Source organism: Pseudoduganella dura, from assembly GCF_009727155.1.
In the GTDB taxonomy this organism is placed as follows: Bacteria; Pseudomonadota; Gammaproteobacteria; order Burkholderiales; family Burkholderiaceae_D; genus Rugamonas; species Rugamonas dura.
Window position 1 is genome coordinate 4,711,446 of record NZ_WNWM01000002.1, and the last position, 455,499, is coordinate 5,166,944.

The following is a 455,499-nucleotide window of genomic DNA, read 5'->3' on the forward strand; positions in this document are numbered from 1 at the left end:
GGCATAGCGCAGCAGCGCGCCGGCGGCGCCGAACGCGGGCCCCATGCCGTCGGCGCCGAAGCCAGTCAGCGTGGCCACGCCCAGCTGGTCGAGCAGCGCCTTGTGGCCATGCACCACGTCGAAGTGCCACTCGGGCACGCCGTTCACGTGGCACATCGTGATTTCCTCGAACAGGTCGCCGCCGTCGGCGCGCAGGATCTCGGCCGGCACGATGCGTTCCAGTTCCTGCACCAGGCGCGCGTTGACGCTGCGCTGATCCCCGGAAAACTCCATCAGTTTCAGGTTGCCGGAGGCGAGCGACAGCCAGGCCAGGCCGACCGTCACCTGCTTGCGGCCGTTCAGCATCGACAGGGCCAGCAGCGGGCGCTCCGATTTTTCCGGCAGCAGATCGGAATCGGTCAGCGTGCCCGGCGTGACGATGCGCACCACCTTGCGTTCGACCGGCCCCTTGCTGGCGGCCGGATCGCCGATCTGCTCGCAGATCGCGCACGATTCGCCCAGCTTCACCAGCTTGGCCAGGTAGCCGTCCAGCGAATGGAACGGCACGCCGGCCATCTTGATCGGTACGCCGTTGGCGTTGCCGCGCGCCGTCAGCGTGATGCCGAGGATGCGCGAAGCCTTTTCGGCGTCGTCGAAAAACAGCTCGTAGAAGTCGCCCATGCGGTAGAAGACCAGCATCGTCGGGTGTTCGCCCTTGATGCGCAGGTATTGCTGCATCATCGGCGTGACTTTTTCGGCGGGGCCGTTCTTGACGGCGGCGGCGTTGATTTCTGCGGGGACGTTCATGGATTCGGTACGGCTGAGAAGCGAGGCGGTTGGGTGGGCATTTTACCCGGTTTAGGCGGGGCATCGTGGTTGGCCACGGCGCAAAGGGCGGTTGGCGAGAATCAGTGACAAGCCGAGTATGTTGTAACGCGATGCAGTACTCCGTTTGTAGCCAGGAGGAAGGACCGGGGTATGATGGCTGCGCTACAGACCCCGATGGGAATTGACAGCGTCAAGAAGCCTCAACAGCTAGCAGTCGCCGTACTTTTACCCGTCCGAAGGTCAATGCCTATCCAGCATTGATAGCCTTTGGTGCCCCTGCGAGCAGCATAGGTGCATTGCACACCCTGTTTTTCACGGTCGCGGCCCCCTTTTTCTTGGCTACAGCTCGAGGGCATATCTGGCCCAATCGAGTCAAAAATCTCCTTGGCAGCCTGACCATCGACGAGTATAGCGAGCTTTCGATCTGTTGGCGTCGGTGCGTCTCGATCGCCCAACGTATGGCCGGAGAAAATAGTATAGCGAACCTGAAGTGGTCGCCAAGCGTCTAATGGAATAGCGTTAGCGAGAGAGAAAGTGGCCGTTGCAGCGAACATAATTCCCAGCAATTTTCTCATCTTAACCCCACACAGTCACATGGAAGTGATCGTCATGATGCGGCCACCGGACAACAAAGGGAATTCTTGCATCATTAAAGTACAGAACTTTCACATTCGCGTAAGCGTGGAATAGTTCGATCAGTTTCGCTGTCGCCTCGAAGTCATATTCATTGTCGTGCCAGCTGACAGGCTTATGTTGACCATCTTTCCGTATGGGGCGTAGATCAACGTCGAGGCCGCTCTCATGTGATCCATGATCGGGGTGATCAATGCCACCAGCCAGACTGATGTCTCCAATCCCGAATTTACGGTCGTCGATATGGCTCCACTCTCTTTCGACGCGCAATATGGCAGTCATCAAAGATGGATAGGCGTATTGGGAGGCGCCTTTGCTTGGAATGCCCTTGAGTCTGCCGTAGACGTAATAGCCGGCGTCTTCCGGGGCCTGCGGCAGCATGAAGTAACTGCGAGAATCCATGGGTTGGAATTGCATAAGTATCCTCCATCAAGCACACTTATTGCCTGCGAGATCCCATCCTCCGGCGGTATTGCCTCCACTTCCGCCGCTGATTTTTTGCTGGGAGTATTTCCATTTAATCTTTGAAAACTTGAGACCAACCGAGTCATCCAGGATCGAACCTTCACGCACGGCTTGATCCATATTGGCAATGATCACATTTTCCATTTCGACTTCATAGTATCGGACTGGCACGCCTTGCCCATCCGCCCGCATGAATTCGAGCTTCACTTTCGGTATTGTTTTGCCAGCAGAGCAGGTCTGTAGCAAAAGAGGAGAGGCCATGTCCGCAAGTTTTGTAAAGGAGAGTGTCCGGTGATCGCAGCGCTCGGCTGTGTGGCCCCCGCCAGTCGATGCAGTCGCGCTTCTAGGTTGTGTTACGCCCGAGTGAGCAGCCGTAACCTCAATCCAGCCTTGGTGCAGAATTGGCTGATTCACCTTTGATTCCATCAATATGAAGATAAACATCAATCGCCATGTCATTCTCCTAAGAAATATGCGTACTTGGAATGCTATCCAGCTCTAGGCAGGCCTTGTTGGGGATACTCAACAGAATGAGAGCTTGGAAGTCTTGCGATGGAGGCATGCACTAGGGAATGTTGTTGGTAAGCTATCCGGGACATGGTCTTCAATATCCTGGTGGGCAATGGCGACTATCATCTGCGCAACCATCCGCTGCTGATGAATTCGCCCAGGCGATAGGTGCTGTCCCCGGGCGGTTCCTTCTGACACGGGGAGAAGCCAGCGAGATAGTGGAAGCAGTCAGGGAAGCAGTGGCGGGATGGAAGCAGGTTTTTGCCGAAGCGGACGTTAGCCGCACCGATCTCGGCATCCCGGCCAAGGGCATCGCCGCCGGCTGGTAGGCCCTGCTGCTGCCAGCAAGATCCGCCAATCCCCCTTAAACTCTTCCCTTCAACCATTGCAAAAGGACCACTCGTGACCCAACTCCTCACCGTCATCGCCACCATCACCGCCAAGCCGGGCGCCGAAGCCGTCGTGCGCCAGGCCCTCGAACAGGTCGTGCCGCCCAGCCGCGCCGAAGCGGGCTGCCGCCGCTACGAACTGCATGTCGACAACAGCGCTCCCGAGAAATTCGTGATGCTGGAAGAGTGGACCGGCGCCGCCGCGCTGGCCGAGCACGAAGCCACGCAGCACTTCCTGGCGCTGGCGGCGGCGATCGGCGGGCAGGCCGACGTGCGGATCAAGAAGCTGACGAAGCTGGCGTGAGCGCCCGGCATGCGTGGCCACCCGAAAAGCTCCGCGCGCGCCTAGCGGGGTACGGGCCGGAACAGGTATAGTTCAGCCCATGGAAAAGCTCAAAGACTTCGCTCAAATCGTTTCCGAAGCCCAGCGGGGCGAACTGGTGTTTCCCACCAGCGTGAATGCCGCGCTGTCGCTGCAGATGACGCTGGCCGATCCGGATTGCCGCGACGAGGACGTGATGCGCAAGCTGCTGGCCGAGCCGATCCTGGCGGCGCGCGCGGTGGCGCTCGCCAATTCGGCGGTGTTCCGCTCCAACGGGGCGGCGCTGGCCACGGGCGTGCGCACCGCCGTGATGCGGCTGGGCTACCGCAACCTGTATTCGCTGGCCGCGGCGATGGTGGTGCGCCAGTTCGGTGCCCGCATCCGCGATCCGCGCTTGCGCGAGCAGGCCGAGCAATTGTGGAAGTACTCCGCCCACGTGGCCGCGCTGGCTTATGTGATCGCGGCCCGGATCACGCGCATCGAAGCCGATACCGCGCTGTTCGCCGGCATCATGCACGAGGTGAGCGGCTTTTACCTGCTGGGCCGGGCCGATGCGATTCCCGGCCTGCTGGACGATCCGGAAGACTGGATGGGCGCCGCGCAGGAAATCATCGCGCGCGAGATCATGAAGAAACTGCAGGTGCCGGAACCGGTGGCGCTGGCGATCGTGTCGCTGCGTGGCGCGGCCGTCGGCATTCCGCCCGAAGGCCTGCGCGATACGCTGCTGGTGGCGCGCCACCTGTGCCCGGTGCCCTCGCCGCTGCCGCAGGCGCAGGACCCCATGCTGGGCCGCACCGCGGCGCTGGCCGGCTACCTGGAGCAGCACCCGCACGTGGCCGCGCTGCTGGACGAGGCGGCCGTGCAGGCCAAGTCGATGAGCGCCGCCTTGCTCGTCTGAGGCTGCCTGCCTGATTTACCTGGCCGATCCGGGCAGCCGGATCGCGCCGGGCTGGCTCGGCCGGCCCGATTCCAGCGCCCCGGCGCAACGGCCGCTCAGGCGCGCGTCTGTTCCAGGATCTTCACCAGCGATTCGATGCCGCGCGCGTCGACGTCGTCGAACCGGTTCGGCAGCGGGCTGTCCAGGTCGAACACGCCGGCGATCTGGCCGCCGACGAACACCGGCACCACCAGCTCCGAGCGGGAATTGACATCGCAGGCGATGTGGCCGGGGAATGCATGCACGTCGGGCACCACGATCGACTCGCCTTTTTCCACGGTGCCGCCGCACACGCCGCGGCCGCGCTTGATGCGGATGCAGGCCGGCTTGCCCTGGAACGGGCCCAGCACCAGTTCTTCCGGCGTCTGCAGGAAGTAGAAGCCGGCCCAGTTCAGGTCCGGCATGGTGTTGAACACCAGGGAGCTGAAATTGGCCGTGTTCGCGATCCAGTCCGTTTCACCGTGCAGCAGTCCCGTCAGCTGCGAGCGCAGGTCGGCGTACATGGTTTCCTTGGCTTCGGGGCTGTCGGTACGGTAGGCGGTATCGGAAAGGGAAAAGGTCATCGTGCGATCCTGTCGGCAAAGCGCGCATTTTACCGCTTTGCCGCATTTGCCGCGGCGCCGCCGGCCAGTCCCCCGGGCGGCCTGGGCCGCCGGCGTTGTCGTTTCAACCATGCGCTGTCATTTTGGCAAATATTGTAGCATCATGGCTAATATCACGACATGTGACTATTGCCGCAAGCGCCGGGGCCACCCGCCCGGGCGACTGCCCAGAAGACCAGAAACAGGAACCACGCAGAAACCCGTGAGCGCACCGATCAACATCCTCGTCGTCGACGACATCCCGCAAAACCTGATCGCCATTGAAGCCCTGCTCTCCCGGCCGGGGCTGGCCCTGCTGAAGGCCGCTTCCGGCGCCGAAGCGCTGGAACTGCTGCTGGCGCACGAGGTGGCGCTGGCGCTGGTCGACGTGCAGATGCCGGACATGGACGGTTTCGAGTTGGCCGAGCTGATGCGCGGCAGCGAGCGTACCCGCGCCATTCCGCTGATCTTCCTCACCGCCGCGTCGCGCGAGACCAACTACGGCTTCCGCGGCTACGAGGCCGGCGCGGTGGATTTCATGTACAAGCCGATCGATGCGCAGGCACTGATCAGCAAGGTCAATGTCTTCGTCGAGATGTACCAGCAGCGCCAGCAGCTGTCGCACCGGCTCGAGGAGCTGCAGCGCGCGCTGCACATGAACGAAATGTTCATGGCCGTGCTGGGGCACGACCTGCGCACGCCGCTGTCGGTGGTCATGAACGGCGCGATGCTGTTGCCGCTGATGACCGATCACCCGAAGGTGGCGGTGACGGCGCAGCGCATCGGCGGCAGCGCCAAGCGCATGGCGCAGATGGTCGACCAGCTGCTCGACCTGGCGCGCATCCGTTCCGGCGACATGCAGCTGAAAACGGCCCGCCGCGACCTGGCCGAGCTGTGCCGGGCGATCGCCGACGAGTTCGGTGCGCCGGACAGGCCGTCGCGCGTGCTGGTCGAGGCGAGCGGCGATCCGGCGGCGCAGGTGGACGCCGGCATCTTCTCCCAGGTGATGGCAAACCTGGTCGGCAATGCACTCCAGCATGGCGAACCGGATCACGCCGTGCGGGTTCACGTCGACGGCACCGCGGCGCATCAGCTGCGCCTCACCGTGAGCAACCGCGGCGTGATCCCGGCCGCGCGGCTGGCCGGCATCTTCGAGCCTTACCAGCACCGCGACGATGCGCGCAAGGCCGGCCAGGGCCTGGGGCTGGGCCTGTACACCGCCAGCACGTTCGTGCATGCGCACGGCGGGCAGCTCGACATCGCTTCCGACGCGGCGCTGGGCACCACGATCGCCACGGTGACGCTGCCGCGCCATGGCGGCGCCGGGGGTGTCCATTCCGCGCGGGCCGCCGCATGACGGCCGGCAGCGCGGCGATGGCCCACGGCGACGGCTACCGGCCGCATGGCGGCGGCGCGGTGGGTGCCCTGGTGCGGGCCTTCGACTGGGCCGCCACGGCACTGGGCGACCCGGGCGGGTGGACGCCGGCGCTGCGGACCAGCGTCGATATCGTGCTCAATTCGCCGATCGCGATGGTGCTGATGTGGGGCCCGCGCCACGTGATGATCTATAACGACGGTTATGTGGAAATCGCCGGTGCGCGGCACCCGGCGGCGCTGGGCGGCACGGTGCCCGATACGTGGCCGGAGGTCTGGGACTGGAACCGCGCGATCCTGGATGCGGGCTTTCGCGGCGAGACGCAGCGGCATCCGGCCACGCCCCTGACATTGCTGCGCAACGGCGTGCCCGAGGACGTGTTCTTCGACCTGTTCTATACCCCCGTATACGACACCGGCGGCGCCGTGGGCGGCGTGCTGTGCACTGTGGTGGACGTGACCGAGCGCGTGCTGATGGAACGCGAGCGCGAACGCGATCGCCTGGAACTGAACCGGCAGAACCGCCGCCTGCGCGAGGAAACCGGCCTTCTGCGCGAGCTGTTCGAGCAGGCGCCCAGCTTCATGGCCGTGCTGCGCGGCCCGGCACACGTGTTCGAGCTGGCGAACCGGCCTTACCTGCGGCTCGTCGGCGGGCGCGACGTGATCGGCAAGACGGTGGGCGAGGCGGTGCCGGAAGTGCGCGACCAGGGCTTCGTCGACCTGCTCGATCACGTGTATGCCAGCGGCGAACCGTACGTGGGGAGGCAACTGAAGGTCGACCTGCTGGGCGACGACGGTCATCTGGAGCCGCGCTATCTCGATTTCGTCTTCCAGCCGCTGCGCGCGCGGGACGGGAGCGTGAGCGGCGTGTTCGTCGAGGGCGTCGACGTCACCGATCATATCCTCACCGAGGAGCGGCTGCGGATGGCGCAGCAGGCCGGCGGCATCGGCAGCTTCGAATGGTTTCCCGCCACCGGCAAGCTGGTGGTATCGCCCGAATACCGGCGCGTGTGGGGCCTGGGGCCGGACGTGGACGTGACGGAAGCGCTGCTGGTCTCGCTGGTCGATCCGCGCGACCGCGGCCGCGTGGGGCCCGAACGCCTCGGCGCGGACGACAATCCGCTGGCCTATACCGAATACCGCATCCGGCGCGTGGATACCGGCGAAGTGCGCTGGCTGGCGCGCCAGGGCGAGGCGGTCGAAGGCGCCACGCCGGCCCATCGCCGTTACGTGGGCGTGGCGTTCGACATCACCCGGCGCAAGGAGATCGAGCAGCAGCTGCGCACCAGCCAGGACCGGCTGGCCGCCATTTTCGGCCAGGCCTCGGTGGGATTGTCCGAACTGTCGCTCGAAGGGCGCTACACGCGCGTCAACGGCGCGTTGTGCCAGATGCTGGGCCGCGCCGAGGAAGCCTTGCTGGGCATGCACATGGAAGACCTGATCCATCCGGACGACCTGGCGGAAAACCGCGACCGGGTCGCCCGGCTGAAGGCAACCGGCACGCCGTTTACGCTCGAGAAGCGCTATGCGCGGCCGGATGGCGAATGGGTGTGGATCGCCAGCAGCATGAGCCGGCTGGACGACGAGGCCGGCCAGCCGGTGGCGCTGATCGCGGTGAAGACCGATATCACCGAGCGCCGCCGCATCGAGGTGGCGCTGCGCGACCTGAACGACACGCTGGAGCAGCGCGTGAGCCGCGAGGTGGCCGAACGCGGCAAGGCCGAGGAGGCGCTGCGCCAGGCACAGAAGATGGAGGCGGTAGGCCAGCTGACAGGCGGCGTGGCGCACGACTTCAACAACGTGCTGCAGATCATTTCCGGCAACCTGCACCTGCTGGCCCAGCACCTGGCCGGGGACGCGGCGGCACAGCGCCGGCTGGCCATGGCGATCGGCGCCGTCGAACGGGGTGCCAAGCTGTCGTCGCAGCTGCTGGCCTTCGCGCGGCGCCAGCCGTTGCAGCCGGTCGTCACCGATCTCGGCCGCCTGGTGTCGAACATGGACGAGCTGCTGCGCCGCGCGCTGGGCGAGGCGGTGGAACTGGTGACCGTGGTCGGCAGCGGCCTGTGGAACACGCTGGTGGACCCGGGACAGATCGAGAACGTGATCCTGAACCTGGCGATCAACGCCCGCGATGCGATGCAGGGCGCGGGCCGGCTGACCATCGAACTGGGCAACGCGGTGCTGGACGATCACTATGTCAGCAACCTGGCCGACGTGCCGGCCGGGCCGTATGTGATGCTGTCGGTGACCGATACCGGCAGCGGCATGACGCCCGAGGTGCTGCAGCGCGCGTTCGAACCGTTCTTCACCACCAAGCCGGAAGGCGAGGGCACCGGGCTGGGGCTGTCGATGACCTATGGCTTCGTCAAGCAGAGCCGCGGCCACATCCGCATCTACAGCGAACCGGGGCAGGGCACCAGCATCAAGATCTACCTGCCGCGCACGATGATGGCCGAGAGCGTAGAGCCGGTGCCGGACACCGGGCCCATCACCGGCGGCAGCGAAACCATCCTCGCGGTCGAGGATGACGAAGGCGTGCGCATCGTGGTGCTGGACATGCTCAGGGCACTGGGCTATCGCGTGCTGGCCGCAGAGAACGGCGAACAGGCGCTGCGCATCATCGAATCGGGCGAGCACGTGGACCTGCTGTTCACCGACGTGGTCATGCCCGGCCCGCTGCGCAGCCCCGAGCTGGCGCGCATCGCGCAGCAGGTGCTGCCGAACCTGGCGGTGCTGTTCACCTCCGGCTATCCGCAGGATGCGATCGTGCACGGCGGCCGGCTGGATGCGGGGCTGGAGCTGCTCAGCAAGCCGTACCGGCGCGAAGACCTGGCGCGCAAGCTGCGCCACGTGCTGAACAACCGGCGGCACCAGCTGCAGGCGCGTGAGCGCCAGCACGTGCCACGGCACAACCTGCTGGAACCGCAGCCGCAGCATCCGCGCCACGCATCCCTGCGCGTGCTGGTGGTGGAGGACAACGAGGATTCGCTGCAGATGGTGTGCGAACTGGTGGGCATGCTGGGCCACACGGTATCCGGCGTGCCGGACGGCGAGCAGGCCTGGCAACTGACGCACAGCCAGGAATTCGACGTGCTGTTCACCGATGTCAGCCTGCCCGGCATGTCCGGCATCGAGCTGGCGCGCCAGGTCGCGGCAACCAGGCCGGCAATGCGCATCATCTTCTCCACCGGATACGGCAAGGAAGCACTGGACCACCTGGAATTCGCGGCCGCGTGCCTGCGCAAGCCGTACGACCTGATGGAACTGCAGGCTGCACTCGATAATGTTGACTGACGACGGAGGAAGCGCACATGAGCACCGAACTGGTTTTGCTGGGCTGGACCCTGGTACTGGCGATCGTGCAGATCCTGTTGCACTCGACGGCGCGCACGCGTGAGACGGGCACCGCCTACAATGCGAGCGCGCGCGACGGCGAGGCGCCGCCGCCCGGCAAGGTCACGGCGCGGCTCGAACGGGCCAAGCTGAACCTGTTCGAAACGCTGCCGCTGTTCATCGGCGCCGTGCTGGCCGCGCACGTGGCCGGCGCCGAAGGCACGCTCACATGGTGGGGCTGCTGGCTGTATTTCGGCGCCCGCGTCGCCTATGTGCCGCTGTATGCGCTGGGCGTGCCGGTGGTGCGTTCGCTGGTGTGGCTGGTGTCCATGGCCGGACTCGGAATGGTGCTCTACGCGCTGCTCGGCAATTCCTGAAATTGGCCGGAAAGCACTCCTACAGGGAGAGTAGGCCGCGTCCTATGGCAACTGTCGGGCAAGACACCTATCGTGATTACACGATGGCGCACATGTCGTGTGCCACTTTCCCCTCACATACATGGTCACCAGAAACCTCAGCGCCACCGAATTGCGCGGCACCCAGCGGGCAGGCAAGGCACGCACCGCGTTGATCCGCAACCTGCTGCACAATGTGTTCGGCGTCGATGCCTTGCGCGCCGGGCAGCAGCGCGTCATCGACAGCGTGCTCGAAGGACACGACACCCTGGCCATCATGCCCACCGGCGGCGGCAAGTCGCTGTGCTACCAGATTCCCGCGTCGATCTTCAAGGGCACCACGGTCGTCGTGTCGCCGCTGATCTCGCTGATGAAGGACCAGCTGGAAAAGCTGGAGGAAATCGGCATCGGCGCCGCACAGCTCAACAGCAGCCTGTCGCGCCAGGAGGAAGTCGATGCGCTGGACAGCATCCGCAACAACCTCAGTCGCATCATCTTCTGCACACCCGAGCGGCTGGTCAACCCCGAGTTCCTCGCGGTGCTGCAGGACATCCATATTTCGCTGCTGGTGGTCGACGAGGCGCATTGCATCTCCCAGTGGGGACACGACTTCCGTCCCGCCTACCTGGAAATCGGCGCGGCGTTGCGTGCGCTGGGCCAGCCGCCCGTGCTGGCGCTGACCGCCACCGCCACCGAGGATGTGATCAAGGACATCTCGCAGCAGCTCGGCGCGCGCAGGATGAACGTGATCAATACGGGCGTCTACCGTCCCAACCTGCACTACAGCGTATTCCAGGTTACCAATCCCGCCGAAAAAACGGCGCAGGCGCTGCGGCTCGTGCGTGAAACCGAAGGCGTGGGCATCATCTATGCCGCCACGGTAAAGGCGGCCGAGGAACTGCATGCGGCGCTGGAGCAGGCCGGCGAAAGCGTGGCGCTGTACCACGGCCGCCTGCCGGCCCGGGAGCGCAAGGAAAACCAGGACCTGTTCATGAACGGCGAGCGCCGCGTGATGGTGGCCACCAACGCGTTCGGCATGGGCATCGACAAGAGCGATACGCGGTTCGTGATCCACCTGCAGGTGCCGGCCAACCTGGAAGCGTATTACCAGGAATCGGGCCGCGCCGGCCGCGATGGCGAGCCGGCCCGGTGCACGCTGCTGTACTTCCAGGACGACAAGCGGCTGCAGCAGTTTTTCCTCGTCAAGCATTATCCTACCGCGCAGGAACTGCGCGATGTGTACGAGGCCGCGGCGGCGCGGGTGCCCTGCCCGGCGGACGTGATCTGCGATGCGGTGCCCGATCTGCCGGACAGCCAGCTGAAGGTCTGCCTCAAGCTGCTGAAAGACGGCAAGCTGTTGCGGCAGAACCGCAAGCTCGACTGGCTGTTGACGAACCGCGACGCCAAGGCCGCCGATTTCACCCGGCTGGCCGCGATCTACGAACAGAAGCAGGAGCGCGACCAGCAGGCGCTGGAACAGATGGTGGCCTATGCGCAGAGTGGCTATTGCCGCTGGAAGCAGCTCCTGGATTACTTCGGCGACGATTCGGCCGGCATCAAGTCGTGCGGCTGCTGCGACAACTGCGTGTCGCCGCCGGCCGTGCAGCCGATCGAGGACGAAGAGCCGCTGTTCGAGCCGTTGCCGGAACCGGCCGTGCCACAGATCCCGTCCTTTGTCATCGGCAGCCAGGTAAAGGTGCCGAAATTCGACATCGGCACCGTGCTGTCGGTGGCTGGCGACCAGATCACGATCGAGTTCCCGGAAAACACCACCAAGACTTTCATGGCGGAGTTCGTGCAGCCGGTCTAAGACTGGTACTTCAGAATCTTGCTTTGTGCGCTGCCGGACAGAGCGTACCCCTCGTGCGGGCTAAACTGGCCTGAACGAGGAGGATTTATGGCCGGAGACATGGTCGTGGTGCGCAGGGAAGGCTTGTACTGCGTGCCCGGAGGGTTCTATATCGATCCGTGGCGGCCCGTCGAGCGGGCCGTCATCACGCACGGCCATGGCGACCATGCGCGCGTGGGCCACGGGCACTACCTGGCGGCCGCGCCGGGCATCGGCATCCTGAAGTCGCGCCTTGGCGACATCACCGTGCAAAGCCTGGAATACGGCGAAACGATCGAGCACAACGGCGTGCGTATCTCGCTGCACCCGGCCGGCCATGTGCTGGGCTCGGCACAAGTGCGCATGGAATACGGCGGCGAAGTCTGGGTCGCTTCCGGCGACTACAAGGTGGAAGCGGATGCCACCTGCGCACCGTTCGAACCGGTGCGCTGCCATACCTTCATCACCGAATCCACGTTCGGCCTGCCGATCTACCGCTGGGAACCGCAGCAGCAGACCTTCGACGACATCAACGCCTGGTGGCGCCGCAATGCGGAACAGGGCCGCGCCAGCCTGATGCTCAGCTACGCGTTCGGCAAGGCACAGCGCATCCTGTCCGGCCTCGATCCCGCGATCGGGCCGATCGTCTGCCACGGCGCCGTGGAGCCGCTGAACCGCGTGTACCGCGAGGCCGGCGTGGCGCTGCCGCCCACGCGGATGGTGAGCGAGGTGGACAAGGCCGACCTGAAAAGCGCGCTGATCATCGCACCGCCCTCGGCCGGCGGCTCGCCATGGGTACGGCGCTTCGGCGACTATTCCGATGCGTTCGCCAGCGGCTGGATGCTGCTGCGCGGCGCGCGGCGCCGCCGCGGGGTCGACCGCGGCTTCGTGCTGTCCGACCACGCCGACTGGCCGGGGCTGATGTCCGCCATCAAGGCCACCGGCGCCGAGCGGGTGGTCGTCACCCATGGCTCGATCCCGATCATGGTGCGCTGGCTGTGCCAGAACGGCTACGATGCCAAGGGCTTCGATACCGAATACGGCGACGACGAGGCCGAGGACGCCGCCGCGGCCGGGGCCGCGGCGGAGGGCGCGACGGGCGACCGCGCGGCGGAGAACCCGGCGGCGCCGGAGCTGGACGCGGTGGCAAAACGCTGGGCCGTGCCGGACAAGGCCGATGCCGCGCGGGCGGCCGGCACCGCGGCGGCCCGGCCCGGCGACGACGAAGGAAATAGCGAAGGAAAAGGCGATGCGTGAGTTCGCCCGCCTGTACGCGGAACTCGACGAGACCACCGCCACCAACCGCAAGCTCGATGCGCTGAAGGCCTACTTCGGCAGCGCATCGCCGGAAAACGCCGCGTGGGCCGTCTACTTCCTGGCCGGCGGCAAGCCGCGCCAGGCCGTGCCCGTGAAATTGCTGCGGCAATACGCGACCGAATACGCGATGCTCGACGAATGGCTGTTCGACGAGTGCTACCACGCGGTCGGCGACCTGGCCGAGACCATTGCCCACATCCTGCCGGAACCGAAGCACCGCAGCGACGTGGGCCTGGCCGAATGGATCGAGGGGCGCATCGCGCCGTTGCGGGGCGCGGCGCCGGAGACCATCCGCGCCGCGCTGTTTTCGTACTGGGACGAACTGGAAACGCGCGAGCGCTTCCTGCTGGTCAAGCTGATCGGCGGGGGCTTCCGGGTCGGCGTATCGAAGCTGCTGGTGACGCGGGCGCTATCGGGCATCGCCGCCGTGGATGCCAAGCTGATCGCGCAGCGCCTGATGGGGTGGACCGACGGCAGCGTGCGCCCCACGGCGAAGGGTTTCCTGCAATTGATCGCGCTGGAATCGCCGGATGAACACGCGCAGCGCGGCGGCCAGCCATTCCCGTTCTTTCTCGCCCACCAGCTCAATGCCGATCCGGCCGCGCTGGGCGAGCTCGACAGCTGGCAGGTCGAGTGGAAATACGACGGCATGCGTGCGCAGATCGTCTCGCGCGGCAGCAACTGGATCTGGTCGCGCGGCGAAGACCTGATCACGGAGCGCTTTCCCGAACTGGCCGCGCTCCGGCTGCCCGACAACACCGTGGTCGACGGCGAGATCCTGGTCTGGCGCGAGGGTGGGGAAACGCGGGACGCGCCGGCCCCGTTCGCCGACCTGCAGAAACGCATCGGCCGCAAATCCCTGTCGCCGAAATTCCTGGCCGAGTACCCGGCCGTGCTGGTGGCCTACGACCTGCTCGAACGCGATGGCGTCGACCTGCGCAAGCTGCCGCAATGCGAGCGCCGCACGCTGCTCGAGCAGCTGGTGGCTGAAATGAACGTGCCGCAGCTGCGCATCTCGCCGCTGGTGCACGCCGACAGCTGGCAGGCGCTGGCGGCCATCCGGCAGGAATCGCGCATGCGCGGCGTCGAGGGCATGATGCTCAAGGCGAAGGATGCGCAGTATGGCGTGGGCCGCACGAAGGATGTGGGCACATGGTGGAAGTGGAAGGTCGATCCGTACAGCGTGGACGCGGTGCTGATCTACGCGCAGGCCGGCCACGGCCGCCGCGCCTCGCTGTACACGGATTACACGTTCGCCGTGTGGGACGGCGACGGCAACGGCGGCCGCCAGCTGGTGCCGTTCGCCAAGGCCTATTCCGGCCTGACGGATGCCGAGATCGCGCAGGTGGACAACGCGGTGCGCCGTACCACGATCGAGCGCTTCGGCCCGGTGCGCAGCGTGCGGCCGACGATGGTGTTCGAGATCGGTTTCGAAGGCATCCAGGCGTCGCCCCGCCACAAGTCCGGCATCGCGGTGCGCTTCCCCCGCATCCTGCGCCGGCGCGACGACAAGGCCGTGGACGACGCCGATACGCTCGACATGCTGAAGGGCTTGCTGGCGGGGGCATCCGGCGCATGACGAAAGCCGTCGACGACTGGTTCGCCGCCCGTGGCTGGAAGGTGTTTCCGTTCCAGCGCGCCGTGTGGAAGGCGGCGCGTGCCGGCCAGTCGGGCATGCTGCATGCCACCACCGGTTCGGGCAAGACCTACGCCGTATGGTTCGCGGCGCTGCAGCGGGCCATGGCGGCGCCGCCGAGGCGCAAGGCCGGGCTGCGCGTGTTGTGGCTGACGCCGATGCGCGCGCTGGCCGCCGATACGCTGCGCGCGCTGTCCGACTCGGCGGCCGACCTGATGCCGGGCTGGACCATCGACGCGCGCACCGGCGACACGTCGTCGAGCGCCCGCGCGCGGCAGGCCAGGCGGTTGCCCGATGCGCTGGTGACGACACCGGAAAGCCTGTCGCTGATGCTGTCGAAGGCCGATGCGCATGAGCAGTTCGCGCTGCTGGACATGGTGATCGTCGACGAATGGCACGAACTGATGGGCAACAAGCGCGGCGTGCAGGCGCAGCTGGCGCTGGCCCGGCTGCGGCAGTGGAACCCCGGCGTGGTGGTGTGGGGGCTGTCGGCCACGCTGGGCAACCTGCAGCGGGCCCAGGAAGCGCTGCTCGGGCCGGATCGCGACGGCCAGGCGGCGGGCACGGTCGTCGAAGGCAGCGTGCGCAAGGATATCGTGATCGATACGCTGATCCCGGCCAACCCGTCGCGCTTTCCGTGGGCCGGCCACCTGGGCATCCAGATGCTGCAGCCGGTGATTGCCGAGATCGAACGGCACGCCACCTCGCTGGTATTCTGCAATACCCGCTCGCAGGCCGAGCTGTGGTACCAGAACATGCTGGAAGCGCGGCCCGACTGGGCCGGGCTGATCGCGCTGCACCACGGCTCGCTGGACCGGGAGGTGCGCGACTGGGTCGAGCTGGGGCTCAAGAAGGGCACGTTGAAAGCGGTGGTGTGCACGTCCAGCCTGGACCTGGGCGTCGATTTCCTGCCCGTCGAAAGGGTGCTGCAGATCGGCAGCGCCAAGGGCATCGCCCGGCTGCTGCAGCGTGCCGGCCGCTCCGGCCACGCGCCGGGCCGGGTATCGCGGGTGACGCTGGTGCCCACGCAAAGCCTGGAACTGCTGGAAGCGGCCGCGGCGGTGCAAGCCGTGAAGGACCGCGACATCGAATCGCGCCCGGTGCCGGACAAGCCGCTCGACGTGCTGGTGCAGCATCTGGTCACGGTGGCGCTGGGCGGCGGCTTCCGCCCGGAGGCGCTGTACGAGGAGGTGCGCACGGCCTGGTCGTACCGCGACCTGACGAAGCAGGAGTGGCAGTGGGCGCTCGATTTCGTGGCGCGCGGCGGCCAGAGCCTCACGGTGTATCCGGAATACCGGCGCGTGCTGCCGGACGAGGAGGGCGTCTACCGCGTGCCGGACGCGGCGATCGGCCGGCGACACCGGATGGGCATCGGCACCATCGTGTCGGAAGCGATGATCCGGGTGCAGTTCCAGAGCGGCGGCCGGATCGGCACCGTCGAGGAAGGGTTCATCGCACGACTGAACAAGGGCGACCATTTCCTGTTCGGCGGGCGCATCCTTGAATTCGTGCGCGTGCACGAGATGACGGCCTACGTGAAGAGGGCCACCGGCGCGAAAGGCGCCGTGCCCCGCTGGCAGGGCGGCAAGATGCCGATGTCGTCGGAGCTGGCCCATGCCGCGCTGGAACAGATGCGGCTGGCGACCGAAGGGATCTACCGGGGTCCCGAAATGGCGGCGGTGCGGCCGCTGCTGGACATCCAGGCGCGCTGGTCGGCACTGCCGACGCCGCAGCGCACCGTGATCGAAAGCGTGCACAGCCGCGAAGGGCACCACCTGTTCATGTATCCGTTCGCCGGACGGTCGGTGCACATCGGGCTCGCTTCGCTGCTGTCGTACCGGATAGGGCGGATGCGGCCGGCCACGTTTTCGATCGCCGTCAACGATTACGGCTTTGAACTGCTGGCGGCCGAGGAAGTGCCGTGGCCGGAGGTGTTCGCGGCCAGCCACGGCCGCGACGTGGACCTGTTCACCACGGACGGACTGCTCGAAGACGTGCTGGCCAGCCTGAACGCCACCGAACTGTCGCAGCGGCGCTTCCGCGAAATCGCCCGGATCGCCGGGCTGATCTTCCAGGGCTATCCGGGGCAGCCGAAAAGCAACCGCCAGCTGCAGGCATCGTCGTCGCTGTTCTTCGAGGTGTTTCGCAAGCATGACACGGGCAACCTGCTGCTGACCCAGGCGCAGCGCGAAGTGCTGGAACAGGAGCTGGAACTGAAGCGGCTGCGCGCCACGCTGGAAGCGCTGCAGGCGCGCACCGTGAGCTACCACGAAACGAAGCGCGCCACGCCGTTCGGCTTCGCGCTGATGGTGGAACGGTTCCGCGAAAAACTCAGCACCGAAAAACTGTCCGACCGCGTGGCACGGGTGCTGCGCGAACTGGAGAAGGCGGCGGGGCCATGACCGGGGCCGGCGTCATTGCAGGCGGCAGCGCGAACGGTGCGGGCGGAGAGCGCCCCGCGCATGGCGGCACGGCGATCGAGCTGGCCGGCGAGCCGGTACTGCTGCTGCCGCAAAAGGCGCTAGTGTGGCCGCGCGCGCGGATGCTGGTCGTGGCCGATATCCACTTCGGCAAGGCGGCCTCGTTCCGTGCGCTCGGCGTGCCGGTACCGCGCGGGACCACCACCGAAAACCTGGCCGGCCTGGATGCGCTGCTGGCCGCCCACGATATCGGCCACATCCTGTTCCTGGGCGATTTCCTGCATGCGAAGGCCGCGCACGCCAGCGCCACGCTGCAGGCAATGCTGGCGTGGCGCGAGCGGCACCCCTTGCTGGCGCTGACGCTGGTGCGCGGCAACCACGACAGGCATGCCGGCGATCCGTCGCGGCTGCTGCGAATCGACCTGGTCGACGAGCCGCACCGGATCGGCCCGTTTGCGTTCTGCCACCACCCGGACCTGGCGCCCGGGCAGGTGCACGGTGGCTACGTGCTGGCCGGCCACGTGCATCCCGTGTATTGCCTCGCGGGCCGGCGGGAGAGACTGCGCCTGCCTTGTTTCGTGATCGGCGAGCGCCATGCGATCCTGCCTTCGTTCGGGGCGTTCACGGGCGGCCATCCGGTGGAACCGGCGTTGGACGAACGGCTTTACCTGGTGGCCGACGATTGCTTATATCCCCTCAATAGTCGATAAGTCTTTAGTAGGCATTCTCCTACATTAATACATGTAGCAGTCCTATATTTGCTGTTCAGTGCTTCCACTACCATGAAGTCTCCTGTTGCCCGAACGTTATTACAAAGATCGTCGCTGGTCGGTATCCCGTTCGGGCGCGGGATCCCTCCTCACTGCACCCACGTCAACGTTCCCCCAATGCGTCACTTCAGGAGAATCCATCATGGCTTCAAATCAGGGTAACAATCGAGGCACTCGACAAGGCGAAGCACAAGGCAACAAGCAAAGCAGCACACGCAACCGCGGTTTCGCATCGATGGATCCACAGCGCCAGCGTGAGATCGCCTCCGAAGGCGGCCGTGCCGCGCATGCCAAGGGCACAGCGCACGAGTTCACTTCGGAAGAAGCACGCCGTGCCGGGGCCATGAGCCACAAGAACGGCAACCGCCAGAGCGCCGCGCGCGCCAGCAGCAGCGCCGAAAGCGACCAGGGCAACCTGGCCGGACCATCCGACGGCCGCAACGACAACCGCCAGGGCTGATCACACTCCCCCCCCGCGGCAGCATCAGGATAAGACTGGGCCCAGGAGATTCGCATGACTCCCCCCGACAAATCCCGCAAGAACAAAAACAGTGAAGATACGTTCGTTCTGGTAGATACGGAACATCCGGGCATCGGCAATGTCGATGTACCCGAGACGGAAGTACGCCGCCTGGACAAGCCTATTCCCGGTAACCGCCAGGGCGCGGATCCGGGTTCCCGCCAGAGCGGCGGCCAACCTTCCCGTCAGGGTGGGGAACCCCCGGGCACCGAAGGCGGTGCTCCAGGGCCGGAATCGAGTTCCGGCGTATGACGACACCCCGGCCGCGTGCCGGGGTTTTCGTTTCTGCCCGGCCAGGACCGGATGGTGCCGGGCCGCCGTGGCGGCCTGGCACCATGCCGTCATCAACTGCCCAGGTGACGGTGCTCGCCCACGTTGGTCGGCGGCTTGCCGGTGATGGCGGCCTTGGCCAGCGCGAACAGCGTGACCATCTTGCTGTTGGCGGTATCCCAGTACTCGGCCGATTGCAGCTCCACGCGCAGCAGGGCCAGGTGCGGGTCGTCGAGGCCTTGCGGGAACCATGCCTTGACGGCCGGGTTCCATAATTCTTCCGCCTTGGCACGATCGCGCAGCAATGCGGCGCGCCCCGATACCGATACATACAGATGGTCGTCGACATCCGCGAACGACACGTTCACCGATGGGTGGCCGAGCAGTTCGCCCGTGAACGCTTCCTGGTCGGAGACGAAGAACCAGATATTGCCTTCGTTATCGAGTTGCTGGAGCGTCAGCGGGCGACTCGTCAGTGCGCCGGTGGCGTCCTGCGTGGTAAACATGCCGAATTTCACATCCTTGACGCGATCCCGCAGGTCATGCAGTTCAGTCGTGGTAAACACAGCCATGGTGCCTCCTTTTCAGTTTGTCCTGTACAAGCTTGCAGGATAACCCGGCCTGTTCCATGTCTCTGTACGCTGGCGTACATGCACCTTTGTTGTGGGGACACGAGGGAGAATTGTTTCGTATGTAACAGGGACTCGGCCGTTGGTTGACGGCGCAAATGATAATCATTATCATTTGTTGATTATTACAAGCATCTCATCGAAAAAAAGTGGGCGGGAAAAAGTGAGCAACAGGGAATCACAAGGCGCGGCAAAGCATGCCGGCCGGGCCGTCTGGCTGAAGCAACTGCACCAGTGGCACTGGATCAGTTCCGCACTGTGCCTGCTCGGCATGTTCCTGTTCAGCATCACCGGCATCACGTTGAACCATGCTTCCCAGATCGAAGCCAAGCCCACTGTCGTGCGCAAGCAGGCCGAGGCGCCCGCCGCACTGGTGGCGCAACTGAAGGCGCTCGGCGAGGAGCGCGACGGCGAAAAGGCGCCGCTGCCCGAGGCGGCGGAGCGCTGGCTGCGCGAGACCTGGTCGGTGAAGGCCGGCGGACGCGAAGCCGAATGGTCGGCCGACGAAGTGTACCTGCCGATGCCGAAAGCGGGCGGCGATGCCTGGGTGCGCATCGGCTTCGACGACGGCGCCGCCGAATTCGAGAATACCGACCGCGGCTGGATCTCGTGGCTGAACGATGTCCACAAGGGCCGCAATACCGGCACGGCATGGAACTGGTTCATCGACATCTTCGCCGTGATGTGCCTGGTGTTCTGCATTACCGGTTTATTGATCCTGAAATTCCACGCGGCCAACCGGCCGTTCACCTGGCCGATGGTCGGGCTGGGGATGCTGATTCCGATCGTCATTGCTCTGTTGTTCATCCATTAATAAAAAAGGCTTACCATGAAATTACGCTACTCCATCGCGCTCAGCATTCCGCTGGTCAGTGCGCAGGCGATGGCGGCCGACCTGGCCCTGAAACTCGATATTCCGCAGCTGAACGTGGCCGAATACCACAAGCCGTACATCGCCGCGTGGGTGGAAAACGCGGACCAGAAGGTGGTGACGAACCTGGCGGTGCTGTACGACATGAAGAAGAAGGATAACGCCGGCACGAAGTGGCTGAAGGACATGCGCCAGTGGTGGCGCAAGACTGGCCGCGACCTGGAAATGCCGGTCGACGGCGTTTCCGGCGCAACGCGCGCACCGGGCGAGCACACGCTGACATTCCCGGGCGCCAAGGATGCGCTGGGCAAGCTGCCGGCCGGCCAGTACACGGTGGTGGTCGAGGCCTCGCGCGAAGCGGGCGGCCGCGAACTGGTGAAGGTGCCGGTGGCATGGCCGCCGAAGGGCGCCAAGGAATTCGCGGCAAAAGGCAAGGAAGAGCTGGGCAACGTGGTCGTTCAGGTCAAGCCATAAGGAGACATCATGAAAATTCAAAAAACCCTGATCGCGCTGGCACTGGCCGGTGCCGCGTTCGGCGCCCAGGCGCACAAGCCCTGGATGCTGCCGTCGTCCACCTTCGTCGAGAACGACCGGGAAGCATGGGTGACGGTCGACGCCGCCATCTCGGAAGGCCTGTTCGACATCGACCACGTGCCGCTGAAACTGGACGGCCTGACGATCATCGGCCCGGACGGCGCCACGCTGCAGCCTGAAAACGTGGCCAACGGCAAGCTGCGCAATTCGTTCGACGTGAAGATGGCCAAGAACGGTACCTACAAGATCGCGCTGGTGAACCAGAACGTGATGGCGAGCTGGAAGGTCAACGGTGAAACGAAGCGCTGGCGCGGCATCGAAGCGAACATGGCCAAGGAAGTGCCGGCCGATGCCCAGGAACTGAAGGTGACGCGTACCAGCAGCCGCATCGAAACGTTCGTCACGGCCAACGAGGCCAGCGACGCGGTACTGAAACCGACCGGCAGCGGGCTGGAACTGGTGCCGGTGACCAACCCGACCGAGCTGCGCGCCGGCGAGAAAGCCACGTGGCGCTTCCTGGTCGACGGCAAGCCGGCCGCGAACCTGCCGTTCAGCCTGATTCCGGGCGGCGTGCGCTACCGCGGCACGCTGAACGAAGTGCGCTTCAATACCGATGCCAAGGGCGAGATCACGTTCACGATCCCGGCCGCCGGCATGTACGTGGCGACGGCCAGCTGGCCGGCGGCCCAGGCGCCGGGCGGCCAGCAGGGCGGCCAGCCGCAGCAGCCGCCGGCGCGCCGCGTGACCTACTCGGGCACGGTGGAAGTGCTGCCCGAGTAATGCGCCGGGTTCTGCTGCCGCACGCGATTTCGCCCGGGCCGGCGCCGTCCGGTTCGGGCGTGCACGACTATCGCGGCCTCAGCATGGGCACGAGCTGGTCGGCGCGGGTGGCGCACGCCGGCGCCGCGCCGCACTTGCCGGATGACCTGCACGCCGGCCTGCAGGCCCGGCTGGACGACGTGGTGGCGCAGATGAGCCACTGGGAGCCCGGCTCGGACCTGGGCCGTTTCAACCGCGCGCCGGCCGGCACCTGGCAGGTGCTGCCGCCGGCGTTCTTCCATGTACTGGCCTATGCGCTCGATGTCTGGCGCGATACGGCCGGCGCATGCGATCCGTGCGCCGGCGCGCTGGTGAACCTGTGGGGCTTCGGCCCCGTCAACCGTTACGATGAGCCGGGCTTCACGGTGCCGACGGCGGAGCAGGCGCAAGCCGCGCTGCCGGTCGCGCGCGTGCGGCTCGACCCCGTCAGCCGCAGCGCGCTGCAGCCGGGCGGCGTGCAGCTGGACCTGTCCGCGGTGGCCAAGGGCTACGGTGTCGACTGCCTGGCACGCTGGCTGGAAGAGCAGGGCGTGCGCGACTACCTGGTGGAAGTGGGCGGCGAACTGCGCGGCGCCGGCCTCAAGCCGGATGGCCAGCCGTGGTGGGTGGCGCTGGAGGGCGTGGACGATGCCCCGGCCGGCGGTGACGGCATCGTCGCCGCGCTGCATGGCCTGGCGGTCGCCACGTCCGGCGACTATCGCCGCTACTTCCTGCACGACGGGCAGCGCCGGCCGCACACGATCGATCCGCGCAGCGGCATGCCGATCGACAACGGCCTGGCGTCCGTGACCGTGGTCGACGGCAGTTGCATGGCTTGCGACGCCTGGTCGACCGCGCTGACCGTGCTGGGCCTGGAGGATGGCCTGGCGCTGGCGGAGCGGCGCGGCATCGCGGCCCGCTTCGTGGTGCGCACCGACCGCGGACCCGTTGAACACCTGAGCTCGCACATGCGGGCGATGCTGGAGCAGGCATGAAGGGGCAGGCACGAAGGCGCCGGCATCCATGCTCGAGCATGAATAATCCAGCATGAACATTTCCGCATGATTTTGACGAACGATACGGCCCGGCTGGCGCTGACCGCCGCCTGCTTCGCCGCGTATGGCGTCACCTGTTTCCTGCCATGGCTGCGCACGCGCCGCAAGCGTGCCGCCATGGCCGCCGCAGGCGATGCTGCCGGATGGATCGTCGCCTATGCAAGCCAGACCGGCAACGGCGAGGAACTCGCGCAGCAGACCGCGGCCACGCTGCGGCTGGCCGGTATCGGCGTGCGGGTGATCGAGCTGGGCGATGTGACCGCCGCCGCGCTGCAGGGTGCGGAACGGGCGCTGTTCATCGCCAGCACGTACGGCGAAGGCGATGCGCCCGATGGCGGCGCCGCATTCGCCGGCAAGCTGATGACACGCCCGTTGCCGCTGCCGCGGCTGCATTACGGCGTGCTGGCGCTCGGCGACAGCAGCTATGCGCATTTCTGCGGGTTCGGCCGCGCGCTGGACGCTTGGCTGAGCGCCCAAGGCGCGCAGCCGCTGTTTCCCCGCGTGGAAGTGGACCGCGGCGCGACGGCCGACCTGGCGCCGTGGCGCCAGCACCTGTCGCACCTGGCCGGCACCAGCGATGCGCCGGACTGGGAAGCGCCGGCGTTCACGCCGTGGCGCCTGGCGGAGCGGCGGCTGATGAATCCGGGCAGCGCCGGCGGCGCCGTCTTCCATATCGAACTGGAACCCGTTGCCGGTGCGTTGCCGGCCTGGCAGTCGGGCGACCTGGTGCAGGTGGCGCCGCCGGCGCAGCCGGACCGGCCGCGCGAGTACTCGATCGCGTCGGTGCCGGGCGATGGCCGGGTCCACCTGCTGGTGCGCTTGCACCAGCACGCCGACGGCAGCGCCGGCATCGCTTCCGGCTGGCTGTGCGGCGAGGCCGCCGTCGGCGAACCCGTGCCGCTGCGGCTGCGCCAGCACCGCCGCTTCCGGCTCGAAGGCAATGCGGCGCGGCCACTGATCCTGATCGGCAACGGCAGCGGCCTCGCCGGGTTGCGCGGCCACTTGCGCGCGCGCGCTGCCGCCGGGCAGGGCCGCAACTGGCTGCTGTTCGGCGAACGCCAGCGCGCCCACGACCTGCACTATGGCGACGAGCTGGCAACGTGGCAGGAACAGGGGCGGCTCGAACGGCTCGACCTGGCCTTCTCGCGCGATGGCGGCGAGCGCATGTACGTGCAGGACCTGCTGCCGCCCGCCGCGGGCACGCTGCGCGCGTGGATCGCCGACGGCGCCGCGATCTATGTCTGCGGCAGCCTGGAAGGCATGGCCGGCGGCGTCGACCGCGCGCTGCGCGAGATCCTCGGCGACGGCACCGTCGATGCGCTGGCGACCGAAGGCCGCTACCGGCGCGACGTGTACTGAGCCAGCTACAAGCCCAGGCGCCAGACGCAGCAAGGTGTAGCAAATCCACAACGGGACAGTCCGGATCGCCGGACCGCCCAACTTTTTACAACGCAGCAAATCCACAACAGGGACAGCCGGATCGCCGGACCGCCCCATTTTATACAACGCTTCCGCTGGGCAAAAAAAGCCCCGCGCGAGGCGGGGCCGGGAAATTCCGCGAGGAGGCGGATGAGAGGTTCAGGGCGTCAGTTCCTCGAGCCCGCGCTGCAGGCTGGAGATGCTGGGGTTTTCGATGAACACGCATTGCTTGCCGGTGCGCTTGCAGAAATCCTTGACGCGCCAGTAGGCGCTGTGGCTGATGCAGCCCGTCTGGCAGATCACCAGGTCGGCCGCGGCGAGGCTGGCCTCGAGCTTGCCCGCGTTGTCTTCCAGGCCGCCGTCGTGGTGGGCGAACTGGGCACCGGCCCGTTCGATCAGCGTGCGGTAGGAAGCCACGTTGCCGCTGCGTCCGCCCACGCACAGGATGCTGCGTTCGGCCAGCCGGATCGGCATCCGGACCACGTGCTCGACCACCTTGGCGGCCTGCATGGGTTCGTCGTCGCGCACCGGACTTTGTGCCTGCGCCTGCGCCTGGGCTTGCGCAAGTTCACGCCGCAGTTCGGCCACCTGTTCGCGCAGCAGCCGCTCGCGCTCGTCGCTTTGGGCGAGCCGCTGCGTCAGCCGCTCGCGCGACGGCAGATCCGGGATGGCTTCGCGCAACCCCTCCAGTTCCAGGCGCAGCGCATCGATCGTGCTGTCGCGGTTGACCAGCTGGGCGCGCAATTGCATCAGCATGCCGGCATGGCGTTCCTGTTCGGCCGTGCGCTCGAGCTGCACGGCGGCACTGCGGTGCTGCACCTTCGCCAGTTCGCGCGCCAGTTGTCCGTTTTCCTCGACCACCGCGTTGAAGCGGGTGATGTCGGCCCGCACGCAGGCACCGGCCTGGTGCTGGATCATGTGCAGGTCGCGGCACATGCGTTCTTCCAGCTCGGGCGCGCAGCGGGGATGCGTCAGGCCGGCCCAGAATGCGCCGGCCACGTCGCCACCGGCGACCGCGGCCTGCCACAGCTCGGCCACGCCGTCCGTCGTGCGCGCGGCGCGGAAGCGCCCGATCACCACCGCATAGCGGCGTTCGAGTTCCTTCTGCAGGCTTTCGGATAACCGGTTGCGCGTGCCGCATTCGCTGACCGCGCCGACGTGGATCTCGTAATCGTCCGCGATCACCTTGCCGCCGGTAACCTTGCCGACCAGCTTGCGCAACGTGCCGATGGGCAGCGATACGCCCACCAGCGGGCAGTGGCAGGTATGGCCCAGTTCCCAGATGCGGCGCCGGCGCGATGCCTGCGCTTCCTGCGGCGGCGTGGCCGCGTGCTTGTCGCACATGGTCACACCGCCTGCGGTGCGGGACGGCCGCGCGCCATCAGCCGCGCCAGGAAACCGTCATCCTTCTTTGGCGGCGGCAGCGTGCGCTCGACAACGCCGGCCCATTGCTCGGACAACTGCTGGCAGGTGGCCGCCAGCACGGGCGACAGGCCCGGCAGGGCAGCCAGCGCCTTCAGGTGGCGCTCGATGACGGAGGCCAGCTTCACGCAGCCCTTGCCTTCGGCCGTGTAGTGGGACATCAGGTGCAGCACGGCGGACAGCATCAGCTCGGGCTGCTGGCTGCCGGCGGCGGGCGCCAGGCAGATCGGATCGGTATGGTCGATGGCCATCGGACTCTCCTCGAAAACGATGCAGCTGGCGGCGGCTGGCTGAAATGATTAGGCGGTGAGGATCAGCTTGTTCAGCTGCGTGATGCGGAGGCGGTAGATGCGCCCCGCATGCTCGATTTCCACCTCACGCTGATCCTGCATCAGGCCGGTGGTGGTGAGGCGTTTCACGGGAACGGGCTGCCGGGCAGGAGACACGGGCTTGTTTTGATTGGCTTGGGTCTGCATGGTCATTTCGCCTTAAATAAGAATGATTCGCATTTGCATTATTGGCTACCACTGCCATAAATGCAAGCGTTTTCTAGCGGCTGTTTGCAGCAACGAAGAAACCCTGCAGATGCCGGGAGCAGGCGCAAAAAAAGGCCCGCCGAAGCGGGCCCAAGCTGGGTGAGGTAAGAATTGGGCGGCGGTCAGACAGTGGCCACCAGTTGCACCGGCGGCACAGGCGCGGCTTCGGCGGCGGCCTTGGCGCGGGCAGCGGTCGCCTTGCTGCGGGAACGCGAGGGCGGCAGGCGGCGCAGGGTTTTCAGCGCGTCCGGGTCCTTGATGCCGATCGTGCGCTGGTCGACGGTAATCAAGCCGATTTCGTTGAAGGCCGACAGCGTGCGGCTCACCGTTTCCAGTGTGAGGCCCAGGTAGCTGCCGATTTCATGACGCGTCATGCGCAGGTTGAACAGCTTGCTCGAATAACCCATCTGGGCGAAACGGTCGGCCAGCGACACGAGGAAGCGCGCCACGCGGGCTTCGGCACTGAGCGCGCCCAGCATGCCGATCATTGCCTGTTCGCGCACCAGTTCGCGGCTCATCACGCCATACATCATGTGTTCCAGTTCCACGTGCACGCGGCCCAGGGCGGTCAGCTTCTTGAACGGCAGCAGGATCAGGTCGCAGTCGGACAGCGCGACCGCTTCGGACGAGTAATGCCGGCTGTGGATGCCATCGACGCCCAGCATGTCGCCTTTCATCGGGAAGCTCAGCACCTGCTCGTTGCCGAATTCATCGATCAGTACGGTTTTCAGGAAGCCGGAATTCACGATATACAGCGTATCGAACGGCTGGCCGATGGTGTGGATGCGCTGGCCGGTCTTGAATTGCACATGCTGGAACAGGAGTTCCTCGGCATTGACGGAGCAGGCCGCCGGAATGTGCAGGAGGTCGCAGACTTCCTTCAGGTTCGACCAGAGACGGCCCTGGCGCTGGCGCCCTGCCTCCATGGCAGGCGATTGGCCAGCGGGTGCGGCGACTCGGGTTTCGGACATTTGCGTAGGGAGCATGCTGATCTCCTGGTTTCAGGTCATGTATGTTCGGATTTAAAAGTGGCGATTTATCGCTGTTTTAAGGCTCGGCATTCGAAAACGTTTTAACTTTGGACTGTCAGTTCTTTTTTGGTTGTCGCCGTGCTCTGTCGGACATTCTCTCGAAATTCACTTGAGAATTCAGGTGAGGATTCAAGTAAGCATCCGAGTGGATTTGCGGCAACTCGCTTTTGAATGGTTTCAGTATGCCAACCGAGGGGGGGTATGGATATCGGTATGCGCTGAATATGCCCGTAGGAGCCAGCTACAACCTGTAGGAATACTCCTACTGACCAAGATGGTGTTTCAGAGTGAGAGCGGGGGAGCGCGCGCGAACGCGGCGGGTCAGGATTTGAACGGCGACAGCAGCTTATGCGCAACAGCGTATTGAACCATTTCCGACAATGAACTCATTCCCATTTTCTGCATGATGCGGGTTTTGTGAGTACTGACGGTTTTTACCGACAGGTGCAGGCTGTTGGCGATTTCGGTAATCGACTTGCCTGAAACAAGTAATGAGAAAACTTCGAACTCGCGGTCGGACAGCTGTTTATGCAGCAGGCTTTCATTGGGCATCATGATATTCAGTGCCAGCTGCTCCGCGACTTCCGTACTGATATAAGGCCGGCCCGATGCCACCTTGCGAATGGCGCCCACCAGCTGGGTGCCGGCGCTTTCCTTCGTCAGGTAACCCTGGGCGCCGGCGCGGATCGCGCGCACCGCGTATTGCTCCTCTTCGTGCATCGTGAGGATCAGCACGTTGAGCTTGGGGGCTTCGCTGCGGATCTGGCGGATCAGGTCGACGCCGCTGCGGCCCGGCATCGACAGGTCGAGCAGCAGCAGGTCGAAGCCACCCTGGCGCACATGGCGCAGCACCTCGAATCCATCGACGGCTTCACCGACGATATCGATGTCCGGCGCGCCGTCGAGGATGCGCTTGAGGCCTTCGCGCATGATGGTGTGGTCGTCTGCTATGACTATTCTGATCATGGGTGGTTCGGTGAAACTGCGGTGATGCCTTCGTTGCCAATGGCCCGACGATGCACAGGACTTTGCACCGGACACTGCGGCAGCATGGCGTGGGGCAGGCGATGCGTGATCATTCCGGCACGGGTTCCTTCAGCAGCCGGTGCACGAGCACGGGTATTTTCGAATGCGACAGTACCTTGTTGGTGACGCTGCCCAGCAACAACTGGCCCCAGCCGCTGCGGCCGTGGGAGCCGATGAAGATCAGGTCGCAGCCCGCCTTTTCGGCGATCTCGACGATCTTCAATGCCGCGCTTTCGGAAAACGCCGTCATGCTTTCGCACCGCAGGCCCTTCCTGGCGCACGAATCGACGATCGACTGCACATGATCGCGGCCGGCGCGGGCCATTGCGGCACGGTACTCTTCCTCGCTCGGGTAGCTGGGCGGAATGATCTCGACATAGATCGGATATTGGTATTCCGGCGCGACGAACAGCGCAAGCACCTCGGCGCCGAGCTGGTGGGCAAACGAGACGCCGGCGCAGGCGGTCATGCGGGATACGGCGGAACCGTCGGTGGTAATCAGAATTTTCCGGTACATACCAGCTCCCTGGAAGACATGCGCTCTTGCATTGTAGTCTCGAATGGCGCTCTTGTCTGGATGTAAAGACTTGATCTTTCTCAATAGAGAGATGAGCTTGGTACAAGCTTGCCGGGCTCGCCATATTTGTATATGACAAACACCCGCGCCGTCCGGCGACCCAAATACAACAGAAAAACCGGCTTTTTCAGTTGCCGCACAGGATTGATCCGGCCAGGATTGAACAAGCGGACGGCCCCCTGCTACACTCGCGGAAGTGCGTTAATATTGCCGAGCGTCATCAAGACGGACCCACAGGCAGTTGATACGAAAGCATTTTTTGATTATGGAGAAGCAGGGATTATGACCGACGCCGCTGATGATTTCGACGCATTGTTCGAGGAAGTGTCCGCGCAGCGCGCCAGTGCCGCCCCGGCACCGGCACCGGCCCCCGCGCCGGCCGCCGCCACCGCTGACGACGACCTGGAAAGTCTGTTCGACGAGATCGCGTCGACTCGTCCCCCGGCGCCTGCCGCCGCGGCCGCTGCCGCCGCCGCCGCCGCGGTTGCCGTGCCGGCCGGCGATGCGCCAGCCGCCGACGATGGCCAGCAGGATGGCACCATGTTTGAACGGCTGGGCGGCATTGTCCGCCTGTTGCACGACTCGTTGCGCGAACTGGGCTACGACAAGGCGCTGACCGAGGCCTCGACCCAGATCGTCGATGCGCAGGACCGCCTGGAATACGTGGCCTCGCTGACCGAGCAGGCCGCCAACAAGGTATTGAACACGCTCGACGACGGCATGCCGGCACAGGATGTGCTGTCGAAGAAGTCGAAGCAAATGGAAGAACGCTGGGCCGCGCTGTTCGACGGCAAGCTCAGCATTGAAGAATTCAAGACGCTGGCGGGCGATTCGCGTTCGTTCGCGCAGGCCGTGTCGGAAGCCACCGAGGCGGAGAAGGCCCGCCTGCTGGAAATCATGATGGCGCAGGACTTCCAGGACATCACCGGCCAGCTGATCAAGAAGGTGGTCATCATCACCAAGACCGTCGAGTCGGAACTGGCCCAGCTGCTGAAAGATAATGCGCCGCCGGACAAGCGCGAGCTGATTGCGCAGAAAGAGGCCCTGGAAGTGTCGTTGATGAGTGGCCCGTCGGCCCCGTCCGTGGCACTGAACCAGGACAATGTGGACGATCTGCTTGCCGACCTGGGGTTCTGATGGACGATATGCTCAAGGAGTTCGTCGTCGAGGCGATGGACCTGGCGGTCAATGTCGAGGAGCACCTGCTGCGCCTCGAACGCGATCCGCAGAACAAGGAAACGCTGAACGCCGTGTTTCGCTCGTTCCACACGATCAAGGGTGGCGCGGGTTTCATGAACCTCGGCGCGCTCGTATCGGCCTGCCACCTGACCGAAAACCTGTTCGACGCGTTGCGTACCGGTGCCGCGCCGGTCACGCCGCTGTCGATCGAGGCGGCCCTGCAGGCGTCCGGCTTCGTGGCCGACCAGCTGGCCGAACTGAATAACGGTGCCTCGCCGGAAAGCATGGGGCCGATGCCGGCCGACCTGGAAGCGATCCTGAACCAGGCGATCGAAGGCAAGGAAAGCTCGGCCAAGCCGGTTGCCAAGGCCGCTCCCGCACCGGCTGCCGCGCCAGCGCCTGTGTCCGCGGCGCCTGCCCCGGCACGCGCGCCATCGGCCGACGGTCTCGACTGGGAGTCGATGTACGAAGCGGTCGTGCCGCCGGGTACCTACAGCCGCCCGGCCGGCGCGCCCGCTCCCGTGGCCGTGCCCGCCGCCCCTGTCGCAGCCGCTGCCGCCACCGCAGCTGCACCGGCGGTGCAAGCGCCCGCCGCGGCCGCACCGGCCGCCGATACGGCGCCCGGCGGCAAGAAATGGGACGGCGTCGAGCGCCGTGACGAAAAGGCCGCCCATGCCGCGCCCGCCAAGGAAGAAAGCATCCGCATCGATGCGGTCAAGCTCGATGCGCTGCTGGAAGTGGCCGGCGAATCGGTGCAGGCCGCCAACCAGGCCGCCGTGCTGCTGGAACGCCTGCAGCAGTTCAAGTTCGAAGGCCAGGCCGCCACGCTGATGTCGGCGCTGACCGAAACGCTGGAACGCGCGTCGCGCTATTCGACGGAGCTGCAGCGCGCCACGCTGGCGACCCGCATGCAGCCGGTCGGCCGCCTGTTCCAGAAATTCCCGCGCCTGGTGCGCGAGCTGGCGAAGGACCTGGGCAAGGAAGTCGAGCTGGTCATCGAAGGCGCGGAAACGGAAGTGGACCGCGTGGTCGTCGACAGCCTGTACGATCCGCTGGTGCACATGCTGCGCAATGCGCTCGACCACGGGGTCGAAGGGCCGGATTCCCGTATTGCCGCCGGCAAGAATCCAAAGTCCACCATCCTGCTGAAGGCGTGGCAGGAAGCCAACAGCGTGATGATCGTGCTGCAGGACGACGGCAAGGGCATGGACCCGATCGCGCTGCGCCGCAAGGCGGGCGAGAAGGGCCTGATCTCGCCGACCGCGAACATGACGGACGAAGAGTCGTACCAGCTGGTGTTCCTGCCGGGCTTCTCGACCAAGGAAGTGGCATCGTCGGTGTCCGGCCGCGGGGTGGGCATGGACGTGGTCAAGACCGCCGTCGAGAAGAACCGTGGCGCGATCCACATCGAATCCGCGCTCGGCAAGGGCACGAAATTCGCGATCCGCCTGCCGATCGAACTGTCGATCGTGCCGACGATGCTGGTGTCGACCTCCGGCGCGCTGCTGGCGCTGCCGATGGCCGTCGTCGAGCGCGTGGTGGAATTGCCGGAAAACTTCTCCGAAGTGGGCGGTGCGCCGGTACTGAAGGACCAGGGCCGGCCGCTGCCGGTGCGTTCGCTGGCCAGCGCGCTCGGTTACGAGCTGTCGGCCGAACGCGTGGGCATCGTCATCAACGCGCCGCAGCCGTACATCCTCGCCGTGGGCGCCGTCGACGGTACCGCCGACCTGGTGATCAAGCCGATGACGGCGCTCACCGTGGAAGGGGTCACCGGCACCGCGCGTTCGGCCGAAGGCGATCTGGTGCTGGTCGTGGGCCTATCGTTCCTGATGGATGGTTGCAGGAGCAGCGTGCGCATGGCAGCATAACAAGTTCGCCAAGCAAGTCACCTGAAAAAGCCTGCGACGCCATCGCAGGCTTTTTTTACGACTAAAATATTGCCTTTACGGCGGCGATCCGGCGATCCGGCGGATCCCCGGCTTACATTTTTGAAATCTTGCCGAAAACGGTGGGCGGCCCGCCGGAGCGTTCCAAGCACTGTTTTCAGCAGCATTTTTGCAACACCGGCGCCCTAGGCGCGCAGCACGAGAATGCAAGGGACAGCGGCCCAAAAGGCGGAAAGTCGGCTTGTTTTGCAGCGCACAAACTGTGGCATAATCAAAATGGAACTTTCACCACACAGGCAGCAAGCAGCAATCATGAAGACGCTTTACGACAAACTCTGGGAATCGCATGTGGTGCGCACGGAGGAAGACGGCACCGCCATCCTGTACATCGACCGCCACCTCGTGCACGAAGTCACCAGCCCGCAGGCCTTTGACGGCCTGCGCGCCGCCCATCGCCCGCTGTGGCGCCTGTCCGCCAACCTGGCCGTGGCCGACCACAACGTGCCCACCACCGACCGCTCGCACGGCATCGAGGATCCCATCTCGCGCCTGCAGGTCGAAACGCTGGACAGCAACACCAAGGAGTACGGTGTCACGTACTTCAACATGAACGACAAGCGCCAGGGCATCGTGCACGTGATCGGCCCCGAGCAGGGCGCCACGCTGCCCGGCATGACGGTGGTCTGCGGCGACTCGCACACCTCCACCCATGGCGCATTCGGCGCGCTGGCGCACGGCATCGGCACCTCGGAAGTCGAGCACGTGCTGGCCACGCAGACCCTGCTGGCGAAGAAATCGAAAGCGATGCTGGTGCAGGTCGACGGCCCGTTGCTGCCCGGCGTGACCGCGAAGGATATCGTGCTGGCCGTGATCGGCAAGATCGGCACGGCCGGCGGTACCGGCTATGCGATCGAGTTCGGCGGCTCCACGATCCGCGCGCTGTCGATGGAAGGCCGGATGACGGTCTGCAACATGGCGATCGAAGCGGGCGCCCGCGCCGGCATGATCGGCGTCGACGACACAACGATCGATTATGTGAAGGGCCGCCCGTTCGCACCGGTGGGCCCCCACTGGGACCGCGCGGTCGAATACTGGCGCACGCTGCACACCGAGCCGGGCGCGAAGTTCGACCTGGTCGTCACGCTGAACGCGGCGGACATCAGGCCGCAGGTCACCTGGGGCACGTCGCCCGAGATGGTGGTGGCGATCGATGGCCGCGTGCCCGATCCCGACCAGGAGCACGATGCCGTCAAGCGCGATGCGATGGAAAAGGCGCTGGTCTACATGAACCTGAAGCCGAACACGCCGATCGAGGATATCCGCATCGACAAGGTGTTCATCGGCTCGTGCACCAACTCGCGCATCGAGGATCTGCGCGCCGCCGCCGCCGTGGTGCGCGGCAAGCAGCGCGCCTCGAACGTGAAGCTGGCGCTGGTGGTGCCCGGTTCCGGCCTGGTCAAGGAACAGGCCGAGCGCGAGGGGCTGGACACGATCTTCAGGGCCGCCGGCTTCGAATGGCGCGAGCCGGGCTGCTCGATGTGCCTGGCGATGAATGCCGACCGCCTCGAACCGGGCGAACGCTGCGCCTCGACGTCGAACCGCAATTTCGAAGGCCGCCAGGGCCAGGGCGGGCGTACCCACCTGGTATCGCCCGCGATGGCGGCCGCGGCCGGTATTGCCGGCCACTTCGTCGACGTTCGCGCGATCCGCTAAGTCGATGTTCCGGGGCTGCGCGCACCGCGCGCCCCGAGGCAGCAATACATTCATCCAAGACGCATCAGCCAGAGCCTACGAATCATGAAAACCCTGTTCGCCATCGCCATCGCCACCATCGTCCTCACCGGCTGCAACACCGTTGCCGGCTTCGGCAAGGACGTGCAGAAGGTGGGCCAGGCCGTCGAAGGCGCCGGCAGAAAATAACACGCCGCACGGCACATGCCGCCGTGCGCAACCGAAAGAGCAGCATGGAAAAATTTACGATCTACGAGGGCCTGGTGGCCCCGCTCGACCGCGCCAACGTCGATACCGACGCGATCATTCCGAAGCAGTTCCTGAAGTCGATCCGCCGCACGGGCTTCGGCCCCAACCTGTTCGACGAGTGGCGCTACCTGGACCACGGCGAGCCCGGCATGGACAACGAGCGCCGTCCGCTGAACCCGGATTTCGTGCTGAACCAGCCGCGCTACCAGGGCGCGTCGATCCTCCTGACCCGCAAGAATTTCGGCTGCGGCTCGTCGCGCGAACACGCGCCATGGGCCCTGGAGCAGTATGGCTTCCGCGCGGTGCTCGCGCCGAGCTTTGCCGATATCTTCTTTAACAACTGTTTCAAGAACGGCGTGCTGCCGGTCGTATTAACCGAAGCGCAGATCGATCATCTGTTCGACGAAGTCAAGGCATTTCCGGGCTACCGCCTGGTGGTTGACCTTGAGCAACAAGTCATCCGCTCCCAGGACGGCAAGATCTCCTATCCATTCCAGGTCGACGCCTTCCGCAAATACTGCCTGATGAACGGCCTCGACGATATCGGCCTCACGCTGCGCCATGCGGACACCATCCGCGCGTTCGAAGAGCGTCATCTGGCAAGCCAGCCCTGGCTGGCCAACTCGATCTGAAGAACAAGACCATGAAAATCGCAATCCTGCCGGGCGACGGCATCGGCCCGGAGATCGTCGCCCAGGCTGTCAAGGTGCTGAACGCACTCGACGAAAAATTCGAACTGGAAACCGCCCCGGTCGGCGGCGCCGGCTACGAAGCCGCCGGCCACCCGCTGCCGGAAGCCACGCTGGCGCTGGCGAAGGCGGCCGATGCCGTGCTGTTCGGCGCCGTCGGCGACTGGAAGTACGACACGCTGGACCGCCCGCTGCGCCCGGAACAGGCGATCCTCGGCCTGCGCAAGAACCTGGGCCTGTTCGCCAACCTGCGCCCGGCGATCCTGTACCCGGAACTGGCCGGCGCCTCCACGCTCAAGCCCGAAGTGGTGTCGGGCCTCGACATCCTGATCATCCGCGAATTGACTGGCGACATCTATTTCGGCCAGCCGCGCGGCGTGCGCGAATGCCCGGACGGCCCGTTCAAGGGCCAGCGCGAAGGCTTCGACACGATGCGCTATGCCGAAGGCGAAATCCGCCGCATCGCCCACGTGGCGTTCCAGGCCGCGCAAAAGCGCGGCAAGCGCCTGACCAGCGTGGACAAGGCCAATGTGCTGGAAACCTTCCAGTTCTGGAAGGACATCGTCACCGACGTGCACAAGGAATACCCGGACGTGGCGCTGGACCACATGTACGTGGACAACGCCGCGATGCAGCTGGTGCGCGCGCCGAAGAAGTTCGACGTGATCGTCACAGGCAACATGTTCGGCGATATCCTGTCCGACGCGGCGGCGATGCTGACCGGCTCCATCGGCATGCTGCCTTCGGCCTCGCTGGACGCGAACAACAAGGGCCTGTACGAACCGTCGCACGGCTCGGCGCCCGATATCGCCGGCAAGGGCGTGGCCAATCCGCTGGCCACGATCCTGTCCGCCGCGATGATGCTGCGCTATTCGCTGGGCCGTGCCGAACAGGCCGAGCGCATCGAGAACGCCGTCAAGGCCGTGCTGGCGCAGGGCCTGCGCACGCCGGACATCCACGAGGCCGGCACGACGAAGGTGGGCACCGAGCAGATGGGCGACGCGGTCGTGAAAGCGCTGGCTTCCTGAACATCATGTACACCGGACGCGCCGCTGGCGCGTCCGGACAAGACATCCAAAACATCCGAGGGTAATAAAATGAAATTAGTAGGTCTGGTAGGCTGGCGCGGCATGGTGGGCTCGGTCCTGATGCAGCGCATGCAGGAAGAGGGCGATTTCAATCACATCGAACCGGTGTTCTTCTCGACGTCCAACACGGGCGGCGCGGCGCCGAGCTTCGCGAAGAATGAAACCACGCTGAAGGACGCCACCGATATCGACGAACTGAAGCGCTGCGAGATCATCATCTCGTGCCAGGGCGGCGACTACACGAGCGACGTGTTCCCGAAACTGCGCGCGGCCGGCTGGAACGGCTACTGGATCGACGCGGCCTCCACGCTGCGCATGGACAAGGATGCGGTCATCGTGCTGGACCCGGTCAACCTGAACGTCATCAAGGATGCGATGACGAAGGGCGTGAAGAACTTCATCGGCGGCAACTGCACCGTGTCGTGCATGCTGATGGGCCTGGGCGGCCTGTTCAAGGCCAACCTGGTGGACTGGATGACGTCGATGACGTACCAGGCCGCATCGGGCGGCGGCGCGCAGCACATGCGCGAACTGCTGACCCAGTTCGGCACCATCAACGCGTCGGTGAAACCGCTGCTGGACAATCCGGCCGCCGCGATCCTGGAAATCGACCGCCAGGTGCTGGCAACCCAGCATGGCCTGTCGGCCGAGGATACGAAGCAGTTCGGCGTGCCGCTGGCCGGCAACCTGATCCCGTGGATCGACAAGGACCTGAACAACGGCCAGTCGAAGGAAGAGTGGAAGGCCGGCGCCGAGACCAACAAGATCCTCGGCCTGGGCGAAGCGTTCGGCTCGAAGGAAATTCCGGTGGACGGCCTGTGCGTGCGCATCGGCGCCATGCGCTGCCACTCGCAGGCACTGACGATCAAGCTGAACAAGGACGTGCCGCTGGACGAGATCAACGACATCATCGCCAACGACAACCAGTGGGTGAAGTTCGTGCCGAACACGCGCGAAGCATCGGTGCGCGACCTGACTCCGGCGGCCGTCACCGGCAGCCTGACGATCCCGGTCGGCCGCGTGCGCAAGCTGTCGATGGGCCCGGAATACATTTCCGCGTTCACCGTCGGCGACCAGCTGCTGTGGGGCGCCGCCGAGCCGCTGCGCCGCATGCTGCGCATCGTGCTGGACAAGTGATCACGCGGCATTGCGCGACGCGGGTTGCCTTCCCCGGATCGTGAAACAGGAAAACCGGCCTCCAGCGAGGCCGGTTTTTTTACGCCCGCGCGATGGGCATGGGATAATTCGTTGCATTGTGGATACAACTGGCAATCCGCCAGCGGTGCCGGCGGTGGCCGGAAATCCCATGTGGCGCGAAATTTTACACATTGACGAAGCAGCGTCCCATAGAGGGGCGTCGCTTGCATGCTCCGGGGCATGATGTTATGTTGAGACGTCCGGGAGTGCCTTCGTGCCGCCCGCTGCCACGTCGCCATCGCTACGATATTGCTACGATTTTGCTACGATTTTGTTAATCAAACACTAGAAAATATGCCCGTACAAAAACGCTCCAGGGTCGCTTCATTCGCGTTGTCCGCATTGGCCAGCGCCATCATCGGCGCGGCCGCTCTCCCGACGGCCCATGCGGCAGGGCTCGGCAAGCTCACCGTGCTTTCCGCCCTGGGGCAGCCGCTGCGCGCCGAGATCGAACTGACGGCCGTGACGCCGGCCGAGGCGGCCGGCCTGGCGGTGAAGCTGGCGCCGCCCGAAGCCTTCCGGACCGCCAATATCGAGTTCAACCCGGCGCTGCTGAACCTGCGCTTCGACATCGAGCAGCGCGAAGGGCGCCGCTTCATCCGCGTGACGTCGGCGCAGCCGGTCAACGAGCCGTTCGTCGACATGCTGCTCGAGCTGTCGTGGGCCAACGGGCGCCTGGTGCGCGAATACACGTTCCTGCTGGACCCTGCCGAGATGCGCAATGCGCAGTCGCCGCAAGTGGCCGCGCCGGTGGAAGTGAACCGCGCCGTCGCGCAGGCCGGCGCGCCGCAAGCTGCCGCGCCATCCGCACCGCCGGCCGCTGCGCCGCCTGCATCGCCGCCCGCGCCGGCAAACGGGCGGCCTGCCGGGCGCGTGGAAAGCGACGATGTCCGCGTGAAACGGGGCGATACGCTGTCCGGCATCGCGAAGGAGGTCAAGCCGGTCGACGTGTCGCTCGACATGATGCTGGTGGCGCTGTACCGCGCCAACCCCGAGGCGTTCAGTGGCAACAACATGAACCGCCTGAAGTCGGGCAAGATCCTGTCGGTACCGGATGCCGACGCCGTGCGGGCCACCGGGCAAACCGAGGCGCGCCGCATCGTCGTGGCGCACGCGGCGGACTTCAACGCCTACCGTAACCGGCTGGCCGGCCAGGTCGAGGCGGCAACGCCGGCCCAGGCGTCCGAGCCGCAGCAAAGCGCGGGCGGCAAGATCACCACCAAGGTCGAGGAACGGCCGAATGCCGTCAACGAAGCCCGGGACCAGCTGAAGCTGTCGAAGGCCGGCGAAGCTGCCGGCAAGGCCGGGCAGGGCAGTGCGACCGAGGACAAGATCGCCAAGGACCAGCAGGTGGCCGACGCCGCCGCGCGCGTCAAGGAACTCGAAAAGAACGTCAGCGATCTCGAGAACCTGGTGGCGGTGAAGAGCCAGGCCGGCGCCGAGGCGCAGAAAGCCAGCGGCGTGCAGGAACTGGACAACCAGGGCAAACCCGTCGCGGCCGCGCCGCAGCCGGTGGCGCCGGCGGCGGCCCCGGCCAGGCCGGCGGCAACGCCGCCCGCTCCGGCGCCCGTTCCTGCCCCCGCGGACATGGAACCGGGCATCATGGATGCCGTGAAGGACAATATCCAGGCGTTCGGCATCGCGCTGGCCGCTATCCTGGCCGGCACGGCACTGATCCTGGCGCGGCGCCGCAAGTCGGGCGGCACCGCCGTGGCGCAGCGCGCACCGGTCGTCGCGCCGGTCGAACCCGGTACCCAGGCGCAGCCGCTGTATGCCGAGGCGGGCGGCCAGAGCGTCGATACCAGCAACAGCGTGTTCAATTCGAACTTCGCACCGTCCGCCAGCCAGCTCGACATGAACGAAGTCGATCCGGTGGCCGAGGCGGACGTCTATATCGCCTACGGCCGCGATGCGCAGGCCGAGGAAATCCTCAAGGAAGCGCTGCGCACCCATCCGGAACGCCACGCGGCGCGCCTGAAGCTGATGGAAATCTACGCGAACCGCAAGGATCTTCGCGCGTTCGAGGCGCAGGCCAGGGAACTGCATGCGCTGACGAAGGGGCAGGGCGACGAGTGGGCGCAAGCCGCCGCGCTGGGCCGTTCGATCGATGCGGGCAATGGCCTGTACGCGGCGCAGGATGGCGCCGGGCCGCTGGCCGGCACGGCGGTGGCTGCCGGTGCCGCTGCGCTGGCGGCCGACGCCGCGTTCGCCGCCGACGCCGCGCAGCCCGCCACGTCTTCCCCGGGCTTTGCCGCCGTGCTGGACGACGCCGCGCGCAGCCGCGCCATCGCGCCCGAGGCACATGAAGGCCTCGACCTGGACCTGAGCCAGGAACCGGCACCCGAAGCCGCCGTCCATGCGCTCGACTTCGATTTCGCCGAGACGCCCGCACCCGCGCCGGCACCGGCCGACCCGCTGGCGGACTTCGATTTCAGCGACGCCACCGCGCTCCCGGCCGACGCCCCCGCAACTGCGCCGGCAACCGCGTCCGCACAGCCGAAAGTGGCGGACGCCGGCGACGCCGAACACTTCCTCGACTTCGACCTGGGCGGCCTGAATTTCGAGCCGTCGCCGCCGGCGGCGGAGAAGGCGGCTCCGGCTGCCGCGGACGCCACGGCCGATCCATTCGACCTGGCATTCGATGTGCCGCCCGAGGACGAGGCGCAGTTGGCCCCGTCCCCGTCCGAGCCAGCCATGGATTTCGACCTGGACCTGCCCGATGACGGCAGGGCGGCGCCTGCCGCCGCGGCGCCCGGCGCCGATCCGCTGGCCGAACTGGACCTGATGGACTTCGACGTGGCGCCGCCATCCGGCGCCCGGGCGGACGCCGCGCAGCCAGCCGGCAGCGCCGCGCCTGCCACCGATGAATCGGACTTTGCCGTGCCGGACCTGCCGGAGACCCCCGGCGCGGCACCGCCGCCGCCGGAATTCGACCTGTCGGGCATCGACCTCGACCTGGACGAGACGGCCACGCCCCAGCCCGAGGCAGCCACGCCGCCGGCCGCCGCAGCCGCGCCGCTGACACCGCTGCAAATGGAGATGGACACCAAGCTGGACCTGGCGGTCGCCTACCAGGAAATCGGCGACAAGGAAGGCGCGCGCGAATTGCTGGACGAAGTGCTGCGCGGCGGCAGCGACGACCAGGTGGCACGCGCCAACCAGATGCTGGCGCAGCTGGGCTGATGCATTCCGGCCCCATGCCGGCACAGCCCATGCTTGTATAATTCCGGCTCTTTCTTCAGGATTGGGCAGGCATTGAAACGCATCGCATTGGGCGTCCAGTATGACGGCGCCGGCTGGCAGGGGTACCAGGTCCAGCCGCACGGCCAGACCGTGCAGGACAAGCTGGAGGCGGCGATCGAGCGCTTTGCCCGTGTCCATATCGGCACCACCTGTGCCGGCCGCACCGATGCCGGTGTGCATGCGCTGGGGCAGGTCGTGCATTTCGATACCGACCTGCAGCGCGAGACGCATGCCTGGGTGCGCGGCATCAACGCCTTCCTGCCCGAGTCGATCGGCGTGCGCTGGGCCAAGGAGCTGCATGAGGTCATTCCCTATGGCGATGCCGAATTCCAGTCCGACCAGGACTTCCATGCCCGTTTCTCGGCGCGCTCCCGTACCTATCACTACCTGCTGTACAACAACGCGGTGCGCGCGCCGTTGCTGGCCGGCCGCGCCGGCTTCTCGCACCGCCCGCTGGATGTGGAACGGATGCGGACCGCCGTGCGCCCGCTGCTGGGCCGGCACGATTTCTCGGCATTCCGTGCCGCCGGCTGCCAGGCGAAAACGCCGGTCAAGGAAATGTACGAACTCGACATCGAGCGGCACGGCGACATGATCCTCTTCACGCTGCGCGCCAGCGCCTTCCTGCACCACATGGTGCGCAACCTGGTCGGCGCGCTGGTCTACGTGGGCCAGGGCCGCGAAAACACGGACTGGCTGGGCGAACTGCTGGCGAGCGGCAACCGCACGCTGGCCGCGCCCACGTTCATGCCCGACGGGCTGTACCTGGCGCAGATCGAATACGACGGCAGGTGGGGCCTGCCGCAGGAAACCCCGCGCATCCTGCCGGCTTTTTGACGATTGATCGAGAAAATGAGCATGCACCGTACCCGCATCAAGATCTGCGGCCTGACCCGCGAAGAAGACGTGGCCGCCGCCGTGGCCGCCGGGGCCGACGCGATCGGCTTCGTGTTCTACCCGAAGAGCCCGCGCTACGTGACGCCGCAGCGCGCGGCCGAACTGATCGCGATCCTGCCGCCGTTCGTCACCGCGGTCGGCCTGTTCGTCAATGCTTCAGCGCAAGAGGTGGCGGAAATCGTCCGCGTGGCGCCGGTCGGCCTGCTGCAGTTCCATGGCGACGAAACGGCGGACGATTGCGCGCGGGCCGCCGCCGCGGCGAACCGGCCGTTCCTCCGCGTCTTCCGGGTAAAACCATCCACGACCGGCACCGAGCTGCTAGAATACGAAGCACAAAGCCGCGCCTCCTCGTCCCTGTTCACCGGAGTGCTGCTCGATACGTTTGTCGATGCCTATGGCGGCGCAGGAAAGGTTTTCGATTGGTCTCTCATTCCAGAAGAACTCGCGCATCGGGCCGTTTTGAGTGGTGGCTTGAGCGTGCAAAATGCGACTGGCGCGGTGGCGCAGGTTCGCCCGTTCGCGGTTGACGTCAGCAGTGGCGTCGAAGCCGCGAAGGGCATCAAGGATGCCGGCCTGATCGCGCAATTCATTGCCGCGGTCCAGGCCGGCGATGCCACCCCCCGGAACGCCGGCTGAGCTTCGTACAATAATTTTTGTGCAGCAACGGCGTTCCAGCTTCCAGAGAACGCCATCATGACTTTCGCCTCCGATTACACGTCGTCCCTTGCATCGCCGCTGTTCCATGCCACCGATTACCAGCTGCCCGACGCCACCGGCCACTTCGGCCCGTATGGCGGCTCGTTCGTCGCCGAAACGCTGACCTACGCGCTGGCCGAGCTGAACGAAGCCTACGCACGCTACAGCCAGGATCCCGAGTTTCTCGAAGAGTTCCGCTACGAACTGAAGCACTTCGTCGGCCGCCCGTCGCCGATCTATCACGCCAAGCGCTGGTCCGAGATCGCCGGCGGCGCGCAGATCTACTTCAAGCGCGAAGACCTGAACCATACCGGCGCGCACAAGATCAACAACGTCATCGGCCAGGCGCTGCTGGCGAAACGCATGGGCAAGCCGCGCATCATCGCCGAAACCGGCGCCGGCCAGCACGGCGTGGCCACCGCCACGATCTGCGCCCGCTTCGGCCTCGAATGCGTGGTCTACATGGGTTCCGAGGACGTCAAGCGCCAGGCGCAGAACGTCTACCGGATGAAGCTGCTGGGCGCCACCGTCGTGCCTGTCGAATCCGGTTCGAAGACCCTGAAGGATGCGCTGAACGAAGCGATGCGCGACTGGGTCACCAACATCGAAAACACGTTCTACATCATCGGCACCGTGGCCGGCCCGCACCCGTACCCGATGCTGGTGCGCGACTTCCAGTCCGTGATCGGCGAGGAATGCCTGGTGCAGATGCCCGAAATGACCGGCCGCCAGCCCGACTACGTGCTGGCCTGCATCGGCGGCGGTTCGAACGCGATGGGTATTTTCTACCCGTACATCGACCAGAAGGAAACGCAGCTGATCGGTGTGGAAGCGGCGGGCGAGGGCCTCGACACCAGCAAGCACGCGGCCTCGCTGACGAAGGGGTATCCGGGTGTGCTGCACGGCAACCGTACCTACCTGCTGCAGAGCGAAGACGGCCAGATCATCGAAACGCATTCGGTTTCCGCCGGCCTCGACTACCCGGGCGTGGGTCCGGAACACGCCTGGCTGAAGGATTCGGGTCGCGCGCAATATGTGTCGATCACCGACGAGGAAGCTTTGAGCGCGTTCCACGACTGCTGCCACATCGAGGGCATCATCCCCGCGCTGGAATCGTCGCATGCGCTGGCCTATGCGGCCAAGCTGGCCGCCACGCTGCCCAAGGACAAGATCGTGCTGGCCAACCTGTCCGGCCGCGGCGACAAGGACATGCACACCGTGGCCGAGCGGATGGGACTGAAATTCGGCTAGGCAGTTGCCGCCAAGGCGCCCGTTGGCGCCTGCTTCCTCCCCAGTGCATACCCTGGGGCAGGTCCGTCGGGTTCGACCTCGGCTCCTGTCTCCGGGGGTTATCCAGATGAAAGAGAATCCATGTCCCGTATCGCCCAGACCTTCACCGCGCTGAAAGCGCAAGACAAAACCGGTCTCGTGACCTTCATCACCGCCGGCGATCCGTCGCCGGCCAGCACGGTGCCGCTGCTGCACGCCCTGGTGGCGGGCGGCGCCGATGTGCTGGAAATCGGCGTGCCGTTTTCCGACCCGATGGCCGAAGGCCCCGTCATCCAGCGTGCCTGCGAGCGCGCGCTGGTGCATGGCGTGGGCATCCGCCACGTGTTCGAGTACGTGCGCGAATTCCGCAAGACCAACCAGCACACGCCGGTGGTGCTGATGGGCTACGCCAACCCGATCGAGCGCATCGGCGTCGATGCCTTTGTCGAGCAATCGCGCGAGGCGGGCGCGGACGGCGCGATCGTCGTCGATTATCCGCCCGAGGAATGCGAGGAGTTCGCCGCGAAGATGCGTGCGGCCGGGCTTGACCTGATCTTCCTGCTGGCGCCCACGTCGACCGCGGCGCGCATCGCCCAGGTCGCCAAGGTGGGCAGCGGTTTCTCGTACTACGTGTCGCTGAAAGGCGTGACGGGCGCCGGCAACATCGACACCGCCCAGGTGGCCGAGCGGATCGCCGAGATCCGCAAGCACGTCAGCCTGCCGATCGGCGTGGGCTTCGGCATCCGCGATGCCGCCACCGCGAAGGCGCTGGCCGGCGTGGCCGATGCCGTCGTCATCGGCAGCCGGATCATCCAGGAAATCGAGGCCAGCGAGCCGGAGCAGGCCCCGGCCGCCGTGCAGGCGTTCGTGGCCGGCATCCGCCAGGCGCTCGACGAATAAGCTCACTGCCGAGTCCGTGTCACATTGGTGCCTGGCACCAATGTGACACGGACTCGGCCATTCTCCCCGTTGTATGCCGCATGAAATCTCACGGGCGTGCGGAAAATTGCCAAAGTTGAATGTTCGACACGACTGGCGGAAACGGCTACACTTCGCCCCTAAGTTAGAGCAACAGGAGAAAATATGAGCTGGTTGGAAAAACTGCTTCCCCCCCGTATCCAGCGCTCGGACGCGGCCGCCCGCAAGACGATGCCGGAAGGACTGTGGGTCAAGTGCCCCTCCTGCGAGGCCGTCCTGTATCGTACCGACCTCGAGTCGAACCTGCATGTCTGCCCGAAGTGCGACCACCATATGCGCATCCGCGCGCGCGAGCGTCTCGACTCGCTGCTCGACGCCGGCGGCCGCTATGAAATCGGCCAGGAAACGCTGCCGGTCGACTCGCTGAAGTTCAAGGACAGCAAGAAATATCCCGACCGCCTGAAGCAGGCGATGGAAGCCACTGGCGAGACCGATGCGATGGTATGTCTGGGCGGTTCGATCATGAGCCTGCCGGTAGTGGTCGCGTGCTTCGAGTTCGAATTCATGGGTGGCTCGATGGGGTCCGTGGTCGGCGAGCGTTTCGCCCGCGCTGCCCAGGTGGCGCTGGAGCAGAAGGTGCCGTTCATCTGCATTACCGCCACCGGCGGCGCGCGCATGCAGGAAGGCTTGCTGTCGCTGATGCAGATGGCCAAGACCACGTCGATGCTGACCAAGCTGGCCGAGAAAAAGCTGCCGTTCATCAGCGTGCTGACCGATCCCACGATGGGTGGCGTGTCCGCCTCGTTCGCCTTCATGGGCGACGTGGTGATGGCCGAGCCGAAGGCGCTGATCGGCTTTGCCGGCCCGCGCGTGATCGAGAACACGGTGCGCGAGAAGCTGCCGGAAGGCTTCCAGCGTTCCGAATTCCTGCTCACCAAAGGCGCGATCGACATGATCGTCGACCGGCGCAAGATGCGCGAAGAAATCGCCCGCCTGCTGGCGCTGCTGCAAAACCAGGCTGCCGAAGTGCTGGCATAAGCGGCATTGCCAGCAGCCCGAACGGGGCCGGGTCCGGAAAGGACCCGGCCCCGTTGTGCATGGTGCGATAGAATCACGTCTTTCCGCTTTGTCTTCCGAGATTTATGTCCAACCCGACCACCTTGCCCGAATGGCTCGCGCTGCTGGAATCGCGCCACGCCGAAACCGTCATCAACATGGGCCTCGACCGCGTGCGCGCCGTCAAGGAGCGGCTGCAGCTGCAGTTCGCCTGCCCGGTGATCATGGTGGCCGGCACCAACGGCAAGGGGTCCACCTGCGCGATGCTGGAATCGATCCTGCTGCGCGCGGGCTACCGCGTCGGCCTGTACATCAAGCCGCACTTCCTCGATTTCAACGAGCGCGCACGCGTCAACGGTGACCTGGCTTCCGATGCGATGCTGGTCGAGGCCTTCGATGCCGTCGAGGCCGTGCGCGGCGACACGCCGCTGACCTATTTCGAGTTCACCACGCTGGCGATCATGCACCTGATGAGCAAGTCGTCGCTCGACGTGGCGATCCTCGAAGTGGGCCTGGGCGGCCGGCTCGACGCCGTCAACATCGTCGATGCCGACGTGTCGATCGTGACCAGCGTGGACATCGACCATGTCGATTACCTGGGCGGCACGCGCGAACAGATCGGCTTTGAAAAGGCCGGCATCTTCCGGCCGGGCAAGGCGGCGATCTGCAGCGACCCGGTGCCGCCGCAGGCGCTGGTCGACCACGCCGCCGCGATCGGCGCCGACCTGTGGCTGATGGGCCGCGACTTCAATTATTCGGGCGACAAGCAGCAGTGGAACTATGGCGGCCGTGCGCAGCGCCGCAACGCGCTGGCCTATCCGAGCCTGCGCGGCGCGAACCAGCTGCTCAATGCCTCGGCCGCGCTGGCCGCGCTCGAGGTGCTGAAGAGCGAACTGCCGGTCGGCGCGCAGGAAGTGCGGCATGGCCTGGTGACGGTCGAGCTGCCGGGGCGCTTCCAGGTGCTGCCGGGCCGCCCCAGCGTGATCCTCGACGTGGCGCACAATCCGCACGCGGCATCCGCGCTGAACCAGAACCTGGGCAACATGGGCTATCACCCGTACACGTTCGCCGTGTTCGGCTCGATGCACGACAAGGATATCGACGGCGTCATCAAGGCCATCGGCGGGTCGATCGATCACTGGTGCGTGGCCACGCTGCCGTCGCCGCGCGCCGCCACCGCTTCCGAACTGGCCGCGAAAGTGCAGGCCAGCGTGCCCGACCTGCACGAAAAAACCGTCAATGTGTTCGATTCGCCGGCACAAGCTTTTGCAAATGCAATCAGCCGGGCGGGCGAGAATGATAGAATTGTGGTCTTTGGCTCGTTCCTGACGGTGGCTGGCGTCATGGCCGCCCGAAAATCCTCTCTTCACTGATATCACGCATGGGCTTGTTCTCGAAATTCGGCAAAAACAAGCAGCAGTCCCCAGAAGACAGCGGCTATTACCGCGCCGCGGACGACCGCGCGATCACGGAGCGGGCACGCTCCAAGCGCGCCTCGTCCGCCGATGCCGGCGCCACTCCCACCCGCGGGCGCGGCCGCAAGGAAGCTCCCGACCCCGTGCTGCCCGAGAAGAAGCGCGCGCGCCGCCGCCTGGTCGGCGCCATCGCGCTGGCGCTCGCCGTGGCGATCGGTCTGCCGATGGTGCTCGACTCGGAGCCGAAACCGCTGGCGAACGACATCGCGATCCAGATTCCGCCCCGCGACAAGCCCGACAGCGGCAAGCCCGCCGGCGATGGCCCGGATGCCGGCACCGCGGCCAACGACAAGGCGGTGGCCGCCGCGGTCGACAGCAAGACGGCGCAGGCCGAAGCGCTGGACCAGAGCGAGGAAATCGTCGAGCCGGAAGACAATACGCCGGTGGTCGCCGCGCCGCCGCGGCCGTTGCGCAAGCCCGAATCGAAGCCCGAACCGGTGAAGGCCGAGCCGCCGAAGCTGGCCGCGCACAAGCCGGAACCGAAAGTAGCCGAGCACAAGCCGGAACCGAAAGTGGCCGAGCACAAGAGCGAGCCGAAGCCGGAGCCGAAGAAAGTTGCCGAGGCGAAGCCGGAACCGAAGAAGCCGGAAGTCAAGCCCGAGCCGAAGCATGAAGCCAAGCCGACGCCGAAGACCGACGATGCCGCGCGCGCGCTGGCTCTGCTTGAAGGCAAGGCCACGCCGGCCGATTCCGGCCGCTTCGTGATCCAGGTGGCCGCGCTGGCCGCGAAGGACAAGGTCGAGGAACTGCAGGGCAGGCTGCGCGAGGCGGGTATCAAGTCGTTCACGCAAAAGTCGCCTTCCGGCGAACTGACGCGCGTGAAGGTGGGGCCGTTCGGCAGCCGCGAGGAGGCGGAAAAGGCCAAGGCCAGGCTGCAGAAGATCGGCCTGTCCGGTAGCCTGAGCCCGGCTTGAGCGTGCCGGCAGCTGCGAAGACCCCGTTTGCGCGACTCATATGCGTAACTCGTCCGGCTAACTCATTTGCATAACCCTCTTGCGTACCTTATTGCGTGGCCATGCCGGCGTTGACCATCTTCGATTACCTGGTGCTGTTCGTGCTGGCCACTTCCGTGATCGTCAGCATGCTGCGCGGCCTGGTGAGGGAAATGCTGTCGCTGCTGGGCTGGATCGTGGGGTTCGTGGTCGCCAATGCGTACGGCGCCGAACTGGCGGCCATGCTGCCGGCCGCGATCCCCGGCGAGGTGGTGCGCCTGATCGTGGCGTTCGTGGCGCTGTTCATCGGCGTGCGCATCCTGATGGGTTTGCTGTCGATGGCCGTGTCGGCATTGGTCGAGGCTGGCGGCATGACACTGGCGGACCGCGGCCTGGGCGGCCTGTTCGGCCTGGGGCGTGGCCTTGTAATCGTGCTGGCGGGCGTCATATTGTGCGGCATGACGTCGATTCCCCAGCAGGACTTCTGGCGCGAAGCGCTGTTCTCCCCATCGCGGAAACCGGTGTGCGGACCGTGAAACCCTTCCTGCCAGCTGCCGTTGCGCAGCACGTGCAATTTTAGATTTTCTTACATCAAGTAGCACCCTGTTTAGGAGCACAGCTTATGTGTGGCATCGTCGGCGTCGTTTCCCATCAACCTGTCAACCAGCTGCTGTATGACGCGCTGCTGTTGTTGCAACACCGCGGCCAGGACGCGGCCGGTATTGCAACCAATCACAGCAGCATGTTTTCGATGCACAAGGCCAACGGCCTCGTGCGTGACGTATTCCGCACCCGGAACATGCGTTCGCTGATGGGCAATTCGGGTATCGGCCACTGCCGTTATCCAACGGCGGGTTCGTCGTCGGAAGAGGAAGCGCAACCGTTTTACGTCAACGCGCCGTTCGGCATCACGCTGGCGCACAACGGCAATCTCACGAACTGGGACCAGCTCAAGAGCGATATGTTCAAGAACGATCGCCGCCACATCAACACCGATTCCGACTCGGAAATCCTGCTGAACGTGCTGGCGCATGAAATCCAGAAGGCGACCACCGGCTATTCGCTCGATCCCGGCACGCTGTTCGATGCCGTGACGGTGCTGATCCGCCGGGTGAAGGGGGGCTATGCGGCCGTGGCGCAGATCGCCAACGTGGGCCTGCTGGGCTTCCGCGATCCACACGGCATCCGCCCGCTGTGCCTCGGCATCGTCGAGACTGAAAGCGGTACCGAGTACATGCTGGCGTCCGAATCGGTGGCGCTGGAAGGCGCCGGATTCCGCTTCGTGCGCGATGTGTTGCCGGGCGAGGCCGTGTTCATCGATGCCGACCACAAGCTGCACAGCCGCATCTGCGCCGACAACCCGTCGCTGAACCCGTGCGTGTTCGAATACGTGTACCTGGCGCGGCCCGATTCCGTGATCGACGGCGCGTCCGTCTACAGCACCCGCCTGAAGATGGGCGAATACCTGGCCGACAAGATCAAGCGCGAAGGCCTGGCGGACGACATCGATGTCGTGATGCCGATCCCCGATTCGTCGCGTCCGGCGGCAATCCAGCTGGCGTTGCGCCTTGGCAAGGAGTACCGCGAAGGCTTCATCAAGAACCGCTACATCGGCCGCACCTTCATCATGCCGGGCCAGGCGCTGCGCAAGAAATCGGTGCGCCAGAAGCTGAACGCGATCGGCGACGAGTTCAAGGGCAAGAACGTGCTGCTGGTCGACGATTCGATCGTGCGCGGCACCACCAGCCGCGAGATCGTGCAGATGGCGCGCGATTCGGGCGCGAAGAAGGTGATCTTCGCTTCCGCCGCGCCGCCGGTGCTGTACCCGAACGTGTACGGCATCGACATGCCGACCCGCGACGAACTGATCGCCCACGGCCGCACCGTCGACGAAGTGTGCAAGGAAATCACGGCCGATGCGCTGGTGTACCAGGACCTGGACGACCTGAAGCGGGCAATTTCCGACGTCAATCCGGCACTGACGAGCTTCGAGGCATCCTGCTTCGACGGCAAGTACATCACCGGCGATGTGTCGGCGGATTACCTGGACCGCATCGAGCATGCGCGCCACAATCCCAAGGCGAAAGTCGAGGATGCCGCGCGCACCCAGCTGAACCTGAACGCGGCCACGACCGAAGCGTGAATCTCGGGCTCCTCGCGGAGCCCTTTTTTTTCTGTGACCAAATGAACGACAAGAAAAACTACGGTTTCACCACCACGATCCTGCATGGCGACCGCCAGAAGACCATCGAGCAGGGATCGCTGCACAAGCCCGTCCATACGTCCGTTGCGTTCGGCTATACCGATGCGCGCCAGCTGGCCTCGGTATTCCAGGGCCGCGAGCCGGGCTTCCGTTACGGCCGCCAGGGCAACCCCACGGTGTCGGCGCTGGAAGAAAAAGTGAACAAGATGGAAGGCGGAGTGGCCACCCTGTGCTTCGCCACCGGCATGGCGGCGATCGGCGCCGTGTTCCAGTCGCTGTTGCGCGCCGGGGACCACGTGGTGTCGTCGTCGTTCCTGTTCGGGAACACGAATTCGCTGTGGCAGACGGTGGCCGGGCAGGGCGTGGGCGTCGATTTCGTCGATGCGACCGATGTCGCCAACGTGGCCGCCGCCATCCGCGACAACACGCGCATCGTGTTCGTCGAGACCATCGCCAATCCGCGCACGCAGATCGCCGACCTGCGGCGCATCGGCGAGCTCTGCGCCGAAAAGGGCATCCTGTACATCGTCGACAACACGATGACCACGCCTTACCTGTTCCTCCCGAAAGCGGTGGGCGCGGGCATCGTCATCAATTCGCTGACGAAATCGATCGCCGGCCACGGCAACGCGCTGGGTGGCAGCCTGACCGATACCGGCGCCTACGACTGGGGCCGCTTCCCGAACATCTTCGAGAATTACAAGAAGGCCGCGCCCGCGATGTGGGGCATCACGCAGATCCGCGCCAAGGGGCTGCGCGACTTCGGCGCCTCGCTCGGCCCGGAGGCGGCGCACCACATTGCCGTGGGCGCCGAGACGCTGGCGCTGCGCATGGAGCGCACCTGCGCCAACGCCCGCGCGCTGGCCGAGATGCTGGCGGCCGATCCGCGCGTGGCCGCCGTGCACTATCCGGGCCTGCCGTCGCACCCGCAGCATGCCATCGCAACGGACCTGTTCAAAGCCTACGGCTCGCTGTTCAGCTTCGAGCTGCGCGACGGCATCGACTGCTTCGACTACCTCAACCGCCTGAAGGTCGCCGTGCCGGCATCGAACCTGGGCGATACGCGCACGCTGGTGATTCCCGTCGCGCACACGATCTTCTACGAGATGGGTGCCGAGCGCCGCGCATCGATGGGTATCGCCGAATCGCTGATCCGCGTGTCGGTGGGCATCGAGGATACCCTCGATCTGGTCGACGATTTCCGGCAGGCGCTGGACGCATGATGCACCGCTGCCGCGGTGCGGCGGTCTTGCTGGCCGCCGCATCGCTGTGCACCGCTGCGCATGCCGGGGTATCGGTGCCGCTGGCCCTGGAAAAGGGCATCCCGGTCGCGCAGCTGACGATCGACGGCGCCACGTTCCCGTTCACGTTCGACATCGGATCGAGCCGCACCGTGCACCTGACGCGCGACGTGATGGCGAAGATCCCCGGCCTGCGGCTTACCGGGCGCAAGCAGCGCAGCGCCGACCTGGCCGGCAAGGTGCGCGAGGAAGAAGAGTTCGTGATTCCCGACCTCGTCATCAACGGCGTGGCGTTCGGCGAGGTGACCGGCGTATCGTATGAGGCGTGGGGCCTGAACATCGGCAAGGAGGCGGGCCCGCCGCCGCATTCGGTAATCGGCCTGGGCCTGTTCGCGCAGCAGCCGTTCGTCTACGACCAGTCGGCGCGCACGCTGCGCTTCGGCGCGCCGCTCGACGCGGGACCGGGCTGGCAGGCGCTGCCCCATGAGAAGGTCCACGAGGGTATCGTCACGACATTGTCGAACGGCCGGGCGAGCTACCGGCTGGTGTTCGATTCGGCCGCCAGCATCTCGCTGGTCAAGCCGCAATCGGTGCAGGCACAGAAGGACGACACGGCGCCATGCGACCTGTTCGGGCCAGGAAAGCCTTGCCGGACAGTGTCGCTGGCGCTGCCGGGAGGAGGTGCGGTCAAGCCCTACCTGATGCCGCTGCCGGAATTCTTCCAGCCGGATGGCATCGTGGGCGCGGACTTTTTCGGACAGCGTGCCGTGTACGTGGACCTGGCCAACGGCAAGGTGGCGGTGCGGCCCACGGGGCAGGCAGGCGCGCAAGAGGAGAGCAGGGGCCGCTGAGCACCCGGCAGGCAGTGCCTGGTGCTCAGTACCGGATTCTCAGACCTGATTCCCGGTGCCAGCTTCCCGGCGCCGGGTACCTGGCAGGTACTCAGTGCCAGGTGCGCAGCAGGCCGACCGCCAGGCCTTCGAGCGCGAACTCATCGTCCGGGTTCACCGTGATGATCTTGAAATCCGGGTTTTCGGGCAGCAGCTCGATCGTTGAACCGGTGCGGCGATAGCGCTTCACCGTCACCTCGTTGCCGATGCGGGCGACCACGATCTGGCCGTTCTTCGCGCTGTCCACCTTCTTCACGGCCAGCAGGTCGCCGTCCATGATGCCGACATCGCGCATCGACTCGCCGCGCACCTTCAGCAGGAAATCGGGCTTCGCGGAGAACAGCGCGGGATCGACGCTGTAGCTCTTTTCCAGGTTTTCCTGTGCCAGCATCGGCGAACCGGCGGCCACGCGGCCGATCAGCGGCAGTTGCATCAGCAATGCCGCCGGCACGTGCGGCAGGGAATCGGACATAGGCGCGGACATGGGCGCGGACATGGCGGGCGCGGCCGGCGCCGCGCGCTCCCCCAGCAGGCGGATGCCGCGCGACGTGCCGGCGGTGATCTCGATCGCGCCTTTGCGCGCCAGCGCCTTCAGGTGTTCCTCGGCCGCATTGGCCGATTTGAAGCCCAACTCGGCGGCGATTTCCGCACGGGTCGGCGGGAAGCCGGTGGTGGTGATGGCATCCCTGATCAGATTGAGAATTTGTTCCTGCCTTGCAGTGAGCTTGATCATGATGCGATAGCTGTGGATATAGACAGTCTGTATTTTTGTACAGTACTCGCGCGAATGCAAGGGTAAACCGTGCTTTCGCCGAAATATTTCTTTAAAGGCGGCGTTTAGCCTGGTTTTGAAGCAACATTGCCGGCGGGGGGCAGCTGCGACGGCCAGCCGGGATGGCCAGGCGGTAACTAGCAATTGTCCAAAATCCCTGCTATGCTAGCGGGCTTACCTCTTCCCACACCCGTCTTGACGCCGGGGTGGGCTATCAACACAGTCCTTAAGGGAGTTTGCATGCGTCACTACGAAATCGTATTTATCGTCCATCCGGACCAAAGCGAGCAAGTGCCCGCGATGATCGAACGTTACAAAGCCAGCGTGACCTCGCGCGGCGGTAATGTCCACCGCGTCGAAGATTGGGGCCGCCGTCAAATGGCTTACTCGATCCAGAAACTGGCCAAGGCACACTACATCTGCCTGAACATCGAGTGCGACAACGACACTCTGGTGGAACTGGAAACCGCGTTCAAATTCAATGATGCCGTGCTGCGCCACCTGACCGTCAAGATGAAGAAAGCGGAAACCGCTCCTTCGCCAATGATGAAGTCGGTCCAGCGCGAAGACGCTGCCAAGAGCCACCGCGCCGAAGCTGCTGCGCCTGCCGCCGCCGCTGCCGCCTAAATTCGTTTCGGAATTCCGCTGAACCAGCTCCAGTTTGTCGGCCTCATCACCGAACGGGAAGTGATTCGTTTCACCCCGGCCGGCATGCCGATTGTGAATGCAGTATTGCAGCACAGTTCGCAGCAGATGGAGGCGGGCATTGCCCGACTGACCGAGTTCGAAATCTCCGCGGTTGCCGCGGGCGAGATTTCCGGCCGGTTCAGCCAGGCGCCACTGGGAGCCGTGTACGAGTTCACGGGGTTCCTCGCGAAGAGAAGCCGCAACAGCAAGAGCCTGGTATTTCACATCATTGATTTTCGTGCCGCTCCAGCGACACAACATTTAGATACAGGAGCCTAAAATGGCATTCGGTAAAAAGTTCGACAAAAACAAAGCCAAGCTGAAAGAAAAGCGCAAACAGCAGAACCCGCTGTTCAAGCGCAAGAAGTTCTGCCGCTTCACCGCCGCCGGCGTTGAACAAGTCGATTACAAAGACGTCGACACCCTGAAAGATTTCGTCCAGGAAAACGGCAAGATCATGCCGGCACGCCTGACCGGCACCAAGGCGCACTACCAGCGTCAAGTGGATACCGCGATCAAGCGCGCTCGCTACCTGGCCCTGCTGCCTTACACCGACCTGCACCACGCTTAATCGGCGGCAGTACAGATAGAACTGGAGAATATTATGCAAATCATTCTGCTTGAAAAAGTTATCAACGTCGGCAACCTGGGCGACGTGGTGAAGGTCAAGGACGGCTACGCACGTAACTTCCTGATCCCGCAAAAGCTGGCACGCCGCGCTACCACGGCTGCCGTGGCCGAGTTCGAAGCCAAGCGCGCCGAACTGGAAAAAGCCGCCGCTGAAAAGCTGGCAGCCGCACAGGGCCAGGGCGAAAAGCTGAACGGCATGACCGTCAACGTGTCGCAAAAAGCTGGTGTCGATGGCCGCCTGTTCGGCTCCGTCACCAACTACGACATCGCCGAAGCCCTGACCAAAGCCGGCTTCGCCGTGGAAAAAGCTGCCGTGCGCCTGCCGAACGGTCCGCTGAAGACCACCGGCGAGCACGCGGTATCGGTGGCACTGCACACCGACGTCGTGGTCGATGTGACCGTCGCCGTCGTTGGCGAAGCTGCCTAAGCCTGCCGGGAACCTGTTCCTCGACAGACTGTCGCACCAATGAAGAAGCCGGGTTCGCCCGGCTTTTTTTATGGCGCGGCCGAACCGCATATCGCGGGATCGCAGTCCACCGTTACCAGGCCGACATGCGTTGCAGGGCGCCGCGCCGGTGGTGGCAATCCGGCGCGCCGGGGTTGCAACAGTGCCGCGACAGCGCGGCGACAAGCCCGCGGTTTGGCTGTTATAACTGACAGTCGCGGGGCGGTTGCAAGCCTGCGAATCCCCCGCAAGCGGCGTGGCGCTCCTGCCACCAAACTTGCCAACCATTATGAACTCTGACCTGCGTATGCAGGTATAATGCGCGCCATGAATGCCCCATCCGACCCGCAAGTCGATTCCCTCCGCATCCCGCCGCACTCGATCGAAGCCGAGCAATCGGTCATCGGCGGCCTGCTGCGCGATAACGCCGCGTGGGACCGTATCGCCGACTTCATGCACGCGGAGGATTTCTACCGCTACGACCACCGCATCATCTTCGAACAGATGGTCCGGCTGATCAACGCCGGCAAGCCGGCGGACGTCATCACCGTGTTCGAAGCGCTGACGATGCTCGGCAAGGCCGATGAAGTCGGCGGCCTGCAATACCTGAACGCGATGGCGCAGAACACGCCGTCGGCCGCCAACATCCGCCGTTACGCCGAGATCGTGCGCGACCGCGGCGTGCTGCGCAAGCTGATCACCGTGGCCGATGAAATCTCCGGTACCGCGTTCAGCCCGCAGGGCAAGGAAGTCAAGCAGATGCTCGACGAAGCCGAGTCCAAGATCTTTGCGATCGCCGAGCAGGGTGCGCGCGGCTCGCAGGGCTGGACCGCGGTGCAGCCGCTGCTGACGCAGGTCGTCGAGCGCATCGATGAACTGTACAGCCGCGACAGCGGCAGCGAGATCACCGGCGTGCCGACCGGTTTCGCCGACCTCGACAAGATGACGTCCGGCCTGCAGGCGGGCGACCTGGTCATCGTGGCCGGCCGCCCGTCGATGGGCAAGACGGCATTTTCCGTCAATATCGGCGAAAACGTCGCGATCGAAGCCGGTCTTCCCGTCGCCGTGTTCTCGATGGAGATGGGCGGCGCGCAGCTGGCGATGCGTATGCTGGGCTCCGTTGGCCAGCTCGACCAGCACCGCCTGCGTACCGGCAAGCTGAACGACGAAGACTGGCCACGGCTGACGCACGCCATCCAGAAAATGAACGAAGCGCAGCTGTACATCGACGAAACGCCGGCGCTGAACCCGATCGAGATGCGCGCCCGCGCGCGCCGCCTGGCGCGCCAGTGCGGCAAGCTCGGCCTGATCATCGTCGACTACCTGCAGCTGATGACGGGTTCGCAGCCCGGCGACAACCGCGCCGCCGAGATTTCCGAGATTTCCCGTTCGCTGAAGGGCCTGGCGAAGGAACTGCACTGCCCCGTGATCGCGCTGTCGCAGCTGAACCGCTCGCTGGAACAGCGGCCCAACAAGCGCCCCGTGATGTCCGACCTGCGCGAATCCGGCGCTATCGAGCAGGATGCGGACGTGATCATCTTCCTGTACCGCGACGAGGTCTACAACCCCGATTCGCCGGACAAGGGCACCGCCGAGATCATCATCGGCAAGCAGCGTAACGGTCCCATCGGCGCCATCCGCCTCACCTGGATGGGCATGTACACCAAATTCGGTAACTACACCGGTAATCTGTCGATCTACCAGGGCGACTGATGCAATGAGGGGCCGTCTTGAGCAACGGCCCCGGCAGCACCCACGAATCAACCAACGGAGAATAAAATGTTTGGACGCCTGATGCCCACCGAGGGCAAATTCTTTGACCTGTTCAACCAGCATGCTGAACTGTGCGTCAAGGGCGCGAAAGAAATGCTGGGTCTGATGACCAATTTCGACGACCTGGAAAACCGCGTGCATGCGATCGAAAGCATCGAAAAACAGGCCGACAAGATCACCTACACCACGGTGGATCTGCTGCACAAGACGTTCATCACGCCGATCGACCGCGATGACATCCACAAGCTGATCACCAAGATGGACGACATCCTGGACATGATGGAAGACGCGGCCCAGACCGTGTCGCTGTACGACCTGCACGCCGTGACGCCGGAAGCCAAGCGCCTGGCCGAACTGGTGCTGGCCTGCTGCGAGAAGGTCAAGGAAGCCGTGGCGCTGCTGTCGAACATGGACAATGCCCGCGACATCGTCGGCATCTGCGAAGAGATCGATCGCCTGGAATCGGACGCCGACCACGTGATGCGCGCCGCGATGTCCAAGCTGTTCCGCGACGAGCCGGACGTGCGCAACCTGATCAAGATGAAGGCCATCTACGAGATCCTGGAAACCGTCACCGACCGCTGCGAAGACGTGGCCAACATCATCGAAGGCATCATCGTCGAGAACGCGTAAGCGTCGCACGATCAAAACAAAAACATGCAGACTTTAGAAATCAGCATTTACGCGCTGGGGCTGCTGATCGCCCTGGCCCTGATCTTCGACTTCATGAACGGCTTCCACGACGCGGCGAATGCCATCGCGACCGTGGTGTCGACAGGCGTCCTGAAACCGCAGACCGCCGTGGCGATGGCGGCGTTCTTCAACTTCATCGCGATCTTCGTCGTCGGCCTGCACGTGGCGACCACGATCGGCAAGGGTACCATCGACCCGCATGTGGTCGACCATTACGTGATCTTCGGCGCCCTGGTCGGCGCCATCGTGTGGAACCTGATCACGTGGTACTACGGCATTCCGTCGTCGTCGTCGCATGCGCTGATCGGCGGCCTGGTCGGCGCGGCGGTCGCCAAGTCGGGTACCGGCGCGCTGATCGCCGGCGGCCTGATCAAGACTGTGGTGTTCATCGTCGTGGCGCCGCTGCTGGGCTTCTTGCTCGGCACGCTGATCATGCTGATCGTGTCGTGGGTGTTCGTCAAATCCACACCGCGCCGCATCGACACGTGGTTCCGCCGCCTGCAGCTGGCTTCCGCCGCCTACAGCCTGGGCCACGGCGGCAACGATGCGCAGAAAACCATGGGCATCATCTGGATGCTGCTGATCGCCTCCGGCCACGTGGCCGCCGATGCGACCGCGCCGCCCACCTGGGTCATCGTTTCCTGCTACGGCATGATCAGCTTCGGCACGCTGTTCGGCGGCTGGCGCATCGTCCGGACGATGGGGCAGAAGATCACCAAGCTGAAACCGGTCGGCGGCTTCTGCGCCGAAACCGGCGGCGCGATCACGCTGATCATGGCATCGATCTGGGGCGTGCCCGTATCGACCACGCACACGATCACCGGCGCCATCGTCGGCGTCGGCTCGGCGCAGCGCCTGTCTGCGGTGCGCTGGGGCGTGGCCGGCAACATCGTGTGGGCCTGGGTCTTCACCATCCCCGCATCGGCGTTCGTCGCCGCGATCTTCTGGTGGATCGGCACCAAGATCATGTAACGCGGCGGACCTGCCGGTCCTCACGAAAAAAAGGGAGCCGCGGCTCCCTTTTTTCGATTGCGCTAGAATGCCGGATGCCTTCCGTTCTTTCCTCCCTCGCCAAGTTCAAGCCCGACAATTTCACGCTGGTCCTGCTGGCCACCGTTGCCGTCGCCACCGTGTTGCCGTGTACCGGGCAGGTGGCCATGGTCCTCGGCGACATCACCACCGTCGTGATCGGCCTGCTGTTCTTCCTGCACGGCGCCAAGCTGTCCCGACAGGCCGTCATCGCCGGCATGACGCACTGGCGCCTGCACCTGCTCGTGCTGTGCTCCACGTTCGTGCTGTTCCCGGTCCTGGGCCTTCTGTTCAAGCCCGTCGCGCTGCTGGTGCTCACGCCCGAGCTGTACATGGGCCTGCTGTTCCTGTGCATGCTGCCATCGACCGTGCAGTCGTCGATCGCGCTGACCGCGCTGGGGCGCGGCAATGTGCCGGCGGCCGTCTGCAGCGCCTCGGCATCGAACTTTCTCGGCATCTTCATCACGCCGCTGCTGGTTTCCACGTTCGTCGTGCAGGGCCATGCCGCGCGCTCCACCGGCGATGCGGTGCTGGCCATCGTGCTGCAGTTGCTGGTGCCGTTCATCGCCGGCCAGTTGCTGCGGCCCGTGATCGGCGCCTGGGTCGACCGCAACAAGCCGATGCTGAAGTATGTCGACCAGGGCTCGATCCTGCTGGTCGTCTACACCGCCTTCTCGGCGGCGGTCAGCGAGGGCCTGTGGCACAAGGTGTCGCCGGGCATGCTCGTCACGCTGGGCGTCGTCTGCTGCGTGCTGCTGGCGATCGTGCTGGCGCTCACGTTGTACGCGAGCCGCAAGCTGGGTTTCTCGCGCGAGGACGAAGTGACGATCGTGTTCTGCGGCTCGAAGAAGAGCCTGGCCTCCGGCGTGCCGATGGCGAAGGTGCTGTTCGCCACGTCGTCGCTGGGCATGATCATCCTGCCGGTGATGCTGTTCCACCAGATCCAGCTGATGGTGTGCGCCGTGCTGGCGCAGCGGTTCGCGCAGCGCCAGGCGGCGATGCCGGATGCCGCCCCTGTGGCGGAGTGAATCGCTGCCGGATCGCTACCTGGGACCGGATCGATCCCGGGTCCGGTCAAGCCTCCAGCGGCGCGTCCACCAGCGGTGCCGCGCGCAGCGCGCGGATGCGTGGATCGACGAAGTAGCCGCCGGCCTCCGTATAGCACAGCCATGCGCGGCCGCAGTTGCGGCAATGCGCCGCGTCGCACCGGTTGTACGGATACCAGCGCGGCGCGATCGGCGCGTCCGGGCTGTCGTAGCGCGTGCCGCCGGGGTGATATTCGGCGAACGTCGGCTCCACGAACGGGTCTTCCCGCAGCGTGCCCACCGGTACCAGCAGCGCGGGATCCAGCGTGGCCGGGCGGCTGATCCAGCCGTCGGCGCGATGGATCACGCATTCGCAGGGAATGTCGATCGTGTCGGATTGCGCGGCCAGCACCAGCAGCGCGTTGAAATCGAGGATGTTCATGCGGCGATTGTAGCGCGCCCGCTCGCACCTGTACCGGCGCGCGGTATCCGTATCCGCCCGCACCGCCTCAGGCGTGACAGCACACGCACAGCTTGTTGCCATCCGGATCGCGGAAGTACCCGCCGTAGTAATGCGCATGGTATTCCGGCCGCGGGCCGGGCGGGCCTTCGCAGCGGCCGCCATGGACCAGCGCGGCGGCATGCGCGCGGTCGACGGTGGCGCGGTCCGGCGCCAGCAGCGCCGTCATCGCGCCATTGCCGGTGGTGGCCGGCATGCCGTCGAACGGAGCGCCGATCAGCAGCAGCGGGCGCGGCGCGTCGTGCGGCATCCAGCCGGCCCATGGCCGGCTGTCGTCGCGAAATCGCAGCGGCTGGCCGAGCACCGCCATGACGGCCGAATAAAACGCGAAGGCGCGCTCGAAATCGGTCACGCCGATGAACACGTGGGACAGCATGGTCATTCTCCCCAACCGGTTTTTCCGTGAATCTCCCGTAAATCTTTTTCCCGCCGCGCTTCCAAATACTTCAGCGCTTGAGCATGACGATCGCCTGCATCACTTCCAGCGAACGCCACGCCATCGCCGCACCCAGCGCGACGAACGTGGCGCCGAACACCACCGCGTAGGCGCCGCCCATCCATCCGCCCAGCCACAGCGCGGCCGCCACGACCAGGATCGTCACCAGCAGCCGCGTGGCCCAGCTTTCGTGCCCCTCGGCGCCGGTCGTGAGGTTGCGGTGCGCGTAGGCGGTAAACAGCTTGGCGCGGCGGCGGCCGACCACGAGCAGCTCCTGGCCCTCGGCGATGACGAGCGGCGCGGACGAGACGATCTTGACCAGTTGCCCGTCGAGCCGGAACACCGCCGCGTGCACGACGCTGGTGCCGGTCTTCGGGTTGTGCGAGACGGTTTTTCCGCGCCGTAGTTCCGTCACTGTTCCCCTGAGTTTTTCCATGTGTGCCCTTACCGCGCGCAGGCCGCGCGCACCATCCTGATATCCGTGATCCCGGCCAGCACCTTGCCGATGCCGTCCATCTTCAGCGTGCGCATGCCGTCCTCCAGCGCCGCCGACTTCAATTGTGCCGCGCCCGCACATCCGGCCAACAGCCGCGCGCTGCGCTCGCCGGCCATCATCAGCTCGAACAGGCCGGCACGGCCGCGATAGCCGCCGTGGCATTCGGCGCAGCCCGCCGCGCGGTACAGCGTGAAGCGGCCATCGGCGCCGGCGTGGCGCTCGCGCCAGCCGGCCAGAACGCGACCGCGCACCGCGCCCGTGTCGACGGCGATATGATCGGTGGAAGGCGCAGGCTGCAGCTCCTCGCAATACTCCGTCAGCAGCAGGTCCAGCTCCGCCGCACCGGGGTGATACGCCTGGCGGCACGCCGTGCACAGCCGCTTGACCAGCCGCTGCGCCAGCACGCCGAGCAGCGCATCGGCGGCGCCGAACGGGTCCAGCTCCAGCGCGAGCAGCCGCAGCGCCGCCTCCGGCGCGCCCCGCCCGGGCAAGGCCGCCAGCACCAGGCGGCCCTCGAGTGCCGCCTCCATCGCCAGGCCCGCCGTTTCCCGGTCGCGCAATGCGCCGACCATGATCACATCCGGGTCGGCATGGCGGAACGCGCGCAGCGCGCCGGCGAAATCGGGCCGCGCCGCGTGGCCGACCGGCACCTGGCGCAGGCCCGGCTGCACGATCGTCACCGTCTCCTCGGCGGTCCAGATCTTGCGCTCCGGGCTGTTCACCGATTCCAGCAGCGCATGCAGCGTGGTGGTCTTGCCGGCGTCCGCCGGGCCGGCCACGAGGAACAGGCCGCGGGCCCGGGCGATGCCGCCGCGCAGCCGGGCGAGATCGTCCGGCGCGATGCCCAGTCGCGCGAGCGGCACCGGTCCGGCGGCCGGCGCGATGCGCAGCACCGCCTCTTCGCCGGCGGCCGATGCGAGCGCGGTCACGGCCAGCCGCATGTCCGGCAAGCCATGCTCGCCGCAGCGGATCGTGCCATGCCGCGCCATGCCCCTGGCGCCAACTTCGAGGCCGCCAAGGACCGCGATGTGCGCCAGCAGCGCGCAGGCATGGGCAACAGGCAGGCTGGCATACGGCACCAGCGTGCCGTCGCGGCGCAGGCGCACCGCGCTGCCGGCACCGGACGCCGGTTCGATATGGATGGCCGAAGCGCCCAGCCGCCGCGCATCGGCGACGATGCGCGCGAACAGGCGCGGTGCGTCGCCGGCAGCCGGCACGGCCACCACGGCATGCGTGGCCGCGGGCCGGCCGGCCGGCTTGCCGACACCCTGCGCCGCCGGCGCGGGCGCGGGCGCGCTCGCGCGGCCCGGCCGTGCCGGCAGCAACGCCGCCATCGGCACGGCCAGGTGCGCGGCCAGCTGCGCGGCCGCATCGGCGGCCGCGGCGGGAAATGCCCGCCCGTCGCGCGTATTGACCAGCTGGATCACGCCGAGTACCGCTCGGTTGTCCGGCTCGAACACCGGCACGGCCAGCACCTGCCGCGTGCGGTAGCCGGTGCGCTGGTCCACGCCGCGCGGGAAGCGCAGCCCGGGCGCGATCCGCGCCAGCTCGCCGTCGTCGTAGGCGTCGGCGATGCTGGCCGTCCGGCGCGCCAGCGCCACGTGGCCGGCGATGCTGTGCGGCGTGATCGCCACCTTCACGTCGCGGCATGCGCCGGAGCCGGTCCTTACCCGGGAAACGAGGTAGTCGCGGTCGGCATCCACGGCATACAGCGTGAAGCGCTCGCAGGCGAACAGGGCGGCCAGCGCGCCGTCGGGGTCGAGCATGATCCCGTCCAGGCCGCCGGCATCGCGCAGCCTGGCCGCCACTGTCTCCATGGGCGTTCCGGTGAGTGTCGCGGCAGACGCCTGCGCGGGCTGCTGCGGGCGCGCCATCCGCGCGCCGCCATCGGCGATCGTGTTCATCCCAGGTCGACTTCCAGGCCTTCGTAGGCGAGAAACACCCGCAGGCCGCCAGGCAGCGGCGCATGGCGCGCCATCACTTCGGCGAACACGGCTTCCAGCTCGTCGTCGCCGCGGGTGGGTTCGTGGTGCGTGCAATAGAGGCGTTTCGCGCCGGTGCGCGCCGCCATCGCCAGCGCGCCGTCGAACGTGCCGTGGCCCCAGCCCCGCTTCGACGGATATTCTTCCCGCGTGTACGAACAGTCGACGATCAGCGCGTCCACGCCGCGCGCCAGGTCGTCGATCGCGGCCGTGCGTCCCGCCACGTGGCGCGCGAACGCCGCGTGTTCCGGCTGGTCCGGCGCGTACAGGTTGTACAGCGGCTCGTGGTCGCCCGTGAAGAACAGCGACTTGCCGTTGCAGTCGACCCGGTAGCCCAGGTCCGTCACCGGGTGGCTCATCACCACGTTGCGCACCACGGCGTCGCCCACCGGCAGCGCCTCGCCCACGGCCAGCGTGCGGTACTCGATCGTCGCGGCCATCTGCGCCTCGCCCACGGGGAAGTAGCTGTTCTGCAGCTGCACGCCCATCACGTGCCCGATGCCGTTGCCCGTGGCCGGGTCGATCGCGCCATGCAGGCGCACGGTGCTGCCCTCGATGAACAGCGGAGTGAAGAACGGCAGGCCGTGGATGTGGTCCCAGTGGCTGTGCGTGATGAAGATATTGGCCACGATGGGGCGCCGGGGCGAGGCCGCCAGCGACTGGGCAAGGCAGAACAGGCCGGTACCGCCGTCGAGCACGATCAGCGTGTCGTCGTCGCTGCGGATCTCGATGCAGGTGGTGTTGCCGCCATACCGCACGGTGCGCGGTCCCGGCGAGGGGATCGAGCCGCGCACCCCCCAGAATTTGAATTTCATGCGTACACCCCGTCGTTATCCTCTTTTGCCCGGCAGTGGCGGCAAGTCCTCACGGATGATAGCGGTTTTTTGCCCGTATTTGGCCAGTTTTGCCACCGCTTGTAGTTTTCCTGCAGGCAAAGTTATCCACGCTGGCGGGTCGTTGGCGCGGGCGCGAAATACGTTGACCTTCCCATCATGGGATACTCCATGCTGGCGACATCATGGCAGCAGGAGCATCACGATGAATACCCATCTTTCCCACGACGTCCGCATCGGCGGCATGAGTTGCGCGGCGTGCGCCGGCCGTGTCGAGAAGGCCCTGGCCGCCGTGCCCGGCGTGCGCAGCGCCAGCGTCAACCTGGCGACCGAGACGGCGCGGGTCGAAACCGCGGCGCCGCTGGCGTTCGACGCGCTGCGCACCGCCGTCGAGAACGCCGGCTTCGAAGCCGCGCCGGTCGACACGGCGGCAGCGCCCGGGGCGGAGCCCCCGGACGATGCCGGAGGCACCGTGCACGACTGGCTGCGCGGCGCCAATCACGGGTTGCCGGTCGTGTTGTCGGCATTGCTGTCGCTGCCGCTGGCCGCGCCGATGCTGCTCGCGCCCCTCGGCGTGCACTGGATGGCCGCGCCGTGGCTGCAATGGCTGCTGGCCACGCCGGTGCAGTTCCTGTTCGGGGCGCGCTTTTACCGCGCCGGCTGGCACGCGGCGAGGGCAGGGGCCGGCAACATGGACCTGCTGGTGGCGCTCGGCACCAGCGCCGCGTATGGCCTGTCGGTGTACCTGTTGCTGGCGGGGCATGCCGCGCACCTGTATTTCGAGGCATCGTCGGCCGTCATCACGCTGGTGCTGCTGGGCAAGTGGCTGGAAGCGCGCGGCAGGCGCCAGACCACCGCGGCGATCCGCGCGCTGCGCACGCTGCGCCCGGACTCGGCGCGCGTGCGGCGCAACGGCATCGATGCGGATGTGCCGATCGCCAGCGTACGCCCGGGCGATGTCGTCGTGGTCCGCCCCGGCGAGCGCATCGCCGTGGATGGCGAAATCGCCGAAGGCGCCAGCGATGTCGACGAGGCGCTGATCACCGGCGAGAGCCTGCCGGTGGCGCGCGGCGCGGGCGACCGCGTGACGGGCGGCGCGATCAATGGCGCCGGCCTGCTGCTGGTGCGCACCACGGCCACCGGCGCCGAGACCACGCTCGAGCGCATCATCCGCCTGGTCGAGGATGCGCAGGCGGCCAAGGCGCCGGTGCAGCACCTGGTGGATCGCGTGAGCGCCGTGTTCGTGCCCGTCGTGCTGGCGATCGCCGGGCTGACGCTGGCCGGCTGGTGGTTCGCCTCGGGCAACCTGGAAACGGCCACGATCAACGCGGTGGCGGTGCTCGTCATCGCCTGCCCGTGCGCGCTGGGCCTGGCCACGCCGGCAGCCATCATGGCCGGCACCGGCGTGGCGGCGCGCCACGGCATCCTGATCAAGGATGCGGCGGCGCTGGAAACGGCGCGCGGCATCACCGCCGTGGTGTTCGACAAGACCGGCACGCTGACCCAGGGCCGTCCGGTGCTGGCGGTTCTGCGCCCGCACGGCATCGCCGCGGACGGGCTGCTGGCGCTGGCCGCGGCCGTGCAGCGCGGCAGCGAGCACTCGCTGGCGCGCGCCGTGCTGGATGCGGCGCACGACAGGAAAGTGGACGTGCCGGCGGCCCAGGCCGTGACGGCGCTGCCGGGCCGCGGCCTGGCGGCGGCGGTCGATGGCCGCGACCTGGTGCTGGGCAGCACGCGGCTGATGACCGAGCGCCGGATCGACCTGGCGCCGCTGCAGGGCGAGGCGGCGCGGCTCGAACAGTCCGGCCACACCGTGTCGTGGCTGGCCGATGCCGGCGCATGCCAGTTGCTGGGCCTGCTCGCCTTCAACGATCCGCCCAAGCCGACGGCGCGCGCGGCGGTGGCGCGGCTGCATGCGCAAGGCATCGCGACCACGATGCTGACGGGCGATAACGCCGGCAGTGCCCGGGCGGTGGCGGAGGCGACCGGCATCGGCGGCGTGGCCGCCAACCTGCTGCCGGCCGACAAGACCGCGCACATCGCCGGCCTGAAGGCGCGGGGCGCGCGGGTGGCGATGGTGGGCGACGGCATCAACGACGCGCCGGCGCTGGCGGCGGCCGACGTGGGCATCGCCATGGCCACCGGTACCGACGTGGCGATGCACGCGGCCGGCATCACGCTGATGCGCGGCGACCCGGCGCTGGTGGCCGATGCGCTCGACATTTCGCGACGCACCTTCGCCAAGATCCGCCAGAACCTGTTCTGGGCCTTCGTCTACAACCTGGCCGGCATTCCGCTGGCGGCGCTCGGCCTGCTCAACCCGATGGTGGCGGGCGCCGCGATGGCGCTGTCGTCGGTCAGCGTGATCGGCAATGCGCTGCTGCTGAGGCGCTGGCGTCCGCGCCGGGAGGCGGCATGAACATCGGCCAGGCCGCCGCCGCCTCGGGCGTGACAGCCAAAATGATCCGCTACTACGAAAGCATCGGCCTGGTGCCGGCCGCGCAGCGCACCGACGCCGGCTACCGCGTCTACGGCGCGCGCGACATCCATACGCTGCGCTTCATCCGCCGCGCGCGCAAGCTGGGTTTCTCGCTGGAGCGCATCGCCGGACTGCTGTCGCTGTGGCGGGACGACAGCCGCGCCAGCGCCGACGTGAAGCGCATCGCGCTGGACCATGTGGCCGAGCTGGACGAACGCATCCGCGAGCTGACGGAAATGCGCGACACGATCGCCACGCTGGCCGCCTGCTGCCATGGCGACGGGCGCCCGGACTGCCCGATCCTGCAGGGAATCGCCGCCGGCGACGGCGTCAAGGGCGCGTGAAGGATGCGGGAAGGATGGGGAAAAAACACGCCGCGCGCCGCCTGCCTCACGGCCGGGCTAGAATGCCCGCGACCCCATTGTCAGGAGATGCTGTGGAACCCTATATCCTGTATTACTGGCCCACGATCCAGGGCCGCGGAGAATTCGTGCGGCTGGCGCTGGAAGAAGCCGGCGTGCCGTACCGCGATGTCGGCCGGCTCAAGTCGGGCATGCCGCAGATCGAAGCGGTGCTCGATTTCCGGCGCGAGCCGCAGCCCGCGTTCGCACCGCCGGTGCTGCGCGCGGGCGAACTGCTGATCGGGCAGGCCGCCAATATCCTGCAGTTCCTGGGAGCCCGCCATGGCCTCGCCCCGCGCAGCGAGAAGGGCAGGCTGCTGTGCAACGGGCTGCAGCTGACGATCGCCGACATCGTGGCCGAAGCGCACGATACGCACCACCCGATCTCGGTGAACAGCTATTACGAAGAGCAGAAGCGGGAAGCGAAGGCGCGCTCGAAGGTGTTTCGCGCCGAGCGGATGCCGAAATTCCTCGGCTACTTCGAGCACGTGCTGGCGTCCAATCCGGCGCGGGGAAATTTCGCCGTCGGCGCGAAGCTGACCTACGTGGACCTGTCGCTGTTCCAGCTGGTGGAGGGCCTGCGCTACGCATTCCCGAAAACGATGGCGCAGCTGGAGCCGGAATTGCCGCGGCTGGCGGCGCTGTGCGAGGCGGTGCGGCAGCGGCCGAACATCGCCGCCTACCTGAAGTCGAAGCGGCGCATTCCCTTCAACGAGGAAGGGATCTTCCGCCGCTATCCCGAGCTGGAGAAATAACCTTCAGCGGGCGGCGCTGACCGCATAGCCGGCATCGGCGATCGCCGCCCGGACGGCATCGAGCGCCGCATCGGACTGTACCTTCACCGCCTTGCCGGCCAGGTCGACATCGACCTGCGCATTGCCGTCGAGCGCCTTGACGGCTTTCGTGACGGCCGCGACGCAATGGCCGCAGCTCATGTTTTCAACCTGCAGTTCGTACATGGTGACTCCTCGAATGGCGATGGCGTACTGTAACCCTTCCCACCGGGGGAAGGTCAAGCGAACACCCGCCTGAGGAGGGCTAGGGCACCGGCTGGCCCAGCTGTGTGAGGATCGCATGCGCCGCCTTCACCCGCGCCTCGTTCGGATAGGCCTTGTTGGCCAGCATCACGATGCCGATCTTCCGGGCCGGCACGAATGCCGCGTAGGCGCCGAAGCCGCCGGTGGAGCCGGTCTTGTTGAACAGTACCGGCGCGGCCGGCAAGGAGCCCGGGGCGATCGGCTTGGCGGGATTGGCTTCCCGGCTCATCTTCGGCGAATTGCCGGCCACCAGGCGCTCCAGCGCGACCGGATACGGATACTGCTCCCAGCCCAGCCCCTGCACCATCGGGCCCATGTCGAAGTAACCGACGTGGGTGGCGGCCACCGCCTGGCGCAGCGGCGTTTCCAGCCGGCCGGGATCGATATTGGCCTGCAGGAAGCGCAGCATGTCGGTCGCCGTCGACTTGACGCCATAGGCTTCCGCATCGAACGCGCCCGGGTTGACCCGCACCGGCCTGCCGTCGCCATTGTAGCCCCACGCATAGTTCGCCATCGCGGCGGCCGGCACCTTCACATGGCTGTGCCGCATGCCGAAGCCGGGGAACAGCCGGGTCTCGACGGCGGTGCCGAAATCCTGCCCCAGCGCGCGCGCCGCCACGTGGCCCAGCAGACCGATGCTGGGGTTGGAGTAGCGGCGCTGCGTGCCGGGCGGGGCCGCCGCCTGCCACTGGCGCAGCCAGTCGATCTCGTTCGTCACGTCGTCGGGAAACTGCAGCGGCAGGCCGCCCGCCGTGTAGGTGCCGAGTTCGCGCAGCGTGGCCCGGTCGACGGCGCTGCCAGCCAGCTGCGGCACGTACTTGCCGGGATGGTCCTCCCACCCCAGCTTGCCCTGCGCCTGCGCATAGGCTGCCAGCGTGGCGGTGAACGTCTTGCTGATCGAGCCCAGCTCGAACAGCGTCTCCGGACCGACCGGCGTGCCGTGCTCCTTCGAGGCGACACCGTAATTGAACACCGCCGGCTGGCCGTCGACGATGATGCCGACCGCCATGCCGGGCACGCCATGCTCGGCCATCAGAGGGCCGATGGCGGCATCGACAACGGCGCGCAGGCGCGTTGCATTGTCGGCGGCGAATGCGGGGGAGGCCAGTGCCAGGAAAAGCGGCAGGCATTTGAACGGGCGTTTCAACATGTTCTCCGGAATCTGCAAGGGACCGGGAAAGTATAGGCGGCACCCGCGGTTTCGGACAGCCGGGCCATCCCGGCGAGCCGCCACTTCGTCACTATCGAGCTTCAAAGCGGCGTTCCAGGGCGGGAACTCCAGGGCGGGGTTTCACGGCGGAGCTTCAAGACGGACCTTCAAAACGCCATCGCCGCCTTCAGCGCCGCCAGGTAGCTGCCGCTGACCGGCACCACGCCGCCGCAGCGCAGTGCCAGGCGGTGGCTGCCTTCGCCGCCGGTGGCCAGGCTGGCGATCTGGTCACGGCGCACGATCGCGCCGCGGTGCACGCGCAGGAAGCGGGCCGGATCGAGCAGGGCCTCCAGCCGGTTGAGCGTGATCCGGTGCAGCACGGTGCGTGCCGGCAGGTGCAGTTCGACGTAGTTGCCGGCCGCTTCCATCCACAGGATCTCGTCGACGACCACCTGCTCGATGCGCCCGACCGAGCGTACGCCGATGCGCTCGGGATAGGGCGCGGCCCCGGCCACGGCATAGTCGCGCAGCGCGGCACCGTAGGCTTCGCGCTGGCGCTGGCGCAGCATCGCCGCGGCGCGTTCCACGGCGTGGGCGAGACGTGTATCGTCCAGCGGCTTGAGCAGGTAATCGAGCGCATGCACCTCGAACGCATCGACCGCGTGCGCGCTGAACGCGGTCACGAACACGATCAGCGGCGGCTCGCACAGGCATGCCAGCTCGCGCGCCAGCACCAGCCCGGTTTCTCCGGGCATCTGCACATCGAGGAAGATCACGTCGACGTCGTGGCGCGCCAGGGCGGCACGCGCCGCCGCGTTGCCGTCGCATTCGGCAACCAGCTGCCAGTCCGGGTAATCGGCCAGTGCGAGGCGCAAATTGATGCGACCGGGTTCTTCGTCGTCGACGATCAGGTAGCGTACCGGCATCGTCAGCCCTGCGCCGCGAGCGGCAGGCGCACTTCGGCCACGAATCGATCGTCGCGTACGCCTGCGCGCAGCGAGGCGCCGGGCGTCTGGCGCCGCAGCCGGTCGCGCGTGTTGGCCAGGCCCAGCCCGGCACCGGGATTGGGCGACGCCTGCGCGCTGACCGGGTTGGTCACGGTAACCACCATCTCGCCGCCATCGCGGGCGAATGTCAGCGTGATGTCGCCGGGGCCGTCGTGGCAATCGAGGTCGTGGCGCAGCGCGTTCTCGATCAGCGGCTGCAGCGACAGGGGCGGGCAGTCGACATCGTGCAGCAGCGCGTCGTCGGCGCCTTCGATCGATATGCGCAGCCGGGCCCCGTAGCGCAGGCGCTGCAGGTCGAGATAATCGCGCACGAACTGCAGCTCCGCCGCCAGCGTGGCCGTCTGGTCCGTGCTGGCCGCCAGCGCATAGCGCAGCAGCGTGCTGAGGCGGCCGATGCCGGCCAGGGCCACCGGCTTGTCGCCGGCGCGCACCAGCGCGCTGATCGCGTTGAGCGCGTTGAACAGGAAATGGGGTTCGAGCTGCGCGCGCAACGCCAGCATGCGCTGTTCTTCCAGCTGCAGGCGCAGGTTCAGCATGTCGTTCTGGGCGCGCTGCCAGGCCAGTTCGCGGTCCTTCGCCTGCCGCCAGTAATGGATCGCCAGGATCGCGGCGAACGTGGCGGTGGTGGTGAACCAGCCCACCAGCAGCATCTTCATCAGCAGGCGGCGCGCATCGTCGAGGCTGGCCACGTCGAGGTAATCGCGCAGCCAGGCGATGTACAGCCATTGCGCCGGCTGGAACAGCAGCACGAGGCCGACGAACAGGGCGACCACGCTGCGCGGGCGCGCCACCAGTACCGGCCAGCGCCCCAGCGCCGTGACGAGCACCGCGGAAAGCACCATCAGCGGGATCGCGTATTCGATGAACCAGGTCGCCAGCAGCACCGGATAGCGGCTGGCCACGCCGGTGCGCAGGTTGTCGCTGTAGGTCTGCAGGGCGCCCAGCGCGCTGATCGCCGTCCAGACCAGCGCACTGAGGATCACCGTTCTGGCGGCCGGTTTCGGAATCGGGAAGGAGCGGGGAGAAGGCGTGGTCATCGGCGGAAAGTATACCAGCGCCCCGTGGGCCGCCGGGCGTGGCCGTCCCCTGGAAACGGTATTCCATCCCACGCTGGTCGGCGTCCGCGGCGCGGCGCGGCAGAATCGGCTGTCCAAACCACGGAGGATCGACTTGAAGCAGTTCTTTCATACCATGATGGCGCTGTGCGCATGCGCCGTGACCACCGCGGCGCCAGTGCCGCCGCCGCTTGCGCCCCCGCTTGTGCCCTATGTGCTCGAGAATACCGAAGTGCGCGACATCCGCGCCGCCGCGCTGCATCGCGACTACCAGCTCTTCGTGGCATTGCCCGACTCGTATGCCACCTCCGGCCGCCGCTATCCGGTGGTCTTCATCACCGACGCCAACTATGCGTTCCCTGTCGCGCGCAGCATCGCCTCGCGTTTGCACAAGCACGCCGGGCTGGAAGAAGTGATCGTGGTCGGCTTGTCATACGCCAACGGGGAGAGCGGCAATTACAGCCGCCGCCGCGATTACACGCCGACCGTGTCGCGCAATGGCGGCGACCGGTCGGACATGCCCGGCCGCCAGCAGGCATTCGGCGAGGCCGCCGCGTACGGGCGCTTCATCGCCACGGAAGTCTTTCCGCTCATCGCCAGGCAATACCGCGCCGACATGGACCGCAAGATCTTCGTCGGCCATTCGTACGGCAGCCTGCTCGGCTTGCAGATATTGCTGACGCGCCCCGACACGTTCGACCACTACATCCTCGGCAGCCCGTCGTTGTGGTACGACCGGGGCGTGATGTTCGACCGCGAAAAGGCCTACGCCGCCGGGCACCGGGACATGCCGGCGTCCATCTTCTTCGGCATCGGCAGCCGCGAAACCCTGGCCCCCGGCAAGACGCGCTCCCGCGCCGAGGAAAGATTCGACATGGTCGCCGACCTGCGCGACTTCCACGGTGCCCTGGCAGCGCACCGCTACCCCGGCCTGACGAGCACCGTCAAGGTATTCGCCGACGAGGATCACGCCAGCGTCTTCCCGCTCGTCCTCACGCACGGGCTGCGCAGCTACCTGAAGCGGAAGCAATAAGTTTCCTGGAACCGGGGTCAGACCGGATCGCCGGACCGCCCGTTTCAGGAAATATTTCCAAAAATTGGGGTCAGACCCCGGTTTTTGGCAATGTTATCGGGCAAAAAAAAGCCCCGCCGGCTTGCGCGGGCGGGGCTTTGGCGGAGCGGGAGGTGCTTACAGCACGTCGCTCGCGTGGTCGGCGAGGCGGGAGCGTTCGCCGCGCGCCAGCGTGACGTGGCCGCTGTGCGCCCAGCCCTTGAAGCGGTCGACCACGTAGGTCAGGCCGCTCGAGCCTTCCGTCAGGTATGGCGTATCGATCTGGGCGATGTTGCCGAGGCAGAGGATCTTGGTGCCCGGGCCGGCGCGCGTCACCAGCGTCTTGATCTGCTTCGGCGTCAGGTTCTGCGCCTCGTCGATGATCAGGAACTTGTTGACGAACGTGCGGCCGCGCATGAAGTTCAGCGACTTGATCTTGATGCGCGAGCGGATCAGGTCCTGCGTTGCCGCGCGGCCCCATTCGCCGGCGTCGTTGTCGGACTTGTTCAGCACCTCGAGGTTGTCGTCGAACGCGCCCATCCACGGGCTCATCTTTTCTTCCTCGGTACCCGGCAGGAAGCCGATATCCTCGCCCACCGGCACCGTCACGCGGGTAACGATGATCTCGTTGTACAGCTTGGTCTCCAGCACCTGGGCCAGGCCGGAAGCCAGCGCCAGCAGCGTTTTACCGGTACCCGCCTGGCCCAGCAGCGTGACGAAGTCGCATTCCGGATCCATCAGCAGGTTCAGCGCGAAATTCTGCTCGCGGTTGCGCGCGGTAACGCCCCACACATTGTTCTTGTTGTGCGAGTAGTCGCGCAGCACGCGGATCACCGCCGTCTTGCCGTTCAGCTGCTTGACCTGGCCGTAGAACGACGCTTCGCCGTTGTTCGGTTCCAGGTACACGAACTGGTTGACCAGCATCGACGGCACGAACGGCCCGGTCACGCGGTAGTACGTGGTGCTGTAGCCGTTCTTGTTTTCCTGCCACGACTCCATGTCCTTGCCGTGCTTGTTCCAGAAGTCGTCCGGCAGCTGCACGATGCCCGAGTACAGCAGGTCGGTATCTTCCAGCACGTGGTCGTTGAAATAATCCTCGGCGGGCAGGCCCAGCGCGCGCGCCTTGATGCGCATGTTGATGTCCTTCGACACCAGCACCACGGCACGGCCCGGCTGGTCCGCTTCGAGCGAGCGCACCACGGCCAGGATCTGGTTGTCGGCCTTGCCCTGTGGCAGGCCTTCCGGCAGGTCGGCGATCTGCAGCCGGGTCTGGAAGAACAGGCGGCCCTTGGCATCCTTGTTGCCCAGCTTCGACAGCGGGATGCCCTGTTCGATGGCGTCATCGTCCGTGTTGGCCACCAAGCCGTCGAGCGTGCGCGATACCTGGCGTGCATTGCGCGCCACTTCGGACATGCCCTTCTTGTGGTTGTCCAGCTCTTCCAGCGTCATCATCGGCAGGTACACATCGTGTTCCTCGAAACGGAACAGCGATGTCGGGTCGTGCATCAGCACGTTCGTGTCGAGCACGAACAGCTTGGTGCCGCCGATCTGGTCGGCATGGCGGCTGGTCGACGACTTGATGGTCACTTCCACCGGCTTGTGCTTGGCCGGATGCGGTGCCTCGGCCTTGATCGGCGTGACCTTGGCGCGCGGCGCCTTGGCCGTCGCGGGTTCGGCGGCAACGGCGGGGGCGGCGGCAGAGGCAGTGGCAGCAGGAGCAGCCGGATAAGCCACCTTGGCCGCTACCGGCGCGGACAGCGGCGCAGGATCGGCCACAGGGGCGGCAACGGCGGCGGTAGCAGCGGCGGCCACGGTGGGCACCGGTGCGACAGTCTTCGCGGTGCCCTTGCGCGCGGTCTTCTTCGGCGGCACCGGCGGCAGCGCCTCGGCCAGCACGGTCGGCGTCACGGTGTCCAGGATCTCGGTGGACTTGCCGCGCGTGGATTTCTTCTGCGGTACTTCATCGTGTTCGGGGAACGGTACCGGATTGGCGCCGCTCGCCTTGGGGTAATCTTTTGCCAGCAGCAGGGTGGCCGGCTTGGTGGGCAGTTTTGGCAGTGGCATCAGGATCTCGTCTTAAAAAAAGTCCCTCGCGGCCGGCATCGGCCACGGTGACAGGTCGGTAGGGAATACAGTGGATGCCGAGAGGGCAGCAGGGTGCCCGGGTAGCGAAGCCGCAGGGGTGGCTGCGGGGGAAACTACGATGAGGAGAGGAGAACGCTGTTGACTCAAAATCTGGCTACAAGTACATCCATTGGGGTTGACCGAAATTCGGTTGACCGGAATGCACACGCCGAGCTCGATGGCTAGCCCCGGCGCGCTACAAATTCCAGCACTTCATCGACGTGACCGGGTACTTTCACGCCACGCCATTCTTTCACCAACCTCCCTTGGGCGTCAATGACAAACGTACTGCGCTCGACGCCCCGCACTTCCTTGCCGTACATCTTCTTCTGCTTCATCACGCCGAACGCCTGGCATACCGCTTCGTCGGGATCGGAGATCAGTTCGAAAGGCAGTCCGAGCTTGGCCTTGAAACTTTCGTGCGAACGCAGCGAATCGCGGCTGATGCCGTAGATTTCCACCCCGGCCGCCTTGAACTGCTCGTGCAGGTCGCGAAAGGCCATGTTTTCCGTCGTGCAGCCGGGTGTGTTGTCCTTCGGGTAGAAGAACAGCACGGTGGCCTGCGCCGGGCGTCCGGCCAGCGTGAAAGTCTGGCCGCTCGTCATCGCGGCGGAAAAGTCGGATACGGGGGCGGCGGTTTGCGGAAGATCGGGGCTATCGGCCACGCTGTTTTCTCCTGGAAGGCTGGGGTGCGCATCGGCGCGGAAAAATGTCCGATGCGATTGGAATATTGCGGCAATATGCCGGGAATCAAGGGCGGTCAGGACTGCGCCGGTGCCGGGGCATCCCGTACCACTTTCTCTTCCGCATCTTTTTCCGCATCTTTTTCGACGATGAGGGCGAGCAACGCCTTGCGCCCCTCGCCCATCAGGATATTGTAGGTGCGGCAGGCGGCATTGGTATCCATGCACTCGACGCCGATGCGGCGCGACGTCAGCGGTGCGGACAGGCGCGGATGCACGAAGCGCTGGCGCTCGCCGGTGCCGAGGATGACGACATCCGGCGCTTCGGACAGCAAGTGCTCGAAATGTTCCACCGTCAGGTCGGCGAACCGCGCCACGGGCCACGGCTGCGGCGCCTTTTCGGGCAACACCAGCAGGCTGTAGTCGAAGGGCTTGGCATTGATCTCCACGCCGCCGGCGAAATAGCCGGTGACGGTCTGGTATTGCTGGGTATCGCTGGAATGGAGCTTCATCGTGTCGCTCGTAAATCTGGTCGCAAGGGGCCCTATTGTAACGTTTTGCCATCTGAAGTCGGGTTTTGCCCGCTGCCGCGGCCGCCCGCGGTTGCCTAATCGAACTTTATTCGGCAGAATGGGTTTTTTCGCAATGCAGCATTGCATTGATGCGTTAGTACTTTCGGGGATTGATTTTGCGACCGATTCAGAAATCGAACAAGCTGGCAGAAGTCTGTTATGAAATCCGTGGGCCGGTGCCTGAAAAGGCACGCCAGATGGAGGAAGAGGGCCACAAGATTACCAAGCTCAACATCGGCAACCTTGCCGTGTTCGGCTTCGATCCGCCCGACGAGATCGTGCAGGACATGAAGATCCAGTTGCCGAACGCGGCCGGCTACACGGATTCGAAAGGTATGTTCGCGCCGCGCAAGGCGGTGATGCACTATACGCAGGGCAAGAACATCGCCGGCGTGTCGATCGAGGACATCTACCTGGGCAACGGCGCCTCGGAGCTGATCGTGATGTCGATGAACGCGCTGCTCAACAACGGCGACGAAGTGCTGGTGCCGGCGCCCGACTATCCGCTGTGGACCGCGGCGGTCAGCCTGTCCGGCGGCCGCCCGGTGCACTACATCTGCGACGAGCAGCAGGACTGGTTTCCGGATATCGACGACATCCGCAAGAAGATCACGCCGAACACGCGCGCGATCGTCGTCATCAATCCGAACAACCCCACCGGCGCGCTGTACCCGGACGAGGTGCTGCTGCAGATCATCGAGCTGGCACGCCAGCACCAGCTGATCATCTACGCCGACGAAATCTACGACAAGGTGCTGTACGACGGCGCGCAGCATACTTCGATCGCCTCGCTGTGCGAGGACGTGCTGTGCGTGACGTTCAACGGCCTGTCGAAAAATTACCGCGCCTGCGGTTACCGGGCCGGCTGGATGGTCGTCTCGGGCGAAAAGCGGCACGCGAAGGACTACATCGAGGGGCTGAACATGCTCGCCTCGATGCGCCTGTGCGCCAATGCGCCGGGCCAGTTTGCGATCCAGACTGCGCTCGGCGGCTACCAGAGCATCCACGACCTGGTCGGCCCCGGCGGGCGCCTGCTCAAGCAGCGCGATCTCGCCTACAAGCTGTTGACGGATATCCCCGGCGTCAGCGTGGTGAAACCGAAGGCGGCGCTGTACATGTTCCCCCGCCTAGATCCGAAGATCTACCCGATCGCGGATGACCAGCAGTTCGCCTACGACCTGCTGGCCGAGACCAAGGTCCTGATCGTCCAGGGCACGGGTTTCAACTGGATCGCGCCGGACCACTTCCGGGTCGTGTTCCTGCCCAACACGGACGACATGACCGAAGCTTTCGGGCGCATTTCCCGCTTCCTCGAAGGCTATCGCCGCAGGCATGGACATAACTGAGGGATATAGCCGAGGGCCATGACTGTGGGCCATGACCGAAGCCCATGACCGGGTGGGCATGGCCAGGGGCCACAACCGGGTGGACACAGGCAAGGGACACGGCTGACCGATCAACCCGGCGCGCGGCGGCAAGCGGCGCGCCAGCTATGAAACTGGAAACATGAACTCGATCAAAGTAGGTTTGCTGGGCGTGGGCAATGTCGGAGGCGGTACCTTCGATGTCCTGAAACGCAACCAGGAAGAAATCCGCCGCCGCGCCGGCCGCGGCATCGAAGTGGTGGCCGTCTCGGCCCGTAACCTCGAGCGCGCAAGGCTGCGCACCAATGGCGAGGTGAAAGTGGTGGCCGACCCGTTCGACATCGTCAACGATCCGTCGATCGACATCGTCGTCGAACTGATCGGCGGCTACGACACGGCGCTCGAGCTCGTCATGCGCGCGATCGAGAACGGCAAGCACGTGGTCACCGCCAACAAGGCGCTGCTGGCCGTGCACGGCAACGAGATCTTCAAGGCGGCCCAGGCAAAAGGCGTGATGGTGGCGTTCGAGGCGGCCGTCGCCGGCGGCATTCCCATCATCAAGGCGCTGCGCGAAGGCCTCACGGCGAACCGCGTGCAATGGCTGGCCGGCATCATCAACGGCACCACGAACTTCATCCTTTCCGAAATGCGCGACAAGGGCCTGGACTTCGACACGGTGCTGAAGCAGGCGCAGGCCCTCGGCTATGCCGAGGCCGACCCGACGTTCGACATCGAAGGCGTGGATGCGGCGCACAAGGCCACGATCCTGTCGGCCATCGCGTTCGGCATTCCGGTGCAGTTCGCCAAGGCGCACGTGGAAGGCATCGCCAGGCTCGAGGCGGTGGACATCCGCTATGCCGAGCAGCTGGGCTACCGCATCAAGCTGCTCGGCATCGCCAAGCGCGCCCGCGTCGACGGTGTCGAAGGCATCGAACTGCGCGTGCACCCCACGCTGATCCCGGCCAAGCGCCTGATCGCCAACGTCGAAGGCGCGATGAACGCCGTGCTGGTGCACGGCGATGCGGTCGGCGCCACGCTGTACTACGGCAAGGGCGCCGGCGCCGAACCGACCGCCTCGGCCGTGATCGCCGACCTGGTCGACATCACGCGCCTGGCCACCGCCGACCCGGAACACCGCGTGCCGCACCTGGCGTTCCAGCCGGACGAGCTGGCCGACATCGCGATCCTGCCGATGGCCGAGATCACCACCAGCTACTACCTGCGCATGCGCGTGGCCGACCAGCCCGGCGTGCTGGCCGACCTGACCCGCATCCTGGCCGACAGCGGCATCTCGATCGACGCGATGATGCAGAAGGAGCCGGGAGAAGGCGAAATCCAGGCCGACATCATCATGCTGACGCACCAGACCCAGGAAAAGAAAGTGCTGGCCGCGATCGCCCGCATGGAAGGCCTGCCGACCGTGCTGGGCAACGTGACCAAGATCCGGCTCGAGAATCTGTCCTGATCGGAAATTGTTCCAGCAATACGAAACGGCCTTCGGGCCGTTTTTTTCGATCTTCTCCAACAACATTGCCAAAAACCCTCGCCAAAAACTGGGGTCAGACCCCGGTTTTCAGTAATGTTTCCAAAAGTCGGGGTCAGACCCCGGTTTTCGGCAATGTTTGCCGTAAGCAAAAAAAAGCGGGCAACACTTGCGTGCGCCCGCTGGAAGGGGAGGTACTTCTGCTACTCTCAGATGCTACTTACCACGGTACTACTACTTCCATGCAGTCCCAGCTCCGGGACTGAATTCGGTATGAATCTTTCCTGTGATGGTTACTTGGATGCGACGGTCAGTTCGCTCTTCACTTCCTTCACGCCTTCGACAGCGGAAGCGGCCTGGATGGCCTTGGTGCCTTCATCCGTGCTCGGTACGGAACCGGTCAGCGTCACTACGCCTTGAGCGGCGGAAACACCGATCTGCTTCTGGTCGGCCAGCGCAGCCTTGACCTTGGAGGTCAGTGCGGTGTCGCCGGAAGCGGCGGCAGCGCCTGCCATGGCGGCATCCTGTTGTGGTTCGGCAGCGAAAGCGGCGGTACCGAAGGACAGGGAAGCAGCGGCCAGCAGGGAGGCGATCAGTTTGGTGTTCGTCATGGTAAGAATCTCCATCGTAGTTTAAGGAACGCCATGAGACGTTGCTCAACTATATGCAATCGCCGTGCCAGGTCTTAAAATCCTAGCTGAATCAATGACTTGCAAATTACGATAAGATTATATTTCCCATAAGAATCAATATGGCGGGCGGTTTGGACCGGTTTTGTCGCTACCAGGCGACAGCCTCCAGTCCAGTTAGACTAACTCTTTGATATTAAACAAATTATTCCTGTCGCTCGTCAGCGACAGTGCCGCCGTCGCGGAACTGCGACGCGGTTAGGTCGTACTTCGACAACAGGCGGTAGAACTCGGTCCTGTTGCGTTCGGCCAGCCGTGCGGCATCGGAGACATTACCGTCCGTTAGCTTCAGCAACTGCACCAGATAGTTCCGTTCGAAGCGCTGCTTGGCCTCCGTGTAGCTGAGCACCTCGAGCGTGGGCACGCGCAGCGCGCGGTGCACCAGCGTCAGCGGCACCAGCGGCGCCGTGGCCAGCGCGCACACGTGTTCGACCACGTTGTACAGCTGGCGCACGTTGCCGGGCCAGGCGGCGCGTGTCAGCGCTTCCAGCGCGTCCGGCGCGAAGCCGTGCACGGTCTTCTGGTATTTCGATGCGAGCATCTGCAGGAAACGCGTCGCCAGCAGGCCGATATCCTCGCGCCGCTGCGCCAGCGCCGGCAGGGTCAGCGTGATCACGTTCAGGCGGTAATACAGGTCTTCGCGGAACTGCCCCTCGAGCATCGCCGCATCCAGGTCGCGGTGGGTGGCCGACAACACCCGCACGTCCACCGGCCGCCCCACGTCCGATCCCAGCTGGCGAACCACGCGCTCCTGCAGCACGCGCAGCAGCTTCACCTGCAGCAGCAGCGGCATGTCGCCGATCTCGTCGAGGAACAGCGTGCCGCCGTCGGCCGCCTGCACCAGGCCTTCGCGGCTCGACACGGCGCCCGTGTAGGCACCCTTCACATGGCCGAACAGTTCCGACTCCAGCAGGTTTTCCGGAATGGCGCCGCAATTGACGGCGATGAACGGCGCGTTCGCGCGCCGGCTGGCACGGTGGATCGCGCGTGCCAGCAATTCCTTGCCGGTGCCGCTCTCGCCGCGGATCAGCACGCTGGCATCGGAGGCCGCCACCAGCCGCGCCTCGGCCAGCAGCTCGGCCATCGCATGGCTGCGGCTGATGATCTCGGCGCGCCAGTTGTCGTCGCCCTCGGGCCCCACGCTGGCCGGCGCCGTCAGCGCCAGCGCCTGGCTGATGCGGTCCAGCAGCATCTTCGCGTCGAACGGTTTCGTCAGGTAGGCATAGGCGCCCAGCGTGGTGGCCTCGACCGCGTCGGGGATCGTGCCGTGCGCCGTCAGCAGGATCACCGGCAGCGCCGGGTACTGGCTGCGGATTTCCTGGAACAGCGCCATGCCGTCGCGGTCCGGCAGGCGGATGTCGCTGATCACGAGCGACGGCAGTTCGATCGACATGCGGGCCAGCGCCGCCTCGGCGCTGCCCACGGCCGTCACGCGGTAGCCGTTCGCCGTCAGCCGCATCGAGATCAGGCGCAGCAGGTCGTCGTCGTCGTCCACGACCAGCAGGTGCGCGCCGCTATTCAGGTTCGCCATCAGCGTGCTCCCGGCGTCGATGCGCCATTGGCGCCATTGGCCGGCCGCACTGGCAGGCCCCGTTCGATCGCCTTCAGCGCTTCGACCGTGTCGCTCAGCTGTTCGGTCTTGCGCGTCGTATCCTTCAGTTGCGTGGACAGCCGGTCGGCCTGGTCGTACAGGCGCCGCGCTTCCGTGCAATGACTCGACAGCAGCTGCGCGAAGGCGCGCAAGCCCTGCGTTCCCGGTTCGTGCGACGCGGCAACGCCATCGAACAGTCCCTGCGCCCGCGCCAGGTCGCCACCGCCGCGCGTCAGCATCAGGATCATGCCCGTCTGCAGCGTTACCTTCGGCGTGCGCTGCTGCTGGAGCAGACCGGAAAGCTCCTTGAGCAGTTCGCCCTGCGTCATCTTGCGCAGCGACTGGTGATACACGAGCAGCGGCGTCACCTCGTCCGGCAACGCCACCGGCTCGACCTTGATGGGCAGCGGCTGCACGGGCGTCAGCGCGCCATAGTGCGGCAGCACGCTGCGTGGCGTGCTGCAGGCGGACAGCGCCAGCAGGAGCGGCAGCAGCGCTCCATAGAGGATTCGGCCGGGCAGTCTTGGATCAGTTTTCATATGGCAGTTCGAGACGGAAGTGAGCCCCTGGCGATGAGGGCAGGAGTTGCAGCGTGCCGCCGTGCGCGGTAACGTATTCGCGCACGATCGACAGGCCGATGCCATTGCCGCGCCGTGCGCCGGGCGGCTGGCGTTCGCCCTGGTAGAACGGCTCGAAGACGCGCTGGGCGTCGGCCGGGGCCACGCCGGGCCCCTGGTCGATGCAGTCCAGCCGCAGCAGGCGGTTCCGATGGGCGAGGATGAAACGCACCGTGCCGCCTTCGGGCGAAAAACGCACGGCGTTCGATAACAGGTTGCTCGCGACGACGGCGAGCTTGGCGCTGTCCACCGCGATCTCCGGCGCGGCGCCTTCGACCATCACGACCAGGCTGCGCGCCTGGGTTTGCAGGCGCTGGCTGTCGACCACGCGGCGCACCAGCACCGCCATGTCGACCGGTTCGCGCAGCAGGTGCTGCGCATCGAAGCTGGCGGCATTGTAGCGCAGCAGGTCCTCGATCTGGTTTTGCAGCGACGCCGTATTCTGCCGCAGGATGGCGGTGATCTCATGCTGTTTCGGCCCCAGCGGCCCCACCACCTCGTCCTCCAGCAGGGCCACGCCTTCGACCAGCGCGGCCAGCGGCGTTTTCAGCTCGTGCGAGATATGGCGCAGGAAGCGCGCCTTGTCCGCTTCCAGGTCGGCCAGCCGCTGCCGCAGCCAGTCCAGGTGGCGGCCCATGCGGCGCAGGTCGTCCGGCCCCGTCACCACGATCGGCACATCGTAGCGGTTGCCGCCCAGTTGGCCGATCGCGCTTTCGATCTGTCGCAACGGCCGCGCCAGCCATACCCCGAACGCGATCGACAGCACGGCCGCCAGCGCGATGGCCAGCGCCAGCTGGCCGCGCAGCACGTTGCGGCGCGTTTCCAGTTCCTCCGTGATGGCGGCGTTGCGACGGTCCACCTCGGCCTGAACGTGGTGCGTGAGCTCGCTGTTAATGGCCGGCAGCTGCGCCAGCGCGGCATCGAGCCGCAGTTGCGCGGCATTGCGGCGCTCGGCCCGCATGTCCAGCGCCTGCCGCGCCGCCTCGCCATTGCGGCGCCAGTCGGCAAAGGCGGGCGGCTCGGTGCCGGGCAACTGGGCGGCGATCGCGTCCAGCGCGGTCAGCGCATCGCGCCAGGCTTCGCTGAAACGTTCCAGGAACGCCGGATCGTCCAGCACCAGGAACTGGCGCGCGCTGCGTTCCATCGCCACGCTGCGCTCGGCCACGCGCTGCGCGTTGGCTGTCAACGCGATGGCGTTATTGCCCGTTTCGCGGCTGTCCTCGGCCAGCCGGTTCAGCGTCAGCAGGGCGAGTACCGATGTGGCGCTCAGCAGCGCGGCAATCAGCAGGAATGCGATCAGCGACAGTGTCCGGAAGGAGAGCTTGATAGGCATGAGGTGAATGGGAATGATGCGCAATTAATGTTGACTAAGGAATAATAGTTGAATTTGCGGCTCTGTTGTTGCTTTATCGATCAGCATGCCGATATGCCGCTTTTTACAAAAATACAATCCTCAATACCTGAAGGTTTTATCGATTTGTAATTTGCAATTACGGGCAGGGCAGCGAAGCGCGAATATTACCGTGACAATTGGTGAGAATCTGCCTGGCCGGCGCCATTCGTTACAAAAAAAGCGGAGGTTGGTGACAATTTGCCGACTTTTGACGGCGTTGCGGGCTGTAGACTCCGCTGCTTCGGGTTGCCTGGCAACTGATTCAAACGCAACGCCGATTAACTGATAGTTTTGTGATTTATAGCAGTGCTCGCTTATAATTTCCGCTATTGCCTGCCACAGATCCACTCCCAGTGGCGCACCAGAGAGAGTTTCACCACCGCGACGGGGATTAAGAATGTACAGGGCAGGCGTCAGTTTTTCCATTATCGGGCATGCGGCCTGGGCGCCCGGCGTGGCGTCGGCGGAAGACTGGGCCGCCTGGGCCACGGCGCCGGCGCCGATCCCTGCACAAGGCGAGCCGGGCGTGCGCGCGATGCCGCCGATGTTGCGGCGGCGCCTTGGCCAGCTGGGCAAGATGGCGCTGGAGGTCGCGTACACGGCGCTCGGCGAGCGTGCCGCCGTTCCCACCGTGTTCTGTTCGCGCCATGGCGAGACGGCGCGCGCGATCGCGCTGCTCGACGACCTGGCGGGGAACGTGCCGCTGTCGCCCACGGCATTCGGCATGTCGGTGCATAACGCGAATGCGGGGCTGTTCTCGATCGCGCGCGGCGACCGTGCCAACCACATCGCGCTCGCGGCCGGCAGCAGCACGCTCGAGCACGCGGTGATCGAGGCTTGCGGCCTGCTGGCCGACGGCGAACCGGCGGTGCTCCTGGTCGCGGCCGACTGCCCGCTGCCGGACGTGTTCGCGCCGTTCGCCGACCGCGCCGAGCAGCCGCACGCGTTCGCGTGGCTGATGACGGCCGCGGACGGGGCGGGCGAGCGGCTGGCCCTGGAATGGGCGGCCACCAGTGCCGAGGAGGAGCATGGCGGCCCGCCCGGCACGCTGGAAGTACTGCGCTTCCATGCGGCCGGCGCGCCGGTCCTGGAACGGGTCGCCGGCAGGCGGCGCTGGCGCTGGAGCCGCGGTGGTTGAAACGCTGGAGCGGGCCTGGCGCGTTGTCGCCACCGGCGTGTCTTTCGCGTTGTTCGGCCTGGGCGGCCTGCTGATGCGGCTGGCCGTGTTCCCGCTGCTGCACCTGCTGGTGTGGCGCCGCGAGCGGCGCGTGACGACGGCGCGCACGATCATCCGCCTGGCGTTCCGCGCCTATGTCGACGTGATGCGCGCGCTGGGCGTGCTGCGCTACGAAGTGCGGGGACTGGAAAAGCTGGAGCGCCGCGGGCTGCTGATCCTGGCGAACCATCCGACCCTGATCGACACGGTGTTCCTGATGGCGTTCGTGCGCAACGCGGACTGCATCGTCAAGGGCGCGCTGTGGAACAACCCGTTCACACGGGGGCCGGTGCGGGCCGCAGGCTATATCAGCAATGGTGGTGGCGCCGGCGACGGCGATGGCGGCGATCTGGTGAAGGATTGCATCGCATCGCTGGAGCGCGGCAACAACCTGATCGTGTTCCCGGAGGGGACGCGCACGCCGGCCGGCGGTGCCATCAGCCTGAAACGGGGCGCCGCCAACGTGGCGGTGCGCGGTGCGCGCGCCATCACGCCGGTGGTGATCCGCTGCGATCCGCCCACGCTGGGCAAGGGTGAAAAATGGTGGCGGGTGCCGCCGCGCCGGGTGCGCTTCTCGCTGGAAGTGCAGGACGACGTGACGGTGGAGCCTTTCATCCACGGCAGCAGCGACGTAATGGCGGCGCGCCGGCTGACGGAATTTTTACAGAACTATTTTACGGGGAAGTACCAAGGCCATGCTTGAACAAGAAGTGAAAGAACTGATCATCGAAGTGCTCCAGCTGGAGGATATCAGCCCGAAGGACATCGATACCGATGCGCCGCTGTTCGTCGACGGCCTGGGCCTCGATTCGATCGACGCGCTCGAACTGGGCGTGGCCCTGCAAAAGAAATACGGCATTTCGCTGTCGGCCGACTCGGAAGACACGCGCCGCCATTTCGCCTCGGTGCGGGCACTGGCGGCGATGATCGAATCCAACCGCAAGGGATGAGGAGCGCAACATGATTGATCTGACCACCATGGGCAGCGAAGAGCTGCAGAACTGGGTGAGCGACCTGCTGGCCGAGATGTTCGAGCTGGACAGGGCGTCGCTGACGGCCGAATCGAACCTGTACGAAGACCTGGATATCGACAGCATCGATGCCGTCGATCTGGCCGTGAAGCTCAAGCAGCTGACCGGCAAGCGCCTGCAGCCGGAAGTGTTCAAGACCATCCGCACGATCGGCGACGTGGTCGACGCGCTGGCCGGCATGACGGAGCCGGTGGCCTGAGCGGATGCTGAGCAATGTCGTGGCCGTGGTTGTCACGGTGCTGTACCCGCTCGCGATCTGGCTCGGTCATGGCCGCTTCGAGCCGCGCTGGCTGGCGCTGCTGCTGCTGGCCGCGGCGGCGGCGCGGCTGCCGGCGCTGAAGATCTCGGGCGCCGCCCGCTGGTCGGTGGCGGGCGCGCTGGTGCTGGTCGGCTGCGCGGTCTGGAGCAACGTGCTGCTGCCGCTGAAACTGTATCCGGTGCTGGTCAACCTGGCGCTGCTGGCCGCCTTCGGCGCCAGTCTGGCCACGCCCATGTCGGCGATCGAGCGCATGGCGCGGCTGTCGGGCGATGACTTTCCACCGGTGGCGAGTGCGTACATGCGCACCGTCACGCAGGTGTGGTGCGCCTTCTTTGTATTCAACGGCGCCGTGGCGCTGGGCACGGCGCTGTGGGCCAGCGATGCGGCATGGTCGCTGTACACCGGCGTGGTTTCCTATGTCCTGATGGGCGTGCTGTTCGCCAGCGAATTCCTGGTTCGGCTGCGTTTCAAGCGACTGCATCATGTTTAATCGTTATGTCTGAATCCCTTGCCACGCTGGCCGTGCGGCTCGCCGCGCGGCCATCTTCCATTCCCGTGGGCGTGCGCGCCGGCGTGGCTGTCGACACGGCGGCCTTCCTGGCGCGCCTGGCCGCCTGGAACGCGCTGCTGCGCGATCACCCCGGCACGCGCTTCGCGCTGCATGTCGACGACAGCATCGAATTCGCCGCCGCGCTGCTGGGCGCGTGGCAGGCCGGCAAGACGGTCTGGCTGGCGGCCGATACGCTGGAGGCCACCTGCGCCAGCCTGCGCGGCCATGTGGACGGTTTCATCGGCGAATTTCCGGCCGCGTGCGCGCCGCTGGCCGCCGCCGATACGGCCGCCGTTGCCGGGGTGCTCCGCCAACTCGATCCCGAAGCAGATGCGCTGGTGGTGTTCACCTCCGGCAGCACCGGCACGCCGCAGGCGATCCCGAAGAAGCTGCGCCAGATGGCCAGCGAGGTCGCCACGCTGGAGGTGCTGTTCGGCGAGGATACCGGCGGCGCGGCGGTGATCGCCACCGTGTCGCACCAGCATATCTACGGCCTGCTGTTCAAGGTGCTGTGGCCGCTGAACACGGGCCGGCCGGTCCATGCGGCCAGCATCGCCTTCCCGGAAGCGCTGGCGCCGGCTTTGGCGGCGCAGCGCTGCGCGCTGGTCGCCAGTCCGGCGCACCTGAAGCGCCTGCCGGCGCACCTGGACTGGCGGGGCGCCCGCGAGCAACTGGCCGCGGTGTTTTCGTCCGGCGGGCCGCTGCCGGCCGACACGGCGCAGGCCTGTGGCGTATTGCTCGGCAGCGTACCCGTCGAAGTGTTCGGCAGCTCGGAAACGGGCGGCATCGCCTGGCGCCGCCGCGCCGCGCTGCCGGCGGTCGGCGACGAAGCGTGGACGCCGTTTCCCACCGTGGCCTGGCGCCTGCACGAGGGCTTCCTCGAAGTGCGCTCGCCGCACCTGCCGGACGACGCCTGGCTGCCACTGGCCGACCGCGCGCAGGAGGCGGGCAGCCGGCGCTTCCAGTTGCTGGGCCGGGGCGACCGCATCGCCAAGATCGAGGAAAAACGCATTTCGCTCGATGCGATCGAAGCGGCCCTGCTGGCATGCGGCCTGGCGGCGGAAGCGCGCGTGGCGCTGTGCGAACCGGATACCGGCCGGCGGCAGGTGCTGGCCGCGTTCGTGGTGCCCTCCGCGGCCGGCCGCGGCGTGCTCGATGGCGAAGGCAAGCCGGCGCTGAACGGCCGCCTGCGCGCCGCGCTGGCCGGCGTGGTGGACGCGGTGGCACTGCCGCGCCGCTGGCGCTATGTCGACGCGTTGCCCGTCAACGCGCAGGGCAAGACCACCGTGGCCGCGCTGCTGGCGCTGCTGGCACCGCCGTCGCCGGCGCCTCTCCTGCCGCAGGTGCGCGAGCTGGAGCGCGACGACGCCATGCCGCCGCGCCGGGTGCTGCTCGAAATCGTCGCGCCCGCCAACCTGGCGTACTTCGACGGCCACTTCACGCAGGCGCCGATCCTGCCCGGCGTGGCGCAGGTGGAATGGGCGATCCGTTACGGCCGGGAGCATTTCGCGCTGCCGCCCGCGTTCCGGGCGATGCACGCGCTGAAATTCCAGCACGTGATCACGCCGGACACGCCGGTGCAACTGGAACTGCTGCACGACCCGGCCAAGGGCCAGCTGACTTTCGCCTACCGCTCGGCATCCGGCCAGCACGCCAGCGGGCGCATCCTGTTCCATGCCGGGACGGCCCATGACAGGTAACCTGCCCAGCGACCCGTTCAGGGCATGCGCCGTGGTCCCCGTGTACAACCATGAAGGCGCGATCGGCGCCGTCGCCGGGCGGCTGCTGGCGCACGGCCTGCACTGCGTGCTGGTCGACGACGGCAGCTCGGCCGTGTGCGCCCGCGTGCTGGACGGCATCGCCGCCGCGGAGCCGGCGCGCGTGACCCTGGTACGCCTGGCGGTCAATGGCGGCAAGGGCGCCGCCGTAATGGCGGGCATCGCCCGCGCCACCGAACTGGGCTACAGCCACGTGCTGCAGATCGACGCCGACGGCCAGCACGATACCGCCGACGTGCCCCGTTTCCTCGAGCAGGGCAGGGCGCGGCCGGATGCCGTGATCTGCGGCTGCCCGATCTACGACGAGTCGGTGCCCAAGGCGCGGCTATACGGCCGCTATGCCACCCATGTCTGGGTGTGGATCAACACGCTGTCGTTCGATATCCGCGACTCGATGTGCGGCTTTCGCATCTACCCGGTCGCGGCGGTCAACGCGCTGGCGGCGCGCCGGCGGCTGGGCCGCCGCATGAATTTCGATACCGACGTGCTGGTGCGGCTGTACTGGCGCGGCGTGGAAATCGTCAACCTGCCGACGCGCGTGCGCTACCCGGAGGATGGCGTGTCGCACTTCCTCGTCTGGCGCGACAACGTGCTGATCTCGGGCATGCACACGGCGCTGTTCTTCGGCATGCTGCCGCGCATTCCGCTGCTGCTGGTCCGCAAGTGGAGGCGCAGGTGAGCGCGAGCGAACGCAAGCTCCACGAAAGCCGCAGGCACTGGGCGTCGATCGACGAAGTGAGCTTCGTCGCCGGCATGCGCTTCATGTTCTGGATCTGCCGCATGTTCGGCCGCTGGCCGTTCCGCGTGGTGCTGTACCCGGTGCTGGCGTGGTACCTGCTCACGCAGGGCCGGGCGCGGCGCGCGTCGCGCGATTACCTGCGCCGCGTGCGCGCCCACACGGGCAGGCGGGTGCCCGGCGTGCTGGCGCACTTCGCCAGTTTCGGCGAGAACCTGCTCGACAAGCTGCTGCTGTGGGGCGGCCTGTACCGGCTCGACAACGTGCAGTTCCATGGCGCCGAAGTGATCGAAAGCGCGGTGGCGCGCGGCACCGGCGGCGTGCTGGTCTGCTCGCACCTGGGCAACGTGGAACTGACGCGCGTACTGTCGCGCCAGCGCAACGACATCAAGTCCACCGTGCTGGTGCACACCAAGCACGCGCAGGCGTTCAACCGGCTGATGGGCAAGCTCAATCCCGCCAGCCAGACCAACCTGCTGCAGGTGACGGAAATGACGCCGGCCACGGCGATGATGCTATCCGAGCGGATCGGCCGCGGCGAGTTCGTCGTCATCGCCGGCGACCGCGTGCCGGTCTCCGGCAACGAGCATGTGGCCAGCGCCGATTTCATGGGCGAACCGGCGCCGTTCCCGGTCGGCCCGTACCTGCTGGCCGGAATTTTGCAGTGCCCGGTCTACCTGCTGTTCACCGTGTGCGTTAACGGCGTCACCGAGGTGCACATCGAACATTTCCGGGACGGGGTGCGGCTGCCGCGCAAGGACCGCGCCGCGGCGCTGGCCGGGCTGGCCGGGGCCTATGCGCGCCGGCTCGAACACCACGCCGCGCGCGCACCGCTGCAGTGGTTCAATTTCTACGACTTCTGGCACCTGCCGGCCAGTGAACAACAACAGGAACACAACGATGCATCACGCTGAACATCCCGCCGGCAGTGTTGTCGACAAGCAGGCCACGCGGCGCGCGGTCCGCTTCGACCGCGACCGGCTGGCGATCGAAGACATCGTCGACATCGCGCAAGGCCGCGCCGGCGCCGAACTGTCGCCGGACCCGGCGTTCCGCGCCGCGATCGCGCGCGGCGCCGATTTCCTCGACCGCCTGCTGCGCGAGGACGGCACCGTGTATGGCGTGACGACCGGCTACGGTGATTCGTGCACCGTGACCGTGCCGGCGGAACTGGTGCCTGAACTGCCGCACCACCTGTACACCTACCACGGCTGCGGCCTGGGCCGGCATTTCGACCCGGCGCAGACGCGCGCGATCCTGGCCGCCCGGCTGGCGTCGCTGGCCAAGGGGTATTCCGGCGTGTCGGTCGAACTGCTGCTGCAGATCACACGCCTGCTCGATGCCGGCCTGCTGCCGCTGATCCCGTCCGAGGGCTCGGTGGGCGCTTCCGGCGACCTCACGCCGCTGTCGTACCTGGCCGCCGTGCTGTGCGGCGAGCGCGAAGTGTGGCGCAACGGCGAAGTGGTGGATGCGGCGAAGGCATTGCGCGAAGCGGGCATCGCGCCGCTGCGCCTGCGCCCGAAGGAAGGGCTGGCCATCATGAACGGCACCGCCGTGATGACGGCCCTGGCCTGCCTGGCCTACGACCGCGCCGATTACCTGGTAAAACTGGCGACGCGGATCACGGCGCTGGCGTCGTACACGCTCGATGGCAATGCGCACCACTTCGACGAGGTGCTGTTCTCGGTGAAACCGCATCCGGGCATGGGGCGCGTGGCGGCCATGCTGCGCGAAGACCTGCCCACCACCGAGTGGGAGCGCAACGGCAAGCGCCTGCAGGACCGTTACTCGATCCGCTGCGCGCCGCACGTGATCGGCGTGCTCGCCGATGCGATGCCCTTGTTCCGCATGAATATCGAAAACGAGCTCAACAGCGCCAACGACAACCCGCTGATCGACGGCGACAACGAGCGCGTGCTGCACGGCGGCCATTTCTATGGCGGCCACATCGCCTTCGCGATGGATGGCATGAAGAACGCCGTGGCCAACGTGGCGGACCTGCTGGACCGCCAGATGGCGCTGCTGGTGGACGCGCGCTACAACAACGGCCTGCCGGCGAATCTGTCCGGCAGCACCGGCCCGCGCGCGGCGATCAACCACGGCCTGAAGGCGCTGCAGATCAGCGCTTCGGCGTGGACGGCCGAGGCGCTGAAGCTGACGATGCCGGCCTCGGTATTTTCGCGCTCGACCGAGTGCCACAACCAGGACAAGGTCAGCATGGGCACGATCGCCGCGCGCGACTGCCTGCGCGTGCTGGAACTGACCGAGCAGGTCGTGGCCGCGCTGCTGGTCACGGTGCGGCAGGGCGCCTGGCTGCGCGGCCGTGTCAGTCCCGAACTGGCGCTGCAGCCGCACCTGGCGGCGATGCTGGAGGCGCTGGACATCGCCCCGATCGACGAAGACCGCCGCCTGGACGGCGAACTGCGCAGGCTCGTCAACCGCATCCACGGCAAGGCCTGGGAGCTGTATGCGTAAAGCGAAGGAAAGCCGCTGGTTCGCGGAAGTCGACATGGAAGTCCAGTTCTTCGACCTGGACCCGATGGAGATCGTCTGGCACGGCAACTACGTGAAATACCTCGAGGTGGTGCGCTGCGCGCTGCTCGACAAGATCGGCTACAACTACCCGCAGATGAAGGCCTCCGGCTACGCGTGGCCGGTCATCGACATGCATCTGCGCTACGTGGCGCCGGCCACGTTCGGCCAGAAGATCCGGCTGCGCGCCGACATCGTCGAATGGGAAAACTGCCTGAAGATCGATTACCTGATCACGGACGCCGCGTCGGGCAAGCGGCTGAACCGTGCCACGACGACGATGGTGGCGGTGAACATCGCCACGAACGAGATGTGCTACGTGTCGCCACCCGTGCTGATGAAGAAACTGGGGATTGCATGAAAAAACTGATGTTGACGCTGGCGCTGGCGGTATCGGCCATGGGCGCGCAGGCCGCCGTGCCGGTGGCGAAGATCCAGGCGATGCTGGCCAAGCCGAAGGTGATGTGCGGCCGCTTCGACCAGAGCAAGACGCTGGCCGGCATGAAGAAGCCGCTGGCCGCCAGCGGCCGCTTCTGCGTGGTGCAGGAAAAGGGCGTGCTGTGGCGCACGCTGCAACCGTTCCCGAACACGCTGCGCCTGACCAAGGGCGAGATCGTGCACTACCAGGGCGACCGCGTGTCGATGCGCCTCGATGCGAAGACCGAACCGACGGTTCGCATGATCAACCAGGTGCTGTTCTCGCTGCTGGCCGGCGACCTGGCGCAGCTCGAACAATTGTTCAAGGTGGACGGCACGGTGGGCGCCGACAGCTGGAACGTCACCCTGGAGGCGCGCGAACCCGCGCTGGCCAAGGCGATCGGCACGATCAGGCTCGATGGCGGTGCCTACGTCAACAACATCGTCATCAGCGAAGCGTCCGGCGACCGTACCAGCATCGTGTTCTCGAAGATCGAGGCCGGCGACAAGGCGATGTCCGCCGACGAGGCGGCGCTGTTCTGATGATGACGAAAGGGCGCAGGAACCTGTCGCTGGGCGCGCTGGCGTGGCTGGTGGCCGTGGCCCTGCTGGTGGGCCATAACGGCTACCTGTGGGTGGTCAAGCGCATCGTGCCGGATACCGACATCATGGCGCTACTGCCGGTGCAGGAACGCGACCCGATCCTGCAGCGATCGTTCGCCCACATGGTGGACGCGGCGCAACAGCGCGTGATCGTGCTGGTCGGCGCGGCCGAATGGGAAGATGCGAAACGCGCCGCCGATGCGTATTCCGCCGTGCTGGCCAAGCGGCCGGACCTGTTCGCCGCGGCGTCGGCCGGCGAGGGCGTACAGGCCGAGTGGCTGTCGCTGTTCCAGAAACACCGCCTGGTGCTGATGTCGCCCGCACAGCAGGCGCAGCTCGAAAAGGAAGGCACGGCATTCTGGACGCAGCAGGCGCTGGCGAAACTGTATGCGCCGTTCGGCGGCCCCAGGCTGGGCGCCTGGCAGGACGACCCGTTCGGCCTGTTCTCGGGCTGGGTGCAGGAGCGGGCACAGGAAACGCCGGTGCGGCCGCGCGACGGCCACCTGTTCGTGGCCGACAATGAAAGCCAGTATGTGCTGCTGCCGCTGACCCTGAAGGTGCCGGCACTGTCGATGACCGCCCAGGGGGTGGTGCTGCCGATGCTGGAGGAAGCCGGCGCGGCGGCGCGCAAGGCCGCGCCGCAGGCCAGGCTGATCCAGGCCGGCGTGATCCTGCACGCGGCCAACGCCGGCGCGCAGGCCAGCGGCGAGATGCACACGATCGGCGTGGGCTCGATCGCCGGCATCATCCTGCTGATGTGGTTCACCTTCCGTACCCTGAAGCCGATCGCGCTGATCCTGCTGTCGATCGGCGTGGGCGTGCTCGGCGCGCTGTCCGTCTGCTGGCTGCTGTTCGGGCAGATCCACCTGATGACGCTCGTCTTCGGCGCCAGCCTGGTCGGCGTGGCGCAGGATTACGGCATCTATTACCTGTGCAACCGCCTGTCGGCCGATCCGGCGCTCGATTCGCGCGCGCTGCTGAAAAAGCTGCTGCCGGGCCTGGCGCTGACGTTGCTGGCCGCCGTCATCGGCTACATGGGCCTGGCGCTGACGCCGTTCCCGGGCCTGCGCCAGATGGCCGTGTTTTCCGCGCTGGGCCTGTTCTTCGCATGGCTGACGGTGATCTGCTGGTTCCCCCTGCTGATCGGCCCGCGCAGCCTGAAAGGCGGCGCGCTGGTGCGTGCGTATGGCGCGGCGCTGGCACGCTGGCCGCTGCTGCGCGCCAGTCCCGGCACGTTCATCGCGGCGGGCGTGTTCGGCGCGGTGGCGGTCCTCGGCATCTCGAAGCTGGGCGCCAACGACGATATCCGGCTGCTGCAGAATCCGCCGAAGCACCTGGTCGACGACCAGATCAAGCTGGGCAAGCTGCTCGACGCGCCCACGCCGGTGCAGTTCTTCCTGGTGCGCGGCGATTCGGCCGAGACGGTTCTGCAGCGCGAAGAAGCGCTCAAGCGCCGGCTCGACAAACTGATTGCCGCCGGCAAGCTCTCGGGTTACCAGGCCATGTCGAACTGGGTGCCGTCGGCGCGCACGCAGCGGGAACGCCGCGCCCTGGTCGACCTGAAGCTGCTGGGCGTGGACGGGCCGCTCGCCGCCGTCGCCCGGCAGGCGGAGGAGGATGCCGCATGGGTGCGAACCACGGCCGATGCGTTGCGCGCCGCCGGCACGCCGCTCGATGTCGACGCCTTCCTGCAAGCGCCGGCGAGCGAGCCGTGGCGCCACCTGTGGCTGGGCAGGGAGCATGGCCAATACGCCAGCATCGTCGCGTTGCGCGGCCTGTCGATGGCCGCCGTGCCGGCGGTGCGCCCGCTGGCCGACGGCCTGGCCGGCGTGCAGTGGGTCGACAAGGTGGCGGAGATTTCCTCGGTGCTGGGCCGCTACCGCGTGAACATGGGCTTCGTGGTGCTGGGCGCCTACTGCGTGGTGTTCGTGCTGCTGCTGCCGCGCTACCGGGGCAGGGCATGGCGCGTGATCGCGCCGACCGCGCTGGCCAGCGTGGCCACGCTGGCGATCCTGGGACTGGCGGGCCAGAACCTGCAGCTGTTCCACGTGCTGGCGCTGATGCTGCTGCTCGGCGTCGGCGTCGACTACGGCATCTTCATGCAGGAAGGTGCGACGAACTGCGCGAACCGCCGCGATACCACGCCCTGGCTGGCCGTGGGCCTGGCGGCGGCCAACACGATCCTGTCGTTCGGCCTGCTCGGCCTGTCGCATACCCCGGCGCTGCAGGCGTTCGGACTGACGATGTTGCTGGGCACACTGCTGGTGTGGCTGACGGTTCCCTGTTTCGGTACATCGACCACCATCAAAGAGAAAGCAAATGCAGAAACAATTGGAATCCGCTGAAATCCTGATCGTCGGTGCCGGCCCCGCCGGTTCCGTGGCCGCCGCGCTGTTGCGCAGGCAGGGCCGCCAGGTGCTCGTGATCGAGCGCGAACAGTTCCCCCGCTTTTCGATCGGCGAGAGCCTGCTGCCGCAGAGCATGCAGTACCTCGAAGAGGCGGGCATGCTGCGCGCCGTCGTCGAGGCGGGCTTCCAGTTCAAGAACGGCGCCGCCTTCATGAAGGATGGCGTGTACACGGACTTCGATTTCCGCGACAAGCACTCGGATGGCTGGGGCACCACCTACCAGGTGCAGCGTGCCGACTTCGACCACCTGCTGGCGAAAGAGGCTGAAAAGCAGGGCGCGGAGATCCGCTTCCGCCACGAAGTGCTGAACATCGAGCTGGGCCGGCCGGGCGGGCGCTCGCTCGTCACCGTCAGGAATCCCGAGGGGGACGAATACCAGGTCGACGCCGGCTTCATCCTCGATGCCAGCGGTTTCGGCCGCATCCTGCCGCGGCTGCTGAAGCTGGAAACGCCGTCGAACTTCCCGGTGCGCGGCGCGATCTTCACCCACGTGGCCGACGGTATCGCTCCCGCCACGGGATCCGGAGCGGGATTCGACCGCAGCAAGATCCGCGTCACCGTGCACCCGAAGCACAACAATGTATGGTTCTGGACCATTCCGTTCGCCGGCGGCCGCTGCTCGCTGGGCGTCGTCGCGGAAACGTCGTTCCTGGAGCAATACCAGGGTTCGCCCACCGAGCGGCTGCAGATGATCGTGGCCGAGGAGCCGTCGCTGGCAGCGCTGCTGGAAAACGCCGCGTGGGATACCCCGGCGCGCCAGATCACCGGCTATTCGGCCAACGTCGACCGGCTGTGGGGCGAAGGCTACGCGCTGCTGGGCAATGCCGGCGAATTCCTCGACCCGGTGTTCTCGTCGGGCGTGACGATCGCCGTGCGCTCGGCGAGCCTGGCCGCCGCTGCGCTGAAACGCCAGTTCGACGGCGAGACGGTGGACTGGCAGGCGGACTACGGCGTGCCGCTGCGGCGCGGCGTGGACACGTTCCGCGCCTTCGTCGAGTCGTGGTACAGGGGCGGCTTCCAGACCATCATCTTCCACCAGCGCCAGCAGCCGGAAATCCGCCGGATGATCTCGGCGATCCTGGCCGGCTATGCATGGGACCGGTCGAATCCGTATGTGAAGGACACCGCGCGGCGGCTCGCGGCGCTGGAGGCGGCGTGCGAACTGTCCTGACTTCGCGCATGCGCGCCGCGCTGCCCGCCGCGCTGTCCGCCGCACTTCCCGCGGTACTGTCCAGCGTCGCACTTGCCGCCATGCTGGCCGGTTGCGCCTCGGCGCCGCCGTCGCCGGCCCGGCTGGGCCTGAAGCTGGCGCCGGCGGCGCTGGGCCAGTCGATCAGCGTGCAGCAGCACCTGAAGGTGGAGCGCGCCGGCCGCATCGACGACATGGACGTGGCGCTGCAGGTCGAACCCGAGGCGATCGACATGGTCGGCCTGGCGTTCGGCCAGCGCGTGCTGTCGGTGCATTACGACGGCAAGGCCGTGAAGGAATGGCGCCACGCGATGCTGCCGCGCCAGGTGCGAGCCGAAGACGTGCTCGAAGACATGCAGCTCACGCTGTGGCCGGTCGAAGCGGTGGCGCAGGCGCTGCCGGAGGGCTGGCGCATCGCCGAGGACGGGCTGCAGCGCACGCTGTACCTGAAGGACGAACCGATCATGCGGATCGCCTACAGCGGCAAGCCGCGCTGGAGCGGCACGGTCGTGCTGGAAAACCTGCGGTATAAATACCGGTTGACGATCCAGTTCGCCCCGACCGAATCGCAGTAATGTCGAACACAGTAAAGCAACAGTGAAGCCAAGAGTGCAATGAACGTCTACCTGAACGAATGCGGCATCGTGTGCGCGCTGGGATCCTGCCTCGAGGAGGTGCGGGCGAACCTGTTCGCCGGCCGCTCCGGCGTGCTGCCCACGGCGGACTGCTCGCCCGGGCGCGAGCTGCCGCTGGGCCAGGTACGCGGGGCACTGCCTTCGGTGGCGCACCTGCCGCCGGCGCAGCGCAGCCGCAACAACGCGCTGGCGCTGGCCGCGCTGGCGCAGATCCGCCCGGCGGTCGACGCGGCCGTGGCGCGCTTCGGCGCGCACCGGGTGGGCGTCGTCGTCGGTACCAGCACGTCCGGCATCGCCGAAACGGAGCGCGCGCTGATGCACCGCGCCGCGCACGGCGAACTGGCCCCGGGTTTCCATTACGGCCAGCAGGAAATGGGTTCGCCGGCCGCGATGCTGGCCGACGAGCTCGGGCTCGAAGGGCCTGCCTACGCGCATTCGAGCGCCTGTTCGTCGAGCGCCAAGGCGATGGCCAGCGCCGCCCGGCTGATCCGCATGGGCCTGTGCGACGCGGTGCTGACCGGCGGCGTCGATTCGCTGTGCGCCTTCACAGTGGCCGGCTTCTCGGCGCTGGAATCGGTCAGCGCCGAGCGCTGCAACCCGATGAGCGCGAACCGGCACGGCATCAATATCGGCGAGGGCGCCGCGCTGTTCCTGCTCACGCGAGAACCGGCGGCGGTGGCGCTGGCCGGCTGGGGCGAATCGTCGGACGGACACCACATGTCGGCGCCGGACCCTGCGGGCGAGGGCGCGCGCATCGCCATGACCGAGGCGCTGCGCCGCGCCGGCCTGCGGCCGGCCGATATCGACTATATCAACATGCACGGCACGGCCACGCAGCAGAACGATGCGATGGAATCGAAGGTCATCGCCGGCCTGTTCGGCTGCGAAGTGGCGGTCAGCTCGACAAAGCCGATTACCGGCCACACGCTGGGCGCGGCGGCGGCCGTGGAGGCTGCGCTGTGCTGGCTGGCGCTGCAACCCGGCAATGGGCAGGGCGCATTGCCGCCGCATCTGTGGGACGGCGCCGCCGACGCCGCGCTGCCGGCGCTGAACCTGGTGCCGGCCGGCGGCACGCTGGGCCGGCCGCTGCGCCATGCGATGAGCACGTCGTTCGCGTTCGGCGGTTCGAACGCGGTACTGGTGTTGAGCAGCACCGGATCGGCGGGGGCGGAACCGATGGCTGAAACGGCGGCGGCCCTTCCACCGGCTGCCGTGCCCATTGCCGATCTGTTGCCGCATTCCGGCCGCATGGTGCTGCTCGATACCGTCGTCAGCGCCGGCAACGACGACCTGTGCACCGAAGTGACGATCCGCCCGGACAGCATGTTCTGCGACGGCGCTGCCGTCGGCGCCTGGGTCGGCATCGAATACATGGCGCAGGCGATCGCCGCGCACGCCGGCTGGCTGGCGCGGCAGCGGGGCGACGCCGTCAAGGTGGGCTTCCTGCTGGGATCGCGCAAATACGAGGCGAGCGTGCCCGCGTTCCCGGCCGGCAGCGTGCTGCGCGTGCATGCGCACCGCGTGCTGCAGGGCGATAACGGCCTGGGGGCGTTCGAATGCCGGATCGACAGCGAGGGCGGCACCGTGGCCACGGCGACCGTGACGGTGTACCAGCCCGACAATGTCAACGAGTTTCTTCAAGGTGGAATAGCAGGATGAGCAAGGTTAAACTTCAAAACAGGGCCATGAGCGTGCTGGTCACGGGATCGTCGCGCGGCATCGGCAAGGCCGTCGCGCTGCGCCTGGCACGCGACGGCTACGACGTGGTGCTGCATTGCCGCAGCGGGCGTGCCGAAGCGGAAATCGTGGCGGCGCAGATCGTCGAAATGGGTCGGGCTGCCCGGGTGCTGCAGTTCGACGTGAGCGACCGCGCCGCGACCGCCGCGGCGCTCGAAGCGGATATCGCCGAACACGGTTGCTACTACGGCGTCGTCACGAACGCCGGCATCGCGCGCGACAATGCGTTTCCGGCGATGTCCGGCGAGGATTGGGACCTGGTGCTGCGCACCAACCTGGACGGCTTCTATAACGTGCTGAACCCGCTGGTGATGCCGCTGGTACAGCGCCGCAAACCAGGCCGCATCGTCACGCTGGCTTCCGTGTCCGGCCTGGTCGGCAACCGCGGCCAGGTCAACTACAGCGCCGCCAAGGCCGGCATCATCGGCGCCACCAAGGCGCTGGCGCTGGAACTGGCCAAGCGCGCGATCACCGTGAACTGCGTGGCGCCCGGCCTGATCGAAACCGACATGACAAGCGAGGTGCCGATGGAAGAAGCACTGAAGATGATTCCGGCGCGCCGCATCGGCAAGCCGGAAGAGGTGGCCGCGGCCGTCAGCTTCCTGATGGGCGAGGACGCCGCCTACATCACGCGGCAGGTCATTTCCGTCAACGGCGGCCTGGCATGAGCCGCCGCGTCGTCGTCACCGGCATGGCCGGCATCAGCCCGATCGGCAACGACTGGGCCGCGGTGCGCCAGCGGCTGGGCGAATACCGCAATGCGATCGTGCGCATGGAAGACTGGGCCAACTACGATGGCCTGAACACCAACCTGGGCGCGCCCGCCGCGCCGTTCGAACTGTCCGCGCGCTACAACCGCAAGACCACGCGCAGCATGGGCCGCGTGGCGCTGATGGCCACGCGCGCCAGCGAACTGGCGTTGCTCGATGCGGGCCTGCTCGACCATCCACTGCTCACTTCCGGCCGGATGGGTGTGTCGTTCGGCTCGTCGGCCGGCACGCCGAGCGCCATCGGCGACTTCGGCCGCATGATGGAAGACCGCACGACGAAGGGCATCAACGCCACCACCTACATCAAGATGATGGCGCATACCGCGCCCGTCAATATCGGCGTGTTCTTCGGCATGACGGGGCGGGTGTACACCACGTCGTCCGCCTGTACGTCGGGCAGCCAGGGCATCGGCTATGCCTACGAGGCGATCAAGAGCGGTTCGCAGACGGCGATGCTGGCCGGCGGCGCCGAGGAACTCGATGCCACCGAAGCGGCCGTGTTCGACACGCTGTTCGCGACCAGCACGCGCAACGATGCGCCGCACACGTCGCCGCGGCCGTTCGATGCCGGCCGCGACGGCCTCGTGATCGGCGAGGGCGCCGGCGCGCTGGTGCTGGAAGAGCGCGAACATGCGCTGGCGCGCGGTGCCGCGATCCATGCCGAACTGGTGGGCTTCGGCACCAACAGCGACGGCGTGCACGTGACGCAGCCGAATGCGGAAACGATGAAGACGGCGATGCTGCTGGCGCTGGAGGATGCCGGACTGGCACCTTCCGCGATCGGCTACGTCAACGCGCACGGCACCGGCACCGCGCAGGGCGACGTGGCCGAGTCGAACGCCACGCTACAGGTGTTCGGCACCGGCGTGCCGGTCAGTTCCCTGAAAAGCTACATGGGCCACACGCTTGGCGCCTGCGGCGCGCTGGAAGCCTGGATCAGCATCGAGATGATGCGCGAAGGCTGGTTCGCCCCCACGATCAACCTCGATGCGGTGGACCCGCAGTGCGCACCGCTCGACTTCATCGCCGGCGAAGGCCGCGCACTGCGGTGCGAATACGTAATGTCGAACAACTTCGCGTTCGGCGGCATCAACACGTCGCTGATCTTCAAGCGCGTCTGACCGGCCTGCCCGCGGGCAGGCCGCCGATGGATTCACGAGCAGATTTAACCACCAAAGCAAAGGAAGAAAAATGAAAAAAGCGATGTTGATGTTGGTTCTGACGGCCGCCTCGGGTGCCGCCACCCTGCCGGCCACCGCGGCGGACCGCGCAATGATGGTACCGATCGCGAACGCGCTGGCCGTCAACGATGCGCAAGGGCGCCTGGGCGACACGGTGAAGTTCTACTTCGGCGACCAGAAAACCCCGAAAGTGCAGTCGAAGATCACGTCGGACAGCACCAGCCAGAAGACCAACAGCGTGGGCAAGAGCCCCGAGGAAGCGTGCCACTGGGCCTTCCTGTCGGCGATGCTGGCGCTGAAGAAGAAGGCCGAGTCGGTGGGCGCGAATGCCGTGGTCAATATCGTCAGCAACTACAAGCACAAGGAAATGTCGAGCCAGACGGAATTCGAATGCCATGACGGCAATATCGTCAGCGGCGTGGCGTTCAAGGCCGATTTCGTCAAGCTGGCCGAGTAACGTGGCGGCGGCCGCGCACCTCTGGCTGGCCCGGACGGACGGGCTGGATGAAGCGCGGCTGGCGCACTACGGGCGCTGGCTCGGCCCCGGCGAGCGCGAGCGCACCTTCGTGCGCGAAGCGCGCCGGCGCCAGTTCATCGCCGCGCGCGCGCTGCTGCGCATCGGCGTGGCGGCGCTGCTGGATGTGCCGGCGGAGGCGGTGGAACTGGGCGGGGCGCCGGGGCGGGCTCCGTGGCTTGTGACACCCGGTGTGCCGCTGCCCGGCCTGTCGGTGTCGCACAGCGGCCACTGGGTGGCCTGCGCGCTGAGCACCGGCACGGCGCTGGGCGTGGATATCGAAATGAAGGAAGCCTCGCGCGACATCGACGCGCTGGCGGCGCACGCGTTCGACGGCGCCACGTGCGCGCGGCTGGCGGCGCTGCCGGCGGCTGAACGGCTCGATGCGTTCTACCGGACGTGGAGCCGGCAGGAGGCGCGGATCAAGCTGGGGGTGGAGGCAGCGGAATGCATTGAAGTGGCGCATCCGGAATTGTCGGTGGTGGTGTGCACTGCGGCGAAGCTGGCAGTGCCGCTGGGGGTGGAGGTTGTATGCCTCTGAGGAAAACCGGTGCCAGACACTTTTTCCAGATGAATCACCCGGAAAAGGTGTCTGACACCAAGGCAGCGCCGACGGTAACGGGTTATTGCCATAGCCAGTTCCACAGCCCCGGCAGCTGCGGATGTTCGGCGGCGCTGCGTACGGTGCTGGCGAGCGCGGCGCGTTCGAGCGCGCCGCCGTCGTCGTAGAACGGCTTGCCTGCGACGGGGATGTCGAGTTCGCGGGCGACGTCGAGCAGGATTTGCAGGTAGACCTCGAGGTTGCGCGCCGTGTAGCTGTTCACGTCGTGGAAGGTGACGACGACCGGCGTGGCGCCGTCGACCATGTGCATGGCGCCGGCGGCCCAGCGCTTGCGGGTTTCCGCCAGCATCCTGAGCATGTTGGAGCGCTTGTGCCAGCTGAAGTTGACGCCCCAGATCTTGCCGTCGTTGGCGTTCAGGTCGGTCAGCAGCATGTGCAGGCCGTGGCGGTGGTAGCCGTCCAGCGTGGCGGCATCGTAGGCCCAGAACGGCGGGCGCACGAGCATGGGCGCGCGGCCGGTCAGCGTGCGCAGGTCGTCCACGCCGCGGCCGAGCGTCGCGTCGAGTTCCTCCGCGCTCATGAAGCGGTGGTTCGCATGCGTGGCGGTGGCCGAATGCAGCGCGACGACATGGCCGGCCTCGTGCTCGCGCCGGATCAGCGCGCGGCCGATGGCCGTGCCGCCGCCGTGCCAGTGGCGCGTCTGCGTGAAGAAGACGGCCTTGATGCCGTCCTGCACGGCGTTGCGGGCCAGCGTGTCGAGCACGCGCACGGTGGCGTTGTCGCCGCTCGAACCGCTCGGGCCGTCGTCGAAGGTGAGCAGGAATCGTATGGGAGCCGGCGCGGCCGGTGCGGGGCCTGGTGCCGATGCGCCCGCCCCTTCCTGCGCGGCATGCGCAAGGTGCGTGGCCGCGGCGAGCAACAGGCAGAAAAGTAGTCGGAACGGCACGTGAAGCCTCGTGAGAAATTCGGGGCTGCATTATAAATTGGTGACAGCGGGTGCGCCCGCAAGAAATTTGAGGAAAATTGTATGAATGTTCAGCCACAGCCGCCGTCGCAGTCGCCATTGCCGCTCGAGCCGCACGTGCCGGAAACGGAATTCGGAAAATGGTTCCTGCGCACGGAAACCTGGACCGTGCACGTGCTGGAACGTGCGCTGGCGGACCTCGATACGTTGATACCGGCCGGGCGCAAGAGCTTCGACGTGGTGGCCGACGTGGGCTGCGGCTATGGCCGTTCGCTGCCGAAGCTGCACGCGCGCTTCGCGCCGCGCCGGCTGATCGGCATGGACATCGATCCGGAAATGATCGAAGCTGCCGGCAAGGAAGTGGCGCAGCACGGCATCGCGGCCGAATTCGTCCTCTGTTCAAGCTCGAACATCAGGCTGCCGGACGATTCGGTGGACCTGCTGTTCTGCCACCAGACCTTCCACCACCTGATCGACCAGGAGCGCGCGATCGCCGAATTCTTCCGCGTGCTCAAACCTGGCGGCGTGCTGCTGTTCGCCGAATCCACGCGGCGCTACATCCACTCGTGGATCATCCGGCTGCTGTTCCGCCACCCGATGGACGTGCAGAAGACCGCGCCCGAATATCTCGCCATGGTGCGGGCCGCCGGCTTCGACGTGCCCGACAGCGCGGTGTCGTACCCATTCCTGTGGTGGAGCCGCGAAGACCTGGGCATGCTGGAGCGCGTACTGCGCATCAAGCCGCCCGCCGTGCGCGAGGAAACGTTGATCAACCTGGTGGCACGCAAGCCCTGATCCCCGCAGGCCGCGCGCCCGCGCGGCCTGCGCTCCGGTTCAATCGTCCAGGCTCCACTGGTACTGCAGCCGTGTCCAGGACTGGTACGGCACGCCATCCACGGTGCCGGGCTGGAAGCGGCACAACGACAGTCCCGCCAGCGCCGCGCGGTCCAGCTCGCGCGACCCGCTCGATTTCTCCACCTTCGATTCCGCAACCCTGCCGTCGGTACCGACCAGCAGCGCCAGTGTGACGGTACCCGTTTCGCCGTTGCGCTGCGCATTGCGGGGATATTCCGGCCGCGTGCACGCCCCGGCATCGACCACCGGCGCGACCCGTACCGGCGTCCTGCCGGCAGGCTCGATGTGCTGCGCAGTCGCCGTGGCGCCCGTCGACGTGGCGGGAGGTACCGGTTCGCTCGCAGGCCGCGTCGCCATTTGCACCGGCACGGCCGGTGGCGGAACATCCTGCGGCAGGTCGGGAACGACAATCGTCGTGGGCGGCAGCTTCACGGGATCGGGCATCGGCACCGGCGGCGGTGGCGGCGGTGGCGGGAGTTCGGCCACCGGCACCAGGTCGATGACGCCGGGAGGCGCGCGGTGGATCAGTACTTTCGAGCCCTGCACGGCGACAAACGCCACCAGTACGTGCAGCAGCACGACGACAGCGATGCCTGCTGGGTTTCTCTGCGAATTACCGGCGAAGTTCATGCCATTCTCCTTGACGATGGTTGGAAGTCGATTTTGCTAGGTCGTGGATGTATACTATTCCATGTAATAGCAAAAATGGAAGGGGTTATATAGCAATCGTGTGGGATGGTATGCTTCCGTCCATTGGCAATGAAGCTTGCGTGGAGGTGGAAATGAAAAAGCGGGAGGAAGGGCGCATCCGCGTGATGCTGGCGGACGATCATCCGATCGTCATGAGCGGGTTCGCCATGTCGCTGGCCAGGCCGGACATCGATGTGGTGGCGCAGGCGCGGAGCCCGGAAGAGGCAATGGAACAGCATGCGGCCCTGCAGCCGGATGTGCTGGTGCTGGATATCCGCTTCGGCGAGCAGCTGACGGGCCTCGACGTGGCGCGCGGCATCCTGGGGCGCCAGCCGGATGCGCGAATCGTGTTCCTCACGCAGTTCGACCAGGACAGCCTGGTGAAGGAGTGCTACCGGATCGGCGCGCGCGCCTTCATCACGAAGGATTGCGATCCGGAAGAACTGGCGGCCGCGGTGCGCCGCGCGCATACGGGCGAACTGTATTTCATGCCGCGCATCGCCGAGCGGCTTGCCAGCCTGTCGGTCAAGGGCGACGTGTCGCCCCAGTCGCTGCTCGACGAGCGCGCGCTGGAGATATTCACGCTGATGGCCGAGGGCCTCACCAACGCGGAAATCGCCGAACGGCTGGACGTGTCGTCGAAGACGATCAGCAATGCCAGCCAGGCGATCAAGGATAAGCTGGGCGTGCACCGCGCGGCGGACATCACGCGCCTGGCCGTGCGCTACGGGCTGCTGCAGCCCTGATGCGGGCGCTGGTGCCGGTCTTGCTGCGCCGCCACTGGAGCACGCGCACGCGGCTGCTGGCGATCACGCTGGCGCCGCTGGTGGCGCTGTGCCTCGCGCTGCTCTGGCTCAGCTACGCGTCGCGCCAGGACGAAGTGCGAGCGGACCTGGCCGAGCGGGGCACGCTGCTGGCACGCGTGCTGGCCGACAGCAGCGAGTACGCGGTGATCTCCGGGCAGTACGACGAGCTGCGGCGCAGCATGCGCGGTGTGCTGCAGTCCGATACCGCGATCCGCGAAATCGCGCTGTTCGACGCTCGCCGGCGCGAACTGGTGCGCCTGCGCGGCCGCGCCGCGGGCGGCCCGGAAGGCCGCTACTACGAAGCCCCCGTATTGAAGCGCCTCGTATGGCTGAACATGCGCGCGCCGGACGGCAGCATCGTGTTCGGCGCGGCCAACGGCGCCGCCCGCCCGCGCTTCGAAACCGTGGGCTACCTGCAAGTGCGCATGACGCCGGACGCGATGCTGGCACGTCAGGCGACACGCTTCCGGCTCGAACTGCTGGCGGCAACCGCCGGGCTGCTGTTGTGCGGTGCGCTGGCCTACCGGCTTTCCGAAGGTTTCGATACGTCGCTGCAGGCGTCGTTGCGGGCACTGCGGGAAGCGGATGCCGGGAAACGCCTGCTGCTGCGGCGGCTGAATACGGCCGTGGAGCAGGAGCGGCAGAGCATCGCGCTGGAAATCCACGACGAACTGAATGCTTCGCTGATCGCCGTGCGCCTGGAGTCGCAGCGTATCGCCGCGCTTGCCGCGCAGGCCGCGCCGGCGGAGGTGGCGCAGGAGATCGCGCGCCGCGCCACCACGGTCACGCAGCTGGCGCTGGGCCTCTATGGCAACGGCAGGGCGCTGGTGCGCAGGCTGCGGCCGGAGGTGCTCGACATGCTGGGCCTGCAGGGGGCCGTCGAGGAGATGGTGCGGCAGGTGGACGACAGCCAGCCGGACTGCCGTTTCACCTGCAGGGTCGAAGGCGCCATGTCGGACGTGGAACCGGAACTGGCGATCTCCGCTTACCGTATCGTCCAGGAGGCGCTGTCGAATATCATCAAGCACGCCGGCGCGCGCCGGGCGACAGTGACCCTGGCCCGGCATGGCGGCGACCTGTCCATCGAAGTTCGTGACGACGGCGTGGGCCTGTCCGCCGGGCGCTCCGACGGCATCGGCATTGCCGGCATGCGCGAGCGCGTGCATGCGGTGAGCGGCAGCTTCTCGATCGACAGCGACGGCGGCGGTACCCGCATCGCGATCCGCCTGCCGCTCGCCGATCCGGCTACTTAGATTGCAAGCGAGCCGGCGCGTTCGCTGCCCGTGTTGTTCCATCCGGCGATGTGCGGTATGTTGTCGGTTCCATCGATTCACTGCCCGCGCCCATGACCCAGTCCAGCCACGCAAGTCAGCAACACGCCAGCCAGTTCGCGCTGCTGAAGCAGCGCCGCTTCGCGCCGTTCTTCTGGACCCAGTTCCTGGGCGCGTTCAACGACAACCTGTTCAAGACGGCACTGATCGTGGTGCTCACGTTCGATGCCGCCAGCTGGACCACGCTGAAGCCATCGCTGGTGACGAACCTGATCCCCGGGATCTTCATCCTCCCTTACGTGCTGTTTTCCGCCACGTCCGGCCAGATCGCCGAGAAATTCGAGAAGTCGACGCTGGTGCGCTTCATCAAGTGGGCGGAGATCGCCATCATGGGCATCGCTGCGCTCGGATGGATGACGCACAGCCTGTGGCTGCTGGTGCTGGCGATCTTCGCCATGGGCACGCACTCCACGCTGTTCGGCCCCGTCAAGTATTCCTATATGCCGCAACAGCTGAAGCCCGAGGAACTCACGGGCGGCAACGGCATGGTGGAAATGGGCACCTTCGTCGGCATCCTGCTGGGCCAGGTGTTCGGCGACGTGCTCGTCATGCACGGCTCGCTGGGCATTCCGGTGGTGGCGTTCGGCACGATCGGCTTCGCGGTGCTGGGCCTGTTGGCCAGCTACCGCATTCCCGTCACGCCGGCGCCGGCGCCGGACCTGAAGATTGCCTGGAATCCGTTCACGGAAACCGTGCGTAACCTGAAGCACTCTGCCGGCAACCGCACCGTGTTCCTGTCGATGCTGGGCAATTCGTGGTTCTGGTTCTACGGCGCGATGGTGCTGGCCCAGTTCCCCGTGTATGCGATGACGTTCCTGAAGGGCGACCACAGCGTGTTCGTGCTGCTGCTCACGGTGTTCTCGCTGGGGATCGGCGCCGGCTCGCTGTTGTGCGAGAAGCTTTCCGGCCGCAAGGTGGAGATCGGGCTGGTGCCGTTCGGATCGATCGGCCTGTCGCTGTTCGGCATCGACCTGTATTTCGCCAGCCTGGGCTACGCGGCCCCCGCGGCCGCCACGGTCGATGCGTTCGGCCTGCTCGCGCAGTCGGGCAGCTGGCGCATCGTGTTCGACGTGGTGATGATCGGCGTGTTCGGCGGCTTCTTCATCGTGCCGCTGTTCGCGCTGATCCAGCTGCGCTGCGATCCGAAGCACCTGTCGCGCACGATCGCCGGCATGAACATCCTGAATGCGCTGTTCATGGTCGCGGCGGCCGGCGTGGCCATCCTGCTGCTGGGGCAGGGCCTGACGATCCCCGAACTGTTCCTGGCCACCGCGGTCATGAACGGCATCGTGGCCGTCTACATCTTCTCGCTGGTGCCGGAATTCCTGATGCGCTTCCTGGCCTGGCTGCTGATCCACACGGTGCACAAGGTGAAGGTGATCGAGTCCGGCCGGATTCCGGAGCAGGGCGCCGCGGTCCTCGTCTGCAACCATGTCAGCTATGTCGACGCGGTCGTCATCATGGCGGCCAGCCCGCGGCCGATCCGCTTCGTGATGGACCACCGCATTTTCAAAACACCGATCCTGGGCTGGATCTTCCGCACCGCGAAGGCGATCCCGATCGCGCCGGCCAAGGAAGACCCGTGGCTGCTGGAGAAAGCCTACGTGGACATCGCGCATGCGCTGCACGACGGTGAGCTGGTCTGCATCTTCCCCGAGGGGCGGCTGACGAGCACCGGCGAAGTGAACGAGTTCAAGGGCGGCATCGCCAAGGTGGTGGAACGTTCGCAGGTGCCGGTGATCCCGATGGCGCTGCGCGGGCTGTGGGGGCATCCGCTGTCGCGCAGCAAGGATAACCTGTTCGGCCGCGCCTTCCGCAAGGGCCTGCGTTCGCGGCTGGCGCTGGCCGTGGGCCAGCCGGTAGCACCGGATGCGGTCACGCCGGAGTCGTTGCAGCAGGCGGTGCTGGCGCTGCGCGGCGACTGGAAGTAGGGAAGCAGGGGCGCCGGAACGGCTGATCGTACAACTCGTTACAAAAAGTGCACACGAATTGCTCTTTCCTTTTTAAAATGTTGCCTCCGTCCCACGTACAGAAAAGAGACAACATTCATGACCCGTTCCTGGAAAGCCGCATTATCGGTAGCGACCCTGGCCTTGCTGGCCGCCTGTGGCGGCGATGACGACGATCCGGCGGGCACCACGACCGGCGGCACCACCGTCTCCGTCGTGCCATTCACGCAGGACTTCAAGCTGGACACGGGCGGCTGGGTTGGCGAGTCGAGCGACTACAATGCCGCCACGGCGCCGGCCGATGTGGTGTTCCAGTCCCGCGACATCTCGCCGATCAACGACAAGACCTACGCGAACACCAAGGCTTACTACATCAGCGGCACCAACCGCAGCAACGACCTGCTGCTGTACGTAAAGAAGCAGTACGGCGGCCTGGCGGCCAATACCGAGTACACGTTCACGATCACCTCGTTGAACCTGCTCAGCAATGCGCCGTCGGGTTGCGCCGGCACGGGCGGCGCGCCGGGCGAATCCGTGTATGCGATCGCGGCCGCGTCGGCCGCGGAACCGAAACCGGTCACCACGAACGGCGACGTGCGCCTGAACATCGATCATGGCAACCAGGGCACGGCCGGCGCCGCCTCGCTCGTACTGGGCAATATCGCCAACGGCCTGCCATGCGGTACCACCACCTACGCGTCCAAGCTGTTGCGCAACAGCACCGGCGTCAAGGTGAAGTCGGACGGCGAGGGCAAGATCTGGGTGCTGCTGGGCATCGATTCCGGCTTCGGCGGCACCACCGGCGTTTACCTGCAGAACGTGATCTTCAACTTCGCACCGGTGGTGGCAGCAACGACCTGATACACCACGGTGCCGACGAAAGCCTCCCCGCTCCATGGCCGGGAGGCTTTTTTATTGCAAGTTATGCATGCGCGGCATGTCAAATTCTGAAAACGTTTGCAATTTGCAATGTATTCGCATTTTCTCTTCAGGACGCTGAGTCGTCCACTTTTGTTGCGCTGCAGTATATTTTGGTGACTTTGTAGTCAGTTAGTGCGCCACTTTCCGATTTGTATTAGAATGATCGTTCATTCTAGGCGCACTACCCTTACAACAGAAAGACCAGGTATGGACCACACGCTCTCTCGCCCGCCGCTGCGTTCGGCCGGCATCCTTTTCCTCGCATGCGCGGCGGCGCTGACCGCCGGCTGCGACTCCGACAAGAAACAGCAGGCCGGCGCGCCGGGCGGCAAGATGCCGCCGCCGCAGGTCGCTGTATACACCGTGCAGCCGCAGGCGCTGCCGGTGGTGGCTGAACTGCCGGGCCGTACTTCCGCTTTCCAGATCGCCGAAGTGCGCCCGCAGGTGGCCGGCATCGTGCAGAAGCGCCTGTTCACGGAAGGCGCCGACGTCAAGGCCGGCACGCCGCTGTACCAGATCGATTCGGCCACCTACCAGGCTACCTTCAGTTCCGCCAAGGCGGCGCTCGCCAGGGCTGAAGCGAACCTGCTGACGGCCGGCCCGAAAGTGAAGCGTTACAAGGAACTGGTCGAAATCGAAGGCGTGAGCCGCCAGGACTACGACGATGCCGTGGCTGCCGAAGCGCAGGCGCGGGCCGACGTGGAGTCGGCCAAGGCGCAGCTGCAGACGGCGCGCATCAATGTGGGCTACACGAAGGTGGAAGCACCGATCTCGGGCCGCATCAGCCGCTCGAACGTGACGGCAGGCGCGCTGGTGACGGCCGGCCAGGAAACGCCGATGACGACCGTGCAGCAACTCGATCCGATCTATGTCGACGTCACGCAATCGAGCGAGGACCTGCTGCGCCTGCGCAAGGCGATGAATGGCGACGGCATGAAGAAGGCTTCCGGCAAGGTCACGCTGAAGCTGGCCGACGGCACCACCTACGCGCAGGAAGGCAAGCTGCAGTTCGCCGACGCCACCGTGGACCAGGGCACCGGCAACGTCACGCTGCGCGCGCTGTTCCCGAACCCGAAGCAGGAACTGCTGCCCGGCATGTTCGTGCGCGCCGTGGTCGAAAGCGGCATCAACGAGCAGGCCATCGCCGTGCCGCAGCAGGGCGTGACCCGCAACCAGAAGGGTGAAGCCACCGCGCTGGTGCTGAACGGGCAGGGCATCGTCGAGCAGCGCGTCATCGCCACCACCGGCACCTCCGGCGACAAGTGGCTGGTCAGCTCCGGCCTGGCCGCCGGCGATCGCGTGATCGTCGAAGGCCTGCAGAAGGTGAAGCCGGGCGCGCCCGCCGTGGTCGCGGCGCCTGCCGCACCCGCAGCGGCCAGCACGGCCGCCGCCAAGCCGGCCGCCGCCGCCCAATAAGAAAGCAGGAGTCACACAATGGCAAGATTTTTCATCGATCGCCCCATCTTCGCGTGGGTGATCGCCATCGTCATCATGCTCGCGGGCGGCCTCGCGATCTGGACCCTGCCGATCGCGCAGTATCCGAGCATCGCGCCGCCTTCGATCTCGATTTCCGGCTCGTACCCGGGCGCCTCCGCGAAGACCGTGGAAGACGCCGTTACGCAGGTCATCGAACAGAAGATGAAGGGCATCGACGGCTTGCGCTACATGAGCTCGTCGTCCGACTCGACCGGCGGCATCAGCATCACGCTGACGTTCAAGAGCGGCACCAATCCGGATATCGCCCAGGTGCAGGTACAGAACAAGCTGCAGCTGGCCACGCCGCTGCTGCCCACCGCCGTCACGCAACAGGGTCTGGTGGTATCGAAAGCCACCAAGAACTTCCTGCTGGTGCTGGGCTTCGTTTCCGAAGACGGCAGCATGGACCAGTCCGACCTGGGCGACTACGTGGCGGCCAACGTGCTCGACCCGCTGTCGCGGGTGCAGGGCGTGGGCGACGTGACGCTGTTCGGTTCGCAGTACGCGATGCGCATCTGGCTCGATCCGACCAAGCTGAGCAGCTATCAGCTGACGCCGGCCGACGTGATCACCGCCGTGCAGGCGCAGAACGCGGAAGTCTCTGCCGGTGAACTGGGCGGTGCCCCTGCCGTACAGGGCCAGCAGCTGAACGCCACCGTGACGGCGCAGAGCCGCCTGCAGACCGCCGAGCAGTTCGGCGCGATCCTGCTGAAGACGCAGGCCACCGGCGCCACCGTGCACCTGCGCGACGTGGCCAGGATGGAACTGGGCCGCGAAAACTACAATACCGTGGCGCGTTTCAACGGCAAGCCGGCCGCCGGCGTGGCGCTGAAGCTGGCCACCGGCGCCAACGCGCTCGATACCGCCAAGGCCGTGGAAGCCAAGATCGCGGAGATGGGCAAGCTCTTCCCGAAAGGGATGAAGGCGATGGTGGCGTTCGATACCACGCCGTTCGTCAAGCTGTCGATCGAGGAAGTGGTCAAGACGCTGGCCGAGGCCATCGTGCTGGTGTTCCTCGTGATGTACCTGTTCCTGCAGAATTTCCGTGCCACGCTGATTCCGACGATGGCGGTGCCGGTCGTGCTGCTGGGTACCTTCGCCGTGCTCTCCGCGCTGGGTTATTCCATCAACACGCTGACGATGTTCGCGATGGTGCTGGCGATCGGCCTGCTGGTCGACGATGCGATCGTGGTGGTGGAAAACGTCGAGCGGGTGATGACGGAAGAAGGCCTGTCGCCGAAGGAGGCGACGAAGAAATCGATGGGCCAGATTTCCGGCGCGCTGGTGGGTATCGCCATGGTGCTGTCCGCCGTGTTCGTGCCGATGGCGTTCTTCGGCGGCTCCACCGGCGTGATCTATCGCCAGTTCTCGATCACGATCGTGTCGGCCATGGTGTTGTCCGTGCTTGTGGCGATGGTCTTCACGCCGGCACTGTGCGCCACGTTCCTCAAGCCGGTTGAAAAAGGTCATCACATGACCAACCGCGGCTTCTTCGGCTGGTTCAACCGCACGTTCGAAAAGGGCACCGACAAGTACCAGGGCGTGGTTGCCGGCATGATCCGCCGCCGCGCGCCGTCGATGATCATGTATGCCGTTCTGCTGGCAATCCTGGCCGTGCTGTTCATGCGCCTGCCGACTTCGTTCCTGCCGGAAGAAGACCAGGGCGTGCTGTTCACGCAGATCCAGCTGCCCACCGGCGCCACGCAGGAACGCACGTTGAAAACGATCGAAAAGGTCGAGCAGTACTTCATGAACGATGAGAAGGCCAACGTCGCTTCCGTGTTCGCGGTGGCCGGCTTCTCGTTCGGCGGCAATGGCCAGAACACCGGTATCGCCTTCGTGCGGATGAAGGACTGGTCCGAGCGTTCGGGCAAGGAAAACCGCGTGAGCGCGATCGCCGGCCGTGCCATGGGCAAGCTGCTGCAGTTGCGCGACTCGATGGTGTTCTCGTTCGCGCCGCCGGCGGTGATCGAACTGGGCAATGCTTCCGGCTTCGACCTGCAGCTGCAGGACGTGGGCGGCGTGGGCCATGCGGCGCTGATGGCCGCGCGCAACCAGCTGCTCGGCATGGCCGGGCAGAACAAGATGCTGGCGGGCGTGCGCCCGAACGGCCAGGAAGACACGCCGCAGTACAAGGTCACCATCGACCAGCAGAAAGCCACCGCGCTGGGCCTGGCCGTGGCGGACGTGAACCGCGTGCTGTCGGTGGGCTGGGGTTCGTCGTACGTGAACGATTTCGTCGACCGCGGCCGCGTGAAGAAGGTGTTCATGCAGGGCCAGGCGGATTCGCGCATGGTGCCGGAAGATCTCTCCAAGTGGTTCGTGCGCAACACCGCCGGCGAGATGGTGCCGTTCTCCGCGTTCGCCAGCGGCGAGTGGATCTATGCATCGCCACGCCTGGAGCGCTACAACGGCCTGTCGTCCATGAACATCCAGGGCAGCCCGGCGCCGGGCGTGAGCTCCGGCGCGGCGATGGCCGAGGTGGAGAAGATGGTCGCGCAACTGCCGCCCGGCATCGGCTTCGAATGGACCGGCCTGTCGGTGGAGGAACGCGAATCCGGTTCGCAGACGCCGATGCTGTACACCATCTCGATCCTGATCGTGTTCCTGTGCCTGGCCGCGCTGTATGAAAGCTGGTCGGTGCCGTTCTCGGTGCTGCTGGTGATCCCGCTGGGTATCATCGGTACCGTGATCGCCACCTGGGGCTTCCACCTGTCGAACGACGTGTACTTCCAGGTGGGCCTGTTGACCGTGGTCGGCCTGGCGGCAAAGAACGCGATCCTGATTGTGGAATTCGCCAAGGAACTGCAGGAAGGCGGGAAGGACGTGCGCGAAGCCACGCTGGAAGCGGTGAAGCTGCGCCTGCGCCCGATCCTGATGACGTCGATCGCCTTCGGCCTGGGCGTGCTGCCGCTGGCCCTGGCGAGCGGTGCCGGCTCGGGCAGCCAGAACGCCATCGGCGTGGCCGTCCTGGGGGGCATGCTGACCGCCACGTTCCTCGGCATCTTCTTCGTGCCGGTGTTCTTCGTGCTGGTGCGCAGCATCTCGAAGTCGAAGGGCGTGAAGGACACGCCGCCGGCCGCCGGCACCATCGTTAAGGAAACCCATTAATATGAGCAAGACACTGATTACCCTGGCCGTGACGGCACTGCTGGCCGGCTGCAACCTGGCGCCCATCTACGAGCGCCCCGCGGCGCCGGTGACGCCGGCATGGCCGCAGGGCGATGCCTACCAGCCTTCGGCACAGCCGGCCGACGGCAAGGCCGTCAACGACCTCGCGTGGCGCGAGTTCATCGCCGACCCGCAGCTGGAACAGCTGATCGAGCTGTCGCTGGCCAACAACCGCGACCTGCGCGTGTCGATCCTCAATATCGAGGCCGCCCGCGCGCAATACGGCGTGAGCCGCGCCGACCGCGTGCCGGGCCTGAACGCCAGCGTGGCCCAGACGGCCCAGCGCGTGCCCGACAACCAGGCCAATGGCGAAGGCTACATCTCGCGCCAGTATTCGGCGGGCCTTGGCATCCCGGCCTTCGAACTGGATTTCTTCGGCAAGGTGAAGAACCTGTCGGAAGCGGCGCTGCAGCTGTACCTGGGCACCGAGGAGGCGCGCCGCGCGCAGCAGATCAGCCTCGTCTCCGAAGTGGCGAACGCCTGGCTCACGCTGGCCGCCGACCAGGAACGCCTGCGCCTGGCGCAGGACACGCTGAAGAGCCAGCAGATCTCGTATGAGCTCAGCAAGCGCCGCTTCGAGGCGGGCGCCACGTCCGGCCTGGACATGTACGAAGCACAGACCAGCGTGGAAACGGCGCGCAGCGACGTGGCCGTCTACACCGCCCAGGTGGCGGCGGACCAGAACGCGCTGACCTTGCTGGCCGGCGCCGCCGTGCCTGCCGAGCTGCTGCCGCAAGGCACGCTGCAGTCGGTGACGCAACTGGCGGAACTGCCGGCGGGCGTGCCCTCCGAAGTGCTGGCGCGCCGGCCGGACGTGCTGTCCGCCGAGCGCTCGCTGCAGGCGCAGAACGCCAACATCGGCGTGGCCCGGGCCGCGTTCTTCCCGAGCATCTCGCTGACGGCATCGGCCGGCGGCGCGAGCAGCGACCTGTCGAACCTGTTCAAGGCGGGCGCCGGCACGTGGACGTTCATTCCCCAGCTGACGCTGCCGATCTTCGCGGGCGGCCGCAACCAGGCCAACCTGGACCTGGCGCGCACCAACCGCGATATCGCCGTGGCGCAGTATGAAAAGGCGATCCAGTCGGCCTTCCGGGAAGTGTCCGATGCGCTGGCCCAGCGCGGCACGATCGACGAGCGCGTGGCATCGCAGGCGGCGCTGGTGGAAGCTTCCAACAAGAGCTACCAGATCCACGAGCAGCGTTACCAGAAGGGCGCCGAGTCGTACCTGAACGCGCTGGTATCGCAGCGCACGCTGTACGCGGCGCAGCAGACCTACATCAGCGCGCGGCTGGCGAAGGCTTCCAACCAGGTAACCTTGTACAAGGTTCTTGGCGGCGGCTGGCAGTAACTTTCGACCGCCGAAACGGGCGCATGGCTGCGTTGCGGCCCCTTGCCGTGCTAAAGCACTGTCTGCGGGGCCGCGCCTTGCCCTGCACCCGTTGCGACGGTGGCGGCTAGTGGTTTGCAGGCATGATCAACCCCGACAGCATTAGCCGGAGGGTAGGTTTCAAGCATCGACAGACGATATCGCCGAGCAAGATGCTGAGCAAAGCGTCAGGTCAGCAACGGCGGCATCCACTCCATGCACAAGTACAGCCCGTTCGCCCCGTTGAGCGTAAACCCGCAACGCTGGAACAGGCGTTGCACCCGGGTACCGGGCAACACGTCGAGCCGCACGGGCACGCGCATGCGCGCCCCCTGGGCCTGCAAGCTGCGCAGCAGCCCGAGGCCGATGCCGCGGCCGCGGGTTTCGGGCAGCAGGCTGATATCGAGGATGCGGATCTCGTCGGAGCCGTAATTGACGTGCAGCGCGCCGACCGGCCGCTCGCGCTCGACGATCACGGCCATGTCGCTGTAAGGATAGAGCGCATGGAGCAGGGTTTGCCGGGCGCGGAACTGCAGGGCCATCAGCATGGCCTCGGTACGCGCATCGCAGGCGCCCATGCGCTGGTCGGCGGTGCGGGTGCTGGCATACAGCAGCGACAGGAAGGCCTGGTCGGCGGCTTCCGCCGGCCGCATTTCGATCGTGCGGGAAGTCCTGCTTGACATGGTCGTCCTTGCAAGTGGCGGTCGAAGAAAATGATAGCATCCGTGCGGCTGCACGGGCGATCCGTTTGACAAACCGGGGCGGCCAGCCACAAGCCACGCTGCCAGCGCCCCTGAAAGGCAGTATGAGCAATACCGAAAAACGTCATCACGACCCGGAAAAGGCGCGCCACCGGCGCCGCCAGGTGCTCGACGCGGCTGCCGCCTGTTTCGGCCGCAGCGGTTTCCACGGCGCGAGCATGGCCGAGATCTCCAAGGCCGCCGGCATGAGCGCCGGCCATATCTACAATTATTTCGACAGCAAGGATGCGATCATTGCCGCGTTCGTGGAGGAAAACGTGGAGCGCGTGTCGGCGCTGTTGCGCGGTTTCGAGCTGAAGGACGATCCGCTGCAGGCGCTGCTGGACGAAGTGCCGCGCAGCGTGCGCGACGACCTCGATCCGCAAACGTGGATCCTGCCGCTGGAAATCACCGCCGAAGCATCGCGCAATCCGAAAATCGCCGCCGTGGCGCGCGACGCGGACCGCCGCACGTGCCAGATGTTCCGCACGATCCTGAAGGCGGGGCGCGAGCGCCACGGGCTGTCCGTGGACGATACCGTGCTCGATGGGCGGATGAACGTTATCATCTCGATGTTCCAGGGCCTGCCGGTGCGTGCCGTGCACAACCCGGATATGGACGCGGACATCCTGACCGATTCATTCCGGCTGGCACTGCGGGCCCTGCTGTTCAGCTGACATCCATCACGAAAGAGCCATGATCGACTTCATCTTCCCGCCGCACCCGGCCGCCGCGCTGGCGGTTGCCGGTACCGATGCCCGCTTCCCCGTCCGCCGCGTCTACTGCGTGGGACGCAACTACGCCGGCCACGCCCGTGAAATGGGTTCCGACCCGAGCCGCGAACCGCCGTTCTTCTTCACCAAGCCGGGCGACGCGAACGCCGTGGTGGCGGTGGCACCGGGCACCACGGCCGAATTGCCGTTCCCGCCGCAGACGAGCAATTTCCACCACGAGTGCGAACTGGTCGTGGCGATCGGCAAGGGTGGCGCGGACATCGCCGTGGAAGACGCCGCCTCGCACATCTTCGGCTACGCGGTCGGCTTCGACATGACGCGCCGCGACCTGCAGAACAGGATGAAGGATGCCGGCCGCCCGTGGGAAATCGGCAAGGCGTTCGATTTTTCGGCACCGGTCGGCACGCTGCATACCGCCGCTACCGTGACGGGCATCGAAGACGCGGCCATCACGCTGCAGATCGACGGCGCGACGAAGCAGGCCGGGCACATCAACGAGATGATCTGGTCGATCCCCGAGACGATCGCCAATCTTTCAACCTACTTCGCGCTGCAGCCGGGCGACCTGATTTTCACCGGCACGCCCGAAGGCGTGGGTGCCGTGCAGCGCGGCCAGACGCTCGTCGGCCACGTGGATGGCCTGAGCGATATCGCCGTGCGCTTCGTCTAAGCAACGACCAGGGAGCGCCAAGCAGTAAGCCTGCGGCGCTACAGGCGCGCCGCGATGGCCGCCAGGCCGTCCAGCGCGCCCGCCGCCAGGCCCACATCGTTTCTCGTCGGCACGTCCGGCTCGCGCGGGTTGATGCGCACGAGCCGGCCGCTGTGCCGGATCACCTCCTGGCTGAAAAGCCGCACCGACGGAATCGCCGTGCCGGCGCCCAGTTCGACGACGACCGGGTGTTCCACCTTGTCCAGCCAGCGTTCCAGCCGCTCCGCTTGCCGGGCGCTTCTTTTCTCGACCCAGCCCCAGTCGCCGAACATCAGGATGTTGGGGCGCGCCAGGCCGCCGCAGTGGGGGCAGCGCGGTGGTTCGTTCGTCAGGCGGCACTTTTCCGCATCCACCTCGGGTGTGAATTCCTTTGCTTCCCAGATCGCATCGCTGCACGGTGCCAGGCACTGCAGGTGGTGGATCGAGCCGTGGCATTCATGCACGCGGCCGGCATCGAAGCCGGCTTTCTGGAACTGGCCGTCCACGTTGCTGGTGAAGACGTGGTAGCCGTGGGGCATTTGTTCTCCCCAGCTCTTCAGTAACGCGAAACCATTGTGGGGCACCGTATCGCGGTAGAGGTTGAGCCGGTGGCCATAGAACCCCCAGGCCAGTTTCGGGTTTTCCCTGAACGTGGCGGGAGATGCGGCGGTCGTGAATGCGATGCGGGCGGCGCCGAGGGCGGGGTAGGCGCGCCAGAAGCCTTCGTTGCCGCGGAAGTCGGGCAGGCCGGAGTCGACGCCGATGCCGGCGCCGGCCGCCACGATCAGGCTGTCGGCCTGGCGGATCAGGTCGGCGGCATGGTCGAGCAGGGCGGTTGTGGTTGTGTCGGTCATGCCTGCGATTCTAGCGCCGTTGGCTGCGCTTGCCATTGGCTGGCAGCCGCCAATGGCCGTGCCTGGTGGAACGCAAAAAGGCATGGCAAAAACGTAAGGCCGTCTGCTATAATCCGGCTCTCGTCGGGGCGTAGCGCAGCCTGGTAGCGTACTTGCATGGGGTGCAAGGGGTCGAGTGTTCGAATCACTCCGTCCCGACCAAAAGATTCAACGACAAAGGCCACTCTTCGGAGCGGCCTTTGTCGTTTGTGGGGAATTTATCCCTGCATTTTTCGTGGTATGGAAAGCAGGCGATACCGCACGTAGCAGTCATGCATTGCTGTCCTGTTGCGTCGATCTGTCGGGTTCGTCCAGGCCGGCCAGCTCCTGTTCGATCTGTTCGATGCTGGGGAGACTGGTCTGTAGCAGGGCGGGCAGGGACTCCACGAGTTGATATTCCGCCACGCCCATGGGGCGGCTTGCATCGCGCAGGGCGTATTCGGCTACCACCTTGCTCTTGCAGAGCAACAGGCCGATGGTGGGCGCATCGTGCTCGCTCTTCACTTGCGCATCGACAGCGGTGAGGTAAAAGCTCAACTGGCCCAGATGCTCCGGCTTGAATTTGTCGGCCTTGAGTTCGATCACGACATAGCAGCGCAGCTTCAAGTGATAGAACAGCAGATCGATGAAGAAATCGTCGCCGCCGACTTCCAGCGGAACCTGCCGGCCGACGAAGGCGAAACCGGCGCCGAGTTCCAGTAAAAAGCGGGTGACGTGTTGCACGAGGGCGGTTTCGATGGCGCGTTCAGTGGCTTCCGCACCGATATCCAGAAAATCGAACAGGTAGGGGTCTTTCAGGCTTTGCCGGGCCAGGTCGGATTCCGGCGCGGGCAGCCGCGCCTCGAAATTGGTCAGCGCCTGGCCTTCGCGTTCCAGCAAGCGTGTTTCAATGTGCATGCCCAGCAGGCTGCGCGACCAGCCGTGTTCGACAGCGCGCTGGGCGTAGGCAAGCCGTAGCTGTTTATCCTTGAGCTTGGTGAGCAGCATCAGATTGTGGCCCCATGGTAATTGTCCAACAGCCTGTTGGACAATTTCCGGTTCCGGCCAGGCTTCGGCAAAAGCTCGCATCGACATCAGGTTGGCACGCGAAAACCCCTTCATTTCAGGGAAGGTGGTGCGCAGGTCGTGCGCCAACCGCTCGATCACCTTGGCGCCCCAGCCTTCGCGGCCTTGACGAAGCAGGATATCGCTGCCGATTTGCCAGTAGAGCAGCACCAGTTCGCGGTTGACCGCCAGTGCCGCGCGTTGCCGGGCTGTCTGGATGCGCGTCTTCAGTTCGGCCAGCCAGTCTGCGTAGCCTGCGGGTACGGGGGAGAGGGATGTCGGGCGCTGGTCGGTCATGATGCGGCGTGCGGTAACATAAATGGTTGGACAGTGAGCCCATCAGGTTGCAAGTGATTGATCATCGGTTGACCGGCAATTCTTTCACAGCACTCCCATCAGGAAATGCCAATTCACTGGTTGTCATCCTCTTTCGATTCCCAACCTCGCCAGGCTCCCAGGGGCGCAGTCCCTGATCCTTGCTCAGTCTGATGCGATGCATTTTCATAGCGTCGATGATATCCGCTGTCCCCGGACTGGCCACGAGTAGCGGCAACGTCTGCGCGGCCTCGAGAAAGAATCGCTGGCGCTGCGCTTCACCCTGGCCGAGAAACGCATCTGCCCACCACGCCGTTATCCAGTCACTGGCGCGTTCCAATGCTGCCTGTGTCACAAGCCGATTGGATTTCTGGATATTGATGTTACGCGCGGAAGGCATCAGGTTCCAGGCATCGCCGCAAGGCCATGCGGAGAACGGGAAGCAGTGATCGACATCGTATTCGTCCCGCAAACGTGCCCCGGTCCATACGCAATACACCGGTTTGCCCTCCGCGCGTATGCGCTCGACCGCTGCCCTGGCAAAACTGGTATCGCGGACAGGGTCGGCCCATGCGAGCAGCCTGTGTGCGAGCATGCGAACGTCCGGCACACGGTTGCCGGAGTAAGCCTCGATCAGCCTGACCCACTCGGCCACCAGCACCGGCTCGATCCAAACATTGTAGTGGGTCAGCGCCTGCCAGACCTCGAGCGGAACGCGGAAGTCGCCAAAGCTCCACAGGAAAGCGTCGTCGATCCGCAGTTGCTGCGGCGTCGACATCTGCCGGCGCCGGGTGATTTCAAAAATCGGACGGTCGCTCGATGGCCAGCGCAGGTATTTGGCCGGCATGTCCCGTATCACTTGCGAGATCTCCGACAGGCTCCGGTGCAGATGCCTTGCCGTATCCCCTGCAAACATGGAACCGATACCCAGTTCGACGGTTGTAACCGACCGCAAGGCATGAAAATTATCGGTGACGAACCCCGGCCCGGTACCCAGCCGTGAAGCCGGCATCTGCGGCAACTGATTCTCGATCAGCGGTTTGTACATGCGCAGCCAGAAGAGCGATACCAGCCCAAGAGGAAGCACGACCGATTCCGATTCGTAACGGGCCAGGCCCGAGGCGGTGTCGGCGATGCGGGCGATAACGCGCAGCAGCGCGATCTTGTATGTGGATGCCTTTTCATCGACCAGTATCAGGTGGCGCAGCAGGGGAAGGGCGCCGAGGCCGTCATCCGGCAGGCCCAATACGACATTCGTCCATGAGACATCGGCCCGTCCCAGCCTGTCCTGGCTGTCGCTGGTCCGGACCATGCGCAGTCCGAACCGCTGGGCGAGGGCCGACAGCTCCAGGAGTGAAACCTCATGCATCGCCCGCTCGGTATCAGGCGCGCCAAGGCGCAGGCTGATCGCGATGCGTCCTTTGGGAGCAAGCAGCGTAGCCAGCTTTCTCAACGACCGCTCGCGGTCCGCCGGAGGGATATGCATCCACACGGCTGACAGAAGAATGAGATCGAAGTTGAGGCCGAGGCGCCGGACCTTTGCCAGGTCCGGCAGGCTGTCGGAGAGCCAATGGATCCTGTCCGACGGGTGAAGCCGGCGCGCCTGGGCGAGCATGGCATCGGACGGATCGACTGCAACGACATCGTATCCATTTGCCGCGAACCAGGCGGCATCACGGCCGGAGCCGGCGCCAACGTCGAGCACCGTTCCGCCAGGTGCGGGAAGGGCATCCAGTAATCCGGCATGCACATCCTCGAAGGCCAGCGATTCGTATTGACCGGCCAGCCGGGCCGCATGTTGTTCGTAGTAGGGGATCGATGTCATCGAGTGCAAGTCCGGTCCGGGAAGCCACGAACGATTTTAGTCTGGAACAGGGTAATACGTGGCTGACTAGAACACCGCCCGCAACGTCACCCGCGCAGTCCTCCGCTCCGCCGGATGATAGTGAATATCCTCCTCGCCCTCGGCAGCCTCGCCCGGCAACCGTGAGGCATAGTAGTAATCCACATCGCTGGCCTTCCGGTCGAACAGGTTGAACACGTCCACCGACACCTGCCACCGCCGGTCGATCCGATATCCGCCCCGCAGATATGCGATGGCAGTGGATGAAGACCGCACGCTGTTGTCCTCGATGAGCGGGCGCGGCCCGAAGTAGCGCATCTGGAACGCCCCCGACCAAGGCCCCACATCGTTCACCGTGGCCCCGAACGCCACCACCTTCTCGACCGACCCCGGCACGCGATCCCCGGCCGGATCATGCTCCGTGTACCGCGCCCGCGAATATGCCAGGTCCAGGTCGAGCAGCAGCCACCGGCTGGCGATGTAGTGGTTGTTCCACTCGATGCCGGAGCGCTTGCTGCCCCGGCTCGGCGCCGTGTCGCCCGCATCCCCGGAGAACACCAGCTCGGAGCCGGAGCGCAGCCGCCACAGCGCCATCGAGCTTTGCAGCCCCGGTACCAGCTCCGTGCGCAGCCCCAGTTCCGCACCGCGCGTTTTCACCAAAGGCGTCACAGGATCGACCGGCTCCCGTTCGCGCGGCGACAGCCGGGCGGTGGTGCCGCGCGCATCGTTGCTGTGAAAGCCCTCGCCGTAGTTGACGAAGAACTCCGTCCTGTCCCATGGCCCCAGCACCACCGACAGCTTGGGCGAGGCGATATGGTCGTTCGCCGTGCCGCTGTTCTCGAGGATCGAGCTGGCCACGTCGAAACGGTAGCGGTCGTAGCGCACGCCGGCGATGGAGCGCAGCCAGGGCGTCCATTGCACGGTGTTCTGCAGCCACGCGGCGGCGCTGGCTTCGCTCACGCGCGATTCGGCGATCGTGCGCAGCACGCGCTGCCCGGTCGTGGCATACAGCCCGACCGGCGCTATGCGGTCGAACCGGCCCTGCACGCCGACCGCGTTTTCCATCGGGCGTCCGGCAAGCTGGCCGAACCACGTGTGCGACACGTCGAGCCCCGTCATCTTGCGGCGCTCGGTCTGCTTGAACTGGTCGCCGTTTTCTGGATCGTCCAGGAAGTAGGTGAAATTGTTGAACAGGGTCAGGTCCGAGCGGACCGCGTAGGCGATGGCCTGCCACAGCGTGTCCGCGCCGCGGCGGCGCCATTCGGCGGACAGGCTGTAGCGCGCGGCGCGCCCGCCGTCGCTGGCGTCCGCCGCGTCGAATTCGCCGAGCCGGCCATCCTGCACGGCGCGCAGCGGCACCTGGCTGGTGGCGTGCCACGCGCCTTTGTAGCCCATTGCCGTTACACTGAGGCGGTCTGCGGCGCTACCGGCACTGTAGCGCAGCAGCGCCGAGGTTTTATGGAACGCCTCCGGCGTGGTCCACGGGCCGTCGTTGTGCGCCAGTTCCAGCGCATACAGCAGGTTGCCGTTGCCGGCCGCGGTGGAGTTGGCGACCAGGCCGCGGCGGTAGGCGTTCTCGCCCACCGTCAGCGTGGCCAGGCCGGCCGGCAGCCTGTCCGCCAGGCCCATGTGCGCGGCGCCGGCCGAGGCGAAGTCGCCTTCGTCGGCATAGTACGGGCCCTTGCGGTAGCGGATGCGGTTGACCAGTTCGGGGATCAGGAAGTTCAGGTCCGTATAACCCTGGCCGTGCGCGTGCGTGCGCATGTTGACCGGCATGCCGTCCACGAACGTGGCGAAGTCGGTGCCGTGGTCCAGGTTGAAGCCGCGCAGGAAGTACTGGTTCGCCTTGCCGTCGCCGCTGTGCTGCGTGACGATCACGCCGGGCACGAATTCGAGCACCTCGCCGGGGCGCAGGGCGGGGCGGCTGGCAATCAGGTTGGCGGTCACGGTGCCGGCGCTGGCGGCGTCCGACGTACCGACGCCGTTGTCGTAGTTGCCCAGCACCTGGACGGTGGCGGCCGTATTTTCGGCGGGTTGTTCGGGTGCTTGCGCTTGTGCGGCGGACGCGCACAGGGTCCCGGCCAGGCCGAGGATCAGTTTGTTCATGGCGGATGATGGAGACGGATGACAGCCCCGCCCACTCCCCGTGGGCACGGCTGAACAGCGCCGGCGATGTCGCCCGCGCCACCTGTCTGGCCGGTATCCGGGCTGGCAAGGGAACCGTCCCACCTTCCCATGCTTTTGAAAAGCACAGTGGCATGAAGAGACAGCCTGCCGTCGTTGGACGGCGCTTGCTTACCGTTGCGGGGGCAGCACACTTTCGGCTGGAACGTCAGCCATGTGTTTCCCGTTTAACTGCGCACATGAACACGTGCGCGGGCACCAAACGGCCGGGATTATAGCCGCAAACCCGCGGCAAACCCCGGGTGGGGCGCCGTAAGGGAGGAAAGACCGGCGCGTGCCGGCCCTGGATCAGCTCTTCGCCGCGCCGGTACCGGCGGCCAGGCCCCTGGCCAGCACGTCGGCCACGGTGGCGTTCAGGTCCTGCCCGGTTTCGGTGGCCAGCGCCTGCAGCTGTTTCACCAGCTCGCTGTTGAGCTTGACCGCGAACGGCACCAGGCCGAGCGCCTGGTCGCGCTTGCGCTGTTCGCGCTTGTCGACGGCGGGGGCGGCGGCATTGCCGAACCCCGTGGTACCCGGCGCCACCATCTTGCCCATCAATTTCTTGGCGTCGTTCTTTGCCAGGTCTGCTTTTTTCACGTTGTATCCTCGTTGTTACTTGCTTGGTTACTTGCTTGGTTACTTGCTCAAAGGGTGCATTCTACGCGCTGGCCGCAGCCGGCGGCACGCGATGACCACGGCGGTCGCGCTGAGCAGCAGCCCGCCGCTGCTCAATACGATCAGCACGGCGATGCGCAGCGGGTTTGCCGCCAGCAGCGAGGGCAGGTCCCAGCTGTGCAAGAGGTTGAACAGCCACCGCCCGGCGCGCTGCGACCGGTCGGCGCTCAGCTCGGGCTGGCCGGTATGCATGTCGATGTGCATCCACGTTGCCGACGGGTCGGCAAAGACGACGCGCAGCGCTGGCAGGCGCCGCGCATCGCCCCCATACATCGAAGCTTCGTCGCGGGCGTAGTACCAGGCATCGTACGCCGCCAGCTTTTCGAACGAGGCAACCGGGTAAGGCAGTGCCCTTGCAGCGGCGCGGCGCAGCTTTTCCTCCGGCCACCCGCCCAGTACCGCGTAGCCGTTCGCCGATGCCCGGATGATGCGGGTATTATCGGCCGTGCCGCGCGCCAGGATGAACGGCTCGCCATCGAGCACGCGCCATTCGAGTTCGCGCGCCGCGAAGCCTTCCCCGGCCAGCAAGGAGAGGATCGCGTGGACACCCGGCGGCAGGCGCGATGCCGCCGGGCTGCCGGCCTGCATCGCCGCGGTGTCGGGCCTGGTTCCCCTGGCATCGAAGATGCCGGCGGGATTCATCGACATCAGGCCGCTGAAAATCCAGGTGCACAGGACCAGGCCGAACGTCAGGCCGAGCATGTGGTGCCAGCGCATCGCGCCCTCGCGATACGGCGTGCGGGATCCGTTCTTGTAGCGGCCGGAAAAGCGCCAGCGCCAGAGGCCGTTGACGATGCCCGTGACGGAAGACAGCACGCCGGCGGTGGCAAGCGCGATCACCGTCCACGTCCACACGGGGTCGACCGGCTGGTCCTTCAGCATGTACAGCCAGTGCAGCCAGGCGCCGACGAAGTTCCACCAGCGCTCCGCGCGCGGCGCATCGAGCACCACCTGCCCGGTCGTGGACGATACATAGACGCGGGTCGCCGCCGCATCGCCCAGCTCCACGACATGGAGCGGCCGGTGCGGGTTCAGCGCGCGCGAATGCGTCCAGCGGTCCTCAAGCATGGTTCCGGTGTAACGCGCGGCGGCGCCCGCTGCGAACGCGCTGCCGGCGCGCACGGCCGCCTCGCGGCGGGCGGTGCCGCGCTTCTCGCCGGTCAGCGCATCGACGGTCGCCAGGGCGCCGGCACCGTCGCGCATCACGTAATGCGGCCTGCCGCCGATCGTCGTCAGCAACAGTGACGCCGTGTCCGGCAAACCGCCGGCCGCCAGCGCCTGCCCCGGATCGATGCGGCAGTCTTGCAAGGCAAGTACCGGCAGCGCGGCCAGCCGCTCCGCCGGCGTGAGCTTCGGATAGCCGACGAACAGCATCACCATGCCGCTGGCGAACCAGAGCGCCATCAGCACGCACATGACGATGCCTGTCCACCGGTGTAACAGATAGAGATACCGCTTTGCGCGGGCACCCGGGTTCACGCTCGGCCTCCGGTCAGAAGCGGTGGTTCACGATCAGGTCGACCTTGCGGTCCGGCCCGTAGAACCACTGCTGCGGCATGTAGTAGGCCGTCGTGAAATAGCGCTTGTCGAACACGTTGGCCGCGCGCAGCGTTACGCCCGTGCGCGGCGCCGCCTGCCAGCGCAGCGACAGGTCGGTCACCGCGTAGCCCGGCATTTTCAGCGTGTTGGCATTGTCGGCGTAGCGCTCGCCCACGTAGCGCAGGCCGGCGCTGGCCGTCCAGGCGGTCACGAAATCCCAGTTCAGCCACACATTGGCCAGGCGCCTCGGCACGTCCGGCGGCGTGTTGCCGGCGCGCGAAACCGCCTTGCCGCCGGACGATTCATTGAAGTCCTCGAACTGCGCGCGCAGCAGCGAGGCATTGGCCTCGATGCGCCAGCCCGGCGCCAGCGCCGCCGTCACCGTCGCTTCGATCCCGCGCGACGAGCGCTCGCCCACCTGCACGCTTTGCGAAGGATTGGCCGGATCGCGTGTGAGCAGGTTGTTCTTGGTGATGTCGTACACGGCCAGGGTCCACTCGGCACCGTTCGCGGACGCGTGCTTGACGCCGATTTCGAGCTGGCGCCCGCTGGCGCTGTCGAACCTGCTGTTGGCCGTCGACAGGAAGAGCAGGGCGCCGATCGGATCCGCCGCCTTCGCGTACTGGCCGTACAACGCCAGCGAAGGCGTGGCCTGGACCACGGTGCCGAGACGCCAGCCCACGTTCGTGAAGGTGCGCTCGTAGGCCTGCCTGCCGGCTACCAGGTCGTCGCGGGCCAGTTCGGCGTGGTCGTAGCGCAGGCCCGCCAGTACCGACCATTTCTCCGTCAATTGCAGCCGGTCTTCGGCGAACAGCGCGTATTGTTTCGCATCCGAGTGGTACCGCGGGATCGTGGGCATGGAGCTGCTGAAGTTGCCGGGTACCGGATCGAACAGGTCGACGGACGGCGCGCTGCCCACGTAGGTGTTGTTGATGTGCGTAAAGCTTGAGGAATTGATGTCGAAGCCGGCCGAGACCGCGTTGGCCAGGCCGAACAGCGTGCCCTTGACCGCCATGTCGGTGGTGTTCCCGGTCTGCGACTGGTCGTGGAAGATCTCGGTGGCGTCGGCCCGGTCGAGCAGGCCCGTCGCGGCATTGTAGTAATAGCCTTCCACGTTGCGCCAGTGCCGGTCGCTGCCGATGGAATAGAAGCGGCTGCGCACGGTCGTGTTCACGTTCGGTTTCCAGTTGACCAGCACATCGGTCCAGCGGTCGTCGAACCGCATCGCGCTGTCGGCCACGTTGTAGTTCTTTTCCGCGAGCGCGGCCACCGGCCGGCCGTCGACCAGCGGCGTGCCGAAGTAGCGCATCGGCTCCTGCTCGCCGCGGGCCGTGCTGAACCGGAAGTTCAGATCGGGCGACACATCGAGCCGGATCGCGGCGGAGATCGAACGGCTGCTGTGTTCTCCCCGGTCCACCCAGCCATCGGCGCGCTCGGTGCTGGCATCGAAGCGGTACGACCAGCGCTCGTCGATCGCCCCGCCGCTGCCGAACGCCGCGCGGCGGCTGTGTTCATTGCCGATGCCGAGCTGCAGTTCGTGTTCGGGCGCGTTGCGGGCCGGTTGTTTCGGGATTACGTTGATGACACCGCCGATCGCGCCATCGCCATGGATCACGGAAGCGGGCCCGCGCAGCACTTCGATGCGCTCGATCGACCAGGTATCGAACGGGAACGTCAGCCCCGCGCCGCCGTACTGGCGCATGCCGTCGTACAGGCGCATGACGGAGGTGGTGTCGGTGAAGCCGCGCGCGGCCACCGACGAATTGCCGTTGCCGGGGTGCGGCATGGCGCTGATGCCGGGCGCGCGGGTAATGGCGTCGAGCAGGTCGATGTCGCCGCGTTCCTCCAGCTGCCTGCGGGTGATCACGTCGATGCTGGCTGGCGTGTCGAAGCGGCTCAGGCCGAGATTGGAACCGGTGGCGGCTTCCGTGCCGAGTCCGCCGTTGTCCGCACGGGCGGTCACGACGACGGTCGGCAGCGTGCCGTCCTGCGCATGGGCAGTGCCGGGCAGGGCCGCGATGGCCAGCAGGCAGTGCAGGGAAAGGACGGAAAGGCGCCTGCGCGCCGGCGCAGGCGTAAAGGTTGCGATGTTCATGGTGGTTCTGCCTTGAATGGTCGGCTGCCGCCATGGGCGGCACGGATCGGCTGTCAACAGGCAGCCGTGTGCGAACGACGATCAGGCGAGCAGAGGGGGGCCGCGCGGCCTGGCGGCGGTCCAGGCGAACAGCGGGGCAGGGGAAAGGTAGAACAGCGGCGGCCGCACCGCGGCGATCCGGCCCGGCTCGATCATGGCAATGACGGCGGGCAGCACCGGCGTATCGGCCTGCAGCCGGCAATAGGCGCAGTCGTCCATGTGGCCGAAGTGCTGGTCGCCGGGCGGCGCCTGCATGTCGGCATAGCTCATGCCGCTCGGCGCGCAGATCTCGGCCATCATCATGTTCGCGACCCGGTCGCTCGCCAATGCGCGCGACACGGACGGCATCAATGCGGCTGCCAGGATGGCTGCGAAAGCCAACCAGGTAAAGCAGGTGCGCCAGTGCCGGGTCTTGAACATATTGACATTCTAGCAGCGCGGATGGAGCCGGACAAACGCCGTTCCGCCAGGACGAACCGGGCTTTGCGTCAGCGCTACTGCCCGGGTTCGGCGTACGTGTGCGAGACGAAAGGGCGGCAGTCGACCGGGATATCGATGATGAACGTCGTGCCGGTTTCCGCGGCGCTGTCGACCATGGCGCTGCCGCCGTGGCTTTCGGCCACGGATTTGACCAGCTGCAGCCCGATGCCCCAACCGTCCGTGGAGACGCCGCTGTCGCGGTGCAGGTATTCGAAAATCCGGTTGTGCCGTTCCTTGGGAATCGGGTTGCCTTCATTGTGCACGCTGAGCATCAGCCGGCCGCGTACCTGCGCGATACCCACGCGGACCGGCGCATCGTCGCCGTATTTGATCGCGTTGTTCACCAGATTTTCCAGCGCGCGGCGCAGCGAACTGCGGCACCAGTGGCCATCGATCGCCGGTTCTGCCGTCTCGACCTGCAGCAGGCATGCGCCGCTCTGGCAGTATTGCTCGCGTACCTCGTTTGCCAATGCAACGATATCGAATTGCGACAGTTGCAGCGGTATCGCGGTACTGTCCTGGCTGGTCAGCGCGTCGAGCAGCTCGCTCATCATATCGCCCAGGCGGGTCGCGTGCGACGCGATCTTGGAAGCCGTGCGGTGCGCCATCGCCAGGTCCGGCACCATGCCGATGAGCTGCGCGCCGTTGGCAATCACCGCCAGGGGCGTGCGCATGTCGTGCGACAGCGCCGCGGCCAGCTTGCGGCGCAACTCCTCATGGCTTGCCGTGAAGGCCCGCACGGCCTCGCGGGTGGCGACATCGATGGAACGGTCGATGATGGTCCACTCACGCTCGCCAAGCGCCACGCGTTCCCTGGCGACGTGGCGGATCGCTTCCCTGAAAATCTGGTATTCGTGGATGACCTGGTCGGCGCCGAACGGTGTCATGCGCGCACGTTCACCGCCATGCGCGGTGGCGGAATTGGTGTCGCTCGCGCCATGCAGGCGTGGGTGCACCGGGCTGATTGCCTCGGCTATATTATCGAAGAACGCCGGTAGCGCATTGGTGAGCACCGGACCGAGCAGATCGCCCGCGCCATGGATGCGTTCACGTACCGCCTGTTCCCAATAGTCCATCACCGCACTGCGCATGGACAGGAATTGCCGGGCCACTGGCGAGAAGCCATGCCCGTCCGTATTTTGATCCGTCGCCAGAATCATGTCGCCCTCGTTGAAGGGTCGAACCAATACCGGCGGTCATTGGGCCTGGTTGGTCGAGCCACGCGCCTTCGGGCGCGAAAAGCCGTTGCGGGAGTTGGGCGAACGGGCGGCACGAAGTGCCGGCACGTATTGTATCAATTTCGCCCAACTTTTCACGCACAACATTTCCTGTGCGCAGCGCTACGGCTTGCTGCCAAACGAGGCCGGATGCTCAGTTAGGCAACGGCAGCTCGATCTCGTCCTTGCGCGCCTGGATTGCCTCGCCGAGGCCCACCATGTCGAGCTTGGCTTTTTTCGCTTTCGGGAACATTTCCTTCTCTTCTTCTTCCACGTGGTGCTCGATCTGTTCGGACAGCACGCTGACCTTGGCGTCGTACAGGTCGTCGCCCGGTTCCATCGACAGCAGTTGGGCGATCAGATCCTTGGCGCAGGCATGTTCGACGGTGGCTTCGTCGACCAGGTCTTCATCGCCAACGGCCTTGCGAACGGCCGAGTAAAAGATTTCTTCCTCGGCCAGCGCGTGCTTGGTCAGTTCCAGGCAGATTTCGCGAACGAGCTTTTTCTTCGAGGCGAGGGCGCGGTCGCTCAAGCCTTCGTATTGCTCGAACATGGCCTTGACCTTGTCGTGGTCCGCTTTCAGCAGTTCGATCGCGTCGATCGGGCCGGCGGCCAGGGTTGCGGTTTTCTTGCTGGAGGCTGGCGTGGCTTTGATGGCGTTTGGCATTGTCGTTCTCCTTGTTGGATGCCGTGAAGATCACGGCTTCATCGTTGGAAAGATCTTACGTCGCCGGGCTGCCGATGCGAGTAGGCGCGGGTTGCCTGCGCGGGTAGGCGCCTTGGCCCGACCGTTGTAGGAGAGTTTCCATTTTGATCATGTTGCTGGCCGGCGTGACGGTCGAACCGTCGTGGCAGCGCCGGCCGCCGCGCGGCGTGAAGGGCATCGCAGTCCCGCCCGGTGTCGATACCTATTGCAGCCCTTTGGGACAGTTCACTTGGGAAGAACGCCCGCTTCCCCGGTTGCCGAGCACGGCGGAAGGCGCCACGCTCGTCGATACCTTGACGTAGCATTGCGCCTTGCCATTTCGCGTGATCACCGTGACCGGTTCCCCGGATGCGGACGTGATTGTCGTCGTGCTGTTCCCGCCGCCCCTGGCAGCCTGCGCCATGTTGGCCCGCATGCGTGCCAGGGGCGTATCGACGGGGGCCGCCAGGACGGGTTTTCCCTGCCGGTTTTCGGCGTCGACCTTTCCCGCCATTGCAAGAGCCTGCGCGCGTATGGCGGTGGCCGGTGCCGCGGGGCCGGACGCGTCCTCTGCCCAGTTCTCATCGACATCGTGCGCCTGCTCCATGGCAGGGAGCGCTTCCGTCTTGACTGCAGCCTCGATCGGGGGCGCATGCCGGACAGGTGGCGTAATCGCCGCGGGCGCCTTGTCAGGGGAGGCGCGCGGTGTCTTTTCGGGCCGGGCAGCCTTGCTGGCCAGCGGAGTAGTCGCCAAAGGCGTACGCAAAGGCGGCACCAGGATCAATATGCCTGTTTCCTTGCGAGCCGGCATGGGAGCAGGCACGTCCGGCCGTTGGTAGACCATCAAAAGGCCGGCGTGAACGGCAATGATCGTACCGAAAACGGCCAGCGTCCTGGCATGCGGCGGCGACTCTTCCACGCGCCCCCGGTCCGCGGCTCAGTCACCAGCGATCGCAAGATTATTATTCATTAAGCAATAATACATCGCGTCTGGGCGCCCTGGCCGCTTGTCGGGTCGCTATTTTCGTCAGCCGGCCGATCCGGCCTGAACCTGGAGTCGGCGTTTTCAGGCCTCGTCTGCCGGCTCTTTCATGACCAGCGCAATCACCACGCCCAGCGCGCACAACGCCATCACGTACCAGGCCGGCGCCAATGGGTAGTTTTTCAGCATCAGCGTGACCATGATCGGCGTGAGCCCGCCGAAGATGGCATACGACAGGTTGTACGAGAACGAAATGCCGGAAAACCGCACCGCCGCGGGGAAAGCGCGCACCATCACGCCCGGCACCACGCCCACCACGCCCACGCTCAAGCCCAGCACGGCGTATAGCGGCAGCAGCAGGTCGGGGCGCGCGTGCAGCGTGGTGTAGAACACCCAAGTGCAAACGCCGAGCAGCAGGGCGCCGCCGAGCAGTACGCGGCGCGCGCCGAACCGGTCGGCCAGCAGGCCCGCGGCGATGCAGCCGAACGCCAGGCACAGCGTGGCCAGCGTGTTGGCCCGCAGCGCAGCGGGGGCATCGAAGCCGTAGACTTTCTGCAGCAGCGCCGGCGTCATCAGGATCACCACGACGATCGCGGCGGACAGCATCCACGTCAGCAGCATCGACAGCACCACGCTGCGCCGGTGCCCGCGCAGCACGGCCTTCAGTGGCAGTTCGGCGGCCAGTGCCTTGCGCTGCTGCAGTTCGGTGAAGACGGGCGTCTCGTGCAGCCAGCGCCGCAGGTACATTGCGCCCAGGCCGAAGACGCCGCCCAGCAGGAACGGGATGCGCCAGCCGTAGGACCGGACCTGCTCCGGCGTGAAGACGCTGTGGATGCCGGTCGCCATCAGCGAACCGAGCAGGATGCCGAACGTGAGGCCGGCGGTCAGCGTGCCGCAGGCATAGCCGATGCGCCGCGCCGGCACGTGCTCGGAGACGAAGACCCAGGCGCCCGGCACTTCGCCGCCCACGGCCGCCCCTTGCAGCACGCGGAACAGCAACAGCAGCAACGGCGCGGCAAGGCCCACGCTGGCGTAGGTTGGGAGCAGGCCGATCATCAATGTCGGCACCGCCATCAGCACGATCGACAGGTTGAACATCTTCTTGCGGCCCAGCAGGTCGCCGAAGTGAGCCATTACCATGCCGCCGAGCGGGCGCACCACGTAGCCGGCGGCGAAGATGCCGAAGGTCTGGAACAGGCGCAGCCAGTCCGGCATCGACGGCGGGAAGAACAGCGCGCCGATCGTGGTGGCGAAGAACACGAAGATGATGAAATCGTAGAATTCCAGCGCGCCGCCCAGGGCCGCCAGCGACAGGGTCTTGTAATCCTGGCGGTTCAGGGGGCGATTCGGCGTAGGTGCCGCGCTGCCGCTGGTCGGGAGGGGCTTGCTGGAATCCGGTTGTGTGCTGTGCATTGCGCGCTGGCTGGTCTGGTTGTGGACATTCTGCCGCTGGATGGAGCGTCCATGAAGAATATCCCAAGAAGTCGCTGCCGTGGGAATGTGGCAATATTCGCAGGGACAGGCTACCGTGGTGTGGCCTTTGTAAAGCAGCGCACTCGATTCAACATTCCCTACGATACCTGACGATGAAACGTACCCTGTCGACCATCCTGTTTTCGCTGGCGTGCGGCCTGTCCGCCGCGGCCCCCGCACCTGCGCCGGTGCGCGCCGAGATCGACGCGCTGCTTGCAAGGCTGCAGGCATCCGGCTGCCAGTTCAACCGCAACGGCACGTGGCACAGCGCGGCCGATGCGCGCAATCACCTGCTGCGCAAGCTGGACTACCTGGAGGACAAGGGCAAGGTCCAGAGCACGGAGCAGTTCATTGCCCTGGCCGCGTCCGGCAGCAGTTCGTCCGGCAAGCCTTACAAGGTCAGATGCGGCGCGCAGGTGGAGGCCGTCGACAGCGCCGCATGGCTGGGCAGTGAGCTCGCGGCCATCCGCGCGGGCAAGCGCGGGTAAGCGCCGATAAGCGCCGATAAGCGCCGTCGAACCGGCCCGGCCGCGCGCCGCTTGCACTTTCGACCCGTTCGGCTAAAGTGCCGGGATACCCCCACCGCAGGAGTACGCCATGAAACGAACTTTCGTTGCCCTGACCCTGACCTTGACGCTCGGCGCGGCCGCCACCGCCTTCGCCCACCACGGCTGGAGCGAATACGACGCCGACAAGCCGCTGACCCTGACCGGCACCATCGCGACAAGCGGCTACACGCAGCCGCACGGCTATGTGGAACTGAAAACCGCCGACAAGACCTGGCACGTGGTGCTGGCGCCGCCCTCGCGAATGGAAAGCCGCGGCCTGGCGAAGGAAGCGCTGGCGGCGGGCGGCCAGGCCACCGTCTACGGCTACCCGCACCGCAGCAAGGGCGAGGAACTGCGCGCCGAACGCATTACCATCAAGGACAAGACGGTCGAGCTGCGCTGATGGTACCCGCGTGGCTGGCGGCTTGTGCCGCCTGGCTGCACGCCACGCCGGTAGCGGCGGCCATGCGCGAGGGCGTGTGGCTGTATCCGGTCGTGGAGACCGTCCACATCGCCGGCTTCTCGATCCTCGTGGGCGCCGTGGCGATGTTCGATTTGCGCGTGCTCGGCTGCGCGCGGCAATTGCCGGTGCGGGCGCTCGGCGCGCACCTGCTGCCGTGGGCCGTGGCGAGCCTGCTGCTGATCGTGCCGGCGGGGCTGCTGATGTTCGCCAGCCAGCCGGGCGATTTCCTGGCCAATCCCACCTTCGCGTTGAAGCTGGCGCTGATCGCGTTGGCCGGCTTGAACGCGGCGCTGTTCCATGTGGGCGTCTACCGCGGCGTGGCGGCATGGGACGTTGGCACGGCCGCCCCGCCATGTGCCAGGGTGCAGGCCGCGCTGTCGCTGCTGCTGTGGGTCGCGGTGATCGCCTGCGGACGGCTGCTGGCCTATACGTGAGCGGCGCCGGGCAGCGCCGACGTGCCGGCAATGCACGCCGTCAGGACGTATGCAATCGGAACATGTGCAATCAGAACGAACGCGATCAGAACGAACGCGATCAGAACGAACGCGATCAGAACGAATGGGTCAGCGTCAGCCGTGCGCGGCGCGGCTCCACCGGGTGGAAATGCACGTCGTCGATGCCTTCCGCCGGTTCGCCGCGCAGCCGCGACGCATAGTAATAATCGATGTCGCTGGCACGGCGGTCGAACAGGTTGAACACATCCAGGGCCACGCGGGTATTTGTGCCCAGCTTGTAGCCCACCCGCGCATAGGCCAGCGCCGTCGATGCCGAACGCACGCTGTTGTCCTCGATGAGCGGGCGCGGGCCGAAATAGCGGAGCGTGGCATTGGCGAACCAGCGGCCCAGGTCGTCGACCGTCATGCCGAATGACGCCACGCGACTGAGCGCGCCGGGGATGCGGTTGCCGGCCGGATCGTCGCCGGCGTAGCGGGAGCGCGAGAAGGCCAGGTCCAGGTCGAACAGCAGCGCGGAGGACACCACGTAATGGTTGTTCCACTCGATACCGTGGCGGCGGCTGGCGCGGCTGGCTTCCGTCTCCCCGGCGTCGCCGATGAAGAGCAGCTCGGAATCGATATCGAGGCGCCACAGCGCCAGCGAGCTTTGCAGGCCAGGGACCCACTCGGTGCGCGCCCCGATCTCGCCGCCACGCGTGGCCACCAGCGGCGTGACCGGGGAAGAAGGGCTGCCGTCGGCCAGGCGCGTCTGGGTGGTGCCGCGCGCGTCGTTGCTGTGGAAGCCCCGTCCGGCGTTTGCGAACAGCTCGGTCTTTTGCCAAGGGCCGAACACCAGCGACAGCTTCGGCGACGTGATGCCGTCGCCGGCCCTGCCGGAGTTGCCGGCGATGTTGCTGGCCACGTTGAAGCGGTAACGGTCGTGGCGTACCCCGGCCACCGTCTTCAGCCAGGGTAGCCATTGCGCGCTGTTTTCCGCATACAGGCCGGCGCTCGATTCGCGCACGCGGTCTTCGCGCACCGTGGCCGTGCGCACACGGGCGGCCGATGCGTACAGGCCCACCGGGTCGAGGTTGTCGTGGCGCGCCTGCAGGCCGATGGTGTTGCGCATCGCGATGCCGCCGGGCTGCGCCTGCCATTCGTAGCGCGTGTTGACGCCAGCCATGCGCCGCCGTTCGCTCTGGTTGAACCCGTCGCCCAGCCCGGGGTCGCCCAGGTAGTAAGTGAAGTTGCTGAACAGTTCGAGCGTCGAGCGCACCGCGTAGGCATCGATCGTGAAGCGGCCGTCGCCGAGGCGCTTGCGCAGGGCTCCGGACAGGCTGTAGCGCGAACTGTTGCCGCCGTCGCTATCGTCGAGTGCGCCGTAACGGCCCACGATGCCCGCATCCACGGCGCGTTGCGGGATCTGGTCGGTGGCGTTCCAGCGATTGCGGTAGGCCATCGCGGTGACCTGGTAGCCGTCTTCCGCCGTGCCGGCGGCATAACGCAGCAGGCCCTTGTACTGGCGCAGCCGTTCGGGCAGGTCCCACGGTCCGTCGTTGTGATACGCGTCGAGCGCGTACAGCAGACTGCCGTGCGCCAGCGGCACGGTGGCCGCCACCATGCCACGCCGGTGGCCGTCCTGGCCCAGCGTCACGCTGGCCAGGCCGGGCACGGTATCGGCCAGCCGGATGTGCGCGGCGCCGGCCGAAGCGAAGTCGCCTTCGTCGGCGAAGTAGGGCCCCTTGCGATAGCCGATGCGGTTCACCAGTTCGGGGATGAGGAAATTCAGGTCGGTGTAGCCCTGGCCGTGCGCGTGGCTGCGCATGTTGACGGGCATGCCGTCCACCCAGGTGGCAAAATCGGTGCCGTGGTCCAGGTTGAAGCCGCGCAGGAAATACTGGTTGGCCTTGCCGTCGCCGCTGTGCTGCGTGACGATCAGGCCCGGTACGAACTCCAGCAGTTCGCCGGTACGCAGCGCGGGCCGGTTGGCGATCAGGTCCGCCGTGATGGTGCCGGCGCTGGCGGAATCGGTGGTGCCCACCGCGTTGTCGTAGTGCCCGTTGACGCGCACGGTGGTCATGAGGCTGCCTTCCGCGGTTTCGGGTTCGGCGGCATGGCTGGCGGCGCCGAAACCGGCCAGGGCGCACAGCGCGGTGAGTGCAGCTCGCATGGAGTCTCCAGGATTGCGATGGGGGGTGAGCGGTAGCCGGTCAGCCGAGGAAGCCCGGCGCCAGGTCGAAAGCCCGCTCGACGAACCACAGCGTGGCGAGGCAGGCGATGATGGCCGAACCCGCCAGCAGCACGGCCTTGCGGTAGAACACGGTATGGCGCAGCCGGAACGCCAGCGGCAGGAACACGGCCACGATGGCCAGCTGGCCCAGCTCCACGCCGACATTGAAGCCCACCAGCGCCAGTACCAGTGTGTCGCGCGCCAGGCCCAGGTCGGCCAGCACGCTGGCGAAGCCGAATCCGTGGATCAGGCCGAACACGAAGGCAGCGATCCAGCGCCGGCCTTCCACCACCGGCCGCAGGTTGTTCAGCGCGGCGACGACGACCGACGCGGCGATCGCCGACTCCACCCAGCGCGACGGCAGCGTCACCAGCTGCAGCGTGGCCAGCGTGAGCGTGATCGAATGGGCGACGGTGAACGCGGTGACGATCTTCAGCACGTCGACGGCCGCCACGCGGAAGGTGGGCGCCGGCTGCCAGCGGCGCTCGCGATACACCAGTACGGCGGGCAGCAGCAGCGACACCAGGAACAGGATATGGTCGAAACCGATCCAGATGTGCCACACGCCGGTGCGTACGTAGCCGCCGAACTGCGCCGCTTTTCCAGCGCCGTCCAGCGTGAACTGCTGACGCGCATTCTCCGGGGACAGTACGGCGGTGGCCGTGTCGGTGCCATCCGGCAGCCGCAGGCGCAGCAGGCCGCGATGCTGGGGGTCGATGTCGAACAGCAGGCGGTAGCCGACATCGAGCCGGTCGATGTCGCGCCCACAGTCGGCGCGGAAGCGCAGCACCGTGTAGGCGCCATCGGTGTGGTGGTCGACCAGCTGCGTGCCGGCCTTCAGCGGGCAGATGGCGCCGCCGCTGGCAAGCGTCAGGCGGGTCAGCGCATAGGCCGCGATGGCCTGGTGGCGGTTGCGTACTTCATCCCATGTCAGTTCGCCGTTGCCATCGGCATCGAGGCCGATCGCGGTGTCGAGGTCGCGCAGCGCGATGTCCCATTGGCCTTCCACCGAGCGGCCGTTCAGGGTAAGCACCAGGTAGCTGTCGCTGGGCTTGTGGGCGTGCGCGGGCAGGGCGCAGGCGAACAGCAGCGCCAGGACAGCAAGAAGACGGACGACGAGGCGGGCGGTCACGGCGCCACTCCCGCAAGCCGATGCTGGACGGCGACGTCTTCGATGCCGGTCTGGCGGACCCATGCGCGCACGGTGGCGAGCGCCGCCTTGTCTTTTGCCGCCAGCGCACTGTCGAGCAGGATGCGCAGGTCGGCCGGCTCCTTCTGCACGGCCCAATTCTGTTTTGCCAGCGCCAGCGCGCGGGCGGGCTGCCGTTCCAGCGCCAGTTCGAAGCGGGCCTGCTCGCGCTGGTGGACGGTATCGCCGCGCAGCTGCGCGGCCGCGAACCGGTCGCGCAGCATGGCCGTGACGGTTGCCGTGTCGCGCCCGCCGGTGGCTGCCAGCGCCAGTCCCAGCCGCAACAGCAGCGCGTCCGCCTTTTCGTGGCCGCGCAACAGCGGCACCGCTTCCGCGGCACGGTTCTGGTCGAGCAGGAAGTCGGCGTAAGCGCCCAGCAGGTAGGCGTCAAGCGGTGCCAGCGCGAGCGCCTGCCGGAAATGCCGCTCGGCCGCCGGAGCGTCGCCGAGCCGGGCCGCCATCTCGCCCAGCAAGGTCAATACCCAATCGGCGATGCCGCTTCCGGTCGACCGGTGCGCCGCGTAAGCCTGGTTCAGGGTCAGATAGCTAGCGCGCGCGGTGCCGGTCAGGCTGCCCACGCCGGCCAGGCATGTGCGCAGCACCAGGTCCGGCGCAATGCCGAACAGGCGCGTACAACTCTGCCGCGCGCCGGCGAAGTCGCCGGTCACCTGCTGCACCGTGGCGCGCGTGAGCCAGGCCTGCGCGTCGGCCGGATTCGCTTGCACCAGCTGGTCCAGGTCGCGCAGCGCGGCCGGGAACTGGTGCGTGCTTTGCAGGATCGTCGCACGCAGCAGTTGCACGGGCGCGGGCGGTGTCGCCGCGCTCCACCAGGGCGCGAGGGCGGCCTGCGCGTAGCCGAGATAGCGGGGATCGGCGTCTTCCCGGCCCAGCGTGACATAGCGCCGGGCCACGGCGGCGGCCAGTTCGGGATTGCGCGGATCCGCCGCCAGCTTTGCCCGCGCGGCGGCAAGTTCGCGTTGTGCCGGATCGCTTCGTGATGGCAGGCGTTCCAGGACAACATTACCAGTGGCCGGCGTGTAGGGAGCGGCAGTGGCACCGAATGTGGCCGCGAGCAGGGTTAGCAGGACAGCTTGTTTATTCATGTAATTTTATGTAGTTGTCCTGCACAAATGTCGATTGATCGTAGGCGTGGCACTTGCCAGCCACTGTGCGCTGGCGTACGTAACTCAGCCGTATTTGTAACTTGTTGTTTAAAACCGACTGCATGTGGAAACGTTCACGGTTTGACCCGCTTTGTTTTATGTATTGGACAAAATAGGTGCGGTAGTTCACATAGCGGAGGCGGGCCGGTCTATAGAGTTGCGCTGGGGACAAGCCCCTTTCAGAAGTTCCAATACTCAATAACAACCAAAGGAAGAAGCCATGGGTAAGCATCGCGCGCCAGCACTGGCGTTGTTGACGGCGGCCGTCCTCGCCGCCGTCTGTGCTCCAGCATTCGCGTCCAGCCACCGCGAAGCGCCGTTCATCACGAACGCGCCAAAGGTCGATAGTACCGACCTGTACATGTTCCGCAGCTATGAAGCCGGCCGTGCCGGTTTCGTGACCACCATTGCCAACTTCATTCCATTCCAGGACCCGCAGGGCGGGCCGAACTTCTACCAGTTCGATCCCAACGCGCTCTACGAAATCCATTACGACAACAATGGCGACGGCAAGGAAGACATTACGTTCCAGTTCCGCTTCACCAATACGCCCAAGAAAACCGCATTGATGGTGGGCGGCAAGTCGATGACGATTCCGCTGATTAATTCCGGCCCGATCGCCGGCGTGAATCCGGCCGCGCTCAACGTGCGTGAAACGTTCACCGTGGACATCGTGCGCGGCGACCGCCGCACCGGCACGCGCACCCGCCTGGCCGCCAGCGGTGGCGGCACGAGTTTCGACAAACCGGTCGACAATATCGGCGAGAAAAGCTTCGGCGGCGCGGGTGGTTACGAAACCTACGCCAACCAGCACGTCTACAACGTCACGATCCCGGGCTGCAGCACGGCGGGCCGCGTGTTCGTGGGCCAGCGCAAGGAACCGTTCTATATTGCCGTGGGCAAGATCTTCGACCTGGTCAACCTGAATCCGCTGGGTGCCGAGGCAGGCGGCAACAAGAACGACCTCGAAGCGAAGAACGTGAGCTCGATCGCGCTGGAACTGCCGATCAGCTGCATGGTCGCGGGCAGCGACCCGGTCATTGGCGCGTTCGCCACGGCCAGCATGCGCCAGGGCCGCCTGCTCAGCCCCACGCCGGCCAATGGCCTGAACACCGCGCCGAAGGAAGGCGGCCCGTGGACGCAGGTGTCGCGCGTTGGCATGCCGCTGGTGAACGAAGTGGTGATCGGCATGGAAGACAAGGACCGCTTCAATGCCTCGCGGCCGAAGGACGATGCGCAGTTCCTGAACTATGTGACGAATCCGACGCTGCCGGCACTGATCGAAACGCTGTTCCCGGCCGCCAAGGCACCGACCAACTTCCCGCGCACCGACCTGGTGACCGTGTTCCTGAAAGGGATCGCGGGCGTGAACCAGCCGCTGGCGGTGACGCCTTCCGAAATGCTGCGCCTGAACACGTCGATCGCACCGGTGGCGGCGGCGGCGCAGAACCCGCTGGGCGTGGCGGCCGGCGACAATGCCGGTTTCCCGAACGGGCGCCGCCCTGCGGACGATGTGGTGGACCTGTCGCTGCGCGTTTCGATGGGCGCCCTGTGCGTGCTGACCGGCGCCGCCGACGCGCTGAAGGTGGGCTGCAAGCCGTCCGACGCACCGGCCGGCGCGCTGATGCTGACCGACGGCGTGCGCAAGGATGCGACCACGTTCAAGACGGTGTTCCCGTACCTGAACACGCCGCTGCCGGGCAATAACTGAGGAGATGCCATGAACCGCACACGACTCACGCGCGGCATGCTCGCCGCGGCCGCCGCCGCCGCACTGCTGGCAGGCTGCGGCAGCGGCAGCGACGACGCCGCCGCGGGCCCGACGACCCCGCCAGCGAACCCGTCGCCGCCGGCGGTGACGGACGCGTTCCTCGATATCGTGCGACTGGCCATCGTATCGTCGCCGGAGGACGCGGAACCGGCGTCGATCGACAATGTCGTCGCCACCACCCCGGAAGACAACGAGCCCGTCGCCCCTTAAGCAGCTGGAACGTCGATCGGCAGGGCCACCCTCGGGTGGCCCTTTTTGCCGGGGCGCCATCACGGGCAGTCGCTTATACTGCATCGATCGACATGGGAGGACATCATGAAAATCGCCGCAATCTCGGATATCCACGGCAACCTCGGCGCGCTGGAAGCGGTGCTGGCCGATATCGAACGGCGCGGCGCGACCGTGACGGTGAACCTGGGCGATATCCTGTCCGGCCCGCTGCAGCCGCGCGAAACGGCCGAGCGCCTGATGGCGCTGGACATCCCCACCATCGCCGGCAACCACGAGCGCCAGGTACTGATGCACGTGCCGGAAAAGATGGGCGCGTCGGACCGCTACGCGCACGAGCAGATCACCGAAGTGCAGCGCGCCTGGCTCCATTCGCTGCCGGCCACGCTGCGGCTGACGGAGGATGTGCTGCTGGTGCACGGCACGCCGTCGTCCGACCTGGTGTACTGGCCCGAGACCGTGACCGAAGCCGGCCTGCGCCGCGCCACCCATGATGAAATGCTGGAGCGGGCGGGCGACGCGCGGGCCTCGCTGATCCTGTGCGGCCACACGCACCTGCCGCGCAGCGTGCTGCTCGACGACGGCAGGCTGGTCGTGAACCCCGGCAGCGTGGGGCTGCAGGCGTTCAACCATGACCAGCCGTTCCCGCACAGGTCGGAAAACCTGACGCCGCACGCGCGCTATGCGATCGTCGAGCGCACGGCGGCCGGCTGGCTGGTCGAGAACGTGGCGGTGCCCTATGACCACGAGTTCGCCGCGCTGCTGGCCGAGCATAACGGCCGGCCCGATTGGGGGTATGCGCTGCGCACCGGCCGCATGCCTTGAACCGTACGGCACGGCTGCCGGCGCCGCGCTAGACTGCGGCTATCCCTTCGCAATGGAGAATGCGAGATGCCGCTGAGCGCCGCCGTGCCCGGACTTCAGTCCGATGCGTTCCAACCCGATGCCGTGCCGCCCGGTTGCCCCCGGCGGCCTTCCCGCAAGCCGTATTCCTGCAAGCCGTATTCCCCGCGGCCCGCGCCCCGCCTGCATGGTGCCGGCTTCCTCGCTGCCTGCCTGCTGCTGTGCGGCGCGCTGGCGGCGCCGCCTGCGCTGGCCCAGCCTGGCGATGCCGTCAACAGCGACCGGCCCGATTTCGTCAATTCCAGCGACGTGGTCGGCAAGGGCGTGATCCAGGTCGAAGCCGGCGTGGGCATCGAGCGCGACCGCGACGCCGGCATGAAGGAAAGGACCACCACCACGCCGCTGCTGCTGCGCGTGGGCGTTTCCGACACCCTGGAACTGCGCCTGGAAACGGACGGCTACACCAACCACCGCACCGACGGTTCGGCGCAGGCGCGCGAACGCGGCTGGGCCGACGATTCGCTGGGCATCAAGTGGCATGCGCGCGATGCGCAAGGCAATGCGCCATCGCTCGGCTTCATCCTCGAAGCGGATTTCGACAGCGGTTCGCGGGCATTCCGCGGCAACGGCGTGCAGCCGTCGCTGAGCATGGCCGCGGAGTGGGAGCTGCCGGGCGACCTGTCGCTGGGCGTCATGCCCGGCGTGACGCGCGCCCGCAACGACGACGGCACGCACGCCGTCAACGGCTTCTTCGGCATCGTGCTGGACCGGGCTTGGACCGACCGTTTCAGGACATTCGCCGAATTCGCCGCGCCGCGCATCGCCCGCGCGAAGAACGGTGGCTCGCAGGCGCAGGTCGATGTCGGCGCCGCCTGGCTGCTGACGCGCGACTGCCAGTTCGACGTCATGTACTCGCGGGGACTGAACGGGCGCACGCCCGATCATGCGCTCACGTTCGGCGTGTCGCTGCGGCTGTAAACTTTTCCCGCATTCAGCCCAGCACCTCGGCGCACACGTCCAGCCATGCCCTGGCCGCGTGCGACAGGTAGCGCCCGTTCCATACGTGCGCCACTTCCCACGGCAGGCCCGGCTCCACGATGCGTACCGCCTGCAGCGCTTCGTCGGCCAGCCGGTCGATGAACGGTTCGGGGAGCAGCGCCACGCCGATGCCGGCCGAAGCCATTTCCACCAGCCAGTCCCACTGGCCGCTCTGCGCCGCCACCAGCGGCTCGAAGCCGGCCTGCGCGAACGCCCGGCGCAGCGCGCGGGTCAGCGCGAAATCGTCGGTCAGCATCACCAGCGGCAGGTCTTTCAGGGCGGCCAGCTTCAGCGTGCGCCGCTGGCGCTGGAAGGTACCCTCGGCGGCCAGCGCCCAGATCGGGTAGCTGGCCACCGGCAGCGTCTCCACCGGCAGGCCGGGGGCCACCGGCAGCACCGTCATGCCGATCTCCAGTTCTCCGGCGGCCACCAGCCGCTCGACACCCTGGCCGGTTTCCTCGCGCAGCACCAGCGCGATGTCCGGATGGCGTTCGCGGAACGCCTTCAATACCGCCGTGAACAGCAGGTTGATCATCGGCGGGATGCCGACCGTGAGCGTGCCGCGGCGCACTGCCTGCACGTCGCGCACCTCGGCCGCCAGCGTGCGCATCGTGGCCAGCATTTCCTGGCCGCGCCCGTAGACGACGCGGCCCGTGTCCGTCAGCCCGAGCCGGCGGCCATCGCGCACGAACAGCGGCGTGCCCAGCTCCTCTTCGAGCTGGTGCACCATCTTGCTGATTGTCGACTGCGTCACGTGCAGCAGTTCGGCCGCCTGGGTGAAGCTGGACAGGCGGGCGGTTTCGACGAAGTAGCGCAGCGATCGGATATCCATCTATTCATGCACCATCATAAGTACATCATGAATTTTTCGAATGAAATCGGTGAATATTAGTCATATTCTCCATGAATGGCGATTTTTATACTTCCTCCACCAATAAAGAATAGTGGAGGACACCATGGTCGATCACGAAGTCACCGCGCGCATCCGCCGCCCCGAACTGCTGGCGCGCATCCAGCCCGCGGAACAGGCCGCGCGCCTGTTCGAGCCCGGCATGACGGTCGGCATGAGCGGCTTCACGAAGGCCGGCGATGCGAAGGCGCTGCCGCGCGCGCTGGTCGAACGGGCCCGCGAACGGCCGCTGGGCCTCACGCTGATCACCGGCGCCTCGCTGGGCAACGACAGCGACGGCATGATGGCCAACGCCGGCGTGGTCCGTCGGCGCCTGCCGTTCCAGGCCGACGCCTCGCTGCGCCGCAAGATCAATACCGGCGAAGTGATGTTCATCGACCAGCACCTTTCCGAGACTGCAGAGCAGCTGCGCAGCGGCGCGCTGCCGCGGATCGACATCGCCGTCATCGAAGCGTGCGCGATCCGCAAAGACGGCGCGATCGTGCCGACGATGGCGGTGGGGAACAGCGCCAGCTTCGTGCAGGGCGCGCGGCAGGTGATCGTCGAACTGAACCTGGCGGCGCCGGCGGCACTTGAAGGCCTGCACGACATCTATGTGCCGCGTCCGCGCCCCGGCCGCGAGCCGATCCCGCTGACGCACCCGGGCCAGCGCATCGGCGGCACCGCGATCGTGGTGGATCCGGAGCGGATCGCGGCCATCGTGGTAACCCACAGCCCGGACAGCCCGTCGTCCGTGCTGCCGCCGGACGACGAAACGGATGCGATCGCGCGCCACGTGGTGGCGTTCCTCGAAGGCGAAGTGACGGCGGGGCGAATGAGCCCGGAACTGCTGCCGCTGCAGGCCGGCATCGGCACCATCGCCAACGCCGTGCTGCACGGGTTGACCCGATCGTCGTTCCGCAACCTGGCGATGTATTCGGAAGTGCTGCAGGACAGCGCGATTGCGCTGCTCGAATCCGGCCAGCTGGCGCTGGCGTCGGCGTCGTCGATCACCTTGTCGGCGCCGATGCATGAACATTTCCTTGCCAACCTGGACAAGTTTCGCGACCGCATCGTGCTGCGCCCGCAGGAGATCAGCAATCACCCCGAGATCGTGCGCCGGCTCGGCATCATCGGCCTGAACACGGCGCTGGAATTCGACATCTACGGCAACGTGAACTCCACGCACGTGGGCGGCACGGCCATGATGAACGGCATCGGCGGGTCCGGCGACTTCGCCCGCAACGGCGAGCTGGCGATTTTCGTCAGCAAATCCGAAGCGAAGGATGGGGCGATTTCCAGCGTGGTGCCGATGGTGGCGCACGTGGACCATACCGAGCACGACGTGGACGTGCTGGTCACCGAATGGGGCCTGGCGGACCTGCGCGGGCTGGCGCCGCGCGAACGGGCGCCGCTGATCATCGATAACTGCGCGCACCCGGATTACCGGCCGCTGCTGCGCGATTACCACGAACGCGCGCTGCTGCGCGGCGGGCAGACGCCGCACGTGCTGGAAGAGGCGCTGTCGTGGCATGAGCGCTACCGTACAGGCACACATATGCGCGCTGTGTGATTTACGACGGCGTTACAACGGCGGCCTGCGAGAACGGGAGAGCGATAGCTCTTCCATTGGTAATAGCTATCATGTTGATTTAATTAATTACCTTTCGCAATGTCTAGCATGGACGTAAAATTTCCTCACGTTCACACCACAGAGGAGCCAGACATGAGCCAGCCGCCTATCACCACCGCATCCGGCATTCCCGTTGCCGACAATCAGAACTCGGCCAGTGCCGGCGCCCGTGGTCCGCTGTTGCTGCAGGATTTCCACCTGATCGAGAAGCTGCAGCGCTTCAACCGTGAACGCATTCCGGAGCGCGTGGTGCACGCCAAGGGTTCCGGCGCGTACGGCACGTTCACCGTCACGCACGACATCACCAATTTCACCAAGGCGAAGCTGTTCTCGGCGATCGGCAAGGAGACCGAAACGTTCCTGCGTTTCTCCACCGTGGGCGGCGAGAAGGGCAGCGCCGATACCGAACGCGATCCGCGCGGCTTCGCGGTGCGCTTCTATACCGAAGAAGGCAACTGGGACTTGGTGGGCAACAACACCCCTGTGTTCTTCATCAAGGACGGCATCAAGTTCCCGGATTTCATCCACACGCAGAAGCGCGAACCGCAGTCGAACCTGAAGTCGGCGACGATGATGTTCGACTTCTGGAGCAAGGCGCCGGAAAGCCTGCACCAGGTGACCACGCTGTTCTCCAGCCGCGGCACGCCGGACGGTTATCGGCACATGCACGGCTTCGGCAGCCACACGTACAGTCTGATCAACGACGCCGGCGAGCGCGTCTATGTGAAATGGCACTTCCTGACGCAGCAGGGCATCAAGAACCTGACCGCCGCGGATGCGGCGCGCATCGCCGGCGAAGACCCCGACTACGCGCAGCGCGACCTGTTCGGCGCCATTGCCCGCGGCGAGTTCCCGCGCTGGACCGTGTCGATCCAGGTGGCCACCGAGGCCGAACTGGCCGCCTGGGAAGAACGTACCGGCTGGAACCCGTTCGATCTGACGAAAGTGTGGCCGCATGGCGACTTCCCGCTGCAACAGGTGGGCGTGCTGGAGCTGAACCGCAACCCGGTCAACTACCATGCCGAAGTGGAGCAGGCCGCGCTGTCGCCGGCCAATGCCGTGCCGGGCATGGGCTACTCGCCGGACAAGATGCTGCAGGCCCGCCTGTTCGCCTACCACGACGCGCAGCTGTACCGCGTGGGCACGAACCACCAGTACCTGCCGGTGAACGCGCCGCGCTGCCCGGTGCACAACCAGCAGCGCGACGGCGCGATGGCCTTCGCCAACGGCGGCGCCGAGCAGAACTACGCCACGGTCGAAGCGGGCGGCACCAATCCGCAAGGCCTGGGCAACGGCGAACCGGCACTGGCCCTGAACGGTCCGGCCGGCCTGTACGACCCGCGCGCCACCGACGACGACTTCACGCAGGCCGGTAATCTGTTCCGCGTGCTCGACGCCGCCGAGCAGCAGAACCTGTTCGCCAACCTGGCCGGCCCGCTGTCGCAGGTGTCCGACGAGATCATCCAGCGCCAGCTGGGGCATTTCGACAAGGCCGACCCCGCCTACGGTGCCGGCGTGCGGGCCGCGCTGAAGCAGAAAGGCCGCAACGTCGACTGAGCCGCAACTGCCCAGCCCGTGTCACATCGGTGGCGTAGCAGGGGTTTCGCAGAGCACTGCTCTGCGCCTGCGGAACGGTGATGCCTTGCATGGCATTACTCCCGGGCACCATGACACGGGCTCGGCATTAGTAGAGTTCAACGAGGCGGGCCAAGCGGTCCGCCTTTTTGCATTCATGGCGCAAACCAAGGACAATAACGCCATCCAAACCCGACGGATCCCACAATGACCATCAAAATCAGTCAGAACTTCGACTCCGGCGCGATCGACGTCGTGAGCCTGGAGAACCCCGCCAGCATCGAACTGAAGCTGCGCAGCGATTCGCATGCCGATATCCGCCAGTGGTTCCACTTCCGCGTGCAGGGTGCGCGGGGCACGGGGCTCAACCTGCGGTTCCTGAACGCCGGCCAGGCGACTTACGCCAAGGGCTTCGAGGACTACAACGCGGTGGCCAGCTACGATGGCGAAAACTGGTTCCGCGTGCCGACGTCGTTCGACGGCGAGGTGATGACGATCAAGCACACGCCCGACCTGGACAGCGTGTATTACGCCTACTTCGAGCCGTATTCGTGGGAACGCCACCTGCGCCTGCTGGGCGAAGTGGCGGAAAATCCGGCCGCGCGCGTGCTCGACCTGGGCTCGTCGGTCGACGGCCGCGACATGAACCTGGTGGTGATCGGCGATGCGGCCGCGGAAAAGAAAATCTGGTTCATCGCCCGCCAGCACCCCGGCGAATCGATGGCCGAATGGTTCGCCGAGGGCCTGATCGACGCGCTGCTCGACGACGCCAACCCGATCGCCCGCAAGCTGCTGCAGCGCTGCGTGTTCTACATCGTGCCGAACATGAATCCGGACGGTTCGGTGCGCGGCAACCTGCGCACCAACGCGGCCGGCGCCAACCTGAACCGCGAATGGATGACGCCGACCGCCGAACGCTCGCCGGAAGTGCTGTGCGTGAAGCAGAAGCTCCACGAGACCGGTGTCGACATGTTCTTCGACATCCACGGCGACGAGGCGCTGCCGTACAACTTCGTGGCCGGCAACGAGATGCTGGAGACGTTCACGCCGCAGCAGGCCGCGGCGCAGAACGCCTTCATCGAGCGCTACAAGAACGCCAGCCCGGACTTCCAGAACGCGGTGGGCTACCCGATCAGCAAATACAAGGCCGACGTGCTGACGCTGGCCTCCAAGTACGTGGGCCACCATTTCGGGTGCCTGTCGCTGACGCTGGAAATGCCGTTCAAGGACAACGCCGACCTGCCGGTGCCGTCCGTGGGCTGGAACGGCGCCCGCAGCGCTGCGCTGGGCGCCGCGATCCTGCAACCGATCCTGCTGTCGCTGGAGGACTGATGGGCATCGAAATCGAACGCAAGTTCCTGGTGCGCAGCGATGGCTGGCGCAACGAGGGCGAACCGGTACTGCTGCGCCAGGGCTACCTGTCGTCGCACCCTGAGCGTGTGGTGCGGGTGCGCATCGAGGGCGATCATGCCGTGATGACGATCAAGAGCAAGGCCGTGGGCGTGTCGCGGGGCGAGTGGGAATACCCGCTGCCGATGCTTGATGCGGCCGAGTTCCTGGACCGGCTGTGCGAGCAGCCGATCATCGAAAAATACCGGCGCCGCATCCCGCATGCCGGCTTCGTGTGGGAAGTGGACGAGTTCCTGGGCGTGAACGCCGGCCTGGTCGTGGCCGAGATCGAACTGCCGGCGGAAGATACCGCGTTCGACAAGCCGGAGTGGGCAGGCGAAGAGGTCACGCACGACAAGCGCTACCTGAACTCCAATCTGATCGGTCATCCGTACTCGGCCTGGTAAGCGGGCGTTATTGTCGGGAGAGGTAGGAGGCGTCCCACCGCATGACGGTGCGGGCGCCGATGCTGCATGCGTTGCAAAGCCGTTACTCTTGTCATCCAGGTCTCGTGACCGATCCTCGGTCAACCGACAATAAAAGGAGCCCTACCATGCGCAAAACCCTGATCGCAGCAGTTCTCGCAATGATGGCAACGGTTGCTTATGCCCAGAGCGGCACCGGTAACAGCACGGCGACCGATCCGCAGAAGGCTGCCGGCGCCGCCGGCAACCAGGCGACCGGCAGCGATGCCGGCAAGTCGACCAAATCGACCAAATCGAAGAAGCACGATGGCAAGCATGCCGGCAAGGAAGCGGGCGCAAGCTCCGGCACTTCAACGGGCGGCACGACTTCCAGCGGCACCCGGACCGGCGGCCAGGCAGCCGGCACGCCGGGGCAGGGGATGGACGCCACGCGCACGGAGAGCGGCACCAGCGGCGGTTCCAACAGCGGCACCAGCGGCGGCACGACCGGAGGAACCAGCAACGGCTCGAACAGCGGATCGAGTACCGGTACTGAAAGCAATTCGGCCGGTTCGCTCAAGCGCTGATCCGCCCTCGCGGTTACAAGGGCAAAAAAAACCTCGCTTGAAGCGAGGTTTTTTTTCGTCCGGCTTGCCGGTCAGTGGAAGTGCTCGGTACCCGCCGGCGCATCTTCCGGCATTTCGGCATGCACCAGCTCGCCCGCCGGGTCGGCGAACAGCGGCGCGCCGCAGTCGTCGCAGTACTCGGCCACGTAGACCTCCGACAGTTTTTTCACCAGGGTGACACCGGCCTCGGTCAGGTGCTCGACGATTTCCTCGACCGGCGTGCGCGGCGTCAGCAGGTTGACCAGGCCGCCGGCCAGCGGGCCTTCCGGCGGCGTGCCTTCTTCGTCTTCCTGCCCGTACAGCGGCCAGACCACGCCATAGACCACATCGGTATCCGAGCGGCGGGTGAAGGCCACGCGGTATTCGTCCACCTGGTTTTCCGCCGATTCCTCGCCGAAGCCGGCGATCACGGCGCGCAGGTCCGCCGGCTCGCAGGCCAGCGTATGCGTCAGGTAATGCACGGCGGCGCGGATCGACACGGGGCGGATCAGCTTGTCCGCCTCGCGGCAGGCCATGTAATACGCTTCCGGCAGCAGCAGCTCGATGCCGCAGCCCGGCAGCAGGCGCGCCACGGTGGGCGTTGCCTGCGTGCGCCAGGCTTCCAGCGCCGTGCGGCGTTCGTCCGCCTGGTGCAGGTGCGCGCCGGCCATCTGCCAGCGGAACAGCGGGCCGCCGGCAGGCGCGACCACGGCCGCCATCAGGTAACGGGTGTCCGCCAGGAACGGTGCCGTTTCCGGCGGCTTCACGTCCGACTTCACGGCCACGCCCTTGACGGCCGCCTGGGCCAGCTTGTGCATCTTGGCATAGGTTTCGGCGTGCGTGCGCGGCAGCTGATCGATCGAGAACAGGTTCGACGCCATGGCCAGCTTCGTGCCGTCCGCCAGCAGGTGCGCGGAAAAATGGGCGGAAAGCGTGTTCAGCAGATCGGCCGGGATCGGGCCGGACGCGATCGCATACCGCGTCCACGCCAGGATCGGCGCGGCGACCAGCAGCACGTCGTACTGCACGGGTGCGCCATCGGTCTCGACCGTGATGGTCGCGGATTCGCTGACGGCTTCCACGCTGTCCATCAGCACGTCATAGGCATTCAGGTCGACCGCGAACAGGCTGTTCAGGGCGGCATCGACAGTGTCCTGGTGGCTGGTCTTGAGCAGCTTCGTCAGCTGCACGTCCAGCGCATGCTCCCAGCTGCGCTCTTCGAGACGGCTGCCGGCCTGGCCGACGGCCTGGGCAAGAGTGGAAAGGCGCTGGCTGTCGGCAGACAATTTTTGGGATGAATCTTTGGATGGGCGACGCATAGCGCTAACAATCTCGGTAGTGGTAAAAAACTTATCTAACGTATTGTAGTTGATTCGCAGGCGCTCTGTCCGTGCGGTGGACCAGACGGGCTGCAATGGGTTATTTCCTCGAATCCAGGATCTTTCTGTTATTGGAGGAAATAAAAAAACGCCGGGCGAACCCGGCGTTTTTTGGCGGAGCAGCTGAGGGGCTTAGGCAGCCAGCAGCTGGCGCAGCACGAACGGCAGGATGCCGCCATGCTTGTAGTAGTCGACTTCGATCGGGGTGTCGATGCGCAGCAGCACGGTCACTTCCTGCTTCGAGCCGTCTTCGCGGTGGATCACCAGGGTGGCCAGCTGCTGCGGCTTGATCTCGCCTTCCAGGCCGACCAGGTCGTAGGTTTCCTTGCCGGTGATGCCCAGCGATTCCACGCTGTCGGTGCCGATGAACTGCAGCGGCAGCACGCCCATGCCGACCAGGTTCGAGCGGTGGATGCGCTCGAACGAACGGACGATCACGGCCTTCACGCCCAGCAGCTGGGTGCCCTTGGCGGCCCAGTCGCGCGACGAGCCGGTGCCGTACTCTTCGCCGCCGAAGATCATCGTCGGGGTGCCGGCGGCCACGTATTTCATGGCCGCGTCGTAGATCGACAGCTGTTCGCCGGTCGGCTGGTGCAGCGTGATGCCGCCTTCGACGGCGGAACCGTCGGCCTTGGCCGGGATCATCCGGTTCTTGATCCGCACGTTGGCGAAGGTGCCGCGCATCATGATCTCGTGGTTGCCGCGGCGCGAGCCGTACGAGTTGAAGTCGGCCTTCAGCACGCCGTGATCCTTCAGCCACTTGCCGGCCGGGCCGTCTTCCTTGATCGAACCGGCCGGGGAAATGTGGTCGGTGGTGATTGAATCGCCGAACACGCCCAGCGCGCGGGCGCCGGTGATGTTGGCGTTCTCGGAGACCGGCGGCGTCATTTCGAAGTTTTCGAAGAACGGCGGCTCGGCGATGTAGGTCGAATCAGGCCAGTTGTAGACCTGGCCTTCGACCGTCGACACGTCTTCCCACAGCTTGCCCGGGTTGCTCTTCACCTGCGCGTAGTTGGCCTTGAACACTTCCGAGTTCATCGCGTACTTCATCAGCGACTCGATCTCGGCCGAGGTCGGCCAGATGTCGCCCAGGTACACGTCGCGCCCGCCCGTGCCCTTGCCGACCGGTTCGGTCATCAGGTCGCGGGTCACGTTGCCGGCGATCGCATAGGCGACGACCAGCGGCGGCGAAGCCAGGAAGTTGGCGCGGATGTTCGGGTGGATACGCGCTTCGAAGTTGCGGTTACCGGACAGCACGGCCGCGGCCACGATGTCGTTGGTGGTGATCGCCGCGTTCAGTTCCGGGGTCAGGTCGCCCGCGTTGCCGATACAGGTGGTGCAGCCGTAGGCGGTCACGCCGAAGCCCAGCTTGTCCAGGTACGGCAGCAGGCCGGCCGCTTCCAGGTATTCGGTGACGACGCGTGAGCCGGGGGCCAGCGACGACTTGATGTGCGGGGCCACGGTCAGGCCGGCTTCCACGGCCTTCTTCGCCAGCAGGCCGGCGGCCAGCAGCACGCTCGGGTTCGACGTGTTGGTGCACGAGGTGATCGCGGCGATCAGGATATCGCCGTTCTTGACCTGCACGCCGTTGGTGGTTTCGTAGGCGTTGGTCAGGTCGGCCGGGTCCTTGTTGAAACCGTTCTGCGTGGTCGGCTTGGAGAACAGGTCGGTGAAGGTGGACTTCACGTTGCCGATCTCGATACGGTCCTGCGGGCGCTTCGGACCGGCCAGCGACGGCGTGACCGTGCTCAGGTCCAGGTTCACTTCACGGGTGAAATCGAGTTCTCCGGCCTTGGCCACGCCGTACATGCCCTGTGCCTTGAAGTAGGCCTGGAACGCGGCGATTTCCTCTTCGGTGCGGCCGGTGCCCACGAAGTAGTCGATGGTCTTGTCGTCGACCGGGAAGAAGCCCATCGTGGCGCCGTATTCCGGGGCCATGTTGCCGATCGTGGCGCGGTCCGTCACGGACAGCGACTCGGTGCCTTCGCCGAAGAATTCGACGAACTTGCCGACGACCTTCTCTTTACGCAGCAGTTCGGTGATGGTCAGCACCAGGTCGGTCGCGGTGCAGCCTTCGCGCAGCCGACCGGTCAGGTTGACGCCGATCACGTCCGGCGTCAGGAAGTACACCGGCTGGCCCAGCATGCCGGCTTCCGCCTCGATGCCGCCCACGCCCCAGCCCACCACGCCGATGCCGTTGATCATCGTGGTGTGCGAGTCGGTGCCCACCAGCGAATCCGGGTAGTACACGCCGCCGTTGTTGTGCACGCCGCGCGCCAGGTATTCCAGGTTGACCTGGTGGACGATGCCGAAGCCCGGCGGCACCACGCCGAACGTGTCGAACGCCTGCATGCCCCATTTCATGAACTGGTAGCGCTCGTTATTGCGCGAGAATTCCAGCTTCATGTTCAGGTCCAGCGCGCCCGGCTCGCGGAAGTGGTCGATCGTGACCGAGTGGTCGACCACCAGGTCGACCGGCACCAGCGGCTCGATCTTCTTCGGATTGGCGCCCTGCTTGTAGGCGACGTTGCGCATCGCGGCCAGGTCGGCCAGCAGCGGCACGCCGGTGAAGTCCTGCAGCACCACGCGGGCCACCACGAACGGGATCTCATCCGTGCGCTCGCCGGTCGGCGCCCAGTTGGCCAGCTGCCTCACGTGTTCTTCGGTGACCTTCTTGCCGTCGCAATTGCGCAGCACGGATTCGAGCACCACGCGGATCGACACCGGCAACCGGGAGATCTTGGCGCCCAGGGCCTTTTCCAGCGCGGGCAGGGAGTACAGTTTGCCCTTGGTTTTGCCGGAAATCGGGAAATCCTTGAGCGTGTTGAAAGTGTTGCTTGACATAACCTCTCCTTCAGGTGGGCGTCGGTAATTGATCGAGGGTATTACTGATTGCTGCAGCGGCGCCTGTGGCGGCGCCGCTCGCCTACATGTGCGCTTTGGTTGTTGCGGGCGCTGTCTCCGGCGCTGTCGACGTGGCCGGCGCGGCCGAAGTGGCCGGTGCGGCCGCTTCGATGACGGCCGGTGCTTCCGCCGGTTTCAGTTGCTCGGCATTGCGGCATTCGTTGGCCAGCTGGCGGTTCTTCTTCGAGTCCAGCAGCATGCCCTTGGCGGGAATGCCGATCCAGATCAGGCCGTGGAATTTGTTTTCGAAGCGTTGCGCGCCGGTCGTCGTCGCCACGCGCGTCAGGCGGTGCAGGCGTTGCTTCCAGCGCAGCGCGACATGGCTTTCGTCGCCGGCGTTCTGGTACAGCGTGACCTTGTTGCCCAGTTCGCAGTCGAAGTCGACCACGGTGGAGCCGAGCACTTCCGGCTCGTCCGCTTCGGGATCGGGGGCGGCCACCACCACGGGCGCCGCCTTGGCTTTCGCTTTCGAACCGGTCTTGGCCTTGGCCTCGCTTTTTGCCTGCTTTGGCTTGGCGGCCGGCTTTTTCTTGGCTTCTGCCTTCGTCGTGGCCGGTTCGGCGGCGGCATGGGCGGCCGGGGCGCACGCCAGCGCGCACGCGGCGCCGCAGGCGGCGATGAATTTCAGGATGGACATTACGTGTTTTCCGTTGCGTTGGGTTGCGGTTCCTGCGGCGCCAGCAGATTGGCCGCCGCTTCCGGCAGGTTCAGGCCGGCAAGCCGGGCGCGCTGCAGTATCGTCCAATAGTAGCGATAGCTGGCGCGGTCATGCAAGCGGCCATGCTGGCTGATCGGTCCCCAATGTGCCTTGGCGGCTTCGTGCAGGATCGCCGCCGCTTCGTTCACTTCCGACAGGCGCGGCGCGAACGCCTTGACGATCGGCTTGATCTGGCTCGGGTGGATGCTCCACATGCGCGTGTAGCCGAATTCGGCCAGCGCGCGCTGCGCATCGTTGGCCACCGTGGCCGAATCCTTGATGTCGGTGGTCACGTTGTGCGAAGGCACCTTGCCGTGCGCGTGGCAGGCGGCCGCCATTTCCAGCTTGGCGCGCACCACCAGCGGGTGCACAAACTGGTTCGGCGTGCGCATCGCGTTGGCGGGGATCGCGCCGTAATGGCTGGAAACGAAATCCATGATGCCGAACGACAGGCACTCGACCTGGGGCAGGGCGGCGATCGCGAACGCGCCGCGCAGCGCGCCGTGCGTTTCGACCAGCACGTGCACCGGCAGGTTGGCACGCCCGGCCTTGTGCGCGTGGCTGTTGATGACGTCGATGGCCTTCATCACGTCCTGCACGCTGTCGGGCTTCGGCAGCACCAGGTAGGCCAGGCGCGCCGCGGCGGCGCCGATGATGATTTCCACATCGCGCGCGAAATGCGGGCTCGACACATCGTGCACGCGGGCGCCGATGCGGTTGAATTTGTTGTGTTCGGAGTTGACCAGCTCGGCAACGAGGCGCGCATGCGCTTCCTCGTTGCCGGCGGCGGCGCCGTCTTCGCAGTCGAACGTGATGTCGAAGACGGGCCCAAGCTCTTGTTGCAGGGCCATCGATTTGCGCATCAGCTTTTCGGAGCCGGCGTAATGGTCGCAGGCCGGCAACATCAGCGGCTGGCGTTCGCCCTGGAATAAGACCTCGGATGGATGCATCGTGGATGTTCCGGATGAAGAGACCGCCGCGCGGCCAGCAATGGCGGCGCGGCGAGCAGTGTGGATCGGGGAAGGTTCGACCGGTTCCACAGGGGGATGATTACGGCAGCAGGTGCTTCACGCCTTCACGCTCTTCGGTCAGTTCTTTCAGCGTGAGGTTGATGCGTTCCTGCGAGAACTCGTCGATTTCCAGGCCCTGGACGATCGTGTATTCGCCGTTCTCGGTGGTCACCGGGAAGCCGAACATGGTGCCTTCAGGAATGCCGTAGGAACCGTCGGACGGCACGCCCATCGTGGTCCACTTGCCGTTGGTGCCCAGCACCCAGTCACGCACGTGGTCGATGGCCGCGTTGGCCGCCGATGCGGCCGACGACAGGCCGCGCGCCTCGATGATCGCCGCGCCGCGCTTGCCGACGGTCGGCAGGAACGTATTGGCGTTCCATTCCTGGTCGTTGATCAGGTCCTTGACGGACTGGCCGTCGACGGTGGCGAAGCGGTAGTCCGCGTACATCGTCGGCGAGTGGTTGCCCCACACGGTCAGCTTCTCGATGTCCTTGACGGCCTTGCCGGTCTTGGCGGCCACTTGCGACAGCGCGCGGTTGTGGTCCAGGCGCAGCATGGCGGTGAAGTTCTTGGCCGGCAGCGACGGTGCCGATTTCATCGCGATGTAGGCATTAGTGTTGGCCGGGTTGCCCACCACCAGCACTTTCACGTTGCGCGAAGCGACGGCGTCCAGCGCCTTGCCCTGCACCGTGAAGATCTGCGCGTTCGCTTCCAGCAGGTCCTTGCGTTCCATGCCCGGGCCGCGCGGACGCGCGCCGACCAGCAGGGCCACGTCGGCATCCTTGAAGGCGGTGTTCGGGTCGGAGTGGGCGGTCATGCCGGCCAGCAGCGGGAATGCGCAGTCGTCGATTTCCATCATGACGCCCTTGAGCGCCTTCTGTGCCTTTTCGTCGGCGATCTCGAGCAGTTGCAGGATGACCGGCTGGTCCTTGCCCAGCATGTCGCCGTTGGCGATGCGGAACAGCAGGGAATAGCCGATCTGGCCGGCGGCGCCGGTAACGGCAACACGCAGTGGGGTTTTAGCCATGATGAATCTCCAATGTGGAATAAAGAACCTGGGCTGTGGGCGAATGCCGGTGCAGTGCGGCACGTCCCTAGTAAAACTGCAATGATACCAAATTAGCTTCCCGTGAAGGCCGGCTATCAGCCGGAAATTCAGGGTGGTTTCATGGCAGCCCGACCTGTATGCCTTCCTGTCCGGTGCGCCGCCGGCGCTTCGCCAGGAATAACATCGACGGCGAGTGTAGGCCCCATATAGGCATCTGTCAATGCTATCTTATGTCTTATATAAGACATATAACTTAGTCGGTTATTACTGGACGGACAGTGCCTTTTGTGGTGAAATCGCGGTCTATGAATCCTGTCACGCCCAACCAGCCCAGCCCAGGCAGCAGTGCGAACGCGCCGGCTGCGCCGAGTGCGGGCGCTGGCTCGAACACCGGCCCCGGCGCCGCCGCGCCCGCCCACGGTACCGCCCAGCAGGCCGCGCCGTCGCCAACCTTTTCGCCGCTGTACCAGCAGATCAAGGCACTCATCACGCAGAGCCTGCAGTCGGGCGAATGGAAGCCCGGCGAGATGATCCCCAGCGAGGTGGAGCTGGCCAACCGCTACAAGGTCAGCCAGGGCACCGTGCGCAAGGCGATCGACGAACTGGCCGCGGACAATCTGGTGATGCGCCGGCAGGGCAAGGGCACGTTCGTGTCCACCCACCACGAGGCGCGCGCCCACATCCGTTTCCTGCGGCTGCGGCCGGACGAAGGGCAGCCGCATTACCCCGAGAGCCGCTTCCTGGAAGTGAAGCGCCTGCGCGCGCCGGCGGACGTGGCGCGCCTGCTGGACATGAAGTCCGGCGACGCCACCGTGTATATCAAGCGTGTGCAGTCGTTCGACGGCGTGCCCACGATCGTCGAGGAACTGTGGCTGCCGGGCCTGCTGTTCAAGGGGCTGACGGCCGAGCGGCTGTCCGAATACAAGGGGCCGATGTACGGGCTGTTCGAATCCGAATTCGGCACGCGGATGATCCGCGCCGACGAAAAGGTGCGGGCGGTGCTGGCCGGCGCGGAAGATGCTGCACTGCTCCATGTGGAAGCCGGAACGCCGCTGCTGTCGGCCGAGCGGGTGTCGTTTACCTACGGCGACAAGCCGGTCGAGCTGCGCCGCGGCCTGTACCTGACCACCCGTCACCACTACCAGAACGCGCTGAACTGAGCGTCCGCCCGGGCATCGGCGAGCTGTTGATGAGCTCGGTAGCGGATGTGTATGTAGCGCTGCAACATAAATTTGGTTATATGTAAGAATAGATATTGGTCGTAATGGGGAAATGGGCGAGAATCGCGGTCTTGACGGCGAATTGACTCGAATTGGGCTCGAATTAGGCTGGAATTAAGCTCATATAAGACCAAATGGCGACAAGTTTTCCACGCCGGCAAGAGCAGTGGGGCGGAATGGCAGGCATAACGGCATTCTGCGATAGAAAAATTATTAAATAGCAACATCAACGGGAGGTAAGTCATGTCTGAATCCGCCACGGAAGGCCAGCGCAAGCCGCGCCGGGAATTCCGCAACATCCACGTCACGGAGCTGTCGAACTACCGCATGCCGTTCTCGGCGATCGTGTCGATCCTGCACCGCATCAGCGGCATGCTGATGTTCGTGCTGCTGCCGTTCATCCTGTACCTGCTGCAGGAAAGCATCCGTTCCGAACTCTCCTTTGCGCACTTCCAGGGCATCGCGTCGCACCCGTTCGCCAAGCTGGTGATCCTGGCGCTGGTGTGGGGCTACATGCACCACTTCTGCGCCGGCATCCGTCACCTGGTGATGGATACCCACGTGGGCCTGGACAAGGATTCGGCCCGCAAGACGTCGGTCGCCGTGCTGGTGATCAGCCTGGTGGTGACGTTGCTGGTCGCCCTGAAACTGTTCGGAGTCTTCTAAGCCATGAAAAACAATATCGGACCGAAGCGCCTCGTCGTCGGCGCCCACTACGGCCTGGGCGAATACCTGGCCCAGCGCGCCACCGCGATCGTGATGGTGGTGTACACCGCCGTGCTGCTGATCGCCTTCCTGACCGGGAACAACTTCTCGTACGAAGGCTGGGCCGGCCTGTTCGCGCAGACCTGGTTCAAGCTGTTCACCCTGGCCACGCTGCTGGGGCTGTTCTATCACGCCTGGGTCGGCGTGGTCAGCATCTATCAGGATTATGTGAAGAACGTGGCCGTTCGCTTCATCATCCAAACCGCTTCCGCCGTGTGGCTGGTGGCATGCGCCGTGTGGTCGGTGCAGATTCTCTGGAGTGTGTAAATCGTGGCAGCAATCAAATCCGCAATCCCAGTCCGCCGCTTCGACGCGGTGATCGTCGGCGCCGGCGGCTCCGGCATGCGCGCTTCCCTGCAACTGGCCGAAGCGGGCCTGAACGTGGCCGTGCTGTCGAAAGTGTTCCCGACCCGCTCGCACACCGTGGCGGCGCAGGGCGGCATCGGCGCCTCGCTGGGCAACATGGCTGAAGACAGCTGGTTCTGGCACATGTTCGACACCGTCAAGGGTGGCGACTACCTGGGCGACCAGGATGCGATCGAATTCATGTGCCGCGAAGCACCGAAGGTCGTGTACGAGCTGGAACACTTCGGCATGCCGTTCGACCGCAATCCCGACGGCACGATCTACCAGCGCCCGTTCGGCGGCCACACGGCCAACTTCGGCGAGAAGGCCGTGCAGCGCGCCTGCGCCGCGGCCGACCGCACCGGCCACGCGCTGCTCCATACGCTGTACCAGCGTAACGTCCGTGCTCGCACCCACTTCTTCGTCGAATGGATGGCGCTGGACCTGATCCGCGATTCGGAAGGCGACGTGATCGGCGTGGTGGCGCTGGAAATGGAAACCGGCGAAGTGATGATCCTGCAGGCGAAGACGACGATCTTCGCCACCGGCGGCGCCGGGCGGATCTTCGCCGCGTCGACCAACGCGTTCATCAACACCGGCGACGGCATGGGCATGGCCGCACGGGCCGGCCTGCCGCTGCAGGACATGGAATTCTGGCAGTTCCACCCGACCGGCGTGGCCGGCGCGGGCGTCTTGATCACCGAAGGCGTGCGCGGCGAAGGCGGCATCCTGATCAACTCGCAGGGCGAGCGCTTCATGGAGCGCTACGCGCCGACGCTGAAGGACCTGGCGCCGCGCGATTTCGTGTCGCGCTCGATGGACCAGGAAATCAAGGAAGGCCGCGGCGTGGGCCCGAACAAGGACCACGTGCTGCTCGACCTGCGCCACATCGGCAAGGAAACGATCGAGAAGCGCCTGCCGTCGATCCTGGAAATCGGCCACAAGTTCGCCAACGTGGACGCGACGAAGGAACCGATCCCGGTCGTGCCGACGATTCACTACCAGATGGGCGGCATTCCAACGAACATCCACGGCCAGGTCGTGGCACCGTCGGCCGACGGCTCGCAGAAGATCGTCAACGGCCTGTACGCGATCGGCGAATGCGCCTGCGTCTCGGTGCACGGCGCGAACCGCCTGGGCACGAACTCGCTGCTCGACCTGGTGGTGTTCGGCCGCGCGGCCGGCAACCACGTGGTGGCCTCGAACCTGAAGGCAAAAGAGCACAAGGACCTGCCGAAGGATGCATCCGACTACGCCCTGAACCGCCTGAACAAGCTGGAAACCTCGACCGGCAGCGAAAAGGTGCAGGGCGTGGCCAACGACATCCGCGCCACGATGCAGAAATACTGCGGTGTGTTCCGCACCGACGACCTGCTGAAAGCCGGCTTCGACGAGATCATGAAGCTCGACGAGCGGCGCAAGCACGTGTCGTTCAAGGACAAGTCGAAGGTGTTCAACACGGCCCGCGTGGAAGCGCTGGAACTGGACAACCTGATCGAGACGGCCAAGGCCACGATCACGTCGGCCGTGGCGCGCAAGGAATCGCGCGGCGCCCACGCGCACAGCGATTTCCCGAACCGCGACGACGAGAACTGGATGAAGCACACGCTGTGGTTCTCCGAAGGCAACCGCCTGGACTACAAGCCGGTCGTCACCAAACCGCTGACGGTGGAAACCTTCAAGCCAAAAGCACGCACTTTCTAAGGTCTTACTGACATGGCACGCACTCTCAAATTCAAGATTTACCGCTACGATCCGGACAAGGATGCCAAGCCTTACATGCAGGACCTGACGGTCGAGCTGAAGGACACCGACAAGATGCTGCTCGACGCGCTGCAGCGCATCAAGTCGGACGTGGACGATTCGCTGGCGCTGCGCCGTTCGTGCCGCGAAGGCGTGTGCGGTTCGGATGCGATGAACGTCAACGGCAAGAACCGCCTGGCGTGCACGACGAACCTGAACGAACTGGTCGAACCGATCATCCTGCGCCCGCTGCCGGGCCTGCCGGTGATCCGCGACCTGATCGTGGACATGACGCAGTTCTTCAAGCAGTACGAATCGATCAAGCCGTTCCTGATCAACGAATCGATCCCGCCGGAGAAGGAACGCCTGCAGACGCCGGCCGAGCGCGAGGAGCTCGACGGCCTGTACGAGTGTATCCTGTGCGCGTGCTGCTCGACGTCGTGCCCGTCGTTCTGGTGGAACCCTGACAAGTTCGTGGGCCCGGCCGGCCTGCTGCAGGCCTACCGCTTCATCGCCGACTCGCGCGACGAAGCCACCGGCCAGCGCCTGGACGATCTGGAAGATCCGTACCGCCTGTTCCGCTGCCACTCGATCATGAACTGCGTGGACGTGTGCCCGAAGGGCCTGAACCCGAACCGCGCGATCGGCAAGATCAAGGAGCTGATGGTTCGCCGCGCGATTTGAGCGGCTCAGGAGCCAATGAGCAACCAATGAGCAAGCAACGAGTAATCAATGAGCATTGATAACAACAGTTCGCATCAGGCAGATCCCGCCAACCGCGCGCGCCTGCGGTGGCGCTCCCGGCGGGGGCTGCTGGAAAACGACATCATCCTGACGCGTTTTCTGGATGCGCACGAGACGGAATTGACCGACGATGAAGTGGACGCGCTCACGCGGCTCCTCGACTTGTCGGACAATGCGCTGATGGATCTGGTATTGGCGCGCAGCGAGCCGGAAGGTGAGCTCGATCTGCCGCATGTGCATGCACTGCTTGGTCGCCTGCGCCGCGCCTGATTTTTTTTAATAGCCGCACCTCATCCAAAAAGGAAGAGCCATGAACACTTCTGATAACAAAGCCACCCTGTCGTTCTCGGACGGCAGCGCCCCGATCGAATTCCCGATCTATGAAGGTACCGTCGGCCCGGACGTCATCGACATCCGCAAGCTGTACGGCGCGACCGGCAAGTTCACGTACGACCCGGGCTTCATGTCCACCGCGTCGTGCAACTCGTCGATCACCTACATCGACGGCGACAAGGGCGAGCTGCAGTACCGCGGCTACCCGATCGAACAGCTGGCCGTGAACGCCGACTTCATGGAAAGCTGCTACCTGCTGCTGAACGGCGAACTGCCGAACGAAACGCAGAAGGCCGAGTTCGTGAAACTCGTGTCGAAGCACACGATGGTGCACGAGCAGATGCAGTTCTTCTTCCGCGGTTTCCGTCGCGATGCGCACCCGATGTCGGTGCTGGTCGGTACCGTCGGCGCGCTGGCGTCGTTCTACCACGACTCGCTGGACATCAACGATGCCAAGCAGCGCGAAATCTCGGCGATCCGCCTGATCGCCAAGATGCCGACGCTGGTCGCCATGGCGTACAAGTACTCGATCGGCCAGCCGTTCATGTACCCGCGCAACGACCTGTCGTACAGCGCCAACTTCATGCGCATGATGTTCGGTAACCCGTGCGAAGAGTACGAGGTGAACGACGTGCTGGTGCGCGCCCTGGACCGTATCCTGATCCTGCACGCCGACCACGAGCAGAACGCTTCCACGTCGACCGTCCGCCTGGCCGGTTCGTCGGGCGCCAACCCGTTCGCATGTATCGCGGCCGGTATCGCCTGCCTGTGGGGTCCCGCGCACGGCGGCGCCAACGAGGCGGCACTGAACATGCTGAAGGAAATCGGCTCGGTGGAGAACATTCCTTCCTTCATCGAGAAGGTCAAGGACAAGAACTCCGGCGTGAAGCTGATGGGCTTCGGTCACCGCGTGTACAAGAACTTCGACCCACGCGCCAAGCTGATGCGCGAAACCTGCCACGAAGTGCTGGAAGAGATGGGCCTGCAGGACGACCCGCTGTTCAAGCTGGCGATGGAACTGGAAAAGATCGCGCTGGAAGACGAATACTTCGTATCCCGCAAGCTGTACCCGAACGTCGACTTCTACTCGGGCATCGTGCAATCCGCCCTGGGCATCCCGGTCTCGATGTTCACCGGTATCTTCGCGATGGCCCGCACCATCGGCTGGATCGCCCAGTGGAACGAAATGATCGCCGATCCGGAACAGAAGATCGGCCGCCCACGCCAGCTGTTCGTCGGTTCCGCCGCGCGCGACGTGCCGGTGCTGAAGGATCGCAAGTAATCCATTGACGTTTCGGCGTTGAGCGAAAGCGGACCTGCGGGTCCGCTTTTTTTTTCGTCGATTCCAGAAGCATGCCGTATTTGCGGGACTCAACAGCCATCCGGGCGGCGCATCGCATCGCGGATCGCATCGGCATCCGCGCCGTGCGCGCGCGGACAGGCGCGCATGGAGGATGCCGGTTCGGCCGGCGGCATGTTCGCCGTGGTCGGCTGGCGGCGTTGAAACAGGCGCTGCATGAAATCGGTCCAGGTCACCGGTTCAATATGCAACACCCGATGGCTGGCAGGTTCCAGGCTTTTTCGGCTAGGCCGGGGCAGCGCCCGACGTGAACCCGCGTGAGAATTGGTGAGCTTTGCACCGGCTTCGCGGTGTTAGATTATTGGCAACCCTATCCTGGGCCAATTCCCTTTTCGAGGTCTCCATGAGAAAAACGATCGCCAGTACCATGCTGCTTGCCTTTGCCTTTGCCACGGCCGTGCCTCTCGCGCATGCAGCGTCGCAAGTGAACTCCACAGGATTCACGCTGATACAGACGGACGGGTACCCAGCCATCGGCTTGCAGGTCCTGTCCGATAACGGTACTACCGTACGGATTTCGCTGAATGGTGCGGAGCCCTGGCGCAATCCGCTGGCTGTCAGTGCTTCGGCCTATGATAATTCAAACGCCGACTTCGGCTGGACCCAGCTCGGCGGTACTGTAAGGCAGGGTTACCAGATCACGTCGATCACGGTGGGCGGCGTATTGTCGGGTTCGCTCGATATCGGCCAGCCCGACATCGTCTGCGGTACGAACTGCACCAGCTACGCCGGCGCCGCGACCAACAGTGGGGGGGCCGAATGGAAGATCACCAGGAACGGCAACGTAACGTCCACGACAGGCCAGCTGGCCAACGTGACATCTCCCCAGGCCTTTTCGAGCACACTGACGGGCGGGGTGGAGGGCGATTTCAGGCTGGACATTTACACCTTCCTGCGCGGCTTTGCAGAGGCAACGAACTACTCCGTTTATCACAACATCAACAATGAAGTGGATTGGACCGAGGAGCTCTTCTGGACGAGCGAAAGCTCGATCGCGCTCAGCGACCTGGCGCTCACCGTGCAGATCTCGCCGGTGCCAGAGCCCGGCATTTACGCCATGCTGCTGGCCGGCCTGGGCCTGGTCGGTTTCACGGCACGGCGGCGGATTATCGGGAACTGATCGGTTGCGGGTGCCGCCGGGCAGCGAGACATCGTAACGCTGCACCGCCATCATATCGGCCTGCCCGGAAGCTATCACGCGCTGCAGTGGACACGACAGGTCCAGAGTGGCGTTGGCTTCTGGAGCATCTGGATTACCGGAAACACTCTGAAGTCAGGCTGTCCGACGATTTCGTCACGCTGCCTCGTCGTCGCGCGCAGTTCCTCGTCGCTCATGCCGGCGATCGCTGAATGGACGTCGGGCAGCAGTATCAGCAACGCGTCGGCAAAGCCTCGAACACTTTTTGATACTCCGTCGGCAGGATGGGCCGGTCCATGCGAGCTTGTTGCCGGACGGGCCGCAGGCGCTGGATGCGGCACCTGACATGCGACTCCATTTTGGACGGATGGCGGCTTGCCACCCGTATCCGCTTCAGCGCACCCAGTAATCCACCACCACCGCGCGTTCCAGGCACGTGCCCAGCATGCCGACGAAACGCTGGTGCTCGGGGTGGTTCAGATAAGCATCGCGGTCTTCCGCAGCGGCGAATGTCAGCGTGAAGCAATGGGTAAGGCCATCGTTCAAGCCCTCGGGGCTGACATTGGTGCCCGATTCGTATGCGGCGATGCCGGGGATGGCGGCGGGCAGGGCGGCAAAGGCGGCGACGATGGCGTCGACCGCTTCGGATGGGGCCTCGTTCTTGAAGGCGAACAGGACGACGTGGCGCAGGACAGGAGAGGTATCGGCTGGCATGGCGGAGAAGGAGGTGAGTGGAGGGACTTTTATCGTACACCGCACGCGGCGCACGGTACATGCGACGCCGGGGCGGACCGGCAAAGGGGACGGCCGGGCAGGAAGTCAGCAAGTCGCGTGTTGCCGGATCTAAAATTTTACCGCTCAATCACCCGCAGGACGTTGAACTTCTGGTATCGTTTTCGCCGCGTTTTGCACTGCACCATGCCGGTTGCCATTGGCCGACGGCGGCAGCGCGAGGGAAACGAACAAGGAGAACAACAATGCACATGGGTACCACCGAACTGTTCCTGATCGCGATGACCGCGATCGTCGGCATCCCCTATCTGGTCTGGCGCCTCGGCGACACCGATTACTGGGCGCCGCTGGTCGTGGTGCAGACGCTGACCGGCATCATCCTCGGCCCCGGCATCATGGGCAAGGCATTCCCGGAGTACTACAGCTTCGTCTTCACGCCGGCCGTGATCAACTGCCTGAACGGCCTGGCCTGGTGGGCCGTGATGCTGTTCGTGATGCTGGCCGGGATCGAGCTGGACCTGAAGAAGGCGTGGGCGCACCGCCGTGAAAGCACGATCACCGCGGGGCTGGCGCTGGGCACGCCGCTGGTGCTGGGGTGCGTGGCAGCGGCCGGCATGCTGGCGTTCGACGGCTGGGCCGGTACCAGGGCGGCCGACTGGCAGTTCGTGGCCGGTGTCGGCATGGCTTGCGCCGTGACGGCGCTGCCGGTGCTGATCATGCTGATGGAAAAGCTGGAAATCCTGCGCCAGCCGCTGGGCCAGCGCGTGCTGCGCTATGCCAGCCTCGACGACCTGCTGATCTGGGGCGTGCTGGCGCTGATCCTGCTGGAGTGGGAGAGGGTGGGCCGGCAGGTCGGCTTCATCGTGCTGTTCGTGCCGGTAACGATGCTGTTTCGCCGCCTGATGGTGCGCCTAGGCGAGCGCGATCGCTGGTTCGTAACATTGATCTGGCTGTGCGTGTGCTCGTTCGCGGCGGACTGGGCCGGGCTGCACTTCATGGTCGGCGCCTACCTTGCCGGTGCCGTGATGGATGCCGAGTGGTTCGGCGAAGAGAGCCTGGACAGGATGCGCCAGGTCTTGCTGCTGACGCTGATGCCGGTGTACTTCCTCAGCACGGGCCTGCGCACCAACTGGGCGGTGGGCGGCTACTCCGTGTTCGTCGCCGCGGGCGGCCTGCTGCTGGCATCGACGGTCGGCAAGCTTGCCGGCGCCCATGCGGCCGGCAAGCTGCTGGGCTGGAGCCGCACCGAGTCGTCCGTGATCGGCTGGCTGCTGCAGACGAAAGGACTGGTGATGATCATCTTCGCCAACATCCTGCTCGACAAGGGGATCATTTCCAGCGAGACGTTTACCGCGCTGTTGCTGATGGCCGTGGGCAGCACGATGCTGACGGTGCCGGCGGTGTACCCGAAGCTGCGGGCAGCGGCGCAGCTGGTGTTCAAGGCGGCTTGATGAACGGTTTGATCGGCGACGGAGAAACGGTGTCGATGAAAACCGGTGTCGGACACATTTTTCCGGGTGAATCATCCGGAAAAAAGTGTCTGACACCAGCACCGCCGGCGGCTGCGGTCAATGCGCGGCCAGCCACTGCTCCAGCGCCGGCTGCGTCATTGGCTGGCTGATGTAGTTGCCCTGCACGCTGTCGCAGCCGTTCGCTGCGAGGAAGTCGTGCTGGTCGCGCGTTTCGACGCCGGTGGCCACCACGCGGATGTTCAGGTTATGGCCGATGTCGAGCATCGTCTTCGTCAGCGCGCCGCTGCCGGGAATGCCGGTGATTTCCTGCACGCGCTGGCGCGTCATCTTCAGCTGGCTCACGGCGAGCTGGCGCAGGCAGGTCAGGTTGTTCATGCCGGCGCCGAATTCGTCCACGGAGAGGCGGATGCCCAGTTCCTGCATGCCGTTGGCGAGCCGCGTGGCCTGTTCCGGATTGTTCATCAGCTGTTCCTCGCGCATCTCCAGCGTCAGGCTGGCCGGGTTCACGCCATGGTGGGCGACCCGCCTGGCGATGTAGGGCAGGTAGTCGCGCTGCGAGAACTCGCGGCTCGACGTGTTGACGGAAATCGATATGTCCGCGAAACCCAGGTCGGCCAGCCGGCGCAGCGTGGCGCACACATCCTCCAGCACGCGCCGGCCCAGCGGCACGATCAGGCCGTTCTCTTCCGCATCGGGCAGGAAATCGGCTGGCAGCAGCTCGCCCCGTTCGGGATGGCGCCACCGCAGCAGCGCTTCCACGCCGAGGATCTTGCCTGTGTCCACGGCAACATGGGGCTGGAACAGCAGGTACAGGTCGTCGCGCCCGAGGGCTTCGCGCAGCGACTGTTCCATCAACTGCCGGGCCGCCGAAGTGTCCGCCATGTCGGAAGAATAGAAATGCACCGCATCCGGCCCGCCGTGCTTGCCCTGGTACATCGCCGTGTCGGCCGCGTGCAGCAGGTCGCCGGCCGTGCCGCCGTCATCGGGCCAGACCGCCACGCCCATGCTGGCGCCGACCGACAGCAGCCGGCCGTCGACCTCCATCTCCGGCGCCATGGCGCGCCGTATCCGTTCGATCATCCGCAGCGTGTAGCGCAGGTTCGGCTGCGCGGCCAGCACCAGCACGAATTCGTCGCCGCCGAGGCGGGCCACCGTGTCCGATTCGCGCAGCGCCGACTGGAGGCGCTGCGCGACCTGCTTTAGCACCTGGTCTCCCGCCGAGTGCCCCATCGTGTCGTTGATTTCCTTGAACTTGTTCAGGTCCATCAGCACCACCGCCACCTTTTCGCCGGCGCGCTGGGCAGCCTGCACCGCGTGCTCGAGGCGGTCGCGCAGCAGCAGCCGGTTCGCCAGGCCGGTCAGCGGATCGTGCGTGACGAGGTGTTCGAGCTGCGCGGTGCGCTGCTTGAGCGCGGTGATGTCCTCGATGATGCCGATGAAGTGGGTGACATGGCCCGCATGGTCGCGCACCGGCGTCACCGTCAGGTGGTTCCAGAACAGCTCGCCGTTCTTGCGCTGGTTGCGGAACACCACCGTGACGGCACGCTGCGACGCGATCGCGCTGGCCAGGTGGGCCCGCTGTTCGGAGTCCATGCCGTTCGACGCCATGAAACGCGAGTCGCGATTGAGGGCTTCCTCGGCCGTGTAGCCGCTGATGCGCTCGAATGCGGGGTTCACGTACTCGATCGGGTTGTCGTGCCCTTCGTGGCGGGTGATGACGATGCCGTTGCTGGCCGCGGTGAGCGCGCGACCGAACAGTTCGAGCTTGTCGCGCTGCCGGTAATGCAGGGTGAGATCGATGCCCATGCCGAACACGCAGCGCCCGTTGCCGGCGATCGCCATCTGCGATCCGGCGAACAGGAAGGGCGTGGTGCCGCCATTGCCGTTGCGCAGCCGGGCCTCGAGCTGGATGCGTTCATCGGTTTCGAACACATTGCAAAAGCCCTGCATCACCGCCTTGCGGTCTTCCGGTTCGAACAGCTCGAGCATGTGCACGGTGCGCAGGCGTTCAGGCGACAGTCCCGTCGCCTGCTCCAGCTGCCGGTTCCACAAAACGAAATAACCGGACTCGTCCAGGACATAAAAGGCCCCCGCAAGCAGGTCGATGACCTCCCGTAACGGCAATTCGCCGACCAGGGCCGCCGCGCTGTTCACCATGTCACTCCCAAAGATGTAGTTATGTCGAGTGCGGGCATGGCGATAGCGGCTCGTGGCCGGCAGCCAGGCTCTTATTGGATCGAGTTCATTAATGCATGTGACAAGTGTGGACGAAAATACAAACACGTGACGCGCGGTTGCAATCGACTGTTGAGCGCCGGTTTCAATCCTGAGGCCGCTCTTCGTCGAGCAGGGCGGAGATCTCGGCGCGTTCGCGGGCGCTCACGTGGCCGCCGCGCAGGGCGGCCAGCACCAGTGCCTTGCCGGAGCCGGCGAACGCCTTGTGGATCAGGTCTTTCAGCAGGCTGGTCTGCATGGAATCCTGTTCCTGCGCCGGCGCATAGACGTGCGCACGGGCACTTTCATCGCGCGTGACCAGGCCCTTGCCATGCATGACCTGCAGCAGCCGCAATACGTTGGCATAGGTGAGATCGGGACGCGCGCCGACCGCGGCGGCATGCACGCCTTTTGCGGTGGCCGGGCCCAGCTGGTACAGCAGCCGCAGCATTTCCAGTTCGGCGGGGGTGGGTTTCGGTGGCGTGCTCATGGCGGTCATCCTGGAGAAGTCGAAAGTAGAATAAATGATCTAGAATGGAATGTCTACCTGTGCCGGGCCCTTTCGATCGCCTTCCCGTCCGGTGCCCCGCCTGCAAGAAGTAACTGCCCAATTAACTCAATGGTGGTTGTTGCACTTCAATGCAGCGTGCTATGCTTAGTGGCTATTTATGGACGCTCGGTAGCGAATTGTCTTTCGGGCAACCAAAGAGTCCTTCCCCCACAACTTGATGTGCGATCCGCTAACCGGTCAGGCCGTGTCGCGGAAGGTTAGTTAACCCGCCCCATACTCGCGAAGCGCGAAGAAAGGTGAGCAAGAATGATGCAGCAACAGACGTCCAACTCCTACCTGTTTGGTGGGAATGCGCCGTACGTAGAGGAACTCTACGAAGCGTACCTGGAAAACCCCGGTTCCGTGCCCGATAACTGGCGCGCCTATTTCGACGCCATGCAGCACGTGCCTGCCGTCGACGGCTCCAACAAGCCAGACGTCAACCACTCGTCCGTCATCGCCTCGTTTGCCGAGCGCGCCAAGGCCGGCCCGATCCGCACCGTGACCGCCTCGGCCGACGCCGAGATGGGCCGCAAGCGCGTGGCCGCCACCCAGCTGATCGCCGCCTACCGCTACCTGGGTTCGCGCTGGGCCAACCTGGACCCGCTGCAGCGCCAGGAGCGCCCGGCGATCCCGGAACTGGATCCGACCTCGTACGGATTCTCCGATGCGGACATGGATACCGTGTTCAACATCAGCAACACCTACTTCGGCCCGGAAACCGCATCGCTGCGCGACCTGCTGAACTACCTGCGCGAAACGTACACCCGTTCGATCGGCGCGGAGTTCATGTACATTTCCGACCCGGCGGAAAAGCGCTGGCTGCAGGAACGCCTGGAATCGATCCGCTCGACGCCGAACTTCACGGCCGAGAAGAAAAAGCACATCCTGGAACGCCTGACGGCCGCCGAAGGCCTCGAGCGTTACCTGCATACCAAGTACGTGGGCCAGAAGCGCTTCTCGCTGGAAGGCGGCGAAACGTTCATCGCCTCGATGGACGAGATCATCCAGCGCGCCGGTGAAAAAGGCGTGCAGGAAATCGTCATCGGCATGGCCCACCGCGGCCGCCTGAACGTGCTGGTCAACACCCTGGGCAAGGCTCCGAAGGACCTGTTCGAAGAATTCGAAGGCAAGCACGGCGACGACCTGCCTGCCGGCGACGTCAAGTACCACCAGGGCTTCTCGTCCGACATCTCCACCGCGGGCGGCCCCGTCCACCTGTCGCTGGCGTTCAATCCTTCCCACCTCGAGATCGTCAACCCGGTCGTCGAAGGTTCGGTTAAGGCCCGCATGGACCGCCGCGGCGACGTGCACGGCGCGCAGGTGCTGCCGATCCTGGTGCACGGCGATGCCGCGTTCGCCGGCCAGGGCGTCGTGATGGAAACGCTGAACCTGGCGCAGACCCGCGGCTACGGCACGGGCGGCACGGTGCACATCGTGATCAACAACCAGATCGGCTTCACCACGTCCGATCCGCGCGATGCGCGTTCGACGATCTACTGCTCCGACGTCGTCAAGATGATCGAGGCGCCGGTGCTGCACGTGAATGCCGACGATCCTGAAGCGGTGGTGCTGGCTTCGCAGATCGCGCTGGACTACCGCGCGCAGTTCCAGAAAGACATCGTCGTCGACATCATCTGCTTCCGCAAGCTGGGTCACAACGAGCAGGACACCCCGGCGCTGACGCAGCCGCTGATGTACAAGAAGATCGCGCAACACCCGGGCACCCGCCGCCTGTACGCCGACAAGCTGGCGGCACAGGGCGTGATCCCGGCCGATGGCGGCGACACGATGGTGGCCGCCTACCGCGATGCGATGGACGCCGGCAAGCACACCGTGGACCCGGTGATCTCGAACTTCAAGAACAAGTTCGCCGTCGACTGGCTGCCGTTCCTGAACCGCAAGTGGACCGACGCGGCCGATACCGCCGTGCCGCTGACGGAACTGAAGCGCCTGTCCACCCGCCTGACCACCGTGCCCGAAGGCTTCAAGGTGCACTCGCTGGTCGAGAAGGTGCTGGGCGACCGCGCCAACATGGGCAAGGGCGAGCAGAACCTGGACTGGGGCATGGGCGAACACCTAGCCTACGCGTCGCTGGTGTCGTCCGGCTATGCCGTGCGCCTGACCGGCCAGGACGCCGGCCGTGGCACGTTCACGCACCGCCACGCCGTGCTGCACGACCAGAACCGCGAACGCTGGGATGCCGGCACCTACGTGCCGCTGCAGAACATCTCCGAGAACCAGGCGCCGTTCACCGTGATCGACTCCGTGCTGTCGGAAGAAGCGGTGCTGGGCTTCGAATACGGTTACTCGACCGCCGAGCCGAACACGCTGACGATCTGGGAAGCCCAGTTCGGCGACTTCGTCAACGGTGCCCAGGTCGTGATCGACCAGTTCATCAGCTCCGGCGAAGTGAAATGGGGCCGCGCTTCCGGCCTGGTGATGCTGCTGCCGCACGGTTACGAAGGCCAGGGTCCGGAGCACTCCTCCGCCCGTCCTGAACGCTTCCTGCAGCTGTGCGCCGAGAACAACATGCAGGTGGCGCAGCCGACGACGGCCGCGCAGATCTTCCACCTGCTGCGCCGCCAGATGGTGCGCCAGTTCCGCAAGCCGCTGGTCGTGATGACCCCGAAATCGCTGCTGCGCAACAAGGATGCCGGTTCGCCGCTGTCCGACCTGGCGAAAGGTGCGTTCCAGACCGTGATCGGCGAAGTGGACGACAAGATCGATGCGAAGAAGGTCAAGCGCGTGATCGCCTGCTCCGGCAAGGTGTATTACGACCTCGCCAATGCCCGCAAGACCCGCGGCCAGACCGATACGGCGATCATCCGTGTCGAACAGCTGTACCCGTTCCCGCACAAGGCCTTCGCCGCCGAACTGAAGAAGTTCCCGGCACTGACCGAAGTAGTGTGGGCGCAGGACGAGCCGCAGAACCAGGGTCCATGGTTCCAGATCCAGCACAACATCTTCGAGTCGATGGATGCGGGCCAGCGCCTGGCGTATGCCGGCCGTCCCGCTTCCGCGTCGCCGGCTGTCGGCTACTACGACAAGCATTACGCCCAGCAGAAAGAACTGCTGGAGACGGCGTTCTCGAAGCTCAAGGGCTTCATCCTGACCAAGTAAAACACGGCAAGTCGCGCGGTTCCGGCGGGTCTTCGCGACCCTGCCGCGCGACGGCTACGCATAATCGAATTCACGGAGTAATACATGGCACAAATCGAAGTCAAAGTTCCACAACTGTCGGAATCCGTCGCCGAAGCGACCCTGCTGGCCTGGCACAAGCGGCTGGGCGACACCGTCGCGCGCGATGAAAACCTGATCGATATCGAAACCGACAAAGTGGTCCTTGAACTGCCGGCACCTGCCGCCGGCGTGATCGTGCAGATCATCCAGAACGACGGCGCCACTGTCGTCGCCGACCAGGTGATCGCCATCATCGACACCGAAGCTACCGCCAAGGTTTCACCAGTTCCAGTTACGGCAGCACCGGTTTCCGCCGAAGCCGCGCCGACCCCGGCACCGGCAGCCGCCGCCGCCACGGGTGGCGCCAAGGGCGACGTGGCCATGCCGGCCGCCGCCAAGATCCTGTCCGAAAAAGGCCTGTCGGCGACCGACGTGTCCGGCTCCGGCAAGGATGGCCGCGTGACCAAGGGCGATGCCCTGGCCGCTTCCGCACCCGCCAAGCCAGCCGCTCCGGCTGCCGCGCCTGCCGCCGCCAAGCCGGCCCTGCAGAAGATCGCCGCACCGGTCAGTCTGAACCTGGGCGACCGTCCGGAAGAGCGCGTGCCGATGAGCCGCCTGCGCGCCCGTATCGCCGAGCGCCTGGTCGAATCGCAATCCACCAACGCCATCCTGACCACCTTCAACGAGGTGAACATGAAGCCGGTGATGGACCTGCGCAACAAGTACAAGGACAAGTTCGAGAAGGAACACGGCGTGAAGCTGGGCTTCATGTCGTTCTTCGTCAAGGCCGCCGTTGCCGCGCTGAAGAAGTACCCGATCATCAACGCCTCGGTCGACGGTAACGACATCGTCTACCACGGCTATTTCGACATCGGTATCGCCGTCGGTTCGCCGCGCGGCCTGGTGGTGCCGATCCTGCGCAACGCCGACCAGATGTCGATCGCCGAGATCGAGAAGAAGATCGGCGAATTCGGCGCCAAGGCCAAGGACGGCAAGCTGACGCTGGACGACCTGACCGGCGGCACGTTCTCGATCTCGAACGGCGGTACGTTCGGCTCGATGCTGTCGACCCCGATCATCAACCCGCCGCAGTCGGCGATCCTGGGCGTGCACGCGACCAAGGACCGTGCCGTGGTCGAGGACGGCCAGATCGTCATCCGCCCGATGAACTACCTGGCCATGTCGTACGACCACCGCATCATCGACGGCCGTGAAGCCGTGCTGGGCCTGGTGGCGATGAAGGAAGCGCTGGAAGATCCATCGCGCCTGCTGCTGGACCTGTAATTCGGAAGCGTAGGTAAATCACCGGCTGCCGGAATGCCTGGCAGCCGACCGGAGCCCGCGGCCATGGCCTGGTGTCTGACACCTTCAGGTGTCAGACACCGGTTTTGGCCGGATGATCTCTGGCAGTTACCGGCTATCGGGACTGCCTCCCGACCTGGGAGTCAACCATGAGCATCTCCGACGAAATCAAGCGCCTGCACGAGCTGCACCAGGCCGGCGCGCTGACCGACGCTGAATTCGCCCGCGCCAAGGAGCGCCTGCTCGATGCCGCACCGGGCCACGCGGCCGGTGCCGGCAACGGCGACCTGGCCAGCGAGTTCTCGCGGCTGCGCCGCTCCCTTGCCGACCGCTGGCTGGGCGGCGTGTGCGGCGGTCTTGCAAAGGTTTCCGGTGTCGCTTCGTGGATCTGGCGCCTCGTCTTCGTGCTGTTCACGGTGTCGTTCGGGTTCGGGCTGGTGATTTACATTCTGTTGTGGATATTCGTCCCGGTAGAGGAGTCTCTGCCGGGAGGCGACATAATTGGGAAATGACATGAGCAACAAACAATTCGACGTAGTGGTGATCGGCGCCGGCCCCGGCGGCTATATCGCGGCAATCCGCGCGGCGCAGCTGGGCTTTTCCGTGGCATGTATCGATGAGTGGGCCAACGAGAAGGGCGGCCCGGCCCCCGGCGGCACCTGCACCAACGTCGGCTGCATCCCGTCGAAGGCGCTGCTGCAATCGTCCGAGCACTTCGAGCATGCAGGTCACGCGTTCAAGGATCACGGCATCGACGTTGCCGGCCTGTCGCTGAACCTGCCGCAGATGCTCAAGCGCAAGAACACCGTCGTCAAGCAGAACAACGACGGCATCCTGTTCCTGTTCAAGAAAAACAAGGTCACCTTCTTCCACGGCCGCGCCGCGTTCGGCGGTGCCGCCGGCGCCGAGGGCTACCCGATCGAGATCTCGGGTCCGACCACCGAAACCATCAACGCCAAGCAGGTGATCGTGGCCACCGGTTCCAATGCGCGCGCGCTGCCTGGCGCACCGTTCGATGAAAAGCTGATCCTGTCGAACACGGGCGCGCTGGCCATCGAAGGCGTGCCGGCCAAGCTGGGCGTGATCGGCGCCGGCGTGATCGGCCTGGAAATGGGCTCCGTGTGGCGCCGCCTGGGTTCCGAAGTGACCGTGCTGGAAGGCCTGCCGACCTTCCTGGGCGCCGTGGACGAGCAGATCGCCAAGGAAGCGCACAAGATGTTCACCAAGCAGGGCCTGGGTATCCACCTCGGCGTGAAGATCGACAGCGTGACCGCGGGCGACAGCAACGTGACCGTGAAGTACACGGATGCGAAAGGTGACGCGCAGGAAGGCACGTTCGACAAGCTGATCGTATCGATCGGCCGTACTCCGAACACCAACGGCCTGAACGCCGACAAGGCCGGCCTGGCGCTGGACGAACGCGGCTTCATCGCCGTGGACGACGACTGCAAGACCAACCTGCCGAACGTGTGGGCGATCGGCGACGTGGTGCGCGGCCCGATGCTGGCGCACAAGGCCGAGGAAGAAGGCGTTGCCGTGGCCGAGCGTATCGCCGGCCAGCATGGCCACACCAACTTCAACACGATCCCGTGGGTGATCTACACGTCGCCGGAAATCGCGTGGGTCGGCAAGACCGAGCAGCAGCTGAAAGCCGCCGGTACCGCCTACAAGGCCGGCACGTTCCCGTTCCTGGCCAACGGCCGCGCACGCGCGCTGGGCGATACGTCCGGTATGGTGAAGTTCCTGGCGGACGCCACCACCGACGAGATCCTGGGCGTGCACATCATCGGCCCGATGGCTTCCGAGCTGATCTCCGAAGCGGTCGTCGCGATGGAGTTCAAGGCTTCGGCCGAAGACATCGCCCGCATCTGCCACGCGCACCCGTCGCTGTCGGAAGCGACCAAGGAAGCGGCACTGGCTGTCGACAAGCGCACGCTGAACTTCTAAGCGTCGGGTAGTATCCCTTGCTGGGCCGGCCGGGTGGGTCTTACCCACCACAGCCGGCCCGGTGTTTTTGTACGAACAGAATCTCTCATGAACGTCCTCGAGTTTTACCAGCATGCGCTGGAACAGCGCAACTTCAAGCCCGATGAAGCCCAGCGCCGCGCCGTGGAGCGGCTGCAGAAATGCTACGACGAGTGGGTGGACTACAAGGCCCAGCGCTCGAACAGCTTCAAGCGGCTGATCAACCGTCCCGACGTGCCGCGCGGCGTGTACATGTGGGGCGGGGTAGGCCGCGGTAAATCGTTCCTGATGGATTCGTTCTATTCGGTGGTGCCGGTGGTGCGCAAGACGCGCCTGCACTTCCATGAATTCATGCGCGCCGTGCACCTGCAGCTCGACGAGCTGATGGGCATTGCCGACCCGCTCGACGAAGTGGCAAAACGCATCGCAAAGAAATACCGGCTGATCTGCTTCGACGAATTCCACGTTTCCGACGTGGCCGATGCGATGATCCTGTACAACCTGATGAAGGCGCTGTACGACAACGGCGTGTCGTTCATCATGACCTCGAACTACGAGCCTTCCACGCTGTATCCGGACGGGCTGCACCGCGACCGCATCCTGCCCACCATCGCGCTCCTGAAGGACAGGATGGACGTGATGAACGTGGATGCCGGCGTCGACTATCGCGGCCGCGCGCTGGAGCAGGTCGAAGCTTATTACACGCCGCTGAACGCGGCCACCGACCACGAGCTGCGCCAGGCGTTCACGAAGCTGGCCGATACGCGGGAACAAGATCCGCACGTGACGGTGGAAGGCCGCGAACTGCGCGCGCTGCGCCGCGCCGGCACCGTGATCTGGTTCGATTTCCAGACGCTGTGCGGCGGCCCCCGCTCGCAGAACGACTACCTGGAAATAGCCAGCCGTTTCCATACCGTGATATTGTCCGGTGTGCCGATGATGTCGGCCGGCCAGTCGTCCGAGGCGCGCCGTTTCACGTGGCTGATCGACGTGTTCTACGACCAGGGCGTGAAGCTGGTCATGTCCGCGGAAGTGGAGCCCGAAGAGCTGTACACGTCGGGCATGCTGGCCAACGAATTCCACCGCACCGTGTCGCGCATCGTCGAGATGCAGTCGCGCGAGTACATGGAAAAGGCGCAGCGCGGCGGGGCCGCGGCACTGACTTGACGACCACCCTGGAATCTACAGCTTGAAATCCACGGATTGAAATGATGGTATTGCACTTGAAAGCAACGATGTTGATGGGCGGCCTGCTGCTTGCCGGCGGTGTGCTGGCCCAGGCGGCCGGGCCGGTGCGGTCGGTCGAGCAGGCCGATGCGCAACTGGCGCAGGTGGCGAAGGACCGGGCCGCTGCGGAAAGCGAATACGCCGCCAGCGAGCAGGTGTGCTACGCGAAATTCTTCGTCAACAATTGCCTGGACAAGGCCAAGGAACTGCGGCGCGCGCGCCTGGCCGAACTGCGCACGATGGAAATCGACGCGAACTATTTCAAGCGCAAGCACGACGTCGGACTGCGCGACCGCGAACTCGAAGACCGCAACCAGCGCGACGCGGTGGAATCGGCCTCGCGCGCCGCGAACCCGCCCGCGCCGCGCGTAAACCCGGCCGACAAGCCGCGTCCGCAACCGGCCAAAACATTGCCCGCGCAGAAGCAGGCCGAACACGCCGCCCGGGAGCAGCAGCACACCGCCCAGGCCGCGGCGGAGGCTGGCGAGCGGGCGAAGAAGGTCGAAGAGTACCGGCAGAAGCAGGCCGAAGCCGCCGAGCGCCAGAAGCGCGTGGCCGAGAAGAAGGCCGACCGCGAAGCCAAGCGCGCCAGGCGCGAAGCGGACGAAGCCGCCAAAAAGGCGGCCGAGGCCGAGAAAGCGAAGCAAAAAGCACAGGCGAAATAAACCTGCGCCACACAACGAAAGCCGGCAGCGATGCCGGCTTTTTTCTTGGTGTTGTAAAAAATCGGGAACTGTCCCTGATGTTGTTGTACAACGCTCGGCAGCGCAGTCCGCGTTTCCTCCTACGGCTTCTGCGCCAGCAGCGCGCGGATCGTCGCTTCGGTCTTGTCGTAGGCGCCTTCGCCGAAGTGGGTGTAGACCACTTGGCCTTTCTTGTCGATCAGGTAAACCGCCGGCCAGAACTGGTTGCGGTAGGCGTTCCAGGTGGCGTAGCGGTTGTCCTGCGCGACGGGGTAGCCGATGTCGAAGCGGCCAATCGCCTTCTTGACATTGGCGGCGCTGCGCTCGAACGGGAATTCGGGCGTGTGCACGCCGATGACGACCAGTCCCTGGTCCTTGTACTTGCGGTGCCATGAGGTCACGTGCGGCAGCGTGCGGATGCAGTTGATGCAGGTGTAGGTCCAGAAATCCACCAGCACGACCTTGCCGCGCAGCTGCTGGATCGTCAGCGGCGCGCTGTTGTGCCATTGCTCGATGCCGGTGAAGTCGGGCGCGGAAACGGGCGCGGGAGCGGCCGAGACGGTGCCGCCGGCCAGCGCCGCGGCGATAAAGGCGAGAAACGTTCGCATGTCAGAGTCCTTTCAGCTTAGAGGGAAATGTGGAAAAAGTCGGCGGCCTTTGCATAGATCAGCACGTCGTATTGCAGGTACATCGCCAGCGCGGTGCCGGCGATCAGCACGCCGGCCAGCTGCTGCAGCCGCCCGCTGTGGCGGGACAGGAGGCGCACGCGTTGCGTGACCGCCTGGCCGCCCAGCAGGATCGCCAGCATCGGCACGGCGGCGCCCACGGCATACAGGAACAGCAGCCAGGCCGAGCGGGCCACATCCTGCGCGCCGACGACCAGCACCAGGATCGACGCCAGCACGGGCCCGGCGCATGGTGTCCAGACCGCGCCCAGCGAAGCGCCGAGCAGGAAGCCGCCGCCCGCCGTCATGCCCGGCGATGGCACCGGCAACGAAGGCAGTTTCGCCACCAGCCAGTCATACGGCCGGCTCCAGACGCGCAGCAGGCCGAAGGCGCCGAGCAGCAGCAGCGATACGTTGCGCAGCGTTTCCTGCGCCACGTGCACGGCGCTCGACGCGGCGCCCAGCAGCAGCCCGAACGCGGTGAAGGTCACGATGAAGCCGGCCATCGTCATGAACGGCCGCGTGCGGCCTGGAGGGGCGCCAGCCGAGCCGGCTGCGGTACCGAACAGGATCGGCAGCACGGGCAGGATGCACGGCGAGGCGACGGTGAACACGCCGGCGGCCAGCGCCAGCGGTGCTTCGAGCAGGTGGTTCATGGCGGTCTTTCGTCGAGTGGGCATGGGCTCATTGGACCGCCGCGGCGTATCGGCCATGTGTCCCCCGGGAGGCGAATTGCAATGTTGTTTGTCCGGGAGCGGGCCGGATACATTGGCGTACAAACCCCGTCCTTTCTCGGCGATACAAGCGAAACGGCGTGCGCTAAGATGAAGGGATCGATAACGCGATGAACGATGCGATGAACAAGGCAAACAACGACAGCGACCACGTACTGATCGTCGACGACGACCACGGCATCCGCGAGCTGCTCGCCACCTACCTGGAAAAGGAGGGCATGCGCACCTCGGCCGCCGCGAACGGGCGCCAGATGCGCGCCGCGCTCGATGCCGCCGTGCCGGACCTGATCGTGCTGGACCTGATGCTGCCCGGCGAGGATGGCCTGGCGCTGTGCCGCGAACTGCGCGCCGGCAAGCACCGCCATGTGCCGGTCCTGATGCTGACCGCGCGCGGCGACGAGGTGGACCGCATCATCGGCCTGGAAATGGGCGCGGACGACTACCTGGCTAAGCCGTTCGGCGTGCGCGAACTGCTGGCGCGGATCCGCGCGGTGCTGCGCCGCACACGGATGCTGCCGCCGAACATCCAGGTGACGGAGAGCGTGCAGATGCTGGGCTTCGGCGAATGGAAGCTGGACACCACGCACCGCCACCTGCTCGATGCCGACGGCACGATGGTGGCGCTGTCCGGCGCCGAGTACCGGCTGCTGCGCGTGTTCCTCGACCACCCGCAGCGGGTGCTCACGCGCGACCAGCTGATGAACCTCACGCAGGGCCGCGACGCGGACATCTACGACCGCTCGATCGACCTGCTGGTGAGCCGGCTGCGCCAGCGCCTCGGCGACGGCCCGCGCGAGCCGCGCTACATCAAGACGCTGCGCAACGAGGGCTACGTGTTCTCGTCCGCCGTGACGCTGCTGGCCGACCCGCCGTGAGCCGCGGCGTTGCCCGCTTCGTTCCGCGCAGCCTGTTCGCGCGCGTGACGTTCATCCTGTGCATCGGCCTGGCGGCGGCGCAGGGCCTGTCGTTCTGGCTGACGATGATGGAGCGCGACCGCGCCACCATCGACATCATGACCGGCTACGTGGAACGCGAAGTGGTCACGTCGGTGGCGCTGCTCGACCACCTGCCGGCCGACCACAGGGAGCGCTGGCTGCCGCAACTGGCGCGGCGCAGCTACCGGTTCATCCTCGGGCCGGGCGTGGCTGGCGTGGCGCCCGATGCGGAACTGTCGCGGCGGTTCTCGGCCGCGATCGCGGGCGGCATCGGCAAGCGCTACCGGCTGACGGTCAACGCGGTACCGGGCGACGCCGAGCGCTTCCAGGTGCACCTGTCGCTGTCCGACGGCATGCCGCTGACGATCGACATGCGCCCCATGGCCGGCGCGCCGCTGGCGGGCTGGCTGCCGGCTGTGCTGGCGGTGCAGCTGCTCGTGCTGGGCCTGTGCTGCTGGATCGCGGTGCGCCTTGCCACCCGCCCGCTGCACCAGCTGGCGCAGGCCGCCGACGGCCTGGGGCCGGACATGAAAACGGCCCGGCTGGCCGAGGAGGGTCCGTCCGAGGTGGCGCGGGCGGCGCGGGCATTCAATGCGATGCAGGACCGCATCGCGCTGTACGTGGCCGAACGGATCCGCATCCTGGCGGCAATCTCGCACGACCTGCAGACCCCGATCACGCGGATGCGCATGCGCGTGGACATGATGGACGACAGCGCCGACCAGAGCCGGCTGCGGCAGGACCTGCGCGAGCTGGAAACGCTGGTGAAGGAAGGCGTGGCCTATGCGAAGACGCTGCACGGCACGCAGGAAGAGGCACGCCGGATCGATCCCGACGCGCTGGTCGACAGCATCGTGTGCGACTACCTCGATGCCGGCCAGGCGGTGAGCCTGCGCGGCACGATCGGCACGCCGCTGTTCACGAAACCGCAGGCATTGAAACGCATCGTGGGCAACCTGGTGGACAACGCGCTGAAATTCGCTGGCGCGGCGGAGATCGAAGTGGGCACCGCTCCCGGCGGCGGGGTGGCGATCGCGGTGCTGGACCGCGGGCCGGGCATTGCAGAAGATGCATTGCAGACCGTGTTCGAGCCGTTCGTGCGGCTGGAAACGTCGCGCAACCGGGATACCGGCGGCACGGGACTGGGGTTGTCGATCGTGCGGCAACTGGCGGGCACGCTGGGGGCCGACATCGCGCTGCGCAACCGCGAGGGCGGCGGGCTGGAGGCAACGGTGCTGTTGCCTCGCTGACAACGGTGGTGGCCGGCTGTGCCGCCGGTACCCGCATCCAGCACCACCATTCGGTACCCGGATCGGCGCCACCCGGCCGCTACGCCGCCGGCGCCACCAGCCGCAGGATCGCCATCGTGCAGTTGTCGCCCTTGCCATGCGCGCGTTCCCTGGCCTTGTCGATCAGCAGCTCGGCCGCCGCGCGCGGCGTGCGGCGCGAAACGGCGGCGGCCAGTTCGTTGTCGGCGAAGTATTGCCACACGCCATCCGTGCAGAGGAGAAAACCGTCGCCGGCCCGCAGGTCTTCATGCATGCCGAGCGAGACGAACGGCGTCTTCGCCCGGTTGCCCAGCACATTGTTCAGCAGGCGCGAGGCCCGGTGCCGGCGGGCGGTATCGGGCGGCAGGCCGTCGACACGCACCAGGTGGTCGATGTAGCCGGCATCGTCGGTCCGGCCGGCGGGGGCGCCGCTGGCGAAACGATACAGCCGGGTGTCGCCCACGGTGGCCCAGATGGCCTGGCGGGCCGGCGTCAGCACCAGCAGCGCCATCGTCGATTGCGCTTCGCTGCCGGCGGGCAGGGGATTCATCAGCAGCATGTCGTGCGTTTCCTGGGCGATCGCCCGCAGCAGCTGGCCGATCCGGTCGGCGCTGGGGGCGTCGCCCGCCCGGTATTCGTCGAGCAGTTGTTTACTAGTGTGCAGCAGCTGTTCGGCGCCGATCGCATTGGCCGGGCCGCCGTCGCCCACCACGGCCAGCACGTAGCCGGGCGCCCTGGCTGCCGTAAACAGCGCCGCGCGGTCGTTCTGGGCAGGGCGGCTGCCGACATGCTGGGCGGTGCCGGCTTCGAGTTTGTATGCGCTCATGGGTGCGGCTGATGGGGACAGGAAATGCCTGCCGCTTCTTTCCGTTGCTTACCTGGGTTAAACTATGCACCGGTAAGCAGTTTGATGGCAAGTAAAAATGTTGCCTTGCGGATTGTTTCGATGTCGGTCGACGTTGGTCGACGCCTGGTAGACGTTTGGTAATAGCCCCATACTGGTAGCGAATTCCCCATGAAGAACGAAGAAGAGATCCGGCGCCGCATCGTCGAACTGGACGTGGAGCATCGCGACCTGGATGCGGTGATCGAAATGCTGACGCGCGATGGCCATCACGACCAGCTTCAGCTGCGCCGTTTGAAAAAACGCAAATTGCAGCTGAAAGACTACATCATGCTGTTGAAAATGCAGCTGGTGCCCGACGTACCCGCCTGATCCATGGCCGGTTTTCGCTGATTTTTCCCTGATTTTTATCTGGGCCCGCGCCCGATCCTGCGCTTATTTTTCGCCAATGGCGAACTGAAGAACTAAATTGACTGACCACGACCTGACGCCCGCCGTCCCCGACGGCGCCGGCGACGATGCCGCTTCCGCGGCCACTTCCGTTCCCGGCAAGTACGATGCCGAAGTGGAGCGGCTGTTCGGCACCGGCGGCCCGCTCGGGCCGGCGGTCGGCGGTTTTCGTCCGCGCAAATCGCAGACCGAGATGGCCAAGGCCATCGCGCAGGCGATTTCGGAACAGCAGACGCTGATCGCCGAGGCGGGTACCGGCACGGGCAAGACGTTCGCATACCTGGTGCCGGCGCTGATGTGGGGCGGCAAGACGATCGTTTCCACCGGCACCAAGAACCTGCAGGACCAGCTGTTCCTGCGCGACATACCCACCGTTCGCGCGGCACTGAAGGCGCCCGTGTCGGTGGCGCTGCTGAAGGGACGCGGCAATTACCTGTGCCATTACCACCTGGAGCGCACGCTGGCGAACGGCCGGATGACATCGCGCGAGGATGTGGGCTACCTGCGCGAGATCTCGCGTTTCCTGAAGATGACGCAGACCGGCGACAAGGCCGAACTGGCGCGCGTGCCGGAAAACGCGCCGGTGTGGAACCTGGTCACGTCCACGCGCGAGAGCTGCCTCGGCCAGGAATGCCAGTACAACCAGGATTGCTTCGTGCTCAAGGCGCGGCGCGAGGCGCAGCAGGCCGACGTGGTGGTGGTCAATCACCACCTGTTCTTTGCCGACGTGGCGCTGAAGGATACCGGCGTGGCCGAACTGCTGCCGTCGGCGAACACGATCATCTTCGACGAGGCGCACCAGCTGCCCGATACCGCCACGCTGTTCTTCGGCGAGACGGTGTCGACGAACCAGGTGCTCGAACTGTGCCGCGACGTGCTCGCCGAGGGCCTGGCGCACGCACGCGACGGCGCCAACTGGGCCGGCGTGGTATCGAGCGTCGAAAAGGCGGCGCGCGATTTGCGGTTGACGTTCCCGCAGGACGTGGTGCGGCTGTCGCTGCCGCAGATCGCGCCGTCGTCCGGATTCTTCCCGGCGCTGGAAAAGCTCAAGGAAGAACTGGACGGCATGCTGGAAGTGCTGGAAGGGCAGGCGCAGCGCGCCGAAACGATCGAGCATTGCCGCACGCGCGGCCTGGAACTGGCGCAGAAGTACAAGGACTGGACGTACGACCCGAAGGTGAAGGTGCCGCCGGGGAAGGAGGCGGTGTACTGGGTGGAGGCCTACGCCAGCTCGCTGCAGCTGCACAAGACGCCCCTGTCGATCGCGCAGATCTTCAGCAACCAGCGCGAAGGCACGCCGCGCAGCTGGATCTTCACCTCCGCCACGCTGGCGGTGAAGAACGACTTCAAGCATTTTTCCCATCAACTGGGTTTGTACGACGAACCGGCCATGTCGTGGCCAAGCCCGTTCAATTATCCGGAACAGGGCATCCTGTATGTGCCGCAGGGCCTGCCCGATCCGAACTCGATGGGCTACACGGATGCCGTGCTCGATTGCGCGCTGCCCGTCATCGAGGCGGCCGGCGGGCGCACGTTCCTGCTGTGCACCACGCTGCGGGCGGTGAAGCGCGCGGCGGAACGGCTGCGCGACGAATTCGAGCGGCGCGGCCTGAAATTCCCGCTGTTCGTGCAGGGCGACCGCGGCCGCACCGAGCTGCTGGACCAGTTCCGCAAGGCCGGCAACGGGGTGCTGATCGGCAGCCAGAGCTTCTGGGAAGGCGTGGACGTGCGGGGCGAGGCGCTGTCGCTCGTCATCATCGACAAGCTGCCGTTCGCGCCGCCGGACGATCCGGTGCTGGCCGCGCGCATCGAGGTGATGGAAAAGAAGGGCATGAACGGTTTCGTCCACCACACGCTGCCCGAGGCGATCATCAACCTGAAACAGGGTGCGGGGCGGCTGATCCGCGACGAAGGCGACCGCGGGGTGCTGATGCTGTGCGACCCGCGCGTGATTTCAAAAAACTATGGCCGCCGCATCTGGCAAAGCCTGCCCCCGTTCAAGCGCACCCGCGAACAGGCCGAAGTCATCGCCTTCTTCCAGCCGCCCGCGGTACCTTGAATTCCCCCTCCTGAAGCTACCGGCTGCGCAGCCCTTTGACTGCGCAGTACAGGTTTGCGCCAGCGCAAAGTAGCCGTTGACCAGCTTGTTACAGTGGGCCGCATCCGTTACACAAAAAATATACAAAAATCAGGGGAGAAACAGGAGAGGACGACATGACGATCCGCTATGGCTGTTTCTTCAGTTACGCCCATGGCCAGCACGCCTACATGAGAGAGTTCCGCAATGCCCTCGTGGATGCTCTGCGCTGCTATCTTGAACCGCACCTGGATACCGAAGCCGAACTGTTTGTCGACAGCGAACAATTGGGCGGCGGCGACGACATCGATGCCAAAATTGCGCGCGCCATGTGCGAAAGCGTCTGCATGATCATGATCTACACGCCCAAGTACGAGGCACATGCCTATACCCGGCGTGAATTCGCGGCCATGCAGCTGATCGAGGCGGAGCGCCGCACGTGGTATACGCTGCCCAGCCACCTGATCATCCCCGTGATCATGACGCGGCATCCGGTCGGCCTGCCGCCGCAGATCAGCGAGCCGGGATATTACGTGGACTTTTCGCGGTACACGCTGGCAACGGGCGACCTGAAGACGAATCCCGATTTTTTGCCGGACATCGACAAGATCGTGCAGCGCATCGTGGCCCACTACCACAATCTGAAGTACAGCATTCCGCCGGGGCACGATTGCGGCCGGTTCGTGTTGCCGCCGGCGCCTCCGGAATGGCGCCCCGTGCCGCCGCCGCATTTTCCCCGGTAAGGCGGCGCGCATCGTTCGACCGGATGATCCGATGTCGACGTTGCGCGCCGATGCCCGTATTCACGCGAAACGTCGCTGCCGATATTCGCCGCCTGCATCCGCTGCCTGTATCGGTTGCTTGTCATTATTGCCTGTATCCGCCGCTTTCTTTTGCCGTCTTGCCTGTATCCAGCGCTTCTACCTTGAGGGCCCGCCATGGAACCGTACGAACTGTCTCTCCCGCCCCTGGATGAACCCGGTGAAGTCGTCACCTTCCATTCCTACAAAGGGGGGGCGGGGCGCACGATGGCGCTGGCCAACCTGGCCGTCATGCTGGCACGCCGCAACAACGCGACCGTGCCCACGCTGATGATCGACTGGGACATGGAGTCGCCGGGCCTGCACCATTATTTCAGGGCGATCGGGGACGGGCCGGGGGTGCTGGAACTGTTCGAGGCATGCCGCGACCAGCTGCTGCGCCGCTCGCGGCGGGCCGGCGCACGCGACGATGCAGCCCTGGCCCAGGCCGTACTGGACGCGGTGGGGTGGGAGCAATATGTCAGCCGGGCCGACCACGGCCGCCCGCTGTACCTGATGCGGGCCGGCAGGCAGGATGCCAGCTACCCGGAGCGGCTCGCGCGGCTGGACTGGGAAGCGCTGTTCGATGCCTGCCCGGCCCTGTTCCGCGTGTTCGCGGAAAACGTGGCGCGCCGCTTCCGGCACGTGCTCGTCGACTCGCGCGCGGGGCGCGGCGGCACCGCTGGCATCTGCACCACGCTGCTGCCCACGAAGCTGGTGCTGGTATTCGCGCCGAACCGCCAGAACCTGGAAGGTATCGAGGCGCTGATCGGCCGCGCCACGACCTGGCGCCGCAGCCATGAGGACGAGCAGCGCCAGATGCTGATCTACCCGCTGCCGTCGCGCATCGAAATGGACGATTCGGCGCGCCGCGCGCTGTGGCGACGCGGCGACCCCGAGCGCGGCATTCCCGGTTACCAGCCGCTGTTCGAACGGGCACTGGCCGAGGCCTACGGGCTCTCGCGCATTTCACTGGAAAGCTATTTCGACGAGGTGCAGCTGCAGCAGGCGCGTGGCCTGATGTGCGGCGAACCGCTGCCCGTCTTCGGCGACGAGGAGGATGACCGCTTTTCCGTTACGCGCACGTTCCAGGCATTCCTCGGCTGGTTCCTCGGCGGCTACCGGCCGTGGCAATCGCGCGATGAAATTCCGCTGCTGAACGCCGTGGCGCAGGGCAGGGCGGCGATGGAACGCGGCGGCGGGCGCGGCGTATCATTGCCGCTGGCGCGCGACCTGGCCCGGCTGGGCGAGCTGTACCGTCGCGAAGGCCGTCCCGACCAGGCCGCAGGTTGCCTGGAAGAAAGCGTGTCGCTGCAGGTGCTGATCCTGGGCGAGGATCACGCCGATACGCTGGACAGCAAGGCCGCGCTGGCGGACCTGCTGTTCGAGCAGGAAAAATACCAGGAAGCGCACTTCCTGCAGGTCGCCGTGCTCGCCGTGCGCGAGCGCCTGTTCGGCGCCGGCGCGCCGATCACGCTGGAAGCGGCGTCCGCACTGGCGGCAACGCTGGCGCAGCTGAACCAGATACCCGAGGCGCTGGCGTTGCAGGATGCCGTCATCGAAGCGCACGTGCGCCAGCTGGGCAACGAACACCTGGCCACCGTGGAAAGCCTGGCGGTACGGGCGGACATCCTGTGCCACGGCGAGCAGCTCGACGGCGCGGTGGACCTGCTCGAACAGGTGCTGGCGCTGCGCACCCGGCTCCTGGGAGGGGAACATGCCGACACGGTACGCACGCGCAAGGTGCTGGCCCAGGCGCGCACCCGGCTGAAACAGCCGGAACCGCCGGCCGCGCGCGATGTGCACGGGCGCGGTCACCGCGGCGTGGGCGCCGAGCAGCCGCGGGCCGGCTACCCCGTTGTCCGCGGGCGCCGGGGCAGTCCGGACGAGCTGGCGGTGGACGAGCTGTCGGGGCCAAGCCTGGGCATGCGTTGAAAGCGCCACATTTTGCAGCATGCGGCAACACCCGCATGCGCTGGGCAGTCGTTGCTTCAGGTAAAATTCCCATATGAGGATTCTTATCAGTAACGACGACGGCTACCTGGCCCCCGGCATCAACGCGCTGGCCGATGCGCTTGCCGCGATCGCCGACATCGTGGTGGTGGCACCGGACAGCAACCGCTCCGGCGCATCGAACTCGCTGTCGCTGGATCGCCCGCTGTCGGTGCAGCAGGCTGCCAATGGTTTCTATTTTGTCAACGGCACGCCGACCGATTGCGTGCACGTGGCATTGACGGGCATGCTGGTCGAGCGCCCGGACCTGGTGGTTTCCGGCATCAACAACGGCCCCAACATGGGCGACGACACACTGTACTCCGGCACGGTGGCGGCGGCGACGGAAGGCTATCTGTTCGGCATTCCGGCCATCGCGTTTTCGCAGGGCGAATGGGGCTGGGCGCACATCGACGACGCGGCGAAGGCCGCGCGCGACATCGTGCTGCGCTATGCGGAAGCGCTCGAGAAGCCTTACTTGCTGAACGTAAATATCCCGAACCGGCCTTACGACCAGCTCGGCAAGCCGGTGGCCACCCGGCTGGGCCGGCGCCACCAGGCCGAGCCGGTCATCAAGTCGCATGACCCGCGCGGCCGCGAAATCTTCTGGATCGGCCCGCCCGGTGCCTGCAAGGACGCCGGCGAGGGCACCGACTTTCACGCGGTGCAGGCAGGGCGCATTTCCATGACGCCCCTGCAGATCGACCTGACCCACCGACCCCAACTCGACCTCCTGGCAAAGGCCCTCGGATGACCGACAAGCCCCGTACTTTCCCGCTGCCCTTGTCGTCAGTGACGGACAAGGGGCAAAAGAAGCAGCCCGTGTTCGGCCCGGTGGCAACGCCGCAGACGGCCACGCGCAATGCGGCACTGAGCGCGGCGGCACTGGGCGCGGCAGCCGGCACGGCATTTGGCGACGTGGGCAAGCCCATGCGGGAGCCTGCAAGGGAGCCGGCGCGCGGCGTTGTGCATGCCGCGCCGCACGGCGGCGCGTCCGGCGCCACGGCACGGCCGTTGCGGCAGGCCGGCTCGGTCATCGAGCGCGTGCAACCCGCCGCGCCGCGGCAGGATGCGCTGGTGTCTGGCGCGGTACGGCGCGCGATGGTGGCCCGGGTGGCGAAAATGGGGGTGCGCGACCCGGTCGTGCTCAATGCGCTCGAAGCCGTGCCGCGCCACCTGTTCGTCGAGGAAGGGCTGGCGCCGCAGGCCTACATCGATGCGTCGCTGCCGATCGGCCACCACCAGACGATCTCGCAGCCCTATATCGTGGCACGCATGATCGAGGTGATGCGGCAGGGCGCGGCGCTGAAAAGCGTGCTGGAAATCGGCACCGGCTGCGGCTACCAGGCAGCCGTTCTTGCATGTATTGCACAAGACGTGTATTCCATTGAGCGTATCAAACCGTTACATGAGCTGGCGAAAGCCAACCTGCGGCCGCTGCGGGTCCCGAACCTGCGGTTGCACTACGGAGATGGTATGCTTGGGCTGCCACAGGCAGCGCCGTTCGACGGCATCATCCTCGCCGCCGCGGGTCTGGAAGTACCGCGGGCGCTGCTGGAACAACTGGCCATCGGCGGGCGACTGGTCGCGCCGGTAGGCGAGCGCACCCAGCACCTGGAGCTGGTCACGCGCGTGGCAAAGAGCGAATGGCAACGCCAGTTGCTCGAAGACTGCCACTTCGTACCGCTGCGGCCCGGTACTGTGTGAAGAACAAGTAATAACCCGCCTGGCCGCACGAAAACGCCTGGTCCCCGTGACCGGTGCCGCCGCGTGCCGCCTCAAAGGTGTAGCCGAGAGATATGAAACCCGATGAGCATGACGAAAAAAAGCACCCTGTTTGTATTATTGCCGCTGGCGGTATTGACCGCCTGTAATTCCACTCCGAACCAGGCGCCCGTGATCGAGCGCCCCATCGTGCGCCGCGCGCCGCCGCCGGCGCCCGCGCCGGCACCGGTCCATGAGACCCGGGAAGGTTACTACACGGTGAAACGGGGGGATACGCTGGTGCGTATCGCGCTCGATCACGGCCAGAATTACCGCGACATCGTGGCGTGGAACAATCTCGCCAATCCGAACGACATCAAGGTCGACCAGGTGCTGCGCGTGGCGCCGTCCGAGGATGCGCCGGGCGTGCGCACGGCCGCCGTGGTCATGCCGCCGGATACGACGAAGATCGCGCCACCGAAGAAAACCGAACCGAAGGGTGACAAGAAGCCGTTTGCCGAAGGCGACCTGAAGGCTGACCGGAATGGCGACGGCAAACCCGATCCGGCACCGAAGGCCGCCGAGCGGCCGGTGCAGCTGGCGAGCGCGAAACCATCGGCGCCGGCGGTGCCGGCGGGACCCGTACTGTCCGCCGAGGACCGCGAAGTCAGCTGGATGTGGCCGGCCGAAGGCAAGGTCGTCGGGCAGTTCGACGAAGGCAAGAACAAGGGCATCGACATCGCCGGCCGTCCTGGGCAGCAAGTGCTTGCGGCAGGTGGAGGGAAGGTGATGTATGCCGGCAGCGGCATCCGCGGTTATGGTAATCTCGTCATTGTGAAACACAGTAACGGCCTGCTGTCCGCGTATGCCCACAACCGGTCCATCCTCGTGAAGGAAGGCCAGTCGGTCAACAAGGGCCAGGCGATCGCCGAGATGGGCGATTCCGATTCCGATAGCGTCAAGCTGCACTTCGAGATCAGGCAGCAGGGCAAACCGGTGGATCCGTCCAAGTTCCTGCCCAATCGCTAGCGATTATTCCTAATTTTCTATAGGTAACGCTCATGTCAAGCTCGTCGAATGATCCTCTGGAAGATGACTCCCTCCCGGACGAATATTCGGACGAGACGCTCGCCGATGACCAGCTCCGCGACGAGCAGCTCGGCGACGAGGGCATCGACGAAGGCCGCGGTGGCGGTGGCGAAGTCGCGGTCGACGGCCGCGGCGCGGCGCTGGCCACCGTCGACGAGCTGAAGAAGGTACTGGCGGCCGAGCTCTCCACCGATACCACGCAGCATTACCTGAACCAGATCGGTACCCGGCCGCTGCTGACCGCGCCGCAGGAAGTGCATTTCGCCACGCTGGCCAAGGCGGGCGATTTTGCTGCCAGGCAGAAAATGATCGAGCACAACCTGCGGCTTGTCGTGTCGATCGCCAAGCATTACATCAACCGCGGCGTGGTATTGCTGGACCTGATCGAGGAAGGCAATATCGGCCTGATGCGGGCGATCGACAAGTTCGAGCCGGAACGCGGTTTCCGCTTTTCCACCTACGCCACGTGGTGGATCCGCCAGAGCATCGAGCGGGCCATCATGAACCAGGCGCGTACGGTGCGGCTGCCGGTGCACATGGTGCGCGAGCTGAACCAGATTCTGCGCGGCAAGTATCACCTCGAAGCACAGCACCACAACGGCAAGGATGCGAGCGCCGAGGATATCGCCGACCTCGTCGGCCGTCCGGTGGAAGAAGTGCAGGACATCCTGGCATTGTCCGAACACGCCACCTCGCTCGACGCGCCGCTCGACAACGACCCGCAGTCGTCGCTGATGGACATGCTGCCCGGCGACGCCGACGACAGCCCCGATGCGCGCGCCGAACACCACGAAATGACGCAGCTGGTGCGCGACTGGCTGTCGCGCCTGCCGGACAAGCAGCGCATCGTCATCATGCGGCGCTTCGGCCTCGACAACGACGATCCCGCCACGCTGGAAACGCTGGCCGAGGAAATGGGCGTGACCCGCGAGCGCGTGCGGCAGATCCAGCAGGAAGCCCTCGTCAAGCTGAAGCGGGCAATGGCCGCACGCGGCGTGGTGCGCGATTCGCTGCTCTAGGGTGGCCCCGGTCGTTGGCCTGGCAGTCGCTTGCAATCAACAATCAGCAGCCGTGCTTCCCTGGCCTGCTCCGGGAGTGCATGGCTGACCGGGCATTTCTGCGTGCACGGCCCGCCCGAAATCTCGTCCCGCCTTCTGCTATCATACTGCCCTCCCAAATCGCCGCCTCGCCGGCCAACCGATAGACACTCATGCAAGACAACAGCATCGAAATCAAATCGCTCGACATGGACGCGCGCGGCGTCGGCCACATGCAGGATAACGAAGACGGCACGCCGGGCAAGGTGGTGTTCGTGGAAGGCGCGCTGCCGGGCGAGCGCGTCAGCTTCGAGCTGCTGCGCAAGAAGAAGAACTGGGGATCGGGCCGCGTCACGGAAATCCATCGCGAATCGGCGATGCGCGTGCAGCCGAAATGCGTGCACTTCGATATCTGCGGCGGCTGCTCGATGCAGCACCTGGAAGCTTCCGCGCAGGTGGCGGTCAAGCAGCGCGTGCTGGAAGATAACCTGTGGCACCTGTCCAGGGTGAAGGCGGACGTGATGATGCGGCCGCTGCATGGCCCCACCTGGGGCTACCGCTATCGCGCGCGCCTGTCGGCGCGCTGGGTGGCCAAGAAGAATACGGTGCTGGTCGGCTTCCATGAAAAGAGATCGGTGTTCGTGGCCGATATCCAGAGCTGCCAGATCCTGCCGAAGCACGTGTCGGACATGCTGATGCCGCTGCGCGCCCTGATCGGTTCGATGTCGATCTTCGACAAGGTGCCGCAGCTCGAACTGGCGATCGGCGAAGACCTGACGGTGCTGGTGATGCGCAACATGGCGCCGCTGACGGGTGACGACGAGGCAAAGCTGAAAGCCTTCGCCGACGAATTCGACATCCAGTGGTGGCTGCAGCCGAAAGGCCCGGAAACGGCGTATCCGTTCTACCCCCTGGCGAAGGAGCTGCATTACCTGCTGCCGGAATTCGGCATCCGCATGCCGTTCAAGCCGGTCGACTTCACGCAGGTGAATCATCAGATCAACCGCGTGCTGGTGCACAAGGCGCTGCGCCACCTGGACGTGCAGCCGGGCGAGCGCGTGGCCGACCTGTTCTGCGGCATCGGCAACTTCACGCTGCCGCTGGCCACGCAGGCGCGCGAAGTGGTGGGCATCGAGGGCAGCACCACGCTGACCGAGCGTGCGCAGGCCAATGCCGTCGTCAACGGCGTGGGCGACAAGACCACCTTCTATTGCCGCAACCTGTTCGAGGTGACGAAGGACGACCTGATCGCGCTGGGCAAGTTCGACCGCATCCTGGTCGATCCGCCGCGCGACGGCGCGATGGCGTTGTCGACGGCGCTGGCCGACCTGAAGGACAGCAACCCGGAACTGCTGCCGAAGCGGATCGTCTACGTGTCGTGCAGCCCGTCCACGCTGGCGCGCGATGCGGGCGTGCTGGTCAACCGTGCCGGCTATGCGCTGTCGCAGGCCGGGGTCATGAATATGTTCCCTCATACATCGCACGTGGAATCGATGGCGGTGTTCGACCTGATCTGATCGGTTCCACCGCCCCGCATTGCCGGACGCGAGGGCACGTGCATCGATGGCGGTGTGCGACCTGATCCGGAGGGCTGACGCGCCGGTGCAACTCGCCGCATGCGCGTATTGACACCCGTTGCGCTTCTTGCAAGACTGGGCTCTCCACCTCTGGAGAGCCCATGCCTGCGTACCGCTTCCTCCTGCTGTTCTGCCTTTCCTGCCTGTGGCCCGCGGCGCGGGCGCAAACCGCCGTCGAATCGTTCTCTCCGCAAGACACCGTGAAAGGCGTGCGCCAAGTCCAGGCGCGCTTTTCCGGCCAGATGGTGGCGTTCGGCGACCTGCGCCTGGCCGATCCGTTCGAGATCGACTGTCCCCAGCCCGGCAAGGGCCGCTGGATCGACGGCAGCAACTGGAGCTACGACTTCGAGCGCGACCTGCCGGCCGGCGTGGCCTGCCGCTTCACGCTGAAAGCCGGGTTGAACGACCTGGCCGGCCAGCCGGTGCAGGGCGAACGCACCTACGCATTCGATACCGGCGGCCCGGCCGTGATCGCCGCGCTGCCTCACGAGGGCGCGCGGATCGACGAGCGGCAAGTGTTCGTGCTGGCGCTCGATGCGCTGCCGCGCGACGAAACGGTTGCCGCCAGGGCCTGGTGCCGCGCCGGCGGCATCGGTGAAAAGATTCCCGTGCGGGCGGTGACCGGCACCGAGCGCGACCAGATCCTGGCGGCGCGGCAGCAGTTCGTGCAGCGGCACCTGTCGGTGTACTACGCGGCGCACGGCGTGACGTGGAAGGCCGGCGTGCGCGTCAAGGGCGACCGCCATGCCGCGCAGCCCCTGGCGGTGCTGCAGTGCGCACGCACGCTGCCGGCCGATGCCGAGGTGGCGCTGGTGTGGGGGGCGGGCATCGCCACCGCCGGCGGCATCGCCACCACGCAAGACCAGGTACTGGCTTACCGCAGCCGTCCCGATTTCAGCGCGAAATTCAGTTGCGACCGGGTGCGCCGCAACGGCCCCTGCATTCCCGTGCTGCCGCTGCGCCTGTCGTTCAGCGCGCCGCTGCCGGTCGACCAGCTGCGACAGATCGCGCTCGTGGCGCCCGATGGCACGCGCCGCCAGCCGTCGTTCGACGGCGAAGCGAAGAGCGGCATGACGCTCGACGCGGTTTCGTTTGCCGCGCCATTGCCGGCCAATGCCACCTACCGCCTGCAGTTGCCGGCCGGGCTGAAGGACGATGCCGGGCGCCCCCTCGTCAACGCCGCCCGCTTTCCAATGACGGTGCGCACCGGCGAGGCGCCGCCGCTCGTCAAGTTCCCGGCACGGTTCGGCATCATCGAGTCGAAAGGCGACCGCCTGCTGCCCGTGACCGTGCGCAATGTCGAAAGGTCGCTGGCCGGCCGGTCGGCGGCTGTGCAGGGCAATGCGCTGCGCGTGGCGGACAACGCCGACGACGAAGTGATCGGCTGGCTGGGCAGGCTGTCGGGCCCGCACGGCTGGAAGCCGGATGAACAATATGCAAATAGCATGACGGCCTCGCTGCTGGCCGGTGCCGGTCCACGCGCCGGGGTGCAGCGTTTCGACCTGCCGAAGCCGGGCGGCCGCAAGGCCTTCGAGGTGATCGGCATTCCGTTGAAAAAACCGGGCTTCTACGTGGTCGAACTGGCCAGCCCGAAGCTGGGCGCGGCGCTGCTGAAAAAGCCCGGTACGGCCTACATCAACACGGCCGCGCTGGTCACCAACATGGCCGCGCACTTCAAGCACGGCAAGTCATCGTCGCTGGTGTGGGTCACGTCGCTGGACAGGGGCGCGCCGGTGGCCGGCGCCAAGGTGGCCGTGCGCGGCTGCAACGGCAAGCTGCTGTGGCAGGGCGATACTGATATGCAGGGCATCGCCCGCATCGGCAGCGAACTGCCGGCCGTGAAGTGCGGCTACTCGGAACGCTATTTCGTCAGCGCGCGCAGCGGCGAGGATTTCACCTTCACGCTGTCCGACTGGGATGAAGGCATCGAGGCGTGGCGCTTCAACGTGCCGACGGAAGAGCGGGCCGCGCACAACCTGATCGCCGCCACCGTGTTCGACCGCACGCTGCTGCGTTCCGGCGAAACGGTGCACATGAAGCACTTCATGCGGCGGCACACCACGGCCGGCATCGAATTCGTCGGCGCCGGCGACCGTGTGTCGCGCGAGGCGTACGACCCGGCCACCGATACGATGAAAAAGCAGGAGGATGCGGCGCAACCCGGCAAGGTATTCATCCTCCATGAGGGCAGCGACCAGCGCTACGAGCTGCCGCTGGCGTGGCAGAACGGCAGCGCGGCGGTGGACTGGAAGATCCCGGCCGATGCGAAGCAGGGCTGGTACCAGGTGCTGCTGAACGGCCAGGCATCGGGGCGCTTTCGCGTCGAGCAATTCCGCGTGCCCACGATGAAGGCCGTGCTGCAGGGCCCTGCGATGCCCGCGGTGCGGGCGGCGCAGGTGCCGCTGGACGTGCAGCTGTCGTACCTGTCCGGCGGCGGGGCCGGCGGCGCGCAGGTGAAAATCAGCACGGTGGTGGAGCCGAAGGCGGTCGGCTTCGCCGACTACGGCGAATTCGCGTTCGCCGGGCCGGATATCAGGGAAGGCGTGGAACGGGACCGCCCCGCGTTCGACGAGGACGAAGGCGTTTTCGAGGAAGACGAAGGCGAAGGCGATGGCGGGTCCGGCGGCACGGTGCGCACCCGGAGCGTGACGCTGGACCACGCCGGCGGCGCGCGCGTGATGCTCGACAATCTGCAGGGTTCGCATGATTCGTCGCCGCAGCCGGCCGAGCTGCTGGCCGAGATGACGTGGCAGGATCCGAACGGCGAAACGCTGACCGGCTCGGCCCGCATTCCACTGTGGCCCAGCGCGGTGGTGGTCGGCATCGCGCCGGACGGCTGGGTGATGAGCAAAAAGGCGCTGAAGTTCACGGTGGCCGTGCTCGACACACAGGGCCGCCCGGTGGCCGATGCGCCCGTGCAGGTCGACTATTTCAGGCGCGAGACCTGGTCGCACCGGCGCCGGCTGGTCGGCGGCTTCTATGCCTACGAGAGCAGCAGCGAGATCAAGGCATTGGGCCAGGCGTGCACCGGCCGCACCGATGCGAAGGGGCTGCTGGTCTGCACCGGCGCCGCACCGCAGGGCGGCAACCTGATCCTGCGCGCCACGACAAGCGACAGCCGGGGCAACCCGGCCGTGACCAGCCGCGAGACGTGGGTGGCCGATGGCGACGACTGGTGGTACAAGGTCACCGACAACGACCGCATCGACCTGCTGCCCGAACGCAAGCGCTACGAGCCGGGCCAGCAGGCGTCGCTGCAGCTTCGCATGCCGTTCCGGCGGGCCACCGCGCTGATCACGGTCGAGCGCGAAGGCATCCTCGACACCTACGTGCGCGAACTGTCCGGCAATGCGCCCGTGTTCACGATCCCGATGAAACCGTCGTATGCGCCGAACGTGTTCGTGTCGGCGCTGGTGGTGCGCGGCCGGGTGGCCGGCATCGCGCCCACGGCGCTGGTCGATCTCGGCAAGCCGGCGTACAAGCTGGGCATCGCGCCGTTGAACGTGGGGTGGGCCGCCAGCGAACTGAAGGTGCGGGTCGCCGCCGACAAGCCGGTGTACAAGGTGCGCGAGAAAGCCACGGTGACGGTGCGGGTGGCGCGGACCGATGGCGGCAAGCCGCCGGCCGGCACCGAGGTGGCGCTGGCCGCGGTCGACGTCGGCCTGCTGGAGCTGATGCCGAACGACAGCTGGCAGTTGCTGGAAGCGATGATGCAGCGGCGCGGGCTGCAGGTGAGCACCTCCACCGCGCAGATGCAGGTGGTGGGCAAGCGGCACTTCGGCCGCAAGGCCGTGCCCAGTGGCGGCGGCGGCGGCAAGGGCGCCGGGCGCGAGCTGTTCGACACGCTGCTGTTCTGGCAGGCCAGCGTGAAGGTCGATGCCGATGGCGAGGCACGCGTGCAGGTGCCGCTGAACGATTCGCTGACCTCGTTCCGCATCGTCGCCGTCGCCCATGGCAACGCCGGCCTGTTCGGTACCGGGCAGGCGGACGTGCGCACGTCGCAGGACCTGATGCTGCTGTCGGGCCTGCCGCCGCTGGTGCGCGAAGGCGACCGGGTGCGCGCCGGATTCACGGTGCGCAATGCCACGGCCGCGCCGCTGCAGGCGGCCTTGACCGCCACGATGGCCGGCAAGGCGCTGCCCGTGAAAAAGCTCGCCCTCGCGGCAGGGCAGGCGCAGGAAGCGGCGTGGGACGTGACCGTGCCGGCCGGCGCGACGGAGCTGGCATGGGACGTCGCCGCGACCGCCGGCGGCACCACGGACCGGTTGCGCGTGCGGCAGAAAGTGCAGCCTGCGGTTCCGGTGCGCACGATACAGGCCACGCTGCTGCAGCTGGACCGGCCGCAGGCGATGACGGTGCAGCCGCCGGCCGATGGGGTGCCCGGCCGCGGCGGCATCCGCGCATCGTTCGCGGCGCGCCTCGGCAACGACCTGCCGGGCGTGCGCGAGTGGATGAGCGCCTATCCATACACGTGCCTGGAGCAGCGGGCCTCGCAGGCCGTGGCACTGCGCGACGAGGGCACCTGGCGCGGCATCGCGGAGACGCTGCCGGCCTTCCTCGACGGCGACGGGCTGGCGAAATATTTCGCGTCGATGGAGCAGGGCAGCGATACGCTGACCGCCTACCTGCTGTCGGTCGGCGCCGAGGCGGGCTATGCGTTGCCGCCGATGGCGAAGTCGCGCATGCTCGACGGGCTCGAGGCATTCGTCGAAGGCCGTATCGTGCGCGGCTCGCCGCTGCGCACGGCCGATCTGGCGGTGCGCAAGGTGGCGGCGCTGGAGGCGCTGTCGCGCGAAGACCGCGTCAAGCCGGCGATGACGGAATCGTTCTCGCTGCAGCCGAACCTGTGGCCCACGTCCGCCGTCATCGACTGGTACCTGGTACTGACGCGCACCCCGTCGCTGCCGCAGCGCGAAGCGCGGCTGCGCGAGGCCGGGCAGATCCTGAAATCGCGGCTGAACCTGCAGGGCACCACGATGACCTTCTCCACGGAACGCAGCGACGACTGGTGGTGGCTGATGGCCTCCGCCGACGTCAATGCCAACCGGCTGCTGCTGGCGATGCTGGACAACCCGGCCTGGAAGGCGGACATGGGCCGGCTGGCGCGCGGCGCGCTGGGCCGGCAGAAGAAGGGCCATTGGGATACCACGGTTGCCAATGCGTGGGGCACCCTGGCGCTCCATAAATTCTCCCAGGCGTTCGAGGCGGTGCCGGTGGCGGGCAATGCCACCGCCACGCTGGGGGGCGAAACGCGCAGCGCGGCGCTGGCGGCCGACACGCAAGGCGCCGCCGTCATGCTGCCGTGGCCGCGCGGCGCCGCGTCGCTGGACCTGCGGCATGCCGGAACGGGCAGGCCGTGGGTCACCGTGCAAAGCCTGGCGGCGATCCCGCTGGCGGCGCCGCTGTCGTCCGGCTACACGATCCGCAAGACCGTGACGCCGGTCGGCCAGGCCCGGGCCGGAGCGTGGCAGCGCGGCGACGTCTACCGCGTGCGCCTGGGCTTGGACGCGCAGAGCGACATGACATGGGTGGTCGTCGACGATCCGATCCCGGCCGGCGCCACGGTGCTCGGTTCGGGCCTCGGCAACGATTCGCGCATCGGCACCCAGGGCGAAAAGGCGTCCGGCTGGGCATGGCCGGCCTTCCAGGAGCGCACGTTCGGCGCGTTCCGGTCGTACTACGAATTCGTCCCGAAAGGAAAATGGACGGTCGACTACACGGTACGGCTGAACAACGCCGGGCGGTTCGGCCTGCCGCCGACGCGCGTGGAAGCGATGTACAGCCCGGAGATGTTCGGCGAACTGCCGAACGCGCCGGTCGAGGTGAAGTGATGCGCGGATCGTTCCTCGCCGCGTTCCTGGCCGCGTTGCTGGCGTCACCGTCGACCTTCGCGGCGCCGACGCCGGAAGCGGTCAGGGCGCAATGGCGCTCGTCCGATGCGGTGCTGCTGGACCGCCATGGCGCACCTGTGCAATCGCTGCGCATCGACCGGCAGGGGCGCCGCGCGCCGTGGGTGGCGCTGGCGGATATCTCGCCCGCGCTGCCGCTGGCCGTGCTGCAGGCCGAGGACCAGCGCTTCATGGAACATGGCGGCGTCGATTTGCGGGCGATGGGGCAGGCGGCCTGGGACAACCTGTTCCGCGAACGGCCGCGCGGCGCATCCACCATCACGATGCAGCTGGCCGGGCTGCTCGATCCGGCGCTGAAGGGCGCGCCGGGCGGGCGCACGCTGCGCCAGAAATGGGACCAGGTGCGGGAAGCCCGCGCGCTCGACGCGGCGTGGAGCAAGGCGCAGATCCTGGAGGCTTACCTGAACCTGGCGGCGTTCCGCGGCGAGCTGCAGGGGGTGGGCGCGGCGGCGCAGGCCCTGTTCGGCAAGGCGCCTTCCGGCCTGGACGTGGCCGAGTCGGCCATTCTTGCCAGCCTGCTGCGGGCACCGTCCGCATCGCGGCCGGCAGTGGCGCGGCGTGCCTGCGCGCTGGCCAGGGAGCTGGCGGCGGCCACGCCATGCGCCGGCATCGAACGCGCCGCGCAGGCCGCCTTCTCGCGGCAGGCGGCGATGGCGCTGCTGCCGCCGGCGCGGGAAGCGGCCGCGCGATTGCTGAAGGGCGCCGGCGATCGCGACGTGAATACACTGCACAGCACGCTGGACGGGACCTTGCAGCGGCATGTGCAGGCCGTGCTGCGCCAGCAGTTGATGGCGCTGCGCGAGCGCCACGTGGCCGACGGCGCCGTGCTGGTGCTGGACAACGCCAGCGGCGATTTCCTGGCGTGGGTCGGCAACGCGGGCGGCAGCGAAGTCGATGGCGTGACCGCCCTGCGGCAGGCCGGATCGACGCTCAAGCCGTTCGTGTATGCGCTGGCGCTGGAGCGGCGGCTGCTCACGGCCGCGTCGTTGCTGGACGATGCGCCGCTCGATATCGCCACGCCATCCGGCCTGTACGCGCCGCGGAACTACGAGCACGACTTCAAGGGGCACGTGACGGCGCGGGCCAGCCTGGCCGGGTCGCTGAACGTGCCCGCGGTGCGCACGCTGATGCTGGCCGGGCTGGACCGCTTCGCCGAACGCCTGCATGCGCTGGGTTTCGCGAGCCTGACGGAGCAGGCCGATTTCTACGGGCCGTCGCTGGCGCTGGGCTCGGCCGATGTCAGCCTGCTGGAACTTGCCAATGCCTACCGCGCGCTGGCGAACGGCGGCGTGGCCGGCAGCCCCACGCTGCTGCCGCGGGCGCGGCCGGAACCGGGGCGGCGCGTGTTCGATGCGGGCGCGGCGTTCATCGTCGGCGATATCCTGGCCGACCGCGCCGCGCGGGCGGCCACCTTCGGCCTGAAGAACGAACTGGCCGCGCCGTACTGGGCCGCCGTCAAGACGGGCACCAGCAAGGACATGCGCGACAACTGGTGCATCGGGTTCACCGGGCGCCACACGGTCGGCGTGTGGGTCGGCAATTTCGATGGCAGCGCGATGTGGGACGTGTCCGGCGTGACCGGCGCCGCTCCCGTGTGGCGCGAGGTGATGGATTACCTGAACCGCCACGGGCCGGGCCGTGCGCCGGCCGCGCCCGCAGGTGTAGTACGGCGCACGGTGACGTGGGAGCCGGCGCTCGAATCACCGCGCCCCGAATGGTTCCTGAAGGGTACGGAGACCACGCGCGTCGCGCTGCTGCCGGAAGGACGGCGCACGCCGAAGATCGTGTATCCCGTCGGCGACACGGTCCTTGCTGTCGACCCGGATATACCGGCAGGCCGGCAACGCGTGTTTTTCCTCGCCCACGGCCCGCAGGGCTTGCGCTGGCAGCTCGACGGCGAGCCGCTCGGCACCGCCGGTGCCCATGCCGGCTGGCAACCCGTGCCGGGGAAGCACGAACTGGTGCTGCTGGACGGCGCGGGCGGCGAACTGGACCGCGTGACCTTTACCGTGCGCGGCGGCGGGTGACGGCGCGCAACCCCAGCAGCAACAGGCCGGCACCGAGCAGCGCGCCGGCGGACGGTTCCGGGACCGGCATGATCCGCGTCACATTCGACTGCGCCTGGAAATAGACCGACATCGCGCGGTCTTCGGCACTGCCGTTGGCGAATGCCAGCATGAAATCCTCGTCGATGACCATCCGGTCCGGCCAGTCGGCAAAGGACAGGCTCTGGCGGATGAACTGGGTGAATGTATAGCCGTGCTCGTCGACGATGCCGACATGGGCCATGCTGGTGGCCTCGTAGTATTCGTCCGGTGTACCGTCCCGCGCCGCCAGCGCCGACAAATGGCCGCCGATCGTCAGCACCGTGTGGGGGCGCAGGATGAAATGCACGGCCTGGTTGGCGGTGGCGCCGGCCGTGCCGTAGCTGCCGAGGCTGGCATCGCCCGCCGCGGCCGACGCGACATCGGCCAGGGCGCCGCTGGTGCGCGCCGCCACCGTCGCACCCCCGAAGTCCAGCTGCACCGTGCCCGGCATCGACGGATCGGGATAGCCGGCCGCGTAATAGTCCGTGGTGCCCGCGTACAGGTAGGCGAACAGGGAGGGCTCGACCGACCGGATGTCGTAGCCGGCCGCCGCGCCATCCCGCGGCGTCAGGTCGAGCACGCCGAAGCGGACATCGGTGATGGCCGCGGCAGCCGTGCCGCCGGCCGTTGCATCAAACGAGCCCAGCAAAAGAAACAGCGATGTCATCGCGGCAAAGAACGGGCGTGAATTTACAGCCATGAAGCCTCCATGCGGTAGGGGAAGATTAAGGAAGGCTCAAGCGCGCGTTCGAGTGCCCGCATCATACGAACTGATCAGCTCGCTTCCGTTGACTTCGCCCACGATTCACGGCGGAACTTTTCGACCTCCGCGTGCGCGTAGCAGGATCGCCACGAATCTGTTGCCAAACCACCCGGGGACAGTCCCCGATTTTTTACAACACATGTTGTTGCTAAAATTCGGGGACTGTCACCGTTGTGAAAATGTTACGGGCATGGACGTAAAAAAGCCGGCGCGGGGCCGGCTTTCGAGGGAGCGCGAAAGGGTTAGTCGCGGTCGCCGCTGGTGAAGCCCAGGATCGACAGCAGGCTGGTGAAGATGTTGTACACGTCCAGGTACAACGCCAGCGTCGCGCTGATGTAGTTGGTTTCGCCGCCGTTGACGATGCGTTGCACGTCATACAGGATGAAGGCGGAGAAGATGCCGATGGCCAGCACCGAGATCGTCAGCGACAGGGCAGGGATGGCGAAGAAGATGTTCGCCAGCGATGCCAGGATGATCAGCACCAGGCCGATCATCGCGAACTTGGCCACGCCGGAGAAATCGCGCTTCGACACGGTGGCGATGCTGGCCAGCACGGCGAAGATTGCCGCGGTACCGCTCGCCGCGAGCATGATCAGCGTGCCGCCGTTGGCGAACGTCATCGTGCGCATCAGCAGCGGCGTCAGCATCAGGCCCATGAAGAACGTGAAGCCGAGCAGCAGGGCGACGCCCATGCCGCTGTGCTTGTTCTTCTCGATCGCCCACATGAACCCGAACGCAATGCCCAGGAACAGCAGCGCGCCGAGGAAGCCGCCCGGCATCGGAATGCCGAACGTCATGCCGGCGGCCGCGCCGAGCACGGTCGGGATCATCGATAGTGACAGCAGCCAGTAAGTGTTGCGCAGCACGCTGTTGCGGGTGACCTCTCGTCGACCCGCGTGGTCATACATCTTTTCCAAATTTGCCATTGTTGTACTCCTGGTTGTCGGTACGGTGTACCCTTGCCAAAGCTTAGCACTCGTGGTGCCGAAAAGGGCTTAAGCCCGCCGGGATGGTCTGTTGTCTTGCTATGTGCTCTTGAAATCCGTCAAAAACCGCCCACTTGCCTGCGAACGGCTGGGCTTCCCAGCCAATACCGCTCGCCCTGATGCGATTTTCGGGGTTTCGCCGCGGCTATCTGCCGCTTGTAACGCCATCTTCCGCCCCAACACGCATAGTATATGGGGTGTTCTATGCTAAAATCAAAGGTTGATCGAGAAATCAATTCTGTTTTAACCCTTTCTTTTTACTGGAGTTTTTCATAATGGCAATCGAACGCACCCTGTCCATCATCAAACCGGACGCAGTCGCGAAGAACGTCATCGGCCAGATCTATAGCCGTTTCGAAGGTGCAGGCCTGAAAATCGTGGCTGCCCGCATGACCCAACTGTCGCGCGCCGAAGCCGAAGGCTTCTACGCCGTGCACGCTGCCCGTCCGTTCTTCAAGGACCTGGTCGATTTCATGGTTTCCGGCCCGGTGATGATCACCGTCCTGGAAGGCGAAAACGCCATTGCCGCGCACCGCGACCTGATGGGCGCAACCGATCCGAAGAAAGCTGAAAAAGGCACGATCCGCGCCGATTTCGCCGATTCCATCGATGCCAACGCCGTTCACGGTTCGGATGCTGCCGAAACCGCCGCCACGGAAATCGCATACTACTTCCCGGCACTGAACGTGTACTCCCGTTAATCGAACAGATTGACGGTGCTTTCGCACTAAAGTAGCAACCAGAGCTGTACCGCCTGGCGCCCCGGCATGTCCGGGGCGAAGGCGTTTTGAAACAAGCGTTTTGATACAAGATTAGGCAAGCTTATGGAAACGACCCTCACCAACCTGCTGGACCTCGATCCCGCGCAACTGATCGACTACTGCGCGCAGTTGGGTGAGAAGCCGTTCCGCGCCAAGCAGCTGCAACGCTGGATCCACCAGTTCGGCGCGTCGGACTTCGACAGCATGACCGATCTCGCCAAGTCGCTGCGCGAGAAGCTGAAGACGCGCGCCCATGTCACGGCGCCGGCGGTGATCAGCGACCATACCTCGACGGACGGCACCCGCAAGTGGCTGGTGGACGTGGGCAACGGCAATGCCGTGGAAACCGTGTTCATTCCGGAAGAAAACCGTGGCACGCTGTGCATTTCCACCCAGGCCGGCTGCGCCGTCAACTGCCGCTTCTGCTCGACGGGCAAGCAGGGCTTCAACCGCAACCTCACGGTGGCCGAGATCATCGGCCAGTTGTGGATGGCCGAATTCGAGCTGCGCCGCACGAAAGGCATCGAGCCGGGCCCGAAAGGCGAGCGCCAGATCACCAACGTGGTGATGATGGGCATGGGCGAGCCGCTGCTGAACTACGAGCCGACCGCCACCGCGCTGAAACTGATGCTGGACGATAACGCCTACGGCCTGTCGCGCCGCCGCGTCACGCTGTCCACGTCCGGCGTCGTGCCGATGATCGACAAGCTGGCGCAGGATGTGCCGGTAGCGCTCGCGGTCTCGCTGCACGCGTCCAACGACGAGCTGCGCAACGGCCTCGTGCCGCTGAACAAGAAATACCCGCTGGCCGAGCTGCTGGCTTCGTGCAAGCGCTACCTGGAATTCGCCCCGCGCGACTTCATCACGTTCGAATACTGCATGCTGGACGGTTTCAACGATACCGACGAACATGCCCGCGAACTGATCGCGCTGGTGAATCACCCGCAATACGGCATCAACTGCAAGTTCAACCTGATTCCGTTCAACCCCTTCCCGGAATCGGGCCTGACGCGCTCGAAAAATCCCCGCATCAAGGCGTTTGCCGAGATCCTGATGAATGCCGGCATCGTGACCACGATCCGCAAGACCCGGGGCGACGACATCGACGCCGCGTGCGGCCAGCTCGCCGGCGAAGTCAAGGACCGCACCCGCGTGGCCGAGCGCATGGAAAAGATGGCGGAATACAAGACCAAGTTCGGTGCCGACTTCGGCAAGATCGTGGAGATCCGTTCCTGATGCAGCCGAGCGCCCAGTGCCGCACGCGCCTGGCAGCCCTCGGCATGGCCGGGCTGCTGGTCGCGCAGTTGTCCGCCTGTACCGGCGGTCCGGCGGGCACGGCGGGCGCGAATGGCATGGGCGGCATGGGCGCCACGAGCGGCAAGGCCGAGCTGCCCACGCTGTCCGATGCCACGGCCGCGCAAAAGCGCGCCCAGATCCGCATGCAGCTGGCGGTCGGTTACTTCGAGCAGGGCCAGTTGCCGATCGCGCTCGACGAGATCAAGAAAGCGCTTGCCGCCGACCCCGACTACGCGGAAGCCTACGGCGTGCGCGCGCTGATCTACATGCGCATGGGCGAGAACGCGCTGGCCGATGATAATTTCAAGCGCGCATTGCAACTGGCGCCGAACAATCCGGACATCGCGAACAACTATGGTTCGTTCCTGTGCCAGAACGACCGCGTGGCCGAATCGTTCCGCTGGTTCGACGCGGCGCTGGCCAGCCGCCAGTATTCGTCGCCGGTGAAGGCCATGAACAATGCCGGCAGTTGCGCGCTGAAGAGCAGGAATTACGAACGGGCCGAGCAATATTTGCTGCAGGCACTGCAGCTGGCACCGGATCAGCCGTCGACCAGCGCCAACCTGGCGCGGGTCTATTACGAGCGTCGCGACTACGTGCGCGCGAACTTCTTCATTACCCGCCTGGGCAAGGTGGCCAGGGCCGACAGCCTGCCGGCAGATGTGCTGTGGCTGGCGATCAGGGTGCAGCACCGGCTCGGCGACAAGGGGGCGGAAGAAGCTTGGGCAACGCAGTTACGCCGCCACCATACCGCCTCGCCCGAGTATGCTGCGTATCAGCGTGGGGCGTTTGATGAGTGAGACAGGGGTAATAATGGATTCAGAAGGGCAGAAACAGCCGCAGAGTCAGCCGCAAGAGCGACGCCTTGGTGCCGCGCCCGGCGCAACGCTGGCCGCGCAGCGCGAGGCCATGGGCCTTTCGGTCGAGCAGATCGCGGACCAGCTGAAGCTGGCGCCGCGCCAGGTGGTGGCGCTCGAGCAGGGCGACTTCGCGTCGCTGCCGAACATGGCCGTCACGCGCGGGTTCATCCGCGCCTACGCCAAGGTGGTGCGGCTCGATCCGGCGCCGCTGGTGGCGCAGATCGAAGTGACGCCATCGGTCACTCCCAGCGAGCACACGCCGATCAGGCGCGAAAAGATCACCACCACGTTCTCGCAATCGCGCTTTCCCACGCTGGCTTCGCGCCAGTCGAAGACGAAGGTCTGGATCGTCGGCGGCCTGGTGGCGCTGGCCGTCATCGCCGGCGCCGGCGCCTGGCAGGCCGGCCTGATCTCGCCGTCCGCGCTGCGCAAGCCGGTGGCCGGCCCGGCCGGCACGGCGGCGGTCAACCCGGCCACGCCGGCTGCCCCGTCCGCCGCAGCCACGCCGGGCACCGCCGCGACCACGGCAGGCACGCCGCTGCTGTCGCCGAATGTGCCGCTGGTGTCCACGCCCGGCCAGGCACCGGTATCGCCGGAAAACACCGCGCCGCTGGTGACGACGCCGGCGCCATCCGCCACGGCCACGCCGGCTGCGACGCCTGCCGTGCCGGCGCCCGCGGGTACGGCGGCAACGCCAGTGCCGGCCGCCGCCGCGGCCCAGGGCGCGAACACGCTGACGCTGGCCTTTACGTCCGATTCGTGGGTCGAGATCCGCCGCCCCGGCGCCGCACCGCTGATTTCCCGCCTGGTCAAGGCGGGCAGCACCGAGACTTTTGAAATCGACCGCCAGTCGACGCTGATCGTCGGCAAGCCCGAGGGCGTGCAGGCCACGTTGCGCGGCCAGCCGCTGGCACTGCCGAGAGTGGCGAACGGCACCATTTCCCGCGTCCAGATCAAGTAATGAGCATGACCGAATACAATACCGCGATTCCTTCCGGCCCCGCCGCCCGCCGCCCCAGCAAGGGCGTGCTGGTCGCGCATGGCGACCGCAAGGTATGGGTCGGCGGCGACCACCCCGTCGTCGTGCAGTCGATGACCAATACCGATACCGCCGATGCCGTCGGCACCGCGATCCAGATCAAGGAGCTGGCGCGCGCCGGTTCCGAGCTGGTGCGTCTGACGGTGGACCGGCCCGAGGCGGCGCAGGCCGTGCCGTACATCCGCGACCAGCTCGACAAGATGGGCGTGGATGTGCCGCTGGTGGGCGATTTCCACTACAACGGCCACACGCTGCTGACCGAATACCCGGATTGCGCGGCCGCGCTGTCGAAATACCGCATCAATCCCGGCAACGTGGGCAAGGGCGCCAAGCGCGACACCCAGTTCGCCCAGATGATCGAAGTGGCGATCCGCCACCAGAAACCGGTGCGCATCGGCGTCAACTGGGGCTCGCTGGACCAGGCGCTGCTGGCACGCATCATGGACGAGAACGCCGTGCGCGCCAATCCGTGGAGCGCCCAGGCGGTGATGTACGAGGCGCTGATCACGTCGGCCATCGAGAACGCCCAGCGCGCCGAGGAAATCGGCCTGGGCCGCGACAAGATCGTATTGTCGTGCAAGGTCTCCGGCGTGCAGGACCTGATCGCCGTCTACCGCGAGCTGGGCAAGCGCTGCGACTACGCGCTGCACCTGGGCCTGACGGAAGCGGGCATGGGCAGCAAGGGCATCGTGGCGTCGACCGCCGCGCTGTCGGTGCTGCTGCAGGAAGGCATCGGCGACACGATCCGCATCTCGCTGACGCCGGAGCCGGGCGGCGACCGCACCAGGGAAGTCATCGTCGGTCAGGAAATCCTGCAGACGATGGGCCTGCGCAAGTTCATGCCGATGGTGATCGCGTGCCCGGGGTGCGGACGCACCACGTCGACCACGTTCCAGGAACTGGCGGACGATATCCAGACCTTCCTGCGCGAGCAGATGCCGGAATGGAAGAAGAGCCACCCGGGCGTGGAAGGGATGAACGTGGCCGTGATGGGCTGCATCGTCAACGGTCCCGGCGAATCGAAGCATGCCAACATCGGCATCAGCCTGCCGGGCACCGGCGAATCGCCGGCCGCGCCGGTGTTCGTCGACGGCCAGAAGTTCGCCACGCTGCGCGGCGACACGATCGTGCAGGAATTCCAGCAGATCGTGCTGGATTACGTGAAGAAGAATTACTCGACATCCGCCGTCGTCTGACGGCTGCAATCAAAAGAAATCAAGTCATGTCCGAAAACAAAAAAGCAGAGAAGATCACCAGCGTGAAAGGGATGCCCGACATCCTGCCCGCCGACGCCCACCTGTGGGAGATCTTCGAGAACACCGCGCAGTCGATCCTGCAAAGCTACGGCTACCAGAACATCCGCACGCCGATCGTCGAGGAAACCCGCCTGTTCGCCCGTGCGATCGGCGCCGTGACCGACATCGTCGAAAAGGAAATGTATTCGTTCGAGGATTCGATGAACGGCGACCAGCTCACGCTGCGTCCGGAAGGCACCGCCGGCGTGGTGCGCGCCGTGCTGGAACATAACCTCGTGTACGACGGCCCGAAACGCCTGTGGTACAAGGGCCAGATGTTCCGCCACGAGCGCCCGCAGCGCGGCCGCTACCGCCAGTTCCACCAGTTCGGCGCCGAGGCGGTGGGCTTTACCGGCCCGGATATCGACGCCGAGCTGATCCTGCTGTGCCGTCGCCTGTGGGACGACCTGGGCCTGCCGGACATCCGCCTGGAACTGAACTCGATCGGCGACGCCGAAGAGCGCGCGCGCCACCGCGTGGACCTGATCAAGTATCTGGAACAGCACGAGGAACTGCTCGACGCGGACGCCAAGCGCCGCCTGCACAGCAACCCGCTGCGCATCCTGGATACCAAGAACCCGGCGCTGCAGGAAATCGTCGAGGGCGCGCCGAAGCTGCTGGACTACCTGGGCGAGGAATCGCTGAAGCACTTCGAGGGCGTGAAGAACCTGCTCGACCGCAACGCCGTGCAGTACACCGTCAACCCGCGCCTGGTGCGCGGCATCGACTACTACAACCGCACCGTGTTCGAGTGGGTGACCGACGAACTGGGCTCGCAGGGCACCGTGTGCGCCGGCGGCCGCTACGATCCGCTGATCGAGCAGTTCGGCGGCAAGCCCACGCCGGCGGTCGGCTTCGCGATGGGCATCGAGCGCCTGATCGAACTGATGAAGTCGGCCGGCGAAACGGCCGCGCCGAACCAGTGCGACGTGTACCTGGTGCACCAGGGCGCGGAAGCGCAGATGCAGGCCTTCATCCTGGGCGAGCGCATCCGCGATGCCGGGCTGGACGTGATCCTGCACTGCGCCACCGCGGCCGGCGCCGGCTCGTTCAAGAGCCAGATGAAGAAGGCCGACGGCAGCGGCGCGTCGTTCGCGATCATCATCGGCGAGGACGAAGTGGCCAACAACACCGCCAGCGTGAAGGCGCTGCGCGGCGCCGAAGGCGAACAGCAGCAGGCCACCGTGGTCTTCGAGGAAGTGGTCGGCTACGTGGTCGACCAGATCATCGGCGGCAACGCATGCGGCGACGACTGCGACGAACATCACCACCATCACTGATCCCGAAGGGAAGATTCCATGGCATTCGATCACCAAGAAGAAGAACAGCTCGCCTCCCTGAAGGCGTGGTGGAGCAGGTACGGCAACGCGGCGACGTGGGTGCTGGTCGCCGGCCTGGCCGCCTATTCCGGCTGGACCGGCTGGCAGTATTACCAGCGCACGCAGTCCGTCGAGGCGTCCGCGCTGTATGACGAGCTGCAGGCGTCGGTCGGCAAGGACAACGCCAAGGTGCAGCGCGCCGCAGCCGATCTGGAAAGCCGCTACGGCCGCAGTTCGTATGCGCAGATGGCCGCGCTGGCCGCCGCGAAAAGCGCGTTCGACGCCAGCGACCTGAAAACCGCCAAGGCCAAGCTGCAGTGGGTGATCGAGCATGGCAACGACGAGTACAAGGCGATCGCGAAGATCCGCCTGGCCGGCGTGCTGCTGGATGAAAAAGCCTACGACGCGGCGCTGAAGGCGCTGGACGGCGAGGTGCCGAAGCAGTTCTCGGCTGCCGTCAGCGACCGCAAGGGCGATGTGCTGGCCGCGCAGAACAAGCTGGCCGAAGCCCGCGCCGCATACCTGGCCGCGCTGGCCGGCACGACCGAGAAAAGCCCGGCGCGCCAGCTGATCGAGCTCAAGCTCGAAGCCGTGGGCGGCACGGTGCCGGAACAGAAGCCCGCCGCGGCCTGATGTTCAACCATGGCGCCAGCGCCACGACCTGCGCCGCCCGCGGCCATGATGCCGCGCGGGCGCGGGCCGCTCGTACCCCACCTGTAAGGAGCAAGGTTTAATTTATGCGTATCACCGGTAAAGTAATCGGCGTGAGCCTGCTGTCCATGACGGCCGCGTGCAGTTCCCTCAGCTCGCTGAATCCGTTCAAGGAAAAAGACAAGAATCCCCCGGCGGCGCTGGTGGACATCAAGTCGCCGATCCCCGCCAAGGTCGTGTGGAAGCATTCCACCGGCAAGGCCGGCCTGTACGTGTTCTCGCCGGCGCTGGCCGACAATGGCCTGTTCATCGCCGACAACGACGGCAATATCGAACGCCTCGACGCGGCCACCGGCCGCTCGCAGTGGAAGATCAAGGCCGGCACCGAGCTGACCGCGGGCGTGGGCGCCAACGGCAAGCTGGTGGCGGTGGGCGGCGCCAAGGGCACCGTGATGGCGTTCGACGCGGCCACCGGCAAGGTGCAGTGGAAGGTGCAGGCATCGTCCGAGGTGCTGTCGGCGCCGGCCGTGACCGACGAACTGGTGATCGTGCGCAGCATGGACAACAAGATCACCGCCTACGACACGCGCACGGGCGACCGCAAGTGGTTCCTGCAGCGCACCACGCCGCCGCTGACCCTGCGCAACGCGCCGGGCATGGTGGTGGCGCAGCCGAACGTCTACGTGGCGCAGCCGGCCGGCAAGCTGCTGTCGCTGTCGCTGGCGAACGGCGTGCCCCGCTTCGAGGTGTCCGTGGCCGAGCCGCGCGGCGCCACCGAGCTGGAACGCGTGTCGGACATCGGCGGCACGCCGGTCGTCGTCGGCGGCGATATCTGCGCCGTCACGTACCAGGGCAAGGTCGGCTGCTTCGACCTGTCCACGGGCGCGGCCAAGTGGACCAAGCCGGCATCGTCCGACGTGGGCGTGGGCGCCGACCAGCGCTTCGTCTTCGTCGCCGACGACAAGGGCAACGTTTCCGCCTTCGGCCGCGAAGGCGGCCAGAGCGCGTGGAAGAACGATTCGCTGACCAATCGCGTGCTGGCGACGCCGCTGTCGTACGGCCGGGTGGTCGCCGTGGGCGACTTCCAGGGCTACGTGCACCTGCTGTCGCGCGAGGACGGTTCGATGCTCGGCCGGGTGGCGACCGATAGCAGCCCGATCAGGTCGGTGCCGCTGGTGGCCGGCTCGAACATGATCTTCCAGACCCAGTCGGGAACGGTGATCGCGATCGCGGTCGAGTAATCCGGCACGCAGTCGGCAGGCGACGCTACCGAACACGTCGCCGGCCAGGCAGCTGGAGAACCAACCAGGCAGGCAGCCGGGGGCGTAGCTGAACAAGTAATCGAACTGGTAGCTGAGCAAGTAACTGAGCAATGAAGATGCCCGCCAGCGCGGGCATCCAGTATCCCAACAAACCAAGCAGTAATTATGATCGCCAACGCGGTCGAGCAGAATACAAATGAAGCCGGTAATTGCACTCGTGGGGCGCCCGAACGTCGGGAAATCGACCCTTTTCAATCGTCTGACCCGCTCGCGCGATGCGCTGGTGGCGGACTTGCCTGGACTGACGCGTGACCGTCACTACGGCGAGGGCCGCGTCGGCGACCGCCCGTTCCTGGTCATCGATACCGGTGGTTTCGAACCGGTCGCCAAGGAAGGCATCATGTTCCAGATGGCGCTGCAGACCAAGCAGGCCGTGGCCGAAGCGGACGTGGTGATCTTCCTCGTCGACGGCCGCCAGGGCATGACGCCGCACGACAAGACCATCACGGACTTCCTGCGCCGCAGCGGCCGCCCGGTGCTGCTGGTGGTGAACAAGGCCGAAGGCATGAAGTACACCTCGGCCGTATCGGATTTCTACGAGCTGGGCCTGGGCGATCCGTATGCCATCTCCGGCGCCCACGGCGACGGCGTGAACGACCTGGTGCAGGAAACGCTGGACAAGGCGTTCGCCTCGCGCCCGGACGACGCCGATGAGCTGCTGCCGTCCGAACGCGGCATCAAGCTGGCGCTGGTCGGCCGGCCGAACGTGGGCAAGTCCACGCTGATCAACACGCTGCTGGGCGAGGAGCGCGTGATCGCGTTCGACATGCCCGGCACCACCCGCGATTCGATCGAGATCCCGTTCGAACGCGACGGCAAGCACTACACGCTGATCGATACCGCCGGCATCCGCCGCCGCGGCAAGGTGTTCGAGGCGATCGAGAAATTCTCGGTCGTCAAGACGCTGCAGTCGATCTCGGAAGCGAACGTGGTGGTCCTGATGCTCGATGCCCAGCAGGATATCTCCGAGCAGGATGCGCACATCGCCGGGTTCATTCTCGAAAGCGGCCGCGCCCTGGTGCTGGCGGTGAACAAGTGGGACGGCCTGCAGACGCACCAGCGCGACCAGGTCAAGAACGACATGGACCGCAAGCTGGACTTCCTCGGCTTCGCCAAGACCCACTTCATCTCGGCACTGAAGGGCACCGGCATCGGCCCGCTGATGAAATCCGTGGACGCCGCCTACGGAGCCGCCATGGCCGACCTGTCGACGCCGAAGCTTACGCGTGCACTGCTGGAAGCGGTCGAGAAGCAGGAACCGAAGCGCAAGGGCGGCCTGCGGCCGAAGATGCGCTATGCCCACCAGGGCGGCATGAACCCGCCGATCATCGTCATCCACGGCAACTCCCTCGATGCGATCAGCGAGCCGTACAAGCGCTACCTGGAAAAGCATTTCCGGGACACGTTCCAGCTCGTGGGGACGCCGCTGCGCATCGAATTGCGCACCGGTAAAAACCCGTTCGACAAGCGCGACAAGGGCTGACCTGCCGTCGGCAGCCTGCCGCGATCGGGTCGCCGGCAATCGAAAGCCGGTGCCAGACAATTTTTCCGGTCGAATCATCCGGAAAACGTGCCTGGCACCAGTGGGCGCATGCCACGCGAGATCTGCCGAAACACCGGTCCGCACGCGGACCGGCTTCACATTTTCACGTTATCTTTTTTCCTCGTTTTCATTTGCACACCCCTGCATAATTCACAAAAACAGGTTACAGTAGCTGAGAAGCATTTCCGTTTGGCAGAGGGCGTCTTTACCTCTGCAATAAGGAGCAGCCGGCACTTGAAATCAAGCGTTTCGCCTCCAATTCCAACACAACAACATAAACTGGAGTAGTTATGAGCAATAAAGGGCAATTGTTACAAGACCCATTCCTGAACGCGCTGCGCAAGGAGCACGTTCCCGTCTCGATCTACCTCGTCAACGGTATCAAGTTGCAAGGTCACATCGAGTCGTTCGACCAGTACGTCGTCCTGCTGCGCAATACCGTTACGCAGATGGTGTACAAGCATGCCATTTCGACTGTGGTACCGGCCCGCGCCGTCAACCTCAACATCGATTCCGAGGCGGAGTAACGCGTTGATCCTAGCGACAACGCCACAGCTTCGTCTTCCGCTTCAACGTTTCCTGGCCATCCCATGCGCGCAGCTTTAGTCGGGGTGGATTTCGGCCAGGGCGACTTCGCCGCCAGTGTCGATGAATTGATGCTGCTCGCGCGTTCCGCAGGAGCGGAGCCCATCACGACCATCACCGGCAAGCGTTCCAGCCCCGATGCTGCCTACTTCGTCGGCAGCGGCAAGGCCGATGAAATCGGCCATGCCGTGCAGGATCACCAGCTGGAGATCGTCATCTTCAATCACGCGCTGTCGCCTGCCCAGCAGCGCAACCTGGAAAAGCGCCTGAACGTGCGGGTGCTCGACCGTACCAGCCTGATCCTCGACATCTTCGCCCAGCGTGCCCAGAGCCACGAGGGCAAGCTGCAGGTCGAGCTGGCCCAGTTGCAGCATCTTTCCACGCGGCTGATCCGCGGCTGGACTCACCTCGAACGCCAGAAGGGCGGTATCGGCCTGCGCGGTCCTGGTGAAACCCAGCTGGAAACCGACCGCCGGCTGATCGGCGAGCGGGTGCGCATGCTCCGTGCGCGGCTGGCCAAGCTGCGCAAGCAGCACGAGACGCAGCGTCGTTCGCGCGGCCGCAACAACGCTTTCTCCATATCGCTCGTCGGTTACACCAATGCCGGCAAGTCCACGCTGTTCAACGCGCTGACCAAGGCCGGCGTCTACGTGGCCGACCAGCTGTTCGCCACGCTCGACACCACGTCGCGCCGCGTGTTCATGGGTGAGGAGGCCGGCAATGTCGTGATTTCCGACACGGTCGGCTTCGTGCGCGAGCTGCCCCACCAGCTGGTGGCGGCATTCCGCGCCACGCTGGAGGAAACCATCCATGCCGACCTGCTGCTGCATGTCGTCGATGGAGCGAGCCCTGTGCGCATGGAGCAGATCGAAGAAGTCAATGCCGTGCTGCGCGAGATCGGCGCCGACCATATTCCGCAGATCCTCGTGTGGAACAAGATCGACGCGGCCGGCCTGGAGCCGGCGGTGGAACGTGATGAACATGATAAGATTTCACGCGTGTTCATCAGCGCCCGGACGGGTGACGGCCTCGATCTGCTGCGTGCGTCGCTCACCGAGGCAGCCCAGCAGCACCGCGAGGCAAGTGCGCGTCCGAAGGACGACACGCCGGCCGATGCCATTTCCACATTCACCGACGTTTAAAACATGCCTCTTTCCTCACTAGCGAAAAGATTAGGCCTGAAGTTGTCCCTGAACGACCCCCGCTGGGGGCAGGACAAGGACAACAACAGGCAGGCCCAGGAAGGCAAGAAGCCCGGCGACGGTCCTCCTGACCTCGATCAGCTGTGGCGCGACTTCAACCAGCGCCTGAACGGCCTGTTCGGCAACAAGAACCGCAACAACAACAGCGGTGGCGGCGGCACCGGCGGCGGCGGCAGCGAATTGCGCGGCGCCGGCGTGACCGTCGGCGCGGTCGCGGCCATTGCCGTGCTGGTCTGGCTGGCCAGTGGCGCATTCATCGTGCAGGAAGGCCAGAAGGGCATCGTCACGACCTTCGGCCGCTACAGCCACGATACCCCGGCCGGCTTCAACTGGCGCTGGCCGTATCCGTTCCAGTCAAACGAAACCGTCAACGTGTCGCAGGTACGGACCGTGGAAGTGGGTTACCGCGGCAACACCCGCAACAAGCAGGCCACCGAATCGCTGATGCTGACCGACGACGAGAACATCATCGATATCCAGTTCGCCGTGCAATACCGGTTGAAGGACCCCGTCGCCTGGCTGTACAACAACCGGGATGCGGAGGACACCGTGCGCCAGGTCGCCGAAACGGCGATCCGCGAGATCGTGGGCCGCAGCAAGATGGACTTCGTGCTCTATGAAGGCCGCGAGAAGGTGGCCTACGACACGCAGCAGCTGATGCAGCAGATCCTGGACCGCTATGCGTCCGGCGCGCTGGTCACCAACGTGACGATGCAGGGCGTGCAGCCGCCGGAGCAGGTGCAGACCGCGTTCGACGATGCCGTCAAGGCCGGCCAGGACCGTGAGCGCCTGAAGAACGAAGGCCAGGCCTACGCGAACCAGGTGGTACCGATCGCGCGCGGCGCGGCATTCCGCCTGCTGCAGGAAGCCGAAGCCTATCGTTCGATGGTGGTCGAGAACGCGAGCGGTAATGCCGACCGCTTCAAGTCCGTGCTGGTCGAGTACCAGAAAGCGCCGGGCGTGACGCGCGACCGCATGTACCTCGATACGATGCAGCAGATCTTCAGCAATACCAGCAAGGTGATGGTCGATTCGAAGGCCGGCAGCAACCTGCTGTACCTGCCGCTGGACAAGCTGATCGCCCAGGTCGCCGCCACCGAGGCGCAACGCGCCAACGTGACCGCGCCGCCACCGGCCGCCGTGCTGCTGCCGCCACCCGACCAGACGTACAGCGGCGAACAGAACCGCGCACGTGAATCGTCCCGTAGCCGGGAGGGCCGTTAATGAACCGTATCGTTACTTTCGTTGTCACCGCGTTCATCGCGCTGATGCTGCTGTCGTCCACCGTGTTCGTGGTGGACCAGCGCAAGTTCGCGATCGTCTTCGCGCTGGGTGAAGTCAAGCAGGTGATCCGCGAGCCGGGCCTGCACTTCAAGCTGCCGCCGCCGTTCCAGAACGTGATGTGGCTCGACAAGCGCATCCTCACGCTCGACTCGCCGGAGGCGGACCGCTTCATCACGGCCGAGAAGATGAACATCCTGGTCGATTCGTTCGTCAAATGGCGCATCGTGGAGCCGCGGCTGTACTTCGTCAGCTTCGGCGGCGACGAGGGCCGGGCGCGCGACCGCATGGCGCAGATCGTCAAGGCGGCGCTGAACGAAGAGATCACCAAACGCACCGTGCGCGAAGTGATTTCCGGCCAGCGCGGCAAGGTGATGGAAGCGATCCGCTCGAAAGTGGTCAACGAGGCGCAGCAGATCGGCGTCCAGATCCTGGACGTGCGGCTGAAGCGCGTCGACTACGTCGAACAGATCAACAATTCCGTCTACGAGCGGATGAAGGCCGAGCGCCTGCGCGTGGCCAATGAACTGCGTTCGACCGGTTCCGCCGACTCCGAAAAGATCCGTGCGGATGCCGACAAGCAGCGCTCCGTGATCCTGTCGGAAGCCTACCGCGAAGCCGAGAAGATCCGCGGCGAGGGCGATGCGAAAGCCAGCGCCATCTATGCCGAGGCATTCGGCCGGAATCCCGAGTTCTACAAGTTCTACCGCAGCCTGGAAGCCTATCGCACTTCGTTCAAGACCAAGGCGGACGTGATGCTGGTGGATCCGAATTCGGAGTTCTTCAAGTACTTCAAGGGTAGCGGCTCGGCCGGGAAATAACCGGTCTGGCAAGCCCGGCCGGCTTGCGCCACGGGCTTCGGGCACACCGCCCACGCCCCGTAAAACTGCCTTCGGCTTCATACCCGAAGGCAGTTTTTTTCCTGTTTGGCCACACTTTCGCGTAAAATATGCGGTTCGGCTTCCGCCGCCTATCGGCGCGCCGTGCCGATTGAACGTTTTTCAACAAACCGGTTTTCCCATGCCGAATTGGCTTTTGCCCGAACATATCGCGGACGTTTTGCCGTCCGAGGCGCGCAAGATCGAGGAGTTGCGCCGCCTGATGCTGGATAACTTCCGGCGTTACGGTTACGAACTCGTGATGCCGCCGCTGCTGGAGTACGTGGAGTCGCTGATGACCGGTGCCGGTCAGGATACCGACCTGCGCACCTTCAAGCTCGTCGACCAGATCACCGGCCGCATGCTGGGCCTGCGTGCCGACATGACGACCCAGGTGGCCCGCATCGATGCCCACCTGCTGAACCGGGCCTCCGTCACCCGCCTGTGCTATGCGGGCCCGGTGCTGCACACCCGTCCTTCGGGGCTGCACGCCACCCGCGAACCCCTGCAGATCGGCGCCGAGATCTACGGCCACGCCGGCCTGGAAGCGGATGCCGAGATCCAGGAACTGGCGCTGGCGTCGCTGGAAATGGCCGGTTTCACCGAGGTGCGGCTGGACCTGGCCCACGTGGGCGTGCTGCGCGCGATCCTCGACCTGGATCTGCTTGCCGCGCGCGACCACGACGCGATCGTGCAGCTGCTGCGCGCGAAGGATGTGCCGGGCCTGCGCGAGCTGACCGCACAGTATGCCTCCGCCACGCGCGATGCGCTGCTGGCCTTGCCGAACCTGTATGGCGACGTGGACGTGCTGGCCAATGCCAGGCATGCGCTGCCGGACCTGCCGGGCATCACCAAGGCGCTGGCCGAACTGGCCGCGCTGGCCGCGTCCGCGATCGGCCGCGCCGAGGTGGCGATCGACCTGGCCGACCTGCGCGGCTACCAGTACGAAAGCGGCGCCACCTTCGCGCTGTACGTGCCGGGCCTGCCGAACGCGGTGGCGCGCGGCGGACGCTACGATCACGTGGGCGAGGCCTTTGGCCGCGCCCGCCCGGCGACGGGCTTTTCGATGGACCTGCGCGAACTGGCGCGCCTGCTGCCGACGGCGGACCGCAAGCATGCGATCCGCGCGCCATGGGGCAATTCGCCCGAGCTGAAGGAACGTATCGCCGAGCTGCGCAAGTCCGGCGAAGTTGTGATCCAGTCCCTGCCGGGTCACAGCAATGAACAGGACGAGTTCGAGTGCGACCGCGCGCTGGTGCTCGACGAGAGTGGTAGTAACTGGATTCTTAAAAACTTAGGTTAGTGTGATGTCAAAAAAAATCACTGCAACAAACGTGGTCGTCATCGGTACCCAATGGGGCGATGAAGGCAAGGGCAAAATCGTCGACTGGCTGACGGAACACGCGCAAGGCGTGGTGCGCTTCCAGGGCGGCCACAACGCCGGCCACACGCTGGTGATCGGCGGCGTGAAGACCGCGCTGCAGCTGATCCCTTCGGGCATCATGCGCCCGGGCGTGGCCTGCTACATCGGCAACGGTGTCGTGGTGTCCGTGCCGGACGTGCTGCGCGAGATCGACAAGCTCGAAGCCGTGGGCGTGGAAGTCGCTTCCCGCCTGAAGGTTTCCGAAGCCTGCCCGGTGATCCTGCCTTACCACACCGCGCTCGATGGCGCCCGCGAAGCGGCCCGCGGCGCCGCCAAGATCGGCACCACCGGCAAGGGCATCGGCCCGGCCTACGAAGACAAGGTCGCGCGCCGCGCGATCCGCGTTGCCGACCTGCTCAACGAAAAGCGTTTCGCCGAAAAGCTGGCCGAGAACCTGGACTACCACAACTTCGTGCTGGAAAACTACCTGAAGGCGCCGAAGGTCGAGTACCAGAAGACCCTGGACGACGCGCTGGCCTACGTGCCGCGCCTGCGCCCGATGGTGGCCGACGTGTCGAGCGCGCTGTATGCCGCGCACAAGGCCGGCGCCAACCTGCTGTTCGAAGGCGCGCAGGGCTCGCTGCTGGACGTGGACCACGGCACCTATCCGTTCGTCACCTCGTCGAACTGCGTGGCCGGCAATGCCGCCGCCGGTGCCGGCGTGGGCCCGAACATGCTGCACTACATCCTGGGCATCACCAAGGCCTACACGACGCGCGTGGGTTCCGGCCCGTTCCCGTCCGAGCTGCCGACCGATGCCGGCGTGGGCCACCACCTGGCCCAGGTGGGCCATGAATTCGGCACCGTGACGGGCCGCGCCCGCCGCTGCGGCTGGTTCGATGCCGCGCTGCTGCGCCGCTCGGTGCAGATCAACGGCGTGTCCGGCATGTGCCTGACGAAGCTGGACGTGCTGGACGGCCTGGAAACGCTGAAGCTGTGCACCGGCTACATGCTGGACGGCCGCAAGGTCGACATCTTCCCGGTCGGCGCCGAAGACGCGGGCCGTTGCGAGCCGATCTACGAAGAAATGCCGGGCTGGACCGACAGCACCGTCGGTGCGAAATCGCTGGCGGCCCTGCCGGCGGCGGCACGCGCCTACATCAAGCGCATCGAGGAACTGGTCGGCGTACCCGTCGACATGGTTTCCACGGGACCGGATCGCGAAGAAACCATCGTGCTGCGTCATCCGTTCGAATAAAAAAAGCCACAAGCAGGAAGAAAAACTATGAGCACTCCTCAATCCGACGACAAGCACCTGTGGGTGACCTGGGATGAGTACAACCGCCTGGTCGAAGGCCTGGCCCTGAAGGTCTACGAATCGGGCTTCAAGTTCGACATGGTGTTGTGCCTGGCGCGCGGCGGCGTGCGCCCCGGCGACGTGTTCTCGCGCATCTTCGACGTGCCGCTGGCGATCCTGTCGACCAGCTCCTACCGCGCCGACAAGGGCACGGTGCAGGGCGACCTCGACATCGCCAAGTACATCACGGTGACGCGCGGCGCGCTGGCAGGCAAGATCCTGCTGGTGGACGACCTGGCCGATTCCGGTGTCACGCTGATGAAGGTGATCGATCACCTGAAGGCCAATTACAGCGAAGTCGAGGAAGTGCGTTCCGCCGTGATCTGGACCAAGGGCAGCTCGGCCTTCAAGCCGGACTACCAGATGCAGGAACTGCCGCACAACCCGTGGATCCACCAGCCGTTCGAGGATTACGACGGCCTGCGCCCGCACCAGCTGGCGTCGTGGCTGAAAAAGGGCGAAACGAACGCATAAGCGTTTGCGCCTGCGCGACAATGGCGGAGGGCCGGAAGGCCTTCCGCCATTTTTCGTTGTGGTAGCCGAAACATAAAAACAAAGAGAGTGCCCCGATGACCGAGAACTTCTTCCAGACCTTCATCCTGCTGCTGCTCGTGACCGATCCGTTCGGCAACGTGCCGCTGTTCGCCGCCGCGCTGCAGCCGGTGCCGCCGGCCAGGCGACCCAGGATCGTGGTGCGCGAATGCCTGATCGCGTTCGCCGTGCTGCTGGTCTTCATGTTCTTCGGCCGCCCGTTCTTGCATGCGCTGAGCCTCTCCGAAGTATCGCTGCGCATCGCCGGCAGCGTGATCCTGCTGCTGATCGCGATCCGCATGGTGTTCCCGCATCCGGACGGCGTGCTGGGAAAAAACGAGGGCGGCGAGCCGTTCATCGTGCCGCTGGCGATTCCCGCGCTGGCCGGGCCGTCGGCGCTGGCCACCGTGCTGCTGTTTTCCAGCGAAACCCGGGGCGACGTGATGATCCATGTCGCCGCGCTGGCCGCCGTCGTGGTGGTCTGGCTGGCCGTGTTCCTCGGTGCCGACCGCTTGCAGAGGGTGCTGGGCACGCAGGTGATGACGGCCTTCGAGCGGCTGATGGGGCTGATTTTGGCGGCGATGTCGGTGGAGATGCTGCTGGGCGGGATCAGGGAGTTCGTGAAGACGCTGTAGCCGCATCGCCTGGAAATGGGGTCAGACCCTGAGCCTACCCCTCAAATTTTTGTTGTAAACCATATGGGAAGCTGTTAACTTCAATCCCAAAAACGGCACATGCATGGCCGTGTTAGCCCTTTCATTCGTAGCGACCAAACTGCAAATGAAAGGCACGGACCATGCATGCACGCCAAATCATACAACGATTGTTGGGGCAGGAGTGCCCATCAATTCACGCTAAACGCCGAGCTTGCCTAGCTCAAATTGTGCAAGCTGCAGCTCGTGCCGGGCTGGGCGTTGTACGCATCGGTAAGCAGCTCAGGTCACAAACAAGTCTTCGGCATCGCATCAAGTGCTGTGACCGTTTGCTGAGCAATCCCCATCTGGCCAAAGAGCGGGTGCAGATATACCGAGCAATGAGCCAACGCCTTCTTCAATCCAGGCAATACGTGCAGGTAGCAGTAGATTGGTCAGAAATTCGCGCAGATGGCAGTGCTCAATTGCTGCGTGCAGCAGCCATCATCGAAGGACGCGCCTTTACGCTCTACGAGGAGGTCCACCCTCAGGAGAGGCTCGCGGCATCTTTGGTCCATAAGTGCTTCATGAAGACCCTGAAAACCATCCTGCCAGCGCACTGTCGCGCCATCATCATCACCGATGCAGGATTTCGTGCTACGTGGTTTAAAACGCTCAATCAGCTCGGCTTTGGCTGGGTCGGACGGATACGCAACCGTGATTTGGTGTGCCAACAGAACGGCAACGACTGGTTCGGCTGCAAAAGCTTGTACTCAAGAGCTACCGCAAAAGCGCGCGATTTGGGCTATTTTTTTCATGTCCGCTCCAACCCTGTCGACTGCCGATTAGTGCTGTACAAGTCCAAATCGAAAGGACGGCATTGCTTGACGAAATCCGGTCAACCTGCGCGCGCGCGCCACAGCAAGAAAAACAGCGCTGCCCAATGTGAGCCTTGGCTACTCGCCGTTTCGCCAGCACTGGCACAGCTTCGTGCAGACGACATCATCAAAATTTACTCTGGGCGCATGCAAATCGAGCAGACTTTCCGCGACCTGAAGAATGCCAAATGGGGAATGGCACTGCGACATAGCCAGACTACAAGCCTGCTTCGTCTGGCGGCACTTTTACTAATCGGTGCATTGCTCACTTATGCCTTATGGCTGATCGGCTTAGCGGCACGAGCGGCTGGCTATGAAGTCCACTACGGCAGCCATCCCAAGGCAGGCAGCTGCCTTTCAATCTTCTCGTTGGCAATGCACTGGGTCGACGACTATCGTCGACCCAGACTCTCCCCATCGGCCATCAAATATGCATTTATCGAACTCGTTTCGATGGTCCGCACTTGGGAATTCGAGGGGTAGGCTCAGGGTCAGACCCCATAAATAGGAAATATTTCCAGAATTCGGGGTCTGACCCCGGTTTCGGGCAATAAAAAACGCCGCGTGACGCGGCGTTTTTCATGGGAGGGGCAGGGCTTACTTGCCCGTGATCGAAATCACGTCCGCCCCCGGCGCGCCGAACATCTGCTCCTTCAGCAGGTGCAGCTGGTCGCGCACCTGCGCGGCCTTCTCGAACTCCAGGTTCTTCGCGTGCTCGATCATCAGCTTCTCGAGGCGCTTGATCTCCTTTGAGGCCTGCTTCTCGTTCATCGTCTCGTACTTCGCGGTCTCCTGCGCGGCTTTCAGGTTGTCGGCCTGCTTGCTCGGGTCGTACACGCCGTCGATCATGTCCTTTATGACCTTGTTGACGCCGCGGGCGATGATGCCGTGCTTCTCGTTGTGGGCGAGCTGCTTGGCGCGGCGCCGCTCGGTCTCGTCGATCGCACGCTTCATCGAATCGGTCATCTGGTCCGCGTACAGCAGCGCCACGCCGTTCAGGTTGCGCGCCGCGCGGCCGATGGTCTGGATCAGCGAGCGCTCGGAGCGCAGGAAGCCTTCCTTGTCGGCGTCCAGGATCGCCACCAGCGATACTTCCGGCAAGTCGAGGCCCTCGCGCAGCAGGTTGATGCCGACGACCACGTCGAACGTTCCGATCCGCAGGTCGCGCAGGATTTCAACCCGTTCGACCGTTTCGATATCGCTGTGCAGGTAGCGCACCTTGATGCCGTGGTCGCCCAGGTATTCGGTGAGCTGCTCGGACATCCGCTTGGTCAGCGTGGTCACCAGCACCCGCTCGTTCTTGGCGATGCGGTCGTTGATCTCGGAAAGCAGGTCGTCGACCTGCGTGCGCGCCGGGCGCACGATCACCAGCGGGTCGACCAGGCCGGTCGGGCGTACCACCTGTTCCACGACCTGGTCGGCATGTTTCTGCTCGTAGTCGGCCGGCGTGGCGGAGACGAAGATCATCTGCCGCATCTTGTTCTCGAATTCCTCGAACTTCAGCGGGCGGTTGTCGAGCGCCGACGGCAGCCGGAAGCCGTAGTCCACCAGGTTCGTCTTGCGCGAGCGGTCGCCGTTGTACATGGCCGACAGCTGGCCGACCAGCACGTGCGACTCGTCCATGAACATCAGCGCATCCTTCGGCAGGTAATCGATCAGCGTCGGCGGCGGCTGGCCCGGCATCGCGCCGGACAGGTGCCGCGAATAGTTCTCGATGCCTTTCGTGAACCCGATCTCGGCCATCATTTCCAGGTCGAAGCGGGTGCGCTGCTCGAGGCGCTGTTCCTCGATCAGCTTGCCTTCCTGGCGGAAGAACTCCAGCCGGTCGCGCAGTTCCGCCTTGATGCTTTCGATCGCGCGCAGCACCGTCGAGCGCGGCGTCACGTAGTGCGAGCCGGGGTAGACGGTAAAGCGGGGAATCTTCTGGCGCACGCGGCCGGTCAGCGGGTCGAACAGCTGGATCGACTCCAGCTCGTCGTCGAACATTTCCAGGCGCACCGCCAGCTCGGCGTGCTCGGCGGGGAAGATGTCGATCGTATCGCCCCGCACGCGGAACGTGCCGCGGCCGAAGTCGACCTCGTTGCGCGTGTATTGCATCTGGATCAGGCGGGCGATCACGTCGCGCTGGCTGAGCTTGTCCTTGGCGCGCAGCGTCAGGATCATCTGGTGGTATTCGTTCGGATTACCGATACCGTAGATCGCCGACACGGTGGCCACGATGACCACGTCGCGCCGCTCCATCAGCGACTTCGTGCACGACAGCCGCATCTGCTCGATGTGCTCGTTGATCGACGAGTCCTTCTCGATGAACAGGTCGCGCTGCGGCACATAGGCTTCCGGCTGGTAGTAATCGTAGTACGACACGAAGTACTCGACGGCGTTCTGCGGGAAGAATTCGCGGAACTCGCTGTACAGCTGGGCCGCCAGTGTCTTGTTCGGCGCGAACACGATCGCCGGACGGCCCATGCGGGCGATCACGTTGGCCATCGTGTACGTCTTGCCGGAACCCGTCACGCCGAGCAGCGTCTGGAACGACAGGCCATCCTCGATGCCTTCGCACAGGCTGTCGATCGCCGTCGGCTGGTCGCCGGCGGGCGGGAAGGGCTGGTGCAGCTTGAACGGCGAGCCAGGGAACGTCAGCACGGTGGGCTCGGGGGCGCCAGCCAGTGATAAATCAGCCATGAAGTCAGACCTTTGCTAGAATAGGGAGTTGCACACCACACTGTGCAGTCATGGCACAGCGGCCAGCACACCTGTTACCGCCGTGCCTTGCAATTGCCGTGCCCAGTCATCACTGCGCAAGACAATCGCTGCATCGTACTTATTACATCGTACTCATTGCATCGTACTCATTGCATCGTAATTGCTGCCTGTAATGCTCACCCGCTGCGAATCGCATTCAATCGAATCCAATCCTATCATGACGAATCCTTCCGTTTTCAGTGCCATCGAGATGGCTCCGCGCGACCCGATCCTGGGCATCACCGAAGCCTTTAACGCCGACACCAATCCCAACAAGATCAACCTGGGCGTGGGTGTTTATTATGACGACAACGGCAAAGTGCCGCTGCTTTCGTGCGTGCAGAAGGCTGAAAACATCCTGATTGAACAGCCGGCCCCGCGGACGTACCTGCCGATCGAAGGCCTGGCCGCGTATGACAAAGCGGTGCAGGAGCTGGTATTTGGTGCCGACAGTGCCGTAATTCAAGAGCGCCGCGCGATCACCGTGCAGGCCATCGGCGGCACCGGCGCGCTGAAGCTGGGCGCCGACTTCCTGAAGCGTTTTTCGCCCGCTTCGGAAGTCTACATCAGCGATCCGAGCTGGGAAAACCACCGCGCGCTGTTCGAGAGCGCCGGCTTCAAGGTCAACAATTACGCCTACTACGACGCCACCACGCACGGCGTGAATTTCGCCGCCATGCTGGCCGCGCTGAAGGCGATGCCGCAAGGCGCCGTCGTGGTACTGCACGCCTGCTGCCATAACCCGACCGGCGCGGACCTGTCCCAGCAGGAATGGGACCAGGTGATCGACGTGGTCGTGACCGGCGGCCTGATCCCGTTCCTGGACATGGCTTACCAGGGCTTCGGCGCCGGCATCGCCGAAGACGGCGCCGTGGTGCGCCGCTTCGCCGCCACCGGCGTGCCGCTGCTGGTGTCGAACTCGTTCTCCAAGTCGTTCTCGCTGTACGGCGAGCGCGTAGGCGCGCTGTCCGTCGTGGCCGCCACCGCCGAAGAAGCTTCGCGCCTGCTGTCGCAGCTCAAGCGCGTGGTGCGCACCAACTACTCGAACCCGCCGGTGCACGGCGGCAAGGTGGTCGCCACCGTGCTGTCCACGCCGGAACTGCGCCAGCTGTGGGAAGAGGAACTGGCGGCGATGCGCGTGCGCATCAAGGCAACCCGCGATTCGTTCGTGCAAAAGCTGAAGGAAAAGGCGCCGGGCCACGACTTCGACTTCGTGCGCGAGCAGGTCGGCATGTTCTCGTACTCGGGCCTGACGAAAGAACAGGTCGGCAAGCTGCGCGAAGAATCGATCTACGCGGTGGACACTGGCCGTATCTGCGTTGCCGCGCTGAACTCGAAGAACATCGATATCGTTGTTGACGCGATCGCTAAAGTTCTCTAAAATCCTGCTTCTTCGTTGACGTAAGTCAGCGGAGAACAGAAAGCAGTATCAAGAGTAGTAGAAGTATCGGGCAGCAGACAGTACCTTGAAGCAAGCTTGCAGATGTTGCTCGGAACGTATAAAATGCTGCCTCTAATCCCTGATAGCTCAGTCGGTAGAGCGACGGACTGTTAATCCGCAGGTCCCTGGTTCGAGTCCAGGTCGGGGAGCCAGAATCAAGTGAAAAGCCCAGCCGCTTCGGTTGGGCTTTTTGCGTTTTACTCGTCGAGTCGGAGCGGAATATGGAAAACAACGATCAGCGTTACCTGGTGCAGCAAAACAAAATCAGCGACGGCGATAAAAAGCCGCCCGTCTTCGCGAAGGTCATGCGCAGCAAGGAAGGCGTGTTCGAAGGCGTTTCCTTCATCAAGAACAAGGAAAAAGCCACCGTGATGACGACCGCGCAGGCACAGGAAGTGATCGACTGGGCCGCGAAGAAGAAAGCGGCGGCGCATGAGTATGTGACCAAGGTCATTTGCCTGGGGCAGTAGGCGGGAACTCTCCATGCCTGATTGATGCCGGACCCTGTCGATCCGCAGGTCCGGTTCGAGTGAATGGGCCGCAGCAAAAGGCCGCACGCGAGTGCGGCCTTTTGCATTGAGGCGGCATCAAAGCAGCCGCCGCGCCGCTACCGCCTCGACATCGATCGCCCCGCTGACGGTGGTGTACACCACGGTCACCGCCAGCTCGACCGTGCTGATGATCTCGAGAATCCCCGAGCTCAGCGGCAGGTTGCCATCCGTAGGCGCGCCCAGCATCTGCTGCTGCAACCGGCAGCAATCGTCCATCGTGGCCGTGTGCGGCGGCAGGGTGATGACATCCATCGCGGTGATCTTCGCCACCTGCGGCTCGCGGCCCACCGCGGCGCCGGCCAGCACCAGCGGGATCACGCGTTTCAATACCGGGGCGGGGCGCTCGGACAGGTTGTGCAGGTTGATTTCCGTGGCATAGCTGCCCGGCGCCAGCGGCGCGCAGCCGCAGCAGTTGTCGTCCTGGTGGCCGCAGACGAAATTCACGCTCCACACGAACAGCCGGATGTCCGCCGCGCCGACGGTGACGGCGGGCCGGTCCGGCTGGCCGATCACGATGCCCGGGGGTTCGCCGCTGGCCACGTCCCAGCAGACATCCACCCGGTAGCTGCCGTTGCCCAGGTCGGCGACGGGGCTGGTGATGAGCGAGCCGGGGCGGGGCGCGATGGTCATGTCCTCGGCGCGGCCGGGGCCGAAGCGGTTGCCGTACCTGTCGCGCGGTGTAAACGTCATGCGCATGCAGTCGCGGCCATCGGGGCCGGGGCCCAGCGGGTCGGTCGTGACGATCGTGTTGCCGCCGTCGATGCCCACGTCCACGTGCTCGGTCCACACCAGCTCGCGCATGCCGTCGCATGCGCCGTAGCGGGCTTTCGCATGGAATGTGTAGTGGCCTTCCATGCGCAGGTAGTCGGGCAGCCGGATGCCGGCCGAGCCGCCCGCTTCGAACGCGCCGCGCGTGTTGGCGGCATCGTCTTCCAGCGTGAAATGATCCTGCACATAATTGATCGCCGGCGGGCCGCCGCCTTCGATCGCCTTCAGGGTGGCCTGGCGCGGCGGGATCGTGTCGCCGTTGATGGGCAGTGCCGGGCCCAGGCCCGCGTCGCTGAGGATGTTGCCCAGGCCTTTGTCCGGCCGCGTTACCGTCAGCTCGGCGTGCACGTGCTGCGGCCAGCTGTGGTCCGCGTGGCGGATGCGCAGCAGCGGTGAAATCTCGTCGCCGGTGTAGCGGCGGCGCCGCTCCTCGGGTTCGCGCAGCAGCCGCGGGCCGCCGGCCGGGATGATCGAGACGAAGAAGCGCAGCGCCGGCGCGGGCGGGGGGAATTCGCCGCCGCCACCCGGGCGCAGCACCTCGATTTGCCATGCGCCGTCGCGCTCGCCGCCTTGCGGCAGCGGCACGCGCAGGTAAGCCCAGTTGCGGCCCTGCGAACTCTCGACGCCGGCCGTGGCGGCGTTGACGATCGTGCCGCCCGGCGTGCGGAAGCGCACGTCAAGCCAGGCATCGGTGCGGTCCCAGCCGACGACGGCCGTCAGCCGTTCCTCGCCGCATACGTTGAACGTGACCGGCGCCGCATCGGCGCCGGCCGGCAGGTCGGTCTCGGGGTCGAGCAGCACGCCCGCCTCGAAGATGTTGCCGAACGCCTGCGAGAAGAATTTCAGCAGTGCGAGCCCGCCGCTGGCGCGGGTGAACAGGCCGCCGTGACCGGATGCGAGCGCCGACAGCAGCGGCCCGTTCAGGTTCGCATCGGACCCGAGGCCGATCGCGTGGACGTCGATGCCGGCCAGCGACGGCTCCACGGTCGCGATCGACGGCGACTCGTTTTCCAGGCCGTCCGTCAGCAGCAGGATCGCGCGCGGATTCGCGCCCGGCATCGGGAATTGCGCACGGGCCGCATCGAGGCCGCTGCCGATGCCGGTCCTGCCGCCGGAGGCCAGGCTGCCGACGATGCCGCCGGCAAAGGGCGGCCCGCCGATCAGCATGTTCTTGTTCGGATCGGTCACGGGCGCGATGGCGAACGTGGGCGGGCCGGCATTGGTGCTGAACGAGACGAGGCCGGCGCGGTTGCCGGTGCCGGCGCGCACCAGCTGCACGAACAGCGATACCGCGTCCTTCGCGGCATCGATCTTGCGCCGGCCGGTGCCATCGGCTTCGTCCATGCTGCCCGAACGGTCGATCACGAGCATCACGTCGCGCGTGATGGGCGGCGGCGGGGACGGGGCGATCTGCGTGAGGAACGTGGCCGTGGGGAAGTAGGACAGCTGCGAGCCCGTGCAGGGCGTGCCGTTCGACAGCACGCCGACGATGCGGCCGGCGGCGTCGAACAGCCCCGAGCCGGAGCTTCCGCCGGAAACGTGGAACGTGGTCGGCACGCGCACGGCGAACGTGCCGCTGGACGTGACGGTGGCGAAGCCCGGATGGGGCAGCGACAGCTTCTTGACGGCGCCGTTCGGATGGTGGATGCCGAACACCTGCTCGCCGACGGCGGGCAGGTCGGGCCGCAGCGTGACCGGCGCGATGCCGGCCGGGCTGGTTTTCAGCTGCAGCAGGCTGTAGTCGAACCCCGAATCGAAGCGCTGCTGCAGTGCCGCCGATACCTTGTGGAAGCGCGCCGCGTAGCCGGCGGGCCGGCTGCCGTCGCATTCCGTTTCATAGTCGAACACGACCGAGCTGGTAAGCGCTTCGGCCGGCGTGTGGCAATGGCCGGCGGAAATGATCTTGTCGGTATCCACCAGCGTGACGGTGCAGGTTGAAACAGACTCGATTTCGCCGGGCGCATGGCCCGGGTGGATCGTGACGATCATGCCGACGCTGCGCGCCACCTGCCGGCGCAGGTCGCCAGCCGGGATGCAGCGCACGTTTTCCCAGTTCGGTGGCGGCGAGCAGAACCAGAACGGGTCGTACGTGGGCTCGGTGTACGCGGGGTCCGGCAGGAACGGATCGCTGTTCGAGAACGACGGGTGGCCCGGTTCGCCGGCATGCCGTTCGCCGCGGCCGTAGCGGTCCACCTGCGCGCTGCCGGATGGCGCGCCGCTGACGATGTAGCGCACCGGCACGGTACTGCCGCCGAGCGCATGGACATTGACGGGCCGCGTCCAGAACGAGCCGCCGTCGGCCGCGGTGAACACATCGGTGTCGTAGCCCAGGTCCACCTCGATGCGGTTGGCACCGGGCAGGTTCACGTTCTGGAAGTGCAGCATGACGAACTTGGTGCCGCCGGGTGCCGCCACGTGGGCGAAGTTGATGGCCCAGGTATCGGGCAGCGTGGGCGGGCTGCCCGTATCCGGACCGAGCGTGACGGGTGCGCCGAGGACCTGCACGGTGCCTGTGATGTGCGACATGATGGTCTCCCGTCAGCCCGGCCGGCCGTCGACCTGAACCACGTCGAGGCCGGTGCAGGTGGTGTAGATCGCCGTCACGGCCACGTCGTGCGTGGCGACGATTTCCAGCAGGCCGATCGTCAGCGCATCCACCGGCGCACCGAACAGCAGCTCGCCGATGCGGCAGCAATCGTCCATCGTGGCCGTGTGCGGCGGCAGGTCGATGCCGTCTTCCGCGCGGCTGGTGCCGAAGCGGGGCTCGCGAGCCACGGGTGCGCCGGCCAGCACCACGGGAATGAAGCGCTTGCGCACCGTCACCGCCTCCTGGCCGTAGTTGTGGATGCTGATCTGGGTGGCATACCGGCCCGGCCGCACCGGGCTGCAGCCGCACGCCTCGGGCTGCGTCCCGCAGACGAACTTGACGGAGTAGCGCATCGTCTCCGACCGGCAGGCGGGAATCGTGATCGTGACCTTTTTCGCCGCGACCACGCGGCCATCGGCCACCACGTCAAGCGTGCCGGTGAATACCTGGTCGCTGTCCTTGCAGGCGACGCCGTGGAAGCGCACCGCGAACTTCAGCACGTGTTCCATGTCGCCGGGCAGCGGGCCATAGCCGCCGGCCGGCGTGACCGAGGCGACCAGCGGCGCGATGGACGCCGACGGCACCAGCTTCAGCTGATCGATGCCGTTCGAACCGGGATTCTTCGGCACGGTGACGGTGATCGTTTCATCGAACGTGTCGCCCGGGTTCAGCGTCAGCGTGTTGGTGTCGGGAGCGATCGTGACCGGCGCGGGCGCATGCTGGGGCGATGCATCGGAATCAGGAGCAGGATCGGAAGCAGGATCGGAATCGGCGTCGGCACTGGCATTCATGGTGGACTCCCTGGCGTTGTAACTGGGGATACATGCCTGCATGGTTCTTCAACTATAGGCAGCGGCCCCGTGCAGCGCCAGCCCTTTTTCAGGCTGTTGCGCGGATGCCGATCAGCTGGAGGGAAGGGTGTTTCACGCCAGCCGGCGGCAGGCTGGCGCCGCGTGGCGGCCGTTTCGTCGCCTGGCCGTTGCCATATCGCCACGGCCGGGACAGAATGGCGGTTCACCATCCACGAGCCGCCATGACCGATACCGCCACCCTCGACCGGCCACGCGCCGCGCGCCGTTTCCCCTGGCGCCGCTTCGGCACCGATGCCTGCTGGATGCTGGTGCCGGTCGTCATCTGCGCCGTGATCGTCACGTGGTCGTTCGGCGACGGCACCGGCTTCGGCATCAACCTGCTGGTCTCGGCCTGCATCGGCACGATCGCGTTCAGCATCATCAATGGCGTGCGGCTGGCATTCTGGGGCGAAGGCAGGCGGCCGCACCCGCTGGCGTTCGCCGCACTCATCGCAGTGGGCGTGCCGACCGGGCAGGTCGCCGGCGCACGGGTGGCGGGCTGGCTGCTGGGCCGCGAGCTGACATCGCTGCACACGCTGGGATCGAGCCGCACCTCGGGCATGCTGGTGTTTACCCTGCTGGCCACGGGCGCGGTCACGCTGTTCTTCGCCAGTCGCGACCGGGTTGCCAGGGCCGAGGCCGCCGCCGCGGAAGAGCGGGCGCGCGCCGAAGCCGTCGAGCGCCAGGCACTGCAGGCGCAACTGCAACTGCTGCAGGCGCAGATCGAGCCGCACATGCTGTTCAACACATTGGCGAACCTGCAGGGCCTGATCGCGCTGGACCCCGGCCGGGCCCAGCAGATGCTCGATCAGCTGATCCAGTACCTGCGCGCCACGCTGTCGTCGTCGCGCGCGCGGCACACCACGCTGGCGCAGGAGTTCGCGCTGCTGCAGGCGTATCTCGGCCTGATGTCGGTGCGGATGGGGGAGCGGCTGTCGTATGCGTTCGAGCTGCCGGACGAACTGCGCGCCGTCGAGATCCCGCCGATGCTGCTGCAGCCGCTGGTGGAAAACGCGATCGCGCACGGCCTCGAGCCGACGATCGACGGCGGCCACATCCACATTTCCGCCGCGCGGCGCGGTGACCTGCTGACCCTGTCCATCGTCGACAATGGCCGCGGCCCCGAGGCCGGGCCCGGCAAGGCCGGCACGAGCGTCGGCCTGTCCAACACACGCGCGCGCCTGGATGCCCTGTTCGGCGCGCGCGCTTCCGTCACGCTGCGCCCCGCGGAGGGCGGCGGCGCGGTTGCCTGCATCATCATTCCACTTTGAACGGAACCATGACGACTGCCCTGATTGCCGAAGACGAACCGATCCTCGCCGCCATGCTGGCGGCCAGCCTGCAGCGGCTGTGGCCCGGCCTGGAAATCGTGGCCACGTGCCCGCACGGCGTTGCCGCCCTGAGCGAGGCGCTGGCCCGCCAGCCGGACGTGCTGTTCCTCGATATCAAGATGCCCGGCAAGACCGGCCTCGAGGTGGCCGAGGAACTGGCCGAGCAGTGGCCAGGCGGCAGGCCGTTTCCGCAGATCGTGTTCGTGACGGCCTACGACGAGTACGCGGTACAGGCATTCGACAACGCCGCCGCCGATTACGTGCTCAAGCCGGTGAGCGACGAGCGCCTCGGCCGCACCGTGCAGCGGCTGCGCCAGCGCCTGGAAACGCAGCCGGCCGGCGGCATGGGGGCGGTGCTGGCCCAGTTGCGCGCGCTGGCCGGGGCGCAGCCGGCGCCGGCGCCGGCCGAGCGGCTGACGCTGATCCGCGCCGCCGTCGGCAACCAGGTAAAGATGATCCCGATCGCGGACGTGGTGTATTTCGAGGCGCTCGACAAATACGTCAACGTCGTGACCGCGGATGGCGAAGCGCTGATCCGCACCAGCCTGAAGGAGCTGTTGCCGCAGCTGGACGACAAGGTGTTCTGGCAGGTGCACCGGGGCACGATCGTCAATGCTGCGTGCGTGCTGAGTGCGCTGAAAGACGAAGCCGGCAAGCTCACGCTGAACGTGCGGCACCGGCCGGAAAAACTGCGCGTCAGCCCGCTGTACGCGCACCTGTTCCGGCAGATGTGACCGGAAGCCCCGCTCCACGCCGCGGCTTTCCCGTCCCGCGGCCGTTCCTTCCCGTCGTTCCTGCCGACTACACACTATTAAATTGGTGTTGTCGACTTTCTTTTGCCCCGCTATAATGCGGCCTCTTTTCCCTGATAGCTCAGTCGGTAGAGCGACGGACTGTTAATCCGCAGGTCCCTGGTTCGAGTCCAGGTCGGGGAGCCAGAATTCCAAAAGCCGCGTTTCGACGCGGCTTTTTGTTATCCGCAGCGATGACAGAATTTCAGCTAGTTGGCAGTGATACACAGATAAGCGGAGCCGGGCCGTTGGGTATCCGCACGAGGACGTTAAAAAATGCGGAGACAGCGTTGACCACCTTTGCAGCATTTTTTCAAACCCAGGAAAGCAAATGATGAAACTGTCCAAGATGCACAAGCGTCTCCTCGCGCTGACGGCCGCGCTGCCGATGGCCGCCATGGCCCAGGAAGCTGCCCAGGCACCCACCGAACAGACCACCCAGCAGGCCGCCCAGCAGCCGGTTGCCAGCGGCCAGCTGGAAACCGTGACCGTGACGGCCCAGCGCCGCGCCGAGAACATCAAGGAAGTGCCGGTGTCGGTCTCGATGCTGCAGCATGAAAAGCTGGACGTGATCCTGTCCGGCGGCCAGGATGTGCGCGTGCTGGCCGGCAAGGTGCCGAGCCTGAACGTGGAATCGTCGACCGGCCGCGTGTTCCCGCGCTTCTATATCCGCGGCTACGGCAATGCCGACTTCTCGATCTTCGCATCGCAGCCCGTCTCGCTGATCTATGACGACGTGGTGCAGGAAAACCCGATCCTGAAGGGTTTCCCGATGTTCGACCTGGCCAACGTGGAAGTGCTGCGCGGCCCGCAAGGCACGCTGTTCGGCCGTAACACGCCGGCCGGCGTGGTGAAATTCGAATCCGCCAAGCCGAGCCTGAAGGGCGTGGAAGGCTACTACAACTTCTCCGTGGCCAGCCACGGCACTACCAATGTCGAAGGCGCGGCCAACATCCCGCTGTCGAACGAGTGGGCGATGCGCGTTTCCACCCAGCGCCAGCACCGCGACGACTACGTGGCCAACGCGTTCACGGACGGCCGCGATTCGCTGGAAGGCTACAACGAACACGCCGAGCGCGTGCAGGTGCTGTACCAGCCGAACGGCACGTTCAACGCGCTGTTCAACGTGCACCAGCGCACCACCACGGGCAGCTCGCGCCTGTTCCGCGCCAACATCATCAAGAAGGGCTCCAACAACCTGGTCGACAACTTCGACGAGGGCTCGGTGTACACCAACGGCCAGAACTACCAGAACCTGACCACGCGCGGCGGCAGCGTGCGCCTGTCGTGGGACCTGGGTGCCGTGAAGCTGTACTCGGTCACCGGCTACGAGTCGATCGCCGAGTACAACAGCCGCGGCGACATCGACGGCGGCAACCCGGTCTACGGCCCGGGCGTGGTGCCGTTCCAGGTGGAGACGGCCTCCGTGCTGCCGGACCTGAAGCAGTACTCGCAGGAATTCCGCGTCGAGTCGAAGAAGGCCGGCCCGGTGAGCTGGCAGGCCGGCGTCTACTACTTCGATGAAGACGCCACCGGCGGCAGCGACAACTTCAACACGTCCGGCGTGCGCACCAGCCGCGTGGTGAGCAACCAGCGCAACAAGGCGTGGGCGGCATTCGGTTCCGTGAACTACGCGGTCTCCGATGCGCTGACCGTGCGCGGCGGCCTGCGCTACACGAACGACGAAAAGGACTTCCGCACGATCGAGGCGACCGGCACCACGCTGCAGGGCCCGTCGACGATCAACTCGGAAAGCCACAAGACCAACTGGGACCTGTCGGCCACCTACGCGATCAATCCCGACGTGTCGGCCTACGCCCGAGTGGCGACGGGCTTCCGCGCACCGTCGATCGGCGCGCCGTCCGCTTCCGGCCCGGCCACGATCGCCGATGCGGAAACCATCACGTCGTACGAGGCCGGCATCAAGGCCGACCTGTGGAACCGCCGCGCCCGCGCCTCGCTGTCGATCTTCGACTACGACGTGAAGAACCAGCAGCTGACCGTGGTCGGCGGCAATTCGAACGTGACCGCGCTGATCAACGCCGACAAGACCAAGGGCCGCGGCATCGAAGCCGAGATCGAAGGCTTCGTGACGCCGGACTTCAAGGTGGCGGCATCGACCAGCTACAACTACACGCGCATCAAGGATGCTTCGCTGTCCGTGAACAAGTGCGCGCAGTGCACGATCCTCGACCCGGTCAACGCGGCCGGCCGGGTGGTCATCGACGGCAACGCGCTGCCGCAGGCGCCGAAGTGGATCGTCAACCTGTCGGCCCGCTACAACTGGCCGCTGGCCGAAGGCAACCTGTTCGTGCTGACCGACTGGTCGTACCGCAGCAAGGTCAACTTCTTCCTGTACGAAGCGGCCGAGTTCACCGGCAAGCCACTGACCGAAGGCGGCCTGCGCGTGGGTTACAACTGGCAGGGCGGCAAGTACGAAGTGGCCGCCTACGGCCGTAACATCACCGACCAGCAGCGCATCACCGGCGCGATCGACTTCAACAACCTGACCGGCTTCATCAACGAGCCGCGCCAGTTCGGCGTGCAGCTGAAGGGCCTGTTCTAAGAGTCGTTGTTTGATGCCGCTGGCGACAGAAATGTTTCTTGCCAGCGGCAAAAGCGGCCGCTATAATACGGCCTCTTTTCCCTGATAGCTCAGTCGGTAGAGCGACGGACTGTTAATCCGCAGGTCCCTGGTTCGAGTCCAGGTCGGGGAGCCAGAATTTTAGTAGCATCCAGAAACCCAGCCCTAACCCGGCTGGGTTTTTGCGTTTTTAATGTCCGTTCATTTGCGGATGGCGTGCCGAGATAGATCCATAGGCTGTGGAGATCAACCGCTGGAATTGAGGAACGTCGGAAGACATCCGCAAGTCGATTAACGTCATGCCGGGTCAGGAGCGCAGGGCTGCTGGACTATCCCTGGGTACCCGCGATGTCGGAGCCCGGAAAGGGTTTATTGCGCATAGTCAGCCGTGGCAAGGCCGCTTGTGGCGAACGAATGGCTTGCCTGCTCATGGCCCTTTCTCGATTCTGAGCTGATGAAGCTGCACTCTTCATATCCACTGGCAGAAGGACAGACCAATTTCTTTACTTTTGGTTGCAGAGGACTATCATTGAAGAAATTTCCGATAATAATAGGAATTTTCCGATATGAAGCGCGATCGACTTTTTTTCATGATACCGCTGCTGCTGGCGGGCCTGTCCGTATCTGCGAAGGAACCAAAGCCCAGCGTATTACCGGAGCAGCAGGTCAAGAAGCAGATTATCGAGGAATCGATTGCAGCTTATCCGGGACGTTGCCCCTGTCCTTATAATTCAGCGAGAAACGGAAGCTCGTGCGGAGGCAGAAGTGCATGGAGCAAGAAAGGCGGCTACGCCCCGATCTGTTACGAGAAAGAAGTTACAAAAGAGATGGTTCGCCAGTGGCGTGCTGAAAAAATGCAGGCGAGTACATTGCACAATCCTTGAAGAGGTAATTTGGAATAAGAATCAGGCATATATTGCCGGGCTGTAGGAACGGACCGAGTACGTCGAGATTGGACGGGAGAACGTGCTCATAGGAGCCATCGTGCCGAACGTCATGGGCGGCAGGATATCTTTGGAGTACGCGACCTGCGGCACGATAAACACGCCTGAGCAAGTGCTGTTGATCCGGCATTCTTCAGGTTTGAGACGATGTCGGAAGCTGCGGTGTAAAAGCCCGGCAGCGATGCCGGACTTTTTCATTTACAGCTGGATTTCGGTTCTCACGTCAGGCTGCCAACTGCTCCAGGATCGCCTGATTGAACGCCGGAATATCATCCGGCTTGCGGCTGGTCACCAGCTTGCCGTCGACCACAACCTGCTCGTCGCTCCACTCGGCGCCGGCATTGCGCAGGTCCACTTGCAGCGTCGGCCAGCTGGTCACGCGCTTGCCCTTGACCAGGCCGGCGTCGATCAGCGTCCAGGGGCCGTGGCAGATGGCGGCGACAGGCTTGTTCGCGCCGCCGAACTCGCGGATGAACGCGATCGCTTCCTTCGACGACCGCAACTGGTCCGGGTTGGCCACGCCGCCCGGCAGCACGAGCGCGTCGAAGTCGCCGGGGCGGGCGTCGTCCAGCGCCAGTTCCACGGTAAATTTATCGGCCGGGTCCAGGTGATCGAAGCCCTGCACCTGTTCGCCCTTCGCCTTGGGTGAAATCAGCGTCACCCGCGCGCCGTGCTGTTCCAGGAATTCGCGTGGCGCCGTGTACTCGATCTGCTCGACACCGTCGGTCATCAGCACCGCTATTTTCTTGCCATTGAGTTGTTGGGTCATGGTTGCTCCTGTTGAATACGAGCGAAGAAGCTTGCCATGGCGTCGCACGGCGCGATGTGCGCGCGCGAACGTTGGATTTCAAAAGGGAAGCGGTACGGGAAGAAACGGGGAAGGCAGCCGGCCACCGCGCGGATGGCCGGCAGCGGTGAATCAATCGCCCTGGCAGACCGGGTCGCCGGCACGGGGCGCGCAGATGCGGATCCGGCACAGCCGGCCTTCCTCGCCGCCGACGCGCCGGCAGCGCTGCAGCAGGCTTGCGGTGCTGTCGCCGGCACGCGGTTCGACCACGTCGCGGTCCTTCGCGTGGGCGACCAGCGCGGACAGCAGCGCCACGTCGGTGTCCGGGAGGGAAAGCGGGGCGCGGCGGACCTGCTGGCGCGCCGCCAGCTTTTTCGGCTTCGGTTTCGGCTGCGTGCGAACCGCCGCCACGCGCTGCTTTTTCATCACGGCCGCCGCCGCGATCGGCGCCGGCGCCAATAATGCCGCCAAGGCCGGCGATGCGGCGGGAGCGGGCTGCGCGGTGTCGTCGACGATCGCGGCGGCAGCGTGTTCAGCTGCCGGTTCCGTGCGCGGCAGCGGCGGTGCGGCGTGCGCCAGGTGGATGGGCGGCGGCAGCGTTTCCTGCATCATCACGGGCGAAGGCCCGCTGTACAGCCACCAGGCCAGCAGCCCTGCCAGCACTGTGCCGCCGCCCACGACGAGCGCCGGTCCGCGCGCGGCGGACGACGAGGCGGCTGGGCGCCGCGGCGGTTCCGAGGCCTTGTGTTCGAGGCTGGCCAGTATGCCTTTTCCAGGTTTTGACGAATCCAAGTCAGTCCTCCAAAGCTTGATATAAGCGTGCTGCGCGGGCCGATCCGTGTCTTACGATGGGCGGCCCGTCCGTTGGCCAGTGTGGCGCGGGCGGTTCCCGATCGCCTTGACGGAGCGCACCATGTTTCTCCTTTCCATGTTGCTGTTGTTCGTGACCGCCTGCCTCGCCGGGTGGCTGCTGGTGTTCCCTGCCGGGCGCAACGCCGCCGGTGCCGCGGCGCTGCGCCTGGGCCTGGATATCGGCCGGGCGTGGCAGGGCATCAACGCGCACGGGGCGCACGGCGCAAGGTCGGCCACGCACAAGGGGCGGGCGATGGCGGCGCGGGCGGCGCGCGTGCTGCGGCGGTACCCGCTGCTCACGGTCGGCTGCGCGGCGTTCGTGCTGTTGCCCCCGCTGGCCGCGCTGCTGATGGGCGGCCGCGCGGCGCTGCCCGGCGTGGCCGCGCCGGACCATGCCATCAACGGGCAGGTGGCCGACCTGCTGCGCGGCGAGCGGCTGGCCGCGCCGCTGCCGCCGCCGCCCGCCGCCTTCACCACCGCCGAAGTGACGCTGGTGCGCCCGCAGCTGGCCAGCGCGAACCGCAACTGGGATCTGCTGGATCCGGATTTCACGCAGCGGCTGCTGCTCGTGTTCAAGGTGATGCGCGACCAGTATGGCTACGAGATGGTGCTGCTGGAGGGCTATCGCAGCCCCGAGCGCCAGAACCGGCTGGCCGATGCCGGCGGCCACGTGACCAATGCGCGCGCGTTCCAGAGCTGGCACCAGTTCGGGCTGGCCGGCGATTGCGCGTTCCTGCGCAACGGCAAGGTGGTGATCTCGGAAAAGGACCCGTGGGCGATGCGCGGCTACCAGCTGTATGGCCAGGTGGCGGAAGCCGCCGGCATGACCTGGGGCGGGCGCTGGAAGATGATGGATTTCGGCCACGTGGAATTACGCGCGCGCCGCCGCTGAAATTGCGCATAGTCAACAAATTTCCCAGAGGATAGTGGCACCATCATCCGACCAGCAACGAACGGGTAACCAACGGGTGCCACTATGATGCAACGAATCTGGCTGTTCCTGACGGACTCCCGTCATCTTGCGATCCTCGGCCTGGTCGCGATGGCGGGTCTGTATTACCTTGGCGCCGAGCTGATGGAGCTCGCGCTGATCTGGGTCATCGCCGCCACCTGCGCGACAGTGCTGCTCTGGCTGCTCGTGCGCTGGCTGCGGCGCCTGCTGGCGGCGCGCCGCACGGCACGGATCGAGCGGGCAATCGAGGAAACCACCGAACCCGCGGCCGAGACCAGCGACGATGTCGACGTGCTGCGCACCGGCCTGCTGAAGGCGATCGAGACGATCCGCGGCTCCCGGCTGGGCATCAGGACAGGCAGCCGCGCGCTGTACGAACTGCCGTGGTACATGATCATCGGCAATCCGGCAGCCGGCAAGAGCAGTGCGGTCGTCAATTCCGGCCTGCAGTTCCCGATCGCCGACGGCAAGGTGGTGCAGGGCGTGGGCGGCACCCGCAACTGCGACTGGTTCTTCACCACCGAGGGCATCGTGCTCGACACGGCGGGCCGCTATTCGGTGGATGACGAGCACCGCGGCGAGTGGCATGGTTTCCTCGACCTGCTGAAGAAGCACCGCGCGCGGGCGCCGGTCAACGGCATCCTGATCGCGGTCAGCATCGCCGAGCTGCGCGGCGCCGATGCCGATGCCGGCCTGCGGCTGGCGCGCTGCCTGCGCAAGCGCGTGCAGGACCTGATCGAACGGCTCGAAGTGTTCGCGCCCGTGTACGTGGTGTTCACCAAGGCCGACCTGATCGCCGGCTTCGCCGAGTTCTTCGCGCCCTTCGAACGGGCCGAGCGCGAGCGTCCCTGGGGCGCCACGATGCCTTACCGGCGCAAGGCCGGCGCGCAGGAAATCCTGGCGTTCTTCGACAGCGCGTTCGACGAGCTGCACGAAGGCCTCAAGGAAACCTGCATCGCCAACATGACGCTGCAGCGGCGCGGCCAGCAGCCTTCCGGCATCTTCACGTTCCCGCTCGAGTTCTCGTCGCTGCGGGTGCCGCTGCGCGCCTTCCTGGCCACGCTGTTCGAGGACAACGCGTTCCAGTTCAAGCCCATGTTCCGCGGCTTCTACTTCACCAGCGCGCTGCAGGAAGGCGCGCCGGTCAGCGCCCAGTCGCACCGGGTGGCGGAGCGTTTCGCGCTGTTGCGCAGGACCGCGCCGCCACCGCAGCACGAGGTGCGCCAGACCGGCTACTTCCTGCAGGACCTGTTCCGCAAGGTGATCTTCGAAGACCGCAACCTGGTATCGCAATACGCCAGCCGCAGCAAGATCCAGTTCAAGTACGGGGCATTTGTCGCCGTGGCCGTGGCGCTGGGCGTCTCGCTGGCCGGATGGAGCTGGTCCTACCTCGGCAACCGGCAGCTGCTCGCCGCCGTGCAGGGCGATCTCGACAAGGTGGTGCGCCTGCAGGACGGCCGGCTCGACCTGCAATCGCGGCTGGAAGCGCTGGAAGTGCTGCAGCAGCGCATCGGGCAGCTGGAAAAATACCGGCAGGACAGGCCGTGGGCGCTCTCGCTGGGCCTGTACCAGGGCGGGCTGCTGGAGCGCAAGCTGCGCGAGGAATATTTTGGCGGCGTGCGCGAGGTGATGGTGAAACCGGTGGCCGCCAACCTCGAAGCGCTGCTGTACGAGATGAACGCCAATGCCGCCCAGCTGGCCGCACCCGCCGTGGCGCAACAACAGTCCGCATTGCAGCCGACCCTGCAGCCGGCGCAAACCCCGGCGCGCGCCTATGCCGATGCCTCGCCCACCAACGTGGAAGATGCGTACAACGCGCTGAAAACCTACCTGATGCTGGCCGATCCCGCCCACGCCGAGCCGGGCCACCTGAACGACCAGCTGACCCGGTTCTGGCGCGGCTGGCTGGAGGCCAACCGCGGCACGATGCCGCGCGAGCAGATGATCCGCAGCGCCGAGCGGCTGATGACGTTCCACCTGGCGCAGCTGGGCGATCCGTCGTGGCCGCGCATCGAGCAGAAGCTGGCGCTGGTCGACACGGCGCGCGAAAACCTGCGGCGCGTGGTGCGCGGCATGCCGGCGCGCGACCGCGTGTATGCCGAGATCCGCGCCCGCGCCGCAACGCGCTTCCCGGCCATGACGGTGGGCCGCATCGTCGGCGAGCAGGATGCCGCGCTGGTGCAGGGCAGCCACGCGGTATCCGGCACGTTCACCCGCGAAGCGTGGGAGAAATACGTGGCCGGCGCGATCCGCGACGTATCGGCGAAAGAGCTGCAAAGCACCGACTGGGTGCTGAAGACGGCCAGCCGCGACGACCTGACGCTGGAAGGCAGCCCGGAGCAGATCGAGAAGAACCTGGTCGACATGTACAAGGCCGACTACACGCGCGAATGGCAGAAGTTCGTGCAGGGCGTCGCGATCGCCGACATGAACGGCTTCAACGGCGCGGTGGCGGCGATGAACCGGCTGGGCGATCCGCAGGCGTCGCCGATCGCCAGGCTCCTGAACACGATCCACGAGCAGACCGCGTGGGACAACCCCGGTGCCGTGGATGCGCAGGTCAAGGAGGCGCGGACCGGCTTCGTCAACTGGATCAGGACGCGCGTAATGCAGCGCGCCCCGACGGTCAATGCCAACGTGAACGTGAATATCCGGCTTGGCGGCAGCGGTTTTGGCGGGGCGGCGGGCCCGATCGGACGCGAGTTCGCGCCGGTGGCGCGGATCGTGGGCAAGCACGACAAGGATGCGTCGCTGCTGCGTTCCTATCTCGACACGCTGTCGCGCCTGCGCACCCGGCTGAATGGATTGAAGAACCAGGGCGATCCAGGTCCCGGCGCCAAGGCGTTCATGCAGCAGACACTGGAAGGCAGCGGTTCCGAACTGGCCGATGCGCTGCGCTTCGTCGACGAACAGATGTTGAACGGCATCAGCGACACGCAGAAGGCGGCGGTGCGGCCACTGCTGGTGCGGCCGCTGATGCAGACGTTCGCCGTGATCGTCGGCCCGGCCGAGGCGGAAATCAACAAGACCTGGCTGGCGCAGGTGTACGAACCGTTCAACCGCACGCTGGCCGGCAAGTATCCGTTCTCGCAATCGGCCCGGATCGAAGCCAGCCAGGCGGAGATCGCGCAGTTCTTCGGACCGGAAGGCCTGGTGGCGAAATTCGTCAACACGTCGATGGGGCCGCTGGTGGTGCGGCGCGGCGACGTGCTGGCGCCGCGCACCTGGGCCGACATGGGCATCACGCTGCAGCCGCAGGCGGTGCAGCGCTTCCCCGGCTGGGTGGCCGTGGCGGGCGCCGGCCCGTCGGCCGCCACGGCGCAGACCGTGTTCCAGATCCTGCCGGTCCCGTCGCCCGGCACCATCGAATACACGGTGGAAATCGACGGCCAGCAACTGCGCTACCGGAACACGCCGCCGCAATGGACCAGCATGGTGCATCCGGCCGCGCAAGGCGTGCCGGGCGCCCGCGTCAGCGCGGTGGCGTTCGACGGCCGCAATGTCGAACTGTTCAACGAGGCCGGGCAGTTCGGCCTGAAGCGGCTGATCGAGGCCGCCACGAAGAAACGCAAGGAAGGCAGCGTGCATGAACTGCGCTGGAGCGCCGACGGCCTGACGGTCGCGGTCGACCTGCGCATCACGAGCAGCCCGGCCGTCGCCGACGACGCGGCGACGCCGCAGCAGGGCTTCACCGGCATGCGCCTGCCGGAAACGATCGTCGGCGGCGTGCCGCCGGCACCGGCCGCGGCGCCCGTGGTGGCCCAGGCCATGGCGCCGGCAACGGCGGGAGGAGCACAGTGATGAGCGCATTTCGTATCGGCTACTTCGGCAAGCTGCCGGCCCGTTCCGACTTCGTCAAGGGCGGTGCCCAGCACGAACTTGCCGGCCTGATCGACGAATGGCTGGCCGGCATGATGAACGGCCTGACCGCCAATCCGCGCTGGAAGCAGCACTACGACGCAACGCAGCCGCTGCACTTCGCGTTCGTCGGGCCGCGCAGCCACGTGGCGGTGGCCGGCCACCTGGCGGCAAGCAACGACCAGTCCGGCAGGCGTTTCCCGTTCATCGCGATGGGCACGCTGGAGGTGCCGCGGCCCGAATCGTTCCTCGCCGCCAGCCCCCTCGCGCTGGACCCGCTGTGGCAGCGGCTCGACGCGCTGGCGGACGAAGTATTGACGGCCGCCGACCCGGCCACGCCACTGCAGGCGCTGGGCAGGACGGTACTGGACCCCGCCGCCGGCGACGACCCCGCCGCGGTACTGGACCGGTTTGCCGCCGGCACCGACGTGGCCATGCTGGAAGCCATGCTGGCGCACGGCGGGCACCGCCCGTCGGTGCGCGGCATCGTGCTGGGCATCGGCTTGCTGCTGCAGCCGTTCGACTGGAGCGGCAGCACGCAGCTGGAACGCGGCCTGGCCTTGCCGTTGCCGCGCGCGGCCGGGCCGCGGCCCGCCGTGGCGGCATTCTGGCTGGCGCTGATCGCGCCGTTCCTGCGCCGCCACGAAATCGAACTGGCGCTGTTCGTGGCCGTGATCGCGGAGCGGCCGATGCTGGTGGTGGGCTTCGCCGGCGCATCGCCTGGCGCGCTGCAGGCGATCATCGATCCGGAAGCGGCACCCGGTCGCCTGATCGGCTTCGACGACACCGGCTGGGTGGACGACATGATCGCCGGCGACCACACGGTGCTGCGGTTGTCCGCCTGCCTGGCGCAGGGCAGCCTGTCGCTCGCCGCCGCGCGCGGGCTGTTTTGCGAGACCTTTGCCTGAAGGAGAACCCATGCATACGACAACAACGATTTTCGGCACGATGCTGTGCAGCCTGGCCCTGGCGGCCGGCGGCGCCGCCGCGCAGGCCCCGGTGCCGGCAAGCCCGATGCCGGGCCAGGTGCTCGTCAGCGGCACGGTGCCCGACGAGGCCAGCAAGGCCGCGGTGCTGGCGCGCGTGCGCGACCTGTATGGCGCCGGGCGCGTGGTGGACCAGGTCGCGATCGGCAACGTGGTGCAGCCGCCGAACTGGAACGGCTATGTGCACAAGCTGATCCAGCCGAACCTGAAGCTGATCAGCAAGGGCCAGCTGAAGGTGGACGGCAACAACGTCAGCGTGCAGGGCGAGGTGGCGAACGAGGCGCAGCGGCAGCAGATCGCCGGCGACATCGCCGCCAGCCTGAATCCGACCTATATCGTGAAGAACGGGCTGCGGGTCAGCGCGGCCGAACAGAACCTGCTGGACGCCGCGCTGGCCAGGCGCATCATCGAGTTCGAGAGCGGCCAGGCGGTGATCCGGCCATCCGGCCTGCAGATCCTGGACGAGATGGCCGCCGCGCTGCTGAAGGTGAAGGGCAAGAAGGTCGAGGTGATCGGCCACACCGACAACACCGGCCTGCGCGAGAGCAACCTGTCGCTGTCGCTCGCGCGTGCCGAGGCCGTGCGCACCTACCTGGCCGGCAAGGCCGTCGACACGGCCATGATCAACGTCTCGGGCCAGGGACCGGACCGCCCCGTGGCCGACAACGCCACGGCGGACGGGCGGGCCCGCAACCGCCGCATCGAGTTCCGCGTGGCGGACTGACGGCCCGGCCGGACCGGGCCGGCCGGCTAGGGCAGCGTGATCGTCAGGCTGGCCGGGCGGGGCGCCAGCTTGACGAGGTCGGCATAGGCCGCCATCGCCTGTTGCGCGTCGCGGTTCAGCGATGCGCGCAGCCCCGTGAACACTCCCAGCCCCACCAGCGCGAACACGGCGGAAACTGCCCACAGCGGCACATCGCTGCGCAGCCGGTTGATCACCTGGTCCGGCCGTGCGGCGCGCGGCGCGAAGCCGCTGGCCTTGCCCTTGATGTGGGTGATCTCGTCGCCCAGCCGCGCCGTCATGTAGGCCAGCCGGTCGCCGCTGTCGCCCGCATGCTTGCCCTTGAAGCCCAGCAGCAGGCACATGTGGAAGACCTGCAGCGCCTGCAGCCGCGCGCCGCCCTTGCCGCGCAATTCGTCGAGCCGGTCGAAGAAGTGCTCGCCCGCCAGCTGGTCGCCGAATACCGTCAGTTGCAGCGGATGCTGTTCCCACGAACCGCGCAGTGGGGACGCCGTGGTCAGCAGCACTTCATCCATCGCGGCGCACCACGCGTACTTCGCCGCTTCGATGTCGTCGCCTTCGGCGCGCAGCTTCCTGGCCTCGCGGTCGAAATCGGCCAGGAAGGCGCTGATGCGCTGCATGAATTCCTGCTCGGCGGGCGGCTCGCAATCGGTCTTCAGCAGGAACATCAGATGGAAGCCCTCGTGCATCAGGTCCAGCAGCGAATGGATGCGCGCGCCGTCCGGCGTGACGGGGCGGGCGGCGAACAGGGAAGGCGCGGCGCGCCGTTCGATTTGCGTTGTCATGGCGTTCTCCTCGTTGTCGGTTACGCGCACTGCGCCTGCGCCAGCGGCCGGGCCACCTGCGGCTGCCGCGCCGCGGCGCCCTGGCCGATCGTCATCGCGCAGGCGTGCAGGCCGATCGTGATGCCGGCCTTCTCGGCGTCGGCGGTGGGGAAGGCGGCCCGCCAGCGCTGGCCGTCAGGCGCGCGAAACAGCGCCACCACGCCGACATAGCCGGCTTCCCGGCTGACTTTCTCCGTGACCTCGTAGCGCTGGCCCGGGATCAGCAGCACTTCCTTCACTTCGAGCAGGTCGGGGCCGAGCAGCTCGCGTTCCGCCTGGGCGCTGGCGAAGCCGCCATACGACACCCGCTCGAACGCCTCTGCCTGGCGCAGCTTGTAGATGCGTGCCACCAGAGCCAGCGGCGGGCCGCCGTTGCCGCTGTTCAGGGTCGGCGCGGCATGCAGCCGGATGTTGACGTTGCGCGCCGGCTTCTGCGCGTCGGGCAGCTCGGGAGGGCGGTTGACGCCGGCGATCTGCAGCACGGCGCCGGCGATCGATGCCGTGCCGCAGCCGGCGAGGACTGCCGCGGCCGCGGCGGCGGCGATACAGGGTATTGCCTTCATGGGTGCTCCTAAAAGTGGGACGGTCACCCATTTAACCGGCCCGGCACCCGTCCGAACTTGCGGCTACGCAATTACCGTTGCATAGATTGCGTCAACGCAACAATGACTGTCGGCAATTCTTCAATAATTGGTTTCACCCGTTCGCAAGGAGACATGCATGAAACTTCACCTGATTCCCTGCCTGGCCAGCGCGCTGTTGCTGTCGGCCTGTGCCGGCACCGCGCCCACCACCATCGCGGTGCCGGCCGCGGCGACGCTCGACGCGGCGATGGCCGATGCCGAACGCAGCATCGCAGCCGGCGAGGCCGACAAGGCCTACGCGATCCTGCGCAATGCCGGCAGCCGCTTCCCGGCCGAGAAGGCGCCGTGGGTACAGATCGCGCAACTGAAGTTCGATCGCGGCCTGTACGGCGACGCCATCACCAACGCGCTCGAAGCGCTGCAGCGCGATCCGAACGACCGGCAGGGCAGCAGCATCGTCGCCGTGGCCGGGCTGCGCCTGTCGACCAGGGCGGTGGCGGACCTGAGCCAGCAGAACAGCCTGGGCGGCCCGCTGCGCACCGAAGCCCAGCAGCTGGCCAACCTGTTGCGCAGCACGCTCGGCGAAGACGTGCTGGTGCCGGGCAAGGCCAGGCCGGCGCCGTTGAAGAAGCCGGCCGCCGCCACGGTCAAGCGCGCATCCACCCAAACGACCAGCGCCGACCCGTTCGGCGCACTGAAATAGGAGCAGGCCATGGCAAACGGCGACAGTGTGCAGAAGCGCCTCAACAAGGTAAGGCCGCCGCGGGTGCAGATGACGTACGACGTGGAAATCGGCGACGCCATCGAAAACAAGGAGCTGCCGTTCGTGCTCGGCGTGATCGGCGACTACGGCGGCGATCCTGGCAAGGAACAGAAGCGCCTGAAGGATCGCAGCTTCGTCAACATCGACAACGACAACTTCGACGAGGTACTGGCCGGCGTGGCACCGGCGGCGCAGTTCCTGGCGCCGAACCGCCTGACCGGCAAGGGCGACCTGGCCGTCTCGCTGCAGTTCGAGGCGATGGCCGACTTCCGCCCCGAGTCGATCGTGCGCCAGGTCGAGCCGCTGGCGAAGCTGCTCGATGCGCGCACCAAGCTGGCCGACCTGCGCAACAAGCTGGCCGGCAACGACAAGCTGGAAGACATGCTGACCGACGTGCTGAAAAACACCGAGCAGCTGTCGCAACTGAAACCGCCGGCCGGGGAGGAATGACATGTCCGCACAACTGCAGGAAGGGGGCTTGCCCCAGGCCGCCGAAGGCACCGCGCTGCTGGACGAGATCGTCGAGCGCAGCAGGGTCGCCAAGTCCAGCGCCGAACACGAACGCGCGAAGGACATCATCGGCGAACTCGTGAGCCAGGTGCTGGAAGGCACCGTGACCGTCTCGCACAACCTGTCCGCCACGCTCGACGCCCGCGTGGCGGAGCTGGACCGGCTGATCTCGGAACAGCTGTCCGCCATCATGCATGCGCCGGCGTTCCAGAAACTGGAACAGAGCTGGACCGGCCTGCACTACCTGGTGCGCAATACCGCCACCGGGCCGGGGCTGAAGGTGCGCATGATGAACGTCACCAAGCGCGAGCTGGTGCGCGATTTCCAGAGCGCGCTCGAGTTCGACCAGAGCGTGATGTTCCGCAAGGTGTACGAGGAGGAATTCGGCACCTTCGGCGGCGCCCCGTACGCGGCGCTGCTGGGCGATTTCGAGATTTCGCGCCAGCCCGAAGACATGTACTTCGTCGAGCAGATGTCGCATGTGGCGGCCGCCGCGCACGCGCCGTTCATCAGCGCCGCTTCCCCCGAGCTGTTCGGCCTGGAAGGCTTTGGCGACCTGGGCAAGCCGCGCGACCTGGCCAAGGTGTTCGACACGGTCGAGTATGCGAAGTGGAAGGCGTTCCGTGAATCCGAGGATTCGCGCTATGTCGGGCTCACCTTGCCCCGTTTCCTGGGCCGGCTGCCGTTCAATCCGGTCGACGGCACCACGGTGGACGGTTTCACTTTCGTCGAGGACGTGGACGGCACCGATCACCAGAAATACCTGTGGTGTAACGCCGCCTACGCGTTCGGCGCCAGGCTGACGAAAGCGTTCGAGGAATTCGGCTGGTGCGCCGCGATCCGCGGTGTCGAGGGCGGCGGCCTGGTCGACGACCTGCCGACCCACACGTTCAAGACCGACGAGGGCGAAGTCGCCCTGAAGTGCCCGACCGAAGTGGCGATCACCGACCGCCGCGAGAAGGAACTGTCGGACCTGGGCTTCATCTCGCTGGTGCACTGCAAGAACACGTCGTACGCCGCGTTCTTCGGCGCGCAATCGGCGCAGAAGGCGCGCCGCTACAGCACCGAGGCCGCCAACGCCAACGCCGTGCTGTCGTCGCAGCTGCAGTACATCTTCGCCGTGTCGCGCATCGCGCACTACATGAAGGCCATGATGCGCGACAAGATCGGCAGCTTCGCATCGGTATCGAATGTCGAGGATTTCCTGAACCGCTGGCTGATGAAATACGTGCTGCTGGACGATAACGCCAGCCAGGAACAGAAGGCGCAATTCCCGTTGCGGGAAGCATCGGTGCAGGTGCAGGAAGTACCGGGCCGGCCCGGCGTCTACCGCGCCGTCAGCTTCCTGCGGCCGCATTTCCAGCTCGACGAGCTGACCGTTTCGCTGCGCCTGGTGGCGGAGCTGCCGACAACCACGAGTTGATCAACCACGTAAGGAGAAAGCCATGGCAATTGACGTCTATCTGCAGATTGACGGTATCAAGGGCGAGTCGATGGACGACCGCCACAAGGACTGGATCGAGTGCAAATCGGTCAGCTGGGGCGTGGAACAGCCGAAGTCCGCCACCTCGTCCACCGGTGGCGGCCACACGGCCGAGCGTTGCGAACACCAGGACATCGTGCTGCAGAAGCTGGCCGACCTGTCGTCGCCGGTGCTGCTGCAAACCTGCTCGGCGGGCCGCACGATCCCCAAGGCCAGGTTCGAATTCATGCGTGCCGATGCGCAGGGAGAACGCATCAAGTACTACGAGATCGAAATCGAAAACGTGCTGATCGGCGCCGTATCGCCGTCGGTCGCCGAAGGCGACATCCTTACCGAATCGGTGTCGTTGAAATTCTCGAAAATCCGCTGGCGTTACACGCAGCAAAAAATTACCGGCGGCGCGGGGGGCAATACCTCCGGCGGCTGGGATCTGGCAGCGAACCGGATCGTCTGATTTGCGACGGCGACTTTGCCGCGGGTAACACCGCGGTTTTTTTTTGGGAGACCGATTTCATGAACGGTTATACGCCCGGCCTGTTCGACCGGCTGCTCGGCGACCGGAGCTCCGGCACCCGGCTGTCGCTCGAACAGTTGAAGGACGCGGTGGCGCGCGACCTGGAAGACCTGCTCAATACCCGGATGGCGCTGCCGGGCGAACTGCTCGAAGGCTGGCCCGAATGCGCCGCGTCGATCGTCACCTACGGCCTGATCGATATCGCCGGCATGTGCCTGTCCAGCAGCGACGACCGGGCGCGCATCTGCGACGGCCTGCGCGCCACGATCGAACGGCACGAGCCGCGGCTGCGCAGCGTGGTGGCGCGCGTCGAGCACCAGGCCGGCTCCGTCAACCGGATCAACTTCGTCATCACCGGCGTGCTGCACGCGCCGGGCGTGTCCGAACCCATCAATTTCGATGCCGTGCTGCAGCCATCCACGCTGCATTACTCGATTCACCGAAACGCCAGAGGAAACACATGAACAACCTGAAAACGCTGATCGGAAAACTGAACGACACCACGCGCCAGGCCGCCACGCGGGCCGCCAGCATCTGCCTCGCGATGGGGCACTATGAAGTCGACCTGGAACACCTGTTCCTGGCGCTGCTGGAGGAACCGCGCGGCGACCTGGCGGCGATCATCCGCCGCTGCTGGATCGCGAGCGAGGCGCTGGAAGCGGACCTGCGCGCCGAACTGGCCCGGTTCGAAACGGGCAGCAACCGCGTGCCCGTGTTCTCGCGCCACCTGCCGGCACTGCTCGAACATGCCTGGCTGATCGCCTCGCTGGCGCCGCAGCAGCCGGCCCAGGTTCGCGGCGCCCATTTGCTGCTGGCGCTGCTGACCGGACCGGAACTGGCGCAACTGGCGCACCGCGGCTCCAGGCTGTTCGCCCGCATCCCCGTCGACGAGCTGAAACACAATCTCGAGAAATTCACGCGCGACTCGATCGAGGCTCCTGCTACGCCGGGGGGCATCGCCATGCCCGAGGAGGGCACCGTTGCCGATCCCGTGCAGCAGGTCATGGCCAGGACGCCGGCCCTCGACCAGTTCACCACCGACCTCACGCAGCTTGCCCGCGACGGCGGGATCGACCCTGTGGTCGGCCGCGAGGCCGAGATCCGGCAGGCGGTCGACATCCTGATGCGCCGCCGCCAGAACAACCCGATCCTCACCGGGGAGGCCGGCGTGGGCAAGACCGCCATCGTAGAAGGGCTGGCGCTGCGCATCGCCGAAGGCAGCGTGCCCGAAGTGCTGCAGGGCGTGCATATCCACACGCTGGACATGGGACTGCTGCAGGCCGGCGCCAGCGTCAAGGGCGAGTTCGAGAACCGCCTGAAGAACGTGATCGCCGAAGTCAAGCGCAGCCCGCACCCGATCGTGCTGTTCATCGACGAGGCGCACACGATGATCGGCGCCGGCGGCCAGGCCGGCCAGAACGATGCCGCCAACCTGCTCAAGCCGGCCCTGGCGCGCGGCGAACTGCGCACGATCGCCGCCACCACGTGGAGCGAATACAAGAAGTACTTCGAGAAGGATGCCGCGCTCGCGCGCCGCTTCCAGGTCGTCAAGGTCGAGGAGCCCGACGAGGAGACGGCATGCGCGATGCTGCGCGCGATGGTGCCGTTGATGGAACGGCATTTCAACATCCGCGTGCTCGATGCCGCGATCGTCGATGCGGTGCGGCTGTCGCACCGCTACATCGCCGGCCGCCAGTTGCCGGACAAGGCCATCGGCGTGCTCGATACCGCCTGCGCGCAGGTCGCGCTGGGGCAGAGCACGGCACCGGTGCAGCTGGAAGGCTGCCAGCGGCGGCTGGCCGCGCTGGGCGCCGAGATCGCGGCGCTGGAACGCGACGTGGCCGAAGGCTGTGGCAGTGGCGGCCGCCTGCCCGCGCTGCGCGACGAGCGCGGCATCGTGAAGGCGCGCCAGGAAGACCTGGCCCAGCGGTGGGAGCGCGAAAAAGCGCTCGGCACCCGGATCCGCCGGTTGCGCGCCGTGGCGGGGGAGCGAAGCAACGCGCAGCCCGAAGCGCAGGCCGAAGCACAGGCCGCCGAGCACGAACTGCGCGCGCTGCAGGGGCCGGCGCCGCTGGTGCCGCTGCAGGTGGACGCCGCCGCCGTGGCCGGCGTGGTCGCGGGATGGACCGGCATCCCGCTGGGCCGCATGGTCAAGGATGAAATTGACACGGTGCGTCAGCTGCACCTGCAACTGGGCGGACGCGTGCTGGGCCAGCCGCACGCGGTGGCCGCCGTCGCGCAACGCGTGCGCACCGCCCGCGCCAATCTCGACGATCCGAACAAGCCGAAAGGCGTGTTCCTGTTCGTCGGCCCGTCGGGCGTCGGCAAGACCGAGACCGCGCTGGCGCTGGCCGACCTGCTGTACGGCGGCGAACGCAAGCTCGTCACGATCAACATGAGCGAATACCAGGAAGCGCACAGCGTCTCGGGCCTGAAAGGTTCGCCGCCCGGCTACGTGGGCTACGGCGAAGGTGGCGTGCTGACGGAAGCCGTGCGGCGCAACCCCTGGAGCGTGGTGCTGCTCGACGAGATCGAGAAGGCCCATCCGGACGTGGTCGAACTGTTCTACCAGGTGTTCGACAAGGGCGTGATGGAAGATGCCGAAGGCCGCGAGATCGATTTCCGCAACACGATCGTCATCGCCACGTCGAACGCCGGTTCGGCCACGCTGATGCAGGCCTGCCTGAACAAGGCGCCCGCCGAGCTGCCAGCGCCGGAACAGCTGCACGAGCTGGTCCGCCCGCAGCTGATGAAGCACTTCAAGCCGGCTTTCCTGGGCCGGCTGCAGGTGGTGCCGTTCTACCCGCTGGGCGACGATGTGCTGGTCGGGGTCATCCATGCCAGGCTGGCGCGCATCGCCGGGCGCGTGCGTGCCAGCCACCAGGCCGAATTCACGTGGGACAGCGCGCTGGTCGAAGCCGTGCTGGCGCGCTGCACCGAAGTCGATTCCGGCGCGCGCAACGTCGACAATATCCTGAACGGCACGCTGCTGCCGGAAATCGCCGATGCCGTGCTGGCCCGCATGGCCGAAGGCGGCGGCATCGCCAGGATCAAGGCCGGCGCCACGCGCGAGGGCCGGTTCCGCTACACCATCCGCTAACGACCACCATGCAGGAGACCACCATGCTCGATATCGCCCAACTGCTCGTTCCGATCAGCGTTGCCCGGGTCTGCGGCGAAGACCTGAGTTTTTCTACCGAGGTGGACACCATTGCCCATGCCCGCCGCCACGACGACCCCACGCTCGACCAGGGAGAATGGGTCGAGGCCCTGAAGCAGGCCGACTGGCCCTACGTGGCGCGTCACTGCGAAAAACTGATCCGTTCGCGCAGCAAGGACTTGCGGCTGGCCGTATGGCTGGCCGAGGCCCACGCCAAGACCCGCCACTTCCGCGGCCTGGGCGACGGCTACGCGTTGCTGGCCGGCCTGTGCGAGCGCTTCTGGGACAGCGTCTACCCGGTGGCGGACGCCGGCGACCACGAGCAGCGCATCGGCAACCTGTTCTGGCTGCTCGCGCGCTCGCCGCAACTGGTCAGGGAAATCCCGCTGACCGAAGACGGCAGCGTATGCCTGGCCGACTTCGACGCCGCGCGCCAGCGCGCCGCCAGCATCCAGGGACCGGACGAGTGGGGCAACGGGCGCACCGTGGCCGGGCCCACCGTCGACGAACTGGATGCCCGCCGCCGGCGCAACACCGACGCATTCAATGCGCAACTGTTCGCCGATGCCCGGTATTGCCTGCAATCGCTGCTGGCCTTCGAGAAAGCCGTCGACCAGCGCCTCGGCGGCGACGGCCCCAGCTTCACCACGGCGCGCGAGGCGCTGCAGCAGGCCATCGACTTCATCGGGCTGCTGGCCCCGGCCGGCGGTGCCGCTGCCGCGGACGGCGGCCCCGCGGCGGCGCCGGCGGCGAACACCCCGGCCAACGGCGCGGTCGCGTCGCGCCAGGAGGCGATCGGACAGCTGCGCGAGGTGGCCGAGTACTTCCGGCGCACCGAACCGCACAGCCCGGTGGCTTACCTGGCCGACAAGGCCGCCGCATGGGCCGCGATGCCATTGCACCAATGGCTGCGCGCCGTCGTCAAGGATCCGAACCAGCTGGCCCAGCTCGACGAGTTGCTCGGTACCGTCGCGCCGGCGCCGGAGAACTGAACTCAACCGTGTTCCGCTTGCATTCTCCCCGCGTTATCGGCAGACTGCCTGAAAGATAATGCAGGGAGGCAATTGTGGGCAATCTTCGTATCGGCGCGCGCCTGGCGCTCGGCTTCGCGCTCGTGCTGGCATTACTGGCGGCGATGACGGTGACCGGCGTGCTGCGCATGCACAGCGCCAGTCGGCTGACGGACGAGCTGGTCACCCAGCGGGTGCACAACGAACGCCTGATGGCCGAATGGAACAAGGTCATCGAAGTCAACGCGGCGCGCACCATCGCCGCCTTCCTCGCGCCGGACACGGCGCAACAGAAAGCCATCGAGGCCACGATGGCGGCATCGTCGAAACGGGCCACTGAAATCCAGGACTTGCTGGGCAGTACGCTGCTCGACGACGATTCGCGGCGCGGCCATGCGGCCGTGGTCGCTGCACGCAAGCAGTATTCCGACACCCGCAAGACGATGCTCGCGGCGAAGTCCGCCGGCGACATGGCCACCGCCCGGGGCATCTACGCCGCCGGCCTGAACGATACCCGCGAAGCCTACCTGGCCGCGCTGGCCGCCCTGCTGAAAACCCAGCAGAACGCGCTCGACGCCACCGCCGCGGCCATCCACGCCCACTATGCCGCCGGGCGCAACCTGCTGCTCGCGCTCGGCGTCGGTGCCATCGTGGCCGGCGTGGTGCTGGCCTGGCGCCTCACGCGCACGATCACCGGGCCGCTGGGGCAGGCCGTGCGGATCGCGGAAAACGTGTCGTCCGGCGACCTCACCAGCGCCATCGACGTGTCGCACGGCGATGAAACGGGCCAGCTGATGCGGGCGCTGAAGAAGATGAACGACAGCCTGCTGACCATCGTGCGCCAGGTGCGCAACGGCACCGAGACGATCGCCACGGCGTCGGCCGAGATCGCCGCCGGCAACCTCGACCTGTCGTCGCGCACCGAGCAGCAGGCCAGCGCGCTGCAGCAGACCGCCGCCACGATGGAAGAGCTGACCTCGGCCGTGCGCTCGAATGCCGACAACGCCCGCGAAGGGCGCACGCTGGCCGACGGCGCCGCGACCATCGCCGGCGCGGGCGGCACCGTGGTCGCCGACGTGGTGCGCACGATGGAGGCGATCAATGTGTCGTCGGGCCGCATCGTCGACATCATCGCCGTGATCGACGGCATCGCGTTCCAGACCAACATCCTGGCGTTGAACGCGGCCGTCGAAGCCGCGCGGGCGGGCGAGCAGGGCAGGGGCTTTGCCGTGGTGGCATCCGAGGTGCGCGCCCTGGCGGGGCGTTCCGCCGCCGCGGCGAAGGAAGTCAAGGAGCTGATCGGCGACTCGGTGCAGAAGGTGCACGCCGGCACCGCGCTGGTGGACCGCGCGGGCAGCACGATGGGCGAAATCGTGGCGGCGATCGGCAAGGTCACGCAGATCATGAACCAGATCGCCGACGCCAGCGCCCAGCAGCAGGACGGCATCGAGCAGGTCAACACGGCGATCGCGCAGATGGACCAGGTGACGCAGCAGAACGCGGCGCTGGTCGAACAGGCCGCCGCCGCCGCGGCCGCGATGCAGGAGCAGGCGGCGCGCCTGGCCGATGCCGTTGCCGTGTTCCGGCTCGACGCCGTGCCGCCATCGCGGCGGCGCGAAGACCACCGTCTCGCCTTGCCCGCATGAGCGGGGCTACAATGCGCGGATGACAAAGATACCGGCTGAAGAACCGGCTGAAGAACAGGCCGACAAGCGGGCCGAGAAGCGGGCCGAGTGCGCAACCTGCCGTCGCGCCGCCAGCGCCTGCACCTGCCGCTGGATCCGACCGGTCGGCAACGCACCGTCCCGCACCGCGGTGCTGATCCTGCAACACCCGATGGAAACCGCCAACGCGAAGAACAGCGCGCGGCTGCTGCACTTGTGCCTGCCCGGCAGCAAGCTGGTGGCCGGCGAAATATTCGACGATCTCGGCGAACTGCTGGCCGGCCCGCGCCGGGCGGTGCTGCTGTATCCGGACACGCCCGGCGACCGCTCGCTCGGCATCGCGGCGCCGCCGCCGTTCGACCCGGCAGCGGGCGAAGACCTCCTGCTGGTGGTGCTCGACGCCACGTGGCGCAAGAGCCGCAAGATGCTGTACCTGAATCCGGCGCTGCAGGCGCTGCCCCGGCTGGCGCTGCGCGATGTGCCGGCCTCGCACTACCTGATCCGCAAGGCCCATGCGCCGGGCCAGTTGTCGACGCTGGAGGCCACCGCGTACGCGCTGGCCCGCCTGGACAACGACGAAGAGCGCTACGCGCCGCTGATCGCGGCATTCGACGGCTTCGTCGGCCAGCAGCAGGCGCTGGCGGCCGCCCACCGCGCCGGCTGAATTGCGGCGCACGCCCGCCAGCGTAATCCTTCAGCTGATCAGCTTGAGCCCCGGCGGCAAGGCATCGCCGAACATCCGCTGCTCGCTGGCCTGGTCCAGTTCGACGACGTCGCGCACCATCGCGCTCCAGGCCGGCGGCGCGCCGGCGCCCGTCAGGCGGCGCAGCACGTCCTCGCGCAGCGCCGCGCCGATGTCGCGCGAACGGTCGCCGGTCATCCGCGCCAGGTGCGCGGCGGCGAAGCCGGCCGGCTCGATCTTCTTCCAGTCCAGCCCGAGGATCTCGCCCAGCCACCGTTCCACCGCGGCCACCGGCGCCACCTCGTGCGCGCTGCCGTGGAACGGCTTGCGTGCGCCCACGCGGCCCAGCGCCCACAGGTAGCGGCCGAAGCTGGCGGCGGCCCTGGCGTCGAACTTCGGGCCGGATGCCGGCAGCTTGCCGATCGTGCCCATCATCCAGTCGCCGATTTCCGCCTTGTAGGCCGCCGGAATGCGCTCCAGCGAGGCGCCCAGCCGCAGCATGTCTTCCTCGCCGCCATCGACCAGCGTGGCCGGACGGCGGCCGCGCTCCGCCGCGCTGGCCTGCAGGTTGAAGGCGAAATCGTCCAGCAGCCGCAGCTGCATCTCGGTCGTCAGGCCGCCGGCCACGCGGCGCCACAGCGTCCACCATTCGGCGCGCACCTGGCTGTCCTTGAAATACTGGGCGCCGCTGTCGAACCGCGCCCACAGCTGGCCGATGCGCCAGTCGTCGAGCGGCGCGCCGAAGCCGGGCCGCAGGCACCAGCCCGCGAGGTTGAGCCACACGCGCTCGTGTTCCGCCGAGCGGCGGCGGCCCTTGGCGCGCCCCATCAGCGCGTCGAACAGGTGCCGCAGCAACTGCGTGGGCCAGCGTTCGCGGCTGCCGAGCAGGTTTTCGAGCTGGCCGCGCAGCTGGCGCACTTCCTTGCCGTCCACCTGCAGCACGCGCGAACCGAAGATGCGGTCGATCTTCTCGACGGCATCGGCAAAGCGTGGTGGCGGCATGTTGTCCTGCGGCTCGGCCGCCGCCGCTTCCTCCTCGCCGCGCAGCTGGAATTCCAGCAGCCAGCGCCTGTCGCTGGCCGCGTCCACGCAGTGCACTTCCAGCGTGCCGACCTCGGACAACGCCGCCGCCAGCCGCACCGGGATCTCCTTCGGCACCTTCGTGTCGTCGGTCTTGAGCACGGTGGAAATCGCCGGCAGCGCCACGTAATCGGCAGGGTCGAGGTCGGCGAGGTCGCCGGCGCCGTGGCGCAGGTCGGTCACGGTAGAGACGAGGTGGAAGCGCACGGGCCGGCCCACGCGCAGCCCGAACGTGCGGTCGGCCAGCGTGATCTCGCTGCCCGGCTGGGCGCCGCGCGGCAGGATGCAGACGGCGCGGCGCTTCACGCCGGGAGCCTTGTCGGTATCGAGCAGCAGGTAATAGGCGCGCGCGGAGCCGCCGGCGATCGACGGCGCCATGCCCTGCCGCGACAGGGAATAGGCCACGCCGCCGCGGGCCACGGCCACATCCGGATTGTCGTTGTGAAGGACTTTGACCGGCGCGAGGCCGGATTGGCCACGCCAGCCGGACAGGGTGTCGGCCAGCCGCTGGGCCAGCACGCCGGCGCGGAACACGCCGCCGTTCAGCAGCAGCGTGTCCGGCACGGGGAAGGTGGTGGCGTCGTCGATGCCCAGCGCGGCGCGCGCCGCCTGCGCGTGCTGGCGCAGGAAGCTGGCGAGATGCCGCGTCACCGCCGCGTCGCTCGCATACGGCAGGCCGAATTCGACGATGCCGCCGCGCGACCGGCGCGCATCGGCCTGTTCCGGATTCAGCGGGAAGAAGCCGTCGACGACGATCTGCGCCACGTCGGCGCGGCTCAGGGTCACCGAGCGGCTGCCGCCGATCAGCTTCGAGCCGCTGCCCAGCAGCGTGACATTGGCCTGTTCGGGGCCGTTTGCGGACAGCAGCTGTTCCTTCGCGGCGCGGCAGCGCTCGGTCAGCTGCGCCAGGCGGCCGCTGGAAAGGCGCTGCCCGCTGTCCGGCCCGGCGAGGCGCGATTCGGCCAGGTGGGCGAGGGCCAGGTCCATGTTGTCGCCGCCCAGGATCAGGTGGTTGCCCACGCCGATCCGTTCCAGCACCGGCTCGCCGTTCCGGACCTGCACCTGCACCAGCGAGAAGTCGGTGGTGCCGCCGCCGACGTCGGCCACCAGCACCAGCCGCGTGTCCGCCAGTTCAGCGGCCAGCGTCGAGCGGTGGCGGTACAGCCAGTCGTACAGCGCCGCCTGCGGTTCTTCCAGCAGCCGCACGCCATGCAGGCCGGCCAGCTTCGCCGCTTCCAGCGTCAGCGCGCGGGCGCCCTCGTCGAACGACGCGGGCACGGTCAGCACGATGCGCTGGTCTTCCAGCAGGTGAGAGGGGAAGTGGGCGTTCCAGGCGCCGCGCAGGTGCGCCAGGTAGCTGGCGCTGGCCGCCACGGGCGATACCTTGGGCACGGTGTCGTCCGCGCCCCACGGCAGGATCGGCGCCGTGCGGTCGACGCCCGGGTGCGACAGCCAGCTCTTGGCGCTGGCCACGTAGCGCCCGGTCACCTGGGCGCCCAGCGTGCGCGCCAGCCGGCCAATGATGAAGCGGTCCACGCCGGCCACGTCGTTCTGCAGCCAGGGCAGCTGCAGCTCGCCCGGCGCCAGCTCGCCTTCGGCCGGGTGGTAGCGGCTCGACGGCAGCAGCAGCGCGCCGTGCACCTCGCCCGGCGCGGTCAGCTGGTCGATGTCCAGCAGCTGGACATCGGCGGCGCCCGGCGCCGCATAAGCCAGCACCGTGTTCGTGGTGCCGAGATCGATGCTGACCAGGTACGGCGTCATTGTCCTTCGGCGGTGCCGCGCACGTCGAATTCCACCTTCCAGCGCTGGCCGCCGTCGGCCACCGCCAGCAGTTCCAGCGTGCCGGCCTCGGTGGCGTGCGCATGCAGGCGCACCTGCACCACGTCGCCCGGCTGCCGGCCTTCCGGCGGCAGTTCGGCGTGGATCTCGTTCAGCTCGGCCAGTTCATCCGGGCCCCAGAAATCGAGCACCGTGCCGATCTGGTCCTGCCGGCGCGTGGACGAGCCGAAGAAGCGGAACTGCACCGGCTCGCCGACGACGAGGCCGAATTCCTGGCCCGGCAGTTCCAGCTCGCTGCCTTCTTCCATGCCGAACGGCGCCACGCACAGCGCCTGGATCGGCGGTTCCATGCCGGGGATCGCCGGCATCGACGATTCCACCGCCACGTAGTAGGAACGGGCCGTGCCGCCGCGGATGCGCACGCCGGCACCGCGCCGCACGTAGCTGTAATAGGCGGCGCCGCGGGCCACGGCCAGGTCCAGGTCCGCGCCGCCCAGCATGCGTGCCGCTTCCGCGCCTTCCATGTACAACCAGTCGTTGATGGTGTCCATCACGCGCTGGGCCAGCTGCGCCGACTTGAACACGCCGCCGTTGAACAGCACCGCGCTCGGGTGCAGGAACGAGTGGTCCGGGTTCTGGCGGTCCGCGAAGCCCGGCACGTCGGCCGTGGCGCCTTTCTGGCGGCCCAGGAAGGCGGCCAGGTGGCGCGTGATCGCGGCATCCTGCGCATACGGCAGGCCCAGCTGCGTGAGGCCGGCGCGGGTGCGCACGGCGGGGCGCGCGGCGGCTTCCACTTTCGGGAAGAAGCCGTCGGTGATGAACGCCGTCACTTCGTCGCGGGTCAGCTCGGTGCGGATCGAGCCGCCGATCAGCTTCGAGCCGCGGCTCGGCACCACGATCGGCCACGTGTCGGCGCTGGCGTCGGCCAGCAGGTTTTCCTTGGCGGCGCGGCAGCCGTAGGTCAGCGCGCGCAGTTGCCATGGATCGAGCTGCGTGCCGCTGGCGGCCAGCTTGCGGGCCACCAGGTGGGCAAGGGCGAGATCCATGTTGTCGCCGCCCAGCAGGATGTGGTCGCCCACGGCCACGCGGTGCGGTTCCAGCACGCCGTCGCGCTCGGTGATGGCGATCAGCGAGAAGTCGCTGGTGCCGCCGCCCACGTCGACCACGAGGATGATGTCGCCCGGCTTGACTTCCTTGCGCCAGCGGCCTTCGCTGCCCTGGATCCAGCTGTACAGCGCGGCCTGCGGTTCTTCCAGCAGCGTCACGGCGTCGTAGCCGGCGGCGCGGGCCGCCTCGGCGGTCAGTTCGCGCGCGCCCGGATCGAACGATGCGGGAATCGTCACCGTCACGGCCTGTTCGCCGAACGGCGCTTCCGGATGCGCGGCGTTCCATGCCTGGCGCAGGTGGGCCAGGTAGCGCGTGGAAGCCTCGAGCGGCGAGACGCGGGTCACTTCTTCCGGCGCATCATTCGGCAGGATCGCGGCGCGGCGGTCCACGCCCGGGTGGCACAGCCAGCTCTTCGCGCTCGACACGAGGCGGATCGGCGTGGTGGCGCCGCGGCTGCGCGCCATTTCGCCGGCAATGGAACGTTTATCCCCGTCTTCTCCTTCGGTCGTCCATGGCAGCGCCAGTTCGCCCGGCGCCAGTTCGTCCGGGTGCGGCAGGTACAGGAACGACGGCAGCAGCGGCAGGTCTTCGACCGTTCCCGGCGCCGTCAGCTGCGGCACGCCCAGCACCGACTGCTGCGTATTCTCGCCATCGCTGGCGCCCAGGTCCACGTACGACAGCGCGCTGTGCGTGGTGCCCAGGTCGATGCCGATCGCATAGCGCGGGGTATTGTTCAGGTCGCTCACAGTTCCACCTCCGCCGGTGCCAGGATTTTCGCATCGTGCGCTTCGGCCAGTTTCGGCAGGCGCACGGCCGTGGCGCGCCAGCCGCGGTGGCTCAGCGTGCCCTTGAACGGAGCCTTGCCGACCACGTTGCCGGTCAGGCGCACGGTGGCGGCATCGAAGCCTTCTTCCAGCGTCACGCGGCTGCCTTCGGCCTCCGCGCGCGCCGGTTCGATCGTGAAGTGTTCCTTCAGCACCTTGCTGCAGCCTTCATGCACCACGCGCGCGGCGGCGCCGATGTCGGCGTCCGAATAGCCGGCCAGGTTTTCCTGCGTGAAGTCGATCAGGCGCGCTTCGCGCTGCAGCAGCGACAGCAGTTGCAGGGCGGCATCCGGCGTGGCTTCGCGCAGCGGTGGTGGCGCGGGAGCAGGCGCGGGCGCGGCTACCGGAGCAGGTGCGGGAGCTGGCGGCGGCGGCGCGGCCACGGGGCCGATCTGGTCGTTCTGGTAACGGTTGGCGAATTCGGCGTTGCCCAGCGTTTTGAAGAAAGCGCTGAAAGCAAGCGGGATCCTGGCCAGGAAGGACGGAGTATTCGTAGTCATATTGCTCTTGTATGGTGGGGTCCGGATTCGCACCGGACGCGGAATTGCGAATCATACCAGTTGGCGAAGTGCCAAGGTACGCAAGGCAGTTGCATTGACTTGAAGATCGGCCTAGAATACTGTATATACATACAGTTGTAGTGGACCCAGTACTGGAGCTCTCATGCACCGCGATAATTTCGATCCGCAAGCAGATTTCGATCCCCGGGCCGGGCAGGTGATGCTGCCGCCCCGTTCACTGAAAGCGCTGAAGGGGCGGGGCGCCGTCACGAACGTGCAGGGCCGCTATGAAGTGAACGTGCGCGAAACGTTCGACGACGGCTGGCTGCGCGAGGAAGACGAACCGCGCGTCTGGCGCACGCAGGTCACCGAGGAAACCGCGAAATCGATCCTCACGCGCAACGCGTCGCCGGACATCCCGTTCGACCTGTCGCTGAATCCGTACCGCGGTTGCGAGCACGGCTGTATCTATTGCTTCGCGCGGCCGTCGCACAGCTACCTGGGCCTGTCGCCGGGGCTCGATTTCGAGAGCAAGCTGTACGCGAAGATCAACGCGCCCGAACTGCTGCGCAGCGAGCTGTGCAAGCCGGACTATGCCGTCGAGCCGATCGCGCTGGGCGTCAATACCGATGCCTACCAGCCGGTCGAGCGGGAACTGCGGATCACGCGCCGCATCCTCGAAGTGCTGCGCGAATGCGAGCACCCGGTGGGGCTGATCACGAAATCGTCGCTGATCGAGCGCGATATCGACATCCTCGCGCCGATGGCGGAAAAGCGGCTGGCGGCGGCGTCGATCACGCTGACCACGCTCGACCCGAAAATCGCCCGCACGCTGGAACCGCGCGCCGCTTCCCCGGAGCGCCGCCTGCGCACGATCCGCACGCTCACGGAGGCGGGCATCCCGGTGGGCGTGTCGATCGCCCCGATCATCCCGTTCGTCACCGAACCCGAAATCGAAAAAGTGATGGAAGCGGCGTTCGACGCCGGCGCGATCCAGGCCAGCTACACGGTGCTGCGGCTGCCATGGGAAGTCAATCCGCTGTTCCAGCAATGGCTGGAAGCGCACTTCCCGGACCGTGCCCAGCGCGTGATGAACCGCGTGCGTGAAATGCACGGTGGCAAGGATTACGACGCGTCGTTCGATTCGCGGATGACCGGGCAGGGCCTGTGGGCGGACCTGATCCGCCAGCGGGTGGAAAAGGCCCGGCAGCGTTTCGGCATGACCGGCCGCGGCTCGCGTTTCCGGCAGCTCGACTGCACCCGGTTCCGGCGCCCATTGGTGGTGCCGCCGGTGGGGGCGAAGGCGAAGCGGGCGGAAGCGATGGGGCAGATGAGTTTGTTCTAACGCGGGATTTTCTTAAAAAGCGTCAATTTATATTTCTGTTTTGCATGATCCAATGGGGATGTCTTGCGCGCGTCGAACAGCAGGACATCACATCCGGGGAGCGTCATCATGCAATCAACTGTATCGAAGATCATGCGCCTGCATTCGGCGTGGCGGTATCTGTGGCCGATCCAGTCGGCAGGCCAACTGCTGTCGTACTGCATTCTCATTCTTGCGGTCCTGGCGATCATGGCTGCCATTGTTCCCTACATGGAACCGGTTCCGCCGTTGTTCTGGGTGTCATTGTCCGCGGCAGCCTGCGCCAGTGTGCCGTTGTATGCGGTACTGCCGGCCAGGATCGACATCACGACGGCCATGCACGCCACGGCCATGGCCGCGCTGCTTCATCGGCACATGGCCGCCACCGGCTACGTTCAGACCAGCGGGGATGATGGCATCCGCCATTACCGCCCCGTCGGGCCGCGCTGGCGCCGATGGGAAGAAAGCCGGGTCTCGGTGCGCGTGTGCGACGAGTCGACACTGCGCATCGAAGGCGCCGTGCTGACGCTCAAGGGCATCGAGGAATGGCTGGAAGCGGCCAGGCCCGGTACATGGCCATCGGATTCCCGGGCGGTCTAAGGGCATTCCTTCAGCTCGGCCAGATACCGCTCGATCATGAACACATGCGCATCCTCGTGCCCCATCGCTCGCAGCGCCTGCGCCAAGTGCACGAGGTATTCCCTGTTCGGCCCGCTCGGCCCGCGCGCGGCGGCGATGTGCCGCGCGATCTCCAGTTCCGACGCTTCGCCCAGGTAGGCGGCATTGTCGTGCCGGGCGATGTAGACAAGGCCCTCTTCGGAACCGCCGCCATCGAAGCGGATGCCGATCGGCAGCCGCAGGTAGCCGTTCTTTTCGCGATGATCGAGATGGACGAATTCTTCCGGCGTCACCAGGTACGCCATGCCATGGCAAACGGCGCCTTCCTGCGGCACGAGCGTGACGACGCGCCCGGGCGCATCCGGGGTGCCGCGATGGTCGTGCGAACCTTGCCAGAAGCGCCGCACCCAGCCGTCGATACTGGCCGGGCGCCGCTCGATGAAGGGAAAATCGGCTTTCCAGATCAGCGAACCGTAGCCGAACAGCCACACGCTGTGGTGGCCGTCGAAGCGGTCCATCGCGCGGTTGATTTCGATGGTGTTGTGCGACATGGCAACAAGGGAAATGGGGACTGGCAATTATAGGCCGCGGGCCGGTCCGGCGCCGGCGAAGCGCCCCGGTTAATATGGCGGCCTGGAATGAACCGGCCCTGAACCTGTCGACCAGGAACGCGTTGGCCAACAACAAGGAGACAGACCATGAAGCTCTACACCTACTTCCGCAGCTCCGCCGCCTACCGTGTGCGTATCGCGCTGAACCTGAAAGGCATCGGCTACGAGTCGATCCCCGTGCACCTGCTGAAGAACGGCGGCGAGCAGCACGACGACGCCTACCGCGCCGTCAACCCGAGCGAGCTGGTGCCGGCGCTGGAGACGGAAGGCGTCACGCTCGGCCAGTCGATGGCGATCATCGAATACCTGGATGAAACCCACCCGATGATGCCGCTGTTGCCGCCCGATGCGCTGGGCCGCGCCCGCGTGCGCGCGCTGGCGCAGACCGTTGCCTGCGATACCCATCCGCTGACGAACCTGCGCGTGCTGCGGCACCTGAAGGGCGCGCTGGGGCTGTCCGAGGAAGACCGGAACGCCTGGTACCGGCACTGGCTTGGCGAAGGCATGCGCGTGCTGGAAGCGCAACTGGCGAACGGCGCGGCCACCGGCCGCTTCTGTCACGGCGACATGCCCACGATGGCCGACTGCTTCCTGGTGCCGCAGGTGTTCAATGCCCGGCGCTTCGACATCGACCTGGCGCCTTACCCCACGATCGCGCGGATCGATGCCGCCTGCGTGGACATCCCGGCGTTCCAGGCCGCCCATCCGTCGCAACAGCCGGACGCGGAGGGTTAACCCACCCCACCGGCGCCCAGCCGCGCGTCGAACCTCACCACCCGGTCGCGGCCTTCCTGCTTGGCCCGATACAGCGCCTTGTCGGCGCGCATCAGCAATGCCGATGGTGTATCGTCGCGGGCCGCCGACGCAAGGCCGATGCTGATGGTCAGCGTCACGTCGGTGCCATCTTCCGCGGGCACGCGCAGCGCGGCAGCCGCCGCCCGCAGGCGCTCGGCGGCCACCGTGGCCACGGTTTCATCCGTTTCAGGCATCAGCACCACGAATTCCTCGCCGCCGAAACGGGCCGCGGTGTCGATCGCCCGCAGCGAGCCGGCGAGCAGCTGCGCCAGCGCCACGATCGCGCCGTCCCCGGTGTCGTGGCCGTACGTGTCGTTGATGCGCTTGAAGAAGTCGATGTCCACCATCAGCACCGACAACGGGTGGCCGAAGCGGCGCGCGCGTTCCAGCTCGGCCGCGATCTCCTCCGTCATCTTGCGGCGGTTGGCGATGCCGGTCAGCGGATCGGTCGTCGCCAGTTCTTCCAGCCGGATGTTCGCCATCTGCAACTGCTGCGTGCGCCGCTGCACGCGTTCTTCCAGGTGGTCGCGCTCGTCGTTCAGCGCGGCCAGCGTGCGCCGGCGTTCGCGCAGCGCCACCACCAGCGCCGAGATCAGGACGGCTTCGAGCACGATCAGCGCGATGCCAGAGATGATCTGCCAGCGGTACCGGTCCCACACGCTGTCCGGGCGGTTCAGCAGCTTGGCATCGGCCGGCAGGTTGCGCAGGCCGAACCGTTCGACGGTCGGGGCATCGAATACATAGCGTTGCAATGCGATGTCGTCGCTGCGCTGGCCCAGCAGCACGCGTGCGATCGTGCGGCCCACGCCTTCGCCGCTGATCACGTAGCCGCCCACCATGCCGGGCAACACCAGCGAATCGAGGTGCGTGAAGACCGGCACGTGGCTGGCCGCGGCGATACGGTGCGCGAGTTCGTGCGGATTGAGCTGGCCGGCCTTGTCGGTCAGGCCGGCGGCCAGCAGCAGCAGGGCGCTGTCGCGGTCCAGTCCCCGCAGCCGCTCCATCACCTGTTCATAGTCCTGTTTGTCCCAGTACTCGAACGTGAGCTGTGCCGCGTACCGCGGGGCCGCGGCGCGGATCGCCGCGATCCAGCGCTGCCCGCGCGCGCTGCTGTCGCCAACGACGACCAGGTGCCGGATGTGCGGCGACACCCGCGGCACGATGCCCACGGCGCGGTTGAAGTCCGGATCCACGGCGATGGCGGTGCCGTCGGTGGGGCGCCAGCCCGTGTGTCCGTAATTGATGTAGAAACGCGGCACGCCGGGAAAGAGCTCGGGATGGTCGCCAAGGAACCGGGCCGCCACCTCGCCCTCGGCCACCACCACATGCAACGGCACGTGTGCATACTTGCTGCGCAAATGGGGAGCCAGGCCGGCGCCGGCCGCCTCCGCACCCACGCGGTTGGCGTCGAATCGCTCTTCGTAGATGGCGGGGATGTTGCCGGGCGCGCGCCTGGACAATTCGTCGTACATGCCGTCGTGTACCAGCCGTTGCCAGGCCGACACGGCGTCCGGGCCGAGCGAGTACAGCATCAGCACCCGGCGCTCGCTGGCGGCGTGCGCGTGCGCGGGCCACAGGGCGCCGATGGCCAGTGCCAGCCAGCAGCCGCCCAGGAGCAGCAGGCGTGCAAAGTGCTGCGTTACAGACGGTGGCTGGTGCGAAAGGACCATGGAAGGAGCATGAAGGATAAGCGGATTTTCTGCCAGGAAAGTGTAGCACGCTCGTGCGCTATTTTATTGCTTTACGGAAAATTTGCGTGGTAGCGTTGCAACGGGAGCCCGGAACGGCCGGCATTGGCTTGCGGTTTCAGCGAATGACTGCAATACCGACGAGCGGCTGCGGAAATCCCGGTCCCGTCCCATGCCCCGGCGTCGGGCGACACCTTCGAGGCGCCTGCGTCACGGATTCCATGACACCGGTGGCTCTCAACTGTACGGCACGCCGTTGCCGCATACAAGGCGCGCACGATAGGAAGCCGAACTGGCAGTGTCATCCCGCCCTGGCCGCCGGTTTGACAGCATGACGCGTGCGCAGGATACTTTCTCCGCCAACTCCCGGCCACTTCGCCCCCGATGCCATGACGCTTCCCCTCCCGATTCGCAAGGAGTGCCCGCCCGGCGCCTGCGACTGCCGGCGCGAGCTGCTCGAGGCCGATCCGCAGGCCGACGCGCGCGTGCTGCGCCTCACCCGCGAGGAGGAAAAGCGGCTGATCGAACGGATCGAGGCGATCGGCAGCTATGCCGAGCTGATGCGGCTGGGCCAGCGCCTGCATGAGCAGCTGGGCGTGACGCTGACGATCGCACCCGGCCCGAACGAAGTGCGCACGATGCGCGGCTTCGCGATCGAACTGGCGCCCCGGCCCGGGCTGTGCCGGAAGACGCGGCAGGCGGTGCCAGCCGCCATCCGCCGCTGCCTGGATACCCATCCCGATATCGCCTTCGCCATCCTGGACGCCAACGACCTGCTGGGACAGGCTTGAACCGGAGACCGGCACAGTCCGTTTCCGGCGGCAATGTTGCTCATAAACCAGGTCTGATCCGGGTTTTGCCACGCGCATGCGGTAGAATCCCGCCCTTTGCTTTTCCGCCAGCGCAATGACGATCCCCCCGCATTTCCTCGCCGCCCTCGACAAGGCCGATCCTTCCTGGCACGCCACGCTGGTGAAAGGCCTGGAAGCCGTCGCCGCAGCCGACCCGGCCTACCTGCCTGCGCTGGCGGAAGACAGCTACCTGCCCACCGGCCTGCGCCTGTTCGCCGCGTTCGCGCTGTCGCTGGACCAGGTGCGGTACGTGCTGGTGGGCGAGGGGCCGTATCCCCGCGTCGACAGCGCGACCGGAGTCGGCTTCATGGACGGCGCGGTGGGCAGCCTGTGGTCGGACGACGCCGATGGCGGCCTGTCCAAGCGCGTCAACCGGGCGACATCACTGCGTAATTTCATGAAAATGCTGCTGGTGGCGGATGGCCAGTTGCACGAAGCCGACACGGCCGGCGCCGCGCTGGCCGCCTGCGCCGCGCGCGCCCGGGGCGGGGCGGCGATCGGTACGCTGGCCGAGCTGCAGGAACGGCTGATGGACCACGGGTTCCTGCTGCTCAATGCATCGCTGGTGTTCCGGTCGCACGTGGCGCCCGTCAAGGACGCCAGGGCATGGCTGCCGTTCTTCGCGACGGTGATCGACACCCTGGCGGCGCGCGCCACGCAACCCAGGCTGGTGCTGTGGGGGAAAATCGCCGAACAGCTGAACAGGTTGCCGGCGGTGCGCGCCATGCCGCAGGCGGTGGCCGAGCACCCGTACAACCTGTCGTTCATCGCCAACAAGGACATGCATGCGCTGTTCGGCCCGCTGCGTCTGCTGCACGGCGGCGAAGGTCGCCGGAAGCCGCCCGCGGCAGGGTGAACGCGCAGGCTGCGCTCCAAGCGAAAACGAAGCCACGCCCGGCAAGCATTTTCCAAACCTGATATACTTGACTAAATCATTCAACTAATACGGTTTTTACAGGTTCCGTAGCGGTGGTAGATGCGGTTGCAGGTGCGGTGGTCGGTGCAGTTGCGCGCGAAGCGCAGGATTTTACCCCAACTCATTGCCAAACTTGATATTGAGTCAAAGAAAGCTGCCGGAGGCGTCCCGCCCGGCGGCATTTATTCGAGGTCGTATGCGTCTGACTACCAAAGGCCGTTTTGCCGTCACGGCGATGATCGACCTGGCGATGCGCCAGGGCAAAGGTCCCGTCACGCTCTCTGGCATCAGCCAGCGGCAGGCCATTTCGCTGTCCTACCTGGAGCAGCTGTTCGGCAAGCTGCGCCGGCACGAGATCGTGGAATCGATCCGCGGCCCCGGTGGCGGCTACAGCCTGGCCCGCCGCGCCGACAAGGTGACGGTGGCCGACATCATCATCGCCGTCGACGAGCCGCTCGATGCCACGCAGTGCGGCGGCAAGGAAAACTGCCACGGCGCCGACCATGCCAGCGGCGCCCGCTGCATGACCCACGAACTGTGGACCACGCTGAACGAAAAAATGGTCGATTACCTCGATTCGGTCTCGCTGCAGGACCTGGTCGACCAGCAAAAACACAAGAACGCGGAGCAGAAGGTGGTGGTAATGCACCGCAATGACCACGCCGCCCTCGCCAAGTAATCAGAATAAACCCATACACGCTGCCAAGCACTGGAGTGATAGATGAACGCCCCTGAAAAAAACGTCCCCAAGGTTGCCCCGGTCGATTTCAAGACCGCGCCGCACTTCCCGATCTACATGGACTACTCGGCCACCACGCCGATCGACCCACGGGTGGCGGACAAGATGATCCCGTTCCTGCGCGAACAGTTCGGCAACCCGGCATCGCGCAGCCACATGTACGGCTGGACGGCGGAAGCGGCCGTGGAAGAGGCGCGCGGCCATGTGGCGGCGCTGATCAATGCCGATCCGCGGGAAATCATCTGGACCTCCGGCGCCACCGAAAGCAACAACCTGGCCATCAAGGGCGCGGCGCAGTTCTACAAGACCAAGGGCAAGCACATCATCACGGTGAAGACCGAGCACAAGGCCGTGCTGGACACCGTGCGCGAACTGGAACGCCAGGGCTTCGAGGCCACTTACCTGGACCCGCAGGACAACGGCCTGATCACGGTCGAGCAGCTGGCCGCCGCCGTGCGCCCGGATACGATCCTTGTCTCGGTCATGCTGGTCAATAACGAGATCGGCGTGATCCAGCCGATCGGCGAGATCGCCGCCTTCTGCCGCGGCAAGGGCATCATTTTCCACTGCGACGCGGCGCAGGCCACCGGCAAGCTGGCGATCGACGTGCAGGCGCTGAAGGTCGACCTGATGACGTTCACCGCCCACAAGACCTACGGCCCGAAGGGCATCGGCGCACTGTATGTGTGCCGCAAGCCGCGCGTGCGCCTCGAAGCGCAGATGCACGGCGGCGGCCACGAGCGCGGCCTGCGTTCGGGCACGCTGCCGGTGCACCAGATCGTCGGCATGGGCGAAGCGTTCCGCCTGGCCAAGGTGGAAATGGACGACGAGATCGCCCGCATCAAGGCGCTGCGCGACCGTCTCGCCAACGGCCTGCAGGATATCGAAGAGGTCTACATCAACGGCGACATGGACCACCGCGTACCGCACAACCTGAACGTTTCGTTCAACTATGTGGAAGGCGAGTCGCTGATCATGGCCGTGAAGGACCTGGCCGTGTCGTCCGGTTCGGCCTGCACGTCGGCCAGCCTGGAACCGTCGTACGTGCTGCGCGCGCTGGGCCGCAGCGACGAGCTGGCGCACAGCTCGATCCGTTTCACCATCGGGCGCTTCACGACCGAGCAGGACATCGACTTCGCCATCGAACTGATGAAGTCGAAAGTGGGCAAGCTGCGCGAGCTGTCGCCGCTGTGGGATATGTTCAAAGAGGGGATCGACATCAATTCGATCCAGTGGGCAGCGCACTGATTATTCAGCCGGTCAGACACCCGTCTATTCAGCCGGTGTCTGACACCATTCGGAAAAACCGGTGTCAGACACCAGGTATGTAAACAAGGAGCATCAAAATGGCTTACTCGGAACAAGTACTCGATCACTACGAAAACCCGCGCAACGTGGGCGCCTTTGAAAAAGGCGATGACAGCGTCGGCACCGGCATGGTCGGCGCGCCGGCCTGCGGCGACGTGATGAAGCTGCAGATCAAGGTCGGCGCCGATGGCCTGATCGAAGACGCGAAATTCAAGACCTACGGCTGCGGCTCGGCGATCGCATCGAGCTCGCTGGTGACCGAATGGGTCAAGGGCAAGACGCTGGACGAAGCACTGGCCATCAAGAACACGCAGATCGCCGAAGAACTGGCGCTGCCGCCGGTGAAGATCCACTGCTCGATCCTGGCGGAAGATGCCATCAAGGCAGCCGTCAGCGATTACAAGGCAAAGCATTCTGCATAAGTATGACGGAGCCCGCTTCAAGCGGGCTCCACTGAAGGAGGAATTCGCATGGCAGTCACCCTGACCGAAAAAGCAGCAAAGCATATTTCCCGCTACATCGAACGGCGCGGCAAGGGCCTCGGCCTGCGCTTCGGCGTGCGCACGACGGGCTGCTCGGGGCTGGCCTACAAGCTGGAATACGTCGACGAAGTGGCTTCGGAAGACGCGGTGTTCGAATCGCACGGCGTGAAAGTGTTCGTCGACCCGAAGAGCATGCCGTACATCGATGGCACCGAGCTCGACTTCGCGCGCGAAGGCCTCAACGAGGGCTTCAAGTTCAACAACCCGAACGAAAAAGACGCCTGCGGTTGCGGCGAAAGTTTCCGTGTCTGACGCCTCTCGACATTACCTTCGACCGTGCAGAATCACTTCGAGTTATTCCACCTGCCGCAGCAGTTCGCCATCGATACCGGCACCCTGGACAGCGCGTTCCGCGAAGTCCAGGGCCGGGTGCATCCCGATAAGTTCGTGAACGCCACCGACGCCGAAAAGCGCGTGGCGATGCAATGGGCCACCCGTGCCAACGAGGCATACCAGACGCTGAAGAACCCGCAGCGGCGCGCGCAATACTTGTGCGAGCTGAACGGTGTCGATTTGCAGACCGAATCGAACACGGCGATGCCGATGGCCTTCCTGATGCAGCAGATGGAATGGCGCGAGGAACTGGCCGAGGCGCGTGCCGGCCGCGACGCGGCGCTGCTCGACCGGCTCGATGGCCAGCTGCGCACCACCCGCAAGGGCCAGCTGAAGGACATCGAGGCGCACCTGGACGCCGGCGATTACCACGCCGCGGCGCAGGGTGTGCGCGCACTGATGTTCCTGGAAAAATTCGGCGAGGAAGTCCGCTACGCCTTCGACGCGCTGGACGCATAGTCCGGCCCTCCGTCCGGCGCCCGGTCTTCCGCTCAGTTTTCGCTCAGCCGCCAGTCCGCCGCGCCGTCCGTCACAACAAGAACAGGTTTCACATGGCTCTCCTGCAAATTTCCGAACCCGGCATGTCCACGGCCCCCCACCAGCACCGCCTGGCGGTCGGCATCGACCTGGGCACGACCAACTCGCTGGTCGCCACCGTGCGCTCGTCCATTCCCGAAGTTCTGAACGACGAGGACGGCCGGCCGCTGCTGCCGTCCGTCGTGCGCTACCTGCCGAACGGCCATGCCAGCATCGGCTACAAGGCCCTGGCGGCACAGACCACCGATCCGAAGAACACGGTCGTCTCCGTCAAGCGGTTCATGGGCCGCGGCCTGAAGGACATCGCGTACGCGGAAAACCTGCCATACGATTTCGTCGAAGGTGACCGTGCAGACGGTCACGGCATGGTTCGTTTAAGGACCGTCGCAGGCGTGAAGAGCCCGGTCGAAACGTCGGCCCAGATCCTGGCCACGCTGCGCCAGCGCGCCGAGGATGCGCTGGGCGACGACCTGGTGGGCGCCGTGATCACCGTACCGGCCTATTTCGACGATGCGCAGCGCCAGGCCACGAAGGATGCGGCCCAGCTGGCCGGCCTGAACGTTCTGCGCCTGCTGTCCGAACCGACCGCCGCGGCGATCGCGTATGGCCTCGACAACGGCTCCGAAGGCCTGTTCGCCGTTTATGACCTGGGCGGGGGCACGTTCGACATCTCGATCCTGAAACTGTCGAAGGGCGTGTTCGAAGTGCTGTCCACCGGCGGCGATTCGGCGCTGGGCGGCGACGACTTCGACCACCGCCTGTTCTGCTGGATCCACGAGCAGGAAAAGCTGGCGCCGCTGAACGACAACGATACCGCCGTGCTGATGGTGAAGGCGCGCGAGGCGAAGGAGCTGCTGTCGAGCAAGGCCGAAGTGCTGGTCGACGCCAGCCTGTCGTCCGGCGAGAACGTCCACCTGGCCATCACGGCCGAAACGTTCAACGAGATCACGAAGCACCTGGTCGCCAAGACCATCAACGCCGTCAGGAAGGCGTTGCGCGACGCGAACATCGATGCCGACGATATCGACGGCGTGGTGATGGTCGGCGGCGCCACGCGCATGCCGCACGTGCAGCGCGCCGTGGGCGAGTTCTTCCACACGATCCCGCATGCCAACATCGACCCGGACAAGGTGGTGGCGCTGGGCGCCGCCATCCAGGCCAACCTGCTGGCCGGCAATCGCGCCGCCGGCGACGACTGGCTGCTGCTGGATGTGATCCCGCTGTCGCTGGGCATCGAGACGATGGGCGGCCTGGTCGAGAAGATCATCCCGCGCAATTCGACGATCCCTTGCGCCCGCGCCCAGGAATTCACGACGTTCAAGGATGGCCAGACCGCGCTGGCGGTGCACGTGCTGCAGGGCGAGCGCGAGCTGGTGTCCGATTGCCGTTCGCTGGCGCGCTTCGAGCTGCGCGGCATTCCGCCGATGGCGGCCGGGGCCGCGCGCATCCGCATCACGTACCAGGTCGATGCCGACGGGCTGCTTTCCGTCTCGGCGCGCGAACTGCGTTCGAACGTCGAGGCATCGATCACCGTCAAGCCTTCCTACGGCCTGGGCGACGACGATGTCGCGCGCATGCTGCAGGATTCGTACACGTCCGCCGAGAGCGACATGAAGGCCCGCGCGCTGCGCGAGGAGCAGGTCGAGGCCGAGCGCATCCTGCTGGCCACGCAATCGGCGCTCGACGAGGATGCCGGCCTGCTGTCCGATGAAGAGCGGGCCGAAGTGGATGCGCTGATGCAGAGAACGCGCGACGTGCTGGCCGCTTCACAGGCCCCTTCACAGGCCCCTGCGCAGGCCGATACGGTCGATCACCTGGCCGTCAAGGCCGCCGTCGAGGAACTGGCGCGCGGCACCGAGGAATTCGCCTCGCGCCGGATGGACCGCAGCGTGCGCAGCGCGCTGGCCGGCCGGTCGCTGGATGAAGTCGCATAACCAACAAAACTACAGAGGTAGCAAGTGCCACAAATCGTCATCCTGCCCCACGCCAAGCTGTGCCCCGAGGGCGCCGTCATCGAGACCGAAGCGGGCAAGTCCGTCTGCGATGTCCTGCTGGAGAACGACATCCATATCGAGCACGCGTGCGAAAAATCGTGCGCCTGCACCACCTGCCACGTGATCGTGCGCGAAGGTTTCGACTCGCTGAACGAAGCCACCGAGACGGAAGAAGACCTGCTCGACAAGGCCTGGGGCCTGGAGGCGCAGTCGCGCCTGTCGTGCCAGTCGATCGTGGCGGACGAGGACCTCGTCATCGAGATCCCGAAGTACACCATCAATCATGCCAGCGAAGGTTCCCACTGAAATGAAATGGACGGACATCACGGCGATCGCGGAAGCGCTGTATGACAAATATCCGCAGCAGGACCCCACGCAGATCCGGTTCATCGACCTGCACAACTGTGTGGTGACGCTGGAAGGTTTCGACGACGACCACAGGCGCGGCGGCGAAAAGATCCTGGAAGCGATCCAGCAGGCGTGGATCGATGAAGCACAGTAAGGGCCAGTCGAAGCCGGCCGCCGCGCCGTTGCCGCGGACCGTGACGGACATCCCGGAAATCAAGCCGGGCCAGTCGGTCGCGCTGCTGCAGGAATTGCACATCCTCACGCGCGATGGCAAGCTGAACCAGGACAGCCGGCGCAAGCTCAAGCAGGTGTACCACCTGTACCAGTTCATCGAGCCGCTGCTCAATGACGTGGTGGCCGACAAGGGCAGCGTGTCGCTGGTCGACCACGGCGCCGGCAAGTCGTACCTCGGCTTCATCCTCTACGACCTGTTCTTCAAGCCACTGGCGGATGCGTCCCATATCTACGGCATCGAAACGCGCGACGAGCTGGTGCAGCGCTCGCGCGAGCTGGCCGCGAAGTTCGAATTCCCGGGAATGTCGTTCCTGCCGCTGTCGGTGGCGGAATCGACCACGTCGTCGGAATTGCCGGCATCGATCGACATCGTCACCGCGCTGCACGCCTGCAATACCGCGACCGACGACGCGATCGACTTCGCGCTGAAAAAGCATGCGAAGCACATCGTGCTGGTGCCGTGCTGCCAGGCGGAAGTGGCATCGGTGCTGCGCAAGAATAAAGGCCAGTCGCTCGGCAAGAGCGCGCTGACGGAAATCTGGCGCCACCCGATCCACACCCGCGAGTTCGGCAGCCAGGTCACCAACGTGCTGCGCTGCCTGCAGCTGGAAGCGCATGGCTACCAGGTCAGCGTGACGGAGCTGGTGGGCTGGGAACACTCGATGAAGAACGAGCTGATCGTGGCCACCTACAAGGACCTGCCGCGCAAGCGCCCGGCCGACCGGCTGAAGGAAGTGCTCGATACCGTCGGGCTGCAGGAAATGAACCACCGTTTTTATACCGAAGCTGCCCATGACTGACGATACGATCCGCCTCTCCAAGCGGCTGGCCGACCAGCTGCCGTGCTCGCGCCGCGAGGCCGAGCTGTACATCGAGGGCGGCTACGTGCTGGTCGACGGCATCGTGGTGGAAGAGCCGGGCGCGCGCGTGGCGCCGGCGCAAACCGTCGAGCTGGCGCCGGATGCCACGCTGCTGGAAATCGTGCCGGTCACGATCCTGCTGAACAAGCCGGCCGGCGCCGACGCGCTGCGCTGCCTGTCGGAAGAAACGCTGCATCGCGGCGGGCACAATGCGAACGAGCGTTTCCTGAAGCGGCACCTGCACAACCTGACGCCGGCGCTGCCGCTCGATCCGTCGGCCAGCGGCCTGTTCGTGTTCACGCAGGACTACCGCGTCATCCGCAAGCTGGTCGACGAGCCCGGCTCGGTCGAGCAGGAGCTGATCGTCGAGGTCGACGGCACCATCGCCGACAACGGCCTGGCGCAGTTGAACGGGGGTGCCACCAAGGTCAGCTGGCAGAACGAACGCCGGCTGCGCTTCGCCGTCAAGGGGCCGAAGCCGACGCAGATCGACAAGATGTGCGGCGCGGTCGGGCTCACGCCCACCTCCATCAAGCGGCTGCGGATCGGGCGGATGTCGATGGGCAGCCTGCCTGCCGGGCAGTGGCGCTACCTGCTGGGCTACGAACGGTTCTGACATACAGGGGAAATGGGGGGGGCTGCCGCGCTCGCCCATGCACAGGTTCGCGTTTGCTTGCCGAACCGCCGGCGTGGGCAACTCGCACTCCCTACGATGAACCGCGGCTCGACTGCGGCAAGCCTGTGGAAGCGGCCGGCGGTGCCGGCGCGACGGACTTCTCTGCCGTATCGCTGCGCTCGACAGTCCACGTATGCAGCGGCACATGCCCCGGCCGCTGCCAGTCCGGCGGCATCCACAGGTGCTTCAGCCGCTGCATCAGCGGACCCGGCGCAGCGACGTCGCGCAGCATGTCGACGAATTCGTGCAGGTTGAGAACCAGGAAGTCATGGGAACGGATCTGCCGCGGGATGCCGTAATCGACTTTTTTCCTCTCCGGGCAGTAAGTGCCGAACATGCGGTCGAAGATCATCAGCACACCGCCATAGTTCTTGTCGATGTATTGCGGGTTGCGGCCGTGGTGGACACGGTGGTTGGATGGCGTGTCGAACACCGCCTCGTACCATGCAGGCAGCTTGCCGATGGCATCGGTGTGGACGAAATACTGGTACACCAGGTCCACCGCCAGCATGAACATGACAACCGCCGGCGGCACGCCCAATGCAACAGGCGGCAGGTAGAAGATGAAGGTGCCGACGAAAACGTTGAGCACGCTCTGGCGCGCGGCAGTGGTGAAATTCATCGTCTCGCCGCTGTGGTGGGGCACGTGGGCGGCCCACCACCACCGAACGCGATGCGAGCTGCGGTGGAACCAGTAATAGCAGAATTCCACCATGATGAAAATCGGCAGCACCGTCCAGCCGTTGACGGGAATGTCGAACAGGCGGTGCTGGTAGACCCAGGAAAATATTGCGCCGGTAACGAGCAGCCAGGCCAGGGCTTCGGCAATCTGGTAAGCGCTGCCAAGGGCGACGTTGGCGATAATTTCCTTCCACTGGAAACTGGCCTGGTGGCCACGCCGTCTTGCGCCCGCGAGTTCCACCACGAAGGCAAGCAGGAACAGCGGCGTCGCCCCGATCAGCAGTACCTGCTTCCAGTCCACATTGCTACCCAACAGCCCGACCAGCCACGTGCAAGCCGCATCGATCATCGTTCGCTCCCGTCTCCGGCGCGCCTGCTGTCGCGGCGCCACCAATTTTTATGGATGATGCCCTTCCTGGATGATACTCCTGTGCAAACCAGGCGCAACCGATGGCAGGCTTTGGATTTCAGAAATATTTCCCGGAAAATGGGAGCCTGTCACCGGTTTTGTAAAATCGGAGCCTGTCACCGGTTTTTTTACTTCCGCTTCTTGCTGTTCGCCGTCGCCGTGGTCGTATAGAACTCCGGCGCCTTGCGCGCCACCCACTCGATGAACGTGCGGATGTCCTCGTTTTCCCGCAGTTTGTCCCACGTGTGATAGGTGCGGAACAATTCCTTCTCGGTAAACACCGAGTGGATCTTGCGGTGGCAGATCTTGTGGATGGGAAACTGGGCGCGGCCCTTGAATGTTTTCGGGACGAGGTGGTGCCGGTCGATATTGGCCGTGCCGAGCGGACGGCCGCACAACGGGCACAGCGGTTCGGTGGAGGAGTCGTCGTCCGGGATCATGCCAAGCAGGTGAGGGCGGCCACGGCCGCGCGCAAGGTCAGGCCGCCTGCGGGGCGGACGTCTTTTTCGGCGGCTTCGGCAACTGCACCAGCCGCGTGCCGGCCAGGCGGTCGTGCAGGAACTGGCGGTCGCGGTCGAGGAAGGCCGTCAGCGACCAGGCGGCGATGCCGATGGCGATCGCACCCAGCGCATGCCAGTGTTCCAGGCCGAAGATGGCGCTGATAACGAGGGCCGGCAATACCCACATCCACGCCAGCAGGTAACGCAGCGCGGCACGTTTCGGCGGCACCGGTTCGCCGCCGCGCAGCGTCACGCGCAGCCGCCACGTCTGCATCGCCAGCGTCTGGCCGGTGCGGCTCCACTGATGGATGAAGTAGGCGCCCAGCACGAGGAACGCCAGCGCCTGGCGGCCATGCTCGACCGTTGCGGCATGGCTGGCGTTGACGACGAACTCGAAGACCAGGAACGGCAGGAACAACGCGGCCAATGCGAGCAGCAGCTCGTACACCATCGAGATCAGGCGGCGCCTGATCGATGGTACGGAAGTGGCCGTTGCCGTGCTATTTCCCTGCTGCATTGGGCGAAGGAGCGGCAGGGACGGGCACGGCGGCCGGTGCGGTTGCCGACGCGGGTGCCGGCGGCGATGCGGGAGCCGCCGGCGATGCTGCCGGCTGGCTTTGCTGCATCATCACGGCCGGCGTGGCGGCACCTTCGAGCGGATACACCATTTCCGGCGCCGGCTGCGGCGCGGGTGACGGCACGGGTGCCGGCGCCGCCGCGGGTACCGGGGGGGTTATGGCCGCGGCAGGGGGATTGAACGGCGGCACATGCGGCTTGACCGGCTGCGGCGACTTCGCCAGGCTCTGGGCCGGCGTCGGCGGCTTGGCCACCTGCTGTTTCTTCGACGCGCCGGCGCCTGCCAGCCGGCGTTTTTCCTCGGGCGTGAGCTGCTGGTATTCTTCCCACTGGGCCGCCTTCTTGCCGCCGACCGCACGCTGGGCACGCGCATAGCTCTCGCGCACGGCCTTGCGTTCCTCGGGGGACATTTCGGTCCAGGCGCGCATGCGTTCGAGCATGCGCTTCTTCTCGGCGGGCTTCATCGACGCGTAGCGGCCGGCGATCTCGAGCCATTTCTGCTTGCGCACCGGGCCCAGGTCGTCCCAGCCTGCCTTGAGCGGAGACAGCGCTTCCTGCTGCGCGGGCGTGAGGTCGGCCCAGCGCAGTTCGGCCACGGAAGGCGACAGCAGCGCGGAGGCGGAAGACGCGGCGGTGGCGGGCACCGCATCCCGGCGCACGACGTGCGACACGGCGAAGCCGGCAGCGATTGCGACGATCAGCGCGGCAGCACCGCCCCACAGCCACGCCCGACCACCGCTAAGTCTCGCCATACTCAACGTCCGCGTGTTTCAAGGTAGGCGTTGAAGCCGTTATCCAGGTAGGCCGACAATGGCAGTTCGTCGGACAGCACGGCTGCATCCAGTTCCGCCAGTTCGGCGATCGACTGCTGCTGTTCGTACTGGTACACGCCGACCATGCCGCCCATTACCAGCAGCAGCGGCAGCACGACGGAAAAGCGGCTGATCCAGCCGAACGGCGACGACAGGCGGCCGCTGCCGCCGGCGGTGGCGGTCACCGTTGTAGTGTGGGTCACGCGCACTTCAACGTGCGGCTTCTTGCGGGCAAGTGCCGCCTGGCGGGCGGCGGCAAGCCGATCGGTGGTCGAGGCCGGCAAATCGTCCAGCTTCTCGTTGAGCGCATGGCGCACGCGGTAAGCGAAATTGATTTCTTCGGTGTTCATAATTTGATTCCCTTGGCTTTGAGTGCTTCGGCAAGAGTGTGAGTCGCTCTCGAGCAATGTGTTTTCACGCTCCCTTCGGAGCATCCCATCGCTTCAGCCGTCTCTGCCACATCCATATCCTGCCAGTAACGCATGAGGAATGCTTCCCGTTGACGTGTCGGGAGCTTTTGCACTTCATCATCAATGAGTTGTAGCACCTGCATGCGCTCGACGTGGTCGGCGCTGGACTCGGCGGCCTGGGTGCCGTGCTCGGCCTCGTAGGATTCAAGTATATCAAAATCCTCATGTTCCTCCTGGGAATTTCCCAGTCCGGAAAACAGGCTGACCCAGGTATTGCGCACCTTTTCCCGGCGGAAATAATCAAGGATGGTGGTCTGCAGGATGCGCTGGAACAGCAGCGGCAGTTCGGCGGCCGGCTTGTCGCCGTATTTTTCCGCCAGCTTGATCATCGCATCCTGGACGATGTCCAGTGCCGATTCATCCTTGCGCACCGCGTAGACCGCCTGCTTGAAGGCACGTCGTTCGACGTTTTCCAGAAAGTCTGAAAGTTCTTTATCTGTTGCCATCAGGAGGGGATTACTGTGCCGTTGAGGTCTTCTGGACTGTGCATGCTAGCAAAAATCCCGTATTCCCGCATTTTTTTGGCACTTTCCCCACGATATCGGCCCGTTATGCACCGGAAGAGGGCGCAAACTCGAAAAAATCATAATATTCCTTGACCGGCGATGGTGCAACGCAGTAACGTATGGGACGCTTCGCACACCACGAAGCTCCCAGGTCGCGCGCAGTTGCACACAACGCCGCCGTGCACGATCCGCTTTCATATGTCAGCAGTTTGCTCCAGCCCGTGCCAAAAGCGCGAGAGGTCGGCCGAACAGCTGCAGAAACTCCAGCGGAAAGAATTGCGTTACAGCGTCCGTCTCGCACCCCACTACGGTTGGGGGAACAGCCGGCGTCACCGCAACGAAAAGTACGCTCGAGGGAGCTGTGGCGATAGGCTAACTTCGACAGGCAAGAGCATCCGTTCAATCTCCTATGGACCTTGAAAGGAATGTTTCATGAACAACGAAGCAGCCATCACTGGCGCCGAGATTCTCGTGCGCTGTCTGGCCGAAGAGGGCGTCGAACACGTCTTCGGCTATCCGGGAGGAGCAGTCCTCTATATCTACGACGCCATCTTCAAGCAGGACAAATTCCAGCATATCCTGGTGCGCCACGAGCAGGCAGCCATCCATGCGGCGGACGCGTATTCGCGCAGCTCGCAGAAGACCGGCGTTGCCATCGTCACGTCCGGCCCCGGCGTTACCAATGCGGTGACCGGCCTGTCGACCGCGTACATGGATTCCGTGCCGATGGTCGTCATTTCCGGCCAGGTGCCGAGCCATGCGATCGGGCAGGATGCATTCCAGGAATGCGACACGGTCGGCATCACCCGCCCCGTGGTCAAGCACAATTTCCTCGTCAAGGACGTCAAGGACCTGGCGGAAACCGTCAAGAAAGCCTTCTACATCGCCCGCACCGGCCGTCCCGGCCCCGTGCTGGTCGATATCCCGAAGGATATCTCGATGCACAAGCACACGTTCTCCTATCCGAAGGAGATCGAGATGCGGTCGTACCGTCCGGTCGACAAGGGCCACTCCGGCCAGATCCGCAAGGCGGTCCAGCTGCTGCTGGCGGCCGAGCGCCCGATGATCTACACGGGCGGCGGCGTGATCCTGGCCAATGCATCGAATGAACTGAACAAGCTCGTCGAACGCCTCGGCTTCCCCGTCACGAACACGCTGATGGGCCTGGGCGGTTCGCGCGCCTCGAGCGACCAGTACGTTGGCATGCCCGGCATGCACGGCACGTACGAAGCCAACATGGCGATGCAGCACTGCGACGTGCTGATCGCCATCGGCGCCCGTTTCGACGACCGCGTGATCGGCAACCCGAAGCACTTCGCGTCGCACCCGCGCAAGATCATCCACGTGGACATCGACCCGTCGTCCATCTCCAAGCGCGTGAAGGTCGATATTCCGATCGTCGGCAACGTCAAGGACGTGCTGGTGGAATTCCTCGCCCAGCTCGATGCGGCCGAGCACAAGCCGAATCCGGCGCACCTGTCGAAATGGTGGGGCCAGGTCACGGAATGGCGCAACCGCGACTGCCTGAAATACCCGACCTCGGACCTGGTCATCAAGCCGCAGGCGGTCGTCGAGAAAGTCTACGAGATCACCCGCGGCGACGCGTTCGTCACGTCGGACGTGGGCCAGCACCAGATGTGGGCCGCGCAGTACTACCGCTTCGACAAGCCGCGCCGCTGGATCAATTCCGGCGGCCTGGGCACGATGGGCGTGGGCCTGCCGTACGCGATGGGCGTGCAGATGGCGAACCCGGATGCCACGGTGGCCTGCATCACCGGCGAAGGCTCGATCCAGATGAACATCCAGGAACTGGCCACCTGCAAGCAGTATCACCTGACGCCGAAGATCATCATGCTGAACAACCGCTTCCTGGGCATGGTGCGCCAGTGGCAGCAGCTCGACTACGGTTCGCGTTATTCGGAGTCGTACATGGACTCGCTGCCGGACTTCGAAAAGCTGGCCGAAGCGTATGGCCACGTGGGCATGCGCATCGAGAAGCCGGGCGACGTCGACGGCGCGCTGCGCGAAGCGTTCGGCATGAAAGACCGCCTGGTGTTCATGAACTTCATTACCGACCAGAGCGAAAACGTGTGGCCGATGATCCAGGCGGGCAAGGGCCTCTCCGAAATGCTGCTCGGTTCGGAGGACCTCTGATATGCGACATATCATTTCTGTCTTGCTGGAAAACGAGGCGGGCGCGCTGTCCCGCGTCGTCGGCCTGTTCTCCGCACGCGGCTACAACATCGAAACGCTGACGGTGGCGCCGACCGAGGATTCCACGCTGTCGCGGATGACGATCGTCACCAGCGGCTCGGATGACATCATCGAGCAGATCACCAAGCACCTGAACCGCCTGATCGAGGTGGTCAAGGTGGTCGACCTGACCGAAGGCCAGCACATCGAGCGAGAGCTCATGCTGATCAAGGTGAGGGCGGTGGGCAAGGAGCGCGAGGAAATGAAGCGCACCGCCGACATCTTCCGCGGCCGCATCATCGACGTGACCGAGAAGACCTACACGATCGAGCTGACAGGCGCCAAGAGCAAGCTCGATGCCTTCATCGACGCGATCGACCGCACCTCGATCCTGGAAACCGTCCGCACGGGCGGCTCCGGCATCGGCCGCGGCGAACGCATCCTGAAGATCTGAACACGCGATAAGACCGGTGCACCAGTTTCAAGCTGATTGACACCGGGTTCAAGCTGATTAATACGATTCACACAAAATACTTAGGAATGACCATGAAAGTTTTCTACGACAAAGACGCTGACCTCTCCCTGATCAAAGGCAAGAACGTTGCCATCATCGGCTACGGCTCGCAGGGTCACGCTCACGCACAGAACCTGACCGAATCCGGCGTGAACGTCACCGTCGGCCTGCGCAAGGGCGGCGCATCGTGGACCAAGGTCGAACAGGCCGGCATCAAGGTCGCCGAAGTCGACGAAGCGGTGAAGGCGGCCGACGTCGTCATGATCCTGCTGCCGGACGAAAACATCGCCCAGGTGTACAACGAAAACGTCGCACCGAACATCAAGGAAGGCGCCGTGCTGGCCTTCGCCCACGGCTTCAACGTGCACTACGGCCAGGTCGTGCCGCGCGCCGACCTGGACGTGATCATGATCGCACCGAAGGCCCCTGGCCACACCGTGCGCAATACGTACAAGCAGGGTGGCGGCGTGCCGCACCTGATCGCCGTGTACCAGGACAAGTCCGGCAACGCCCGTGACATCGCCCTGTCGTACGCTTCGGCCAACGGCGGCGGCAAGGCCGGCATCATCGAAACGAACTTCCGCGAAGAAACCGAAACCGACCTGTTCGGCGAACAGGCCGTGCTGTGCGGCGGCGCCGTGGAACTGATCAAGGCCGGTTTCGAAACGCTGACCGAAGCCGGCTACGCGCCGGAAATGGCGTACTTCGAGTGCCTGCACGAACTGAAGCTGATCGTCGACCTGATCTACGAAGGCGGCATCGCCAACATGAACTACTCGATCTCGAACAACGCCGAATACGGCGAATACGTGACCGGCCCGCGGATCGTCACGTCCGAGACCAAGGATGCCATGCGCGCAGTCCTGAAGGACATCCAGACCGGCGAATACGCCAAGTCCTTCATCCTGGAAAACAAGGCCGGCGCCCCGACCCTGATCTCGCGCCGCCGCCTGACGGCCGAGCACCAGATCGAGGAAGTGGGCTCGAAACTGCGCGCGATGATGCCATGGATCGCCGCCAACAAGATGGTCGACAAGTCGAAGAACTGATCGATTTTCGCGTTACAGGAAAGCGGCCTTCGGGCCGCTTTTTTTTCACCAGCAGGGTCAGGCCGCCGCCCGCTGCCGCTCCAGCGCCACGAGCAGCGCATCGATATAGGTGCGGCTGGCGCGCAGCGGCGTGCCATCGCGCAGGCGCAGGATGGCGTCGCGGTTGCCCAGCGTGCGCAGTTCGGCCACCTGGTCCAGCCGCACGATGGCCGAGCGGTGCACGCGCGCGAAGGCGGCCGGGTCCAGCGACTCCACCAGCCGGTGCAGAGATGTTCGCACCAGGTATTCGCGCCCGGCCGCGTGGAGCGTGGCATAGTCGCCGGCCGCATCGATCCATTCCACCTCGCCGGCATCGACGAACACCAGGCGGCTGCCATACCGTACCGTGAAGCGCGACAGGTAGCGGGCAGGTTCGGCCACGGGCGCCGGCGGCGCCTGGTGCCGGAACTTCCACGCCTGCCGCGCCCGCGCCACCGCCTCGGCAAAGCGCTCGTCCTCCACCGGCTTGAGCAGGTAGTCGACCACGTCCAGCGCGAATGCCTGCACGGCGAACTGCTCGTATGCCGTCAGCAGCACGGCCAGCGGGCGCTCGGCCACGGGCAGCGCGGCAAGCACGTCGAGGCCGCGCATGCCCGGCATCTCCACATCGAGAAACACCAGGTCTGGCCGCGTTTCGCGAATGCCCGCCAGCGCGGCCGGGCCGTCGCCATGCTCCGCCACCACGTGCATGTCCGCGCACTGGCGCAGCCGGGCCAGCACACCGGCACGCGCCAGCGGTTCATCGTCGATGACGAGCACCCGCATCATGCCGCGCGCACCCAGATGGCGCCGGCCGCCTCGGCGCGCCGCAGCGGGATATCGACGGCGACCTCGAACCGGCTGCCGGCCACATGCCGGGCGGTGAAACGGTATGCGCCACCGTACAGTTTTTTCAGCCGCTCGGCCACGTTGCGGATGCCCACGCCGAGCGACTCGCCACGGGCGGCTTCGACGCGCGCGTCGTTGACCAGCCGGAGTTGCAGCGTGCCATCCGCGGCGGAGATCGCCAGCGCCAATGCGCCGCCGGCGGCATCGGGGGCGATGCCATGTCGTACGGCATTTTCCACCAGCGGCTGCAGCAGCAGGCACGGCACCTGCGCATCGAGCAGGCCGGGGCCGATGTCGATGGCGATGCGCAGCCGCTCGCCCAGCCGGGCCTTCTCGATCTCCAGGTAGCTTTCGGTCAGCACCAGTTCGTCGGCCAGCGCATGTTCGTGGGTATGACCGGTAGCCAGCGTGGCGCGCAGCAGGTCCGCCAGTTGCGCGATCATCCGGTTGGCATCGCGCTCGCGGCCCGTGGCGACCAGCGCGGATACCGCGTTGAGGGTGTTGAACAGGAAGTGCGGCTGCAACTGGAAGCGCAGCGCGCGCAATTCGGCGTCGCGCGCCATCAGCAGTGCCTCTGCCGCGCGCGAGCGCTCGTGGCCCAGTGCTGCGTTGAAGGCCACCACCGCATGCGCGGCGCAGAACGCGATCAGCGGCAGCCAGCAACCATCCAGGCCGGCGAACAGGTTGTTCCAGTTGTAGCTGTCGCGCAGTGCAAGGCGGATGCTCAGCGTCTGGCCCAGCAGGTTGTTCGCCACCGACATCGCATACGTGGCCGCCAGCAGTGCCAGCACGGTACCCCACCAGGGCAGTCCGCGCCGCCACAGGTGGCGCTGCAGCCCGGCGGTAGGGGCGATCCACGCCAGGTAGGTACACAGGTACAGCGTGCGGAAAATCAGCGGACGCTCATGGCCGAAGTCCGGCACCCCCATGATGGCGATGCAGGCCGTGATCGGGAGCGCCGCCAGCAGCGCGTGGTGGAAGGGCGGCTCGGCAAGGCGGGCAGTGTCGAAGGAACGCGGAGACATGGCAGCGATTGTAGCCGCAGTTGCGGTAACGTCAGCCGATCGAATACACCATCGAACTGATCTTCCAGCCGCCTTCCGTTTTCACCAGGTGCCAGGACTCGGCCCCCTTGTTGTTCACCTTGCCGTCTTCGATGAACTCGAAATCGAAATATACGGTGCCGATGCTGCCGTTGCTGTGGATGCGCACGTTATGAAAGCGCTCCTCGACGGGCAGCTTGCTGGTGCCGACGAACTCGGTGAACTTCAGGTAGGTGGAGGGCCGCACGCGCGGCTGGCCGGGTTTCAGCCGGATCCCGTCGCTGGCCACGGCCAGCCAGCTGTTGTCCGCCGGGAGGAACATCGCTTCCAGCGCGGTGCGGTCCCTGGCGACGATCGCGGCCTGGAAAGCCTTGACCAAGGTGTCGATCTGCGCCACGGCCGCGGCATCGTCGCCGGCCGGTTCGGCCGGTTCGGCATACGCGGCGGGGCAGCAGAAGGCGCACAGCAGCAGGGCGGCGGCCAGCAGTTTTTTCATTGCAATGCTCCGGTTGGGATGACCCTGCAAATGTACCGGGCCAACCGCGCGGGCGGCGGGCTTTTGCGGTGAAACGATGCCCCGTTGCGCCGAGCCGCCACTATTTTTGACGAACTGGATGGAATCGTAGCGTCACGGCTTGCTCTATAGAATCTGTATTGCTGTTTGCAATCTCGCGAATTGAAGCATCATGCGCAACAGAACCCGCCTGTTCCTGTCGATCCTGTTTCCCGCCATGGTATCCACAGGGCGCGCGCGATTCCAGAACACCGCTGGTCAAGCGGCTGCGCATCGGCATTTCGTACGCACCGGTTGCAGCTGAGCAGGCATGCTGCCGGTGGGCTGTACGTTTGCCTTGATATGCATCAAGAATTAGTTTACTGTTATTTTAGTTGTAAAAAAAGTAACTTTCCTTGTGAAAGTCAATGGCACTCCAGCGTTGCCGGCCATGGCCGCACGCGCCTACCGAGAACCGATATGACACGAATCTGTAACAGAACCCCACTGGCGTGGGTCATGGCGGTGGCCTTGATGGCTGCCAACGGCAGTGCAATGGCCGACGCTTATATCAGCCAGACTATCGACTCCGTAAAATTCGGGGTAGTCGACCTTACACCGGCGGACGGGCAGGCTGCCGGCTTCACGGTCGAGGGCCCATGGTCGAGCCGTCATACCTCCGAATATCTGATCGGCGGGGTGCGGTTCAGCAGCCAGGCAAGCGTTCCGGCAGGCAGCTATGTCGCGAATGGCAATGCTGGTACTACTTACTTCTACGATGAGGTGTACCCCGACTGGGGCTTTGTCAACGTGCTCAGCGGTTCGATCGCGCCAGGAAACTGGGTCAGTACCGGCTTCACGCAATCGAGACGTCTCATACTGGCACCGCACAGCCTGCTGAGTGTCAGCGGGAACTACGATTTCTCTGGACACGGCGATGGCATGGCAACGACAGGCTCCCTGGTCGTGGACCTGCTTGGTCGTTCGGTGCGGGCAGGAGGAAGCATTTACAACTACACCAGCGCAGAAGACGTTTTCCATTACAGCCTGGTCAACAACACCGACGAATCGATGGAAGTGTCGGTTCAACTGAAGGCAGCGGTAAGGTTCAGCGGCACGCCGGCAGTTCTGTCGGCTGTTCCCGAACCCGGTGCATATGCGATGCTGCTGGGTGGCTTTGCCCTGTTCGGCATGCTGGCTGCACGTCGCCGTCCTGTCCAACCCCGATCCACGTCCCGGAGTGCATGATGAAAAGTACCGCCTTGCTGATCGCCGCACTCGTTGCGCCCTTCGCCATGCCGGCCGCAGGCGCCGCGCCCGCCGTAACAGCCACGATCAGTTATTCACAGTTCAAGTTCAGCGTTGTCGACCTGACGCCCGACGATGGAGTCGCTGCGGGGTTTTCGCTAACGCGTTCCCATTCTGAAGTTGCCATGCAATTTATCGACTCCGCGGGCAAGTACGTCGGTTTGTCCAGGAACTATGCCGATATTGCGCACGAAGCCGTGTCGCTGACTCACGAGGGCAAGGAACTTACGGTCACCGCCACCGGCGCGGGTTCGACAGCTTCAGCCATCATCCCATCGGCATACGCGCCGCGCGGCCAGGCAACCATGGCATCCACCAGCACCTGGGAATTCACGTTGGCCCCGAACTCCCTGCTGGTATTGACGGGCGAAGCAACGCTGAACGTGGGTATATCGGAAGTCTTGTCAGGCCAATTACGGGCAAGCACGGAGTTCAGTGGCTTGGGAGTGCTGGGATCCGACACGGACACTCCCTCCAGCTCTACATTCTCGTACCTTCACACCACCCAGTTCGGGCAGCAGGGAGACTTGAATACAGGGTTCGGCCTGTCGCTGTCAAACTTTTCGGATAGCAGCCAGCAGGGAATTTTCAGGCTGAACACGCATAACTTCGCCCGCGTGTTTACGGCAGCCACGCCGCCTCCCGTTCCCGAACCCGCTACCTACATGATGCTGGTCTGCGGGCTGGTGGCGATGGCGGTGTCCGCTCGCAGGCGCAGGGCAAGCGCCGGCACTTGAGTCGACCGCGTCGCAATGCCGGCCGGGAAACGGGCCGGCACGAAGCAGACATATCGTCGAGCGCGCGGCGCATTGCGGCCCGAACTCGCGGCTTGACCCCGCATGCGCACGGCGCGCTTGGCCTTTCTTGCAGGCTGCCTGACACCAGCCGGCCGTGGTATTGACCACTGCGGCGGATTGACCTCGGGTGTCGGAGACCGGTTTTCGCCGACAAGGCTCCCTCAGCGCGCCGATCCCCGCAGCACCTCCGTCAACACCCGCCCCTCGGCCCCGGCCGGCGCGCGTACCTTCAGCACCGCGGCCAGCGTGGGCGCGATGTCCACCACCTCGGCATACTGCGTGTAATTGCCCGGCGCGATCCACCGCTTGCCCATCATCATCAGCGGCACGCTGGTGTCGTAGCGGTACGGCGTGCCGTGCGTGGCGCCGCCCGTGCCCGAGCCGAACGCCCAGTAGGGGCGCGTGACGACGACCAGGTCGCCCGATTCGTGGCGGTGCCAGCCGCGGCGCATCAGCAGGTCCTGCCGGGTGCCGGTGGCGCCGCTTTCCTCGAAGCGCGTGCGCGTGTAGACATCGGCGATGCCGGCCTGCGCCTGTAGCCACCTGCTGGCGGCCTGTTCCACGTCCGCGCGTTTCAGGCCGGCCTTGTCGATCGCGCCCCCGTCGAGGTAGATGTTCGGCAGCACCGCGTTGGTTATCGGCTTGGCGCCGTTGAACGTGGCGGCCAGGTGCTGCTCCAGGCCGGCCATCAGTTTCTTGCTGTCGACGCGGCCGGCATCGATGCGCTGCCGCTGCGAGAACTCCGCGCTGTTGGCGAAGCCGTGGTCGGCCGTCAGCACGATCATCCAGCCGTCCGCGCCGACGCGCTTGTCGAGATACGAGAAGAAGCCGGCCAGCATCCGGTCCAGCCGCTGCAGGTGGTCGTGCGACATCCTGCTTTCCGGGCCGTGGCGGTGGTTTACGTAGTCGTGGCCCGAAAGGCTCACGCCCAGCAGGTCGGGCACGCCGGCCGGGTTGGCGCCCAGCGCTTCGCCCTCGATCGCCGCGCGGGCGAAGTCCAGCGTCAGCTCGTCGACGGGCGGGCCTTCCTTCAGCCGCTTGTAGTAGTCGGCATCGGGCTTGCCGCCCTCGCTGTAGTACGAGAAGTTGAACAGCGGGCCTTCCGCATCGTTGGCGTAGGCGCTGTCGGCCAGCAGCGGCGTCCATTTCTGGCCGTAGTAGCGGTCCTGCGGCTTGCCGGCCTGGTAGCGTTGCACCCATTGCGGGTGCTGCTGCATGTACCAGGTGCTGCTGGCGAAGTTGCCGCTGCTTTCCATGTACATGTAGGCGGTGCCGCCCTTGCCGGCCAGGAGGATCGCGCCGCGGTCCTTGCCGGAAACGGCGATGACCCTGGCGCGGTTGCCGGTGGCGTAGCGCAACTGGTCGCCCAGCGTGTCCACGCGCAGCCGGGCAGGGGACGTGCCGTCGCTCGGGTCGGTTTCCTCGCCGATGTACTTGTGGTCGCGGTCCTCGGTGCAGTAGACCTGCTGGCCGGTGGCGCGGTCGACCCAGTTGTTGGCCACGATGCCGTGCTGGTTCGGGTAGGCGCCGGTGAGGATGGCCGCGTGGCCGACGGCGGTCACGGTGGTGCCGTGCGCCTGGTGCGCATCGGTAAACCAGGCGCCGCCTTCGAGCAGCCGGCGGAAGCCGCCCTGGCCGAACTGGTCGCGGTAGCGCACCACCTGCTCCTGCGGCAGGCCGTCCACGGCCATTACCACGACGAGTTTCGGGGCGGATGAGGAGGCGGATGCGGGGGCAGGTGCGGGGGCTGCCGGAGCGGCAGCGGCATGCAGCGGAATCGACAGGGCCAGGGGCAGGAGGAGCGAGGTTTTCATGTTTTGAAAGTAAATCGGTCAGCATTCCATGATGACAGATTAACGTGTCTTCCGGATGACCTGGCTGTTACAAACGTTCACCAACTCTTCCAGGATGCCCCGACCGGATCGGTTAAAGTGCGCTCACCATTTCACCCGTCATCACAACAAGGAGAAACACATGACCCTGATGAAAACCGTGGCTGCCGCGGCATTGATATTTGCCGCCGCCCAGGCTGCTGCCCAGGCGCCGGTACCGACCACCGGCACCACCGTCATCATTCCCGCATATGGCGAAGTGAAGGCGCCGAACGACCAGGCCACGGCCACGCTGGCGATCGAGGAACAGGACAGGGACAAGGCCGCCGCCGCTTCGCGGGTCAACCAGAAGATGAAGCAGGGCCTCGATATCCTCAAGCGCGAAGACCCGCAGGCCAGCCTGAAGACGATGAATTACTACACCTACCCGGTGTACCCGGAAGACCGCCCGGTGCAGCCGATGGCGGCGAACAAGCCGCGCGTACCCACCGCGTGGCGCGTCGGTCATTTCGTTGAAGTGAAGACCACCAACCTGGCCGCGCTGCCGAAGACCGTGGCCGCCGCGCAGAAGGTGCTCGCGCTGAACGGCATCCAGTTCGGCCTGACCCCGGCGGCAACGAAGAAGCTCGACGACCAGCGCATCGCCGCCACCTACAGGAACCTGAACGAGCGCATCGCCTCGGTGGCCACGGCGATGGGCCGGCCGGTCGCCGATGCCGTGCTCGATACCGTGGATTTCGAAGGCTCCGGCAATTATGCCGACCGCGAAGGCGCGCCGGCACCGATGATGATGGCGATGCGCAAGAGCGCGGATACGGCCGAGGTGGCCGAGCCGTCGTTCGAGCCAGGCGAAACCACGCTGCAGATGCGCCTGGTGGGCAAGGTGCGCTTCCGCTAGTTCGATTCGCTACAGTAGCCCCAGGCGGGCCACCTGATTTGCGTGCTCCTCTATAATAGGGATCACCCGGCCGGCGTGCAGTCCGGCCGGAAACAGAACAACAACGCAATCAGGTCTCAATGGCTTACCTCTATGGCTAAATTTCCCCGTCGCCGCCCCAAGATCGGCGCCGCTCCCAACGGCAAGGCGCCGCGCCGCGGCCCGTTCAGCAGGTTCGCGCGCAAGGCCGGCGATACGCGGCCCCGCCGCGGCATCTACCTGCTGCCGAACGCATTCACGACCGGCGCGCTGTTCTGCGGCTTCTATGCGATCGTGATGGCGATGAACCAGCGCTTCGAGCATGCGGCCTGGGCCATCTTCGTGGCGATGCTGCTCGACGGGCTCGATGGCCGCGTCGCCCGCCTCACCAATACCCAGAGCGAATTCGGTGCCCAGTACGACAGCCTGTCCGACATGGTGTCGTTCGGCGCGGCGCCGGCGCTGGTCATCTACGAATGGTCGCTGCGCGGCCTGGGCAAGCTGGGCTGGATCGCCGCGTTCGTCTACTGCGCCGGCGCCGCGCTGCGGCTGGCCCGCTTCAATACCAACATCGCCGTGGTCGACAAGCGCTACTTCCAGGGCATGCCCAGCCCGTCCGCGGCCGCGCTGATCGCCGGCTTCATCCTGCTGATGGTGGACCAGGGCGAGGTGGGCGTGCGCTACGCGTGGGTGTCGTGGGCGCTGGCGCTGTTCGCCGGGCTGACGATGGTCACCAATGTGCCGTACTACAGCTTCAAGGACATCAACTTCAAGAAGTCGGTGCCGTTCATCACGGTGTTCCTGATCGCGCTGGGGTTCGCGCTGGTGTCGATCGATCCGCCGAAGGTGATGTTCCCGATCTTCCTGCTGTACGGCCTGTCCGGCTACGTGGTGTATGCCGTGCGGCTGGCGAAAGGCAAGCCCGTGTCGATCGTGCAGACCGACGAGGAACTCGACGAAAGCGAACGCCGCTGACCTGGTCGGCGGGCATGTCAAGGAGTCAAACCCATGAGCAACCGCCTGATCATTTTCGATACCACCTTGCGCGACGGCGAGCAATCGCCGGGCGCGTCGATGACCAAGGAAGAAAAAATCCGCATCGCGCGCCAGCTGGAAAAGCTGCGCGTGGATGTCATCGAGGCCGGCTTCGCTGCCGCTTCGCCGGGTGATTTCGAGGCCATCCGCGCCATCGCCTCCACCATCAGGGATTCCACCGTCTGCTCGCTGTCGCGCGCCAACGACCGCGATATCGCCCGCGCCGCCGAGGCGCTCGAGCCGGCGGCCCGCAAGCGCATCCATACCTTCATCGCCACCTCGCCGCTGCACATGAAGATGAAACTGCGCATGGAACCCGAGCAGGTGCTGGAACAGGCCACGCAGGCGATCCGCTTCGCCCGCCGGTTCACCGACGACATCGAATTCTCGCCCGAAGACGGCAGCCGTTCGGAGGAGGATTTCCTGTGCCGCGTGCTGGAAACCGTGATCGCCGAAGGCGCCACCACGATCAATTTCCCGGATACCGTGGGCTACGCGGTGCCGGAAATGTTCGGCGAAACGATCCGCCGGCTGCGCGAGCGGATTCCCAATTCCGACAAGGCCGTGTGGTCGGTGCACTGCCACAACGACCTGGGCCTGGCCGTGGCCAATTCGCTGGCCGGCGTGATGATCGGCGGCGCCCGGCAGATCGAGTGCACGATCAACGGTCTCGGCGAGCGGGCCGGCAATACCGCGCTGGAAGAGGTGGTGATGGCGCTGCGCACCCGAGGCGGCTACTACAACCTCGAGTGCGGCATCGACGCCACGCAGATCGTGCCGGCGTCGAAAATGGTGTCGCAGATTACCGGCTTCGCGGTGCAGCCGAACAAGGCGGTGGTCGGCGCCAACGCCTTCGCGCATGCCTCGGGCATCCACCAGGACGGCATCCTGAAGGCGCGCGAAACCTACGAGATCATGCGCGCGGAAGACGTGGGCTGGACCGCCAACCGGATCGTGCTGGGCAAGCTTTCAGGCCGCAATGCGTTCAAGGGCCGGCTGCAGGAGCTGGGCATCGAACTCGAATCGGAAGGCGACATCAATGCCGCCTTTGCCCGCTTCAAGGACCTGGCGGACCGCAAGTCCGAGATCTTCGACGAGGACATCATGGCCCTCGTCTCCACCGAGGAGCGGGAGGAGGGCGAGCACTACCGGCTGGTGTCGCTGTCGCAGCGCAGCGAAACGGGCGAGTTGCCGCACGCCCGGGTGGTATTTTCGGCCGGCGAACGCGAGGTGGCCTGCGAAGGCACCGGCGACGGACCGGTCGACGCGATCGTCAACGCCATCGAAAGCGAGGCCCGGACCGGCGCCGAACTGGTACTGTTCTCGATCGCCGCCATCAGCCCCAGTTCGCAGTCGCAGGGCGAAGTCACCATGCGGCTTTCGCAGGCGGGGCGGATCGTCAACGGCGTGGGCGCCGATCCGGATATCGTGGTGGCCTCGGCCAAGGCTTACCTGGCCGCGCTGAACAAGCTCCATGCGAAGGAGCGGGTCAATCCGCAGACGGAGCGGATCTGAGCGGCAGCCGGCTCAGAAAAACCCCTCCCGGTGCTCGCGCATCGGGTCCGGCCCGGCCATCAGCTGCCGCACCTTGCCGTCCCGGCTGAAATGCACGTGCATCATCGAATCCCACACGCCGGACTGCTTGTAGCGGTAGCTCCATACTTCCAGGTCGCGCAGCGACAGGTACATGGTCTCGGCCGGCTGGCCGAAGGTGTGCAGGATCGTTTCCTTGTCGTCGGTACCCAGCCTGATGGTGGCGAATTTCTCGTCCGTCAGCACCTGTTCGTAGGAGCGCAGGCGGCCATCCTGGCCGTAGCGGGCCATGTAGGTGAACTGCCCGAAAGCGCCGGCACCGTATTCGTGGATCGTCTCGAGGCCCACCGTGTAGCGGGCACTGGGGTGGCCCAGGCGCGCTTCGACCGCGGCCATCGGTTCGCCGGCCTGCGGCGGCGGGCCCAGCGCACAACCGGCGATCATTGCGCTTAACATTATCGGAAAGATCAGATTTTTCACGTTTCCTCCTGGAGGCCGCGATAATTGTAGCCAGAAGTTGATACGGCGCGCGCTAATTCCGTTATACTTGCGGGCCTGTCCGTTCGGGCAGGTTTTATTATCGTAACTCACGATGTGCAGGGTTCCGTACTCCGCGCATCGCATGTGAAAGGTTTATCATGTCCGTAGAAAACATCAACAAATCCGCGATCATCGCGGACAACGCACGCGCCCAGAACGACACCGGCTCCCCGGAAGTGCAAGTTGCGCTGCTGACCGCACGCATCAACGAACTGAACGGTCACTTCAAGGCCCACAGCAAGGATCACCACTCCCGCCGCGGCCTGATCATGATGGTCAACCGTCGTAAGAGCCTGCTGTCCTACCTGAAGAACAAGGACGCAACCCGTTACCGCGACCTGATCGCCAAACTCGGTCTGCGTAAGTAATTTTTTTGCATTCCCGGTTTTAGTCGAGATGCCTGCGCCAGTTCGCTGACGCAGGCATTTTGTCATTCTGGAATGTTAAATAATTGCCAGGCGGAATAACAAATATTCGGCCTGGCGAGCGATGGAGCAATAAGGTGGCCGGCATCAGCCGGTACCTGTGGTGAGGTGAACGACAGCGCCTGAAAATCTGTCGGCAAATAGAAAGGGATTACCCATGTTTAACAAAGTTACGAAAACCTTCCAGTACGGCCAGCATACCGTGACCCTGGAAACCGGCGAGATCGCTCGTCAGGCTTCCGGCGCGGTACTGGTGTCGGTCGACGACACCGTCGTGCTGGCGACCGTGGTGGCGCGCAAGGATGCCAAGCCCGGCCAGGATTTCTTCCCGCTGACGGTCGACTACATCGAGAAGACCTATGCAGCCGGCAAGATCCCCGGCGGCTTCTTCAAGCGCGAAGGCCGTCCATCGGAGAAGGAGACGCTGACGTCCCGCCTGATCGACCGCCCGATCCGCCCGCTGTTCCCGGAGGGTTACATGAACGAGGTGCAGGTCATCATCCACGTTCTGTCGGTTAATCCCGAGATCGACCCCGACATCGCTTCGATGATCGGCGCCTCCGCCGCCCTGTGCGTGGCCGGCGTGCCGTTCAACGGCCCGATCGGCGCGGCCCGCGTGGGCTACGCCAACGGCCAGTACATCCTGAACCCGACCACGACCCAGCTGAAAACGTCCGAGATGGACCTGGTGGTTGCCGGTACCGAATCGGCCGTGCTGATGGTGGAATCGGAAGCCAAGCAGCTGTCCGAGGAAGTGATGCTGGGCGGCGTGGTGTTCGGCCACGAGCAGATGCGCGCAGTGATCGATGCGATCCACGCGCTGGTGGAAGAAGGCGGCAAGCCGGAAGTGGAATGGACCGCGCCGGCCAAGAACGAAGCGCTGATCGCCAAGGTGGCGCAGTTCGCCGAAGCCAAGATCAACGAAGCGTACCAGACCAAGAACAAGCAGGCCCGCCAGCAGGCGCTGCGCTCGATGCAGGGCGAAGTGCTCGCCGACCTGGCGGCGCAAGCCGCCGCCGAAGGCGCCGAGGCACCGAACTCGGTCGACGTGGGCAACATCCTGTTCGACATGGAAGCCAAGGTCGTGCGTTCGCAGATCCTGAACGGCGAACCGCGCATCGACGGGCGCGACACCCGCACCGTGCGTCCGATCGCGATCCGCACGTCGGTCCTGCCGCGTACCCACGGTTCGGCGCTGTTCACCCGCGGCGAAACCCAGGCGCTGGTCGTGGCCACGCTGGGCACCGCGCGCGATTCGCAGAAGATCGATGCGCTGATGGGCGAGTACACCGACGACTTCATGCTGCACTACAACATGCCTCCGTTCGCCACCGGCGAAACCGGTCGCGTGGGCACGCCGAAGCGCCGCGAAGTGGGCCATGGCCGCCTGGCCAAGCGCGCCCTGGTTGCCGCGCTGCCGTCGCCGGAAGAGTTCAGCTACTCCGTGCGCCTGGTGTCCGAGATCACCGAGTCGAACGGTTCGTCGTCGATGGCTTCCGTCTGCGGCGGCTGCCTGGCGCTGATGGATGCCGGCGTGCCGATGAAGGCGCACGTGGCCGGCATCGCGATGGGCCTGATCAAGGAAGGCGGCAAGTTCGCCGTGCTGTCCGACATCCTGGGTGACGAAGACCACCTGGGCGACATGGACTTCAAGGTCGCCGGCACCGCCAACGGCATCACGGCGCTGCAGATGGACATCAAGATCCAGGGCATCACCAAGGAAATCATGCAGGTGGCGCTGGCGCAGGCCAAGGAAGGCCGCGAGCACATCCTGGGCGAAATGCAGAAGGCGATGCCGCACGTGAAGACGGAACTGTCCGACTTCGCACCGCGCCTGATCACCATCAAGATCAACCCGGAGAAGATCCGTGACGTGATCGGCAAGGGCGGCGCCGTCATCCGCGCGCTGACCGAGGAAACCGGCACGCAGATCGACATCAGCGACGAAGGCGTGGTTACCATCGCTTCCGTCGATGCCGCCGCCGGCCAGGAAGCCAAGCGCCGCATCGAAGAGCTGACCGCATCGGTCGAAGTGGGCAAGACCTACGACGGCACCGTGCTCAAGCTGCTGGACTTCGGCGCGATCGTGCAAGTCATGCCGGGCAAGGATGGCCTGCTGCACATCTCGCAGATCGCCAACGAGCGCGTCAACGCCGTTGCCGACTACCTGAAGGAAGGCCAGCAAGTGCGCGTGAAAGTACTGGAAACGGATGATCGCGGCCGCCTGAAGCTGTCGATGAAGGCCGCCGAAGAGGCGGGCGCCGTCGCCAAGTAATATCTCCTTCAACGGAGCAAAAACCGCCGGTGCGTGAGCCCGGCGGTTTTTTTTTTTAGAGTGTTGCCACAGCATCGCCGCGGCGAAAGCCGCTATGCTCCGTTCCGGTCCAACCAACTGGAGCATCACGATGAGCAAGGCCCTTCGTCTTTCCGAAAAATGGTTCCAGCGCGGCCTGTGGCTGGTCGCTTTCCTGTTCGCCGGCTTCCTTGTCGGCCTGGGCGGCAAGATCGTCGACAACCTGAACCTCGTCGAGGAACCGCTGGCGCTGGAGCAGTTCACCGACCGCGTGCAATATCCGGCGGCGCAGGCGGCATTGAAGGAAGCCGGCCGCACCTACGAGGACGCGCAGGCGGCCCTCGAACAGGCGCAGCAGAAGCACCGGGTCGCGGAATCGAATACGGCGACCGCGAACGATACCTTCGGCAACTGGCTGTCGACACGCCACGCCACCGCACGGCCCGACCAGGACCCCGAACTGATCGCGCGCACCCGCCAGCTCGACGAGCTGAAGGCGGACGAGCGCAAGGCGCTGACCGCCGTACAGCAGCAGGAGCAGCGCCAGCTGGACGCGCGCCAGGCACGCGACCGCGCCGCGGGCCGCATGGCCGCGCTGGAGCGCGATGCCGACGGCCGCTGGCGGAAGGCGCTGCAATTGCGCGAACTGCGCGTGTTCGCCTATCGCCTGGCGCTGACCTTGCCGCTGCTGCTGATCGCCGGCTGGCTGTGGAAGAACAAGCGCAAGAGCACCTGGTGGCCGTTCGTCTGGGGCTTCATCTTCTTCGCGCTGTTCGCGTTCTTCGTCGAGCTGGTGCCCTACCTGCCCAGCTACGGCGGCTATGTGCGCCACGTGGTCGGCATCCTGGTGACGGTGATCGTGGGCCGGCAGGCCATCATCGGGTTGCAGCGATACCTGGAGCGGCAGCGCGCGGCCGAAGCGCTGCCGGACACGCAGCGCCGTGAAAACCTCGGCTACGACACGGCATTGGCACGGATGGGGAAGGGCGTCTGCCCCGGCTGCGAGCGCCAGGTCGACCTGAAGGACCCGAAGATCGACTTTTGCCCGCACTGCGGCATCGGGCTGTTCAATCACTGCACCGCCTGCACGGCCCGCAAGAATGCGTTTACGCGGTTTTGCTATGCATGCGGCACGTCGGCCGCGCCGGGTTCGGCGCCATGACGGCATCGGAAAAAGACCCTGCTGGCAAACAATGCGTGGTGTGGGGCGGGCGGCGGCGATGGTGTGCCGGCGTCGCAAAAGCGCCACGCACAGCTGTTTTTTATTAACGCAAATGCATTAATATAATATTATCTCCGGGCTATAAAATAGTTTAATCGATGCAGAATAACTTGCATTGTAATAGTTAATCTTATTTTAATCTGGAGATAATATGCTCAAAAAATCGCTTCTCGTTGTATTGCTGGGATGTTGTACCGCGGCGCAAGCCGATTACCATGAACTGACTGCTACGTATACCGGATTCGCCGACTACAATACGGGCGTATTCGATCCCACCCGCACGGCGACGCTGCATGCAATCGTCGATGACGTCAATGGTGATGGCAAGTTCACAGTCGATGAAGTAAGGGAGTTTCTATTCCCCCATGTATCCATCTTTGCCTCGGACATCGAGACTTACGGGCGGTGCGGTTCTGTCGATCGAGGAAGCTGGTGTCTTGAAGCCTTTTCCTATACCGGTGGCAATTCGCTGACGTTCGATGCACGGTCGCACCGCACGGATTTTGAAGCATCGTCGGGCGGCGTTGCCACCAGCGGCGACGTTGCCTATTCCTATTTCCAATACACGTCGGGCGAAGGCTCCACGTCTTATAGCGGTTTCCGCTGGACCTCCGAGACCACCCTCGCGGTCACCGTCACCCCGCCGGTACCGGAACCATCCACGTATGCCATGCTGGGCGCCGGCCTGTGCGCGATCGGCGCCCTGACCAGGCGGCGCCGCAAGCAATAATTTCGCTCTTTCAGGCCAGTGCCAGCGTCCGCGATGCCGCCGGCGCTGGCCGGCGAAGTGGACTCGCCGCCGCCTCGGCCCGCTCCAGCCGGAACACGCTGACGGTTTCTTCCAGCGTGGCGGCCTGCTCCTGCAGCGCACCCGCGGCGGCGGCGGCTTCCTCGACCAGCGCGGCGTTCTGCTGTGTGACCTGGTCCATCTGCGTGACGGCGTCGTTGATCAGGTCGATGCCCGAGCTTTGCTCGGACGTGGCCGACATGATTTCGGTCATGATGTCCGCCACGCGGGCGATGCCCGTCACGATCTCGTCCATCGTGGTGCCGGCCTGGCCGACCAGCGCCGAACCGGTTTCCACACTGGCCACCGAGTCGTCGATCAGTTCCTTGATTTCCTTGGCGGCGGCAGCCGAACGTTGCGCCAGCGTGCGCACTTCGCTGGCCACCACGGCGAAGCCGCGGCCCTGTTCACCCGCGCGGGCCGCTTCCACGGCGGCATTGAGCGCCAGGATATTGGTCTGGAACGCGATGCTGTCGATGACGGAGATGATGTCCTCGATCTTCTTCGACGACGTGGTGATGGCACCCATCGTATCGATCACCCGGGCGACGATCTGGCCGCCCTGTTGCGCCACCTGCGAGGCCGAGACGGCCATGCTGTTGGCCTGGCGGGCGTTGTCGGCGTTCTGGCGCACGGTCGCCGTCAGTTCTTCCAGCGACGAGGCGGTTTCTTCCAGGCTGGCCGCCTGCTGCTCGGTGCGGCGCGACAGGTCCATGTTGCCGTCGGCGATCTCGTTGCTGGCCACGGCGATCGAGCCGCTGCCTTCGCGCACCACGCGGACGGTTTCGGCAAGCTTTTGCTGCATGCCGGCGAGGCCCTTGAGCAAGGTGCCCATCTCATCGTGACGCCCGGTATCGACACGGCGCGACAGGTCGCCCGCCGCCATCGCGTCGAAGTGCTCGAGCACTTCGCGCAGCGGGGTCATGATGGCACGCAACAGCGTGACGCACGCCGCCACGATCAGCAGGATGCCCGCTGCCACCGCGCCGATCGACAGGCCGAGAACGGTGCTGTACAGGCGCTGGCTGTCGGCGAAGAGCTGCTGGGCAGCGGTCATCTGGTATTTGTCCAGCGCCTCGGCGGCATCGCTGTACACACTGTACAGCTTGGTCATGTCCTTCATCGCCAGCTGGTCGATGCGGGCGGCGTCGCCGGCGCGCAGTGCCTGTGCCAATGCCTTCAGGCCGTTGGTGATCAGGTCCTGGCGGGAGCGTTCCACCGCGTCGGACAATTCTTTTTCACCCGGACCCAGCGGCAATGCCAGGTAGCGCTGCCACGCGGCATCCGACTTTGCCACGAAATCGTCCGCACGCTGGAGCAGCGCGGGGACCTCGGGCGATTCGGGGCGCATGATTGCGCGGTCCTGCACCAGCCGTGCGCGGGTCAGCAGGATTTTCGAGTCGGCGTTCGCCATCGACGAAGCCAGCCGGGTGCTGTAGGTTTCCTCGAGCGCGGCATTGACCGAGTGGATGCCGTAGATTCCCATTGCGCCGGTAACGGCGATCAGCAGGCCGAGGATCGCCATCGTGGCGATCAGGCGGGTACGGATGGTGAGACGCTTGAACATGGAAATTTCCGTGAGAGAGCAAGGCGCGCGGGCCCGGCGAGATCTGGTCGCCAAATGCTTGGCGGGCGAATGCGCGGGGATATGGCGCGGTGCTCTCGGGATTCCGGTCAAAGCGGGGCAGGGAGACAGACGGGCGGTTGGGGCCGTCTCCTTCCAGGAGCGAAGGTCCCAACCTTAGCATGGATGTTGATGCATCGCAACAATCCGGGCGGCAATACTTTTCGTCACTGTTGCATGCGCGCCCGACAGTCGTTCAACCGCCGGCACACCTGCGTGGTTACCTGCCTGCTTACTTGCCAAATTACTTGCCAAATTACTTGCCGGTGTACGTGACCCGGTAGATCCGCCCGGCATGGTCGTCCGAGATCAGCATCGCGCCATCGGCGGCGATGGCGATATCCACCGGCCGGCCGCTGACATCGTCGCCCTGCAGGAAGCCGTCGATGAATGTCGTGGTCGTCACTTCCTGGTTACCCTGCAGCGTGACGAGGCTGACCTTGTAGCCGATCTTCTGCGTGCGGTTCCACGAGCCGTGTTCGGCCACGAACACCCCGTTGCGGTATTGCGACGGGAATTGCGTGCCGGTGTAGAACGCCAGGCCCAGCGGCGCCACGTGCGGCCCCAGCTTGGCGACCGGCGGCGTGAACTGCGCGCAGCTGCGGCCGGCGCCGAATTTCGGGTCTGGCACCACACCGCCGTGGCAGTACGGGAAGCCGAAGTGCATGCCCGCCTTCGGCGCCACGTTCAGTTCGCACGAAGGGTTGTTGTCGCCCATTTCGTCCGGGCCGTTGTCGGTGAACCACAGGTCCTTCGTCACCGGATGCCACGCGAAGCCGACGGTGTTGCGGATGCCGTTGGCCACCATTTCCCACCCCGAGCCGTCCGGATTCATGCGCCAGATCTTCGAATATACCTCGTCGTCCTTGTCGCAGGTATTGCAGGGCGAACCGACCGGGATGTACAGCTTGCCGTCCGGACCGGCCTTGATGACCTTTTCACCATGCCATTTGTCGTTCGGCAGGTCGCCTTTCACCACCTTGTAGGCGGGCTTGCTCCCGTACGTCCTGTCGATCGCGTCGAAGCGGATCACGCGCCCGATCTCGGCCACGTACAGGGCGCCGTCCAGCAACGTCACGCCGATCGGGTTATCCAGCCCCTCGGCGACGGTGACGACCTTGTCGGCCTTCTTGTCGCCGTTCTCGTCGACCACCGCGTACACCTTGCCGGCCTTGCGCGAGCCGACATAGACGATGCCGCCGGGCGAGACCGCCATCGACCGGGCGGTATCGACGTTCTCGGCGTAGACGGAAATCGAGAAGCCCTTCGGCAATGTCAGGCGGGCGAGCCCATTGTCGGCTTTTGACGGCGCGTCTTTTGACGGCGCGGCTTTCGAAGGCGCGGCTTTCGCTGCAACGGCCTTGCGTCCGCCCGGTGCCACGTAATCGGCCAGCGCGGCGATCTGCGCCTTGTCCAGCGTGCCTTCCCAGCCCGGCATGCCCTTGTCCGGCAAGCCCTTGGCGATGATCCGCGACAGGTTGGCGCGGGTCGGCGCGCCGTGCAGCCACTTGTCGTCCGCCAGGCCGGGAGCCGTCGCGCCTTCCAGCTTCACGCCGTGGCAGGAGGCGCAATTGTTCTGGTAAAGCTTGGCGGCGTCCACCGGTGCCGCGTGGGCGGCGCCGGCCGCGGCGATTCCGGCTCCCAGCAGTACCAGGGGGAGGGGCAGGGCAAACTTCATCGATGACTCCGGTCGGGTTGTAATGCCGCCATCATAGTCTCAAGCGGCCCAGTCCTCCAGGGAAGCGCTGATTTATTGCTGGTGGATGAGATTAGTCTTTTCTCATGGCTAAGATCGCCGTGATGAATAAATCAGCGGTTCCCCGGCACGAGCCGTTCGATCGCGCCAAGCGAAGGCGGCGTGGCGCCCGCCCCGATGCAGGCCGCCGCCCCGGCCGCGACGGCGAAGCGCAAGTGTTCGCCGGGCGCGCGCGCCGGCGCGCACAGCAGGCTCCAGGCAAAGCCCGCGATGCTGGCGTCGCCGGCGCCCACCGTATCGGCCACCGGCACGGCCACGGCTGGCGCGTGCCAGGCTTCGTCGCCGATGTGCAGCGAGGCGCCCAGTTCGCCGCGGGTATATAGATACATGGCCGCCGGATTGAAGCCGCGCAGCATGGCGAACGCGCGGTCGATGTCGTCGATTCGGAACAGGCCGGCCAGGTCCTCGTCGGACACCTTGACCACGTCGGCCAGTTCCGTCATCGCCCGCAGCGTGGCGTCGTAGCGCTCGTCCATCAGCAGCCGCCAGTTCGGATCGTAGCTGATGCGGATGCCGGCCCGTTTCGCCTCCCGCGCCAGTTCCACCAGCCGGTCGGCGAGCGGCCGCCGCGCCAGGCTGATGCCGCCGAAATGCATCCAGCGGCAGTGCGTGCGCCAGTCCCCGGGCAGCGCCTGCGGGTCGAAGTGCAGGTCCGCGCTGTCGTCGCCCACGAAGAAATAGCTCGGTGGCGAGAGCTGGTGAACGATCGCCAGCAGCGGCGATTTGTCCAGCCGTTGCAGGAAGCGCGCATCCAGGTGCGAGTCCATCGAGGCTTGCCACAACGCGTCGCCGAACACGTCGCGGCTGATCGCGCCGGCAAACGCGGCCGGTACGCCCAGTTTTGCCATGGCCCGCGCCACGTTCCATGTCGAGCCGCCGGTGCGCGCGGTCCATTGCGTGCGCGCGGTGTCGAGCACGATCAGGTCCGTCAGCGCTTCGCCGGCGGCGATGAAGACCGGCCCGCCCAGTGGCCCGCTCGCCGGGCCGCTCATTGGCCGTTCTCCAGCACCGTGAGCACTTCGTAGCAGGCGCCCATCGTGTGGTAATCGGTCTTGCCGGCCGGGCTCTTTTCATCGGTCAGTTTCGCGTTGTCCGGCCCCAGGATGCGGTACCAGGCGCCATGGGTATGGTCGACGAAATGTTCCCAGCTGTATTGCCAGATGCGGTCGTACCAGTCCCAGTAGCGTTGTTCGCCGGTGCGTGCACCCAGCAGCGCGGCGGCGGCGAAGCTCTCGGCCTGCACCCAGAAGTACTTGAAACCGTCGCAGATCGAACCGTCCGGCGCGAAGCCGTAGTGGATGCCGCCGTGTTTCGCATCCCAGGCCCTGGCCAGCGCGGTGTCGAAGAAATGGATCGCCCGCGGCAGCAGCCAGTCGGAAGGGCCGGCCAGCCGGTCGGCGTGGCGCTCGAGGATCAGCAGAAGCTTGGCCCACTCGGTCAGGTGGCCTGGCTGGTAACCCCAGGGGCGGAAGATGTTGGTGCTGTCGTGACGGTTGTAGTCGGCATCGACAGACCAGTCTTCCCTGTAGTGCTCCCATACCAGGTCGTCGGCGAGCCGTGCCTGCCGCACGGCGATGTTGCGCGCCAGCGTTTCGGCGCGGTGCAGGTAGCGCGATTCGCCGGTCGCGTCGAATGCCGCCAGCATCGCCTCGCACGAATGCATGTTGGCGTTCTGGCCGCGGTAGGACGACACTTTCCAGTCGGCCGACGCCTCGTCCGCGTACAGGCCGTGTTGCGGCTCCCAGAAGCGGCGCTCCATCAGCTCGTATGTTTCCTCGAGCCAGCCGCGCGCTTCTTCCACGCCCGCCAGCAGCGCATGCGAATAGGCCAGCACCACGAACGCCAGGCCGTAGCAGTGGTTGGTGGCATCGCTGACGGTCTTTGCACCGTCGCGCCAGTCCAGCTGCCATGCATAACCGCCGGTGGCCGGGTCGCGGTGCACGTCGCGCAGGAATGCCAGGCCATGGCGCAGGCGCCGCAGGTCGGCCTCGTCGTGGAAGTGGCGGCAGGCCATCGCGTAATTGAAGACAAAGCGCGTGCTGCTGACCAGGTGGCGCGTGTGCGCGTCGTACACCGTGCCGTCGTCCTTGTAGAAGTGGAAGAAGCCGCCGGTGGGATCGAGCGAGCGCGGATCGTAGAAGTTGCGGGTGTCGCGGATATGCCGCAGCAGGGTTTCGCGGGAATGGAAATCTGGTAACATGAATCGTCCGTTTCAAGAGAAGTTTCGGCTGCGCCGGGGGGCCACTTCCGGTATCTGAGCTTCCGGTCCCGAGCTTCCGGTACCTGGGCTTCCGGTATCCGAGCTTCGGTACTGTATCCAGCACGCGATGCCGCACATGATCCCGGGCGCGAGAATTGCTTATCCAATGTGCCCGCACGTCGGGCGCACGGCTCCCCGCGCGGCCAGGATCCGTCCCGTGGCCGCGATTGACGCAGTTATTTCTGCACAGTTATCGACTGCAAGGTTTGATGTGAGCTTGTGGCGGTTCGTACCCCCTGGTCCGTCAACGCATCGATTCGCTCAGCAGACCGTGCTGGCGCGAACCACCAGTTCGACCGGCGAAATCCTTTCCACCACGTCGTCCGTGCGGCCGCCCAGCAGCAGCTCCACGCCCAGCGCACCCAGTTCCTTCTTGTTGATGCGCAGTGTCGTCAGCGGGCGGTGGCCCAGCACGGCCGTGGAAATATCGTCGAAACCCACGATCGCCACGTCGTGCGGCACTTTCAGGCCCTTCGACAGGCAGCAGCGCATCGCCACCAGCGCGGTGCTGTCGTTGTAGCAGAACACGGCGTCCGGTGGTTTCGGCAACGCCAGCAGCGATTCCATCGCTTCCCACGCGCCCTGTTCGAGTTCCACGCCATCGGGCAGGAATGCTTCCAGCCGCGGATCTGCCAGGATGCCGGCATCGAACAGCGCCTGCCGGTAACCGCGCGCCCGCTCGCGGATGCTGTAGTGCGACATCGAGCCGCAGATGAATCCCACGCGCTCGCGGCCCCGGTCGATCAGGTGCTGCGTGGCCAGGTAGCCGCCCATCTGGTTATCCGGGTTCACCGAGTTGTAGCCGCGCAGCTTCATGTCGATCAGCACGATCGGCTTGCCGGTGGCGCGCAGCGCCGACAGCAGCTCCGGCTCGAAGAAGCCGGCGCACACGATCGCATCGGGCGCATGCATGCGCAGCTGGTCCACCAGGCCGTCCGCCGGCCCCACCGCCATGAACGACAGCACGATGCCCTGCTTGCGGCAGGCTTCCTCGGCGCCGTGCAGTACCGGCGAATAGAACGGGCTGCTGGCGGCCGTGTTGTGCTGCCGGTGCAGCAGGAACGTGAGGCGCCGCAGCCGCTTCGGCCGCAGCTTGCAGAAGTCGTAGCCCAGGTCGCGGGCGGTTTCCAGCACCATCCGGCGCGTCACCTCCGTCAGCCCCGGTTCGTTTTTCAGGGCGCGGGAGATGGTTCCCGCCGAAACGCCGGCGGCCCGTGCGATGTCGCGGATCGTTACGCCGCCCTGCGCGGCGGTAGCGGCCCTCATGGACGGCCGTCCTGGGAAAATCTGGTCATCGATCGCCTCCGTTGTGGTGCGGCCGCCTGCCCGGGGCCGCTCTTTATGGGCACAGTCTTGCACAGCGGTGCGCGCGTGGTCAAACAACGGCTGCGCACGGCGCGGCAGTTTAGTCGCATTTACTAAACATGGTGGGCGCGGGACTTCCATGGTGCGCCGCGCCATAGGAAAAGCGGCATCCGGACTGTTTAGTGAACAACGCTAAACTCGCCCCGTTTCGCCGATCGCGTTTGACCCGCGATGGGGCATTATGCAGAATCGTTGCCATAACAACACCCGGCCTTCGCCGGATACCAGGAGACGATCGATGGCACAGATGTCACCCGCGGCGCTTGCGCCGCAGGGCAGCGCCCCCGCGCAGCCGCAACAAACCTTTCCCCTCGTCGTGATCACCGTGCTGTTCTTCATGTGGGGCCTGCTCACGTCGCTGAACGATGTGCTGATTCCCCACCTGAAGTCGGTCTACACGCTCAACTATGTGCAGGCGATGCTGGTGCAGTTCTGCTTCTTCGGTGCGTACGCCATCGTGTCGCTGCCGGCCGGTGCGCTGATCCGCCGCATCGGCTACAAGCGCGGGGCGGTGGCCGGCCTGATGGTCGCGGCGCTCGGCTGCGCGCTGTTCTACCCGGCGGCGACGAGCGGCTACGCGCTGTTCCTGTTCGCGTTCTTCGTGCTGGCGGCCGGCATCACGGTGCTGCAGGTGGCCGCCAATCCGTTCGTCACGGTGCTCGGCCCCCCGGCCACCGCATCGAGCCGGCTGACGCTGACCCAGGCATTCAATTCGCTGGGCACCACGATCGCGCCGGCGCTGGGCGGCCTGCTGATCCTGGAAGGCATGCCGGCCGCCGTCGACGCCGCCCAGCTGGCCGGCGATGCGCTGGCCCGCTACCGGTTGCAGGAAGCGGCCGCGGTGCAGGGCCCGTACCTGGCGCTGGCCGCCGCGCTGCTGGTGCTCGCCGTGCTGTTCGCACTCGTGAAACTGCCGGCGATCGGGCAGTCCGGGGATACACCGCAGGCAGTGCGCGGATCGGTGCTGGCGCACCGCCACCTGGTGCTGGGTGCGATCGGCATCTTCCTGTACGTGGGCGGCGAAGTGGCGATCGGCAGCTTCCTGATCAATTTCATCGGCGAACCGCAGATCGCCGGCCTGGAGCACGGCGCGGCGGCGAAATACGTCAGTTACTACTGGGGCGGCGCGATGATCGGCCGCTTCATCGGCTTTGCCGTGATGCGCCGCGTGAGCCCGGGCAAGGCGCTGGCGTTCAACGCCGCGGCCAGCATCGTGCTGCTGCTGGTGGCGATCCTCGGCTCCGGCGCGGTGGCGATGTGGGCGGTGATCGCGGTCGGCCTGTTCAACTCGATCATGTTCCCCACGATCTTCAGCATGGCGCTGCACCGCCTCGGCGCGCAGACGGGGCAGGGCTCCGGCATCCTGTGCATGGCCATCGTCGGCGGCGCCATCGTGCCCTTCGCGCAGGGCGCGCTGGCCGATGCGATCGGGCTGCAGTGGTCGTTCGTCATACCGGCCGCCTGCTACCTGTTCATCCTGTACTTCGGCATCCGCTATGCGCGGATGTACGCGGAACCACAACAATAAGACCAACGAGGAATACCATGAATCGCAACGCAGCACTCCTGCTGGCGCTGGCCGCATTGCCATGCCTGGCCGCGGCCGCCGATCCCGCCCGGCCGTGGCTGGACAAGAACCTGGACCCCGACCGGCGCGCCGCGCTGGCACTGAAGGAAATGACGCAGAAGGAAAAGCTGAACTGGGTGTCCAGCCACTTCGGCGCCGATCATGGCGGCAACAAGACGAAAAAGGTGCCGGAAGCGATTCCGTTCTCGGCCGGCTACGTGCCGCCGCTTGCCCGCCTGGGACTGCCCGCTCTGTTCCTGACCGATGCCGGCATCGGCGTGGCCACGCAGAACACCACCACGCCGCGCGAGCGCACCGCGCTGCCTTCCGGTATCGCCACGGCGGCCACGTGGAACCGCAAGCTGGCCTACGAGGGCGGCCGGATGATCGGTGCCGAAGCGCGCGCTTCCGGCTTCAACGTGATGCTGGCTGGCGGCGTGAACCTGCTGCGCGAGCCGCGCAACGGCCGCAACTTCGAGTACGGGGGCGAAGATCCGCTGCTGGCCGGCGTCATGGTCGGCGAGCAGGTGCGCGGCATCGAGTCCAACAACCTGATCGCCACGATCAAGCACTATGCGCTGAACGCCCAGGAAACCGGGCGCTTCGAGCTCGATGCCCGCATCGATCCGGCTGCGCTGCGCATGTCCGACCTGTTCGCGTTCCAGGTGGCGCTGGAACTGACCGATGCCGGTTCCTTCATGTGCGCCTACAACCGGCTCAACGGGCCGTATGGCTGCGAGCACCCGTGGCTGCTGAACGGCGTGCTGAAGGGCGACTGGGGTTTCAAGGGCTTCGTGATGTCCGACTGGGGCGCCACGCACAGCACGGTGGAAGCGGCCAACGCGGGGCTGGACCAGCAGTCGGGCCTTGAATTCGACCGTGCCCATTATTTCGGCGGCGCGCTGGAAGAAGCGGTGGAAAGCAGCTTCGTGCCGCAGAAGCGGCTCGACGACATGGCCTTCCGTGTGCTGCGCACGATGTTCGCCAAGGGCGTCGTCGACCATCCGGTGCAGCAGGACGGCGCGATCGACTACGAGGCGCACGGCCGCATCAGCCAGGCCGATGCCGAGGAAGGCATCGTGCTGCTGAAGAACGAGCGGAACATCCTGCCGCTGTCGAGGGAGGCGAAGAAGATCGTCGTCATCGGCGGCTACGCGGACAAGGGCGTGCTGGCCGGCGGCGGCTCGTCGCTGGTGTACCCGCGCGGCGGCAATGCGGTGCCGGGCCTGCTGCCGGCCACCTGGCCCGGCCCGGTCATGGTCTATCCGTCGTCGCCGTTGAAGGCGATCCAGGCCCGCTTGCCGGGCGCGCAGGTGGTGTTCGACGATGGCCGCGATCCCGCCAGGGCGGCGGCGGCCGCGGCTGGCGCGGACGTGGTGCTGGTGTTCGCCACGCAGTGGGTCGGCGAAGCGCTCGATGCCACGTCGCTGTCCCTGCCGGACAACCAGGATGCGCTGATCGCGGCGGTTGCGGCCGCCAATCCGAAAACGGCCGTGGTGCTGGAAAACAGCGGCCCGGTGCTGATGCCGTGGGTCGACCGGGTGGCGGGCATCGTCGAAGCCTGGTATCCGGGCACGAACGGCGGCGAGGCGATCGCCCGCGTGCTGTTCGGCGAAGTCAATCCGTCGGGCCGCCTGCCGGCCACCTTCCCCGCATCGGAGCAGCAGTTGCCGCGGCCGAAGCTCGATGGCGACCCGGCCAGACCGGACGAGCGCTTCTCGGTCGACTACCACGAAGGCGCGGCGATCGGCTACAAGTGGTTCGACCTGAAAGGCCACAAGCCGCTGTTCCCGTTCGGCCACGGCCTGTCGTACACGCAGTTCGGCTACAAGGACCTGAAGGCGCAGCTCGTGGATGGCAAGGTGCGGGTGCGCTTCACGGTCACCAATACCGGCAGCCTGCCGGGCAAGGACGTGCCGCAGGTGTATGTGTCGCCGCTTGCCGCGCAATGGGAAGCGCCCAAGCGCCTGGCGGGCTGGGACAAGGTGGAACTGGCGCCTGGCGCCAGCACGGACGTGACGCTGGCCGTCGACCCGCGTCTGTTCGGTGTCATCAAGGGTTCCGGCAACACGTGGCGGGTGGCCGGCGGCCGCTACCAGGTGAAGCTGGCCCGCCATGCGCTCGATGACGCGGCGCAGACCGTAACGATTCAACTGCCTGCCCAGGTGCTGGACGCGGCAGGCCGCCGGATAACGAAGGAAACGAAAGGATGATGATGAAAAAGATGATCGCACTGGCAGCTTCGCTGCTGATGATGGGCGTCGTATCTGCCACCCCGGCTGCCGCCTCCGCGGCCGACAAGAGCTTCGTGGCGGTCAAGAAGACGCAGTTCACGCGCAACGGCAACCCTTACTACATTGCCGGCGCCAACTTCTGGTACGGCGCCTACCTGGGCGCCAACGACCGCCCGCGGCTGCTGAAGGAACTCGATACGCTCAAGGCCATGGGCATCAACAACCTGCGGGTGCTGGCGGTTTCCGAGAAAACCGACATGAAGAGTGCCGTGCGGCCCGCCACGACGAACGAGCCGGGCAAGTACGACGAGCGCCTGCTGGCCGGCATGGACTACCTGCTGGCCGAGATGGCCAGGCGCGACATGACGGCCGTGATCTACCTGAACAACTTCTGGCAATGGTCGGGCGGCATGACGCAGTACCTGAACTGGTTCGCCGGCACGCCGGCGCTGGACCCGAACGTAACGAAGGACTACGAGACCTACATGCGCGAAACGGCGCGCTTCTACACGAACGAAAAGGCGCAGGCGGAATACCGCAATGTCATCCGCACGTTCATCGGGCGCAAGAACACGGTGACCGGCAAGCCGTATGCCGGCGACCCGGTGATCATGTCGTGGCAGCTGGCGAACGAGCCGCGCCCCGGCAATGCCAGCTCCACGCCGCAGGAAAAGGACATCTACGTGAAATGGATCGCCGACACGGCGGCCTACATCCGCGGGCTGGACAAGAACCACCTGGTCAGCACCGGCAGCGAAGGGCTGGCGGGATCGTCCCAGGATGCGGACCTGTTCGCCAGGGCGCATGCCGCGCGCGATGTCGATTACCTGACTTACCACCTGTGGCCGAAGAACTGGGGCTGGATCGACTCGAAGCGGGTCGATGCCACGTGGAGCGGCGCGCTGGAGAAGAGCAGCCATTACCTGAACGTGCACATCGACTACGCGAAGAAGATCGGCAAGCCGATCGTGCTCGAGGAATTCGGCATGGACCGCGACGGCGCGTCGTTCGACATCAAGGCGCCGACCACGGTGCGCGACCGCTTCTACAAGGAGGTGTTCGACGTGGTCGTCGGCCGCGCCGAAAAGGGCGACCCGATCGCCGGCTTCAATTTCTGGGCGTGGGGCGGCGCCGGCCGCGCGGCGAATCCCGACTACTGGTGGAAAGAGGGCAATGACCTGATGGGCGATCCGCCGCAGGAAGAGCAGGGCCTGTATTCCGTGTTCGATACCGACAAGTCGACGATCGCGCTGATCCGCAAATACGCGGACCGGTTGCAGGCGCTGGAGCGTAAATGAGCAAACCCGTGAGCAAACCCGTGAACAAACCCGCGAGAAAGCTCGCCGCCGCTGCGCTGCTGATGGGCGCCGCCACCGCCCACGCGCAAAAATACGAGGGCCTGGCGGACACGCCGCAGATGGGCTGGAACAGCTGGAACAAGTTCGCCTGCGACATCAGCGAACAGCTGATCCGCGACACTGCCGATGCGATGGTGAAGAACGGCATGCGCGATGCCGGCTACACCTACCTGAATATCGATGACTGCTGGCACGGCCAGCGCGATGCGAATGGCAATATCCAGGCCGACCCGGAACGCTTCCCGTCCGGCATCAAGGCGCTGGCCGACTACGTGCATGCGCGCGGACTGAAGCTGGGCATCTACTCGGACGCCGGCGCAAAGACCTGCGGCGGCCGTCCCGGCAGCCGCGGCTACGAGTACCAGGATGCGCGCACCTACGCCGCGTGGGGCGTCGACTACCTGAAGTACGACTGGTGCGAGACCAAGGGCCTGAACTCGGAAGGCGCGTACACGACGATGCGCGACGCGCTGCGCGCCGCCGGCCGGCCGATCCTGTTCTCGATCTGCGAGTGGGGCGATACCAAGCCGTGGGACTGGGCCAGGGACGTGGGCCATTCGTGGCGCACCACCGGCGACATCACCGCTTGCTGGGATTGCGAGCTGTCGCATGGCTCGTGGTCGTCGTTCGGCGTCCTGAAGATCATGGACAAGACGGCCGCGCTGCGCAAGTACGCGGGGCCGGGGCACTGGAACGACATGGACATGCTCGAAGTGGGCAATGGCCTCACGCCGGACGAGGAACGCGCGCACTTCTCGATCTGGGCGATGATGGCGTCGCCGCTGATCTCCGGGAACGACCTGCGCAGCATGTCGCCAACCACGCTGAAGATCCTGACCAACCGCGACGTCATCGCCATCAACCAGGACAAGCTGGGCGTGCAGGCGCTGCGGCGGATGGCGCAGGGCGACCTTGAAATGTGGATCAAGCCGCTGGCCGACGGCGGCTGGGGCGTGCTGTTCCTGAACCGCGGCGAGCGCACGATCGATTACCGCCACGACTGGCAAAAGTATCCGCTGGCCGATGACATCTCGAAGCACGAGGCGGACCTGAAGAAGAAGACCTTCCGTTGGTCGGAACTGTGGCAGGGCCGCGGCGGCGACACATCGAAGGCGCTCGACGTGAAGCTGGCGCCGCACAGCGCGATGATGCTGCGGCTGAAGGCACCTTGAAGGTCGATGGCGGGGTATCATTCCGCCATCCGTTCACGTACTCGACAGGAGATGGGATGTTGAAGAAGAAGGCAATGCTGATGGCGGCGCTTGGATTCGCGGGATTCGCGGGGTTTGCAGGGCCTGCGCTGGCCGAAGGGCGCTCGTGCGCGCTGAACGTCGAACCGCGCACGGTGGAGTATCCGTGGATGTCGGTCGCGCGCTGGCACCAGATGAACGACGCCCTGAAGGCGCGCGCCGCGCAGGGCGATGTCGATGTGCTGTTCCTCGGCGACTCGATCACCGAGATGTGGGACAGGAACGCATGGGACAGCCACTTCGGCAAGTACCGCGCGGCGAACTTCGGCATCGGCGGCGACCACACCGGCAACGTGCTGTGGCGCCTGCAGAACGACGGCATGGACAAGCTGCGGCCGAAGGTCGTGGTGCTGCTGATCGGCGTGAACAACTTCGGCCTGTGCGACGAGCAGCCGGAGCAGGTCACGGGCGGCGTGAAGGCGGTGGTCGCGCAACTTCGCACGCTGTACCCGGATGCGAAGATCCTCGTCAACGGCATCCTGCCAAACGGGCAATCGGCGCAGGATGAGCGCCGCGCGAAGGTCAAGGCAGTGAACCGGGAGATCGCCGGCCTGGACGACGGCCGGCACGTCTTCTTCCACGATTACGGCGCGCGCTTCCTCGAACCGAACGGCGACATCGCAATGGAAACCATGGCCGACTTCCTGCATCTTACGCCGAAGGCTTATGGCACCTGGGGCGAGGCGATGGCTCCCGACATTGCAAGGCTGGTGCGTTGATGGCGTGTTGGCGATGGCCAGGCCTGATCGTTCCGGTCGCGCTGCTGCTCGGCCATGCCGGCGCGGGTGCCGCCGAGGCGGTACTGGCGGGTGGCGACAGCGTCGCGCGGATGGGGCGCGCGGTCATTGCTGCCGATGGCGGGGTGCGCTTTGCCTATCCGGGCGTTACATCCTTCATCCGTTTCGAAGGGCGCGAGCTCGTGCTCGATGCCTCCACCATGGGTGACAAGAGCTACCTGGACGTGATCGTCGACGGCGGCCCGGTGCGCACCATTCACTTGTCCCGCGAACGCGCGGCTTACCGGCTGGTGGACGGTGCTCCCTTGAGCGGTAGCCACATCGTGCAGGTGCTGCACCGCTCCGAAACGTGGCATGGCGTCGTCACGCTGCATGGCTTTTCCACCGACGGGCGCGTGCTCGCGCCGCCCGCCCTGCCGGCACGCCGGCTGCTGTTCCTGGGCGACTCCGTCACATGCGGAGAGGCGCTCGAACGCGAACCACCCGGCCCCAAGCAGGCCGTTTGGTGGAACCCCCGGCTGTCGTACGGCATGCTGGCCGGCGCCGCGCTCGACGCGCAGGTGCAGCTGGTCTGCCATGGCGGCCGCGGCCTGGTGCGCAGCTGGAACGGCCGCACCGACGAATTCAACCTCGACCGTCTTTACACGCTGGCGATCGCCGATCCTTCCGCGCCTTCGGCATGGGACCAGCACCGCTATGCGCCCGACCTGATCGTCAGCGCGATCGGCACGAACGATTTCAACCAGGGCATTCCCGACCGTGCCCGGTACGTGGAAGCCTATGTCGCCCTGGTCAGCACGCTGCTGCGCGACCATCCGCAAGCGACGATCGTGCTGACCGAAGGCGCCATCCTCGACGGCGACAGGAAGGCCGCGCTGGCCGCGTACATCACCGAAACCCTCGCCCGCGTCGGCAGCCCGCGCGTGCATCACATCCCCTCCCGCCACTACCCCGGCGACACCCAGGACGCCCACCCCACCCGCGACCAGCACCGGCAAATGGCCGCCGACCTCGCAGCACCGCTGCGCCAACTGATGAGCTGGTAGCAAACCAACACCGGGGACAGTCCCCGAATTCCCCAAAACCGGGGTCAGACCCCAATTTTAAGAAATATTGCTAAAAACCAGGGGTCAGATCCCAAACTCTGGAAATTTTCCAGGTTCGCTGGCTGGTGTTTTTGACTTCCGTCGTGTGTCGGGTGGCAAGCCAACCGGATGGTTGCCGATGACTGCTTGGCGGATTGCCTGCAGGTGATCCGGAGAAATTGGAACAGAAAGCAATTGGCGGTATATCTCGTGCCGAGCGGCCGTCAGCTTGCTCAAGTCAAGATAGACGGAATGGGGCGTTAGCAGATCGTCGGGCTGTACGCCTGCATTGCCGGCGTAGCTCGACCACCGATACTCATCGGCCGAGCTAACCATGGCTGCGCGCACCGGATTCAGTTCGATATAACGCTGGCAGATAAGGGCATATCGATCGACCGGAACTGGACTGGATCGGAATCTGCCCTCCCACCAAGTACCTTTTCGCTCGAATCGTCGATTGAGATATTGCGTATATTTTTGCGAAACCCCCTTCATCATGGCGGATATTGGCATGACGTCGTCAGCTGAAACAAGCAGATGTATGTGATTGGTCATCAACACGTAGGCATGTGTCGCGACACCATTGAAGCGCGAGTATTCGCGTACACAGTCGAGGTAGACGAGATAATCCGACCGGTGAAAAAAGCAGGGCTGGCGGAGATGTCCGCGTTGAATGATATGAAGGGGACAGCCAGGTAAATGCAGTCGGGCTTGGCTGGCCATGCGTCGCTCCTTGATCGAAAGGCCCAACTGTGCCATGCGCTCTCAAGACTCTGACTGACCCTGCTCAAAGGCATGGGTACTGAAAATGCGCGGCAATGTTTCCAGAAAATGGGGTCTGACCCTGAGCCTACCCCTCGAATTCCCAAGTGCGGACCATCGAAACGAGTTCGATAAATGCATATTTGATGGCCGATGGGGAGAGTCTGGGTCGACGATAGTCGTCGACCCAGTGCATTGCCAACGAGAAGATTGAAAGGCAGCTGCCTGCCTTGGGATGGCTGCCGTAGTGGACTTCATAGCCAGCCGCTCGTGCCGCTAAGCCGATCAGCCATAAGGCATAAGTGAGCAATGCACCGATTAGTAAAAGTGCCGCCAGACGAAGCAGGCTTGTAGTCTGGCTATGTCGCAGTGCCATTCCCCATTTGGCATTCTTCAGGTCGCGGAAAGTCTGCTCGATTTGCATGCGCCCAGAGTAAATTTTGATGATGTCGTCTGCACGAAGCTGTGCCAGTGCTGGCGAAACGGCGAGTAGCCAAGGCTCACATTGGGCAGCGCTGTTTTTCTTGCTGTGGCGCGCGCGCGCAGGTTGACCGGATTTCGTCAAGCAATGCCGTCCTTTCGATTTGGACTTGTACAGCACTAATCGGCAGTCGACAGGGTTGGAGCGGACATGAAAAAAATAGCCCAAATCGCGCGCTTTTGCGGTAGCTCTTGAGTACAAGCTTTTGCAGCCGAACCAGTCGTTGCCGTTCTGTTGGCACACCAAATCACGGTTGCGTATCCGTCCGACCCAGCCAAAGCCGAGCTGATTGAGCGTTTTAAACCACGTAGCACGAAATCCTGCATCGGTGATGATGATGGCGCGACAGTGCGCTGGCAGGATGGTTTTCAGGGTCTTCATGAAGCACTTATGGACCAAAGATGCCGCGAGCCTCTCCTGAGGGTGGACCTCCTCGTAGAGCGTAAAGGCGCGTCCTTCGATGATGGCTGCTGCACGCAGCAATTGAGCACTGCCATCTGCGCGAATTTCTGACCAATCTACTGCTACCTGCACGTATTGCCTGGATTGAAGAAGGCGTTGGCTCATTGCTCGGTATATCTGCACCCGCTCTTTGGCCAGATGGGGATTGCTCAGCAAACGGTCACAGCACTTGATGCGATGCCGAAGACTTGTTTGTGACCTGAGCTGCTTACCGATGCGTACAACGCCCAGCCCGGCACGAGCTACAGCTTGCACAATTTGAGCTAGGCAAGCTCGGCGTTTAGCGTGAATTGATGGGCACTCCTGCCCCAACAATCGTTGTATGATTTGGCGTGCATGCATGGTCCGTGCCTTTCATTTGCAGTTTGGTCGCTACGAATGAAAGGGCTAACACGGCCATGCATGTGCCGTTTTTGGGATTGAAGTTAACAGCTTCCCATATGGTTTACAACAAAAATTCGAGGGGTAGGCTCAGGGTCTGACCCCGGTTTTTGGAAACAAAAAAGCCGCGCGGAGCGCGGCTGCAAGGTGATGCGAGCGGGAGGATTAGTACTCGGCGCCGATCCGGATGCCGAACATCCGCGGTTCGACGAAGTAGGCTTTCATGAAGCCGCCGTAGACCGATTCGCGGTTCTGCGCGGCATGCTTGTTCGCTGCGTTGCGCACGTACAGTTCGGCATGCCATTTGTCGTCCGGCGCGTCGATGCGGGCCGAAAGGTCCGTCATGGCATAGGCTTTCTGGAAGCGGCCGACCGTGCCGAAGTCGGAGTTGCGCAGGTCGAAGTAGGCCTTGTCGCGCCAGTTCACCTTGATGTAGGGCGTGATGCGGTAGCCGTTTTCGAAGGCGAATTCCTGCGAGAAGTTCAGATTGACCTGGTACTTCGGCGTGTTCGGCAGGTGGTTGCCGTCGATGTTGTACAGGCGGCGGCCCAGCAGTTCCTTTTCGGGACCGGTGTATGCCGGCGGGCAGGGCGGCAGGCCCAGTTCGGTGCGCACGTCGCACTGGTAGTCGTCGGAGAACTCGGGGAAGTCGTGCACGTCGGTGTTGATGTACGCGAAGCCGCCGCCGAAGCGCGCGCCGCGCCATGGCCGGTAATCCCATTCGAGCTCGAGGCCCGGGATGTCGACCTTGCCCACGTTGATCGTGCGCCAGCTTTCGTACACGTCGCATTTCGGCTGGTCGGAAGGGCAGGGCAGGCCGTTGTCCGGGATGATCTGGTTGACGAAGTAGGTGCCGGTCAGCTGCATGTCCTTGTACTTCATCCAGAACGCGGTGGCCGACAGCGACAGCGTGTTGTTCAGGAACTTGCCCTTGTAGCCCAGCTCGAAGTTCGTCACCGTCTCGGGGCCGTACGGCATGAACGTCACGACGCCCGGCTTGCCGTCGGCGCACAGGTGGTAGTTGCAGCTGTCCGACTTGTCCGCGAAGCCGCCGGCCTTGTAGCCGGTTGATACCGACGCATAGCCCATCTGGTTCGCCGTGAACTGCTTCTGCAGGCCCACGCGCCACGTGACCTTCTTCCAGGTTTCCTTGTGGTCGTTCGATGTGGGCGAACCATACAGCCGGTACGCGGCGACACTGCCGCCCATCGCGTCCGTCAGGTCGGTGCCGTTGTGGACACGGAAGCCCGGCGTGCCGGGGGTGCCCTGGCTGTACAGGCCATTGTAGTAGGCCGGATCGCCTTTCCAGTTGGCGCCGTACACCTCGCCGCCCTTGTCTTCCTTGCTGTCGCTGCTGTAGCGGGCGCCCAGCGTGCCGGTCCACGTCGGCATGAATTTCCAGTCGGCCTGCGCGAACACGGCCTTGGCATCGACCTGGCGGTTCGGCTGGTGATACAGCACCGAGCCCACGTCGCCGTACGGCTTCTGGATCGTGTTGGTCTGTTCATAGTCGATGCGGTTACGTTCGTGCATCCAGAACAGCCCGCCGACGTACTGCAGGTTGCCCACCGTCTGCTTCAGCTGCGCCTCGTGCACCGTCGACAGGTAGCGCGACGACAGCGTGCGATGGAAGGAGTCGGTCAGCGGCCAGGTGCCCCAGTTGCCGTCCGCCGTGTTCGGGTAGGCGCCGTTGATCTGGAACGGCGCGGCGTGCTGCATGCCCATTTCATCGTCGGTCCGCTCGGAGCGCTTCTGGTCGGCCACCTGGAACGTGTAGTCGAAGGTCGTGGTCGGATTGATCGTCCACGACAGGCCGGTGCGCAGCGTCCGGATCTGCATGTCCACCTCGCCGGGCACGTTGACGAGCAGGTCCCACTTGCCCGTGCCGGGCGCGCAGCTGTAGCGCGTGCCGGCGGAGGCGTCGCAGTCGCGGAACGCGGCGCCGCCGGCGCCGTTGTCCTGGAAGTGTTCGTAGGCGGCCTTCAGCGTGATGTCGCTGTTGACCTTGTACAGCGCCGACAGGCGCGCGGCCCACTGGTCCTGGTTGGTGTAGTACTTGTCCTTGCCGATCACCTTGTTGAAGCGCTGGTCGACGTCCGGAATGCCATCCGGGATCCAGCCCAGCTGCGGCGCATTCGCTTCGGACAGATCGCGCTTCTGGTTGGCGTAGCCGTCGCGCGTGACCTTCATGAAGGTGCCGCGCAGGGCCAGCTGGTCGTTGACCTTCACGTTCTGGACGACGGTGACCTGCTTCTTGCGGTAGTTGCCGATGTCGATATCGGCCTTGCCGTAGTTGCCGGAAAAGTCCGGCTTGGCGGAGATGACGTTGATGCTGCCGCCGGTGGAATTACGGCCGAACAGCGTGCCCTGCGGACCGCGCAGCACTTCCACCTGGTCGACGTCGAACATCAGCGCCTGCGCGCCCTGCGGCCGCGGCGAGTACATGCCATCCACATGGAAGCCCACGGCCGGGTCGCCCGTCTCCGTGAAGTTGGTCGACGTGATGCCGCGGATCGTGATCTGCACGGCGGAATCGAGGCCCGTGCTTTCGATGACCACGTTCGGGATTTCGCCGGTGAGGTCCTTCAGGCTGGTCGCGCCCTTGCGCGTCAGCTGCTCCTGGCTGAACGCCGATACCGCCAGCGGCGTCCTGAGCAGCGAGGTCGAATAGCGCGTCGCCGTTACCTTCACTTCGGGAATCTGGTCGCCGCCGCTGGTCGGCCCCAGCGTGGGCGCCTCGGCCGCCGGCGTGCCGGCGGAATCGGCGGCAGGATTGACACCGGCATTCGCGCCGGCCTGGGCGTGCACGCCGCACGCGGCCAGGCTGCAGGCACTGGCCACGGCCAGGCTCATCAGGGTTCGCTTGGTGGATCGCATTTCGTCTCCTTGGAATATTGGCCGGGGCGGCCTTATAAGCGAGACGAGTATTAATTTTTAAAAAAGCAAGATCAAGCAATTCCCCAAATGCCGCCGCAGTTTAATCCGTTTTACTAAACAGCCGTGGCATGCCGCCGCGACGGGGGCGCCAACGCCCGCCAATCCCGACCCCGGCTGTTGCGTGAAGAGCGACGGCATGCGCGGCCGGGGGCATGTTTTTGTCGCCCGGTCGCCGTATTCTGCATTTCATCGCATGGTGCCCCGGGGCGGTCGCCCTGGACGATAATATTCACCATCGATCCATGCACCCGAAGGAAAATGACAATGATCGCCGCACACCATGTTCGTCGCACCGGCTGCCCCGTCATCCGTCATGCCTTCCGGGGTGCCCCGGCGGCTGCCGGCCGCTGACCGGCCGCGCCATCGCCCACCCATTGCAGAACACCCCGTACCAAGGAAGCTCCATGCACAAACCACTCAGCTTTGCCCTCCTGATGACAACCCTGTGGCTGGTGTTCGGCACCGTCAGCGCCGAAGAAGCCACCGAGACCAGGGCCGTCGATGCCCGGGTCATGCGCGTCAGGCTGGACGGCGTGATCAACCTGAAGCTGAGCCAGGGCGCCGTGCCGTCGCTGCACATCATCGGCGACGGGCGCCATGTCGGCAAGGTGACCACGGTGCAGACGGGCGACACGCTGCAGATCGATACCGAGAATCGCGGCATCAAGGTCAACCGCTCGTCGGTACGGGCCGAGCTGGTGCTGCCGCAACTGCGCGAGCTGGTATCCGAAGGCGTGGGCACCACCGAGGTCAGCGGCTTTTCCGGCGACGACATCGACATCACGCTGGACGGCGCCGGCAGCATGAAGATCGTCAGCGCGTTCAGGCGCCTGAAGGCGAACCTGGGCGGCGTGGGCAGCATGCACGTGTGGGTGGCGGACAGCGACAGCGTCGACCTCGACCTGCGCGGCGCCGGCTACGTGACGATCGGCGGCCGCAGCAGGATGCTGCGCGCGTCGCTGGGCGGGCTGGGCGGCCTGAATGCGCAGCAGTTCCAGGCCGATACGGTGGACATCGATCTCTCCGGCCTCGGCAACGCCACCGTGAACGCGCGCACCAATGCCAAACTGCACCTGTCGGGGCTCGGTTCGGTCACGGTGTACGGCAAGCCGCTGAACCGCAACGTCAGTGTCGACGGGCTTGGCAAGGTCAGCTGGAAGTAACCGGGGCGGCGCTCAACGCGAACAACAAGCAAAAGAACGAATCCAACTTCTCGCAATGAAAAAAACAGGACGACTCATCATGGCGTTCGCCTCCTCGATCGTGATTGCGCTGGCCCTGCACGGCAGCGCGATCGCCGGTTTCGCCGAAGGCGCGGCCGCGTACAACAACCGAAACTACGCGCTCGCCTACAAGGAAATCCTGCCCCTGGCGCGTTCCGGCAACGCGGACGCAGAGCATCTGCTGGGCCTGATGTACTACATGGGCCGCGGCGTGCAGCAGGATTACAAGCAGGCGCTGATCTGGCACCGTCGCGCCGCCATGCAGGGCAAGGCGGACGCACAGTATGTCGTGGGCGCGATGTACTACACCGGCAACGCCGTGATCCAGGACCACAGGCAGGCCGTCACGTGGTTCCGCAAGGCGGCCGAGCAGGGGCATGCGGACGCGCAGCAGGTGCTGGGCCTGATGTACCGGTACCATATCGGCGGCATGCCGCAGGATAACGTCATCGCCTACATGCTGTGGAACCTCGCCGCCGCCGGCGGCAATCCGAATGCCGCCGGCCAACGCGCCGCCGTCGCCAAGACGATGACGCCGGAGCAGATCGAGGAGGGCCAGGCCCTGTCCGCCGCCTGGCGCCCCGGCAAGCCGCTGCCGCGCACGTCACGCACGGGTGGGTGAGGCGAGGGTTTCGCGAAGCACTGCTTCGCGCTCGCCGAACGACGCAGCCTTGCAAGGCTGCGGCTGGATGCATGAGTGGTCGTGCCAGTATCGAAGCTACGCCGAACGACGCAGCCTTGCAAGGCTGCGGCTGGATGCATGAGTGGTCGTGCCAGTATCGAAGCTACGCCGAACGACGCAGCCTTGCAAGGCTGCGGCTGGATGCATGAGTGGTCGTGCCAGTATCGAAGCTACGCCGAACGACGCAGCCTTGCAAGGCTGCGGCTGGATGCATGAATGGTCGTGCCAGGATCGAAGCCACGCCGAAGTCAGGTGTCGGACACCCTTCAGGGTGTCGGACACCGGTTATCTCCCGAAGCTGCCAGGGCCGGTCGACGGCGACGGTCCTGCACATCGGAGTACTCCCAAGAAAAAAACCCGACCCTGCGCTAAAATCGCCCTTTCCCTTGAAGGACGACCATGCGAGCAATCGAGATCACCAAGGCGGGCCCGCCCGACGTACTGCGGCTGTGCTACCGCGACAAGCCCCAGCCCGGCCCCGGCGAACTGCTGATCCGCGTGCACGCGGCCGGCATCAACCGGCCGGACGTGTTCCAGCGCCTGGGCAGCTACGCGCCGCCGCCGGGCGCGTCGGACCTGCCGGGCCTGGAAGTGGCGGGCGAAGTCGTCGAAGGCGATTTCGCCAACAGCGAATTCAAGCCCGGCGACCTGGTCTGCGCGCTGGTGCAGGGCGGCGGCTATGCCGAGTACGCGGTGGCGCCGGTCGAGCAATGCCTGCCGGTGCCGCAGGGCCTGTCGCTGATCGAGGCGGCCTCGCTGCCGGAAACGTATTTCACCGTATGGAGCAATGTGTTCGACCGCGCCCGGCTGGGCGCCGGCGAATCGCTGCTGGTGCAGGGCGGCACGTCCGGCATCGGCGTGACCGCGATCCAGCTGGCCAGCGCGCTCGGCCACCGCGTATTCGCCACCGCCGGCAGCGAAGAGAAGGCGCGCGCCTGCGAAAAGCTCGGCGCCGAACGCGGCATCAATTACCGCCACGAGGATTTCGGCGCCGTCGTCAAGCAGCTGACGGGCGACAACGGTGTCGACGTCATCCTCGACATGGTCGGCGGCGACTACCTGCCGCGCGAGATCAACTGCCTGGCGGACGACGGGCGCATCGCCATCATCGCGCTGCTCGGCGGCGCCAAGGGCACGCTGGACATGGGCCAGGTACTGCGCCGCCGGCTCACCGTCACCGGATCCACGTTGCGCCCCCGCTCGGTGGCGTTCAAGGCCGCGATCGCACGGCAATTGCGCGACAACGTGTGGCCGCTGCTGGAATCGAAGAAGATCCGGCCGGTGATCTACGAAAGCTTCCCGCTCGACCAGGCGGTCGAAGCGCACAAGCTGATGGAAAGCAGCACGCACGTCGGCAAGATCATGCTCCAGGTTACGTAATCATCCGGTCATTGCCGTGGCCTATATTGGTCACCAGATTGACCGATGGCGGGCGATGCGCGGGCATTGCGCGTTTGACCCTGTATTGCCGAGCACGTTACAATCGCGAGTTACCTTACAACTCAAACAACTCGGACAGCCATGCGTCGCAAACTCGTCATCGGAAACTGGAAGATGAACGGCAGCCTTGCCGGCAATTCTGTATTATTACGCGGGATCGTCGCGGGCCATGCCGCCGGCAAGGCGGATCTCGCGGTGTGCGTTCCGGCGCCTTACCTGGCCCAGTGCCAGGCGGAGCTGTCGGGAACGGCGGTCGCATGGGGTGCCCAGGATGTGTCGGCGTATGCGGCCGGCGCCTATACGGGCGAGGTGGCGGCGTCGATGCTGCAGGAATTCGGCTGCCGCCATGTGCTCGTCGGCCATTCCGAGCGGCGCGCCTATCACCATGAAAGTAACGAGCTGGTCGCGCAGAAGGCGCTCGCGGCGTTGAACGCCGGACTGGTTCCGGTGGTGTGCGTCGGCGAAACGCTGGAAGAGCGCGAGGCGGGGCGGACCAACGTCGTTGTTTGTGCGCAACTGCAGGCCGTGCTCGACGTGCTGGAAAATCCGGCGCTGGAAAAGATCGTGCTCGCGTACGAACCCGTGTGGGCGATCGGCACCGGCAAGACGGCCACGCCGGCGCTGGCGCAGGAAGTGCACGCGGCGCTGCGCAAGCAGGTGGCCGAGCGCAGCGCGGGCGCGGCGGCCGGCATGCGGATCCTGTATGGCGGCAGCATGAAGCCGGAAAACGCGAAAGACCTGCTGGGCCAGTCCGATATCGATGGCGGGCTGATCGGCGGCGCGGCACTGAAGGCGCAGGATTTCCTGGCCATCGCAGCGGCGGCGAACTGAGCAGCGAACTGAGCGGCAAACCGGGCAGCAAACCAACAAGCCGCGAACCGAAGCGGCGTACTGAAAGAACACCCCGGCAACGGGTAGAGCAAGCGGGCCACGAGTCCGCGCATTTAAATCTGAGAGTGAAATAGCATGAACACCTTGTTCAATCTGGTCGTGGTAGTACAGGTCCTGTCGGCGCTGAGCATCATCGCCCTCGTGCTGATGCAGCACGGTAAAGGTGCCGACATGGGCGCCGCCTTCGGTTCCGGCTCGTCCGGCAGCCTGTTCGGTGCCAGCGGTTCGTCGAACTTCCTGTCGAAGTCGACCGCGCTGGCGGCGGCGATTTTCTTCAGTGCGACACTCGGCCTCGCAGTGTTGTCCAATGGCCGTACCGCGAGCAGCGGCGGCGGCGTGCTGCAGAACGTGACGGTGCCCGTGAAGGGCTCGGCAGCGATCCCTGGCGCAGTGCCGGCGGCCCCGGCCGCGACCGACGGCGTGCCCGCGGCAACCAATGCCGTGCCGCCTGCGACGACGCCTGCCGCGCCTGCGACCGAAGCCGTACCGGCCACCTCGACCGGCGCACCGAAGTAAAACGATTGTTTTTAAAGTTTTTGCCGTTTTTCTCTTTGATATCGCGCAATTCACATTAACAAACTGCGCAAAGACGAGTAGAATAGCGGCCTTAATGCCGACGTGGTGAAATTGGTAGACACGCTATCTTGAGGGGGTAGTGGCGCAAGCTGTACGAGTTCGAGTCTCGTCGTCGGCACCAGAAATTTGAGAAGCCAGCACAAGGCCCATGAGTTTGTCCTCAAAAGCCTTCAGCTGGTTTTTTTACGAGGATGTGTCGTTTGATCCTGGTCTCAGCGTTTGATTGGGGTCGAGCGTTTCAGCCGCACCGCAACGGTGTGGTGTCCTCGCCAACCAGTCGTTCAACAACAGCTGTGACCCTATCGTGAACCTCGAAAATTACTTCCCCGTTCTCTTATTTATCCTGGTCGGCATCGGCGTCGGTGTAGCGCCGCAGATCCTGGGTCGCCTGCTGGGCCCGTACAAGCCCGACGCGGCAAAACTCTCCCCGTACGAGTGCGGCTTCGAAGCGTTCGAAGACGCGCGCATGAAATTCGACGTGCGCTACTACCTCGTCGCAATCCTCTTCATTCTGTTCGACCTTGAAACGGCTTTCTTCTTCCCATGGGGCGTCTCCATGCGCGAACTGGGCTGGCAGGGCTACGTGACGATGATGGTGTTCATCGCTGAATTCGTCGTCGGTTTTTGGTATATCTGGAAGAAAGGTGCCCTTGATTGGGAATAAGCCATGGCTATTGAAGGCGTATTAAACGAAGGTTTCATCACCACCTCGGCCGACAAGCTGATCAACTGGGCGCGGACCGGGTCGATGTTCCCGATGACGTTCGGGCTGGCCTGCTGCGCGGTTGAAATGATGCACGTGGGCGCTGCCCGTTATGACATGGACCGCTTCGGCGTCGTGTTCCGCCCGTCGCCGCGTCACTCCGACGTGATGATCGTGGCCGGCACGCTGTGCAACAAGATGGCGCCGGCACTGCGCAAGGTGTACGACCAGATGCCGGAACCGCGCTGGGTCATCTCGATGGGCTCGTGCGCCAATGGCGGCGGCTACTACCACTACTCCTACTCCGTCGTGCGCGGCTGCGATCGCATCGTGCCCGTCGACGTCTACGTACCGGGTTGCCCGCCGACCGCGGAGGCACTGTTGTACGGCATCATGCAGCTGCAAAACAAAATCAAGCGCACCAATACGATTGCACGGTAAACGGGGCGCTCAAGATATATGACAACACAACTGGAAGCTTTGCAAGGCGCCATCACCGGCGCCCTGGGCGAGCGCGTCACGCTCAGCGTGGCCCTCGGTGAAATCACCCTGGTCGTCAAGGCCGACGACTACCACGCAGTGATGAAATCCCTGCGCGACAATGCCGCCACCGGATTCGATACCTTCATCGACCTGTGCGGCATTGACTATTCCACCTATGGCGAAGGCACGTGGGAAGGCCCGCGCTTCGCGGCCGTCACGCACCTGCTGTCGGTGAAGCACAACTGGCGCGTACGCGTGCGCGTATTCTGCCCGGACGATGAAATGCCGCTGGTGCAGTCGATCACCGACATCTGGCGCGCCGCCAACTGGTACGAGCGCGAGGCTTTCGACCTGTATGGCATTCTGTTCGAAGGCCACAACGACCTGCGCCGCATCCTGACCGACTACGGCTTCATCGGCCACCCGTTCCGCAAGGACTTCCCGGTCGCCGGCTACGTTGAAATGCGCTACGACGCCGAACAGGGCCGCGTGATCTACCAGCCTGTGACGATCGAGCCGCGCGAGAACGTGCCGCGCGTGATCCGCGAAGAAAAATACGGGATGAAATAATGGCTGAGATTAAGAATTACACCCTGAACTTCGGCCCGCAGCACCCGGCCGCGCACGGCGTGCTGCGGCTGGTGCTGGAGCTGGACGGCGAAGTGATCCAGCGTGCCGACCCGCATATCGGCCTGCTGCACCGCGCCACCGAGAAGCTGGCCGAACAGAAGACCTACCTGCAGTCCGTGCCGTACATGGACCGCCTCGACTACGTGTCGATGATGTGCAACGAGCACGGCTACGTGCTGGCGATCGAGAAGCTGCTGGGCATCGACGTGCCGCTGCGCGCCCAGTACATCCGCGTGATGTTCGACGAGATCACCCGCATCCTGAACCACCTGATGTGGCTGGGCGCGCACGCGCTCGACGTCGGTGCGATGGGCCCGTTCCTGTACTGCTTCCGCGATCGCGAAGACCTGTTCGACTGCTACGAGGCGGTTTCGGGCGCGCGCATGCACGCGGCCTACTACCGCCCGGGCGGCGTGTACCGCGACCTGCCGGACGCGATGCCGAAGCACCGTCCGTCGTCGATCCGCAGCCAGAAGGAAATCGACCGCCTGAACGAGCACCGCCAGGGTTCCCTGCTGGACTTCCTGGAAGCGTTCACGACCCGTTTCCCCGGCTATGTCGACGAATACGAAACCCTGCTGACCGATAACCGTATCTGGAAACAGCGGACCGTGGGCATCGGCGTGGTCTCGCCGGAAGATGCGCTGGCAATGGGCTTCACCGGCGCGATGCTGCGCGGTTCCGGCGTGCAGTGGGACCTGCGCAAGAAGCAGCCCTACGAAGTGTACGACCTGATGGACTTCGACATCCCGATCGGCACCAACGGCGACTGCTACGACCGTTACCTGGTGCGCGTGGAAGAGCTGCGCCAGTCGAACCGCATCATCAAGCAGTGCATCGAGTGGCTGCGCAACAACCCGGGCCCGGTGATGACGGACAACCGCAAGGTCGCGCCGCCGAACCGCGTGGACATGAAGTCCAACATGGAATCGCTGATCCACCATTTCAAGCTGTTCCAGGAAGGCTTCCACGTTCCGCCGGGCGAGGTCTACACGGCCATCGAACACCCGAAAGGCGAATTCGGCATCTACATCGTGTCCGACGGTGCCAACAAGCCGTACCGCCTGAAGATCCGTACGCCGGACTACACGCACCTGCAGGCCCTCGATGAAATGGCGCGCGGTCACATGATCGCCGACGCCGTCACCATCATCGGCACCCAGGACATCGTGTTCGGCAGTATCGACCGCTAACGAGGCAGGAAAAAGATTATGTTATCCGAGCAGTGCTATAAAAAAATCGACCGCGAACTGGCCAAGTACCCGGCCGACCAGCGCCAGTCGGCCGTGATGGCCTCGCTGGCCCACGCCCAGGTCGAACTGGGCTGGCTGTCGCCTGAAACGATGAAGGAACTGGCCGACTATATCGGCATGCCGGCCATCGCCGTGCAGGAAGTGGCCACCTTCTACAACATGTACAACCTGAAGCCGGTCGGCAAGCACAAGATCACCGTGTGCACCAACCTGCCGTGCGCACTTTCCGGCGGCGTGAAGGCCGGCGAGCACCTGAAGCAGAAGCTGGGCATCGATTACCGCGACACCACCAACGACGGCGAGTTCACCCTGCTGGAAGGCGAGTGCATGGGCGCCTGCGGCGACGCACCGGTGCTGCTGGTGAACAATCACCGCATGTGCAGCTTCATGAACAACGAGAAAATCGACGCGCTGGTGGAGGACCTGAAGAAATGACTTCGCTGCACGACCGTCACATCAATCCGCTGATCCTGAAAGACCTGAACGGCGACAACTGGCACCTGGCCGACTACGTGAAACGTGGCGGCTATTCGGCGCTGCGCCGCATCCTGGAAGAGAAAATCCCGCCCGAGCAGATCATCGCCGAGCTGAAGACTTCCGGCTTGCGCGGCCGCGGCGGCGCGGGTTTCCCGACCGGCCTGAAGTGGAGCTTCATGCCGCGCCAGTTCCCGGGCCAGAAATACCTCGTCTGCAATACCGATGAAGGCGAGCCGGGCACGTTCAAGGACCGCGACATCATCCGCTACAACCCGCATTCGCTGATCGAGGGCATGGCCATCGGCGCGTACGCAATGGGCATCACCGTGGGCTACAACTACATCCACGGCGAGATCTTCCAGGACTACCTGCGGTTCGAGGACGCGCTGGAAGAAGCCCGCGCGGAAGGCTTCCTGGGCGACCGCATCATGGGCAGCGAGTTCAGCTTCCAGCTGCACGCGCACCATGGCTACGGCGCCTACATCTGCGGCGAAGAGACCGCGCTGCTCGAATCGCTGGAGGGCAAGAAAGGCCAGCCGCGCTTCAAGCCGCCGTTCCCCGCGTCGTTCGGCCTGTATGGCAAGCCGACCACGATCAACAACACGGAAACGTTCGCGGCCGTGCCGTTCATCCTGAACATCGGCGCCGAGAACTACCTGGCGCTGGGCAAGCCGAACAATGGCGGCACGAAGATCTTCTCGATCTCCGGCGACGTGGAACGTCCGGGCAATTACGAAGTTCCACTGGGCACGCCGTTCGCCAAGCTGATGGAACTGGCCGGCGGCATGCGCGGCGGTAAAAAGATCAAGGCCGTCATCCCCGGCGGTTCGTCCGCCCCGGTGGTGCGCGGCGAGATCATGATGCAGACCGACCTGGACTATGACTCGATCGCGAAAGCCGGCTCGATGCTGGGTTCCGGCGCCGTCATCGTGATGGACGAGACGCGCTGCATGGTCAAGGCGCTGGAACGCCTGTCCTACTTCTACTACGAGGAATCGTGCGGCCAGTGCACGCCATGCCGCGAAGGCACGGGCTGGATGTACCGGATGATCCACCGCATCGAGCATGGCCAGGGCCGCCAGACGGACCTGGACATGCTGAACTCGATCGCGGACAACATCCAGGGCCGCACCATCTGCGCGCTGGGCGATGCCGCGGCGATGCCGGTGCGCGCGTTCATCAAGCAGTTCCGCGAAGAATTCGAATATCACGTCGAGCACAAGCACTGTCTCGTGCCTGTCTCGGCCTTTTAAGCGCTGATCATGGTTGAAATCGAAATTGACGGTAAAAAGGTAGAAGTCCCACCGGGTTCGATGGTGATGGACGCTGCCAACAAACTGGGAACCTACATCCCGCACTTCTGCTATCACAAGAAATTGTCGATCGCAGCGAACTGCCGCATGTGTCTCGTCGAAGTGGAGAAGGCGCCGAAGCCGCTGCCGGCCTGCGCCACGCCCGTCTCGGCGGGCATGATCGTGCGCTCGCACAGCGAGAAGGCCGTTCAGGCACAGAAGAGCGTGATGGAATTCCTGCTGATTAACCACCCGCTGGATTGCCCGATCTGCGACCAGGGCGGCGAATGCCAGCTGCAGGATCTGGCCGTGGGCTACGGCAAGAACAGCTCGCGCTACGAAGAAGAAAAGCGCGTCGTCGTGCCGAAGCAGGCCGGCCCGCTGGTCTCCATGAAGGAGATGAGCCGCTGCATCCACTGCACCCGTTGCGTGCGTTTCGGCCAGGAAGTGGCCGGCGTGATGGAACTGGGCATGCTGGGCCGCGGCGAACACGCGGAAATCACCACGTTCGTCGGCGAAGCCGTCAGCTCCGAGCTGTCCGGCAACATGATCGACCTGTGCCCGGTGGGCGCGCTGACGTCGAAGCCGTTCCGCTACAGCGCCCGCACGTGGGAACTGTCGCGCCGCAAATCGGTGTCGCCGCACGACGGCCTGGGTGCGAACCTGATCGTCCAGGTCAAGCAGGGTTCCGTGAAGCGCGTGCTGCCGCTGGAAAACGAAGCGATCAACGAGTGCTGGATTTCCGACAAGGACCGCTTCTCGTACGAAGCGCTGAACAGCGCCGACCGCCTCACGCAGCCGATGCTCAAGCAGGGCGGCGCATGGAAGGAAGTCGACTGGCAGACCGCGCTGGAATATGTCGCGCACGGCTTGAAGAACATCAGGCACGAACACGGCGCCGACGCGATCGCCGCCTACGCGACCGCGCATTCGACGCTGGAAGAGCTGGCCCTGCTGAAGAAGCTGGCGTCCGGCATCGGTTCGGACAACATCGACTTCCGCCTGCGCCAGACCGACTTCGCGCTGGACGGCCAGGTCACGCCATGGCTCGGCATGCCGATCGCCGACGTGTCGAACCTGCAGGGTGCGCTGGTCATCGGTTCGTTCCTGCGCAAGGATCACCCGCTGCTGGCATCGCGCCTGCGCGCCGCCGTGAAGAACGGCGCCAAGCTGTCGCTGATCCACGCCACGCGTGACGACAGCCTGATCACCGTTGCCAACAACATCGTGGCCGCGCCGTCGGACTGGCTGGCCGCGCTGTCGGGCATCGTGTCCGCGGTGGCTTCGGCCAAGGGCGAAGCCGCTCCAGGCGGTTTCCCCGCCGAGTTCAGCGATGCCGCCAAGGGCGTCGCCGCCAGCCTGCTGGCCGGCGAACAGAAGGCGATCTTCCTCGGTAACGCCGCCGTGCACCATCCGCAAGCCTCCGCGATCGCCGCGGCCGCGCAGTGGATCGCCAACGCGACCGGCGCAAAGCTGGGTTACCTGACCGAAGCGGCGAACACCGTCGGCGGCTACCTCGTCGGCGCATTTTCGCCGAAGGCCGCGCCGGCATTCTCGGCACCGAAGAAAGCGTACGTGCTGCTGAACGCGGAACCGGAATTCGATGCCGCCAACCCGTCGCAGGCGGTCGCCGCGCTGCAGGGCGCCGAGATGGTCGTCGTGATGTCGGCCTTCAAGCATGGCCTCGACTACGCCGACGTGCTGCTGCCGATCGCGCCGTTCGCCGAAACGTCCGGCACCTTCGTCAACTGCGAAGGCCGTGCGCAAAGCTTCAACGGCACCGTGAAACCGCTGGGCGACGCACGTCCGGCCTGGAAGGTGCTGCGCGTACTGGGCAACATCCTGGGCCTGCCGGGCTTCGACTACGAAACCTCCGAAGCGGTCCGCGACGAAGCGCTGGGCGCCGGTGTCTCCGATGTCTCCTCGAAGCTGTCGAACGCATCGAACGTGGCCCTGACGGCCGCTTCCTTCGGCGCCGGCGACCAGCTCGAACGCATCGCCGACGTGCCGATCTACTTCGCCGACGCCCTGGTGCGCCGTTCCGCGCCGCTGCAGGCCACCGTCGACGCGCAGGCGCCGAAGGCGAACATCTCCGCCGCGCTGGCCGAACAGATCGGCGTGAAATCGGGCGACATGGTGCAGGTGCTGCAAGGCGCCGGTTCCGCGATCCTGGAAGCGCGCGTCGATGCCGGCCTGCCGGCCAATGTCGTGCGCGTCTCCGCCGCGCATGCATCCACGGCAACGCTGGGTGACATGTTCGGCGCGATCTCGGTCGCCAAGGCAGGGGAGGGCAAATAATGGCACTGGAATTCGTCAATACCATCAACACCGCCGGCGCCGACGCGCTGGGCGCGGTCTGGCCGCTGGTGTGGAACGTGATCAAGGTGCTGTGCGTGCTGATGCCGCTGCTGGGCCTGGTCGCCTACGCCACGCTGTGGGAGCGCAAACTGATCGGCTTCATCCAGATCCGGATCGGCCCGAACCGCGTGGGCCCGATGGGCCTGCTGCAACCGATGGCCGACGGCATCAAGATGCTGCTGAAGGAAATCGTCATCCCGACCAAGGCGGCGAAAACGCTGTTCGTAATCGGTCCCGTGATGACGATCATGCCGGCGCTGGCCGCCTGGTCGGTCGTGCCGTTCGGCCCGGAAGCGGTGCTCGCCAACGTCAACGCCGGCCTGCTGGTGCTGCTGGCGATCACGTCGATGGAGGTGTACGGCATCATCATCGCCGGCTGGTCGTCGAACTCGAAGTATTCGTTCATGGGCGCCATGCGTGCCTCGGCGCAGATGATTTCCTACGAGATCCCCATGGGCTTCGCGCTGGTCGTGATCCTGATGGTTTCGGGCTCGCTGAACTTCATCGACATCGTCACCAGCCAGCAGGTCGGCCGTTTCGCCGACATGGGCGTGAACTTCATGTCGTGGAACTGGCTGCCGCTGCTGCCGCTGTTCGTCGTGTACCTGACGTCCGGCCTGGCCGAAGCGAACCGCGCGCCGTTCGACGTCGTCGAGGGTGAATCGGAAATCGTCGCCGGCCACATGGTGGAATACTCCGGCATGTCGTATGCGATGTTCATGCTGGCCGAATACGCCAACATCATCCTGGTCGGCGCGCTGGCATCGATCATGTTCCTGGGCGGCTGGTCCGCACCGTTCGCGTTCCTCGAATTCGGCGGCGGTTTCGGCGGCTTCTTCTGGCTGTTCGTGAAGACGTTCCTGATCGTGTCCCTGTTCATCTGGGTGCGTGGTACCTTCCCGCGTTACCGCTACGACCAGATCATGCGTCTGGGCTGGAAGGTCTTCATTCCCCTCACGCTGTTCTGGCTCGTGCTCGTCGCGACCTGGATGCAGACGCCGTGGAACATCTGGAAGTAAGGGAAGCGCTAAAAATGACACGAGTAAAAGACTTCATCGGCAGCATGATGCTGACCGAATTGATCAAGGGTCTCGCCCTGACGGGCAAGTACATGTTCTCGCGCAAGATCACGGTGCAGTACCCGGAAGAGAAAACGCCGATGTCGCCGCGTTTCCGCGGCCTGCACGCGCTGCGCCGCTATCCGAACGGCGAGGAACGCTGCATCGCCTGCAAGCTGTGCGAAGCGGTATGCCCGGCCATGGCCATCACGATCGAATCCGACGAACGCGAGGACGGTTCGCGCCGCACCACGCGCTACGACATCGACCTGACCAAGTGCATCTTCTGCGGCTTCTGCGAAGAATCGTGCCCGGTCGATTCGATCGTCGAAACGCACGTGCTGGAATACCACGGTGAGAAGCGGGGCGACCTGTACTACACCAAGGAGATGCTGCTGGCAGTCGGCGACCGCTACGAGGCGGACATCGCCGCCAACCGCGCCGCGGATGCCGCGTATCGCTGACCGAGATCGGAATAAGAAGATATGACCTTTACAACCGTTTTGTTCTACGTGTTCGCGGCCATCATGGTGGTTTCCGCGGCACGCGTGATCACGGCGCGCAACCCCGTGACGGCGGCACTGTTCCTGGTGCTGGCGTTCTTCCAGGCAGCCGGTATCTGGATGCTGCTGAAAGCCGAGTTCCTCGCAGTGGTGCTGGTGCTGGTGTACGTGGGCGCCGTGATGGTGCTGTTCCTGTTCGTCGTGATGATGGTCGACATCGACCAGACCGAGCTGCGCAAGGGCTTCTGGAACTACCTGCCGGTGGCTTCCGTCGTCGGCGGCATCATCGTGCTGGAGATGGCGTCGGTACTGTGGCGCAGCTTCGGCGTCGAAACGCCGGTTCCCGAGGCGGCCAACACCATCGGCACCACGAAGGCGCTGGGCCTGCTGATCTACACGCAGTACATCTTCGCCTTCGAAGTGGCCGCCGTGATCCTGCTGCTGGCCATCGTCGCCGCCGTCGCGCTGACCCTGCGCCGCCGCAAGGACATCAAGTACTTCGATCCGGGCAAGGCCGTGCACGTCAAGCGCAACGACCGCCTGAAGATCGTCAAGATGGACGCCGTGAAGAAAGAAGTCCCGGCACCCGTTGCAACCAAGGAGGCACCATGACCCTTTCGCTGGCTCACTACCTGGTCCTGGGCGCGATCCTGTTCGCGATCTCGATCGTCGGGATTTTCCTGAACCGCAAGAACGTCATCGTGCTGCTGATGGCCATCGAACTGATGCTGCTGGCGGTGAACACCAACTTCATCGCGTTCTCCCATTTCCTGGGCGACGCGGCGGGGCAGATCTTCGTGTTCTTCATCCTGACCGTGGCGGCCGCCGAATCGGCGATCGGCCTGGCGATTCTCGTGCTGATGTTCCGTAACCTGGACACGATCAACGTCGAAGACCTGGACAGCCTCAAAGGCTAGTTTTTAACCCTCGAATAATAAACAGATAGGTTCATCATGACGGGGCTTAACCCTAACCTTCTTCTCGCTGTTCCCCTGGCGCCACTGGCCGGGTCCGCGATCGCGGGCCTGCTGGGGACCAAGTTCTTCGGCAACGTGGTCGGCCGCAAGGTCGCCACCACGGCAACGATCCTGGGCGTGCTGGTCGCGTTCCTGCTCTCGCTGCAGACATTCCTGCAGGTGATGGATGTCACCGGCATCGCATACAACGAAACCGTCTACCGCTGGATGACGGTGGCTGGCATCCACTTCGAAGTGGGCTTCCAGATCGACTCGCTGACCGCGATGATGATGTGCGTCGTCACGTTCGTCTCGCTGATGGTGCACATCTACACCATCGGATATATGGCCGAGGACGAGGGATACAACCGCTTCTTCTCGTACATCTCGCTGTTCACGTTCTCGATGCTGATGCTCGTGATGTCCAACAACTTCCTGCAGCTGTTCTTCGGCTGGGAAGCGGTGGGCCTCGTGTCGTACCTGCTGATCGGCTTCTGGTACAAGCGTCCGACGGCGATCTTCGCCAACATGAAGGCGTTCCTCGTGAACCGCGTGGGCGACTTCGGCTTCATCCTCGGCATCGGCCTGATCCTGGCCTATACCGGCACGATGGATTACCAGGAAGCCTTCGCCAGGAAGGACCTGCTGGTCAACGCGACGCTGCCGGGTACCGATTGGATGGTCATCACCACCGCCTGCATCTGCCTGTTCATCGGCGCGATGGGCAAGTCGGCGCAGTTCCCGCTGCACGTGTGGCTGCCGGACTCGATGGAAGGCCCAACCCCGATCTCGGCACTGATCCACGCCGCGACGATGGTGACCGCCGGCATCTTCATGGTGTCGCGCATGTCGCCGCTGTTCGAGCTGTCCGACGTGGCGCTGTCGTTCATCCTGATCATCGGCTCGATCACCGCGCTGTTCATGGGCTTCCTGGGCATCATCCAGAACGACATCAAGCGCGTGGTCGCTTACTCCACGCTGTCGCAGCTGGGCTACATGACCGTCGCGCTGGGCGCATCGGCGTATTCCGTCGCCGTGTTCCACCTGATGACGCACGCGTTCTTCAAGGCGCTGCTGTTCCTCGGCGCGGGTTCCGTGATCATCGGCATGCACCACGACCAGGACATCCGCAACATGGGCGGCCTGCGCAAGTACATGCCGATCACGTGGATCACGTCGCTGCTGGGTTCCCTGGCACTGATCGGCACGCCGTTCTTCTCGGGCTTCTACTCGAAGGATTCGATCATCGAGGCGGTGCACGCCACGCACCTGCCGGGCGCGGGCTTCGCGAACTTCGCGGTGCTGGCCGGCGTGTTCATCACGGCGTTCTACTCGTTCCGCATGTACTTCCGCGTGTTCCACGGTCCGGAAAACTTCGGCCGGCTCGACTCCCACGGGCATGCCCACGATCACCACGATCACAAGCACGACGCCAAGCACGATGCCAAGGCTGCCCACGGCGACCCGCATGCGCTGCACGATTCCGACGCGCACCACGAAGAGGAAGACGACGACCACGGCCACCACGGCCTGGCACCGGGCGAGAAACCGCACGAGTCGCCGTTCGTCGTCTGGTTCCCGCTGGCGGCGCTGGCGATTCCTTCGGTGATCATCGGCTTCCTGGCGATCGAACCGATGCTGCATGGCAACTTCTTCAAGGACGTGATCTTCGTCGACGCCGCGCGCCACCCGGCGATGCATGAACTGGGCAACGAATTCCACGGCGCCGTCGCGATGGCGATCCATGGCCTGTCCACGGCACCGTTCTGGCTCGCGCTGGCCGGCGTGGCCGCGTCGTACTACTGCTACATGATCAATCCGCGTGTACCGGCATGGTTCTACGACAAGTTCAAGTTCCTGCACACGCTGCTCGACAACAAGTACTACATGGATGCGTTCAACCAGGCCGTGTTCGCCAAGGGCGCCCGCGTGCTGGGCAACGGCCTGTGGCAGGTGGGCGACCGCGCGATCATCGACGGCTTCGTCGTCAACGGTTCCGCGAAACTGGTGGGCTGGTTCTCGTCGCTGACGCGCCTGGCGCAGACGGGTTACATCTATCACTACGCGTTCGTGATGATCATCGGCATCCTGGGCTTCCTGGTGTACTTCCTGCCGTTCTGGCACGCTTAACGCCACACGCAAAAGAGATAAAAGATGCAGTCAACGATTAATAATCTTCCTCCCTACCTCAGCCTGTCGATCTGGCTGCCGATCCTGTTCGGCGTCATCATCCTGGCAGTCGGGCGCGATTCGCGCGCCGGACTGGTACGCGTGATGGCACTGGTCGGCTCGATCGTCTCGATGCTGCCGACGATCCCGCTGTTTACGCAGTTCGACAATGCCGCCCACGGCGTGCAGTTCGTGGAAAGCGCGCCGTGGATCGAGCGCTTCAACATCTTCTACACGCTCGGCATCGACGGCCTGTCGCTGTGGTTCGTGCCGCTGACCGCGTTCATCACGGTCATCGTCGTCATCTCCGCCTGGGAAGTGATCCAGGAACGCGTGGCCCAGTACATGGGCGCGTTCCTGATCCTGTCGGGCCTGATGATCGGCGTGTTCACCGCGCTCGACGGCCTGCTGTTCTACTTCTTCTTCGAAGCCACGCTGATCCCGATGTACATCATCATCGGCGTGTGGGGCGGTGCCAACCGCGTGTACGCGGCGTTCAAGTTCTTCCTGTACACGTTCCTCGGTTCGCTGCTGACGCTGGTCGCGCTGGTCTACCTGTACAACAAGTCCGGTTCGTGGGACATCCTGGCGTGGCACCAGCTGCCGCTGACCCGGAACGAGCAGATCGCGATCTTCTGCGCGTTCTTCATGGCCTTCGCCGTGAAGGTGCCGATGTTCCCGGTGCACACCTGGCTGCCGGACGTCCACGTGGAAGCGCCGACCGGCGGCTCCGCCGTGCTGGCCGCGATCATGCTGAAGCTGGGCGCGTACGGTTTCCTGCGGTTCTCCCTGCCGATCGCACCGGACGCATCGCGCGAACTGGCACCGGTCGTCATCGTGCTGTCGCTGATCGCCGTGGTCTACGTGGGCCTGGTGGCCCTGGTGCAGAAGGACATGAAAAAGCTGGTCGCCTATTCGTCGATCGCGCACATGGGCTTCGTCACGCTGGGCTTCTTCATGTTCAACGCGATGGGTACGCAGGGCGCGATCATGCAGATGATCTCGCACGGCTTCGTGTCCGGCGCGATGTTCCTGTGTATCGGCGTGCTGTACGACCAGGCGCACTCGCGCCAGATCGCCGACTACGGCGGTGTCGTCAATCGCATGCCGAAGTTCGCCGCGTTCTTCATCCTGTTCTCGATGGCCAACTGCGGCCTGCCCGCCACCTCCGGTTTCGTGGGCGAGTTCATGGTGATCCTGGGCGCGGTGCAGTTCAACTTCGTGACCGGCATCCTGGCCGCGACCGCGCTGATCCTGGGCGCAGCCTACTCGCTGTGGATGGCCAAGCGCGTCATCTTCGGCAAGATCACCAATCATCACGTGGCCGAGCTGAAGGACCTGAACAACCGCGAGTTCCTGATGCTGGGCATCCTGGCGATCGCCACCCTGTACATGGGCCTGTACCCGGCGCCGTTCACCGACACCATGCAAACGTCGGTGGCGGACCTGCTGCAGCACGTGGCGCAGACCAAGCTTGCACAATGATTGCAGATAGGACCTTAGTTTTATGAATCCGACCGATACCAATCTCGCACCGATCCACGCCGAGATCTTCCTGCTGATCGCCACCTCGGCGATCCTGCTGATCGACGTGTACCTGCCCGCCGCGAAGCGGAACATCACGTACATGCTGTCGCTGCTGGCCCTGGCCGGCGCGGCGGTCATCACGTATGGCGACTTCGCCGCCGGCACCACGACCTACGCCTTCAACAACATGGTCGTGTCCGACCCGATGGGCAACCTGCTCAAGCTGTTCACTTACCTGTCGGTGGGCATCACGCTGGTGTATGCGCGCCAGTACACGACCGACCGCGGCATGCTGGGCGGCGCGCTGGGCGGCGAGTTCTACGGCCTTGCGCTGTTCGCCACGCTGGGCCAGATGGTGATGATCGCGGCCAGCAACTTCCTGTCCATCTACCTGGGCCTGGAACTGATGTCGCTGTCGCTGTATGCGCTGGTGGCACTGCGCCGCGACAACACCAATGCCACCGAGGCGTCGATGAAGTACTTCGTGCTCGGCGCGCTGGCTTCCGGCTTCCTGCTGTATGGCATGTCGATGCTGTACGGCGCGACCGGCACGCTGGACCTGACGACCATGTCGGCCAAGATCGCCAGCGGTTCGATCAATAACACGATCCTGGTGTTCGGCCTGGTGTTCGTCGTCGCCGGCCTGGCGTTCAAGCTGGGCGCCGTGCCGTTCCACATGTGGGTGCCGGACGTGTACCAGGGTTCGCCGACCGGCGTGACGCTGCTGCTGGGCGGTGCGCCGAAGCTGGCCACGTTCGCCATCGTCATCCGCCTGCTGGTGGAAGGCCTGCTGCCGCTGAGCTTCGACTGGCAGCAGATGCTGCTGATCCTGGCCGTGATGTCGCTGGTGATCGGCAACCTCACCGCGATCGCGCAAACGAACCTGAAGCGGATGCTGGCTTACTCGACGATCGCGCAGATGGGCTTCGTGCTGCTGGGCATGATGTCGGGTGTCGTCGGCACCGACCAGGCCAACGCGGCCGCCGCCTACAGCTCGGCGATGTACTACTCGATCACCTACGTGCTGACCACGCTGGCCACTTTCGGCCTGATCATGGTGCTGGCCCGTTCCGGTTTCGAAGCCGAGGAACTGGCCGACTTCAAGGGCCTGTCGAAGCGCTCCGGCTGGTACGCGCTGCTGATGACGGCACTGATGTTCTCGCTGGCCGGCGTGCCGCCGCTGATGGGCTTCATGGCCAAGCTGACCGTGCTGCAATCGGTGCTGAAGGCCGGCCACCTGTGGCTGACCGTGTTCGCCGTGATGGCTTCGCTGGTCGGTGCGTTCTACTACCTGCGCGTCGTCAAGACGATGTGGTTCGATGAACCGACCGACACGGCGCCGATCAGGGTCGCCAGCGACAAGAACGTCGTGCTGGCCCTGAACGGCCTGATGGTGGTGGTACTGGGTGTGGTGCCCGGCCCGCTGCTGGACGCGTGCACGCACGCGATCAGCAAGACTCTGGCGTCCTGATCCATGGATATCGGCGCCGCGGCATGGCTGGTCATCCTGCTGGCCCTGGTGCTGGCCAACCTGCCGTTCTTCAATGAGCGCGTATTTGCCCTCCTTCCGTTCGCATTTTCTGCTGCGCACGGAACGGGGCAGGCTCCCTCGAAGCCTTTCCTCGTGCGGCTGCTCGAACTGGCGGTGCTGTATTTCGCAGTCGGCGGCATCGGCCGCGCGCTGGAGGGACGCATCGGTACCGTGTTCCCGCAAACGTGGGAGTTCTACGCGATCTCCGCCTGCATGTTCATCGTCCTCGCCTTTCCCGGTTTCGTCGTCCGCTACCTGAGGAAGCGCCACTGAGGCGTCGCCGGGCGCGGCGCGCTGCTACACTGTGGCTTTGATGACCACGGGAGTTTGCATGAGCACTGACGCTCACCTCAGGGAAGAAAAGGTCGACGGCGGCATCGCCTACGACGGCGGTTTCCTCAAGATCCACAAAGACCATGTACGGCTGCCGAACGGCGCCGTGACCAGCCGCGAATACATCCGCCACCCTGGCGCGGTCGTCGTGCTGCCGGTGCTGGAAGACGGCCGCATCCTGCTGGAGCGCCAGTTCCGCTACCCGAATGCGCAGGTGTTCATCGAATTCCCGGCCGGGAAAATCGATGAAGGCGAGGACCATCTCGACTGCGCCAAGCGCGAGCTGGTGGAGGAAACCGGCTACACCGCCACCGACTGGCAGTTCGTGGCCACCATCCACAACGCGATCGCGTATTCCGACGAGCACCTGGAGCTGTACCTGGCGCGCGGCCTGAAGGCGGGCCCCGCGAAACTGGACGAAGGCGAATTCCTCGAATGCTTCACCGCCACGCTCGACGAGCTGCTCGATTGGGTGCGCACGGGCCGGATCACGGACGTGAAGACGATCATCGGCACGTTCTGGCTCGACAAGCTGCAGCGCGGGGACTGGAAGCTGGGCTGACCGATGCCGCCTGGAGCCGCTGACACAAGCCCCATGGCTGCGTTGCATTCGTCCCGCCGTACCGACGTACTGTCTTCGACGATGCGCCTTGCCCTGGGGTCCGTGCTGGCGGCTCCCATGCTCCTCCTGTGGCTGGCGACCCCGGCGGCCGGCGCGGCACCGGCGCGCACGCCGTTCCAGATACGGTGCGAGGACACGATCAGCAAGACGGTCTCGGTGTTTTCGGCCCGCCAGAACGGCTACACGATCAACACGCAGCTCTCCTATAAAATGCTGACCGCGATGAAGGGTGTCGCGAGCCGCAACGACTTCGTATTGGGTCTCACGCGCACCGAGTCGATGGTGCGGATCGGCATCGAAGGGGCGATGCTGCAGGACCCGGGCAGCGGCTACGAGTGCATCGCGCCGCGGCTGCAGGTGCAGCTGACCTATGCGCCGGTGAAGATCTACGTCGGCAGCGAATTCCCCGCGGGATCGTGCGGCTACAGGGAAATCCTGGCACACGAGATGCGGCACATGCAGGCCTACATGGATCACTTGCCGAGGGTGGAAAAAACCGTGGCCGCGGCGCTGGCGAAGCGTTTCGGCGGCAAGCCGTTCTATGCGCCGAGCGGCACGGCCCGCACGGCGCTGTCGTTCGAAGTCGATTCGGGCTGGCTGCCGTACATCAAGGCCGAGATGGCCAGGGTGGAAGCGGTGCAGGCCAGCATCGATACGCCCGCCGAGTATGCGCGCCTGTCGAAAGTCTGCAACGGCGAGATCCAGAAGATTCTCGTCAAGACCCGCGCCGGGCGCTGAACATGCTGAAAGGGTTTCCAAAAACCGGGGTCAGACCCCGATTTCTGGAAATATTTCCCGAATTTGGGGTCCGACCCCGGTGTGGGTGCCGGTGTGGGCATGATCCTGGTCGATAAATGAAAGCGAGATGAACTATTTTGCACTGATCCCCGCCGCCGGCGTGGGCGCGCGGATGGCGGCGGGCTGTCCGAAACAATACCTGCCGCTGCTGGGCAAGCCGATGCTGCGGCACACGGTCGAGGCGTTCACGCGTTCGCCGCTGATTGCCCATACCTATGTGGTGGTGAGCGCCGGGGACGGCTATGCCGGCGACGTGCTGCCGGCCGATCTGCCCGGCGTGACCGTGCTGCGCTGCGGCGGCGCCACGCGGATGGAATCGATCCGCAACGGCTTGCGGCTGCTGGGCGGCACGATCGGCCCCGACGACCGCGTGCTGGTGCACGACGCGGCCCGGCCCGGCCTGACGCCGGCGCTGACGGCGAAGCTGATCGACGCTGCGGGCGCCGACCCGGCCGGCGGACTGCTCGCGCTGCCCGTGGTCGATACCGTGAAAAGCGCAGCCGCCGGCAAGGTGGCGACCATGCCGCGCACCGGCCTGTGGCTGGCGCAGACACCGCAGATGTTCCCGTACGCGCTGCTGCTGCGCGCGCTGGAGGAAGCACCCGATCCCGATGCGATCACCGACGACGCCAGCGCCGTCGAACTGCTGGGGCTGTCGCCGCGGCTGGTCGAAGGCCACCCGCGCAACCTGAAGGTGACGCTCCCGGCCGATATCCGCATCGCCGAAATGTATCTTACGATGGACCCAGAAACATGAAAAAACTCCCGTTCCGCATCGGCCAGGGCTATGACAGCCACCGCCTGGTCGAAGGCCGCCAGCTGATCCTCGGCGGCGTCGCCATCCCGCACGAAAAGGGCCTCGACGGCCATTCCGACGCCGACGCGCTGCTGCATGCCGTGACCGACGCGATCCTCGGCGCGGCCGCGCTGGGCGACATCGGCAGGCATTTCCCGGACACCGCCGTCGAATTCAAGGGCGCCGATTCGCGCGTGCTGCTGCGCACCGCGGCCGAGCGCGTCAAGGCAACAGGGTATGACATCGGCAACGTCGACGCGACGATCATCGCGCAGCGCCCGAAGATGGCGCCGCACATCGGTACGATGGTGGCCAATATCGCCGCAGACCTCGGCATCGGGGCGGACCAGGTGAACGTCAAGGCCAAGACCAACGAGAAGCTGGGCTACCTGGGCCGCGAAGAGGGCATCAACGCCGAGGCGGTCGCGCTGCTCGTGCTGCGCGAGGCCTGACATGGGCCGCGACCTGTCCGCCTACCGCGACGTGGCCGTCGAATCGTTCGACGATCGCGGCACCGTGCGCATGCGGCCGATGGTCGGGCAGGCCTATCATCCGCTGTTGCGGGTGCAGTGCGCGCGCGCCTTCGTCACCGATTATCCGGCCGGCACGCGCTTCCTCGTGCACGCCAAGCTGACCGACCGGCTGGGCGGCCCGCCGTTCCTGTATGTGTACCATGGCGATCCGGTTGTGGTGCTGAGCCCGGCGCAGGCGAAGAAATTCCTGGCCGAGTTCCGGCGCGGGCGGATTTAAGCGGGCCGCCCTGGGCCGTCAATGCACGGCGTGCAGCGCCGCGCGGCTGGAATCGCGGCCGAAATACCAGCCCACGGCGGCAGTGGCCAGCGCGAACACGCCGCCCACGACCATCGCGCTCTGCACGCCCAGGTGGTCGACGGCAAGGCCGCCGACACCGGCGCCGGAGGCCAGCGCCACCTGCGCGGTGGCGACGAACAGCGCGCCGCCGGTTTCCATGCCGTCCGGCGCGGCGCGGAACATCCAGTTCTGCAGCGAGATCGGCATCGCGCCGAAGCCGAGTCCCCAGACCATCACCAGCGTTGTCGCGGCGAACGCGCCGTGCCCGAACAGCGGCAGGGCCACCGTGGCCAGGCCCACCACCAATCCGGTGCCGATCAGCGCCGCGCGGGCGCTCCGCTCGGCCGCCCAGCCGCCGACGATGTTGCCGACGAAGCCGGCCGCGCCGTAGGCGAGCAGCAGGGCGCTGACGGTGCGCGCGCTCATCGCCGTCACCTGCACGAGGAACGGCGTGATGTAGGTGTAGGCGGCGAACTGGCCGATGAACATCAGCACGGTGGCCGCCAGGCCGACCCGGGCCTTCGCATTCTTCAGCAGCAGCGGCAGGTCGCGCACGGTGGTGGCCTTGGTCGGCGGCAGCGGCGGCAGCAGGAAGACCTGGATCGCCAGCACCAGCACGCCGATGCCGGCGGCGATGCCGAAGGCGGTGCGCCAGCCGAACAGTTCGCCGATCAGCGCGCCGGCCGGCACGCCGGCCACGGTGCCGATCGATACGCCGCCGAAGATCAGCGCCGTGGCGCGCGTGGTGTAGCGCAGCGGTACCAGCCGCGGCCCGATCGCCACGCCGATCGACCAGAAACCGCCCACGCCAATGCCCAGCAGAGAGCGGCCCAGGAGGATCGGCCAGAACGACGTGGCGAACGTCACCAGCAGGTTCGAGATCACCATCACGCCCATCAGCGCCCACAGCACGTGGCGCCGGTCCGCACGGCCCACGCCGACCGTGACCGCCAGCGCGGCGATCGCCGCCACGATGCCCGGCACGGTGACCAGCAGCCCGGCCAGTCCCTCGGTGACGCGCAGTTCCGCGGCAATCTGCGGCAGCAGGCCCACGGGCAGGAATTCCGTGGTGACCAGGGCGAACGCGCCGATGCCGACGGACAGCACCGCCAGCCAGGCGGAAAGGCCGGGTGGCGCGTCGCCGGCGGGTGATGGCACGGGATCGGGGCTGGCGGTGGCGGGTGCGTGCATGATGGCTCCTTGAGTTTTTAACCGGTCGGTTATAATCTATCGGGACGGCGGCACACGTCAAGGAATTTTTAACCGATCGGTATGAAAGAGTAGGTCAGGCAATGGACAAGTCACCCCGGCCGGGCCGTCCGCGCACCGGCAGGCCCCGCACGTTCGACGAGGACGTGGCGCTGGACCGCGCGATGGAAGTGTTCTGGGAAAAAGGCTACGAAGGCAGTTCGCTGCCGGAACTGACGGCGGCGATGGGCATGAACCGGCCCAGCCTGTACGCGGTGTTCGGCAACAAGGAGGCGCTGTTCCGCCGCGCCGTCGAGCGTTACCAGAGCACGCGGATGGATTTCTGCGACGCGGCGCTGGAGGCGGCCACGTCGCGCGAAGTGGTCGAACGGCTGCTGCGCGGTTCGGCCGATGCGCAGACCTGCCCGAACAGCCCGCACGGTTGCCTGGGCACCAGCGGCGCGCTGGCCTGCGGCGACGAGGCGCGCCCGCTGCGCGACGAACTGGTGGCCCTGCGCAGCGCGCGCGAGGACCGGCTGCGCCAGCGCCTCGCACGCGCTGTCACCGAAGGCGACCTGCCGGCGCACGCGGACGCGGCGCAGCTGGCCAGCTTCGTTGCCACGGTATTGCAGGGCATGGCGGTGCAGGCCGCCGGCGGCGCCACGCGCGGCCAGCTGTACCGTACCATCGATTTCGTAATGGCCGCCTGGCCGGGGAAGTGAGCCCCGGCCCGTGAGCGTCAGGCGGCGGATTCCCCGTCCGGCCGCAGCGGGAACGTGACCCGGAATACCACGTGCGGCGCCTCGTAGCGGTAGGCGACCGTGCCGCCATGCCCCTTGACCACGTTCTCGGCGATGTACAGCCCGAGGCCCATGCCGGTGCGGTTGGCCCGGTTCTGCAGCGCCATCCGCTTGAACGGATTGAACAGTTGCGCCTCCAGCTCGGGGGCGATCGGCGCGCCGTCGTTGCGCACTTCGAGCGCGGCCCGGTTGCCTTCGGCGCGCAGCGACACCAGGATCGGCTGCCCGCTGCTGCCGTGATGGCGCGCGTTGCTGAGCAGGTTGCTGACGACCTGGGCCATGCGGTCCGGATCGGCGCAGCCATGGATGGCGGGCACGATATCGGCGCGGTAGACGGTGCCGGGATGCGCCATGCGGATTTCATCGAGCAGGTCTTCCACCAGCTTCGACAGATCCACGTCGATCTTGCGCATCGCCAGCCCGAGGCCGCTGTCCAGCCGGCTCATGTCGAGCACCTGGCTGATCAGCCGCTGCATCCGGCCCGACGACCGTTCGATACGCTGCCCCAGTTGCTGCGGCTGCGCGCCGTGCTGCAGCACGGTGGCGGCCATCGAGATCGACTGCAGCGGGTCGCGCAGGTCGTGGCCCAGCATCGCCAGCAGCTGCATGCGCGCCCTTTCCGTCTCGGCGTGGCGCGCCATGCTGGCGCGATGCATTTCGCCGAGCAGCTGGTCGGCCACCATCAGCCGCGCCGATTCCCACGGCACCGCCTTGTCGTGCACCGATTCCACCCATTCGTCGAACGAGCCGCGCGGCGTCAGGCGGTGGCCCAGCGGGCCGGTTTTTTCCAGCTTTTCCGGCTTGCCGGCCCAGCGCACCGTTTCCACCTGTTCCTTGCGCAGCGCCAGCAGCCAGCCGGCCGTGGCCGGGTCGTAGTGCAACGCGAGCAGCCCGACCCAGGGGCCGATGCGCGGGCGCAGCGCTTCCGGCCATTCGTCGCGGTCGCAGCGGTGCAGCATTTCGTCGCCATCCGGCGGCAGCGAGGCGATGATCGCCGCGGCCAGTTCCTCGTCCACGCCGTGCGCCGCCAGCTTGCCCTGCTGCGCGAAGACCAGCGCGTCCGCACCCAGGTTCGCGGCCAGGTCGCCGGCATGCTGCTCCAGCGCCGAGAGCACGTCTTCCTCGTGCAGCAGCGTTTCGATCAGGCGGGTGCGCACGCCGGCCGCCTGCTCGGCCAGCGTCATGCGCTCGCGCGAATCGATGCTTTGCACCGCGGCGGCCAGTACCTGGGCGGTCACATCGCAGGCCATGCGCACCGAATAGGGAATGCGCAGCGGCGCCATGTGATGGCAGGCGATCAGCCCCCACAGCCGGCCATTGACGACGATCGATACGCTCATCGACGCGCTCACGCCCATGTTCTGCAGGTATTCCACGTGGATCGGCGACACGCTGCGCAGCACCGAGTGGCTCATGTCCAGCGGCGCATCGCCCGGCGCGCCCAGCACGGGCACCGGCACGTAGGCGATGTCGGCGATCAGGCGCAGCGTATTGATCGTGTACAGGCGGCGCGCTTGCGCCGGGATGTCGCCGGCCGGATAGCGCGTGCCGAGGAACGGCGGCAGGTCTTCGCGCCGCGCCTCGGCCACCACGTCGCCGCTGTCGTCGTGCCGGAAGCGGTAGGCCATCACCCGGTCGAAGCCGGTGATCGCGCGCACCTGCTCGGCCGCGTGGCGCAGCAGCGCATCGATCGAGCGCTGGCGGCGCAGCCGCTCGATGGCCGCGTGCGCCTTCAGCGCGAATGCCGCGAGCGCATCGGCCGCCACGTGCCGCAGCTCGAACTCGGCGATCGCATGCGTGCCGTTGCCGTGCACCACGCAGTCGAACGTCCGGCCGGCGATCACCGCCTCGATGCCGGTCGGCGAATCGGCGCCTTCCTCCAAGCATTCGCGCAACTGCTGCGCCACGTCCGCCGCGAGCGGCAACTGGCCATACGGCATGCCGAGGGCGGGCACGAAGCCCAGCAGGTCCGGCACGTTGGCGCTCCAGGCACGCAGCGTGCCGTCGGCCGCGAACGCCAGCAGGGCACCGTGCGGCTGGATCAGGCCGGGGATGTGGATCTGTTCGTCCGCGCAGTTGTCCAGGCCGACCGGCGCGCCAGGTGTCGCCAGGGGAGCCGGCGGCTGGTTCATGCGGCGGCCCGCGATTGGGCAGCGTCACCGGCGGCGCGCCGCAGGGCGATCAGGCTGTCGAAGGCATCGCGCGCGCCCTGGCATGCCTCGGCGATCGCGGCTTGCCCCTGCACGTGCGCGCGCAACGCGCGCATGAACTGTTGCCAGCGCGGGCCCGGCGGCACGCCGTCGTTGTGCAGGTAGCGCAGCGGGTGCGGCGCCAGCCGCTCCGCCAGCCGCCGGTACAGCACGGCACCGCCGAGGCGCGAGCCTTCGATCACGTACGCCACGCCCCAGCGGTAGGCGGCGCTGTCGCGCCCTTGCCACTGCGCCGGCGGCAGCGCCGCGTCGACCGGCGGCAGCGACGCATCGGCCAGGTCGGCTTCGATCAGCGGCAGATGGGGGCGGGGGCGAGCAATCCGGCATCCTGCGGGCCGTCGGCGAACCGGGCCTGCCATGCCTCGACCGGCTCCAGCCAGCGCCGCAGCAGCGCGAGATGGTCGCGGTAGTCGTCGAGCGCCGCGCATGGGCGGGCAAGGGGCATGCCACCGTCCAGTTCGGCGTGGCGGCTGGCGGTGGCATCACGCAAGGCAGCGAGGATGTCGGGACGTTCGATGGTCATTTCAACATTGTACAGATCAGTCGTCGTCCTCGTCGTCCGCTTCATCGCCGGAAACGTCGCGCTTGCGCTCGGCATCGGCTTCCGCCCTGAGCCGTGCCGCCGCGCCCATGAAGTCGTCCACGCTGTGATCCGGACTCTGGCGCACGGACGGCGGCAGCAGCACCGACATGTACAGCTCGTCCGCCAATCGCCCGGTGCCCTGCAGGTTGCTCATCAGGACCAGCCCGGAGCCCAGCCCCAGCAGCACGCCGCAGGCGATCTGCAGCCGGCGGGGCTGCATTTGCGGGCGCACGGTGCGCACGTGGAAGTACACCATGCAGCAGACGATCAGGATCGCCACATGGTTGCCGTAGCGGGTGAACACTTCGGCGGACCAGGCAAACGCCAGCACCGACGACAGCGCCTTCCACGCACCGATCGTGACCAGCCCGGCGCCCAGGATGAACAGGTGCCGGCCCAGCCGCGCATGGCTGCCGAACAGCCGGTTGACCAGCGCCCAGATGCCGCTCCATAACAGGCCCGCGCCCAGTCCGGAGGCGATCGTCAGCAGGTAGCGGATCGCCTGGAAGCCCTCGGTATCGGTCAGCGCCTGCTCGACGCCGATGAACAGGGCGACCAGCGCCAGCCCGGCCAGCGCCGGCGCGCCGCCTTCCCACGCATGCATCGTGGTATCGGTGAGTTCCGGTTCGACGGGAAAGCTGGCGTCGCGCACGCGCAGCCGCGTATGGCCGAGCCGCACGACCGTGGTGCCGGTCAGCGGTACCAGGGGTTCGCGGCGCCCGTGCAGCACGATGCCGTTCTGGCTGCCCGCGTCGCGCAGCACGAGGGCGCCGTCGTCCTCGCGTTCCAGCACCGCATGGTGCGGGGCCGTGTGGGCATCGTCGAGCACGACGTCGTTGTCGTAGCCGCGGCCGAGCGTGACGGGCAGCGACTCGAAGCGCTGCCTGGAGAGGACGTCGCCGTTGCGCGCCAGGATCTCGATGAAGTAGGGCGCCGTCATTTGACGCTCGTGCGCGCCAGCGCTTCGAGGAAGGCGCGCGCGGTGCGCATGCCGTTTTCGTAGGATACGCCGCGCGCATCGAGCCGGCTTTGCAGGTTCATGGCGCCGTCATCGGTGCTGGCGGTGAGCAGCGAGAAATCGTACAGGCCGGCGAACTTGCGGTAGGCGCGCACGCACAGCACGGCGCGCATCGGCAGCGAGCCGTTCGTCACGAACTGTTCGGTGCATTGCGGGCCGGTCATGCGGCTGTCCTTGTAGCTGCCGAACGACTCGTTCTTGAACGAGGCCGATGACAGCTGCGCGAAGCGGATCGCATCGAGGCCGGTGCTGCGCAGGTACTGGTGGCGGATGCCGATCGCGCCGGTCTGCAGCGATCCCGAAACGAACACCGCCGACTCCATCGCGCAGCTGGTGGTATCGACGGCGAACGGCTTTTCGCTGCGCGCCGCCGCCTGCGCGCTGGAGTTGCCCCAGCAGCGCATCTGTTCCGATTCGCGCACCGGCACTTCGTACGAGCCCATGACCTTCTTCGTCAGCGGGCCGGACAGCAACTGGTCGACCATCCCCTTCTGGTGGGCCAGCAGCTGTTGCGTGACGATGGCCGTGAAATCCTTCGGCGGCACGGCTTTTTCCGCCACCTGCTTCAGCAGCCGCTGCGCATAGCGGATCGGCACGAGGAAACTGACCAGCTCGCCGTCGAGCCGCTTGGCCACGTTGACGCCGGCCACTTCGCCGTCGGCCGTCACGCTGGGCCCGCCGCTCATGCCCGAATTGATCGGCCCGGTGAACATCAGCTGGTCGTAGAAACTGCGCGAGATGACGCCGTTGTAGGCGCCCTCGGAAATCGCGAAGCCCAGGTCGAGCGGATTGCCGAGCGAGTACAGGTACTGGCCCTGGGTCAGCTTCACCGCATCCTCGGGCACCTTGAAGAAGCCGGTGCCGTAGCGGTTGACGCGCACCACCGCGAGATCGTGCAGCACGTCGACCGCCAGCAGTTCGATGCTGCCGCGCTGGCCGGACGTGTCGACCCACTCGCCGGTATAGGTCGCCGGGTCGAGCGCGAACTCGGAAACCACATGGTAATTGGTCAGCACCAGGTTCGAGGTGCCGACCAGGAAGCCGGAACCGACCGACGACTGGGTGCGGCCGCTTTTCAGCAGCGAACGCACCTGCAGCAGGTCGGCCTTGGCCGCGGCGTACAGTTTCTGGGCGGCGGAAGAGGGCGTGGGCAGCGGCGCCGTTTCGCCTTGCGCCGGCGCGCGCCGTGGCGCGGGGGCGCCGCCGGGCGCCGGCTGCGAACCGGGCAGGGCTGGCTGTGTCGACGGGGGAGCGGGCGCGGCCCATGCGGCGGCGCCGCAGGTGAGGGTGATCGCGAACTGGAAGGTTGCAGCAAGCCGGGTTGGTAGCATGTAGTCACTGAACTTCTTTTAACAAAGAACAGTGTACCTCAGGAATTACGACCGGCGTGCCGCGACGGGCATGCGGTTACCAGCGGTTACATATGAAAACGGGCAGGGCGGGCGAGCGCGCCCGCGGCATCACTGCTCGCCGTCGCTGGTGGCCGTGGCGACGACGGGGGTCATCATGTGCCCCAGCTTCAGCGCCTTCGTGTTCAGGTAATGCTGGTTGAAGACATTGCGGTTGACCAGCAGCGGCACGCGCTCGGAAACGGGCATGCCCAGCTTTTCCATCGCGGCGATCTTGCGGGGATTGTTGGTCATCAGCTTGAGGCTGTGCACGCCGAACTGGTGCAGCATCGGCGCCACCAGTTCATAGCTGCGCTGGTCCGGCTTGAAACCGAGCTGCTCGTTGGCCTGCACGGTATCGGCGCCGGCCTCCTGCAGCCGGTAGGCGCGCATCTTGTTCAGCAGGCCGATGCCGCGGCCTTCCTGGCGCAGGTACAGCAGCACGCCGCGCCCTTCGGCGGCGATGCGCTGCAGCGCGCCTTCGAGCTGGGCGCCGCAGTCGCAGCGCTGGGAAAACAGCACGTCGCCCGTCAGGCATTCGCTGTGCACGCGCGCCAGCACCGGCGCGCCGTCGCCGATATCGCCCAGCACCATCGCCAGGTGTTCCTTGCCGGTCGAATGCTCGATGAACGCGTGCAGCGTGAATTCCGCCCATGGCGTGGGCAGCGCGCACGAGGTGACATATTCGAGATCGGACGAGGCGACAGGGATTTCAGCAGCGGGCAGCATGGCTAAGCTCTTTTCATTCGGGTACGTATAGCCTCTCATCATAACAAAAATTGTGGTTTCGGCTGGAGCCACCAACGGCCGAGCCCGTGTCATGGTGCCAGGCACCATGACACGGGCTCGGCCTTTACAGGCGCAGTTGCGTGCGTCGTGCTGCACGAGTCTATAGCTGAGTCCGTGTCAAGGGGTCAGGCACCATGACACGAACTCGGCAATTACACTCAATACGGCAGGTCGAAGACCAGCACTTCGGCCGCCTCGGCCTTGTCCAGCGTCACCCGCGTTTCCTTGGTCAGTTTCAGCGCGTCGCCGCCTTTCAGCGCGGTGCCGTTGACGGTCACGGTGCCGCGGATCACGTGGACGTAGCCGGTGCGCTCATCGTCGAGCACATGCGATACGCTGTCGCCCTCGTTCAGGATCGTTGCGTAGATCCGCGCATCCTGGTGGATGGTCACCGAACCGTCCCGGCCGTCGGGGGAAGCGATCAGGCGCAGCTTGCCCTGCTTGCTCTCCGGCGAGAAGTGCTTTTCCTCGTAGCCGGGAGCGATGCCCGTTTCTGCCGGCTGCACCCAGATCTGCAGGAAGTGCACGCGTTCGCTCGGCGAGTGGTTGAACTCGCTGTGCCGCACGCCGGTGCCGGCCGTCATGCGCTGCACGTCGCCGTAGCGCAGCACGCTGCCGTTGCCCATGCTGTCCTTGTGCTCCAGCGCGCCTTCCAGCACGTACGAGATGATTTCCATGTCGCGGTGGCCGTGGGTGCCGAAGCCCTGGCCCGGCATCACCTTGTCTTCGTTGATCACCAGCAGCGGGCCAAAGCCCATGTGGCGCGGGTCGTGGTAATGACCGAACGAAAAGGTGTGACGGGAATCGAGCCAGCCATGGTTGGCGATACCGCGTTCTTCACTGCGACGGACTTCTTGCATGATATGCTCCTTGATGTTGTTTGCGATCGTTTCGAACACACCATCTGGTGTGTTATCAGCTCGGATGAAAAGAGTATAGGCCTCGGCAAACGATTAAAAAAACGGAAAATTTACCCCTCTGCTATCGAAAAATTCGAACATGCTCAGACTCAGCCTGGAAGCCCTGCAGATCGTCGACGCGATCGACCGCCGCGGTTCCTTTTCGGCCGCCGGCAAGGAATTGCACCGCGTGCCATCGACCATTTCCTACACCGTGAGCAAGCTCGAAGATGATCTCGGGGTGCAGGTGTTCGAGCGCAACGGCCCGAAAGTGGAGTTGACAAAAGCCGGCCGCGAGCTGCTCAAGGAAGGCCGCTACCTGCTGCGCGCGGCGCAGGACCTGGAGCACCGCGTGCGCCGCGTCGCTTCGGGCTGGGAGACGGAGCTGGCGATCGGCCACGATTCGATGTTTTCCAGCCTCGCGTTCGGCGACGACATCCGCGCCTTCTACGAGGTTGCCCAGCAAACCCGGCTGCGCATCGTGCGCGAGGCGCTGTCGGGCACCTGGGAGGCGCTGCTGGATCGCCGCGTCGACCTGGTGATCGGCGCGCCCGGCGACGGCCCGGCCGGCGGCGGCTACATCTCCGAACCGATCGGCACGCTGCGCTGGGTGTTCGCGGTGGCGCCTTCGCACCCGCTGGCCGCCATCGAAGGCACGCTGGGTCGCGCCGACCTGCAGCGGCACCGCGCCGTCGCCATGGCCGATTCGGCGCGCCAGATGGCGCCCCGCACCGTGGGCCTGCTGCTGGGGCAGGACACGCTGACGGTTCCCGACATGGCTTCCAAGGTGCAATACCAGGTGGCCGGCCTGGGCTTCGGTTTCCTGCCCGAGCCATGCGCCCGGGCGGCGATCGCCGCCGGGCTGCTGGTGGAGAAGGACGTCGAGGAGCCGAAGCCGGACGAGACCTTCTACCTGGCCTGGCGCACCGGCGAGACGGGCGCCGCGCTGCAATGGTGGCTGGCGCGGATGCGCGCGGGCACGCTGTTCGACCGGCTGTGTCGGCATTTGCCAACGACATGATTGCGATACATCAACAAGGTAAAAGAAAGCGCGCGTGACAGCGATAGTGCGTTGCGCTAACTATTGACTGTCGCCAATTGTTTCGGGGTAGCATCGGATTCGTCGGCTCACGCCACCTTTCGGGATGCTTCCATGAACACGATATTCCTGCAACTGCTTGCCGATCGCACGGGCGTTCCCGCCGGCCTGGTGCTGGCGGCCCGGAACGACAAGCCGGCATCGCCCGCCCAGGCGCTGGCCCGGCTCGCGGCCGAGTTTCCCTGCCACTTCCGTACCGGGCTTGCCGAAGCGGCGGCAGCGCCCCTGCGGCAGGCCGGCTGGCACGAACTGGCGGCCGAGCGCACGCTGCGCGCCGATGCGCCACCCGGCAAGACCCTGCCGTTCCAGGTGGCCTGGATCGAAGGCGACTGGGCGCTGGCGCCGCCGGCGCGACCGGCCGGCAACGGCGCGGCGTCGCGCGCGCTGGCTCTGCAACTGGTGGAGCGGGTCAACGCGGATGCCGACACCCACGAGATCGAAGCCCTGCTGCGCCGCGATCCCACGCTGTCGTACCACCTGCTCCGCCTGGTCAATTCGCTCGGCGCAGGCGTCCGGAAGGGCACGGGCCGCACCATCACCAATTTCTCGCAGGCGATCCTGCTGCTGGGGCGCCAGCAGCTGCGCCGCTGGCTCAACCTGATGCTGTTCGCGGCGCGCGGCGGCGACGGGCGCTCGGCGATGCTGCTGGCCCGGGTGTCGGTGCGGGCTCGGCTGATGGAACTGCTGGCGCGGGCCACCGGCCTCGATCGCCTGAACCAGGAACAGGCCTTCATGACCGGCATGTTTTCGCTGCTGGGCGCGCTGTTCGGCGCGCCGCTGGCCGACGTGCTGGCGCCGCTGGCCCTCTCGGCCGCCGTGCAGCGCGCGCTGCTCTCGCGCCAGGGCGACATCGGTGCGCTGCTGGCGCTGGTGGAAGCGGCGGAGCAGGCCGATTTCGATGCCGTCTCCACGGCGCTCGAGGGTGCCCGGATACCGGCCGCCGACTTCAATGCGATGGTGATCGACGCCAACCTGTGGATGCTGGCCGTGACAGGCGACATGGCGGGCCGCTGCCATGCGTGATACCGCGATCATGCACTGCCTGGCGCTGTGCCGGGCCGCCCGCGCGCAGCAGGGAGCCGCACTGGCGCAAACGCTGGACCAGCTCGAGGCCGGGCTGGCCGCCCTGGGCAGCCAGCCCGAAGCGGAAGAAGCGGCACTGGCGCTGGACCTGGCCGGCTACGTGACCAGCTGGAGCGATGGCGCCGAGCAGATGTTCGGCTACAGCGCGGCCGAAGCGGTGGGCCAGCACGTGCTGTTCCTGTACACCGACGACGACGAGGGCAGCATCGCCGAACTCGTCGTGGAAGCGGACAACGCGACGGCCGAGGTGCGCCGCCGCAAGAAATCCGGCGAGGCGATCTGGGTCCGGCTGTCGATCACGCTGGTGGAGGAGGGCGGCAAGGCGGGCGACGGCACCGACAACGATACAGGCAACGACGCGGGCGGCGCGGCCGGCATGCATGTGCGCCTGACGCGGATGAAGGAAGGCCTGTCGGCGGCCGAGAAGACCAGCCTGCATGCGCGCATCATCGAGGAAACCGACCAGGGCGTGCTGGTCACCGACGCCGATGAGCGGATCGTGTCGATCAACAGCGCGTTCACCCGCATCACCGGCTACACGATGGCCGAGGCCATCGGCAAGACCCCGGACCTGCTGCGCTCCGGCATGCACGGCGCCGGCTTCCGCAGCCAGGCGCGCGCGGCCATGGCGGGCGGCGCGCCGTGGCGCGGCGAAATCATGGGCCGCCGCAAGAACGGCGACCTGTTCCCCCAATCGGTGATCGTCAGCGCCGTGCGCGACGAACATGGCCGCATCAGCCACACGTTCTCGCTGTTTACCGACATCAGCGTGCACAAGGACGCCGAGGCGCGCATGCAGCGCATGGCCAATTACGACGCGCTGACCGGCCTGCCGAACCAGGGCCTGCTGATGCAGCTGCTGGGGCAGGCGATGACGGAGGCGCGCCGCACGCACGAGCCCGGCGCGCTGCTGGTCGTCGAGATCACGCGGCTGGGCTCGATTTCCGACACGCTGGGCCACGATGTCGGCAATGCGTTGCTGGTCGAAGCGGGCCGGCTGCTGCGCTCGCGGCTGCGCGAAGGCGATATCCTGGCCAGGCTGGACGGCAACAAGTTCGCCATTGCCTTGCCGCGGGTCGAGCGGCGCGAGCAGGCGGCGCTGGTGGCGCGCAAGCTGGTCGAAGTGCTGGCCGCGCCGATCGGCGTCGGCAGGCGCTCGCTGCAGGTCGGCACCCATGTCGGCATCGCCGTGTATCCCGAGGATGCGCAGGAACCCGGCGCGCTGCTGCGCGGGGCGGACGTAGCGGCGATGCGTGCCGGAACCAGCATGGAGCCGGCGCTGCTGTTCTTTTCCGAGGAGATGAACCAGCACGCCAAGGAACACCTGCGTATCGAAAGCGAATTGCGCGATGCGCTGGCGAACGGCGAACTGCTGCTGTACTACCAGCCGAAGGTAAGCCTGCGCAGCGGCCGCATCGTTGGCGCAGAAGCATTGCTGCGCTGGCGGCACCCGGTGCGCGGGCTGGTATCGCCGGGCGTGTTCATCCCGGTGGCGGAAGAAACGGGGCTCATCATGGAACTGGGCGACTGGGCCATCGAGGAGGCGTGCCGGCAGATCCGGCAGTGGCATGACGCCGGCCTGGAGATGCCGCCGGTCGCCGTCAATTTGTCGGCCCGGCAGTTCGACACCGGCCTGCCGCAACGCATGGCGGCGGTGCTCGAACGGCACGACGTGAGCCCCGAGCAGGTCATGCTGGAGATCACGGAAAGCCTGCTGGTACGCGGCGCCGACACCGTTATCGGGATCATGAACGACCTGGTGGCGATGGGCCTGGCGCTGGCGCTGGACGATTTCGGTACCGGTTATTCGAGCCTGGCGTACCTGAAGAAATTCCCGATCAGCACGCTGAAGATCGACCGCGCCTTCGTGATCGGCCTGCCGCACGAGGAAAACGACTGCGCGATCGCCCGCGCGATCGTCACGATGGCGCAGCAAATGCGGCAGGAGATCGTCGCGGAAGGCGTGGAGACGGAAGACCAGATGACGTTCCTGCGCGACCTGGGTTGCGACCAGCTGCAGGGCTACCTGTTCAGCCAGCCCGTGCCCGCCGTCGACTTCCAGCGCATGCTGGGCGAGGGCCGCCGCCTCGCGCTGCCCCATCCGCATGCCGAACGCGCACGTACGGGAGCGCCGGTGGCGCAGTGCTCCTGATCCGCCGGCCGCTATCGATGCGGCACTTCATCCGGTGACGGCACATGATCGAAAGCCGCTCATGCGGGCGGCTTTCGACAGGTGTTCCCGAATGGCCGGGAACCGCGCCCGGGCGCCGCTGTTTCCCAAGCGCGCTCAGCGCTTGTCGTCGTTCTTGTGGCTTTGGCGGCCTGCCTGCGCATGCTGCTCGGGCGTGCCGCCGCGCACGCCGCCACCCTGGCCGCCCTGGTTGCCCTGATTACCGCCCTGGCTGGCCTGGTTGCCGCCGCCGGAACCCTGGTTGCCGCTCTGGCGATTGCCATCGTTCTTGTGGCTCATGCTGCCGGCCCTGCGTGCTTCTTCCGATGTGAATTCGTGTGCGTTGCCGGAGGCGTGCGCAGCGCGGCCGCCTTCGGAGGCGATTTCACGCTGGCGTTGCGGGTCCATGGAAGCAAAACCACGGTTGCTGGTATCGCCGCTCTGCTTGCTGCCTTTGTTGCCGCCCTGGTTGTTACCTTGGTTCGATGAAGCCATGGTGATCTCCTAGTAAGCTATGAACATTGCATCCCTTTTGCACCTGTTTCCGCCCGCTGTCGTCATGTCCGGCGTCGCGTTCAAGTCGTGTAAGGGAGCGCTCATCTTAGGCTCAATGGATGGCTGTTTTTATAAGAGATCAGGAGGGTACTTTGTAGGACAACAGCCAACAAAAAAGTAACACAGCAGTTCAAAAATGTCACAATCATGACGCTTGCCGCGGCTGATCATTCTTCACGACACGCGCCTTTTCTCGAACCAACCAACCGAAGCGATGACGATCCTTTCCATGCCCCTGCGCCTGCGCCCGGGAGACGACCTGCGAGGCGCGATCGAAGCGGTCCTGCGCGAACACGGCGCAGCCTTTGTCCTGCAGGGCATCGGCTCGCTGTCGGTGGCGCGGCTGCGCTTCGCCGGCCGTCCGCAGCCCGATGTGCTCGCGGGAGATCTCGAGATCCTGACGCTGGCCGGCTCGGTGTCGCCCGATGGCGCGCACCTGCACATGGCCGTCGCCGACGCGGCGGGCCGCGTGTCCGGCGGCCACGTCGCGCCGGGCTGCATCGTGCGCACGACCGCCGAGCTGCTGGTGGCGCTGTTGCCCGGCCACGTATTCGCCCGCGAACACGACAGCGGAACCGGCTACCCGGAACTGTCGATCCGCCCTGTGCCCCAGGCAAGCGCTTCCTAGCGCCTGCCTGGGGCGCGCAGCGGATCGAGCAGCCCCCGCAGGTCGTTGTGGTCGAGTTCGTACATCAGCGCCAGCAACGCGCCCAGTTCGCCTTTCGGAAAACCTTCGCGGGCCATCCAGCCCAGGTAATGGCCGGGCAGTTCGGCCAGCGTGCGGCCCTTGTATTTCCCATATGGCATCTCGCGAACGAGCAACCGGGAGAGTGCTTCACTATTCATATTGTTGCGGCTGGGTCAAAGAACATCTGCTTCGCTAAGGCTTTTTCGAAAGAATCACTTCCGGGATACTGCACGGTATTGCATTCACCATTCAGTACTTTACAGGAGTCATTCATGCCCATTGCCCTGCTGGCGCTCACGATCAGCGCCTTTGCCATCGGAACCACCGAATTCGTCATCGTCGGGCTGTTGCCCACCATGGCGGCCGACCTGCACGTCACGCTGCCGTCGGCCGGCCTGCTCGTCAGCCTGTACGCCCTCGGCGTGGCCATCGGCGCACCCGTGCTGACGGCGCTGACCGGCAAGGTGCCCCGCAAGCTGCTGCTGCTGGCACTGATGGTGCTGTTCACCGCGGGCAACCTGCTGGCCTGGCAGGCGCCGGGCTACGAATCGCTGGTGGCCGCCCGTATCCTCACTGGCCTGGCGCATGGCGTGTTCTTCTCGATCGGATCGACGATCGCCACGTCGCTCGTGCCCAAGGAAAAGGCGGCCAGCGCGATCGCCATCATGTTTACCGGCCTGACCGTTGCCCTGGTCACCGGCGTGCCGCTGGGTACCTTCATCGGCCAGCACTTCGGCTGGCGCGAAACGTTCCTGGCGGTGTCGGCGCTGGGCGTGGTCGCGTTCATCGGCAGCCTGCTGTTCGTGCCGACGGATATCCAGCACACGAAACCCGCATCGCTGCTGGCGCAGGTGCAGGTGCTGGCGCAGCCCAGGCTGCTGCTGGTCTACGCGATGACGGCGGTCGGCTATGGCGGCTCGTTCATCGCCTTCACGTTCCTGGCGCCGATCCTGCAGCAGGTGGCCGGCTTCGGCGAAAGTGCCGTGGGCCTGGTGATGCTGGTGTATGGCGTATCGGTCGCCTTCGGCAATATCTGGGGCGGCAGGCTGGCCGACCGGCGCGGCCCGATCGGCGCATTGAAGATCATCTTCCTGGGCCTGGCCGCCGTGCTGCTGGCGCTGACGTTCACCGCGCCGCACCCGTGGCTGGTGGTGTTGACGGTCCTGCTGTGGGGCGCGGTCGCATTCGGCAACGTCGCGGGGCTGCAGGTGTACGTGGTGCAGCAGGCGGAACACTACACGCCGCGCGCCGTCGACGTGGCTTCCGGGCTCAACATTGCCGCGTTCAATCTCGGCATCGCCGGCGGCGCGTGGGGCGGCGGACATATCGTCGAGCAGCTCGGCCTCGTGCACACCGGCTGGATCGGCGCGCTGGTGGTACTGGGCGCCTATGGCCTGACGGCGCTGTCCGGCCGGCTGGACCGGCTGAACCCGCGCCCGGTCACGTCAGGCAAGTCACTCCACGCCGTCGTTCACTAGGCCTACCGGGGCCGCTAAGGCGTCTTGGGCAGGGCAGGGGGCCCGTCCGGGGACGCTCCGGATGCGGGCCCCTTTTTCAGCTCCTTCATGAATTGCCGGAAATGGGGCTGGAATTCGGCGAACAGCGGGTGATCGCGGTTTTCCAGCATCACCTCGGAAAACAGTTTCAGCCCGACGGCAAACGCCGTGGCGGTTTCCGGGCCGAAATCGCCACGGCCGCGCATGCGCTCGACGATGGCGAAGATGTCGTCGTGGTTGCCGACCTCGAACGCCAGGGAATCGCGTGTGACGGGATGGCCGCCCGGATCCTGCAGGTGTTCGACGGTGACGCGGTAACGGTGCTGCTTCATGATGCCCCCTCGTGTTCCAGTAGAGTTCAGTCCGGCAGCAGCAGCGCATGCTGCGTGGCGGTATGGAAATCGCGCCAGACGCGGTTGATGGCGGCGTCCTCGCGCGCCGCCTGCAGCCCGCAATACGGATACAGCGCATCGACATTGCGGCGGCAGGTTTCGACAAGCCGCAAGGATACCTGCTGCAGGCTTTCCTCGTCCGGTACGGCGTGGCGCACCACGTCGGCCCAGGCGCGGTCGAGTGTTTCATGCAGCGCCGCGCGGCCCGCCGCCAGTTCCTCGCGCGCCCGCGCCAGCCGCGCCGCCACCGACGGCACTTCGGCCAGGGGCACGCCGCTGCCGTGCTGCCGCCGCGCAGCGACCAGCGGTTCGGCCAGCGCGACGAAGCGCCCGGCCATGCCGAGCAGGTTGGCCGCCAGCGTCACGTAGGCCAGCGCCATGAACGGGAACCGGTACAGCGGGCCGTCCGCCGTGGCGTGGGCGGCATCGATGGCGAAACCATGGCTGGCCGGCACGCGCGCGCCGTCGATGCGGTAGGCATGCGAGGCCGAGGCGCGCAGGCCGATGCTGCGCCACGACGATTCCAGCGTCACGTGCCGCGCCGGCACGACGAAAGCGCGGATGCGCGGCTTGCCCGCCTCGTCGCGAACAATCTCTCCCCGTATGCGCAGCACGGCGTTCAGCGTGAAATGCGTGGCCATCGGCGCGCCGCTGGCGTAATCCCAGCGGCCGGTAATGATGAAGTCGTCGCCGTCGGTGTCCGCGAATCCGGTCGGCGCGCCGCTGCCGGCCAGGCACACGCCCGGCGTGCCGATGATCCCGCTCGCCAGGGCAGGGGGCAGGAAGCCGGCGAACCAGCCGGCACCCGCGCACAGCGTGACGACCCAGCCCAGGCTGCCGTCGGTGGCGGCGATCTCTTCCTCCAGCCGCACCACCGCCGGCAGCGGCAGCTCGGCGCCGCCCGCCGCGCGCGGCGCCAGCATCGTCAGCCATCCCTGCCCGTGCAGCGTTTCCTGCTGTTCGGGCAGCAGGAAACCTGCCAGCTCCGCCTGCCGCCATGCATCCACGGAACCGGACACCAGGTCTTTTGCCATATTTCCCGGATCAGCCATAGATGCGCTCCAGGCTGCCCTTGCCGAAGTATTTCTCGTATTCTGCGGCGGCGTTCACGTCCATCATGCCGGCGATGTAGTCCAGCACCAGCCGCGCGCGCGAATCGGCCAGGCAGCGCAGTTCCGGCGGCAGCAGCACGTTGTCGCGGTTGTAGTTGCGGTCCGTCAGCACCTCGAACAGGCCGCGGATGATCTTTTCGCCGCGTTTTTCATACAGCTGCACATCCTTCTTGCGCAGGATCGCCTTCCACAGCAGCGATTTGAGCCCGCGCGCCAGCGGCCCCATCGTGCGGTAGCCCAGCTCCGGGCCGTGCCGACCCTCGATGACGGCGATGTCGCGGCACAGCTCGTGCACGATCTGCGAAGTCATCTCCTTGCGCAGCACGATCGAGTATTCCTCCGAACTGGCCTGGGCCTCGCTTTTCAGCGCTTCTTCATGGGCGCCGTGGGCGATGCGCGAGAATGGCTCGAAGGCGTCGGCGAAGTCGCGGCTGATGCGGAACTCGTGCAGGATTTCGCCCCACGTGATGATGCCGAAGCTCATCGCATCTTCCAGGTCGTGCGCGGCGTAGGCGATCTCATCCGACAGATCCATGATCTGCGCATCGATGGTCTTGCCGATCGACAGGCCATGCCGCGCCAGCTCGCCGGCGAGGAAGTGATAATCGTCGTCGTACAGGAATTTTTTCGGGTTGTCGGCGCGCCGATGGAAATACTTGGTGATGCCGGCCAGCGTGCGCACCGTGAGGTTCAGGCCGGCATACGCGTGGTGCTTCTTTTCCAGCGTGCGCAGGATGCGGAAGGCCTGCGCGTTGCCCTCGAAGCCGCCGTCGCCGGCGCCCAGTTCGTCGAGGATGCGTTCGCCGTAATGGCCGAACGGCGGGTTGCCCAGGTCGTGCGCCAGCGCGCAGGTTTCGGCGACCACGCTGCGCTCGAGCCCCAGGTCGGCGGCGATCGAGCGGGCGATCTGCGCCACTTCCAGGCTGTGCGTGAGCCGGTTGCGGTTGAAATTGGCGGCGTCCACGCCCAGCAGCTGCATCTTGCCCTGCAGCCGGCGGAACGACGACGAATACAGCACGCGCGCATAGTCGCGCATGCATTCCTCGCGGCCCGCGGCGCGGCCGTCGGCCTGCGCGTGGACGCGCGCCTCGAGCGGCAGGATCAGCGCTTCCTGCTCGCGGGCGAATTGCCGGGTGGCGGCACAGTACATGATCGGTCCTCTGGTGATGCTGTTCGTCTCCCGCGGATTGTAGCCCGGCGGCAGGTGTATATTGCTGCCGGTTCGAACTTTACAATGCGCTCCGTATGTCCCCGGCTTTCCTGTTTTTCGTCATCTTCGCGTATTTCGCCCTGTTGCTGGCCGTGGCATGGGCCACCTCCCGCAACGCCGACAACGCCAGTTTCTTCATCGGTAACAAGAGCTCGAACTGGGCGCTGGTCGCGTTCGGCATGGTCGGCACCACGCTGTCCGGTGTCACCTTCATCAGCGTGCCCGGCGCCGTGGGGCGCGACGGCTTCGGCTACCTGCAGATCACCATCGGCTACGTGATCGGCTACCTGGTCGTGGCCTTCGTGCTGCTGCCGGTGTATTACCGGCTCCGGCTCACCTCGATCTACCACTACCTCGACGTGCGGCTGGGGCGGCGCGCTTCCCGGAGCGGCGCGGCGTTCTTCATCGTGTCGCGCACGCTGGGCGCCACCGCGCGCCTGTACCTGGTCGTCAACATCCTGCAGGCCACGATCCTGGACCGCCTCGGCGTGCCGTTCTGGGCCACGAATGCCGTGATCCTGCTGATGATCCTGCTGTACACGTACGAGGGCGGCGTGAAGACGATCGTCTGGACCGATACCCTGCAGACCACCGGCATGCTGGCCGGCCTCGTCACCTGCGTGTGGTTCCTGCTGCACACGATGGACCTGTCCGTGAGCGGCAGCCTGGCGCAGATGCAGTCGGCCGGCCTGGCCCGTGTTTTCGATTTCAACGTCGACAGCCCGGGCTACCTGTGGAAGCAGATCGTGGCCGGCGCCTTCATCACCATCGCTATGACGGGCATGGACCAGGAGATGATGCAGAAGAATATCTCGGTCAGGACGGTCGACGGGGCGCAGAAGAACATGCTGCTGCTGACGTTCATCCTGGTGATCGTGCTGGGCCTGTTCCTGTTCCTCGGCGGCCTGCTGCACCTGTACGCGGCGCAGGCGGGCGTGACGGCCGCCGGCGACAGGCTGTTCCCCACGATCGTGATGGAGCACCTGCCGGCGGCGATGCAGCTGATCTTCTTCGTGGCGCTGGTTTCGGCGCTGTTTCCCAGCGCCGATGGCGCGCTCACGGCGCTCACCTCGTCGTTCTGCATCGACCTGCTGGGAATGCAGCGCCGGCAGGGCCATGGGCTGGACGAAAAAACGTCGGTGCGCTGGCGCCACCGCGTGCACCTGGGGTTCTGCGCGCTGTTCCTGGTACTGGTCATGGTGTTCAAATGGATCGACAGCGCCAGCATGATCGGCGTGATCCTGAAGCTGGCCGGCTACACGTACGGCCCGCTGCTGGGCCTGTTCGGCTTCGGCCTGCTCACGCGCCGCGCCGTGCGGGACCGCTGGGTGCCCGCCGTCGTCATTGCCGGGCCGGTGCTGTGCGCGCTGCTGGAGCACTGGCAACACGTGTTCTTCGGCAGTTATAAACTGGGGCTGGAATTGCTGGTCGTGAACGGCCTGTTCGTATTCGCCGGGCTGTGGCTGGTTTCCTCACCCGGAAGACGTGGCGCGCTGGCGGGCGCAAACTGATACAGTCACGGTTCAAGATTGAATTATCAACATTACCCGGAGTTACCTGTGTCCCGATCCGTATTTTCGACCGTGCGTGGCGGCATTGGCCGCGTGTGGCGCTTCATCGATGCCAGCCGCCGCGCCGTGGTGAACCTGATTTTCCTGGCGATCGTCGTCGCGCTGCTGTATGCGATCTTCGGCGGTGGCGTCAAGCCGCTGGGCGACAAGACGATGCTGGTGCTGAACCTGAACGGCCAGCTGGTCGAGCAGGCGCCGGGCGGCGCCAGGCTGGCCGCGCTGGCCAACATCGGCGACGACAACGTGCGCCGCTATATCCAGCTGCGCGACATCTTGCGCGTACTCGACAGTGCCGCCCGCGACGAGAAGATCGCCGGCGTGGTGGTGCTGGTGGACGAGATGGAAGGCGGCGGCCCGGCCATGCAGCGCGAGATCGCCGCGGCCCTCGACCGCTTCCGCGCCACCGGCAAGCGGGTCGTGGCGTGGGGTTCGAACTACAACCAGAGCCAGTACCAGGTCGCCGCGCATGCCAATGAAGTCTATCTTCACCCGATGGGCACCGTGATCCTGGACGGCTACGGCAAGTACCGCACCTATTATCGCGACGCGCTCGACAAGCTGGGCGTGACCGTCAACCTGCTGAAAGTGGGCAATTTCAAGAGCGCGGCCGAGCCGCTGGTGGCCAACGGCCCGTCGCCGGCCGCGATGGAGGCGGAAGCCTACCTGAACAACGACCTGTGGAGCCGTTACCTGGAGGATGTGGAAAAAGCCCGCAAGCTGCCCTCGGGCACCATCGCGCGCGGCATCGAGAACCTGCCCGCGCTGGTGGAGGCCAACGGCGGCAACCTCGCCAAGCTGGCGCTGGGGGTGAAACTGGTGGACGGCCTGAAGACGCGCGACGAGATCCGCACGCTGATCACCGGCCTCGGCGCGCCCGACCTGGAGGGCAAATCGTTCCGCCAGGTCGGCTACGACGAATACCTCGCGCGCCTGGGCCCGCAATTGACCGGCGATGCGATCGGCGTGGTGATGGCGGTCGGCGAAATCGGCGACGGCATCGCCGCGCCCGGTTCCATCGGCGGCCTGTCGACGTCGAACCTGATCCGCATGGCGCGCGAGGACGACAGCGTGAAAGCCATCGTGCTGCGTGTCGATTCGCCGGGCGGCAGCGCATTCGGCTCCGAGCTGATCCGCCGCGAACTCGAGCTGACCCGCGCCGCCGGCAAGCCGGTCGTCGTCTCGATGGGCAACCTGGCGGCATCGGGCGGCTACTGGATCTCGATGTCGTCCGATGAAGTGATCGCCGACGCGTCGACCATCACCGGTTCGATCGGCGTGTTCGCGCTGTTCCCCACCGTCGACAAGGTGATGGACAAGCTGGGCATCCACAGCGGTGGCCAGCCCACCACGTGGCTGGGCGATGCCGGCAACCCGACCCGCCCGATGGACCCGCGCTTCGGCCAGTTGCTGCAGGCGTCGATCAACCATGTGTACTCGGAGTTCACGACGAAGGCCGCGCAGGCCCGCAAGAGCACGCCGGAAAAGATCGACGCCGTGGCGCAGGGCCGGGTATGGACCGGCGCGCAGGCGCAGGAACGCGGCCTGGTCGACACGCTGGGCAGCTTCAACGACGCGGTGCGCTCCGCCGCCCGCCGCGCCAAGCTCGGCGGCCAGCCGCGCATCGTCTACATCGAACGCGAAACCACCCGCTTCGACAAGGTGCTGAACTTCTTCGGCGCCCCCAACGCGCTGGCCGTCAGCGACATGATCGATGCCGCCGTGGCGAAGCAGGTGGGCTCGGTACTGGCCCCGGCCGGCATCCCTGCCGGCGTGGCCGGGCATGTGGCCAGGGAGCTGAACTGGCTGAACGAGATGACGGCGCAGAAGAGGCCGTTCATGGCGCTCACGCACTGCATGTGCGGGGTGCCGGAGTAAGGGCATGACAATACCCGCACGCGGGTCGGCGCACGCCGCCGGTCCGCTGCGGCGCAATGGCGCACATCGTGTGCGCGGGGTTCTGATCCCGCGGCGACCGGCTTACCCGGAACAGGCCCCGGGCCGCCCCCCTTCGTGCGCCACGAAGTCTTCCAGCTCCCGCAAGGGCATCGGCCGTGCGAACAGGTATCCCTGGCCCTCGTCGCACGAGGCATCGCGCAGCGCGGCCATCGCGGCGGCGCTTTCGATGCCTTCCGCCACCACTGAAAGGTCGAGCACGTGCGCCATGTCGATCAGCGCCCGCACGAAACCATCGCTGGCCGGGTTCTCGGTGATGAAGGAGCGGTCGAGCTTGAGCACGTCGATCGGAAACCGCTTCAGGTACGACAGGCTGGAATAACCGGTGCCGAAATCGTCGATCGACAGCCTGACGCCCAGCGCCTTCAGGCCGCGCAGCACCGCCACCGACTGGTCGAGATCCTCGATCAGCGCGCTTTCCGTCAGCTCCAGTTCCAGCGCGGCCGGCGGCATGCCGGATGCCCCGAGCGCCTGGCCGACCTGCGCCACCAGGCCGGGCGAGCGCAACTGGCGTGCCGAAACGTTGACGGAGACGTGCAGCGCCAGCCCGAACCTCTCGTTCAGGCGCTGCACGTCGCGGCAGGCGGCGCCGAGCACCCATTGGCCGATGGCGCAGATATGGCCGCGCTCCTCGGCCAGCGGGATGAATTCCAGCGGCGGCACGCGGCCGAATTCAGGGTGGTTCCAGCGCAGCAGCGCTTCCACGCCGCGCAGCTGCATCGATCGCAGGTCGACGCGCGGCTGGTAGTGCACCTCGAACTGGCCCTGTTCCAGTGCCCGGTGCAGCGACGCTTCCAGCCGCAGGCGCCGCGTCGCCGCGATGCACATCTCCGGCTCGAAGAACTGGAACGAGCCATTGCCCAGCGCCTTGGCCTGGTACATCGCCGTGTCGGCATGCTGGAACAGCAGCTCGGTCGACGCCGCGCCCGGCTTGGCCAGGCTGATGCCGATCGAGGCGCCCACGCGCATTTCCAGGCCGTCGGCATGGAACGGTGTCTTGAGCGCGCCGAGCAGGCGCTCCGCGATGGTGGAGGCGGCATCCCGGCCGGTGCAGCTTGCCGCCACGACGAATTCGTCGCCGCCGAGCCGGGCCACCACGTCGCCGGGCCGCATGCATGCCTGCAGGCGCTGGCCCACCTGCTGCAGCAGCCGGTCGCCGGTAGCGTGCCCCATCGAATCGTTGACTTCCTTGAAGCGGTTCAGGTCGATGAAGAATACCGTCGTATAGGTCTCGTTGCGCGGCTGGCCCAGCATGTCGCCCACCCGGCGGTTGATCCACGCGCGGTTCGGCAAGCCCGTCAGCGAATCGCGCGTGGCCAGTTCCTCGAGCCGGGCCTCGGCATGCTTGCGGTCGGTGATGTCGGTAATGAAGGCCGTCAGGGAGCATGGCCGGCCGGCGGCGTCCAGTTCGATAGTCTGGTTCACGAGCGCATACACGCGGTGGCCGAGCCGGTGCACCAGCACCGTCTCGAGCGCATGCACATGCCGGCCGGGCAGCCGGATATTCAGGGCATTGCTGGCTTCGCCATCGGCCAGGATCGTTGCCACCGGGGCGCCGACCAGGTCTTCCCGCGCATGGCCGGAAAGCTGGCACAGCGCCGGGTTGACGTCTTCCACGATGCCGTCGCCGTTCACCAGCACGTAGCCGGCCGGCGTGATGCCGATCGTTTCGCGGAAGCGCCGCTCGCTCTCGCGAATGTGCTTCTCGCGGGCGACCCGCTCCGAGATATCGTGGAAAAACACCGACAGGCCATCCTCGTGCGCGTAGATCCGTTCGGTGACCCACACGCCGACCGGATCGTAGAACGCCTCGAAACTGGTGCTCGCCCGGCTCGCCATCGCGGCGCGCAGGTGCTCGCCGATGGTCGATTCCGCCAGGCCGGCGGCCACGTCCCACACCACCTTGCCGATCGCTTCGTCGCGGTCGACGCCCACGAACGCCGCGGCGCGCGTGTTGGCATAAACGATTTCCCAGTTCTCATTGACGGAGAAGAAGCCGTCGTCGATGCTTTCCAGCAGGGTGCGGTTCTGTTCGGCCATCCGTTCCAGGCGATGCAGCATTTCCTTTTCACGCGTGATGTCGCGCGAGACGAAGACGGCGCCGAGGCACTCGCCGCTGACGGGGTCGATGACCATGCTGGTCTTCGACCCCAGCGTGACATGGCCGCCGTCGATCCTGCGTTTTCGCAGCTCCATGGCGTCCGGACGTGGTTCGCCACTGAAGATCCGCGTCAGTTCCGCATTGCAGTTTGCATGGTCGTCCGGATGCACGAAGGTAATCGCGGGCTGGCCGATCAATTGGGCGGCGGTCCACCCCAATGTCCGCGTGAACGAGGACGAGATGTCGATATACCGGCCGTCCATGCCGCAGAAGGCAATCAGGTCGGTCGCGTTGTCGACCATGAGCCGCAGCGTTGCCGCGCTGCGCTGCGTCTGGTCCAGCGCCTGCCGGTGCGCGGTGACATCGACCAGCGCCCCCGTGAATCCCGTGCCGCCGGGGCGGGGCAGCCCGGTCATCAGCGCCTGGCGCCGCTGGCCGTTACCGCAGGCGATGTCGAGTTCGAGGTCGAATGGCCGCTGCGCCGACAATGCATTGCCGATCTCCTGCGCCAGCGCGGTGCCGTTCTCGCCCGCCACCTGCATGACCCATGCCGCCAGCGGCATGCCGGCCATGTCCGGCAGCAGTCCGGCGGACCGCTCGACGGCCGGCTCGCAGAGGCCCTCGGCGTTGGCGGACCAGACCAGGTGGATGACCGGTTCATTGCTTGAGCTGTGTTCGCGATTCATGCGGTTGCTGCCTCGTGACGTGAACGCGCCACCCGGAGGGCATCGCTCAACATGTTGGAAATGGTCGTGTGACGAAAGGCGGCACGGGCGGGGCCGGAAGCTCATGTGCCATGGCACGGAAGGCGGGCAGGTTCGAGGCCGGCTGGGAGCGAGACTGTTACGCTATCATGATAAATGCCCAAACGCAACATTTAGTTCGACTTGGAACTTCCCGATGCCACCGGCGTGGTGCCGCGCCGACACGCGGCGCGGCGGCTGCCGTCGTGCACGTAACCGCGCACGCTTGAATGTTCTTGACCGTCCCGCAACCCCGAGCCTAAGCTGATATTGCGTTGCACAACCCAGACCAACCAGACGAGGAGCTGTAATGACTACGTTTCCCGCGACTATGTTTCCCGCATCAGCGCCAGTCGGCAAGGGCGCGGATTTCCTGAATATCATGGCCCAGCTCGGCAATGCGTATTCGAATTCCTTCCAGTCGAGCACCCAGGAAATATGGTTAAGCTCGTTTCGCATCGTCCAGGAACACACGGCGCGGGCGCTCGTCAATGCCTCGCAGGAGTGCGCCGCGGCGCTGGCGCGGAACGCCGCCGAGGTCGGGCAGCGCTCGTTTTCCGACATCGTCGGCGCCAACCAGCAGGCGCTGACGATGTTCGGCTCCGCCTTCACCAACGCCGTAATGGCGGGCGCAGCGCCGCAGAATTACCTCCGCCTCCTTGCGCCGGCGTAAGCGCAACGGCAAGCCCTGCAGCAGGGCTACATTCGCAGGATGATCCGGAAATCATTGAACACGATCGTGCATGCCAGAATGAACAGGAATGACCACACGATCAGCATCATCACGGGGAATACCTTCGGCGGCAGGTCGCCCCAGGTGAAGTGGGCATTTGCGAACATCCTGCTGTTGGTGCATTCATAGCCGTACATCTGGCACATGTAGTCGAGAAGCGCATCGCGTGCTTTCTTGACGTCCTCGACGATCGCATAAGCGGCCGTCACCGACCGCTGGACCAGGAAGCTGCTGACGGCGCCGATGACCGGCAGCAGCAACAGAATCGCCGCGCGCATCGTCATCTGCGATGCGGATGCCGTGCCGACCATGCCGTTCAGGGTGGCGGCCACCGCCGTGAACAGGAATGCGTGCGAGGTCAGCAGCCAGCCGGTACGCGAGGTGATCAGGTCGAACTGGTTGCGGATACGCGAATCGAGGCGCAGCAGGCGCCGGCTGCCCGATTCCTCCGAAGTGGGTTTCTTCCCGGTGATCTCCAGGCTGGCGAGTGGCGCAGGCATACACAGCTCCCGGTTGACTTGGCTGATCGAAAACATGCTGTTACTTTTGGTAACTCTAGGCCAGTTGTCCGGCGTTGTCAGCCATTCGATGACACGGCTGGTGCCATCTGTCGGTTTCAGCACACAGAGTCGCGGAGGAAAGGAGATTTGTAGCCAGTTTGTAACGGCATCGTCGCCAGCCCCGCGCCCCGGGAGCCCCGTCAGTTCAGCCTCTGCACCGGCGCAGGCCGGTGCGATCCTTCGTATCCCACTGTTTCGCGGTGTAAATGTAAGCAAACCGAAACAAGGCGGCCAAAGCGCTGTGATAGAGTCGATTTGATAAGCATAGTTACTCTACTGAACAGCCACAAGGATCAGCAATGACCTCGCCAGCAGCGCCCGCGACTTCCCCGAACAAACCCCGCCGCCGTACCCGCATTCTCGGAACCATCATTGCCATTCTCGCCATCGTCGCCATGGGCTGGCTGGCCTGGTATCTCACGCACCGGCCGGCCACGGAAGGCGCCGGCGGGCCCGGCATGGGCGGACCGGGCGGCCCCGGCGGACCGGGTGGGCCGGGCGGGCCGGGCGGCCGCCGCGGCGGCATGGCGACCACGGTCGGCGTGGCGACGGCCGAACAGGCCAACCTGCCCGTCACGCTCGATGCGCTGGGCACCGTGACCGCCGCCGCGACCACCACGGTGCGGCCGCAGGTGTCGGGTATCCTGCAAAAGGTGCTGTTCAAGGAAGGCCAGCTGGTGAAAGCGGGCCAGGTGCTGGCGCAGATCGACCCGCGCCAGTTCGAGATGGCGCTGATGCAGGCCACCGGCCAGCGCCAGCGCGACGAGGCGCAGCTGGAAAACGCCCGCCTGACACTGGAACGTTATCGCACGCTGCTGTCGCAGGATTCGATCGCGCGCCAGGATGTCGACACCCAGGCCGCGCTGGTCAAGCAACTGGAAGGCACCGTGATGACGGACCGCGCCGCCGAGGGGACGGCAAGGCTCAATCTCGGTTACACGAAAGTGGTGGCGCCGATCACCGGCCGCGTGGGCCTGCGCGTCGTCGACGTCGGCAACCTCGTCTCGGGCAGCGATACCGGCGGCATCGCCGTGATCACGCAGCAGTCGCCGATCGACGTGGAATTCGCCGTGCCGCAGGACCGCGTGCCGGACATCATGAGCCGCGCCGCGACCGGCGCCACGCTGGTGGCGCAGGCGTACGACCGCACCCGCACCGACGTGCTGGCCAGCGGCCGCTTCGCCGCGCTGGACAACCAGGTCGACACCTCGACCGGCACCGTGATGGCCAAGGCGCGCTTCGACAACGACAGGATGACGCTGTTCCCCAGCCAGTTCGTCAACGTGCGGCTGGAAATGCGCACGATCGCCAACGCGGTGCTGGTGCCGGTGACGGCGCTGCGCCACGGCACGGACGGCGACTACGTGTGGGTGCTCAAGAGCGACCGCACCGTGACGATGCGCCCGGTGAAACGGGGCCAGGCCACCGTCGACAAGGTGCAGGTCGCCAGCGGCCTGCAGGTGGGCGAGAAGGTGATCACCGAGGGTGCCGACCGGCTGAAGGAGGGCGCGCAGGTCACGCTGCCGGGGGACAAGCCGCGGCAGGGCGGCCAGCGGCAGGCCGGCCGCCAGGGCGGGCAGGGCGGCGACGGCAAGGATGAGGCAAGCCAGCGGCCGGCCGGCACGCCGGACGTGGCGCCGGGCGCCGTCGGCAGCGATGCGGCGAAGATGCGCGGCCCGCGCGCCACGCAGCAGGAAGCGCCGCAGCGCGCGATGCCGGAAGAGGGCGGCCGCAGCGCGCCGAGCGCGGCGGACGGCAGCGGCACCGCGCCGGGCGTGAGTGGGGCGGGGCAGCAAGGCGCCCGGAATAACGAACAGCCGGCGGCAGCAAAATGAGTCCATCGGCACCATTCATCCGCCGGCCGGTGGCGACATCGCTGCTGATGCTGGCGATCATGCTGGCGGGCCTGGTGGGCTTCAAGTTCCTGCCGCTGTCGGCGCTGCCGCAGGTCGATTTCCCGACCATCCAGGTGCAGACACTGTATCCGGGCGCCAGCCCGGAAGTGATGGCGCAGACCGTGACGGCGCCATTGGAGCGCCAGTTCGGCCAGATGTCGGGCCTGCAGCGCATGAGTTCCACCAGCGCCGCCGGCGTGTCGATCATCACGCTGCAGTTCGGCCTGGGCCAGACGCTCGACGTGGCCGAACAGGAAGTGCAGGCCGCGATCAACGCGGGCGGCTCGCTGCTGCCCACCGACCTGCCGGCGCCGCCCGTCTACGCGAAGGTCAACCCGGCCGACGCGCCGGTGCTGACGCTGGCGATCACGTCGGACACGATGCCGCTGACCGAAGTGCAGAACATCGTCAACACCCGGCTGGCGCTGAAGATCAGCCAGGTGTCCGGCGTGGGCCTGGTCAGCCTGTCCGGCGGCCAGCGCCCGGCCGTGCGGATCCAGGCCGATACGCTGGCGCTGGCCAGCTACGGCCTCGGCCTCGATACGCTGCGCACGGCGATCAGCAACGCCAACTCGAACAGCGCCAAGGGATCGTTCGACGGCCCCACGCGCGCGTTCACGATCAACGCCAACGACCAGCTGCTGACCGCCAGCGACTATAAAAGCCTGATCGTGGCGTATAAAAACGGTGCGCCGGTGCGGCTGACCGACGTGGCCAGGGTGGTGGACAGCGCCGAGAACGTCAAGCTGGGCGCCTGGGCCAACCTGAAGCCGGCGATCATCCTGAACGTGCAGCGCCAGCCCGGCGCCAACGTGATCGCCACCGTGGATGCGATCAAGCAGCGCCTGCCCGAGCTGCAGGCCGGCCTGCCGAGCGCACTGCGGGTCGACGTGCTGTCCGACCGCACCACCGGCATCCGCGGCTCGGTGCACCACGTGCAGATCGAACTGCTGCTGGCCGTGGTGCTGGTGGTGCTGGTGATCTTCCTGTTCCTGCACAGCGTGCGCGCCACGGTGATCGCCAGCCTGGCGGTGCCGATCTCGCTGATCGGCACCTGCGGCGTGATGTACCTGATGGGCTACAGCCTGAACAACCTGTCGCTGATGGCGCTGACGATCGCCACCGGCTTCGTCGTCGACGATGCGATCGTGATGATCGAGAACATCGCCCGCTACATCGAGGAAGGCGAGGAGCCGATGGCGGCCGCGCTGAAGGGCGCGAAGCAGATCGGCTTCACCATCATCTCGCTGACGGTATCGCTGATCGCCGTGCTGATCCCGCTGCTGTTCATGGGCGATGTCGTCGGCCGGCTGTTCCGCGAATTCGCCGTCACGCTGTCGATCACGATCCTGATCTCGGCCGTGGTATCGCTGACGCTGGTGCCGATGATGTCGGCGCGCTGGCTCACGTCGCACAGGAACGACGACCCGAAGAGCTTCGGCGGCCGGGTGCAGCACTTCTTCGACCGGGTGATCCACCACTACGACCGCTCGCTGCAGTGGGTACTGCTGCGCCAGGGCCTGACGCTGGTCGTGGCGCTCGGCACGCTGGTGCTGACGGTGGTGCTGTACATGCTGATCCCGAAAGGCCTGTTCCCCACGCAGGATACCGGCCAGCTGCAGGCCCGCATCGAGACCGCCCAGGCGGTGTCATACGCCCGCATGGCCGAGCTGCAGCAGCAGGCGGCCAAGGCGATCCTGCAGGATCCCGAAGTGCAGTCGCTCAGCTCCCTCGTGGGCGTGGACGCGGCCAACAACTCGATGCTGCACACGGGCCGCATGCTGATCAACCTGAAGGAAGACCGCGGCGACCAGGGCGAACTGATGAACCGGCTGCGCCAGCGCGTGGCCGAGGTGGCGGGCGTGCGCATCTACCTGCAGCCCACGCAGGACCTGACGATCGACGCCGAAAGCGGCCCCACGCAGTTCCGCGTGGCGATCGAAGGCGCCGACACGGCCACCGTGAACGAATGGGCCAACAAGCTGGCCGTGCAGATGGCGAAAAAGGCGCAGCTGCGCAACGTGGTGTCCGATGCGGGCGCCACCGGCGCCGCCGCCTACATCGAGATCGACCGGGACACCGCTTCGCGGCTGTCGATCACCGCTTCGGCCATCGACGACGCCCTGTACAGCGCCTTCGGACAGCGTATCGTTTCCACCATCTTCACCGAGACGAACCAGTACCGCGTGATCCTCGAGGCGGCGCCGGGCATGCTGTCGACGCCGCAATCGCTGGGCGACCTGCAGATCCGCACCGGCGGCGGCAAGCCCACGCCGCTGTCGGCGGTGGCCACGATCACCGAGCGGCCGGCGCCGCTGCAGATCACGCACGTGGCGCAATACCCGGCCACGACGCTGGGCTTCGATACGGCCGATGGCGTGTCGCTGGGCCGCTCGGTCGAGGCGATCCGCGAGGCCGCCGCCGAGATCGGGCTGCCGGGCTCCGTGACGATGACGTTCCTCGGCGCCGCCGGCGCCTACCAGGCGTCGCTGACCAGCCAGCTGTGGCTGATCCTGGCGGCGGTAGTGTGCGTGTACATCGTGCTGGGCGTGCTGTACGAGAGCTATATCCACCCGCTGACGATCCTGTCCACGCTGCCGTCGGCCGGCGTGGGCGCGCTGCTGGCGCTGATGGTGTCGGGGCAGGACCTGGGCGTGATCGGCATCATCGGCATCATCCTGCTGATCGGCATCGTCAAGAAGAACGCCATCATGATGATCGACTTCGCGATCGAGGCCGAACGCGACGAAGGCCGCGCGCCGCAGGAAGCGATCCACCAGGCGGCGCTGCTGCGCTTCCGGCCGATCCTGATGACGACGCTGGCCGCGCTGTTCGCCGCCGTGCCGCTGATGCTGGGCTGGGGCGAGGGCGCCGAGCTGCGCCGGCCGCTGGGCCTGGCCATCTTCGGCGGCCTGCTGGTGAGCCAGCTGCTCACGCTGTACACCACGCCGGTGATCTATCTCGCATTCGACCGGCTGGGCCAGCGCTTCGGCAGGAGGCCCGACCTGAAGGCTGGTGACAAGGCACCGGACGGAGCGGCATCGTGAACCTGTCCGAACCGTTCGTCCGGCGCCCCATCGCCACCGTCCTGCTGACGATCGGCGTGGCGCTGGCCGGCATCGCCGCGTTCTTCGTGCTGCCGGTATCGCCGCTGCCGCAGGTGGACTTCCCGGCCATTTCCGTGTCGGCCAGCCTGCCGGGCGCCAGCCCGGACACGATGGCCAGCAGCGTGGCCACGCCACTCGAACGCAGGCTGGGCGTGATCGCCGGCATCAACGAGATGACGTCGCAATCGTCCAGCGGCTCCACGCGGATCAACCTGCAGTTCGACCTGAACCGCAAGATCGATGCCGCCGCGCGCGAAGTGCAGGCGGCGATCAGCGCTTCCCGCGCCGACCTGCCGGCCACGCTGAAGAGCAACCCGACCTACCGCAAGATGAACCCGTCGGATTCGCCGGTGATCATCCTGGCGCTCACCTCGCCGACCCGCAGGCCCGGGCAGATCTACGAGGCCGTCTCGAACATCGTGTCGCAGAAGCTGGCGCAGGTGAAAGGCGTGGGCGACGTGGAAATCGGCGGCGGCTCGCTGCCGGCGGTGCGCATCGAGCTGCTGCCGTTCGCGCTGAACCAGTACGGCGTGTCGACCGAGGATGTGCGCGCCGCGATCCAGGCCACCAATGCCAACCGCCCGCGCGGCGCCATCGAAAGCGAAGGGCGCCGGCTGCAGATCTATTCTGCGCCGGGCACGGAAAGCGGCGGGCGCAGCGCGGCCGACTACCGCGATCTCGTCGTCGCCTGGCGCAACAACGCGGCGATCCGGCTGCGCGACGTGGCCACCGTCGAGGACGGGCCGGAAAACAAGAACACCCTCGGCCTGTTCAACGGCCAGCCGGCCGTGATCGTGCTGATCACGCGCCAGCCCGGCGCCAACATCATCGAGACGGTGGACAGCGTGCGCGCACTGCTGCCGCAATTGCGCGCGCAACTGCCGCAGGACATCACCGTGTCGGTCGCGTCGGACAGCACGACGTCGATCCGCTCGTCGCTGCACGAGGTCGAGTTTACGCTGATCCTGTCGGTGGTGCTGGTGGTGCTGGTGGTCAGCGCCTTCCTGCGCAGCGTGCGGGCGACGATCATTCCCGCCATCGCCACCATCGTCTCGCTGCTCGGCACGTTCGGCGTGATGTACATGCTTGGCTTCTCGCTGAACAACCTGTCGCTGATGGCGCTGACGGTGGCCACCGGCTTCGTGGTCGACGACGCGATCGTGGTGCTGGAAAACACGGCGCGCCATGTCGAAAGCGGCATGGACCGTTTCAAGGCGGCGCTGCTGGGCGCCAGGGAAGTCGGCTTCACAGTGCTGTCGATCAGCCTGTCGCTGGTGGCCGTGTTCATCCCGCTGCTGTTCATGGGCGGGCAGGTGGGCCGGCTGTTCCGCGAGTTCGCCGTCACGCTGTCCGCCGCGGTGATGATCTCGCTGGTGATCTCGCTGACGACCACGCCGATGATGTGCGCCTGGCTGCTCAGGTCCGAACAGGACCGCAGCCCGCCCGGCCGCGTCTCGCGCGCTTTCGAGGCCTGCTTCAACTGGATGCAGCGGGTCTATGCGCATGCGCTGGACTGGGCGCTGCACAGCGTATGGCTGGTGATGCTGATCCTGGCGTTCGTGGTGGCCCTGAACGTCTACCTGTTCGCCGCCGCGCCGAAGGGCTTCTTCCCGCAGCAGGATACCGGCCAGATCAGTGGCGGCATGCGCGCCGACCAGAGCATCTCGTTCCAGGCCATGCAGCAGAAGCTGCGCCAGCTGGTGGACATCATCCGCAAGGACCCGGCGGTCGATACCGTGGTGGGCTTCACCGGCGGTTCGCGCGCCGGCGGCGGCTTCATGTTCGTCAACCTGAAGCCGGCGGACGAGCGCACCGAGGCCGGCCAGGCCGTCATCAACCGGCTGCGCCCGCAACTGGCGAAAGTGACCGGGGTACAGCTGTTCCTGAATCCGGTGCAGGACCTGCGCATGGGCGGACGTTCCAGCAATTCGACCTACCAGTACACGCTCAAGAGCGACAACCGGGCCGACCTGAAGAACTGGGCGACGAAGCTGGCCGATTCGATGAAGAACCAGCCGTCGCTGGCCGATATCGATACCGACCAGCAGGATAACGGCGTGGAAACCTATGTCACGATCGACAAGGAAACCACGGCACGCTTCGGCATGAGCGTGCGCGATGTCACCAATGCGCTCTACAACGCGTTCGGCCAGCGGCAGGTGGCGACCATCTACGATGAGCTGAACCAGTACAAGGTGGTGATGGAAGTGGCGCCGGAATACGCGCAGAGCCCCGAGGCGCTGAAGGACGTGTACGTGCCGGGCAGTGCGGCCGCGACGGCCACGGATACGGATACGGCGTCCACGTCGGGCGGTACCAACGCCTCGACCAACAACGCGCAGGGCCAGCGCGACTCGTCCACCGGCGCGGCGCTGTCGACCGCCAGGGCGGCGATGGTGCCGCTGTCGGGCATCGCGTCGTTCGCCGAAAGCGCCACGCCCACGTCCGTCAACCACCAGGATGGCGAACTGGCGACGACGATCTCGTTCAACCTGGCCGACGGCTACACGCTGAGCCAGGCGCAGGAAGCGGTGAAGCAGGCCGAAGCCGACATCGCGATGCCGAACAACGTGCGCGGCAGCTTCCAGGGCCAGGCCAAGCAGGCGGAGGAGTCGAACAAGCAGCAGCCGCTTCTGATCCTGGCCGCGATCGTGGTGATCTACATCGTGCTGGGCATCCTGTACGAGAGCCTGATCCACCCGATCACGGTGCTGTCCACGCTGCCGTCGGCCGGCGTGGGCGCCGTGCTGGCACTGCTGCTGTTCCGGATGGAGTTTTCCATCATCGCGCTGATCGGCGTGTTCCTGCTGATCGGCATCGTCAAGAAGAACGCGATCCTGATCATCGACTTCGCGCTGGAAGCGGAGCGCGCCCGCGGGCTGAGCGCCATCGACGCGGTGCGCGAGGCCTGCCTGCTGCGCTTCCGCCCGATCCTGATGACGACGCTGGCCGCCGCGCTGGGCGCGCTACCGCTGGCGATCGGCTTCGGCGAAGGCTCCGAGCTGCGCCAGCCGCTGGGCATCGCCATCATCGGCGGCCTGATCGCCAGCCAGCTGCTGACGCTGCTGACGACGCCGGTCGTCTATATCCTGCTCGACAAGCTGCGCACGCGCAGCCCCGAAGAACGCAACTTGAGCCGCGCCCAGGGCGACGAGCCCGTGACCACATGAAGACATCGATGAAGACCCGCCTTTCCGTCATTGCCCTGGCCGCCGCGCTGTGCGGCTGCGCCGTCGGCCCGAAATATGAAGTGCCGGCGGCCGCATCGCCGGCCGCGTTCAAGGAAGCGGAGGGCTGGACGCCGGCCGCGCCGGCCGATGCGCTGGAGCGCGGGCCGTGGTGGACGCTGTTCGGCGATCCGGTCCTCGACGAGCTGGCCGCCGCGGTCGAGGTCAGCAACCAGAACGTGGCGCTGGCAGCGGCGCAGTATGCGCAGGCGCGCGCCGTGGTCGCCGAGCAGCGCGCGTCGCTGTTCCCGACCGTGTCGTTGAACGGATCGGGCACCCGCTCGGGCGGCGGTGGCGACACGCGGCCATCGAACAACTACCGCGTGGATATCGGCGGCAGCTGGGAACCCGATATCTGGGGCAGCCTGCGCGCCGGCGTGACGGGTGCGCAGGCCAGCGCCCAGGCCAGCGCGGCGGACCTGGCGGCGGCCCGGCTGTCCGCCCAGGGCGAGCTGGTGGCCAACTACATCGGCCTGCGCCAGGCGGACGTGGAAAAGCAGATCCTCGACACCACGATCCGGGGGTACGAGCGGGTGCTGCAGATCACGCAGAACCGTGTCGACGCGGGCGTGACGGCACGCTCCGACCTGCTGCAGGCGCAGACGCAGCTGTTCAATGCGCGCGCCGATCTGCTGACCGTGATCCGCCAGCGCGCCGTGTATGAACACGCGATCGCGGTCCTGCTGGGCAAGGCGCCATCGGAGTTCGCGCTGGCGCCCGCGCCATGGCGCATCGTCGTGCCCGACGTGCCGCTGGGCGTGCCGTCGACGCTGCTGCAACGCCGGCCGGACATCGCCGCCGCCGAACGCGACGTGGCCGCCGCCAATGAAAATATCGGCATCGCCCGCGCGGCGTACTTCCCGTCGCTGAACCTGTCGGCCTCGTACGGCTACGGCAACAGCCAGGTGGGCGGCCTGTTCAGCGCATCGAACAGCCTGTGGTCGCTGGGCCTGTCGGCCGCGCAGACGATCTTCGACGCCGGCGCCATCGCCGCCCGCGTCGAACAGACCAAAGCCTCCCGCGACGCGGCCATCGCCCGCTACCGGCAGGCAGTGCTGGACGCGTTTGCCGACGTCGAGGACCAGCTGGCCGCCACCCGCGCGCTGGCGCAGCAGCAGGACCTGCGGCGCCAGGCCTCCGAGGCTGCCGACCAGGTCGAGCAGCAGATGGAAAACCGCTATCGCGCCGGACAGGTGAACTACACCGAGGTCGTCAGCGCGCAGGCCACCGCGCTGTCCGCGCGGCGGGCGTTGATCCAGGTGCAGGCGGACCGGCAGACCACCGCGGTTGCCCTGATCCAGTCCCTGGGTGGCGGCTGGCGGAGTTCGCAGCCGTAAACCGTCCATGGCTGCGCCGCAGCACCTTGCCATACAACGCGTACTGTCTGCGGTGCTGCGGCTTGCCCTGAACGGTTTGCGGCAGCGTGATGCGCCAAAGGAACGCAAGTCAAAAAGCATTTTCGCGGTATGGCAACTGGTCTATACTTCCCCGGCTTTTCATCAACCCAGGGGAACACATCTTGTTCAAAAAACTCGTACTGCCGGCCGCTTTGCTGGCCGCCTTCGGCGTCGCACACGGTGACGAAGGCCAGTGGCAACCCCACCAGCTGCCGCAACTGAAATCGGAACTGAAGCGCATCGGCATCCAGATCCCCGCCGAACGGATCGCCGACCTGACGAAGCACCCGATGAGCGCCATCGTGTCGCTGGGCGGCTGCTCGGCGTCGTTCGTGTCGCCGGACGGCCTGGTCGTCACCAATCACCACTGCGCCTATGGCTCGATCCAGCGCAACTCCACCGCCGAGAAGAACTACATCGCCGACGGCTTCCTGGCGAAGACGCGCGCCGAGGAACTGCCGGGCGGCCCGAACGCGCTGGTGTACGTGACCGAGAAGGTCGAGAGCGTGACCGAGCGCGTGCTGAAAGGCCTGGAAAACACGGGCGGCAAGGCGCGCCACGAAGCGATCGAGAGCCGCGTGAAGGCGTTGATCGCCGAATGCGAGACCGACAAATCGGTCCGCTGCTCGGTGCCGGCATTCCACCGCGGCCTGGAGTACTACCGTATCCGCCAGATGATGATCCGCGATGTGCGCCTGGTGTACGCGCCGGCGGACATGGTCGGCAACTACGGCGGCGACATCGACAACTACGAGTGGCCGCGCCACACCGGCGACTATTCGTTCCTGCGTGCCTACGTGGGCAAGGATGGCCGCCCGGCCGATCCTTCGCCGGACAACGTGCCCTACAAATCGAAGGACTTCCTCGTCGTGTCGGCCGAAGGCCTGAAGGCGGGCGATCCGATCCTGCTGGCCGGCTACCCGGGCCGCACCAGCCGCTACAAGCTGCCGGCCGAGATCCGCTTCGCACGCGACATGTCGTATCCGGCGATCGTGGCCGAATACCAGGCCGACCTCGATACCATCGCCGCCGCGACGAAGGCCGGCAAGAACGACGAAGTGCGCTACGCGTCGGTCGTGAAGTCGATCAACAACCGGATGAAGAAGACGCAGGGCCTGCTGGACGGCTTCGCGCGCAAGGATATCGCCGCCATCAAGGACGTGCAGGATGGCGAGTTCCGCGCGTGGTACGCGAAACAGCCGGGTGTGTCGTCATCGATGCTGGCCGAGCTGGACGCGGCGATCGCGGCCGACATGGCGCTGGAACAGCAGACGTTCGCGTGGAACGTGGCCACCAACTCCGACCTGTTCAAGAGCGCGCGCACGCTGTACCGCTTGGCGCTGGAACGCACGAAGCCGGACGCGCAGCGCGAATCGGGCTACCAGGAGCGCGACCTGGCGATGATCAAGGCGCGCCTGACCCGCCTCGAACAGTCGTACGTGGGCAGCGTCGACCAGGCCCGATTCGTCGGGGGCCTGCAGCGTTACGCGAAGCTGCCTGCGGCGTTCCGCCCCCAGGGCCTCGATGCGCTGCTGCCGGCGGTGGCCGAGGTGCCGACGCTGTATCGGAACAGCAAGCTGGGCGACACCGCCACGCGCCTGGCGCTGCTGGACGCCGATGCCGCCACGCTGGAGAAATCGGATGACGCGTTCATGCGCCTGGCGGTGAAGCTGAACGGCTTCGCGCTGGCGCTGGAAGAGCGCTCGAAGGAATCGGAAGGCAACCTGGAAAAGGTGATTCCGCAGTACATGAGCGCGGTGATCGCCTGGAAGAAAAGCCAGGGCAAGCCTGTCTACCCGGACGCCAATTCCACGCTGCGCGTTACCTACGGCACCGTGGACGCCTACTCGCCGAAGGACGGCATCACGAAAGGCCCGTTCACCACGGTGGAAGGCATCGTCGAGAAACACACCGGCAAGGACCCGTTCAACGCGCCGCGGGCGCTGCTCGACGCGGTGAAGGCGAAGCGCTATGGCCGGTTCAGGGATTCCGTGCTGGGCACGGTGCCGGTGAACTTCCTGTCCAGCGCCGACACCACCGGCGGCAACTCCGGTTCGGCGATCGTCAACAAGCGCGGCGAACTGGTCGGCCTGAACTTCGATTCCACGTATGAATCGATCACCAAGGACTGGTACTTCGACACGGCCATCACGCGCGCGATCCACCTCGACGTGCGCTACATGCTGTGGGTGATGAAGGAAGTCGACGGTGCCGACAACCTGCTGAAGGAAATGACGATCCGGTATCCGAAGAAGTAAGCCGTTCGATTGTTCGGGCAGCGCCGGACTCGGCCGGCGTGCGGTCTGCGCGTGAAGGCTGCCAACCGCAAGGAGCAGCTCTTTTCACGCGATTGACATTGCGGTCGGTATTGGCGTTCCTATACTGGTGAGTGAACAGGAGTTCAACACAACAGGAAGGAGCCGCCATGCAATGGGAGAACGCAACCAGGACGATCAGGGCCGCCGTCGCGGTTGTGCTATGGGCAACGGCGAGTTTGGCTTCTGCCGATGCCTACCGCATCACCACGCATGCCGCCGGGCACGCCGGACATTTCAACCTGGACGGCATGTTCGTGCTGCCCGGACCCGTGGGAACCGGCCCCTACGAGCTCGACATCGTTACCGAATTCGACAATCCATCGGTATACCAGGAGCCCGAACGGACCAACATCCTTGCCTTCGACATCAGTCTCCGCATCGAGCTGACGGTTGGCGGCAACCGCTATACCGTGTCGAAGGAAGACGCCTGGCTGGAACTCGACTATTTCCCCGATCTGGACGGTGGGCCGCTGAATGACCTGCGCTATTCGGTGCACTTCTTTCCGTATGCAAGCGGAAACTTCGGAGAGTTCCAGCAGCGCATGTTGCTGGCACCGGACCTGCTCGCATTTTCAGACTTGCTGCAGCCAGCATTGCTGGCGACACCGGACGTCGAATGGGCCCAGTTCAATGCCGGTACCTACATCATCAACGAAGTGATCATTCAACAGCTCGGCGACGCCAGTGGTCTGGCACCGCAATTCAGCTACCAGATCATGACGATACCCGAGCCGGCCACCTATGCCATGACGCTGCTGGGATGCGCGGTTGTCGCCGGTGCCGCGCGGCTGCGCCGGCCGAAGGCCTAGCGGCACCTACTGCTTGCCGAGCAGGTCGAGCGTGGCCAGGTCGGACAGGCCCCCATAGAAGGCCTTCAGTGCCACGGTGAACGGCACTTCGCCACCCGTGGCTTCATGGAACAGCGTCATCGACGAGCGGAATTTCAATGCGTCGACCTGGCCGAGGATTGCGCCGATCTGCGTGCCGGCGTGCCCGCTAACGAGGGCCGTGCATTCGCGCAGCCGGGCGCCCAGCAGCGGGTGGGCGGCATAGGCGCGTGCTTCCTCCAGCGTGGCGATGCCATAGAACCGGGCCGTGTCCGAGCGGCCCAGTCCTTTCAGCTGGGGGAAGATGAACCACATCCAGTGGTTCGTCTTGAGGCCTGCGCGCAGCTCGCGCAGCACGTCGTCGTAGACGGATTCCTGGGCGGCGATGAAGCGGTCGAGTTGGTGCTGCATGGCTCCTCCGGTGGCAAGCCTGCAGTCTACACGCGAACTGCGTGGCGATACATTCGCTACAAAGTTGTCTGGCTGCTTCAGCAGGCTGGTCCGGCCAGCCACCCCATGGCATAATCCGCCGTCCCCCAGCCCGCCGCCCCATGAACGAAACCCTCTCCCTGCTCGGCCTGTCCACCACGCCGCTCGAACTGCTGTCCTTCGCGCTGTCGGTCGCCACCGTGTGGCTGAACATCCGCCAGAACCACTGGGCGTGGCTGTTCGCGATCCTGTCTTCCGCGCTGTACGGCGTGGTGTTCTACCAGTCCAGGCTGTATGGCGACATGGGGTTGCAGGCGGTGTTCATCACGGTGTCCGTGTGGGGCTGGTACCAGTGGCTGCATGGCGACGACATGCACGAACGCCTGCCGGTCACGCAGCTGGACTGGCCGGGCAGGGCGGTGGCGGCGCTGGGGTGGATCGTGGGCTTCATCGCGCTGGCGTGGTTCCTGATGTCGTTTACCGATACCGACGTGCCGTTCGCCGATGGCTTCCTGACCGCCGGCAGCCTGGTGGGGCAGCTGCTGCTGTCCCGCAAGAAGCTGGAGAACTGGCACGTCTGGATCATCGTCGACGTGCTGTACGTGGGCCTCTATGTGCATAAGGGCCTGATGCTGACCGCGTTGCTGTACGGCCTGTTCGTGGTGATGGCGACGATCGGCCTGCTGGCCTGGCGCAAGTCGATGCGCGCCGGGGCGACGCCGGACGGGGCAGCGGGCGCGGCGATGGTGCTGAAGTGAGAACGTTCGACCTGAAGCCGGTGCGGGTGGCGATCGTCGGCAGCGCTTCCTCGGGCAAGACGACGCTGGCGGAGGCGCTCGCCGGGCGTTACCGGGAAGTCTGGGTGCCGGAATACCTGCGCGAGTTCGTCGACCTGCGCGGACGCGTGCCGGTCGAAGCCGACCAGCTGCACATCGCCGAGACCCAGGCCGCGCGCGAAGACCTCGCACTGGCCCGTGCCAGCCGTTGCCTGTTCTGCGATACCACGCCGCTGATGACGGCCGTGTACAGCCGCCATTACTTCGGCCGCATCGACCCGCGGCTGGAAGCGCTGGTGGCGTTGCGCCGCTACGACATCACGCTGCTCTGCGCGCCGGATATTCCATGGAAGCCCGACGGGCTGCAGCGCGAGCCGGAGGACCAGAGCGCCGCCGTCAACGCGCTTTTGTCGGAAGAGCTGGTAGCCCGCGCGATCGCGCACGTGCGCATCCACGGGCCGCTGGCGCAGCGGCTGCGGCAGGTGGAAGAAGTGCTGGGCAACTGAAGTTCCCGAATACGGGGCAAGGAATGCGGTGCATCAGCAAATGACCTGGGGCCAGGCCCCAGGTCATTTGCTGAGCAAGCGCAAAGGTAGTTCTGCTATCTGTCGCGGATTTAGAAATCCAGCTGCGCCGATACCCGGAACGTGCGGCCCAACCCCGGGATCAGGTAGCCGCCCAGGTCCGGCGTGACATCGCGCCAGTAGAACTTGTCCAGTGCGTTGCGTACCTGGGCGCGCAGCACCAGCGGCATGCCGCTGCCGCCGCCAATGCGCGCGACGTACGAGGTGCCGACGTTCAGCAGGTGGTACTTCGGCACGAACACCGTGTTCTCTTCGTCGAACGCCTTCTTGCCGGCGAACTGCCAGTCGCCGTTCACCTTGAAGCCCGGCGTCACCGCGTATTCCGCGAACACGGTCGAGCGCAGCGCCGGCACGTTGGTCACGCGCTTGCCGTCGTAGATGCTCTGGCCGGTACCGCTCTGCTTCGTGTTCAGCGCGGCGACCGAGGCGCCGACCGTCATCTCGCGCGTGAGCTTGCCCTGCGCCGCGAATTCGACGCCGCGGTGCTGCGCCTGCCCGTTGCGCACGAAGGTGTTGGTGGCGTCGATATATTCCAGGCCCTTTTCGATCTGGAACACGGCGGCCGTCAGGCTGATGCCTTCGACCAGCGCTTTCGCGCCGATTTCCACCTGCTTCGATTTCGACGGCGCCAGCGCGCGGTCCTCGTTCGTGGTTTCCATCGGCGCGATGCCGCCATGCTCCAGGCCGCGCGCGTACGACGCATACAGCGCGAGGTCGCTGCGCGGGCTGTACACCAGCGACGCGTTCGGCACCCAGAAGCTGCCTTCCGCCGGAGCCACGCCCAGCTCGTCGCGTTTCAGCTTCACATAGCGCGCGCCGGCATGCAGTTTCAGTTCGGCGGTCAGGCCCACGATGTCCTGCACGAACAGGGCGCGCTCGTTATCCTTGCGGCGCACCGACGCGGGGCCGGTTTCCAGATCGCTCCTCGGCGCCACCACCACCGGGCGGTAGATGTTGCTGGTGCCGGCATATTCGTACACGTCGTCGCCCCAGCTTTCCTTGTTGCCGAAGTAGGAGAAGCCGGCCGACAGCTCGTGCGACAGCGCGCCGGTGACGAAGCGGCCCTGCAGCATGGCCTGCGCGGCCAGCGGCTTTTTCTCTTCGCCGAGGCTGCGGTAGTCGTACACGTCGTAGTCGCCGTTGCCGCAGAAGCCCGGATACAGTTCCTGCGCCGAGCAGCCGTACGGGAAGGCGGTGTAGTCGTCACGCCTGAACACGTGCCTGTTGGCTTTCACCTCGATCTTCCAGTCCTGTGCCAGCTGGTACTGGAAGCGCGCGCCGAGGTTCATGCTTTCGGTGGCCACCGGGTAGCTCCAGGGCTGGTCGTTGAGCAGCGTGTCGGCCGCCACGTCCGGCAGCGCAACGCCGTTGATCAGCTGGAAGCCGGGTGCCGACACCTGCGATTTCTTCTGGTAGTCGGCGTCGACCTGCAGCAGCGCCTGCGGAGAGATCTGCCAGTCGAACGCGCCGGAAATGAAGCTGCGGCGGCCGTCCGCGCCGTCCACATACGAACGCAGCCGCTCGCCGGCCACGTTGACGCGGTAGCCAAAACGGCGGTCCTCGAAGCGCCCCCCCAGGTCCACGCTGCCCCGCAGGGTGCCGCGTTCGCTCACGCCGAACAGCACCGAGCGCAGCGTGGTACTGGTGGGGCGCTTCGTCGTGTAGTTGACGATGCCGCCCGGCGCGGCGATACCCGCCGTGAGGCCGGCCAGGCCTTTCAGCACCTCGATGCTCTCCTTGTTCTCCAGCGGGATCTGGGTGTCGGCGGAAATGGCCAGGCCATCCTTGCGGTAGCTGCTGGCGTTGTCGAGCTTGAAGCCGCGGATCGAGAACTGTTCGGCATAGCCGACGGCATTGTAGGCGTCGCTGATGCTGGCGTCGTAGCGCGCCGCGTCCGTCGTGGAGCCGATGTTCAGGTTCTGCATCTGCTCGCGCGTGATCACGCTGACGGAAGCGGGCGTCTGCAGCAGCGGCGTGTCGGAAAAGCCGGCGACGGAGGCGCGGTCCGCGGTGCCGCGCACGGCGGTGACGACGACTTCCGTCATCGCGGGTTCGGTTGCCTGCTGGGCAAGGGCGGGGAATGCCTGCGCGATGGCGAGCGCGGCGGCGGATACGGCGAAAGTGGTCTTGGTCATGGTTGTGCTCTTCTCGTTTTCTTCTAGTTCTCTGTCGAACCAGCGAGGAGCACACCAGGGGACGTTGGGACGGTACCGGGTTTTGACGGGACCAACACTGCCTTGCGCTTTCCTTCGCTGGCATTATCCAGATCAGGTACGAAGGGTATCTCTCACCCGGAAACACTCCAGGACCCCCAGCGAAGCCGAAAGCTTATCACATTTGAATGCAATGTCGTGCGCCACCGGTCCGGCGCCGTTGTTATACTTGTGGAAACATGGAGTCCGACCGACAATACGGTTTTTCGTTCCATGCCGCAGGAGGTTGTGATGACGCAGGAACACGTCGTTGAATCACGCGAGACCCTGGATGCCCAGGTGCTCGACATGCATCGCGCGCTGGTGTCGCTGATCGACAAGCTCGGCGCGCTGGACACGGCCAACCAGCGTTTCGCGGCCTGTACCGATCCGGAGCTGAAGCTGGTGCTGGCCAGCCAGCGCGACAGCACGCGCAAGCACGTGGCGATGCTGCTCGAATGGGCGCGCCGGCGCGATCCGAAGCTGGACAAGGAACTGCGCGATGCGCTGTTCAAGGCCGGCCCGATCGCCGCGCAATACCGCTACGACGAGAACATGTAAGGCAAGTCCACATAATGAGAATCGAATGAAGCAGCCGTATCACGAAGGAAGCTGGTTTGCCGTGCCACTGAACAACGGCGGTTACGCGGCCGGGCTCGTTGCCCGCATGTCGCCCCAGGGCAAGATCATGCTCGCCTACCTGTTCGGGCCGAAGCGCGCCACGATGCCCACGCTGGCGGACGTGCAGGCGCTGAAGGCCGGCGATGCCGCCAAGGCGATCCGTACCGGCGACATGGCATTGGCCAATGGCCGCTGGCCGGTGCTGGGCGATGCGGAGAATTTCGACCGCAACGACTGGCCGGTGCCGGTGTTCATCCGCCGTTCCGATTCCCTGAAGCGGGCCTGGCAGGCAACTTATGCGGACGATCCGGCCAAGCCGGAGCGCGAAATTTCGGTGCCTTATGAAACATCCGGCCTGGAAAGCGACTCGCTGTTCGGCTATGGCTCGACCGAACTGCTGCTGACCAAATTGCTGGAGTAACGGAGAAAGCCGGGAAGGAGAGGGCGATGCACCAGGGAGGCTGCTTTTGCGGCGCCGTGCGCTATGTGGTCACGGCCGAACCGTTCAACAGCACGCTGTGCCACTGCACGATGTGCCGCCGCGCCAGCGGCGCGCCCTGCGTGGCGTGGTTTTCGGTGCCGCGCGCCGGCCTGCACTTCACGGCCGGCGCCCCGGCCTGGTATGCCTCCAGCCCGGGCATCCGCCGCGGCTTCTGCGCCGCCTGCGGCACGCAGCTCACGTTCGAGGATGCCCGCTACCCGGATGAACTCGACGTGACCACGGCCAGCCTGGACGACCCTGAAACGGTGCCGCCCGGCGATCACATCTACATGCAGAGCCATGTGCGCTGGCTGCAGCTGGCCGACAGCCTGCCGCGCTTCCTGCGCACCCGCGACGAAGGCGCGCGCGAGCTGCCTTAGCCCGCCCTTCCGGGCGGCGCGGGGCAGGCCGCCGCGCGCGCCAGCAGCAGCGTGCGCTCGCGCCCGTTCTGCGCCAGTTCCGCCGCGCGCAGGAATTCGGCGCGGGCTTCATCGAGCCGCCCCAGCTTGAACAGGAAGTCGCCCCGCACGCCGGGCAGCAGGTGATAGTTGCGCAACGCCGGTTCGTCGACCAGCGCATCGGCCGCCTCCAGGCCCGCCGCGGGGCCGAACGCCATCGCCAGCGCCACGGCGCGGTTCAATTCCACCACCGGCGATGGCGCCAGTTGCGCCAGCGCGTCATACAGCGCGGCGATGCGTTGCCAGTCGGTGTCGGCCGCCTTGCGGGCACGCGCATGGCAGGCGGCGATCGCGGCCTGCAAGCCATACGGGCCCAGGCCCTGGCCGGCCTGGCCGGCACGATCCAGCGCGGCCAGGCCGCGGCGGATCAGCAACTGGTCCCAGCGTGCCCGGTCCTGCTCCAGCAGCAGCACGGGCGAGCCGTCCGCCGCCAGCCGGGCGCGGGCACGCGACGACTGGATTTCCATCAGCGCCACCAACCCGTGCACTTCCGGTTCGCGCGGCACCAGTCCGGCCAGGATGCGGCCCAGCCGCAGCGCCTCGTCGCACAGCGCGGGGCGCATCCAGTCCGCCCCCGTGGTGGCCGAATAACCTTCGTTGTAGATCAGGTAGATCACCTGCAGCACCGATGACAGGCGCTGCACCAGGTCAAGGCCCGCCGGTACCTCGAACGGTACGCGGGCCTCGAGCAGCGTGCGCTTGGCGCGCACGATGCGTTGCGCCACCGTGGGCTCGGGCACGAAGAAGGCGCGGGCGATTTCATCCGTCGTCAGGCCGCCCAGCAGGCGCAGGGTAAGCGCCACGCGGCCCTCGGTCGGCAGCACCGGGTGGCATGCGATGAAAACGAGGCGCAACAGGTCGTCGCCGATGCGGTTGTCCAGCGTGCGTTCCAGGTCGGGCGCGGCATCTTCCAGCAGGCTTTCGATGGCATGCGTGAGCTCCGGTTCCCTGTCCTGCGCCAGCTTGCGGTGGCGCAGGTGATCGAGCGCGCGGTTCTTCGCCGTGGCCATCAGCCACGCGGCCGGGTTGTCCGGCATGCCTTGTTCGGGAAAGGCTTCCGGCCAGGTTTCCAGGGCAGCGACGAGCGCTTCCTGCGCCATTTCCTCGGCCAGGCCGACGTCGCGCAACATGCGCGCCAGCGCGGCGATGATCCTTGCCGATTCGATGCGCCACACCGCCTCGACGGCGCGATGGGCCCGGCCAGTCAAGGCGGCACCATGCACGCGAGCCGGCTGACCGGCCGGCAAACACGCAGTCGAACAGGTGGACACATGGACGGTCACGCCACGGCGCGCAGTTCCAGCGTCACGTCGGGCCACGGAAACGGGTAGCTCTTCACCCAGGCGACGGCATCGTCGCGGCTGGCGGCCTGGATCAGCCAGAAGCCGGCGATCAGTTCCTTGACCTCGGCGAACGGGCCGTCGACGATCGACGGCCTGCGGCCACTGCCGCCTTTGACGTCTCTGAAATCAACGCGCGCGCCCCGCGCCGTGGGCTTCAGGCCGTCGCCGGCCAGCAGCACGCCGGCCTGCGCATCCTGCCGGTTCCTGGCATTCATCCGGTCGATGGCGTCGGGCGGCGGCATGACGTCCGCCTCGAGGGCGGCGCTGGAGCGGAGCAGCACTGCCCAGGGCGCCAGGTGTGGCGGGGTTCGCGTGTCGATGCCGGCGCAGCCGCCCGAGCAGCCCGTTTCGCGCACTTCGAGCACCACTTCGCCTTCTGCATCGGCGGCGGGCCAGCGCCGTGCCCATTCGATGGCTTCTTCCTTCGAAGCCACGTCGACGATCGCGAAGCCGGCCGCAAGCCCGTCGGCGGGGAAGGGGCCGTTCGCGATCGTCCACGCGCCGCCGGCACGCTGCAGCCGCACGGCTTCGGTACTGGAATGCAGCCAGCACGCCGCCGGCACGGCGTCCGCCAGCGGCGGCGCCGGAAAGGACTGGCTTTCGGAAGCGGCGTCGGCACGCCGTATCACCATGAAATGCATTCCATCCTCCTTGCGGCTGCCCCGGCCGGATCAGGCGGAACCGGCGGCCATGCGCTCGCGCAGCCTGTCCTCCTGTTCGCGCAGTTCGGGCGTGAATTCGGCGCCGAAATCCTCCGCCTCGAACACCTGGCGGATCTCGATTTCATCGCCTTCCTCCATGGGGGCGCGCTTGACCCATTCGATCGCCTCTTCACGCGACTTTACCTGAATCAGCCAGAAGCCCGCAATCAGCTCCTTGGTTTCCGCGAACGGGCCGTCGATCACGGTGCGGTTCTTGCCCGAGAAGCGGATGCGCACGCCCTTCGCGCTGGGATGCAGGCCTTCGCCGGCCAGCATCACGCCGGCATTGACGAGTTCCTCGTTGTATTTGCCCATCGCTTCGAGCAGCCCGGTCGATGGCATCCTGCCCGTCTCGCTGTCGGCGGAAGCTTTGACAATGATCATGAAACGCATGGCACTCTCCTTACTTGGCGGTTTCAGGGCAGCCCATCGCGCTCTTCGAGGCTTCGATCGCTTCCTCGGGCGGCACGTCGCGGATATGCGTGGCCAGCGACCAGCTGTGGCCGAACGGGTCGCGCAGCACGCCGTAGCGGTCGCCCCAGAACATGTCCTGTGGCGGCATCTTCGCCGTGGCGCCGGCATCGATCGCACGCTGGAATGCGCTGTCGACGTCTTCCACGTAGTGATGCAGCGTGACGGGGGAGGCCGGCAGGTCTTGCGGGCCGAAGCTGCCAAAATCGGGGAATTCATCGACCAGCATCACCGGCGAGCCGCCGATCCTGATCATTGCATGCATCAGCTTGCCGCTGCCGTCCGGCACCGCCATGCGCACCTGCTCGACGGCGCCGAACGCCTTCTTGTAGAACTCGATCGCTTCGGCGGCGTTACGGCAAACGAGGTGGGGTGTCACGGCGGGCATGTCCGCGGGGATTTTCTCGACTTCGCTCATGGCCTGTCTCCTTCAGTAGGGTTGTAAGGAACACACGAACTGCGCTCCCATATTCCCACGACGGATGGCGAACAGCCAAATCGACAAAGTTCAAGATTTTTTTTGTTCAGGACTGCGAGATTAAATGGCTTCCATCGTGATCTGGATCAAAAGGCCACCACCTTCGCGATTGCTCAGTTGCAATTCCGCGCCGTGCCGTTGCAGCACGCGCTCGACGATGGCCAAGCCGAGGCCGGCGCCGTTGGCCTGGCCGCGCGCCGTATCCAGCCGCGTGAACGGCTTGAGCAGCTCGGCCATCCGTTCTTCCGGAACGCCCACGCCATGGTCCTGCACGTCGATTACCACGCGCCTGGCCGCATGCACGCGTTTCACGCTGCAGCAGATGTCGATCTCGGCCAGGTCGGTGCCTGGCGTCTTGCCGTAGCGGCGCGCATTTTCGATCAGGTTGTGCAGCACGCGTTTCAGGTCGGTGAGGTTGCCGCGCACCTGGGCATTCTCGACGATGTCGGTGGTCACCTTCACGTCGGCCAGGCGCGAGACGTCGTGCGCCACTTCCTGCAGCATGTCCGACACGTCGACCGGCACGAACGTGGCCGCTTCGGTCGGTTTCGCATAATCGAGGAACTGGGCGATGATGGCATCCATCTGCGCGAGGTCCGATTTCATGCCGTCGCGCGCGTCCGGCAGCAGGTCGGCCATCTCCACCTCCAGCTGCATCCGCGTCAGCGGCGTGCGCAGGTCGTGCGAAATGCCGGCCAGGATCACGGCGCGGTCGGATTCGACCTGCTGCAGGTCGTCCACCATCTGGTTGAAGCTGCGGTTGGCCTGGCGGATTTCCTGCGGCCCCTTCTCGGGCAGCGGTTGCGGCGCGCGGCCCTGGGCAATCGAGTGGAACGCCGCGGTGAGCCGGCGCAGCGGCGCGTTGACGAGGCTCGAGATCAGCGCCGCGCCCAGCAGCGACACCACCGACACGGCGGCGGCCCAGCCGAGCCACTGGATGCCGGTCAGGCCCTGGATGCGCTCGCGCTCGAGCATCAGCCAGTACTGGTCTTCGCCGATCTTGAAGCTGACCCAGAAGCCGCGCATGCCGTTGACGCGGGCGGAGAAGCGCGTGTCCTTGCCCAGCTTGGCCTTGACGAGCTGTTCGATGTCCGGCATCAGCGGATTGTCCGGCGGCGGATCGACCTCGTCGTTATCCTCCAGCAGGAAGACGCGGATGCCTTCGTTCGACACGAGCTCGAACAGCAGCTCGGTGCGCAGTTCCGGGGCGGAATGGGTCAGCGCGGCGCGCGTGATGGTGACCACCGAGATCACCTGCGCGGCCAGCTGCTGTGCCTGGGGATCGCGCTGGACGATGCTGTACATGCCGATCCACGACGCGGTCGACAGCGTCGTCAGCACGCCCAGCAGCAGGAAGGTACGCCAGAACAGCCCGCTTTTCAGGCGGGCGACGGTAAAGTTACGGAACCTCATCGACCGTCACGCGTCAGCGCGGCTGCCCCTCCGGGATGAACACATAGCCCAGGCCCCAGACGGTCTGGATGTACAGCGGGCTGGAAGGGTCCGGTTCGATCAGCTTGCGCAACCGCGAGATCTGCACGTCCAGCGAGCGGTCGAACACTTCGTATTCGCGGCCGCGCGCCAGTTCCATCAGCTTTTCGCGCGACAGGGGCTGGCGCGCATGGCGGGCGAATACTTTCAATACCGAGAATTCGCCGGTGGTCAGCGGCACGGTTTCGCCGTTTTTCTTCAGCGTGCGCGTGCCCAGGTCCAGCACGAACTGGCCGAACTCGAAGGTTTGCGGCGTTTCGGACGGGGCGCCCGGAATCTCGTCCGGTGCCTTGCGGCGCAGTACCGCGCCGATCCGTGCCACCAGTTCCCGCGGGTTGAAGGGCTTCGGCAGGTAGTCGTCCGCACCCATCTCCAGGCCGACGATGCGGTCCACGTCTTCGCCCTTGGCGGTCAGCATGATGATCGGGGTCTGGTCGCCGGCACCGCGCAGGCGGCGGCAGATCGACAGGCCATCCTCGCCGGGCAGCATCAGGTCCAGCACGAGCAGGTCGTAGCGTTCGCGCAGCCACAGCTTGTTCATCGCGGTGGCATTTTCCGCGGTGAATACATTAAACCCCTGTTCGGTCAGGTAGCGTCGCAGCAGGTCGCGCAGGCGGACGTCGTCGTCCACGACCATGATCTTGGCCTGGTGGCCGCTATGGACGGTGGTGTTGGAGACGGCGGCGGTGCCGCCGGCGCTGTTGCCGGAATTGTTCGATATCGTCATGGTGCTGTCGGAATTGTCAGAAGCATGTCGCTATGGTAACGTCTTAATGCGTTCGACGGCGCGCACGGATCGACCCATTACAAAGTGTTACAAACTTTACCCAATCGCTCTTATACCCATGGGGAAAGGGGCATACACTTTGTCCATTGGTGAAGGGTTATCCGTTGCCATTGAAGATCATCTCTATCGAAGATCAATGCGGCACAAGAGTAAATAAAAACGGATGGCAAAAGCCGGTAGCAAAAGCGAGTAGCAAGGCAATGGGCAGCATGGCGCCGGTGGCAGGGTACAGAAATCAAGCGAGGACACGGCATGAACCAGGGGGCAAACGATCGGGGCAGGGCAGCGGCGCGGCGCATGCGCACGGCCGTTGCATCGCTCGCGCTCGTATTGTGCATGTCGCCCGCCTTTACCCAGGATCGTTCCGGTGACGGTGCGCAGCGCCGCGATGGGCAGCAACAACAGCAACAGCAGCAGTCCCGCCGCGACAGCCGCTGGGGCGATGCCGCCGATGCGCGCTCGTTCGAAGCCCGCGCCGAGGAGCAGCGCCGCATCATGCAGGAAAACGCCAACAATGCGGAGATGTCGCGCCGGATGAGCCGCATGACACCCGATGAGCGCCGCGACCTGCGCCGCCAGATCAATGAAGCCGGCATGGAAGTGTATTCCAACACGCCGCGCCGCTGACCCTCCTGCAAGGGAGGGGCCGGCACCGGCCCGGGATTCCGAGAAATGAAAACGGGCCAGCCAAGCTGGCCCGTTTTCATTTTCTTCCTATGCCAGGGATTGCTTGCAGATTGCAAGCGCGATATGCCCCGCTGCAGGCCGTTTCGGTGCATCATATTACTCTGGAATAAAACTTATAAATTACCGGCATTAAATTCAAGCCATTGATGTCGGGGAATGGGGAACGCAGTGGGCAACGACGGGGCACCTGCAGGCTCGCCTGGCGACACGGACGGGCCGCCGGTCATCGTCCAGCGCGACGATGGCGTGTGGTTTATGGCCGGCGCGGCGGCGGCGTGCCGCGAGGCCGCCGGCCGGGTATTCCTGTCCGGCGCATGCTTTGCGGGGCTGGACTACGGGATCTTTTCGCGGATGCTGTACGGCGTGGACCCGGCCGTGCCCACGGCGCCGGCGGGGCAACCGCCGGTGCGTTTCGCCGATGCCGTCGTGCCATTCCCGCCGGCCCGCCGGGCCCTCTACAAATCCGTCAAGATCGTCGCCGGCGAAGCCGACTATTTCTTCGAACCTGTTTTCCTGGACAGCGGCGACGGTGCGTCCCTGGCTGCCACGCTGACGTTCGATGAATTCGTGGCGGACCTGTGGGGCAAGGGCATTCGTTTCGGCATCGATGCCGCGGCCGTGCGTGGGGCGATCGCCGCTGGCAGGCCGGCGCGCATCGCTGTCGCCCGCCGCCTGCCGCCGGTTCCGGGACGCGATGCAACGATCGTCGAGGTGTCGCGCGACATGCACCGCTCCAATGCGCCGCGCGAGCTGGCCAACGGCCGCTTCGACCTGCACACGTTCCAGAACCGCTTTCCGCAGGCGAAGGCGCAAACGCGACTGTTGCGCAAGGAACCGCGCACCGGGGGCCGGCGCGGCCATGAACTGTCCGGCCTCCCGGTCGAGCCGCCGGCGGCCAGGGATATCGAGCTCACGCACGTGGCCGGCCCGGGCACCGTGATCGAACACATCGGCGGGTTCGACTACGTGGTCGCCGCGGTCGACGGCTACATCAACGTCGATCGCAACGGCGGCCGCGTGTCGATCGGCCCGAAGGCCGTCGGGCGCGAAGGCGTCAGCGCGCGCACCACCGGCAACCTGCAGCTCACCGGCGAATACGAGGAATTCGGCGAAGTGCAGGAAAACCGATTCGTCGAAGGCGGCAACATCACGATCCACGGCGACGTGTTCGGCCATGTCGCATCGCGCGGCGGCGCGGTGCTGCTGAAGCGCAACCTGATGGGCGGCACGGTCGTCAACGCGGCCGGGGCCATCCACATCGGCGGCGTCGCGGCCAACGCGGTGCTGCAGGCGAAAGGCGGGGAGGTAACGATCCGCCAGGCGCAGAATTGCGTGATCACCGCGGCGAAGGTCACGATCGGGGAGGCAAGCAATTGCGAGATCATGGCCGGGGAGGTGACGATCGGCATCGCCAGCGGCTGCGCGATCGCCGGCCGCACCATTGCGCTGGAAGCCGCCGGGCCGCGCAAGGGCAGCGAGATGCTGCTGTTCGCGCTCGTGCCCGATACCCGGCGCCATGAAGAAGCCATCGCCGGCCTCGCCGCGCGCGTGGCGCGGCTGGAGGCCGCGGCGGCGGGGCACAAGGCGGCGGTCGACGAGATCACCGGCCGGCCGGACGTGCGCAGCTACCTGGCGCTGGCCGCCAGCATGCGCGCCCGGGAAGTCACGCTGACCGCGGCGCAGCTCGCGCAGCTCCAGAAACTGGCGGCGCAGGTGGGGCCGGCACTGAAAGACATCGCCGAAGTGTCGCAGGCCAACAACGCGGTGCAGGCGCAGCTCGCGCAGGCACGGGAACAGCAGGAACAGGCATGCCGGCGCCGCGACGACATCGCCGCCGCGGCGACTTGCAAGGTGAAAATGCTGGCCGGCGACACGGTGCTGCGCACGATGATGTTCCAGCCGGACGCCGGCGCGCCCTGTGACATCGCACCGAAAGAAGTCAGGGCGAAACTGCGCGCCGGCTCATGGAACGATCCGCCGGTGCTCGATGTGGCGCACGGCGCGCTGGACTGGTCGTCCGCGCCTTGACGCGGTGCCGGCATAGGTCCGGCAGGAAACATTGAGCGCCCTCAACACTGCAATGGGAGGCGACTTTAGCATGGGGCGATGCGCAACTTTGCCGCGGGACCGAACGAAAGGAATACCCATGCAACCGAATGAATCGCCAGAAGCGCAGGACGCTCCATCAGCGGCGCCGCGGGTGGCGCCACAGCAGCACGCCGGCGCGCCGCGCGGGGACGAAGCGCGGCAGTACCTGACTTTCCGCCTGGGCGGGCTCGAATATGCGCTCGATTACAGCAATGTGCAGGAGCTGCGGCCCTTGCAGGCGCTCGAGCGCTTCGCGACCGACGGAGAAATCATCAGCGGGGTCGCCGTCTCGCGCGGTATCATCATGCCGATCGTCGACATGCGCATCGCCTTCGGCCCGCGGCCGCCGGAGCACGATCCGCGCACCGATGTCATCATCCTCAAGCTGTCCACCTGCGTGATGGGCATGGTGACCGACGGCGTGACGGACATCGTTACCCTGGCCGGCGGCGACATCAAGCCCATTCCCGATATCGACGCGCAGGTCGCGAACGATATCGATTACCTGCTGGGGCTTGCCGAAAGCGGCGGGCGCCGGCTGGTCGTCGTCGATATCGACAGGCTGATGGCGATCCGCCGCACCAAACCCGACAACCTGCATGCCGCCGCCTGAAGGGAACGCTGCTAACGACAACGCCGCCCGAAGGCGGCGTTGTCGTTAGCGGGGCGGTGTGTTCATCGCCCTGGCGCCGTGAATCCGCGATTCACCATGCTCAGACTGCAATCGCCTCGAGCTGCTCCTGCAAGCCCAGCCATTCCTCTTCCAGCTGCGCCAGGTCCTTCGTATAGAAGGCCTGGTCCGCCAGCAGCGTCTTCAGCTTCGGTTTGTTGGCCGCTTCGTAGATCGCCGGGTCCTGCAGCTGCGCATCCACGTCGGCCTTCTGCGCGTTGCGCTTGGCGATCTGCTCTTCCAGCCGCTTGACCTTGTTCTCGATCGGCTTGCGCTGCGCGGCCAGGCGCTGGCGCTGCTCCGCGTCCACGCGCTTCTGCTCGCGCTTGTCGACGGCGGGCGCGGCCGGCGCCACCGGCGACGTGGACGGGTACGACGTCCTGTTTTCCTTACCGGCGGCCGGCAGCACGTCGGTGCCCTTGCCCAGCTTGGTCTTGAACAGCCAGTCCTTGTAGTCGTCCAGGTCGCCGTCGAACGGCTGCAGCTTGCCATTGGCCACGATGATGAATTCATCGGTCGTGGCGCGCAGCAGGTGCCGGTCGTGCGATACCACCACCAGCGTGCCTTCGAACTGGGCCAGCGCCTCGGTCAGCGCCTCGCGCGTTTCCAGGTCCAGGTGGTTGGTCGGTTCATCGAGCAGCAGCAGGTTCGGGCGCTGCCACACGATCAGCGCCAGCGCCAGGCGCGCCTTCTCGCCGCCGGAGAACGGCGCGATGGAGCTGGTGACCATCGTGCCCGGGAAGTTGAAGCCGCCCAGGAAGTTGCGCAGTTCCTGCTCGCGCACCGTGGGCGCGATCTTCTGCAGGTGCCACAGCGGCGATTCGTCGTGGCGCAGCATCTCCACCTGGTGCTGGGCGAAGTAGCCGATGATCAGGCCCTTGCCGATCGTCGCGGTGCCGGCCAGCGGTGCCAGTTCGCCCGCCACGGTCTTGATCAGCGTGGACTTGCCGGCGCCGTTCACGCCCAGCAGGCCGATGCGCTGGCCTGTCTGCAGGCTGAAGTTGATGCCGTTGACGATCTTCTTTTCCTTGACCTCGTACGTCTCCGGATCCTCGCCGCGGTAGCCGGCATCGACATCCTCCATCACGAGCAGCGGATTGGGCGCCGACAGCGGTTCGCGGAACTCGAACGAGAATTCGGCGGCGGCGCGCAGCGGCGCCAGTTCCTCCATCTTCGCCAGCGCCTTCATGCGGCTCTGCGCCTGCTTGGCCTTCGAAGCCTTGGCCTTGAAGCGGTCGATGAACGATTCCAGGTGCGCCTTCTTGCGCGCCTGCTTTTCGGCGGCGCCGGCCATCAGGATCATCTGCGCGGCGCGCTGGCGTTCGAAGCTCGAGTAATTGCCGGAGTAGCGCTTCAGCTTGCGGTCGTCGATATGCACCACCACGTTCACGATCTCGTCGAGGAAATCGCGATCGTGCGAGATGATGATCAGCGTGCCGGCATAGCGCTTGAGCCAGTCCTCGAGCCAGATGATCGCATCCAGGTCCAGGTGGTTGGTCGGTTCATCGAGCAGCAGCAGGTCGGAAGGGCACATCAGCGCCTGCGCCAGGTTCAGGCGCATGCGCCAGCCGCCGGAGAAGCTGGCCACCGGCTGCTGCATCTGGTCCAGCGTGAAGCCCAGGCCCAGCAGCAGCTGTTCGCCGCGCGACTGCACCGTGTACGCATCGGCATCGGCCAGCGCAACGTGCGCGTTGCCCAGCGCGATCCCCTGCTCGGCGGAATCGGGCATCGATTCGAGCCGCACCAGTTCTTCCTCCAGCTTGCGCAGGTTGACGTCGCCGTCGATCGCGTAGTCCAGCGCGTTGCGCTGCAGCGGCGGGGTTTCCTGCGCCACGTAGGCCATGCGCCACTTGGCGGGGAAGTCGATATTGCCCTGGTCGGGATGCAGCTCGTTGCGCAGCATCGCGAACAGGCTGGACTTGCCGGCGCCGTTGGCGCCGATCAGGCCGATCTTGTCGCCGGGGTTCAGCGTCAGGTCGACGTTTTCCAGCAGCGGCTTCACGCCGCGCATCAGGCTTACTTGTTCGAGACGAATCATGCTTTAGATTTTCAATTGGTCGGCGGTGAGCAAAAACACCATGTCGTCACCCTGGCTGGTGGTCAGCCACGTCAGGCCAAGGTGGCCGAATGCCGCTTCCGCGAATTCTTTTTCATTGCCGATCTCCACGATCAGCAGGCCCTCGTCGGTCAGCCGCTCGGCGGCACCGGCCACGATCCTGCGCACCAGGTCCATGCCGTCCGCGCCGCCGTCGAGCGCGATCTGTGGCTCGTGGCGGTATTCCTTCGGCAGCTGCGCCATCGATCCGGAATTCACGTACGGCGGGTTGGTGACGATCAGGTCGTATTTTTTTGCCGGCACGTTGGCGTACAGGTCCGACTGGATCAGGTTCACGCGGTCCTGCAGCTTGTAGGTGTCGACGTTGCGGCGCGCCACTTCCAGCGCATCCGGCGAGATGTCGACGGCGTCGACCGCGGCATCGGGGAACGCATCGGCCATCATGATCGCCAGGCAGCCGGAGCCGGTGCACAGTTCCAGCACGTTGGCGATGCCTTCCGGGTTGTTGACCCATGGCGCGAAATAGTCGGGAATCAGTTCGGCGATATACGAACGGGGCACGATCGTGCGCTCGTCCACGTAGAACCGGTAGCTCCCCAGCCATGCTTCATTGGTGATGTAGGCGGCCGGGATGCGCTCGGCGGCGCGGCGCTCGATCACTGCCAGCACACGCTGCACTTCCTCGGGCAGCAGGCGGGCATCGAGGAACGGATCGAGCTTGTCCAGCGGCAGTTTCAGCGTGTGCAGGATCAGGTAGGCCGCCTCGTCGAACGCCTCGGCGCTGCCGTGGCCGAAGAACAGCTGTTCGGTATTGAAACGGGTGGTCGCGTAGCGCAGCAGGTCGCGCGGCGTGGAGAAGATGGTCATGGTGTGCTTTCGATAGTTGACGCGCGAAGGGTTACGAGAGATCTCGGGCGAGAAGATTCTCGAGCGTGCGTCGATAGATGTTTTTCAGCGGATCGATGAAGCGCACTTCCACGTGCTCGTCGATCTTGTGGATGCTGCCGTTCGGCGGGCCGAATTCGATCACCTGCGGGCAGATCCGGGCGATGAAGCGGCCGTCGGACGTGCCGCCGGTGGTCGACAGCTCGGTCTGGATCCCGGTCTCGGACTTGATCGCGTCGCACAGCGCCGCCGACAGCGTGCCGCGCGGGGTCAGGAACGGGTGGCCGGACAGTGTCCATTTCAGGTCGTAGTCCAGGCCGTGCCGGTCGAGGATCGCGTGCACGCGTTCCTGCAGTCCCTCCGCCGTGCTGGCGGTCGAGAAGCGGAAATTGAAGTCGATGACCATCTCGCCCGGGATCACGTTGTTGGCGCCGGTGCCGGCCTTCACGTTCGACATCTGCCACGACGTGGGGAGGTAATACTCGTTGCCTTCGTCCCATACTTCGGCCACCAGGTCCGCCAGCGCCGGCGCGGCCACGTGGATCGGGTTCTTCGCCAGCTGCGGGTAGGCGATATGGCCCTGGATGCCCTTGATCGTCAGGCAGCCGGACAGCGAACCGCGGCGGCCGTTCTTGATCATGTCGCCCAGCGTGTTGCTGGACGTGGGTTCGCCCACGAGGCAGTAGTCGATCGCTTCGCCGCGCTCCTGCAGCCTGTCGCAGACGACGACGGTACCGTCGGTGGCGGGGCCTTCCTCGTCGCTGGTGATCAGGAACGCGATGGAACCCTTGTGGTCCGGGTGGGCCGCGATGAATTCCTCGCAGGCCACGATCATCGCGGCGATCGACGTCTTCATGTCGGCCGCGCCGCGGCCATACAGCTTGCCGTCGCGGATCGTGGGGAAGAACGGCTCGGACGACCATTGCTCGACCGGGCCGGTCGGCACCACGTCGGTGTGCCCGGCGAACACGAACACCGGCTGCTCGGTGCCGCGGCGCGCCCACAGGTTGGTCACGTCGCCGGACTGGATCGTCTCGCAGCGGAAGCCGAGCGGTTCGAGGGCCGCGATCATCTGCTGCTGGCAGCCTTTGTCCTCGGGAGTGACGGAAGAGCGGCCGATCAGTTTTTCGGTCAGCGCAAGGGTACGGGATTCGGTCATGGCGTTCTTATTTGTCGAAGATCTGGGAATACTGGTCCGGCTTGAAGCCCACGTGGCATGCGCCGGCCGTCTGCAGCACCGGGCGCTTGATCACCGACGGAAACTCCAGCATCAGCGCGGTGGCGCTGGCCGCGTCCGTCACGGCGGCCTTGCGCTCGTCCGGCAGGCCGCGCCACGTCGTGCCCTTCCTGTTGACGAGGAGTTCCCAGTCCAGGTGCGCCAGCCAGTGCTGCACGGTGGCGGCGTCGAGCCCCTGTTTCTTGAAGTCGTGGAAAGCGAAGTCGTGCTGCTGGTCGGCCAGCCAAGTGCGAGCCTTCTTGACTGTGTCGCAGTTGGGGATGCCGTAAAGTGTGATCATGGGTATTCGGGTGGGCGCGCGGCGGCATTTTGCCGGCTAAAGTGCGCCATTATAGCTGCAAGGGCAACCCGGGGAGTGGCCTCCCTCCGGCTCCCTGCTCAGGTGTTGAGCGTGAACTCGGTAAAGGATGCCTCGGCGGCCGGCTTCGGCTCGGCCGCGCCGGACGGCTGTCCGCCTTGCCGGCTGTCCGGTCCATTGTTCAGCAGCCACAGCAGGTTGGTGGCCGAATCCGCATTGGCCAGCGCTTCATCCTGCGTGATGCGGCCTTCCTGCACCAGCCTGTACAGCGCCTGCTCGAACGATTGCGAGCCCGGCGACAGGCTCTTGTCGAGTGCTTCCTTGAGCTGGCCGATCTCGCCGTTCTCGATCAGGTCCGACACATAGCGCGTGTTGACCATCACTTCCACGGCGGGCGTGCGGCTGCCGCCGCCGCTCGACCGGACCAGCCGCTGCGAAACGATGGCGCGGATCGTCGACGACAGGTCCTGCAGCAGGGCGGGGCGGTTTTCGAGCGGATAGAAGCTGATCATGCGGTTCAGCGCGTTGTAGCTGTTGTTCGCGTGGAGCGTGGCCACCACCAGGTGGCCCGACTGGGCGTAGGCCAGCGCGGCGGCCATCGTTTCGCGGTCGCGGATCTCGCCGATCAGGATGCAGTCCGGTGCCTGGCGCATCGAGTTGCGCAGCGCGGTGTCGAAGTCCTTCGCGTCGCTGCCGATCTCGCGCTGGTTGACGATCGATTTCCGGTTCTTGAACAGGTACTCGATCGGGTCCTCGAGCGTGAGGATATGGCCCGACCGCAGTTCGTTGCGGTGGTCCAGCATGGCGGCGATCGTGGTCGACTTGCCGGAACCGGTGGAGCCCACGACGAGCATCAGCCCGCGTTTCTCCATGATCAGTTCGGCCAGGATGGGCGGCAGGCCCAGGTCGGCCAGCGCGGGAATATTGGCCGGTACATAGCGGAACACGGCGGAGATCGTGCCGCGCTGCCGGAAGGCCGACAGGCGGAAGCGGCCCAGGTTCGGCACCGAGACACCCATGTTCAGTTCATTGGTGCGCGCCAGTTCGCGGATCTGCTCGGTGGAACAGATCTCGGCGAGCAGCGCGTCGATATTGTCCGGTTCCAGCTTCTGCTGGTTGATCGGAATGAGGTTGCCGTTGATTTTCAGGTGCACCGGCGAATTCACGGCGAAGAACATGTCGGACGCGTTCTTCTCTTTCATCAGCTGGAACAGGCGGTCCATCATCGTGCGCACCTCATGTAGACGCATGGTGTCGGACACCCGGCCACAGGCCGGGATGTCGGACACCGGTTTTCCCGGCGTGCCAGGCGCAGGCTTAAACGCCGCGCAGCAGCTCGTTGATGCCCGTTTTCGCGCGGGTCTGCGCATCCACGCGCTTGACGATCACCGCGCAGTACAGGCTGTACTTGCCGTCGGCCGAAGGCAGCGAGCCCGACACCACCACGGAGCCGGAAGGAATGCGGCCGTAGGAGACTTCGCCGGTGGCGCGGTCGTAGATCTTGGTCGACTGGCCGATGTACACGCCCATCGAGATCACCGAGTTTTCCTCGACGATCACGCCTTCGACGATCTCGGAACGGGCGCCGATGAAGCAGTTGTCCTCGATGATGGTCGGGTTGGCCTGCATCGGTTCCAGCACGCCGCCGATGCCCACGCCGCCGGACAGGTGCACGTTCTTGCCGATCTGCGCGCACGAACCCACCGTGGCCCAGGTGTCGACCATCGCGCCTTCATCGACATACGCGCCGATGTTCACGTAGGAAGGCATCAGCACCACGTTCTTGCCGATGAACGAACCGCGGCGGGCCACGGCCGGCGGCACCACGCGGAAACCGCCCCTGGCGAAATCTTCCGGCGTGTAGCTGGCGAACTTGGTCGGTACCTTGTCGTAGAACTGCATCGTGCCGTCCGATGGCAGCACCACGTTGTTCTCGAGGCGGAACGACAGCAGCACGGCCTTCTTGATCCACTGGTTCACCACCCAGGTGCCGGTATCCTTCTGCGCCACGCGCAGGCTGCCGTCGTCCAGGCCGGCCAGCACGTGGTTGACGGCGTCGCGCACTTCCGCGGTGGCGTTCGACGGATTGATCTCGGCGCGGTTATCCCATGCCTGTTCGATGATTTGCTGGAGTTGTTGGGTCATGATGCAGCTCTTTGTAAATGAATTATTGATCGAGGTTCTTGCAGAACTGGACGATGCGCCGCGCCGCTTCCAGCCCTTCGGCGGTTTCCGCGACGAGCGCCATCCGGATGCGGTTGCGGCCGGGATTGCCGCCATGCGCTTCGCGCGCCAGGTAGCTGCCCGGCAGGACCGTGACATTATATTCGGCGTACAGCCGGCGCGCGAACTCGGTGTCCGACAGGCCCGTGCGGCTGACATCGGCCCAGAGGTAGAAGCCGGCGTCCGGCAGTGCCACGTCGAGCACCTCCTGCAGCAGCGGCGTGATGGCATCGAATTTCGCGCGGTATTGGGCGCGGTTTTCCTCCACGTGGGACTCGTCGTTCCACGCTGCGATCGATGCGGCCTGCACCGGCGGGCTCATGGCGCCGCCGTGGTAGGTCCGGTACAGCAGGAATTTCTTCAGCACTTCGGCATCGCCGGCCACGAAGCCGGAGCGCAGGCCCGGCACGTTCGAGCGCTTGGACAGGCTGGAAAACACCACCAGGCGCGCGTATGGCCGGTCGACCGTGGACAGGCCCAGGACATGGGCCGCCTGCAGCGCGCCCAGCGGCGCTTCGGCGCCGTGGTAGATCTCCGAATAGCACTCGTCGGCGGCGATGATGAAATCGTGGCGCTCGGACAGCGCGAACAGGTTTTCCCAGTCCGTCAGCGACAGCACGGCGCCGGTCGGATTGCCGGGCGAGCACAGGTACAGCAACTGCACGCGCTGCCATACTGCCGCCGGCACGCTGTCGTAATCGCTGCCGAAGTTGCGCGCCGGGTCCGAGTTGACGAAGTACGGTTCGGCGCCGGCCAGGAACGCGGCGCCTTCGTAGATCTGGTAGAACGGGTTCGGGCAAACCACCAGCGCGTCCGCGCCGGGGTCGACCACGGCCTGCGCGAACGCGAACAGCGCCTCCCGCGAACCATTCACCGGCAGCACCTGCGTGGCCGGATTCAGCGGCGGCAGGCCGTAGCGGCGTTCGAGCCAGGCGGCGATCGTGCCGCGCAGCGCTTCGGAGCCGGCGGTGGCCGGATACACGGCCAGGCCGGACAGGCTGTCGGCCAGCGCCTGGCAGATGAACGGCGGTGTCGGATGCTTCGGTTCGCCGATGCCCAGGCTGATGGCGCGGAAATTCGCATCCGGCGTCACGCCGTCGAACAGCAGGCGCAGTTTTTCAAACGGGTAGGGGTGCAGTTTGTCGAGTAATGGATTCACGGCAGCTTAATGGGCAAATTCGTGGAGAGCCGGGACGTCGGGCTCGTCGGAAGATTCATGCAAGAAAGTTCAGCCGGCCATTATAGCCCGCACGCCGCGGACGCGTCCGGCGCCGCGGCAAGGCGCCGGCGCACAGCCCCGGCACTTCCGCAATCCGCATCCCCGGTTCCCGCGTCAGTTCATGTCATCGAGCAGCGCGCGCATCCTGCGCCAGTGCGAGCCCCGCCAGAACACCCCGCCGCATTGCGCGCAGCCGAGAAACTCGTCATGCCCGGCGCGCACGGAAGGCGGCAGCCGGTCCAGCACGTCCGCCTTGGCGCGCCGCTGCAGCGGTGCGTTGCAGCCCAGGCACAGCGAAAACGGCCGCATCGCCGCTTTCAATCCATAGCGGGCCGACAGTTCGCGCAATTGCAGTTCGGGCTTGATGGCCCGCACGTAGCAGCCGCGCAGCACGCCGCGCCGTTTCAGCAGCTCGCGGTCGCGGGTCAGCGCGATGCGGCCCTGTTGTCCGGCGATCCGCTCGACGTCGGCATCGTCGATGTCGTTGTCGTAGAGCGTGTCGAACCCGGCCATCCGCAGCAGCCGGGCCAGGCCGCCGAGATGCGCGTCGGCCACGAAGCGCGCCTCGGCGGGCGCCAGCGCCACGGGGCGGTGCGGCAGCACCTGCACGTCGTCGCCATCTTCCAGCAACCGGTCGAGCGGCGCCGCCACGCCGTTGACGAGCGCCTCGCCCACTTCGGTGTGCGGCACGCCCAGCGCCTCGATCATGTGCTTGACCGTGGCGGCGCGCGCGCACGGCACGGCGAACATGTGCCCGCGCCGGCCGCGCGGCAAGAAGGGATCGAGTGCGTCGTCGAACCGGAAGGTGGCGGTGGCCATCGCGCGTCAGCCGGCAGTCCGGGCAAATGCCGTCAGCACGGCGGGGCGCAGCGGGCAGTCGGTCGCCTCGTCGAGCCGCGCGGCCAGGTCCGCGCGCAGCGCGCCCAGGCCGTCGATGCGCCGGTCGATCTCGGCCAGCTTGGCGCGCAGCGCGGCGCGCAGCGCGTCGGACGAGGCGCCGGGATCGGCCAGCAGGGGCAGGTCGGCCTCGATCTCGGCCAGCGTGAAGCCGAGCGACTGGGCGGTGCGGATATAGGTCAGCCACTGCACCGCTTCGGGCGGGTAGTCGCGGTAGCCGTTGCTGCTGCGGCGGGCCCGCAGCAGCCCGCGCTTTTCATAGAAGCGCAGCGTATCCCGGCTGATGCCGGTCGCCTGCGCGATGTCGCCGATCCGCATCGTGTCTCCCGAAAAAAGGCTTGACCCTGGAGTGTACTCCAGGGCCCACGATATCGTCTCGATCATCCGGGAGCCGCCATGCATTCCACCACCTATGCCCGCATCGTCCGCGCCAGCGGGCTGTACGACCTGTTCATCACCGCGCCGTTCGCAACGCCCTGGACGTTCGCGCTGCTGCACGGCCACCTCTCCGCCGTCAACGAGGCAATGGGCGGTGCGCCGCTGCCCGCCTTCGGGCCGTTGCACGTGCTGTTCGCCTGCCTGATGGGCAGCGTGGTGCTGCTGTGGTCCGTCCTGCGGATCCTCGACCCGCAGGTGCGCTTCGGCCGCTACGACGGTGCCGGCCGGTTCGCGTTCACGCTGTGGATGGCCTGGACGCTGGCGCAGACCGGCATGCCGATATTGTGGCTGCTCATCGTGCCCGAGTTCGCCTGGGGCGTCGTGCAGTGGCTGCCGCTGCGGCGCGACCGGAACGACGCGGCCGCGCCGGCCGGTGCTATGCTCGGTGTATAGGTATCACCAACTCAGTCGAGGGAGGAGTCCATGCAAGCGCAACCCCTGATCGCCGTGTCCGACGTGGCAGCGGCCAGCCGCTGGTACCAGGCCGTATTGGGCTGCAAGAGCGCCCACGGCGGCGCCGAATATGACCAGCTCACGTTCGATGGCCGCCTGATCCTGCAACTGCACCGCTGGGATGCGCATCACCACGCGCACATCGGCGACCCCGGGTGCCGCCCCTATGGCAACGGCGTGCTTCTGTGGTTCTGGACCGACGATTTCGACGATGCCGTCGATCGCGCCGCCGCCGTGCGCGCCACGGTGCTGGAAGGGCCGAAGGAGAACCGCAACGCGCAGCACCGCGAGATCTGGCTGCACGACCCCGATGGCTACGTGGTCGTCATCGCCGGGCCATATGGCGATGTAGGCATGTAAGGGGCCGGACCGGGCCGCGGCGGCTGAGTTGGCCGCGTGCTTTATACTGCGCGCTCATTCACCTGCCCGTACCCTCATGTCCTTCGCTCCCCTGGGCCTTTCGCCCGCCCTGCTAGATGCCGTGGCCGCCATCGGCTACGACACACCGACCGCCATCCAGTCGGCCGCCATACCCGCCGCGCTGCAGGGGAGGGATGTGCTGGGCGCCGCGCAGACAGGTTCCGGCAAGACGGCCGCGTTCGCGCTGCCGATGCTGCACGCGCTGCTGGCGCGCCAGGGCACGCGCCGCGGCCTGCATGGCCTCGTGCTGGTACCCACGCGCGAGCTGGCCGCGCAGGTGGGCGACGCGATCCGCGCGCTGGTGCAGCACCTGCCGTCCACGATCAAGGTATCGATCGTGTTCGGCGGCGTGTCGATCAATCCGCAAATGATGGCGCTGCGCGGCGGTACCGACATCATCGTCGCCACGCCGGGCCGCCTGCTCGACCTGGCACGCCACAACGCGGTGAAGCTGGACGGTGTCGCCACGCTGGTGCTGGACGAAGCGGACAAGCTGCTCGACATGGGCTTTGCCGACGAGATCGCCGAGATCCTCGCGCTGCTGCCGGCGCGGCGCCAGAACCTGTTCTTCTCGGCCACGTTCCCGGCATCCGTGCAGGCGCTGGCATCGTCGCTGCTGCAGGATCCGCTGCGCACCGAGGTGTCGGCCGAAGACGCGCACGAGCCGGACATCGCGCAGCGCGCCATCGAGGTCGAACCGCTGCGCCGCCTGCAGCTGCTCAGGCACCTGGTCAACGAGCACAAGTGGCAACAGGTGCTGGTGTTCGTCGCCACCAAGTATGCGTCGGAACACGTGGCGGACAAGCTGCGCCGCAACGGCATCGCCGCCGAGGCGTTCCACGGCGATTTCAGCCAGGCTGCCCGCACCGGCGTGCTGGCCGATTTCAAGGCCGGCCGCCTGCACGTGCTGGTGGCCACCGACGTGGCGGCGCGCGGCATCGATATCGCGCAGTTGCCCGTGGTCGTCAACTTCGACCTGCCGCGCGCCGCGGCGGACTACACGCACCGCATCGGTCGCACGGGCCGTGCCGGCGCCAGCGGCGTCGCCGTCAGCTTCATCACGCCGGATGCCGAAGCGCACTTCCGGCTGATCGAGAAGCGGCAGGACAAGCGCGTGCCGCGCGAGCGCATCGCCGGCTTCGAGCCGCTCGATGCCACCGTCGCCGCGGCCGCCGCCGCTTCGGCCAGCGCGGCCGCCGCCGATCCGAACGGCGGCATCAAGGGCAAGCGCAAGAGCAAGAAGGACAAGCTGCGCGAAGCCGCCGCCAAGGAACCGGCGTAACCGGAGCCCATGCCGGCAAGTGCGCACCGGCAGGAGCGCACTGACACGCGCACAGGTCTCGGCGCAGCCCCCGGCACACGAACGGGTGCACAGGAATATCGCGCCTGACCCGCGCACGAGCGGTGCTGGTGCCATGCGTGCCCTGTCGTGGTGCGCCAGCCTGCCGGATCGGCGGCCCGCAGGCCTTAAAACGCTGGCACGGCGTTTGCATTAACTGTTGTACGAGTAGAAGCGGCTAGTGTTTCACCGGTGACGGCCAGCGTCGCGTCAGTGGAACATGGGGCATTGCTCTTGTGGATGCGTCCCGGATGGGACGTACATCTGGTTTTTCTACAGACCTCAAGAGAGAACGCCATGCCGCAACCTTTTGCCTGCATCACCTGCATCACCTGCATTACCAGCGTCACCGGCCTTGCCCGCCTCACCTGCCGCCTCCCGGCGGCCTTCCAGGTTTCATCTCCCCGCAATGCATCGCCGTTCATGCCGTTCGCCCGGCATGCGCACGCTGGCATTGCGCATTGCTTTCTTCCCGTTGTCCAACTCCAGAGAGTGCCCATGAAATCCATTCCCGCTTCGAAGCTGGCGCGCCGTGCCGCGCTGGCGTTCTGTCTCGCCGTCGCCGCCGGCGGCGCCACCGCCGCCGACAAGGTCACGTTCCTCACATCGTGGTATGCCCAGGCCGAACACGGCGGCTTCTACCAGGCGCTCGCCGAGGGCCTGTACCGCAAGCACGGCCTCGATGTCACGATCCGGATGGGCGGCCCGCAGGTCAACGGCATGCAGCTGCTGGCCAGCGGCCAGGCCGATTTCTTCATGGGCTACGACCTGCAGGTGCTGAAAAGCGTGGAGCAGGGCATTCCCGCCACCACGGTGGCGGCCAGCTTCCAGACCGATGCGCAGGGCATGATGACGCACACGGACGTGAAAGGCCTGGCGGACCTGAAGAACGGCAAGACCGTGCTGGTGTCCACCTCCGGCCGCACCACCTGGTGGCCGTGGCTGAAAGCGAAATACGGCCTGACCGAGGGGCAGGGGCGGCCCTACACCTTCAACCTGCAGCCGTTCCTGGCGGACCCCGATTTCGCCCAGCAGGCCTATCCGTCGTCCGAGCTGTTCCAGGCCGCCAAGGCCGGCGCGAAGACCAACTTCTACCTGTTCGCCAACGACGGCTACCCGCCGTACGGCACCACCGTGGTGGCGATGCAGAAGCTCGTCAAGGAAAAGCCCGACGTGGTGGCCCGCTTCGTGCGCGCCTCGATGGAGGGCTGGAAGAGCTACCTGGCCAACCCGGCCGCCGGCAATGCGCTGATCAAGCAGGAAAACCCGAACATGAAGGACGACCAGCTGGCCTACGCGGTGGGCAAGCTGAAGGAATACAGCTTCGTCACCGGCGGCGATGCGGCCAGGCAGGGCATCGGCACGATGAGCGATGCGCGCTGGCAGCAGACCTATGAATTCATGGTCGCCGCCGGCCTGCTGAAAAAGGAAACCAGCTGGAAACAGGCCTACACCACGCAGTTCGTCCGCGACCTGAAAGTCATGCCCTGATCCGGAGAGTCTTGCCGGGCGAAGGCGACCATGTCGGCACGCCGGCCCGCGGGCGCAAGCCCATGCCGCCACCCATGCGGCAACCCATGAAACAGGAGTCACCACCATGCTCGTCACCCAACAGAAAGTCCTGCGCAAGTTCTGGTATGCGCTGATGCCGATGTCCGCGCTGGACGCGGGCCCGCAGCCGTTCACGCTGCTGGGCGAGAATATCGTCGTGTGGAAGGGAAAGGATGGCAAGCCGGCCGCGCTGCGCGACCGCTGCTGCCACCGCACCGCGAAGCTGTCGAAAGGCTTCGTCGAGAACGGCAACATCGTGTGCGGCTACCACGGCTGGACCTACGACTGCTCCGGCACATGCGTGCGCATCCCGCAAAGCCCTGATTCGCGCATTCCGCAGGGCGCGCAGGTGCCGGCGTATCACTGCGACGAGCGCTACGGCTACGTATGGGTGGCGCTGGAAGACCCGCTGCAGCCGATCCCTTATTTTCCGGAGGAAGAGGCGCCCGGCTACCGCCGCATCCTGCAGTTCTACGAGCGCTGGAACACGTCGCCGCTGCGCGTGATGGAAAACTCGTTCGACAACTCGCACTTCAGCTTCGTGCACAAGGCGAACTTCGGCATGATCGACAACCCGGTGCCGGCGAAATACGAGTTCCGGCCGAACGACTGGGGCTTCGAGGCCGAGACGCACGTGCCGGTGCGGAACCCGGAAGCGAGCTTCCGCATCACCGGCACCACCGAGCCGGTCACGGAGCGGCATCTGACGAACCGCTGGTACATGCCGTTCTCGCGCCGCTTCGGCTGCGTCTATCCGGCATCGGGAATCCACCACATCATCTACAACTGCGCCACGCCGATCGACGACGGCTCGCTGATGCTGGTGCAATGGCTGTACCGCAACGACAGCGAGGCGAGCTGCTCGACGCAGGAGCTGATCGACTGGGACCGCCCGATCACGTCGGAAGACCGCGACATCCTGGAGGCCACCGATCCGGATGCCTGCGTCGACACGCGCCGCCGCGTCGAATTCCACATGGAGTCCGACAAGCCGGGCCTGATGATGCGCCGCATGCTGATGGACCTGCTGACCCGGCACGGCGAAGAGGAAGCGCACAACCCGCCGGAGGCGCCATGAAACGCGACGACAGTTCCCTGCTGGCCGGCGCGCAGGCGGGTGCGCGGTCCGCTGCACAGTCCGACGGGCCGGCGGTGCTGTACGCGAACGGCGTGGAAAAGACCTACCCGAACGGCACCCGCGCGCTGGACCGCGTGAAGCTGCGCATCGGGCGCGGCGAGTTCGTGTCGCTTCTGGGGCCCTCCGGCTGCGGCAAGAGCACGCTGCTGAAGATGTTCGCCGGGCTCGAAAGCCCATCGGCCGGGCACGTGCGGTGGTGGGGAGAGGGCATGGCCACCGTCGACACGCCCGGCCGCACGCTGGCGATGGTGTTCCAGGAAGCGACGCTGATGCCGTGGGCGAAGGTGGCGGCCAACGTGCGGCTGCCGCTCGACCTGAAGGGCGTGCCTGCCGAACAGGCCGCGCCGCGCGTGGAGGCGGCGCTCGGCATGGTCGGGCTGTCGAAATTCGGCCACGTGTACCCGCGCGAACTGTCCGGCGGCATGCAGATGCGGGCGTCGATCGCCCGCGCGCTGGCCACCGAGCCGAACCTGCTGCTGATGGACGAACCGTTCGGCGCGCTCGACGAATTCACGCGCAACAGGCTCGACGCCGATTTGCGCGACCTGTGGGCGCTGCGCGACCTGACGGTGGTATTCGTCACGCACAGCATCTACGAGGCGGTGTACCTGTCGTCGCGGGTGGTGGTGATGGCGGCCCGGCCGGGCCGCGTGATCGCCGACGTGCCGATCGACGGGCCCGCGGTGCGCGGCGACGAGTTCCGCATCTCGCCGCAGTTCATGGGCTACTGCAAGCAACTGTCCGACCTGCTGGTCGAGGCCAATGCTCATCACCAGGAGGAACGCAATGCCTGACAAACCCCTGATTGCCGACGTGCGCGTGCGCCGCGCGCTGGCGCCGCTGGCGCTCGGCTTCATGCTGCTGGCGGTATGGCAGGCGGTCTGCGTTTCGATGCAGGTGCCGGTCTACCTGGTACCGTCGCCGGCCGCCATCGCCGGCACGCTGCTTGATGACTGGTCGCTGCTGTTCGATGCGCTGCTCGTCACGCTGCGCATCACGTTCTTCGCGTTCGCGCTGGCCACCGTGGCCGGCGTGGCCGTGGCCTTCCTGTTCGTGCAGAGCAAGCTGCTGGAAGCGTGCCTGTTCCCGTATGCGATCCTGCTGCAGGTGACGCCGGTGGTGGCGATCGCGCCATTGATCATCATCTGGGTCAAGACGCCGGCAGCGGCGCTCACGATCTGCGCCACGATGATGGCCGTGTTCCCGATCATCTCGAACACGGTGCTGGGCCTGCGCAGCGTGAATCCCGGCCTGCTGAACCTGTTCCGGCTGAACCGCGCCACCCGCTGGCAGGTGCTGGTGCGCCTGCGCGTGCCCAGCGCGTTGCCCAGCTTCTTCGGCGGCTTGCGCATCGCCAGCGGCCTGTCGCTGATCGGCGCGGTCGTCGCCGAATTCGTCGCCGGCACCGGCGGCAACAGCACCGGGCTGGCGTACCAGATCCTGCAGGCCGGCTTCGAGCTGAACATCCCGCGGCTGTTCGCGGCGCTGTTCATGATCACCGTCACCGGCGTGCTGCTGTTCGCGCTGATGTCGGCGCTGGCGCGTGTATGCCTGGCGCACTGGCATGAAAGCGAGGCCGAGGCATGATGCATGCCATCAAGGTGCGGGTCGCCCGCAAATGGCGGGAAGCCGATCGCGTTCTCGGCTTCGAACTGGTCGACCCCGATGGCGCAGCGCTGCCGCCGTTCACGGCCGGCGCACACGTCGACGTGCACCTGCCAGGCGGGCTGGTTCGGCAGTATTCGCTGTGCAACGACTGGCGCGACAGCTCGCGCTATGTGATCGGCGTGCTGCTGCAGGAAGGCGGCGGCTCGCGGGCCATGCACGCGCTGGAAGAGGGCGGGCTGGTCACGATCGGCGCGCCGCGCAATCACTTCCAGCTCGATACCGGCGCGCGGCGCTCGCTGCTGGTGGCGGGCGGCATCGGCATCACGCCATTACTGTCGATGGCGGAATGTCTGAACATACTCGACCGGGAATTCGCGCTGCATTATTGTGTGCGTTCGGCGGCGGCCGCCGCGTTCGCCGGGCGGCTGCGGGAGGCGCCGTTTGCCGGCCGCGCGCACCTGCATGCCGACGACGGGCCCGCGTCGCAACGGCTCGATCTGCCGGCGCTGTTCGCAGGCGCCGGCGCGGACACGCACCTTTACGTGTGCGGGCCCGCCGGTTTCATCGCGATGGTGGCGGAAGCCGCGCGGGCGCACGGCATCGCGCCGGAACGTGTCCACGTCGAGCACTTCGCCAACGGCGGCGTGCTGGCCGATGGCGCGGCATTCGAGGTGCGCCTGGCCGGCAGCGGCAGGACCGTCGCCGTGCCGGCCGGGCAGAGCGTGGTCGACTGCCTGGCCGGACACGGCGTCGAGATCGCCGTGTCGTGCCGGCAGGGCGTGTGCGGCAGCTGCCTGACCACCGTGCTGGCCGGCGAGCCGGATCACCGGGACTGCTACCTGACCGATGCCGAGCGGGCGCTGGGCGACCGCTTCCTGCCGTGCTGCTCGCGTTCGAAAACACCGCTGCTGGTGCTGGATCTTTGAGGCCGATTCCTTGAGACCGATTCTTTGAGACCGATAAAGGAGACTCCATGACTGACCTGTTGATCAAGAACGCCGCCGCCATCGTGACCGGCCTGGCGGGCGATGCCGCGCGCCATCCCGGCCCCGATATCCGCATCGCCAATGGCCGCATTGCCGCGCTGGGGCGCCTGGAACGGCTGCCCGGCGAACGCGTTGTCGACGCCGCCGGCTGCGTCGTCTATCCGGCGTGGGTGAACACGCACCACCACCTGTTCCAGTCGCTGCTCAAGGGCGACGCGGCCGGCATCGACCTGCCGCTGACGCCCTGGCTGGCGGCCACGCCATACCGCTTCCGCGCCGCGTTCGACGAAGACCTGTTCCGCCTCGCCGCGCGCATCGGCCTGGTCGAGCTGCTGCGCTCCGGCTGCGCCACGGTGGCCGATCACAATTACCTGTACTGGCCGGGCATGCCGTTCGACAGCTCGGCGATCCTGTTCGAGGAAGCCGAACGGCTCGGCATGCGCTTCGTGCTGTGCCGCGGCGGCGCCACGCAGACGCGGCAGCTGGAAGCGGACCTGCCGGCCTGCCTGCGCCCGGAAACGCTGGACGGCTACCTGGCCGACATGGAACGCATCACGAAGCGCTGGCACGATCCGGCGCCGGACGCGATGCGGCGCGTGGTGATGGCGCCGACCACGCCACTGTATTCGATGACGCCGCCCGAACTGCGCACCGTTGCGGCGGAAGCGCGCCGGCTCGGCATCCGGCTGCACAGCCACCTGTCGGAAACGGTGGAATACCAGAACGCCGCGCACGGCAAGCACGGTACCACGCCGGTGCGCTTCGCCGCCGAGCAGGACTGGCTGGGCGACGATGTCTGGTTCGCCCACCTCGTCAAGCTCGACGACGAGGAAGTCGCGCTGCTGGGCGCCACAGGCACCGGCGTCGCGCACTGCCCGCAGAGCAACGGCCGGCTCGGCAGCGGCATCGCGCCGATCCGCCAGCTCGAGGCGGCCGGGGCTGCGATCTCGATCGGCGTGGACGGCGCGGCGTCGAACGAGGCGGCCGACATGATCTCGGAAACGCACGCCGCGTGGCTGATGCAGCGGGCGCGTGGCGGGCAGGACGCGCGGCCGGCGCACCGCGGCGGCACGTTCGAGGGCGGCGCCGACGCGGCCACCGTCGAGGACGTGGTGCGCTGGGGCACGGGCGGCGGGGCCCGGGTGCTCGGCCTGTCCGGCCTGGGCACGCTCGAAGCGGGCATGGCCGCCGACATCGCCGTCTACGCGCTCGACGACCCGCGCTACTTCGGGCTGCACGACATCGCCATCGGCCCCGTCGCCTCCGGCGGCCGCCCGTCGCTGCGGCTGCTCACCGTGGCCGGCAAGCCCGTCGTCGAACACGACACCATCCCCGGCCTCGACCTGCGCGAACTCGCCCACGACGCCCGCGCTGCCGTCGCGAAATTGCTACGCCACGCAAACTAGGGACAGACCCTGTTTTCCAGGAAATATTGCCGCAAACCGGGGTCTGACCCCGGTTTTGAGCAATTGTTTCCAAAAATCGGGGTCAGCCCCCTTTTTTGGGAAACACGAAGTCCATGCCGCCGTCGTCAGGTTGCTGCGTCGCCAAAACCAGCCTGTTTTTGGAAAATGTTGCTTGAAATTGGGGTCAGACGGGATTGCCGGACTGCTCGGTTTCAGGCGACATTCACTTTGCGGGTTGGCCTTCGACCAGCGCGATGCGCCGACGGAGGCGGGCAGCTTCGTCGGTGTCGCCGGCAGTTTCGGCGCGCAGCGCCTGCACGTTTAGCCAGGCCAGCAGAGGGCGGCGCCAGCCCTGGTCGGAGGCGGTGGCGATCGCATCGGCGATCAGTTCCGGCGTGGCGCGGTTGGCCTTGAACAGCGCGCCGGCGCCGACGAGCCGGGACAGGGGATCGGCGATGCCCTTGACGGTGGCCGCCGCCGTCGCGTCGCTGGTGGCGGCCAGCACGGCGCGCTGCGGTTCGGGCAGCAACGCGGCATCGGATGGCTGCGCGCGGCCGGCGAGGTAGGCGGCGTAGGCGGCGTCGGCCGCCGTGGCATCGCTGCGCAGCGCCTCGAAGCCGGCGCATTCGTCGAACACCAGCGCGGCGGTACGGGCGGCGCAGCGGATCAGTTCGGCGCGGATGACCAGGTCGACCTTGCCGGTGGCGGCGATGTCGTCGCGGGCATGCGCGAATTCGTTCTTTTCGACCAGGTCGCGGCCGGCCATGAACGCATCGGTGGCGCGCTCCAGCGCGCCTTGCGCGTTCATCTTCCAGTCGGGTACCGGCGGGCCGCCGCTGCAGGCCGCCAGCAATACGGGTACTGTCAACACAAGGAATCGCTTCATGGCAGCTTGATCTCCGTTTCGCGCTTGAACGGCCACTTGCGGTTGATCTCGTTGACGAGCTGTTCGATCTTGCGCAGGTTGGCGTCGACATCGGCGCGCAGCGCGCCCAGGTCCTCGGTGGCCACGCGGGCGTTCTTGCCGACCGCCTGCGCTTCTTCCAGCACCAGGTCCATCTTCTTCAGGCTCAGGCGCGCATCGGCCAGCAGGCCGTCGAGCTGCCTGACCGCGGCCTGCGCATCGTTGGCCACGCCCTTGTCGCCGAACACCTTGCTGTCGGCATTGCCCACCAGCCGGTCGGCGCGCACGATCAGCGAATTGGCGTTGGCCAGCAGTTCGCGCGCCTTGCGGTCCTCGCCGGCGATGAAGCCCATCGCGCCGCCCGGGCCGTTCAGCTTCCCGGTCACGCCCTGGAGATTCGCCAGGCTCTGGCCGAGCGACGAGTCGGCGGCGGTCAGCGCCGTCACGTTGGCGAGGATGTCGCGCGCGGCGTTCAGCAGGCGCGGGATCTCGGCCGCCACGTCGCCCACCAGCAGCGGCCGTTCGGCCTTGTCGGCCAGCGGCGGATCGGTGGGAATGCCGGTGAACGCGCGCAGCTTGGCGCCGCCGACGATGCCTTTCTCGAGCGTGAAGATGCTGCTCGAACGCAGCCAGTGCGCATCCTTCTCGGGCACGTCGACCAGCACCCGCGCCTTGCCTTCGCGGGAAAGCTCGATGCTGCGCACGCGGCCGATCGGGAAGCCGGCGAACGTGACGTCCATGCCGACGGCCACGCCCTCGGAGTCGTCGGCCGTCAGCACGAGGCGCTGCGTGGCTTCGAAGGCGCCGCGCGCATACATCAGGTACAGCGCGGCGCCGGCGATCAGCGCGACCATCAGCACCAGCAGCAGCGCCGCCTTGACCTCGGCATTGCGCACCGGTGCCGGTTCGGCCGGTGCCGCCGGGGTGGGGAGGGAAGTTTCAGTCATGATCAGCCAGTCGTCTCAATCAGTCGTATCAATCAGTGGTATCGGTCGGTCGAATCGATCGGTCGAATCGGTCAGTAATAGTTGCCCATCAGCGAAGCGGCTTCGATCAGCAGGATCACGGAGAACATCCGCACCATGTCCGCCAGCCCGTGCGTGAAACGCAGCCGCGCCGCGAACGGGTTGGCGGCTGCATCGTAGTAGGACGAGGCGAGCGGGATGATGCCGACCGCCAGCGAGAAAAAGAAGATCTTCAGCGCCAGGATCAGCGCCACGGCCGGGTTGAAGATCTGCCCGACCACCCGCGTGTAGCCCGCCAGCGCATAGGGCGTGAAGCCATAGATGATGAGATAGGTCAGCACCAGCGTCAGGATGCAGCTGACGGCGGCGAGCAGCCACACCGCGAAGATGCCGGCCGACGCGCGCGGATAGAATTCGCAGCGCAGCGCCCCGGCGGGGTCGGCGGCCGGGCCGGCCGACCCCGCCGGGGCCGCCGCGGCGGCGGCGAGCCGCCGCTGCGCGAACTCCACGCCGGCCGGCAGCGTGCTGCGCAACGCCACGAACAGCGCCGCCGTCAGCGGGATCAGCTCCAGCACGAGCACGCGCACCACCATTTCCAGCGCGAAGCCGGACAGGCCGTACGATGTGGCGGTGACGACCACGATGCGAATGATGACAAGGCTGATCAGCGCCGACAGCACGCAGAACCACAGCAGGTTCGGCGCCGTGGCCAGCACCAGGTGGCTGGCGAGCGCGCGGTGATTGTCGCGGCGGTAGGTGGACGGCGCGGCGCCGCGCGCCAGGATCAGCGCCGCGAACTGCAGCAGGCGCCACCAGCTGGTGAGCCAGATCATGGTGGCGCGGTGCATCCGCAGCAGCGACGGGAACAGTGATGCATGGGTGGACATCTTGCAATCTTAACATTCCGACGTGCAGATCACGGTACGGAAGCGACGATGGCGTCGGCCACGGCCCGCACCCGCGCACTGCGGTTCAGGTCGCCGTGCATCACCAGGTACATGTCGTAGCTGTGCACCCGGTCCGGAAAGACGCGCACCAGCCGCGGATCCTGGCCGGCCATGTGCACCGGCAGCTCGGCGATGCCGATGCCGGCGCGCGCCGCCTCCATCAGCATTAGCCCCGTGTTGACTTCCAGCGCGACACGGGCCCCGGCAATGGATACGCCGGCCACGTGCGTGGCCTGCCGCGGCGCCACCGACGCATGGTAGATGACGAGGTCATGGCCCGCCAGTCCGGATTCCACCAGTGGCACGCCGCGTTCGCGCAGGTAGGTCTTGCTGGCATACAGGCCGGAAGTGCGCCGCGCCAGGTGCCGCGACACCAGGTCCGGGTCCGTGGGCTTGAGCGTGCGCACGGCCAGGTCGGCTTCGCGCCGCGTCAGGTTCGTCATCGCCGTGGTCACGTGGAGCACCACGCGGATGTCCGGGTGCCGGGCGTGCAGCGCCCTGATCGCATCCATCACGAAGTACTGCGCCATCGTGTCGGTGGTTGCCACCCGCACCGTGCCGGAGAGGCGGTTGTCGATGCCCTGCATCTCCCTTTCGAGCTGGTGCGCCGCCGCCTCCATCTTCTCGGCGGGGCGCGCCGCCATCTCGCCGGCCGGCGTGGGCACGTAGCCGGACGGCGTGCGCAGGAACAGTTTCGCGTTCAGCGCCGCCTCCATCGCGGCCAGCCGCCGGCCGGCCGTGGCCTGGTCGATGCCCAGCCCGGCGGCGGCGCCGCGCAAGGTGCCCGCGCGGTAGATGCCGAGGAATATCCGTGCGTCGTCCCAGTCCATGATTTTCCTGCCGATCGTTTTCCTGATGATCATTTTCCTGCTGATGCAGTTTTGCATCGCAGTGCCGATGGTATGCATGTTTACTGCATCGGGCAAGGGGCTTAACCTGCTGTCATTACCAGGAAGGGAAGCGCCATGCTGCTGTTTACCCTCGCCATCGGTTTCGTGATGGCGATGATCGACGTGACGGCCGTGAACACGGCCCTGTCCGATATTTCGTCCGACCTCGGCGTGCCGCTCGAAGGGCTCGTCTGGGTCGTCGACGGCTACACGCTGACGTTCGCCGCGCTGCTGCTCGCCGGCGGCGCGCTGGCGGACCGTTGCGGTGCCCGGCGCATCTACCAGGCCGGGTTGGCCGTGTTCGTGCTGGGTTCCGTGCTGTGCGCGCTGGCGCCGACGGGGACGGCACTGGTGGCGGCGCGGCTGCTGCAGGGCAGCGGGGCCGCGCTGTTCATGCCCAGCTCGCTTGCCCTGCTGACGCATGCCGAGGACGACGACCGGCGCCGCGCGAAAATGTTCGGTGCTTGGGCGGCGATCGTCAGCGCCGCGGCAACCGCCGGGCCGCTGGCCGGCGGCCTGCTGGTCGAGGCGTTCGGCTGGCGCAGCATCTTCTGGCTGAACCTGCCGGTCGGCTTGCTGGGCATCCTGCTGGCGCAGCTGAAGGCACCGGCGCCGGCCCCCCATGCCCGCCCGCTGGACCTGGCGAGTCACGCGCTCGGCGCGACCGCGCTGGCGGCGCTGGCATTCGTGCTGATCGAGGGGCCGGTGCTGGGCTGGACGTCGGCCCCGGTGGTTGTCGCGCTGGCCATGGCGGCATTGCTGCCCGCGTGGCTGATCCGGCGCGAACGCGCCGCAGCGCAGCCGATCCTGCCGCGCGCGCTGTACGGCATCGCGCCGTTCCGCGCCGCCGTGCTGACGGGCATGCTGATCAACTTCGGCACGTTCGGCCACATGTTCGTGCTCAGTCTGTGGTTGCAGGGCGCGCACGGCACCGGCGCGCTCGGCACGGGTCTTGCGATCCTGCCGATGACGGCGGCGGCCGGCGTGTCGAACGTGCTGTCCGGCCGCGCGGTGGCCAGGCAGGGGACGCGCATGCCGCTGCTGGTGGGAATGGGGGGCGCCGCCGCGGCCGCGCTGCTGCTGGCGCAGGTCACGGCCGGCACGCCGCCGTGGCTGGCGATTGCCGGCGGGACGCTGCTGTTCCTGGCGATCGGCTTTGCGATCCCGGCCATGACGGCGACCGTGATGGGCGCCGGCGGCAAGACGCACGCCAGCGCCGCGGGCGCGACCCTGAACGCCAGCCGCCAGATCGGCGCCTTGCTCGGCGTGGCGGCGGCCGGCACCATCCTGCATGCGACGCAGGACTGGGGCTTGCGGCTGGCCATCGTCTACACGGCCATCGCGGCGGCCTGTTTCGTCGCGTGGCTGGCCGTGTATCGCCGCATGGAGCCGGCCGACGCGCCGGCGCCGGCGGCCGGCGTGACCGAATGAGAGGCTACCCGTGCAGCTTGCGCCAGGCGATCATCTCGGCGATCGTCAGGATCGGCATGCCATGCCGCCGCGCGAATGCTTCGATGTCGTCGCCGCGCATCATCGTGCCGTCCGGGTTCATCAGCTCGCACAGCACGGCGGCCGGCGCCAGGCCCGCCATGATCGCCAGGTCCACCGACCCTTCGGTATGGCCGGCGCGGGCCAGCACGCCGCCCGGCGCGGCGCGCAACGGGAACACGTGGCCGGGGCGCACCAGGTCGGCCGGCTGCGCGTCCGGCGCGGTGGCCGCGCGGATCGTGGCGACACGGTCGGCCGCGGAAACGCCGGTGGTCACGCCGTGCCGCGCCTCGATCGACATGGTGAACGGCGTGCCGTAGCGGCTGCCGTTCTCGATTGCCATCGGCGGCAGTTCCAGCGTGCGCACGCGTTCGGCCGTCAGGCACAGGCACACGATGCCGCTGCATTCGCGGATCATCAGCGCCATCGCCTGGACCGTCAGCCGGTCGCAGGCCACGATCAGGTCGGCTTCGTTCTCGCGGTCGAAGTCGTCGAGCAGGATGACGGGCACGCCGGCGCGCATCGCATCGAGGGCTGCGGCGATGCGGCCTTCCAGGTCGCCGCCGTGAAGGGAAGGGGAAATAACGGAATCGGGAACAGGATTACATTCTTGGACAGACATTGAAACGCTCCTCGCAAATGGCGAAAAACGCTCCAGGGCAAAGCGAACGCACGCACGCCGCATGCGCGGCTGGCCACGCATGCGGTCGCACGATCGACGCACATCTTCTTTCATCCGGACTATACCGTCGGCTCCGGTTTTCGACCGGATCTGCTGACCCCGCGATGGCCTGGTCTGTAACCAGCCCCATCGCGGGCGCTCGCGGGCTCGGCCCGAAGGCCCTACCGCCGGTGGGGAATCGCCCCCCGCCCCGAAGACGTAAATTAAATGAAACTGAATAAGGCCCGCCGCATGGCGCGGCAAGCTCGAGGATTGTAGCAGAGCGATCAATTTCTGGTGTATCGTGGGCATTTCGCCCATTGATCGCATCCATTCCATGAAGTTGAGCCCTTTCAAGCTTGCCACCGCCGCCGCGCTGCTCGGCGCTTCGCTGCTGGCCCACGCCGCGCCGCTGCCGGCGCCCGGCGATACGTTGCCGGTGGCGCCCTACGTCAAGGTCGGCAAGCTGCCCAACGGCCTCACCTACTACATCCAGAAGAACGGCAAGCCGGCCAAGCGGCTCGAGCTGCGGCTCGTCGTCAAGGCCGGCTCGATCCTGGAGGATGAAGACCAGCTGGGCCTGGCGCACTTCACCGAGCACATGGCGTTCAACGGTTCCACCAATTTCAAGCGCCACGAACTGGTGTCGTACCTGCAGTCGATCGGCGTGAAGTTCGGCCGCGACCTGAATGCCTACACGAGCTTCGACCAGACCGTGTACATGCTGCCGATTCCCACCGATTCGAAGGAGGCGGTCGAGAAGGGCTTCCTGGTGCTGCAGGACTGGGCACACGGCATCACGTTCAACGAGGCCGACATCGAGAGCGAACGCGGCATCGTGCTCGAGGAACTGCGCATGGGCAAGGGCGCCAACGACCGCATGAACCAGATCCTGTATCCGAAGCTGTTCAACGGCTCGCGCTACGCCGAGCGGCTGCCGATCGGCAAGGCCGATGTGCTGCGCACGTTCAAGCCCGAAGCGATCAGGCGCTTCTACCGCGACTGGTACCGGCCCGACCTGATGGCCGTGATGGTGGTCGGCGACATCGATCCGCTCGAGGCGGAAAAGCTGGTCAACGCCCACTTCGGCAAGCTGAAGAATCCGGAAAACCCGCGCCCGCGCGAGTATGCCGCGATCCCGGAACGCAAGGAAGACGAAGGGCTGGTGGTCACCGACCGCGAAGCTCCGGCCGATGTGCTGTATATCCGCTACCCGATCGTGCCGCATCCGGAAGACGCCACCTACGGCGGCTACCGCCGCGACCTGGTCGAGAAGCTGTACGGCACGATGCTGAGCCAGCGGATGATGGAGCTCACGCAGCAGGCCGATCCGCCGTTCATCCAGGGTGGCAGCGGCATGGGCAAGGTGGTGCGCGGCTACCGGTCGTTCTCCGTCACGGCGCTGCTCGGCAAGGGCGGCCACGTGCCCGCGATCAATGCGCTGGTGCGGGAAGACGAGCGCGCGCGACAGTTCGGCTTCACCGCCTCGGAGCTGGATCGCGCCAAGAAGGGCATGCTGCGCAACTACGAGCGCATGTACGCCGAGCGCGACAAGTCCGACTCGGCCGCCTTCGTGGCCGAATACATCCGCAACTTCCTCGACGGCGAGCCGATCCCCGGTGTGCAGAACGAGTATGCGTATGCGCAGGCGCTCGTCCCGGGCATCACGCTGGAGGAAATCAACGCGGCGGTGCGCCAGGCCATCCCGTCGGACGACAAGAAGCTGGTGATCCTGATGGGCGCCCTGAAGGACCGCGCGCCGCCGACCGGCACGGAACTGCTGGCCGCCGTCGACGGCGCGCACAGGCAGACCGTGACCGCGCGCGAGGACAAGGCTTATGCCAGCAGCCTGCTGGAACAGCCGCCGGCACCCGGCAGCATCGTGGCCGAGACGGAAAACAAGGTGCTGGGCACCACCGAACTGACGCTGTCGAACGGCGTGAAGGTGGTGCTCAAGCCCACCGATTTCCGCAACGACCAGGTGCTGATGAGCGCCGTGCGCTTCGGCGGCCAGTCGCTGTTCGGCGACGAGGACATCTTCAACGCCCGCTACGCCGGCCCGCTGGCAGCGCAGATGGGCGCGCTCAATTACACGCCCGCCGATCTGCAGAAGGTCATGGCGGGCAAGAGCGTGGGTGCGGGCGTGACGATGTCCGACCTGTCCGAAGGCGTCTCCGGCGCGGCGGGCAGCGCCGACATCGAAACGCTGCTGCAGCTGACCTACGTGAAGCTTACCCAGCCGCGCCGCGACGAAGCGCTGTTCAATTCCTTCCTGGCGCGCCAGCGCGACATGGCGCGCAATGCGCTGGCCCGGCCGGAGGCCGAATTCGCCGACACGGTGCGCACCGCGCTGTTCGGCGACCACCCGCGCGTTCCGCGCACGCCGCGGCCGGAGGATTTCGACAAGGTCCGTCTCGACCGCGTGCAGCAGATCTACCGCGAGCGCTTCTCCAGCGTGAAGGGCATGACGTTCTATTTTGTCGGCAGCTTCGATCCCGCGAAGCTGAAACCGTTGCTGGCCACCTACGTGGCATCGCTGCCCGCGCCGGATATTCCGGTGGCGTATCGCGACCTCGGCGTGCGGCCGGTGCGCGGCGTCGTGAAGAAAGAAGTGCGGCGCGGCAAGGAACCGAAGAGCAACGTGTCGATCTCCTTCACCGGGCCGGCCGAGTTCTCGCAGGCCGAGCAAACGCGCATGCAGGCGTTCGTGGAAGTGCTGAACATCAAGCTGACCGAGGTTCTGCGCGAGGAGCTCGGCCTGATCTACGGCGGCGGTGCCAGCGGCGGGGTCACGAAGCTGCCCTATGCAAACTATTCGCTGGCGCTGGCGTTGCCCTGCGGCCCGGAAAACGTGGACAAGGTAATCGCCGCCGCGTTCGCGGAAATCCGCAAGCTGCAGGAGCACGGCGCGGAACCGGGCGACCTGGCGAAAGTGAAGCAGAACTGGCTGACCACGCACCGGCGCGCGCTGAGCGAAAACGGCTACTGGCTGGCCCAGCTGCAGACTGCCCAGCTGAACGGCTTCGCGCCGGAGTCGATCCTCGACTTCGACAAACGGGTGGCCGACGTGACCCCGGCCGATGTGCGCAGCGCCGCGCGGCGCTATGTCGATTTCGGGAATTACGTGCAGGTCGTGCTGTATCCCGAAGTAAAGTAAGTCCCTGCGAGGAAGGCAGGGCCGCGGCACGCCGCTGCCGCGGATATTTCGGTTTCATATAGGCGCCGTTCGCCGAACAGCGCCTTCATATAACCCGCCGCGCGCATGCCGGCACGGTTTTCCGCGCGACCGCACCATCAGTCGCCGCCGCCGCGCAATAATCTTCGCAATAATGTGTGAGATTTCCGCTCCATTTTTGCTGTTATGATCGGGCCAGAGGCGAATATTATGCGCGTGGCCGATAGCAAATTCTAAGCGTCTGATTTCATGTGCTTTTCATATATTGAAATAATATTTCGGCATGGGGAAATATAAACTGTATATGCATTAATCCACTGCGATCGACTTGCCAGCGCATTCCATGTAAATCATTTATTCAGCGTGGACGCTCCGCATATTATTCCGATATTTGCCCGTTTTCGATCGTTTTTCGACCGTTTATTGTTCAGCCATGTGCCTGGCATCCATGCACTGGTTGTAGGGGGCACGGCCCATGATCAGCATTCCTTACATGACCCTCGGCCTCGCGTTCGTCGCCGGCGTGCTTGCGGTACTGTTATGCGTAATGAGCTCGCCCACGTACCTGGCCGTGTTCGTATTGACGATCGCATCCGGGGTGCTGGCGGCCGCCAGCACGGTGCATTTTTGCCGCATCCGGTCTCCGCTGATGTTCGTGGCGTTGCTGCCCGGCGTGTTCGGCGTGTTCGCGATCGCCGACGTATTCGCGCGGCTGCTGGCTGGCGTGCGCCTGCTCGACCTGCTGGGCTGACGCGGCGCCGCGGCCGATGGGCCGATGGGCCGATGAACGGGCACCGTGACAGGGCGGCGCAGTGGCAGGTTTGTACGCGGATTCATATGGGGCTCGGGTACCTGGGCGGCGCTGGGCGCCGGCCGCTCCGTGCTAGCCTGTATCCATCGCCCCGCAACCCGTGCCCCCCTTGGCCGAGGCCACCATGTGGAAGAGGTTCCTGCTCGCACTCGTCATCGTCGCCGCCGCCGTCTCCGGGCTGGCGCTGATGCAGGCCGACACGTTCCGGGTCGAGCGCAGCGCGCTCATCAAGGCACCGCCGGAAAAGGTGTTCGGCTACCTGAACGATTTCCATCAGTGGCCCGCCTGGTCGCCGTGGGAGCGCCTCGATCCGGCGATGACGCGTGCTTTCAGCGGCGCGCCGCGCGGGCAGGGCGCCATCTATGCGTGGAGCGGCAACGACGATGTGGGCCAGGGCCGCATGGAGATCGTCGGCAGCACGCCGCCCCGCGCAGTCACGATCCGGCTCGATTTCGTCAAGCCGTTCGCATCCCGCAACGACATGCGTTTCGTGCTGACGCCGCGGCCCGACGGCACCGTGGTGACGTGGACAATGTCCGGCGCGAGCCCGTTCATCATGAAGCTGGTCGGCATCTTCTCCAGCGTCGACGCGATGGCTGGCCCGGACTTCGAAAAAGGGCTGGCACAGCTGAAAGAGGCGGCCGAGGCGCCGCGCTGACGGGCCGCTGCAAAGGCTGCCGCTTGCCCTGCATCACGCGCGGCCATCCGCCGCAATGCCGGCGCCATGCGCCACCGCCCGCACCGCGGCCATCGCGTCGCAGCCGGGCTGCGCCGCACGCACCTGGTTGCGGCCGCCATCCTTGGCGGCGTACATCGCGCGGTCGGCGGCCACGAACAACGCATCGGGGCCGCCCTGCCCGGTGCCTGGCCCGATGCACTGCTGGCGCGGCACCATCGTGGCGACCCCGATGCTCACGGTGATCCACGGCGACGTCGGCGATTTCGGGTGCGGCAGCTGCAGCGTCTCCACATGGGCCCGGATCGCCTCGGCCAGCAGCGCCGCCGCATCGGCATCGGTTTCGGCGAACAGCAGCACGAATTCCTCGCCGCCGTAGCGTGCCGCCAGGTCGGTCATCCGCAGCGCGTGGGCACCTAGCGCCTGCGCCACCTGCTGCAGGCAGACGTCGCCGGCCGCGTGGCCCAGTGTGTCGTTGTACAGCTTGAAGTGGTCGACATCGAGCACCACCAGCGACAGCGGCGCCCCGCTGCGCACTGCGCGCTGCCATTCCTTCTCGAGAAAGTTGTCGAAATGGCGCCGGTTGGCGATCTGCGTCAGCGAATCCACCAGTGCGGCGCGCTGCAGCGCGTCTTCGGACAGCTTGTGGTGCGTGATGTCGTGCAGCAGGCCGATGAACAGCGGCTGGCGCAGGAACATCGGCGTCAGCGTCAGGTCCATGCACACCGGCTTGCCTGCCTTGTGGCGGATGGTCACTTCGCGCGTGCCGTGGCTGTGCGCGGTGTCGGGCTGCGCCGCATAGCGGGCGAAATACGCCAGGTATTCCTGGGCCACGACGGGAGCGAGCAGGTCGCCGATGTGGCGGCCGGCCAGCTCGTCCGGCCCATAGCCAAGGTAGTTGTCGCAGGCGGGATTGGTGAACTGGATGCGGCCGCCGGCCTCGATGATCAGCAGTCCCTCGGCCATGTGGTCGACGATCGTGCGCAGGCGTTCGGCCTGTTCCTGCTGCGTTGCGCTGTTGGCATGCATCTGCAGCTGGGTGCGCACGCGGGCGCATACTTCCGCCATGCGCAGCGGCTTGCCGATGTAGTCGACGGCGCCCAGGTCGAAGCCGGCCACCACGTCTTCGCTGCCGGTACGCGCGCTCATGAAGATCACCGGAATCCGCTGCGTGACCGGATGGGATTTCAGGTGGCGGCAGGTCTCGAAGCCGTCCATGCCCGGCATCACGATGTCGAGCAGGATCAGGTCCGGGTGCACCCGCCGGGCCAGCTGCAGCGCGCGCTCGCCGGTCCCGGCGACATAGGTCTGGTAACCCTGTTCGACCATCTGTTCCCGCAGCGCCGCGAGATTGTCCGGCGCATCGTCGACGATCAGTATCGCGGCATCGCGCCGTCCGGTAGGACTGCCGACGCCGGTGCTTCCGGCTGGATCCATGCTGGGGGTATCTTAATGTTGACTAATGTCAATCATACCGCCAAGAAATCGAAAAGATGTCGAATATATGTAACTTATTGTTCAAAAAGATACGGTCTGGCGCCATGGCATTCAGCCGATCCTGGTCGCTCCGGCGCAAAAAAGCCCCGCCGGAGATCGACCGGCGGGGCCTCGCTTCCGTGGCGCTGCCGCGCCGCGTGATTACAACCGTGCGGCGATCAGCTTGCCCAGGATCGCGATACCCTGCCGGATGCGTTCCGGCGGCACCGTGACGAAAGACAGGCGCAGCGTGTTGGTTTCCGGCTCGTTGGCATAGAACGGCGCGCCCGGCACGAACGCGACTTTTTCCTTGATCGCCTCGTCCAGCAGTTCCATCGCATTGATGTGCTTCGGCAGCGTGACCCAGATGAACATGCCGCCCTGCGGTTTCGTCCACGTGGCGCTGGCGGGGAAATGCTCGGCCATCGCATCGAGCATCGCCTGGCACTGGTTGCCGTACAGTTCGCGGATCGTCGGGATATGGCGGTCCAGGAAGCCATCCTTGATCACTTCGTGGACCACCATCTGCGTCAGCTGCGCGGTATGCAGGTCGGCGGCCTGCTTGGCCAGTTCGAGGCGGCGCACCAGCGGCAGCGGCGCCACGACGTAGCCCAGGCGGATGCCCGGCGTGAGCACCTTCGAGAACGAACCCATGTAGATCACGCCTTCCGGGTTCATCGCCACCATCTTCGGCAGCGGTTCGCCCTTGTACGACAGCGCGCCGTAAGGATCGTCCTCGATCAGCGGCAGGCCGAGGCGGGCACACGTTTCCACCAGTTCCTGGCGACGCGCGATCGACAGCGTGCGGCCGGTGGGGTTCTGGAAGTTCGGCAGCGAGTACAGCAGGCGGGCGCCCGCCGCCACCGGGCCGATCGATGCCGGAACCAGGCCGTCGTCGTCTGTCGCCACCGAGGCGAATTCCGGACGGTACACGGAGAACGCCTGCAGCGCGCCCAGGTAGCTCGGCGTTTCCACCAGCACGCGGCTGCCTTCGTCGATCAGCACCTTGCCCAGCAGATCGAGCGCCTGCTGCGAGCCCGATACCATCAGCACCTGTTCCGGCACGATCCGCGCGCCATTCTTCGAGAGCGAATCGGCGATCCACTGGCGCAGCGGCATGTAGCCGTCGGTCGGGCCATACTGCAGCGCGGTCTTGCCGGTGGTCGACAGCACCTTGTCGAACGCGCTCTTCATCTCTTCCACCGGGAACGTGGCCGGCGACGGCAGGCCGCCGGCGAACGAAATGATCTCCGGTTGCTGCGTGATCTTCAGGATCTCGCGGATGAAGGAGCTTTGCAGCTGCTGGGCGCGTTCGGAAAAGCGCCACTGGATCGGGTTGGGGTTTTCGATTTTCATACGACTCTCTCGGAAAAATGCGGCGGACAGTGCCCGGCCGGTGAAGCAGCGCGCTTGTGGCGGCTCATGGGAGCGCGGCCGGGTAGGCCGCGCCCTTGAAAACAATGCGGAAAGTTACGCGATCTCGGCGATCAGTTCGATTTCCACGCAGGCGCCCAGTGGAATCTGCGCCACGCCGAAGGCCGAGCGGGCGTGTTTGCCGGCATCGCCGAACACTTCGCCCAGCAGCTCGGAGGCGCCGTTGGTGACCAGGTGCTGCTCGGTGAAGTCCGGCGTGGAGTTCACCAGGCTCATCACCTTGACGATGCGCTTGACGCGGTTCAGGTCGCCGCCGCAGGCTTCCTGCAGCGTGCCGAGCAGGTCGATCGCGATGGCGCGGGCGGCCTGCTTACCTTCGGCCGTGTCGATATCCTTGCCCAGCTGGCCCACCCACACGGCGCCGCCCGGCTTCTTGGCAATGTGGCCGGACAGGAACACGGTGTTCCCGGTCTGGACGTGCATGACGTAGGCGGCCGCGGGGGTGGCGGGCGCGGCCAGCGTGATATCGAGCGACTTCAGTTTTTCGTAGACGGACATTGTGTCTCCTATTGTTGATTGACTGTAAAAAAAATGGTTTCGGTATTGTACGACTTGCCGGTGGCGCTGCCCATCGTGCCGTTCAGTGCGCAGCTCAGTGCGCAGTTGATCTGGTCACGGCCATCTTCCGGCCGAGCGCCACCGTGCCGATCACGGCCAGCGCAAAGAGCAGGTGCGCGGCCCGCAGCGGTTCGCCCAGCACGGCGGCGGCGCCCAGCAGCGTGAGGAACGGCTGCAGCAGCTGGACTTGGCCCACCCGGGCGACGCCGCCCAGGGCCATGCCGCGGTACCAGAAGATGAAGCCGACGAACATCGAGAACACGCAGGTGTAGGCGAAGCCGCCCCAGGCCGCGGGCCCGGCCGCGCCGAGATCGCCGCCGTGCCGCCAGATGTCCCACGCGGCGAGCGGCAGGGCCACGGGCAGCGACAGCAGCAGGGCCCAGCTGATCACCTGCTGGCCGCCCATCGTTTGCGACAGCCGGCCGCCTTCCGCGTAGCCCATGCCGGCGGCCGCCACGGCGCCCAGCATCAGCACGTCCGCCAGGTGCAGCGCGCCGCCGCTCTGGCCGAGCGCGAAACCGATCACGAGGCTCGAGCCGGCCAGCGCCGCGCACCAGAAGCCGAACGATGGCCGTTCGTGCCCGCGCAGCGCGGAAAACAGTGCCGTGGCCAGCGGCAGGATGCCGACCAGCACGGCGCCGTGCGATGCCGGCAGCGAGCGCATCGCGATCGATGTCAGCAATGGGAAGCCGATCACGCAGCCGCCCGAGACGATGGCCAGCGCCGGCAGCGCGGCACGGCCGGGCAGCGGCGCGCCGCGCCACCACAGCCACAGTCCCGCCAGCAGCGCGGCCGCCACGGCGCGGCCCATCGTGACGAACAGCGGATCGAGTTCCGTCACGGCCAGCCGGGTGAACGGCAGGGTCAGGCTGAAGATCGCCACGCCGGCCAGCCCGAGCAGCATTCCGGCGGTCTCGTCGGCGCGGCTGTTCGCCGTGGGCGCCCGCGTCGCTGTCGATGCGTTCATGGCAAGGACTCCGCCAGCACGCCCCGGAACACCGGCGCATCGACATTCCCGCCCGTCAGCGCCAGGCCGATTTCGCGGCCGCGCACGCGCCGGTCGTCCTTCAGCTTCAGCGCCGCCGCCAGCGCCACGGCGCCGGCGCCCTCGACCAGGTTGTGGGTGGCATGGAAGTACAGGCGCATCGCGGCCGCCACCTCGGCATCGCCGACGGCGATCACGTCGTCCGCATGGTCGAGCATCAGCGCCACGACCGCCGGTTCGGGCACGCGGCAGGCGACACCGTCGGCGATCGTCGGGCGGACCGGCGCCTCGACGGCACGCCGGGCCTGCCAGGTCGACAGGTAGGCCGGCGCGGCTTCCGAGACCACGCCCACGATGCGCACGCCGTGGCCCAGCGCCTGCCGGGCAGCCACGGCGCCGCTGAAACCGGTGCCGATCCCCATCGGCACGAACAGCGTATCGAGGGCCGGACGGGCACGCAGCAGTTCCAGCCAGCCGGTGGCTACCCCGGCCACCAGGTCGGGCAGGTACGCGTGCACCATGTGCAGGCCGAGCCGTTCGGCCAGCGCCACCGCATGCTCGCGGGCGTCCTGCACATCGTGGCCATGCTCGATCAGCGTGGCGCCCATCGCCCGCATCGCATTGTTCTTGTCGACGCTGTTCCCGTGCGGGACCACGATCGTCACCGGCAGGCCGTGCCGGCGCGCCGCCCAGGCGACCGATTGCCCATGGTTGCCCCGCGTGGCCACGACCAGGCCGGGCAGGCGGGGGCGCTGCGCCGCCAGGCGCGCCAGGTGAACCAGCCCGCCGCGCACCTTGAAGGCGCCGATCGGCGTGTGGTTCTCATGCTTGACCCAGGCTTCGGTGCCCACTGCCTCGTTCAGCAGCGGCCACGAGAACTGCGGCGTGGGCGGCATCGCGCCGTACACGATGACGGCGGCGGCTTCGATATCGGACAGGGTAGGCAGCTGGTTCATGGCAGTGGCTTTCGGTTCGGGACAGCTCGGGGTTTCACCGCGGGTGCGTCGCTGCGCGTTGCGGGTTGGTGTGGTTTCATGCGGTTTCATGCGGTTTCATGTATCGTAGAAGAATTGACCAGTACACTGCCAATACACTTTGACGGATGATTTCAATAACTGTGATGGTGAAATGACCAATACACACATTGCTCCAAGGGCTGCCGCCGCGCCTGTCGGCAGGCTCAGCCGTGAGGCGGCCGAATCGCTGACCGACCAGATCGTGCGCACCGTGGCGGCCCGCATCGACGAGCGCGAACTGCGCAGCGGCAGCCGCATGCCGTCGATCCGGCGCTTCGCCGACAGCCACGGCGTGTCGCCCTTTACCGTGGTGGCGGCCTATGACAAGCTGGTCGCCCGCGGCTACCTGGAATCGCGCCGCGGCGCCGGCTTCTTCATCCGCGAACGTGCGCCGATCGTCGGCGCGGTGCCGGTGCCGAGCGTGCCGGAACCGGCCGGGCAGTCGCTGGACGTGGTCTGGCTGGTGCGCAACATGTTCCGCCAGATGCCGCACCAGCAGATGCCGGGCACCGGCGTGCTGCCCGGCGAATGGCTCGATGGCGACAGCGTGGCCAATGCGCTGCGCTCGATCGGCCGGCAGAATGCCAGCCTGCTGCTGAACTACGGGGTGCCGCAGGGCTTCCTGCCGCTGCGCCAGCAATTGCAGCGCAAGCTGGCCGAGCTGGAGATCGGCGCCACGCCGGAACAGATCGTGACCACCGCCGGCGTGACGCAGGGGCTGGACATGGTGGCGCGCGAGTTCACGCGGCCCGGCGACACGATCCTGGTCGACGACCCGGCCTGGTTCCTGATGTTCGGCTCGTTCGCGGCACTGGGCGCGCGCGTGGTCGGCGTGCCGCGGCTGCCGGACGGGCCCGATCTCGCCCGCCTGGCCGAGCTGGCCGCGCTGCACAAGCCGAAGCTGTACGTGATCAACTCGGTGCTGCACAACCCCACCTCGACATCATTGTCGGCCGCCAAGGCCTACCAGGTGCTGCGCATCGCGGCCGAGCATGACATCACGATCGTCGAGGACGACATCTACTGCGACCTGCATCCGGGCAGCGCCGTGCAGCCGGCCACCCGGCTGGCGGCGCTGGACCAGCTGCAGCGCGTGATCTACCTTTCCGGCTTTTCAAAGACGATGGCGGCCAACCTGCGCGTCGGTTTCATCGCCACGTCGCCGGAGCTGGCGCGGCGGCTGGCGGACCGCAAGATGCTGCAGACGCTGACCACCAGCGACATCGGAGAGCGGGTCGTCTACAAGATCCTGTCCGAAGGCGCCTACCGCAAGCACGCCGAGCGGATGCGCACCCGGCTCGACGGGCTGCGCTCGCGCACCGTGCGCCAGCTGGAGCGGGTGGGCCTGCGCGTGGACGTGGCGCCGCCGGCCGGTATGTTCGTCTGGGCCGATGCCGGTTGCGACACCAATGTGCTGGCCGAGCGGGCGATGGGGCAGGCGCATGGACCAGGAATTCTGCTCGCGCCGGGCAGCCTGTTCTCGCCCAGCCAGCTGCCGTCCACGTTCATGCGCCTGAACGTGGCGGCGATGCAGGACCCGGCGATCTGGCGCTTTCTCGAGAAGGAGCTGCGGGAGAAAGAAGCGGGGGCTTTGTCAAAAAGCTCTTGAAAGATAGAATCACCAGTCCCATATCGCTGAAACTGAAAATTTCCCGCTAACAAGACTAAAGAGGTAATGATGTCTGACAATAAACAAACCTTGGGCTTCCAGGCGGAAGTGAAACAGCTGCTGCAGCTGATGATCCACTCGCTGTACTCGAACAAGGAAATCTTCCTGCGCGAGCTGATCTCCAACGCATCGGACGCGGCCGACAAGCTGCGCTTCGAAGCCATCAACAACGACGCCCTGTACGGCGACGACCACGAACTGAAGATCAAGGTGTCGTTCGACAAGGCCGCCCGCACGGTCACGATTTCCGACAACGGCATCGGCATGAGCCGCGACGACGTCATCAGCCACCTGGGCACGATCGCCAAGTCCGGCACCAAGGAATTCTTCGGCAAGCTCTCCGGCGACCAGCAGAAGGATGCGGCGCTGATCGGTCAGTTCGGCGTGGGCTTCTACTCCGGCTTCATCGTGGCCGACCGCATCACGGTGGAAACGCGCCGGGCGGGGCTCGCAGCGAACGAGGCGGTGCGCTGGGAATCGGCCGGCGAGGGCGACTACAGCATCGAGCCGATCGAGAAGGCCAGCCGCGGCACCGACATCATCCTGCACCTGCGCGAGGGCGAAGACGAATTGCTGTCGACGTGGAAGCTGAAGTCGATCATCACCAAGTACTCCGACCATATCTCGCTGCCGATCCAGATGGCGAAGGAAGAGTGGGACGAAGAGAAGAAGGAGATGGTCACGAAGGATGAACCCGAGACCATCAACCAGGCCAGCGCGCTGTGGGCCCGTTCGAAGAACGACATCACGCCCGAGCAGTACGAGGAATTCTACAAGCACGTGTCGCACGACTTCGGCGCGCCGCTGACCTACACGCACAACCGCGTGGAAGGCCGCAGCGAATACACGCAGCTGCTGTACATCCCGGCCAAGGCGCCGTTCGACCTGTGGGACCGCAACAAGCGCGGCGGCATCAAGCTGTACGTGAAGCGCGTGTTCATCATGGACGATGCCGAACAGCTGATGCCGACCTACCTGCGCTTTGTGAAAGGCGTGATCGATTCGGCCGACCTGCCGCTGAACGTCTCGCGCGAAATCCTGCAGGAGTCGCGCGACGTGAAGGCGATCCGCGAAGGTTCGACCAAGCGCGTGCTCGGCATGCTGGAAGAACTGGCCAACGCCGACGAGCAGGAAAAGAAGGACAAGTACGCCACGTTCTGGAGCGAGTTCGGCCAGGTGCTGAAGGAAGGCGTGGGCGAGGACAGCATCAACAAGGACCGCCTGGCCAAGCTGCTGCGCTTCGCCTCCACGCATACCGACTCCTCTGATCAGACCGTGGCGCTGGCCGACTACGTGGGCCGCATGAAGGAAGGCCAGGAAAAGATCTACTACGCGACCGGCGAGAGCTTCACCGCCGCGAAGAACAGCCCGCACCTGGAAATCTTCCGCAAGAAGGGCGTGGAAGTGCTGCTGCTGACCGACCGCGTCGATGAATGGATGCTGTCGTTCCTGACCGAATTCGAAGGCAAGGAACTGGTGTCCGTCGCCAAGGGCGGCCTGGACCTGGGCCAGCTGGAAGACGAAGCGGAGAAGAAGGAGCACGAGGAAACCGAGGCGCAGTACAAGGACCTGGTCGAGAAGATGAAGGCGGCGCTGGGCGACAAGGCCAAGGAAGTGCGCGTGACGTTCCGCCTGACCGACTCGCCGGCCTGCCTGGTGGCGGACGAGCATGAACTGTCGGGCAACCTGCTGCGCATGCTGAAGGCCGCCGGCCAGAACGCCCCGGAAAGCAAGCCGATCCTCGAGATCAACCCGAACCACCCGCTGGTCACGCGCCTGAAATACGAGAGCGCGGAAGACGGCAAGTTCGGCGACTGGTCGCACCTGCTGTTCGACCAGGCCCTGCTGGCCGAAGGCGGCACGCTGGCCGATCCGGCGGCGTTCGTGAAGCGGATGAACGAGATGCTGCTGAAGTAAGCCATCCCGTGTAAGCCATCCCGTGCAAGCCGGTCCAGCCCAGGCTGGATCCGACGGCCCGGTCGCGCAAGCGGCCGGGCCGTTTTGGATTGTGGCCGGCATCACGCGAAGGCGGGCTGGCGTTCCCTCACGCCTGCACGTATGCTTCGCGCAACTCCTGTTCCCGCGCTGCGTCGGCTATATGCACGATGATCACCAGGTTCAGTACCAGCTTTGGATGCGAAGCTCGATGCTTCGCGAACCAGAACACTTCGGACAATTCCTCATCATCGTGCCAGGTCGTAACGACGAACTCCCCTTCCGGAATGTCGTCGTACGCGTGTGCCTCCATGTTTGCCTCGTCGACCGAATCATCCCATGCACTGCAGTCCTTGCCCCATGCAAGCATGTAGCGGCAGCCACTCGACACGAGCCAGCGGCTGACATCACACCGCCACAATTCCGCCACGTCGGCCTCGATGACGATGATGGCGGCGAACGGCTCGCCGTCCAGCGATGGGAGGTCGCCGTCCGGCGGCAGTTGCAGGTATTGAACGGTCCTTTTGCTCATCGTCATTCTCCTGGTTGCGATTCGGTGGCAGGAACGCTTACATTGCCATCTCCGGCACGTCGTACCCGATCCGCAGCCGCGCTTCCCTGAGCAGCGCCTGCGGCGATTTGCCGTAGGTGCGCACGAAGGCGCGCCGCATCCGTTCCTCGTCGCCGAAGCCCGTCTGCGCGGCGATCCTGCCGATGGCGCCATGGCCGTCTTCCAGCAGCGAACGGGCCGCCTCCAGCCGCAGCTTCTCGATCGCCTTGGCCGGCGAGTGACCCGTCTGTTCGCGGAACGCGCGGGAAAAATGCCGCGGGCTCCAGTGCACGTGATCGGCGAGCTGTTCGACCGACAGCGGCTCGTGCAGGTTTTCCTTGGCGAACAGCAGCGCGCTGCGGATGCGGTCCGAGCCGCCATCCATCAGCGACAGCGAGGAAAACTGCGACTGCCCGCCCGTGCGGCGGTGATACACGACCATCATGCGCGCCACCGACTTCGCCACTTCCACGCCCAGGTCCGCTCCCACCAGGCCCAGCGCCAGGTCGATGCACGCGCTCATGCCGGCCGAGGTCCACATCGGGCCGTCGTTCACGAAGATCTTGTCGTCATCGAGTTCGATGTCCGGGTACAGCTTCTTCAATTCCTGGCCCAGCGCCCAGTGCGTGGTCACCCGGTGGCCGGCCAGCAGGCCCGCCGCGGCCGCGATGAAGGCGCCGGTGCACAGGCAGGCGGTGCGCCGCGCCCGCGGGCTGGCGCGGCGCAGCGCCGCCAGCAATTCCGGTTCGGCGGGTTTCACCACGGTGGGACCGGCAATGAGCAGCGTGTCGTAGGCGCGCCGGCCGAACGGCTTCGTTTCCACCGGCACGCCGGCCGAACTGGTGACCATGCCGCCGCTGTGGGAGATCGTCTCCACCTGGTAGCGCGTGGCGCCGTGGATCTGGTTGGCGATTTCAAACACCGTGAGGGCGGCGAAGTCGAGGATCTGGAAACCGGGGAACACGACGAGGGCGATGCGGGCGGCCATGATGTCCTGAAACGAGGGGTGATGTCCTGCGATTCTAGCGCCGTTCGCGGCGCCCGTGCAGTGGCCGGATGGCAGATGCGGGCGTGTCCGGAAACGAGGGTTTCCGGTCATTTCGGCTGCGGATGGAGACGGCCATAATGATTCCACACCAACCCGCTCACCAGACCAACCCACCCAAGGAGAACGACATGTCCCAGCAACAGAACAAAGGTACCGCCCTGGTCACCGGCGCATCGTCCGGCATCGGCGCCATCTACGCCGACCGCCTGGCCGCCCGCGGCTACGACCTGATCCTGGTGGCCCGCAACGAGGAGCGGCTCCACGACGTGGCCGACCGGGTGCAGCGCACGCATGGCCGCGGCGTGACGATCGTGCAGGCCGACCTGGGAGCGCGCGACGACCTGGCGCGCGTGGAAGCCATCCTGCGCACCGATGCCTCGATCACGCTGCTGGTCAACAACGCCGGCTTCGGCGCCGTGACGCCGCTGCTCGAATCGGACGTGGACCGGATGACGCAGATGATCGACATCAACGTGACGGCACCGACCCGCCTCGCATATGCCGCGGCACCGCCGTTCGTGGCCCGCGGCGGCGGCACGATCGTCAACATCGCCTCGACCGTGGGCATCGGCATCGAGATCATGAACGGCGTGTATGGCGCCAGCAAGGCCTACGTGCTGGCGCTGACGCAATCGCTGCACCACGAGCTGGCGTCGAAGGGCGTCCGTGCCCAGGCCGTGCTGCCCGGCGCCACCGCCACCGACTTCTGGGATACGGCCGGCCTGCCGCACGAGAACCTGCCGGCGGCCATGGTGATGCGCGCCGAGGACATGGTCGATGCCGCGCTGGCGGGCCTGGACGCGGGGGAGGTGGTGACGATCCCGCCGCTGCAGGACGGCAACGACTGGATCGAATACGAAGCCACGCGCAAGGCGCTGGCGCAGCGGTTCGCCCACGCGACGCCGGGCGAACGCTACCTGGCCAGGGCCGCCGCCTGACCCGAAGCAGACCGCATCCATCCACCCACATCGCAACGACCGGAGCACACCATGAACATGACGCACAACACGATCTTCATCACGGGCGGTACCTCGGGCATCGGCCGCGGCCTCGCCGAAGCATTCCACAGACTGGGCAACCAGGTCATCATCGGCGGCCGCCGCAAGGCGCTGCTGGACGCGGTCACCGAAGCCAATCCCGGCATGCGCTCGATCGAGCTCGATATCGCCGACCCGGCCGGCATCGACGCGGCGGCGCGCTGGCTGACGACGGAGTTCCCGGCATTGAACGTGTTGATCAACAACGCCGGCATCATGCCGTTCGACAATCCCGCCGGGGCGGTGGATGAAGCCGCGCTGCTGGCGCAGGTAAACACGAACCTGCTGGGGCCGATCCGCATGACGGCCGCGCTGATCGGACACCTGAAGGCGCAGCCCGCGGCAACGGTCGTCAACAACACCTCGGTGCTGGCATTCCTGCCGCTCGCATCGACCGCCGTGTACTCGGCGTTGAAGGCGGCGCTGCACTCCTACACGCTGTCGCAGCGCTTTGCCTTGCGCCACACCTCTGTGCGGGTGCGCGAAATCGCGCCGCCGTGGGTCAATACCGACCTGATCCACAAGGGGAACGATCCGCGCGCCATGGCGCTCGATGACTTCATCGTGCAGACGATGGCGGGGCTGGCCAGCGGTGCCGACGAGGTGATCGTCGACAGCGTGAAGCCGATCCGCGACAATCCGGGCGCGAACGAGCACGCGCTGGTGAACGGCTTCAACGAGGCAATGCTTGCCAACCCGATCCCGGTCGCATGACGCATGCGTGACCGTGCCGGCCGGCTTTGCGCCGGCACGGCCCGCTGCCCACCGGCCGGTGCGCTGATCAGTTGCGCCGCTTGCCGCGCCGCCGCGCCGCCAGCAGCACCACCGGCGTACCCAGCGCGAGCAGCGCGAACGTGGCCGGCTCCGGCACCGGTTGCAGGAAGCCGCGGATCTCGCCGCCCGGTGCGAACTCGGTGTGCAGGTTCAGGTAAGCCTGGCCGTTGCCGAGCCCGGCAAGGAAAGCGCTTTCCGCACCGGCGATCGTGCCACCGCCGAAGTTGGTGATGAAATTCGGATTCCACGTCGCGGCGAGCGAGGTGTCGAACGTATGCGAATAAGTGCCGCTGGTGACCCCGAGCGGGAAGCCGGTGAAAGTCGGCAGTTCGGTCGCGACGCCGGCGGTACCCGTTTCCGGCAGCGCCGTGCAGCAGTGGATGTGCGCAGCGGTGGTGCCGGCCAACAGGCCCGAGAATGTCACGTCGATGGTCAGCGTGTGGGCCGCAACGTCGAAGTCGACCGTGACGGTTCCCGTGCCGGGCGACGCATTCGGCGGCGCCTCGACCGCACCCGACAGGTTGGCGGTGAAGACCGTGGCGTTGGCGGACAGGCATGCCAGGCCCAGAATGGCGGCGGCAGCACCCTTCGTCATGGTTTTGCCGATTGCTGCCCGGTTGCTCCCGACCCGACTGCCGTCGACCTGATTGCTACCGAACCGATCCGACTGTTCCCTGCGCAGCATTGCGTGATTCATTGTCGTCTCCTTGTGAATGAAACGGATTGACAAGCAAGTCGCACGCCTGCCTGCATAGTCACTGCGAAATCAAGCACTTGCAGAATGTCATATGGCTGAGCTGTCAAGAATATCGACAGCTCGTCGACGGAACTTGCCATGAACTTGCTACGAACTTGCTACGAACTTGCTACGAACTTACTACTGAAATACTACCAACAAGGCTGCGCACGGTTGACCCGCAACTCTGCATCGGTTTAGCCTGTAGTAGAATGCAATCTTGCTCTTTGTTTACAATTACCGGTCCGCCGCACGCACCATGCAACAGAGTTCCTGTTCTGTCCTGCTCATCGACGATGAACCCCTGGCGCAGGATTACCTGTTGCATTGCCTCGAAGCGCATGCCGATGTCGCGCTGTGCTACGACCACTGCGCCGAGCGGGCCGTGGATCTGGCGCTGGAGATCGATGCCACCGTGGTGCTGGTCGACCTGCGCATGCCCGGCACGGATGGTTTCACCGTGGTGCGCAACCTGCGCGCCGATCCGCGCACCGAACATATCCCCATCGTCATGCTGTCGTCCGAGCACGATGCGCAGTTCAAGGTCGAGGCATTCTCCGCCGGCGCCAGCGATTACCTCGTCAAATGGCCCGATGCGCGCGAGCTCGTTGCGCGGCTGCGCTATCACAGCGCGGCCTGCGTTGCGCGCCGCCAGCGCGACGGCGCATTCGCGTCGCTGGCGCGCAGCCAGGAGGAATTGCGCGCCAGCCAGGCCGCGCTGCACCAGGCGCAGAAGATGGAGGCCATCGGCCAGCTGACGGGCGGCGTCGCGCATGATTTCAACAACGTCCTGCAGATCATCGGCGGCAACCTGCAGCTGGTAAAGCTGATGGGCGGCCTGAACGACAACGCGCGCGGCCGCATCGAGGCGGCGCTGGCCGGGGTCGAACGCGGCGGCCGGCTGGCGGCGCACCTGCTGGCGTTCGCCCGGCGGCAGCCGCTGCAGGCGGTCGTCATCGACCCGGGTGTCGTACTGCTCGACATGGAAGAAATGCTGCGCCGCGTGCTGGGGCCGCAGGCACGCATCAATACCGATATCACGCCCGGGGTCTGGAGCACGGCGGTCGACCCGAGCCAGCTGCACAACGTGATCCTGAACCTGGCGATCAATGCGCGCGACGCGATGCCGAACGGCGGCGCGATGACACTGCGCGCCCGCAACATCCCGGCCGGTGCCCCGGACCTGGCCGAGGTGGGCGAGGGGGAATACGTGATGATCGAGGTGGCCGATACCGGCAACGGCATGCCGCCCGAGGTGCTGCAGCGAGCGTTCGAACCTTTCTTCACCACCAAGCCGACCGGGCAGGGCACGGGACTCGGGCTGTCGATGGCGTATGGCTTCGTCAAGCAGTCCGGCGGCGAAATCCTGCTCAGGAGTGCGCCCGGGGATGGCACCAGCGTGCGCATTTTCCTGCGCCGCAGCGCCGTGCCGGCCGTCTCGGTCGAAGAAGACAACGCGGGGGTGCCGCTGTTCGGCGGCATCGAGACGGTGCTGGTCGTGGAAGACGAGGATGACGTGCGCGACGCCACCGCGCAACTGCTGCAGGCGCTGGGCTACCACGTGCTGCAGGCGCAGGATGCGGACCATGCGGCCGTGATCATCGAGAACGGCACCCGCGTGGACCTGCTGTTTACCGATGTGATGATGCCGGGCAGGATGAGCAGCCTGCAACTGGCCGAACTGGTGCGCCGGCATTGCCCCGATGCGCAGATCCTGTTCACCTCGGGCTACGCGGAAGGCGTGCTGACGCATGAAGGCAGGATGGACCCGAGTATCAGCCTGCTGCCAAAGCCCTACAATCCGGATGTGCTGAGCGCCCGTATCCGGCACCTGCTGCGACGGCGCAAGGCCGCCTGAACGCTTCGAAAGCGCGCTGTCAGCCGATCGGCCGCACGTAGCGCTGCGAGCCTGGCGGGGGTTCGTTCAGTACCGCCCAGAAAATGCCCAGGTCCGATATCGCGCGCACGAATTCCTTGAATTCGACCGGCTTCACCACATAGGCGTTCACGCCCAGCGCATAGCTGCGCACCAGGTCCTGCTCTTCGCGCGACGAGGTCAGCATCACGACCGGCAGCGGCCCGAGGGCGGCGGTATTGCGGATCTCCCGCAGCACTTCGAGCCCGTCGACTTTCGGCAGTTTCAGGTCGAGCAGAACCACGGCCGGATTGCCTTTCTGCCGCGCGGCATGGTCGCCACGGCAAAACAGGTAGTCGAGTGCCTCGGCGCCGTCGCGCACGACGATCACCTCGTTGGCCAGCTGGCTTTTTTCCAGCGCGATCAGGGTCAGTTCGAGGTCGTGGGGGTTGTCTTCCACGAGCAGGATGGGTTTCAGCATACGGTCTATGACGTGTGGGGGATGGAAAAGGTAAAGGTCGCGCCCTGGCCGGGCGCGGAGAAAGCGGTCACCGTGCCGCCATGGCGCTCGACGATGCGGCGCACGTTGGCCAGGCCGATGCCCGTGCCCTGGAAATCTTCCATCCGGTGCAGCCGCTGGAAGACGCCGAACAGCTTGTGCACATAGTCCATGTTGAAGCCCACGCCGTTGTCCGCCACCGTGAACACGGTCGCGGCGGCGTCGCGCCGGCCGTCCACGCTGATCACGGCCGGATCGCGCGTGCCGGTGAACTTCACGGCGTTGGCCAGCAGGTTGTACAGGGCCAGCTGGATGAACGCGGGATCGGCCGCGATGGCCGGCAGGTCGCCCACGTGCCAGTCGATGCGGCGGCTGCCGGTGTCGAGGGACAGTTTCTCGATGCAGGATCGCACCAGCTCGTTCATGTCCACCTCCACCGGCCGCAGCGATGCGCGGCCCATCTGCGAAAAACTCAGCAGGTCGTCCACCAGCTTGCCGGCCAGGCGTGCCGATTCCTTGATGTTGGTAAGGAAGCGATGCTGCTTTTCGGGCGGACCGCTGCCGGCCGTTTCCAGCAGCAGGTCGGAAAAGCCGACGATGTGCCGCAGCGGCGCGCGCAGGTCGTGCGACACCGAATAGGAAAACGCCTCGAGTTCCTTGTTGGCACGGCCCAGCTCCTCGGCCAGTTCGGCCATCTGCTCGGCGCGCTCGAGCGCGATACCCAGCAGCGCGGTGCGGAACTCCAGCGCCATTTCGATCTCGCCCGGGTGCCACGGCGCCGACGTGCCATGCACCGTTTCGCGCCACGAATCGAAGCTGGTGCGGGGGCTGAGCTGGGTCGGCGAACCTGCCGCGGCATCCTTCGCGTGCGGGTTGCCGGCCCAGTCGATCGTGTACACGAATTCGGGGCGGAACCACAGCAGGTAATGCTTGTGGATGCGCGAGATCGGCATCGCCAGCAGGCCGCTGGCGCTTTGCCGGTACGCGCCGGCAGGCGCGAATTCGGCGCCGAGCCGGTCGGTGTAGTACACATCGTAATGCGGCTTCACCTGCAGCCAGGAAATCAGTTCGCGCAGCTGCGGCTCGTCCGGCGTATCGCCATAGCCGACGATGCGGTCGTCGACGATGATGGCCGCGCCGCCCGCCCGGGCGAATTGCAGCAGCTCCGGAAACACGTTGCCCATGTTTTCGATGAAGTTGGCGCCCTGCGTGAGTCCGGCCAGTACCGACACCATGATGCGCCGCACTTCCAGCCGGAATTGCAGTTCGTCGTGCACCTCGCGGCTCTCGATGCGCAGCGCCAGGATCTGGCCCAGCTGCTCGCAGGCGGTGCGCTTGTCGAACGTGAGCTGGCATGGCGTGGCGTTGTGGCAGGAAATCAGACCCCACAGCCTGCCTTTGACCATCAGCGAAACGGACATCGACGCCAGCGTGCCCATGTTGCGCATATATTGCAGGTGCACCGGCGACACGCTGCGTAGTGCGGCGAACGACAGGTCGTTCGGCGCGCCGGTCAGGGGATTGTCGCGCGGTACCAGCTGCGAGGGCGTGTAGTCGGCATCGCCGATCAGGCGGATGCGGTTCGATACGTACAGCTCGCGCGCCTGCCGGGGAATGTCGGTGGCGGGAAAGCGCTGGCCGAGGTAGGAGGGCAGGTTGCCGTCGCCGCTCTCGGCCAGCACGTGGCCGTGGCCTTCGCCATCGAACTGGTAGACGAGCACGCGGTTAAAGCCGGTGACGGTGCGGATTTCGTCCGCCGCCCGCGCGCTCATCGTCTCGATCGTGTCGGTATCGTTCAGCTGTTGCAGGAAATTGCCGACCAATGGATACAGATGGCGGAAATCGGCCGCGCCGGCGCGCGTCACCGCTTCGAATTCCAGCATCAGCAGCGAATCGTAGCGGTGCATCAGCACATCGAAGGCGCCGCGCGCCAGCCGCACGGTCGCCGCGAACGAAGGGCGTTCCGCCGCGAGCGGCAGCTCCGGAGCCAGCTGGGCAGCGGCATCGCTGCCGATCACGTCCGCCAGGGCGCGTCCCAGCGCGGCCACCGGCGCCATGCCCAGGTAACGTTCGATATTGTCGCTGACCTGAACGATGACACCTTGCGGCGATAGCGCCAGCACGCAGCCGTGCGGCTGGATGCTGCCCGGCGTGCGAATCGGTTCCCGGTCGCAACTGCTGAGGTCTATCGTTGGGCTTGCTTGTGTCATGGACAGAATTTTACCGGCAAATGGTCGGCATTGCGTACAACGGGGCGGCGGGCGGTATCAGCGTACGCTCTGCAACAGGAACGACGGCTGGCCGCAGCTCTTCTGCGAGCGCTTGATCTCGGCCTGTCCGCAACTGCGCGACGCGCCGTCGGGCCGGTAGCAGACACGGATCTCGCGCAGGAAACGGCCGGACCCGCCGCAGAACGGCACGATCGCATCGCTGGCCAGCCGTGGATTGGCGGCACGGAAGGCATCCTTGAACCCGGCCACCGTCACCCGTACCGGCTGCTCCGGCGCCCGGTAGGCGGCCGGCACCACCACGGCATCCTTCAGCTTCGCCGACAGCGCCAGGTACTGTTCCGGTGCGAGGCCCGAGCAGGTGCCGTGCTTCGTCCATTCGTGCCCGATCAGCTTGGGCGAAGGGTAGATCGCCTCGTATTTGCGGCGCACCTGGGGCGGCAGCGGCTCGCGCGAGCAGCTCTGCGGATAACCGTTTTCGTATTGCGGCCACAAACCGTGCAGCACGAAACCGAGCCGGCGGCCGCTGCCGCACTGGTTCGGGTCGCGCCCGCCATTGGTAGCGCAGTACGAAGGCGACCAGGACAGGGCCAGTGCGTAGTAATCGAACTGCCCGGGCTCGCCGACGTTCCTGTTCCTGTCGGCCGCGCCCGCGGTGCTGCACAGCACGGCCGCCGCCAGCAGGAGCGCCGTACGGCTAATCGCTTGTTGCATGTTGCTCTCCATTGTTTCCAGGCTCCGGCGTCCGGCCCCGGCCCCGGTACGGGCAAGGCTGCCGGAGGCGGAAAAGCTCATGGCGCTTCCCGCTGATCCCGCGGAAACGGGCGCCGCCCGGACAAAGGCGGGAGTGTAGCACGACAGGAATGTCATATTGCCATGCCATTCTCCCTTTCAAATGGTGCTACTCGCAAAGCCATATGCGTTGATAACATGCCAATTGATTGAATGTCACTTGCAATAATGGCACCAATGAAGAATTCGCGTATTCATGGCGAATTGCCAACAAAACTTTTTCAATTTTTTTTGAAGAAAAGCCTAAAGTTCCGGCGGCACCTGCCGTTACCCCATCCAGATGTCCGGAAAAGCATTCTTGTTCGTTGCATTGGATGACAGGAAAAAATTATAAAATTTTTTGGCTGTCACCCTAAAGTTCCCGCCAAGGCTGCCGTAACCGGTACAGATGTCGCTAAAAAGCGTCAACCAGGCATCCTGATTCAGGCGATAAAACGAAGTTTTTCGCTTACATCCTGAAGCCCGGCATTCCTCCGCAAAGCCGCGCCAATACTGGCGCGTCCCCATGATCGCCCTGCGTTTGTCAGACAAACGCTGACAGGGCGCGATCGTCGTTTCCCTACAGCAAATACAGACACCGGCCTCTTCTCGTGCTGCGGCCCCTACAGCAGAATGTGTCTCAACGGAAACGATTTGAGGAGCACACAATGACTGCGAACGACATGATGGCCGAGATCCGCGATGCGAACCTGAGCTACCTGATGCTGGCCCAGCAGATGATCCGCGCGGACAAGGTCACCGCCATTTTCCGGCTCGGCATCTCGACCGACATTGCCGACCTGATCGAAGGCATGAGCAATGCCCAGATCCTGAAGCTGGCAGGCGGCAACATGATGCTGGCCCGTTTCCGCTTCGACGACAGCGCGATCCTGGGCATGCTGACCAACTACAACAAGGACCGCTCGCTGGCCCAGTCGCACGCGGCGATCCTGATGGCCGGACAGGGCGTCGAAGAAATCGCCTGAGCGGTACACTCGCGGTCATTCCGCAGTCATTGATCCTATATAACAAGCTGGACGGGGAGTGAAACATGAGCAATGCCGGTAAAAAAAGCGTCGTCACCGAAGCGCAGGAGATCGGGCTCGCTATCGAGCTGATCAACCTGGGTGCAAGGCTGCAATTGCTCGAATCCGAAGTGTCGCTGTCGCGCGAGCGCCTGCTCAAGCTGTACAAGGAGCTCAAGGGCGTGTCGCCGCCGAAAGGCATGCTGCCGTTTTCGACCGACTGGTTCCTGACCTGGCAGCCGAACATCCATGCTTCGCTGTTCATGAACATCCACGATTTCCTGGTGCAGCACGCGGGCGCCACCGGTATCCACGCCGTGATGAAGGCTTACCAGCTGTATCTGGAGCAGATGCCGCCCGCGCCAGGCGAAGAGCCGCTGCTGTCGCTGACGCGGGCCTGGACGCTGGTGCGCTTCTTCGGCAGCCGGATGCTGGAACTGAAGGGGTGCCGCAAGTGCCAGGGCAAGTTCATCGTCAACGGCATGGACCTGAACGGCGATTACCACTGCGGCCTGTGCCACATGCCTTCGCGGGCCGGCAAGACGCGCAAAGCCAGGGAAGAGGCCGTCGCCGCGTGACCCGCCGTGTAAGCCTTCGCAAACATTCCGTCGGGAAAAGCCGGGGTAGCGCATGACGTCACCCCGGCTTTTTCATTTGCCGGCCGTGCGCGCACTGCTCGTGCAATTGTTCGCCCTGCTGCCCACCGCCGCGCTGGCGGTGGGGCTCGAGACGTTCGGCCGTGGACTGACACTGCTGGAGGCGACCGCGCTGCAGGGCGTGGTCGCCATGCTGGTGACATGGAAGATCGGCCTGGCGCCATGGTGGCGCCTCATCCAGCTGCTGTTCCCTGTCGCGCTGCTGGCCGCGCTCGGACTGCGATTGCCGCCCGTGCTGTTCCTCGCGGTCTTCATCCTGCTGCTGGGCTGGTACTGGTCCACGTTTCGCACCCAGGTACCGTACTTTCCTTCCAATCCCGCGGTGTGGCGGGCAGTCGAGGCCTTGCTGCCGGCCCGGCCCGGCGCGCGGGTCATCGACGTGGGCAGCGGCCTTGGCGGGTTGACGCTGCACCTGTCACGTGCCCGGCCGGATGCCGAATGCGCCGGCATCGAGCTGGCGCCGTTGCCGTATTTATATTCGAAATGGCGTGCAGGAATTACCGGTAGTGGCGCGCGATTCATTCGCGGCGATTATGAGAAGATCGATTTTGGCGAGTATGACGTGGTGTTTGCCTATTTATCACCGGCGGTAATGTCGGGCCTTTTTGATAAGGCACGCCGCGAGATGAAAGTTGGCAGCCTGTTAGTAAGTTACGAATTCAATATCCCGGGTTTCAAACCGGACAAGACCATCTTTACCACAGAGGGAGCACCGCCACTATTTGTTTGGCTGTTTTGATTGGCTTTCTCTTGCGAGGGCGGCTGTCTCACGCTATTGTAGTTCCTTGTGGAATCATTTGCTGCGCCCCATTCTTATAGGAGTTTGCAGGCTTGCTAGTAATTATCGGTTATATCGTGGTCTGCGCCAGCGTGTTTGGCGGCTATGCGCTGGCCGGCGGACATCTCGCGGGCCTGTTCCAGCCGTTGGAACTGCTGATGATCGGTGGCGGCGCGGTGGGCGCCTTCTTCGTCGGCAATAACAGCAAGGCCATCAAGGCGACGCTGGCCGCCCTGCCGACGCTGTTCAAGGGCTCGCGCTATACCAAGGAACTGTACATGGACCTGATGTCGCTGCTGTTCGACGTCCTGTCCAAGGTGCGCAAGGAAGGCCTGATGTCGATCGAGGGCGATATCGAAACGCCGGAACAGAGCCCGCTGTTCTCGAAGTACCCGTCGGTGCTCGAGGATCACCACGTCGTGGAATTCATGACGGATTACCTGCGCCTGATGGTGTCCGGCAACATGGATGCGTTCCAGATCGAAAACCTGATGGACAACGAACTGGAAACCCACCACCACGAAGGCGCCGTGCCGGCGCACGTGATCGCCAAGCTGGGCGACGGCCTGCCGGCCTTCGGCATCGTGGCGGCGGTGATGGGCGTGGTGCACACGATGGAATCGGTGGGCATGCCGCCTTCCGAGCTGGGCATGCTGATCGCGCATGCGCTGGTCGGCACCTTCCTCGGTATCCTGCTGGCCTACGGTTTCGTCGGGCCACTGTCCAGCCTGCTGGAACAGAAGCTGGAAGAATCGACCAAGATGTTCCAGTGCGTGAAGGTGACGCTGCTGGCCAGCCTGAACGGCTATGCGCCGGCACTGGCGGTCGAATTCGGCCGCAAGGTGCTGTACTCGACCGAACGCCCCACGTTCGCCGAGCTCGAAGACCACATCAAGAAATCCAAGTCGAAGTAATGGGCGTGAACATCCGGACGGGGAGCACACATCATGGCTGATGAAGGCCTGCGGCCCATTATCGTCAAGCGCATCAAGAAAGGCGGCGGCGGTCACCATGGCGGCGCCTGGAAGATCGCGTATGCCGACTTCGTGACGGCGATGATGGCGTTCTTCCTGTTGATGTGGCTGCTGGGCTCGACCACCAAGGGCGACCTGAACGGCATTTCCGAATACTTCAAGACGCCGCTGAAGGTGGCGATGCAGGGCGGCTCGGGCAGCGGCGACAGCTCGTCCGTGATTCCCGGTGGCGGCAAGGACCTGACCCGCAAGGATGGCCAGGTCAAGGGCGGCGACGATCCCGACGTCAAGAAGAAAACCTTCAACCTGACCGCCGCCAAGCAGGCGCTGGAACGCGAAGAGGCGCAGCGGCTGCAGGGCCTGAAGGAACGGCTGCAGCAGAAGATCGAGAATTCGCCGGCGCTGCAGAAGTTCAAGAACCAGCTGATGCTCGACTTCACCAGCGAAGGCTTGCGGATCCAGATCGTGGACGAGCAGAACCGCCCGATGTTCCCGAGCGCGAAGGCGGAACTGGCCGGCTACACGGCGGAAATCCTGCGCGAGATCGGACCGGTGCTGAACGATGTGCCGAACAAGATCGGCCTGTCCGGCCACACGGATGCCACGCCGTATTTCTCGGAAAACGGCTACAGCAACTGGGAACTGTCGGCCGATCGCGCCAACGCCTCGCGGCGCGCGCTCGTCCAGGGCGGGATGCAGGACAATAAGGTGATGCGCGTGGTGGGCCTGGGCTCGGCCGTGAACCTGGACCGCAAGGACCCGTTCAACCCGATCAACCGGCGCATCAGCATTATCGTGATGAACAAGAAAACGGAAGAAGGCCTGATGCGCGACGCCGGCAAACTGGAAGTAGGCAACGGCAACGGCAACGGCAGCGGCACCGGCGCGGACGCGGCGGGAAGCGCGGCGCCGGCGGCAGGCTCCCCACCGGCCGCTCCGGCGGCAGGCTCCCGATAGGCAGCAGCGAGTCAACAGCAGAAGAGAGTCATCGCGAGATTCACATGAACAGAAAAAAAATCCTCGGCTCCCACGTGAAGCGCCTGCTGTCCGGCGTGTCGGACCACGGCAAGCGCCACCTGACGGAAGTCGAAACCGACCTGCTGCAGACCAACCTGCTGCTGGAAGAGGCCATCGAGAAGCTGTCGCAGAATTTCATGGCGATCCACGCGGCCGTCAGCGACCAGCAGGGCACGATCCGCCTGCTGCTCGACGGCGGCACGCCCACGCTGGACGCCAAGGAAAAGCTCGAGGCAATGAACGACCAGGTCGGCACGCATGTCAACGCGGCGATCACCAGCATGCAGTTCCAGGACATGACGAGCCAGCTGATCGACCGCACGCTGAAACGCGTGACGGGCCTGCGCGAATTCCTGGCCACGCTGGGCGCCCATGGCGCCGAGATGAACCCGGACAGCGACAACGACGAGATGGTGGAACTGCTCGGCAAGGTCAGCATGGCGCTGGCGATCCAGAGCCTGGAGCTGCGCAACGTGCTGCGCAAGGCGGTCAGCCAGAAGCATCTCGAGAGCGGCGACATCGAGCTGTTTTGAACAGACGCATCGGTATCGAATACACAGTGGGCCATCAAGTGCCCGAAATTTAGCAGCTAAGTTTTGATAAGTGAGAGAAGAAAATGGCAAAAACGATTCTTGCGGTTGACGATTCCAGCTCCCTGCGCCAGATGGTGGCGTTCAGCCTGAAGGCCGCCGGCTACCAGGTGGTGGAAGCGGTCGACGGCCAGGATGGCCTGGACAAGGCAAAGCAGGGCGCAGTGGACCTGGTGCTGACCGACCAGAACATGCCGAAGATGGACGGCCTGCAATTGATCAAGAGCCTGCGCGAACTGCCTGCCTACGCGAAGACGCCGATCCTGATGCTGACCACCGAATCGTCGGACGAGATGAAGGCCAAGGGCCGCGCGGCCGGCGCCAACGGCTGGCTGGTCAAGCCGTTCGACCCGCAACGCCTCATCGAGGTCGTGAAGAAGGTCATCGGCTGATCATGCGTGCCGTGAACTTGGCACTTGGCATTTGCGGAGTCTCCCCATGACCATCGACATAAGCCAGTTCTTCCAGGTCTTCTTCGACGAAGCCGAGGAATTGCTGGCTGAAATGGAGCGGCTGCTGCTGGCGGTCGACGTCGAAGCGCCGACCGAGGAGGATCTGAACGCGATCTTCCGCACCGCCCATTCCGTGAAGGGCGGCGCCGGCACGTTCGGCCTGACCGACATGACGGAAGTGACGCACATCCTCGAGACCCTGCTGGACCGGATCCGCAAGGGCGAGATGGCGCTCACGCTCGACCACGTGGACGCGTTCCTGGCCGCCAAGGACGCGCTGAAGATGCAGCTCGACGGCCACCGGCTGGGCACCGCCGTCGACCAGGACGCGGTGGGCGACGTGCGGATGATGCTGCAGCACCTCGCGCAGGACGTGCAGGTGGAAGCGATCGCCCACATGGCGCCGGCATTCCACGGTGCCGCGGCGGAAAGCGAAACGGTCGATCACAGCGGCGGGCGCCGCTGGCGGCTCGAACTGCCCGCGATGCCGCACCGCGACGTGACGGCGCTGGCGGCCGAACTGGGCCTGATGGCGCACGTGGCGGTCACGCCGATCGACCGCGAGCGCAACGCGATGCTCGTGACCACGCATGAAAGCCTCGACGACATCGTGGCGATCTGCTCGTTCGTGCTGAATACGGAAGAAATGAACGTCGTCGAGCTGCCGGCGCTGACCGGCGAGCAGGCGGCGCTCGAGCAGGCCGCACGCAAGGACGTCGAGGACGATCTCGGCTATGGCTTCTTCGAGCCGTTGAGCAAGGCGGAAGAGGGAACAATGCGCGCCGCTACGCAGTCGGGCGAAGGCTATGGTTTCTTCCAGCCGCTGGAGGAAATCCGCGCCGGCGCCGAGAGTGCGGGTGACGCGGCGCGCGGCTACGGTTTCTTCCAGCCGGTCGAACAGATCCGCGCCGCGGCGGGCATCAAGGATGCCGCGCCGGCCGAAACGGCGGTGGAAGAAAAGAAGGCGCTGAAGAAGGAAGTGGACAAGGCGGCCGCCGCAGGCCAGAGCGGGGGCGCCGAAGCGTCGTCGATCCGCGTATCGATCGAGAAGGTGGACCAGCTGATCAACCTGGTGGGCGAACTGGTGATCACGCAGGCGATGATCGAGCAGCGCGTCGATGCGCTCGACGCGATGGTGCACGAAAAGCTGCTGGCCTCGGTGGGCCAGCTGACGCGCAATACCCGCGACCTGCAGGAAGCGGTGATGTCGATCCGGATGATGCCGATGGACTTCGTGTTCTCGCGCTTCCCGCGCATGGTGCGCGACCTGGCCACCAAGCTCGGCAAGAAGGTCGACTTCATCACCAACGGCGCCGCCACGGAACTGGACAAGGGCCTGATCGAGCGCATTGTCGACCCGCTGACGCACCTGGTGCGCAACAGCATCGACCATGGCATCGAAATGCCCGAGGTGCGCCGTGCGGCCGGCAAGGCCGATGCGGGCCGGCTGTTCCTGTCGGCCTCGCACCAGGGCGGCAACATCATCATCGAGGTATCGGACGATGGCGGTGGCCTGAACCGTGAGAGGATCCTGGCGAAGGCCAGGCAGAACGGCCTGCCCGTGTCGGACACGATGCCCGACGCCGACGTATGGCAGCTGATCTTCGCACCGGGCTTCTCGACGGCCGAGCAGGTGACGGACGTGTCCGGCCGCGGCGTGGGCATGGATGTCGTCAAGCGCAACATCACGGCGATGGGCGGCACCGTCGACATCCGCTCGGCCAAGGGATTCGGCACCACGATCTCGATCTCGCTGCCGCTGACGCTGGCGATCCTGGACGGCATGTCGATCCGCGTGGGCGACGAGGTCTACATCCTGCCGCTGGGCTTCGTGGTCGAGTCGCTGCAGCCGGCGGAAACCGACGTGCGCGAAATCACCGGCAAGGGCCGGGTGGTCAAGGTGCGCGGCGAATACCTGCCCCTGATCCCGCTGTACCAGATGTTCGGCATCGCCCCGCGCTTCGCCGAACCGTGGGAAGGGATCCTGGTGATCCTGGAAACGGAAGGCAGGAAGGCCTGCCTGTTCGTCGACGAACTGGTCGGCCAGCAGCAGGTGGTGGTGAAGAACCTGGAATCGAATTACCGCAAGGTGGCCGGCATTTCCGGCGCCACGATCCTGGGCGACGGCGGCGTGGCGCTGATCCTGGACGTGGCGGCGCTGATCCGCTCCTCGCGCCAGCTGGTGGACGAAGCCACCCTGAGCATGCTGGGCTGAGCCGGCATATTGAACAAAGACTCCGACAAAGGAAATCACATGGCAGACCCCATCCAGAACGCCGACATCGCGGGCCACGAATTCCTGGCCTTCACGTTGGGCAAGGAAGAATACGGCATCGACATCCTGAAGGTGCAGGAGATCCGCGGCTACGAAGCGGTGACCCGCATCGCCAACGCGCCGGAATTCATCAAGGGCGTGATCAACCTGCGCGGCATCATCATCCCGGTGGTCGACATGCGCATCAAGTTTCACCTCGGCGAACCGGTGTATGACCAGTTCACCGTGGTGATCATCCTGAACATCAACGGCCGCGTGGTGGGCATGGTGGTGGACAGCGTGTCGGACGTGACCACGCTGGAGCCGGACCAGATCAAGCCGTCGCCCGAGATGGGCACGGTGTTCTCGTCGGAATACATGATCGGCCTCGGTACCGTCGGCGAACGGATGCTGATCCTGATGGACATCGACAAACTGATGTCGAGCCCGGAAATGGGGCTGATGGACAAGACGGCCGCCTGAGCGGCCGGTCAGGCGGCAAATACGCAGCAAATACGCAGGCAAATACATCGCGGCCGGCGCCCCGCCAAGAGGGCGCGCCGTATTCAGGGTTGCATTGAGGGAACGGGAATTAATATGAGCGTACGGGATTACAAGATCGGTACACGCCTAGGCATCGGGTTCGGCATCATCTTGCTGATCCTGGTGGCGCTGGTGCTGACCGCCAACGGACTGAATCATCGCAACAAGGCGCAGCTGAACGAGGGGCTGGAACTGACCAGCGCCAAGACCCGCGCGGCGATCGCGATGAAAAGCGCGATGCTCGAATCGGGCATCGCCATGCGCAACATCGGCCTGCAGTCGGACGTGGAGCTGATGCAGAAGGAAGAAGCCAAGGTCAAGGCGCAGCAGGCGCGCTACTCGGAAGCGCTGGGCAAGCTGGAAAAGCTGGGCCTGGACGACACCGAAAAGAAGGTGCTGGCCGAACTGGCCGAGCTGGACAAGGGTGTGGATACCGCGTTCAAGGACGCGATGGCGCAGGTGATGGCCTTCAATGCCGAGGGTGCCACGAAGATCATCTCGGGCCGCATCGATCCGCTGAACACGCGCACGCTGGAAGGCCTGAACCGCCTGGTCGAGATGCAGCACGCGGCAATGCGCACGCTCCAGGATAACTCGGTGCAGGCGGATAACCGCGTGCTGATGCTGACGCTGCTGCTGGGTGCGCTCGGCGTCGCCGTCGGTGTCGTCTGCGCGATCTTCACCACGCGTTCGATCACCGTACCGCTGGCCGGTGCCGTCGAGGTGGCGCAGCGTGTCGCCGCCGGCGAGCTGACCTCGCGCGTGGTGGTCGAAGGCAAGGATGAAACCAGCGCGCTGCTGCAGGCGCTGAAGGACATGAACGACAGCCTGGTCAAGACCGTGGGCCAGGTGCGCAGCGGTACCGAAACCATCGCGCTGGCGTCGCAGGAAATCGCCTCGGGCAATGCCGACCTGTCGTCGCGCACCGAGACGCAGGCCAGTTCGCTGGGCGAGACCGCCAGCGCGATGGGCACGCTGACCTCGACCGTCAAGCAGAACGCGGACAATGCGCGCCAGGCCAACCAGCTGGCCGTGACGGCTTCGTCGGTGGCGGAAAAGGGCGGCCAGGTGGTGTCGGAGGTGGTCGATACGATGGGTTCGATCAAGGCGAGCTCGTCGAAGATCGTCGACATCATCGGCGTCATCGACGGCATCGCGTTCCAGACCAATATCCTGGCGCTGAACGCCGCCGTGGAAGCGGCGCGCGCCGGCGAACAGGGCCGCGGCTTCGCCGTGGTGGCTTCCGAGGTGCGCAACCTGGCACAGCGTTCGGCCAGCGCGGCCAAGGAGATCAAGGCGCTGATCGACGATTCCGTGACCAAGGTCGATGCCGGCGGACGGCTGGTCGACGAAGCGGGCCAGACAATGGGCCTGATCGTCACGTCGATCCGCCAGGTGGCCGACATCATGGGCGAGATCACCGCCGCCACGCAGGAACAGAGCCAGGGTATCGAGGAAGTGAACATTTCGATCGCGCAGATGGACGACATGACGCAGCAGAACGCCGCGCTGGTCGAACAGGCCGCGGCGGCGGCCGAGAGCATGCAGGACCAGGCGCAGCGGCTGGCCGAGGCGGTGGCGATCTTCAAGCTCGGTGGCGAGCAGGTCGCCCTGGCGGCGCCGGCACGCCCGGCAGCCAGGCCTGTGCCGAAGGCCGCGGTGGCCCATAAGCCGCCGGTGCGCGCGGTCGCCGTGCTCGACGTGCCGGTGAAGAAATCGCCGGCGAAGAAAGCCGCCCCGGCGCCCGCGGGCGACGACTGGGAAGAATTCTGACCGCCCCGGGAGCCGAGATGTCCAGAGACACCGTCAAGGAATTCGATTTCAACGGCCGCGATTTCGAGCGGGTCCGTGGACTGATCTACAAGCGGGCCGGCATTTCGCTGGCCGACAGCAAGCAGGAAATGGTCTACAGCCGGCTCGCGCGGCGCCTGCGCGCGACGGGCATCGTGTCGTTCGCGAAATACCTCGACGACCTGGAAGCCGGGCGCATGCCCGACGAGTGGGAATCGTTCACCAACGCGCTGACGACGAACCTGACGTCGTTCTTCCGCGAGGCGCACCATTTCCCGCTGCTGGCCGACCACGTGCGCAAGCACAAGGGCGAAACGCTGAACATCTGGTGCTCGGCCAGTTCCACGGGCGAGGAACCGTACTCGATCGCGATCACCGTGTGCGAGGCGCTGAACACGTTGACGCCGCCGGTGCACATCATCGCCACCGACATCGATACCAACGTGCTGGCCACCGCCGCCAACGGCATCTATCCGATCGAACGGATCGAGAAGCTGACGGCCGAGCAGCAGCGCCGCTTCTTCCTGAAGGGGAAGGGCGACAAGTCCGGCATGGTGCGCGCGCGCCCGGAACTGCGCCAGCTGATCACCTACCGCCAGCTGAACCTGCTCGACGAGCGCTGGGACATCCGCGGCCCGTTCGACGTGATCTTCTGCCGCAACGTGATGATCTACTTCGACAAGGCCACGCAGCGCAAGATCCTGTCGCGCTTCGTGCCGCTGATGAAGCCGGATGGATTGCTGTTCGCCGGGCATTCGGAGAATTTCCTGTATGTGTCGGACGCCTTGAAACTGCGCGGAAAAACCGTGTACGAGCTGGACACCGCCGCGCGCGCCAGCGCGGCGGCGGCCGTGGCGAAAGCCTGAATACGGCATCGAACGCCGGCGCGCGAAGCAACCACCAAGCGAGAGCACAAAGCGAAAGACCCAGATGGACAACGAACACATCGCCACCAACGTCTACTACGACCGCACCTTCGACTGCGAGGCGGCGAAGATCCTGCCGGGCGAGTACTACTTCACGAACAAGGACATGCTGATCGTGACCGTGCTCGGGTCGTGCGTGTCGGCCTGTATCCGCGACCGCGTGTCGGGCCTGGGCGGCATGAACCATTTCATGTTGCCGGACGGCGGCGCGGACGCGAACAGCCCCGTGTCGGCATCGGCGCGCTACGGCACGTATGCGATGGAAATCCTCATCAACAGCCTGCTGAAATCGGGCGCCCGGCGCGATAACCTGGAAGCCAAGGTATTCGGGGGCGGCGCCGTGCTGAAGGGCTTTACCGCGATGAACGTGGGCGAGCGCAACGCGGCGTTCGTGCAGAGTTTTCTGCGCAACGAGCGGATCCGCGTGGTGGCCGAGGATTTGAACGACATCTATCCGCGCAAGGTCTATTTCTTTCCCCGTACCGGCAAGGTGCTGGTGAAGAAGCTGATGCAGTCCCATAACGACACACTGGCGAAACGCGAGATCGAATACGCGAGCCGCCTGAAAAAGCAGCCGGTCGCCGGCGAAATCGAACTGTTCTGACAAGGCGCAGTCCTGCGCAGTCTTGCCGAGGAAACCATGAAGATCAAGGTAGTCGTCGTCGACGATTCCGCGCTGATCCGCAGCGTGATGACGGAAATTATCAACAGCCAGCCGGACATGGAAGTGGTCGGCACTGCGCCCGATCCGCTCGTGGCGCGCGAGCTGATCAAGCAGACCAACCCGCACGTGCTGACGCTGGACGTGGAGATGCCGAAGATGGACGGCCTCGACTTCCTGGAAAAGCTGATGCGGCTGCGGCCGATGCCGGTGGTGATGGTGTCGTCGCTGACCGAGCGCGGTTCGGAAATCACGATGCGCGCGCTCGAACTGGGCGCCGTCGATTTCGTGCAAAAACCCAAGATATCGATCCAGACCGGCATGCGCGACTATGCCGACCTGATCGCCGATAAAATCCGGGCGGCGGCCAAGGCGCGCATCCGTGCCCGCACGCTGCCCCAAGCGGGCGCCGAAGGCGCCGCTCCCCTGCCACAATTGCGCAATCCACTGATGTCGTCCGAAAAACTGATCATCGTCGGTGCCTCGACCGGCGGAACGGAAGCGATCCGGGAATTCCTGATGCAGATGCCGTCCGACTGCCCGGGCATCCTGATCACGCAGCACATGCCGGAAGGGTTCACCCGCTCGTTCGCGAAGCGCCTGGACTCGCTGTGCAGGATTTCCGTGTGCGAGGCGCAAGGCAACGAGCGCGTGCTGCCGGGCCATGCCTATATCGCGCCCGGCCACTCGCACCTGCTGCTGGCGCGTTCCGGCGCGAATTACATGACGAAGCTCGACACAGGCGAGCCCGTCAACCGGCACCGGCCGTCGGTGGACGTGCTGTTCCGGTCGGCGGCGCAACACGCGGGCAAGAATGCGGTCGGGGTGATCCTGACCGGCATGGGCAAGGACGGCGCGGCAGGGATGCTGGAGATGAAAGCGGCCGGGGCGTATAATTTTGCCCAGGATGAGGCCAGCTGCGTGGTGTTCGGCATGCCGCGCGAGGCGATCGCCGTCGGTGCCACCCACGAGGTGGGAGCATTGCCGGCATTGCCCGGGATGGTGCTGGGTTACCTGGCACAGCACGGGATGCGCGCCCTGCGGGTGTAGCCCGGTCGGCAACCTATCGTCGACTTATCGGCGGCGATTCTGTGCCACTATGTGACTGCAGTACGCGATACAACGGTTTTGTGTTTTTTACCGGCGATTCGAGGGCGCTTCATTCCCTAGAGGCAACTTAAATGCTATCCTTCGAATCGCTGGTGACGCGACACCAACCACACTAATTATTTATAACCGCGTAGAGAAACAACGGAGCAATTCATGGCTGATCCAAAGATGAAATTTTTAGTTGTTGACGACTTCTCGACGATGCGCCGCATCGTCCGGAATCTGTTGAAAGAACTGGGTTATGCCAATGTGGACGAAGCCGAGGATGGCGTGATGGCGCTGGCCAAGCTGCGCTCGGAACAGTTCGACTTCGTCGTGTCCGACTGGAACATGCCGAACATGGATGGCCTGACGATGCTGCAGAACATTCGTGCCGATCCAGCGCTCGCGAAGCTGCCGGTGCTGATGGTGACCGCCGAAGCCAAGAAGGAAAACATCATCGCGGCGGCCCAGGCCGGCGCCAACGGCTATGTTGTCAAGCCTTTCACCGCGGCCACGCTGGACGAAAAGCTGAACAAGATTTTCGAGAAAATCGGAGTCTGATTCATGGGTGAGCAAGCCGGCGTCGCCGTCGCGGAAGGCGCGGATCCGCATGAGGAGTTCCTGGCGCGCATCGGGCACATGACCCGTGCGCTGCACGAGAACCTGCGCGGTCTCGGGCTGGACAAACTGATCGAGAAGGCGGCCGAGGATATCCCTGATGCCCGCGATCGGCTCGACTATGTGGCGCGCCTGTCCGAAACGGCCGCGCAGAAGGTGCTCAATGCCACCGACGAAGCAGGCCCCCTGCAGGATCGCATCTGCAGCGACGCGAAGGACCTGTCCGGCGCATGGCAGGCGCTGCTCGATGGCCAGGGCGGCGACAACGCCGACTGGCGCGCGCTGGCGCAGCGCACCGTCGCCACGCTGGCCGCCACCACCGAGGCCACCGGCGCCACCAAGGGTCACCTGATGGACATCATGATGGCGCAGGATTTCCAGGACCTGACGGGCCAGGTGATCAAGCGCGTGACTTCCATCGCGCAAAACCTCGAAAAGCAGCTGGTACAGACGCTGATCGACTTCGCGCCCGAGGAGCTGAAGAGGGAGATCGACACCGGTCTCCTGAACGGCCCGCAGATCGACAAGGCGAAAGACGGTGTCGTTGCCGATCAGAGCCAGGTCGACGACCTGCTCGACAGCCTGGGCTTCTGATTCAGGACGGGCCGTACGGCCCGTTTTTACTTTCCCCGCCATGCACCAAACGCATTTCCTCGTCCGCGAGCCGCTGCTCGATCCCCAGCAGCGCGTGGTCGGCTACGAACTCGCCTGGCAGCTCGACCCCGCGGCCGTCCCCGCCCAGGCCGAGCTGGAGGACCTGGTGCGCTTCGTCGCCGGACTCGTCAACGATGCCGAACGGGGCTGGCTGCTGCGCGACAAGACGCTGTTCCTGCAGGCCGTGCCGGGGATGCTGTCGACGGACGCGCTGCATGACCTGCCGCCGCAGCACACGGTGCTGTCGATCCGCACCGCCGAACTGGCCAATCCCGACACGCTGGCCGCCGTGCGCGCGCTGCGCGCCGGCGATGTCGGCATCCTGCTGCGCAACTGCGACCTGGCCCGCGTGGGCAACCGGCTGCCGATGATCGCCTCGTTCGTCGAGGTGCGCTTCACCGGCGCCGACGTGGCCGAGCAGGCGCGCGCCTATGCGGCGCTGAAGCAGTCGTCGGTGCGCATGGTCGGCCGCCCGGTCACCACGTGGGAAGACTTCGATGCCTGCGCCGCGCTGGGCATCGACGCCTTCGTCGGCAAGCTGCACCTGACGCCGCGCCCGGGCCCGGAAGTGAAGGGGATGAATCCGGCGCAGACGGTGATCCTGCAGCTGATGCAGATGGTGCAGGCCAATGCGGACGTGCCGAAGCTCGAAGGCGTGCTGAAACGGGATGCCGCGCTGTCCTACAAGCTGCTCCGCTTCATCAACTCGGCCGGGTTCGGCGCCGGCCGCGAAGTGCAGTCGCTGAAGCAGGCCATCGCGATGCTGGGCTACCAGCCGCTGTATCGCTGGCTGACCCTGCTGCTGGCCACGGCCAGCACGAGCGGCTACTCGCCGGTGCTGCTGGAAACGGCGGTCGTCCGCGGCCGGCTGGCCGAACTGCTGGGCCTGGCCGCACTGGGGCGGGCGGATGCGGAGAATATCTTCGTCGCCGGCATGTTCTCGCTGCTGGACCGGCTGCTGGGAATCCCGATGCAGGAAGTGCTGGAGACGGTGCCGCTGTCGGCCGAGATCGTCGCCGCGCTGCTGGAGCGGGGCGGGCGCTACGGCCCGTACCTGGCGCTGGCCGAGGCGTGCGAGCTCAATTCGAGCCTCGTCGCTTCGCTGGCCGCATCGCTGCGGCTCGCGCCGGAAGAGGTCAACCGGGCGCACCTGTCGGCGCTGGCGTGGGCGCAGAGCGTGACGGGTTGACAGGCGGCGCCACGCGTTGAGCGGAACCGGTACCAGGCATCATTCCTTTCGGGAGTGGCGCCTGGCACCATGACATCAGATTTCCAGGTTGTCGATGAGGCGCGTGGTGCCCAGCTTCGCGGCGGCCAGCACCAGCAGCGGCTCGCCCTGCGCGAGGTCGCCGGCGTTCGGCGGTTGCAGGTTGGCGCGCTTGCGGATGCTGATGTAGTCCGGCTTCCAGCCGCGCGCGGCCAGGCCGTCCATGGCCTTGTGCTCGAGCTCGAACACGTCGAGGTGGCCGGCGCGCACCTCGCCGGCGACGGCATTGAGCGCCGCATACAGCGCCGGCGCCTCGGCGCGTTCCGTGGCGGACAAATACATATTGCGCGACGACAGCGCCAGGCCGTCGTCGGCGCGGAACGTCTCGGCGCCGATGATCTGCGTGGGCAGCGCGAACTGGCGCGCCATGTTCCGCACGATCATCAACTGCTGGTAATCCTTCTTGCCGAACACGGCCACCTTCGGCTGCACGCACGAGAACAGTTTCGTGACCACGGTGCAGACGCCGTTGAAGAAGCCCGGACGGAATTCGCCTTCCAGGATGTTGCCGAGGTCGTCCGGCGGCTGCACGCGGTATTCCTGCGGCTCCGGGTACAGGTCTTTCTCGGTCGGCGCGAACAGCACGTACACGCCTTCCTTTTCCAGCTTCTCCACGTCCGCCTGGAACGTGCGCGGATACTTGTCGAAATCCTCGTTCGGGCCGAACTGCAGGCGGTTCACGAAGATCGATGCCACGACCGGGTCGCCGTGCTTGCGCGCCAGGCGCATCAGCGACAGGTGGCCTTCGTGAAGGTTGCCCATCGTGGGCACGAATGCGGTACGCAACTGGCCTGACAGCTGGTCGCGCAGTTCTTCGATGGAGGAGATGATTTTCATAATATTCTTGTTGGGTCAGGCCGGGAGCCGGCCGGGGATTCGTGTGAAATCATGCGGGCGAATACGCGAGGCGCACATAGATCGGCGCAAACGGCTCGGCCTGGGTGATTTCGATCAGGGTTTCTTTTGCCAGTTCCAGCATCGCGACAAAGTTTACAACGAGCACCGGCACGCCGCCAGCCACGTCGAACAGGTCGGCGAACTCGACGAAGCGTTGCGACTGCAGGCGGCGCAGGATCATCGTCATGTGCTCGCGCACCGACAGCTCTTCGCGCG

Annotated in this window: 412 protein-coding genes, 5 tRNA genes, 3 pseudogenes and 3 riboswitches (2 of these 423 running past the window's edge); of the genes and pseudogenes, 277 read left to right on the forward strand and 143 right to left on the reverse strand. The window is 65.8% G+C overall.

Annotation, left to right across the window (positions count from 1 at the left end; all coding sequences use genetic code 11):
* The 3 genes and pseudogenes from mutS to GJV26_RS20585 form a co-directional block, all read right to left on the reverse strand.
* A protein-coding gene (gene mutS, locus GJV26_RS20575; RefSeq protein WP_229419372.1) for a DNA mismatch repair protein MutS crosses the window boundary here: on the reverse strand, window positions 1–786 show its 5' end (the start). 1,893 nt of this gene lie to the left of the window's left edge; the window shows 786 of its 2,679 coding nt (coding positions 1–786); its start codon is at window positions 784–786; its stop codon lies off the left edge, out of view.
* Window positions 787–1,383: 597 nt separating this feature from the next.
* A complete protein-coding gene (locus tag GJV26_RS20580; RefSeq protein WP_155710605.1) occupies window positions 1,384–1,857 on the reverse strand; it encodes a penicillin-insensitive murein endopeptidase in 474 nt (157 codons plus the stop codon).
* Window positions 1,858–1,869: 12 nt separating this feature from the next.
* Window positions 1,870–2,359 (reverse strand): annotated as a pseudogene (locus tag GJV26_RS20585) (Hcp family type VI secretion system effector).
* Between the two features lie 458 nt (window positions 2,360–2,817).
* On the opposite strand from GJV26_RS20585, the gene GJV26_RS20590 reads away from it, so the two are divergent.
* A complete protein-coding gene (locus GJV26_RS20590; protein ID WP_189441766.1) occupies window positions 2,818–3,108 on the forward strand; it encodes a putative quinol monooxygenase in 291 nt (96 codons plus the stop codon).
* A gap of 79 nt (window positions 3,109–3,187) precedes the next feature.
* Window positions 3,188–4,024 carry an HDOD domain-containing protein gene (locus GJV26_RS20595; protein WP_155710607.1) on the forward strand — a complete coding sequence of 279 codons (837 nt, stop codon included), beginning with the start codon at window positions 3,188–3,190 and terminating at the stop codon, window positions 4,022–4,024.
* A gap of 95 nt (window positions 4,025–4,119) precedes the next feature.
* On the opposite strand, the gene msrC is transcribed toward GJV26_RS20595, so the two are convergent.
* Window positions 4,120–4,626 carry a free L-methionine (R)-S-oxide reductase MsrC gene (gene msrC, locus GJV26_RS20600; RefSeq protein ID WP_155710608.1) on the reverse strand — a complete coding sequence of 169 codons (507 nt, stop codon included), beginning with the start codon at window positions 4,624–4,626 and terminating at the stop codon, window positions 4,120–4,122.
* 241 nt (window positions 4,627–4,867) lie between these two features.
* Between msrC and GJV26_RS20605 the strand changes: the two genes are divergently transcribed.
* The 10 genes from GJV26_RS20605 (at window position 4,868) to GJV26_RS20650 (ending at window position 18,489) form a co-directional block, all read left to right on the forward strand.
* Window positions 4,868–6,001, forward strand: a complete 1,134-nt coding sequence (locus tag GJV26_RS20605) for a hybrid sensor histidine kinase/response regulator (RefSeq protein ID WP_189441763.1) — start codon at window positions 4,868–4,870, stop codon at window positions 5,999–6,001.
* On the forward strand, window positions 5,998–9,312 hold the full coding sequence (locus tag GJV26_RS20610; RefSeq protein ID WP_229419373.1) for a hybrid sensor histidine kinase/response regulator: 3,315 nt from the start codon (window positions 5,998–6,000) through the stop codon (window positions 9,310–9,312). Before GJV26_RS20605 ends, GJV26_RS20610 begins: the two co-directional genes overlap by 4 nt.
* Before the next feature lie 17 nt (window positions 9,313–9,329).
* Entirely contained in the window at window positions 9,330–9,728 is a 399-nt protein-coding gene (locus tag GJV26_RS20615) for an MAPEG family protein (protein ID WP_155710610.1), read from the forward strand.
* A gap of 121 nt (window positions 9,729–9,849) precedes the next feature.
* Window positions 9,850–11,556, forward strand: coding sequence for a RecQ family ATP-dependent DNA helicase (locus GJV26_RS20620; RefSeq protein ID WP_155710611.1), 1,707 nt, complete (start codon window positions 9,850–9,852; stop codon window positions 11,554–11,556).
* Window positions 11,557–11,643: 87 nt separating this feature from the next.
* Window positions 11,644–12,831: a ligase-associated DNA damage response exonuclease gene (locus tag GJV26_RS20625; RefSeq protein ID WP_155710612.1), complete on the forward strand. Its 1,188-nt coding sequence runs from the start codon at window positions 11,644–11,646 to the stop codon at window positions 12,829–12,831.
* Window positions 12,824–14,470, forward strand: coding sequence for an ATP-dependent DNA ligase (locus tag GJV26_RS20630; RefSeq protein WP_155710613.1), 1,647 nt, complete (start codon window positions 12,824–12,826; stop codon window positions 14,468–14,470). The genes GJV26_RS20625 and GJV26_RS20630 overlap by 8 nt, the downstream gene beginning before the upstream one ends.
* A complete protein-coding gene (locus tag GJV26_RS20635) occupies window positions 14,467–16,929 on the forward strand; it encodes a ligase-associated DNA damage response DEXH box helicase (protein ID WP_155710614.1) in 2,463 nt (820 codons plus the stop codon). Before GJV26_RS20630 ends, GJV26_RS20635 begins: the two co-directional genes overlap by 4 nt.
* Window positions 16,926–17,657, forward strand: a complete 732-nt coding sequence (gene pdeM, locus GJV26_RS20640; RefSeq protein WP_155710615.1) for a ligase-associated DNA damage response endonuclease PdeM — start codon at window positions 16,926–16,928, stop codon at window positions 17,655–17,657. The genes GJV26_RS20635 and pdeM overlap by 4 nt, the downstream gene beginning before the upstream one ends.
* Before the next feature lie 202 nt (window positions 17,658–17,859).
* The gene (locus GJV26_RS20645) at window positions 17,860–18,177 is read left to right on the forward strand and encodes a KGG domain-containing protein (RefSeq protein WP_155710616.1); all 318 of its coding nucleotides are present in this window, start codon (window positions 17,860–17,862) and stop codon (window positions 18,175–18,177) included.
* Window positions 18,178–18,231: 54 nt separating this feature from the next.
* Window positions 18,232–18,489 carry a hypothetical protein gene (locus GJV26_RS20650; protein ID WP_155710617.1) on the forward strand — a complete coding sequence of 86 codons (258 nt, stop codon included), beginning with the start codon at window positions 18,232–18,234 and terminating at the stop codon, window positions 18,487–18,489.
* A gap of 92 nt (window positions 18,490–18,581) precedes the next feature.
* Here the strand turns inward: GJV26_RS20650 and GJV26_RS20655 are convergent, their stop codons facing one another.
* Window positions 18,582–19,079: a pyridoxamine 5'-phosphate oxidase family protein gene (locus GJV26_RS20655; RefSeq protein ID WP_155710618.1), complete on the reverse strand. Its 498-nt coding sequence runs from the start codon at window positions 19,077–19,079 to the stop codon at window positions 18,582–18,584.
* A 220-nt stretch (window positions 19,080–19,299) separates the two neighbouring features.
* On the opposite strand from GJV26_RS20655, the gene GJV26_RS20660 reads away from it, so the two are divergent.
* The 5 genes from GJV26_RS20660 to GJV26_RS20680 all read left to right on the forward strand — a co-directional run bounded on the left by GJV26_RS20660 (window position 19,300) and on the right by GJV26_RS20680 (window position 23,753).
* Window positions 19,300–19,950: a PepSY-associated TM helix domain-containing protein gene (locus GJV26_RS20660; protein ID WP_189441761.1), complete on the forward strand. Its 651-nt coding sequence runs from the start codon at window positions 19,300–19,302 to the stop codon at window positions 19,948–19,950.
* A gap of 15 nt (window positions 19,951–19,965) precedes the next feature.
* On the forward strand, window positions 19,966–20,481 hold the full coding sequence (locus GJV26_RS20665; RefSeq protein ID WP_155710619.1) for a DUF2271 domain-containing protein: 516 nt from the start codon (window positions 19,966–19,968) through the stop codon (window positions 20,479–20,481).
* Between the two features lie 9 nt (window positions 20,482–20,490).
* Window positions 20,491–21,321, forward strand: coding sequence for a DUF4198 domain-containing protein (locus GJV26_RS20670; RefSeq protein WP_155710620.1), 831 nt, complete (start codon window positions 20,491–20,493; stop codon window positions 21,319–21,321).
* Window positions 21,321–22,334, forward strand: coding sequence for an FAD:protein FMN transferase (locus GJV26_RS20675; RefSeq protein ID WP_155710621.1), 1,014 nt, complete (start codon window positions 21,321–21,323; stop codon window positions 22,332–22,334). Before GJV26_RS20670 ends, GJV26_RS20675 begins: the two co-directional genes overlap by 1 nt.
* 66 nt (window positions 22,335–22,400) lie before the next feature.
* Complete coding sequence (locus tag GJV26_RS20680) at window positions 22,401–23,753, forward strand: sulfite reductase subunit alpha (protein ID WP_155710622.1); 1,353 nt, start codon at window positions 22,401–22,403, stop codon at window positions 23,751–23,753.
* Between the two features lie 219 nt (window positions 23,754–23,972).
* On the opposite strand, the gene GJV26_RS20685 is transcribed toward GJV26_RS20680, so the two are convergent.
* From GJV26_RS20685 to GJV26_RS20710, 6 genes are all read right to left on the reverse strand, one after another.
* A complete protein-coding gene (locus GJV26_RS20685) occupies window positions 23,973–25,157 on the reverse strand; it encodes a DUF2325 domain-containing protein (protein ID WP_155710623.1) in 1,185 nt (394 codons plus the stop codon).
* Between the two features lie 2 nt (window positions 25,158–25,159).
* Window positions 25,160–25,486: a hypothetical protein gene (locus tag GJV26_RS20690; RefSeq protein WP_155710624.1), complete on the reverse strand. Its 327-nt coding sequence runs from the start codon at window positions 25,484–25,486 to the stop codon at window positions 25,160–25,162.
* A 48-nt stretch (window positions 25,487–25,534) separates the two neighbouring features.
* Window positions 25,535–25,711: a hemin uptake protein HemP gene (gene hemP / locus GJV26_RS20695; RefSeq protein WP_229419374.1), complete on the reverse strand. Its 177-nt coding sequence runs from the start codon at window positions 25,709–25,711 to the stop codon at window positions 25,535–25,537.
* Window positions 25,712–25,893: 182 nt separating this feature from the next.
* Entirely contained in the window at window positions 25,894–26,697 is an 804-nt protein-coding gene (locus tag GJV26_RS20700) for a Crp/Fnr family transcriptional regulator (protein WP_155712622.1), read from the reverse strand.
* Window positions 26,698–27,123: 426 nt separating this feature from the next.
* A complete protein-coding gene (locus tag GJV26_RS20705; RefSeq protein ID WP_131144470.1) occupies window positions 27,124–27,768 on the reverse strand; it encodes a response regulator in 645 nt (214 codons plus the stop codon).
* A 109-nt stretch (window positions 27,769–27,877) separates the two neighbouring features.
* Complete coding sequence (locus GJV26_RS20710) at window positions 27,878–28,345, reverse strand: universal stress protein (protein WP_155710626.1); 468 nt, start codon at window positions 28,343–28,345, stop codon at window positions 27,878–27,880.
* A gap of 342 nt (window positions 28,346–28,687) precedes the next feature.
* Between GJV26_RS20710 and GJV26_RS20715 the strand changes: the two genes are divergently transcribed.
* From GJV26_RS20715 to GJV26_RS20805, 19 genes and pseudogenes are all read left to right on the forward strand, one after another.
* Complete coding sequence (locus GJV26_RS20715; RefSeq protein WP_155710627.1) at window positions 28,688–29,542, forward strand: protein phosphatase CheZ; 855 nt, start codon at window positions 28,688–28,690, stop codon at window positions 29,540–29,542.
* The gene (locus GJV26_RS20720; RefSeq protein ID WP_155710628.1) at window positions 29,542–31,452 is read left to right on the forward strand and encodes a chemotaxis protein CheA; all 1,911 of its coding nucleotides are present in this window, start codon (window positions 29,542–29,544) and stop codon (window positions 31,450–31,452) included. The genes GJV26_RS20715 and GJV26_RS20720 overlap by 1 nt, the downstream gene beginning before the upstream one ends.
* A gap of 327 nt (window positions 31,453–31,779) precedes the next feature.
* Window positions 31,780–33,183 carry a 3-isopropylmalate dehydratase large subunit gene (gene leuC, locus GJV26_RS20725; RefSeq protein WP_189441771.1) on the forward strand — a complete coding sequence of 468 codons (1,404 nt, stop codon included), beginning with the start codon at window positions 31,780–31,782 and terminating at the stop codon, window positions 33,181–33,183.
* A gap of 84 nt (window positions 33,184–33,267) precedes the next feature.
* Window positions 33,268–33,390: an entericidin A/B family lipoprotein gene (locus GJV26_RS20730; protein WP_155710630.1), complete on the forward strand. Its 123-nt coding sequence runs from the start codon at window positions 33,268–33,270 to the stop codon at window positions 33,388–33,390.
* Between the two features lie 44 nt (window positions 33,391–33,434).
* A complete protein-coding gene (gene leuD, locus GJV26_RS20735) occupies window positions 33,435–34,082 on the forward strand; it encodes a 3-isopropylmalate dehydratase small subunit (RefSeq protein ID WP_155710631.1) in 648 nt (215 codons plus the stop codon).
* Between the two features lie 11 nt (window positions 34,083–34,093).
* The gene (gene leuB, locus GJV26_RS20740; RefSeq protein ID WP_155710632.1) at window positions 34,094–35,167 is read left to right on the forward strand and encodes a 3-isopropylmalate dehydrogenase; all 1,074 of its coding nucleotides are present in this window, start codon (window positions 34,094–34,096) and stop codon (window positions 35,165–35,167) included.
* 69 nt (window positions 35,168–35,236) lie between these two features.
* Entirely contained in the window at window positions 35,237–36,364 is a 1,128-nt protein-coding gene (gene asd / locus GJV26_RS20745) for an aspartate-semialdehyde dehydrogenase (protein WP_155710633.1), read from the forward strand.
* Window positions 36,365–36,718: 354 nt separating this feature from the next.
* The gene (locus GJV26_RS20750) at window positions 36,719–39,607 is read left to right on the forward strand and encodes a motility hub landmark protein FimV (RefSeq protein WP_155710634.1); all 2,889 of its coding nucleotides are present in this window, start codon (window positions 36,719–36,721) and stop codon (window positions 39,605–39,607) included.
* A 72-nt stretch (window positions 39,608–39,679) separates the two neighbouring features.
* Complete coding sequence (gene truA, locus GJV26_RS20755; RefSeq protein WP_155710635.1) at window positions 39,680–40,504, forward strand: tRNA pseudouridine(38-40) synthase TruA; 825 nt, start codon at window positions 39,680–39,682, stop codon at window positions 40,502–40,504.
* Between the two features lie 21 nt (window positions 40,505–40,525).
* Entirely contained in the window at window positions 40,526–41,200 is a 675-nt protein-coding gene (locus GJV26_RS20760) for a phosphoribosylanthranilate isomerase (protein WP_155710636.1), read from the forward strand.
* A 57-nt stretch (window positions 41,201–41,257) separates the two neighbouring features.
* Complete coding sequence (trpB, locus tag GJV26_RS20765; protein WP_155710637.1) at window positions 41,258–42,511, forward strand: tryptophan synthase subunit beta; 1,254 nt, start codon at window positions 41,258–41,260, stop codon at window positions 42,509–42,511.
* 120 nt (window positions 42,512–42,631) lie between these two features.
* Window positions 42,632–43,429 carry a tryptophan synthase subunit alpha gene (gene trpA / locus GJV26_RS20770; RefSeq protein WP_155710638.1) on the forward strand — a complete coding sequence of 266 codons (798 nt, stop codon included), beginning with the start codon at window positions 42,632–42,634 and terminating at the stop codon, window positions 43,427–43,429.
* A 183-nt stretch (window positions 43,430–43,612) separates the two neighbouring features.
* Entirely contained in the window at window positions 43,613–44,485 is an 873-nt protein-coding gene (accD, locus tag GJV26_RS20775; protein ID WP_155710639.1) for an acetyl-CoA carboxylase, carboxyltransferase subunit beta, read from the forward strand.
* A gap of 104 nt (window positions 44,486–44,589) precedes the next feature.
* Entirely contained in the window at window positions 44,590–45,876 is a 1,287-nt protein-coding gene (folC, locus tag GJV26_RS20780; RefSeq protein ID WP_155710640.1) for a bifunctional tetrahydrofolate synthase/dihydrofolate synthase, read from the forward strand.
* An 8-nt stretch (window positions 45,877–45,884) separates the two neighbouring features.
* Window positions 45,885–46,892 carry an SPOR domain-containing protein gene (locus tag GJV26_RS20785; protein WP_155710641.1) on the forward strand — a complete coding sequence of 336 codons (1,008 nt, stop codon included), beginning with the start codon at window positions 45,885–45,887 and terminating at the stop codon, window positions 46,890–46,892.
* Between the two features lie 110 nt (window positions 46,893–47,002).
* Window positions 47,003–47,490: pseudogene (locus GJV26_RS20790) on the forward strand (CvpA family protein).
* Window positions 47,491–47,532: 42 nt separating this feature from the next.
* Window positions 47,533–49,053, forward strand: coding sequence for an amidophosphoribosyltransferase (gene purF, locus GJV26_RS20795; RefSeq protein ID WP_155710642.1), 1,521 nt, complete (start codon window positions 47,533–47,535; stop codon window positions 49,051–49,053).
* Between the two features lie 41 nt (window positions 49,054–49,094).
* Window positions 49,095–50,336, forward strand: a complete 1,242-nt coding sequence (locus GJV26_RS20800) for a cystathionine gamma-synthase family protein (RefSeq protein WP_155710643.1) — start codon at window positions 49,095–49,097, stop codon at window positions 50,334–50,336.
* Window positions 50,333–51,205, forward strand: a complete 873-nt coding sequence (locus GJV26_RS20805) for a pepsin/retropepsin-like aspartic protease family protein (RefSeq protein ID WP_155710644.1) — start codon at window positions 50,333–50,335, stop codon at window positions 51,203–51,205. Before GJV26_RS20800 ends, GJV26_RS20805 begins: the two co-directional genes overlap by 4 nt.
* A gap of 91 nt (window positions 51,206–51,296) precedes the next feature.
* Here GJV26_RS20805 and lexA read toward each other — a convergent pair whose 3' ends face one another.
* A complete protein-coding gene (lexA, locus tag GJV26_RS20810) occupies window positions 51,297–51,977 on the reverse strand; it encodes a transcriptional repressor LexA (protein ID WP_155710645.1) in 681 nt (226 codons plus the stop codon).
* Window positions 51,978–52,256: 279 nt separating this feature from the next.
* Between lexA and rpsF the strand changes: the two genes are divergently transcribed.
* The 8 genes from rpsF (at window position 52,257) to GJV26_RS20850 (ending at window position 58,301) form a co-directional block, all read left to right on the forward strand.
* Window positions 52,257–52,643 carry a 30S ribosomal protein S6 gene (gene rpsF, locus GJV26_RS20815; RefSeq protein WP_155710646.1) on the forward strand — a complete coding sequence of 129 codons (387 nt, stop codon included), beginning with the start codon at window positions 52,257–52,259 and terminating at the stop codon, window positions 52,641–52,643.
* Window positions 52,644–52,661: 18 nt separating this feature from the next.
* Window positions 52,662–52,982 (forward strand): primosomal replication protein N, encoded by a 321-nt coding sequence (gene priB, locus GJV26_RS20820; RefSeq protein ID WP_155710647.1) that lies wholly within the window; start codon window positions 52,662–52,664, stop codon window positions 52,980–52,982.
* A 1-nt stretch (window position 52,983) separates the two neighbouring features.
* Window positions 52,984–53,274, forward strand: coding sequence for a 30S ribosomal protein S18 (gene rpsR / locus GJV26_RS20825; protein WP_145651883.1), 291 nt, complete (start codon window positions 52,984–52,986; stop codon window positions 53,272–53,274).
* 33 nt (window positions 53,275–53,307) lie between these two features.
* Entirely contained in the window at window positions 53,308–53,760 is a 453-nt protein-coding gene (rplI, locus tag GJV26_RS20830; RefSeq protein ID WP_155710648.1) for a 50S ribosomal protein L9, read from the forward strand.
* Between the two features lie 345 nt (window positions 53,761–54,105).
* Window positions 54,106–55,491: a replicative DNA helicase gene (locus tag GJV26_RS20835; RefSeq protein ID WP_155710649.1), complete on the forward strand. Its 1,386-nt coding sequence runs from the start codon at window positions 54,106–54,108 to the stop codon at window positions 55,489–55,491.
* Between the two features lie 66 nt (window positions 55,492–55,557).
* On the forward strand, window positions 55,558–56,184 hold the full coding sequence (locus GJV26_RS20840) for a DUF47 domain-containing protein (protein WP_130188128.1): 627 nt from the start codon (window positions 55,558–55,560) through the stop codon (window positions 56,182–56,184).
* 24 nt (window positions 56,185–56,208) lie between these two features.
* Window positions 56,209–57,216, forward strand: a complete 1,008-nt coding sequence (locus GJV26_RS20845) for an inorganic phosphate transporter (RefSeq protein WP_155710650.1) — start codon at window positions 56,209–56,211, stop codon at window positions 57,214–57,216.
* A gap of 74 nt (window positions 57,217–57,290) precedes the next feature.
* Entirely contained in the window at window positions 57,291–58,301 is a 1,011-nt protein-coding gene (locus GJV26_RS20850; RefSeq protein ID WP_155710651.1) for a bile acid:sodium symporter family protein, read from the forward strand.
* A gap of 46 nt (window positions 58,302–58,347) precedes the next feature.
* On the opposite strand, the gene GJV26_RS20855 is transcribed toward GJV26_RS20850, so the two are convergent.
* The 5 genes from GJV26_RS20855 to GJV26_RS20875 form a co-directional block, all read right to left on the reverse strand.
* Entirely contained in the window at window positions 58,348–58,740 is a 393-nt protein-coding gene (locus GJV26_RS20855) for a hypothetical protein (RefSeq protein WP_155710652.1), read from the reverse strand.
* A 67-nt stretch (window positions 58,741–58,807) separates the two neighbouring features.
* Window positions 58,808–59,194: a VOC family protein gene (locus GJV26_RS20860; RefSeq protein ID WP_155710653.1), complete on the reverse strand. Its 387-nt coding sequence runs from the start codon at window positions 59,192–59,194 to the stop codon at window positions 58,808–58,810.
* Window positions 59,195–59,264: 70 nt separating this feature from the next.
* Window positions 59,265–59,690, reverse strand: coding sequence for a hypothetical protein (locus tag GJV26_RS20865; protein ID WP_155710654.1), 426 nt, complete (start codon window positions 59,688–59,690; stop codon window positions 59,265–59,267).
* 8 nt (window positions 59,691–59,698) lie between these two features.
* Window positions 59,699–61,654, reverse strand: a complete 1,956-nt coding sequence (locus tag GJV26_RS20870) for a GspE/PulE family protein (protein WP_155710655.1) — start codon at window positions 61,652–61,654, stop codon at window positions 59,699–59,701.
* Complete coding sequence (locus tag GJV26_RS20875) at window positions 61,651–62,547, reverse strand: MBL fold metallo-hydrolase (protein ID WP_155710656.1); 897 nt, start codon at window positions 62,545–62,547, stop codon at window positions 61,651–61,653. The genes GJV26_RS20870 and GJV26_RS20875 overlap by 4 nt, the downstream gene beginning before the upstream one ends.
* A gap of 223 nt (window positions 62,548–62,770) precedes the next feature.
* On the opposite strand from GJV26_RS20875, the gene GJV26_RS20880 reads away from it, so the two are divergent.
* The 3 genes from GJV26_RS20880 to GJV26_RS20890 all read left to right on the forward strand — a co-directional run bounded on the left by GJV26_RS20880 (window position 62,771) and on the right by GJV26_RS20890 (window position 66,200).
* Window positions 62,771–64,984, forward strand: a complete 2,214-nt coding sequence (locus GJV26_RS20880; RefSeq protein ID WP_229419375.1) for a heavy metal translocating P-type ATPase — start codon at window positions 62,771–62,773, stop codon at window positions 64,982–64,984.
* A complete protein-coding gene (cueR, locus tag GJV26_RS20885; RefSeq protein WP_155710657.1) occupies window positions 64,981–65,388 on the forward strand; it encodes a Cu(I)-responsive transcriptional regulator in 408 nt (135 codons plus the stop codon). The genes GJV26_RS20880 and cueR overlap by 4 nt, the downstream gene beginning before the upstream one ends.
* Before the next feature lie 62 nt (window positions 65,389–65,450).
* Entirely contained in the window at window positions 65,451–66,200 is a 750-nt protein-coding gene (locus GJV26_RS20890) for a glutathione S-transferase (protein ID WP_155710658.1), read from the forward strand.
* Window positions 66,201–66,203: 3 nt separating this feature from the next.
* Here the strand turns inward: GJV26_RS20890 and GJV26_RS20895 are convergent, their stop codons facing one another.
* From GJV26_RS20895 to GJV26_RS20910, 4 genes are all read right to left on the reverse strand, one after another.
* On the reverse strand, window positions 66,204–66,404 hold the full coding sequence (locus GJV26_RS20895; protein WP_155710659.1) for a heavy-metal-associated domain-containing protein: 201 nt from the start codon (window positions 66,402–66,404) through the stop codon (window positions 66,204–66,206).
* 79 nt (window positions 66,405–66,483) lie between these two features.
* The gene (ampC, locus tag GJV26_RS20900) at window positions 66,484–67,632 is read right to left on the reverse strand and encodes a class C beta-lactamase (protein WP_155710660.1); all 1,149 of its coding nucleotides are present in this window, start codon (window positions 67,630–67,632) and stop codon (window positions 66,484–66,486) included.
* A 167-nt stretch (window positions 67,633–67,799) separates the two neighbouring features.
* Window positions 67,800–68,558: a LytR/AlgR family response regulator transcription factor gene (locus GJV26_RS20905; RefSeq protein WP_155710661.1), complete on the reverse strand. Its 759-nt coding sequence runs from the start codon at window positions 68,556–68,558 to the stop codon at window positions 67,800–67,802.
* Window positions 68,559–68,560: 2 nt separating this feature from the next.
* Window positions 68,561–69,676, reverse strand: a complete 1,116-nt coding sequence (locus tag GJV26_RS20910; RefSeq protein ID WP_155710662.1) for a sensor histidine kinase — start codon at window positions 69,674–69,676, stop codon at window positions 68,561–68,563.
* Between the two features lie 133 nt (window positions 69,677–69,809).
* Here GJV26_RS20910 and GJV26_RS20915 point away from each other — a divergent pair, with 133 nt between their 5' ends.
* Entirely contained in the window at window positions 69,810–70,727 is a 918-nt protein-coding gene (locus GJV26_RS20915; protein ID WP_229419376.1) for an alpha/beta hydrolase, read from the forward strand.
* A gap of 156 nt (window positions 70,728–70,883) precedes the next feature.
* Here the strand turns inward: GJV26_RS20915 and GJV26_RS20920 are convergent, their stop codons facing one another.
* The 3 genes from GJV26_RS20920 to GJV26_RS20930 all read right to left on the reverse strand — a co-directional run bounded on the left by GJV26_RS20920 (window position 70,884) and on the right by GJV26_RS20930 (window position 74,064).
* Window positions 70,884–72,809 (reverse strand): PhoH family protein, encoded by a 1,926-nt coding sequence (locus tag GJV26_RS20920; protein WP_155710663.1) that lies wholly within the window; start codon window positions 72,807–72,809, stop codon window positions 70,884–70,886.
* 242 nt (window positions 72,810–73,051) lie between these two features.
* Window positions 73,052–73,534: a peroxiredoxin gene (locus GJV26_RS20925; protein WP_189441987.1), complete on the reverse strand. Its 483-nt coding sequence runs from the start codon at window positions 73,532–73,534 to the stop codon at window positions 73,052–73,054.
* Window positions 73,535–73,629: 95 nt separating this feature from the next.
* Window positions 73,630–74,064 (reverse strand): Mth938-like domain-containing protein, encoded by a 435-nt coding sequence (locus tag GJV26_RS20930; RefSeq protein ID WP_155710664.1) that lies wholly within the window; start codon window positions 74,062–74,064, stop codon window positions 73,630–73,632.
* 176 nt (window positions 74,065–74,240) lie between these two features.
* Here GJV26_RS20930 and GJV26_RS20935 point away from each other — a divergent pair, with 176 nt between their 5' ends.
* Together GJV26_RS20935 and GJV26_RS20940 are read left to right on the forward strand one after the other, a co-directional pair.
* Window positions 74,241–75,470: a pyridoxal phosphate-dependent aminotransferase gene (locus GJV26_RS20935; protein ID WP_155710665.1), complete on the forward strand. Its 1,230-nt coding sequence runs from the start codon at window positions 74,241–74,243 to the stop codon at window positions 75,468–75,470.
* A gap of 160 nt (window positions 75,471–75,630) precedes the next feature.
* Window positions 75,631–76,953: a homoserine dehydrogenase gene (locus GJV26_RS20940; protein ID WP_155710666.1), complete on the forward strand. Its 1,323-nt coding sequence runs from the start codon at window positions 75,631–75,633 to the stop codon at window positions 76,951–76,953.
* Between the two features lie 311 nt (window positions 76,954–77,264).
* Here the strand turns inward: GJV26_RS20940 and GJV26_RS20945 are convergent, their stop codons facing one another.
* The 4 genes from GJV26_RS20945 to GJV26_RS20960 all read right to left on the reverse strand — a co-directional run bounded on the left by GJV26_RS20945 (window position 77,265) and on the right by GJV26_RS20960 (window position 81,201).
* Window positions 77,265–77,582 (reverse strand): BON domain-containing protein, encoded by a 318-nt coding sequence (locus tag GJV26_RS20945; protein WP_155710667.1) that lies wholly within the window; start codon window positions 77,580–77,582, stop codon window positions 77,265–77,267.
* A gap of 223 nt (window positions 77,583–77,805) precedes the next feature.
* The gene (locus GJV26_RS20950; protein ID WP_155710668.1) at window positions 77,806–79,191 is read right to left on the reverse strand and encodes a sigma 54-interacting transcriptional regulator; all 1,386 of its coding nucleotides are present in this window, start codon (window positions 79,189–79,191) and stop codon (window positions 77,806–77,808) included.
* Window positions 79,191–79,790, reverse strand: a complete 600-nt coding sequence (locus GJV26_RS20955; RefSeq protein WP_155710669.1) for a hypothetical protein — start codon at window positions 79,788–79,790, stop codon at window positions 79,191–79,193. Before GJV26_RS20955 ends, GJV26_RS20950 begins: the two co-directional genes overlap by 1 nt.
* Complete coding sequence (locus GJV26_RS20960) at window positions 79,780–81,201, reverse strand: HAMP domain-containing sensor histidine kinase (protein ID WP_155710670.1); 1,422 nt, start codon at window positions 81,199–81,201, stop codon at window positions 79,780–79,782. The genes GJV26_RS20955 and GJV26_RS20960 overlap by 11 nt, the downstream gene beginning before the upstream one ends.
* Before the next feature lie 457 nt (window positions 81,202–81,658).
* Between GJV26_RS20960 and GJV26_RS20965 the strand changes: the two genes are divergently transcribed.
* The 20 genes and pseudogenes from GJV26_RS20965 to GJV26_RS21055 all read left to right on the forward strand — a co-directional run bounded on the left by GJV26_RS20965 (window position 81,659) and on the right by GJV26_RS21055 (window position 99,358).
* The gene (locus GJV26_RS20965; protein WP_155710671.1) at window positions 81,659–82,399 is read left to right on the forward strand and encodes a beta-ketoacyl synthase chain length factor; all 741 of its coding nucleotides are present in this window, start codon (window positions 81,659–81,661) and stop codon (window positions 82,397–82,399) included.
* Window positions 82,392–83,180, forward strand: coding sequence for a lysophospholipid acyltransferase family protein (locus GJV26_RS20970; protein ID WP_229427956.1), 789 nt, complete (start codon window positions 82,392–82,394; stop codon window positions 83,178–83,180). Before GJV26_RS20965 ends, GJV26_RS20970 begins: the two co-directional genes overlap by 8 nt.
* Window positions 83,173–83,427: a phosphopantetheine-binding protein gene (locus tag GJV26_RS20975; protein WP_155710672.1), complete on the forward strand. Its 255-nt coding sequence runs from the start codon at window positions 83,173–83,175 to the stop codon at window positions 83,425–83,427. The genes GJV26_RS20970 and GJV26_RS20975 overlap by 8 nt, the downstream gene beginning before the upstream one ends.
* Before the next feature lie 10 nt (window positions 83,428–83,437).
* Window positions 83,438–83,707, forward strand: coding sequence for an acyl carrier protein (locus tag GJV26_RS20980; protein WP_229419377.1), 270 nt, complete (start codon window positions 83,438–83,440; stop codon window positions 83,705–83,707).
* Between the two features lie 4 nt (window positions 83,708–83,711).
* Window positions 83,712–84,257 (forward strand): COG4648 family protein, encoded by a 546-nt coding sequence (locus tag GJV26_RS20985; protein WP_155710673.1) that lies wholly within the window; start codon window positions 83,712–83,714, stop codon window positions 84,255–84,257.
* A gap of 5 nt (window positions 84,258–84,262) precedes the next feature.
* Window positions 84,263–86,017 carry an ApeI family dehydratase gene (locus GJV26_RS20990; protein ID WP_155710674.1) on the forward strand — a complete coding sequence of 585 codons (1,755 nt, stop codon included), beginning with the start codon at window positions 84,263–84,265 and terminating at the stop codon, window positions 86,015–86,017.
* The gene (locus GJV26_RS20995) at window positions 86,007–86,774 is read left to right on the forward strand and encodes a glycosyltransferase family 2 protein (protein WP_155710675.1); all 768 of its coding nucleotides are present in this window, start codon (window positions 86,007–86,009) and stop codon (window positions 86,772–86,774) included. Before GJV26_RS20990 ends, GJV26_RS20995 begins: the two co-directional genes overlap by 11 nt.
* Entirely contained in the window at window positions 86,771–87,745 is a 975-nt protein-coding gene (locus tag GJV26_RS21000) for a lysophospholipid acyltransferase family protein (protein ID WP_443094231.1), read from the forward strand. Before GJV26_RS20995 ends, GJV26_RS21000 begins: the two co-directional genes overlap by 4 nt.
* Window positions 87,732–89,306, forward strand: coding sequence for an HAL/PAL/TAL family ammonia-lyase (locus tag GJV26_RS21005; RefSeq protein ID WP_155710676.1), 1,575 nt, complete (start codon window positions 87,732–87,734; stop codon window positions 89,304–89,306). The genes GJV26_RS21000 and GJV26_RS21005 overlap by 14 nt, the downstream gene beginning before the upstream one ends.
* A complete protein-coding gene (locus GJV26_RS21010; RefSeq protein WP_155710677.1) occupies window positions 89,299–89,724 on the forward strand; it encodes an acyl-CoA thioesterase in 426 nt (141 codons plus the stop codon). Before GJV26_RS21005 ends, GJV26_RS21010 begins: the two co-directional genes overlap by 8 nt.
* Window positions 89,721–90,323: a LolA family protein gene (locus GJV26_RS21015; RefSeq protein ID WP_173346239.1), complete on the forward strand. Its 603-nt coding sequence runs from the start codon at window positions 89,721–89,723 to the stop codon at window positions 90,321–90,323. Before GJV26_RS21010 ends, GJV26_RS21015 begins: the two co-directional genes overlap by 4 nt.
* Window positions 90,323–92,728 carry an MMPL family transporter gene (locus tag GJV26_RS21020; RefSeq protein ID WP_229419378.1) on the forward strand — a complete coding sequence of 802 codons (2,406 nt, stop codon included), beginning with the start codon at window positions 90,323–90,325 and terminating at the stop codon, window positions 92,726–92,728. Before GJV26_RS21015 ends, GJV26_RS21020 begins: the two co-directional genes overlap by 1 nt.
* On the forward strand, window positions 92,703–93,962 hold the full coding sequence (locus GJV26_RS21025) for an NAD(P)/FAD-dependent oxidoreductase (protein ID WP_155710678.1): 1,260 nt from the start codon (window positions 92,703–92,705) through the stop codon (window positions 93,960–93,962). Before GJV26_RS21020 ends, GJV26_RS21025 begins: the two co-directional genes overlap by 26 nt.
* A gap of 8 nt (window positions 93,963–93,970) precedes the next feature.
* The gene (locus tag GJV26_RS21030) at window positions 93,971–94,555 is read left to right on the forward strand and encodes a DUF3261 domain-containing protein (RefSeq protein ID WP_155712631.1); all 585 of its coding nucleotides are present in this window, start codon (window positions 93,971–93,973) and stop codon (window positions 94,553–94,555) included.
* Window positions 94,556–94,594: 39 nt separating this feature from the next.
* Window positions 94,595–95,764: pseudogene (locus GJV26_RS21035) on the forward strand (beta-ketoacyl-ACP synthase); the annotation flags it as partial.
* Window positions 95,765–95,791: 27 nt separating this feature from the next.
* Window positions 95,792–96,274: a hotdog family protein gene (locus GJV26_RS30745; protein ID WP_371866566.1), complete on the forward strand. Its 483-nt coding sequence runs from the start codon at window positions 95,792–95,794 to the stop codon at window positions 96,272–96,274.
* A complete protein-coding gene (gene fabG / locus GJV26_RS21040) occupies window positions 96,271–97,020 on the forward strand; it encodes a 3-oxoacyl-ACP reductase FabG (RefSeq protein ID WP_155710680.1) in 750 nt (249 codons plus the stop codon). Before GJV26_RS30745 ends, fabG begins: the two co-directional genes overlap by 4 nt.
* Window positions 97,017–98,243, forward strand: a complete 1,227-nt coding sequence (locus GJV26_RS21045; RefSeq protein ID WP_155710681.1) for a beta-ketoacyl-ACP synthase — start codon at window positions 97,017–97,019, stop codon at window positions 98,241–98,243. The genes fabG and GJV26_RS21045 overlap by 4 nt, the downstream gene beginning before the upstream one ends.
* An 82-nt stretch (window positions 98,244–98,325) precedes the next feature.
* Window positions 98,326–98,760, forward strand: coding sequence for an excinuclease ATPase subunit (locus GJV26_RS21050; protein WP_229419379.1), 435 nt, complete (start codon window positions 98,326–98,328; stop codon window positions 98,758–98,760).
* Window positions 98,699–99,358 (forward strand): 4'-phosphopantetheinyl transferase family protein, encoded by a 660-nt coding sequence (locus GJV26_RS21055; RefSeq protein WP_155710683.1) that lies wholly within the window; start codon window positions 98,699–98,701, stop codon window positions 99,356–99,358. The genes GJV26_RS21050 and GJV26_RS21055 overlap by 62 nt, the downstream gene beginning before the upstream one ends.
* A gap of 82 nt (window positions 99,359–99,440) precedes the next feature.
* Here the strand turns inward: GJV26_RS21055 and GJV26_RS21060 are convergent, their stop codons facing one another.
* On the reverse strand, window positions 99,441–100,325 hold the full coding sequence (locus tag GJV26_RS21060) for a polysaccharide deacetylase family protein (protein ID WP_229427955.1): 885 nt from the start codon (window positions 100,323–100,325) through the stop codon (window positions 99,441–99,443).
* 81 nt (window positions 100,326–100,406) lie between these two features.
* Between GJV26_RS21060 and GJV26_RS21065 the strand changes: the two genes are divergently transcribed.
* Window positions 100,407–101,138, forward strand: coding sequence for a class I SAM-dependent methyltransferase (locus GJV26_RS21065; protein WP_155710684.1), 732 nt, complete (start codon window positions 100,407–100,409; stop codon window positions 101,136–101,138).
* Between the two features lie 39 nt (window positions 101,139–101,177).
* Here the strand turns inward: GJV26_RS21065 and GJV26_RS21070 are convergent, their stop codons facing one another.
* Complete coding sequence (locus tag GJV26_RS21070) at window positions 101,178–101,828, reverse strand: energy transducer TonB (protein WP_155710685.1); 651 nt, start codon at window positions 101,826–101,828, stop codon at window positions 101,178–101,180.
* Between the two features lie 152 nt (window positions 101,829–101,980).
* Here GJV26_RS21070 and GJV26_RS21075 point away from each other — a divergent pair, with 152 nt between their 5' ends.
* The 7 genes from GJV26_RS21075 (at window position 101,981) to GJV26_RS21105 (ending at window position 112,890) form a co-directional block, all read left to right on the forward strand.
* Window positions 101,981–102,634, forward strand: coding sequence for a response regulator transcription factor (locus tag GJV26_RS21075; RefSeq protein WP_155710686.1), 654 nt, complete (start codon window positions 101,981–101,983; stop codon window positions 102,632–102,634).
* On the forward strand, window positions 102,634–103,947 hold the full coding sequence (locus GJV26_RS21080; protein ID WP_155710687.1) for an ATP-binding protein: 1,314 nt from the start codon (window positions 102,634–102,636) through the stop codon (window positions 103,945–103,947). The genes GJV26_RS21075 and GJV26_RS21080 overlap by 1 nt, the downstream gene beginning before the upstream one ends.
* A gap of 92 nt (window positions 103,948–104,039) precedes the next feature.
* Window positions 104,040–105,956, forward strand: coding sequence for an MFS transporter (locus GJV26_RS21085; protein ID WP_155710688.1), 1,917 nt, complete (start codon window positions 104,040–104,042; stop codon window positions 105,954–105,956).
* A 117-nt stretch (window positions 105,957–106,073) separates the two neighbouring features.
* Window positions 106,074–106,835, forward strand: a complete 762-nt coding sequence (locus GJV26_RS21090; protein WP_155710689.1) for a hypothetical protein — start codon at window positions 106,074–106,076, stop codon at window positions 106,833–106,835.
* 267 nt (window positions 106,836–107,102) lie between these two features.
* Window positions 107,103–108,311, forward strand: a complete 1,209-nt coding sequence (locus GJV26_RS21095; RefSeq protein ID WP_155710690.1) for an efflux RND transporter periplasmic adaptor subunit — start codon at window positions 107,103–107,105, stop codon at window positions 108,309–108,311.
* Between the two features lie 18 nt (window positions 108,312–108,329).
* Complete coding sequence (locus tag GJV26_RS21100; protein ID WP_155710691.1) at window positions 108,330–111,482, forward strand: efflux RND transporter permease subunit; 3,153 nt, start codon at window positions 108,330–108,332, stop codon at window positions 111,480–111,482.
* A gap of 1 nt (window position 111,483) precedes the next feature.
* Window positions 111,484–112,890: an efflux transporter outer membrane subunit gene (locus tag GJV26_RS21105; protein ID WP_155710692.1), complete on the forward strand. Its 1,407-nt coding sequence runs from the start codon at window positions 111,484–111,486 to the stop codon at window positions 112,888–112,890.
* A 206-nt stretch (window positions 112,891–113,096) separates the two neighbouring features.
* Here GJV26_RS21105 and GJV26_RS21110 read toward each other — a convergent pair whose 3' ends face one another.
* Window positions 113,097–113,591 carry a GNAT family N-acetyltransferase gene (locus GJV26_RS21110; protein ID WP_155710693.1) on the reverse strand — a complete coding sequence of 165 codons (495 nt, stop codon included), beginning with the start codon at window positions 113,589–113,591 and terminating at the stop codon, window positions 113,097–113,099.
* Window positions 113,592–113,713: 122 nt separating this feature from the next.
* Between GJV26_RS21110 and GJV26_RS21115 the strand changes: the two genes are divergently transcribed.
* Window positions 113,714–114,325, forward strand: a complete 612-nt coding sequence (locus tag GJV26_RS21115) for a TetR/AcrR family transcriptional regulator (RefSeq protein ID WP_155710694.1) — start codon at window positions 113,714–113,716, stop codon at window positions 114,323–114,325.
* A 22-nt stretch (window positions 114,326–114,347) separates the two neighbouring features.
* Window positions 114,348–115,052: a fumarylacetoacetate hydrolase family protein gene (locus tag GJV26_RS21120; RefSeq protein WP_371866568.1), complete on the forward strand. Its 705-nt coding sequence runs from the start codon at window positions 114,348–114,350 to the stop codon at window positions 115,050–115,052.
* Between the two features lie 38 nt (window positions 115,053–115,090).
* Here GJV26_RS21120 and GJV26_RS21125 read toward each other — a convergent pair whose 3' ends face one another.
* Complete coding sequence (locus tag GJV26_RS21125) at window positions 115,091–115,924, reverse strand: SIR2 family NAD-dependent protein deacylase (protein WP_173346240.1); 834 nt, start codon at window positions 115,922–115,924, stop codon at window positions 115,091–115,093.
* A gap of 124 nt (window positions 115,925–116,048) precedes the next feature.
* On the opposite strand from GJV26_RS21125, the gene GJV26_RS21130 reads away from it, so the two are divergent.
* Window positions 116,049–116,125 (forward strand) — tRNA-Pro (locus GJV26_RS21130).
* Between the two features lie 108 nt (window positions 116,126–116,233).
* Here GJV26_RS21130 and GJV26_RS21135 read toward each other — a convergent pair.
* From GJV26_RS21135 to GJV26_RS21185, 11 genes are all read right to left on the reverse strand, one after another.
* A complete protein-coding gene (locus GJV26_RS21135; protein WP_155710697.1) occupies window positions 116,234–117,304 on the reverse strand; it encodes a PDDEXK nuclease domain-containing protein in 1,071 nt (356 codons plus the stop codon).
* A gap of 61 nt (window positions 117,305–117,365) precedes the next feature.
* A complete protein-coding gene (locus GJV26_RS21140; protein WP_155710698.1) occupies window positions 117,366–119,147 on the reverse strand; it encodes a class I SAM-dependent methyltransferase in 1,782 nt (593 codons plus the stop codon).
* A 66-nt stretch (window positions 119,148–119,213) separates the two neighbouring features.
* Entirely contained in the window at window positions 119,214–121,271 is a 2,058-nt protein-coding gene (locus tag GJV26_RS21145) for a TonB-dependent receptor (protein ID WP_155710699.1), read from the reverse strand.
* 71 nt (window positions 121,272–121,342) lie between these two features.
* Window positions 121,343–121,567: riboswitch (cobalamin riboswitch) on the reverse strand.
* Window positions 121,568–121,637: 70 nt separating this feature from the next.
* Entirely contained in the window at window positions 121,638–121,925 is a 288-nt protein-coding gene (locus tag GJV26_RS21150) for a hypothetical protein (RefSeq protein WP_189441978.1), read from the reverse strand.
* 39 nt (window positions 121,926–121,964) lie between these two features.
* The gene (locus tag GJV26_RS21155; protein WP_189441975.1) at window positions 121,965–123,482 is read right to left on the reverse strand and encodes a PepSY domain-containing protein; all 1,518 of its coding nucleotides are present in this window, start codon (window positions 123,480–123,482) and stop codon (window positions 121,965–121,967) included.
* Window positions 123,483–123,495: 13 nt separating this feature from the next.
* The gene (locus tag GJV26_RS21160) at window positions 123,496–125,637 is read right to left on the reverse strand and encodes a TonB-dependent receptor (RefSeq protein WP_155710701.1); all 2,142 of its coding nucleotides are present in this window, start codon (window positions 125,635–125,637) and stop codon (window positions 123,496–123,498) included.
* 81 nt (window positions 125,638–125,718) lie between these two features.
* Window positions 125,719–126,096, reverse strand: coding sequence for a DUF2946 domain-containing protein (locus tag GJV26_RS21165; RefSeq protein WP_155710702.1), 378 nt, complete (start codon window positions 126,094–126,096; stop codon window positions 125,719–125,721).
* Window positions 126,097–126,170: 74 nt separating this feature from the next.
* Window positions 126,171–127,316 (reverse strand): sensor histidine kinase, encoded by a 1,146-nt coding sequence (locus GJV26_RS21170; protein WP_155710703.1) that lies wholly within the window; start codon window positions 127,314–127,316, stop codon window positions 126,171–126,173.
* A 211-nt stretch (window positions 127,317–127,527) separates the two neighbouring features.
* Window positions 127,528–128,040 (reverse strand): hemerythrin domain-containing protein, encoded by a 513-nt coding sequence (locus tag GJV26_RS21175; RefSeq protein WP_155710704.1) that lies wholly within the window; start codon window positions 128,038–128,040, stop codon window positions 127,528–127,530.
* A gap of 241 nt (window positions 128,041–128,281) precedes the next feature.
* Window positions 128,282–128,977, reverse strand: a complete 696-nt coding sequence (locus GJV26_RS21180; protein WP_155710705.1) for a hypothetical protein — start codon at window positions 128,975–128,977, stop codon at window positions 128,282–128,284.
* Window positions 128,978–129,124: 147 nt separating this feature from the next.
* Entirely contained in the window at window positions 129,125–130,453 is a 1,329-nt protein-coding gene (locus tag GJV26_RS21185; protein WP_155710706.1) for an MFS transporter, read from the reverse strand.
* A 173-nt stretch (window positions 130,454–130,626) separates the two neighbouring features.
* Between GJV26_RS21185 and GJV26_RS21190 the strand changes: the two genes are divergently transcribed.
* The 3 genes from GJV26_RS21190 to GJV26_RS21200 all read left to right on the forward strand — a co-directional run bounded on the left by GJV26_RS21190 (window position 130,627) and on the right by GJV26_RS21200 (window position 131,958).
* Entirely contained in the window at window positions 130,627–131,001 is a 375-nt protein-coding gene (locus GJV26_RS21190; protein WP_155710707.1) for a DUF5329 family protein, read from the forward strand.
* 109 nt (window positions 131,002–131,110) lie between these two features.
* On the forward strand, window positions 131,111–131,464 hold the full coding sequence (locus GJV26_RS21195; RefSeq protein WP_155710708.1) for a DUF6152 family protein: 354 nt from the start codon (window positions 131,111–131,113) through the stop codon (window positions 131,462–131,464).
* Complete coding sequence (locus tag GJV26_RS21200) at window positions 131,464–131,958, forward strand: hypothetical protein (protein WP_155710709.1); 495 nt, start codon at window positions 131,464–131,466, stop codon at window positions 131,956–131,958. The genes GJV26_RS21195 and GJV26_RS21200 overlap by 1 nt, the downstream gene beginning before the upstream one ends.
* Before the next feature lie 115 nt (window positions 131,959–132,073).
* Here GJV26_RS21200 and GJV26_RS21205 read toward each other — a convergent pair whose 3' ends face one another.
* Genes GJV26_RS21205 through GJV26_RS21215 form a run of 3 tightly spaced genes read right to left on the reverse strand, consistent with a single transcriptional unit; the run spans window position 132,074 to window position 136,480 of the window.
* Entirely contained in the window at window positions 132,074–134,128 is a 2,055-nt protein-coding gene (locus GJV26_RS21205; RefSeq protein WP_155710710.1) for a TonB-dependent receptor, read from the reverse strand.
* A 40-nt stretch (window positions 134,129–134,168) separates the two neighbouring features.
* Complete coding sequence (locus GJV26_RS21210) at window positions 134,169–135,320, reverse strand: HupE/UreJ family protein (protein WP_229427954.1); 1,152 nt, start codon at window positions 135,318–135,320, stop codon at window positions 134,169–134,171.
* Window positions 135,317–136,480, reverse strand: a complete 1,164-nt coding sequence (locus GJV26_RS21215) for a tetratricopeptide repeat protein (protein WP_155710712.1) — start codon at window positions 136,478–136,480, stop codon at window positions 135,317–135,319. The genes GJV26_RS21210 and GJV26_RS21215 overlap by 4 nt, the downstream gene beginning before the upstream one ends.
* Before the next feature lie 280 nt (window positions 136,481–136,760).
* On the opposite strand from GJV26_RS21215, the gene GJV26_RS21220 reads away from it, so the two are divergent.
* The 4 genes from GJV26_RS21220 (at window position 136,761) to GJV26_RS21235 (ending at window position 140,360) form a co-directional block, all read left to right on the forward strand.
* Window positions 136,761–138,251, forward strand: coding sequence for a DUF4331 domain-containing protein (locus GJV26_RS21220; RefSeq protein WP_155710713.1), 1,491 nt, complete (start codon window positions 136,761–136,763; stop codon window positions 138,249–138,251).
* A 9-nt stretch (window positions 138,252–138,260) separates the two neighbouring features.
* Window positions 138,261–138,521 (forward strand): hypothetical protein, encoded by a 261-nt coding sequence (locus GJV26_RS21225; RefSeq protein ID WP_155710714.1) that lies wholly within the window; start codon window positions 138,261–138,263, stop codon window positions 138,519–138,521.
* 105 nt (window positions 138,522–138,626) lie between these two features.
* Window positions 138,627–139,364 carry a metallophosphoesterase family protein gene (locus GJV26_RS21230; protein WP_155710715.1) on the forward strand — a complete coding sequence of 246 codons (738 nt, stop codon included), beginning with the start codon at window positions 138,627–138,629 and terminating at the stop codon, window positions 139,362–139,364.
* Window positions 139,365–139,430: 66 nt separating this feature from the next.
* Window positions 139,431–140,360, forward strand: coding sequence for a transporter (locus tag GJV26_RS21235; RefSeq protein ID WP_155710716.1), 930 nt, complete (start codon window positions 139,431–139,433; stop codon window positions 140,358–140,360).
* Window positions 140,361–140,373: 13 nt separating this feature from the next.
* Here the strand turns inward: GJV26_RS21235 and GJV26_RS21240 are convergent, their stop codons facing one another.
* A complete protein-coding gene (locus tag GJV26_RS21240; protein WP_155710717.1) occupies window positions 140,374–141,252 on the reverse strand; it encodes a LysR family transcriptional regulator in 879 nt (292 codons plus the stop codon).
* Window positions 141,253–141,376: 124 nt separating this feature from the next.
* Here GJV26_RS21240 and scpC point away from each other — a divergent pair, with 124 nt between their 5' ends.
* The 5 genes from scpC to GJV26_RS21265 all read left to right on the forward strand — a co-directional run bounded on the left by scpC (window position 141,377) and on the right by GJV26_RS21265 (window position 146,897).
* Window positions 141,377–142,882, forward strand: a complete 1,506-nt coding sequence (gene scpC / locus GJV26_RS21245; protein WP_155710718.1) for a succinyl-CoA:acetate CoA-transferase ScpC — start codon at window positions 141,377–141,379, stop codon at window positions 142,880–142,882.
* A 153-nt stretch (window positions 142,883–143,035) separates the two neighbouring features.
* Window positions 143,036–144,499: a catalase gene (locus tag GJV26_RS21250; protein WP_155710719.1), complete on the forward strand. Its 1,464-nt coding sequence runs from the start codon at window positions 143,036–143,038 to the stop codon at window positions 144,497–144,499.
* Window positions 144,500–144,724: 225 nt separating this feature from the next.
* Complete coding sequence (locus GJV26_RS21255) at window positions 144,725–145,849, forward strand: M14 family metallopeptidase (protein ID WP_155710720.1); 1,125 nt, start codon at window positions 144,725–144,727, stop codon at window positions 145,847–145,849.
* Window positions 145,849–146,313 carry a CYTH domain-containing protein gene (locus tag GJV26_RS21260; protein WP_155710721.1) on the forward strand — a complete coding sequence of 155 codons (465 nt, stop codon included), beginning with the start codon at window positions 145,849–145,851 and terminating at the stop codon, window positions 146,311–146,313. Before GJV26_RS21255 ends, GJV26_RS21260 begins: the two co-directional genes overlap by 1 nt.
* Before the next feature lie 146 nt (window positions 146,314–146,459).
* A complete protein-coding gene (locus GJV26_RS21265; RefSeq protein ID WP_155710722.1) occupies window positions 146,460–146,897 on the forward strand; it encodes a hypothetical protein in 438 nt (145 codons plus the stop codon).
* Window positions 146,898–146,968: 71 nt separating this feature from the next.
* On the opposite strand, the gene GJV26_RS21270 is transcribed toward GJV26_RS21265, so the two are convergent.
* The 5 genes from GJV26_RS21270 to GJV26_RS21290 all read right to left on the reverse strand — a co-directional run bounded on the left by GJV26_RS21270 (window position 146,969) and on the right by GJV26_RS21290 (window position 153,935).
* The gene (locus GJV26_RS21270) at window positions 146,969–148,234 is read right to left on the reverse strand and encodes a DUF2863 family protein (RefSeq protein WP_155710723.1); all 1,266 of its coding nucleotides are present in this window, start codon (window positions 148,232–148,234) and stop codon (window positions 146,969–146,971) included.
* Between the two features lie 192 nt (window positions 148,235–148,426).
* Window positions 148,427–151,138 carry an aconitate hydratase AcnA gene (acnA, locus tag GJV26_RS21275; RefSeq protein ID WP_155710724.1) on the reverse strand — a complete coding sequence of 904 codons (2,712 nt, stop codon included), beginning with the start codon at window positions 151,136–151,138 and terminating at the stop codon, window positions 148,427–148,429.
* Between the two features lie 82 nt (window positions 151,139–151,220).
* The gene (locus GJV26_RS21280) at window positions 151,221–151,835 is read right to left on the reverse strand and encodes a hypothetical protein (RefSeq protein WP_229419380.1); all 615 of its coding nucleotides are present in this window, start codon (window positions 151,833–151,835) and stop codon (window positions 151,221–151,223) included.
* Entirely contained in the window at window positions 151,835–152,845 is a 1,011-nt protein-coding gene (locus GJV26_RS21285) for an HpcH/HpaI aldolase/citrate lyase family protein (RefSeq protein ID WP_155710725.1), read from the reverse strand. Before GJV26_RS21285 ends, GJV26_RS21280 begins: the two co-directional genes overlap by 1 nt.
* A gap of 100 nt (window positions 152,846–152,945) precedes the next feature.
* Window positions 152,946–153,935 (reverse strand): malate dehydrogenase, encoded by a 990-nt coding sequence (locus GJV26_RS21290; protein ID WP_155710726.1) that lies wholly within the window; start codon window positions 153,933–153,935, stop codon window positions 152,946–152,948.
* 326 nt (window positions 153,936–154,261) lie between these two features.
* Here GJV26_RS21290 and GJV26_RS21295 point away from each other — a divergent pair, with 326 nt between their 5' ends.
* The 7 genes from GJV26_RS21295 (at window position 154,262) to gltA (ending at window position 160,388) form a co-directional block, all read left to right on the forward strand.
* Window positions 154,262–155,116 carry a GntR family transcriptional regulator gene (locus tag GJV26_RS21295; RefSeq protein ID WP_155710727.1) on the forward strand — a complete coding sequence of 285 codons (855 nt, stop codon included), beginning with the start codon at window positions 154,262–154,264 and terminating at the stop codon, window positions 155,114–155,116.
* 303 nt (window positions 155,117–155,419) lie between these two features.
* Entirely contained in the window at window positions 155,420–155,842 is a 423-nt protein-coding gene (sdhC, locus tag GJV26_RS21300) for a succinate dehydrogenase, cytochrome b556 subunit (protein ID WP_155710728.1), read from the forward strand.
* A 3-nt stretch (window positions 155,843–155,845) separates the two neighbouring features.
* Window positions 155,846–156,208: a succinate dehydrogenase, hydrophobic membrane anchor protein gene (sdhD, locus tag GJV26_RS21305; protein ID WP_155707479.1), complete on the forward strand. Its 363-nt coding sequence runs from the start codon at window positions 155,846–155,848 to the stop codon at window positions 156,206–156,208.
* Between the two features lie 3 nt (window positions 156,209–156,211).
* Window positions 156,212–157,990 carry a succinate dehydrogenase flavoprotein subunit gene (gene sdhA / locus GJV26_RS21310; protein ID WP_189442409.1) on the forward strand — a complete coding sequence of 593 codons (1,779 nt, stop codon included), beginning with the start codon at window positions 156,212–156,214 and terminating at the stop codon, window positions 157,988–157,990.
* A gap of 12 nt (window positions 157,991–158,002) precedes the next feature.
* Window positions 158,003–158,713, forward strand: coding sequence for a succinate dehydrogenase iron-sulfur subunit (locus GJV26_RS21315; protein ID WP_155707481.1), 711 nt, complete (start codon window positions 158,003–158,005; stop codon window positions 158,711–158,713).
* A 48-nt stretch (window positions 158,714–158,761) separates the two neighbouring features.
* Window positions 158,762–159,043: an FAD assembly factor SdhE gene (locus GJV26_RS21320; protein WP_155710729.1), complete on the forward strand. Its 282-nt coding sequence runs from the start codon at window positions 158,762–158,764 to the stop codon at window positions 159,041–159,043.
* A gap of 40 nt (window positions 159,044–159,083) precedes the next feature.
* A complete protein-coding gene (gltA, locus tag GJV26_RS21325; protein WP_155710730.1) occupies window positions 159,084–160,388 on the forward strand; it encodes a citrate synthase in 1,305 nt (434 codons plus the stop codon).
* 89 nt (window positions 160,389–160,477) lie between these two features.
* On the opposite strand, the gene GJV26_RS21330 is transcribed toward gltA, so the two are convergent.
* A complete protein-coding gene (locus GJV26_RS21330; protein WP_155710731.1) occupies window positions 160,478–160,624 on the reverse strand; it encodes a hypothetical protein in 147 nt (48 codons plus the stop codon).
* 185 nt (window positions 160,625–160,809) lie between these two features.
* Here GJV26_RS21330 and GJV26_RS30300 point away from each other — a divergent pair, with 185 nt between their 5' ends.
* Entirely contained in the window at window positions 160,810–161,586 is a 777-nt protein-coding gene (locus GJV26_RS30300) for a PEP-CTERM sorting domain-containing protein (protein ID WP_229419381.1), read from the forward strand.
* Window positions 161,587–161,997: 411 nt separating this feature from the next.
* Here the strand turns inward: GJV26_RS30300 and GJV26_RS21340 are convergent, their stop codons facing one another.
* A complete protein-coding gene (locus GJV26_RS21340; RefSeq protein WP_155710732.1) occupies window positions 161,998–162,318 on the reverse strand; it encodes a Dabb family protein in 321 nt (106 codons plus the stop codon).
* 263 nt (window positions 162,319–162,581) lie between these two features.
* Between GJV26_RS21340 and GJV26_RS21345 the strand changes: the two genes are divergently transcribed.
* A complete protein-coding gene (locus tag GJV26_RS21345; RefSeq protein WP_155710733.1) occupies window positions 162,582–163,787 on the forward strand; it encodes a cation:proton antiporter in 1,206 nt (401 codons plus the stop codon).
* A 117-nt stretch (window positions 163,788–163,904) separates the two neighbouring features.
* Here the strand turns inward: GJV26_RS21345 and GJV26_RS21350 are convergent, their stop codons facing one another.
* On the reverse strand, window positions 163,905–165,965 hold the full coding sequence (locus tag GJV26_RS21350) for a putative bifunctional diguanylate cyclase/phosphodiesterase (RefSeq protein ID WP_155710734.1): 2,061 nt from the start codon (window positions 165,963–165,965) through the stop codon (window positions 163,905–163,907).
* Window positions 165,966–166,128: 163 nt separating this feature from the next.
* Entirely contained in the window at window positions 166,129–166,521 is a 393-nt protein-coding gene (locus GJV26_RS21355) for a BlaI/MecI/CopY family transcriptional regulator (protein ID WP_371866515.1), read from the reverse strand.
* 318 nt (window positions 166,522–166,839) lie between these two features.
* Between GJV26_RS21355 and GJV26_RS21360 the strand changes: the two genes are divergently transcribed.
* The 6 genes from GJV26_RS21360 to GJV26_RS21385 all read left to right on the forward strand — a co-directional run bounded on the left by GJV26_RS21360 (window position 166,840) and on the right by GJV26_RS21385 (window position 174,914).
* Complete coding sequence (locus GJV26_RS21360; protein WP_155710736.1) at window positions 166,840–169,695, forward strand: 2-oxoglutarate dehydrogenase E1 component; 2,856 nt, start codon at window positions 166,840–166,842, stop codon at window positions 169,693–169,695.
* An 84-nt stretch (window positions 169,696–169,779) separates the two neighbouring features.
* Entirely contained in the window at window positions 169,780–171,039 is a 1,260-nt protein-coding gene (gene odhB / locus GJV26_RS21365; RefSeq protein ID WP_155710737.1) for a 2-oxoglutarate dehydrogenase complex dihydrolipoyllysine-residue succinyltransferase, read from the forward strand.
* A 167-nt stretch (window positions 171,040–171,206) separates the two neighbouring features.
* A complete protein-coding gene (locus GJV26_RS21370) occupies window positions 171,207–171,569 on the forward strand; it encodes a PspC domain-containing protein (RefSeq protein WP_155710738.1) in 363 nt (120 codons plus the stop codon).
* A gap of 1 nt (window position 171,570) precedes the next feature.
* Complete coding sequence (lpdA, locus tag GJV26_RS21375; RefSeq protein ID WP_155710739.1) at window positions 171,571–173,004, forward strand: dihydrolipoyl dehydrogenase; 1,434 nt, start codon at window positions 171,571–171,573, stop codon at window positions 173,002–173,004.
* Window positions 173,005–173,091: 87 nt separating this feature from the next.
* Window positions 173,092–174,189, forward strand: coding sequence for a cell division protein ZapE (gene zapE / locus GJV26_RS21380; protein WP_155710740.1), 1,098 nt, complete (start codon window positions 173,092–173,094; stop codon window positions 174,187–174,189).
* A gap of 56 nt (window positions 174,190–174,245) precedes the next feature.
* Window positions 174,246–174,914, forward strand: coding sequence for a hypothetical protein (locus tag GJV26_RS21385; protein ID WP_229419382.1), 669 nt, complete (start codon window positions 174,246–174,248; stop codon window positions 174,912–174,914).
* A 119-nt stretch (window positions 174,915–175,033) separates the two neighbouring features.
* On the opposite strand, the gene GJV26_RS21390 is transcribed toward GJV26_RS21385, so the two are convergent.
* Both GJV26_RS21390 and GJV26_RS21395 read right to left on the reverse strand, forming a co-directional pair.
* Window positions 175,034–175,540, reverse strand: coding sequence for a thioredoxin family protein (locus GJV26_RS21390; protein ID WP_155710741.1), 507 nt, complete (start codon window positions 175,538–175,540; stop codon window positions 175,034–175,036).
* A gap of 17 nt (window positions 175,541–175,557) precedes the next feature.
* A complete protein-coding gene (locus GJV26_RS21395) occupies window positions 175,558–176,253 on the reverse strand; it encodes a cytochrome c biogenesis CcdA family protein (RefSeq protein ID WP_155710742.1) in 696 nt (231 codons plus the stop codon).
* 200 nt (window positions 176,254–176,453) lie between these two features.
* On the opposite strand from GJV26_RS21395, the gene GJV26_RS21400 reads away from it, so the two are divergent.
* Window positions 176,454–177,206, forward strand: a complete 753-nt coding sequence (locus tag GJV26_RS21400) for a response regulator (protein WP_155710743.1) — start codon at window positions 176,454–176,456, stop codon at window positions 177,204–177,206.
* Window positions 177,203–178,516: an ATP-binding protein gene (locus GJV26_RS21405; RefSeq protein WP_229427976.1), complete on the forward strand. Its 1,314-nt coding sequence runs from the start codon at window positions 177,203–177,205 to the stop codon at window positions 178,514–178,516. The genes GJV26_RS21400 and GJV26_RS21405 overlap by 4 nt, the downstream gene beginning before the upstream one ends.
* A gap of 79 nt (window positions 178,517–178,595) precedes the next feature.
* Here the strand turns inward: GJV26_RS21405 and GJV26_RS21410 are convergent, their stop codons facing one another.
* Window positions 178,596–179,360, reverse strand: coding sequence for a PP2C family protein-serine/threonine phosphatase (locus GJV26_RS21410; RefSeq protein WP_155710744.1), 765 nt, complete (start codon window positions 179,358–179,360; stop codon window positions 178,596–178,598).
* Between the two features lie 189 nt (window positions 179,361–179,549).
* Here GJV26_RS21410 and GJV26_RS21415 point away from each other — a divergent pair, with 189 nt between their 5' ends.
* The 11 genes from GJV26_RS21415 (at window position 179,550) to pbpC (ending at window position 198,040) form a co-directional block, all read left to right on the forward strand.
* Complete coding sequence (locus GJV26_RS21415; RefSeq protein ID WP_155710745.1) at window positions 179,550–179,750, forward strand: YdcH family protein; 201 nt, start codon at window positions 179,550–179,552, stop codon at window positions 179,748–179,750.
* 97 nt (window positions 179,751–179,847) lie between these two features.
* On the forward strand, window positions 179,848–181,887 hold the full coding sequence (gene yoaA, locus GJV26_RS21420; protein WP_155710746.1) for a DNA repair helicase YoaA: 2,040 nt from the start codon (window positions 179,848–179,850) through the stop codon (window positions 181,885–181,887).
* Window positions 181,888–182,042: 155 nt separating this feature from the next.
* Window positions 182,043–182,648, forward strand: a complete 606-nt coding sequence (locus tag GJV26_RS21425) for a toll/interleukin-1 receptor domain-containing protein (protein WP_155710747.1) — start codon at window positions 182,043–182,045, stop codon at window positions 182,646–182,648.
* Window positions 182,649–182,843: 195 nt separating this feature from the next.
* The gene (locus GJV26_RS21430; RefSeq protein ID WP_155710748.1) at window positions 182,844–184,640 is read left to right on the forward strand and encodes a KGGVGR-motif variant AAA ATPase; all 1,797 of its coding nucleotides are present in this window, start codon (window positions 182,844–182,846) and stop codon (window positions 184,638–184,640) included.
* A gap of 73 nt (window positions 184,641–184,713) precedes the next feature.
* Window positions 184,714–185,451 (forward strand): 5'/3'-nucleotidase SurE, encoded by a 738-nt coding sequence (gene surE, locus GJV26_RS21435; RefSeq protein WP_155710749.1) that lies wholly within the window; start codon window positions 184,714–184,716, stop codon window positions 185,449–185,451.
* Window positions 185,448–186,404 (forward strand): protein-L-isoaspartate(D-aspartate) O-methyltransferase, encoded by a 957-nt coding sequence (locus GJV26_RS21440; protein ID WP_155710750.1) that lies wholly within the window; start codon window positions 185,448–185,450, stop codon window positions 186,402–186,404. Before surE ends, GJV26_RS21440 begins: the two co-directional genes overlap by 4 nt.
* Before the next feature lie 108 nt (window positions 186,405–186,512).
* Window positions 186,513–187,430, forward strand: a complete 918-nt coding sequence (locus GJV26_RS21445; protein ID WP_155712636.1) for a peptidoglycan DD-metalloendopeptidase family protein — start codon at window positions 186,513–186,515, stop codon at window positions 187,428–187,430.
* Between the two features lie 32 nt (window positions 187,431–187,462).
* On the forward strand, window positions 187,463–188,509 hold the full coding sequence (rpoS, locus tag GJV26_RS21450) for an RNA polymerase sigma factor RpoS (RefSeq protein WP_155710751.1): 1,047 nt from the start codon (window positions 187,463–187,465) through the stop codon (window positions 188,507–188,509).
* 191 nt (window positions 188,510–188,700) lie between these two features.
* Window positions 188,701–190,044 (forward strand): 23S rRNA (uracil(1939)-C(5))-methyltransferase RlmD, encoded by a 1,344-nt coding sequence (gene rlmD / locus GJV26_RS21455; RefSeq protein WP_155710752.1) that lies wholly within the window; start codon window positions 188,701–188,703, stop codon window positions 190,042–190,044.
* 161 nt (window positions 190,045–190,205) lie between these two features.
* Window positions 190,206–195,935 carry an alpha-2-macroglobulin family protein gene (locus GJV26_RS21460; RefSeq protein ID WP_155710753.1) on the forward strand — a complete coding sequence of 1,910 codons (5,730 nt, stop codon included), beginning with the start codon at window positions 190,206–190,208 and terminating at the stop codon, window positions 195,933–195,935.
* Window positions 195,935–198,040 carry a penicillin-binding protein 1C gene (gene pbpC, locus GJV26_RS21465; RefSeq protein WP_155710754.1) on the forward strand — a complete coding sequence of 702 codons (2,106 nt, stop codon included), beginning with the start codon at window positions 195,935–195,937 and terminating at the stop codon, window positions 198,038–198,040. Before GJV26_RS21460 ends, pbpC begins: the two co-directional genes overlap by 1 nt.
* Here the strand turns inward: pbpC and GJV26_RS21470 are convergent.
* Both GJV26_RS21470 and GJV26_RS21475 read right to left on the reverse strand, forming a co-directional pair.
* The gene (locus tag GJV26_RS21470; RefSeq protein ID WP_155710755.1) at window positions 198,018–198,800 is read right to left on the reverse strand and encodes a PEP-CTERM sorting domain-containing protein; all 783 of its coding nucleotides are present in this window, start codon (window positions 198,798–198,800) and stop codon (window positions 198,018–198,020) included. The genes pbpC and GJV26_RS21470 overlap by 23 nt on opposite strands.
* A gap of 305 nt (window positions 198,801–199,105) precedes the next feature.
* Window positions 199,106–199,789, reverse strand: a complete 684-nt coding sequence (locus tag GJV26_RS21475; RefSeq protein WP_155710756.1) for a Bax inhibitor-1/YccA family protein — start codon at window positions 199,787–199,789, stop codon at window positions 199,106–199,108.
* 335 nt (window positions 199,790–200,124) lie between these two features.
* Here GJV26_RS21475 and ndk point away from each other — a divergent pair, with 335 nt between their 5' ends.
* The 18 genes from ndk to GJV26_RS21565 all read left to right on the forward strand — a co-directional run bounded on the left by ndk (window position 200,125) and on the right by GJV26_RS21565 (window position 219,125).
* Window positions 200,125–200,550, forward strand: a complete 426-nt coding sequence (gene ndk, locus GJV26_RS21480) for a nucleoside-diphosphate kinase (protein ID WP_137314018.1) — start codon at window positions 200,125–200,127, stop codon at window positions 200,548–200,550.
* Window positions 200,551–200,673: 123 nt separating this feature from the next.
* The gene (gene rlmN, locus GJV26_RS21485; RefSeq protein WP_155710757.1) at window positions 200,674–201,846 is read left to right on the forward strand and encodes a dual-specificity RNA methyltransferase RlmN; all 1,173 of its coding nucleotides are present in this window, start codon (window positions 200,674–200,676) and stop codon (window positions 201,844–201,846) included.
* Window positions 201,846–202,706 (forward strand): type IV pilus biogenesis/stability protein PilW, encoded by an 861-nt coding sequence (gene pilW / locus GJV26_RS21490; protein ID WP_155710758.1) that lies wholly within the window; start codon window positions 201,846–201,848, stop codon window positions 202,704–202,706. Before rlmN ends, pilW begins: the two co-directional genes overlap by 1 nt.
* Before the next feature lie 13 nt (window positions 202,707–202,719).
* Window positions 202,720–203,727 carry a helix-turn-helix domain-containing protein gene (locus GJV26_RS21495; RefSeq protein ID WP_155710759.1) on the forward strand — a complete coding sequence of 336 codons (1,008 nt, stop codon included), beginning with the start codon at window positions 202,720–202,722 and terminating at the stop codon, window positions 203,725–203,727.
* Between the two features lie 5 nt (window positions 203,728–203,732).
* Complete coding sequence (gene ispG, locus GJV26_RS21500; protein WP_155712637.1) at window positions 203,733–205,001, forward strand: flavodoxin-dependent (E)-4-hydroxy-3-methylbut-2-enyl-diphosphate synthase; 1,269 nt, start codon at window positions 203,733–203,735, stop codon at window positions 204,999–205,001.
* A 26-nt stretch (window positions 205,002–205,027) separates the two neighbouring features.
* Window positions 205,028–206,380: a histidine--tRNA ligase gene (gene hisS / locus GJV26_RS21505; RefSeq protein WP_155710760.1), complete on the forward strand. Its 1,353-nt coding sequence runs from the start codon at window positions 205,028–205,030 to the stop codon at window positions 206,378–206,380.
* Between the two features lie 18 nt (window positions 206,381–206,398).
* Complete coding sequence (locus GJV26_RS21510; RefSeq protein WP_155710761.1) at window positions 206,399–207,052, forward strand: YfgM family protein; 654 nt, start codon at window positions 206,399–206,401, stop codon at window positions 207,050–207,052.
* A 104-nt stretch (window positions 207,053–207,156) separates the two neighbouring features.
* The gene (gene bamB, locus GJV26_RS21515; protein ID WP_155710762.1) at window positions 207,157–208,311 is read left to right on the forward strand and encodes an outer membrane protein assembly factor BamB; all 1,155 of its coding nucleotides are present in this window, start codon (window positions 207,157–207,159) and stop codon (window positions 208,309–208,311) included.
* Window positions 208,312–208,528: 217 nt separating this feature from the next.
* Window positions 208,529–209,875 (forward strand): ribosome biogenesis GTPase Der, encoded by a 1,347-nt coding sequence (gene der / locus GJV26_RS21520; protein ID WP_155710763.1) that lies wholly within the window; start codon window positions 208,529–208,531, stop codon window positions 209,873–209,875.
* Window positions 209,876–210,225: 350 nt separating this feature from the next.
* The gene (gene hfq, locus GJV26_RS21525) at window positions 210,226–210,462 is read left to right on the forward strand and encodes an RNA chaperone Hfq (protein ID WP_093558029.1); all 237 of its coding nucleotides are present in this window, start codon (window positions 210,226–210,228) and stop codon (window positions 210,460–210,462) included.
* 63 nt (window positions 210,463–210,525) lie between these two features.
* Entirely contained in the window at window positions 210,526–211,662 is a 1,137-nt protein-coding gene (hflX, locus tag GJV26_RS21530) for a GTPase HflX (RefSeq protein WP_155710764.1), read from the forward strand.
* Between the two features lie 3 nt (window positions 211,663–211,665).
* Entirely contained in the window at window positions 211,666–212,946 is a 1,281-nt protein-coding gene (gene hflK / locus GJV26_RS21535) for an FtsH protease activity modulator HflK (protein WP_155710765.1), read from the forward strand.
* A complete protein-coding gene (gene hflC, locus GJV26_RS21540; protein ID WP_155710766.1) occupies window positions 212,946–213,824 on the forward strand; it encodes a protease modulator HflC in 879 nt (292 codons plus the stop codon). The genes hflK and hflC overlap by 1 nt, the downstream gene beginning before the upstream one ends.
* A gap of 199 nt (window positions 213,825–214,023) precedes the next feature.
* Window positions 214,024–215,184 (forward strand): ATP phosphoribosyltransferase regulatory subunit, encoded by a 1,161-nt coding sequence (locus GJV26_RS21545; protein ID WP_155710767.1) that lies wholly within the window; start codon window positions 214,024–214,026, stop codon window positions 215,182–215,184.
* A gap of 4 nt (window positions 215,185–215,188) precedes the next feature.
* Window positions 215,189–216,502: an adenylosuccinate synthase gene (locus tag GJV26_RS21550; RefSeq protein WP_155710768.1), complete on the forward strand. Its 1,314-nt coding sequence runs from the start codon at window positions 215,189–215,191 to the stop codon at window positions 216,500–216,502.
* A 27-nt stretch (window positions 216,503–216,529) separates the two neighbouring features.
* Window positions 216,530–217,075: a phosphoribosyltransferase gene (locus GJV26_RS21555; protein WP_155710769.1), complete on the forward strand. Its 546-nt coding sequence runs from the start codon at window positions 216,530–216,532 to the stop codon at window positions 217,073–217,075.
* A gap of 95 nt (window positions 217,076–217,170) precedes the next feature.
* Window positions 217,171–217,767 carry a MarC family protein gene (locus GJV26_RS21560; RefSeq protein WP_155710770.1) on the forward strand — a complete coding sequence of 199 codons (597 nt, stop codon included), beginning with the start codon at window positions 217,171–217,173 and terminating at the stop codon, window positions 217,765–217,767.
* 161 nt (window positions 217,768–217,928) lie between these two features.
* Window positions 217,929–219,125, forward strand: a complete 1,197-nt coding sequence (locus GJV26_RS21565) for an IS4 family transposase (RefSeq protein ID WP_155710308.1) — start codon at window positions 217,929–217,931, stop codon at window positions 219,123–219,125.
* A 114-nt stretch (window positions 219,126–219,239) separates the two neighbouring features.
* On the opposite strand, the gene uvrB is transcribed toward GJV26_RS21565, so the two are convergent.
* Window positions 219,240–221,324: an excinuclease ABC subunit UvrB gene (uvrB, locus tag GJV26_RS21570; protein WP_155710771.1), complete on the reverse strand. Its 2,085-nt coding sequence runs from the start codon at window positions 221,322–221,324 to the stop codon at window positions 219,240–219,242.
* A gap of 238 nt (window positions 221,325–221,562) precedes the next feature.
* Here uvrB and GJV26_RS21575 point away from each other — a divergent pair, with 238 nt between their 5' ends.
* From GJV26_RS21575 to GJV26_RS21585, 3 genes are all read left to right on the forward strand, one after another.
* The gene (locus GJV26_RS21575) at window positions 221,563–222,765 is read left to right on the forward strand and encodes an amino acid aminotransferase (protein WP_155710772.1); all 1,203 of its coding nucleotides are present in this window, start codon (window positions 221,563–221,565) and stop codon (window positions 222,763–222,765) included.
* A 136-nt stretch (window positions 222,766–222,901) separates the two neighbouring features.
* Window positions 222,902–222,977 (forward strand) — tRNA-Asn (locus tag GJV26_RS21580).
* A 69-nt stretch (window positions 222,978–223,046) separates the two neighbouring features.
* Window positions 223,047–223,295 (forward strand): hypothetical protein, encoded by a 249-nt coding sequence (locus tag GJV26_RS21585; RefSeq protein WP_155710773.1) that lies wholly within the window; start codon window positions 223,047–223,049, stop codon window positions 223,293–223,295.
* Window positions 223,296–223,412: 117 nt separating this feature from the next.
* On the opposite strand, the gene GJV26_RS21590 is transcribed toward GJV26_RS21585, so the two are convergent.
* Entirely contained in the window at window positions 223,413–226,670 is a 3,258-nt protein-coding gene (locus tag GJV26_RS21590; RefSeq protein WP_155710774.1) for a vWA domain-containing protein, read from the reverse strand.
* A gap of 12 nt (window positions 226,671–226,682) precedes the next feature.
* Window positions 226,683–227,522 carry a hypothetical protein gene (locus tag GJV26_RS21595; protein WP_155710775.1) on the reverse strand — a complete coding sequence of 280 codons (840 nt, stop codon included), beginning with the start codon at window positions 227,520–227,522 and terminating at the stop codon, window positions 226,683–226,685.
* A gap of 242 nt (window positions 227,523–227,764) precedes the next feature.
* Here GJV26_RS21595 and GJV26_RS21600 point away from each other — a divergent pair, with 242 nt between their 5' ends.
* The 6 genes from GJV26_RS21600 (at window position 227,765) to GJV26_RS21625 (ending at window position 233,172) form a co-directional block, all read left to right on the forward strand.
* On the forward strand, window positions 227,765–228,853 hold the full coding sequence (locus GJV26_RS21600; protein ID WP_229419383.1) for a sensor histidine kinase: 1,089 nt from the start codon (window positions 227,765–227,767) through the stop codon (window positions 228,851–228,853).
* A gap of 8 nt (window positions 228,854–228,861) precedes the next feature.
* Window positions 228,862–229,647 carry a LytR/AlgR family response regulator transcription factor gene (locus tag GJV26_RS21605; RefSeq protein ID WP_155710776.1) on the forward strand — a complete coding sequence of 262 codons (786 nt, stop codon included), beginning with the start codon at window positions 228,862–228,864 and terminating at the stop codon, window positions 229,645–229,647.
* A 128-nt stretch (window positions 229,648–229,775) separates the two neighbouring features.
* Window positions 229,776–229,851 (forward strand) — tRNA-Asn (locus GJV26_RS21610).
* 184 nt (window positions 229,852–230,035) lie between these two features.
* Complete coding sequence (locus tag GJV26_RS21615; protein ID WP_155710777.1) at window positions 230,036–232,270, forward strand: TonB-dependent receptor; 2,235 nt, start codon at window positions 230,036–230,038, stop codon at window positions 232,268–232,270.
* Between the two features lie 78 nt (window positions 232,271–232,348).
* Window positions 232,349–232,424 (forward strand) — tRNA-Asn (locus GJV26_RS21620).
* Window positions 232,425–232,854: 430 nt separating this feature from the next.
* On the forward strand, window positions 232,855–233,172 hold the full coding sequence (locus GJV26_RS21625; RefSeq protein ID WP_216643150.1) for a hypothetical protein: 318 nt from the start codon (window positions 232,855–232,857) through the stop codon (window positions 233,170–233,172).
* Window positions 233,173–233,455: 283 nt separating this feature from the next.
* On the opposite strand, the gene GJV26_RS21630 is transcribed toward GJV26_RS21625, so the two are convergent.
* Together GJV26_RS21630 and GJV26_RS21635 are read right to left on the reverse strand one after the other, a co-directional pair.
* Complete coding sequence (locus GJV26_RS21630) at window positions 233,456–234,001, reverse strand: type 1 glutamine amidotransferase domain-containing protein (RefSeq protein WP_155710778.1); 546 nt, start codon at window positions 233,999–234,001, stop codon at window positions 233,456–233,458.
* A gap of 150 nt (window positions 234,002–234,151) precedes the next feature.
* Window positions 234,152–234,811 carry a hypothetical protein gene (locus GJV26_RS21635; RefSeq protein WP_155710779.1) on the reverse strand — a complete coding sequence of 220 codons (660 nt, stop codon included), beginning with the start codon at window positions 234,809–234,811 and terminating at the stop codon, window positions 234,152–234,154.
* A gap of 121 nt (window positions 234,812–234,932) precedes the next feature.
* Between GJV26_RS21635 and GJV26_RS21640 the strand changes: the two genes are divergently transcribed.
* The 4 genes from GJV26_RS21640 (at window position 234,933) to GJV26_RS21655 (ending at window position 241,391) form a co-directional block, all read left to right on the forward strand.
* Entirely contained in the window at window positions 234,933–235,763 is an 831-nt protein-coding gene (locus GJV26_RS21640; RefSeq protein ID WP_155710780.1) for a M15 family metallopeptidase, read from the forward strand.
* A gap of 87 nt (window positions 235,764–235,850) precedes the next feature.
* The gene (gene tssM / locus GJV26_RS21645) at window positions 235,851–239,624 is read left to right on the forward strand and encodes a type VI secretion system membrane subunit TssM (protein WP_155712640.1); all 3,774 of its coding nucleotides are present in this window, start codon (window positions 235,851–235,853) and stop codon (window positions 239,622–239,624) included.
* Window positions 239,624–240,589, forward strand: coding sequence for a type VI secretion system-associated protein TagF (gene tagF / locus GJV26_RS21650; protein WP_155710781.1), 966 nt, complete (start codon window positions 239,624–239,626; stop codon window positions 240,587–240,589). The genes tssM and tagF overlap by 1 nt, the downstream gene beginning before the upstream one ends.
* A 10-nt stretch (window positions 240,590–240,599) precedes the next feature.
* Window positions 240,600–241,391, forward strand: a complete 792-nt coding sequence (locus GJV26_RS21655) for an OmpA family protein (RefSeq protein WP_155710782.1) — start codon at window positions 240,600–240,602, stop codon at window positions 241,389–241,391.
* A 26-nt stretch (window positions 241,392–241,417) separates the two neighbouring features.
* On the opposite strand, the gene icmH is transcribed toward GJV26_RS21655, so the two are convergent.
* Together icmH and tssJ are read right to left on the reverse strand one after the other, a co-directional pair.
* A complete protein-coding gene (gene icmH / locus GJV26_RS21660; RefSeq protein ID WP_155710783.1) occupies window positions 241,418–242,194 on the reverse strand; it encodes a type IVB secretion system protein IcmH/DotU in 777 nt (258 codons plus the stop codon).
* Window positions 242,195–242,214: 20 nt separating this feature from the next.
* Window positions 242,215–242,796, reverse strand: a complete 582-nt coding sequence (gene tssJ, locus GJV26_RS21665) for a type VI secretion system lipoprotein TssJ (RefSeq protein ID WP_155710784.1) — start codon at window positions 242,794–242,796, stop codon at window positions 242,215–242,217.
* 157 nt (window positions 242,797–242,953) lie between these two features.
* On the opposite strand from tssJ, the gene GJV26_RS21670 reads away from it, so the two are divergent.
* The 9 genes from GJV26_RS21670 to GJV26_RS21710 all read left to right on the forward strand — a co-directional run bounded on the left by GJV26_RS21670 (window position 242,954) and on the right by GJV26_RS21710 (window position 252,585).
* Window positions 242,954–243,520, forward strand: a complete 567-nt coding sequence (locus GJV26_RS21670) for a tetratricopeptide repeat protein (RefSeq protein ID WP_155710785.1) — start codon at window positions 242,954–242,956, stop codon at window positions 243,518–243,520.
* 9 nt (window positions 243,521–243,529) lie between these two features.
* Window positions 243,530–244,030, forward strand: a complete 501-nt coding sequence (gene tssB, locus GJV26_RS21675) for a type VI secretion system contractile sheath small subunit (protein WP_155710786.1) — start codon at window positions 243,530–243,532, stop codon at window positions 244,028–244,030.
* A 1-nt stretch (window position 244,031) separates the two neighbouring features.
* Window positions 244,032–245,513 (forward strand): type VI secretion system contractile sheath large subunit, encoded by a 1,482-nt coding sequence (gene tssC / locus GJV26_RS21680; RefSeq protein WP_155710787.1) that lies wholly within the window; start codon window positions 244,032–244,034, stop codon window positions 245,511–245,513.
* Between the two features lie 22 nt (window positions 245,514–245,535).
* The gene (locus GJV26_RS21685; RefSeq protein ID WP_155710788.1) at window positions 245,536–246,027 is read left to right on the forward strand and encodes an Hcp family type VI secretion system effector; all 492 of its coding nucleotides are present in this window, start codon (window positions 245,536–245,538) and stop codon (window positions 246,025–246,027) included.
* Between the two features lie 59 nt (window positions 246,028–246,086).
* Window positions 246,087–246,551 (forward strand): type VI secretion system baseplate subunit TssE, encoded by a 465-nt coding sequence (gene tssE / locus GJV26_RS21690; protein WP_155710789.1) that lies wholly within the window; start codon window positions 246,087–246,089, stop codon window positions 246,549–246,551.
* Window positions 246,548–249,187: a type VI secretion system ATPase TssH gene (tssH, locus tag GJV26_RS21695; protein ID WP_155710790.1), complete on the forward strand. Its 2,640-nt coding sequence runs from the start codon at window positions 246,548–246,550 to the stop codon at window positions 249,185–249,187. Before tssE ends, tssH begins: the two co-directional genes overlap by 4 nt.
* 23 nt (window positions 249,188–249,210) lie before the next feature.
* Window positions 249,211–250,239, forward strand: coding sequence for a type VI secretion system protein TssA (tssA, locus tag GJV26_RS21700; RefSeq protein WP_155710791.1), 1,029 nt, complete (start codon window positions 249,211–249,213; stop codon window positions 250,237–250,239).
* A gap of 74 nt (window positions 250,240–250,313) precedes the next feature.
* Window positions 250,314–251,903 carry a methyl-accepting chemotaxis protein gene (locus GJV26_RS30750; RefSeq protein ID WP_189442002.1) on the forward strand — a complete coding sequence of 530 codons (1,590 nt, stop codon included), beginning with the start codon at window positions 250,314–250,316 and terminating at the stop codon, window positions 251,901–251,903.
* A 19-nt stretch (window positions 251,904–251,922) separates the two neighbouring features.
* Window positions 251,923–252,585 carry a tRNA-uridine aminocarboxypropyltransferase gene (locus GJV26_RS21710; protein WP_155710792.1) on the forward strand — a complete coding sequence of 221 codons (663 nt, stop codon included), beginning with the start codon at window positions 251,923–251,925 and terminating at the stop codon, window positions 252,583–252,585.
* Window positions 252,586–252,615: 30 nt separating this feature from the next.
* Here GJV26_RS21710 and GJV26_RS21715 read toward each other — a convergent pair whose 3' ends face one another.
* Genes GJV26_RS21715 through GJV26_RS21725 form a run of 3 tightly spaced genes read right to left on the reverse strand, consistent with a single transcriptional unit; the run spans window position 252,616 to window position 257,893 of the window.
* The gene (locus tag GJV26_RS21715) at window positions 252,616–255,444 is read right to left on the reverse strand and encodes an Hsp70 family protein (RefSeq protein ID WP_155710793.1); all 2,829 of its coding nucleotides are present in this window, start codon (window positions 255,442–255,444) and stop codon (window positions 252,616–252,618) included.
* Window positions 255,441–257,315: an Hsp70 family protein gene (locus GJV26_RS21720; RefSeq protein ID WP_189442000.1), complete on the reverse strand. Its 1,875-nt coding sequence runs from the start codon at window positions 257,313–257,315 to the stop codon at window positions 255,441–255,443. Before GJV26_RS21720 ends, GJV26_RS21715 begins: the two co-directional genes overlap by 4 nt.
* On the reverse strand, window positions 257,312–257,893 hold the full coding sequence (locus GJV26_RS21725; protein WP_155710794.1) for a DUF2760 domain-containing protein: 582 nt from the start codon (window positions 257,891–257,893) through the stop codon (window positions 257,312–257,314). The genes GJV26_RS21720 and GJV26_RS21725 overlap by 4 nt, the downstream gene beginning before the upstream one ends.
* Before the next feature lie 220 nt (window positions 257,894–258,113).
* On the opposite strand from GJV26_RS21725, the gene GJV26_RS21730 reads away from it, so the two are divergent.
* On the forward strand, window positions 258,114–259,238 hold the full coding sequence (locus GJV26_RS21730) for a PA0069 family radical SAM protein (RefSeq protein WP_155712642.1): 1,125 nt from the start codon (window positions 258,114–258,116) through the stop codon (window positions 259,236–259,238).
* 132 nt (window positions 259,239–259,370) lie between these two features.
* A complete protein-coding gene (locus tag GJV26_RS21735) occupies window positions 259,371–259,856 on the forward strand; it encodes a hypothetical protein (protein WP_155710795.1) in 486 nt (161 codons plus the stop codon).
* On the opposite strand, the gene GJV26_RS21740 is transcribed toward GJV26_RS21735, so the two are convergent.
* Window positions 259,853–260,425, reverse strand: coding sequence for a gamma-glutamylcyclotransferase (locus GJV26_RS21740; RefSeq protein WP_155710796.1), 573 nt, complete (start codon window positions 260,423–260,425; stop codon window positions 259,853–259,855). The genes GJV26_RS21735 and GJV26_RS21740 overlap by 4 nt on opposite strands.
* A gap of 147 nt (window positions 260,426–260,572) precedes the next feature.
* Here GJV26_RS21740 and maiA point away from each other — a divergent pair, with 147 nt between their 5' ends.
* A complete protein-coding gene (maiA, locus tag GJV26_RS21745; protein WP_155710797.1) occupies window positions 260,573–261,220 on the forward strand; it encodes a maleylacetoacetate isomerase in 648 nt (215 codons plus the stop codon).
* On the opposite strand, the gene GJV26_RS29965 is transcribed toward maiA, so the two are convergent.
* Window positions 261,217–262,950 (reverse strand): GGDEF domain-containing protein, encoded by a 1,734-nt coding sequence (locus GJV26_RS29965; protein WP_155710798.1) that lies wholly within the window; start codon window positions 262,948–262,950, stop codon window positions 261,217–261,219. The genes maiA and GJV26_RS29965 overlap by 4 nt on opposite strands.
* 407 nt (window positions 262,951–263,357) lie before the next feature.
* Here GJV26_RS29965 and GJV26_RS21755 point away from each other — a divergent pair, with 407 nt between their 5' ends.
* The 12 genes from GJV26_RS21755 (at window position 263,358) to GJV26_RS21810 (ending at window position 272,246) form a co-directional block, all read left to right on the forward strand.
* Window positions 263,358–263,759, forward strand: a complete 402-nt coding sequence (locus GJV26_RS21755) for a hypothetical protein (RefSeq protein WP_155710799.1) — start codon at window positions 263,358–263,360, stop codon at window positions 263,757–263,759.
* A gap of 115 nt (window positions 263,760–263,874) precedes the next feature.
* Window positions 263,875–264,675 carry a uracil-DNA glycosylase family protein gene (locus GJV26_RS21760; RefSeq protein WP_155710800.1) on the forward strand — a complete coding sequence of 267 codons (801 nt, stop codon included), beginning with the start codon at window positions 263,875–263,877 and terminating at the stop codon, window positions 264,673–264,675.
* Between the two features lie 256 nt (window positions 264,676–264,931).
* Entirely contained in the window at window positions 264,932–265,414 is a 483-nt protein-coding gene (gene iscR / locus GJV26_RS21765; protein WP_155710801.1) for a Fe-S cluster assembly transcriptional regulator IscR, read from the forward strand.
* A gap of 42 nt (window positions 265,415–265,456) precedes the next feature.
* Entirely contained in the window at window positions 265,457–266,722 is a 1,266-nt protein-coding gene (locus tag GJV26_RS21770) for an IscS subfamily cysteine desulfurase (protein WP_155710802.1), read from the forward strand.
* A gap of 98 nt (window positions 266,723–266,820) precedes the next feature.
* The gene (gene iscU, locus GJV26_RS21775) at window positions 266,821–267,204 is read left to right on the forward strand and encodes a Fe-S cluster assembly scaffold IscU (RefSeq protein ID WP_155710803.1); all 384 of its coding nucleotides are present in this window, start codon (window positions 266,821–266,823) and stop codon (window positions 267,202–267,204) included.
* A gap of 48 nt (window positions 267,205–267,252) precedes the next feature.
* Entirely contained in the window at window positions 267,253–267,576 is a 324-nt protein-coding gene (gene iscA, locus GJV26_RS21780; RefSeq protein WP_155710804.1) for an iron-sulfur cluster assembly protein IscA, read from the forward strand.
* A gap of 24 nt (window positions 267,577–267,600) precedes the next feature.
* Window positions 267,601–268,116: a Fe-S protein assembly co-chaperone HscB gene (hscB, locus tag GJV26_RS21785; protein ID WP_189441998.1), complete on the forward strand. Its 516-nt coding sequence runs from the start codon at window positions 267,601–267,603 to the stop codon at window positions 268,114–268,116.
* Between the two features lie 92 nt (window positions 268,117–268,208).
* Window positions 268,209–270,128: a Fe-S protein assembly chaperone HscA gene (gene hscA, locus GJV26_RS21790; RefSeq protein WP_155710805.1), complete on the forward strand. Its 1,920-nt coding sequence runs from the start codon at window positions 268,209–268,211 to the stop codon at window positions 270,126–270,128.
* A 24-nt stretch (window positions 270,129–270,152) separates the two neighbouring features.
* Entirely contained in the window at window positions 270,153–270,494 is a 342-nt protein-coding gene (fdx, locus tag GJV26_RS21795) for an ISC system 2Fe-2S type ferredoxin (protein WP_189441996.1), read from the forward strand.
* A 1-nt stretch (window position 270,495) separates the two neighbouring features.
* Entirely contained in the window at window positions 270,496–270,690 is a 195-nt protein-coding gene (gene iscX / locus GJV26_RS21800; protein ID WP_155710806.1) for a Fe-S cluster assembly protein IscX, read from the forward strand.
* Window positions 270,677–271,570, forward strand: a complete 894-nt coding sequence (locus tag GJV26_RS21805) for a class I SAM-dependent methyltransferase (protein ID WP_155710807.1) — start codon at window positions 270,677–270,679, stop codon at window positions 271,568–271,570. The genes iscX and GJV26_RS21805 overlap by 14 nt, the downstream gene beginning before the upstream one ends.
* The gene (locus GJV26_RS21810) at window positions 271,563–272,246 is read left to right on the forward strand and encodes an RNA pseudouridine synthase (protein WP_155710808.1); all 684 of its coding nucleotides are present in this window, start codon (window positions 271,563–271,565) and stop codon (window positions 272,244–272,246) included. The genes GJV26_RS21805 and GJV26_RS21810 overlap by 8 nt, the downstream gene beginning before the upstream one ends.
* Before the next feature lie 91 nt (window positions 272,247–272,337).
* Here the strand turns inward: GJV26_RS21810 and GJV26_RS21815 are convergent, their stop codons facing one another.
* The 6 genes from GJV26_RS21815 to GJV26_RS21840 form a co-directional block, all read right to left on the reverse strand.
* On the reverse strand, window positions 272,338–273,336 hold the full coding sequence (locus GJV26_RS21815) for a sterol desaturase family protein (RefSeq protein WP_155710809.1): 999 nt from the start codon (window positions 273,334–273,336) through the stop codon (window positions 272,338–272,340).
* 188 nt (window positions 273,337–273,524) lie between these two features.
* Window positions 273,525–273,836: an HNH endonuclease signature motif containing protein gene (locus GJV26_RS21820; RefSeq protein WP_155710810.1), complete on the reverse strand. Its 312-nt coding sequence runs from the start codon at window positions 273,834–273,836 to the stop codon at window positions 273,525–273,527.
* Between the two features lie 37 nt (window positions 273,837–273,873).
* On the reverse strand, window positions 273,874–274,413 hold the full coding sequence (locus tag GJV26_RS21825; protein WP_155710811.1) for an RDD family protein: 540 nt from the start codon (window positions 274,411–274,413) through the stop codon (window positions 273,874–273,876).
* Window positions 274,397–275,224, reverse strand: a complete 828-nt coding sequence (locus GJV26_RS21830) for a DUF3106 domain-containing protein (RefSeq protein ID WP_155710812.1) — start codon at window positions 275,222–275,224, stop codon at window positions 274,397–274,399. Before GJV26_RS21830 ends, GJV26_RS21825 begins: the two co-directional genes overlap by 17 nt.
* Before the next feature lie 2 nt (window positions 275,225–275,226).
* Window positions 275,227–275,634 (reverse strand): DUF3619 family protein, encoded by a 408-nt coding sequence (locus GJV26_RS21835; protein WP_155710813.1) that lies wholly within the window; start codon window positions 275,632–275,634, stop codon window positions 275,227–275,229.
* The gene (locus GJV26_RS21840) at window positions 275,631–276,200 is read right to left on the reverse strand and encodes an RNA polymerase sigma factor (RefSeq protein WP_155710814.1); all 570 of its coding nucleotides are present in this window, start codon (window positions 276,198–276,200) and stop codon (window positions 275,631–275,633) included. Before GJV26_RS21840 ends, GJV26_RS21835 begins: the two co-directional genes overlap by 4 nt.
* 492 nt (window positions 276,201–276,692) lie before the next feature.
* On the opposite strand from GJV26_RS21840, the gene GJV26_RS21845 reads away from it, so the two are divergent.
* The 3 genes from GJV26_RS21845 to ilvC all read left to right on the forward strand — a co-directional run bounded on the left by GJV26_RS21845 (window position 276,693) and on the right by ilvC (window position 280,016).
* A complete protein-coding gene (locus tag GJV26_RS21845; RefSeq protein ID WP_155710815.1) occupies window positions 276,693–278,414 on the forward strand; it encodes an acetolactate synthase 3 catalytic subunit in 1,722 nt (573 codons plus the stop codon).
* A 1-nt stretch (window position 278,415) separates the two neighbouring features.
* Window positions 278,416–278,907 carry an acetolactate synthase small subunit gene (gene ilvN, locus GJV26_RS21850; RefSeq protein WP_155710816.1) on the forward strand — a complete coding sequence of 164 codons (492 nt, stop codon included), beginning with the start codon at window positions 278,416–278,418 and terminating at the stop codon, window positions 278,905–278,907.
* Between the two features lie 92 nt (window positions 278,908–278,999).
* Window positions 279,000–280,016 (forward strand): ketol-acid reductoisomerase, encoded by a 1,017-nt coding sequence (gene ilvC, locus GJV26_RS21855; protein WP_155710817.1) that lies wholly within the window; start codon window positions 279,000–279,002, stop codon window positions 280,014–280,016.
* Window positions 280,017–280,073: 57 nt separating this feature from the next.
* Here ilvC and GJV26_RS21860 read toward each other — a convergent pair whose 3' ends face one another.
* Genes GJV26_RS21860 through GJV26_RS21870 form a run of 3 tightly spaced genes read right to left on the reverse strand, consistent with a single transcriptional unit; the run spans window position 280,074 to window position 282,422 of the window.
* The gene (locus GJV26_RS21860) at window positions 280,074–280,823 is read right to left on the reverse strand and encodes a LytR/AlgR family response regulator transcription factor (protein WP_155710818.1); all 750 of its coding nucleotides are present in this window, start codon (window positions 280,821–280,823) and stop codon (window positions 280,074–280,076) included.
* Window positions 280,820–281,908, reverse strand: coding sequence for a sensor histidine kinase (locus GJV26_RS21865; RefSeq protein ID WP_155710819.1), 1,089 nt, complete (start codon window positions 281,906–281,908; stop codon window positions 280,820–280,822). The genes GJV26_RS21860 and GJV26_RS21865 overlap by 4 nt, the downstream gene beginning before the upstream one ends.
* Window positions 281,909–281,939: 31 nt before the next feature.
* Window positions 281,940–282,422 (reverse strand): Cif family virulence factor, encoded by a 483-nt coding sequence (locus tag GJV26_RS21870; protein WP_155710820.1) that lies wholly within the window; start codon window positions 282,420–282,422, stop codon window positions 281,940–281,942.
* A 531-nt stretch (window positions 282,423–282,953) separates the two neighbouring features.
* Here GJV26_RS21870 and GJV26_RS30305 point away from each other — a divergent pair.
* On the forward strand, window positions 282,954–283,667 hold the full coding sequence (locus tag GJV26_RS30305; RefSeq protein WP_229419660.1) for a PEP-CTERM sorting domain-containing protein: 714 nt from the start codon (window positions 282,954–282,956) through the stop codon (window positions 283,665–283,667).
* Window positions 283,664–284,464, forward strand: a complete 801-nt coding sequence (locus tag GJV26_RS21880; RefSeq protein WP_155710822.1) for a PEP-CTERM sorting domain-containing protein — start codon at window positions 283,664–283,666, stop codon at window positions 284,462–284,464. The genes GJV26_RS30305 and GJV26_RS21880 overlap by 4 nt, the downstream gene beginning before the upstream one ends.
* Window positions 284,465–284,685: 221 nt before the next feature.
* Here the strand turns inward: GJV26_RS21880 and GJV26_RS21885 are convergent, their stop codons facing one another.
* A complete protein-coding gene (locus GJV26_RS21885) occupies window positions 284,686–286,338 on the reverse strand; it encodes an alkaline phosphatase family protein (protein WP_155710823.1) in 1,653 nt (550 codons plus the stop codon).
* A gap of 160 nt (window positions 286,339–286,498) precedes the next feature.
* On the opposite strand from GJV26_RS21885, the gene GJV26_RS21890 reads away from it, so the two are divergent.
* The 3 genes from GJV26_RS21890 to GJV26_RS21900 all read left to right on the forward strand — a co-directional run bounded on the left by GJV26_RS21890 (window position 286,499) and on the right by GJV26_RS21900 (window position 289,822).
* Window positions 286,499–287,254: an SIMPL domain-containing protein gene (locus tag GJV26_RS21890; RefSeq protein ID WP_155710824.1), complete on the forward strand. Its 756-nt coding sequence runs from the start codon at window positions 286,499–286,501 to the stop codon at window positions 287,252–287,254.
* 132 nt (window positions 287,255–287,386) lie between these two features.
* Window positions 287,387–288,247, forward strand: coding sequence for a CDP-diacylglycerol--serine O-phosphatidyltransferase (gene pssA / locus GJV26_RS21895; RefSeq protein WP_155710825.1), 861 nt, complete (start codon window positions 287,387–287,389; stop codon window positions 288,245–288,247).
* 33 nt (window positions 288,248–288,280) lie between these two features.
* Complete coding sequence (locus GJV26_RS21900) at window positions 288,281–289,822, forward strand: 2-isopropylmalate synthase (protein ID WP_155710826.1); 1,542 nt, start codon at window positions 288,281–288,283, stop codon at window positions 289,820–289,822.
* Between the two features lie 12 nt (window positions 289,823–289,834).
* Here GJV26_RS21900 and GJV26_RS21905 read toward each other — a convergent pair whose 3' ends face one another.
* A complete protein-coding gene (locus GJV26_RS21905) occupies window positions 289,835–290,284 on the reverse strand; it encodes a hypothetical protein (protein ID WP_155710827.1) in 450 nt (149 codons plus the stop codon).
* Between the two features lie 194 nt (window positions 290,285–290,478).
* Between GJV26_RS21905 and rpsO the strand changes: the two genes are divergently transcribed.
* The 4 genes from rpsO (at window position 290,479) to GJV26_RS21925 (ending at window position 295,050) form a co-directional block, all read left to right on the forward strand.
* Window positions 290,479–290,748, forward strand: coding sequence for a 30S ribosomal protein S15 (gene rpsO, locus GJV26_RS21910; RefSeq protein WP_130188298.1), 270 nt, complete (start codon window positions 290,479–290,481; stop codon window positions 290,746–290,748).
* A gap of 214 nt (window positions 290,749–290,962) precedes the next feature.
* A complete protein-coding gene (gene pnp, locus GJV26_RS21915) occupies window positions 290,963–293,080 on the forward strand; it encodes a polyribonucleotide nucleotidyltransferase (protein ID WP_155710828.1) in 2,118 nt (705 codons plus the stop codon).
* 130 nt (window positions 293,081–293,210) lie between these two features.
* Window positions 293,211–294,260 (forward strand): zinc ribbon domain-containing protein, encoded by a 1,050-nt coding sequence (locus tag GJV26_RS21920; RefSeq protein ID WP_155710829.1) that lies wholly within the window; start codon window positions 293,211–293,213, stop codon window positions 294,258–294,260.
* 211 nt (window positions 294,261–294,471) lie between these two features.
* A complete protein-coding gene (locus GJV26_RS21925; protein ID WP_155710830.1) occupies window positions 294,472–295,050 on the forward strand; it encodes a PEP-CTERM sorting domain-containing protein in 579 nt (192 codons plus the stop codon).
* 10 nt (window positions 295,051–295,060) lie between these two features.
* On the opposite strand, the gene GJV26_RS21930 is transcribed toward GJV26_RS21925, so the two are convergent.
* From GJV26_RS21930 to GJV26_RS21950, 5 genes are all read right to left on the reverse strand, one after another.
* Window positions 295,061–296,674, reverse strand: a complete 1,614-nt coding sequence (locus GJV26_RS21930) for a methyl-accepting chemotaxis protein (RefSeq protein ID WP_155710831.1) — start codon at window positions 296,672–296,674, stop codon at window positions 295,061–295,063.
* 313 nt (window positions 296,675–296,987) lie between these two features.
* The gene (locus GJV26_RS21935; protein ID WP_155710832.1) at window positions 296,988–298,409 is read right to left on the reverse strand and encodes a DUF7133 domain-containing protein; all 1,422 of its coding nucleotides are present in this window, start codon (window positions 298,407–298,409) and stop codon (window positions 296,988–296,990) included.
* Window positions 298,410–298,540: 131 nt separating this feature from the next.
* Window positions 298,541–299,479, reverse strand: a complete 939-nt coding sequence (locus GJV26_RS21940; protein WP_155710833.1) for a carbohydrate kinase family protein — start codon at window positions 299,477–299,479, stop codon at window positions 298,541–298,543.
* On the reverse strand, window positions 299,476–300,687 hold the full coding sequence (locus GJV26_RS21945) for an AGE family epimerase/isomerase (RefSeq protein WP_155710834.1): 1,212 nt from the start codon (window positions 300,685–300,687) through the stop codon (window positions 299,476–299,478). The genes GJV26_RS21940 and GJV26_RS21945 overlap by 4 nt, the downstream gene beginning before the upstream one ends.
* 321 nt (window positions 300,688–301,008) lie before the next feature.
* Window positions 301,009–302,013: a LacI family DNA-binding transcriptional regulator gene (locus tag GJV26_RS21950; protein WP_155710835.1), complete on the reverse strand. Its 1,005-nt coding sequence runs from the start codon at window positions 302,011–302,013 to the stop codon at window positions 301,009–301,011.
* 346 nt (window positions 302,014–302,359) lie between these two features.
* Here GJV26_RS21950 and GJV26_RS21955 point away from each other — a divergent pair, with 346 nt between their 5' ends.
* The 6 genes from GJV26_RS21955 to axe2C are packed head-to-tail and all read left to right on the forward strand — an operon-like array spanning window position 302,360 to window position 310,304.
* Entirely contained in the window at window positions 302,360–303,640 is a 1,281-nt protein-coding gene (locus GJV26_RS21955) for a sugar MFS transporter (protein ID WP_173346347.1), read from the forward strand.
* Between the two features lie 17 nt (window positions 303,641–303,657).
* A complete protein-coding gene (locus GJV26_RS21960) occupies window positions 303,658–305,892 on the forward strand; it encodes a glycoside hydrolase family 3 C-terminal domain-containing protein (protein WP_155710837.1) in 2,235 nt (744 codons plus the stop codon).
* Window positions 305,889–307,211 (forward strand): glycoside hydrolase 5 family protein, encoded by a 1,323-nt coding sequence (locus GJV26_RS21965; protein WP_229419384.1) that lies wholly within the window; start codon window positions 305,889–305,891, stop codon window positions 307,209–307,211. The genes GJV26_RS21960 and GJV26_RS21965 overlap by 4 nt, the downstream gene beginning before the upstream one ends.
* A complete protein-coding gene (locus tag GJV26_RS21970; protein ID WP_155710838.1) occupies window positions 307,208–308,443 on the forward strand; it encodes a glycoside hydrolase family 27 protein in 1,236 nt (411 codons plus the stop codon). Before GJV26_RS21965 ends, GJV26_RS21970 begins: the two co-directional genes overlap by 4 nt.
* Before the next feature lie 56 nt (window positions 308,444–308,499).
* A complete protein-coding gene (locus tag GJV26_RS21975) occupies window positions 308,500–309,240 on the forward strand; it encodes a GDSL-type esterase/lipase family protein (protein ID WP_155710839.1) in 741 nt (246 codons plus the stop codon).
* A complete protein-coding gene (axe2C, locus tag GJV26_RS21980) occupies window positions 309,240–310,304 on the forward strand; it encodes a bifunctional acetylxylan esterase/glucomannan deacetylase AxeC2 (RefSeq protein WP_155710840.1) in 1,065 nt (354 codons plus the stop codon). Before GJV26_RS21975 ends, axe2C begins: the two co-directional genes overlap by 1 nt.
* Before the next feature lie 84 nt (window positions 310,305–310,388).
* Here axe2C and GJV26_RS21985 read toward each other — a convergent pair whose 3' ends face one another.
* From GJV26_RS21985 to GJV26_RS21995, 3 genes are all read right to left on the reverse strand, one after another.
* On the reverse strand, window positions 310,389–311,066 hold the full coding sequence (locus tag GJV26_RS21985; RefSeq protein ID WP_173346243.1) for a transposase: 678 nt from the start codon (window positions 311,064–311,066) through the stop codon (window positions 310,389–310,391).
* Between the two features lie 127 nt (window positions 311,067–311,193).
* Window positions 311,194–312,390 carry an IS4 family transposase gene (locus tag GJV26_RS21990; protein ID WP_155710842.1) on the reverse strand — a complete coding sequence of 399 codons (1,197 nt, stop codon included), beginning with the start codon at window positions 312,388–312,390 and terminating at the stop codon, window positions 311,194–311,196.
* 204 nt (window positions 312,391–312,594) lie between these two features.
* On the reverse strand, window positions 312,595–315,306 hold the full coding sequence (locus GJV26_RS21995) for a TonB-dependent receptor (RefSeq protein ID WP_155710843.1): 2,712 nt from the start codon (window positions 315,304–315,306) through the stop codon (window positions 312,595–312,597).
* Between the two features lie 464 nt (window positions 315,307–315,770).
* Here GJV26_RS21995 and GJV26_RS22000 point away from each other — a divergent pair, with 464 nt between their 5' ends.
* The 26 genes from GJV26_RS22000 (at window position 315,771) to GJV26_RS22125 (ending at window position 338,417) form a co-directional block, all read left to right on the forward strand.
* Window positions 315,771–316,529 carry a GIN domain-containing protein gene (locus GJV26_RS22000; protein ID WP_155710844.1) on the forward strand — a complete coding sequence of 253 codons (759 nt, stop codon included), beginning with the start codon at window positions 315,771–315,773 and terminating at the stop codon, window positions 316,527–316,529.
* Window positions 316,530–316,608: 79 nt separating this feature from the next.
* Window positions 316,609–317,211, forward strand: coding sequence for a tetratricopeptide repeat protein (locus GJV26_RS22005; protein WP_229419385.1), 603 nt, complete (start codon window positions 316,609–316,611; stop codon window positions 317,209–317,211).
* A gap of 459 nt (window positions 317,212–317,670) precedes the next feature.
* The gene (locus tag GJV26_RS22010; RefSeq protein ID WP_155710846.1) at window positions 317,671–318,651 is read left to right on the forward strand and encodes an NAD(P)H-quinone oxidoreductase; all 981 of its coding nucleotides are present in this window, start codon (window positions 317,671–317,673) and stop codon (window positions 318,649–318,651) included.
* Window positions 318,652–318,792: 141 nt separating this feature from the next.
* Window positions 318,793–319,542: a triose-phosphate isomerase gene (tpiA, locus tag GJV26_RS22015; protein ID WP_155710847.1), complete on the forward strand. Its 750-nt coding sequence runs from the start codon at window positions 318,793–318,795 to the stop codon at window positions 319,540–319,542.
* A gap of 135 nt (window positions 319,543–319,677) precedes the next feature.
* Entirely contained in the window at window positions 319,678–320,118 is a 441-nt protein-coding gene (gene secG, locus GJV26_RS22020; protein ID WP_155710848.1) for a preprotein translocase subunit SecG, read from the forward strand.
* Between the two features lie 96 nt (window positions 320,119–320,214).
* A tRNA-Leu gene (locus GJV26_RS22025) sits at window positions 320,215–320,299 on the forward strand.
* 183 nt (window positions 320,300–320,482) lie between these two features.
* On the forward strand, window positions 320,483–320,842 hold the full coding sequence (locus tag GJV26_RS22030) for an NADH-quinone oxidoreductase subunit A (RefSeq protein ID WP_189442266.1): 360 nt from the start codon (window positions 320,483–320,485) through the stop codon (window positions 320,840–320,842).
* Between the two features lie 3 nt (window positions 320,843–320,845).
* The gene (locus GJV26_RS22035; protein ID WP_130188314.1) at window positions 320,846–321,322 is read left to right on the forward strand and encodes a NuoB/complex I 20 kDa subunit family protein; all 477 of its coding nucleotides are present in this window, start codon (window positions 320,846–320,848) and stop codon (window positions 321,320–321,322) included.
* A gap of 18 nt (window positions 321,323–321,340) precedes the next feature.
* Window positions 321,341–321,934, forward strand: coding sequence for an NADH-quinone oxidoreductase subunit C (locus tag GJV26_RS22040; protein WP_155710849.1), 594 nt, complete (start codon window positions 321,341–321,343; stop codon window positions 321,932–321,934).
* Complete coding sequence (locus GJV26_RS22045; protein WP_155710850.1) at window positions 321,934–323,187, forward strand: NADH-quinone oxidoreductase subunit D; 1,254 nt, start codon at window positions 321,934–321,936, stop codon at window positions 323,185–323,187. Before GJV26_RS22040 ends, GJV26_RS22045 begins: the two co-directional genes overlap by 1 nt.
* A gap of 18 nt (window positions 323,188–323,205) precedes the next feature.
* Window positions 323,206–323,682 (forward strand): NADH-quinone oxidoreductase subunit NuoE, encoded by a 477-nt coding sequence (gene nuoE / locus GJV26_RS22050; RefSeq protein WP_155710851.1) that lies wholly within the window; start codon window positions 323,206–323,208, stop codon window positions 323,680–323,682.
* A complete protein-coding gene (gene nuoF, locus GJV26_RS22055) occupies window positions 323,679–324,977 on the forward strand; it encodes an NADH-quinone oxidoreductase subunit NuoF (protein WP_155710852.1) in 1,299 nt (432 codons plus the stop codon). The genes nuoE and nuoF overlap by 4 nt, the downstream gene beginning before the upstream one ends.
* 9 nt (window positions 324,978–324,986) lie before the next feature.
* A complete protein-coding gene (nuoG, locus tag GJV26_RS22060) occupies window positions 324,987–327,314 on the forward strand; it encodes an NADH-quinone oxidoreductase subunit NuoG (protein ID WP_155710853.1) in 2,328 nt (775 codons plus the stop codon).
* A complete protein-coding gene (gene nuoH, locus GJV26_RS22065; protein WP_155710854.1) occupies window positions 327,314–328,393 on the forward strand; it encodes an NADH-quinone oxidoreductase subunit NuoH in 1,080 nt (359 codons plus the stop codon). The genes nuoG and nuoH overlap by 1 nt, the downstream gene beginning before the upstream one ends.
* A gap of 14 nt (window positions 328,394–328,407) precedes the next feature.
* Window positions 328,408–328,896, forward strand: a complete 489-nt coding sequence (gene nuoI, locus GJV26_RS22070; RefSeq protein WP_155710855.1) for an NADH-quinone oxidoreductase subunit NuoI — start codon at window positions 328,408–328,410, stop codon at window positions 328,894–328,896.
* Window positions 328,897–328,917: 21 nt separating this feature from the next.
* The gene (locus tag GJV26_RS22075) at window positions 328,918–329,547 is read left to right on the forward strand and encodes an NADH-quinone oxidoreductase subunit J (protein WP_155710856.1); all 630 of its coding nucleotides are present in this window, start codon (window positions 328,918–328,920) and stop codon (window positions 329,545–329,547) included.
* Window positions 329,544–329,852, forward strand: a complete 309-nt coding sequence (nuoK, locus tag GJV26_RS22080; RefSeq protein ID WP_155710857.1) for an NADH-quinone oxidoreductase subunit NuoK — start codon at window positions 329,544–329,546, stop codon at window positions 329,850–329,852. Before GJV26_RS22075 ends, nuoK begins: the two co-directional genes overlap by 4 nt.
* Before the next feature lie 36 nt (window positions 329,853–329,888).
* On the forward strand, window positions 329,889–332,021 hold the full coding sequence (gene nuoL, locus GJV26_RS22085; RefSeq protein WP_155710858.1) for an NADH-quinone oxidoreductase subunit L: 2,133 nt from the start codon (window positions 329,889–329,891) through the stop codon (window positions 332,019–332,021).
* Between the two features lie 24 nt (window positions 332,022–332,045).
* The gene (locus GJV26_RS22090; protein WP_155710859.1) at window positions 332,046–333,545 is read left to right on the forward strand and encodes an NADH-quinone oxidoreductase subunit M; all 1,500 of its coding nucleotides are present in this window, start codon (window positions 332,046–332,048) and stop codon (window positions 333,543–333,545) included.
* Between the two features lie 22 nt (window positions 333,546–333,567).
* Window positions 333,568–335,058: an NADH-quinone oxidoreductase subunit NuoN gene (nuoN, locus tag GJV26_RS22095; RefSeq protein WP_155710860.1), complete on the forward strand. Its 1,491-nt coding sequence runs from the start codon at window positions 333,568–333,570 to the stop codon at window positions 335,056–335,058.
* 3 nt (window positions 335,059–335,061) lie between these two features.
* Window positions 335,062–335,391: a DUF2818 family protein gene (locus GJV26_RS22100; protein WP_155710861.1), complete on the forward strand. Its 330-nt coding sequence runs from the start codon at window positions 335,062–335,064 to the stop codon at window positions 335,389–335,391.
* A gap of 58 nt (window positions 335,392–335,449) precedes the next feature.
* Window positions 335,450–336,013 (forward strand): NUDIX domain-containing protein, encoded by a 564-nt coding sequence (locus GJV26_RS22105; RefSeq protein WP_155710862.1) that lies wholly within the window; start codon window positions 335,450–335,452, stop codon window positions 336,011–336,013.
* Between the two features lie 117 nt (window positions 336,014–336,130).
* Window positions 336,131–336,811, forward strand: a complete 681-nt coding sequence (locus tag GJV26_RS22110) for a hypothetical protein (protein ID WP_155710863.1) — start codon at window positions 336,131–336,133, stop codon at window positions 336,809–336,811.
* A 127-nt stretch (window positions 336,812–336,938) separates the two neighbouring features.
* Window positions 336,939–337,628 carry a 2-C-methyl-D-erythritol 4-phosphate cytidylyltransferase gene (gene ispD / locus GJV26_RS22115; RefSeq protein WP_155710864.1) on the forward strand — a complete coding sequence of 230 codons (690 nt, stop codon included), beginning with the start codon at window positions 336,939–336,941 and terminating at the stop codon, window positions 337,626–337,628.
* Complete coding sequence (ispF, locus tag GJV26_RS22120; protein WP_155710865.1) at window positions 337,625–338,119, forward strand: 2-C-methyl-D-erythritol 2,4-cyclodiphosphate synthase; 495 nt, start codon at window positions 337,625–337,627, stop codon at window positions 338,117–338,119. Before ispD ends, ispF begins: the two co-directional genes overlap by 4 nt.
* A gap of 1 nt (window position 338,120) precedes the next feature.
* Window positions 338,121–338,417, forward strand: a complete 297-nt coding sequence (locus tag GJV26_RS22125; RefSeq protein ID WP_173346244.1) for a hypothetical protein — start codon at window positions 338,121–338,123, stop codon at window positions 338,415–338,417.
* An 18-nt stretch (window positions 338,418–338,435) separates the two neighbouring features.
* Here the strand turns inward: GJV26_RS22125 and GJV26_RS22130 are convergent, their stop codons facing one another.
* Complete coding sequence (locus GJV26_RS22130) at window positions 338,436–339,668, reverse strand: MFS transporter (protein WP_155710866.1); 1,233 nt, start codon at window positions 339,666–339,668, stop codon at window positions 338,436–338,438.
* Window positions 339,669–339,769: 101 nt separating this feature from the next.
* Between GJV26_RS22130 and GJV26_RS22135 the strand changes: the two genes are divergently transcribed.
* Window positions 339,770–340,387, forward strand: a complete 618-nt coding sequence (locus GJV26_RS22135; RefSeq protein WP_155710867.1) for a TetR/AcrR family transcriptional regulator — start codon at window positions 339,770–339,772, stop codon at window positions 340,385–340,387.
* A gap of 17 nt (window positions 340,388–340,404) precedes the next feature.
* Here GJV26_RS22135 and GJV26_RS22140 read toward each other — a convergent pair whose 3' ends face one another.
* The 7 genes from GJV26_RS22140 to GJV26_RS22165 form a co-directional block, all read right to left on the reverse strand.
* Complete coding sequence (locus GJV26_RS22140) at window positions 340,405–342,597, reverse strand: ATP-binding protein (protein ID WP_155710868.1); 2,193 nt, start codon at window positions 342,595–342,597, stop codon at window positions 340,405–340,407.
* Window positions 342,594–343,034 (reverse strand): biliverdin-producing heme oxygenase, encoded by a 441-nt coding sequence (locus GJV26_RS22145; protein WP_308807638.1) that lies wholly within the window; start codon window positions 343,032–343,034, stop codon window positions 342,594–342,596. The genes GJV26_RS22140 and GJV26_RS22145 overlap by 4 nt, the downstream gene beginning before the upstream one ends.
* On the reverse strand, window positions 342,965–343,198 hold the full coding sequence (locus GJV26_RS30635; protein WP_308807639.1) for a heme oxygenase-like domain-containing protein: 234 nt from the start codon (window positions 343,196–343,198) through the stop codon (window positions 342,965–342,967). Before GJV26_RS30635 ends, GJV26_RS22145 begins: the two co-directional genes overlap by 70 nt.
* A 16-nt stretch (window positions 343,199–343,214) precedes the next feature.
* Entirely contained in the window at window positions 343,215–344,198 is a 984-nt protein-coding gene (locus GJV26_RS22150) for an FHA domain-containing protein (RefSeq protein ID WP_155710869.1), read from the reverse strand.
* Window positions 344,195–345,607 (reverse strand): S1 family peptidase, encoded by a 1,413-nt coding sequence (locus GJV26_RS22155; RefSeq protein WP_155710870.1) that lies wholly within the window; start codon window positions 345,605–345,607, stop codon window positions 344,195–344,197. Before GJV26_RS22155 ends, GJV26_RS22150 begins: the two co-directional genes overlap by 4 nt.
* 129 nt (window positions 345,608–345,736) lie before the next feature.
* Window positions 345,737–346,393, reverse strand: coding sequence for a GTP cyclohydrolase II (ribA, locus tag GJV26_RS22160; protein ID WP_155710871.1), 657 nt, complete (start codon window positions 346,391–346,393; stop codon window positions 345,737–345,739).
* Window positions 346,394–346,611: 218 nt separating this feature from the next.
* Window positions 346,612–347,313, reverse strand: coding sequence for a pirin family protein (locus GJV26_RS22165; RefSeq protein ID WP_155710872.1), 702 nt, complete (start codon window positions 347,311–347,313; stop codon window positions 346,612–346,614).
* Between the two features lie 139 nt (window positions 347,314–347,452).
* Here GJV26_RS22165 and GJV26_RS22170 point away from each other — a divergent pair, with 139 nt between their 5' ends.
* The 3 genes from GJV26_RS22170 to GJV26_RS22180 all read left to right on the forward strand — a co-directional run bounded on the left by GJV26_RS22170 (window position 347,453) and on the right by GJV26_RS22180 (window position 351,686).
* Window positions 347,453–348,373: a LysR substrate-binding domain-containing protein gene (locus GJV26_RS22170; protein ID WP_155710873.1), complete on the forward strand. Its 921-nt coding sequence runs from the start codon at window positions 347,453–347,455 to the stop codon at window positions 348,371–348,373.
* A gap of 132 nt (window positions 348,374–348,505) precedes the next feature.
* Window positions 348,506–349,474, forward strand: coding sequence for an EAL and HDOD domain-containing protein (locus GJV26_RS22175; protein ID WP_155710874.1), 969 nt, complete (start codon window positions 348,506–348,508; stop codon window positions 349,472–349,474).
* Window positions 349,467–351,686 carry a putative bifunctional diguanylate cyclase/phosphodiesterase gene (locus GJV26_RS22180; protein ID WP_155710875.1) on the forward strand — a complete coding sequence of 740 codons (2,220 nt, stop codon included), beginning with the start codon at window positions 349,467–349,469 and terminating at the stop codon, window positions 351,684–351,686. The genes GJV26_RS22175 and GJV26_RS22180 overlap by 8 nt, the downstream gene beginning before the upstream one ends.
* Window positions 351,687–351,821: 135 nt before the next feature.
* Here GJV26_RS22180 and GJV26_RS22185 read toward each other — a convergent pair whose 3' ends face one another.
* On the reverse strand, window positions 351,822–352,199 hold the full coding sequence (locus GJV26_RS22185; RefSeq protein WP_155710876.1) for a KGG domain-containing protein: 378 nt from the start codon (window positions 352,197–352,199) through the stop codon (window positions 351,822–351,824).
* Window positions 352,200–352,479: 280 nt separating this feature from the next.
* On the opposite strand from GJV26_RS22185, the gene GJV26_RS22190 reads away from it, so the two are divergent.
* Window positions 352,480–352,887, forward strand: a complete 408-nt coding sequence (locus GJV26_RS22190) for a PPC domain-containing DNA-binding protein (RefSeq protein ID WP_189442296.1) — start codon at window positions 352,480–352,482, stop codon at window positions 352,885–352,887.
* On the opposite strand, the gene GJV26_RS22195 is transcribed toward GJV26_RS22190, so the two are convergent.
* Window positions 352,884–353,105: a DUF3820 family protein gene (locus GJV26_RS22195; RefSeq protein WP_155710878.1), complete on the reverse strand. Its 222-nt coding sequence runs from the start codon at window positions 353,103–353,105 to the stop codon at window positions 352,884–352,886. The genes GJV26_RS22190 and GJV26_RS22195 overlap by 4 nt on opposite strands.
* Before the next feature lie 114 nt (window positions 353,106–353,219).
* Here GJV26_RS22195 and GJV26_RS22200 point away from each other — a divergent pair, with 114 nt between their 5' ends.
* A complete protein-coding gene (locus tag GJV26_RS22200; protein ID WP_155710879.1) occupies window positions 353,220–354,425 on the forward strand; it encodes an MFS transporter in 1,206 nt (401 codons plus the stop codon).
* A 14-nt stretch (window positions 354,426–354,439) separates the two neighbouring features.
* Here GJV26_RS22200 and GJV26_RS22205 read toward each other — a convergent pair whose 3' ends face one another.
* From GJV26_RS22205 to dgt, 3 genes are read right to left on the reverse strand one after another with little or no spacing between them, the layout of a single operon-like run.
* Window positions 354,440–354,775: a DUF3861 domain-containing protein gene (locus tag GJV26_RS22205; RefSeq protein ID WP_155710880.1), complete on the reverse strand. Its 336-nt coding sequence runs from the start codon at window positions 354,773–354,775 to the stop codon at window positions 354,440–354,442.
* 26 nt (window positions 354,776–354,801) lie between these two features.
* Window positions 354,802–355,869, reverse strand: coding sequence for an acyl-CoA dehydrogenase family protein (locus tag GJV26_RS22210; RefSeq protein WP_229419386.1), 1,068 nt, complete (start codon window positions 355,867–355,869; stop codon window positions 354,802–354,804).
* A gap of 10 nt (window positions 355,870–355,879) precedes the next feature.
* Window positions 355,880–357,097 carry a dGTP triphosphohydrolase gene (dgt, locus tag GJV26_RS22215; RefSeq protein ID WP_155710882.1) on the reverse strand — a complete coding sequence of 406 codons (1,218 nt, stop codon included), beginning with the start codon at window positions 357,095–357,097 and terminating at the stop codon, window positions 355,880–355,882.
* 95 nt (window positions 357,098–357,192) lie between these two features.
* Here dgt and GJV26_RS22220 point away from each other — a divergent pair, with 95 nt between their 5' ends.
* Complete coding sequence (locus tag GJV26_RS22220; RefSeq protein ID WP_155710883.1) at window positions 357,193–358,668, forward strand: sodium:solute symporter; 1,476 nt, start codon at window positions 357,193–357,195, stop codon at window positions 358,666–358,668.
* Window positions 358,669–358,716: 48 nt separating this feature from the next.
* The gene (gene sppA, locus GJV26_RS22225; protein ID WP_189442292.1) at window positions 358,717–360,603 is read left to right on the forward strand and encodes a signal peptide peptidase SppA; all 1,887 of its coding nucleotides are present in this window, start codon (window positions 358,717–358,719) and stop codon (window positions 360,601–360,603) included.
* A 102-nt stretch (window positions 360,604–360,705) separates the two neighbouring features.
* Here sppA and GJV26_RS22230 read toward each other — a convergent pair whose 3' ends face one another.
* Complete coding sequence (locus GJV26_RS22230; RefSeq protein ID WP_173346245.1) at window positions 360,706–363,468, reverse strand: sensor domain-containing protein; 2,763 nt, start codon at window positions 363,466–363,468, stop codon at window positions 360,706–360,708.
* A 367-nt stretch (window positions 363,469–363,835) separates the two neighbouring features.
* Here GJV26_RS22230 and GJV26_RS22235 point away from each other — a divergent pair, with 367 nt between their 5' ends.
* Window positions 363,836–364,198, forward strand: a complete 363-nt coding sequence (locus GJV26_RS22235) for a hypothetical protein (protein ID WP_155710886.1) — start codon at window positions 363,836–363,838, stop codon at window positions 364,196–364,198.
* A gap of 26 nt (window positions 364,199–364,224) precedes the next feature.
* Here the strand turns inward: GJV26_RS22235 and GJV26_RS22240 are convergent, their stop codons facing one another.
* Complete coding sequence (locus tag GJV26_RS22240; protein WP_155710887.1) at window positions 364,225–364,758, reverse strand: hypothetical protein; 534 nt, start codon at window positions 364,756–364,758, stop codon at window positions 364,225–364,227.
* 359 nt (window positions 364,759–365,117) lie between these two features.
* Here GJV26_RS22240 and GJV26_RS22245 point away from each other — a divergent pair, with 359 nt between their 5' ends.
* From GJV26_RS22245 to GJV26_RS22270, 6 genes are all read left to right on the forward strand, one after another.
* On the forward strand, window positions 365,118–366,653 hold the full coding sequence (locus GJV26_RS22245) for an efflux RND transporter periplasmic adaptor subunit (protein WP_155710888.1): 1,536 nt from the start codon (window positions 365,118–365,120) through the stop codon (window positions 366,651–366,653).
* Window positions 366,650–369,760 (forward strand): efflux RND transporter permease subunit, encoded by a 3,111-nt coding sequence (locus GJV26_RS22250; RefSeq protein ID WP_155710889.1) that lies wholly within the window; start codon window positions 366,650–366,652, stop codon window positions 369,758–369,760. The genes GJV26_RS22245 and GJV26_RS22250 overlap by 4 nt, the downstream gene beginning before the upstream one ends.
* Window positions 369,757–372,990, forward strand: coding sequence for an efflux RND transporter permease subunit (locus GJV26_RS22255; protein ID WP_189442294.1), 3,234 nt, complete (start codon window positions 369,757–369,759; stop codon window positions 372,988–372,990). The genes GJV26_RS22250 and GJV26_RS22255 overlap by 4 nt, the downstream gene beginning before the upstream one ends.
* 8 nt (window positions 372,991–372,998) lie before the next feature.
* Window positions 372,999–374,384, forward strand: coding sequence for an efflux transporter outer membrane subunit (locus GJV26_RS22260; protein ID WP_229419387.1), 1,386 nt, complete (start codon window positions 372,999–373,001; stop codon window positions 374,382–374,384).
* 182 nt (window positions 374,385–374,566) lie between these two features.
* Complete coding sequence (locus GJV26_RS22265; RefSeq protein WP_229419388.1) at window positions 374,567–376,702, forward strand: S46 family peptidase; 2,136 nt, start codon at window positions 374,567–374,569, stop codon at window positions 376,700–376,702.
* 167 nt (window positions 376,703–376,869) lie between these two features.
* Complete coding sequence (locus GJV26_RS22270; RefSeq protein ID WP_155710892.1) at window positions 376,870–377,571, forward strand: PEP-CTERM sorting domain-containing protein; 702 nt, start codon at window positions 376,870–376,872, stop codon at window positions 377,569–377,571.
* Between the two features lie 6 nt (window positions 377,572–377,577).
* On the opposite strand, the gene GJV26_RS22275 is transcribed toward GJV26_RS22270, so the two are convergent.
* Window positions 377,578–378,000, reverse strand: a complete 423-nt coding sequence (locus GJV26_RS22275; protein ID WP_155710893.1) for a DUF1810 domain-containing protein — start codon at window positions 377,998–378,000, stop codon at window positions 377,578–377,580.
* Window positions 378,001–378,140: 140 nt separating this feature from the next.
* Here GJV26_RS22275 and pnuC point away from each other — a divergent pair, with 140 nt between their 5' ends.
* Window positions 378,141–378,776, forward strand: coding sequence for a nicotinamide riboside transporter PnuC (pnuC, locus tag GJV26_RS22280; RefSeq protein WP_155710894.1), 636 nt, complete (start codon window positions 378,141–378,143; stop codon window positions 378,774–378,776).
* Window positions 378,773–379,300: an AAA family ATPase gene (locus GJV26_RS22285; protein ID WP_229428000.1), complete on the forward strand. Its 528-nt coding sequence runs from the start codon at window positions 378,773–378,775 to the stop codon at window positions 379,298–379,300. The genes pnuC and GJV26_RS22285 overlap by 4 nt, the downstream gene beginning before the upstream one ends.
* A gap of 110 nt (window positions 379,301–379,410) precedes the next feature.
* On the opposite strand, the gene GJV26_RS22290 is transcribed toward GJV26_RS22285, so the two are convergent.
* On the reverse strand, window positions 379,411–381,513 hold the full coding sequence (locus GJV26_RS22290) for a TonB-dependent siderophore receptor (protein WP_155710895.1): 2,103 nt from the start codon (window positions 381,511–381,513) through the stop codon (window positions 379,411–379,413).
* A 92-nt stretch (window positions 381,514–381,605) separates the two neighbouring features.
* Window positions 381,606–381,701: riboswitch (TPP riboswitch) on the reverse strand.
* A gap of 121 nt (window positions 381,702–381,822) precedes the next feature.
* On the opposite strand from GJV26_RS22290, the gene GJV26_RS22295 reads away from it, so the two are divergent.
* From GJV26_RS22295 to GJV26_RS22305, 3 genes are read left to right on the forward strand one after another with little or no spacing between them, the layout of a single operon-like run.
* The gene (locus tag GJV26_RS22295; RefSeq protein ID WP_155710896.1) at window positions 381,823–382,131 is read left to right on the forward strand and encodes a ferritin family protein; all 309 of its coding nucleotides are present in this window, start codon (window positions 381,823–381,825) and stop codon (window positions 382,129–382,131) included.
* 25 nt (window positions 382,132–382,156) lie between these two features.
* The gene (locus tag GJV26_RS22300; RefSeq protein WP_155710897.1) at window positions 382,157–382,612 is read left to right on the forward strand and encodes an Imm26 family immunity protein; all 456 of its coding nucleotides are present in this window, start codon (window positions 382,157–382,159) and stop codon (window positions 382,610–382,612) included.
* Window positions 382,613–382,638: 26 nt separating this feature from the next.
* Entirely contained in the window at window positions 382,639–383,052 is a 414-nt protein-coding gene (locus tag GJV26_RS22305; RefSeq protein WP_155710898.1) for a GFA family protein, read from the forward strand.
* Here the strand turns inward: GJV26_RS22305 and GJV26_RS22310 are convergent.
* The 6 genes from GJV26_RS22310 to ompR all read right to left on the reverse strand — a co-directional run bounded on the left by GJV26_RS22310 (window position 383,049) and on the right by ompR (window position 388,251).
* A complete protein-coding gene (locus tag GJV26_RS22310; RefSeq protein ID WP_155710899.1) occupies window positions 383,049–384,338 on the reverse strand; it encodes an RNA polymerase sigma factor in 1,290 nt (429 codons plus the stop codon). The two genes, GJV26_RS22305 and GJV26_RS22310, sit on opposite strands and share 4 nt — an antisense overlap.
* Before the next feature lie 71 nt (window positions 384,339–384,409).
* A complete protein-coding gene (locus GJV26_RS22315; RefSeq protein WP_155710900.1) occupies window positions 384,410–385,114 on the reverse strand; it encodes a YciI family protein in 705 nt (234 codons plus the stop codon).
* Between the two features lie 30 nt (window positions 385,115–385,144).
* Window positions 385,145–385,567, reverse strand: a complete 423-nt coding sequence (locus GJV26_RS22320; RefSeq protein WP_155710901.1) for a YciI family protein — start codon at window positions 385,565–385,567, stop codon at window positions 385,145–385,147.
* 10 nt (window positions 385,568–385,577) lie between these two features.
* Window positions 385,578–386,063 carry a VOC family protein gene (locus GJV26_RS22325; protein WP_229419389.1) on the reverse strand — a complete coding sequence of 162 codons (486 nt, stop codon included), beginning with the start codon at window positions 386,061–386,063 and terminating at the stop codon, window positions 385,578–385,580.
* 120 nt (window positions 386,064–386,183) lie between these two features.
* Window positions 386,184–387,536 carry a sensor histidine kinase family protein gene (locus GJV26_RS22330; protein ID WP_155710902.1) on the reverse strand — a complete coding sequence of 451 codons (1,353 nt, stop codon included), beginning with the start codon at window positions 387,534–387,536 and terminating at the stop codon, window positions 386,184–386,186.
* 13 nt (window positions 387,537–387,549) lie between these two features.
* Window positions 387,550–388,251, reverse strand: a complete 702-nt coding sequence (gene ompR / locus GJV26_RS22335) for an osmolarity response regulator transcription factor OmpR (protein ID WP_229418989.1) — start codon at window positions 388,249–388,251, stop codon at window positions 387,550–387,552.
* A gap of 402 nt (window positions 388,252–388,653) precedes the next feature.
* Here ompR and GJV26_RS22340 point away from each other — a divergent pair, with 402 nt between their 5' ends.
* The 3 genes from GJV26_RS22340 (at window position 388,654) to GJV26_RS22350 (ending at window position 391,789) form a co-directional block, all read left to right on the forward strand.
* Window positions 388,654–389,028 (forward strand): hypothetical protein, encoded by a 375-nt coding sequence (locus GJV26_RS22340; protein WP_155710904.1) that lies wholly within the window; start codon window positions 388,654–388,656, stop codon window positions 389,026–389,028.
* A gap of 216 nt (window positions 389,029–389,244) precedes the next feature.
* Window positions 389,245–391,116, forward strand: coding sequence for a flagellar assembly protein A (locus GJV26_RS22345; RefSeq protein ID WP_155710905.1), 1,872 nt, complete (start codon window positions 389,245–389,247; stop codon window positions 391,114–391,116).
* 118 nt (window positions 391,117–391,234) lie between these two features.
* Entirely contained in the window at window positions 391,235–391,789 is a 555-nt protein-coding gene (locus GJV26_RS22350) for a chemotaxis protein CheW (protein ID WP_155710906.1), read from the forward strand.
* Between the two features lie 100 nt (window positions 391,790–391,889).
* Here GJV26_RS22350 and GJV26_RS22355 read toward each other — a convergent pair whose 3' ends face one another.
* From GJV26_RS22355 to GJV26_RS22395, 9 genes are all read right to left on the reverse strand, one after another.
* A complete protein-coding gene (locus GJV26_RS22355) occupies window positions 391,890–393,884 on the reverse strand; it encodes an ATP-binding cassette domain-containing protein (RefSeq protein WP_155710907.1) in 1,995 nt (664 codons plus the stop codon).
* A gap of 3 nt (window positions 393,885–393,887) precedes the next feature.
* Window positions 393,888–394,769: a 50S ribosomal protein L3 N(5)-glutamine methyltransferase gene (gene prmB, locus GJV26_RS22360; protein ID WP_155710908.1), complete on the reverse strand. Its 882-nt coding sequence runs from the start codon at window positions 394,767–394,769 to the stop codon at window positions 393,888–393,890.
* Window positions 394,770–394,800: 31 nt separating this feature from the next.
* A complete protein-coding gene (gene dapE, locus GJV26_RS22365; RefSeq protein WP_155710909.1) occupies window positions 394,801–395,946 on the reverse strand; it encodes a succinyl-diaminopimelate desuccinylase in 1,146 nt (381 codons plus the stop codon).
* Between the two features lie 7 nt (window positions 395,947–395,953).
* Complete coding sequence (locus GJV26_RS22370; RefSeq protein ID WP_155710910.1) at window positions 395,954–396,304, reverse strand: ArsC family reductase; 351 nt, start codon at window positions 396,302–396,304, stop codon at window positions 395,954–395,956.
* 98 nt (window positions 396,305–396,402) lie between these two features.
* Window positions 396,403–397,572 carry a PilT/PilU family type 4a pilus ATPase gene (locus GJV26_RS22375; RefSeq protein WP_229419390.1) on the reverse strand — a complete coding sequence of 390 codons (1,170 nt, stop codon included), beginning with the start codon at window positions 397,570–397,572 and terminating at the stop codon, window positions 396,403–396,405.
* 67 nt (window positions 397,573–397,639) lie between these two features.
* Window positions 397,640–398,467: a 2,3,4,5-tetrahydropyridine-2,6-dicarboxylate N-succinyltransferase gene (dapD, locus tag GJV26_RS22380; RefSeq protein ID WP_155710911.1), complete on the reverse strand. Its 828-nt coding sequence runs from the start codon at window positions 398,465–398,467 to the stop codon at window positions 397,640–397,642.
* A 22-nt stretch (window positions 398,468–398,489) separates the two neighbouring features.
* A complete protein-coding gene (gene dapC, locus GJV26_RS22385; protein ID WP_189442288.1) occupies window positions 398,490–399,704 on the reverse strand; it encodes a succinyldiaminopimelate transaminase in 1,215 nt (404 codons plus the stop codon).
* A gap of 174 nt (window positions 399,705–399,878) precedes the next feature.
* A complete protein-coding gene (locus tag GJV26_RS22390) occupies window positions 399,879–400,583 on the reverse strand; it encodes a Mut7-C RNAse domain-containing protein (RefSeq protein ID WP_155710912.1) in 705 nt (234 codons plus the stop codon).
* A 6-nt stretch (window positions 400,584–400,589) separates the two neighbouring features.
* A complete protein-coding gene (locus GJV26_RS22395; RefSeq protein ID WP_155710913.1) occupies window positions 400,590–400,979 on the reverse strand; it encodes a MerR family transcriptional regulator in 390 nt (129 codons plus the stop codon).
* A gap of 78 nt (window positions 400,980–401,057) precedes the next feature.
* Here GJV26_RS22395 and GJV26_RS22400 point away from each other — a divergent pair, with 78 nt between their 5' ends.
* From GJV26_RS22400 to GJV26_RS22410, 3 genes are all read left to right on the forward strand, one after another.
* A complete protein-coding gene (locus tag GJV26_RS22400; RefSeq protein WP_155710914.1) occupies window positions 401,058–401,492 on the forward strand; it encodes a hypothetical protein in 435 nt (144 codons plus the stop codon).
* Between the two features lie 30 nt (window positions 401,493–401,522).
* Complete coding sequence (locus GJV26_RS22405; RefSeq protein ID WP_155710915.1) at window positions 401,523–401,912, forward strand: VOC family protein; 390 nt, start codon at window positions 401,523–401,525, stop codon at window positions 401,910–401,912.
* A 76-nt stretch (window positions 401,913–401,988) separates the two neighbouring features.
* Window positions 401,989–403,254, forward strand: a complete 1,266-nt coding sequence (locus GJV26_RS22410) for a DEAD/DEAH box helicase (protein ID WP_155710916.1) — start codon at window positions 401,989–401,991, stop codon at window positions 403,252–403,254.
* 185 nt (window positions 403,255–403,439) lie between these two features.
* On the opposite strand, the gene GJV26_RS22415 is transcribed toward GJV26_RS22410, so the two are convergent.
* Complete coding sequence (locus GJV26_RS22415) at window positions 403,440–403,736, reverse strand: hypothetical protein (protein WP_155710917.1); 297 nt, start codon at window positions 403,734–403,736, stop codon at window positions 403,440–403,442.
* 73 nt (window positions 403,737–403,809) lie between these two features.
* On the opposite strand from GJV26_RS22415, the gene GJV26_RS22420 reads away from it, so the two are divergent.
* The 6 genes from GJV26_RS22420 (at window position 403,810) to GJV26_RS22445 (ending at window position 410,000) form a co-directional block, all read left to right on the forward strand.
* Entirely contained in the window at window positions 403,810–404,802 is a 993-nt protein-coding gene (locus tag GJV26_RS22420) for an ABC transporter substrate-binding protein (RefSeq protein WP_155710918.1), read from the forward strand.
* A 106-nt stretch (window positions 404,803–404,908) separates the two neighbouring features.
* On the forward strand, window positions 404,909–405,940 hold the full coding sequence (locus GJV26_RS22425) for an aromatic ring-hydroxylating dioxygenase subunit alpha (protein WP_155710919.1): 1,032 nt from the start codon (window positions 404,909–404,911) through the stop codon (window positions 405,938–405,940).
* Window positions 405,937–406,794, forward strand: coding sequence for an ABC transporter ATP-binding protein (locus GJV26_RS22430; protein ID WP_155710920.1), 858 nt, complete (start codon window positions 405,937–405,939; stop codon window positions 406,792–406,794). Before GJV26_RS22425 ends, GJV26_RS22430 begins: the two co-directional genes overlap by 4 nt.
* A complete protein-coding gene (locus tag GJV26_RS22435; protein ID WP_155710921.1) occupies window positions 406,787–407,587 on the forward strand; it encodes an ABC transporter permease in 801 nt (266 codons plus the stop codon). The genes GJV26_RS22430 and GJV26_RS22435 overlap by 8 nt, the downstream gene beginning before the upstream one ends.
* Window positions 407,587–408,534, forward strand: a complete 948-nt coding sequence (locus GJV26_RS22440; protein WP_155712653.1) for a PDR/VanB family oxidoreductase — start codon at window positions 407,587–407,589, stop codon at window positions 408,532–408,534. Before GJV26_RS22435 ends, GJV26_RS22440 begins: the two co-directional genes overlap by 1 nt.
* A gap of 47 nt (window positions 408,535–408,581) precedes the next feature.
* Entirely contained in the window at window positions 408,582–410,000 is a 1,419-nt protein-coding gene (locus GJV26_RS22445; protein ID WP_155710922.1) for an amidohydrolase family protein, read from the forward strand.
* A gap of 223 nt (window positions 410,001–410,223) precedes the next feature.
* On the opposite strand, the gene GJV26_RS22450 is transcribed toward GJV26_RS22445, so the two are convergent.
* From GJV26_RS22450 to GJV26_RS22465, 4 genes are all read right to left on the reverse strand, one after another.
* Entirely contained in the window at window positions 410,224–410,886 is a 663-nt protein-coding gene (locus tag GJV26_RS22450) for a hypothetical protein (protein ID WP_155710923.1), read from the reverse strand.
* A complete protein-coding gene (locus GJV26_RS22455) occupies window positions 410,883–411,851 on the reverse strand; it encodes an MlaD family protein (protein WP_155710924.1) in 969 nt (322 codons plus the stop codon). Before GJV26_RS22455 ends, GJV26_RS22450 begins: the two co-directional genes overlap by 4 nt.
* A gap of 71 nt (window positions 411,852–411,922) precedes the next feature.
* Window positions 411,923–412,756: an ABC transporter permease gene (locus GJV26_RS22460; RefSeq protein ID WP_155710925.1), complete on the reverse strand. Its 834-nt coding sequence runs from the start codon at window positions 412,754–412,756 to the stop codon at window positions 411,923–411,925.
* A gap of 29 nt (window positions 412,757–412,785) precedes the next feature.
* Window positions 412,786–413,646: a LysR family transcriptional regulator gene (locus tag GJV26_RS22465; protein WP_155712654.1), complete on the reverse strand. Its 861-nt coding sequence runs from the start codon at window positions 413,644–413,646 to the stop codon at window positions 412,786–412,788.
* A gap of 135 nt (window positions 413,647–413,781) precedes the next feature.
* On the opposite strand from GJV26_RS22465, the gene GJV26_RS22470 reads away from it, so the two are divergent.
* On the forward strand, window positions 413,782–415,137 hold the full coding sequence (locus GJV26_RS22470; RefSeq protein WP_155710926.1) for an MFS transporter: 1,356 nt from the start codon (window positions 413,782–413,784) through the stop codon (window positions 415,135–415,137).
* A 4-nt stretch (window positions 415,138–415,141) separates the two neighbouring features.
* Here GJV26_RS22470 and ribB read toward each other — a convergent pair whose 3' ends face one another.
* Entirely contained in the window at window positions 415,142–415,816 is a 675-nt protein-coding gene (ribB, locus tag GJV26_RS22475) for a 3,4-dihydroxy-2-butanone-4-phosphate synthase (RefSeq protein ID WP_155710927.1), read from the reverse strand.
* 98 nt (window positions 415,817–415,914) lie between these two features.
* A riboswitch (FMN riboswitch) is annotated at window positions 415,915–416,078 on the reverse strand.
* A 114-nt stretch (window positions 416,079–416,192) separates the two neighbouring features.
* On the opposite strand from ribB, the gene GJV26_RS22480 reads away from it, so the two are divergent.
* The 3 genes from GJV26_RS22480 to GJV26_RS22490 all read left to right on the forward strand — a co-directional run bounded on the left by GJV26_RS22480 (window position 416,193) and on the right by GJV26_RS22490 (window position 420,499).
* Window positions 416,193–419,012, forward strand: a complete 2,820-nt coding sequence (locus tag GJV26_RS22480) for a M16 family metallopeptidase (RefSeq protein ID WP_155710928.1) — start codon at window positions 416,193–416,195, stop codon at window positions 419,010–419,012.
* A 493-nt stretch (window positions 419,013–419,505) separates the two neighbouring features.
* On the forward strand, window positions 419,506–419,781 hold the full coding sequence (locus GJV26_RS22485; RefSeq protein WP_155710929.1) for a hypothetical protein: 276 nt from the start codon (window positions 419,506–419,508) through the stop codon (window positions 419,779–419,781).
* A 184-nt stretch (window positions 419,782–419,965) separates the two neighbouring features.
* On the forward strand, window positions 419,966–420,499 hold the full coding sequence (locus GJV26_RS22490) for an SRPBCC family protein (protein ID WP_155710930.1): 534 nt from the start codon (window positions 419,966–419,968) through the stop codon (window positions 420,497–420,499).
* A 33-nt stretch (window positions 420,500–420,532) separates the two neighbouring features.
* Here the strand turns inward: GJV26_RS22490 and GJV26_RS22495 are convergent, their stop codons facing one another.
* From GJV26_RS22495 to GJV26_RS22515, 5 genes are all read right to left on the reverse strand, one after another.
* Entirely contained in the window at window positions 420,533–421,954 is a 1,422-nt protein-coding gene (locus GJV26_RS22495; protein WP_155710931.1) for a diguanylate cyclase domain-containing protein, read from the reverse strand.
* A 201-nt stretch (window positions 421,955–422,155) separates the two neighbouring features.
* Window positions 422,156–423,349 carry an aminotransferase-like domain-containing protein gene (locus GJV26_RS22500; RefSeq protein WP_155710932.1) on the reverse strand — a complete coding sequence of 398 codons (1,194 nt, stop codon included), beginning with the start codon at window positions 423,347–423,349 and terminating at the stop codon, window positions 422,156–422,158.
* A 114-nt stretch (window positions 423,350–423,463) separates the two neighbouring features.
* Window positions 423,464–423,925, reverse strand: coding sequence for a RidA family protein (locus GJV26_RS22505; RefSeq protein ID WP_155710933.1), 462 nt, complete (start codon window positions 423,923–423,925; stop codon window positions 423,464–423,466).
* Window positions 423,926–424,019: 94 nt separating this feature from the next.
* Complete coding sequence (locus tag GJV26_RS22510) at window positions 424,020–424,952, reverse strand: DMT family transporter (protein ID WP_229419392.1); 933 nt, start codon at window positions 424,950–424,952, stop codon at window positions 424,020–424,022.
* Window positions 424,949–425,926, reverse strand: a complete 978-nt coding sequence (locus GJV26_RS22515; RefSeq protein WP_155710934.1) for a threonine dehydratase — start codon at window positions 425,924–425,926, stop codon at window positions 424,949–424,951. The genes GJV26_RS22510 and GJV26_RS22515 overlap by 4 nt, the downstream gene beginning before the upstream one ends.
* Before the next feature lie 172 nt (window positions 425,927–426,098).
* On the opposite strand from GJV26_RS22515, the gene GJV26_RS22520 reads away from it, so the two are divergent.
* Both GJV26_RS22520 and htpG read left to right on the forward strand, forming a co-directional pair.
* Window positions 426,099–427,595 (forward strand): aminotransferase-like domain-containing protein, encoded by a 1,497-nt coding sequence (locus tag GJV26_RS22520; protein WP_155710935.1) that lies wholly within the window; start codon window positions 426,099–426,101, stop codon window positions 427,593–427,595.
* A 69-nt stretch (window positions 427,596–427,664) separates the two neighbouring features.
* Window positions 427,665–429,572 carry a molecular chaperone HtpG gene (gene htpG / locus GJV26_RS22525; protein ID WP_155710936.1) on the forward strand — a complete coding sequence of 636 codons (1,908 nt, stop codon included), beginning with the start codon at window positions 427,665–427,667 and terminating at the stop codon, window positions 429,570–429,572.
* A 127-nt stretch (window positions 429,573–429,699) separates the two neighbouring features.
* Here htpG and GJV26_RS22530 read toward each other — a convergent pair whose 3' ends face one another.
* A complete protein-coding gene (locus tag GJV26_RS22530) occupies window positions 429,700–430,122 on the reverse strand; it encodes a DUF7684 family protein (RefSeq protein ID WP_155710937.1) in 423 nt (140 codons plus the stop codon).
* A gap of 37 nt (window positions 430,123–430,159) precedes the next feature.
* Window positions 430,160–431,128, reverse strand: a complete 969-nt coding sequence (locus GJV26_RS22535) for a GlxA family transcriptional regulator (protein ID WP_155710938.1) — start codon at window positions 431,126–431,128, stop codon at window positions 430,160–430,162.
* 188 nt (window positions 431,129–431,316) lie between these two features.
* Here GJV26_RS22535 and GJV26_RS22540 point away from each other — a divergent pair, with 188 nt between their 5' ends.
* Both GJV26_RS22540 and GJV26_RS22545 read left to right on the forward strand, forming a co-directional pair.
* Window positions 431,317–432,126 (forward strand): SDR family NAD(P)-dependent oxidoreductase, encoded by an 810-nt coding sequence (locus GJV26_RS22540; RefSeq protein WP_155710939.1) that lies wholly within the window; start codon window positions 431,317–431,319, stop codon window positions 432,124–432,126.
* 51 nt (window positions 432,127–432,177) lie between these two features.
* Entirely contained in the window at window positions 432,178–432,939 is a 762-nt protein-coding gene (locus GJV26_RS22545; RefSeq protein WP_155710940.1) for an SDR family oxidoreductase, read from the forward strand.
* Window positions 432,940–433,006: 67 nt separating this feature from the next.
* Here the strand turns inward: GJV26_RS22545 and GJV26_RS22550 are convergent, their stop codons facing one another.
* Window positions 433,007–433,594: a CHRD domain-containing protein gene (locus GJV26_RS22550; protein ID WP_155710941.1), complete on the reverse strand. Its 588-nt coding sequence runs from the start codon at window positions 433,592–433,594 to the stop codon at window positions 433,007–433,009.
* Between the two features lie 400 nt (window positions 433,595–433,994).
* Between GJV26_RS22550 and GJV26_RS22555 the strand changes: the two genes are divergently transcribed.
* Complete coding sequence (locus GJV26_RS22555; RefSeq protein ID WP_155710942.1) at window positions 433,995–435,593, forward strand: response regulator; 1,599 nt, start codon at window positions 433,995–433,997, stop codon at window positions 435,591–435,593.
* A gap of 19 nt (window positions 435,594–435,612) precedes the next feature.
* Here GJV26_RS22555 and GJV26_RS22560 read toward each other — a convergent pair whose 3' ends face one another.
* The 3 genes from GJV26_RS22560 to GJV26_RS22570 are packed head-to-tail and all read right to left on the reverse strand — an operon-like array spanning window position 435,613 to window position 439,031.
* Window positions 435,613–436,071 carry a response regulator gene (locus tag GJV26_RS22560; RefSeq protein WP_155710943.1) on the reverse strand — a complete coding sequence of 153 codons (459 nt, stop codon included), beginning with the start codon at window positions 436,069–436,071 and terminating at the stop codon, window positions 435,613–435,615.
* Between the two features lie 5 nt (window positions 436,072–436,076).
* Window positions 436,077–438,299 (reverse strand): ATP-binding protein, encoded by a 2,223-nt coding sequence (locus tag GJV26_RS22565; RefSeq protein ID WP_155710944.1) that lies wholly within the window; start codon window positions 438,297–438,299, stop codon window positions 436,077–436,079.
* A gap of 57 nt (window positions 438,300–438,356) precedes the next feature.
* Window positions 438,357–439,031 (reverse strand): ribonuclease T2 family protein, encoded by a 675-nt coding sequence (locus GJV26_RS22570; protein ID WP_155710945.1) that lies wholly within the window; start codon window positions 439,029–439,031, stop codon window positions 438,357–438,359.
* A 725-nt stretch (window positions 439,032–439,756) separates the two neighbouring features.
* On the opposite strand from GJV26_RS22570, the gene flhD reads away from it, so the two are divergent.
* The 16 genes from flhD (at window position 439,757) to GJV26_RS22650 (ending at window position 454,308) form a co-directional block, all read left to right on the forward strand.
* Entirely contained in the window at window positions 439,757–440,074 is a 318-nt protein-coding gene (flhD, locus tag GJV26_RS22575; RefSeq protein ID WP_130188402.1) for a flagellar transcriptional regulator FlhD, read from the forward strand.
* 65 nt (window positions 440,075–440,139) lie between these two features.
* Window positions 440,140–440,691 (forward strand): flagellar transcriptional regulator FlhC, encoded by a 552-nt coding sequence (flhC, locus tag GJV26_RS22580; RefSeq protein ID WP_155710946.1) that lies wholly within the window; start codon window positions 440,140–440,142, stop codon window positions 440,689–440,691.
* 52 nt (window positions 440,692–440,743) lie between these two features.
* Window positions 440,744–441,508: a class I SAM-dependent methyltransferase gene (locus tag GJV26_RS22585; RefSeq protein ID WP_155710947.1), complete on the forward strand. Its 765-nt coding sequence runs from the start codon at window positions 440,744–440,746 to the stop codon at window positions 441,506–441,508.
* A gap of 92 nt (window positions 441,509–441,600) precedes the next feature.
* Window positions 441,601–442,461, forward strand: coding sequence for a flagellar motor stator protein MotA (gene motA / locus GJV26_RS22590; RefSeq protein WP_155710948.1), 861 nt, complete (start codon window positions 441,601–441,603; stop codon window positions 442,459–442,461).
* A 33-nt stretch (window positions 442,462–442,494) separates the two neighbouring features.
* A complete protein-coding gene (gene motB / locus GJV26_RS22595) occupies window positions 442,495–443,478 on the forward strand; it encodes a flagellar motor protein MotB (protein ID WP_155710949.1) in 984 nt (327 codons plus the stop codon).
* A gap of 44 nt (window positions 443,479–443,522) precedes the next feature.
* Window positions 443,523–444,071 carry a chemotaxis protein gene (locus GJV26_RS22600; protein ID WP_155710950.1) on the forward strand — a complete coding sequence of 183 codons (549 nt, stop codon included), beginning with the start codon at window positions 443,523–443,525 and terminating at the stop codon, window positions 444,069–444,071.
* Between the two features lie 83 nt (window positions 444,072–444,154).
* The gene (locus GJV26_RS22605) at window positions 444,155–444,520 is read left to right on the forward strand and encodes a response regulator (protein WP_130188408.1); all 366 of its coding nucleotides are present in this window, start codon (window positions 444,155–444,157) and stop codon (window positions 444,518–444,520) included.
* A 46-nt stretch (window positions 444,521–444,566) separates the two neighbouring features.
* Window positions 444,567–446,795, forward strand: coding sequence for a chemotaxis protein CheA (gene cheA, locus GJV26_RS22610; RefSeq protein WP_155710951.1), 2,229 nt, complete (start codon window positions 444,567–444,569; stop codon window positions 446,793–446,795).
* Between the two features lie 39 nt (window positions 446,796–446,834).
* Window positions 446,835–447,317 carry a chemotaxis protein CheW gene (locus GJV26_RS22615; protein WP_155710952.1) on the forward strand — a complete coding sequence of 161 codons (483 nt, stop codon included), beginning with the start codon at window positions 446,835–446,837 and terminating at the stop codon, window positions 447,315–447,317.
* Window positions 447,318–447,431: 114 nt separating this feature from the next.
* A complete protein-coding gene (locus GJV26_RS22620) occupies window positions 447,432–449,150 on the forward strand; it encodes a methyl-accepting chemotaxis protein (protein WP_155710953.1) in 1,719 nt (572 codons plus the stop codon).
* A 17-nt stretch (window positions 449,151–449,167) separates the two neighbouring features.
* Window positions 449,168–450,034, forward strand: a complete 867-nt coding sequence (locus GJV26_RS22625) for a CheR family methyltransferase (protein WP_155710955.1) — start codon at window positions 449,168–449,170, stop codon at window positions 450,032–450,034.
* 64 nt (window positions 450,035–450,098) lie between these two features.
* A complete protein-coding gene (gene cheD / locus GJV26_RS22630; RefSeq protein WP_155710956.1) occupies window positions 450,099–450,698 on the forward strand; it encodes a chemoreceptor glutamine deamidase CheD in 600 nt (199 codons plus the stop codon).
* A 36-nt stretch (window positions 450,699–450,734) separates the two neighbouring features.
* Window positions 450,735–451,805, forward strand: a complete 1,071-nt coding sequence (locus GJV26_RS22635; RefSeq protein WP_155710957.1) for a protein-glutamate methylesterase/protein-glutamine glutaminase — start codon at window positions 450,735–450,737, stop codon at window positions 451,803–451,805.
* Between the two features lie 213 nt (window positions 451,806–452,018).
* Window positions 452,019–452,408 (forward strand): chemotaxis response regulator CheY, encoded by a 390-nt coding sequence (gene cheY / locus GJV26_RS22640; RefSeq protein ID WP_130188415.1) that lies wholly within the window; start codon window positions 452,019–452,021, stop codon window positions 452,406–452,408.
* Window positions 452,409–452,411: 3 nt separating this feature from the next.
* Window positions 452,412–453,059 carry a protein phosphatase CheZ gene (gene cheZ / locus GJV26_RS22645; RefSeq protein ID WP_155710958.1) on the forward strand — a complete coding sequence of 216 codons (648 nt, stop codon included), beginning with the start codon at window positions 452,412–452,414 and terminating at the stop codon, window positions 453,057–453,059.
* A 40-nt stretch (window positions 453,060–453,099) separates the two neighbouring features.
* On the forward strand, window positions 453,100–454,308 hold the full coding sequence (locus GJV26_RS22650; RefSeq protein WP_155710959.1) for an EAL and HDOD domain-containing protein: 1,209 nt from the start codon (window positions 453,100–453,102) through the stop codon (window positions 454,306–454,308).
* A gap of 75 nt (window positions 454,309–454,383) precedes the next feature.
* Here GJV26_RS22650 and panC read toward each other — a convergent pair whose 3' ends face one another.
* Window positions 454,384–455,223 (reverse strand): pantoate--beta-alanine ligase, encoded by an 840-nt coding sequence (gene panC, locus GJV26_RS22655; protein ID WP_155710961.1) that lies wholly within the window; start codon window positions 455,221–455,223, stop codon window positions 454,384–454,386.
* A gap of 49 nt (window positions 455,224–455,272) precedes the next feature.
* On the reverse strand, window positions 455,273–455,499 hold the final stretch of the coding sequence (locus tag GJV26_RS22660; protein ID WP_155710962.1) for a segregation and condensation protein A. The gene runs 664 nt beyond the window's last position; 227 of the gene's 891 nt are visible here — the last part of the coding sequence; its start codon lies beyond the right edge, outside the window — the gene reads right to left on this strand; it ends in the stop codon at window positions 455,273–455,275.

Excerpts from the sequence above, each read along its gene's own strand:
- GJV26_RS20615 (WP_155710610.1), top strand. The coding sequence starts at position 9,330 with ATGAGCACCGAACTGGTTTTGCTGGGCTGGACCCTGGTACTGGCGATC.
- GJV26_RS22210 (WP_229419386.1), bottom strand. The coding sequence starts at position 355,869 with ATGGCAAAAGACCTGGTGTCCGGTTCCGTGGATGCATGGCGGCAGGCG.
- pnp (WP_155710828.1), top strand. The coding sequence starts at position 290,963 with ATGTTTAACAAAGTTACGAAAACCTTCCAGTACGGCCAGCATACCGTG.
- GJV26_RS21710 (WP_155710792.1), top strand. The coding sequence starts at position 251,923 with ATGACAAAGATACCGGCTGAAGAACCGGCTGAAGAACAGGCCGACAAG.
- nuoH (WP_155710854.1), top strand. The coding sequence starts at position 327,314 with ATGGCACTGGAATTCGTCAATACCATCAACACCGCCGGCGCCGACGCG.
- GJV26_RS22040 (WP_155710849.1), top strand. The coding sequence starts at position 321,341 with ATGACAACACAACTGGAAGCTTTGCAAGGCGCCATCACCGGCGCCCTG.
- GJV26_RS21565 (WP_155710308.1), top strand. The coding sequence starts at position 217,929 with ATGCATGCACGCCAAATCATACAACGATTGTTGGGGCAGGAGTGCCCA.
- GJV26_RS22450 (WP_155710923.1), bottom strand. The coding sequence starts at position 410,886 with ATGAAGCGATTCCTTGTGTTGACAGTACCCGTATTGCTGGCGGCCTGC.
- pbpC (WP_155710754.1), top strand. The coding sequence starts at position 195,935 with ATGCGCGGATCGTTCCTCGCCGCGTTCCTGGCCGCGTTGCTGGCGTCA.
- GJV26_RS20730 (WP_155710630.1), top strand. The coding sequence starts at position 33,268 with ATGAAAACCCTGTTCGCCATCGCCATCGCCACCATCGTCCTCACCGGC.
- GJV26_RS22560 (WP_155710943.1), bottom strand. The coding sequence starts at position 436,071 with ATGCTGAAACCCATCCTGCTCGTGGAAGACAACCCCCACGACCTCGAA.
- GJV26_RS22140 (WP_155710868.1), bottom strand. The coding sequence starts at position 342,597 with ATGAACCAGCCGCCGGCTCCCCTGGCGACACCTGGCGCGCCGGTCGGC.
- GJV26_RS21240 (WP_155710717.1), bottom strand. The coding sequence starts at position 141,252 with ATGGATATCCGATCGCTGCGCTACTTCGTCGAAACCGCCCGCCTGTCC.
- iscA (WP_155710804.1), top strand. The coding sequence starts at position 267,253 with ATGGCAGTCACCCTGACCGAAAAAGCAGCAAAGCATATTTCCCGCTAC.
- GJV26_RS22420 (WP_155710918.1), top strand. The coding sequence starts at position 403,810 with ATGAAATCCATTCCCGCTTCGAAGCTGGCGCGCCGTGCCGCGCTGGCG.
- GJV26_RS22105 (WP_155710862.1), top strand. The coding sequence starts at position 335,450 with ATGAGCACTGACGCTCACCTCAGGGAAGAAAAGGTCGACGGCGGCATC.
- GJV26_RS22270 (WP_155710892.1), top strand. The coding sequence starts at position 376,870 with ATGCAATGGGAGAACGCAACCAGGACGATCAGGGCCGCCGTCGCGGTT.
- GJV26_RS21285 (WP_155710725.1), bottom strand. The coding sequence starts at position 152,845 with ATGCATCCATCCGAGGTCTTATTCCAGGGCGAACGCCAGCCGCTGATG.
- dapE (WP_155710909.1), bottom strand. The coding sequence starts at position 395,946 with ATGACCGAATCCCGTACCCTTGCGCTGACCGAAAAACTGATCGGCCGC.
- accD (WP_155710639.1), top strand. The coding sequence starts at position 43,613 with ATGAGCTGGTTGGAAAAACTGCTTCCCCCCCGTATCCAGCGCTCGGAC.
- GJV26_RS21080 (WP_155710687.1), top strand. The coding sequence starts at position 102,634 with ATGCGGGCGCTGGTGCCGGTCTTGCTGCGCCGCCACTGGAGCACGCGC.
- GJV26_RS21140 (WP_155710698.1), bottom strand. The coding sequence starts at position 119,147 with ATGACATCGATCCCCTACTACGAACAACATGCGGCCCGGCTGGCCGGT.
- GJV26_RS22535 (WP_155710938.1), bottom strand. The coding sequence starts at position 431,128 with ATGGCCGCCCGCATCGCCCTCGTCGTGTTCCCCGGTTTCCAGATCCTC.
- GJV26_RS22375 (WP_229419390.1), bottom strand. The coding sequence starts at position 397,572 with ATGCGTCTACATGAGGTGCGCACGATGATGGACCGCCTGTTCCAGCTG.
- GJV26_RS21135 (WP_155710697.1), bottom strand. The coding sequence starts at position 117,304 with ATGACCGACCAGCGCCCGACATCCCTCTCCCCCGTACCCGCAGGCTAC.
- GJV26_RS21840 (WP_155710814.1), bottom strand. The coding sequence starts at position 276,200 with ATGGCAACAGATAAAGAACTTTCAGACTTTCTGGAAAACGTCGAACGA.
- GJV26_RS21195 (WP_155710708.1), top strand. The coding sequence starts at position 131,111 with ATGAAACGAACTTTCGTTGCCCTGACCCTGACCTTGACGCTCGGCGCG.
- GJV26_RS20850 (WP_155710651.1), top strand. The coding sequence starts at position 57,291 with ATGCCTTCCGTTCTTTCCTCCCTCGCCAAGTTCAAGCCCGACAATTTC.
- hflK (WP_155710765.1), top strand. The coding sequence starts at position 211,666 with ATGCCTCTTTCCTCACTAGCGAAAAGATTAGGCCTGAAGTTGTCCCTG.
- GJV26_RS21820 (WP_155710810.1), bottom strand. The coding sequence starts at position 273,836 with ATGATCCCGGACGACGACTCCTCCACCGAACCGCTGTGCCCGTTGTGC.
- ilvC (WP_155710817.1), top strand. The coding sequence starts at position 279,000 with ATGAAAGTTTTCTACGACAAAGACGCTGACCTCTCCCTGATCAAAGGC.
- GJV26_RS21985 (WP_173346243.1), bottom strand. The coding sequence starts at position 311,066 with ATGGCCAGCCAAGCCCGACTGCATTTACCTGGCTGTCCCCTTCATATC.
- GJV26_RS30300 (WP_229419381.1), top strand. The coding sequence starts at position 160,810 with ATGAGAAAAACGATCGCCAGTACCATGCTGCTTGCCTTTGCCTTTGCC.
- pnuC (WP_155710894.1), top strand. The coding sequence starts at position 378,141 with ATGAACGAAACCCTCTCCCTGCTCGGCCTGTCCACCACGCCGCTCGAA.
- GJV26_RS21340 (WP_155710732.1), bottom strand. The coding sequence starts at position 162,318 with ATGCCAGCCGATACCTCTCCTGTCCTGCGCCACGTCGTCCTGTTCGCC.
- GJV26_RS29965 (WP_155710798.1), bottom strand. The coding sequence starts at position 262,950 with ATGGTCCTTTCGCACCAGCCACCGTCTGTAACGCAGCACTTTGCACGC.
- GJV26_RS20630 (WP_155710613.1), top strand. The coding sequence starts at position 12,824 with ATGCGTGAGTTCGCCCGCCTGTACGCGGAACTCGACGAGACCACCGCC.
- GJV26_RS21510 (WP_155710761.1), top strand. The coding sequence starts at position 206,399 with ATGGCATTCGATCACCAAGAAGAAGAACAGCTCGCCTCCCTGAAGGCG.
- GJV26_RS20890 (WP_155710658.1), top strand. The coding sequence starts at position 65,451 with ATGCCCGCGACCCCATTGTCAGGAGATGCTGTGGAACCCTATATCCTG.
- GJV26_RS21960 (WP_155710837.1), top strand. The coding sequence starts at position 303,658 with ATGAATCGCAACGCAGCACTCCTGCTGGCGCTGGCCGCATTGCCATGC.
- GJV26_RS21445 (WP_155712636.1), top strand. The coding sequence starts at position 186,513 with ATGACGAAAAAAAGCACCCTGTTTGTATTATTGCCGCTGGCGGTATTG.
- hisS (WP_155710760.1), top strand. The coding sequence starts at position 205,028 with ATGTCCGAAAACAAAAAAGCAGAGAAGATCACCAGCGTGAAAGGGATG.
- GJV26_RS30745 (WP_371866566.1), top strand. The coding sequence starts at position 95,792 with ATGGCTGAAACGGCGGCGGCCCTTCCACCGGCTGCCGTGCCCATTGCC.
- GJV26_RS21990 (WP_155710842.1), bottom strand. The coding sequence starts at position 312,390 with ATGCATGCACGCCAAATCATACAACGATTGTTGGGGCAGGAGTGCCCA.
- GJV26_RS20930 (WP_155710664.1), bottom strand. The coding sequence starts at position 74,064 with ATGAAGCTCCATTCCAGCGATACCCAGCAATACCAGACCGTCACCGGC.
- GJV26_RS22600 (WP_155710950.1), top strand. The coding sequence starts at position 443,523 with ATGAACAGAAAAAAAATCCTCGGCTCCCACGTGAAGCGCCTGCTGTCC.
- GJV26_RS20995 (WP_155710675.1), top strand. The coding sequence starts at position 86,007 with ATGACAGGTAACCTGCCCAGCGACCCGTTCAGGGCATGCGCCGTGGTC.
- GJV26_RS21015 (WP_173346239.1), top strand. The coding sequence starts at position 89,721 with ATGAAAAAACTGATGTTGACGCTGGCGCTGGCGGTATCGGCCATGGGC.
- GJV26_RS21925 (WP_155710830.1), top strand. The coding sequence starts at position 294,472 with ATGCTCAAAAAATCGCTTCTCGTTGTATTGCTGGGATGTTGTACCGCG.
- GJV26_RS21905 (WP_155710827.1), bottom strand. The coding sequence starts at position 290,284 with ATGATCGCCGGTTGTGCGCTGGGCCCGCCGCCGCAGGCCGGCGAACCG.
- GJV26_RS21735 (WP_155710795.1), top strand. The coding sequence starts at position 259,371 with ATGCGCCTGCATTCGGCGTGGCGGTATCTGTGGCCGATCCAGTCGGCA.
- GJV26_RS21030 (WP_155712631.1), top strand. The coding sequence starts at position 93,971 with ATGCGCGCCGCGCTGCCCGCCGCGCTGTCCGCCGCACTTCCCGCGGTA.
- GJV26_RS21360 (WP_155710736.1), top strand. The coding sequence starts at position 166,840 with ATGATGCAGCAACAGACGTCCAACTCCTACCTGTTTGGTGGGAATGCG.
- zapE (WP_155710740.1), top strand. The coding sequence starts at position 173,092 with ATGAACGTCCTCGAGTTTTACCAGCATGCGCTGGAACAGCGCAACTTC.
- GJV26_RS22545 (WP_155710940.1), top strand. The coding sequence starts at position 432,178 with ATGAACATGACGCACAACACGATCTTCATCACGGGCGGTACCTCGGGC.
- nuoN (WP_155710860.1), top strand. The coding sequence starts at position 333,568 with ATGAATCCGACCGATACCAATCTCGCACCGATCCACGCCGAGATCTTC.
- GJV26_RS20670 (WP_155710620.1), top strand. The coding sequence starts at position 20,491 with ATGAAAATTCAAAAAACCCTGATCGCGCTGGCACTGGCCGGTGCCGCG.
- GJV26_RS21045 (WP_155710681.1), top strand. The coding sequence starts at position 97,017 with ATGAGCCGCCGCGTCGTCGTCACCGGCATGGCCGGCATCAGCCCGATC.
- GJV26_RS21715 (WP_155710793.1), bottom strand. The coding sequence starts at position 255,444 with ATGACGCCGTACCTGGTCAGCATCGATCTCGGCACCACGAACACGGTG.
- iscX (WP_155710806.1), top strand. The coding sequence starts at position 270,496 with ATGAAATGGACGGACATCACGGCGATCGCGGAAGCGCTGTATGACAAA.
- GJV26_RS21615 (WP_155710777.1), top strand. The coding sequence starts at position 230,036 with ATGATGAAACTGTCCAAGATGCACAAGCGTCTCCTCGCGCTGACGGCC.
- GJV26_RS21425 (WP_155710747.1), top strand. The coding sequence starts at position 182,043 with ATGACGATCCGCTATGGCTGTTTCTTCAGTTACGCCCATGGCCAGCAC.
- nuoG (WP_155710853.1), top strand. The coding sequence starts at position 324,987 with ATGGTTGAAATCGAAATTGACGGTAAAAAGGTAGAAGTCCCACCGGGT.
- GJV26_RS22125 (WP_173346244.1), top strand. The coding sequence starts at position 338,121 with ATGGGCCGCGACCTGTCCGCCTACCGCGACGTGGCCGTCGAATCGTTC.
- GJV26_RS20645 (WP_155710616.1), top strand. The coding sequence starts at position 17,860 with ATGGCTTCAAATCAGGGTAACAATCGAGGCACTCGACAAGGCGAAGCA.
- GJV26_RS22465 (WP_155712654.1), bottom strand. The coding sequence starts at position 413,646 with ATGGACTGGGACGACGCACGGATATTCCTCGGCATCTACCGCGCGGGC.
- GJV26_RS22170 (WP_155710873.1), top strand. The coding sequence starts at position 347,453 with ATGCTCAGACTCAGCCTGGAAGCCCTGCAGATCGTCGACGCGATCGAC.
- GJV26_RS22430 (WP_155710920.1), top strand. The coding sequence starts at position 405,937 with ATGAAACGCGACGACAGTTCCCTGCTGGCCGGCGCGCAGGCGGGTGCG.
- GJV26_RS21595 (WP_155710775.1), bottom strand. The coding sequence starts at position 227,522 with ATGAATGCCAGTGCCGACGCCGATTCCGATCCTGCTTCCGATCCTGCT.
- rpoS (WP_155710751.1), top strand. The coding sequence starts at position 187,463 with ATGTCAAGCTCGTCGAATGATCCTCTGGAAGATGACTCCCTCCCGGAC.
- GJV26_RS22010 (WP_155710846.1), top strand. The coding sequence starts at position 317,671 with ATGCGAGCAATCGAGATCACCAAGGCGGGCCCGCCCGACGTACTGCGG.
- GJV26_RS22230 (WP_173346245.1), bottom strand. The coding sequence starts at position 363,468 with ATGAATCGCGAACACAGCTCAAGCAATGAACCGGTCATCCACCTGGTC.
- GJV26_RS21770 (WP_155710802.1), top strand. The coding sequence starts at position 265,457 with ATGAACGCCCCTGAAAAAAACGTCCCCAAGGTTGCCCCGGTCGATTTC.
- folC (WP_155710640.1), top strand. The coding sequence starts at position 44,590 with ATGTCCAACCCGACCACCTTGCCCGAATGGCTCGCGCTGCTGGAATCG.
- GJV26_RS20865 (WP_155710654.1), bottom strand. The coding sequence starts at position 59,690 with ATGGAAAAACTCAGGGGAACAGTGACGGAACTACGGCGCGGAAAAACC.
- GJV26_RS21200 (WP_155710709.1), top strand. The coding sequence starts at position 131,464 with ATGGTACCCGCGTGGCTGGCGGCTTGTGCCGCCTGGCTGCACGCCACG.
- GJV26_RS22155 (WP_155710870.1), bottom strand. The coding sequence starts at position 345,607 with ATGCTACCAACCCGGCTTGCTGCAACCTTCCAGTTCGCGATCACCCTC.
- GJV26_RS21090 (WP_155710689.1), top strand. The coding sequence starts at position 106,074 with ATGACCCGTTCCTGGAAAGCCGCATTATCGGTAGCGACCCTGGCCTTG.
- GJV26_RS20650 (WP_155710617.1), top strand. The coding sequence starts at position 18,232 with ATGACTCCCCCCGACAAATCCCGCAAGAACAAAAACAGTGAAGATACG.
- GJV26_RS21085 (WP_155710688.1), top strand. The coding sequence starts at position 104,040 with ATGACCCAGTCCAGCCACGCAAGTCAGCAACACGCCAGCCAGTTCGCG.
- odhB (WP_155710737.1), top strand. The coding sequence starts at position 169,780 with ATGGCACAAATCGAAGTCAAAGTTCCACAACTGTCGGAATCCGTCGCC.
- GJV26_RS21280 (WP_229419380.1), bottom strand. The coding sequence starts at position 151,835 with ATGTCCATCCTGAAATTCATCGCCGCCTGCGGCGCCGCGTGCGCGCTG.
- GJV26_RS22235 (WP_155710886.1), top strand. The coding sequence starts at position 363,836 with ATGACTACGTTTCCCGCGACTATGTTTCCCGCATCAGCGCCAGTCGGC.
- GJV26_RS22345 (WP_155710905.1), top strand. The coding sequence starts at position 389,245 with ATGGGGAACGCAGTGGGCAACGACGGGGCACCTGCAGGCTCGCCTGGC.
- GJV26_RS20760 (WP_155710636.1), top strand. The coding sequence starts at position 40,526 with ATGCACCGTACCCGCATCAAGATCTGCGGCCTGACCCGCGAAGAAGAC.
- GJV26_RS20750 (WP_155710634.1), top strand. The coding sequence starts at position 36,719 with ATGCCCGTACAAAAACGCTCCAGGGTCGCTTCATTCGCGTTGTCCGCA.
- GJV26_RS21865 (WP_155710819.1), bottom strand. The coding sequence starts at position 281,908 with ATGTCTCCGCGTTCCTTCGACACTGCCCGCCTTGCCGAGCCGCCCTTC.
- fabG (WP_155710680.1), top strand. The coding sequence starts at position 96,271 with ATGAGCAAGGTTAAACTTCAAAACAGGGCCATGAGCGTGCTGGTCACG.
- nuoI (WP_155710855.1), top strand. The coding sequence starts at position 328,408 with ATGACACGAGTAAAAGACTTCATCGGCAGCATGATGCTGACCGAATTG.
- GJV26_RS20655 (WP_155710618.1), bottom strand. The coding sequence starts at position 19,079 with ATGGCTGTGTTTACCACGACTGAACTGCATGACCTGCGGGATCGCGTC.
- GJV26_RS21295 (WP_155710727.1), top strand. The coding sequence starts at position 154,262 with ATGAATCCTGTCACGCCCAACCAGCCCAGCCCAGGCAGCAGTGCGAAC.
- GJV26_RS21940 (WP_155710833.1), bottom strand. The coding sequence starts at position 299,479 with ATGAGCGGCCCGGCGAGCGGGCCACTGGGCGGGCCGGTCTTCATCGCC.
- GJV26_RS21930 (WP_155710831.1), bottom strand. The coding sequence starts at position 296,674 with ATGTTCAAGCGTCTCACCATCCGTACCCGCCTGATCGCCACGATGGCG.
- tpiA (WP_155710847.1), top strand. The coding sequence starts at position 318,793 with ATGCGTCGCAAACTCGTCATCGGAAACTGGAAGATGAACGGCAGCCTT.
- GJV26_RS21205 (WP_155710710.1), bottom strand. The coding sequence starts at position 134,128 with ATGCGAGCTGCACTCACCGCGCTGTGCGCCCTGGCCGGTTTCGGCGCC.
- GJV26_RS21170 (WP_155710703.1), bottom strand. The coding sequence starts at position 127,316 with ATGATTCTGGCGACGGATCAAAATACGGACGGGCATGGCTTCTCGCCA.
- GJV26_RS21220 (WP_155710713.1), top strand. The coding sequence starts at position 136,761 with ATGGGTAAGCATCGCGCGCCAGCACTGGCGTTGTTGACGGCGGCCGTC.
- GJV26_RS21550 (WP_155710768.1), top strand. The coding sequence starts at position 215,189 with ATGTCAAAAAAAATCACTGCAACAAACGTGGTCGTCATCGGTACCCAA.
- GJV26_RS21870 (WP_155710820.1), bottom strand. The coding sequence starts at position 282,422 with ATGAAAAAACTGCTGGCCGCCGCCCTGCTGCTGTGCGCCTTCTGCTGC.
- trpA (WP_155710638.1), top strand. The coding sequence starts at position 42,632 with ATGTCCCGTATCGCCCAGACCTTCACCGCGCTGAAAGCGCAAGACAAA.
- surE (WP_155710749.1), top strand. The coding sequence starts at position 184,714 with ATGAGGATTCTTATCAGTAACGACGACGGCTACCTGGCCCCCGGCATC.
- GJV26_RS21760 (WP_155710800.1), top strand. The coding sequence starts at position 263,875 with ATGACGATCCCCCCGCATTTCCTCGCCGCCCTCGACAAGGCCGATCCT.
- GJV26_RS22620 (WP_155710953.1), top strand. The coding sequence starts at position 447,432 with ATGAGCGTACGGGATTACAAGATCGGTACACGCCTAGGCATCGGGTTC.
- GJV26_RS22415 (WP_155710917.1), bottom strand. The coding sequence starts at position 403,736 with ATGAACGGCGATGCATTGCGGGGAGATGAAACCTGGAAGGCCGCCGGG.
- tssB (WP_155710786.1), top strand. The coding sequence starts at position 243,530 with ATGGCAAACGGCGACAGTGTGCAGAAGCGCCTCAACAAGGTAAGGCCG.
- GJV26_RS21590 (WP_155710774.1), bottom strand. The coding sequence starts at position 226,670 with ATGTCGCACATCACAGGCACCGTGCAGGTCCTCGGCGCACCCGTCACG.
- purF (WP_155710642.1), top strand. The coding sequence starts at position 47,533 with ATGTGTGGCATCGTCGGCGTCGTTTCCCATCAACCTGTCAACCAGCTG.
- GJV26_RS21110 (WP_155710693.1), bottom strand. The coding sequence starts at position 113,591 with ATGTCAAGCAGGACTTCCCGCACGATCGAAATGCGGCCGGCGGAAGCC.
- secG (WP_155710848.1), top strand. The coding sequence starts at position 319,678 with ATGAACACCTTGTTCAATCTGGTCGTGGTAGTACAGGTCCTGTCGGCG.
- GJV26_RS21070 (WP_155710685.1), bottom strand. The coding sequence starts at position 101,828 with ATGAACTTCGCCGGTAATTCGCAGAGAAACCCAGCAGGCATCGCTGTC.
- GJV26_RS20975 (WP_155710672.1), top strand. The coding sequence starts at position 83,173 with ATGCTTGAACAAGAAGTGAAAGAACTGATCATCGAAGTGCTCCAGCTG.
- tssJ (WP_155710784.1), bottom strand. The coding sequence starts at position 242,796 with ATGAAGGCAATACCCTGTATCGCCGCCGCCGCGGCCGCGGCAGTCCTC.
- GJV26_RS21475 (WP_155710756.1), bottom strand. The coding sequence starts at position 199,789 with ATGGCAAATTTGGAAAAGATGTATGACCACGCGGGTCGACGAGAGGTC.
- GJV26_RS21920 (WP_155710829.1), top strand. The coding sequence starts at position 293,211 with ATGAGCAAGGCCCTTCGTCTTTCCGAAAAATGGTTCCAGCGCGGCCTG.
- GJV26_RS21630 (WP_155710778.1), bottom strand. The coding sequence starts at position 234,001 with ATGACCCAACAACTCAATGGCAAGAAAATAGCGGTGCTGATGACCGAC.
- GJV26_RS20635 (WP_155710614.1), top strand. The coding sequence starts at position 14,467 with ATGACGAAAGCCGTCGACGACTGGTTCGCCGCCCGTGGCTGGAAGGTG.
- GJV26_RS22195 (WP_155710878.1), bottom strand. The coding sequence starts at position 353,105 with ATGAATAGTGAAGCACTCTCCCGGTTGCTCGTTCGCGAGATGCCATAT.
- GJV26_RS20955 (WP_155710669.1), bottom strand. The coding sequence starts at position 79,790 with ATGAAAACTGATCCAAGACTGCCCGGCCGAATCCTCTATGGAGCGCTG.
- GJV26_RS21625 (WP_216643150.1), top strand. The coding sequence starts at position 232,855 with ATGAAGCGCGATCGACTTTTTTTCATGATACCGCTGCTGCTGGCGGGC.
- cheZ (WP_155710958.1), top strand. The coding sequence starts at position 452,412 with ATGGGTGAGCAAGCCGGCGTCGCCGTCGCGGAAGGCGCGGATCCGCAT.
- GJV26_RS22470 (WP_155710926.1), top strand. The coding sequence starts at position 413,782 with ATGCTGCTGTTTACCCTCGCCATCGGTTTCGTGATGGCGATGATCGAC.
- GJV26_RS21330 (WP_155710731.1), bottom strand. The coding sequence starts at position 160,624 with ATGCAGCGCCTGTTTCAACGCCGCCAGCCGACCACGGCGAACATGCCG.
- GJV26_RS22300 (WP_155710897.1), top strand. The coding sequence starts at position 382,157 with ATGAAGCAGCCGTATCACGAAGGAAGCTGGTTTGCCGTGCCACTGAAC.
- ribA (WP_155710871.1), bottom strand. The coding sequence starts at position 346,393 with ATGCTGCCCGCTGCTGAAATCCCTGTCGCCTCGTCCGATCTCGAATAT.
- GJV26_RS21945 (WP_155710834.1), bottom strand. The coding sequence starts at position 300,687 with ATGTTACCAGATTTCCATTCCCGCGAAACCCTGCTGCGGCATATCCGC.
- GJV26_RS20875 (WP_155710656.1), bottom strand. The coding sequence starts at position 62,547 with ATGAAATTCAAATTCTGGGGGGTGCGCGGCTCGATCCCCTCGCCGGGA.
- GJV26_RS21290 (WP_155710726.1), bottom strand. The coding sequence starts at position 153,935 with ATGGCTAAAACCCCACTGCGTGTTGCCGTTACCGGCGCCGCCGGCCAG.
- GJV26_RS22005 (WP_229419385.1), top strand. The coding sequence starts at position 316,609 with ATGGCGTTCGCCTCCTCGATCGTGATTGCGCTGGCCCTGCACGGCAGC.
- GJV26_RS20690 (WP_155710624.1), bottom strand. The coding sequence starts at position 25,486 with ATGGCCATCGACCATACCGATCCGATCTGCCTGGCGCCCGCCGCCGGC.
- GJV26_RS22185 (WP_155710876.1), bottom strand. The coding sequence starts at position 352,199 with ATGGCTTCATCGAACCAAGGTAACAACCAGGGCGGCAACAAAGGCAGC.
- GJV26_RS21545 (WP_155710767.1), top strand. The coding sequence starts at position 214,024 with ATGCCGAATTGGCTTTTGCCCGAACATATCGCGGACGTTTTGCCGTCC.
- GJV26_RS22485 (WP_155710929.1), top strand. The coding sequence starts at position 419,506 with ATGATCAGCATTCCTTACATGACCCTCGGCCTCGCGTTCGTCGCCGGC.
- GJV26_RS21600 (WP_229419383.1), top strand. The coding sequence starts at position 227,765 with ATGACCGATACCGCCACCCTCGACCGGCCACGCGCCGCGCGCCGTTTC.
- GJV26_RS20675 (WP_155710621.1), top strand. The coding sequence starts at position 21,321 with ATGCGCCGGGTTCTGCTGCCGCACGCGATTTCGCCCGGGCCGGCGCCG.
- GJV26_RS21115 (WP_155710694.1), top strand. The coding sequence starts at position 113,714 with ATGAGCAATACCGAAAAACGTCATCACGACCCGGAAAAGGCGCGCCAC.
- tssC (WP_155710787.1), top strand. The coding sequence starts at position 244,032 with ATGTCCGCACAACTGCAGGAAGGGGGCTTGCCCCAGGCCGCCGAAGGC.
- GJV26_RS22200 (WP_155710879.1), top strand. The coding sequence starts at position 353,220 with ATGCCCATTGCCCTGCTGGCGCTCACGATCAGCGCCTTTGCCATCGGA.
- GJV26_RS20965 (WP_155710671.1), top strand. The coding sequence starts at position 81,659 with ATGTACAGGGCAGGCGTCAGTTTTTCCATTATCGGGCATGCGGCCTGG.
- panC (WP_155710961.1), bottom strand. The coding sequence starts at position 455,223 with ATGAAAATCATCTCCTCCATCGAAGAACTGCGCGACCAGCTGTCAGGC.
- GJV26_RS21190 (WP_155710707.1), top strand. The coding sequence starts at position 130,627 with ATGAAACGTACCCTGTCGACCATCCTGTTTTCGCTGGCGTGCGGCCTG.
- GJV26_RS22635 (WP_155710957.1), top strand. The coding sequence starts at position 450,735 with ATGAAGATCAAGGTAGTCGTCGTCGACGATTCCGCGCTGATCCGCAGC.
- GJV26_RS22135 (WP_155710867.1), top strand. The coding sequence starts at position 339,770 with ATGGACAAGTCACCCCGGCCGGGCCGTCCGCGCACCGGCAGGCCCCGC.
- hflC (WP_155710766.1), top strand. The coding sequence starts at position 212,946 with ATGAACCGTATCGTTACTTTCGTTGTCACCGCGTTCATCGCGCTGATG.
- GJV26_RS22000 (WP_155710844.1), top strand. The coding sequence starts at position 315,771 with ATGCACAAACCACTCAGCTTTGCCCTCCTGATGACAACCCTGTGGCTG.
- GJV26_RS22650 (WP_155710959.1), top strand. The coding sequence starts at position 453,100 with ATGCACCAAACGCATTTCCTCGTCCGCGAGCCGCTGCTCGATCCCCAG.
- GJV26_RS21975 (WP_155710839.1), top strand. The coding sequence starts at position 308,500 with ATGTTGAAGAAGAAGGCAATGCTGATGGCGGCGCTTGGATTCGCGGGA.
- GJV26_RS20710 (WP_155710626.1), bottom strand. The coding sequence starts at position 28,345 with ATGTACCGGAAAATTCTGATTACCACCGACGGTTCCGCCGTATCCCGC.
- der (WP_155710763.1), top strand. The coding sequence starts at position 208,529 with ATGAAGCCGGTAATTGCACTCGTGGGGCGCCCGAACGTCGGGAAATCG.
- GJV26_RS21730 (WP_155712642.1), top strand. The coding sequence starts at position 258,114 with ATGCTGCCGCCCCGTTCACTGAAAGCGCTGAAGGGGCGGGGCGCCGTC.
- GJV26_RS22495 (WP_155710931.1), bottom strand. The coding sequence starts at position 421,954 with ATGGATCCAGCCGGAAGCACCGGCGTCGGCAGTCCTACCGGACGGCGC.
- GJV26_RS22515 (WP_155710934.1), bottom strand. The coding sequence starts at position 425,926 with ATGAACCAGCTGCCTACCCTGTCCGATATCGAAGCCGCCGCCGTCATC.
- GJV26_RS20945 (WP_155710667.1), bottom strand. The coding sequence starts at position 77,582 with ATGACGAACACCAAACTGATCGCCTCCCTGCTGGCCGCTGCTTCCCTG.
- tssM (WP_155712640.1), top strand. The coding sequence starts at position 235,851 with ATGCAACGAATCTGGCTGTTCCTGACGGACTCCCGTCATCTTGCGATC.
- GJV26_RS20835 (WP_155710649.1), top strand. The coding sequence starts at position 54,106 with ATGAATGCCCCATCCGACCCGCAAGTCGATTCCCTCCGCATCCCGCCG.
- maiA (WP_155710797.1), top strand. The coding sequence starts at position 260,573 with ATGAAGCTCTACACCTACTTCCGCAGCTCCGCCGCCTACCGTGTGCGT.
- GJV26_RS22305 (WP_155710898.1), top strand. The coding sequence starts at position 382,639 with ATGCACCAGGGAGGCTGCTTTTGCGGCGCCGTGCGCTATGTGGTCACG.
- rlmD (WP_155710752.1), top strand. The coding sequence starts at position 188,701 with ATGCAAGACAACAGCATCGAAATCAAATCGCTCGACATGGACGCGCGC.
- GJV26_RS22555 (WP_155710942.1), top strand. The coding sequence starts at position 433,995 with ATGCAACAGAGTTCCTGTTCTGTCCTGCTCATCGACGATGAACCCCTG.
- cheA (WP_155710951.1), top strand. The coding sequence starts at position 444,567 with ATGACCATCGACATAAGCCAGTTCTTCCAGGTCTTCTTCGACGAAGCC.
- GJV26_RS22250 (WP_155710889.1), top strand. The coding sequence starts at position 366,650 with ATGAGTCCATCGGCACCATTCATCCGCCGGCCGGTGGCGACATCGCTG.
- GJV26_RS21835 (WP_155710813.1), bottom strand. The coding sequence starts at position 275,634 with ATGAACACCGAAGAAATCAATTTCGCTTACCGCGTGCGCCATGCGCTC.
- GJV26_RS21160 (WP_155710701.1), bottom strand. The coding sequence starts at position 125,637 with ATGAACATCGCAACCTTTACGCCTGCGCCGGCGCGCAGGCGCCTTTCC.
- GJV26_RS20625 (WP_155710612.1), top strand. The coding sequence starts at position 11,644 with ATGGCCGGAGACATGGTCGTGGTGCGCAGGGAAGGCTTGTACTGCGTG.
- GJV26_RS21095 (WP_155710690.1), top strand. The coding sequence starts at position 107,103 with ATGGACCACACGCTCTCTCGCCCGCCGCTGCGTTCGGCCGGCATCCTT.
- GJV26_RS21725 (WP_155710794.1), bottom strand. The coding sequence starts at position 257,893 with ATGACTACGAATACTCCGTCCTTCCTGGCCAGGATCCCGCTTGCTTTC.
- GJV26_RS20800 (WP_155710643.1), top strand. The coding sequence starts at position 49,095 with ATGAACGACAAGAAAAACTACGGTTTCACCACCACGATCCTGCATGGC.
- hemP (WP_229419374.1), bottom strand. The coding sequence starts at position 25,711 with ATGCAGACCCAAGCCAATCAAAACAAGCCCGTGTCTCCTGCCCGGCAG.
- GJV26_RS21640 (WP_155710780.1), top strand. The coding sequence starts at position 234,933 with ATGTTTCTCCTTTCCATGTTGCTGTTGTTCGTGACCGCCTGCCTCGCC.
- GJV26_RS21145 (WP_155710699.1), bottom strand. The coding sequence starts at position 121,271 with ATGAACAAACTGATCCTCGGCCTGGCCGGGACCCTGTGCGCGTCCGCC.
- ompR (WP_229418989.1), bottom strand. The coding sequence starts at position 388,251 with ATGGTCGTGGACGACGACGTCCGCCTGCGCGACCTGCTGCGACGCTAC.
- scpC (WP_155710718.1), top strand. The coding sequence starts at position 141,377 with ATGGTCGATCACGAAGTCACCGCGCGCATCCGCCGCCCCGAACTGCTG.
- ispD (WP_155710864.1), top strand. The coding sequence starts at position 336,939 with ATGAACTATTTTGCACTGATCCCCGCCGCCGGCGTGGGCGCGCGGATG.
- GJV26_RS21670 (WP_155710785.1), top strand. The coding sequence starts at position 242,954 with ATGAAACTTCACCTGATTCCCTGCCTGGCCAGCGCGCTGTTGCTGTCG.
- GJV26_RS22540 (WP_155710939.1), top strand. The coding sequence starts at position 431,317 with ATGTCCCAGCAACAGAACAAAGGTACCGCCCTGGTCACCGGCGCATCG.
- GJV26_RS22490 (WP_155710930.1), top strand. The coding sequence starts at position 419,966 with ATGTGGAAGAGGTTCCTGCTCGCACTCGTCATCGTCGCCGCCGCCGTC.
- ispG (WP_155712637.1), top strand. The coding sequence starts at position 203,733 with ATGACCGAATACAATACCGCGATTCCTTCCGGCCCCGCCGCCCGCCGC.
- GJV26_RS22245 (WP_155710888.1), top strand. The coding sequence starts at position 365,118 with ATGACCTCGCCAGCAGCGCCCGCGACTTCCCCGAACAAACCCCGCCGC.
- iscU (WP_155710803.1), top strand. The coding sequence starts at position 266,821 with ATGGCTTACTCGGAACAAGTACTCGATCACTACGAAAACCCGCGCAAC.
- GJV26_RS21890 (WP_155710824.1), top strand. The coding sequence starts at position 286,499 with ATGACCCTGATGAAAACCGTGGCTGCCGCGGCATTGATATTTGCCGCC.
- nuoK (WP_155710857.1), top strand. The coding sequence starts at position 329,544 with ATGACCCTTTCGCTGGCTCACTACCTGGTCCTGGGCGCGATCCTGTTC.
- GJV26_RS21605 (WP_155710776.1), top strand. The coding sequence starts at position 228,862 with ATGACGACTGCCCTGATTGCCGAAGACGAACCGATCCTCGCCGCCATG.
- GJV26_RS21265 (WP_155710722.1), top strand. The coding sequence starts at position 146,460 with ATGCGCAAAACCCTGATCGCAGCAGTTCTCGCAATGATGGCAACGGTT.
- cheD (WP_155710956.1), top strand. The coding sequence starts at position 450,099 with ATGGACAACGAACACATCGCCACCAACGTCTACTACGACCGCACCTTC.
- GJV26_RS22320 (WP_155710901.1), bottom strand. The coding sequence starts at position 385,567 with ATGCGTTTCATGATCATTGTCAAAGCTTCCGCCGACAGCGAGACGGGC.
- GJV26_RS22035 (WP_130188314.1), top strand. The coding sequence starts at position 320,846 with ATGGCTATTGAAGGCGTATTAAACGAAGGTTTCATCACCACCTCGGCC.
- GJV26_RS22530 (WP_155710937.1), bottom strand. The coding sequence starts at position 430,122 with ATGAGCAAAAGGACCGTTCAATACCTGCAACTGCCGCCGGACGGCGAC.
- GJV26_RS21585 (WP_155710773.1), top strand. The coding sequence starts at position 223,047 with ATGGAAAACAACGATCAGCGTTACCTGGTGCAGCAAAACAAAATCAGC.
- GJV26_RS20700 (WP_155712622.1), bottom strand. The coding sequence starts at position 26,697 with ATGGAGGCAGGGCGCCAGCGCCAGGGCCGTCTCTGGTCGAACCTGAAG.
- GJV26_RS20940 (WP_155710666.1), top strand. The coding sequence starts at position 75,631 with ATGAACTCGATCAAAGTAGGTTTGCTGGGCGTGGGCAATGTCGGAGGC.
- GJV26_RS21065 (WP_155710684.1), top strand. The coding sequence starts at position 100,407 with ATGAATGTTCAGCCACAGCCGCCGTCGCAGTCGCCATTGCCGCTCGAG.
- GJV26_RS22510 (WP_229419392.1), bottom strand. The coding sequence starts at position 424,952 with ATGAACGCATCGACAGCGACGCGGGCGCCCACGGCGAACAGCCGCGCC.
- cheY (WP_130188415.1), top strand. The coding sequence starts at position 452,019 with ATGGCTGATCCAAAGATGAAATTTTTAGTTGTTGACGACTTCTCGACG.
- GJV26_RS21440 (WP_155710750.1), top strand. The coding sequence starts at position 185,448 with ATGACCGACAAGCCCCGTACTTTCCCGCTGCCCTTGTCGTCAGTGACG.
- GJV26_RS22315 (WP_155710900.1), bottom strand. The coding sequence starts at position 385,114 with ATGCATTTCATGGTGATACGGCGTGCCGACGCCGCTTCCGAAAGCCAG.
- GJV26_RS20595 (WP_155710607.1), top strand. The coding sequence starts at position 3,188 with ATGGAAAAGCTCAAAGACTTCGCTCAAATCGTTTCCGAAGCCCAGCGG.
- GJV26_RS21215 (WP_155710712.1), bottom strand. The coding sequence starts at position 136,480 with ATGAATAAACAAGCTGTCCTGCTAACCCTGCTCGCGGCCACATTCGGT.
- GJV26_RS21075 (WP_155710686.1), top strand. The coding sequence starts at position 101,981 with ATGAAAAAGCGGGAGGAAGGGCGCATCCGCGTGATGCTGGCGGACGAT.
- GJV26_RS21020 (WP_229419378.1), top strand. The coding sequence starts at position 90,323 with ATGATGACGAAAGGGCGCAGGAACCTGTCGCTGGGCGCGCTGGCGTGG.
- GJV26_RS21995 (WP_155710843.1), bottom strand. The coding sequence starts at position 315,306 with ATGCGATCCACCAAGCGAACCCTGATGAGCCTGGCCGTGGCCAGTGCC.
- GJV26_RS20705 (WP_131144470.1), bottom strand. The coding sequence starts at position 27,768 with ATGATCAGAATAGTCATAGCAGACGACCACACCATCATGCGCGAAGGC.
- GJV26_RS22370 (WP_155710910.1), bottom strand. The coding sequence starts at position 396,304 with ATGATCACACTTTACGGCATCCCCAACTGCGACACAGTCAAGAAGGCT.
- GJV26_RS22500 (WP_155710932.1), bottom strand. The coding sequence starts at position 423,349 with ATGAAAATCGAAAACCCCAACCCGATCCAGTGGCGCTTTTCCGAACGC.
- GJV26_RS20860 (WP_155710653.1), bottom strand. The coding sequence starts at position 59,194 with ATGCTGTCCCACGTGTTCATCGGCGTGACCGATTTCGAGCGCGCCTTC.
- pssA (WP_155710825.1), top strand. The coding sequence starts at position 287,387 with ATGGCTAAATTTCCCCGTCGCCGCCCCAAGATCGGCGCCGCTCCCAAC.
- GJV26_RS22605 (WP_130188408.1), top strand. The coding sequence starts at position 444,155 with ATGGCAAAAACGATTCTTGCGGTTGACGATTCCAGCTCCCTGCGCCAG.
- GJV26_RS22445 (WP_155710922.1), top strand. The coding sequence starts at position 408,582 with ATGACTGACCTGTTGATCAAGAACGCCGCCGCCATCGTGACCGGCCTG.
- GJV26_RS20950 (WP_155710668.1), bottom strand. The coding sequence starts at position 79,191 with ATGGCGAACCTGAATAGCGGCGCGCACCTGCTGGTCGTGGACGACGAC.
- htpG (WP_155710936.1), top strand. The coding sequence starts at position 427,665 with ATGTCTGACAATAAACAAACCTTGGGCTTCCAGGCGGAAGTGAAACAG.
- GJV26_RS21880 (WP_155710822.1), top strand. The coding sequence starts at position 283,664 with ATGATGAAAAGTACCGCCTTGCTGATCGCCGCACTCGTTGCGCCCTTC.
- ndk (WP_137314018.1), top strand. The coding sequence starts at position 200,125 with ATGGCAATCGAACGCACCCTGTCCATCATCAAACCGGACGCAGTCGCG.
- GJV26_RS21860 (WP_155710818.1), bottom strand. The coding sequence starts at position 280,823 with ATGATGCGGGTGCTCGTCATCGACGATGAACCGCTGGCGCGTGCCGGT.
- GJV26_RS22330 (WP_155710902.1), bottom strand. The coding sequence starts at position 387,536 with ATGAGGTTCCGTAACTTTACCGTCGCCCGCCTGAAAAGCGGGCTGTTC.
- rplI (WP_155710648.1), top strand. The coding sequence starts at position 53,308 with ATGCAAATCATTCTGCTTGAAAAAGTTATCAACGTCGGCAACCTGGGC.
- GJV26_RS21125 (WP_173346240.1), bottom strand. The coding sequence starts at position 115,924 with ATGACCGACACAACCACAACCGCCCTGCTCGACCATGCCGCCGACCTG.
- GJV26_RS22355 (WP_155710907.1), bottom strand. The coding sequence starts at position 393,884 with ATGATTCGTCTCGAACAAGTAAGCCTGATGCGCGGCGTGAAGCCGCTG.
- GJV26_RS22110 (WP_155710863.1), top strand. The coding sequence starts at position 336,131 with ATGCTCCTCCTGTGGCTGGCGACCCCGGCGGCCGGCGCGGCACCGGCG.
- GJV26_RS22440 (WP_155712653.1), top strand. The coding sequence starts at position 407,587 with ATGCATGCCATCAAGGTGCGGGTCGCCCGCAAATGGCGGGAAGCCGAT.
- pdeM (WP_155710615.1), top strand. The coding sequence starts at position 16,926 with ATGACCGGGGCCGGCGTCATTGCAGGCGGCAGCGCGAACGGTGCGGGC.
- GJV26_RS22480 (WP_155710928.1), top strand. The coding sequence starts at position 416,193 with ATGAAGTTGAGCCCTTTCAAGCTTGCCACCGCCGCCGCGCTGCTCGGC.
- GJV26_RS20845 (WP_155710650.1), top strand. The coding sequence starts at position 56,209 with ATGCAGACTTTAGAAATCAGCATTTACGCGCTGGGGCTGCTGATCGCC.
- GJV26_RS22350 (WP_155710906.1), top strand. The coding sequence starts at position 391,235 with ATGCAACCGAATGAATCGCCAGAAGCGCAGGACGCTCCATCAGCGGCG.
- lpdA (WP_155710739.1), top strand. The coding sequence starts at position 171,571 with ATGAGCAACAAACAATTCGACGTAGTGGTGATCGGCGCCGGCCCCGGC.
- GJV26_RS21345 (WP_155710733.1), top strand. The coding sequence starts at position 162,582 with ATGCACATGGGTACCACCGAACTGTTCCTGATCGCGATGACCGCGATC.
- GJV26_RS21355 (WP_371866515.1), bottom strand. The coding sequence starts at position 166,521 with ATGACCGCCATGAGCACGCCACCGAAACCCACCCCCGCCGAACTGGAA.
- GJV26_RS22165 (WP_155710872.1), bottom strand. The coding sequence starts at position 347,313 with ATGCAAGAAGTCCGTCGCAGTGAAGAACGCGGTATCGCCAACCATGGC.
- GJV26_RS21560 (WP_155710770.1), top strand. The coding sequence starts at position 217,171 with ATGACCGAGAACTTCTTCCAGACCTTCATCCTGCTGCTGCTCGTGACC.
- GJV26_RS21055 (WP_155710683.1), top strand. The coding sequence starts at position 98,699 with ATGACGGCAATATCGTCAGCGGCGTGGCGTTCAAGGCCGATTTCGTCA.
- GJV26_RS20620 (WP_155710611.1), top strand. The coding sequence starts at position 9,850 with ATGGTCACCAGAAACCTCAGCGCCACCGAATTGCGCGGCACCCAGCGG.
- sdhC (WP_155710728.1), top strand. The coding sequence starts at position 155,420 with ATGTCTGAATCCGCCACGGAAGGCCAGCGCAAGCCGCGCCGGGAATTC.
- GJV26_RS20685 (WP_155710623.1), bottom strand. The coding sequence starts at position 25,157 with ATGTGCGACAAGCACGCGGCCACGCCGCCGCAGGAAGCGCAGGCATCG.
- flhC (WP_155710946.1), top strand. The coding sequence starts at position 440,140 with ATGAGCAATGCCGGTAAAAAAAGCGTCGTCACCGAAGCGCAGGAGATC.
- GJV26_RS22150 (WP_155710869.1), bottom strand. The coding sequence starts at position 344,198 with ATGACGGCGCCCTACTTCATCGAGATCCTGGCGCGCAACGGCGACGTC.
- GJV26_RS20580 (WP_155710605.1), bottom strand. The coding sequence starts at position 1,857 with ATGCAATTCCAACCCATGGATTCTCGCAGTTACTTCATGCTGCCGCAG.
- flhD (WP_130188402.1), top strand. The coding sequence starts at position 439,757 with ATGACTGCGAACGACATGATGGCCGAGATCCGCGATGCGAACCTGAGC.
- rpsF (WP_155710646.1), top strand. The coding sequence starts at position 52,257 with ATGCGTCACTACGAAATCGTATTTATCGTCCATCCGGACCAAAGCGAG.
- ampC (WP_155710660.1), bottom strand. The coding sequence starts at position 67,632 with ATGTTGAAACGCCCGTTCAAATGCCTGCCGCTTTTCCTGGCACTGGCC.
- GJV26_RS22460 (WP_155710925.1), bottom strand. The coding sequence starts at position 412,756 with ATGTCCACCCATGCATCACTGTTCCCGTCGCTGCTGCGGATGCACCGC.
- GJV26_RS22045 (WP_155710850.1), top strand. The coding sequence starts at position 321,934 with ATGGCTGAGATTAAGAATTACACCCTGAACTTCGGCCCGCAGCACCCG.
- GJV26_RS21165 (WP_155710702.1), bottom strand. The coding sequence starts at position 126,096 with ATGTTCAAGACCCGGCACTGGCGCACCTGCTTTACCTGGTTGGCTTTC.
- nuoF (WP_155710852.1), top strand. The coding sequence starts at position 323,679 with ATGACTTCGCTGCACGACCGTCACATCAATCCGCTGATCCTGAAAGAC.
- GJV26_RS22405 (WP_155710915.1), top strand. The coding sequence starts at position 401,523 with ATGCAAGCGCAACCCCTGATCGCCGTGTCCGACGTGGCAGCGGCCAGC.
- trpB (WP_155710637.1), top strand. The coding sequence starts at position 41,258 with ATGACTTTCGCCTCCGATTACACGTCGTCCCTTGCATCGCCGCTGTTC.
- GJV26_RS20720 (WP_155710628.1), top strand. The coding sequence starts at position 29,542 with ATGGACGATATGCTCAAGGAGTTCGTCGTCGAGGCGATGGACCTGGCG.
- GJV26_RS22570 (WP_155710945.1), bottom strand. The coding sequence starts at position 439,031 with ATGCAACAAGCGATTAGCCGTACGGCGCTCCTGCTGGCGGCGGCCGTG.
- GJV26_RS20985 (WP_155710673.1), top strand. The coding sequence starts at position 83,712 with ATGCTGAGCAATGTCGTGGCCGTGGTTGTCACGGTGCTGTACCCGCTC.
- GJV26_RS20905 (WP_155710661.1), bottom strand. The coding sequence starts at position 68,558 with ATGCCGGTACGCTACCTGATCGTCGACGACGAAGAACCCGGTCGCATC.
- GJV26_RS22340 (WP_155710904.1), top strand. The coding sequence starts at position 388,654 with ATGAACCAGGGGGCAAACGATCGGGGCAGGGCAGCGGCGCGGCGCATG.
- ribB (WP_155710927.1), bottom strand. The coding sequence starts at position 415,816 with ATGTCTGTCCAAGAATGTAATCCTGTTCCCGATTCCGTTATTTCCCCT.
- hscA (WP_155710805.1), top strand. The coding sequence starts at position 268,209 with ATGGCTCTCCTGCAAATTTCCGAACCCGGCATGTCCACGGCCCCCCAC.
- GJV26_RS22400 (WP_155710914.1), top strand. The coding sequence starts at position 401,058 with ATGCATTCCACCACCTATGCCCGCATCGTCCGCGCCAGCGGGCTGTAC.
- GJV26_RS22100 (WP_155710861.1), top strand. The coding sequence starts at position 335,062 with ATGGATATCGGCGCCGCGGCATGGCTGGTCATCCTGCTGGCCCTGGTG.
- GJV26_RS21315 (WP_155707481.1), top strand. The coding sequence starts at position 158,003 with ATGGCACGCACTCTCAAATTCAAGATTTACCGCTACGATCCGGACAAG.
- GJV26_RS21815 (WP_155710809.1), bottom strand. The coding sequence starts at position 273,336 with ATGATCGATGCGGCTTGCACGTGGCTGGTCGGGCTGTTGGGTAGCAAT.
- GJV26_RS21470 (WP_155710755.1), bottom strand. The coding sequence starts at position 198,800 with ATGGCTGTAAATTCACGCCCGTTCTTTGCCGCGATGACATCGCTGTTT.
- uvrB (WP_155710771.1), bottom strand. The coding sequence starts at position 221,324 with ATGGCTGATTTATCACTGGCTGGCGCCCCCGAGCCCACCGTGCTGACG.
- rpsO (WP_130188298.1), top strand. The coding sequence starts at position 290,479 with ATGTCCGTAGAAAACATCAACAAATCCGCGATCATCGCGGACAACGCA.
- GJV26_RS21235 (WP_155710716.1), top strand. The coding sequence starts at position 139,431 with ATGCCGCTGAGCGCCGCCGTGCCCGGACTTCAGTCCGATGCGTTCCAA.
- GJV26_RS21555 (WP_155710769.1), top strand. The coding sequence starts at position 216,530 with ATGAGCACTCCTCAATCCGACGACAAGCACCTGTGGGTGACCTGGGAT.
- prmB (WP_155710908.1), bottom strand. The coding sequence starts at position 394,769 with ATGACCATCTTCTCCACGCCGCGCGACCTGCTGCGCTACGCGACCACC.
- GJV26_RS21970 (WP_155710838.1), top strand. The coding sequence starts at position 307,208 with ATGAGCAAACCCGTGAGCAAACCCGTGAACAAACCCGCGAGAAAGCTC.
- GJV26_RS22625 (WP_155710955.1), top strand. The coding sequence starts at position 449,168 with ATGTCCAGAGACACCGTCAAGGAATTCGATTTCAACGGCCGCGATTTC.
- GJV26_RS21950 (WP_155710835.1), bottom strand. The coding sequence starts at position 302,013 with ATGAGGGCCGCTACCGCCGCGCAGGGCGGCGTAACGATCCGCGACATC.
- GJV26_RS21390 (WP_155710741.1), bottom strand. The coding sequence starts at position 175,540 with ATGCGAACGTTTCTCGCCTTTATCGCCGCGGCGCTGGCCGGCGGCACC.
- GJV26_RS20910 (WP_155710662.1), bottom strand. The coding sequence starts at position 69,676 with ATGACCACGCCTTCTCCCCGCTCCTTCCCGATTCCGAAACCGGCCGCC.
- GJV26_RS21495 (WP_155710759.1), top strand. The coding sequence starts at position 202,720 with ATGGATTCAGAAGGGCAGAAACAGCCGCAGAGTCAGCCGCAAGAGCGA.
- GJV26_RS21025 (WP_155710678.1), top strand. The coding sequence starts at position 92,703 with ATGCAGAAACAATTGGAATCCGCTGAAATCCTGATCGTCGGTGCCGGC.
- gltA (WP_155710730.1), top strand. The coding sequence starts at position 159,084 with ATGAACACTTCTGATAACAAAGCCACCCTGTCGTTCTCGGACGGCAGC.
- ilvN (WP_155710816.1), top strand. The coding sequence starts at position 278,416 with ATGCGACATATCATTTCTGTCTTGCTGGAAAACGAGGCGGGCGCGCTG.
- GJV26_RS21685 (WP_155710788.1), top strand. The coding sequence starts at position 245,536 with ATGGCAATTGACGTCTATCTGCAGATTGACGGTATCAAGGGCGAGTCG.
- dgt (WP_155710882.1), bottom strand. The coding sequence starts at position 357,097 with ATGTACTGTGCCGCCACCCGGCAATTCGCCCGCGAGCAGGAAGCGCTG.
- GJV26_RS21255 (WP_155710720.1), top strand. The coding sequence starts at position 144,725 with ATGACCATCAAAATCAGTCAGAACTTCGACTCCGGCGCGATCGACGTC.
- dapD (WP_155710911.1), bottom strand. The coding sequence starts at position 398,467 with ATGACCCAACAACTCCAGCAAATCATCGAACAGGCATGGGATAACCGC.
- GJV26_RS21415 (WP_155710745.1), top strand. The coding sequence starts at position 179,550 with ATGAAGAACGAAGAAGAGATCCGGCGCCGCATCGTCGAACTGGACGTG.
- GJV26_RS21655 (WP_155710782.1), top strand. The coding sequence starts at position 240,600 with ATGCATACGACAACAACGATTTTCGGCACGATGCTGTGCAGCCTGGCC.
- tssH (WP_155710790.1), top strand. The coding sequence starts at position 246,548 with ATGAACAACCTGAAAACGCTGATCGGAAAACTGAACGACACCACGCGC.
- rpsR (WP_145651883.1), top strand. The coding sequence starts at position 52,984 with ATGGCATTCGGTAAAAAGTTCGACAAAAACAAAGCCAAGCTGAAAGAA.
- GJV26_RS22410 (WP_155710916.1), top strand. The coding sequence starts at position 401,989 with ATGTCCTTCGCTCCCCTGGGCCTTTCGCCCGCCCTGCTAGATGCCGTG.
- GJV26_RS22275 (WP_155710893.1), bottom strand. The coding sequence starts at position 378,000 with ATGCAGCACCAACTCGACCGCTTCATCGCCGCCCAGGAATCCGTCTAC.
- GJV26_RS22435 (WP_155710921.1), top strand. The coding sequence starts at position 406,787 with ATGCCTGACAAACCCCTGATTGCCGACGTGCGCGTGCGCCGCGCGCTG.
- GJV26_RS22175 (WP_155710874.1), top strand. The coding sequence starts at position 348,506 with ATGAACACGATATTCCTGCAACTGCTTGCCGATCGCACGGGCGTTCCC.
- GJV26_RS21830 (WP_155710812.1), bottom strand. The coding sequence starts at position 275,224 with ATGGCGAGACTTAGCGGTGGTCGGGCGTGGCTGTGGGGCGGTGCTGCC.
- rlmN (WP_155710757.1), top strand. The coding sequence starts at position 200,674 with ATGGAAACGACCCTCACCAACCTGCTGGACCTCGATCCCGCGCAACTG.
- GJV26_RS20840 (WP_130188128.1), top strand. The coding sequence starts at position 55,558 with ATGTTTGGACGCCTGATGCCCACCGAGGGCAAATTCTTTGACCTGTTC.
- GJV26_RS22240 (WP_155710887.1), bottom strand. The coding sequence starts at position 364,758 with ATGCCTGCGCCACTCGCCAGCCTGGAGATCACCGGGAAGAAACCCACT.
- motB (WP_155710949.1), top strand. The coding sequence starts at position 442,495 with ATGGCTGATGAAGGCCTGCGGCCCATTATCGTCAAGCGCATCAAGAAA.
- leuB (WP_155710632.1), top strand. The coding sequence starts at position 34,094 with ATGAAAATCGCAATCCTGCCGGGCGACGGCATCGGCCCGGAGATCGTC.
- GJV26_RS22425 (WP_155710919.1), top strand. The coding sequence starts at position 404,909 with ATGCTCGTCACCCAACAGAAAGTCCTGCGCAAGTTCTGGTATGCGCTG.
- GJV26_RS22260 (WP_229419387.1), top strand. The coding sequence starts at position 372,999 with ATGAAGACCCGCCTTTCCGTCATTGCCCTGGCCGCCGCGCTGTGCGGC.
- tagF (WP_155710781.1), top strand. The coding sequence starts at position 239,624 with ATGAGCGCATTTCGTATCGGCTACTTCGGCAAGCTGCCGGCCCGTTCC.
- iscR (WP_155710801.1), top strand. The coding sequence starts at position 264,932 with ATGCGTCTGACTACCAAAGGCCGTTTTGCCGTCACGGCGATGATCGAC.
- GJV26_RS22290 (WP_155710895.1), bottom strand. The coding sequence starts at position 381,513 with ATGACCAAGACCACTTTCGCCGTATCCGCCGCCGCGCTCGCCATCGCG.
- GJV26_RS20855 (WP_155710652.1), bottom strand. The coding sequence starts at position 58,740 with ATGAACATCCTCGATTTCAACGCGCTGCTGGTGCTGGCCGCGCAATCC.
- GJV26_RS20610 (WP_229419373.1), top strand. The coding sequence starts at position 5,998 with ATGACGGCCGGCAGCGCGGCGATGGCCCACGGCGACGGCTACCGGCCG.
- GJV26_RS20785 (WP_155710641.1), top strand. The coding sequence starts at position 45,885 with ATGGGCTTGTTCTCGAAATTCGGCAAAAACAAGCAGCAGTCCCCAGAA.
- GJV26_RS22180 (WP_155710875.1), top strand. The coding sequence starts at position 349,467 with ATGCGTGATACCGCGATCATGCACTGCCTGGCGCTGTGCCGGGCCGCC.
- GJV26_RS21900 (WP_155710826.1), top strand. The coding sequence starts at position 288,281 with ATGAGCAACCGCCTGATCATTTTCGATACCACCTTGCGCGACGGCGAG.
- GJV26_RS21050 (WP_229419379.1), top strand. The coding sequence starts at position 98,326 with ATGTTGATGTTGGTTCTGACGGCCGCCTCGGGTGCCGCCACCCTGCCG.
- GJV26_RS22220 (WP_155710883.1), top strand. The coding sequence starts at position 357,193 with ATGTCCCCGGCTTTCCTGTTTTTCGTCATCTTCGCGTATTTCGCCCTG.
- GJV26_RS22295 (WP_155710896.1), top strand. The coding sequence starts at position 381,823 with ATGACGCAGGAACACGTCGTTGAATCACGCGAGACCCTGGATGCCCAG.
- GJV26_RS21270 (WP_155710723.1), bottom strand. The coding sequence starts at position 148,234 with ATGCGTCGCCCATCCAAAGATTCATCCCAAAAATTGTCTGCCGACAGC.
- GJV26_RS21185 (WP_155710706.1), bottom strand. The coding sequence starts at position 130,453 with ATGCACAGCACACAACCGGATTCCAGCAAGCCCCTCCCGACCAGCGGC.
- GJV26_RS22090 (WP_155710859.1), top strand. The coding sequence starts at position 332,046 with ATGCAGTCAACGATTAATAATCTTCCTCCCTACCTCAGCCTGTCGATC.
- hfq (WP_093558029.1), top strand. The coding sequence starts at position 210,226 with ATGAGCAATAAAGGGCAATTGTTACAAGACCCATTCCTGAACGCGCTG.
- GJV26_RS21370 (WP_155710738.1), top strand. The coding sequence starts at position 171,207 with ATGAGCATCTCCGACGAAATCAAGCGCCTGCACGAGCTGCACCAGGCC.
- GJV26_RS22075 (WP_155710856.1), top strand. The coding sequence starts at position 328,918 with ATGACCTTTACAACCGTTTTGTTCTACGTGTTCGCGGCCATCATGGTG.
- GJV26_RS22130 (WP_155710866.1), bottom strand. The coding sequence starts at position 339,668 with ATGCACGCACCCGCCACCGCCAGCCCCGATCCCGTGCCATCACCCGCC.
- GJV26_RS21410 (WP_155710744.1), bottom strand. The coding sequence starts at position 179,360 with ATGAGCGCATACAAACTCGAAGCCGGCACCGCCCAGCATGTCGGCAGC.
- GJV26_RS21100 (WP_155710691.1), top strand. The coding sequence starts at position 108,330 with ATGGCAAGATTTTTCATCGATCGCCCCATCTTCGCGTGGGTGATCGCC.
- GJV26_RS30305 (WP_229419660.1), top strand. The coding sequence starts at position 282,954 with ATGGCTGCCAACGGCAGTGCAATGGCCGACGCTTATATCAGCCAGACT.
- GJV26_RS21175 (WP_155710704.1), bottom strand. The coding sequence starts at position 128,040 with ATGCCAAACGCCATCAAAGCCACGCCAGCCTCCAGCAAGAAAACCGCA.
- axe2C (WP_155710840.1), top strand. The coding sequence starts at position 309,240 with ATGGCGTGTTGGCGATGGCCAGGCCTGATCGTTCCGGTCGCGCTGCTG.
- GJV26_RS21805 (WP_155710807.1), top strand. The coding sequence starts at position 270,677 with ATGAAGCACAGTAAGGGCCAGTCGAAGCCGGCCGCCGCGCCGTTGCCG.
- GJV26_RS21885 (WP_155710823.1), bottom strand. The coding sequence starts at position 286,338 with ATGAAAACCTCGCTCCTCCTGCCCCTGGCCCTGTCGATTCCGCTGCAT.
- GJV26_RS22585 (WP_155710947.1), top strand. The coding sequence starts at position 440,744 with ATGACGTCACCCCGGCTTTTTCATTTGCCGGCCGTGCGCGCACTGCTC.
- GJV26_RS22390 (WP_155710912.1), bottom strand. The coding sequence starts at position 400,583 with ATGGCCACCGCCACCTTCCGGTTCGACGACGCACTCGATCCCTTCTTG.
- GJV26_RS20960 (WP_155710670.1), bottom strand. The coding sequence starts at position 81,201 with ATGCCTATCAAGCTCTCCTTCCGGACACTGTCGCTGATCGCATTCCTG.
- nuoE (WP_155710851.1), top strand. The coding sequence starts at position 323,206 with ATGTTATCCGAGCAGTGCTATAAAAAAATCGACCGCGAACTGGCCAAG.
- ispF (WP_155710865.1), top strand. The coding sequence starts at position 337,625 with ATGAAAAAACTCCCGTTCCGCATCGGCCAGGGCTATGACAGCCACCGC.
- GJV26_RS20680 (WP_155710622.1), top strand. The coding sequence starts at position 22,401 with ATGATTTTGACGAACGATACGGCCCGGCTGGCGCTGACCGCCGCCTGC.
- GJV26_RS21755 (WP_155710799.1), top strand. The coding sequence starts at position 263,358 with ATGACGCTTCCCCTCCCGATTCGCAAGGAGTGCCCGCCCGGCGCCTGC.
- hflX (WP_155710764.1), top strand. The coding sequence starts at position 210,526 with ATGCGCGCAGCTTTAGTCGGGGTGGATTTCGGCCAGGGCGACTTCGCC.
- GJV26_RS21260 (WP_155710721.1), top strand. The coding sequence starts at position 145,849 with ATGGGCATCGAAATCGAACGCAAGTTCCTGGTGCGCAGCGATGGCTGG.
- GJV26_RS22325 (WP_229419389.1), bottom strand. The coding sequence starts at position 386,063 with ATGAGCGAAGTCGAGAAAATCCCCGCGGACATGCCCGCCGTGACACCC.
- GJV26_RS21230 (WP_155710715.1), top strand. The coding sequence starts at position 138,627 with ATGAAAATCGCCGCAATCTCGGATATCCACGGCAACCTCGGCGCGCTG.
- GJV26_RS22520 (WP_155710935.1), top strand. The coding sequence starts at position 426,099 with ATGACCAATACACACATTGCTCCAAGGGCTGCCGCCGCGCCTGTCGGC.
- GJV26_RS21430 (WP_155710748.1), top strand. The coding sequence starts at position 182,844 with ATGGAACCGTACGAACTGTCTCTCCCGCCCCTGGATGAACCCGGTGAA.
- GJV26_RS21010 (WP_155710677.1), top strand. The coding sequence starts at position 89,299 with ATGCGTAAAGCGAAGGAAAGCCGCTGGTTCGCGGAAGTCGACATGGAA.
- GJV26_RS21965 (WP_229419384.1), top strand. The coding sequence starts at position 305,889 with ATGATGATGAAAAAGATGATCGCACTGGCAGCTTCGCTGCTGATGATG.
- GJV26_RS22455 (WP_155710924.1), bottom strand. The coding sequence starts at position 411,851 with ATGACTGAAACTTCCCTCCCCACCCCGGCGGCACCGGCCGAACCGGCA.
- GJV26_RS20990 (WP_155710674.1), top strand. The coding sequence starts at position 84,263 with ATGTCTGAATCCCTTGCCACGCTGGCCGTGCGGCTCGCCGCGCGGCCA.
- GJV26_RS30635 (WP_308807639.1), bottom strand. The coding sequence starts at position 343,198 with ATGACCATCGAACGTCCCGACATCCTCGCTGCCTTGCGTGATGCCACC.
- GJV26_RS21575 (WP_155710772.1), top strand. The coding sequence starts at position 221,563 with ATGACGAATCCTTCCGTTTTCAGTGCCATCGAGATGGCTCCGCGCGAC.
- icmH (WP_155710783.1), bottom strand. The coding sequence starts at position 242,194 with ATGACAACGCAAATCGAACGGCGCGCCGCGCCTTCCCTGTTCGCCGCC.
- GJV26_RS21810 (WP_155710808.1), top strand. The coding sequence starts at position 271,563 with ATGACTGACGATACGATCCGCCTCTCCAAGCGGCTGGCCGACCAGCTG.
- GJV26_RS20715 (WP_155710627.1), top strand. The coding sequence starts at position 28,688 with ATGACCGACGCCGCTGATGATTTCGACGCATTGTTCGAGGAAGTGTCC.
- GJV26_RS20665 (WP_155710619.1), top strand. The coding sequence starts at position 19,966 with ATGAAATTACGCTACTCCATCGCGCTCAGCATTCCGCTGGTCAGTGCG.
- bamB (WP_155710762.1), top strand. The coding sequence starts at position 207,157 with ATGCGTATCACCGGTAAAGTAATCGGCGTGAGCCTGCTGTCCATGACG.
- GJV26_RS21825 (WP_155710811.1), bottom strand. The coding sequence starts at position 274,413 with ATGCAGCAGGGAAATAGCACGGCAACGGCCACTTCCGTACCATCGATC.
- GJV26_RS21250 (WP_155710719.1), top strand. The coding sequence starts at position 143,036 with ATGAGCCAGCCGCCTATCACCACCGCATCCGGCATTCCCGTTGCCGAC.
- tssA (WP_155710791.1), top strand. The coding sequence starts at position 249,211 with ATGCTCGATATCGCCCAACTGCTCGTTCCGATCAGCGTTGCCCGGGTC.
- msrC (WP_155710608.1), bottom strand. The coding sequence starts at position 4,626 with ATGACCTTTTCCCTTTCCGATACCGCCTACCGTACCGACAGCCCCGAA.
- GJV26_RS22505 (WP_155710933.1), bottom strand. The coding sequence starts at position 423,925 with ATGTCCGTCTACGAAAAACTGAAGTCGCTCGATATCACGCTGGCCGCG.
- GJV26_RS22550 (WP_155710941.1), bottom strand. The coding sequence starts at position 433,594 with ATGACGAAGGGTGCTGCCGCCGCCATTCTGGGCCTGGCATGCCTGTCC.
- GJV26_RS20920 (WP_155710663.1), bottom strand. The coding sequence starts at position 72,809 with ATGCCACTGCCAAAACTGCCCACCAAGCCGGCCACCCTGCTGCTGGCA.
- GJV26_RS22615 (WP_155710952.1), top strand. The coding sequence starts at position 446,835 with ATGGCAGACCCCATCCAGAACGCCGACATCGCGGGCCACGAATTCCTG.
- nuoL (WP_155710858.1), top strand. The coding sequence starts at position 329,889 with ATGACGGGGCTTAACCCTAACCTTCTTCTCGCTGTTCCCCTGGCGCCA.
- tssE (WP_155710789.1), top strand. The coding sequence starts at position 246,087 with ATGAACGGTTATACGCCCGGCCTGTTCGACCGGCTGCTCGGCGACCGG.
- GJV26_RS22395 (WP_155710913.1), bottom strand. The coding sequence starts at position 400,979 with ATGCGGATCGGCGACATCGCGCAGGCGACCGGCATCAGCCGGGATACG.
- pilW (WP_155710758.1), top strand. The coding sequence starts at position 201,846 with ATGCAGCCGAGCGCCCAGTGCCGCACGCGCCTGGCAGCCCTCGGCATG.
- GJV26_RS21395 (WP_155710742.1), bottom strand. The coding sequence starts at position 176,253 with ATGAACCACCTGCTCGAAGCACCGCTGGCGCTGGCCGCCGGCGTGTTC.
- GJV26_RS21460 (WP_155710753.1), top strand. The coding sequence starts at position 190,206 with ATGCCTGCGTACCGCTTCCTCCTGCTGTTCTGCCTTTCCTGCCTGTGG.
- GJV26_RS21350 (WP_155710734.1), bottom strand. The coding sequence starts at position 165,965 with ATGGTGAACAGCGCGGCGGCCCTGGTCGGCGAATTGCCGTTACGGGAG.
- GJV26_RS20870 (WP_155710655.1), bottom strand. The coding sequence starts at position 61,654 with ATGAACACGATCGCCGATGGCGGCGCGCGGATGGCGCGCCCGCAGCAG.
- lexA (WP_155710645.1), bottom strand. The coding sequence starts at position 51,977 with ATGATCAAGCTCACTGCAAGGCAGGAACAAATTCTCAATCTGATCAGG.
- GJV26_RS21845 (WP_155710815.1), top strand. The coding sequence starts at position 276,693 with ATGAACAACGAAGCAGCCATCACTGGCGCCGAGATTCTCGTGCGCTGT.
- GJV26_RS20895 (WP_155710659.1), bottom strand. The coding sequence starts at position 66,404 with ATGTACGAACTGCAGGTTGAAAACATGAGCTGCGGCCATTGCGTCGCG.
- asd (WP_155710633.1), top strand. The coding sequence starts at position 35,237 with ATGAAATTAGTAGGTCTGGTAGGCTGGCGCGGCATGGTGGGCTCGGTC.
- GJV26_RS20805 (WP_155710644.1), top strand. The coding sequence starts at position 50,333 with ATGATGCACCGCTGCCGCGGTGCGGCGGTCTTGCTGGCCGCCGCATCG.
- GJV26_RS21225 (WP_155710714.1), top strand. The coding sequence starts at position 138,261 with ATGAACCGCACACGACTCACGCGCGGCATGCTCGCCGCGGCCGCCGCC.
- leuD (WP_155710631.1), top strand. The coding sequence starts at position 33,435 with ATGGAAAAATTTACGATCTACGAGGGCCTGGTGGCCCCGCTCGACCGC.
- GJV26_RS20980 (WP_229419377.1), top strand. The coding sequence starts at position 83,438 with ATGATTGATCTGACCACCATGGGCAGCGAAGAGCTGCAGAACTGGGTG.
- cueR (WP_155710657.1), top strand. The coding sequence starts at position 64,981 with ATGAACATCGGCCAGGCCGCCGCCGCCTCGGGCGTGACAGCCAAAATG.
- GJV26_RS21740 (WP_155710796.1), bottom strand. The coding sequence starts at position 260,425 with ATGTCGCACAACACCATCGAAATCAACCGCGCGATGGACCGCTTCGAC.
- GJV26_RS22145 (WP_308807638.1), bottom strand. The coding sequence starts at position 343,034 with ATGGCAGGCCCGGTTCGCCGACGGCCCGCAGGATGCCGGATTGCTCGC.
- sdhD (WP_155707479.1), top strand. The coding sequence starts at position 155,846 with ATGAAAAACAATATCGGACCGAAGCGCCTCGTCGTCGGCGCCCACTAC.
- GJV26_RS20880 (WP_229419375.1), top strand. The coding sequence starts at position 62,771 with ATGAATACCCATCTTTCCCACGACGTCCGCATCGGCGGCATGAGTTGC.
- GJV26_RS21320 (WP_155710729.1), top strand. The coding sequence starts at position 158,762 with ATGAGCATTGATAACAACAGTTCGCATCAGGCAGATCCCGCCAACCGC.
- GJV26_RS22565 (WP_155710944.1), bottom strand. The coding sequence starts at position 438,299 with ATGACACAAGCAAGCCCAACGATAGACCTCAGCAGTTGCGACCGGGAA.
- GJV26_RS21955 (WP_173346347.1), top strand. The coding sequence starts at position 302,360 with ATGTCACCCGCGGCGCTTGCGCCGCAGGGCAGCGCCCCCGCGCAGCCG.
- GJV26_RS21935 (WP_155710832.1), bottom strand. The coding sequence starts at position 298,409 with ATGAAGTTTGCCCTGCCCCTCCCCCTGGTACTGCTGGGAGCCGGAATC.
- GJV26_RS21105 (WP_155710692.1), top strand. The coding sequence starts at position 111,484 with ATGAGCAAGACACTGATTACCCTGGCCGTGACGGCACTGCTGGCCGGC.
- GJV26_RS21400 (WP_155710743.1), top strand. The coding sequence starts at position 176,454 with ATGAACAAGGCAAACAACGACAGCGACCACGTACTGATCGTCGACGAC.
- GJV26_RS21005 (WP_155710676.1), top strand. The coding sequence starts at position 87,732 with ATGCATCACGCTGAACATCCCGCCGGCAGTGTTGTCGACAAGCAGGCC.
- acnA (WP_155710724.1), bottom strand. The coding sequence starts at position 151,138 with ATGTCAAGCAACACTTTCAACACGCTCAAGGATTTCCCGATTTCCGGC.
- GJV26_RS22205 (WP_155710880.1), bottom strand. The coding sequence starts at position 354,775 with ATGAAGCAGCACCGTTACCGCGTCACCGTCGAACACCTGCAGGATCCG.